Consider the following 457,232-nt stretch of genomic DNA (forward strand, 5'->3'; position numbering starts at 1 on the left):
ACACGGCCGAGACCGTCGATCTCGTGACCAGTGCGCTGCACGCCGTGGCGGCGACCGCACGGCGGATCCACGACGACGTCGACGAGGAGGACCCGACGACGGCGGACTTACTGCACGCGATCCTCGAGCGGGTCGAGCAGCTCGCCTGGATGGTCGGAGCAGAGAACCGCATCGCCAACCGCAGCATCCCGCGACCGATCCACGAGTAGCGCGGACGCTGCCGCGGTGAGCCACGTCCGCCACGGGAGGGCGCGCCTTTTCGGCGTGGCTCACCGAAGGTCGACGTGGCTCACCACGGCCGTACGGAGGCGGTGGCCGACTCCGACGCGCCAACCGGCGTTGCCCAGGCTGGCGTGGCAAACCCCGGGCGGGCGCGACGATGGCCGGTCCCGACGGGGACCGGCCATCGTCGTGCGCGAAGGTCAGCTCACGCCGGCCTTCTTCTTGAGGTCGTCGACGAACGTGGGGTTGTCCTCGAGCCACTGCTTCACCGCGTCCTCCTCAGCGACGTCGTCGCCGGAGTTGAACATGAGGTTCTCCAGCGAGAAGAGCTGCTCGTCGTTCAGCGTGAACGCGCCGATCATCTCCTCGACGTCGCCGAAGCGCTCACCGAAGTCCTTCGACCCGTAGGCGTGGATCTCCTCGGCCTCGCCGAGCGTGCCCTTGGGATCCTCGAGGTCACGCATCGGGAACTCGTCGTACGCCCAGTGCGGGCGCCACAGCGTCACGGCAATGTTGTCACCGGACTTCGTCGCGCTCTTCAGCTCGGCCAGCATCGCCGGGGTCGACGAGATGACGTAGTCCATCTTGTCCAGGCCGTACGTGGGCACCACCTCCTCCTGCGTGACCTTCGTGAGGCCGGCACCCGCCTCGATACCGACCAGGCGGTTGCCGTACTCGTCGGCCATGCCCGCCAGGTCCTCCAGCGACTTGGCCGGCGAGCTCTCGTTGACGGCGATCGTCAGCTTGGCGTTGTCGTACCAGGTGCCGAGATCGGTGATGTCGTCGCCGAACTTCTTCAGATACGAGGCGTGGGTGAGCGGGAGCCACGTGTCGAAGGTGACGTCGAAGTCCCCGCCGGCCAGGCCGGTGAAGACGACCCCGACGTCCGCGGTCTCGGTCTCGACCTCGTACCCCTCGTCCTCGAGGATCGCCTTCCACAGGTGGGAGACGGCGATGCCTTCGTCCCATCCGGAGGGGATGCCGATCGAGATCGACTTCTCGTCGTCGCCGCTGGCCGACTCAGAGCCTCCGCAGGCGGCGAGGCCGACGCTCAGGACGAGCGCGGACGCGGTGGCGGTGACGCCCCGCAGGAGTCGGGATGTGCGTACGCGTGACATGTGTTCCTTCCTTCGGCTGCGCCGGTGGGCGCCGCCTGGGTTGGGGGTGTCGTCGCTCAGGAGCGGCTCGTGGCCAGCGCCTTGGCGACAGGGGTGCGGGCGGAAAGGCCCGCGGTGACGCGATCGAGGAAGATCGCGAGGATCACGACGGAGATGCCAGCTTCGAAGCCCATGCCGACCTCCACGCTGCTGAGGGCTGACACGACGTCGCGGCCGAGGCCCTCGGCGCCGACCATGCCCGAGATCACGACCATCGAGAGCGCGAGCATGATGACCTGGTTGACGCCGGCCATGATCGTCGGCATCGCCAGCGGGAGCTGGACCTGCCGCAGGATGCGGCCTGGGGTGGCACCGAACGCCTGTCCCGCCTCCACGACCTCGCCGTCGACCTGCCGGATGCCGAGCTCGGTGAAGCGGACGCCCGGCGCGAGGGCGAAGATCACCGTCGCGACGATGCCCGGGACGACGCCGGTGAGGAAGATGACGACCGTCGGGATGAGATAGACGAACGCCGGCATCGTCTGCATGAAGTCCAGCACCGGCTTGACCACGGCGGAGACCGTGTCGTTGCGCGCCGCCCAGATGCCGACCGGGACGGCGATCGCCAGGGCGATGACGGAGGCGAGCAGCACGAGCGCGAGCGTCTTCATCGCGTTGTCCCACTGGTCGACGCTCGCGATGAGCGTGAAGCCGACAACGGCGACGAGGGCGAGCCGCCAGCCCTTCGCGACAAGGGCGACCAGCGCCAGCAGCACCGCGAGCACCCAGAACGGCGGGGCCAGGAGGAGCTCGCTGAGGCCGTCGTACGCCCCGGAAAGAACCTCCTTCACGAACCCGAAGAACGGGCGGAACGTGTCGGTCACCCAGTCGACACCGGTCTCGACCCATTCGCCGAGGGGCATGCGAGGGATGGGGCTGTCAGTCATCGTCGCCTCCCGTGGTCGGCTCGGCAGGGGCCATCGCGGACAGCAGCGTCACTCGCGGCACGACGCCGACGAGCCTTCCGTCGTCATCGGTCACCGGTACGGGCAGCGTGCCCTCCGCGGCAGGGGCGAAGACATCGGCCAGCAGCGTCGTCGTCCGCACGGACGCGACGTCCTCGCGCACCGCGCTGGCGATGGTGTCCTTGCCCTCGCGGAGTGCGGCGACCGCGTCGACGTCGTGGACGACGCCGCGCAGGACGCGCTGGCGGTCGACGACGTACGCAGCCGGCACCTGCGCCTCGCGCATCGTGCGGCTGGCCTGACGAGGGCCCCCGGCCAGGGGGACGACCGCGGTGGGGCGGACCATCACCGACGAGGCCGTCAGCACGCGGCTGCGGTCGACGTCGGCGACGAACTGCGCGACGTAGTCGTTCGCCGGGTCGGACAGGATCTGCTCGGTGGTGCCGACCTGAGCGATCCGGCCGTCACGCATGACGGCGATCCGGTCGCCGATGTGCATGGCCTCATTGAGGTCGTGCGTGATGAAGACGATGGTCTTGCCGAGGCGGCGCTGCAGATCGAGCAGCTGCTCCTGCATCTCGCGGCGGATCAGCGGGTCGAGCGCTGAGAACGCCTCATCCATGAGGAGGATGTCGGTGTCGGCCGCCAGCGCGCGGGCGAGCCCGACCCGCTGGCGCATACCGCCGGACAGCTGCGAGGGCAACGAGCTTTCCCACCCGTCGAGGCCGACGAGCGCGAGCGCCTCGGCGGCCTTGGCGCGGCGCTCCTTCTTGCGGACTCCCTGGATCTCGAGGGGGTACGCGGCGTTGTCGAGCACCGTGCGGTGGGGAAGCAAGGCGAAGTGCTGGAAGACCATGCTGACGCGGGCGCGGCGCAGGGCGCGCAGGGACTTCGCGTCGACCGTCGCGAGGTCGTCGTCGCCGATCAGCACCCGCCCGGCGCTCGGGCGCCACAGGCCGTTGAGCATCCGGATGAGCGTCGACTTGCCCGACCCCGACAACCCCATCACGACGAAGATCTCGCCGACACGGATCTCAAGGCTCGCGTCGATGACGGCGGCGGTGCCGTACGGCTTGACCTCATCGCGGCTCGCGCCGGCCTCGAGGCGTCGCACGGCCTCGGCGGGGCGTCGGCCGAAGACCTTCGAGACGTTCTCGATGCGCAGGGCGACCGGGGCGTCGGTCGAGGATTCCAGGAGCGGTGAGAGTTCTTGACCCACGCTGGCGGTCATCACGGGACTTCTTCGCCACCTTTCGGACGTTCGGCTGCACCCGCCGCGTCGGGGGTCGACGCGAGAGGCGTCAGGCGCAGCCTCGCTGTCTGCTGGCGACGTAGGCACCATCGTGGGTGCCCGTGACCGGGGTCCCGCTGGAGGCGGGCGCGCCGTACGGACGAACGTCGCGCTCCTTGCATCCTGCCTGGTCAAGGTCACTAACGGTAACGACAGGGGGCGCTGCAGGGCCTTACGTGCGGTGTGTTACGGGCGGCAGGTGACGCCTGTGGTGGCAGGGGCTGTGGGCTCCAGCTTCGTTATCGGTTCGTGATCCCTCGGGGGCGGCGCGAGGCGGTGAAGGCACCCAGTCGGGGTGACGCCGCGACGGCCGTCACGGCGTCGAAACCGCCGCCGGTCAGCGATCGGGTCACCCCGTCGGAGACCCTCGCGCCGACGGTGCTGGTCGGCGTTTCGTAGAACAGCCAAAGACTGCCCTCTGGGTGCAGGACACGATGGAGCTCGGCGGCCAGCCTCGAGGCGTCGCTGGTCCAGAAGACGTTGACGTTCACCGCGAACGCGAGGTCGTACGCGGCGCCCGGCAGCATCGCCGCGACGTCCTCGATGGCGCCTCGTCGTACGTCCCACCGGGCCGGTGACCCGGCGTCGGCGCAGCGCTGCCTCGTACGGCGCTCGGCGACCTCCGAGCGGTCGACACCGAGGTACGAGCCGTCAGGTCCGAGGCGTTCGAGGACCAGCTGCGCGGCGACGCCCGGTCCGCCGCCGATCTCCAGGACGGCGCTCGAGCGCGTGAGCGGGAGCGAGGCGACGGCGTGGGTGAGGCGTGCGGGGACAGCCATGCCCCACCGTACGACGTCCGCCGTTCGTCGAACGTGGGCTCGTTTTGGGATGATCGGGGCATGAGCCTCAACCTCACCGGTGACGCCGAAGCGGACCAGCTGCTCGACTCCGACCCGTTCGCGCTGCTCGTCGGCATGCTTCTCGATCAGCAGTATCCGATGGAGGCGGCGTTCGCGGGCCCGCTCAAGATCGTGCAGCGGGTCGGCAGCATCGACGTGCAGACGATCGCGGAGTACGACCCCGAGGCGTTCGCCGCGCTCTGCTCCACGCCACCGGCGGTCCACCGCTATCCGGGCTCGATGGCCAAGCGCATCCAGGAGCTCGCCGCGTACCTGATGAGCGAGTACGACGGCGAACCCGCACGCCTCTGGACCGAGGGCGACCCCGACGGCAAGACCGTGCTCAAGCGCCTCAAGGCGTTGCCGGGGTACGGCGACCAGAAGGCGCGGATCTTCCTCGCGATGCTGGGCAAGCAGCGTGGGGTCGAGCCGGCCGGGTGGCGTCAGGCTGCGGGCGCGTACGGCGACGAGGGCTCGCGCCGCTCGATCGCCGATGTCGTCGACGCCGAGACGCTCCAGGAGGTGCGGACGTTCAAGAAGGAGCAGAAGGCGGCAGCGAAGGCAGCCAAGGGCAAGGTGTCTGAGGGGTCTTAATCCGGGCTCCGCTGGCGCTCCGCCCCTGCTCGACCAGCGAGTCCGCTGGCCGAGCAGGACGGATCGCTCACATCGGCGGCATCAGGACCGAGTCGATGAGATAGACGGTCGCGTTCGCGGTCTTCACCCCGCCGCAGACCACCGCTGCGTCCTCGGCACCGACGGTGAGCTCGTCGGCCGAGCCCTTCACCTCCAGCTCAGCACCGTTCGCCGTCGTGTGCGTCCCCACGACCTCGTCGGGGCTGAGCTGCCCCGGCACGACGTGGTACGTCAGCACCGACGTCAGGGTCTCCGCTCCGGCCGGCTTCGCCAGCTCGGCGACGGTCTCCTTCGGCAGCTTCGCGAACGCCGCGTCGACCGGCGCGAACACCGTGAACTCGTCGCCGTTGAGGGTGTCGACGAGATTCACGTCCGGGTTGAGCTGCCCGCTCACGGCCGCGGTGAGCGTCTTGAGGAGCGGGTTGTTGCTCGCCGCGGTCGCGACCGGGTCCTGGGCCATCCCGTCGACCGAGCCGGCACCGTCGGGCACCTGTTCGGCGTACGAGGCGCAGCCGGGACCGACGAGCTCGGACGAGGCGTCAGACATGGCAGCATCGTCGGTCATCTCGGAGGTTGCCGACTCCGAAGCGCTCGGCGTGGAGTCGCCCGAGCCTGAGCCCGAGTCGGAGTCGTCGCTGCCGCAGCCTGCGGTGAAGAGGGCCAGGGACGCCAGCATGGCCACCGCCGCGAAGCGGGTCTTGTGCGTGGTCCTACTCATGGTTGTGCCTTCCTGTCGTGATCGGTCACTCCACCGAGAAGCTGACGCTGTGCCAGCCGGTGGCACCGTCCGGGCGTGGTTCGGCCCGGTCGGAGGTCTGTGTGGTCCCGTCCGCGTCGGTCGCGCGCACGGTGAGCGTGTGGTCGCCGCGGGTCGCGTCGCGCCAGTGCCACGTCCATTGGCGCCACGTGTCGATGCCGTCCTGCGGGGCGAGCTGCGCCGACTCCCACGAGCCGTCGTCGACCCGCATCTCCACGGCCCGTACGCCGACGTGCTGCGCCCAGGCGACGCCGCCGACTCGGACGGAGTCGCGGTCGAACGACTGGAACGAGCGCGGGACGTCGATGCGCGACGCGAGCTTGATCGGGGCCTGCTCGGCCCAGTCGCGCTCGGTCCAGTACGCCTCGAAGTCTGCGAACCGCGTGACCTCCAGGTCGACGAGCCACTTCGTCGCCGACACGTAGCCGTACAGCCCGGGCACGACCATCCGTGCGGGGAAGCCGTGGTCCAGCGGCAGTGGCTCACCGTTCATCGCGAGCGCGACCAGCGCGTCGCGCCCGTCGAGGACCGCGTCCAGCGGCGTACCGATCACCATCCCGTCCGCGCTCGTGGACTTGAGCGCGTCGGCGCCGTCGCGCACCCCCGCGCGCCGCAAGAGGTCGGCCAGGGGGACGCCGATCCACGTGGCGTTGCCGGCGTACGGGCCTCCGACCTCGTTGGAGACGCAGGTGAGCGTGATGCGGCGCTCGATCAGCGGCATGTCGAGGAGGTCGGCGAAGCTCAGCTCGAGCTCCTCGTCCACGTCGCCGTGGATCCGCAGGCGCCAGGTGTCGGCGGGGACGTCGGGAACGATCAGCGCGGTGTCGACGCGGTAGAAGTCGCGGTTCGGCGTCACGTACGGGGTCACGCCTGACAGCGGGTCGAGCCCGTCCGGCAGCGGGGGCGCGGGGCTGCGCGGGACCGGGACGCGGATGCGCGACCGCGACACCGCCGCATCCGACCCGCCCGCGATCCGGGTCACCGCACCGCCGGTCGCCGCGACGGCGGCCGTGCCGAGGACGGCGACGAGGAACCGTCGGCGGTCGAACCCTGACGGCAGGTCGTCGCCGGGTCGGCGTGAGGGAGTTGCGCCCTGGCTCTGGTTAGAGGCAGGAAGCGCCCGCAGCAGGACGAGGAGCGTCGCTGCCGCGACGATGCCGGTCGCGACGGGCGCGAGGAGGGCGACCGCGGGCCACGCCGAGGTCGTCCTGTCGACCGCCGTCGCCACCACCGCGACCGCGCCCACGGCCGCCACGAGGACGACCGCGAGCCGGCGGCGGGAAGCCCCGAGCACTCCCGCCGCCGCGGCCAGCACGAGGAGCACCAACGCCATCCCGCTCAGCAGCACGGCCTTGTCGCTCTCGCCGAACGCCCGTACGGCGAAGTCCTTCACGAACCCTGGCGTCAGCGCGATCACCGCGTTGCCGACCGCAACGACGGGCGACGGCCCTCCGGTGACGGCCGCCACCGCCGTCCCCACCGCCACGCCGGCCAGTGCGGCCAGCACACCGCTGCCGGCAGCGAGGAGGCGAACCCGGGTCCTGGTCATGCCCTTGCTTCGCGGCGACCGGCGACACGGATGGGTCCGGCGAGTGACAATGTGAACGCGGACGATCGGACCCATCCCCGGGGCGCACTGCCTCGAATCACCGATGACAGTCCCTCCAACCAGGAGTGCCGATGGCAGACCCAGAGCGTGGCCGGCGCGCAGCCCCCGACGCGAGCACGCCCGACACGGGTGACGCGGTCGAGTCCCTGATGGGACGCGTGGCCAGAGGGGACGAGCAGGCCTTCGCCGCGGTGTACGACGCGCTGGCGGGTGCCGTCTTCGGCCTCGTACGGAGGATTCTGCGTGACCCGGTGCGCTCGGAGGAGGTGACGCAGGAGGTGTTCTTGCAGGTGTGGCAGATCGCGCCGCGTTTCGACGCGCGGCGGGGGCGTGCAAAGACGTGGGTGCTGACGCTGGCCCATCGCCGTGCCGTCGATGCTGTACGGCACGACCAGGCCGCGGCCGACCGCGACGCACGGTACGACTGGTCCGGCGGGCCCGCGTACGACCAGGTCACCGACGAGGTGACCGTACGGCTCGAGCACGAGCAGGTACGCCGATGCCTGGGCACGCTGACCGACCTGCAGCGTGAAGCGGTCGGCCTCGCCTACTACCAGGGCCACACCTACGCGGAGGTCGCGGTGATCCTTGAGGCCAACCCGGCGACGGTGAAGACCCGCCTGCGCGATGGATTGATCCGCCTGCGCGACTGCCTGGGGGTGACGGCATGACCAGCGATCCGCACACGCTCGCGGGCGCGTTCGCCCTCGATGCGCTCGACGCCGAGGAGCGCGCCTCGTACGAGTCCCACCTCGCCGAGTGCGCGGACTGCGAAGAGGAGGTCCTCGGCTTCCAGGAGACGGCCGCGCGGCTCGGTGCCGCGCAGGAGGCGGCACCTCCGGCGCACCTGCGCCGCGCCGTCCTCGACGCGGTCTCCCGCACCCCGCAGGAGCGGCCTGTCGTCACCGACCTCTCCAGCGCGCGGTCGTGGCGCCGCGGGTGGCCGGCACGGATCATGCTCGCTGCGGCGGCCCTCGCGCTGGTCGTCGGCGCAGTCGGCTTCGGCCTGTCCCAGCGCGACCAGGTCGACCGGATGGAGGCCCGCCAGGCCGCGATGACGGAGGTGCTCTCCGCCCCGGACGTCGAGATGGTGACGGCCCCGGTCGACGGTGGCGGGACGGTGCGCGTCGTGCAGTCTGCCGACCTCGGCAAGGCCGTGATGGTCGTCGCGGACCTGCCCCGGCTCGGCGACGACCTGGACTACCAGATGTGGACGGAGTCGGACGGCGCCATGCACAGCGCAGGCGTCCTGCCACGCGACGAGCAGGGGGCGCGGGGAGCGCACCTCATGGACGACGTCACCGGTGTGACGGCGGTCGCGATCAGCGTGGAGCCCGCGGGTGGGTCGAAGGAGCCGACGAGCGCCCCGATCGTCACGGTCGTGACGTCCTGACGTCCGGTCTCACCCCAGGTCGGCCCGCTCGGCGAGCCCGCGGACGTACGAGGCCTGACCGAGGTGCTGGACGCTGTCGTCGAACATGCTGACGAGCCGGACGGCCGCCGTCACCGGGGGATCCCACCGGTCGTCGACGATGCGTCGCAGCCCTGCGACGTCGACGCCGTGCAGGAAGGACCGGAGCCGCCCGGTGACGTCGTGGTGGTAGCCGGCGAGCTTCTCGCCGCTGACCACGACGGCGGCGACCTCGTCAGGCGACTGCCCGTAGCCGGTGGCGGACTTGGCGAACGGGAGCCCGAGCTCGTCGTACCAGCCGTCGGCCGTCCACGCCTGAAGGGTGCCCATGAGGTCAGCCCCGTGGTCGTCGAGCACGCGCGCCTGGTGCCAGACGAGCCAGCAGACCGTGTTGGACTCGCCGTCCGGGCGGTACGTGCCGATCGGGAGGGGAAGGTCGCGAGTGAGGTCGTCGACGAGGTCATCGATCCGGTCGACCTGGTCGAGCAGGATCGCGCGCAAGGTGTCGAGTGCGGCGGAATCATTGCTCATAGGGGCCACGTTAGGGGTTTCGGCTGACAACGCCCGCTCGAGCGGCCGGCGGCGGGGGAATAGGCCGACTGGTCAGATAGTTGAAGGCTGTACTAGATTGGTTCCAGAGCGATCGCGGGAGCGATCAGACAAGGGGACGAGCAGATGCAGTTCGGGATCTTCACCGTCGGCGACGTCACGACCGACCCGACGACGGGCCGGACGCCGTCCGAGCACGAGCGGATCAAGGCGACCATCGAGATCGCCAAGAAGGCCGAGGAGGTCGGGCTCGACGTCTTCGCGACGGGGGAGCACCACAACCCGCCCTTCATCCCGTCCGCCCCGACGACCACGCTGGCCTACATCGCCGCGCAGACCGAACGGCTCATCCTCTCGACCTCCACGACGCTGATCACCACGACCGACCCGGTGCGCATCGCTGAGGACTACGCGACGCTGCAGCACCTGTCGGACGGCCGCAACGACCTGATGCTGGGTCGCGGCAACACCGGTCCGGTCTATCCGTGGTTCGGCAAGGACATCCGGCAGGGCATCGAGCTCGCGATCGAGAACTATCACCTGCTGCGCCGCCTCTGGACCGAGGACGTCGTCGACTGGGAGGGCAAGTTCCGTACGCCGCTGCAGGGCTTCACCGCGACCCCGCGCCCGCTCGACGGAGTCGCGCCGTTCGTCTGGCACGGCTCGATCCGCAGCCCGGAGATCGCCGAGCAGGCCGCCTACTACGGCGACGGGTTCTTCTCGAACCACATCTTCTGGCCTGCCAGCCACACCCAGCGCATGGTCGCGTTCTACCGTCAGCGCTTCGAGCACTACGGCCACGGCAGCGCCGACCAGGCCATCGTCGGCCTCGGCGGGCAGGTGTTCATGCGCAAGAACAGCCAGGACGCGGTGGACGAGTTCCGGCCGTACTTCGACAACGCGCCCGTCTATGGGCACGGGCCGAGCCTCGAGGACTTCACCCGCGAGACGCCGCTCACCGTCGGCAGCCCGCAGCAGGTCATCGAGCGGACGCTGGGGTTCCGGGAGTACGTCGGCGACTACCAGCGCCAGCTGTGGCTCATGGACCACGCAGGTCTGCCGCTCAAGACCGTGCTCGAGCAGCTCGACCTCCTCGGCGAGGAGGTCGTCCCGGTGCTGCGCAAGGAGTTCGCCGCGCTGAAGCCCGCCCATGTTCCCGAGGCCTCGACTCACGCATCGCTCGTCGCCGTCGCGCAGGCCGCGACCACTGAGGAGGTGACTGCATGACCACCCGCAAGATCACCGTCGTCAGCGCCGGCCTGAGCCAGCCGTCCTCGACACGCCTGCTCGCCGACCGGCTTGCCCAGGCGGTCCGCGACGACCTGCTCACCAGCGGGGTCGAGGCCGAGGTGACCGTGCACGAGCTGCGTGAGCACGCGCACGACATCACCAACGCGATGCTCACCGGCTTCGCCCCGGCCGGACTCCAGGCGGTCCTCGACGACGTCGTGGCCGCGGACGGGCTGGTCGTCGTGACGCCGATCTTCACCGCGTCCTACTCGGGGCTCTTCAAGTCCTTCTTCGACGTGCTCGAGAAGGACTCCCTGGCCGGCAAGCCGGTGCTGATCGCCGCCACGGCGGGCACGGCACGCCACTCGCTGGCCCTCGAGCACGCGCTGCGGCCGATGTTCGCCTATCTGCGCGCTGTCGTCGTGCCGACCGCTGTCTTCGCGGCGTCGGAGGACTGGGGCGGTGTCGACGGTGTGAACGGTGCCTTGCAGTCCCGTGTCGAGAGGGCCGCCGGCGAGCTCTCGACGCTGGTCGCCGCCCGAGCGAGCAGCGCGCCGGTCGACCCGTTCGCGATGACGAGCTCGTTCGAGGATCTTCTCTCAGGGTCCTGAGCTCCGCGTGGCTGCCGTGTTGGCCCACGTGAGTGTGCTGTGATGCGGTGATGAGCAGGGGAGTGACGCTGACGGAGCGGGCGAGGGGGTACGGGCTGTGGCCCGGTGACCTCCTCGCCAGCCTGCCCGGCGCGACGGTGGAGCAGATGATCGCCCGGTACGAGGACAGGCCACGGTTCGTCGTCGTCCTCTCTCTCGACGATGACGGCTCGCCCCTCGACGGCATGCCGGTCAGGGTGGTCCTCACCTTCGACGGCGCGCGGTTGCGGACCCTGCGGACGAGGCTGCGCGCACGCCTGCCACGTGCGACCTCGCGGCGCCCCGAGGTCGTCGAACTCGTACGCGGACGTTTCGGCTACCGCCTCCTGCACACCGCTGGACGTGTCTCCGTCCGCTCCGGCGAGCTCGTCATCGACGTCTCGCCGATTCACACCCTCGAGGCCGCCGCGTCCCACGCCCTCGCCTCCTGACCGGGGCACCGAGTGCACGGACCCGCGCCGGTACGGTGGCCCGTGTGACCGCACCCGTACGCCCCCAGATCGGTGTCGTCGTCCTCACCCAGGGCAAGCGCCCCGAGGACCTCGACGCTGCGCTCCGTTCCGTCCTCGCGCAGGGCGATGTGGATGTGGACATCGTGTGCGTCGGCAACGGGTGGGCGCCGTCCGGGCTGCCGGAGGGCGTTCGTGCCCTCGCGCTCCCCGAGAACCTCGGCATCCCGGCCGGACGCAACGCCGGCGTCCCCCACGTGACCGGCGACCTGCTGCTGTTCGTCGACGACGACGCCCGTCTGGACGGCGACGACTTCCTTGCGCGTGCGGCGGCGCTGTTCGCGGCCGACCGCCGCCTCGGAGTCGTCCAGCCTCGGGTGGAGAGCCCGGGGGAGACCGCCCCGACGCGGTGGATCCCGCGCATGCGCAAGGGCGACCCACGGCGCTCGTCGACGGCGTTCTCGCTGTGGGAGGGCGTGCTGGTCGTGCGCCGCGCCGCGTTCGACGCCGCCGGCGGTTGGGGAGACGAGTTCTTCTACGCCCACGAGGGCATCGAGCTGGCATGGCGGGTGTGGGACGCGGGGTACGAGGTCTGGTACCGCGGCGATCTCGCGTGCCTCCACCCCGCGATCGACCCGGCACGGCACGACTTCTACTACCGACTCAACGCCCGCAACCGCGTCTGGCTGGCCCGCCGCAACCTGCGGTGGCCGTTCTCGTGGGCGTACGTCGCGAGCTGGACGCTGGTCGCGCTCCTGCGGGCGGTGCGGTCGTCGATCGGTCGGCGCTCGCTGCGTCCGTGGTTGGCGGGCTGGCGTGAGGGATGGCGTACGGACCCGGGGGAGCGCCGTCCGCTCAAGTGGCGCACCGTGCTCGCGATGACGCTGCGCGGACGCCCGCCCGTCGTCTGACCCGCGGGTCACTGTGCCGAGTTCGCGGGTCACTCTCTGGCGTTCGTGGGTCACTGTCCGCCGCGAACGAGGGCAGTTGGTGGCGTAGCGTCCAGGCCTGTCGGGTCCGTGGACGCCAGCCCACCGACGACGCTCAGCCCGCGGCGGCCCGTTTACGGAGGCCGTGCGGGTCAGACGACCGTACGGAGCCCGTCCTCGTCGCCTTCGTCATCCTCGTCGGAGTCGTCTCCGAGGAGCCCGCGCTGGCGCATGCGACGCATCCGACGCTCGTGGCGGCGACGCAGTGCAGCCTCGTTGCCGGACTCGCTGAAGTACTTCTCGACGACCTCACCGATCGGGCCGTCGTGGACGAGCTGGCCCTCGCGCAGATAGAGGCCGCGGCTGCAGAAGCGGGTGAGGTTCGCCTCGCTGTGCGACACCATGAACAGCGTCCGGCCCTCGCTCAGCATCTCGTCGATCCGCTCGAAGCACTTCTCGCGGAAGGCGCGGTCGCCGACCGCCAGCACCTCGTCGACGAGCATGATCGGCTCGTCGAGGCGCGAGACCACACTGAACGCCACCCGGACCTTCATCCCGGAGGAGAGGTGCTTGTAGGGAGTGTCGACGAAGTCCTCGATCTCGGCGAACTCGACGATCTCGTCGAACGACGCCGCGATCTGCTTCTTGCTCGTGCCGTGCAGACCGGCGGCGAGGAAGATGTTGTCGCGCACCGTCAGGTCTCCGACGAAGCCGCCGGTGATCTCGATCAGCGGGGCCACACCGCCGTTGACGACGGCGCGCCCTTCGTCGGGGATGAGAACGCCGGCGATCGTCTTGAGAAGCGTCGACTTGCCCTGACCGTTGCGACCGACGACGCCGATCGCCTCACCGGGCTGCACGTCGAACGAGATGTTGCGCAACCCCCAGAACTCGCCGGCGCGCACTCCGGACTGGCCCTTGAAGACGAGGTCGCGGATGCTGCGGTGGCGCCGTGACCGGTGGAACCGGACCGAGACGTCCTGGACCGAGATGATGGGTTCGGTCATGACTCAGAGCTCCTTGAGGACCGTGCGCTCGAGGCGGGCGAAGATCCACCAGCCGAACGCGAGAATCGCGACGGAGACGGCCGCCGCATATCCGACGTGGAGCCAGTTGAGGTAGTGCGGGAAGATCCCGGACCGGAAGAGCTGGAGGATGTCGGCGACAGGGTTGGCCACGTACACCCAGCGGATGTCCTCGGGCAGCCGTGTCGTCGTATAGAGCACCGGTGACGCGTAGAAGAACAGACGAAGGAAGATCTGGACCACACGGTTGAGGTCGGGCACCAGGACGGTGAGGACGCTCAAGGCGAACCCGATGCCGCACAGCAAGGTGGCCATCAGCAGCATCGCCAGCGGCAGCGTGATCAGCATGTTCCAGTGGAGCGGCACCTGGAAGGCGATCAGGAAACCGGCGAGCACCGGCAGCGCGAAGACGTACTCGACCGCGTTGGACGCGACGACACGCAGCACCCAGATCTCGCGAGGCAGGTTGGTTGATCGGATCAACCGAGACGAGCTACGCAGCGCCTTGGAGCTCTGTGAGACGGTCGAGTTGAACCACTGCCACGGCAGCATGCCCGCGAGCAGGAAGACGATGTACGGCTCGTCGCCCGGGACGTCACGTGCGAACAGCATGGAGAAGATCGCCCAGTAGACGAGGCTCATCAGGAGCGGGTCGAGGACCGTCCACACGTATCCGAGGACGGAATTCGCGTAGCGCACCTTCAGGTCACGGCGGACCAGGAGGAGGAAGATCTTCCGTACGCCCCAGATTGCGCGGACCCGCGCCCAGGGCGATCGGGTATAGCTCGAGTCGACCATCGATCCCTCTCGTCAGGTGTCGCGTCCCATTCGGGGACGGCCCCGGCATAGCAGGCCCACTCTACGTGTGAGGGTCCTGGAACCCACGCATACCCTCCGGCTCCGGGTTCGTGCCACAAGTTACTCTCTAGGTCGTGACTACGATGCGAAACGTGGCCGTGGTGCTGGCCGGCGGCACCGGCACCCGGGTCGGCCTGTCGATCCCGAAACAGTTGATCAAGATCGCGGGCAAGCCGATCATCGAGCACACGATCGCGGTCATGCAGGCATCCCCTCTGATCGACGAGATCGTGGTGCTGATGACGCCGGGCCACCTGGACCCGGTGCGGAGCATCGTCCGCAACGGCGGGTACGACAAGGTGACCCAGATCTTGGAGGGCGCCGACACCCGCAACGCCACGACCCAGCGCGCGCTGGACGCCCTCGGTGACGAGGAGTGCAACGTCCTCCTCCACGACGCCGTGCGCCCGCTGGTGTCGCAGACGATCATCGAGGACGTCGTCGCCGCGCTCGGCGAGTACGAGGCTGTCGACACCGTCATCCCGTCGGCCGACACGATCGTCGCGGTCCACGAGGACTCCGACACCATCGCCGACGTGCTCCCGCGCCACCTCCTGCGGCGCGGGCAGACCCCGCAAGCGTTCCGTCTCTCGGTGATCCGTGCCGCCTATGCGAAGGCGACGCAAGACCCCGACTTCGTCGCGACCGACGACTGCACCGTCGTCCTGCGCTACACGCCCGATGTCCCGATCACGGTCGTCGACGGTCACGAGCGCAACATGAAGGTCACCGAGCCGATCGACGTCTACATCGCCGACAAGCTGTTCCAACTGGCGTCCGCCGAGCGTCCGGAGGCCCTCACCGACGTCCAACAGGCCGCCGCGCTCGAGGGCAAGACTGTCGTCGTCTTCGGCGGCTCGTACGGCATCGGTGGCGACATCGCCGCCCTCGCGGAGCGCGCAGGCGCGACCGTCTTCACGTTCGCGCGCTCGAGCACCGACACCCACGTCGAGCGACGCGCCGACGTCCGCGCCGCTGCCGAGACCGTCCTCGCCAAGACCGGACGGGTCGACTACGTCGTCAACACCGCGGGCGTCCTCCCGATCGCACCGCTGGCGGAGACGAGCGAGGAGACGATCTACAACGCGACCGAGGTGAACTACCTCGGTCCGATTTTCATCGCCCAGGAGTTCTACCCCCACCTCGCGGCATCGTCGGGCTCGCTGCTTCTCTTCACCTCCTCCTCGTACACCCGTGGCCGCTCGGGCTACTCGCTGTACTCCTCGGCGAAGGCAGCCGTGGTGAACCTCACCCAGGCGCTGGCCGACGAGTGGGCCGGCGACGTGCGCGTGAACTGCGTGAACCCCGAGCGCACGGGCACCCCGATGCGCACGAAGGCGTTCGGCGAGGAGCCCGCGGGCACGCTGCTGTCCTCGGAGGAGGTCGCGCGCCAGTCGCTCGACGTGCTCCTCTCGTCGCAGACGGGCCACGTCATCGACATCCGCCGCGAGAATGGCCCGGCTGCGATCACGAATGGCTGACCCAGGTCTGGCGCCCCCCGAGGCCGCACGCGTCATGGCGGCCCGCGCGGGCGACGCTGCCACCGAGCTCACCACCGCCGCGGCGGTCGTCCTGGCGGCGGCTGCCGCGCTGGCCGGCGTCGTCGAACCCGTCGTCGTCACGGTCCTCCTTGTCGTGATCGCCGCGCTGGCGTACGACGGCTGGCGCTTCGTGCACCGCGACGACCTCTCACCCAACGTCGAGCGAGTCCTGCTCGGCCACGGCGGCGCGCTGCGCGGCATGGTGGGCGCGGCGGTCACCGTGTGCTTCGTGGCGTGGAGCGACGCCTCGGCGTGGGTCGCTGCGCTCGCGGCCATGATGAGCATCGGCGTCGTCGTGCTGGAGCCGGTGCTGGGCCAAGCACGCCAGTACCGCGTCACCTTCGTCTCGAACGTTCCCGGTCTGACACCGGCGCCGAAGCAGATCGACCTCGAGTCCGCGGCGACCGGCGCTCACCTGGGCGCGCTCGCGTTCGGCGCGGTCACCGCCGGGATCGGGCTTTCTCCGTGGTGGTGGGCCGCGGTGACGCTGGTCGCTGCCGGCCCCGACATCGTCATGGGACTCAACGCCGTCGTCCGTATGCGCGCGGGACGACGGATCGAGGCCGATCTCGCGGGCGCGCTGACCGCGTACGCGCCCGACGCGGTCGTCTACACGGCGTGGCCGGAGGACGGCTCGCACCAGGTGACGATGTGGCTGCCCTACCTGCGACGCACCGGGCGCAAGTTCCTCATCGTGACGCGTCACAACTACCCGGCCGAGCTGCTCGCCGAGCACACCGACCTGCCGATCGTGATGCGGCACGGCTCACGCGACCTCGACGACGTGGTCACCCCGTCGTTGACGACCGCGTTCTATGTCAACGCCTCCTCGGGCAACAGCATCTTCGTCCGGCACCACCGGCTGACCCATGTGTTCCTCGGCCACGGCGACTCGGACAAGCCGTCGTCCTACAACCCGACGCACGCGATGTACGACCGGATCTTCGCCGCGGGTGAGGCGGCGGTGCGTCGCTACGCCGCCCATGGGGTGTCGATCCCTCGCGACACGTTCGACGTCGTCGGCCGTCCGCAGGTCGAAGGCGTCACGCGTGTGGACGGGCCGGTTCCGGCGCAGCCGACCGTCCTCTATGCGCCGACCTGGCGCGGGCACGTGGACGAGACGGCCTACCACTCGCTGCCGATCGGCACCGCCATCGTCGGCGCCCTGCTGGAGCGGGGCGCGACGGTGATCTTCCGGCCGCACCCGTTCAGCTACCGGTTCGAGACCGACACGGACACCATCCGTACGATCCATCAGATGCTCCGCGAGGACGCCGAACGCACCGGACGTGCGCACGTCTTCGGTGAGCGTGCCGAGCGCACGATGTCGATCTTCGACTGCATCAATGCCGCCGACGCGATGGTCTCTGACGTGTCGAGCGTGGTCGTCGACTGGCTCTTCTCCGGCAAGCCGTTCGCGATGACAGCGATGACGGAGCACGGTCGCGACTTCGTCGGCCACTACCCGATCGCCGCGGCCTCGTACGTGATCGAGGGGGACGCGTCCAACGTCTCGTCCGCGCTCGACTCGATGCTCGGCAGCGACCCGCTCGCTCTGGAGAGGCGCGCGGTCCGCAACGACTACCTCGGCGACTTCCCGGCCGAGGGTTATGCCGACGTGTTCGTCGACCGCGCCCGCGACGTCATCGACCACCGCCGTACGGGCACCCTGGTCGAGGACACGGCGGTAGGCGAGACCGACGACGCCGGAGTCAAGCTCACCCTCGGTGCCGTACGCCGCCAGCTAGCCGTCGCTGCACGCGACGTCACGACCGGCGGCCTCGCCCTGCTCACCTTCGTCGCCGCGCTGCTCGGCGCGCCTCGGGGGCTGTCGCTCGGCGGCGCGCTGGTGACGATGGCGCTGTTCGTGGTCCTGCACCGGCGTGCACGCCCCGGCAACCGAAAGTTCCAGCAGATCGCCGGGACTCTCCAGATGTCCCGCCTGCTGCTTGTCCTGGCGCTGGTGGTGGCGTGGTTCGACTGGCACGGCAGCTCGTGGATGGTTGCGGTCTCGCTCGCGGTGCTGGCCGCCTCGACGTCCGTGGAGACGACCGTCTTCGACAGCTGGGAGCGGGTCGGGCTGGAGGCGCGCAACCTGCCTTCGTTGAACGTCGATGTCCGTGAGGTGGTGCCGCGCGGCGTCGTCGGCGTCGTCGGCGCGGCAGCCGTCGTCGTCGCATGGCTCGCCGCGGCGGCGGGCCTGACGCCGGTCCTCGTGCTGGTCGCGGCTGCGTGCCTCGTCGCGGTGGTGCTCGCACTCGCCAGCGGCCTGCGGAGGGTGCACCGGTGCGTCGACGCGGAGGACCGCCTGTACGCGACGCTCGAGGAGCAGGCGCCCGAGTTCACCGTCTACTTCGGCTCGAACGTCGGGGCGCGCTACCAGGTCGGCATGTGGATCCCGTACTTCGAACGACTCGGTCGCCCGTTCGTCGTGGTGACGCGCAACCTCACGATGTTCCGGGCCTTGGAAGGCCTCACGTCCGCGCCGGTGATCCACCGCCCGTCGATCCGCAGCCTTCAAGAGGTGATCGTCCCGAGCATGCGGGCGGCCTTCTACGTGAACAACGCCCCCAACAACACGCACTTCATCGAGCGTCGCCAGATGGTCCACGTCTGGCTCAACCACGGTGACTCCGAGAAGCCCGCCTGCTACAACCCCGTGCACGCGATCTACGACCGGATCTTTGCCGCGGGCCAGGCGGGCATCGACCGCTATGCGCGTCACGGTGTCGAGATCCCGCGGGAGAAGTTCGAGATCGTCGGGCGTCCGCAGGTGGAGGACATCAGGCCGGCACGCGGAGCGATCGGTGACCTGACCGACCGTACGGTCCTGTACGCCCCGACGTGGCGTGGTCCGTACGCCGACTCCGAGGTCTACTCGTTGCCTCGGGGCGAGGAGATCGTACGGGCGCTGCTCAAGCGCGGCGTCCGGGTGATCTTCCGGTCGCACCCGTTCAACTACCGCTTCCCGGACGCGACGCGGACGATCGCCAAGATCGGTGCGCTGCTCGACGCGGACCGCGCCCGTACCGGGCGTCAGCACGTCTGGGGAGATGCAGCCGAGCTGCACATGTCGGTGGTCGACTGCTTCAACGCCTCGGATGCGATGGTCTCCGACGTCTCGGCCGTTGTCTCCGACTACCTCCAGTCGCAGAAGCCGTTCGCGATGATCGCCGTCGGCCGCTCGTCGGAGGTGCTCCGAGAGGAGGCCCCCGCGGCACGTGCGGCCTACGTCGTCGACGGTGCGATCTCCGATCTCGAGCCCGCGCTCGACGCGATGCTCGGTGAGGACCCGCTGGTCGAGGTGCGCGAGCAAACGCGCGTCTACTACCTGGGTGACTTCCCTGCCGGCACCTATGCCGACGGGTTCCTGACTGCCGGACGTCGCCTGATCGACGCCGGTCCGCTCGATGAAGGGCTGCGCTGATGAGCACTGCGCCGATGAGTGACGAGGCCATGGTGCCGGCGTCGGTCATGCCGCCCGTATCGGTCTTCATGACCGTGCGCAACGAGGAGCGTGACCTCGCCGAGTGTGTCGAGCGCATCCTCCTCCAGGACTATGCCGGCGAGCTGGAGGTCGTCGTCGCGGTGGGGCCGTCCGCGGACCGCACGCGCGAGATCGCCGACGCGCTCGCCGCGGAGCATCCCTCGGTCACGATCGTGGACAACCCGACCGGGCTCACGCCGCAAGGGCTCAACGCCGCGATCGGTGCCGCGCGTCACGACTACCTGGTCCGTGCCGACGGGCACGCGCTCTTCCCGTCCGACTACCTGACGCGGGTGGTCACGGCGTTGAGGGACACCGGTGCCGCGAACGTGGGTGGCCGCATGGCGCCGCGCGGGACGACGGCTTTCGGGCGAGCCGTCGCGCGGACGATGTCATCGCGCTTCGGCATCGGCGGCGCGGCCTTCCACACCGGCGGTGCCCCAGGACCGCAGCTGACGGTCTATCTCGGGGCGTTCCGCCGCAGTGCGCTCGAGAAGGTCGGCGGGTACGACGAGCACTTCGTCCGGGCCCAGGACTGGGAGCTGAACCACCGCCTCCGCGAGTCGGGGGAGACGGTGTGGTTCCTGCCGGACCTTGCGGTCACCTACCACCCGCGCGAGACGTGGAAGTCGTTCGCCCAGCAGCAGTACCGTACCGGCGGCTGGCGTCGACGGGTCATCAAAGAGCACCCCGACACCGCGTCGGTGCGCTACCTGGCTCCGCCCGCGGTCGTCGTCATGTCCGTCCTCGGGCTCGCGCTCGGCCTCGCGGGGATCTTCACGACGCCGTGGCTGCTGCTCGGTTTCGCGGCACCTGGTGTCTACCTGGCGGGTGTGACGGCCGCGTCGTTGTGGGAGGGCCGTGACCTCGACGCCGCGGCCCGAGTCCGTCTGCCGGTCGCCATGGTCACGATGCACGGGGCCTGGGGGCTAGGCTTCCTCGTGAGTTAGTAGATCACTTTAGGAGACTTTTGTGACCCAGGTGCTTCTGCGGGCCCACCGCAACCCGTTCACGACGCCGGCGGCGGACCGGGTCCTCGCGCGCAACCTCGTCGGCGACAACGTCGGCAACCTGTTGTTCAGCTATGCCGTCCAGCGGACGCTGTCCACATCAGAGGCGACGATCCAGATCGCTCGCCTCAACCACGCCCGGACGCTAGGCCCTGAGGAGATCGACGAGCGGTTCGACCACGTCGTCATCCCGCTCGCCAACGCCTTCCGCAAGCGGTTCCTCCCCAACCTCGACGCGATCACCGAGACGATCGAGAAGCTCTCGATCCCCGTCACCGTGGTCGGCGTCGGAGTGCAGTCTGCTGTGGGCGAGGGCGTACGCGCGCCGCGCCAGGTCGGCGACGCCGTGACGCGCTTCATGCGCGCCGTGCTCGACCACTCTCCCTCGATCGGGGTCCGGGGCGAGTGGACCGCCGAATACCTCGCGGGGCTCGGCTTCGGCGGCGACCACGTCGACGTGATCGGCTGCCCGTCGATGTTCCTCCACGGCGACACGCTTCCGCTCCGCGACCCCGGGCGCCACCTCGATCCCGCAGGCCCGATCGCCTTCAACCTGTCGCCGTACCTCAAGCAGATGGCCCCGGTGGTCGAGGACCAGGTCGCGCGCTATCCCGGCCTGGTCTACTTCGCCCAGGACATCCGGACGCTCGCGCTCCTGCTCGAGGGCCAGGTCGACCGTCCCGGCGCCGATCCCCGGCTTCCCGTCCACCCCGACCACCCGCTGATCGCCGAGGGGCGCACGCGATTCCCTCTCGACTCGACGACGTGGATGGAGGCGCTCGCCCGCTTCCCGTTCTCCTACGGCACCCGCATCCACGGCAACATCGCCGCGCTGCTCGCCGGGACCCCGGCGTACGTCCTGACCCACGACGCGCGCACGCTCGAGCTCGCCCGCTACCACGAGATCCCGCACCGGCGCATCGATGTCGACGTGGACGGGGTGGACGCGGTCGCCCTGCACGCCGAGGCGGACTGGCAGCCGCTGGTGGATGGGCACGCGGAGCGGTTCGGGCGCTACTCGGACTTCCTGCACCGACACGGGCTGCGCCACGTGTTCGACCCGGGTGAGTCGGCCGACGACTTCGACCGGCGCATCGCCCGCAAGTCGTTCCCGCCGGTGGTCGGCGAGCCGTCGGTCTCCTCGGTCCGGGGCCGGATTCTCAGTACTCGTCTGCGGGGCCGGCTGCGGAGGTTGGTCCGACCGGTACGGATGCGAGCCTGATCGCCTCGTCGAGCGCCGCCACGAAACGGGCGGTGCTCGCCCCCGGCGCGGTGTCGCCGAAGTAGGCCTCCGACAGCTCGCGCATCCGCTCGCGCGGCCACGGCCGGTCGAGGATCGCGGCCGCGTGCGGCGCGTCCGCCGCCTCCAGTCGCGGCACCTCGTTGAGGAAGAGCGAGGGCGGCAGCGTGGTGCGAGCCTCGGTCGGGACGGTCACGAGCATCGGCTTGCCCGTCGCCAGCCAGTCGTAGGCGACCGAGGAGAGATCGGTGACGCACACGTCCGCGAAGGCCCATTGCCACCCGTACGGGCCCGTGTCGACGAGGTGGTCAGAACCTCGCTCTGCGAGCAGGGCGCGGATGCGGCGGTCGGCAGCCGCGTACGAGGGGTCCTGGACGCCCGTACGGGGGTGCGGCCGGTAGATCACGCGATAGCGCGGGTCGTCCACCAGGGAGCGGACGAGGGCGACGCCGTGCGACGCCACCGAACCGTACGCCATGCTGGCCCGGTCGCCCTCCCACGTCGGTGCGTAGAGCACCCTCGTGCGGCCGTCGTCGGGCCAGCCCGGCGCGCCGGGATAGTCAAGATCGAGCTGCGGCCGCCCGACCTCGCGGACGTGCGCGGCGGCGTCGAACTCCCGAAGGGCGCCGGCGATCCGCGCACGGGCGGCCGCGCCGGCGACGAGCACCCGGTCGTACGCCTTGTTCTGGTTGGTGACGCTGGAGTCCTTGTCGCTCTCACCGTGGCCCAGGTGTACGTGGACGGGGCTCGCGAAGCGCAGCATGCGGAAGTTGAGGGGGAGGTGGTTGACGTAGGCGACGACCTGCAGCCTTCCGCGGGCGACGAGGGCCTCGAGGTACGACGAGCCCGGCGCGAAGAACACGGGCAGCGAGGTCTCGTCCAGGACGCGACGCCCAGTGTCAGGGCGCGCCGCGATCACGACCACGGGCCAGGGAAGCGCGGCGAGGACACGGTCCCACTGGTGGAGCTGGTAGAGGTTCTCGGGGCCGTCGGCGAAGTAGAGCGCGACCGGTGCGTCCAGGGCCGCCGGGTCGTCGTTGCAGCGTGCGGCGAACGACCGGCGGTCGAGCCGGTTGCGGAGAAGCGCACCCCCTCGGCGCGCGACCTGGCCAAGGCGACGGATCCGGTGCACGCCGGACAGCCTACCGTCGTGGCAGGTGCCGTCTCCGCACTCCTCAGGGAGTCGGCTCAGGGTGTCGGCGCTCGAAGCCGTGACGACGCCATGATGGCCACGAAGTGCCCCACCACGGCGAGCAGGGCCAGCGGCAGCAGCACGACGACCAGGGTGCGTGTCCCCGCGAGACCTCCCCATGCGTCGCCGGCGAGGAGGTCGACGACGGCAGCGGCGAGAGCGAACAACGTGAGCTCGACCGAGTGGTAGAGCCGGTGGAACGGCACGAAGCGTGCCCACCGACGCAGCGTGGCGACGAGTCCGGGGCGCGGGGCGGCGGCCTCGGCGCTGTCGGCGACCCGGGGGAGCCCGGAGAAGGCGCGCGAGACGTGGACGAAGTCGTTGAGGGACTTGTTGAGCAGGATGACGACCGCCAGGAGTGCGCCGAGCGTCGTCCAGCCGTAGTGGTCGGACATGTCCGGCAGCCCGCCGGCCGCCCGTACGCCGAGCGCGATCGGGATCAGCGACTCGGTGGTGTAGTGGCCGATCTTGTCCAGGAACGTGCCGGCGGGGGAGAGGGTGCCGCGCCATCGCGCGACCTCACCGTCCGCGCAGTCGAGGAGCATCTGGAGCTGGCCGAAGAACACGGCCAGGACGACCCCGACGAGGCCGGGCACGAGCAGCGATCCGGCAGCGAGCCAGCCGCTGAGGATCATCAGGCCCGTCACCGCGTTCGCGCTGAGCCCGAGCCTGACCAGCGGTCGGCTCACGTACGGCGAGATGTCGCGGAGATAGAGGTCGGCGACCCAGTGCTCCGCGCTGCGCCGCGCCCGGACCTCGGGCGGCTGGGCGATCGCCCGGTACTCCGCGAGGGTCGGGTGGCGAGGACGTGGGGCAGCGGAGTCGGGCACGGCGGCTACCGTAGCAGCCGGACCCCTGTGCTTTTGGCGGTGAGCAGCGCCGGGTCGGGCGCCGTCCAGCGCAGGACCTCCGGGCAGAACGGCTCGTGCCACTCCCGTACGACGGTGCCGTCGTCGCTCGCGGTCACCTCGGCCCACCACTTCGGGCAGTGCGGGCACTGCGTGATCACGAGATCGACCGGGTCGAACTCGACGGAGACCATCGGCGTGCTGCGCTGCGGGTGGCCGCCGGCCTGGCTGAGGTCCACCATGAACCCCTCCGTGATCGGGTCGTGCCCGTCCGGATCCTCGCGGTCGCTGCCGACCACCACGACCTCGTGGACGAAGCCACAGGAGTCGACGATCCGGTGCTGGTAGCTGAAACCGGTCTCGTCGCCGAGCCCCCGCGTCGCGATCAGCGCACGAGTGCGTGCGACGTCGTCGGGATGCTGGTGGTCTAGGACGACCTCGGAGGTGATCTGCATCGACGGCGCGAAGCCGAAGATCGCGCAGAGCTCCTCGGAGAAGACCCAGGTGTCCGTACGTGGCCAGTACGTGAAGTGGCCCAAGGCGGGCGATGGCCCCCACGGCATGTCGTGCTTCATACGCGCTCCCCCGCGTCACGGCCGCCCCCCAGCGGCCTGAGACACGACCGTAGGCGCGCCAGGGTGGCTGTGACAAGGGTTGCGAGCACGTTGCAGACCGTGAGCGGGCTGCGTCAGACCGCCAGGGTGCCCGCCGCTAGGGACGCGGGCGGCGTGCCGTCGCCGAACGGGCGGCCGCCGAGCTCCTCGCGTCCGTGCGCGGTGTGCCAGCCGGACAGGTCCGGGCCCTTCGGCACGATCTGCGTCGGGTTGATGTCGGCGTGGACGACGTAGTAGTGCGCCTTGATCTGGTCGAAGTCGATCGTGTCACCGAACCCGGCGGTCTGGAACAGGTCGCGGGCGTACGCCCACAGCACCGGCATCTCGGCCAGCTTCTGACGGTTGCACTTGAAGTGCCCGTGGTAGACGGCGTCGAAGCGCGCCAGTGTCGTGAACAGCCGCACGTCGGCCTCGGTGATCGTGTCACCCATCAGGTAGCGCCGGGTCGCGAGGCGGTCCTCGAGCCAGTCGAGCGCGGTCCACAACCGGTCGTACGCGGCGTCATAGGCATGTTGCGACCCTGCGAAGCCGCAGCGGTAGACCCCGTTGTTGACCTCGGTGAAGACCCGCTTCATCACGGGTTCCATCTCGTCGCGCAGGTCCTCGGGCCACAGGTCGGGCGCCCCCTCGCGGTGGAAGTCGGCCCACTCGAAGAAGAGGTCACGGGTGATCTGGTCGAAGTCGTTGGTCGCGACCGCCCTGGTGGGGACGTCGACCATCGCCGGAACGGTGATGCCGAGCGGATAGTCAGGGTCGCGGGCGAAGTAGGCCTGCTGGAGCCGCTCGTACCCGAGCACGGGGTCGACGCCGCCAGGGTCGAGGTCGAAAGTCCAGCTGCGGGCGTCGTGGACGGGTCCGCACAGCCCCATCGAGATCGCGTCCTCGAGGCCGAGGAGCCGGCGGACGATGACTGCTCGGTTTGCCCAGGGGCACGCGCGCGCCGCGACGAGCCGGTAGCGGCCGGGCTCGACCCGATAGCCGTCGCGGCCGTCTCGGGTGATGCGGGTGGTGAGGTAGCGCATGTCGCGGCTGTAGTCCTCACCGCTGTGCACGTAGGCGCCCTTGGTGGAGTGCGCGTCGTCGGTCGTCGAGGTCACGGGACCAGTCTGCCGGGACGGGCCACGTGGTGCCGTCCTGCCCTCACCATCCGGATCGCAGGGACGGTGAGGAAGGCCGCGACGAGGTTGAGCGGTCCGAACCCCCACATGGCGATGATGACGCCGGCGAGAAGCCCGCCGAGCGCCCCGCCGAGGCTCATCACGAAGTCGGAGGCACCCTGCACGGGCGGCCGCATCTCGGTGGGAACCGCCTGGGCGATCAGCGAGGAGCCAGCGATCGTCGAGGCGGACCATCCCAGTCCGAGCAGCGTCAGTCCGACGATCATCCGTGTCTCGGACTCACCCGCGGTCCCGGCGACGAGGGTGGCAAGGAGCAGCAGCGCCTGGCCGAGCACGATCGTGCGTCCGCGTCCCCAGCGGTCGGCGAGGATGCCCATCACGGGCGAGAGCGCGAACATCCCCGCGATGTGGAGGCTGATCGTCAGGCCGATGATCGTGAGGCTGGATCCGTGGTCGGCCATGTGGACGGGCGTCATCGCCATCACCGCCACCATGAGCGCATGTGCCCCGGAGACGGAGACGACGCCGGTCCGCGCGGCGGCGTTGACACGCAGGACGGGCCAGGCGTCGCGCATGCGCGGCCGCGTCGAGACCCCGTCGACCACCTCGGGCCGCAGGGACTTGGCGACGCGCAGGGGGTCGGGGACGAGCGCCAACCCGGTCAGGACCGCGGTGGCGGCGAACCCGACGGCCGCGATCGCGAACGGGCCCGCGAGGTCGGGGATGCCGAGCATGTCCGCGGTGCGTGCGCCGACCTCTGTGAGGTTGGGCCCGATGACGGAGCCGATCGTCGTCGCCCACACCACGAGCGACAGCGCCCGCCCGACGTGGAGGGGCTGGGCGAGGTCGGTGGCGGCGTAGCGCGACTGGAGGTTGGTGGCGGTGTTGGCGCCGACCACGAAGAGACCGGCGAGGATCAGCCACGTCGCGTCGAGCTGGGCGCCCGCGACCACGACCAGTGCGCCTGCGGCCGCGAGCAGCCAGCCGGTCGCAAGCGCCGGACGGCGGCCGCGGGCCGAGGCCAGCGCGGCGAGCGGCAACGCGAGCAGGGCAGAGCCGAGGGTGAGCATCGTCGTCGCAAGCCCCGCCCATGCCGACGACCCCGACACGTCCCTGACGAGAAGCGCCCCGACCGACAGCGCGGCCCCTGCTCCCAGGCCACCGACGACCTGCGCGCCGGACAGCACGCCGACCGTACGGCGCTGGATGCTCGCGACCCGCTCGGGCGAGTGTGCGGGCGTGCTCACCAGATCGTCACGCGCTGATCGACGTCCAGCCACAGGGCGTCGTCATCGGTGAGCCCGAAGGCGTCGTAGAAGGCGTCGACGTTGCGGACGACCTGGTTGCACCGGAACTCCGGCGGCGCGTGCGGGTCGATCGTCAGGCGGCGCACGACCTCGGTCGGACGCACCTTGCCCCGCCAGACCTGCGCCCACGACACGAAGAACCGCTGCACGCCCGTGAGGCCGTCGAGGACCGGGGGCTCCTGTCCGCCGAGCGAGAGGTGGTACGCCTTCAGCGCGATGCCGAGGCCACCGAGGTCGCCGATGTTCTCGCCGATCGTGAGCGCGCCGTTGACGGTCTGGCCGTCGGCGCCGTCGGGCGAGAGCGCGTCGTACTGCGCGATCAGCGAGCCGGTGAGCTTGTCGAACGCGGCACGGTCGTCGTCGGTCCACCAGTTGCGCAGCGCGCCGGTGCCGTCGTACTGGGAGCCCTGGTCGTCGAACCCGTGCCCGATCTCATGGCCGATCACGCCGCCGATGCCGCCGTAGTTGACGGCGTCGTCGGCCTCGGCGTCGAAGAACGGAGGCTGGAGGATCGCGGCCGGGAAGACGATCTCGTTCATCGTGGGGTTGTAGTAGGCGTTGACCGTCTGTGGGGTCATCAGCCACTCGTCGCGGTCGATCGGCTTCCCGATCTTGGCCAGCTCGCGGTCGGTGGCGACGTCGGAGGCGCGGCGGACGTTGCCGAGGAGGTCGTACGGGTCGGCGACGAGTGCGTCGTAGTCGCGCCACGTCTTGGGGAAGCCGACCTTCGGGGTGAACGACGCGAGCTTCTCGAGCGCGCGCTCCTTGGTCACGTCGCTCATCCACGACAGGTCGCGGATGCTCTGCTCGTACGCGGCCACGAGGTGGGCGACGAGCTCGTCCATGCGCGCGGCTGCGGTGGGCGGGAAGTGGCGCTCGACGTAGAGGCGGCCGACGCCCTCACCGATCGCACCCTCGACGAACGCGACGCCGCGCTTCCAGCGGGCGCGCAGCTCGTCGGTGCCCGAGAGCGTGCGGCCGTAGAAGTCGAAGTTCTCGTCGACGAACGCGCTCGACAGGTAGGGCGCGGCGGCGCTGACGAGGCGGAAGCGCAGCCAGTCCTTCCACGCCTCGACGTCCTCACCGCGCAGAGTCTCGGACAGCGCCTCGAAGTACGAAGGCTGCGCGACGACGACCTCGGCCAGCACGGCCACGTCGAACCGTGCGGCCGCAGCCCAGGCACGCCAGTCCAGAGCGGGGGTCAGCAGCTGGAGCTCGTCGAGCGCCGTGAGGTTGTACGTCTTGACGGCGTCACGGCTGGCGACGCGGTCCCAGTGGCCGGCGGCGAGCCGGGCCTCGAGCGCGTAGATGCGAGCGGCGCGACCCTGGCCGTCGTCGAGCCCGGCGAGGGTGAGCATCGTCGCGAGGTGCCCCTTGTAAGCCTCGCGGATCGCCGCGAACTGCTCCTCGCGGTAGTACGCCTCGTCAGGAAGGCCGAGGCCGCCCTGGAGCATCGTGACGATGTAGCGGTCGGGGTTGCCGCTGTCGGGTCCGACGTACATGCCGAACACGCTCGACGCCGCCCGGCGCTCGAGGCGGCCGATCGCCTCGACCACGTCGTGGAGGTCGCTGATCGTGTCGACGCGGGCGAGGTCGTCGGCCAGCGGCGTCGCACCGAGCGCCTCGACCCGCTCGGTGTCCATGAAACTGGTGAAGAGCGCACCGATCTTGGCCGCCTCGTCGTCGACGGTCGACCCAGCCGGGTTGCCGGGAGCCTGCTGGCACTCCTCGACGATCGCGCGGACGTCAGCCTCGGCCTCGTCGACGAGGGTGATGAACGATCCGGCGACCGCGCGATCGGCCGGGATCTCGGCGGTGGCGAGCCAGCTCCCGTTCACGTGTCGGAACAGGTCGTCCTGCGACCGGACGTCGTTGTCGATCCCGCTGCTGTCGATGCCTGATCTCATCCGGTCAGTCTAGGGAGAGGAGGCCGTCTCACGCGATGGAGTTCGGGGCGGGGTGAGGATCACCAGGACCGCCTCGGCCTGGTCGTCGCCCACCACCTCGTACGCGTGGGGACGGTCGGCGACGAACCTCGCGTGCTCGCCGGTCGCCACATCCTGCAGTGCATCGTCGGGGCCTAGGCGCAGGCGCCCGCAGGTCACCACGAGGTGCTCGACGACGCCGTCGCCGTGCGCGGGGGAGCGCCGGATCGTGCCGGGCTCGAAACGCATCGCGTACGTCTCGACCGTCGCGCCGTCGCGCACCCGGACGTCGAGAAGGTGCGCGGTGAGCCCGTCGCCGGAGACCTCGGCACCGACGGCGTCGTCGAGCAGTGCCGCGAGCGGGACGTGGAGCGGGCCCGCGAGGGCGTACAGCGTGGCGATGGTCGGATTGCGCAGGCCTGCCTCGAGCTCCGAGAGCGAGCCCTTGCCGATCTGCGCCGCCCGAGAGAGCGCCGACTGGCTGAGCCCGCGCTGCACCCGTAGGTCGCGCACGCGCGCGCCGATCCGCGCGGCGGGGTCGGGAGGACTGGACATGGGGGCCACCCTAGCCCGTACAGTTCCGTATACAGAACGTTCCGTATGCAGAACGCGCGAGGAGACGGCGATGACGAGGTCGGATGTGCCCGGACGGCAGCCGTACGTCGCGGGCGTGGTGGCGGCGCTCGTCGGGTTCACGAGCTCGTTCGCCGTCGTCCTCGCGGGGCTGCGCGCCGTCGGGGCGTCCGGGCCGGAAGCGGCGTCGGGCCTGCTGGTCCTGTGCGTCGCGCAAGCGGTCGGCATGATCGTGCTGTCGTGGCGCTATCGGATGCCGTTGACGCTGGCGTGGTCCACGCCGGGCGCGGCGATGCTCGCGGGGGCCGCCGCGACCGACGGGGGCTGGCCTGCCGCGGTCGGCGCGTTCGCGGTGACCGGGCTGCTGATCGTGGCCACGGCGGCATGGCCCGCGCTCGGGGCGATCGTCGCACGCATCCCGGCCCCGGTCGCGCACGCGATGCTCGCCGGGGTGCTCCTCCCGCTGTGCCTCGAACCTGTCCGGGGCCTCGCGGCCAGCCCGTGGATGGTCGCGCCGATCGTGGTCACGTGGCTTGTGCTGCTGCGCCTCGCGCCGCGCTGGGCCGTGCCGGCGGCGTTCGCCGTGACGATGGCGGTCGTCGCGCTCTGGCTCGCGCAAAACGGCGACAGCCTCGACGGGCCGCTCCTGCCGCACCTCGTGTGGACGGCTCCGTCGCTGGAGTGGCAGGCCGTCGTCGGGATCGCGCTGCCGCTGTACGTCGTGACGATGGCCGCGCAGAACGTCCCCGGCGTCGCCGTGATGGCGTCGTACGGGTTCACCGTCCCGTGGCGCGCGACGATGGCGACGACCGGAGTCGGCACCCTCCTCGGGGCGTCCGCCGGAGGTCATGCGATCAACCTCGCCGCCATCACCGCGGCGCTGGCGGCGGGACCCGAGGCAGGGCCCGACCCGAGACGACGGTGGCTCGCCGCGCACACGGCCGGCTGGGCGTACCTCGTCATCGCGCTGCTCTCGACCGCGCTCGCCACAGTCGTCGCCGCAGCCCCGCGGGGAGTGGTCGAGGCCGCGGCCGGGCTCGCGCTCGTCGGCACGCTCGGGGCCTCGCTGCACGCCGCGATGTCGGCGACCGTACGCCGCGAGCCCGCCGTCATCACCTTCGTCGTGGCGGCCAGCGGCGTGACCGTCGCGGGGATCGGCGCGGCGTTCTGGGCGCTGGTCGCCGGCGTCGCCGCACACCTCGTCCTGCGGTTTCCCAGACCCGGACCGGCTACTTCACCGAGCCGGACACCAGCCCGTTGACGATGTAGCGCTGCAGGGCGAGGAAGACCACCATGACCGGGATCGCCGCGAGCACGGCGCCGGCGGCGAAGATCGTCCAGTTGGTCGACGTCTGCTCCGAGACGTAGCCGAAGAGCCCGACCGAGAGCGTCTGCTGGTCCGGGTCGGTCAGGAACACGCTCGCGATCACGAACTCGCTCGTCGCCGTGATGAACGCGAGCAGCCCGACGACCGCGAGGATCGGCGTCACAAGCCGCAGGATAATCCCGAAGAAGATCTGCGCGTGGCTCGCCCCGTCCAGCCTCGCGGCCTCGTCGATCGAGACGGGCACGGTGTTGAAGAAGCCGTACATGAGGTACGTGTTCACACCGAGCGCGCCGCCGAGGTAGACGAGGATCAGGCCGGCGTGTGTGCCGATCCCGAGCGAGGGGAAGACGTCACCGATCGTCGACATGAGGATGAAGATCGCGACGACGGCGAGCATCTGCGGGAACATCTGGATCAGCATCAGCGACATCAGCCCGAAGCGGCGGCCGGTGAACCGCATCCGTGAGAACGCGTACGCCGCGAGTGCGCCGAGGAAGACGGTGCCGATGGCTGTGATGCCGCCGACGACCAGGGTGTTGACGAACCACTTGCCGTACGGCCGGGACGGGTCGGTGAACAGCTCGCGGTAGTTGCCGAGGTCGATCGTGGCGAACAAACGGCTGCTGCCGGCCAGCGTGCCGGACGGGTCGAGCGACGCCGACAGGACGTACAGCAGCGGGAACGCGGCGTACGCGGTGACGACGATGCCGACGACGTGTCGCCAGCCGAGCGTGGCGAACCACCGACGGAAGGTACGGCGGCGTGGTGCGGGGACGGTGCTCATCAGTGGATGTCCTCCAGTGCCTTCGTACGGCGGAACAGCAGCGCGGAGATCACACCGATGACGACGAAGATGATGATCGCCAGCGCGCTCGCGAGCCCGTAGTCGCGGCCCGTGCCCGTGCCGAACGCAACCTTGTAGACCATCGTGATCAGCAGGTCGGTCGCGCCGACGTCGTTGGTGGTGTCCTCGAAGCGAGGGCCGCCGCGGGTGAGCATGTAGATCACGTTGAAGTTGTTGAAGTTGTAGGCGAACGTCGTGATGAGCAGCGGCGCCACCGACACGAGCAGGAGCGGCAGCTTGACCGCGCGGAACGCCTTCCAGGGGCTCGCGCCGTCCATGCGTGCCGCCTCGCTCATCTCGTCGGGGATCGACTGGAGCGCGCCGGTGCACACGAGGAACATGTAGGGGAAGCCCAGCCAGAGGTTCACGAAGAGCACGCTGAAGCGCGCGAGCCACGGGTCGGTGAGCCACTCGATATCGGCGCCGCCGAGCAGCACCTGGTTGATGAAGCCGAACTCCGCGTTGAGCATCCCCGACCAGACGAGACCGGACAGGAACGCGGGGAACGCGTACGGGAGGATCAGCATCACCCGGTAGAACTTCTTGCCCCGCATCCGCGCGACGTTGAAGACGGTCGCGAGGAACAGTCCGAGGCCGAAGCAGAGCACCACCGACAGCGTCGCGAAGACGAACGTCCACGCGATCACCGACACGAGCGAGTCGCGCAGCTGCGGGGTCTCGGCCGCCCGGCGGAAGTTGTCGAAGCCGACGTTGATCTGCCATCCGGGCACCAGCTCGTCGCCGTCGGCGGAGACGAAGGCGCCGTCCCCCTCGTCGCGGTAGACGACCCCGGTCGTGGTGTCCGTGACGCTGTCGGTCGCGGCGTCGTAGCGGAGGTGGGAGCGGTACTCGTACGCGCTGCTGCCGTCGGCCGTACGGAGGCTGCCGTCGGCCGGGTCGTCGGAGACCGGGACCGCCACCTCGAGGATCTCGTCCTGGCGCTGGAGCAGCTCCTCGAACGAGAGCGACGTGTAGCCGTCGAGGCCGACCGCCTTGCCCGAACCATCGGTCTCGGCGTCGTCGGTGGGCTCCTGCGGCTCGTCGGACGAACCGACCGTGACCGCTCCGTCGGGAGCGGTCAGGAGGAAGGCGAGCTCACCGCGGCGTTCGAGCACGGAGAGCTGGTACTGGGGGGAGTCGGGAACCCGTTCCTGGCCCTTCGTCGAGATCGCTGCGACCGCGTCGTCCTTGCTCCCGAGGTGGCCGTCGCCGGCATTCGTGAACGCGATGAAGCCGGTGTAGACCATCACGAACACCTGGAAGACCAGCAGGAGCACGATGCCGGGAGCGAGGTACTTCGCGGGGAGGCCGTCTCGGCGCAAGTAGATGACGTTGACCGCGACGGTGAGCACCACGCCGATCGCGAGGACGAGCCACTCGTCCTGCGCGGCGAGCAGGAACACCGCGTACAGCGCGAAGGCGTCGACGACCGCGAGCAGCACGATCTTGACGAGGATGCCGACGAGCCCGTCGGTCTCGCCCGGACGGCTCAACCACGCCCACGGGCCACGACGGCCCGGTCGCTGGTCCGGAGATCCCGAGCCCTCGGTGCGGGGTTCGTCGGTGAGCGTCATGAGGTGAGGCCCCTCCTGGGGAACGTACGGGGGGAGTCAGGGCGGCCGGGGAGCAGAGGACCCGCTCCCCGGCCGTCAGGACGAGGTCAGCCGGCGACCTTCGCCTGGACGCTGGTGACCATCTTCGGCCAGGCCTGCGCCGGGTTGGCCTTGCCCTTGATGATGTCGAGCTCGGTCGCGCCCCAGTCGGCCCAGACCGCGTCCATCTGCGCGATGGCGGGCATCGGAGCGCCGGTCTTGCCGATCTCGCCGAACGCCGCGACGATCGGGTCGGACGCCGCCTTCTCGAACGACGCCTTCAGGGCCGGCGGACGCCCGCCCTGGGCGAACAGCGCGTCCTGGGCGTCCTCGGTGCTGAGGTAGTTGAGCGCGAACTCGCTCGCCGCGAGCGCGTTCTTCGCCTTGGCGCTGATGAAGAAGCCGTTGACGCCGATGAACGGGGTGGCTGCCTCGGAGCCACCGGTCGGGATCGGGTCGATCGCGATCTCGATCCCGGCCTTCTGCATGTCCGGGATGTTCCACGGGCCGGTGAGGAAGTACGGGGACTCGCCCTTGTTGAAGGCATCCTTGGCGATGTCGCCGGTGATGTTGGCGTTGAACGCGCCGGCCTTCGACCACGCGGCCAGGTCCTTGGCGAACTCGACGCCGCCGGGGTTGCCCAGACCGAGCTTGGTCGGGTCGTAGTCGCCCTCGGCGTTGCGCTCGAAGACGGGAGCGCCGTACGAGGTCTGGATGCCGTAGAGGTGGTAGGGATCGCCCTGCTTGGGGTCGAGCCCGACGAGGAACGGATACTTCGCCTTGCCGGAGTCGACGACCTTCTTGCCGGCCGCGACGACGTCGTCCATCGTCGCCGTCGGCTCGGGGAGCAGCGCGGTGTTGCGGACCAGGGCGACGTTCTCGATCGCATACGGCAGGCCGTAGGTCTTGCCCTCGAACGTCATGGCCTGGACGGCCGCGTCCTCGAACTGCGAGGCCTTGTCGCCGAGCTCGAGCGGCGCGACGACGCCGTTCTGGACGAATTTGCCGACCCAGTCGTGCGGGCCGACGATCAGGTCCGGGCCCTTGCCGGCGGAGACCTGGGTGATGAAGTCGTCGCGAGCGGCCTGGAAGTCCTTGATGACGAGCTTGACCTCGACGCCCTTGTCCTCCTTGAATGACGCGACGGCGTCCTTGAGGGCGGGCGCACGCTCGGCGTCGACCCACATGGACAGGGTCGAGGTGGCGCCGCTGTCGCCGTCCTTCTTGTCGTCTTCTGCCGAGCCGCCGCACGCGCTCAGCAGGAGGGCGGATGCCGCGGCGAGGACGCCTGCGGTGAGTGCGCCCCTCGAGTTCACCAGCATGATGCTCCCTTCAAGGTGTGGAATCGCTTCCATTTCTAGGTCAGATACGCCGTGCTCGGCAAGAGGCGCGGCGAAACATGCTCGCAACATTTCGATAACGGGCTGGTCAGTGCCCTGGTTTTTCAGGGGAGGGCGCCACCAGCTTCGGAGGCTCGTGCTGGAGAGCGCCGCGGAGATGTGTTGTAATCGCTTCCAATTCAGTGACGTTCGACACGACGGAGGAGAGAGCATGGCGGTCGAGGTTGCGCCTCGGATCGACGGGCCGGCGGCCACGGAGGATCGTACGGAGCGGGGTGGATGGTGGCGTGATGCCGTCGTCTACCAGGTCTATCCGCGGTCGTTCGCCGACGGCGACGGCGATGGCACGGGTGACCTTCGCGGGATCACGCGACACCTCTCGTCGCTCGCCGAGCTCGGCGTCGACGCGGTCTGGCTCTCGCCCTTCTACCCCTCGCCGCAGCGTGACGGCGGGTACGACGTGAGCGACTACTGCGACGTCGACCCGATGTTCGGCTCGCTCGACGACTTCGACCTGCTGGTGGGTGAGGCGCGCGCCCTCGGGCTGAGGGTGATCATCGACCTCGTCCCCAACCACGCCTCGAGCGACCACCCGCTGTTTGCCGCCGCGCTCGCCGCGGCACCGGGCAGCCGCGAGCGTGCCCGCTTCGTCTTCCGCGACGGCGCGGGAGAGTCCGGCGAGCTGCCTCCCAACGACTGGCGCTCGCACTTCGGCGGCCCGGCGTGGACGCGGGTGACGGAGGCGGACGGCCTCCCCGGCCAGTGGTACCTCCACCTGTTCGACCCCACCCAGCCCGACTTCGACTGGGAGAACGACGAGGTCCTCGCGTTCTTCGACGACGTGCTTGACTTCTGGCTCGCGCGCAGTGTCGACGGCTTCCGGGTGGACGTGGCGCACGCGCTCGTGAAGGCGCCAGGACTTCCGAACTGGGGTGGCAGGGCCGATGGCGCGAGCAGCCCGGGCTTCCCGGGCGAGGACGCGCCGATGTTCGACCAGCCCGGCGTCCACCGGATCTACGAGCGCTGGCGTGCTCGCCTGGAGACGTGGGGCTCCGACCGCATCCTGTGCGCCGAGGCGAACGTCACACCGCTGACCCGGGCCGCAAAGTGGGTGCGCCCGCGCGAGATGCACCAGGCCTTCAACTTCGCCTACCTCCACACGCCGTGGGACGCCCGTGCGCTGCGTGCGGTCATCGACGAGTCGCTGGCGGCGTTCGGGGGAGTGGGAGCGCCGAGCACGTGGGTGCTCTCCAACCACGACGTCGTCCGGCACGCGACACGCTTCGCGCTGCCGGCCGGGTCGGTCGAGACGGGGCACGGCATCACGGAGGCCACCGGCCTCGACCCCGTACGAGGTGAGCGTCGTGCGCGCGCGGCCGCGCTCCTGATGCTCTCCCTGCCGGGCGCGGTGTACCTCTATCAGGGGGAAGAGCTCGGGCTGCCCGAGGTGCTCGACATCCCCGCCGCGCAGCGCCGCGACCCGTACTTCCTCCGCAGCGGCGGCGCGGTGACCGGCCGCGACGGCTGCCGTGTCCCCATCCCGTGGGAGGCCGACGCGCCGGCGTACGGGTTCAACGCGACCGGCGAGAGCTGGCTCCCGCAGCCGGCGCAGTGGGCCTCGTACGCCCGGGACGTGCAGCGACGTGACCCGGCCTCGACGCTGTCGCTCTACACGGCCGCGCTCGACCTGAGAAAGTCCCTCGGGCTCGGATCGGGTTCGCTAGCGTGGTCCCGCACCGATGACGCGGTGCTCGGACTCGTGAACGGGGAGGTGCTCGTGCTGGCAAACCTCTCCTCCGACCCGGTCCCGGTCGACGGTCACGAGGTCCTCCTCGCCAGCACCCCCGACGCCGTGGTCGACGGACACCTCACGTCCGACGCGACCGTGTGGCTTCGTCTGCGTCCTGCGGGCGAGCCCACCCCTGAGGGGGCGTGAGGCGGTGTCGAGCAAGGCGGTGACGATCAAGGAGGTCGCCGAGCGGGCAGGCCTCTCGGTCGCTACCGTCTCTCGGGCCCTCAGCGGGCGCGGGCATGTCTCCGAGACCGCACGCACCCTCAGCGCGCAGGCCGCCCGCGAGCTCGGCTACGTCGCCTCGTACAACGCCGCCAGTCTCGCGTCCGGGCGCAGCAAGAACGTCGGCCTGGTCGTGCCCTGGGTCAACCGGTGGTTCTTCAGCACCGTCATCGAGACGGCGTCGACCGTGCTCGCCGCCGAGGGGTACGACCTCACGCTCTACTACCTCGGCGGCGGCAAGCGTGAGCGCGACCTGGTGTTCAGCGACTTCCTGCTGCGCAAACGCGTCGACGGCCTCCTCGCGGTCTCGCTCGAGCTCGACGACGCCGAGCGTGCGGACCTGCTGCGGGTCGGCACGCCCGTTGTGTGCATCGGCGGCGTGATGCCCGGCGTCTCGACCGTGAGCATCGACGACTTCGCGTCCGCCCGGCTCGCGACCGAGCACCTGATCGCGCTCGGGCACGAACGGATCGCCCACCTCGGCTGGGAGGGGCCGGGCGACTTCGACCTCGCAACCACGCGGCAGGGCGGGTACGCGCACGCGTTGAGCGAGGCAGGGATCCCGCCTGCCCCGGAGCTGCTCGTCCTCGGTGACTTCACGATGGCCGAGGGGTACGCCGCCGCCAAACGGCTGCTGTGCGATCCCCGGCTGCGCCCCACGGCGATCTTTGCCGCCTCCGACGAGATGGCGATCGGCGCGATCACGGCGGCACGCGACCTCGGGCTCGACGTCCCGCGTGACGTGTCCGTCGTCGGCATCGACGGACACGACCTCGGCCCGGTCTTCGGGCTGACGACCGTCGACCAGCACGTGCGCGCCCAGGCGACGCAGGCGGCGGGGCTGCTGCTCGGTCTTCTCGACGCCGAGCCCGGCGACCGCGAGCCGGTCCACTCCGAGCTCGAGGTCGACCTGGTGGTCCGGGCCAGCACGATGGTGCCGAACCCCGACAGACCTCCGAGCCGGTAGCGTCTGGCAGGTGGCCCTCTCCTCACGGCGGTCGCGCTGGTCCAACATGGCGACGGCGCTGGCGCACCCCGTCCGCATCCTGCCGGTGACATTCGTCGCCGGCAGCATCGTGGGCACGCTGATCCTGATGCTGCCGGGCATGCGGACGGAGGGTCAGAGCGGCAACGGACTGCTCCAGGCCTCGTTCACGTCCGTCTCCGCCGTGACCGTGACCGGGCTGAGCACCGTCGACGTCTCGTCGTACTGGACGCCGCTCGGGCAGGTGGTCGTCCTCGTGCTCGTCCAGATCGGCGGTTTCGGGTTCGTCACGCTGGCGACGATCCTCGGTGTCGTCGTCGGGGGCCGGATCGGACTGCGCTCGCGGCTGGCCGCACAGGTCGACCTGCACCTCGTGAACCTCGGCGAGGTCATCCCGCTGGTCAAGCGGATCCTGTTCACGATGCTCGCCTTCGAGGCGGTGGTCGCGGTCGTCCTGACGGTGGGCTTCGAGTCGCGCCACGGCGAGGGGTGGGGAGAGGCCCTCTGGCACGGCATCTTCTACTCCGTGATGGCGTTCAACAACGCCGGGTTCGCGCTGGCACCCGACAGCCTCGTCGGCTACGCCGGCGACGCCGCGCTGATCCTGCCGATCTCGGTGGCGGTCTTCGTCGGGGCGATGGGCTTCCCCGTGCTCGCCGAGCTCTCGAAGCGCTGGCGCCGCCCCGAGCGCTGGTCGATCCACACGCGCCTCACGGTCTGGGGCTCGTTTCTCCTGCTCGGCGTGGGCACGCTGCTGTTCGCGGCCGTCGAGTGGGCCAACCCGGCGACCATCGGCTCGATGCCGCTCGGGGAGAAGCTCGTGACGTCCTTCGAGGGTGGCGTCATGCCACGCTCGGGCGGCTTCAACTCGGTCGACTACTCCGACGCCCACCCGGAGACGACGCTCATCGCCACGATCATGATGTTCATCGGCGGCGGCTCGGCGAGCACCGCCGGCGGCATCAAGATCACGACCTTCTTCCTTCTCGGGTACGTCATCCTGGCCGAGGTCCGCGGCGACCCCGACGTGACCATCGGCTCGCGACGCATCGGCGCCAGCACCCTGCGTCAGGCGCTCACGGTCGCGCTGATCGCCGTGATGCTGGTGGTCGTGGGGACGTTGGCGCTGCTGGCGCTGGCCGACGTCAGCCTCGAGGAAGCCTTGTTCGAGGCGACGTCCGCCTTCGGCACCACCGGCCTCTCGATGGGGATCACCGGTACGCTTCCCGGCGGCGCACAGGTGGTGCTGATGGCCTTGATGCTGATCGGACGTGTCGGTACGGTCGCGACGGCATCCGCGCTCGCGCTGCGCGCCCGGCCACGTCGCTTCCACCTCCCCGAGGAGCGCCCCATCATCGGATGAGCGGCGCAGGGTCGGACGACCCGACGCACGGCACGGATTGACCTACGACGAGGAGACGAGCAGTGGCTAAGCAGGACGTCCCGGCGGATGCACCGGTCCTCGTGATCGGTCTCGGGCGCTTCGGCACGGCGGTCGCGTCGTCGCTGACCCGCCTCGGGCACGAGGTGCTGGGGATCGACGAGAGCATGGATCTCGTGCAGAAGTGGGCGACCGAGTTCACGCACGTCGTCCAGGCGGACTCGACCGACGAGGAGGCCCTCCGGCAGATCGGCGCTGACCAGTTCGACCGCGCCGTCGTCGGTATCGGCACCGACATCGAGGCGAGCGTGCTGACCGTGCTCACCCTCAACGAGCTCGGGGTGCGCGAGGTCTGGGCGAAGGCCATCAACAAGAAGCACGGCAAGATCCTCGAGCGCGTCGGTGCGCGTCACGTCGTCTATCCGGAGTCCGCGATGGGCGAGCGCGTCGCGCACATGGTCACCGGCACGATGATCGACTTCATCGAGTTCGACGACGGGTTCGCGATCGCCCGTACGGCGGCACCTGCCGGAGCGGTCGGCCGGACGCTCGCGGAGTCGGCCCTGCGGAGCCAGTACGGCATCACGGTCGTCGGGGTGAAGCGGCCCGGCGCCGACTTCACGTACGCCCGACCGGAGACGTTCGTCGGCGAGTTCGACGAGCTCATCGTGTCCGGCGCGACGAAGAAGGTCGAGCGCTTCGCCGGCCTCTCCTGACCGCGAGTCACTCCGGGAGGCTGCTCCGACCGACGACGTGCATCCAGGCGCCCCATGCCGAGCGGACCATGTCCGTGAGGTCGTGCCGCATCGCCCACTCCAGGTCGCGCGCAGCCAGCTCGCCCGACGCGACGATCCGCGCGGGGTCGCCCGGACGGCGCGGCCCGATGGTCGGAACGAAGTCGATCCCCGTCACCGACGCGATCGTGTCCATGATCTGGCGTACGGAGACGCCCTCGCCGCTCCCCAGGTTGTAGACGGGCTCGAGCGCCGCCTCGTTGGCCAGCGCCCGCGCCGCGACGACGTGGCTGTGCGCGAGGTCGGTGACAGAGACGTAGTCGCGGACGCACGTGCCGTCGGGCGTCGCGTAGTCGTCGCCGTTGATCATCGGCACCCCGCCGTCTGTCAGCGTCTTGAACACCTTGGGGAAGAGGTTGTGTGGGCTCGCGTCGTACAGATCCTCATACCCCGACCCGACGACGTTGAAGTATCGGAGCGACGTCTGCCGCAGCCCGGTCGCGGCCGCCTGCGCGCGCAGCACCCACTCGTCGACGAGCTTGCTCTCCCCGTACGGGGACTCTGGCGACGTCGGCGTCGTCTCGGTGACGATCTCGGTGTCAGGCGTGCCGTACACGGCGGCTGACGACGAGAACACGATCGACTCGACACCCTCCTCGGCCATCGCCTCGAGCAGGTGGACAGTGCCCGTCACGTTCTGCTCGTACGTGTGCAGCGGCCTGTGCACCGAGACACCGGCGTACTTGTAGCCCGCCACGTGCACCACCCCGCGTACGGCGTGCCCGCGCAGCGTCGTACGGACGGTGTCGGTGTCGGTGACGTTGGCCTCGACGAAGGGGACGTCGCCCGGGACGAACTCGCGGAACCCCGTCTCCAGGGAGTCGAGCACGACGACCTCGATGTCGGCGTCGAGGAACGCGCGGACGACGTGCGAGCCGATGTATCCCGCGCCGCCGGTGACGAGCCAGGTCATGCGATCGACCCTAACCGACGGTGACGCGCAGGATGCGGTCGTCGCCGGCCCGTGGGTCGCCACGGCCGTCGGTGTTGCTGGTCGTCACCCAGAGCGACCCATCGGGGGCGGGGATGGCGTTGCGGATGCGGCCGAGGTCCTCGCCGGCGAGGCGCCGTCGCGGTCGTCCGGCATCGGTGCCCGACAACGGCACAGCCCAGACGCACTGTCCGCGCAGCGCGGCGACGTACGCCGTCCCGTACGCGATCCCGACTCCGGCGGGCGAGGCGTCGTCGGTGCTCCACCACGCCTTCGGGCCGGTGATGCCCTTGGCGTCGGTCGGACCCTCGGTCTGCGGCCAGCCGTAGTTGGCGCCGCGCTCGATCAGGTTGAGCTCGTCGGTCTCCTGGTCGCCGAACTCCGCCGCCCAGAGTCGGCCCGCGGAGTCGAACGCGAGCCCCTCGATGTTGCGGTGACCGTACGACCACACACGGTTGCCGAACGGGTTGCCTTCGGCGGCCTTGCCGTCGAGCGTCATGCGCAGGACCTTCCCGGCGGGCGAGTCGACGTCCTGGGAGCGCTCGCCCTGCCCGGCGTCGCCGGTGCTGGCGTACAGCGTGCCGTCGGGGCCGATCACGAGCCTGCCGCCGTTGTGGTTGAACGCGCGGGGGATGCCGTCGAGCAGCACCTTCGGCCGGCCCAGGCGTCGCCCGTCGTACGCCATGCGCACGATCCGGTTGTCGTCAGGCGAGGTGAAGGCCGCGATCACCGCGTCCTCGCCAGGGAGGACGACGATCCCCATGAGACCGCCCTCACCGCTGTCGGTGTCGACGCCGGGCACCTCGCCGACGGTGGTCGTACGCCCGCCACCGACTCGGACGACGCGCGCGGTGTCGCGCTCGGTGACCAGCGCGCTGCCGTCGCGGAGGAAGGCCAGCCCCCACGGAACGGTGAGGTCCTCGGCGATCGCGCCGTCGACGCTCAGGCGCGTCGGGTCGCCCGGCGCAGCGGGTGCCGGAGACGCCGGAGCCGTCGACGGCGACCCAGGGGGAGCGGTCGTCGGCTCGGTGGCCGGAGCCGAGTCGGGGTCGTCGCCGGTGCAGCCGGTGGCGAGCCCGGCCCCAGCAGCAGCGAGTGCGACGAGGACCTCTCGGCGAGTCAGCGACATAGGGACAGTCTTCCGTACGGCGCGTCGGTGGACACCCCTGCGCGCGCCGCGACGGCCCGTTCTTCTCGCGCTGCCGACCCGCCTGCTCAGGAGTAACGTGCCGAGCGGGGCCGGGCCCGGGCCCGACATCGACCGACGACGCAGGAGGGCGGATGGACGGCACGGTGTGGCTGGCGGCAGACGACACGTTTCGTCTGGACACGGGGTTCTCCGACTACCTGATCATCGGGATCTACTTCATCTTCGTCCTCGGCATCGGCATCCTCGCCAAGCGCCAGGTCTCCAGCAGCATCGACTTCTTCCTCTCCGGACGGTCGCTTCCTGCCTGGGTGACCGGCCTCGCGTTCATCTCGGCGAACCTCGGCGCGGTCGAGATCATGGGCATGTCGGCCAACGGTGCGCAGTACGGCCTGCCGACCATGCACTACTTCTGGATCGGCGCTGTCCCGGCGATGCTGTTCCTGGGCATCGTGATGATGCCCTTCTACTACGGCTCGAAGGTCCGCAGCGTCCCCGAGTTCATGCGCATGCGGTTCGGCACCGGCGCGCACCTGGTCAACGCGCTGAGCTTCGCGATCGCCCAGCTGCTGATCGCCGGCGTCAACCTCTACCTGCTCGCGACGATCGTCGAGGTCATCTTGGGCTGGCCGCTGTGGGTGTCGCTGATCGCGGCCGCGATCGTCGTCCTCACCTACACCACGCTCGGCGGCCTCTCCGCCGCGATCTACAACGAGGTGCTGCAGTTCTTCGTGATCGTGGCCGCGCTGCTGCCGCTCACGCTGGTCGCGCTGCACAAGGTCGGCGGGGTCAGCGGTCTGACCGACAAGATCTCGGCGACGCCTGGGGGCGACGAGGAGCTCTCGTCCTGGCCGGGCACCAACCTCACCGGCATCGAGGACCCGTTCTGGTCGGTGGTCGGGATCGTGTTCGGCCTGGGCTTCGTGCTGTCCTTCGGCTACTGGACGACGAACTTCGTCGAGGTCCAGCGCGCGATGGCGTCGAAGTCGATGTCGGCCGCGCGCAGCGCCCCGATCATCGGCACCTTCCCGAAGATGTTCGTGCCGTTCATCGTCGTCGTCCCCGGCATGATCTGCGCGGTCCTCATCCCGGAGATGATCGACCTCAAGGCCGGCGACGCAGAAGCGGGCGTGGACTACAACGACGCCATCTTGCTGCTCATGCGCGACCTGTTGCCCAACGGCATGCTGGGCCTGGCCATCGCCGGTCTGCTCGCGTCGTTCATGGCCGGCATGGCCGCCAACATCTCCGCGTTCAATACGGTCTTCAGCGTCGACCTCTGGCAGCAGTACGTCCACAAGGACCGGCCAGACGGCTACTACACCTCGGTCGGTCGCTGGGCCACCGTCGGCGCGACCGTGGTCGCGATCTTCACCGCACTGATCGCGTCGAACTACTCGAACCTGATGGACTACCTGCAGACGCTGTTCGGGTTCTTCAACGCCCCGCTGTTCGCGACGTTCATCCTCGGTATGTTCTGGAAACGGATGACGGCCACCGCAGGTTGGGTCGGGCTGGTCTCCGGTACCGCGGCGGCCGTGCTCGTCGCCTTCTTGAGCGAGGACGCGTTCGGCAGTGCGAGCATCGGCGTGCTGCCACTGTCCGGCCAGGGGGCGAGCTTCGTCGCGGCGAGCGCCGCGTTCGTGGTCGACATCGTCGTCAGCTATGTCGTCAGCCTGGCGACGCAGCCGAAGCCGGCCACCGAGCTGCGTGGCTTCGTCTACTCGCTGACCCCGCGTGACCAGCTGCGCGACCCGCTCGCCCACCTGCTGCCGTGGTACCGGCGCCCGACCGTCCTCGCCGCGATCTCGCTGGTCATGGTGATCATCTTGAACATCATCTTCTGGTGAGAGGATCTCCCATGGCTGAGCGCAAGAACCGCTTCAAGATCGCGTCGGCGTTCGACATCAGGACGATCATCGGCACCCTGCTGGGCATCTACGGCGTGATTCTCACCTTCCTCGGCATCTTCAACGCCTCCGACGCCGAGCTCGAGAAGGCCGACGGCTTCAACGTGAACCTCGTCAACGGGCTGATCCTGCTCGCGGTCGCCCTCATGTTCATCGTCTGGGTGATCGTGAAGCCGCTGGTCGTCGAAGAGGTGCCCCCGGAGGCGCTGGAGGACCAGAAGGCAGGCCCTGAGTAGGCGCGACCGGGTGGGACACGGCCCGCGCTAGCATGGGTGCCATGTACGGCGAGCTCCTTGTCGAGCCGCGCTGACGCCACCCGGTCAGCGCGGCAGCCCCTCTGCTCGAGGGGCTGTTCTGTGTACGGAGCCGTACGAGAGACATTCGGAGGAGACCCAGGTGAGCACCCAGCACGCGGAAGCGGCGTCGTACGACGTCCGCGCGACCCAGGACAAGTGGCGCGCGGTGTGGGACGAGCTTCGCCCGTACGACGCGGACGGCAGCGACCCGAACCGCGAGCGGCGCTACGCGCTCACGATGTTCCCGTACCCGTCGGGCGACCTCCACATGGGGCACGGCGAGGTCTTCGCGCTGCATGACGTCCTCGCGCGCTACTGGCGGCTCAAGGGCTACGACGTCCTCAACCCGATCGGCTGGGACTCCTTCGGCCTGCCCGCCGAGAACGCCGCGATCAAGCGCAACGAGAACCCCGCCACGTTCACGTACGACAACATCGAGACGCAGGCCGAGTCGATCCGCCGCTACGGCGTGAGCTTCGACTGGACGCGCCGCCTCCACACCTCCGACCCGGAGTACTACCGCTGGACCCAGTGGCTCTTCCTGCGCCTGTTCGAGCGTGGCCTGGCCTACCGCAAGGCCTCGTACGTCAACTGGTGCCCCAATGACCAGACGGTGCTCGCCAACGAGCAGGTCGTCCAGGGATTCTGCGAGCGCTGCGGCGCGGTGGTCACCAAGCGCGAGCTGACTCAGTGGTACTTCAAGATCACTGACTACGCCCAGCGCCTCCTCGACGACATGGAGCAGCTCGAGGGCACCTGGCCCGAGCGCGTCCTGACGATGCAGCGCAACTGGATCGGCCGTTCCGAAGGGGCGTGGGTCGACTTCGCGGTCCCCGGACGAGACGAGCCCGTACGGGTCTTCACCACGCGGCCGGACACCCTGTACGGCGCGACGTTCATGGTCGTGGCGCCCGACGCCAAGCTGGCCGCCGAGCTCGTGAGCGACGAGCAGCGACCTGCGTTCGAGGCGTACCTCGAGCGCACCAAGCAGGCCACCGAGATCGAGCGCCAGTCGACCGACCGTCCCAAGACCGGCGTGTTCCTCGGCGTCCACGCGATCAACCCGCTGACCGGTGCCCAGATGCCGGTGTGGGCGGCCGACTACGTGCTGGCCGACTACGGCTCCGGCGCGGTCATGGCGGTCCCGGCGCACGACCAGCGCGACCTCGACTTCGCCCGTACGTACGACCTGCCGGTCCGTCGCGTCGTCGACGTGCCGGGGGAGGACAACCCGGAGGAGACCGGCGTCGCGACGACCGGTGACGGCACGTACGTCAACTCGGCCGCGCTCGACGGTCTCACCGACAAGACCGAGGGCATCGCGGCGATCATCGACCGGCTCGCGGCCGACGGTGTCGGTGAGGGCACCATCAACTACCGCCTGCGTGACTGGCTGCTGAGCCGCCAGCGCTACTGGGGCTGCCCGATCCCGATCGTGCACTGCCCGGACTGCGGCGAGGTCGCGGTGCCGGACGACCAGCTGCCGGTCGAGCTGCCGTACCTGACCGGTGCCGACCTGGCGCCCAAGGGCACCTCGCCCCTGGCCGCGGCGACCGACTGGGTCAACACCACCTGCCCCCGCTGCGGTGGCGCCGCGACGCGCGACACCGACACGATGGACACGTTCGTCGACTCCTCCTGGTACTACCTGCGCTACTGCTCCCCGGGCGACGCCAACGCCCCGTTCGACCCCGAGGACGTCAAGCGCTGGATGCCGGTCGACATGTACGTCGGCGGTGTCGAGCACGCGATCCTCCACCTGCTCTACAGCCGGTTCTTCACCAAGGCGCTGCACGACATGGGCCTGGTCGACTTCGTCGAGCCCTTCACCGCCCTGATGAACCAGGGCCAGGTGATCAACGAGGGCAAGGCCATGAGCAAGTCGCTCGGCAACGGTGTCGACCTCGGCCAGCAGATCGAGGAGTTCGGTGTCGACGCCGTGCGCCTGACGCTGGTGTTCGCCGGGCCGCCGGAGGACGACATCGACTGGGCCGACGTGTCACCGGCCGGCTCGTCGAAGTTCCTCCAGCGGGCGTGGCGCGTCGCGCACGAGATCGCGAGCGCGCCTGGCGCGGACCCCGCCAACGGTGACGTGGCGCTGCGCCGGGTCACGCACAAGGTGGTCGCGGAGTGCGAGCATCTCTACGAGTCGAAGCGCTTCAACGTCGTCGTCGCGCGCGTCATGGAGCTGGTCAACGCGACCCGCAAGACCATCGACTCCGGCGCTGGCCCGGCGGACCCGGCGGTCCGCGAGGCGGCCGAGGTGACGGCGATCCTGCTGAGCACGGTCGCGCCGTACGTCGCCGAGGAGATGTGGGCCGAGCTCGGTCACAGCCCGTCGGTCTCGCAGCAGGCGTGGCCGGCGGTCGATCCGGCGCTGCTGGTCGACGACACCGTGACCTGCGTCGTGCAGGTCAAGGGCAAGGTGCGCGGCAAGCTCGAGGTGCCGCCGTCGATCTCCGACGAGGAGCTCGAGGTGCTGGCGCTGGCCGAGCCGAACGTCGTCCGGCACCTGGAGGGCGCGGAGATCCGCAAGGTGATCATCCGCGCGCCCAAGCTGGTCAACATCGTCATCTGAGGTTTCGACAGGCTCAACCCGCGGACGTTGGTTGAGCCTGTCGAAACCCGGCGCCCCGCCCGTTGGTTGAGCCTGTCGAAACCCGCGCCTCGCCCGTTGGTTGAGCCTGTCGAAACCCGCGCCTCGCCCGTTGGTTGAGCCTGTCGAAACCCTCACGCGCTCGCGCCGGTCACGACGAGGCTCACCCCCGTCGTCGCCAGGCCGAGCGCAAGCACGCCTGCGCCCGTCCAAACCAGCGCCATGAGGCGTCCCGGCCGCTGCGGGTCACGCCCGAGCACGGACAGGAAGAACCCGGCGGGCATCACGATCGCGGCGATCAGCACGCCGATCGGGCCCACGAGGCGCCAGGCGCCGTCGACGCCCGCGGCGTTGGTCAGGAGCAGCGTGACCAGCCCGAGGATGACGAGCACCCCGGCGTGTGCGTGACCGGCTCGGAAGAACGACTTCTGCAGCGCGTTGGCCGGCCGCTTGCCGCCGACGACCCGCAGCAGGAACATCCCACCAGTCTCGATGGTGATGACCGTCAGCACGACGATGCCGGCGACGAGCGTGGATGCGGCGTTCATAGGAGCCTCCTCGAGGCATTGGAGAGTAGCACTATCTAATATTAGATAGTGCTACTCTCCAATGCGTCAACCCCGTTCCGTCAGGAGCCGACCATGCGGATCTCCGAGCTCGCCAACGCCGCCGGCGTCCCCGTCGCGACCGTCAAGTACTACCTGCGGGACGGCCTTCTTCCGCCTGGCCGGGCGACGAGCGCCACCCAGGCCTCGTACGACGACACCCACCTTCAGCGCCTGCGCCTCGTACGCTCGCTCGTCGAGGTCGGCGGCATGCCGCTGGCCAAGGTGCGCGCGGTCCTCGCCGTCGTCGACGACCCCGCCCCCGACCCGTACGACGCGGTGAGCGACGCCCTCGCCGCGCTTCCCCCGTACGTCGACCCGTCCCCGCCGTACGAGCGCGCGACCGCCGTGCTCGACGCGATCGGCCTCCCGTACGAGGAGACGGCCGCCGTGGCGCAGCTCGACGCGGCCCTCGCCGGTCTCGAAGCCGCCGGACGCCCCCTCGATGTCGCCGCAGTCGGTCGCTACGCCGAGCAGATCCGCGTGATCGCCGAACGGGAGGTCGCCTCCGTGGAGGCCGAGGGGCCGAGCGACCTCGCCACCGTCGTGCAGGACGTGGTCCTCGGCACGGTCCTCATCGAGCCGGTCCTGCTCGCGCTGCGCCGTCTGACCCACGCCGCGCTCTTTCGAGAGCGTCACCCGGCTCGGTAGGGTCACGCGGGTGTCCACCTCGCGTGACCCTGAGCCGCTCGGCCCCGATTCCCTGACCTGGCGCTACTTCGGCGACTGGCGCGGGCTGCTGTGTGCGCTGTGGGCGGGCTCCATGCAGAACATGCATCCTGGCCTCGGTGCGGGGGTCGAGGAGCACTCCCACTTCTTCGAGGAGCGGTGGGAGCGGCTGTTCCGCTCCCTCTATCCGATCGGCGGGGTCGTGTACGACGGACCGCGCGCCGCCGAGACCGCGCGGGAGGTGCGGCGCTATCACGACACGATCAGCGGCGTCGACTCTGCGGGGCGGCCCTACCACGCGCTCGATCCCGACACCTTCTACTGGGCGCACGCGACGTTCTTCATGAACGCCGTGCTCACGGCCGAGCACTTCGCCGGCGGGCTGTCGGAGGCTGACAAGCGCCGGATGTTCGACGAGCACGTCCAGTGGTATGCGATGTACGGCATGAGCATGCGGCCGGTGCCCGCGACCTGGGAGGACTTCCAGGCGTACTGGGACCGCACGTGCCGCGAGGTCCTCGAGGTCAACCTCGCCACCCGCCAGGTCCTCGACCTCACGGATCTCGCTCGGCCTTCAACCCTCCGGTGGATGCCCCGGGCGGTGTGGCGGGTCGCGCGGCTCCCGATCGGGCGCGGCTTCGCCTGGCTGACCACCGGCCTGTACGACCCCTCCGTGCGGCAGCTTCTCGGGCTGCGCTGGCGGCGCCGTGACCAGGTGCTGTTCGTTCTGGCGACCCGGACGATCTCGACGGCGTTCTGGCTCGTCCCCTTCGACCGCCGCTACCATCCGCGTGCCCGTGCGGGATGGCTGCGCGTGCGCGGCGAGTGGCCTGCCGACGTCCACGGACCGGCGTCCCCGGCGAGGTGGCGCGCGCGACACGCGGGCGCGTTCACCGAGGACGACGCGCAGCCGCGCGAGGGGGCCCCGGCCCGCTAGTCTCGGCCCATGACCCTCGCGATCGTGACGGACTCCACAGCGTCGCTGCCCGGCGAGCTCTCGGAGTCACGCGCGATCAGCGTCGTTCCGCTCGAGGTCGTCGTCGACGCCCGCTCCTATACCGAGGGCGTCGACGTCACCGCCGACGACCTCGCCCGCGCTCTGCGAGCCGGACGCTCGGTCAGCACCTCGCGTCCGGCGCCCGAGCGCTTCTCCCGCCTCTACGCAGACCTGGCCGACCAGGGAGCCGAGGCGATCGTCTCGATCCACCTCAGCTCTCGGGTCTCGGCGACCTACGAGTCGGCACAGCTGGCCGCGCAGGCGGCTCCGGTGCCCGTGCTCTGCGTAGACACGCTCCAGGTCGGGATGGCGACCGGCTATGCGGTCCTGTCCGCGGCGGAGCTCCGTGACGCGGGGGCCTCGGCCGAGGAGGCGGCCAAGGCGGCTCGTGACCGCGCGGAGCGGGCGACGACGCTCTTCTATGTCGCGACCCTCGAATACCTGCGCAAGGGCGGCCGGATCGGCACCGCTTCGGCGCTGCTCGGGTCGGCGTTGTCGGTGAAGCCGTTGCTGTCGGTCCAGGACGGGCGGGTCAGGCCGGTCGAGAAGGTACGCACGTCCGCCCGCGCGATCGCCCGCCTCGAGGAGCTGACGGCGCAGGCGTCGGAGCAGCACACCGACGGTGTCGAGGTGGCGGTTCAGCACCTCGACGCCGCGCACGCGGCCGAGGACCTGGCCGAACGGCTGAGGGAGACCCTCGGGCTCGGCGCGATCGACGTCGTCGAGGTGGGAGCCGTGATCGGTGCCCATGTGGGGCCGGGCCTGCTCGCGGTCACGGTCTCCGGCAAGCTCCCCCCGCTGGGCTGAGCAGAGCCGACGCCGCACAGGCGCTCGTACGAGGTAGTTGTCCACAGGCGGCCGCTCAGCGGCAGCGGCGGGAGTCGCCGTCGCCGTAGCGTTCCGCGGGTGGAGCGACGCGGGGACCGGACGAGCGAGGCGGCACGGCGACGTCTCGAGCAGCTCGCGCGCGAGCTGAGCCGGCTCGACGCCCGGCCCGGCGAGGTGGTCGACGATCCTCTCGAGGGGCCGTTCGACGATCCGCCCCCCATGCTCATCGAGGATCTTGACGACGACCTTGGCGACGACCTCTTCGACGAGGTCGACATCGCCGCCCTCGAGCACCGCGACGGCCGCGTGGCGTCTCCGCCTGCCCGCCATCGCGCAGGGGCCGCTTCACCGCCTGCCTGGTCGGCAGACGCGCGCGACAGGATCCCGCCGCGGCTGAGGTCGGCGCTCGGCCAGGGCACGACGACCACGCACGTGCTGGTGCTCCTGGTCGTCCTGGTGGTGGCAGCCGGCGGCGCGCTCTGGTGGGTTCAACGGGCTCAGCCCGAGACAGTGGGGGCCGAGCCGGTGGCGCTGGCCGCCCCCGGCGGCGCGGGAGAGGCGGTGGCCTCACCCGATCCTGCTGCGCCCACCGGTGCGGTCCCGGCCGAGGTGGTCGTCGACGTCGCCGGCAAGGTTCGGCGGCCCGGCATCGTCACCCTCCCGGCCGGCTCGCGCGTGGTGGACGCGCTCGAGGCGGCGGGGGGAGCCCGCCGCGGCACCGAGTTGACCGCCCTCAATCTGGCACGGGTGCTCGTCGACGGGGAGCAGATCGTCGTCGGGCTGCCTTCGGTCGCCCCACCGCCGGGGAGCGGGACCTCGGGTGGCGCGCCGTCCTCACCGGGGTCGTCGACCGGTGCCGTCGTCAACCTCAACACCGCGACCCTCGAGCAGCTCGACACTCTGCCTCAGGTCGGCCCGGTGACGGCCCAGGCGATCCTCGACTGGCGTACGGAGCACGGCCGGTTCAGCACCGTCGACGAGCTCCTCGAGGTGGACGGCATCGGCGAGGCGACCCTGGCCAAGCTTCGCGACCTGGTCACGCTCTGACCTCGGCCACGGTGGTCACCGCGCCGGCGCGTCTTGGTGAGCGCGGCGGAGATGTCGACCTGCGCATGGTCGCCCCGGCGCTCGCCGCATGGGCGGGAGCCGTCGTCGCGGTCCGCGTCTCCGTGACGGCCGTGCTCGTCGTCTCGGTGTGCGCGGCGCTGGTCGCGGCCGTAGTGGTGCGTTGGTTCCCCTCCGCCCGGAGGCGCGCCGCGTGGGTGGGGCTCCTGCTGGTGCTCTTGATCGCCTCGCTCGCCCTCGGAGCGCTGCGCGCGTCCACCCACCGCTCGGGAGTCGTGCCCGACCTCGCGGCCGAGCGCGCGTCGGTCGCGATCGTCGCCGTGGTCGCGTCCGACCCGAAGGAGGTCCGCGGGACGTTCGGCACCTCGACCGTGCTCCGGTTGACCGTCCTGCGGGTCGAGGCACGTGGCGCCACCTGGCGTCTGCGCAGCCCGGTCACGGCGTGGGTCCGCGGGGACGCGCCAGCCCTGCGGCTCGGCCAGCAGGTCGACGCGGCAGGCCGTCTCGACGCCGCCGACGACTCGGCGACCGCGGCCACGCTGTCGCTGACCAGGGTGTCCGTGCGTCCTGACGGTGACCCGGCCTGGTGGTGGGACGGCGCCCAACGGCTGCGTGACGCGATCACCGCCGCCGTCTCGGGACGGGGCACCGACGTGTCCGCCCTCGTGCCGGCACTGGTCCACGGCGACGACCACGCGCTGTCCGACGGATTACGCGAGGACTTCCGTACGAGCGGACTCACGCATCTCCTCGCGGTCTCGGGGACCAACCTCACGCTGCTGATCGGGTTCCTCCTGGCGCTGGCGCGGCCTCTGGGCGCTGGTCCTCGTGCCCGCGTGGTGCTCGCCGTCGTGGCGACCGTCGGATACGTGCTTCTCGCCAGGCCCGAGCCGTCGGTCGTGCGGGCGGCCGTGATGGGGCTGGTGGGGATCGCCGGGCTCAGCACGGGCGGGCGCAGGCGCGGTGCCCGCTGCCTCGCCTGGGCGGTGGTCGCCGTCGTCCTCCTCGATCCGTGGCTGGCCACGTCGGCAGGGTTCCTCCTGTCTGCGGTCGCGACCGGCGGCATCCTTCTGCTCGCCCCGGTGTGGCGTGACGCACTCGCCCGGTGGATGCCTCTGTGGTTCGCGGAGGCCATCGCAGTCCCGGCGGCCGCGCAGCTCGCCTGCACCGCGCCGGTCGCCGCGCTCTCGGGTGAGGTCTCGCTGGTGGCGGTCGTCGCCAACCTGGTCGTCGCACCCGCCGTCGGACCGGCGACGGTCCTTGGGTTGGCCGGGGGACTGGCCGGCCTTCTGTGGGCGCCGCTCGGCACGCTCGTCGGATTCCTGACCACCGTCCCGGCGGGCTGGATCGTCCTCGTCGGACGGCGCGCGGCCGATCTGCCCGGTGCCTCCGCAGCCGTCGGTGAGGGGCCGATCACGATCGCCCTCCTCGTGATCGTCAGTGGAGTCGTCGCCGTGACCGGGCACCTCCTCCTGAGGCGTCCGCTCCCGACCGTCGTGGCCGCCATGCTCATCGCCGTCGTCACGGTCGCTCCGCTCAGTCCCGGCTGGCCGCCCCGAGGCTGGGTGATGGTCGCCTGCGACGTCGGCCAGGGTGACGCGACGGTCCTGCGTGCGGGCCCGTCGGCGGCGGTCGTCATCGACGCCGGTCCCGATCCAGGTGACGTCGGCCGCTGTCTGGACGACCTCGGCATACGGACGGTCCCGCTGGTCGTCCTCACCCACGCTCACGCCGACCACGTCGACGGCCTGTCCGGCGTCATCCGGGGACGCGACGTCGGCTGGGTCGGCGTCGGGCTGAGCCGACCGTCGCTCAGCGGGGGCGACGTCCGTCGGCTCCGGGGCGGCGAGCGCTGGCGTGTCGGCGACCTCACCCTCACCGTCCTCGCACCTTTAGCTGCCGAGCAGCGCGCCGACGTCACCGAGGACGAGGCGAACGACGCGAGCGTGGTTCTCGTGGCCGAGACCCAGGGGGCGCGCATCCTGCTCACTGGGGACGTCGAGCCACCCGGCCAGGCCGTGCTGCGTCGGACGTATCCCGACCTTCACGTCGACGTCCTGAAGGTCCCTCACCACGGCAGCGCGCACCAGGACGCCGCGTGGCTCGCCGACCTCGGTGCGCGGTGGGCGACCGTCAGCGCAGGTCGCGACAACACGTACGGGCACCCCGCACCGGCGACGCTCACGACACTGAACGCGGCGGACGTGACGGTGCTGAGGACCGATGCCGGGGGAGACGTTGCCGTGGTCGTACGGAACGGTGAGATCAACGGCGTGCGCCGGTGAACCGCCCGTACGCGACGTCAGTGCCGCGTGGCATGCTGACCTGCGATGGCGTCCTTGTTCAGCACCCTCGTCCTGATCACCGGCGGAGTCGAGTTCCTCGCCGACCGCGCGATGCGACGTGCCCTGGCGCAGGTCCACGACGAGGATCCCGAGACGTCCGTCTCGGAGGTCGACGGCTCGTCGCTCGCCCCCGGCGAGCTCGCCGGGCTCACGAGTCCGTCGCTCTTCTCCGCGCACAGCGCCGTGGTCGTCCGCGGCATCGAGTCGCTCGATCCGTCCGTCGCCGACGAGCTGCTCGCGTACGCAGCCGCGCCCGCCCCCGACGTCGCCGTCGTGCTCACCCACGGGGGTGGCCAGAAGGGCAAGGGCGTCCTCGACAAGCTCCGCAAGCTCGGGGCCGTGCAGGAGATCGTGACGGCGGCCCCTAAGCCGTGGGAGGTGACCCGGTGGACCTCGACCGAGGTCCGCCAGCTGGGTGCGTCGATCTCCGAGGACGCCGCCGACTACCTCGTCGCTGCGGTCGGCCACGACCTGCGCTCGCTCGCCGCGGCCGCCGACCAGCTCGTGGACGCCGCGACAGGCGCGGACGGCCGCCGCGACAAGATCTCGCTCGACCTCGTCCGTCAATATTTCGGCGGTCGCGCGGAGGTCAAGGGCTTCGACATCGCCGACGCGGCGATCGACGGCGACGCGGCGCTCGCTCTCGAGCAGCTGCGGTGGGCGATCAACAACAACGTCGCGCCGGTCCTCATCACCTCGGCGTTCGCGACCGGCCTACGCTCGCTGGCTCGCTATGGCGTGGCCTCGAGCAAGGGGCTGCGCGAGGCCGAGCTCGCACGTGAGGTCGGAGCGCCGCCCTTCCGGCTCAAGCGGCTGCGCGCTCAGCTCAAGGGGTGGGACACCGTCGGCATCACGACCGCCATCGCCGCGGTCGCGCGCGCCGACCTCGACGTCAAGGGCGCCGCCGACCCGGAGTACGCGCTGGAGCGGATGGTGCTCGGCGTGGTTGCTGCGCGCGTCCGCTGACGCACGCACGTCCCCGCCTCGCCCCAGGACGCACGAACGGCACCTCCCGTACGAGAGGTGCCGTTCGGCGGAAGGTCAGGCGCTCAGAGAGCGGCGGCCTTCTTGGAGATCGACGATTTGCGGTTCGCCGCCTGGTTCTTGTGGATGACGCCCTTGGACGCAGCCTTGTCCAGCTTGCGGTTCGCTGCCTTCGCGAACTCCTTGGCGTCGTCGGTGTTGCCGGCGTCGACGGCCTCGGTGAAGCGTCGGACGACGGTCTTCAGCTCCGAACGCACGGCCTTGTTGCGCTCACGCGCACGCTCGTTCTGCCGGTTGCGCTTGATCTGCGACTTGATGTTTGCCACGGGGCAAGCCTCGTTGTTCTGTCGAAGTGGATAGTTGCGCGCGCGGACACGGACACGCGACCACCCACTGTATCAGTGGGTCCGGCACGGTCCAAAACTGCTCCTCGATGCTGCTGTGTGCTCTACCGAGCCGGTGGATAGCCGCCGTCGCGACGCTCCTCGACCACGTGCGTGGACCTGGAACGCTGCTGGTTGACGATCAGCGAGACCACCACGGCCACGATGCCTGCGCCGAGCAGGATCCAACCGAGGGTCCCCGTGTCCACCGCGCTGGTGTCGATGTTGATGACGTCGAGGGCGAAGATGAGGCCGAGAATGATGAGAACGATGCCGAGTCCGATGACCACGACAGTCCTTCCTTGTCGACGATGGGGGCTCACACCACGTACCCGTCGACCGTGCGACCCAAACCCTCCACGCCAGGGATGTCAGCGCTGCACGGGCACGATCCGGTAGCCCAGCGGCATCAGCGAGATCGGGATCATCTTGACGTTCGCGAGGCCCAGCGGGATCCCGATGATCGTGAGGCAGAGCGCGATTCCGCTGACCATGTGGCCCAGCGCGAGCCACCACCCGGCGAGCAGGATCCAGATCACGTTGCCGATCATCGACGGCACGCCGGCGGTCGGATGAGGCTCGATCGTGCGTCCGAACGGCCACAGCGCGTACGAGGCGATGCGGAACGACGCGATCCCCCACGGGATGCCGATGATCGTGAGGCAGAGCAGGACGCCGGCGAGCGTGTAGCCGATCGCCAGCCAGATCCCGCTCAGCACGAGCCAGATGATGTTGAGGATCACGTTCACGCATCGAAGCCTAGGTCGTGTCGGTCGATGGCGTACGCGTTCGGGAACCCTGGCCCGACATGGGAGGATGGGAAGCACCATGGCCAAGACCGCTGCTTCCTCGTCGGCACCCGCTCCGGGCGCGACCGACCCCGCGATCCTCCGCAACTTCTGCATCATCGCGCACATCGACCACGGCAAGTCCACGCTGGCCGATCGCATGCTGCAGCACACGGGGGTCGTCGACGCCCGGTCGATGCGTGCCCAGTACCTCGACCGCATGGACATCGAGCGCGAGCGCGGCATCACGATCAAGAGCCAGGCGGTCCGCCTGCCGTTCACGAAGTCGACCGGCGACGACGCGGGCACGACGTACGTCCTCAACCTCATCGACACCCCCGGGCACGTCGACTTCACGTACGAGGTGAGCCGCAGCCTCGCCGCGTGCGAGGGCGCGATCCTGCTCGTGGACGCCGCGCAAGGGATCGAGGCCCAGACGCTGGCCAACCTCTATCTCGCGCTCGACGCCGACCTGCACGTGATCCCGGTGCTCAACAAGATCGACCTGCCGAGCGCCCAGCCGGAGAAGTTCGCCGAGGAGCTGGCGCACCTGGTCGGCTGCGAGCCCCACGAGGTCCTGCGGGTCTCGGCCAAGACCGGCGTGGGCGTCGAGGACGTGCTGAACGCGGTCGTCGACCAGATCCCGGGGCCGGTAGGCAACCCGGACGCGTCGGCGCGGGCGATGATCTTCGACTCCGTCTACGACACGTACCGCGGCGTGGTGACGTACGTCCGCGTCATCGACGGCCACCTCTCGCACCGCGACAAGATCAAGATGATGTCGACCGGCGCCGTGCACGAGATGCTCGAGGTCGGCGTGATCTCGCCCGAGCCGATGAAGGCCGACCGCATCGGCGTGGGGGAGGTCGGCTATCTCATCACGGGTGTGAAGGAGGTCCGCCAGTCCCGCGTCGGCGACACGGTGACGTCGGCGAACAAGCCCGCGACCGAGGCGCTCGGCGGCTACCGCCACCCCAACCCGATGGTGTTCGCCGGCCTCTACCCGATGGACGGCGACGACTATCCGACGTTGCGTGACGCGCTCGACAAGCTGCAGCTCAACGACGCCGCGCTCCAGTACGAGCCGGAGACCTCCGGCGCGCTCGGGTTCGGCTTCCGCATCGGCTTCCTCGGGCTGCTCCACATGGAGATCGTGCGCGAGCGGCTCGAGCGCGAGTTCAACCTCGACCTGATCTCGACGACCCCCAACGTGGTCTACCGCGTCGTCATGGAGGACGGCACCGAGCACCGCGTCACCAACCCCAGCGAATACCCGACGGGCAAGATCTCCGAGGTGTACGAGCCGGTGGTGCGGGCGACGGTGCTGACACCCACCGACTTCATCGGTCCGGTCATGGAGCTGTGCCAGACGCGGCGCGGGACGCTGCTCGGCATGGACTACCTCTCGTCCGACCGCGTGGAGATCCGTTACACGCTGCCGCTCGCTGAGATCGTCTTCGACTTCTTCGACCACCTCAAGAGCCGTACGAAGGGCTACGCGTCGCTCGACTACGAGACAACCGGCGAGCAGGCCGCGGACCTCGTGAAGGTCGACATCCTGCTGCAGGGCGACCCGGTCGATGCGTTCAGCGCGATCGTCCACCGCGACAACGCCTACACCTACGGTGTCGCGCTCGCGCAGAAGCTCAAGGAGCTCATCCCGCGTCAGCAGTTCGAGGTGCCGATCCAGGCCGCCATCGGCGCGCGCGTCATCGCCCGCGAGACCATCCGCGCGATCCGCAAGGACGTGCTCGCCAAGTGCTACGGCGGTGACATCAGCCGCAAGCGCAAGCTGCTCGAGAAGCAGAAGGAAGGCAAGAAGCGGATGAAGATGGTCGGCCGCGTCGAGGTGCCGCAGGAGGCCTTCGTGGCCGCGCTGTCGACCGGCGACTCGGGCGAGAAGGGCAAGAAGTAGGCACCTCATGAGGCCGGCCGCGTGTGAAGACGTCGAGGCGATCCGAGAGATCGAGCGCGCCGCGGACGAGAGGTTCCGCGAGATCGGCCTCGGCTTCGTCGCTGACGGCGAGCCCACGTCGTACGAGGCTGTCTCGGCGTCGGTCGATCGCGGGACGACGTGGGTCGAGGTGGGCGACGACGGTGTGCCGGTCGCGTTCGCGCTCGCCGACGTCGTGGACGGTCGCGCGCACCTCGAGCAGCTCTCAGTGCTCCCGTCACACGCGGGGCGGGGGATCGGCGCGGCGCTCGTCGACACCGTCGAGCGCTGGGCGCGCACGAACGAGCATGACGTCCTGACGCTGACGACGTTCGCTGACGTGCCCTGGAACGCGCCGTACTTCCACCCGCGGCCACGTGTCGTCATGGCGAAGTCGCTGCGCTGACGGCACCTACCGCACGTACGCCCTGGCATGGGACACCGCTGAGCTGCACCCTGGTCCGATCCTGGTCTTGACGTGTTCGCCATACCTGCCGAAGGACACCCGTGAGCGGTTGGTCTCGGCGGCGCTGCGACTGTTCCGCGAAGACGGGTACGAGGCGACCACGATGCGCCGGATCGCGAGCGATGCCGGGGTCTCGCTCGGCAACGCCTACCTACTTCTCCGGCAAGGACGCGCTGGCCCACGAGCTCTACCTGAGCGTGCAGCGCGAGCACCGCGACCGCACGCTCCCGCTGCTGCGCGGCGGGGCTCCGCTGGTGTTCAGCTGGTTGCACGTGGACGACGTTGCGCGCGCCGTGGACCACATCGCCGACCAACCCGAGATCAGCTGCCCGGTCAACGTGGCGTCGCCGAACACGGTGACCAACGCCGAGATCGCGTCGCGGACCCGAAGAGGACTGCTGCCGGTCGCGGTGGGCTGACGCTGTCGGTACGCTCGCCGCCGTGGGAGCGTACGTCGAGTCCGTCTGCACCGGACGCATCAAGCCCGTGCCGTGGGGATCGCTCAAGCGGTCCGCGATCGACAAGCGCCCGGTCTCCGGACCGGTGCGCGTCGGTCCGTACGGACTGGACGGCGACGAGATCGCCGACCTCGAGCACCACGGGGGAGTCGACCAGGCGGTGTACGCCTACGCGGCGGAAGACCTCGAGGACTGGTCGGCACAGCTCGGCCGCCCGCTGCCGAACGGCACCACCTTCGGGGAGAACCTCACCACCCGCGGGATCGACGTCAACGAAGCGGTCGTCGGCGAGCGCTGGGGGATCGGGACGACGGTGCTGGAGGTGTGCGGGACCCGGATCCCGTGCGCGGTGTTCGCCGGCCACGTCGACCAGGAGCGGTGGGCTCGTCGGTTCGTCGAGGCGCGGGTCCCCGGGGCATACCTGCGGGTCGTCGAGCCAGGCGAGCTTGCATCCGGCAACGCGATCGAGGTCGTCGACCGGCCTGCGCACGGCGTGACGGTCCGGGTGGTGTTCCGAGCGCTCGCGACTGAGCGCGACCTTCTGCCGGCGCTTCTTGACGCCCAGGCGCTCGGTACGAAGGCGCGCCGCAAAGCGGAGGAGTACGTCGCGACGCAAGCGTGAGCGGACACCCGCGGGTCGCGGAAAGGTCTCGATTGGGCCGGGACTGTGCCCGGAGTCACAGGGGTCGCGTACGATTCAGCCCATCCCGTGATCCCCATCACTCCTACCACTCCCAGCGATGAGGTGCACTCCTGATGGCCAACGCCCCGACACCCGAGCAGATGAAAGTCGTCGACTCGCGTGCAAAAAACGTCGGCGAGCTGTTCTACGCCCGTGTCCGTGAGACCCCGAACCGTGAGGCTTACCGCCACCCTGTCGGCGAGAACTGGAGGTCGCTGACCTGGGGTGAGACCGGTGAGATCGTGTCGCGCATCGCGGCGGGCCTCATCTCGCTGGGCATCGAGCCGGAGCAGCGCGTGGCGATCGCGTCCGGCACGCGCTATGAGTGGATCCTGAGCGATCTGGCGATCATGGCCGCAGGTGCGGCGACCACCACGGTCTACCCGACCACCGCTGCCGCCGACGTCGCCTACATCCTCGCGGACTCTGGCAGCCGCATCGTGTTCGCCGAGGATGCGACGCAGCTGGCCAAGCTCCAGGAGAAGCGCAGCGAGCTCCCCGACGTCATCAAGGTCGTGCTGTTCGACGGTGACGGTGACGGTGACTGGGTGCTGTCGCTCGGCGAGGTCGAGGAGCTCGGGGCCAAGCTCTTGGCCGAGCAGCCGACCGTCGTCGCTGACCGCGTTGCTGCCATCGACTCCGAGCACCTCGCCACCCTGATCTACACCTCCGGCACGACGGGTCGTCCGAAGGGCGTCCGGCTGACGCACGACTCGTGGACGTACGAGGGCGCAGCTGTTGCCGCGGGTGGATACCTGAACATCGACGACCTCCAGTACCTCTGGCTGCCGATGGCGCACTCCTTCGGCAAGGTCCTGCTCTCGACCCAGCTGCGCGTGGGCTTCGCGACCGCGATCGACGGACGCATCCCCAAGATCGTCGACAACCTGGCCGTCGTGAAGCCGACGTTCATGGGCGCGGCGCCGCGCATCTTCGAGAAGGCCTACGGCCGCATCGTCGGCATGATGGAGGAGGAGGGCGGCGTCAAGCTCAAGCTCTTCACCTGGGCCACCAAGGTCGCCGCGCAGGTCAAGCAGCTCGAGCGCGAGGGCAAGCCTGTCCCGGCGGGCCTCAACCTCCAGCACAAGATCGGCGACAAGCTCGTCCTCTCCAAGGTGCGCGAGCGCTTCGGCGGACGCATCCGCTTCTTCATCTCCGGTGCCTCGGCGCTGTCCCAGGAGGTCGCGGAGTGGTTCGAGGCTGCCGGCATCCTCATCCTCGAGGGCTACGGGCTGACCGAGAGCGCCGCGGGTTCGTTCGTCAACCACCCAGACCATTACAAGCTCGGCACGGTCGGACTGCCGATGCCCGGCACCGAGGTCAAGATCGCCGACGACGGCGAGATCCTCATCAAGGGTCCGGGTGTCATGCAGGGCTACCACAACCTCGAGAGCGAGTCGGCGTCCGCGATCATCGACGGCGGCTGGTTGGCGACCGGTGACATCGGTGAGATCGACGCCGACGGGTTCCTGAAGATCACCGATCGCAAGAAGGACCTCTTCAAGACGTCGGGCGGCAAGTACGTCGCACCGTCGTACGTCGAGGGCATCTTTAAGGGCGTCTGCCCGCTGGCGAGCCAGATGGTCGTCTACGGCAACAACCGCAACTTCGTCTCGGCGCTGATCACGATCGATCCCGACGCCGCGACGCTGTTCGCCGACAACCACGGGCTCGCGGGCAAGTCTTACGCGGAGGTCGTCTCGTCGCCGCAGATGCAGACGGCGATCGAGGGCTACGTCGACCAGCTGAACTCCAAGCTCAACCGCTGGGAGACGGTGAAGAAGTGGGTCGTGCTCGACCACGACCTGACCGTCGAGGAGGGCGAGCTGACGCCGAGCCTCAAGCTCAAGCGCAAGTACGTCGAGGACAAGTTCAAGGACACCCTCGACGGCTTCTACGCCGACGCCTGATCCGAGCGCGTCCGGAGGGGTCGTACCGCAAGGCGGTGCGGCCCTTCCGTCGTTCTACGGCAGGAGGCGGCGTACGACGACGTCGGCGAGGAGGCGACCCTGCAGCGTCAGGACGAGCCGGCCGGCGTCCGCGAGCGGTGCGGCCTGGACGAGTTCCTCGGAGACCAGCGCCGGTACGGCCGCCCGCCCGGCGTCGTCCAACCTCTCGATCGGCATGCCGTCGCGCAGGCGTGACTCCAGCAGAACCTGCTCCACCCGTCGCGTCTCGGCATCGAGGATCTCGCGTCCGTGCCCGGGAGAGACGCCGTCAGCGAGCCGCTTCGCGTACGCCGCGGGGTGCTTGACGTTCCACCAGCGGGTGCCGGCGACGTGGCTGTGCGCCCCGGGACCGAAGCCCCACCAGTCTGCGCCCGTCCAGTAGAGCTCGTTGTGGCAGCATCGGGCCGCCTCGTCGCGCGCCCAGTTGGACAGCTCGTACCAGCCGAGCCCGGCGCAGCCGAGCCGCTGGTCGGCCGCCGCGTACATGTCGGCCATCAGGTCGTCGTCCGGCGCGGCGATCTCCCCGCGTGCCACTCGCCGAGCGAGCGCCGTGCCCTCCTCGACGATCAGCGCGTACGCACTCACGTGGTCCGGATCGAGCGCGAGCGCCGTGTCGAGCGAGCGCTCCCAGTCCGCGAGCGACTCGCCTGGCGTGCCGTAGATGAGGTCGACGCTGACCTGTGCGAACCCGGCCTCGCGGGCCCACCGGACGACGTCGGGCATCCGTGCCGGGTCGTGGGTGCGGTCGAGGGTGGCGAGGACGTGCGGGACCGCGGACTGCATCCCGTACGAGATCCGGGTGAAGCCGCGCGAGCGCAGCGTCGCGAGCGACTCCGGCGTCACGCTGTCTGGATTGGCCTCGGTCGTGGCCTCGTAGCCGTCGGCGAGCCCGAACGTCTTGTCGAGGCCCTCGAGGATGCGGCCCAGGTCGTCGGACGAGAGCAGTGTGGGCGTCCCGCCGCCGACGAACACCGTCTCCACCCGGGGGAGCGGGCGGTCGGCGCGCTCCAGGACCCGCGCCGCGAGGTCGATCTCGGCCAGCACGGTGTCGGCGTACGAGTCGTGTGAGGCGCCAGGCCCGAGCTCGGACGACGTGTACGTGTTGAAGTCGCAGTAGCCGCAGCGGGTCACGCAGAACGGGACGTGCACGTACGCCGCGAACGGCGCCGCTCCGAGCGCCTGCAGCGAGGAGGAGGGGAGGGCGCCGTCGGTGGGGACAGCTTCACCCTCAGGCAACGTCGACGGCATGCGTCCAGTGTCTCAGGGCGCCGCCAACGACCCTTGCGGCCGGAGCTGCTGCGGCCTATAGTGCTATTCAAGTAGCACATTAGGAGTATCCGATGATCGAGTTCCACCTGGACTCCCGCTCGGGGGTCTCGGCCTACCTTCAGCTCGTGCAGCAGGTGCGCCGCGCCCTGCGGCTCGGCCTGCTCGCCGAGGGCGACCAGCTCCCGACCGTGAAGGACGTCGCCCACCAGCTGGCGATCAACCCCAACACCGTCCTGAAGGCCTACCGTGACCTCGAGCGCGACGGCCTCGTCGCGCCGCGGCCCGGTGTCGGCACCTTCGTCACCCGGACCCTCACCGACAACACGCTCGCGGCACACGGACCCCTCCGTACGGACCTGCAGCGCTGGCTCGCCAAGGCCCGCCGTGCCGGCCTCGACGACGAGAGCATCGAGGCGCTGTTCACGACCACCTTTCGCGCCGCCTCCGAGGAGGACATCGCATGACCACCGCACTGAGGACGCATGAGCTCGGCAAGAGATACGGCCGAAATCGGCAATGGGCCCTGAAGGACTGCACCCTCGAGCTCCCGACCGGTCGCGTGGTCGGTCTGGTCGGCCCGAACGGTGCCGGCAAGAGCACGCTCCTCGGTCTGGCGGCCGGGATGCTGGTGCCCACCGCAGGGCGGGTCGAGGTCCTGGGGGAGGACCCGTCGTCGGGTGCCGACCATCTCGCGCGCGTCGGCTACGTGAGTCAGGACACTCCGACCTACCGGGGGATGAGTATCGCCGATCACCTTCGCCTCGGCGCGAAGCTCAACCCGCGATGGGACCACGGGCTGGTCCACGAGCGGATCGCCCGGCTCGGTCTCGACGCCCGGCGCCGTACCGGCACGCTGTCGGGCGGCCAGCGTGCCCAGATCGCGCTCACGTTGGCGATCGGCAAGCGACCGGAGCTGCTGATCTTGGACGAGCCGGTCGCCGCTCTCGACCCGCTGGCCCGTCGCGAGTTCATGCAGGACCTCATGGAGGCGGTCGCCGAGCACGACCTCACGGTCGTGCTCTCGTCGCACCTCGTCTCCGACCTCGAACGTGCCTGCGACTTCCTGGTGGTGCTCGTGGACTCGGAGGTCCGGGTCGCCGGCGACCTCGACGACCTGCTCGCCTCGCACCGCCGCATGACCGGGGCTCGGCGCCCATCCGACGCGGCGCCTGCCGGACATCACGTGGTGACGGCGAGCCACACCGAGCGGCAGAGCACGTTCGTGGTCCGCACAGACGGGCCGCTGATCGACCCGTCATGGGACGCGACCCCGTTGGGGCTCGAAGATCTCGTTCTCGCCTATCTGCGCAATGACGCCTCGTACAAGCGCCCGCGCCCGACCGTGGAGGTAGTCCGATGATCTGGCTGACCTGGCGCCAGATGCGCCCCCAGGCCGTGCCGACGGCGCTCGGCGTCGCCCTGCTGCTCGCCGCGCTCGCGGCCACCGGCCCGAGTCTGGGCGACGCGGCCGAGAGCAGCTCGTTCCTGGACGGAGTGACCTCCGACGGACTCAAGGTCACGCTCTACTACGCAGGCATCGCGGCGGCGTACGCGCTGCCAGCCGTGGTCGGCGCCTTCTGGGGTGCGCCGATGGTCGCGCGCGAGCTCGAGACGCGGACCCACCGGCTCGCGTGGAGCCAGTCGGTCACCCGTACGCGCTGGCTGGCCACGAAGCTCGGCCTCACCGCGCTAGTCACCGCTGCCGTCGCCGGTGTGCTCGCGTGGGGTGTGACCTGGTGGGCCGGTCCCATCGACCGCGCGGTCACCGCCGGAGATCGGACGGACGTGTTCGCCGTCGCCCGGATCGAGCCGGCGCTGTTCGGGGCGCGGGGGAGCGTACCGATCGGCTACGCGCTGCTGGCGCTCGCGATCGGTGTGCTCGCCGGCCTCGTGATCCGGCGGACCGTCCCGGCGATGGCGGTGACCCTCGTGCTGATCGTCGCCGCCCAGGTGCTGGTCCCCGCGGTGCTGCGTGCCCACCTGGCCGAACCTGAGACCACTGCGACCTCCATCACCGACGAGAACCTCGTCGGGCTGTTGGTCGGTGGGGCCGAGGGGCCTGGTGACGAGATCACCAGCGTGGAGGAGATCCAGGTCAGCACCGAAGGGACGGGTGAGTGGGAGCTCTCCAACGTCACGGTCGACGCCGACGGAACGACGCTGGCGACCCTGCCGAAGTGGGTCGTCGACTGCGGCGGGCCGCCGCCGGGTGAGAGCGCCAAGGCGGGCGCTCGGGAGGCGTGCTTCGAACGGCTCACGGCCGACGGCTACCAACAGCAGGTCACGTCGTACCCGTCCAGCGCCTTCTGGACGCTGCAGTGGCGCGAGACGGCGCTGCTCCTCGTGCTGGCGCTCGGCCTCGGTGGGTTGTGCTTCTGGCGGGTCCGAGGGGACGTGCCGTAGAGGTTTCGACAGGCTCAAGGTTTCGACAGGCTCAAGGTTTCGACAGGCTCAAGGTTTCGACAGGCTCAAGGTTTCGACAGGCTCAACCAGCGGTGGGTTGCGTGACGAAGTCGATGAGCTCCTCGACCCGACCGAGCAGCGCAGGCTCGAGGTCGGCGTAAGAGGAGACCGTACCGAGGATCCGCTTCCAGGCGTGCGCGATGTCGGCCTGGTTGCGGTGCGGCCAGCCCAGCGCCTGGCAGATGCCGTGCTTCCACGACATCGTCCGCGGGATCATCGGCCACTTCGCCAGCCCGAGGCGGTCCGGCTTCACGGACTGCCAGATGTCGACGTAGGGGTGGCCGACGACCAGCACGTGCTCCTTGTACGGGCCGCGCAGCACCGAGGCGGCGATCCGTGACTCCTTCGACCCGGGGACGAGGTGGTCCACGAGCACGCCGAGGCGGCGCCCGTGCCCCGGCTTGAACTGCGCGACCACCGACGGGAGGTCGTCGACGCCTTCGAGGTACTCGACGGCGACACCCTCGATCCGCAGGTCGTCCCCCCACACCTTCTCGACGAGCTCGGCGTCGTGTCGCCCCTCGACATAGATCCGGCTTGCCCGGGCGATCCGGGCCTTCGCGTCGTGGACGGCGACGGACCCCGAGGCGGTGTGGGTGGGGCGGGCGGGGGCGGCGGCACGGACGGGCGCCTTGAGGATCACGGGCTTGCCCTCCAGCAGGAAGCCCGGGCCGAGAGGGAACGTACGGCGCTTGCCGCGGCGGTCCTCGAGCTCGACCGTGCCGAGGTCGCGGTCGGTACGGGTGACCGCGCCGCAGAAGTCGGTCTGGACCTCCTCGAGCACCATCCCGACCTCCGCCTCCCGCTCGGTGGAGCGTCCGCGCTTGGGGACGCGCCAGTCGCCGGAGAGGACGTCGGAGCCGTAGCGGTCGTGAGTCACGAGGAGCACGGTAGTCGAGGCGGCGGGTCCACCAGGGCGGCACACGCCGCCGGGGCGCCACGCGCGGCTGGCCTTGCTGGCTAGACTGGCACTCACGGCACACGAGTGCCAGACGTGCGAGAAGGGACGAGGCGGTGGAGGTCGTGCTCGACGAACGCAAGCTCGCGGTCCTGCGCGCCATCGTCGAGGACTACGTGGCGACGCGGGAGCCTGTGGGCTCCAAGACGCTGGTCGACCGGCATCAGCTCGGGGTCTCGCCGGCGACCGTCCGCAACGACATGGCGGTGCTCGAGGAGCAGGGCTTCATCGCCCAGCCCCACACCAGCGCAGGTCGCATCCCGACCGACAAGGGCTATCGGCTCTTCGTGGACCGGCTCGCCTCCGTACGACGCCTGAGCATCCCTGAGCGGCGGGCGATCGAGTCCTTCCTCGACGGGGCCGTCGACGTGGACGACGTGGTGCAGCGCAGCGTGAGGCTCCTGTCGCAGCTCACCCACCAGGTCGCTCTCGTGCAGTACCCGACGCTCACCCGCTCCACGGTGCGTCATGTCGAGCTCGTCCCGATGGACCGCGGCCGCATCCTCCTCGTGCTGATCACGAGCTCGGGCCGCGTCGACCAGCGCATCATCGAGCTGCCCGAGGAGCCCGGCGAGCATCTGCTCGGCGAGCTGCGCGGCAAGCTCATCGCGGCCGCCGTCGGCCAGCGGCTGCCCGACGCGTCAGCGACCGTCGCCGACCTCATCACGGCCTTCCGACCCGAGGAGCGGCCGATCGTGACCGCTGTCGTCGCGACGATGACGCGCGCCTTCTCCGACGAGCGCTCCGACGAGCGGGTCGCGGTCGGCGGTGCCGCCAACCTCGCGCGCTTCGGGGCCGACTTCGACACCTCGATCAAGCCGGTGCTCGAGGCGCTCGAGGAGCACGTGGTGCTGCTCAAGCTCCTCGGCGAGGCCACCTCTCCGAGCATGCTCACCGTACGGATCGGCGCCGAGGTGCCGTACGAGGAGCTGTCGGCGACCTCGGTCGTCGCGACGGCGTACGGCAGCACCGACGAGCCGCTGGCCACCCTCGGCGTCGTCGGACCCACCCGCATGGACTATCCGGGCACGATGGCGGCCGTGCGTGCCGTCGCCCGGTACGTCGGCCAGACCCTCAGCGATTGAGAACAGACAAGGACGCATGAGCCAGGACTACTACGGGACCCTCGGTGTGAATCGCGATGCGACACCCGAGGAGATCAAGAAGGCATACCGCAAGCTCGCACGCAGCCTGCACCCCGACGTCAACCCCGACCCGGAGGCACAGGAGCGGTTCAAGACGGTCACCGTCGCGTACGAGGTGCTGTCCGACCCCGAGAAGCGTGCCTTCTACGACCGCGGCGGCGACCCGCTCGGCAGCGCGGGTGGCGGCGGCGGCTTCGGCGCGGGGTTCTCGTTCAGCGACATCATGGACGCGTTCTTCGGCCAGCAGACCCAGCGCGGTCCGCGCGGCCGGACGCGTCGCGGCAACGACGCGCTGATCCGCATCGCGGTGCCGTTGGCCGACGCCGCCTTCGGCACCACCCGCGAGCTCAAGGTCGACACGGCCGTCGTGTGCGGCACGTGCCACGGCAACGGTTCGGCCGACGGCGCGGATCCGGTCACCTGCCAGACCTGTCAGGGCCACGGAGAGGTGCAGCACGTGCAGCGCTCCTTCCTCGGCGACATCCGTACGGCGCGCCCGTGCCCGACCTGCGGGGGCTTCGGCTCGGTCATCGTCAACCCGTGCGAGGAGTGCTCCGGCGACGGCCGGGTGCGCGCGCGCCGCACGCTCACCATCAAGGTGCCCCCGGGCGTCGACTCCGGGACGCGCATCCAGCTCACCGGCGAGGGCGAGGTCGGCCCGGGCGGTGGGCCCGCCGCCGACCTGTACGTCGAGATCGAGGTCGAGCCGCACCAGGTGTTCACCCGCTCCGACGACGACCTCTACTGCGACGTACGGGTGCCGATGACCGCGGCGGCGCTCGGCACGCAGATCGACCTGCCGACGCTCGAGGCTGACGCCGACGTCGAGGGCGCGGAGCCCACGATCGGCTTCGACATCGCGGCGGGCACCCAGTCCGGCGAAACGGTGACGATCCGGGGCCGCGGGGTTCCGCACCTACGCGGTGTCGGGCGTGGCGACCTCAAGGTCCGCATGGTCGTCGAGACGCCCACCAAGCTCGATGAGGCACAGCGAGACCTCCTCACGAAGCTAGCCGTCGAGCGTGGCGAGGAGCGGGTCGAGGCGGAGTTCGCTGCACCCCATCGCGGCAGTGTCTTCGGCCGGATCCGGGACGCGTTCCGCTGAGGCCAGGAGGATTCGTGGTCGCACGGGGGCCGGTGGCCCGCATACCATGGTCGAGTCCCGACCGAGCGAAGGAGAACTGCCCCCGACGGGGGTGCCGATGAGTACGCCTGAACCCTTGCAGCACACCGTCACGATCCCGGCGAGCATCCCGATGGTGGCGCTGCTCGGCCCCGCCGACGAGTTCCTCCGCCTGATCGAGTCCAGCTTCGACGCCGACGTCCACGTCCGTGGCAACCAGGTCTCCATCCGCGCAACGGCGGCCGAGTCCGCGCTGGTCGAGCGGTTGCTCGATGAGCTGGTGACGATGATCCGGACCGGTCAGGGCCTGACGACCGAGACGATCGAGCGCAGCATCGCGATCCTGCGGACCGAGACTGAGGAGCGTCCCGCCGACGTCCTCAGCCTCAACATCCTGTCCAATCGCGGCCGGACGATCCGTCCCAAGACGCTCAACCAGAAGCGGTATGTCGACGCGATCGACAAGCAGACGATCGTCTTCGGCATCGGGCCCGCCGGCACCGGCAAGACGTACCTCGCGATGGCCAAGGCCGTGCAGGCGCTCCAGTCCAAGGACGTCACGCGGATCATCCTCACGCGCCCTGCGGTGGAGGCCGGCGAGAACCTCGGCTTCTTGCCGGGCACGCTCAGCGAGAAGATCGATCCCTACCTGCGCCCGCTGTACGACGCGCTGCACGACATGCTCGACCCCGAGACAATCCCCAAGCTGCTCGCGGCCGGGACGATCGAGGTCGCGCCGCTGGCCTACATGCGTGGAAGGGCTCAGCCGGTTGACCGCGCTGTGCTGACGCCGACGGGCTGGCAGCGAATCGGCAAGCTGCAGGTCGGCGATCTCGTTATCGGACGGGACGGTCGACCGACGCCCGTTCTCGGTGTCTACCCGCAGGGTGAGCGTGACGTCTATCGCGTCACCGCCCAGGACGGGGCGTCGACGCTGGCGTGCGGCGAGCATCTGTGGACCGTCCGCACGGCGTCGGACCGTCGGCGAGGGCGCAGCCGCACGCTCCAGACACGCGAGATGATCGGCAAGGAGCGGGCGCTGCACGCTCGCCGATACGAGATTCCGATGGTCGACCCGGTCGAGATGGAGCCGAAGGACATCCCGATCGACCCGTACGCACTGGGGCTGCTGCTCGGCGACGGCTGCCTCACGACCAAGACGACCCCGACGTTCACGACCGCCGATCCAGAGCTGGCCGACGCGCTCGAGGGACTGCTTCCCGCGATCCAGGTCGCCCGCCGTGGCTCCGACTACGACTACGTGCTCCGACACACCGAAGGTGGACGCGGCGGCCTTCGCATCGCGAACCCCGTCACCGTGGCCGTCAGGGATCTCGCGCTCGTGCACAAGACCTCACCCGCCACGTTCGTGCCTGTCGCGTACCTCTACAACTCGCGTGAGGTCCGGCTCGGTGTCCTGCAGGGCCTGCTCGACAGCGACGGCGGGACGGTCACACAGGACGGCCGGACCTGCCGGATCCAGTACACGACGACGTCGCCACGGCTTCGCGACGACGTGACCTTCCTCGTACGTTCGCTCGGCGGAGTCGTATACGTGCATACGCGTCAGGCGAACGGTCGCAAGCCCGGGCTCGCGAGGGGACGTGAGGTTGCCTATCGGCACGACGCCTACACGCTCGACATCCGGCTTCCGGAGGGTGTCACGCCGTTCCGCCTCGCGCGCAAGGCAGACGCGTACGCGGCAACCGGTGGTGGTCGGCCGATGCGGTTCATCGACTCGATCGAGCCCGCCGGTCGTGCGGAGACCGTGTGCATCGCGGTCGGTGCTCAGGACTCGCTCTACGTGACGGACGATTTCTTGGTTACGCACAACACGTTGAACGATGCGTTCATCATCCTCGACGAGGCCCAGAACACCTCGCCCGAGCAGATGAAGATGTTCCTCACCCGGCTCGGCTTCGGCTCCAAGATGGTCGTCACCGGTGACATCACCCAGATCGACCTGCCGGGTGGCACGCGCAGCGGCTTGCGGGTGGTGCGCGAGATCCTTGACGGCGTCCGGGACATCTCCTTCCAGATGCTGACCTCCGCGGACGTGGTCCGCCACAAGCTGGTCGGTCGCATCGTGGCCGCCTACGACGAGTATGAGGACGAAGGTCATGAACGTCGACGTACTCGATGAGTCCAGCTGGCGCGACGAGTCCGGCGAGCCGGTCGACGTCGAGCGCCTGACCCGCCTGTCGCGGTTCGTGATGACCGAGATGCGGCTGGCCCCGGCCACCGAGATGACGATGATCGTCGTCGATCCGGGCACGATGGCCGAGTACAACGAGAAGTGGATGGACAAGAAGGGTCCGACCGACGTCCTGTCTTTCCCGATGGACGAGCTGCGACCCGGCTCCGACGACCTCGACGCCGAGGAGGGCTATCTCGGCGACATGCTGCTGTGCCCCGCGGTCGCCGCCAAGGATGCGGCCAGCGAAGGCCTGGATCTCCGCGACCACCTCGAGCTGCTGACGGTCCACGGGATCTTGCACCTTCTGGGCTACGACCACGCCGAGCCCGAGGAGCACCGCGAGATGTTCGCCCTCCAGGACGTCGTCCTGGCCAAGTGGCGCGAGGCGGAGCCACCGCAATGACGATCGACGTCTGGCTGGTCGTCCTCGCCGTCGCTCTGGTCGGGTTGGCGGGCCTGCTCGCCAGTGTCGACGCCGCGCTCTCCACCTTCTCCAAGGCTCGCGCCGACGAGCTGGTCGCCGAGGGGCGCTCCGGTGCCACGCGGGTCGCGCGCGTCGTCCGCGACCCCGCCCCGTACATCAACACGGCGCTGCTGCTGCGCATCGTGGCCGAGACCGGCGCCGTCGTCCTCGTGGCGGTCATGTTCGCCCGTGCCATCGACGGGCTCTGGCAGCAGCTGCTGCTCGCGACGCTGGTGATGTCGGTCGTCTCGTTCGTCGCGATCGGTGTCGGCCCTCGTACGCTCGGCCGCCAGAACTCCGAGCGCGTCGGCCTGCTGTCCGCCGGGCTGCTCATCGCGATCACCCGCATCCTGGGCCCCGTCCCGCGCGTCCTCATCGCGATCGGCAACGCCCTCACCCCGGGCAAGGGCTTTCGTGAAGGCCCGTTCTCGTCCGAGGCAGAGCTGCGTGAGCTGGTCGACCTGGCTGAGCAGAGCGCGCTGATCGAGTCCGGCGAGCGGCAGATGATCCACTCCGTCTTCGAGCTCGGCGACACCGTCGTGCGCGAGGTGATGGTGCCTCGTACGGACGTCGTGTTCATCGAACGCACCAAGAAGCTGCGCCAGGCGATGTCGCTCGCGCTGCGCAGCGGCTACTCCCGCATCCCGGTGACGGGCGACAGCCTCGACGACGTCGTCGGCATGGCCTATCTCAAGGACATCACCAAGCGCGTCTTCGACAACCGTGACGCCGAGACGACCGAGCGGGTCGAGTCGGTGATGCGGCCGTGCCTGTACGTCCCCGACTCCAAGCCGGCGGCCGAGCTCCTGCGCGAGATGCAGGCACAGCGCACCCACGTGGCGATCGTCGTCGACGAGTACGGCGGCACGGCGGGCATGGTCACGATCGAGGACATCCTCGAGGAGATCGTCGGCGAGATCACCGACGAGTACGACGCGCCGCCGGAGGACATCGAGCACCTGTCGAACGGCTCCGTACGCATCAGCGCACGCTTCGACGTCGACGACCTCCAGGAGCTGTTCGGGGTCCCGATCGAGGACGACGACGTCGACTCGGTGGGCGGCCTCATGGCCAAGCACCTCGGCAAGGTCCCGATCGCGGGGAGCGAGGTGTCGCTCGACGGGCTGCGCTTCGTCGCCGAGGCCCCGCGCGGACGACGCAACCGGATCGGCACGGTCATCGTGAGCCGAGAGGCCTCCGGCGGTGATTCGGAGGAGTCGGTCGGCGCGAGCGCGTCGGGTTGAGGGTCCGCCGATACCCTGGACCTCATGGTTTCCCCACCCCTCACTGTCGACGACCCTGAGGATCGCAAGATCCTCACCCTCGCCCGCGCGACGCGGGCGCGGACCCGCGCCGCCGAGGGGGCATCCGTGCGCGACCGCGACGGTCGAACGTACGCGGCATCGACCGTCGAGCTGCCCTCGCTGAAGCTGACCGCACTCCGTCTCGCGGTCGCGATGGCCGTCTCGTCCGGAGCGACCGGCCTCGAGGCTGCGGCGCTGAGCACCGACGGTGACGGCGTGAGCGACGACGACATGGCGGCGGTCCGCGACCTCGCCGGCGCGGGTGTCCCGGTCCTGGTCGCCGACGTCCACGGCACGCCGCACTCTCGGGTGGACTCGTGAGCACGTTCCGGTCGGGCTTCGCATGCTTCGTCGGCCGTCCCAACGCCGGCAAGTCGACACTCACCAACGCGCTCGTCGGCGAGAAGGTCGCGATCACGTCCTCGCGTCCGCAGACGACCCGCCACGCGATCCGAGGGCTGGTCCACCGCCCCGAGGGTCAGCTGATCCTGATCGACACCCCGGGGCTCCACCGCCCGCGCACCCTGCTGGGGGAGCGGCTCAACGACCTCGTTCGCAGCACGTGGTCGGAGGTCGACGTGATCGGCGTGTGCCTGCCGGCCGACCAGCGGATCGGTCCTGGCGACCGTTACCTCATCGGCGAGCTCGCCAAGATCCGACGCAGGCCGATGCTGGCGCTCGCCACCAAGGCGGACAAGGTCGCGCCCGAGCGGCTCATCGAGCACCTCGCGGCGATCGCTGCGACCGGCGACGAGCTCGGCGTCGAGTGGAAGCACGTCGTCCCCGTCTCCGCGGTGTCCGGCTACCAGGTCGAGCATCTGCGTGACCTGCTGATCGCCGAGCTGCCCGAGGGGGTCCCGCTCTATCCCGACGGCCACCTCACCGACGAGCCTGAGGAGACGCTGGTCGCCGAGGTGATCCGTGAGGCGTCGCTCGAGGGCGTGCGCGACGAGCTCCCGCACTCGATCGCGGTCGTCATCGAGGAGATGGTGCCGCGCGAGGACCGACCCGAGGACAAGCCGCTGGTCGACGTGCGGGCCACGATCTTCGTCGAGCGTGACAGCCAGAAGGGCATCGTGATCGGCAAGGGCGGTTCGCGCCTGCGCCAGATCGGCACCGACTCGCGCGGACAGATCGAGCGGATCCTCGGCACCCCGGTGTTCCTGGACCTGCGGGTCAAGGTCGCCAAGGACTGGCAGCGCGATCCGAAGCAGCTGCGCCGCCTCGGCTTCTAGCCCGCGGGCTACTTCTTGGTCTTGGCGAAGCAGACGCCCCACCGCTCGCCGCGCTGCCACGCGGTGCGGCTGGGGGAGATGTAGCCGTAGTCGAACGACCCGCGGGTGTCGAGATAGCGGCGCACGCCCGCGGGGCAGCGGTCGCGCATGGTCGCCTGGACCTTCTTGGTGCCGGGGTACCTCACCTTCGCGGCGCCGAGCCGGATGGTGTCCACCCCGCGCCACTGGTGACGGGTCGAGCAGGTCACTGTGCCGCTGGCGCTGCGGATGTCACCGCGCACGCACTGCATGAAGTCGCGGCCGCGCTTGCCCTTGAGCGCGTTCTTGGTCCGAGCGGGCAGCGCAGCCAGTCGTGCGCTGTTCGCCGACAGCACGAGGTCGCACCGCATCCAGTCGGCGCCCTCGGCGGTCTGCGCTGCGCTGGGGACACCGACGACGAAGCCGAACTGCGACCGCTTCAGCGTCTTGGCGTCGGTGCCGAGCCAGCCGGCAGCGGCCCGCTCGCAGTACGGGCGGGCCGAGCGGAGGATGCGGGTGGTGTCGTACGCGGTGACAGCGGCCTTCACGGAAGCGTTCATCGGGCGTACGAGAGAGGTGACCGAGGTCGCACCTGAGCACGTGATCGGGGCGGCATCGTCGTCGCTGACGCGCAGCGCGACGTCGACCGTGCTCGGCTTGCGGCACTCGCCAGCCTTCGGTGGAGCCGCGACAGGCTCTGCGGTCGGGGTCGGTGCGGGGGTCGTCCCTGTGGCAGGCGGCAGCGAGCGTACGGGCGGGGGCGGCGCGTCGTCCGCACCGGGCGCAGCGCCGCTGATGTCGCCGGCGGAGCCGCAGGCGGTGACGAGCACCAGCGCCGCAGCGCCGACCACACCCAGCAGCGAGTTGCGGGCGCGGGTGCGGGGGCGTCGGAGAGCCGACACGGTACGTCCTCCCGGGGGGTTCGGCGGTACGACGGCAGCCAGTGTACGGGCAGGAGGTGAGGGGGCGATGGCGCCTTTGCACAGCCTTACGGGGTGAGCAGCGCCGCCAGCGTCGCACCGAGCTCGTAGGCCTGCTCCCGCTCGGGCGCACCGACGTTGCCGAGCACCTCGAGCACGGGCGCTGCCTGTGTCCATGGCAGCGCGCCCGCGATCGACTGCACCGCTCGTACGGCGCCGGTGGTGTCGTACCGGCCGTGCACCCAGAGCCCGTACGGCCTGGTCCTGCGGACTCCGTCCTTCGTGCCCGCTGCGGAGCCGTCCTCGCTCAGCGCACCGCCGGCCTCGAGGAAGATCGTGTCGAAAAAGTGCTTGAGAGCTCCGCTCATATAGCCGAAGTTCGCGGTGGTGCCGAAGAGGTACCCGTCGGCCGCCAGCACGTCGCCGGCCCGGGCCTCCAGCGCCGGGAGGACGACCACCTCGACACCCTCGAGCGCAGGATCGTGCGCGCCTGCCACCGCGGCGTCCGTGAGCGACTGGACGGTCGGTGTCGGCGAGTGGTGGACGATCAGCAGGGTGGACATCTCGCGAGACTAGCGCCGTCGTGGGCTATGCTGACGCCAGCCATGTACATCGCGCGCCTCCTCCTTCGGTGCCGCGGCGAGGGTTCGCACTAGGTCGGACCCCCTCGTCGCGGCGTTCGTCATGGCCGGCCGTCGCCGCACCGCGGCGCTTCTCATCTCAGACGAGCCCCGAACGAGGACATCACCATGGCCATCTCCCCTCAGCAGCCCAGCGGTATGCCATACCAGCGCTACCCGACCTTCCCTGCGATCGACCTGCCCGACCGCACCTGGCCGTCGAAGACGATCACCGAGACCCCTCGCTGGCTCTCGACCGACCTGCGTGACGGCAACCAGGCCCTGATCGACCCGATGACGCCCGCCCGCAAGCGCCGCATGTTCGACATGCTCGTACGGATGGGCTACAAGGAGATCGAGGTCGGCTTCCCGAGCGCGAGCGAGACCGACTTCGCCTTCGTCCGTCACCTGATCGAGGACGACCTGATCCCCGACGACGTGACGATCTCCGTCCTGACGCAGGCCCGCGAGGACCTGATCGACCGTACGGCGCAATCCCTGGTTGGCGCCAAGAACGGCAGCATCCACCTCTACAACGCCGTCGCCCCTCTCTTCAGGCGCGTCGTCTTCGGCGTGGACCGCAACGAGTGCCGGGCGATCGCTGTCCGAGGCACCGAGCTGGTGATGAAGTACGCCGAGGAGTACCTGCAGGGCACCGACTTCGGCTACCAGTACTCGCCGGAGATCTTCACCGGCGCCGAGCTCGACTTCTCGATCGAGGTCTGCGAGGCGGTGATGGACGTCTGGCAGCCTGAGGACGGCCGCGAGATCATCCTCAACCTGCCGGCGACTGTCGAGATGGCGACGCCCAACACCTACGCCGACCAGATCGAGTATTTCGGCCGGCACGTTTCGCGCCGCGAGAACGTCGCGATCTCGCTGCACCCGCACAACGACCGCGGTACCGCCGTGGCCGCGACCGAGCTGGCGATGATGGCCGGCGCCGACCGCGTCGAGGGCTGCCTGTTCGGTCACGGCGAGCGCACCGGCAACGTCGACCTGGTGACGCTGGGCATGAACCTCTTCAGCCAGGGCATCGACCCGCAGATCGACTTCTCCGACATCGACGAGGTACGCCGCACCGTCGAGTACTGCACCGGTCTGCCGGTCCACCCGCGCCACCCGTACGCGGGCGACCTGGTCTACACCGCCTTTTCGGGCTCGCACCAGGACGCGATCAAGAAGGGTCTGGAGGACCTCGACCGCCAGGCGGCCGAGCGCGGCATCCCCGTGTCGGAGATGCCGTGGGAGGCCCCGTACCTGCCGATCGACCCGCACGACGTCGGCCGCTCGTACGAGGCGGTGATCCGCGTGAACAGCCAGTCCGGCAAGGGCGGCGTCGCGTACATCATGAAGTCCGAGCACAAGATGGACCTGCCCCGTCGGCTCCAGATCGAGTTCAGCCGCGTCGTCCAGTCGATGACCGAGGGTGAGGCCGGCGAGATGTCGGTCGACGAGATCTGGAAGGCGTTCTCCGCGGAGTACCTCGAGCGGACGGCACCGTACGCGCTCGAGGCGTTCCGCTCGTCGACGATCCAGGACGGGCTGGACGAGCTCGTCGTGGACGTCCGGGTCGGTGAGACCGTCCAGTCGATCAAGGGCGAGGGCAACGGCCCGGTCGCCGCGTTCGTCGACGCCATCGCGTCGGTCAACGGAGACATCCGGGTGCTCGACTACGCCGAGCACGCGCTGTCCTCCGGCGGCGACGCGGCCGCGGCGGCGTACGTCGAGTGCGAGATCGGTGACCAGATCGTCTGGGGGGTCGGGGTCGACCCGAGCATCGTGACGGCCTCGCTCAAGGCGGTCGTGTCCGCCGCCAACCGCGCTGCGGCGACCCGCGTCTGACGCCGTTCCGCCGGCAGGTGCGCTAGGACCGCGCCGGCCGGCGGGTACGGGCGGGGGTACGCCCCGCGCCGCCACTGCGGCTCGACGTCGTGTCCGAGGGCAGCGCCAGCGTGGCCGCCAGGCCGCCCACGAGGATGAGGGCGGCGACCGCGGTGGTGACCTTGCTGGCGGTGATCAGCGACGCCTGTGCGACCTCGCCCACCTCGGCCGTCGCAGGGTCCTCGAGGAGCTCCGGGATCGCTGCCCCGACGCTGTCGCGGACGAGCGAGACGGCCGCGTCCTGATCGGGCCCCGGCATGTCCGTCCGCGCGAGCTCGTCGGCCGTCTGCGCGGCGAGGGTCGAGATCAGCAGGCCGCCGAGGACAGCGATGCCGAGCGCGGAGCCGAGCTGGCGGACCGTCGTCAGGAACCCGGAGGCCTGTCCGCTCGAGCCGACCGGGATGTCGACGAGGATGGCGCTGGTCAGCTGCGCGGTCGCCATGCCCACGCCGATGCCGTACAGGAACAGCAGGGCCGCGATCGCGGGTCCGCTGACGTCGGTGCTGATGACGAGAGCGGTCCCTGCGATCGCCACGACCTCGAGGGCCAGGCCGATCCGGATGACGGCGCGCTGCCCGAGACGGTTGGTGAGCGGAGGGGTAGCCCCGGAGGCGAGGAAGGTGCCGACCGCCAGCCACAGGACGAGGACTCCGGTGCCGAGCGGGGTGTAACCGAGGGCACCCTGCAGCAGCAGTGGGAGGGTGAAGATGAGGCCGATCTCGCCGAGCGCGACGACCATGGCGGCGATCGACCCATACCGCAGTGAGCGGAAGCGCATCAGGCCGAGATCGACCAGCGTGACTGCGCCGGCACGTGCGCGGCGCGCCTCGACGACGACGAACGCGACCAGGAGCAGCACGCCCAGCGCGAGCGAGAACGGGACGGGGGAGAGGGCGCCGGACTCCTGACGCCACCAGCCGTAGTACTGGCCCTCGATGAGGCCGAACACGACTCCGCCGAGGCCGAGCGTCGAGAGGAGCAGGCCGGGCAGGTCCGTGCCGGGGCGGATGTCGTCGTCGCGGGTCTCGTCGAGGACCTTGACGATGCCGACGAGCGCGAGCAGGCCGAACGGCACGTTGATCCAGAACGCCCACCGCCACGTCGACTCAGTCGCGAGCCATCCACCGATGAGCGGACCGACTGCGACCATGCCGCCGACGGTCGAGCCCCAGATCGCGAACGCGATCCCGCGGGCACGGCCCTGGAACGTCGCGTTGAGGGTCGACAGGGTGGCGGGCACGATCATGGCGGCGCCTAGGCCCTGCACGAACCGGGCGGCGATGAGCATCTCCTGGTTCTGCGCCGCCCCGGCACTGAGGCTGGCGACCATGAACAGCACCAGGCCGGCCGCGTACACCCGGCGGCGACCGATCCGGTCGCCCAGGCGGCCGGCTGCGAGCAGGAGCGAGGCGAGCATCAGGAGATAGATCGCGTTCATCCACTGCGCGCCGGCAGCGGTCAGCCCGAGGTCGTCGATGATCACCGGGACCGAGACGTTGACGATGGTCATGTCCATCACGACGAGCGAGACGCCCAGCGAGAGCGTCAGCATCGCGAGCCACTGGCGCTGCGTGATCGGGGTGTCGTCGCTCATGAGGCTCCTCTGCTCGGGCGCAGGGGCGCCGCTGGATCGCTGGATCGTAACAGCGTTCCGTCCCTGCGGAGGAGGGTTGAGTCAGACGCGGGTCGCGGCGATCTCCGCCACGTCGGCGGGTGTCGTACGGCAGCAGCCCCCGACGAGGTTGGCGCCGGCGTCGCGCCACCGGCCCACCCACGTAGCCCACGAACCACGGGCGGTGGTGCCGGTCCATCGCCGCGCGGCAGCGTCCCACACCTCGCCCGAGTTCGGGTAGACCGCGATCGGCAGGTCGGTGACGGCGGCGATGCGGTCCACGAGTGGGGCGATGTGCTCCAGCGGCGTGCAGTTGATCCCGACGGCGGCAACACCGTGGTCGGCGACCAGGCGCACGACCTCAGCGACGGGCGTCCCGTCGCTGAGGTGCGCATCGTCGCGTGCGCTGAACGTCACCCAGGCGGGCACGTTCACGTCGTCGAGCAGGTCGGCGAGCGCCGCGGCCTCGAGGGCGGAAGGGATCGTCTCGCACGCCAGCACGTCCGGACCGGCGTCGGCGAGCAGGTGCAGGCGCTCACGATGGAAGTCGCGGAGCGCCGGCACGTCGAGACCGTAGTCGCCTCGGTACTCCGAGCCGTCGGCCAGCGCGGCGCCGTACGGGCCGACGGACGCGGCGACCAGAGGACGCCGGCCGGGGTTCTCCTGCACGTAGGCATCGCGGGTCTGGCGCGCGAGAGTCACCGCGGACCGGATCAGGCGCTCGGCCTCGTCGGCGGGCAGGCCGAGCCGCTCGAAGCCACCGACCGTCGCCTGATAGCTCGCCGTGATGATCACGTCCGCGCCGGCCTCCAGGTAGTCGCGGTGGACCTGCGCGATCAAGGCGGGGTCGTCGCGCAGCAGCGACGCGGACCACAGGGCCGACGAGAGGTCTGCGCCGTGCCGCTCGAGCTCGGTCGCGAGTGCGCCGTCGAGCACGACGAGTCGGTCGCGGTCGGCCCACGTGTCGCGGAGCGTAGTCATCGGCTCACGCTAGCGCGCTCCCCGCGGGTCATCGGTCGAGCAAGTCCTGCATCTCGTCGACCTCCGCGCGTTGCGTGTCGGAGATCTGCTGCGCGAGGGTGGCGACCTTAGGGTCGCTGCCGGTGCTGAGCACGTCCTCCGCCATCGTGATCGCTCCCTCGTGGTGGGCGATCATCTGGCGCAGGAACTCCTCGTCGAACGCCGCGCCCTGGAGCGCCGCGAGCCGGGTCAGGTCCTCGGGCGACATCATGCCCTCCGCGTCACCGTGGCCGGCGTGGTCGTCGCCCTCCTCGGACGGCACGGGCTCGTCCCACTTCTCGAGCCAGGCGGTCATCGTCGCGATCTCGGGATCCTGTGCCGCGCTGATGCGCGCGGCGAGGGCCGTCACCTCGGCACCGGCACGCGTCGGGGCGAGCGAGGCCATCTCGAGGGCCTGGCGGTGGTGGGGGATCATCTGCTGGGCGAACGTGACGTCCGCCGCCGCGCGATCCGCGGACGTCGAGGAGGAGCCGTGCTCGCCGTGCCCGTCGGCACCAGCGCCGTCTTCGCCCGCACCGCAGGCCGAGATGCCGAGGCCGAGCGCGAGAGCGGACACGAGAGCGGCGGCACGTCGCCGTGCGGTGTACGTGATCATGAAGGCAACATACCCCTAGGGGGTACAGGTATCAACCCTTGGTCCCGGCGAGGCCTCCACCCCGTACGACGAACGGCCCGGCAGAATGGTGCCGTGGTGTTGTACCGAGACGAGGCCGTCGTCCTCCGTACCCAGAAGCTGGGTGAGGCGGACCGTATCGTCACGCTCCTGACCCGACACCACGGCCGTGTCCGTGCCGTCGCGAAGGGGGTCCGCCGGACGAGCTCACGTTTCGGCTCGCGCGTCGAGCCGTTCATGCATGTCGACCTCCAGCTCGCCGAAGGCCGCACGCTCGACGTCATCACGCAGGTCGAGACCCTCGACGCGTACGCCGGCCGGCTCGGCAACGACTACGGCGCCTACACGTGCGGCACGTCGATGCTCGAGTCCGCCGACCGGCTCGTCGGCGAGGACGGGCACCCCGCGGCCCAGCAGTACCTCCTCCTCGTCGGAGCCCTGCGGGCGCTCGCGGAGCGTCGCCACCCCAGCGGGCTGATCCTCGACTCGTTCCTGCTCCGGTCGCTGGCGATCGCCGGCTATGCCCCGAGCTTCGACGCGTGCGCCCGCTGCGGCGTGGGCGGCCCTCACCGCGCGTTCAACTCCGGTGCCGGCGGCATGCTCTGCACCGACTGTCGGCTCCCCGGCTCGGCCAACCCGGCGCCGGACACCGTCGCGCTGCTCGCCGCCCTGCTCAGCGGTCTGTGGCCGCAGGCCGAGGCGGCGGGGGAGCGCGCGACACGCGAGGCGAGCAGCCTCGTCGCGACGTACCTCCAGTGGCACCTCGAGCGCAGCCTGCGCTCGCTGGACTACGTCGACCGCTGACCCCGGTCCCGATCGAGGCGAGAGACAATGGCCTCGTGACGCGCACTCCCGTACGACGCCCGACGCCGCACCCCTCCGGCGCCACCGCCCCCGACATCCCGCTCGACCAGGTCCCGAAGCACGTCGCGATCGTGATGGACGGCAACGGACGCTGGGCCAAGGAGCGTGGGCTTCCCCGTACGGCGGGTCACGAGGCCGGCGAGTCCTCGCTGTTCGACGTCGTCGAGGGGGGCATTGAAGTCGGCGTGAAGTGGATCTCCGCGTACGCCTTCTCGACCGAGAACTGGAAGCGTTCGCCGGACGAGGTCCGCTTCCTCATGGGCTTCAACCGCGACGTCATCCGCCGTCGCCGCGACGAGATGCACGAGCTCGGCGTCCGCGTGCGCTGGGCGGGGCGGCGTCCGCGCCTGTGGGGCAGCGTCATCAAGGAGCTCGAGATCGCCGAGGAGCTCACGAAGGACAACGACGTGCTGACGCTCACGATGTGCGTCAACTACGGCGGCCGGGCCGAGATCGCCGATGCTGCTGCGGCGCTCGCTCGCGATGTGGCGGCAGGGCGGGTCAAGCCGGGCAAGATCGACGAGGACCTGTTCGCGCGCTACCTCGACGAGCCGGACATGCCTGACGTCGACCTGTTCTGGCGCACCTCGGGCGAGCAGCGCACGAGCAACTTCCTCCCGTGGCAGGCGGCGTACGCCGAGATGGTGTTCTCCGACATCGCCTGGCCCGACGTCGATCGGCGCGCGCTGTGGGAGGCGATCGAGGAGTACGCCCGCCGCCACCGCCGCTACGGCTCGGCATGAGCCTCTTCGTGTCTGCGTGCCCGTGCGGCTCCGCCGAGCCGTACGACGCGTGCTGCGGGCCGCTGCACCGCGGCGAGCGGCAGGCGGCCACCCCCGAGGAGCTCATGCGCGCGCGCTACGCGGCGTACGCCGTCGACGCTCGCGACTACGTCTTCCGTACGTGGCACCCGCGGACCCGCCCCGACGACGTCCCGTCGACCCCGGGCCTGACGTGGGAGGGGCTCGAGATCCTGGACGCCGCCGGCGACGAGGTCGAGTTCGTCGCGCACTACCGCACGGCCGACGGGCCGGGCGCCCTGCACGAGCGCAGCCGCTTCGAGCAGCGCGCGGGGCGCTGGTTCTACGTCGACGGATAGGCTGAACCTCGTGCGTATCGCGAGATTCACGACTGACGAAGACCCCCGGTTCGGCGTCATCGGCGAGGCCGACGGCGTCTCGGTGATCGCGGTGATCACCGGCGACCCCCTCTATGCAGGAATCCAGCTCACGGGCGAGAAGATCCCCGTGGACGACGTGCGGCTCCTGGCACCGGTGCTGCCACGCAGCAAGGTGCTCGGCATCGGCCGCAACTACGCCGCACACGCGGCGGAGCTCGGCAACGAGGTGCCGTCCGAGCCGCTGGTCTTCCTCAAGCCCAACACGAGCGTGGTCGGGCCTGGCGACCCGATCCTCTATCCCGACTTCACCGACGATCTCCAGTACGAGGGCGAGCTCGCCGTCGTGATCGGCAGGATCTGCAAGGACGTCCCCGTCGAGGACGCCGCGAAGGTGATCCACGGCTACACCATCGCCAACGACGTGACCGCGCGGGACCTGCAGCGGACCGACGGTCAGTGGACCCGCGCCAAGGGCTCGGACGGCTTCTGCCCGCTCGGGCCGTGGATCGAGACCGACCTCGACGTCGCCGACCTGCAGATCACCACGACCGTCGGGGACCGTGTTGTCCAGGACGGCAGCACGGGCCAGATGATCTTCAAGGTCCCCGAGCTCATCGCGTACGTCTCTGGCTTCATGACGCTGCTCCCGGGCGACGTCATCCTCACCGGCACCCCCGAGGGTGTCGGGCCCATGAACCCTGGTGACGAGGTCAGCGTCACCGTTGAGGGCATCGGAACCCTGACCAACAAGGTGGTATCCCGTGACTGAGTCCAACCGCGCTGTCCGCGTGCGCTTCTGCCCGTCCCCGACGGGCAACCTGCACGTCGGCAACGTACGGACCGCACTGTTCAACTGGGCGTACGCCCGCCACAACGGCGGCCGCTTCGTCTTCCGCGTCGAGGACACCGACGCCGCGCGCGACTCGGAGGAGTCCTACCAGGGGCTCCTCGACTCGCTGCGGTGGCTTGGTCTCGACTGGGACGAGGGGCCGGAGGTCGGTGGCGACTTCGGTCCGTACCGGCAGTCCGAGCGCATGGGCCGTTACGCCCAGGTCGCCGACAAGCTGGTCGAGGCCGGCTACGCCTACCTCGCGTACGACACGCCGGAGGAGCTCGAGCAGCGACGCGAGCAGGCGCGTGCCGAGGGCCGTTCGAGCGGCTACGACGGCCTGCACCGTGACCTGACGGACGAGCAGCGTGCCGCGTACGAGGCGGAGGGGCGCAAGCCCGTCATCCGCTTCCGCATGCCCGACGAGGCGATCACGTTCACGGACCTGGTCCGTGGCGAGGTGACGTTCGAGCCGGAGCACGTGTCCGACTACGTCATCGTGCGCGCCAACGGCCAGCCGCTCTACACGCTGACCAATCCTGTCGACGACGCGGCGATGGGCATCACCCACGTGCTGCGCGGCGAGGACCTGCTCAGCTCGACGCCGCGCCAGATCCCGCTGCACCGCGCGCTGGTCGCGCTCGGGATCGGCGAGGGCGTCGTGCCGGAGTATGGGCACCTGCCGTTCGTGATGGGCCCGGGCAACCGCAAGCTGTCCAAGCGCGACCCCGGCGGCGGCCTCGACGAGTACAAGCAGAAGGGCTTCCTGCCCGAGGGTCTGCTCAACTACCTCGCGCTGCTCGGCTGGTCGATCGGCGGCGACCGTGAGGTCTTCTCGCTGGAGGAGATGGCCGAGGCGTTCGAGATCTCCCGCGTCAACCCGAACCCCGCGCAGTTCGACCCGAAGAAGTGTGAGGCGATCAACGCCCAGCACATCCGCGAGCTGCCGGTCGAGGAGCTGGCGTCGCGGCTCGTCCCGTACCTCACGGAGGCGGGCCTTCTCAGCCAGATGCCGTCCGACCAGGAGCTGGGGCTGCTGGCCGCGGCCACGCCGCTGGTCAACGAGCGCATCACGGTGCTGAGCGAAGCCGTGGAGATGCTGGCGTTCCTGTTCGTCAGCGAAGACGACTTCCGGGTCGATCCCGACGACGCGGCCAAGGTGCTCACCGAGGACGGCCTCACGGTCGTCCGCGCCGCTCGCGAGGCGCTGGCGCCGCTGGAGTCGTTCGACACGGCCTCGATCGAGGCGGCGCTGCGTGCGGCGCTCGTCGACGGCCTGGGGCTCAAGCCTCGCCACGCGTTCGGCCCCGTACGCGTGGCCGTCTCGGGGCGCCGGGTGTCGCCGCCGCTGTTCGAGTCGATCGAGCTGCTCGGCAAGGCGCGCACGCTGACCCGCCTCGACAGGGCGCTCGAGGCCTGAGTCGGTCGAAGCATGCGGCCCCGACGTGAGAATCCTCACGTCGGGGCCGTTCTCGTTGCCGACGAACCCGAGTCGAGCCCGCCGCGTCGGTCGCTGGGTGGTCACGTGGTGGCCGTGGGTGACACGGCATCGACGACGTGCGCGGGGTCTGCGGAGAGCGCAAAGCCATGGTGACCTGGGAAGATGTTCTGGAGGAGACCCCGGATTTGGGGAGCGCGAACCCGTCCGGTAATGTTCTTCTCGGTTCGGGGCCGCAACGGGCTCGGGCCAAAGCCATGGGGTATGGGGTAATTGGCAGCCCGTCGGTTTCTGGCACCGTTAGTCTAGGTTCGAGTCCTAGTACCCCAGCGAAGGAACGCTCCGGAGCATCCGGTAGGGTTCTTTCATCACCACGGCCCCGTTGTGTAGCGGCCTAGCACGCCGCCCTCTCAAGGCGGTAGCGCGGGTTCGAATCCCGTCGGGGCTACAACAGGCGCCCGAGTCCTCAGGACTCGGGCGCCTTGGTGTTTACGGGGGTCCGTCCGTGGCGATAGCGTGAGCCTCGGGCGAGGGACCAGGGGGAGCCATGCCGACGATCGTGATGACCGGCGGCTCCTCGGGCTTCGGTGCGGTCGCGGCCGAGCGCCTCGTACGGTCGGGCGACGTGCGACTCGTCGTCGGTGCCCGTGGCGATGCCCCGTACGGGGAGGCCCTGCCGCTCGACCTCGCTCGCCTCGACGCGGTGCGGGGGTTCGCCTTCGCGGTGGATGAGCTGCTGGGCGACGCGCCGATCGACGCGCTCGTCCTCAACGCGGGAGGGATCCGGCGGGACGTCGACGGTCGGACCGAGGACGGGTACGAGACGACGTTCGCGGTGAACCACCTGGCCCACTACCTGCTGCTGCGACGCCTGGCGCCCCGTCTGGCCGACGGCGCGGCCGTCGTCCTGACCACGAGCGGGACGCACGATCCTGCGACCGGCGCGGGCCTGCGAGCACCCCGCCATGCCGACGCCGAGCTCCTTGCCGACCCGGCACGTGACCCTGGGACGGAGGACCGCCCGCGCAAGGCGGCCGAGCACGCCTACACGGCGTCGAAGCTGTGCGTGGTGCTCACCGTCAGAGCGCTGTCCGAGCGCGCTGACATCCGCAGCCGCCGGATGGCGGCGGTGGCGTTCTGCCCGGGCCAGGTCTTCGGGACCGGGCTCGCCAGGAACCTCCCCGCCCCGATGCGTGCCGCGTGGTCCGTGATGGCCGGGCCGGTGCTCGGGCCGCCCCTGCGCGCGCTCAACGCCACCCACAACACCCGCGATGCCGCAGGCGGAGCGCTCGCCGACCTCGCGCTGCGGCGTACGCGCCCGCCGGACGGCCGCACGTACGCCGCGCTGCGACGCGGGCGAGTCACGTGGCCGGAACCGTCGGAGCGTGCGCGTGATCTCGCGACCGCGCGAGCACTGTGGTCCGACAGCGCCCAGATGGTTGGCGTGATGGACTGATCGGGTGTACGGGCCGGCCACGGCGACGTCCGATTCCCGCTAGTTCCTGTCGGTGCGGCCAGGCATGCTGGGGGCATGAGGATCGACGAGGACCGCTGCTACCGGGCAGTGAGCGCAAAGGACGCCAGGTTCGACGGCGTCTTCTACACGGCGGTGACGAGCACCGGCATCTACTGCCGTCCGTCCTGCCCGGCGCGGACCCCGAAGCGCGAGAACGTGCGCTTCTACGCGACGGCGGCCGCGGCCCACGACGCCGGCTTCCGGGCCTGCCGCAGGTGCCGCCCTGACGCGGCGCCGGGGTCGCCCGAGTGGGACGTCCGTGCCGACACCGTCGGGCGGGCGATGCGCCTCATCCGCGACGGCGTCGTCGAGAGTCACGGCGTGCCCGGTCTCGCCGACAGGCTCGGCTACAGCACCCGGCACGTGCACCGGATCCTCGTGGACGAGGTCGGCGCCGGACCCCTCGCGCTCGCACGGAGCAACCGCGCCCACCACGCGCGCATCCTGCTGGAGACCACCGCCGTCCCCGTGACGGACGTGGCGTTCGCCTCCGGATTCGCGTCCGTGCGGCAGTTCAACGACACCCTCCGCACGGTCTACGACGCCACCCCGACCGCCCTGCGCGACGCAGCGCACCGACGCACCGCTCGCGCCCGGCCGGCCGCGTCGACCTCCGGGCGGATCACGTTGCGCCTCGCGGTGCGTGCCCCCTTCGCGTACGACCGAATCCTCGGGTTTCTCGAGACGCGCGCCGTCCCCGGCATCGAGACCGTGCGTGACGGCACCTACGCCCGCACGCTGCGTCTCCCGCACGGTCCGGGCGTCGTCGCCCTCACGCCGGCCGCCGACCACGTCACCTGTGCGCTCGAGCTCAGCGACCTGCGCGACACGATGACCGCCGTCACGCGCTGCCGCAGCCTGCTCGACCTCGATGCCGACCCGGTGGCGATCGACGAGGTCCTCGGCGCCGACGCCTCCCTCGGTGACGCCGTCCGCGCCGTCCCCGGCACCCGCGTGCCGGGCCACGTCGACGGCTACGAGCTCGTCGTCCGGGCGGTCGTCGGACAGCAGGTGTCGGTCGCCGGGGCGCGGACGACCCTCGGGCGGATCGTGCGCGACCACGGGTCGGCCCTCGATCCTCAGGCGCACCCGCTCGCGGCGGCGTACACCCTGACGCACGTCTTCCCCGAGCCGGACGCGCTGGCCGCCGTCGATCCTGCATCGCTCGGGATGCCGCGCTCACGCGGCGCGACGGTCGCCGGGGTCTCGGACGCGGTCGCCGTCGGCAAGCTCGAGATCTGCCCGAGCGCCGACCGCGCAGCCCTGCGCGAGGAGCTGCTGGCGCTGCGAGGCGTCGGCCCGTGGACCGCCGACTACGTCCTCATGCGTGCGACCCGCGATCCCGACGTCCTGCTCGCGACCGACCTCGTGATCCGGCGCCGGCTCGATGCCCTCGGGCTCGCGCCGACCCGTACGGTCGACCCGACCGCCGCCTGGAGCCCGTGGCGCTCGTACGCCGCGATGCATCTCTGGAACCTTCCCGACACCCGACCGACCGAGAGGCAGCCATGACTGTCACGAACACCGCGTACGTCGACACCACGATCGGCGGCCTGCGCGTCCACAGCGACGGCGCTGCCGTCGTGGCGATCGACTTCGATGCCGAGCCCGAGGAGCCGGACACGACGGGTGACCCCGTCCTCGAGGCGGCCGTGACCCAGCTCCGCGAGTACTTCGCCGGCGAGCGTACGGACTTCGACCTCCCGCTCGGCCCTCGCAAGGGCTCGGCGTTCCAGCGCGCTGTCTGGAAGGAGCTCGCCGCGATCCCGTTCGGCGAGACCGCGACGTACGGGGAGATCGCGGCGCGGCTCGAGCTCGGCCCGTTCGGGGCTCGGGCGGTCGGGTCCGCGAACGCGTCCAACCCGATCCCCGTGGTCGTCCCGTGCCACCGCGTCGTCGGCGCCAACGGCACGCTCACCGGCTATGCAGGCGGGCTCCACCGCAAGCAGACCCTGCTCGACCTCGAGCGAGGCCCGGGGCTGTTCTGACCCGGCTACTCGCCGTTGCGGCGCAGCGACTGCGAGAGGCGCTCGGCGGCGGCGACGACGGCGGGTGCGTGCATGCGACCCGGCTGACGCGTCAGGCGCTCGACCGGGCCCGAGACGGACACCGCGGCGATGACTTTGCCGGAGGGGGAGCGGACGCTCGCGGAGACCGAGGCGATGCCCGGCTCGCGCTCACCGACGCTCTGCGCCCAGCCACGGCGGCGTACCTGCGACAGCGCGGCCGCGGTGAACGCCGCGTTCTGGAGGCCGCGGTTCATCCGCTCGGGGTCCTCCCAGGCGAGCAGGATCTGCGCCGCGGACCCCGCACGCATCGTCAGCTGGCTGCCGACGGGCACGGTGTCGCGCAGCCCCGTCGGGCGCTCGGCGGCGGCGACGCACACGCGGTAGTCGCCCTGCCGGCGGAACAGCTGTGCCGACTCACCGGTGATGTCGCGCAGGCGCGCGAGGACCGGCCCGGCCGCGGCGAGGAGCCGGTCCTCGCCCGCAGCGGCCGAGAGCTCGGAGAGGCGGGGGCCGAGGACGAAGCGCCCCTGCATGTCGCGGGCGACGAGACGGTGGTGCTCCAGCGCCACCGCGAGGCGGTGCGCCGTCGGGCGCGCGAGTCCGGTGCTCGACACGAGGCCGGCCAGTGTCGCCGGTCCGGCCTCGAGTGCCGACAAGACCAGTGCGGCTTTGTCGAGCACGCCGACTCCGCTAGAGTTGTCCATGCCTTGATATTGCCGTCTCGCATTGTGAAATGCAAGCATGGGCGAGCGAGCTCACGCCGGACTCGTACGAACATCTGGACGGCGCACCACGTGGAAGAAGGAGAGAGCAATGGGCAAGACCCTTGCGCAGAAGGTGTGGGACGAGCACGTCGTACGACGTGCCGAGGGGGAGCCCGACCTCCTCTTCATCGACCTTCACCTCATTCACGAGGTGACGAGCCCCCAGGCCTTCGACGGCCTGCGCCTGGCCGACCGTACGGTGAGGCGGCCTGACCTCACGCTGGCCACCGAGGACCACAACATCCCGACGACCGACCTCGACAAGCCGATCGCCGACCCGATCTCCCGGACGCAGGTCGAGACGCTGCGCCGCAACTGCGAGGAGTTCGGCGTTCGCCTCCACCCGATGGGCGACATCGAGCAGGGCATCGTGCACGTCGTCGGCCCGCAGCTCGGTCTGACCCAGCCGGGCATGACCGTCGTGTGCGGCGACTCGCACACCGCGACGCACGGCGCGTTCGGCGCGATCGCCTTCGGGATCGGCACCAGTGAGGTCGAGCACGTCCTCGCGACCCAGACGCTGCCGCAGGCGCACCCCAAGACCATGGCCGTCGAGGTCGTCGGCCAGCTGGCCGAGGGGGCGTCCGCCAAGGACCTCGTCCTCGCGCTGATCGCCCAGGAGTCCACCGGTGGTGGGCAGGGCTACATCGTCGAGTACCGCGGGGAGGCCATCCGTGCGCTGTCGATGGAGGCGCGGATGACGATCTGCAACATGTCGATCGAGTGGGGCGCCAAGGCGGGCATGATCGCGCCCGACGAGACGACCTTCGCGTTCCTCGAGGGGCGTGCGCACGCGCCGAAGGGGGCCGACTGGGACGCCGCCGTCGCGCACTGGCGCACGCTCGTCACCGACGACGACGCCGAGTTCGACAAGGTCGTCACCCTCGACGCCTCCCGGGTGACCCCGTTCGTCACCTGGGGCACCAACCCCGGTCAGGGCGTCCCACTGTCGGCCGACGTCCCGTCGCCGGACGACTTCGACGACCCGAGCGAGCGCGTGGCCGCCGCGCGCGCGCTGGAGTACATGGGCCTGACCGCCGGTACGCCGATGCGCGACATCGCCGTCGACACGGTCTTCGTCGGCTCGTGCACCAACGGGCGCATGGAGGACCTGCGGGTCGCCGCGGCCATCATCGAGGGTCACAAGGTGGCCGACTCGACGCGGTTTCTCGTGGTTCCCGGCTCGGTGCGCGTGCGTCTGCAGGCCGAGGAGGAGGGCCTCGACGTCATCTTCAAGGAGGCGGGCGCCGAGTGGCGCGGCGCCGGCTGCTCGATGTGTCTCGGCATGAACCCCGACCAGCTTGCGCCGGGTGAGCGCAGCGCGTCGACGTCGAACCGCAACTTCGAGGGGCGTCAGGGCAAGGGCGGCCGTACCCACCTGGTCTCGCCCGAGGTCGCCGCTGCGACCGCGGTCCTCGGACACCTCGCCTCACCTGCCGACCTCGTCAACGCCTGACCGACCCGCACGGAGAACGCCCATGGAGAAGTTCAGCACGCACACCGGCGTCGGAGCCCCGCTACGACGCAGCAACGTCGATACCGACCAGATCATCCCCGCCGAGTACCTCAAGCGCGTCACTCGCACCGGCTTCGAGGACGGCTTGTTCTCCGGCTGGCGCAAGGACCCCGCGTTCGTCCTCAATCAGCCGGCGTACGCGGACGCGTCGGTGCTCGTGGCCGGCCCCGACTTCGGCACCGGCTCGTCGCGCGAGCACGCAGTCTGGGCACTCCAGAACTACGGCTTCGCGGTCGTGGTCTCGCCGCGCTTCGGCGACATCTTCCGAGGCAACTCGGGCAAGGCGGGACTCCTCGCGGCCCAGGTCGACGAGAAGACCGTGGCCGCCCTGTGGGAGCTCCTCGAGGCGCAGCCCGGAGCGACGATCACCGTCGACCTCGAGGCGCGCACCCTCGTCGCCGGCGAGGGCTCCGACCGCATCGAGGACTCGTTCGACATCGACGACTACACGCGCTGGCGGCTGCTCGAAGGACTCGACGACATCGGCCTCACGCTGTCGCACGCGGACGCAATCAGCGCGTACGAGGCGACACGACCGTCGTTCAAGCCAGCAACGTTGTGACGAGCAGGTCACCCTCTCGATGACGTCGAAAGGGTAGGCCGTCCGCTCTGACCCGATTCTCGGAAACCACGTAACCACGGTGGTTTCCGAGAATCGGGTTTTTTGCGCGTCCGGACGACAGCAGTCGGAACGGCAGTGAGGGCGCGCTGCGTGTGGCGACACGTGGAGGCAACACGTTCGGACAAATGCCTCTACGGTGATTGAGTCGGACAAGGCGATTGCCTACCGTCAAACGCGAAGTGCCGAATCGTTCACGGAGAGGAACCGGTGAACAAGAGCGAGTTCGTCGAGGTGCTCGCGGCTTCCTTCGAAGGAAACCGTGCGCAGGCTCGTCGCGCGCTCGACGCTGTGATCGTGACTCTCACCGCCCGCCTGGCGAGCGGTGACCGTGTCGTGATCAGCGGGTTCGGAGCGTTTCAACAATCGATCCGCACCGGCCGAGAGGTCCGGAACCCGCGGACGGGGGAGATCCACGTGATCGCGGATCGGACCATCCCGAAGTTCATACCCGGAGGGGAGCTGAAGAACGTGGTGGCAGGTGTGAGGACGGCAGCCAAGAGGGCGCCCGCGAAGAAGGCAACCGCTAAGAAGGCGACTGCCAAGAAGTCCGCGGCGAAGAAGACGGCGGCCGCAAAGAAGGCGACGGCCAAGAGGGCGACTGTCAAGAAGGCGGCCGCGAAGAAGGCGACTGCCAAGAAGTCCGCAGCCAAGAAGACGACCGCCGCGAAGAAGGCGACCGCCAAGAAGACCGCAGCCAAGAAGACGACGGCGAAGAAGGCAACCGCCAAGAAGACTGCGGCCAAGAAGAGCACGGCGAAGAAGTCCGTCGCCAAGAAGACTGCGGCGAAGAGGACGGCCGCAAAGAAGACTGCGGCGAAGAAGACTGCGGCGAAGAAGTCCGCAGCCAAGAAGACTGCGGCGAAGAAGTCCGCAGCCAAGAGGTCCCCTGCAAGGAAGACCGCGGCGAAGAAGTCCGCCGCCAAGAAGACCGCACGCAAGTCACCTGCTCGCGTCACCGCCGGCGTGTGACCTCGACGACGGATGCGGCCTCGGGCGTGACCGGGGCCGCATCCGCGCGTCCGCGGTCAGTGGATGCGCAGGGCGGTGACGCGGTCTCGTCCCGCACTCGTCTCGACGATGACACGCTGCCCTGGGCGAAGGTGCCGGACCGGCGACGAGGCGACCACGTCGCTGTCGTACGACAGCGTCACGCCGTCGTCGAGCACGAGGGTGCCGCCCCGCTCGGCGTCGAAGGTGGCAATCGTGCCCTGCATGGAGGTCACCGTACCGTGACTCTCGCGAGGACCGCGGTCGTCCGGGGCCCGAGCGCGGTGCCGAGCGCGGCGAGGTGCTCGGGAAGATCGGTGTCCCGCTGCAGCCCCCGGCCGGCCGGGAGCGGCGTCGCGCCCTGAGCGAGGTGGGCGGCCAACGAGCCGGCGCCGAAACGAGGCTCTAGCCGGTGCACGTCGGTGGCAGCGAGCAGGGTGGTGCCTGTGCCGTCCGCATCGGCGACCACGGAAAGGGGATAGGCCTCGGCGAGGCGCAGAGCGGCCGCGAGCTCGTCAGACGTCAGTGCGGGGAGGTCGGCCGTGAGGACCGCGACCGGAGCACCGCCCCCGCCCGCCTTCGCCAGGCCCGCGATGATCGCGGCGCCCAGGCCCCCTCCCGGGTCCGGAACCACCTCGTACGCACTGGTCGAGGACGCGGCGGCCAACGTCTCGTCGGACGTCACCACGATGACGCGCGCGACGACGGGACAACCAGCGACAGCGTCGAGGGTGTCGAGCGCCAGTGCCCGCGCGAGCGTCGGGCGCGCGGCTGCGTACGCGGAGAGCCGCGACTTGCCCACCGACGCGTCCTTCACGGGGACGACCACCGACCACCTTCGACTCACAGGTCGATCTTGCCCCATCGCGGCTCTACACCCCTTGGCGCCGGGTCGTGATGAACTAGGCTCACTCGGATGGAGAGTCCTGTCCCTGCCCGGTCCCGGCGTGATCCCGGGCTGGTCCTGAGGGCGATCGTGGCGACGCTGCGCGGTCCGGTGACGGTGATGGTGAAACGTGACTGGCGCGGCGCCGAGCATCTCCCGGTCGACGAGGGGTTCGTCGTGGCCGCCAACCACGTCTCTCACTCGGACCCGGTGATGCTCGCCCACTTCTTGTACGACAACGGGGTGCCGCCGCGCTACCTCGCGAAGGCGGCGATCCTCGACCTGCCGGTCGCCGGCAGGCTCCTTCGGACGACCGGCCAGATCCCCGTCTACCGCGGTACGGCGCACGCCGCCGACGCCTTCGCCGCAGCCAAGCAGGCCGTGCTCGACGGAGAAGGCGTCATCTTCTATCCCGAGGGCACGATCACCCGCGACCCGGACGAGTGGCCGATGTCAGGCAAGAGTGGGGCCGCGCGCGTGTCGCTGGAGACTGGCTGCCCAGTGATCCCGATTGCCCAATGGGGGCCCAACATGTTTCTTGAGCCGTACGACAAGGTGCCCCATGTGCTGCCCCGGAAGACGATGGTCGTCGCCGCAGGGCCCCCGGTCGATCTGGCCGAGCTTCGCGGTCAAGTGGTCAGTGCCGCTATCCTCGCCACGGCCACCGAACGCATCATGGATGCGGTGACCGAGGAGCTGGCCAAGATCAGAGGCATCTCCGCCCCGGACGGACGGATGTCTCTGGACGACCCCCGTGTGCGGCAGCGTCCACGACCCCGCCGCCAGTCGGCATCCCAGAAGGAGAATTGATCAATGCCGAAGACCGCAGTGCTCGGAGCCGGATCCTGGGGGACCGCGTTCTCGTTGGTCCTGGCCGACGCCGGCAATGACGTGCACCTGTGGGGCCGCCGGACCGAGGTCTGTGAGGCGATCAACCAGACCCGTGAGAATCCGGACTACCTTCCCGGGATCCTTCTGCCCGAGACGATCAAGGCCAGCCACGACCCCGCCGTCGTGCTGTCGGGTGCAGAGATCGTCGTCCTCGCGGTCCCGTCCCAGCAGCTGCGGACCAACCTCCAGGAGTGGGCCCGTCACATTCCGCCGGACGCCGTCATCGTGAGCCTGATGAAGGGCGTGGAGCTCGGCACCCACCTGCGCATGAGCGAGGTCATCGCCGAGCTGACCGGCGCGGGCCCGGAGCGGATCGCCGTTGTCACGGGCCCCAACCTCGCGCGTGAGATCGCTCAGCGCGAGCCCGCCGCAGCGGTCGTGGCGTGCGTCGACGACGCCGTCGCCAAGCGGCTCCAGGCGTGGTGCCACACGCCGTCCTTCCGCCCGTACACCAACACCGACGTCGTGGGCTGCGAGCTGGCCGGCACGACCAAGAACGTCATCGCGCTGGCCGTCGGGGTGGCTGACGGCCTCGGGTACGGCGACAACGCCAAGGCCTCGGTCATCACCCGAGGTCTGGCCGAGACCGCGCGCCTCGGGATGGCGATGGGGGCTGATCCGATGACGATGATGGGCCTGGCCGGGATGGGAGACCTGGTCGCGACGTGCAGCTCTCCGCTGTCGCGCAACCGCACCTTCGGCGAGAAGCTCGGACGTGGCATGAGCATCGACGAGATCGTCGCGTCGACCCGGCAGGTCGCCGAGGGCGTCAAGTCCAGCGACTCGGTCTCCGAGCTCGCGAGCCTCCACGGAGTGGACATGCCGATCGTGGAGCAGGTGGCGGCTCTCATCCGGGGCGAGACGAGCCCGAAGGAGCTCGTCGCCACCCTGGTCTCACGTACGCCGAAGCCCGAGGTCCGCTGACGAGGGGTCGAGCGCCTGCGCGACGTCGGCCCAAAGGTCGGCGAACCCCTCGATGCCCACCGAGACTCGGATCAGGGCGTCCGGGATCGTCTCCGGCTCGCCGGCCCAACGCCTGCGTCGTTCCCAGGTCGTCTCCACGCCGCCGAGCGAGGTCGCGCAGACCACGAGTTCGCTCGCCGTGGTGACACGGTGTGCGGCGACCGCTCCTCCCACCGGCTCGAACGTCAGGACCGTGCCGAATCCCGGATAGCCGACCGTCGCGACAGCCTCGTGGGCCTCGAGACGGGCCACGAGGCGCCGGGCGTTGTCCTGAGCGCGTTCGAAGCGGACCGCCAGCGTCCGGAGGCCACGCGTGGCGAGGTAGGCCTCCAGGGTGCCGGGCGTCGCGCCGTGCAGCCGCCGATAGGCCTCGAGAAGGTCGTAGGTCGCGTCGTCGGCGACCACCGCCACGCCGGCGAGGGCGTCGCTGTGACCCGCGAGAAGCTTCGTCGCAGAGTGGACGACGACGTCTGCCCCGAGGGCGAGCGGCTGCTGGACCAGCGGCGTCGCGAACGTGTTGTCCACGACCACGAGGGCGCCGCGGGTTCGTGCAGCGGCGGCAGTCTCGGCGATGTCGACGACCTCGAGTGCGGGGTTCGTCGGTGACTCGATCCACACCATCGCCGCGCCCTCCGCGGCGTCGACCAGGGCGTCCGGATGTGTGACGTCGACCTCGCGGACCGTGAGGCGTCCTCTGCGCTCTCCGTCCCGCAGGAGCCCGAGCGTCCCGTTGTAGGCGTGGCGTGGCACCACCACGGCGCCTCCGTCGGGAACGAGCGAGAACGTCGCAGCAGCCGCTGCGAGCCCCGAGGCGTACATCACGGCACGTCCGCCCTCGAGCGCCCCGACGGCATCTTCGAACGCCTGCCAGGTGGGATTGCCGAACCGTCCGTACTCCAGCGCGCCTCCGGCCACGTATGTGCTAGCGGGGGTGAGCGGCACGTTCAGGGGCGCGTCCGGAGTGCGCGGCGGACGTCCGGCGGCGACGGCAAGAGTCTCGGGGGAGAGCGCGGATCGAGGGGAGTGCGGGCGGTCGGTGCGAGCCATGCCGACCATTCTCGCCCCTCACGATAGGGTCGCCCCGATGAGTGATCCCAGGCTGTACGACCCCGCACATTCCGGCACCGCCTCCCACGACGGACGCCCGTGCGTCCTGCTCGTCTTCGGGGGACGCTCGAGCGAGCACGAGGTGTCCTGCATGACGACGCGTGAGGTCCTCGCGGTGGTCGACCGCGAGCGCTACGACGTCGTCGCGGTCGGCATCACCCGTGACGGGCGCTGGCTGCTCCAGGAGCACGGAGTTTCCGCAGCAGCAGGCACACTGCCCGTCGTCGACGAGTCCGGCACGCCGGTCTCCCTTGCCGGGTCGCGACTGCTCGCCGCGACGACCGACGGGGGCACCCGTGTGGTCGCCGATATCGACGTCGCCTTCCCCCTGCTGCACGGGCCGTGGGGAGAGGACGGGACGATCCAGGGCCTGTTCGAGATGGCGGGGCTGCGCTACGTCGGCTCCGGCGTCCTGGCCAGCGCGGTCGCGATGGACAAGGCCGTCGCCAAGGTCGTCTTCGCGGCCGCCGGCCTGCCGCAGCTTCCCTACACGGTCGTGCACCCTGACGAGTGGGCGGACGATCCGGCGGCGGTCCGCGAGTCGGTGGCCTCGCTCCACTACCCGGTCTTCGTGAAGCCGGCCCGTGCCGGGTCGAGCATGGGCGGCACGCTCGTCGCCGACGAGCACGCCCTCGCCGAGGCGATCGCGGTCGCGCAGGAGCACGACCCGAAGGTCATCGTCGAGTCGGCGGTCGAGGCACGCGAGATCGAGTGCGGCGTCCTCCAGAACCCTGACGGCTCCGTGAGCGTGAGCCCTCCGGGCGAGATCGCGGTCGACCACGGTGCCGGACACGCGTTCTATGACTTCGACGCCAAGTACGTCGACGGGACCTCCAAGAACCTCATCCCCGCGCGCCTCGACGGCGCCGACACCGAACGGGTGTGCGCGAAGGCCGCCCGGGCGTTCGGCGCCCTGGGCTGCGAGGGGCTCGCGCGCGTCGACTTCTTCTTCGTCGACGACGTGCTCTACATCAACGAGGTCAACACCATGCCGGGTTTCACCCCGTTCTCGATGTTCCCTCAGGTATGGCAGGCGGCCGGGGTCGAGTACGCCGAGCTCGTCGAGCGGCTCCTCGCGCACGCGCTGGCGCGTTCGACCGGCCTGCGCTGACCGGTCGTCATACGCAGGGCGTGACGACCGGGTCGTGCTCGGCGACGAGCGCCGCGAGATCGCTCAGCGCGTCCGAGGGCGGCTCGTGCTCGCGCGGTACCGTCACCTCGATGTAGGCGCGGCGTCCGATCGTCGTGAAGACATAGACGTCGGCGTCCTCCTGGGTGAACCAGCCGACGTCGTCGACGACGTCGCACCGCGAGGTGGACTCGAGGCCGGCAGGCTTGTCGACCCCGCAGCGCATCACGATGGCCGGGCTGCCCCAGGCGCGGCCGGATCCGGCCGGTGCGACGCGCACTGCCTCCTGCCCCGCGACCGATCCGGGAGCACCGTCCAGCAGGTCCGCGCACAGCGAGGCGACGTCCTCTGGGGTGGGGTCGGGAGGGTCGACCGCGACCGTGTCGGCGCAGCCCGTCGCGAGGAGGGCGATGCCGAGGAGGCAGGCCGTACGGGGGAGAAGGCTCAGAGGTGGACGACGGGACACGTCAGCGTCCGGGTGATGCCGTCGATGCGCTGGATCTGCGCGACGACCATCTCGCCGAGCTCATCCACGTGCTTGGCCTCGGCGCGCACGATCACGTCGTACGGACCGGTCACGTCCTCTGCGAGGGTGACGCCCTTGACCTCGGCGATCGCCCTCGCGACCTCGGCGGCCTTGCCGACCTCGGTCTGGACCAGGATGTAGGCCTGAACCACCATGGTGTGGATCCTCCGTGCTCGTCGAACGGTCACCGCCTGGTCACGCTACAGGATCATGACGACTCCGTGACGGGAAGGGATCCGGCACGCCGCCGGGGCGCTCCGGCCGTACGGTCCCGATGGCGCAGGATGGAGGCATGACCACAGCACCGAGCACCCCCGGACGCGACGACCGTGACCTCACCGTTGGCGACGTCGGCGAGTTCGGGCTGATCGGTCGTGTCGCTCCCCACGAGCACTCCGAGCGGGTCGTCGTGGGGCCCGGTGACGACTGCGCGTACGTCGCCGTCCCGTCGGGGCGCGTGCTGATCTCCACGGACGTCCTCGTGGAAGGACGACACTTCCGCCGCGACTGGGCCGAGGCGTACGACATCGGTCGTCGTGCCGCCGCCGCGAACCTCTCCGACGTGATGGCGATGGGCGGGGTCGCAACGGCACTGACCGTCGGCTTCGCCGCACCGGCGGACCTCCCCGCGCAGTGGGCTGAGGACCTCACGCGCGGCATCGTGGACGAGGCCGCCCTGGTCGGGGCCGAGGTCGTCGGAGGCGACGTCACCGCTGCCGACGGTGTCGTCGTCTCGATCACCGTCGTGGGCGAGTGCGACCAGGAGCCGGTGCTGCGCTCGGGGGCGCGGGTCGGAGACGTGGTGGCCGTCGCGGGGCGGCTCGGCTGGGCGGGCGCCGGGCTGCACGTGCTCGGGCGGGGCTTCCGCTCGCCGCGCGTCCTCGTCGAGGCCTATCGCCGCCCCGAGCCCCCGTACGAGGAGGGTCCACGCGGTGCCCGCGAGGGGGCGACGGCGATGATCGACGTGAGTGACGGGCTGCTGGCGGACCTCGGGCACGTCGCCGAGGAGAGCGGCGTCGGGATCGACCTCGACGCCGGGGCTTTCGCCATCCCCGAGCCGATCGCCGACGTGGCGGCCGCGACGAACGCCGAGCCGCTGACTTTCCTGCTGACCGGTGGCGACGACCACACGCTCGCGGCGACCTTTCCTGCCGAGCGTGGGGCGCCGCAGGGGTGGACGGTCATCGGTCGGGTCGTCGAGGGCGACGGCGTCACCGTCGACGGGGCAGCGTGGGCGGGGCCGACCGGGCACGAGCACTACCGCTGACTCCTCGCCGCCGATCGCGCGGGTTCACGGGAGGTGGTCACGGAGCAGTTCGTACGCGGCACGGTAGGTGCGCGGTCCGATCGTCGGAGCGACCACGTCGCGGACCCACAACGGGAGCTGCGCGACGTGGGCGAGTCTTTCCGTCGCGGCCCTCACATGAGCGACCCGAGAGCGCCTGCGTTGCTCGAAGGCGGTGCCCACCTGTGACCAGTCGCGCGTGGTGGCGAGCAGCTCCGCGAGCACGAGTCCGTCCTCCAGCGCGAGCGCCGCGCCCTGTGCCCAGACGGGCGCCATGGCGTGGGCAGCATCCCCGATCACCGTGACGTGGCCGCTGCTCCACCGATCGGCGCGGACCTCGTCCACGCGGGAGTGGTAGAGCTGGTCGACCGAAGTCGCCGCGTGGGCGACGGTGACCGCCACGGGTTCTGGGAACGACGCGAAGGTGGTCGTGAGCCACTCTGGGTCAGCGGCCGCCGGGCCCCCGTGCGTCGTCGAGGCGAAGCCGTACACGAGGTCGTCGCTCAATGGAATCAGCAGGATCGTGCCGTGCTTGCCGGTCCACGCTGTCCAGCACGTCAGCGCTGGGTTCGGGGCTAGGAACCTCCAACCGGCCGCGCCCATCGTTGCAGGCTCGAGGAGAGCGTCGCCGGTCACGGCTCGACGCACGTTCGAGTGGATCCCGTCGGCGCCGACGACATAGTCGTACGTCTCCTCGTCGGCGGCCTCGCCCTCCGTACGGATCGTGACGACGTCGCCGTCGGGAACGACAGCCGCCACCCGTGTTCCCCACCTCACCTGTCGCTCGTCCAGGCCGTCCCTGAGCAGTCCCAGGAGCGACTCGCGTCGGATGCAGACCGATGTCCCGACGTCGCCCCAGAACGCCTCCTCGTCGACGGCGAACAGCAGGCGACCGCGCTGGCTGCGGTACTCCCGGCGTCGAATGGGACGCCCGGCCCTCACGACCGCTCCGTCGAGACCGAGGGCGTCCAGCGCCCGGGCCGCGTTCGCCGGCAGGTTCATCGCGAGCCCCGCCGGGGCCGGGGCCGGGCTGGACTCGGCCACCGTGCAGGTCAGCCCATGGGCGGTCAGCGCGCGTGCCATACCGAAGCCGGCGATTCCGCCACCGGCGACGAGCACCTGCCGACCTGTCTCGATCGCGGCCATGATTGCCTCCCGCGTGAATCCCCCCGTGGTGGAGGAGGTGTTCTCGACGTTACGTGGCGCCGGCACCGCGGGGAACGCCTGGAAGACCGAAGGTCTTGCCCGTCCGTCCGGACGCGTCGCGGGCGCTACGGTGCGGGGTCCTTGCGCCGCCACGTACCCGGCGCCGCCCCGACGTGGCGCTTGAACGCCCGGTTGAACGCCGACTCCGACTGGTATCCGACCGTGGCCGCGGCCTGCGAGACGCTGAGCGAACCGCCCTGGAGGAGGCGGGCAGCGAGCTGGAGGCGCCAGCGTGCGAGATAGGTCATCGGCGGGACCCCGACGTACGAGGTGAATCGTTCGGCTAGGGACGAGCGTGAGATGCCGACCTCACGGGCCAGCAGGTCGAGCGTCCAGGGCTCCGCGAACCGACCGTGCATGAGGCGCAGCGCCGCGCCGACATCACGATCGCGCAGGCCGGCCACCCAGCTGCGCGTCTCCGGAGGCAGTCCCTCGATGTGGGTGCGGAGCGCCTCGAGGAACATCAGCTCGGAGAGCTTGGCCAGCATCGCCTCCTGCCCGGCGTCGCGCTCGTCGCTCGCCACGAGCGCCGCGTCGAGCAGACTGGTCATCCATCCCCAGCTGCGGCCGGAGACGGGGGCATGGACCATCCTCGGCAACGACTCGAGCAACGGGTTGAACGGGCCCCTGTCGCACGCGAGGTAGCCGCACACGATCCGGCACTTGTCGGCGTGGGCGTCACCGTTGATGTCGATGACGAAGGGGAGCGCCTCGCTCACCGGTCGGTAGTAGCGGGAGAGGTCGGCCTGGCCTCGCATCCCCGGCTCGGACGAGAGGATGTTCGCCTCGCCTGTGGAGAAGATGACCATCTCGCCGGCCCGCATCAGCTCCGCGGGCTCGGGCTCGTCGACTGCCTCGACCCAGCAGGAGCCGGAGGTGAGCACGTGGAACGCGATCAGGTGCTCGGCGTCACCGGCGACCTTGGCGGCGATCACGTCGGTCGGAGGGCTCTGGGCGACGAAGGGGGAGCGGGCATCGATGTCGAAGTAGACCGCGCCAGTCAGGCGTACCGCGAGCAGGACGTCGGACAGCACGTCCATCGCACCCACCTCCTGGACGCTCGGGCAGCAACTCTGGACGGACGGCGACGATCGCGCGTCCACGCGGACGGACGGACAAGACCCCTGGGGTCCTGGGCATTCCCGCGCGGCTGCGCTGCTCCCTAGCGTCGAAACCACATTGTCCCACCATCGCGGCCACACAGAAGGAGAGCGCCATGTCCACAGTCGAAACCACCGCAGACGCCGTCGTCGAGGAGCTCCGTCAGGTCGTACGAGGACCGCTGGTCGGTCCCGACGATCCGGGCTACGACGAGGCTCGCAAGGTCTTCAACGGCGCCATCGACCGGCACCCCGCTGCCGTCGTACGGGTCGCCGACGTCGCCGACGTGATCACCTGCGTCGACTTCGCCCGCCGACATCAGATCCCCCTCGCCGTACGGGGTGGTGGCCACCACGGCGCCGGCTTCAGTGTCGGCGACGGCGCCCTCGTGATCGACTTCAGGGGCCAGCGTTCCACCCACGTCGACCCCGAGGCAGGCACGGTGCAGGTCGACGCCGGCTGCACCTGGGGCGACGTGGACCACGCGACCGGCGCGTTCGGGATGGCGACACCGTCGGGCTTCGTCTCGACGACCGGTGTGGCCGGACTGACGCTCGGTGGCGGTACGGGCTACCTGACCCGGCACTTCGGGCTCACGGTCGACAACCTCGTCTCCGCAGACGTGGTGCTGGCCGACGGCACGTTCGTCACGGCGAGTGCGACGAGCCATCCGGATCTGTTCTGGGCCCTTCGTGGGGGAGGCGGCAACTTCGGCGTGGTCACGTCGTTCACGTTCGCCTGCCACCCGGTGGGGGAGGCAGGAGAGATCGTCGGAGGCCCCGTGATCTACGACCTCGCCGACACCGAGGAGGTCTTCCGGTGGTACCGCGACCTGATGCCCGGCCTGCCGGACGAGCTCAACGGGTGGATCGCTGTCATGGAGGTTCCGTCCGCAGCACCCTTCCCCGAGGAGATGTGGGCTCGCAAGGTCTGCGCGATCGTGTGGTGCTACTCAGGGCCGCGCGAGCGGGCAGACGAGGTGCTGGCACCGGTCCGTGAGTTCGGGTCGCCGCTGCTGACCGGAATCCAACCGATGCCGTACTCCGTCCTCCAGTCCGCGTTCGACGGTCTCCTGCCCTCCGGTCTGCAGTGGTACTGGAAGGCCGACTTCTTCGAGGAGATCCCTGACGCCGCGATCGCCACGCACCGTCGGTACGGCGAGCGCATCCCGACGCCGCTGTCGACGATGCACCTGTATCCGATCAGCGGTGCCGCAGCCCGCGTGCCGGAGGATGCGACCGCGTTCGCGTACCGACGGGGCGGGTGGAACGGAGTCATCGCGGGCATCGATCCCGACCCCGCCAACCTGGCCATGGTCACCGCCTGGGCACGGGACTACTGGGAGGATCTCCATCCGACCTCGGCCGGTGGCGCGTACGTGAACATGATGATGGACGAGGGTCACGAGCGTGTCCGGGCCGCGTACCGCGGGAACTACGACCGGCTTGTCGAGGTCAAACGGCGCTACGACCCGTACAACCTCTTCCGGCTCAACCAGAACATCGCGCCGGACTGACGGCGCCGCAACCGGAAGGCCGAGCAGATGTCGTTCGACCCGCCCGTCGTCGCGGGAGCCCTGTCCACCGCCATCTTCGCCCTCAGCACGCTGCCGATGGTCGTGAAGGCGGGGAGGACCAAGGACCTGAGCTCCTACAGCCTGGGCAACCTCGGGTTGAGCAACGTCGGCAACGCCGTCCACTCGTTCTACGTGTTCAGCCTTCCGGCGGGCCCGGTGTGGGTGCTGCACTCGTTCTACGGGGCGGTGTCCGTGCTGATGCTGGTCTGGTACCTGCGCTACGAGACGAGGGCGAGGGGCGTGGGGACGCCAAAGAGGCGGGCGCACCGCAGGGGTGCTGCCCGCCTCGTTGTGCGAGGAACCGCGGGGTCGTCGCTGCGTCAGCGACGACCAGCCGGCGATTCGGTCAGCGGCTGACCTTGCCGGCCTTGAGGCACGAGGTGCACACGTTCATACGCTTCGGAGTCGCACCGACGACCGCGCGGACCCGCTGGATGTTGGGGTCGAAACGACGGCGCGTGCGCTTGCGCGACCACGGCTTGTTGTTGCCGAAACCCGGCTTCTTGCCGCACACGTCGCAGACTGCAGCCACAGCGAACACTCCCGGTTGAGATTGAGGGGGATTACCAAAGGACAAGGCTAACCGATCGTCCAAGGGCGAAGCCAATCGGCGTCGTCGCTCCCGGTACGAGGGTGCCCGGGGATAGTCTCTCAAACCATGACGACCCGCGTCTCCTCGGAGTCCTTCGCCAGGTGGGCGCTGGCGTGCACCGAAGCACTCGGCTCCGCCCGTGCGGAGATCGACGCGCTCAACGTCTTCCCCGTCCCCGACGGTGACACCGGCACCAACGTGTACGTGACGTTCGAGTCGGCGCTGCAGGCGATCAGCGCGCCCACCGAGGGCGAGCTGCTCGCGACCGTCGTCAAGGAGTACGTCGACGCCGTGCTGCTCGGAGCGCGCGGCAACTCCGGCGTGATCATGGCGCAGCTCCTGCGCGCGTCGCTGCCGCTGGTCGCCGAGGCCGAGGGGAGCGCGGTGGACGTCGCGCGGGTCGCCGACGCGATGAGCGCGGCCGCCGCCGCCGCGTACGCCGCCGTCGGTCACCCGGTCGAAGGCACGATCCTGACCGTCGCGTGCCGTGCCGCCGAGGCAGCGCAGGAGGCGGTCGCGGACGGTGCCGATCTCGCCCAGCTCGTCAGCGCGACGGCAGCGGCGGCGCGCGAGGCGCTGCAGCGCACGCCGGAGCAGCTCGACCGCCTGGCGAGGGCCGGTGTCGTCGACGCGGGTGGTCGCGCCCTCGTCGTGGTGCTCGACACGACCGAGCGCCTGGTGACCGGCCGCTTCGTACCCGCCCCCGAACCGGTCGTCGTGCCACGCGGTCTCGCCGACGACGGTGCTCACGACCTCCACGCCGACGGGCCGTCGTACGAGGTGATGTACCTCCTCGATGCTGACGACACCGCGATCCCGGCGCTGCGCCAGCGCCTCGACGACCTTGGCGACTCGCTCGTCGTGGTCGGCGGGGATCGCCTCTGGAACGTCCACGTCCACGTCGACGACGTGGGCGCGGCGATCGAGGCCGGGATCGACGCGGGGCGCCCGTACCGCATCTCCGTCACCCACTTCGCCGAGATGACGCCGGCCCTTGTCAGTACCGACGGGACACGGGCCGTCGTGGCGATCGCGGCCGGGCCGGGCCTGGCGTCGCTGTTCAGCGAGGCTGGCGCGGTCGTCGTCGCCACGTCGGTGGGCGCACCGCTGGCGGTGAGCGCCGTCCTCGACACGATCCTCGACTGCGGGGCCGACGACGTGGTCGTCCTGCCCAACAGCCGTGACTTCCGGGTGGTCTGCGATGCCGCCGCCGCCCAGGCGCGCGAGGCGGGCGTCCACGCGACCGTCATCCCGTCGTGGACGCAGGTGCAGGGGCTGGCCGCGGTCGCGGTCCACGACCCCACGCACCCGTTCGACGACGACGTCGTCGCGATGACCAGTGCCGCGCGCGGCACCCAGCACGGGGCGATCACGGTGGCGACCGAGTCCGGCATGACGATGGCGGGCCCGTGCCTCGTCGGTGACGTCCTGGGCGTGGTCGACGCCGAGTTCTCGATGGTCGGCCACGAGCAGGCCGAGGTCGCCCGGCTGGTGCTCGACCGTCTGATGACGGGCAGTGCCGAGCTGGTCACGCTCGTCACCGGCGACGGGTTGGACGACGACGTGGTGCCGAGCCTCGAGCGCTGGCTGCGGGCGCGGCGACCCGACGTCGAGCTCGTCTCGTACACCGGAGGTCAGGCCCGCTACCCGCTGCTGCTGGCGGTCGAGTAGTGGTGGCGACGGCAGGAGGCCCAGCGTGGCGGTGACCCCGCAGACGAAGCTCGCGAACGTCGTCGGGGACAAGACGGCGAAGGCGTTCGACCGCAGCTTCGGGATCGTGACGGTCGGCGACCTGCTGCGTCACTACCCGCGCCGCTACGCCGAGCGGGGCACGCTCACCGACCTCTCCGAGCTGCGCCTCGACGAGCACGTCACCGTGCTGGCCCGGGTCGATCACGTCAAGGAATATCCGTTCCGTCCGAAGGGCGGCGGCCGACCTGGCGGCACGAACGTGCGTACGGAGGTCGTCGTCACCGACGGGACGGGTGAGCTGGTGCTCACGTTCTTCCGTCAGCCGTGGATCGCCAAGCGTCTGAGCCCGGGGACGCTCGGGATGTTCGCCGGCAAGGTCAACGCGTTCCGTGGCCGCAAGCAGCTGCTCCACCCCGAGGTGCGGCAGGCGGAGTCCGAGGACGAGGCACGCGACCAGGCTGAGGAGTACGCGAGCCAGATCCTTCCGATCTACCCCGCGACGCAGGCAGTGTCGTCGTGGACGGTCGAGCGGTCCGTCGGGCTCGTCCTCGACACGCTCGACGACCTCGCGGACCCGCTGCCGGACGCCGTACGCCGCGAGCGGGGCCTCGTCGACCTGATGACCGCCTACCGCGACGTCCACCGCCCGCGCGAGAGCCGCGACCACGAGGCCGCACGCGAGAGGCTGCGCTACGAGGAGGCGTTCGTCCTCCAGACGACGCTGGCCGTACGCCGGCACGCTCTGGCTGAGGCGGCGGCCACGCGGCGCCCGTACGTGCCGGACGGTCTTCGCGACCGATTCGAGGCCCAGCTCCCGTTCTCGCTGACGCTGGGCCAGCAGGAGGTCGTGGCGCAGATCGAGGCCGATCTCGCCCGTGACCAGCCGATGCAGCGTCTGCTCCAGGGAGAGGTCGGCTCGGGCAAGACCGTCGTCGCGCTGCTCGCGATGCTCCAGGTCGTCGACAACGGCGGGCAGGCGGTGCTGCTGGCACCGACCGAGGTGCTCGCGCAGCAGCACTACCGGTCGATGGTCGCGATGCTCGGGCCGATGGCCGAGGCAGGGATGCTCGGCGGCGCGGACGCGGCCACGCGGGTGCGCCTCCTCACCGGGTCGATGGGCAAGAAGGCACGCCAGGAGGCGCTCCTCGACGCGCAGACAGGCGAGGCCGGCATCCTCGTCGGCACCCACGCGTTGCTCGAGGACCGTGTCGGGTTCGCCGAGCTCGGACTGGTGGTCGTCGACGAGCAGCACCGCTTCGGCGTCGAGCAGCGTGCGGCGCTGACGGCCAAGGCCGACGCTGCGCCGCACCTGCTGGTGATGACCGCGACGCCTATCCCGCGGACCGTCGCCATGACGGTCTTCGGCGACCTCGACACGTCGACGTTGCGCGAGCTGCCCCGGGGTCGCCAGCCGATCCAGTCGACGGTCGTCCCGGCCGCCGAGAAGCCCGCCTGGCTGGACCGCACGTGGGAGCGGATCCGTGAGGAGGTCGCACAGGGCCGGCAGGCGTACGTCGTGTGCCCGCGGATCGGTGACGACGACGCGGGGGAGGAGGGGGGCGAGGCGCCGCCGGCCGACGACGATGCCGAGGCGCGTCCCCTGACCTCCGTCGTCGCGCTGCACGACCTGCTGCGCGACGGGCCGCTCTCCGGGACGCGGGTCGGGCTGCTGCACGGGCGGCTGCCGTCGGAGGAGAAAGACGCGGTGATGCGGGCGTTCGCCGCGGGCGAGATCGACGTGCTGGTCGCGACGACGGTGATCGAGGTGGGCGTCGACGTCCCCAACGCGACGGCGATGGTCATCATGGACGCCGACCGCTTCGGGGTCTCCCAGCTCCACCAGCTGCGCGGACGGGTCGGCCGAGGCGCTCATGCGGGCCTGTGCCTGCTGGTCACCGCGGCGCCGGCGGGGAGCGTGGCCCGCGAGCGGCTCGACGCGGTCGCCGCGACCGGTGACGGCTTCGCGCTGTCGCGGCTCGACATCGAGATGCGCCGTGAGGGCGACGTGCTCGGCGTCCGCCAGTCCGGCGTACGCTCCAGCCTCCGGCTGCTGTCGGTCGTCCGTGACGAGGACGTCATCGTCGAGGCGCGCGACGACGCGGCCGCGGTGGTCGCGACAGACCCGACGCTCGCCGCCCACCCCGCACTCGCCGACGCGGTGCGTGAGCTCGAGGACAGCACGCAGGCCGACTACCTGGAGAAGACGTGACACGGATCATCGCGGGCAAGCTCGGCGGCCGACGGCTGGCGACACCTCCCGGCTCTACGACCAGGCCGACCTCCGAACGGGTGCGCGAGGCGATGTTCTCGGCGCTCGAGACCCGGCTCGGTGGGCTCGACGGCGTGCGGGTGCTCGACCTTTACGCAGGCTCAGGCGCGCTCGGTCTTGAGGCCGTCTCGCGCGGCGCCGCCCACGCAACGCTCGTGGAGGCCGACCGGCGCACGGCGAACGTGATCCGGCGCAACGTCCGTGAGCTCGGCGTCGACGCCTCGGTGGACGTCGTGGCGGAGAAGGTGCGGTCGTTCCTCCGTACGCCTGCGAGGGAGCCGTACGACCTGATCGTGCTCGACCCCCCGTACGACGTCCCCAACGACGAGGTCAGCGCGGTGCTCACGGCCTTGGCCACGCCCGAGTGGCTGGCACGCGACGGCCTGCTCGTCGTGGAGCGCTCCACCCGCGACGGTGCGTTCGCGTGGCCGGAGGCCGTCGAGCCGTTCCAGGACCGCCGTTACGGCGAGACGACGCTTTGGTACGGTCGGCCGCATGACTAGGGCTGCCTGTCCGGGTTCGTTCGACCCCGTGACCCTCGGGCACGTCGACATCATCTCCCGCACATCGCGGCTGTTCGACGAGGTCGTCGTCGCCGTGGGCGTCAACGACTCCAAGCGCGTGATGTTCAACACGGAGGAGCGGGTCGCGCTGCTCGAGGCGGTCCTCGGCGACCTGCCCAACGTGCGCGTGCTGACGTTCTCCGGCCTGCTGGTGGACTTCTGCACGGCGCACGACGTGTCGGCGATCGTGAAGGGGCTGCGGGCGGTCTCGGACTTCGACTACGAGCTCCAGATGGCCCAGATGAACTCGACCCTGGCGCACGTCGACACGCTCTTCATGCCGACGAGCCCTGCCTATTCTTACCTGGCCTCGAGCCTCGTCAAGGAGGTCGCACGGCACGGAGGGGACGTCTCCGGGCACGTGCCCCCGGTCGTGCTGGCGGCGCTCAAGGAGAAGTTGGCGGACTAGGGGCGGGCGCGGTTCGCGTCCGAGTGGGTACGTTCGCTATCCTGGTCCGTGGCCTGCAACTGGGCCACACCTCGCTATGCCTCTAAGGAGTACGTGTGACCACGCTCGACTCCCGGGCGCCGTTCGTTCTCGACACTCACGAGATCGCGCGCCGACCCGGAACACAGCGTGAGCTGACGCTCTCCGAGAAGGCACCAGCGAGGATGGGTGTCGACATGCTCGGTGTGCCCGAGGGAAGTGACATCGATCTCGAGCTTCGGCTCGAGTCGGTCATGGAAGGAATCCTCGTCACGGGGACCGCCTCGGTGCACACGTCAGGTGAGTGCGTACGCTGCCTCAGGGAGACCGACGGTGAGATGACCGTCGACCTTCAGGAGCTGTACGTCTACGAAGGCGACGAGGACGACGACCTCTCCCGGCTCGAGAGAGACCTGCTCGACCTCGAGCCCGTCCTGCGGGACGCGGTGGTGCTCGCACTTCCGCATAACCCGTTGTGTGTTCCGGACTGCCCGGGACTGTGCCCCGAGTGCGGGGCGCGGCTCGCGGACGACCCAGAGCACACACACGGCGAAGCCGTCGATCCACGGTGGTCGGCGCTCAGCCAGATGTACGAAGGCAACGACCGTCCCACGGGCGGTTCGGAAGCGACCGGGCCCGGGCCCGGCCCAGACGAGGAGAAGTAGAAGTGGCAGTCCCGAAGCGCAAGATGTCGCGCAGCAACACCCGCCACCGCCGTTCGCAGTGGAAGGCTTCCGCGCCGCAGCTCGTGATCTGCGCCAACCCCGCGTGCCGCGCCAAGCACCTGCCGCATCGCGCTTGCCCGGAGTGCGGCCAGTACGGCACCCGTGGCGAGCTGCGTCAGGTCCTCTGAGTAGGCGGCCCGTGCCCGACGTCGTCGATGACGCAGCCTCGAACGCCGAGCTGCTCACGCAGCTCGGCGTCCCCGGCCTCGAGCCGGGGTTGCTGACCCAGGCGCTGACCCACCGCTCGTACGCGTACGAGAACGGCGGCATCCCCAACAACGAGCGGCTCGAGTTCCTCGGGGATGCCGTGCTGGGGCTGGTCGTCACCGACACGCTCTACAACGCGCACCCGGACCTTCCAGAGGGCCGCCTCGCCAAGCTTCGGGCTGCGGTCGTCAACGCGCGCGCCCTTGCCGACGTCGCCCGCACGCTTGGCCTTGGCGCCTACCTGCGCCTCGGCCGCGGCGAGGAGGCGACCGGGGGTCGCAACAAGTCCTCGATCCTCTCCGACACGGTCGAGGCGCTCATCGGGGCCGTCTACCTCCAGGAGGGGTTCGAGGGCGCCGGTGACGTGGTGCACCGCCTTTTCGACCCTGTGATGGCGCGCGCCGCCGAGCTCGGCGCAGGCCTCGACTGGAAGACCAGCCTTCAAGAGCTCTCCTCCGACCATGGTCTCGGTGTCCCCGAGTACCGCCTGTCCGAGGAGGGCCCGGACCACGACAAGACCTTCACCGCGCATGTGCGGGTGGGGGGTCAGGTCTATGGCGAGGGCGTCGGCCACTCCAAGAAGGAGGCCGAGCAGCAGGTCGCCGAGACGGCATGGCGTGCCATCAAGGCGACGGTCGACGTCGTCGACCACGAGGCCGGGTCGGTCGCACCTGCGGCAGAAGTCGTCCAGGCTGCCGAGTCGGCACACGGCTCCGGCTCCTGAGCCTGCGCGGCGCCCGTGCCTGAGCTGCCTGAGGTCGAGGTCGTCCGCCGTGGTCTCGCCGACCACGTCGCCGGGCGGCGGATCGATCGTGTCGAGGTGCTGCACCCGCGCCCCGTACGCCGCCACCTCCCCGGGCCTGCGGACTTCGCGCTGCGGCTCACCGGGGAGCGGTTCGCCGGTGCGTCGCGTCGCGGCAAGTACCTCTGGCTGCCGCTGGACTCCGGCGACGCCGTCCTCGCCCACCTGGGGATGAGCGGTCAGTTCCTCGTCCAGCCTCCGCAGGCGCCAGCGGAGCGTCACCTGCGAGTGGTCTTCGGTCTCGAGGACGGGATGCAGCTCCGCTTCGTCGACCAGCGGATGTTCGGCGGGCTGTCGCTCAGCGAGGACGGAGCGACGCTCCCGCCGGAGATCGCGCACATCGCGCGCGACCCGCTCGACCCGGAGTTCGACGATCTGGAGCTCATCGAGCGTCTGCGCCGTCGTCGTACGGGCATCAAGCGCGCGCTCCTCGACCAGACGCTGATCTCCGGTGTCGGCAACATCTACGCGGACGAGGCGCTGTGGCGGGCCCGCCTGCACTATGCGCGCGCGACCGACACGATGCGGCGGCCGGAGGTCCACCGTCTGCTTGCCGGTGCCCGCGAGGTGATGGTCGAGGCGCTCGCTCAGGGCGGGACGTCGTTCGATGCGCTCTATGTCGCGGTGAACGGGGAGAGCGGCTACTTCTCGCGCTCCCTCGAGGTGTACGGGCAGGCGGGGGAGCCGTGCTCGCGCTGCGGGACGCCGATCCGCCGTGACGCCTTTATGAACCGCTCGTCGTTCACGTGTCCCCGCTGCCAGCCTCGCCCTCGCAACGGGCGGTGGTGAGGCTGGCAGCAGGGCTCACGTCAGCTCATCGGATCGGTGCGGCCACGGGGAACGTGCGGTCGACGAGGTCCTTGACGACCGAGCCGCAGGTGGAGATCGCGTCGGCATTGGTGCAGTAGTGCGACGCGGTGTAGGTGCCGGTCGCGAGATCCTTCGCCCACGTGGAGGCGAAGTCCCGCAGGCGGGCGGTCTGCGTGGAGTTCGGGTTGCAGAGGGCGCCAGCGATGCCGATGGCGTCGGTGTCCTCACCCTCGCTGTCGATGTGACAGCTGCCACCGGTGGGGATGCCCAGGACGTACTTGGACCAGACGAGCTGGATGCCCACGAAGGGGTTGTCGAGCCCCGTGAGCGCTCCGTACGAGTTGTTGAAGAGGTTGATGACGCTCGGGCGAGCGGCGATGCTCAGGACCGGGCGTGCACCGTTGGCGGAGACAGCCTCGACCGCGGCGGTGAAGCCCTCGGCCGCGACCGGGTCGAACATGATGGCGCCCTTGAGGTTCGGGTAGCCGCGGGTGGTCAGCTGCTGTCCGACGAGGGCGGCGAACTGCCCGCCGGCGGAGTGGCCGCCCACGATGTACTTGACCGGGAGGGGCTTGCTGTTCGGCGGGACGACGGTCCGGTCGGCGAGTGCGTTGCCGAAGATCGTCGCGAGTGCGGGGTTGCCAGCAGTCATGTCCTCGTCGAGGCAGACGACCATCACGCCCTTCTGTGCGATGGCCTTGCTGGTGCCGCGCAGGTTGTCGCAGCTGCGGCTGAAGCCGTGCTCGACGAGCATGAGCGCGCTGGCGGTGCCGTTCGGCAGATACCAGTCGGCATCGTACGACGTGCCAGCGATGGTGATCGGGGAGCTGACGCAGGTGCTCGAGCTGGACGAGTAGTCCGAGCAGGCGGTGGCTGCCGAGGCTGGCGGCGCAGCGGTGACGAGGAGGGCTGCGACGGCTCCGGCAGAGGCGGCGAGGGCGGCGAGCAGGCGCGCGGTGCGCCGGTTGGGCGAGTTTCTCAACGGTTCTCCTGGTGCGTGATGGATGTGGCACGGCACCGACCGACGTTCCCGAGATTACGGCTGGAACGGCGTTTCGAAGGTTAGGGTTATATCGTATATGCCGCAACCGATGGCGGGGGTTGACTAGGCTCCTGCTCGTGACCGCACCCGACCTCGCAGACCAGCCGTACGACGCGTCGGCACGTGAGCGCCTCGTCGCGGAGCCGCCCAAACGTGCCGAGCGGACGCCGTTCGAGCGCGACCGCGCCCGCATCGTCCACTCGGCGGCGCTGCGTCGTCTCGCGGCCAAGACGCAGGTCGTCGGTCCAGGCACGGACGACTTCGTGCGCAACCGCCTCACCCACTCGCTCGAGGTTGCGCAGGTCGCCCGCGAGCTCGGTCGCTCGTTGGGGTGCGATCCGGACGTGGTCGACTCCGCGGCGCTCGCCCACGACCTCGGCCACCCGCCGTTCGGGCACAACGGCGAGACGGCGCTCGACGACGTCGCGGCGTCGTGCGGCGGCTTCGAGGGCAACGCCCAGACGCTGCGCATCCTCACACGCCTGGAGGCCAAGACCTTCGACGTCGACGGGCACAGCGTCGGGCTCAACCTGACCCGCGCCACCCTCGACGCCTGCACGAAATACCCGTGGACGCGGGACGCCGCCCCGGTCCCCGAGGGCGCCCATGGTGACGGCTCTCCCCGGGTGATCCGCAAGTTCGGCGTGTACGACGACGACCTGCCCGTGTTCTCCTGGGTCCGCGACGGCGCCCCCGGCCGACGGCAGTGCGTCGAGGCGCAGGTGATGGACCTCGCCGACGACATCGCGTACTGCGTCCACGACGTCGAGGACGCGGTCGTCTCCGGCACCATCGAGCTCGCCCGCATCCCGTACGACCGCGAGGTGATCTGGGCGACCGTGCGCGAGTGGTACGCCGCGGACGCCACCGACGGCGCCCTGGATGCGGCGTACGCGAGGTTGACCTCGATGCCGTTCTGGCCGCACGGCCCGTACGACGGCAGCCGGCGCTCGCTGGGGGCGCTCAAGGGGCTCACGAGCGCGCTGGTGGGCCGGTTCGTCGCAGCCGCGCGCGACGCCACGCGTGAGGCCTTCGGCGAGCGCCCGTTCGTCCGTTACACCGCTGACCTGGTCGTCCCTGACGACACCCGGACCGAGATCGCGGTCCTCAAGGCGGTCGCGGCGTACTACGTGATGCGTGCCGACGCGCGTGTCACCCTCCTCGCCGAGCAGCGCGAGCTGGTGCGCGGGCTGGTCGAGGTGGTGGCAGGCAAGGGGCCGGAGGTCCTCGACGCGCCGTTCGCCGCCGATTTCGCCGAGGCCGACTCAGAACCAGCGCGGCTACGGGTGGTCGTCGACCAGATCGCGTCGCTCACCGACGACTCCGCGCGTGCCTGGGGACGGCGCCTGCTCTGACGCCGGACGGTGCACGGAGGTAACGGCCTTCCGCCCGCACCGTAGACTCACCTGCGTGGCAGGCCGGATCCGCGAGGACGACATCGCAGCAGTGCGCGAACGCGCGCGGATCGACGAGGTGGTCGAGCAGTACGTCACGCTCCGCAACGCCGGTGGCGGCTCGCGCAAGGGGCTCTGCCCGTTCCACGACGAGAAGTCGCCGTCGTTCAACGTCACCCCGTCGCGCGGGATGTACTACTGCTTCGGCTGCGGCGAGGGCGGGGATGTCTTCACGTTCCTCCAGAAGATCGACCAGATCGGCTTCAGCGAGGCGGTCGAGCGGCTAGCGGCGAAGTACGGCATCACACTGACCTACGTCGACGGCCCGGTTGGCCCGCAGCGCGACTTCGCACAGCGTGGACGGCTGGTCAAGGCCAACGCCGCGGCTGCGGAGTTCTTCGTCGAGCAGCTCGCGAGCGGCAAGGGCTCGCTCACCGGGCGCCAGTTCCTCGCCGACCGCGGCTTCGGGCGGGAGACGGCCGAGCGCTTCGGTGTCGGGTTCGCCCCGCGCGACGGTGAGGCGCTCCTGCGCAACCTGCGCGATCGCGGCTTCGACGAGGAGGACCTCGTCACTGCCGGGCTGGTGGCGCGCAACAGCCGAGGCGCGTACGACCGCTTCCGCGGGCGGCTGATCTGGCCGATCCGCGACGCGTCGGGTGATGTCGTCGGGTTCGGTGCGCGGCGGTTGTTCGACGACGACCGCATCGAGGCGAAGTACCTCAACACCCCCGAGACCCCGCTCTACAAGAAGAGCCAGGTCCTGTATGGCGTCGACCTGGCCCGCAAGGCCATCTCGCAGTCCAGCCAGGCGGTCATCGTCGAGGGCTACACCGACGTGATGGCATGCCATGAGGCGGGCGTCGGCACTGCGGTCGCGACCTGCGGGACGGCGTTCGGCGACGAGCACGGCCGGATCCTGCGGCGGCTGCTCCTCGACCACGAGGCGATGCGCGGCGAGGTGATCTTCACCTTCGACGGCGACGAGGCCGGCCAGAAGGCCGCGATGAGGGCGTTCGATGGTGACGAGCAGTTCGTCGCCCAGACCTACGTCGCGGTGCAGGGTGACGGTCTCGACCCCTGTGACCTGCGTCTGCAGCAGGGAGACGCGGCCGTGCGCGAGCTGGTGGCCTCCCGGATCCCGCTGTACCGCTTCGTGCTGCGCAACGTCGTCGCACGCTACGACCTCGACCATGCCGACCAGCGGGTCGACGCGCTGCGTGCGTCGGTCGCTCTCGTCTCCTCCGTGCGCGACCGAGGCAAGGTCGAGCAGTTCGTCCGCGAGATCGCGTCGACGGTCGGCATCGAGATCGACGAGGTGCGCCGTGAGCTCGGGGACGCCAAGAAACGCCCCGCGCCTCGGACGAACGCCCGGACGTCGACCCGGACGAACGGGGCGGCCGCCCCGTCCGCTCACTCGGCGCCCACGGAGCCTGCCGGCGAGGAGCGCCCCGTGCGCGCGCCGGTGCCGAGCTTCGGGGAGCCCCGTTTCGCCGACGAGCGCGAGCTTCTGAAGGTGGTCGTCCAGCACCCCCACCTCATCACGCCCCACGCCGACGGGCTCGACACCGACGACTTCACGCACCCGCACGCGATCGCCGTCTGGGCGGCCGCCGCCACGGAGGGCTTCCCGTCGAAGCCCGACGAGTCGTGGGCGGCTCGCGTCCGCGGTCACGTCGACGACACAGACGTGCAGCGGGTGCTCGCACACCTGTCGCTCGATCCGCTGCGCGCCACCGGCGCACCTGACACCGTGCTCGTCGACGCGCTCGTCGCGCGTGTGCAGGAGCTCACAGTGCTGCGCCACATCGCGTCGGTGAAGTCCAAGCTCCAGCGGACGAACCCGCTCGAGTCCGCCACCGAGTACAACCGCATGTTCGGCGACCTCGTGGCACTCGAGCAGCAACGCCGCCAGCTCCGCGAGAAGGCCATCGGCGGCTCGCTGCTCTGAGTCGGCGGTCCTCTCGGTTGCTCGGTTCGTCCCCGGTTCCAGCAGGTGCCGCGGTGTCCACAGATGCCGTCGTGCGGGGCCCCGAAGGGGTCGTGCCACTGCCCAGACTGGCGCCATGACCTCACTCGGCCCGACCTTCTCGCCCCTGTCCACCGCGCCCTCGCCGTCCGCGTACGCCCACGCACTCACCGCCGTCCCGTTGCTGAGCGCACAAGAGGAGGTGGCGCTCGCCGAGACGTACGCCGCGGGGCGCGCGGCCCGTGAGCGTCTGCTGTCCGCTGAGGTCGCGGACGGCGCGCGGGAGGCCCTGGCGGAGGTCGTCGCGCAGGGAGCACGGGCACGCACCCACCTTGTCCTCGCCAACGTCCGCCTCGTGGTCTCGTTCGCGCGGCGGCTCGACGAGTGCGGCGTGCCGTTCGCCGACCTGGTCCAGGAGGGGGTCGTCGGTCTGATCCGGGCGGTCGAGGGGTTCGACCCCTCTCGGGGGTTCCGCTTCTCGACCTACGCCGCGCCGTGGGTGAAACGACACATCGCCGATGCGGCGGGGTCCCGGCGCGTGGTGCGGCTCCCTCCCAAGGCCGAGCTCCAGGTGGTCGCGTGCCGGGAGGTCGCCGAGACGCTGCACCGCGAGTCCGGCCGTGCGCCGTCGGCGGGGGCGGTCGCCGAGCGGGTCGGGATCCCCGAGGACCGGGTCGAGAGGCTGCTCGCTGCCGACACCGTGCCCGTGTCCCTCGACGCGCTCGAGAGCGACGTGGTCGCAGCTCGCGGCGAGGCCGTCGACCCCCGGGTGTGCTGGGCCGTCAGGGAGGCGCTCGCGGTGCTTCCCGAGGTCGAGCGCGAGGTCGTGGAGCGTCGCTTCGGGATCGACGGCGGGGGAGCGCGTTCCCTCCGCGCGGTCGCGCTCGAGCTCGACTGCGGTCTCGACGTCGTGCGCGCTCAGGAGCAGCGAGCGCTCCAGACCCTCAGAGACCACCCGGCGGTCGCGATGGTGGCGCCGTGATGGACCAAGATGGCTGCATGGCGACGGCGCGCAAGATTCCGAAGCAGATCCGGCGAGCGATCGAAGCCGAGCACTCCGAGCGGGTCCTCGCGGCGCAGCAGGACGTGGCCGAGCACTGGCACGTGGGCACCGATGCCGCCCTCCACCTCGCGGCCGATACCGACCACCTGCGCGTGCCCTGGGAGCAGGTGGAGTCGCTGTCGTGGGATGCCGAGGCATCCACCGTGACCGTCCAGTGGGGCGGCAGCGACGCGATCCACCGCGAGGTCGTGGCATTCGACGGGCCTGGTCGGCTCGTCGAGCTCGCACGCGAGCGGGTGGACGCGAGCATCGTCGCGAGTGCGCGCGAGACAGTGGAGGGGGCCCGTGACACGGTGACCGTCGTTGCCCGGCGCTCACCGACGCGTCGCGGGCCGCTGACCTTCTCGTACGTGCTCGACCAAGGCCTCTCGTCCGACGATCCACACGTCAGGGAGGCGACCGCTCGGGCACTCGCGTCCGTCCAGGACGACCTCGGCCTGCGCGGCGATGCGGGCCTCGGCGGCGCCGAGGAGGAGCGCCCATGAGACGGGACCCCGGTTTGGGGTCCAGGGACGACGCTTGCTAGGCTAGCGGTCGCTCGAGAGCATTCCCCTGTAGCTCAATTGGCAGAGCAGCCGGCTGTTAACCGGCAGGTTACTGGTTCGAGTCCAGTCGGGGGAGCAAGAGAAACGGTCCGGCCAGCGGAGAGATCCGCAGGCCGGACCGTTTTGCATCTGCTGGTGCCCCTCTGCGAGTGCCTCAGTCCTCCGGGAGGGCCAGCGGGAGGACTTCGAACGACGTCGCATAACGCACGCCCATCGCGGTGCCCGCCGGCTCGGCCATCGACCCGAGGAACGCGGCCGGGTCGAAGTCGACCCACCCGAGCCCGTCGAGGTACGCCTTGTGGGCACGCAGCGACGCCACGCCCGCGTCGAAGGTGGCGGAGATGTCGACGCCGTGCCGGGCGTCGGGGGAGCCCGCGACCCAGACGGCGCGAACGCCGCCCCAGGGCTCGACACCCGCCTCGTGGAAGACCCACCGGTTGCCGGCGTCGCGGACCGCGTCGACGGTCGCCCGGCCGACGGCGATGTGGTCGGCCTGGTTGAGGAACCCGTTCGGGAAGGTTGGGTGGAAGTTGCCCGTGATGACGATGTCGGGTCGGTGCACCCGCACCTGCCGGGCGATCACCCGGCGCAGCGGGACCCCGTACTCGACGATCCCGTCGGGCAGCCCGAGGAACTCCACGGTGTCGACACCGACGATCCGCGCGGACTCGATCTGCTCGGCCGTCCGCACCGTGCGGGTGACCTCGGGCTCCATCCCATCGATACCGGCCTCGCCGCTGGTCACCATGCAGTAGATGACGCGCTTGCCCTGTGCCGTCCACCGGGCGACGGCTGCAGCGGCTCCGAACTCCATGTCGTCGGGATGAGCCACGACGGCGAGGGCGGTCTCCCAGTCCTCGTCGAGCGGCTGGAGGGCTGCGGGACTTCCGCGCTGCTCGTCGGTCATCTTGCGATCGTAGGTCGGATGCGGCCGCCCTGCCGCCTGCCTGGGCGCCGGCCACTAGGCTGTGCTCCGCGAGGGGCGGTAGCTCAGCTGGTCAGAGCAGCGGACTCATAATCCGTCAGGTCGTGGGTTCGAGCCCCACCCGCCCCACCACGCCCGTCGGGAGGAACCAGGATGACGATGCCGCAGGACCCGTTCGAGCGGGCGGGGTCCTCGCTCCTGTACGCCGTGTCGTCACCCTCGTCGAGCATCGCGACGGCGATGGCCGAGGTGGCGCAGCGGCTTCAGGACCTCGCGTCCCAGGAGTCCGCGAACGAGATCCTCTCCGTGAGCCACGACGTCACGGTCATCACCGCCGGCGACGACGAGGGCGGGGTGAAGGCCGCATTCACCGGAAAGTCGCGACCTCGCGAGTACGTCGTCTCGGCGCTCGCGACGATCCGCGCCTGAGCCTGCCGGTCAACCGGCGAGCGGCCCCGGCGACAGCGATGCCAGCGCCTCGGCGACCGGCACGTCGCCGCCCACCACCTCGAAGGTCGTTCGTACGGTCGACGGTGTCTCGAGAGCCACGGCGATCACCTCCGCGACGTCGGCGCGGGGGATCGAGCCGCGCCCGACGGAGTCGCCGACCGTGACCCTCCCTGTCCCCGGATCGTCCGTGAGGCCGCCCGGGCGCACGATCGTCCAGTCGAGCGCACTCGCCCGCACCGCGTCGTCGGCCTCGCCCTTGGCTGCGAGATAGACCTGGAACACGTCGTCGGAGCTCGCGTCGCCCTGGCCCGCGCCCATGGACGAGACCACGACGAACCGGTACGCCCCGACGAGCTGCGCCGCCGCGGCCAGGAGGACGGCCCCGTCGCGGTCGACCGTCCACTTGCGCTCCACGCCCGATCCCGACCCTGCGCCGGCGGCGAAGACGGCGGCATCGGCGCCGCCGAGCGCGTCGGCGACCTGGGTCGCGCTCGCGCTCTCAAGGTCGACGAGCACGGGCGAGCCGCCCGCGGCCGTGACATCGTCGGCGTGCTCGGGCTTCCTGATGAGGCCGACGACCTCGTGACCGGCGTCGGCGAGTTTGCGGGTCAGCAGCAGCGCGATCTTGCCGTGGCCCCCCGCGATGGCGACCTTCATGCACGTCCCTCCCGTCGTACGGGCGTCTCGTCGTGAGCATCTGAGCCCCCGAGAAGGCGGGCACCGTCGCTCCCGTTCATCCTGCCACGACAGCCCCGTACACAGGCGACCGTGGTGCCGAACCCCAGGATGCGGCACAATAGGGCGCAGTGCTTCGGTCCGAGGACGTTGGGGAAGGCGGATCTCGAACCAGGAGGCACTGATGAGCAACGCCACCCTGGGCGTCCTGTACGTCCACTCAGCACCGTCGGCGCTCTGCCCGCACGTCGAGTGGGCCGTCGCCGGCGTATTTGGCGCGCCCGCGGCACTGCAGTGGTCTCCGCAGCCCGCTGAGCCGGGCGCCTATCGCTGCGAGCTCTCCTGGCAGGGCCCGGCGGGCACTGCCGCGACCCTGACCTCCGCACTGCGCGGATGGGAGCGCCTGCGCTTCGAGTCGACCGAGGAGCCGACAGCCCAGACCGAGGGTGCTCGCTACTCCTCGACGCCGTCGCTCGGGGTGTTCCACGCGGTCATCGGCAGCCATGGCGACGTGATGGTGCACGAGGAGCGGATCAAGGCCGCGATGGCCCGTGCCGCAGCCGGCGAGGTCGACCTCGAAGCCGAGCTCGACACGCTCCTCGGCCGGCCTTGGGACGACGAGCTCGAGGCGTTCCGCCACGCCGGCGACGGCGCGCCCGTACGGTGGCTCCACCAGGTCGGATGAGACGGTCGGCGTCAGCCGATCTCGACGCGCGCGCTCGGCGAGGTGAAGCCGTCACCGACGACACGGAACTCCCACGAGCCCGTCCGGCTCGTCACGATCCACGTTGAGAACGTCCCGCCCTTGCGGGTCGTTGCGGTGACGGGGAAGTCTCCCCACTCGCCGTCCTGACCCTCACGGCGCTGGACCTGCAGCGTCGACCCGGCACCCAGCTCGGGGGCGCGGCCGGTGAACTCGATGCGCTCACCCGGACCGACCGCGTCGCTCGATGCCTCGAACCGGGGATCCTTCGGCTTCGGCGAGGACGTCGTCGGCGGTGGTGTCGTCGGGGCGGGCGTGGTCTCCGTCGGTTCCTCCGGCTCGTCCGTCTCCTCGCTCGCGGCCGGGGCCGAGGGAGTCGGCTCAGCCTTGAAGCCGAGTGCGCGGATCGCCGATGCCCCGGCGAACCCGAAGATCAGTCCCATCGCGATCCCGGCGCCCACGAGACCGAGCACGATCTTGAGCACGAGGCGGTTGCGCGCTCCGTCGGCGGAGTCGCTGCTCAGATCCATCAAGGTGCCCCTCCTCGCTGATCGGCCTCCATCATGACAAACGACCGAAGCCCGGACACAGGGGGCGTGGGTCAGCCCGATGCGAGCTCTCGCTCTCAGCCCGATGCGAGCTCTCGCTCGACGTGAGCCACCACATCCCCCACCGTCCCCGACAACGCGGCCACGGGAACGCGGACGTCGAAGCGCTCCTCGATCCCGAGGGAGAGCGCGCCGAGCGACAACGGGCCCATCCGGAGATCGTCGACGAACGACGACGACAGGCTCAGCACGCCGGGCGCTCGGCCGGGTGCGATCTGGTCGACGATCGCGGTGAGCTCCTCGACGACGGACGACGCTGGCGTGTGCATGGGGAAGTCCTCAGGTGGACGAGAGACGGTACAAAGGCCGACCATGCGCCGCCGGCCGCGTCCACCTGGACGCGGCCGGCGGCGTCGCAAGGGCGACCCCCGAACGCCCCTGCGAGGCCGTGCTCGTTGCGCAGCCCGTCACCGCCTGGCGGTGCCGGCCCCCGTTGAGGCCGCTGTGCGGCCGCCGCGCACTCCTCCGACGAAACCTCGGATTGGGTCCGCTCCGAGCCGCGTAGGTCGGAACCCCGGCCTAGTGGCGGGGGAGTAGATCCTCAACCGTGGTCACGACGACGAATCACGAGCACGTCACCAAGACTGCCTGTGACGGCCCCGGAATCACGAAGGGGACTTGGCACAAAATACTCACGGTCGGTTGTGGGGTTCCTACAACGGCGGACGTCGCTGCTCCCCGGGCGACATCAGGAGCCCGCCCAAGGTCAGTCCTACGCGCAGCGTGTAGGCGCCGCGTGGGTCGAGCGGCTCGAGCCCCGTCACCTCGCGCACCTTCCTCAACCGATAGCGCACCGTGTTCGGATGGACGAACAACCGTCGGGCCGCCGCCTCGACCGAGGCTCCCGTCTCCAAGAAGGTCGAGAGCGTCGTGTGAAGCGTCGGATCGGACTCGCTCAGCCGCGTGTGGACCCCGTCGACCAGAGCGCGCCGCGCGTGCCCGTCGCCGGCGAGAGAGCGTTCGACCAACAGGTCGTCGGCGAGGACGGGCCGTGGGGCGGCCACCCACCCCGTCGCCGCGCGTAGGCCCGCGAGCGCCGCACGTGCCGACCGGTGCGCCTGGGCGATGTGGTCGACGCCCGGGCCGATGACCACCGCACCCGACCCGAACGCGTCGACGACCGCCGCGCCCGCGGCGTGGAGGTCGCTGACGCCGCCGAGCAGCACGACGAGACGCTCGAGCTGTACGGAGGTCAGTGTGGACAGCTCAGCGGCGCGTGCGCGCCGTCGCACGTCGTCCACGACGCCGCCTTCGCCGGACGTCGGCGCCGGTGGCGCAGCACCGACGAGCACCACGACAGTGCCGTCCGTCTCCCAGCCGAGGGCCGCGGCACGTGAGCGGATGACCTCCTCGGGCTCGCCCCGTACGACGGCGTCCACGACGAGCGCCTCCATCCGGGCGTCCCACTGGCCACGCGACTCCGCCGCGCGCGCATAGACGTCGGCGGTCGCGAACGCGACCTCCCGCGCGTACGAGGACAGCTCTCGGCGCACGTCGTCCACGTCCTCAGGGCCGAAGAGGTGGGTCGCGTGCTGCTCGATTACCTCGATCGTCGTGCGCACCATCGCGACCGTCTGGTGCAAGGTGACGTGGCGCGTGAGGCCGCGGGGGGCAGCGCCGAAGACCGTGGCCGTGACGTCCACCGGCGCAGCGCCCGTACGCATCCACTCCGCGCACTGCGCGATCCCTGCGTGCGCGATCAGCGAGATCCACGACCGGTGCTCGGCATCGAGCTCGTGGAACCAGTCGAGATCGCGCTCCATCGTCGCGATCGCCGCGGTCGTGAGATCGCCAGAGGCCTTGTCCAACACCTGCGCGTACCGCTCGTGCGTCGCCTCGCTCACACGCAACAGGGTAGGTGCAGCAGGGCCATCCAGCCGATATCCTGAGCCGAATTTCTACGAACGAGGAGCGGCGACGGATGAGCGAGCCCGACGAGTCCGGCCCCCTCCGGACGCGGTTCGTCTCGCTCCACGGCCACCGGCGGGCGTACCGGATGGCGGGGCAGGGGCCCGCGCTCCTCCTGCTGCACGGCCTCGGGTGCGACTCGACGACGTGGCTCCCCGTGATGGGGCGCCTCGCGGACCGGTTCCGGGTGATCGCCCCGGACTTCCTTGGGCACGGCGAGTCCGACAAGCCTCGCGGCGACTACTCGCTCGGCGGTTACGCCAACGCAATGCGCGACCTCCTCGCGTACCTCGAGATCGAGCGGGTCACCATCGTCGGGCACAGCTTCGGGGGTGGTGTGGCGATGCAGTTCGCCTACCAGTACCCCGAGCGCACCGAGCGCATCTGCCTCGTCGCCCCCGGCGGCCTCGGAGCGGACGTGACGCCGCTGATCCGCCTGCTCACGGTCCCCGGTGCAGGTCTCGGCCTCAGAGCGCTCACCGTGCCACCGCTGCGCGGTCCCGTCCGTGCGGGGCTGCGCGCTCTGTCGCGCTCGGGGCTCCCGTACACCCGCGACCTCGACGAGGTGGCCGGCGTCTACTCCGCGCTGTGCGACCCGGGCAACCGTGCCGCGGTCCGCGCAGCGACCAGCCATGTCGTCGACTGGCGGGGGCAACGGATCACGATGACCGATCGCGCCTACCTCGCCGAGGTGATCCCGCTATGCCTCGTGTGGGGCGAGAAGGACGCGGTGATCCCAGCCCGCCACGCGCTCGTCGCGCAGCGCCGCGGACCGCACACGGTGGTCCGGCTCTTCCCCGACAGCGGCCACTTCCCGCACAAGGACGAGCCTGATCTCTTCGTCGACGTGCTGACCGCGTTCGTCGACGAGCAGCCTGCGGCGACCTACCGCCCTCAGCGCTGGCGAGCGATCCTTCGCAGCGGCGCCCGCGCCGAGGGTGCCGACTCGGTCGAGGCAGCGGCCGCTGTCGTCGACCTCACGGCCGACGCGGGCTGACCCAGGTCAGGCCACGCTGGAGGCGGCGTCCGCCTTGGCCGCCTCGGCGGCCTTGCGCTTCTTGCGGTAGCCCCAGTTGCCCGTCACCGCGGCACCGATCGCGATCGAGAGGACGGCGATGATGACGCCGCCGATGTCGTCGAGCACGTAGTGCCAGCCGAAGTAGATCGTCGCGAGGACGGTGCCGGTGAAGTAGACCCACAGCGTCCGCAGGAGCCACTTGTTGAGGCCGATGATCTGGAAGAAGAGGCAGGCGGTGAGGACCACGGAGACGTGGAGCGAGGCGAAGCCGGCGATGCCGTGGATCTTCTCGGTGTCCCACGGGCTGCTCAGCACGTCGTAGCGGGCGTGTGCCAGCGACTGTTGCAGCGCTGCCACGCCACTGTCGCCGGGCAGGTCGGAGAACAAGGACTGGTTGGCGAAGATCGGCCCCAGCGTCGGGATCAGGTAGTAGCTCGCGACGCCGAGGATCCAGTTGAGGCTCAGCGCCGTCGCGTACCAGGCGCCGAGCGAGAGATCCTTGTTGAGGACGAGCAACGCCGCCAGCGACACCGGCGTGAGCATGAGGTACGAGACGTAGATCGTCGACAGGATCAGCGCGATGAAGCCGGTCCCGAGCACGGCGTGCAGGACCAGCGCGGGGTAGTGGCCGAAGAACAGCCACCGGTCGAGCTGCATCAGGTCGGCGTCGTACAGCACCTCGTCGCGCACGATCGGCAGGAAGCTCTTGAGGTTGCGGTAGCTCACGTACGAGACGTAGAAGGCGATGAGACCGAGCGCGGCGTGGACGAGGCGCGACCAGCTCCACTCCGTGCGCACGATCGTGACGGCGCGCGACCACAGGCCGCGGAAGGTGCGCTTCTGGAGGAACGCCTGCACGGCGAGCCCGCCACCGATGAAGAGGAACCCGAGCGCCGGAAGACGGACGTACGCGGGACCGAGGAAACCCTCGGGGTCGCGCATCGGGAGATCGAGGTAGTAGGACGCCCAGATCGTGAAGACGCCGACGACGATCGAGAACGCCACGAGGAAGGTGTAGGGCCAGCGCAGGACGCGCAGCCACGTCGGGGTCCGTCGTTCGGCCTTCGACGCCTCCTGCTCCACCGTGGCCGTCGCGGGTGCCGGAGCACTCACGGACCCGCTCGTGGCAGCATCGAACGTCGTGTCGTCACGGGGATCCATGACGACATTCTAGAGGACGAGGGGTGAACGCCCGGTGACCCTTCAGTCCACCGTGCGCTCACCCCTCGTGACGTGCCGTCGTCAGGCGTCAGCGCCTTCCTGGGGCACTCCTGCGACTGCGGTGGGGTCGTCGAGCTGGAACCGCGCGTACGCCTCGGCGGCCGTCTCCGGCTTCACCTCGCCCTGAGCGGCGAGGGCCTCGAGCACACCCACGACGATCGACGCGCTGTCGATCTGGAAGAAGCGGCGTGCTGCGGCCCGTGTGTCGGCGAATCCGAAGCCGTCCGCACCGAGCGACGTCCAGGCGTGCGGGACCCACCGCGAGATCTGGTCGGGCACCGCGCGCATGTAGTCGGTCACCGCCAGCACCGGGCCGTGCGTGCCGGCGAGCGCGCGCGTCACGTACGGCTGGACGGGCTCCTCGCCCGGCGCGTTGAACGAGGCACGCTCAGCGGCGTCGGCCTCACGTGCGAGCTCGTTCCACGACGTCACCGACCACACGTCGGCGCGGACGCCGTACTCGTCGGCGAGGATCTGCTGCGCCTCGAGCGCCCACGGGACCGCGACGCCCGACGCGAGGATCTGCGCCCGGGGGGCGTCGCCCTCGCGCTGCGGAGCCTCGCGATAGCGGTACATGCCCTTGAGCAGCGCCTCCACGTCGAGGTCCTCCGGCTCGGCGGGCTGGACGACGGGCTCGTTGTAGACGGTGAGGTAGTAGAACACGTCCTCGCCGTGCGGGTTCTCCTCAGTGCTGCCGTACATCCGCCGCATGCCGTCCTGGACGATGCGGCTGATCTCGAAGCCGAACGCCGGGTCGTAGTGGATCGCGGCGGGGTTGGTGCGCGCCAGCAGCGGCGAGTGGCCGTCGGCGTGCTGCAGGCCCTCACCGGTCAGGGTCGTACGACCGGCGGTCGCGCCGACGAGGAAGCCCTTGGACATCTGGTCGGCCATCGCCCACAGGGAGTCGCCGGTGCGCTGGAAGCCGAACATCGAGTAGAAGATGTAGACCGGGATCATCGGCTCGCCGTGGGTCGCGTACGCCGAGCCCGCAGCGGTCATCGAGGCGACCGCGCCTGCCTCGCTGATGCCCTCGTGGAGGAGCTGACCGGCGGTCGACTCCTTGTAGGCGAGGAGGATCTTCCGGTCGACGGACTCGTACGACTGACCGTGCGGGTTGTAGACCTTCGCCGTGGGGAACATCGAGTCCATGCCGAACGTCCGGAACTCGTCCGGCGCGATGGGCACGATCCGCGAGCCGATCTTCTTGTCGCGCATGAGGTTGCGCAGCAGGCGGACGAACGCCATCGTCGTCGCGATCGCCTGGTTGCCGGAGCCGCCGCGCAGCTCGGCGTACATGTCGTCGCCGGGCAGCTCGAGCGGCGTCGAGCGGACCACACGCTTGGGCAGCGACCCGCCGAGCTGGCGGCGGCGCTCGCGCATGTACTGGATCTCGTCGGAGTCCTCGCCGGGGTGGTAGAACGGCGCGATCTCGGCCTCGTCGATCTCGGCGTCGCTGATCGGCAGGTAGAGCCGGTCACGGAAGCGCTTGAGGTCGGCCTTGGTGAGCTTCTTCATCTGGTGGGTCGCGTTGCGGCCCTCCAGTGCGTCGATCGTCCAGCCCTTGATGGTCTGGGCCAGGATCACCGTCGGCTGGCCGGTGTGGTTCATCGCGGCCTCGAACGCCGAGTAGACCTTGCGGTAGTCGTGACCGCCGCGCGGCAGCTTGGAGATCTGGTCGTCCGTCAGGTGCTCGACCATCTTGAGCAGGCGCGGGTCGGCGCCGAAGAAGTGGTCGCGCGTGTACGAGCCGTCCTCGATCGAGTACGTCTGGTACTGGCCGTCGGGCGTGCGGTTCATCTGGTTGACGAGGACCCCGTCGACGTCGCGGGCGAGAAGCTCGTCCCACTCGCGTCCCCAGATCACCTTGATGACGTTCCAGCCGGCGCCGCGGAACGTCGACTCCAGCTCCTGGATGATCTTGCCGTTGCCCCGCACCGGGCCGTCGAGCTGCTGCAGGTTGCAGTTGATGACGAACGTGAGGTTGTCGAGCTCCTCGCGCGCGGCCAGGCCGATCGCGCCGAGCGACTCGGGCTCGCCCATCTCGCCGTCGCCGAGGAACGCCCAGACGCGCTGCTCGCTGGTGTCCTTGATGCCGCGGTTCTGGAGGTAGCGGTTGAAGCGCGCCTGATAGATCGAGTTGAGCGCGGCCAGCCCCATGGAGACGGTCGGGAACTCCCAGAAGTCCGGCATGAGCCGCGGGTGGGGGTACGACGACAGTCCGTTGCCCGGGCCGTGGCTGACCTCCTGGCGGAAGCGGTCGAGCTGCTCGGCGGTGAGCCGGCCCTCGAGGTAGGCGCGGGCGTAGATGCCGGGGGAGGCGTGTCCCTGGATGAACACCTGGTCGCCGCCGCCGGGGTGGTCCTTGCCGCGGAAGAAGTGGTTGAAGCCCACCTCGTACAGGCTCGCGGCCGACTGGTACGTCGCGATGTGGCCGCCGACACCGAGGCCGGGGCGGTTCGCGCGCGACACCATGGCGGCGGCGTTCCAGCGGATGTAGGCGCGGATGCGCCGCTCGACGTCCTCGTCCCCGGGGAACCACGGCTCACGCTCGGGCGGGATCGAGTTGATGTAGTCGGTGCTCGTCAGCGCGGGGACGCCAACCTGCTTCTCGCGAGCCCGCTCCAGCAGGCGAAGCATCACGTATCGGGCCCGTCCACGGCCGCGTTCGTCGACCATCTCGTCGAACGAGTCGAGCCATTCGGTGGTCTCGTCCGGGTCGATGTCGGGGAGCTGAGACGGGAGACCCTCGTGGATGACGGGGGGCCGCTCGGGTGACTGGGCCACTTCGTTTCCTTCTCTCGTACAAGTGCGCTGATCTCGCACAGATCGCGGCTGCACCGGGTGTGCGCAGCAGCGGCGTTCGGCGGGTACCGGTAGGTCCCCGGCCGTCCGACGTCCATCCTTCCACCGCGCCCTAATACCCGCGAGTAGCCGCCCCCTCCCCGGCTGCGGTGCGTGCCGTGACGGCCCCGTGGCAGGCGGACCTGCGCGCTCCTTCCCCCCGAAGTCGGCAGAGCCGCTAGTGTGTGGCGCCTAGGCACGAGTGGGCCTGGGCAAACACGTATTGAGGAGGCACGGGTGAGCGCCACCGCGCAGGACGCGGACCGTCCGGGGCACGGAGATCGTCTTGGCTTCAAGCCGGACATGGTCGTCCAGGAGCTCGGATGGGACGAGGACGTCGACGACGCCCTCCGAGAGTCGATCGAGGATCGCATCGGCAGCGAGATGGTGGACGGCGACTACGGGGAGGTCGTCGACGGTGTGGTCCTGTGGTGGCGCGCCGACGACGGTGACCTCGCAGACGCCCTGATGGACTCGCTGCAGGATCTGGTCGAGGGCGGCACGGTCTGGCTGCTCACGCCGAAGGTCGGGCGATCCGGTTACGTCGACGGCGCCGACATCGCCGAGGCGGCACCGATCGCTGGGCTGTCGACGACGACGACCAATCCGGCCGGCTCGGACTGGGCCGCGACCAAGCTCTCGACGCACAAACGCTGACGCGACGCAGGGGACGGAGTCTGGGCTGCCGGGCTTCGCGGAGATGACGTTTTCCGTTATATGTAACCGCCGGTTACACTTTCGAGCACGCATTCCGCCGACATCGTGAGGTGCCCCCATGACGAATGTGCTGCGTGGCCCCGGCCGCAACAGAGCCGACGTCGCCCTTCGCAGCGTGGCGACGTTGGCGCGGACGGGCATCGTGCGCCCGTACGGGCCGCGGACGCTCGCCCGGCTCGGCCTTGCGCTGACGAGGTGGGGCACCGGTCTCGCGGGGGGCTACGCGTCGCTCGCCGTGCGGGACCCGCACGGCATCGCCATCCACGACGAGCGAGGATCGCTCACGTTCGATGAGCTGCACCGGCAGGCCAACGCGTTGGCGCGCGGGTTCGCAGGGCTCGGCGTCGGCGAGGGCGACGCCGTGGCGGTGATGGCGCGCAACCACCGGTGGTTCGTCATCACCGCGGTCGCCGCCGGTCGGCTCGGCGCCGACGTCCTCTATCTCAACACCGCGTTCTCAGGCCCTCAGACCGCCGAGCTGCTCGGACGCGAGAAGCCGGTCGTCGTGGTCCACGACGAGGAGTTCGCCGACGTCGTGGCGGGAGCACCCGGGGACGTGCGCCGGCTGCTCGCCTGGACCGACACCTCTGGCCACGACACGGTCGCCGCGCTCGCTGCGGGGCACGACGGCGCGGACCTCGAGCCGCCCGGTCGCGAGGGTCACTCCGTCATCCTGACGTCGGGGACCACGGGCACGCCGAAGGGCGCGAGTCGCGGGTCGGGGTCGTTGAGCGCGGGCGCCGCGCTGTTGTCCCGCATCCCGCTCGAGGCTCGCCGGAGCGTGCACATCGCCGCTCCGCTGTTCCACACCTGGGGCTGGGGACACCTCAACCTCGCGATGCTGCTGGGGTCCACGCTCGTGCTCCGTCGGCGCTTCGACCCCCGCGACTTCCTCCGTACGCTCGACAAGCAGCGCTGCGACGCGGCCGTCGTCATCCCGGTCATGCTCCAACGCGCGCTGGCGCTCCCGCAGGCCGAGCTCGACTCGTACGACCTGAGCTCCGTGCGCGTCGTCGCCGCGAGCGGGTCGGCGCTGCCGGGCGACCTTGCGACGGCGTGGATGGACCAGTACGGCGACTCGCTCTACAACACGTACGGCTCCACCGAGTGCGCCTGGGCGACCATCGCGACGCCTGCGCAGATGCGGGCGCACCCGGGCACTGCCGGTGCACCGCCGATCGGCACGGTGGTCGCGCTGTACGACGACGCCGGGCGCGCGTCGTCCGGCCGGGGTGGGCGCATCTTCGTCCAGAACGGGCTTCCGTTCGAGGGGTACACCAACGGCAGCACCAAAGACGTCATCGACGGCCGGATGTCGACCGGCGACGTCGGCACGATCCGCGACGGGTTGCTGTTCGTCGAGGGGCGCGACGACGACATGATCGTCTCCGGCGGCGAGAACGTCTATCCGCAGGAGGTCGAGGACACCCTCGCGCGTCACCCTGCGGTGCTCGAGGCGGCCGCTGTCGGGGTGGAGGACGCCGAGTTCGGACACCGCCTCGTCGCGTGGGTGGCGCTGCGCGCGGACGTCCACGTGAGCGAGGGCGAGCTCAAGACCCACGTTCGTGAGCACCTCGCGCGATACAAGGTTCCACGGGAAGTACGCTTCGTTGACGAGCTGCCGCGCAACGCGACCGGCAAGGTGCTCAAGCGCCACCTGACACCGACTGACGACTGACGAGAGCGAGTGATCCCCTCCATGACGATCGAGATCGGTTCCGAGGCCCCGGACTTCACCCTCAAGAACCAGCACGGCGAGGAGGTGTCGCTGTCCGCGCTGCGTGGCAAGAAGACGCTCCTCGTGTTCTATCCGTTCGCCTTCAGCGGCATCTGCACCGGCGAGCTGTGCGAGCTGCGCGACAACCTGGCCGCGTTCAACGACCTCGGCGCCGAGGTGCTCGCGATCTCGTGCGACCCGATGTTCGCGCTGCGGGCCTTCGCCGAGAAGGACGGGCTGTCGTTCTCCCTGCTCAGTGACTTCTGGCCGCACGGCGAGGTCGCCCAGTCGTACGGGGTGTTCGACGAGGCCCGCGGGTGCGCGCTGCGAGGCAGCTTCCTGGTCGATGAGAGTGGCGTCGTGCGCTGGAAGATCGAGAACGGTCTGCCGGACGCGCGCGACCTGAAGACGTACCTCGGTGCGCTCCAGGAAATCTCTGCATGACCTCCCGCACAGACCCTGTTCTGTGCAAGACTTGACAACGCGTGGCCGCTGGTGACCCGAGACGCCAGCGGCCACGCCTCTGTCCTCCCCAGCCCCTCGTCGAAGCGATCGGGTAGGGTGAGGCGCCGCGCGGCAGGACGCGCGCGAGACGGGCGCATAGCTCAGCGGTAGAGCACCTCGCTTACAACGAGGCGGTCGGGGGTTCGATCCCCTCTGCGCCCACCAGCGGGGCGACCCGTAAGACAGGGAGGGGCCCTGCGAAGCACGTGGCGAAGACCAGGCACCGTGACCACGATCGGGGACCTCGGAGTGCATCGGTACGTGCTGTACGTGACCGACTTCGGTGCAGAACGGGAACACGCACGAGGAGGGGCTGAACGCGGCATGGCACGCGCCCCGTCGCTTCTGGGAGGACCCGAGCGAGGAGAACCGGGCCGCACTGCCGGAGTGGCTGACCTTCGACGGCGGCGACGTGCTCGGCCATGCGCGGACCGGGTCTGCGCGTGGACGTGCCCGAGGTTAGAGTCGAAGCGCAGATCCACGACTGCCGTCCGGGGGAACTCATGGCTGAGGCGATGCGCGCCGCGACTGTCACCGACTTCGCCGCGCCGCTCTCGATCACGAAGTGGGAGATTCCCCAGCCGGGCCCGGGTGAGGTCGCCCCTGTGCTGTGCGCCGGCGCCACCGCCGTCAGCCCGTCGGCGTTCGGGCAGTCGATCGGGTTCGCGAAGCGCGGCGGGACCATCTCGTACGTCGGGCTCCCGCTGGGGGACTTCCCGACGCCGATCTTCGACGTCGTCCTCAAAGGCCTCACGCTGCGCGGATCGATCGTGGGGACCCGGCAGGACATGGTCGAGGCCCTCGACTTCCCGACTCGGGAGTTCGGCGACATCAACGACATCTTCGACGAGATGGAGCAGGGGAAGATCGACGGCCGGATGGTGATCCAGTACTGATCTCGCAGGCTCCGAGCGCGCACGCACCGCCGACGTGGTCGACGGTGCGTCGTGTCGTGCGCTGGCTCGAGTCGGGGTCGCGCAGCGTCCTCCTCGCGGTGCTCGCCGTCACGACGCTACTGCGGCTGCCGTTCCTGTGGGCGCCGCTCTCGTCCGACGAGGGCGGGTTCCTCCTGGTCGCGGACCAGTGGGGCACCACGGGGGGAGAGCTGTACGGCAACCAGTGGGTCGACCGGCCGCCCGGGCTGCTCGTGGTGTTCCGGCTCGCCGACGCGGCCTCGGGTGTGCTCGGTGACCGCGTGGCGCTGCGGCTCGTCGCGCTCGCGCTCGCGCTCGTCGCGGTTGCCGCCGCCTGGTACGCGGGGCGGGCGATCGCGGGGGCGCGCGGCGCAGTCGCGGCAGCGGCGGTGATGGCAGCGCTCACCTCGACCCCGGTGTTCAGCGGTCCACGCCTGACGACGGCGCTGCCCGCGGTGGCGTTCGTGACGCTGAGCGTGGCGCTCGCGCTGGCGGCCACCACCCTCGTCGCCCGGCCCGCCACGAGGCGCCGGGCAGGGGCGGTCGCAGCGGCCGCCGGAGTCGCGGCTGCGTGCGGCGTGCTGATGAAGCAGAACTACGTCGACGGGTTCGTCTTCGCCGGAGTCCTGTGGCTGATCGGCGGCCGCCGCGCATGGCGGCTGATCGGAGGGCTGCTGCTCGGGGCCGCGGTCCCGATCCTCCTCGCCGCGGTCTGGGCTGCTTCGGAGGGACCCGGGATCGGTGCACTGTGGGATGCGCTGTACGGGTTCCGGGAGCGGGCGGTGGGGGTGATCATCGAGTCGAGCACCGTGGCTCCAGAACGACGGATGCGCACGTTCGGGCTGACACTGCTCGTCACCGGCGCCGCACTGCTGGCCGCACTCACCGTGCGGGCGGTGTGGAGGCGTCGCCGCAGCCCGGTCGCGCTCGCGACGGCGGCCGCGCTGGCGTACTCGGTGATCGGGATCGCCGGAGGTGGCTCGTGGTGGCGCCACTACGCGTTGCAGCTCGCGATGCCGCTGGCGCTCGGCGCCGCCCTCGCGGTCAGGGCGGGCCTGCTCCGCGTCACGCGGGTCGCGGTCGTGCTGGCGCTCGCGTCCACGCTCGTCGGTGTCCTCTGGCAGACCCCCGTGGCGATCACCGAGCGCCCGTCGAGCGGGACCGCGGTCGGGGAGTGGATCGCCGCGAGTGCCGAACCGGGCGACACCGGCTTCGTGGCGTACGGGTCGCCGCAGGTGCTGCGCGTCGCCGGGCTGAGCGCCCCGTACCCGTACTCGTGGAGTCTCCCCCTCCGGGTCCGCGACCCCGACCTGGAGCTGCTGACGGCGCTGCTCGACGCCCCCGACCGCCCTGTGTGGCTCGTCGAGATGGGCTCGTTCACCTGGTGGGGGATCGAGACCGAGGAGTTCGTGGCGGCGGTCGCGGAGCACTACCACCAGGTAGCGGACGTGTGCGGGCACCGGGTGTTCCTGCGCAACGACGTGCGGCGCGAGCTGGGGCCGTCGTCATGGTGCCCCGACCTGTACGGGCGGACGACCTCTCCGTCGTAGGGTGGCGGACGTGAACGAGCTGCGTGTACGGGACCTCATCGACCTCCTCGACTCGTGGTACCCGCCGGGTCACGCGGACTCGTGGGACGCCGTCGGCACCTCGGTCGGCGACCCCGAGGCGCCGCTGCGCCGTGTCCTGCTCGCGGTCGACCCTGTCCAAGCCGTCGTCGACGAGGCCGTCGCGTCGGAGGCTGACCTCGTCGTCACGCACCACCCGCTCCTCCTGAAGGGCGTGCACAGTGTCGCAGCGACGACGCCCAAGGGCCGCGTCGTGCAGGACCTCGTCCGGCACGGGATCACGCTGCACACCTGCCACACCAATGCCGACTCGCCCGTTCTCGGCGTCTCGGAGTCGCTCGCGCTCGCCCTCGGGGTGAGCGAGCTCGTCCCGCTCGACGCCGATCCGGTCGACCCGCTCGACGCCTGGGTCGTGTACGCGCCGCTCGACGCCGCCGACGCGGTGGCCGGCGCGATGCACGACGCTGGCGCAGGGGAGGTCGGTGCGTACGACCGGTGCCAGTTCGTGAGCGACGGCACGGGCTCGTTCCGTCCCGGTGACACGGCCGACCCGGCGATCGGGACGACCGGCGCGGTCGAGCACGTCGCGGAGCGGCGCATCGAGGTCGTCGCCGCCCGCAGGCTGCGCGGGGCCGTCCTCGCCGCAGTGCGGGCCGCGCATCCGTACGAGGAGGTCGCGTACACGGTCACCGCGATCGCCGACGTGCCCGACACCACGCGCGGCAGCGGCCGGATCGGGGTGCTCGAGGAGCCGATGAGGTTGGCCGACTTCGCCGCGCAGGTCGTGGCGGCACTGCCGACGAACCACGGCGTCGCCCGGATCGCGGGCGACGCCGGCTCCCTCGTACGACGCGTCGCCGTGTGCGGAGGGTCGGGCGACTTCCTGCTCGAACGGGCGCGCGCTGCGGGAGCCGACGTGTACGTCACCTCCGACCTGCGGCACCATCCGGTCTCCGAGCTGCGCGAGCAGCCGGGCGCACCGGCCGTGGTCGACGTCCCGCACTGGGCGGCGGAGTGGACGTGGCTCCCCGTCCTCGCCCACCGGCTGCGCGTCTGGCTCGCGGCGCGAGGGAGTACGGTGCAGGTCCAGGTCTCCACCCTCGTCACGGATCCGTGGACGTCGCACCTGGCCTGGTCGGGGTGAGCGGGGTGACTCGCTCGGACTCTGTCGACCACGCCTGGGCGAGGTAATACGGTGGAGTTCCCGGTCATGTCCAGCGGCACGGAATTTCGCCGTGCCCGTCAGAGGAGCCCACGCTGAAAGCTGACCCGTTCGACCAGCTCGCCCTGCTCGACGTGCAGGGCATCGACGCGCAGCTCTCGCAGCTCGCGCACCGCCGTAAGAACCTCCCGCAGGTCTCGGCGCTCGACGAGTTGCGCCGCGAGCGCGAGACGGTCCACGCGCGCAGCGTGCAGGCCCAGACGAAGGTCTCCGACCTGACCGCCGACCAGAGGAAGGCCGATGGCGAGGTCGCGGCCGTCCGTGCGCGCCGCGACCGCGACCAGACTCGGCTCGACTCGGGGCAGGTCACCAACCCCAAGGACCTCCAGAGCATCCAGAACGAGATCGTCGCGCTCGACCGCCGGATCGGCTCGCTCGAGGACGCCGAGCTCGAGGTGATGGAGGAGCTCGAGGGTGCCCAGTCCGAGCTCGCGCTTGCGACCGACGCGCTCGCGGCGCTCGACGCGCGGATCGCTGAGGAGCTCGGTGGGCTCGAGGACGCGACCAGCGAGATCGACGCCAAGGCTGAGGCGCTGCGCGCGGAGCGTGGCGCTGCGGTCGAGCGTGTCGCCGATCCGCTGCTCACGCTCTACGAGAAGGTCCGCAACAGCCATGGAGGTGTCGGCGCGGCCGCGTTGCGCCACAAGCGGTGCGAGGGCTGCCGGCTCGAGATCAACGGCGCCGACCTGCGCGAGATCGCGAGCAAGCCGAGCGACGAGGTGCTGCGCTGCCCGGAGTGCGACCGCATCCTCGTCCGTACCCACGAGGCAGGCCTGTGACCGGTCCCCGCCGTGTCATCATCGAGGCCGACGGCGGGTCCCGGGGCAACCCCGGCCCGGCGGCGTACGGGGCGGTGCTCCGCGACGCCGACACCGGCCAGGTGATCGCTCAGCGTGCGGAGACGATCGGCGTCGCGACCAACAACGTCGCCGAGTACACCGGGCTCATCGCTGGCCTCGAGCTGGTCGCCGAGCACGCGCCGCAGGCCCAGGTCGAGGTCCGCATGGACTCCAAGCTGGTCATCGAGCAGATGGCGGGCCGCTGGAAGGTCAAGCACCGCGACATGGTGCCGCTCGCCGCCCGTGCCCGCGAGGTCGCGCCGTCCGGCGTCGTGTGGACCTGGGTTCCTCGCGAGCGCAACAAGGCAGCCGACGCGATCCTTAACGAGGTGCTCGACGACGCAGCGGGCAAGACACGTCGTGCGGCGCCTGCCGAGTCGCGCCCCACCGAGCAGCCGCAGCCGCGCAATCCGATGGTGGGGTGGCGCGACCCGCTGGCGGATCCGCCCACGACGCTCACCCTCGTACGGCACGGGGCGACCGACAACACGGTGGCCAAGGTGTTCTGCGGTGACGGTGGTGCCGATCCGGGGCTCAACGACGAAGGCCGTGCACAGGCCCACCGTGCCGCCGCCTACGTCGCGCGCGAGGGTGCCGACGTGGTGGTGAGCTCGCCGCTGAGCCGGTGCCGCGAGACGGCCGAGATCCTCGCGAACGATCTCGGTGTCGAGGTGGTCGTCGACCACAGCATCGTCGAGGCGTCGTTCGGGGAGTGGGACGGGCTGACGTTCGCGGAGGTCCGCGAGAAGGACCCCGCGGTGCTCGACGCCTGGCTCTCCTCGACGGCAGTCGCGCCGCCGGGCGGCGAGTCGTACGACGCCGTCTTCGAGCGGGTCCAAAGGGCGCAGCGACGGCTCGTCGCCTCGTACGGCGGCAAGAACGTCGTGGTCGTGAGCCACGTGACGCCGATCAAGATGTTCGTCCGGCTGGCGCTCGACGCCCCGATGCCGGTCATCCATCGGCTCGAGCTGCAGCCGGCGTCGGTGAGCACGGTGCGCATCTGGCCGGACGGCATCGCGACCCTGCGCGCGTACGACGTCGTCCCCGCCTGACCCCCTCCTCCTTCCCCCGTCCGCGTTGTGAAAGCAACCTGACCGAATCTGCGCCGGGATTCGGTCAGATTGCTTTCACGACGCGGACGGAGCGTTGTGCACGGCGTTCGCGGTGTCCACAGGTCGGTGTTGAGGTCGTACGGAGGGCCGACGGGGGACACACCCTCCAGGAATGCGACCCATCCCCGCTGCCTTGCGCGACGGTCCGTTCACGATCACTCATGCCGAGTCCCATGGTGTCTCGTACCGCCAGCTGCGCGGGGCCCGCTTCCGGTGCCTGTTCCACGGTGTGTACGCGTGTGCAGATCTCGAGATGACCCTCGTCCGGTGGCTGCGTGCCGCGCTCCTCGTCCTCCCCGGGGACGCGATCGCGAGCCACGTCACGGCTCTGCGACTCTGGGGCGTCGAGATCAGGAGCCTCCACCCGCTGCACTTCTCCACGAACACCCGCCTGTATCGCCGGCCAGACGGCGTACGGCTCCATCGCCGCACCGGCAGGCTCCGCCCGTACGTGCGCGAGGGGATCGCGGCAACCGGAACCGAACGGACGTTCGTCGACTGCGCAACGATGCTCACCCTCGTCGAGCTGGTCCAGGCCGCCGACGGGTTGATCCATCTGGGCCGCACGACCATGGGCGACCTGAGCGCCTATCTCACCGCGTGCCACATTCACGGCGTGGTGCGCGCGCGTCGTGCGTTCGCCTACGCGTGCGAGAGAGTCGAGTCTCCGATGGAGACCGTCGTCCGACTTGCCTTGATCTTCGCGCGGCTTCCCGTGCCAGAGACGAACCGCACGATCTACGACGAGCGAGGGCGTTTCGTCGCGCGGTGCGATCTCGTCTACTGGACGCACAAGGTGGTCGTCGAGTACGACGGAGAGTGGCACGAACGAAGCCGGGAGCAGCGGGCTCACGACCGTACGAGGCGCGAGCGGCTGGAGAAGCTCGGATGGACCGTCATCGTCGTCCTGGTCGAGGACCTCAAGGACAAGCAGGCGATCGTCTGGCGCGTCTACGGTGCCCTGCGCGACGCCGGTTATGACGGAGCGCGGCCGCACTTCAACGTGATGTGGACGCGCTGGTTCGCGTGACCGTTGCCCCGTCCTCCGCGTTGCGAATGCAACCTGACCGAATATGCCGAGGGAATCGGTCAGGTTGCTTTCACCACGCGGACGGGAGGGCGGTGCGGAAGGGAGCGCGTCAGACCTCGGAGACGACGACGTCGAGACGGTGGCCCTGCTCCTCGACGGTCCACCCGAGGTCGCGCCACGCGTCGGCGAGTGCGCCGACCGTACGAGGGGCAGCGCCCTGGATGAGAAGCTCGCGCACGAGCCTGCCCTTGGTCGCCTTGTTGAAGTGGCTCACGACGGTGCGCTTGCCTCCGGACTCGTGGAGGACGCGCACGGTCGCCGTCCGGGCGAGGACGTCGCGCGAGGGCTTCCACAGCGCCGTGTACGTCGAGGACCGCAGGTCGATCAGCAGGCCCGACCCGAGGGTCTCATTGACGACCGGTCCGAGCGCGTCGCGCCACTGGCTCGCCATCGTGCCGAGGCCGGGCAGCGTCACGTGGCCGGAGAGCCGGTAGGCCGGGATCCGGTCCGCTGGTCGCAGCAGCCCGAACAGCGCGCTCGCGAAGGCCAGCGACCGGCTCGCGCGTCGGCGCGCGGCCGCGTCGAGCGTGTCGAGGTCGAGCGCGGCATAGAGAACCCCGTCGTACACCGCATCTGCCCGTGCCGTCGGCTGCGACCACAGCGTGGCATCACGCGTGACCGCGTCGGCCTGCGTGGGCCCGAGACCGAGCACGTCTGCGGCCTTGTCCGGATCGGTGGCGCACAGCTCGACGAGCACGTCCGCGATCCGCTGCCGGGTGGCGGTGAGATCGGGGAACGACAGCGTCGCGAGGTCGAGCGGACGGCCGCGCCGGAGGACGGACTTGCCTTCGGACGGGGGGAGGAGGACGAGCACGGAGCAAGCCTACGCAGCCGTCTTGGCAGCGAGTCGTCCGTCCTCGTGGTCGCTAGGGTGAGCGGCATGGCTCACGCGTACTACGCCGTCGCCCCCGAGGCCGTCCCCGCACTCGAAGGCCGCATCGACCTGCTCGCCGAGGAGCTCGGTGTCGACGCGGCGTTCCCGCCGGAGGTGCTGACCGAGGCCGATGCTGCGGCCGGCGCCGCCGCACTGCCCGCGCTCGATCGCACGGACCTGCCGCTGCTCACGATCGACCCGCCGGGTGCACGGGACCTCGACCAGGCGATGTTCCTCGAGCGCCGTGACGACGGCTACACCGTGCACTACGCGATCGCGGACGTCGCCTCGTTCGTCCGGCCCGGCGGCGCGATCGACCACGAGGCGCACCGCCGTGGCGAGACGTTGTACGCGCCGACGCGGCGGATCCCGCTCCACCCGCCGGCGCTGTCCGAGGACGCGGCGAGCCTGCTCCCCGGCGTCGTACGACCGGCGCTGCTGTGGAGCATCGACCTCGACGCGCATGGCTCGCAGGTGGGAGCCCAGGTCGTGCGGGCCCGCGTGCGGAGCACGGCGCAGCTGGACTACGAGGGGGTACAGCACCAGGTCGACGCGGGCGAGGGTCCCGAGACGCTCGGCCTGCTCCGCGAGATCGGCGAGCTGCGCCAACGGCTCGAGGCCGAGCGCGGCGGGGTCAGCCTGCCGCTGCCGACGCAGGAGATCGAGCCGGGCGCGGACGGGGCGTGGCGCCTGTCGTATCGAGAGCCCGTGCTGTCGGAGGGGTGGAACGAGCAGATCTCGCTCCTCACGGGCATGGCGGCCGCGGCGATGATGATCGAGGCACGGGTCGGTCTCGTACGGACGCTGCCGCCCGCTGACGAACGCGGCCTCGTCCGCTTGCGTCGGGCGGCGCGCGGTCTCGGCATCGCGTGGCCGGACGCGATGCCGTACCCGGAGTTCGTTCGTACGCTCGACCCTGCGCAGCCGCGGCACGTCGCGATGCTCGAAGCCTGCACGGGGCTCCTGCGCGGCGCCGGCTATGTGGCGTTCGACGGCGAGCTGCCCGCGCTCGTCGAGCACTCCGCGATCGCCGCCCCGTACGCGCACGCGACCGCCCCGCTGCGTCGGCTCGCCGACCGGTACGTGGGGGAGGTGTGCCTCGCGGTGAGTGCAGGCGAGCCCGTCCCCGACTGGGTGCGGCGCGCTCTCCCGGAGCTGCCGAAGGTGATGGCGGGCACCGGGAGGCTCGCGTCGTCGTTCGACCGGGCGGTGCTGGACCTGGTCGAGGCGGTGGTGCTCTCGGACTCCGTCGGCGAGACGTTCGAGGGCGTCGTCATCGACGCGGACGACAAGGATCCCGAGAAGGGCACCGTGCTGCTCGACGAGCCCGCGGTCGAGGGACGGGTCGTCGGGACGGCGCCGCTGCCGCTGGGCGAGCCCGTACAGGTCGTGCTCGACGAGGCGGACGTGGACGCGCGCGTCGTACGGTTCCGGCTCGCGCGCTGACCCACGTGCATCAGAGCGCGACGAGCCCTTCGATCAGCATCCACGCGCCGAACAGCGCGAACAGCGCCGCCGCACCGTACTTGATCGCCTTCTCGGGCAGCTTCTTGCCGAGCCACGCGCCGAGCATGATCGCGAGCGCGTCGGCCAGCACCATGCCGATCGTGCTGCCGATCCACGTGCCGAGCCAGTTCTCCTGCGTCGCGAGCGTGATGGTCGCGAGCATCGTCTTGTCGCCGAGCTCGGCGAGGAAGAACGCGCCGCCGACCGCCCAGACCGCGGCACCGCTGCTGCGCTGGGCCTTCTGCCGCTCCTCGGTGCTCAGCTGGTCACCACGCAACGTCCAGGCGGCGAAGACGAGGAACGCGACGCCGGCGGCGAGCGTGATCCAGTGCTGCGCGTCGGCGAACGTCTCGCCGATCCAGAAGCCGATGCCGACCGAGACGAGGTGGACCACCGCCGTCGCAATCGTGATGCCGAGAAGCACGTCGCGCGGGCGGTAGCGAGTGGCGAACGTCATCGCCATCAGCTGGCTCTTGTCACCAAGCTCGGCCACGAAGATCACGGCGGTGCTCAGGAGCAGGGCGTACAGCATGAAAAAGTCTCCTCGTCGCCTGGACGAGGAGACTGCCTGGACGGCCCCTTCGACCAGGCACGTCCATAGGGTCGTGTTGCTGGCCGAAAGTCTCGTCCGCGCCACCGAGGTGACGCCTTCCGTACCGGACCCCGGAGGGTCAGCGTGTCGACACGGACGTTGGGGACTACTCCCTTTCGCTGCGTCCATCGTACGCCCGGGTGGTGCGGCGACCAAACCGGGTGACAGGTGGGCTACTGTGACAGGCGCGGATGAGTCGGCCGGGCGGCCGCGTCGTCCTTGGTGCGCACCAAGGACGCCGAGGAAGGTCCGGACTCCACAGAGCAACGGTGGTGGGTAACGCCCACCCACGGTGACGTGCGGGACAGTGCCACAGAAAACAGACCGCCAGCGGCCTCACGCCTTGTGCGTGAGGTGCGGGTAAGGGTGAAACGGTGGTGTAAGAGACCACCAGCGCCTCGGGTGACCGAGGTGGCTCGGTAAACCCCACTGGGAGCAAGACCAAGAAGGGCCTCAGGGTCCGCGCAGGTGCTGACGCTGCTCGCCGAGCCTGCGGGTAGGTTGCTAGAGCGTCGCGGTGACGCGGCGCCGAGAGAGATGGTCGCCGGGGCGGGGAGACGTCCTGACAGAATCCGGCCTACAGGCCGACTCATCCGCCCTGACGGGGGTGTCGCGAGCGCCACCCCGTGTCGCTCAGCGGCGGACGGCGGTGCCGAGCAGGCCGCGACCGTCCGCCCAGACCCCGAAGAGCACCGTGAAGAACGGTGGGATGCTCGACGCGAGCGCGGCGACGGCGACCTTGAACGACCAGCCGAACGTACGCCAGGCGATCAGGCACATCACGACGTACGCGACGAAGATGCCGCCGTGGATCGGGCCGAAGATCTGCACGCCGACCTCGGTCGTCTCAAGGATCCACTTGAAGAACATGCCGATCAGCAGCCCCGCCCACGAGACGGCCTCGGCGAAGGCCACGACGCGGAAGGCGAGGCGGGTACGGGGATGGGTCTGCGGGGGAGTGGCGGTGACGGTCACGGCACCGACCGTACTGGGTGGGTCCGCACGACCCGAGCCTGGTTACGACGATGCGTCGTAGCTCACGGGACCGTGAGGATCTCGGCGCCGCTGTCGGTGACGAGCAGCGTGTGCTCGAACTGCGCGGTGCGGGCCTTGTCGCGTGTCGTTGCCGTCCAGCCGTCGTCCCACATGTCCCACTCGATCGTGCCGAGGGTCAACATCGGCTCGATCGTGAAGGTCATCCCCGGCTTGATCAAGGTGTCGTAACGCGGGTCGTCGTAGTGGGGGATGATCAGGCCGTCGTGGAACGCGGGCCCGACCCCGTGGCCGGTGAAGTCGCGCACGACGCCGTAGCCGAAGCGCTTGGCGTACGACTCGATGACGCGTCCGATGACGTTGATCTCGCGGCCGGGCCGGACGGCGCGGATCGCCCGCATCAGCGCCTCGTGCGTCCGCTCGACGAGCAGGCGCGCCTCCTCGTCGACATCGCCGACAAGGTAGGTCTTGTTGGTGTCACCGTGGACGCCGCCGACGTACGCGGTGATGTCGATGTTGACGATGTCGCCGTCCTCGAGCGCACGCGCGTCGGGGATGCCGTGGCAGATCACCTCGTTGACGCTCGAGCACAGCGACTTTGGATAGCCGCGGTAGCCGAGGGTCGACGGGTAGGCGCCCTGGCTCACGAGGAACTCGTGCCCGATCGCGTCGAGCTCGTCGGTCGTCACGCCAGGGGTGATCGCAGCCTCGACCGCGTCGAGCGCCTGCGCGGCGATGCGCCCGGCCACCCGCATCGCGGCGATCGTCTCGGCTGAACGGACCTCGGGTCCGTCGTACGACGCGGGCTTGGCCTTGCCGACGTACTCGGGCACGGCGATCGTCGAGGGCACCGTACGGCGCGGGGACTGGGCGTGGGGGGTCAGCACGGTCACGCGACGAGTGTAGGTGTGGCTCCCGCACGCGCCGGCGCGCACGTCGCCGCCGTCGGGCAGGATGGGGGAAGGAGGTCGCGATGACGGACGAGAAGTTCTACTACTGCATCAAGCACCATGCGGTCGAGGGGGCCGACGGGTGTCGGGCGATCGATCGCCTCGGCCCGTACGACACGCGCGAGGAGGCCGAGCACGCGCTCGAGATCGCGCAGCAGCGCAACGAGCAGTGGGACAACGACCCCGACTGGAACGACGACGCCGAGGAGGGCCCGACCGCCTCAGCGTGAGGCCCCGGCCCGATCTGTCGGTGGCAGCCGCCATGATGGGCTCCTCGACAAGAGGAGCACCATGACTGCGCGACCCCACCCCTTTCACGACGTGAGCGCCGTGCGCGCGACGACCGACGGCTTCGAGGCCGAGGTCGACCCGGAGTGGTGCGTCGGCGAGAAGCCCAACGGGGGCTATCTCCTCGCGATGCTCGCCCGCGCCGCGACGCTGAGCGCGGGGCACGCGCACGTGGTCACCGCGTCGGCGCACTATCTCCACTCGCCCGACCCAGGTCCGGTCGAGATCGAGACGACCGTGCTCCGCAAGGGGCGCAGTGCCGACCATGTGCGGGCGACGATGCGGCAGGACGGTCGGCCCTGCGTCGAGGCGGTCCTCATGATCGGGCAGCTCGACGTCGCGACGACGCCCTACTGGGACCGTGGCGCGCCGCCTCGTCCGACGGCCGACCGCGAGCACGGCGTCCGCGTGCCAGGGACGAGCCCGACCGGGGTGCGCATCCGGGTGATGGATCAGGTTGACCTTCGCCTCGATCCCGCCACGCTCGGGTTCGGAGCGGGCCGCCCGAGCGGCTCCGGTGAACTACGAGGGTGGCTCGCCTTCCTCGACGACGCGGCGTTCGAGCCGGTCTCGCTCCTCTATGCGGTCGACTCGTTCCCGCCGGCGACGTTCGAGATCGCGCCCACGGACTGGGTGCCGACGTTGGAGATGACCGCGTACGTCCGGGCGCTCCCCGTGCCGGGGCCGTTGACGATCCTCCACCGTGCCCAGCTCGTCGAGGCGCAGCGCGTCGACGAGTCCACGTTCGTGTGGGACCGCGCCGGTCGCCTCGTCGCACAGGCGACGCAGCTCGCGGGGGTCCGGCTGGGCTGAGCCCCGGCACAGCCCGTGGCTAGAAGGTGTGCTCCTCGCCGGGGAACGTGCCGCCCTCGACGTCGGCGACGTACGCCCGAGCGGCGTCGAGCATCGTCGTCCGCAGGTCGGCGTACTTCTTCACGAACCGCGGCAGGCGGCCTGCGTTGAGGCCCATCATGTCCTGCCACACGAGCACCTGGGCGTCCGTGCCGGCACCGGCGCCGATGCCGATGGTCGGGATGTGGAGCTTCGCCGTGATCTCGGTGGCGACGTCGCCCGGCACCATCTCCATGACGACCGCGAACGCCCCGGCCTCCTGCACGGCGAGCGCGTCGTCGACGGTCTTCTGGGCGGCATCGCCACGCCCCTGGACGCGGTAGCCGCCGAGCGCATGCTCCGACTGCGGTGTGAAGCCGATGTGCGCGCAGACCGGCACCCCACCGTCGACGAGCCGTCGGATCTGCGGGGCCATCTCGACACCGCCCTCGAGCTTGACGCCGTGCGCGTGGCCTTCCTTCATGAAGCGCACCGCGGTGTCGTACGCCTGCTCCGGCGAGCCCTGGTACGACCCGAACGGCAGGTCGGCGAGGACGAACGCGTGCTTCGCGGAGCGCGAGACCGCACGCACGAGCGGGACGAGCTCATCGACGCTCACAGGCAGCGACGACTCGTACCCGTAGACGTTGTTGGCCGCGGAGTCACCGACGAGGAGGACGTGCACGCCCGCCTCGTCGAAGATCTGCGCGGAGTACTGGTCGTACGAGGTGAGCATCGTCCACTTCTCACCGCGCTCCTTCATCTGCGCGAGCGTGTACGTCCGGACGCGCTTGCGCGCCGCGGGAGCGGTCGCGGGCGTCTGGGTGGAGCCGGTGCCGTAGGGCGCGGGCTCTTCCTGCGGGGCGCCGCCGCTGGGGGCGGAGGTGTTCTCGGACATCGTGATCCTTCGTTCTCGCAGCTCCCGGTTGGAGTCCACGGACGTCTTCAGACTGCCACGGGACCACCGGGTCGTCGTACCGGCTTCAGGTGACCTCTGATGTGTTTTGCGTTACATGACGGAAATCGTTTCGTCGCGCGCGAGAAGCCCGTCGCCGCCAGATTGAGTGCGCACGCATTTCATCGAGCGAAGAGGTGGAGTCGATGACCGAACGACAGACGACGGGGGACCAGCCCGGTCGCAGGAGACGCGGGCGGATCGCCGCACCGCTCGGAGTGCTCGCCCTGACGATCGGCGCGCTGGCCCCGGGGTCCGCGGCGGCAGACGAGCCCAGCCTGTACGAGCCGGGGCTGACGTCGATCGTCGAGGTGATGCTCGACGACCGCGGGGACTACGAGCGGCTCACCGCGCTGGGGCTGGACGAGATCAGCCACCACGGTGGTGGCGCGCAGGACGGCGGCGAGGTCGAGGTGATGCTGCACGCCGAGTCCGACGCGCGCACGCTGCGCAAGGCAGGCTTCGGGTGGGACGTCGTGGTCGAGGACGTGGACGCGGTCAACCGTGAGGCGCGCGCCGAGGAGAGCGCGGCCGCTGCAGCAGCCGCCGCCGACCCGAGCGAGCGCTCGGACCTGCCGACCGGCCGTGTCTCGTACCGGACGCTCCAGGAGGTCAACGCGGAGCTGGCGAGCCTGGCGAAGCGCTATCCCAAGACCGTCACGCTGTTCCGCCTGCCGCGCCCGTCGCTGCTCGGCACGCCCGTCTATGGCGTCGAGATCACGCACGACGTGAAGAAGGACAGCGGCAAGCCCGTCTTCCTGCTCACCGGTCTCACGCACTCGCGCGAGTGGCCGACGACCGAGCTCACGATGGAGTTCCTCTGGGACCTCGTCCAGAACGACCGCAGCGACGCACGCATCACGTCGATGCTCGAGCGGGGCCGCCTCGTCGCCGTGCCGGTCGTCAACCCCGACGGGTACGAGATGTCACGTGGGCTCGTCCACGAGCAGAAGCGCAAGAACTGCCGTGTCGTCGACGGCGAGGTCCCGACCCGCGCGCAGTGCGCGGCGGCGGAGTCCGCCAACGTGGGCGTCGACCTCAACCGCAACTACACGGCCTTCTGGGGCGGACCCGGATCGGGCGCGCGGACGACGGACAGCAACTATCGCGGTGCGGCCCCGGCGTCGGAGCCGGAGATCGCCAACATGATCGACCTCGTGAACGCCCACCAGGTCACGCTCGCGATCAGCAACCACACCCCGGACGAGCGGGTACTACGTGCCCCGAGCGCGCCGAACGAGCCCACCCCGGCTGAGGAAGCGATCTACCAGCAGATCGCCGAGATCCTTGGGCAGATCATGGGGTGGCCGGCCGGACCGTGGCCCGAGATCTACTACGACGCGAGCGGGACGGCCGAGCAGACATCGTTCTACACCAGCGGCACGTTCGCGTTCACGTTCGAGAACACGCCGGGCCATCGCGACAACGATCGGTTCCACCCGCCGTACCCGTCGGTGATCGACCAGTACCTCGGGACCGGCGAGTATGAGGGGTCGACCGCACGCGAGGCGTTCCTCACCGCGTTCGGGCAGGCGAGCGATCCCACCTACCACGCGCTGATCTCGGGCTCGGCGAAGCCGGGGACGGAGCTCGCCTTGCGCAAGGACGTCACGGTGACCAGCTCGCCGGTGACGCTTCCGGGTGAGAGCCTGCCGCTGACCCTGCCGGTCGACGACCGCGTCGAGACGACCTTGACTGTCCCGTCCAGCGGTCGCTTCTCGTGGCACGTCAACCCGTCGGACCGCCCGAGCCAGGCGGCCACGGCGAACATACGAGAGTCGTGGAGTCTGAGCTGCCGTCGCGGCAAGGGGGAGTGGAAGGACGCCGGGATGGTACGGGTGACCCGCGGGACGGAGGTCACGCTCGACCGTCAGGCGCTGCCGCGCAGCTGCTGAGCCGGCTGTACGCGTCCGGTGCCCGGGCGGTTGCTCGGGCACCGGAGGCGAACGGGCTCAGTCTGTGACGAGGTGCTCGCGCCAGCCATGGGTGATCGGGACCCGGCGGTCGCGACCGAAGTTGCGCCGCGTGACCTTGGGGCCCGGCGGGTACTGGCGGCGCTTGTACTCGGCGCGGTCGACCAGCGTCACCACCCGCTCGACCAGCTCGGGGTCGTAGCCCTCCGCGACCACCGCGGCCGCCGGCAGGTCGCGCTCGACGTACGCGTCGAGGATGCCATCGAGGACCTCGTACGGGGGCAGCGAGTCGGTGTCGAGCTGGCCGGGACGCAGCTCGGCCGAGGGCGGCTTGCTGATCGCGTTCTCCGGGATCGGCGGCGTCTCGCCACGCGCGTCGGCGTACGCGTTGCGCCAGCGGGCGAGCTCCCAGACGAGGGTCTTGCGGACGTCCTTGATCGGGGCGTAGCCGCCGACCGCGTCACCGTAGATCGTCGAGTAGCCGGTCGCGACCTCGGACTTGTTGCCGCAGGCGAGCACGAGGTGGCCCTCCTGGTTGGACAGGCCCATCCAGACGACGGCACGCACGCGGGCCTGCAGGTTCTCCTCGGCGAGCCCGCTGAGGCCCAGCGCCTCCTGGAACGCGTCGACCATCTGCGCGATCGCGACTGTCCGCAGGTCGAGCCCCGTACGGCGTGCGAGCTCGGCGGCGTCGGAGCGCGAGTGCTCGGTCGAATACGCGCTGGGGTTGGAGACGCCGAAGACCCGGTCGGCGCCGAGCGCGTCGACGGCGATCGCGGCGCACAGCGTGGAGTCGATGCCGCCGGACAGGCCGAGCAGCACGGAGCGGAAGCCGTTCTTCTCGACGTAGTCGCGCAGGCCGACGACGAGTGCGCGATAGATCTCCTCGAGGTCGTCGAGCCGCGGGAGCACCGGGGAAGTGACCGACTCGTACGGGGCGACGGGCTCGGTGGTGATGACCGTACGGACGATGCGTAGCCCCGCGAACCGGGTGTCGGCCGGGGGCATCAGGCGCCGGGCCGCAGGCAGGTCCAGGTCGACGACGAGGAGCTCCTCGACGAACTGCGCCGTACGGGCGAGCAGCGTGCCTTCGGCATCGACCACGAGGGAGTCGCCGTCGAAGACGAGCTCGTCCTGGCCTCCGACCAGGTTGACGTAGGCGAGTGCGCAGTCGCCCTCGACCGCGCGTCGTCGGCACAGGTCGAGACGAACGTCGTCCTTGTTGGCCTCGTACGGGGAGCCGTTGGGGACGACGAGCAGGCCCGCACCGGACGCGCGGACGGCCGAGGCGATCCCGTCGCGCCAGAGGTCCTCGCAGATGAGCATCGCGACGTCCGTGCCGTTCACCTCGAGGACGTTGAGGATGTCACCGGGGACGAAGGTGCGGATCTCGTCACCGACGCCGTAGTTCCAGAGGTGGATCTTGGCCTGGCGCGCGACGATCTCCCCGCCGTGCATGACAGCGAGCGCGTTCTGGGGGGCGTTCTTGGGGATGCCGGGTCCTTCGGCGACGCCCTCGGCCTGGTCGAGGAAGCCGACGACGGCGACGAGGTCGCCGAGGCCCTCGGCGGCGAGCGTACGGGCGAGCTCCTCGGCCTTGGCCCGCGACGCGCCGACCACCGAGGCGCGCATCGCGAGGTCTTCGAGCGGGTAGCCGGTGAGCACCATCTCGGGGAACACGACGAGGTGGGCGCCAGCCTCGTGAGCGTCTCGGCAGCGGCTCAGCACGAGCTCGGCGTTGTGGTCGAAATCCCCGACGCGGGCGTTGACCTGGGCGAGAGCGACGCGAAGCTGAGGCACGTGGCGAGCCTAGCGTCCCCGATCTGTGCCGTCGGCCGCCGAACTGCCCCAGCGATTCGGACCCGTTCACCCGGCCGTCACGAATCACGGGCACACTTGGCCCATGGGTAAGCAGGAAGACTTCGTGCTGCGTGCGCTCGAGGAGCGCGACGTCCGCTTCGTACGGCTGTGGTTCACCGACGTCCTCGGGCATCTGAAGTCCGTGGCGGTCGCGCCCGCGGAGCTCGAAGGCGCCTTCGACGAGGGCATCGGCTTCGACGGCTCGGCGATCGAGGGCTTCGCCCGCGTCCACGAGGCCGACATGCTCGCCAAGCCCGACCCGTCGACGTTCCAGATCCTTCCGTGGCGCGGCGAGACGCCGGCGACCGCGCGCATGTTCTGCGACATCCAGCTCCCCGACGGCAGCCCCTCGTACGCCGACCCGCGCTTCGTCCTCAAGCGGACGCTCGCGAAGGCCGCCGAGATGGGCTTCAGCTTCTACACGCACCCCGAGGTCGAGTTCTTCCTCTTCAAGGGCAAGCCCGAGAGCGGGACGCGCCCGGTCCCGGTCGACGACTCCGGCTACTTCGACCACACCGCGCAGGGTGGCGGCCAGGACTTCCGCCGCGAGGTCATTACGATGCTCGAGGCGATGGGCATCTCCGTCGAGTACAGCCACCACGAGGGCGCTCCGGGCCAGCAGGAGATCGACCTGCGCTACGCCGACGCGCTGACGACGGCCGACAACATCATGACCTTCCGTACGGTCGTCCGTGAGGTCGCGCTGGGCCAGGGCCTGTGGGCGAGCTTCATGCCCAAGCCGTTCACCGACCACCCGGGCTCGGGCATGCACACCCACATGAGCCTGTTCGAGGGCGACGAGAACGCGTTCTACGAGGCCGGCTCCGAGTACCAGCTCTCGCGCACCGGGCGCTCGTTCATCGCCGGCATCCTCCAGCACACGTCGGAGATCACCGCGATCACCAACCAGTGGGTCAACTCGTACAAGCGCCTCATTTTCGGCGGCGAGGCCCCGTCGTACGTCTGCTGGGGCCACAACAACCGCTCGGCGCTTGTCCGGGTGCCGATGTACAAGCCGCACAAGGGCGGCTCGGCCCGCATCGAGCACCGCGCGATCGACGCCGGCTGCAACCCGTACCTCGCGTTCGCCGTGGTGCTCGCGGCCGGCCTGAAGGGTATCGAGGAGGGGTACGAGCTCCCGCCGGAGGCCGAGGACGACGTCTGGGCGCTGACCGAGACCGAGCGCCGTGCGCTGGGCATCGCGCCGCTGCCCCGCAACCTCGACGAGGCCATCCGTGAGATGGAGAGCAGCGAGCTGGTCGCCGAGACGCTGGGCGAGCACGTGTACGACTTCTTCCTGCGCAACAAGCGGGCGGAGTGGCACGAGTACCGCTCGCAGGTGACGCAGTTCGAGCTCGACCGGCTGGTGACTCGGGTCTGAGCGTGTCGGAGGAGCGAAGACCGCAGCGCCTGCGGACGACGTCGGGCTGGCTCGCGCGGCTCGGGTTCACCGACGCCGACGCCGCGGCGTCGCTGCTCGACGACTGCGGCATCCGCTCCGCCGCGATCGTCGAGCGGGTCGCGCACGGCGCCGACCCCGACCTCGCGCTGCGGATGCTGTGCGCGATCGCGGCCGCATTCGAGGGGGAGGGGACGCTCGAGGAGCACCTCGAGGCCGACGCCGAGCTGCTCACGCGGCTGGTCGCCGTGCTCGGTGCGAGCCAGGCGCTCGGCGAGTTCCTCGTCCGCCGGCCCGCGGTGGTGCTCGACCTGCGGGCGACGACGATGCCGCTCGAGCCGCGCGACCAGGCGGCATTCGAGTCCGTGCTCGGCGAGGTGGCCGACGGCGACGCGCTGCGCATCGCGTACCGGCGCCAGCTGGTGCAGATCGCCGCGCGCGACCTGACCCGGCGCAGCAGCTACGAGCAGACCTCGGCCGAGCTCGCTGACCTGGCAGGTGCCACGCTCGCGTCGGCGCTGCGCCTGGCGCGCGAGCAGGTCGAGGGCGCCGAGCAGGCTCGCCTCGCGGTGATCGCGATGGGCAAGTGCGGCGGCCGCGAGCTCAACTACGTCAGCGATGTCGACGTCGTCTTCGCGTACGCCCCTGTCGACGGCGTCGAGGAGCAGCGGGCCGCCCGGGTGGCCACCCAGCTCGCCTCGACACTCATGCGCCTGTGCAGCGACCACACCCGCGAGGGCACGATCTGGGAGGTCGACGCCAACCTCCGACCAGAGGGCAAGGACGGCCCGCTCGTCCGTACGGTCGCCAGCCACGTCGCTTACTACGAGCGCTGGGCGAGCACGTGGGAGTTTCAGGCGCTGCTCAAGGCGCGACCGGTCGCGGGCGACGCCGACCTCGGTCGGGAGTACGTCGACGCACTGATGCCGAGGGTGTGGCAGGCCGCGACGCGCCCGCACTTCGTCGTCGACACGCGGGCGATGCGCCGCCGGGTGATCGACAACATCCCGCCTCAGCAGCTCGACCGGGAGCTCAAGCTCGGGCCGGGCGGCCTGCGTGACGTCGAGTTCGCCGTGCAGCTCCTCCAGCTCGTCCACGGGCGTACGGACGAACGCCTGCGGGTCCGCTCGACCACCGACGCGCTGCGGGCGCTCGTCGACGGCGGGTACGTCGGCCGCACGGACGGGGCCGCGATGACCGAGGCGTACACGTTCCTCCGCACGTTCGAGCACCGCATCCAGCTCGACGGCCTGCGGCGTACGCACCTCGTCCCGACCGACCCGCGCACCTTGCGCATGATCGGGCGGACGCTGGCGTTCCGTACCGACCCTGCCGCGAACCTCCTCAAGGAGTGGCAGGCCCAGCGTCGTGAGGTCCTGCGGCTCCATCAGAAGCTTTTCTACCGCCCGCTGCTCGACGCGGTCGCGGCGATGCCGTCGGACGCCCTGCGGCTGACCCCGGAGGCGGCGCGGGCGCGGCTGGAGGCCCTCGGCTACGACGACCCGCGCGCGGCGCTCACGCACATCGCCGCGCTCACCACCGGCGTCCGGCGGTCGGCGGCGATCCAGCGCCAGCTCATGCCGGCGATGCTCGCGTGGTTCGCGGAGTCACCCAACCCCGACGGAGGGCTGCTCGCGTTCCGCAAGGTCTCGGAGAGCCTCGGGGCGACGCACTGGTATCTCCGCAAGCTGCGCGACGAGGGCGAGGGCGCCGAGCAGCTCGCCAAGATTCTCGCCGGAAGCGCGTACGTCACCGACCTGATCCTGCGGGCGCCCGAGGCGGTCGCGATCCTCGGCGACGACGCCGAGCTCGCTCCACGCAGCCTGGAGCGCATCGCGACCGAGACTCGTTCGGCGGCGCGTCGCCACGACGACCCGAAGGAAGCGATCCGTACGGTGCGCCGGGTCCGTCGCCGCGAGCTGTCGCGCGTGGCGACCTCCGACGTCCTCGGTCGGCTCGACGTCGTCGACGTCGGTCACGCACTCAGCGACATCAGCGTCGCCACGCTGGAGGCGGCGCTCGAGGTCGCGACGCGCACCGTGGCGACGCAGCGCGGTGGTGAGGTGCCGACCCGGATCTCGGTCGTCCTCATGGGGCGCCTCGGTGGACGCGAGGCGGGGTACGGGTCCGACGCCGACGTGATGTTCGTGCACGACCCGCTGCCCGGCGCGGACGAGTCGGCTGCGAGCCAGTCGGCGATCGCCGTCGCGACCGAGCTGCGGCGCATCCTCGCAGGGGCCGGACCCGACCCGGCGCTCGAGGTCGACGCCGACCTGCGCCCCGAGGGACGCTCGGGTCCGCTCGTGCGCACGCTCGCCTCGTACCGTGCCTACTACGCGCGCTGGTCGATGGTGTGGGAGGCGCAGGCTCTGCTCCGTGCCGCCCCCGTCATCGGCGACGCCGCGCTCAACGCGGCGTTCCGCGACCTCGTCGACCCGCTGCGCTGGCCCGCCGACGGTGTCTCGGAGCAGGACGTGCGAGAGATCCGCCGGATCAAGGCGCGCGTCGACTCCGAGCGGCTGCCGAGGGGTGCCGACCCGGCCACCCACCTCAAGCTCGGGCGCGGAGGCATCGCCGATATCGAGTGGACCGTCCAGCTGATGCAGATGCAGTACGCCCACGAGATCGACGGTCTGAGGACCACCGAGACGCTGCCGGCGCTGCATGCGGCGGTGAGCGCGGGCCTGATCGCCGCCGACGATGCCGCGGTGCTGGAGGCCGCGTGGCGGCTCGCGGGCCGGATCCGCAACGGCTACGTGCTGCTGCGCAACCGTCCCGCGGCCTCGCTTCCCTCGAACGCCAACGACCGCGCAGGAATCGCGTGGTTGCTCGGCTACGGGATCGATGGCGGGGAGCACATGGTCGACGACTACCTACGGACGACGCGACGTGCGCGCCAGGTGGTCGAACGCCTCTTCTGGGGCTAGCCGTAGCCAGCGCCCGGGCGGGTCATGGCCGGCCGGTTGCGGGGACCGGCCGGCCATCTCGTGTTGCTTTACCCTGCGGTGCGCTCGCCCGTGAGGAGAGCGGCACGTTCCCCTGTGGTGAGACCTCCCCAGACGCCATATGGCTCCTTCACCTTGAGCGCGTGCTGCAAGCACTGGTCACGGACCACGCAACGCGCGCAGTACGTCTTGGCCAGGTGCTCACGAGCGTGCCGACGGGGGCCGCGCTCGGACTCAGGAGAGAAGAACGTCTCGGGGTCTGCCTCACGACAGGCTCCCTCGTACTGCCATTCGTACGCCTCCATCAGAGGCATTGGAAGGCGGGCAATGCTTGCCATGTTGGTACCCCCTATGAATCAACGCGGCATGCAACTGGTTCAGAACTTATCCAAATCTGATTCAGTGCACAAGATCCGTGTGGCGGGAGGCACGTGCACACGCGACACTCGATGACGAGATACTCCTTCGAGGGCGAGAGTGGGGCGACTGCCCTGGACTCCGACGAACTACCGACCACCAAGCCGCTCGAGGCGGCGCTGGAGACGAGCATGGGCGACGAATCTGAGCTCCTCTGGGGTGTGGGTGCGGTCGCCGAGCGTGTGGGCATCGCGACGCCCACACTGCGGACGTGGGAGCGCCGGTACGGCATCGGGCCGAGCCAGCGCACCGGCGGCGGGCACCGGCGCTACACCGAGACCGACATCCGTCGCGTCCAGCTGATGAACCGGATCGTCTCTAGCGGTGTCTCGGCGCAGTCGGCCGCTCGGGTCGCGCTCTCGCTCGACGCGGGCGGTCTCGTCGCCGCGCTCGCCTCGGACGACCCGCTCTACCACGCCCCTGGTCACGTCATCGCCACGCCGGACGAGTCGGTCACGCGGATCGTCGGCGCCGCCGCCGCCCTCGACGTCGTCGGACTGACCACGGTCCTCGCCGACGCCGTACGCGACTGGGGCGTCCTCGGGGCGTGGGTCAACGTCCTCGCGCCCGCGTTGCGCGAGGTCAGCGACGGAGTCGAGGCGGGCATCATCGGCGTGGAGTCGCAGCGTATCGCGCTGGAGCGGCTCGAGGTGGAGCTGCGCTCGGTCGCGAGGACGTACGCGCCGCGCTACGTCGGAGCGCGACCGCTCGTCCTGGCCTCCGTCGACGCCGAGGCCGAGTCGCTCGCGCTCCTCGCGCTCGAGGCGGCGCTGGCCGGCAAGGGCATCGCGGTGCTCTCGCTCGGGTTCGAGGTCACCGCCGACGCCGTCGCGGGTCTGCTGCGACGGGTGACACCTGCCGCGGTCTATCTGTGGGCAAGCCACGCTCCGGATTCGGGAGTCGTCGACGCCATCGCGACGTCGGCAGGCGATGGGCCCGTGGTCCTCGTCGGGGGATCTGGGTGGTCCGAGTCGGCCGGGAGCGTCGGCGCCGCTCGCCTGGAGCCCGCGCCCGACCTGCTCGCGACGGCCGACCGGCTCGTCGGCCTGCTGCAGGGCACTCCCGCCACCCGCTGAGCCGCGGCGGGGTCAGCTGAGTCCGAGATCGCGCGCCAGGCGATCGATGAGGGCATCCATGTAGGCCGACGTGGGCAGCTCGGCGGGGTAGTGACCCCAGAGCTCGAACGACACCGTCCCGAAGATCGTCGTCCATGCCATCAGGGTGCGCATCGTCACCTCGCCAGGAAGGCTCGTGCCGGTGGCGTCCTCGACGAACACGTCGACCGGCTCGACGATCGCGCGGAGCGTGGTGCCCGTCGTCTCGCCAGCGGGCACCGCGCGTCCCCGCCATGAGTCGGCGACGATCCGGACGAGCGTGGTCGTGACACGCTGTGCCGGCGTCACGGTGTCCTCTGGAGCGGCGTACCCCTGCACTGGGGTCCCGTAGATCAGCGCGTAGTCGTTGGGATGGGCGAGGGACCAGTCGCGTATGGCATGGGTGAAGGCCGCGAGGCGCTTCGCGGTGCGCGAGCGGTCCTGCACCGCAGCATCGGCGGCCTCGACGTGTGCGCCGAGCTCGTCGTAGACCTCGACGAGCAAGGCGGTCAGGAGGGCATCACGGCTGGGGAAGTAGCGGTAGACGGCCGACGACACGAGGTCGAGCTCGCGGGCGATGGCGCGGAAGGACAGGGCGTCAGGAGGCGTCTGGGCGAGGTGGTCGCGGGCGATGCGGAGGATCGCGGCGACCGTCTCATCACGGCTGCGGCGCTTGCGTCCGGTTGGTTCGGTGGGCGGCACGGACTCTAGGATGCCATAGATGAGAGCAGTGCTCTCGACAATCGGCCGCCGAGGTCGTACGGTGAGACGAGAGCAGTGCTCTCCTCCATCGAAAGGACATCATCATGCAGGACCACCACGTGATCGTCGGAGCCGGGGCAGTCGGCCGGGAGGTGGCGGCCCAGCTCGTCGAACGCGGCTCTCGGGTCACCGTCGTGACACGGCGCGGCACCGCCGTCCCTGGCGCGACAGCGGTCGCGGCGGACGCCTCGGACGCGGCTGTGCTCCTGACCGCGGTCGACGGTGCCGACGCCCTCCACAACTGTGCAAACCCGTCGTACACGACCTGGACGACGGTCTGGCCGCCGCTCGCCGGATCGATGCTCGCGGCGACCGAGAAGTCGGGCGCCCTGCTCGTGATCACGGGCAACCTCTATCCGTACGGGCCGGTCGATGCGTCGATGACCGAGGGGATGCCCGATGCCGCGACCGATCCCAAAGGCAAGGTGCGCGGCAGGATGTGGGCCGAGGCGCTCGCGGCGCACCAGGCCGGGCGCGTGCGCGCGGTGGAGGTGCGCGGCTCGGACTACGTCGGCAAGGACGTCGGCGCCAACGGCGTCCTCACCCGTCTGGTCCCGACCGCCTTGCGCGGGCGACCGGTGTGGACCCTCGGGCGCGCCGACCTCCCGCACTCGTGGACCGATGTGCGTGACGTGGCGCGGACGCAGATCGCCCTCTCCGACCGACCGGAGCTGGCCGGTCGGGTCTGGCACGTGCCGAGCAATCCACCCCGGAGTCAGCAGGAGGCGCTCGACGACGTGATGGCGGCAGCCGGGCGACGATCGGTGCCGGTCCGGACGGTCCCTGACATCGGCGTACGCGCCATGGGGCGGTTCGTGCCGATGATGCGCGAGCTGGCCGAGACGAACTACCAGCGGACCCGCCCGTACCTGCTCGACTCCTCCGACGCCGAGCGCACCCTCGGGCTGGCTCCGACACCGTGGGACGAGGTCTGCCGTCGCACCGTGACGAACTGAGCCGCCGTCTGCGGCCACTGCCTCAGCCCGCCATGAGCGCCTTCATCGGGTCGCCGTACCGCTCGAGCCGGTCGCCGACCTCGGAGTACAGCACCTGGCGCACCGACGGCGGGTCCTCCAGCTCGTCCCACGTCCGGGGTGCCGCGACCCACGGACGGGACCGACCGCGCAGCGAGTACGGCGTGACGGTCGTCTTGGCACGCACGTTCTGGCTCCAGTCCAAGAACACCTTGCCCGTACGGTCAGAGCGTCTCATCGCCGAGAGCACGCGATCAGGGTGCTCACCGGACAGCTCGTCGGCGATCGCGCGGGCGTAGTCGCGCAGCGCATCGGGCGACGACTCGCGACCGTGCGACGCGTACAGGTGCAGCCCCTTGCTCCCGCTCGTGACCGGGACGGTCGTCCACCCGTCTGCCTCCAGGCGGTCGCGTACGAGATGGCCGACGAGTACGGCTTCCTCCAGCCCGGCGGGTGCGCCCGGGTCGAGATCGATGACCAGGCGGTCAGCGTCGCGGATCCCGCCACGTGGCCCCACCGTCCACTGGGGCGTGTGCAGCTCCAGCGCCGCGAGGTTCGCGAGCCACACGAGGTCGGCCCGGTGCTCGACCACCGGGAAGACGAGCGAGTCGCGTCCCGTGGAGCTCCCAGGCGTGGCGACCTCGACCGTACGGACCCAGTCGGGCGTTCCGCGTGGGACGTTCTTCTCGAAGAACGCGTCGGCCTCGACCCCGTCGGGCCAGCGCTTGCGCGTGCACGGGCGGTCGGCGAGCTGGGCCAGGAGCTGCTCGGCCACGGACAGGACATACCGGATGACGTCGTACTTGGTCGTCTTGTCGTCGGGATAGAGCACTTTGTCGAGGTTGCTGACCTTCAACGACCGACCGTCGACGTCCAGGGTGCTCGAGCTCATGTCTCACGATGGCACGGGCGACACGGACAAGCACGACTGGCGGGACCCTGCAGCGGGTCTAGATTGCGCGTGAGAAGGGGGTGGTCCGCGTGGGCGACACCGATGCCGGCCGTTGGGTCGAGCTGCGGGTGCACGGGGTCAGCGGGACGCCGCCGGGCTCGATGCTCGACCGCCCGCACGTCGTCCAGGTCGGCGGCGACGACGAGTCGCGCTACTTCCGTTCCACCGATGCGACAGGTGCGGAGCTTCCGGGCGACGACGGGCAGGTTCTCGAGGCCTACCACTGGGGGCGTCTCACCTCGGGGAGCAAGGTCAAGGCGCTGTGGCTGGTGCTGCTGCCCTTCGGGATGGTCAACGCCGCGCAGTTCATGCTCCTGCCGGTGGGCAACCACCGTCTTGCCGCGTTCGCCCAGTGGCTGTGCCGATGCCTGTTGCGCTTGCTCGCGATCCTGCTGACGTCGCTGTTCGCGTTCTCCGCGGGGCTCGTGCTCATCGACCTCCTCGCGTGGCGGTGGGCGCCGCAGGTGCGGCTCCTGGGCAACCTCGACCCCAACGTCGTCGTTGGCGCGGCTACCGCTTTCACCGGTGTCGTGATGTTCGTGCTGCCGATCCTCGGGCGCGGCTACGAACGCGGACGCATGGGGCGTTGGTGGACCTTGGTGCGCTCGCCGAGCACGCGCACCCCACGGGTCGGCCCCACGCCGGCGGCCGCCGCGCCGACGCCGCTGGCAGACGACGCGTTCTACGCCGGTGACTCCGACGCGCCGATCCTCCGCGACCTGCACCTCGCCGCGGGCTGGCTGGTGGTGTGCGCGATGGGCGTGTGGGCCCCGCACCCGACCGCGTGGCGGCACGACGACGTACCGCTCCGCCTGGCGATCGTCTCGTGGGTCGTCGTGGTGGTGCTCGCGACGCTGCTCGGCGAGCCCGAGAGTGCACGCAGCGTCCGCCTTCCGGCGCCGCTCGTGCGCGCACGGCGGGCGTGGCACTGGCTGGTGGGCGTCGTGTCACCGTTGCTCGTGGTCGGGAGCGGCGCCCTGCTGGTCTACGTCGTCGCGACCACCAGCGGGATCAGCACGACCGAGTGGACCCAGGTCTTCGACCGGCCCGAGTCGTTCGACTACATCGCCAACTGGCTGCTCGTCATCGGGGTCGTCGTCCTCGTCGCCCTGCTCCTCGCCAATGCACTCCTGGTGGCGACCCTGTGGAGGGAGCGCCCGCCGAAGGGGAGCTCGGCGCGCGCGTTCATGCCGTACGCCGGCGGCATGGCCGCATCGGTCGTCGCGACCATCGGGACATTCGTCGGCGTCGGGTTCGCCGCAGCGGTGACCACGGGCATCTCGTCGCTGCTCAACTTGTCGCAATCGCCGTCGGATGAGCCTATGGCGGGCGACCTCAACGTCGGCACCACGCCGATGCTGGACCGAGTCGCGTACGCGTGGGGTCTGAACGTGGTCGTCTTCGTGCTGATCGCGCTGACGCTGTTCGTCTGGCGGATGTGGCCGAAGATCCGGCACGCCGTAGACGATCGCGTCCAGGCCATGTACGGGGGAGCGGGCCATCCGCTCCTTGCGGAACGCTGGCAGAAGCGTGTCCGCAAGGCCGTGCACGTCGCGCGCCTCAAGAACGCGATCGGACCCTCGTGCGTCGCGTTCGTCCTCTTCGGGATGGTGCTCGCCGGTGTGCTGGCCTGGGAGCTGTGGCCGTGCCGCAACGCCAGTGAGATCGACCAGTGCCGCGAGGCCTGGGGTCTGTTCGACCTCGCGAGCCAGCCGAAGTTCGTGATCGCCGAGGGTGGTCTCGCCCGGTCCAACGTCGTCGCGCTCTTCGGTGCGTGGGTGCTGCTGGGCGCTGCGGGCGTGCTGCTCGCCGCGAGCCGGAAGGCCGTCGCGCAGGAAGGCAAGCGCCGCGGCCTCAACGTTGCGTGGGACGTGCTGGGCTTCTGGCCGCACGCGGTCCACCCGTTCGCGCCCCGTCCGTACTCGCAGCGCAGCATCGCCGACCTGCGGGCGCGGTTGCGTTGGCACCTCGCGCGGCACCCGGCCCGCGACGACGAGCGTGCGATCGTGCTGTGCGGACACAGCCAGGGGAGCCTCCTGAGCTTCGCGACGCTGACCACGCTCTCGCAGGCCGAGCGCGAGCGGATCGCGCTGCTGACGTTCGGCTCGCAGCTGCGGGTGATCTTCCCGCGGGCCTTCCCCGAGTACGTGAGCTTCGCGTCGATCGCGTGGCTGTACGACCGGATGAACGGCGCGTGGATCAACCTCTACCGCGTCACCGACCAGCTCGCGGGGCCGGTGCTGTCGTGGCGGCGCGAGATCGACACGAGCGGACACGAGGGCCGCCCGCCGGCCATGTCGTGGCACTTCCCGGCCCCGTACGACGGTGCTAGGCCCGATACGTACGCAGGCGAGCATCAGACCAGGCGGTGCGGTGCGGACTGGCGGCTCGCCGACCCGGTCGCGTACGACTCTGCGATGCAGGATGGTGCGGTCTCGGAGATTCTCGGACACTCCTGGTACGCGAGGAACCCGGACTGGATCGAGGCCCTGCGGACCGTCCGTGCGGTGCCCGTGGAACGGCGAACGACCCCGGATCGGGGGAAATCCGAGGCCGTTCAAGGCTGAGGTGGGGCGGACCCTTCACTCAGCGACATGTCGTCGTTCTGGCTCTGAGGAAGCCTACCGGGCGGGCACGTCATCGCCTCGGCGGGGGTGCTCCTGTGGTCAGGCTGTCCCCACGGGCGAAGCACCTACCGGTGCCAAGGCGTCGCGCTCCTTGTCGCCGTCCTCGTCACGGCTGACCGGCTTCTGCTTGCTCCCGCGCTCAGGCGTGTACTTCGGGCCGAGGGGGGCTGGCGGCTGGGCATTCTTCCGGCTCAGCCACGGGTCGACGACGAGCAGGTTGAGCAGCAGACCGACGACGCCCCAGATCCCGAGGACCAACAGGTTGCCTCCGACCCCGGTGCCGTCGAGATAGACCACCGATCGGGCGAGGTCGACCGCGGCCGGCAGCGGCAGGATGTCTGCGAGGGGCCTGAAGAACTCAGGAACCATGTAGAGGGACAGACCGCCACCCGACGCGGGCACTCCGGCGAGCATCACCACGATCATCACCGGGATCAGTCCGAACAGCCCGAGCGTCCGCGTGAGCACGGCACTGGCCCATGCGACGGCGAACACGGTCAGTGAGCCGTAGCCGATCATCTCGAGGGCGTGTCCGTTGACTGCTCCGATCAGGACGTCGAAGAGGAACCACAGCCAGACCGAGATGCCGACCGACCAGCCCGCGACGAGCGGGAGGAGCTGCCGGGTCCGAGTGAGGTCGGGTGCCCCGCCGCGCATGACGGCGAAGAAGAGGAACCCGGCCATGATCCAGCCCATGCCGACGTAGAGGCTGTTGCTGCCGTTGACGTCGTTCTCCGAGAGCGGTGCGACGTCCTCGAGCGCGAGCTCGCTGCCGCTGGCTGCGGCGATCGGGGTGAACATCTGGGTGACGACGGTCTGCTGGCTGGCGCCGGCGCCGCCGGCGGTGACGAGCGTGGGGCTCTCTCCGGCCGCCTGGGGCAGCACGTACGCGGCCACGATCTCCTGGCTGCGGAGGAGGTCGGCCGCCTCGTCGCGATCTTCGACGATGCTGAGGTCGACGTACTCGCCGAGCTCCGGCTCCAGTCCTGCCACGAGCTGCTCGGCCTGGGCATGCGCTGCGACCACCGCCACTGGGAGGTCGTTCACGTCCGGCTCGTGCATCGAGAAGCTCATCATCGTCACGACCGTCACGACGATCGTGAGGGGAAACATGAGGGCCGCGACGAGACGGGTGCGGTAGCGCGCGACGGGCCCTCCTGGCAGGGCAGGCAGTGGCGCGTCTGGAGCCGTGTAGAGCGGGCCGGCGATGATGAGCTCGCCGGATCGACGCTCCTTGAGCGCGGCAAGGAGGAGCGCGGCGACCAGCCACACGGCGAGGGTGACGACGTGCTTCCAGACTCCGGCGCCGCCGAAGTAGAGGACCGAGCGCAGTGCCTCCCCTGCAGCAGGCAGTGGGAGTACGCCCTGCAGCCACTGGAACATCTCGGGCATCGAGTGGATCGACATGGCCAGGTTGGACGCCGGCATCCCGAACACGACCCAGAGCAGCATGCCGAGCAGGACCGCGAACGGACCGAGCACCTTGGTGAACATCAGCTGCGTGACGCCGACTGCGGTGACCGCCAGCGTGCCGATCCCGAGGAACAGCGGGTAGTGGCCGTCGACGGCACCGACGATCGGGCCGAGGATCAGCCAGATCAGGGAGCTGGTGAATGCGCCCCAGCCGAGCGCGAGGGGGAGGAACCGGCGCAGCCGCAGCAGGTTCGGCAGGCCGGACAGGAGCGTGCTCAGCGGAACGTATCCCGCCAGCATCATCCCCATTGCCGCGAAGAGCACGAGGGTGCCAGATCCGTCGCCGTCGGCCAGTGGCACCACGTCGACCGTCTCGACCTGCCAGCCCTCCGCGACCGCGGCGGGCGTCAGCGCCTTGTCGACGAGGCTCGCCTGGGACGCGCCGGCGGCCATGGCGCGATGGATGGTCGCACTCGCGCCGGCGACGGGGACCTCGATCGCCCCCGTGATCTCCTGGTCGCGGATGAGCTCCTGAGCCTCGGGCAGCGTGTCCACCGTGCGCACCTCGAGTGCGTCGCCGGAGCTCTCCTGGAGGTCGTCCGCGAACTGCTGGACGCCCGCGCCCACGCCCACGACGGCGACCGGAAGGTCTCGGGCGTGCGGGCTGTGCATGGTGCCCATGTACGTCGCGTACATCATGGTCACGATCAGGAACGGCATCACGAAGAGCGCGACGAGCCGGCCCTTGCGCTCCGCCGGTGTCTCCGGCGGCGGGGGTGGGTACTTCGCCGCCGGATCAGTGGGAGCCGGGGGTGCTGGGTCGACGCTGGACGCCAAGGTCATCTCCTCGAGAGGCGGTCGGCCCGGAAGTAGGCCGTGGACCTACTTTAAGTCACATGGCTTATTATGGTGAGGCGATACCGTGAGTCGCCCGTCACAAAGCTGAAGCGAAAGAGTGCGATGCCACGTCCTGACGCCCGGAACCACCTCCTGGACGCCGCCGAACGCCTCTTCGCCGAGCACGGGGTCCACACCGTCTCCGACCGCCATGTCGCCGAAGCTGCGGGGAACAGCAACCACTCCGCGGTCCACTACTACTTCGGTGGTCGTACGGGGCTCCTCCAGGCGTTGCTGGATCGGCACCGTGCCGCCGTCGAGCCCGCCCAGCAGTCCATGTTCGCGAAGTCGGACTCGCTGCTCGGCGACATCCGAGCCCTGGTCATCCCGCTCACCGACGTGCTCGCCACGCTTCCCGCCCCCTCGTGGCGGGCGCGGTTCCTGGACCAGGCCATCCACGACCCCACCGTTGGGCCCTTGGTGCGTACCAGTGCAGGCAGCTCCTCGCAGATCACCGCGTCGGCCGCCGACCGGCTGGCACATCTCGACCGGTCGATCGTCGACGCACGAGCGAAGCTGATGACCCACGTCGTCAGCACGGCCTGTGCCGATATCGAGGCCCGTGCGGCGACGTCTGACGTGCCGGCGCTCTGGGCGGAGGCCGGTACGTTCTTGTGCGACGCGATCGCTGGCATGCTCCAGGCTCCGATCACCACGCCGTAGTCGTGCTGCCCCGCTGCACGCGCTGCACACGGAGAACGGCCCCGGATCGGGGGATTCCGGGGCCGTTCGTGGCTGGGGAGCAAACGGGGGCGTTCCGCTCCTCAGCGTCTGTGTGCAGTTGTTCTGCATTGGCGGGACGTCGACGTCCCGCCGGGGGGAGAATCGCCAACATGGTGACATCGCCGCGTTACAGACGTGTTTCGTATGCGTGAGGACAGCCTTCCTGTGATCGAGATACCGACGTCCGAAGGCGTCGACCGCGCGGCCGCCCTCGCCCGCCGCTGGCTCCCCGCCTTCCTCGCCGGCCGCCGGGCGGACGACGACGTCTACGCCGCGGGGGTGAGCACGTGGCACAACATCGGGGAGCGGGAGGCGGAGATCGAGCAGACCCCCTCCCGGACGCGACAGGAGCAGGCAGGAGCGGACCTCCGCGTCGAGGACGTACGGGTGAAGGTCTTCGACGGCGGGTGGGTCCTGCAGTCGGTGGCGGTCGGGACGAACGCCGACGGTGCCCCGGTGCGCATCCCGTCCTGCCTCGTCGTCACGCTGCGCGAGGGCAAGATCGCGAGGTTCGAGGAGTACGCCGACTCCCGAGCAACGGAGCGGCTGTTCGGGGCGCGCTGACGTCCGGGCATGATCTGTCCATGAGGTTCACCGAGCACGAGCTGACCGCGGCTGTCACCGGGGTGGCGAAGACCGTGATGGCCGCACAGGACAAGGACGTGCGCAAGGGGCGGCGCGATGTCGACGAGGCGTGGAATGCGCTCTCGCGGTACGAGCGCTATCAGCTGATGAGCGGTCTCGGAGACCAGGTGCTGCCGGTGCTGATCAGCCTGCCGGACGTCGAGGTCGAGGCGGGCACCCGGCCGACGTTCACCGAGGAGCAGATCGTGGCGGCCGTCGAGGAGCGGCTCGGCGACGAGCGTGGGATTCGACGCAAGGCGTTGCTGAGGACGCGCACCGCGCTGGTGCAGGTCGCGCTCTCGTGCGTCCCGCCGCGCTCGGACCCCGATGCGCTGACGGTGCCGGATCACCTCTGACACTCCGGCGCGGGCTGTCACGCAGCGGCAGCCTGTCGCGACACCTGGAGCAGTGCCGTCGCCAACGCTCCGGACAGCGCGGCGAGAGGGGACTGGTCTCTGGTGGAGTGGTCGACCACCTCGAAGAGCGCGGCTGCACAGCCGAGATCGCCCGTGGGCCCTGCGTCCAGCAGCTGCCGGAACCGCCGGTCGCCGGTCTGGAGCAGCACCGACAGCTCGAGGGTGAGCCAGGGGCCGGCTGGCTCGGCACTGCCGAGGGTGACCTCTCGGGCGAGCTCGTCGATCAAGTCTGCGAGGTGGGCGCCTGCGGACCGGCGAGGACGGCGTCCGCGTGGTCCCGATCGGCGGTCAGGGCGGCGCGAACCGCGTCGTGGAAGGCGTGGCTGGTGCTGCGCAGGAGAGCATCGACATCGGCGTATCTGTTCACCTCCGTACCGTGCCTGCGTCCGCGGTCGGTTTCTGCCGTCCACACGACTTGCTGACGCGTACTGACGCATTCTTGACGCTGTCACCCGACGACGACACCGTCATCGGCGCAGCTGCGGACAACCCGTCCGTTATGTGGTCGGTGTGGTCGGCCAGGTGATTGACTGGGCGACATGGAACTGCTGCCGGGGCGTACGGGGCGGTACGCCGCCGGTGCCCACGCACCTTCGCAGGCGGCGGCCGCGCCGACGCGCCCGCGGAACCGGCGGCAGCTCATCATCGACGCCGCGGGCCGGGTCTTCAACGAGCGGGGCTACTACGCCGCGTCCATGGAGGAGATCGCCGACAGGGTCGGCATCACAGCACCCGCGCTCTATCGCCACTTCCCTAACAAGTACACGCTGTTCGCCGAGTGCGTGACCTTCATGGCGGACGGACTGCTCGAGGCGCTCGAGGAGCTGTCGTCCGAGGCGAGCCTCGAGGAGCTGTTCACCGCCGCGACCCGCGTGACGATTGCGCACCGGGCCACGGGTGGCGTGTATCGCTGGGAGGCGCGCTACCTGAATCCGGACGATCGACGGGTGCTCAGGCGAAAGTTCGCGTACGTCGTCGGCCGGGTCGCCGAGGAGGTGCGAGTCGAGTCGGGTGCCTCCGACGCGGACGTGCGCGCCGCCGCCGCGCTCGGCGCCATCGGCTCGATCACCATGCACCGCACGCGCATCTCACCCTCGCGTGCAGAGGAGCTGCTCGTCGACGCTGCCTTGAGGGTGGTGGCGACCGAGCCGTCTCGCGCTGTCACCGAGTCGTCGGTCGGTGTTCCTGCGCAGCCGGTGCCCCGGACCCGGCGGGCCGAGATCTTGGCTGCTGCCATCCCGTTGTTCGAGCGCGACGGCTTTGCTCACGTGACGCTGGGCCGGATCGCCGAGGTCGTCGGGATCGCACCCTCGGCGATCTACCGCCACTATCCCGGCAAGGTCGACATCCTGGCTGCGGCGTGCCTCCAGGCCGCCGGGCTGCTGTCCCAGGCCGTCGACCAGGCGCTGATGGGTTGCCCCGACCCGCACGATGCTGTGGTCGCCCTGGCAGCGACGTACGTGGCGTACAGCTTCGAGCACCGGGCGCTCACCAGCGTCGCCGAGGCCGAGCTCGCCGGCCTGCCCGCCGGGCTTCAGCGGCCGCTCGTCCTCGCACAGCGCGACCACATCGCGATCTGGGAGCAGCAGCTGAGGGCCGTACGGCCAGATCTCAACGACAGGCAGGCCCGAGTGCTGGTCCACGCCGGGTTCGGGGTCGTGGTGGAGGCCGGACGCAGGCTGCGCTGGGAGGACACGCCAGACCACCGCAGCGCCGTCACCGCGCTGATGGTCAGTGCCCTGGGGTGGCGGCCCGAGGCGTAGCCGAGACAGACAGGTGGGCCCGAGCGAGTGCTCGGACCCACCTGTCGGGGCGCCTCAGACGCCAGGTCGGTTCATGTCGGGAATGGTGATGGGCGTGGTGGTCCCGGACCCTCCGTTGTTGAGGAACGCCATGGCGATCGCCTTGATGAACTGGTCGAACACGCGGAACGTCGTCGGCATGATCGGGATCAGGCCCTCGCGGAAGGCGACGTACGCCGGCCAGCCGGCCTTGATCACTCCCGCCGAGACGTAGTCCCGCTTGAGCCCGAGCCAGTCGCCGATGTCGTTGCCGAGCTGATAGCGCGCGAACTCGTTGAGGAATCCGCGCGTGACCCCGAGATCGATCTGTGCCGTGAGGCCTAGGAGGACCTCGGCAAGCACCTTGCCCTCAGGGGTGGGTGCCAGGATCGGCGTGAGCACCTGCGCCGCCTGGGCGTGCGCGGCGGCCCACGTGGCCGGGATGTATTCGTCTCGCACGCCGAGCATGTGCAGGGCGACCTGCCAGGAGTGGAGGAAGGCCTCCTCGTCGGCGGCCGACATCCGGACGCCCCACTCCTTCATCTTCTTGTGGGCGAACGTGCCGGTGCTGTGGAAGGTGACGAGGATGTCGGCGTTGCTGATCGGGATCTGCTCGTCCGCAACGGCCTTCCAGTACGGCGACTGCGGGAGCATGTGGCGGACGGCCGCGTGCACCATCCGGGTCTTGTTCGAGGTGACCAGGAACTGGCCGCTCGGTTCGAAGGCGTTGAGGTCGCTCAGGTCGTACCCAAAGGTGAACGTCTTCGCCGCGCGGTCCTGCATGTCGGCGCCGCCCTTGGACCAGTAGACCGACCTGGCCTCTCGCGGGATGACGGTGCTCATGATGCCGCCGCCGATCCCGTAGATGAAGAACAGGTAGGAGTCCTTGCGGCGGTTGAAGTCGGCTGCGCGCCGCAGCTTCGTCATGTTGGCCCAGGTCGGGAGCTTTGCGGAGTCCGTCAGGAAGGCCGCGAGCTCCGGCGGGAGGCCGCTGGGGATCGGATGGTTGTTGTTGACCCAGGGGCCGATCGCGTTGTTGACCGCCGGGACCTGACCGTTGTCGATGACCGACGCCATGATCCGGTCGATGTCGTCGTCCCAGACCCACTGAGGATCGACGCCTGCCCCGGTGCCGGCGATGGACGCGGCTGGTGACCACGACCATGCCGCAGAGGGGTTGACGACCGTTGCTAGTCCGAGCGCGGCTCCGAGAGTCAAGACGCCGCGTCTGTTGATGTCGACCACGTGCTCCACCTGCTTCCGACGAGGATGGGCATCGCCGCGCCCGTGTTCGTACAGGCCACTTCGGCACCCGCAGCCATCCATCAGTGATGTGATTTCTCATTAACATAGGGATGTGAGGCACATCACGCAACCCTGTGTCAGCCCTTGATTTGCAGGGTGAGCCTGCGCCTTTGGTGTGCCGCTCCAGAATGGGAGAATCGAGAGAGGGTTCACTTGTCCGCCGCTTCGCGAGCCGGGTGCGGGAAAACCGGTGTCCGCGCGCTAGTTCCGGGCTGTGACCGCGAGCCTCGACTTCCCGTGGCTGCGCTCGTCAACGCCGTGAGTCCCTGGCTGACGACCGCCTTCTCGCGGGAGCCCTTCAGGCGAGGATGCGTACGGCGGTGTGGACCGGGCTCGTCGCGACGGCCCTGCAGGTCGTGGGCTCCTACACCGTCGCGGAGCTGCAGGGCTTTGACGCGTCCGACGCCGCGACGCTGCGCTGGTCCTCGGCCTGCTGGGCTAGGGCCTCAGGTCGCCGTGCTTTCCAAGTGCGGCCCCGTGGCGCGCATCTTGGCGAGCCTGGCCCGCAGCGAGGGCACGCGGTGCGCGTTCGACTGCAGGGCGACGTACTGATCACCGTGGACCCACAACAGGGCGTCATCGAGCCGTCGGACCGCACCGGGCGGATAGCGGTAGCCCATCCGCTCGGCGAGGGCGTCGGAGTCGACCGAGCGAAGGACCTCGCCGAGCTCGCGCAGCGATGTGATCCCCAGCTCGAGGAGCAGCTCGGAGATCCAGTCGTAGTGGTCGGTCCGTGACCATCCGGCATCGGGATACTGGCCAGCCAGGAACGCTGCGAGCTCGCGCGGGGTGATGCGCGGGTCCTCGTGGGTCTCCTCAGACCCGCTGTCGCTGAGCGACCCGTGGAGTCTCTCCCGGATCGTCGAGAACTCCCGGTCGGCGAGCTCCAGCAGCCCCGCCGCCAGGGTGAACCTCCGGTCGAGGTCGGGGACGTGCTCGTCCGGGACGGTGCCCTTGTAGCGGATGTCGTGCTCGAACTCTGCCCAGGCGTGCTGCAGCACCGTACGGACCTGGACCTGCGCGCGCAGCCCGGCCAAGGCGGGATGCTGTGCCGTCCCCTCCTCGTCGAGGCCGATCAGCAGGTGCCGGCTGGCGTACCCGAAGCGGCCCTCGCTCGCCGTCTCCCGACCCATGTCACGGTCGTCGTGGACGACGACCTGGTCGTCCAGCAGGTCAACGACGGCCTGGACGTCGCTCTGCACGTAAGTGATGACCCGGAGTCCGATCTGGTCGGTGATCTCCCGCAACGGGTCGGCATAGAAGGGCACCCCGTCCACCGTGCGCCCCGCCTTGTCGGCGAACGACGCGACCGACTTCGCCCGCCCGGTCACGGTCAGGTAGTTGATGCCGGCGTCGTCGAGGATCGACGTCACCAGGCGGACGAACTCGTCAGCACTGGCCTGCAGCCGAGGCTGCCGCTCGGCGTACTCGCGCACCGCGGACTGTGGGTCGTGCGTCGGCGCCACGATCCGCTTCGCCCTAGGGGCTGGGACCAGCCCCTCAGGGAGGCTCGGGGTGACGATGTAGCCGGTCTCGAAGTCGCCGTACGTCGTGGCCTCGTCCGGGTGGCGGGTCGCGAAGAGTCCGACGTACGCGCACAGCACCGCATCGACCTGGTCCTCCACGACGCGCAGCTCGCTCTTGCGCTCAGCCGACTCCGCAGCCGTGCGTAGTGCACGCCACGCGCCGCCCGCCTCGGGGGTGTCGACGACCATGCGCGGGTCGGCGGCGCTCAGGCCCTCGACGAGTCCGAGCAGCACCACCAGCTCGGCGCGGAGCTGTTCGAGGTCGCGGCCGGGCTTGTTCTTGTACTTCAACGTCCGTCCGAGCCGGAACAGCGCCACCGTCGCGGGATGCGGGTAGACCTCGATCGCGCGACGTGGACGGCCTGAGCGGGGGTTCATGTCCAGTCCGAGGCGGGCCGCCAAGCGTGCGCCGCGGGGCTTCTCGGCGAACTCCGGCTTGCTCGTGTTGGAGGGATGTGCGCCGGCGTCGAACCGGGCGAAGTCGCGGTTGAGCGCGGCCTCGGCGGGTCGGTTCCCCGTGAGGTTGGTGACGATGAGCGGCGCATCGATCGCGACCAGGCAGTCGCCCTCGATGTACGGCTCCAGCGCCGTGGCGATCTCGTCGTCGGTCTTAGCGGCCGACACGTGCACGAGCCGGCCTTCGGGGTCGAGAACTGCCAGGCCCGTGGGCTTGCGCTCACCCCACGCGAGATCGACGCCGACGAAGTACATGGGCACAGCCTGTCATGGCGGCTCCGCGGTCAGGTGGCTGCTGTCCTGACGACCGTCGCGAGCATGGCACCTGAGCCGTTCGGGCTCATCGCCCACGACTGGGACGACGCGCCGCGCACCGACTTCAGTGCGTCGCTGCGTCGCTGCGTCGCGCGACCTGCCAGCCGGCCAGGGTGTGGCCGCTGCGCTCGACGAGCGCTGCGGCGCCTTCGACGAGGGTGGCGGCGTCGGGGTGGCCGAGGTCGACCTGCACATCCCGGCGCCGGTGAGGACGTCGGCGTGCCACGGCGAGGGAGACGGGCACTCAGGAGAACAATGCGTTGCCGTACTTCACGACGATCAGGAGAACGAGAGCCAACAGCCAAGCGATGACGACCATCACGTCGAGGTTCCACTGCACCGCAGAAGACAAGGTTTGCTGTATCCGAGGGGGCAGGTACAGGTTGTTGTCGCGGATGTTGACACGCGTCATCTCGAAGAAGACGAGCGTGGTGGCGACCGTGATCAGCAGGCACCACGGGCACAGGGCACCGATGTTGAACATCGCCTGGTAGAACAGCCAGTACGCCAGCGCGAGACCGAGGGTGTAGAAGAGCTGGGCGGCGAGCATGAACCAGCGTTTGAACCTCACGCCGGACAGGGCGGCGACCGCGATCGTGATGACGACTGGTTCCGCGATCAGCCCGAGAAAGGCGTTGGGGAAGCCGAACACTGAGGCTTGCCACGACGACGCGACGGTGCCGCAGCTGAGGACTGCGTTGATGTCGCAGCCAAGTTCGGCGCTCGGGTTCTCGGCGAGAGTGATCGCTTCGACGGCGAGCACGAACGAGGCGACGAGGCTGACGATCGACGACAGCAGCATCACCACCCAGATGGCGGCGCCGCTGCGGCGCGTCCGATCGACCAGGACGGTAGCGGTCATCACCTAAGGCCAGAAGCCGCGGCGGTCTCGATGGCCTTGGTCAGCTCATCGGGGGCGGACCAGTCGCCTGTGAACATGTCCCCATTGAGCTTCACGGTCGGCGTGCTAGTGACGCCGGCGTCGAAGGCCTCCTGGGTGCTCTGCGCGACCCAGCCACGGTGAACGCCTTCGGTGAAGTTCTCCACCACGTCCGCGGGGACGCCTGCACGGAGGGCGATGCTCGCGATCTGGTCGTCGTTGAGGCCTTCGGTCCCCTCGTGCGGTTGGTTGGCGTACAGGCCATTGTGGAAAGCCCATACCCTGTCCGGAGCGGCGTCGACAACCGCCGCGTACGCATTACCGGCGCGGGTGGAGTACTCGGTTCCCTGCGACTGCTCGTCGAGGAAAGCCATCACATGCAGGTTGACACGAATCGTGCCCTGGTCAATGAGGCGGGAGAGGTCCTCAGCGTTTGTGGACTCGAATGCACCGCAGGCCGGGCACATGTAGTCGTAATACAGGTCGAGAGTCACCGGGGCGTCGGTGTCACCAACCGAGAAGGCGCCTGTCTCGACGTTGGCGGGGACTACGACCTTCCCAGTGACGTCTCCGCTGTCGTCGCTGGCTAGGGATCGGCCTACGGCGATGGCGATCGCGGCCATCAGGCCAAGGATGACCAGGATGCCCACGATCTTGGCGACCTTGCGCTGGCGCGTCTTGCGAGCCAGTTCGGCGGCACGTGCCGCGCGCATCTGGCGGGACTTATCTCGGGCCAAGGTGCTCATCGTTCACTGCTCCTCATCTGCGGGTCGTGGCTCTGGTCGGCCATGCTCAAACACAAGTCCCGGGCCGGCCCGTAGGTGCCTCCGGCCGGCTTGGCCGGAATCGAGGGGCGGCGGCGATCATCGGGTCACTTCGAAGGTGCCGTGGGCGCCGCGTTCGGCGTCGACCATGACGTGCGACACGAACGGGTAGGTTCCGGGCTCGGGGAAGGTGAGCTCGACGAAGCCACCCTGGGCAGGCCCCAGGCTGAGTGCCTGCGCACCTCCGTCGCCGTCATCGCGCCGGTCCAGCAGGTAGTCGCCTTCGGCGTACGTGGTGTCGAACTGGCCGCCGACCACATGGAACGAGATCGGCCGGTTGGGGCCAGCGTCCAAGACCCACACCCTGACCCGCTCCCCGACCTGGGCGCTCAGGGGTGCGTGGTCGTACTGGTTGGCGAAGCCGTTGAACACGACCAGGTCAGGTTCCTCGGCCGCGAGCTTGGCAACATCGACCTCCCCGCCTTGGTCGCCGAGGTAGAGCTCGGACTGCACCAGCAAGTAGCTGCGATCGACACGCGGCAGGTCCCGTGGCTCGATCACGACCGCGCCGAAGAGACCGTTGGCGATGTGTGCCGACATTGGCATCGTCGAGCAGTGGTACATCCACACCCCCGCGCGGGTGGCCCGGAACCGGTAGGTCAGGGACCCACCGGGTGCGATGGTGCGCATCGGACGCTGCGGGGCGAGTGCGCCGGCGTGGAAGTCGATCGAGTGACCGACCGACCCGTCATTGGTCAGGGTGATCTCGAACCAGTCGCCAACCCGCCCGTGCAGCACCGGGCCGGGGGAGGTCCCGTCGTAGGTCCACAGACGTTGGGTGACCCCCGGCGCCACCTCGACCTCGACGTCGCGGACCACGAACGTGCGCCGGTGTACCCGGCTCTTCGACAATGCCGGCAACGCGGCGTCGCGTGCCGCCCAGCCCGGTGACGGATCGGCCATCAAGTCCAGTTTCTCCGTGGCCGGCGTGGGCTGCGCTTCCGGGTCGTCGTCTGGCGCAGGGGAATCGTCGTCGCTGTGCATACCGCCGGGACCGTGCTGGCCGGAGGCGTGACCCTCGGACGTCGCCGCCGGCGCGGAGGGTGCGGTGCCGGAGACATGGACGGTGAGGACCATGCCCATCTGCTGGTGACCGATGACGGAGCACCATCCGTCGAGGTCGCGACCGACCACGCCGACGTCAACGCGTTTGGTCTGGCCGGGGGAGAGCCGACCGCTGTTTGCGCCGCTGTCGAGGACCAGGTCGTGGACGTCCTCGTCGTCGGTGTTGGTCAGCACGACCACCAGTCGGTTGCCGGCCGGGACCGAGATGGTGTCGGGGGTGAAGCGCATGTCGCGGGCCTCGACCTTCACGGTTGTGGTCTCGCCGGTGGCGGCGGCACCGGCCGCGGCGGAGACGGCGTCCCCGGCGCCAATGGCGGCCGGGTCGACCGCCACGCCCACGGCGACGGCTATCGCCACGGCGGCGAGTCCGGTCGCAGCGAGGCCTGACCTCTGGCCGCTCGGCCGACCCTGAGGCACTCGAGAGCCAGCCCCGGCAGAAGCCGGGTCGACCTTCGCGCGGCGAGATGCCTTCACGGCCAGGAGCAGCAGCGGCAGCGTGGAGGCCAGCGCACCCAGGACGAGGATCGAGGCGAGCACCCGGACGGTGCTGGGCACCGGAAGGGCGCAGAGAAGCAGGCCGGCGTTGGTCATCACCAGCCGTAGGGGTGCGCCCCGGTCGAGGACGGCGTTGGCGGCCCGGACGGGCGTCGGGCCTCCGCCGAGGGCGACCGGGACAAGGTAGGAGAGGGCGCCGAGCAGTACCTGGGCTGCGAAGCCCGCGGCCAGGAATGGCGTCGCCCAGTCGAACACCTCATCGACGCGCTGCCAGGAGGAGGCGGCACCGATGCCCACCGCGAGGGTGACCATGGTCCCTAGCAGCCAGGTCAGCCCGGCCAGGACCGACCAGGCCGGGAACGCGGTCGGCGGCTTGCGGCGCAGCGCGTCGACGAACGCGGGTGCGGTCAGGAGCAACCCGGTGAGGTATCCGGCGATCCCGAGCGCGATGACCGCACGCTGGCCGAGGGCGGCACCACCAGCGGTGAGGAGCACCGAGCCCACCAGCACGGGGAGCGCTCGCGACGATGCCCGCTCGGCGCCCTCGGCGATCCGGGTGCGCAGCATGGTCGGCCACAAGGTGATCAGCGTGCCCACCACGGTGAGGCCGACCCAGCCAAGCAGGTTCACCGCCGCGTGCGCGACGACCAGCCGAGTGTGCCAGGGGTCGTCGAAGCCGCGAGCGAGTGCGGTGCCGAGGCCGGCGCCGACCGGCAGGGAGCACGCGGCCGCCACGTAATACCGCACCGAGGGCCCGAACCTGGCAGGCAGCGCGGCACGCAGCTGGCGCAGGATCGTCCAGCCGTGCCAGAGGGCCGCGGAGCCGACGGCGGACGCACCAAGCAAGGTGAGCGGCCACACACCCGAGGGGACGCCAGCCACCACGAGGATCACGCCGCCGTTGAGCAGCATCAGCCGACGGTTCTGGCCGCGGCGGTCGTCGTCCGCGGAGTGCAGCAGGGCGTCGGTGAAGTATCTGCTCCAGACGAGGATGGCGTGGCTGACCGCGCCGAGCATGAGCAGGTGGATCATCAGCCAGCGCGGCGCGGGCACGAACGGGTGCACGACTGCGACCACCACGGTGGCCGCCAACCAGGCCAGCACCGGCAGGTCGCGCAGTGGCCAGAAGCCACGGCTGCCCCGCTTGGTCACCACGGCCTGCTCATGACCGCTGCTCCCGCCGGGCTCCGTCCGCCGCGGACCGTGCATCCGATAGCGACGGCGAGGAACGACAGCACGGCCACGATGTTGAGGACCCCCCCGGTGACCCAGGCGCCGTGGCTGCCAAGGGCGTCGCCCACCCAGAGCCGCAACACCAGCGAGGCGTGCAGAAGCGTGGCTGGCACGATCAGTGCCGGGTGGTAGGGCAGCGGCCGGCGCAGCACCGCGGGGAGGATCACCGGGGCGTGGGCCATGACCATCGACAGCGTGAACCCAAGGAACACCGCGTGCAGGACGGCGTCGTAGCGCACGCCCTCCAGGGCCGGACCGCCGAGCAGCCAAATGGCGCCGGCGACGCCCAGCCAGCAGTACCCGGCCAGCATGCAGCCGGCCATGTAACGGGTCAGGCCCGCAGTGTGGATGGTGCGTCGAGCGACGTCGTGAGCGGCGAGCCAGCCGGTCAGGGCGATCAGTCCGGCCCCGAGCAGGGCCGTGCCCGGACGCGGCCACAGCAACGCCGCCATCACCGCGGTCACCAGCCCGGAAGCGAGGAGCACCAGCATGCTGCCCGCCCAGGGGCCCATCGCGATCCGGGCCAGCTCGAGCCGCTCACCGGCGATGGTCAGCACGACGAACCCGACCAGCCACGGTGCCAGGACCGGTAGAGCGGCGCCGCCCAGCCACAGCACCGCAGACCCGAGGGCGAGCACCGCCCCGAGGGCCTGGACCAGGACCGCGTCGTCGCGCTGACGACGCCACAGCGGCAGGTACAGACCGACCAGCGCGGCGGAGCCAGCTGCGAGCAGACCTTGCCCGACCACGAGCGGCGCTGGTGAAAGCAGCACCAGGGCGCCGAGGCCGAGCAGGGCGGGGGCGACGACGCCAAGGGAGCGCCGCAGCGCGACTGCACGCTCCAGGGCGATCAGGGTGCCCACGAAACCGAGGACCATCAGCATGCCGTGTACCACGGGCAGCCGGTCGATCTGCACCGGCGCGGGAAGATCGAGGAGCATCAGGGCGGCGTCCAGCCCGGCTAGCAGGGCGATCCCGGCGGAAGCCAGCAATGCCGCCCGGGTCACCAGCGAGGCCCGAACCCGGGGAGCGCTGGCGGCGCTTGGGAACCCGGGGGAACTACTTCTGCTGCGAGGGCGGCTGGTGGCGGTGCTCATCTGTTCCGTCGCATCAGGTGCAAGCGGCACGCGCCGGGCTCAGCGAACGGCAGCAGGTCGGTGCCCTCGGGGTCCGCGCCGTACTCCTCCAGCGCGCCCTGGGCGAGCCCGAGGTGCACGCCGCAGACGACATCGGGATACTTGTGGGCCGCCTCCAGCAGCGGGCAGCGGGTGAGCCGAACCACCGAGCTGCGGGCGTCGGCCTGCGGCCCGAAGCCGATCTCGTCGAGCAGGGAGACCACCTCACGCCTAGCCGCAACCGCACTCGGGGACGGTCCGCCGCCCCGCTCGCGTGCGAGCTCGTGCCCCCACTCCCGTCCGGCGGCGAGCGCGTCGTCGGACGGTGAGGTGCTAGTCGAATGGATCGACGCCGCCAGCGCCGCAGCGAGCCCCGCGTACTCATGGTCGGCGGCGGCGTCGCTGCCCGTGGCCTCGTACAGCCAGGCCGGACGGCCGCGGCCGTCCGGCTCCGCCGGATAGCGGTGGGCGAGACCCTGGCGCACCAGTGCGTCGAGGTGTTCGCGGACCGTGTTGGCATGCAGCCTGGAGATGGCGACGAGCGCCGCGAGCGTCGTGGGCTCGGTTTGGGACCGCAGCGTCTCCAAGAGCGCGGCCCGCGACCTGGACAGCGGCGCACGCTCTCGTCCAGCGCCAGGTCGGGGTCCGTAGCCCGGTGCCGGTCTCGACGGGAGAGGCCCATTATTTTCCACGGAGTGCAGTGTAATAAAATTATGTCGAGGTTGCCAAACCAGGCCACTGAAGGAGACACGAACATGTCCGAACTCGTCATCGCCTCGAGCGAGGCCGACGCCCACGCCGCCGAGGCGATCAAGCAACACCACGCCGCCCTGGCCGGCGCCCTGAGCCTGCGCACCGAGGCGCTGTTGACGGCCGCCACCCGATGCGATGCCTCCGCGGCCGAAGAGGCTCGCCGGGACCTGGTGGACTGGGGCCGGCACGAACTGATGCCCCATGCCCTGGCCGAGGAGCAGGCGATGTACCCGGCCGCGCACGCGACGGTCGAGGGGCACCTGCTGGTCGAGGCGATGCTCGGTGAGCACCAGGTCCTCTCTGGGCTGTTGCGCGAGGTAGCCGACTCGGACGACCTGTTGCGTGCCGCCGCGACGGCCACGGCGCTGCGTGCGGTCTTCGACTCCCACCTGACCAAGGAGAACGACCTGGTGGTACCGCTGCTGGCCGCGACCCCCGAGGTCTCGCTGCATGACCTGCTCGGTGGCATGCATCAACTCCTCGGCGATGCGGCAGAGACCTCGAGCACTGATGCGCTCGACCTCGACAGCGGCTGCGGTGGCCACACCTGCTCGTGCGGTGAGGTCGACGGCCCCGGGTACCCCGAACTCGATGTGCGGCCCGTCCCGCATGCGATCCGGCACGCAACGATCTTCGGGGCATTGGAGTCGGTCCAGCCGGGCAACGGCCTGACGCTGATCGCTCCCCACGACCCACTCCCGCTGTTGGACCAGGTGAACCAGCGCTGGCCAGGGATCTTCTCAGTGGCCTATACCGAACGGGGCCCTGAGGCATGGCGGCTCAACCTGGTTCGTGCCAATGCATGAGAGTGTCCCTGGCGGCATTGAGAACAACATCGACCATGGTGGAGATCGAGACGATCTCGGGAGGACGACGACGATGACAACACCCGCCCATGCCGACCGTGTCCGCGAGGGCGTTGGTTCGCCGTGGCTGATGCTCGCGATGGCCACTCTGGGCTTTGCGGTCAACTTCTGGGCCTGGGCGCTGATCAGCCCGCTCGGACCATTGTTCCGCGACACCGGCGCCCTCGGCTCGCTCAGCGAGTCCGACGTGGCCCTGTTGGTCGCGGTGCCTGTGATCGTGGGCTCGCTGGGCCGGATCGTGGTTGGCGCGCTGACCGACCGGCTCGGCGGCCGGGTGATGTTCCCGATCATCTCGGGCGTGACGATCGTTCCCATCCTGTTCATCGCCTTTTTCGCGCTCGACTCCTACGCGCTGCTGTTGGTGGGCGGATTCTTCCTGGGCATAGCCGGCACCGCGTTCGCAGTCGGAGTGCCGTTCGTGAACTCCTGGTTTCCCCCTGAGCGCCGGGGCCTGGCGATCGGAATCTTCGGCGCCGGCATGGGCGGCACCGCGATCAGCGCCTTGACCACGGTCAAGCTGTTCAACAACGTGAGTTCCAAGGCGCCGTTCTTGATCACCGCGGGCGTCTTGGCCCTCTACGCGGTCGCCGCATGGCTGGTCCTGCGCGACGCACCCGGCCGAACCACCCCCACCACCTCGCTGGCCAGCCGACTCGCGGCCAACGCCAAGCTGCCCATCTCCTGGCAGGCCTGCGTGCTGTACGCCGTCGCCTTCGGCGGGTACGTCGCGTTCTCGGTGTACCTGCCCGCCTACCTCAAGACCGCCCATGGGCTGACACCGGCAGACGCCGCGAACCGGATGGCCGGCTTCGTCGTGGTCGCCGTGATCATGCGCCCGGTCGGCGGCTGGCTCTCCGACCGGTTCGGCTCCATCCCGGTGCTCGCGACCGGCTACGGCGTGGTGGTCGTCTGTGCCGCGGTCTCGGCCGGCACGCCGCCGCTCGACGGTGTCGGCACGGTGGTCTTCCTCGCCATGGCCGCGGCGCTGGGCAGCGGAAGCGGGGCGACGTTCGCTCTGATCGCCCAGGTGACCGACCCGTCGCGGGTCGGCGGCGTGACCGGACTGGTGGGCGCCGCAGGCGGTCTCGGCGGCTTCGTGCCGCCGCTGCTCATGGGCTACGTCTATGGCCGCACCGACTCCTACGCGATCGGCCTCTGGCTGCTCTCGATCACCGCGGCACTGACTTTGGTCCTGACCCTGACGCTCGTCCGACGCACAGCACGCACCCACGGAGCCACCAACGAGCACACAGTCCCAGCGACGCCTGCACCTCAGTGACGACGCACAGAACCACGACAGAATCAGCAGCCCCCACCGTAAGGACGAGACGTGAGCAATGAGACCCACCCCGACGCTCGGAACGGTCGCGAGATCGGTATGGACGGAGGGCTCAGTGATGCGCTGGTACGCAGCCGACGCTACTTCACCAGGGGGACGGTCTCCGACGACCTACGAGCGCTGGTCAAGACCGGCGGCCGGGACGCGGACTCGTTCTACCGGGACCGCTGGAGCCACGACAAGGTCGTGCGTTCGACCCACGGCGTGAACTGCACGGGGTCGTGCTCGTGGAAGGTCTACGTCAAGGACGGGATCATCACCTGGGAGACCCAGCAGACCGACTACCCCTCGGTCGGGCCGGACTCCCCGGAGTACGAGCCCCGTGGTTGTCCCCGTGGTGCGGCGTTCTCCTGGTACACCTATTCGCCCACGCGGGTGCGCTACCCCTACGTCCGCGGCGTGCTGCTCCAGATGTACCGCGAGGCCAAGTCCCAGCACGGCGGCGACCCCGTCAAGGCCTGGGCGCACATCGTCGATAACCCCCAGCGCGCCAAGGCCTACAAGTCCGCCCGCGGCAAGGGCGGCCTGGTCCGGGCCACCTGGGACGAGGCCACCGAGATGGTCGCCGCCGCCTACGTGCACACGATCCAGAAGTGGGGCCCCGACCGGGTCGCCGGCTTCTCGCCGATCCCGGCGATGTCGATGGTCTCGCACGCCTCCGGCGCGCGGTTCACGTCATTGGTCGGCGGGTCGATGCTGAGCTTCTACGACTGGTATGCCGACCTGCCGGTGGCCTCTCCTCAGGTCTTCGGTGACCAGACGGACGTCCCGGAGTCTGGAGACTGGTGGGACGCGGGTTATCTGATCATGTGGGGCTCCAACGTCCCGGTCACCCGCACGCCCGACGCGCACTGGATGGCCGAGGCCCGCTACCGCGGCCAGAAGGTCGTCGTGGTCGCGCCTGACTACGCCGACAACGTGAAGTTCGCCGACGAGTGGCTGGCCATCGCCCCCGGCACCGACGGCGCCCTGGCGATGTCGATGGGCCACGTCATCCTCAAGGAGTTCTTTGTCGACCGGCAGACGCCCTACTTCACCGACTACACGAAGAAGTTCACCGACCTGCCCTACCTCGTCTCCCTCGACGAAGTGGCCGACGCGGCGGGCACCTACCGGGCTGGCAAGTTCCTTACCGCCGCCGACCTGCCCGCGCACGCCGCCGAGGAGAACGCGCATTTCAAGACCGTCCTCCTCGACGCCCGGACCAACCAGCCGGTGGTGCCCAACGGCTCTCTCGGCGACCGCTACGGAGATGCCGGCGTCGGCAAGTGGAACCTCGACCTCGGAGACGTCGACCCGCGGCTGAGCGTGCTGGAGCCCGGCTGCGAGACCGTCTCGCTCGAGTTGCCGCGCTTCGACGACGTCGACGGGACACCTGGCTCGCTGCCACGTGACGTCCCGGTGCGCCGCATCGGCGACCGCCTGGTCACCACCGTCTTCGACCTGATGCTCGCCCAGTACGGCGTGGGCCGCGACGGCCTCGCCGGCTACGCCACGTCCTACGACGACGCGACGGCGCCCTACACGCCCGCGTGGCAGGAGTCGATCACCAACGTCCCCGCCTCGGCCGCCGCTCGGATCGCCCGCGAGTTCGCACAGAACGCCGAGGACTCCAAGGGTCGCTCGATGATCCTGATGGGCGCCGGCACCAACCACTGGTTCCACTCCGACACGATCTACCGCGGCTTCCTCGGGCTGACCACGCTCACCGGCTGCCAGGGCATCAACGGCGGCGGCTGGGCGCACTACGTCGGCCAGGAGAAGTGCCGCCCGGTGACCGGCTGGGCCCAACTCGCCTTCGGCCTCGACTGGAACCGTCCGCCGCGGCAGATGATCCACACCGCCTACTGGTACCTCCACACCGACCAGTTCCGCTACGACACCTTCGGCGCCGACACCGTCGCCGCCAAGACCGGCAGCGGACTGCTGGCCGGGATGAGCACCGCCGACGTGATCGCCAAGAGCGCGCGCATGGGCTGGATGCCGTCCTACCCGACGTTCAACCGCAACCCGCTCGACGTCGCCGACGAGGCGGCCGCAGCCGAGCGGCCGGTCGCCGAGCATGTCGTCGACCAGCTCAAGTCCGGCGACCTGCGGTTCGCCGCCGAAGACCCGGACTCGCCCGAGAACTTCCCGAGGGTGCTCGCGATCTGGCGAGCCAACCTGCTCGGTTCGTCGGGCAAGGGCAACGAGTACTTCCTCAAGCACCTCCTCGGCACCGACAGCTCACTGCGAGCCGGCGAGGCCTCGGAGGGCCAGCGGCCGCAGGAGGTGGAGTGGCACGACGGCGCTCCTGAGGGCAAGCTCGACCTGCTGCTCACCCTCGACTTCCGCCAGACCAGCACGACGATCTTCAGCGACGTCGTGCTGCCGGCGGCCACGTGGTACGAGAAGCACGACCTCAACACCACCGACATGCACCCGTTCATCCACTCGTTCAACCCCGCGATCGCGCCGCCTTGGCAGACCCGCACCGACTGGGACGCCTGGCAGACGATCGCGACCAAGTTCAGCGAGCTCGCGGCCGGGCGCCTCGACACTCGCACGGACGTCGTCGCGGTCCCGCTGCTGCACGACACCCCTGACGCGATGGCCAACCCGCACGGCGTGGTACGCGACTGGAAGCACGGCGAGTGCGAGCCGATTCCTGGCGTCACGATGCCCAAGATCGTCGAGGTCGAGCGCGACTACACCGCGGTCGGCGACAAGATGCAGGCCCTCGGGCCGCTGCTCGAGAAGCTCGGCACCACCACCAAGGGCGTCACCTACGACGTCACGAAATCGGTCGACTACCTGCTCCACAAGAACGGAGCCGTCCGCGGTGGCGCGGCCGACGGTCGTCCCTCCCTGGTCAAGGATGTGCACGCCTGCGAGGCGATCCTGGCCCTGTCGGGAACCACCAACGGCCACCTGGCCACCCAGGGCTTCAAGACCCTTGAGAAGCGCACCGGCCACCTGCTGCACGACCTGGCCGCCGAGCACGAGGGCAAGCAGATCACCTTCGCCGACACGGTCGCCGCGCCGGTGCCGGTGATCACCTCACCGGAGTGGTCCGGGTCGGAGACCGGCGGGCGGCGCTACTCGCCGTTCACGATCAACGTCGAGCGCCTCAAGCCATGGCACACGCTGACCGGGCGCCAGCACTTCTACCTCGACCACGACTGGATGACCGAGCTTGGCGAGGGCCTGCCGGTCTACCGGCCACCGCTCAACATGGGTGCGCTGTTCAGCGAGCCGGAGATTGGCGACGTCGGCGAGCTGGGGGTCACGGTCCGTTACCTGACACCGCACAACAAGTGGTCGATCCACTCGGAGTACCAGGACAACCTGTTCATGCTTTCGCTCTCCCGCGGTGGCCAGACGATCTGGATGAGCGATCAGGACGCCGCCAAGGTCGGCGTCGTCGACAACGACTGGATCGAGGCGGTCAACCGTAACGGCGTCGTCGTCGCCCGCGCGATCGTCTCCCACCGCATGCCCGAAGGGACCGTCTACATGCACCACGCCCAGGACCGGTTGATCGACGTACCCATCGCGGAAACGTCGGGGAAGCGGGGCGGCGTCCACAACTCGCTGACCCGGATCCTGGTCAAGCCCAGCCACGTCATTGGTGGTTACGCCCAGCTGGCATTCGCGTTCAACTACCTCGGCCCCACAGGCAACCAGCGCGACGAGGTCACTGTCATCCGCAAGCGCAACCAGGAGGTGACCTACTGATGAAGGTCATGGCGCAGATGGCGATGGTGATGAACCTCGACAAGTGCATCGGCTGCCACACCTGCTCGGTCACGTGCAAGCAGGCGTGGACCAACCGCACCGGCACCGAGTACGTCTGGTTCAACAACGTCGAGACCCGGCCCGGGCAGGGCTATCCCCGCACCTACGAGGACCAGGAGCGGTGGAAGGGCGGCTGGGAGCTCAACAAGCGCGGCCGGCTCAAGCTGAAGGCCGGCGGGCGGTTCAAGAAGCTCGCCACGATCTTCTCCAACCCGAAGATGCCCTCGATCCAGGACTACTACGAGCCCTGGACCTACGACTACGCCACGCTGACCGACGCCCCGGCCCAGGAGCACACACCGGTCGCCCGGCCCAAGTCCCTGCTCACCGGCAAGGACATGAAGATCACCTGGTCGTCGAACTGGGACGACAACCTCGGCGGCTCCGCGGCGACGCTCGAGCACGACCCGATGCTCAAGAAGATCGCCGACAAGGTGAAGTTCGAGTTCGAGCAGACCTTCATGTTCTACCTGCCACGGATCTGCGAGCACTGCCTCAACCCCTCGTGCGCCGCGTCCTGCCCCAGCGGAGCGATCTACAAACGAGAGGAGGACGGCATCGTCCTCGTCGACCAGGACCGCTGCCGCGGCTGGCGCATGTGCATCTCCGGCTGCCCGTACAAGAAGATCTACTTCAACCACAAGACCGGCAAGGCCGAGAAGTGCACGTTCTGCTTCCCGCGGATCGAGGTCGGCCTGCCCACCGTCTGCGCCGAGACCTGCGTCGGTCGGCTGCGCTACATCGGCCTGATGCTCTACGACGCCGACAAGGTGCTCGAGGCAGCGACCACGACCGACGAGCACGGGCTCTACGAGGCTCAGCGCGAGGTCTTCCTCGATCCCAACGACCCCGAGGTCCAGCGGGAGGCCGAGAGGGCCGGGATCCCGCGGGACTGGGTGCAGGCCGCCCAGCGGTCGCCGATCTACGCGCTGATCAGCCGGTTCAAGGTGGCACTGCCGCTGCACCCGGAGTACCGCACGATGCCGATGGTCTGGTACATCCCACCGCTCTCGCCGGTCGTCGACGTGGTCAAGGACACCGGCTACGACGCCGAGGACAAAGGCAACCTGTTCGCCGCCATCGACGCGCTCCGGATCCCGATCGAGTACCTCGCCGAGCTCTTCACCGCCGGCGACGTCGCTCCCGTCGACGGGGTGCTGAAGAAGCTGGCCGCCATGCGCTCCTACATGCGTGACATCAACATGGGTCGCGAGTCCGACGCCTCGATCCCGGCGGCCGTCGGGATGACCGAGGAGGAGATGTACGACATGTACCGCCTACTCGCCATCGCCAAGTACGACGAGCGCTACGTGATCCCCCCGGCGCACGCCGAGCAGGCGCACTCCCTGGAGGAGTTGGGCACCGAGTGCTCGGTCTCCCAGTACGGCGGCGGACAGCAGGGCCTCTTCGGTGAGGGCTCAGGCTCCCCGGTGCCGATCGCCGTGGAGAACTTCCAGATGCTCCAGGACCGGCAGACCGCCGACACGGTCGCCTCGCCGGCCGACAAGACCGCCCGGGTGAACCTGCTCAACTGGGACGGCAAGGGCGCACCCAGCGGCCTGTTCCCGCCCGGACCCGACGGACCGGGGCCTGACCCGGACACCTCGCCGCCGGACACGGGAAGTGACGGGGCAACGGGTCCCGGCGGCAGTGCTGGTCTCACCGGAGGGGCTGACCACCGATGAGAACCCGCAGTCGAACCGGGCTAGGCCCCCGAGAGCAAACCGTCGCCTGGCAGGCGACGTCCCTGCTGCTCGGCTACCCCGACGAAGAGCTCCTTGGCCGGCTCGACCTGGTCCGAGGGGCCTCGCACGAGCTTCCCGACCGGGTGGGGGAGCCGCTGCGGGCCTGCGTCACCAGCCTCGAAGGGGTGCCGCTGACCGAGCTGGAGAGCGACTACGTCGAGACCTTCGACACCCGGCGTCGGCACAACCTGTTCCTCACCTACTTCGCCCACGGCGACACTCGCAAGCGCGGGATGGCGTTGCTCCGGTTCAAGCAGACCTATCTCGCATCCGGCTTCGAACTGACCGACACCGAGCTGCCCGACCACCTGTGCGTCGTGCTGGAGTACGCCGCCACCATCGACCACGAGCAGGGTCGCCAGCTGCTGCTCGACCACCGGGCCGGTCTGGAGCTGCTGCGCATCGCGCTCGGCGATTCCGGCTCTCGCTGGGCCGGCGCCGTCGAGGCGGTCACCGCCACGCTGCCGCCGCTGCAGGGCGACGAGTGGGACGCCGTACGACGGCTCGCGGCCGAGGGGCCGCCCGACGAGGAGGTCGGCCTCACGCCGTACGAGACTCCCGCCTTCGATCCGGGCCCGGCCCGACCCGACGGACCGGTCTCGCTGCCGATGCCGGCCTTCCGCGCACCGACCACCCGAGGAGCACGCTGATGGATGTCTTTCTGTGGGTGATCGTGCCCTACCTGTGCCTTGCGACGTTCGTGGTCGGCCACTTCTGGCGCTACCGCTACGACAAGTTCGGCTGGACCACACGGTCCTCGCAGCTCTACGAGGACCGGCTGCTGCGCATCGGAAGCCCGCTGTTCCACTTCGGGATGCTCGGCGTCGTCGGCGGCCACGTCATCGGCCTGCTGGTGCCACGGTCGTGGACCGCCGCAGTCGGCATCGACGACCACCTCTACCACTACGTCGCCGTCGTCGGCGGCCTGATCGCCGGCGTCCTTGCTTTGGTCGGGATGGTCATCCTGATCTACCGCCGACGCACGGTGGGACCCGTCTTCTCCGCGACAACGGTGATGGACAAGGTGATGTACCTCTTCCTGGCCGTCGTGATCGCGCTGGGCATGTGGAACACGATCGCCGGATCCATCTTCACCATCGGCGGGGAGTACAACTACCGCGAGGGAGTCTCCGTCTGGTACCGCTCGTTCCTCGCGTTCCAGCCCGACGCCGAACTCATGGCCGAAGCGCCCATCGGCTTCCAGCTGCACGCCCTGACGGCCTTCGGACTGTTCGCGCTGTGGCCCTTCACCCGGCTGGTGCACGTGTTCAGCGCCCCGGTCGGGTACCTCACCCGCCCCTACATCGTTTACCGCACCCGAGACGACGCCACGCTCGGTAGCCATGCGCCCCGACGAGGCTGGGACCGGATCTCGAAATGAGTCGGCTGAGTGCCATCGGCCACCGCCCTGGCGAGCTTGAGCCCGAGGAGGCTGATTGGCCTTCGCGCCGCGTCCACCAGGCTGTTGACGTCATGATCAGCACCCCCAAGACGTTGCCTGCCCGAGCCTCGGTCGACGACGCCCGAGCCGTCATGGCCGACGACCATGTGCACATGGTGCTCTTGACCCACGGCGACAAGCTCTGTGGAACGTTGGTTCGCACGGACCTGCCCCCTGCAGGATCCGGCCACGAGCCCGCGCTCCGCTGGGCGGTTCTGCCTGGCCGAACCGTGCCCCCGGAAGCCCCAGCCGCTCTCGTTCAGGCGAGGCTGATCCGCCACAAGATGCGCCGACTGGCTGTGATCGATGCCGACCACACCCTCCTTGGCCTGGTTTGCCTCAAGCGCTCCCGGTCGGGCTTCTGCTCCGACGCCGGCGTCGCCGCACGAGCAAGTGCAACTGCCGCGCACACGATGATGGAGATCCACATGAACGACACCTCTCTGACCGCCCTCGCTGAGGAACACCTCGCTACCGCGCACGAGCACAGCGCCGGTCGCAGCGCGCACACCGTGTACGGCGGGCAGGGCCGCGCGCTGCGCCAAACCCTGATCGCGCTCGTCGCGGGTCGCCGTCTCGGCGAGCACGAGAGCCCGGGTGAGGCCACGCTGCAGGTACTTCGCGGCTCGGTCAGGCTGCACGCCGGTGAGGACACATGGGACGGCAGCGCGGGCGACCACCTCGTGATCCCGCCCGCGCGCCACGACTTGGAGGCCCTTGAAGATGCAGTGGTACTGCTGACCGTCGCCCTGCACGGCGTGCCGGGAAACTGACTCGGTCCGGAGGCAGACCAATGGGAGACCCGACAGAGATCGACACCGGCGAGAGCTGGGAGGACCAAAGGTCCAGCTACGACGCTCTCCGCGAGGATTGCCCGGTGGCTCGCGAGGACAACCGCTGGGTGGTGCTGCGCCACGCCGAGGTCGTCGCCGCTGCCACCGACCCTGGGACCTTCTCCAGCAGAGTCACCACCAGGCGTGCCATCCCCAACAGTCTCGACGGTCTCGAGCACGCCGCCTACCGCAGCGTCGTCGACCGCTACCTCACCGACGAGCGAGTTGCGGTCGAAGAAACCCAGTGCCGGCGTCACGCGGCCGCGATCATCGACGCCCTGCCTCGCGGAATCACAGTCAAGACCATCGCCAGCATCGGCATCCCTTACGCGGTGCGCTCACAGTCGACCTGGCTCGGCTGGCCCCGCGACCTGGAGGACCAGCTGGTCGCCTGGATCGGTGACAACCACGCCGCGACTCGATCAGGCAGCCGCGAGCGCATGCGGGATGTTGCTGAACGGTTCGACCACATCATCCGGCAACTTCTCGACGAGCGCCGGGGCCGGCCGGCCGCAGATGTCACCGGTGAGCTGCTGGAGGACTCGGTGGACGGTCGGCCGCTGACGGACGAAGAGATCGTCTCGATCTTGCGGAACTGGACAGCAGGCGACCTCGGATCATTGGCCACCTCGGTCGGTGTGATCGTTCACTTCCTGGCCGCCAGGCAGCAGGTCCAGCATGAGATGCGCACCCTCGTGGAAGCCGGCGCCGTAGCAGAGCTCACCGCCGCGATCGAAGAAATCCTTCGCATCGACGACCCATTCGTGTCCAACCGCCGTGTCACGACCCGGACCACCGAACTGGGCGACACAACGATCGCGCGGGGTGAGCCGGTCCTGTTGAACTGGACTGCGGCGAACCGGGATCCCCGAGTGTTCGGCGACCCCGATCGATTCGACCCCACCTCTAACGCTGCCGCGAACCTTGTGTTCGGGACCGGGCCGCACGTGTGTCCCGGCCGAGCGTTGACACTCATGGAGCTTCGGGTGCTCCTAGAAGAACTTCTCGGCCGCACCGCCACGATCGAACTGGCGACGGATCGTCCCGCAGTGCGCGAGACCCCGCCCGTCGGTGGCTGGGCGCGGGTGCCCATCGTCCTCCGCTGAGCTGGGCGACCACTGACCGTCGCGGCAGGAGGAGAGTCACTGCGGAGGAGGGTGTGTGAGCGGCCAGTCCCGTGAGAGGGAAGACCACAGGTGGCCGGCGCGCCGCCCGGCTGCGCTCGCCGTCGGCGCTGGCTCCTGGTGGACGCCTCGGTCGACGCGCAGCGGTCCTTCACGGGGATGCCCGCCCCGCGCCCGTAGCCGCCGTCCGCCACGCTGCCAGCGGTCGGCGGCCTGCTGGGCGGCACCGTCCACGAACCGAAGTGGGATGGTTATCGGGCCAGCACGAGCGCACGAGCGCCGGGTGCCGCGTGTGGTCACGCAAGGGCGCCAGCCTAGCGGCAGGGTTCCCCGAGATCGTCCAACCCGCCCTCGAGCAGCTGGAGCCGGGCACGATGATCGGCGGTGAACTCGTCGTGTGGCGGGACGGCCGACTCGACTTCGGGGCACTGGCCCCGCGGCTGGCATACCGCGACCGCCGCGGGCCGCGGGTGGACCTCCCACCTGCCTCCTTCCTGGCTTTCGACGTCTTGGCTGCAAGCGGCCTGGTCGCTAAGGGCGGAGGTTCGGTCTACAGGCACCTGTGTCCGACGGGGGCACCGGAGCGATCACGCAGACGCAAGTGATGTGGCAGCGAGCTGACGCGGGACTCGCGGTGGTGGTCGCCGAACCGGATTTGTCACAGACGAGCGGCCACCAACAGCAAACGCCACCGAGCGGCCAAAGGTCGCTCGGCGGCGTTTCTGCAGGTCAGCGGCTGTTCTTCGTGGTTGTTCGGCGTTGTTGAACGACCACAGCCAGAGGCCCGGTCAGATGTCGTAGTACAGCTCGAACTCGTGCGGGTGCGGACGCTGCTGGATCGGGGCGATCTCGTGCTCGCGCTTGAACTCGATCCACGTCTCGATCAGGTCCGGCGTGAAGACGTCGCCCTGGGTCAGGAACTCGTGGTCGGCCTCGAGCGAGTTGAGGACGGCGTCGAGCGACGTCGGGACCGACTCGATCTGGTTGTACTCGTCCGGCGGCAGCTCGTAGATGTTCTTGTCGACCGGCTCCGGCGGCTCGATCTTGTTCTTGATGCCGTCGATGCCGGCGAGCAGAAGCGCGGAGAACGCGAGGTACGGGTTCGCCGACGGGTCGGGGCAGCGGAACTCGATGCGCTTGGCCTTCGGGTTCGAGCCGGTGATCGGGATGCGGACACACGCCGAGCGGTTGCGCGAGCTGTAGACGAGGGCGATCGGCGCCTCGAAGCCCGGAACCAGACGGTGGTACGAGTTCACCGTGGGGTTGGTGAACGCGAGCAGCGACGGCGCGTGCTTGAGGATGCCGCCGATGTAGTGGCGCGCCATGTCGGACAGGCCGCCGTAGCCGGCCTCGTCGTAGAAGAGCGGCTCGCCGTCCTTCCAGATCGACTGGTGGCAGTGCATGCCCGAGCCGTTGTCGCCGAAGATCGGCTTCGGCATGAAGGTCGCCGTCTTGCCGGCGGCCCACGCGGTGTTGCGGATGATGTATTTGAACTTCATGACATCGTCCGCCGCCTTGAGCAGCGTGTCGAAGCGGTAGTTGATCTCCGCCTGACCGGCCGTACCGACCTCGTGGTGCGCGCGCTCGACCTGCAGCCCCGCGTCCTCGAGGTGGATGACCATGTCGTTGCGCAGGTCCGCGAAGTGGTCGGTGGGGGAGACGGGGAAGTAGCCGCCCTTGTAGCGGACCTTGTAGCCGCGGGCCTCCTCCTCAGCACCCGTGTTCCACGCGCCGGCGATCGAGTCGATCTCGTAGAAGCCGCGGTTGGCGCTGGTCTCGAAGCGCGCCTTGTCGAAGACGTAGAACTCCGCCTCCGGCGCGAAGAACGCCGTGTCACCGATGCCGGTGCTCGCGAGGTAGGCCTCGGCCTTGCGGGCGATGTTGCGCGGGTCGCGCGAGTACGCCTCGCCGGTCAGCGGGTCGTGGATGAAGAACTCGAGCGCGAGGGTCTTCTCCGGGCGGAACGGATCGATGTAGGCGGTCGACGGGTCCGGGAACAGCGCCATGTCGGACTCGTGGATCGCCTGGAAGCCGCGCACCGAGGAGCCGTCGAACATCAGGCCGTCTTCGAACACCGACTCGTCGAACGACGACACCGGCACCGTGAAGTGCTGCTGGATGCCGGGAAGATCGGTGAAGCGGACGTCGACGAACTTGACGCCCTCGTTCCTGATATAGGCCAAGAGCTCGTCGCGGTTAGAGAACATGAAGCCTCCTCGGCCGAGCGCACTGCACGCAGACCGGCCGTCGTATACGGGGGGTCGAACTGGGGCACATCGATGTGTCTCCCCGAACGTAGGCAGGGTCAGTTTCCCAGCCATGACCCGAATGTTTCACCCATGTTACGAAGTCCTCGGGGTGCTCCGAAACCCGGGATGCGGCGCCACGTACCCTGGTCGCGTGTCCCAGAACTCCCCGCAAGCAGCCACGTCGATGCCCGAGATCGCAGGGTTCGGGCGCCGGCTCGCCGCCTTGGTGCTCGACTGGGTCGTCGCGATGCTGACCGTCTCCATCGTGACCTCGACCCCCGTCTACGGGCCGGACGCGACCGCCTCAGCGTGGGTGCTGTTCGCGTTCTGGATCGAGGTGTCGCTCCTCGACGGAACCCTCGGGTTCTCGATCGGCAAGCGGGTGACCGGGATCTGCGTCGTCGGCCCGAACGGGCGTCCGATCGGCCTGCGCGCCTTCGTCCGTACTGCGCTCCTGTGCCTGGTCGTGCCGCCGCTCCTCCAGAACAAGGAGGGTCGGGGCCTGCACGACGTGGTCGCGGGCTCGGTGATCACCTACATTCGTCCGCGCACCACCGCCGAGTAGGGCCCGCTGGCGCGCCCTTGCCCGACCGCCGAGATCAGCGGCCCTGCATCATCCGGCGTGCGCCCTTGCCGCTGGTCGGCACGGGACCGCGAGGCAGCGGCGCCTGCGGACGCATCGCGTCGAGCGCTTTGAGCTTGTTGAGGATCGGCGTGATCTGCGCCGGCTTGAGCACACGCTTGGACTTGCGCAGCTTGTTGACCAGTTTGGGGAGGGGAACCTCGCCTTTGTCGGTGTCCTTGCCCACGACGATCAGCGTGATCGGCACCTCCTCGCCGACGATGCGCGCGGTCTTCTTGCGCTCAGTCGTCAGGAGGTTGCGGACGCGACCGGGGTTGCCCTCGCCCACAAGGACGATGCCGGGCGGGCCGACGACGCGGTGGACGACGTCCTGGCTCTTGGTGAAGGCGACCGCCTGGTCGACCTTCCATCCACGCTTGAGCATGCCGAGCGCGCCGGCAGCAGCGCCGACCTGGCCCTCGACCTGAGCGTACGCGGCCTTTTCGGCGCGGCGCCCGAAGACGATCAGGGCGGCGAGCACACCGGTGAGGACCGACAGCAGCGAGGTGAGGACGATCCCGAGCAGTCCACCGCCGCCGCCGAGGAACCAGCCGAGCGCGAACACGGCGCCGCCGACGACGAGGAACCACGCCAGCAGGCGCAGTCCGATCGTACGGTCGGCGCGCTTGGTGATCTTGTAGGCGGCCCGGATCTGGGCGATGCGGCCCTCCGGCTGCGACTCAGGAGTGGACATGCGCCCAGGATACCGGTCGGGCGTCAGCGCGATACGGCGGAGCGGGCCTCGATCGCCTGGTGGTACAGACGCCCGGCGCGGTACGAGGAACGGACCAGCGGGCCGGAGAGCACACCCGCGAAGCCGATCTCCTCGGCCTCGGCTCCCATTTCGACGAACTCCTCCGGCTTCACCCAGCGCTCGACGGGGTGGTGCAGGGGAGAGGGGCGGAGGTACTGGGTGATCGTCAGCAGCTCGCAGCCGGCGTCGTGCAGGTCGCGCATGGCCTGCGACACCTCGTCGCGGGTCTCGCCCATCCCGAGGATGAGGTTGGACTTCGTGACGAGCCCGTACGCCCGCGCCTGCGTCAGCACGTCGAGCGAGCGCTCGTAGCGGAACGCCGGACGGATCCGCTTGAAGATCCGTGGGACGGTCTCGACGTTGTGCGCCAGCACCTCGGGGCGGGACGCGAAGACCTCCTCGAGCAGCTCCGGCGTGCCGTTGAAGTCGGGGATGAGGTTCTCGACGCCCGTGTCCGGGTTGAGCTCGTGGATCTTGCGGACGGTCTCGGCGTAGAGCCACGCGCCGCCGTCGGGCAGGTCATCGCGCGCGACTCCGGTGATCGTGGCGTAGCGCAGGCCCATGGTGCGGACGCTCTCGGCGACCCGGCGGGGCTCGTCGCGGTCGAGCGGCGCCGGCTTGCCGGTGGCGATCTGGCAGAAGTCGCAGCGTCGCGTGCACTCCTCGCCGCCGATGAGGAAGGTGGCCTCGCGGTCTTCCCAGCACTCGTAGATGTTGGGACAGCCCGCCTCCTGGCAGACCGTGTGCAGTCCCTCGGACTTCACGAGCTGTTTGAGCTCGGTGTACTCGGGGCCCATCTTGGCCCGGGTCTTGATCCAAGCCGGCTTCTTCTCGATCGGGGTCTCGGCGTTGCGAGCCTCCAGCCGGAGCAGCTTGCGTCCTTCGGGTGCGAGCGTCACGTGACTCACCCTACGCGCCGTCCGGTGATCGCAAGGGGGCGGTCAGGCGAGGTGCGACGCGAGCCCGTACGAGACAGCTCCTGAGATGGCGACGTGCGCGAGATCGGGGCTTGGCGTGTACGGCTGCCACGACAGCAGCTCGCGCAGGTGCGGTTCGAGAGCGTCGGCGACCTCGGTCGTGGTGACCGTACGGGCGAGCTCGAGGCTCAGCGACGTGACTCCGGCGTCGGCGATGCCGCACGGCACGATCTTGTCGAACCACCTCATGTCGACGCACGCGTTGAGAGCGAGCCCGTGCATGGTCACGCCACCGGCGACGCGGATGCCGATCTGGCCGAGCTTGCGCTCGGGTCCACGCTCGTCGGCGGCGACCCACACTCCGGACCGCCCCTCGACGCGCCCGCAAGTGACGCCGAGGTCGGCGACGGTACGGATCATCGCCTCCTCCACGCGGCGGACGTAGTCGACGACGAGGACGTGCGGGGGGAGCTTCACGATCGGGTAGCCGACGAGCTGCCCGGGGCCGTGGAAGGTGATGTTGCCGCCGCGGTCGATGTCGACGACGAGGGTGCCGTCGCGGGGACGTTCCCAGTCTTCGGTGCGCTTGCCGGCGGTGAAGACCGGGGCGTGCTCGAGGAAGAGCGCGATGTCGCCGCCCGTGTCGGCGACGCGGTCGGCGTGCAGTGCGCGCTGCAGCGCCCACATCTCCTCGTAGTCGGTCTCCTCGGACCCGAGCCCGATCCTGCGGACCTCCAGCGCACTCACGCAGTCACCCTAACGCGGCGCGCTCGTCGCCTGGCCTGTGGACGACGGGCGCGGACAGGTGCACGATCGCGCGATGCTGGCGCGATGGATCCCGTGAGCCTGGTGTGCGCGGTGGTGATCGCCGCCGGCGCGGTCACGCAGAGCGCCGGCTGGATGGAGCGGTTGGCGGTGCTCGACGACGGGCGGTCGGCCGCGTTCGTCCGCGCCGACCCGAGCCTCCTCGACGACGTGTACGCGCCGGGCAGCCGGCTCCGGGACGACGACGAGCGTCTCGTACGGGGCTACGCCGCCCGCGGCCTCGAGATCGCCGACGTGCGGTTCGAGGTGCTGCGGTTCGGCGTCGAGAGCGAGTCGCCGACCCGTACGGTCCTGCGGGTGGTCGACCGCCTCCAGCCCGTCCGCGTCCGGCACCCGGGCGGTGCCTGGCGGACGCTGCCGAGCGACGGCGCGACGGACCGCCGCATCGTGCTCGTCCGTACGCCCGCAGGCTGGCGCATCTCGGCGACGGAGCGACTGGCCGGGTGACCAGCGGCGATGCGACGGAATGCGTTGAGACGTGACACCCGACGACGTTAGGGTGTGGCGGGGTGAGACGCCCCTGATCGCGCCCCACACCGACGGAGGACCCCTGTGACGAGCCGACGACCCCGGTGGTTCGCCGCTGTCGCCCTGGCCGCAGCCCTGACTCTCAGCGCGTGCGGCTCCGACGACGAGTCGGGCCTGTCGGCAGAGGCCACGGCGAGTGAGACGGCGAGTGCGAGCGAGGCCGCCGACGGCTTCACGGCCGAGGAGCGCGAGGTCATCGAAGCGGTGGAGCGCTATCAGACGGCCTTCTACGGCCGCGGCGCGAAGAGTATCGAGGCGACCCTCGAGGGCACCGTGACCGACCAGTTCTTCGCCGAGGCCGTTGCCGGCGAGAAGGCGACCACGGAGGACAAGGGCCTCCAGCGCCTCGGTCCGTACTCGTTCGAGCCCTCAGTGGTCACCATCGAGGGTGACGAGGCCGAGGTGCGCGGATGCCTCGACACCACTTCCTCCTTCGTGGTGAAGCGCGGGGAGACCGAGGCGGGCGTCGGCTCGCAAGCCGGACAGCGCGCCAAGCAGGAGATCACCCTGGAGCGAGTCGACGGCACGTGGCTGGTCGCGTTCCCCTTCGGAAAGGACGCGACGTGCTGAGTCTGCGACGCTGGATCCTCGGACTCACGGTGCTGCTGACGGCCTTCGCGGCCGCACTCACCGCTGCTGCGCTGCCGGCGTCGGCAGCGCCCACGTGCACCCCGCCCGCCAAGATGGTGTTTGTCGACGGCGAGTACAAGTGCGTGATCCCGGGCGGCGGTGGCCCCGGTCAGCCCGGCGACCCGGGTGATGACGGCGGCGGCGGCCCTCCCGCCCCCCCGACATGCGATCTCGAGGGCAGGCAACCTCCCTCCGGGTACGACAACCCTTCTGCGATGTTCTGCATTGGTGAGGACGTCTGCTTCGATGCCGATCACCGGGTGCCGCTGGCCCTTCCCGACGGACCGAAGCCGAACGAGGACTCCGAGCCTCGGGTGACGTACTGCTTTGACACGATTATGGGTCCGCCTGCGCCGCGCCGGATCTTCTGGACCGGCGAGGAGGAGATCCCCTCCAACTATGAGCAGGCGCTGGAGGCGATCGGCCGCATTGACCTCGCCACGCCGGTGATCAATATCAGCCCTCAGAACCGCACGATCGTCAACCTCGACACGTGGTTCTGGGCCACCGGTCAGCAGCAGACCCAGACCGGGTCGTCGGCGTTCGGCCTCGTCGCGATCGCGACCTTCGAGCATCTGGTGGTCACCACGGGGGACGGGAACACCCTCACGTGTGAGGCCGCCTCGACGCGTGAGGAGGCGCAGAGGGACTGCCGCCACGCCTACAATCGTGCGTCCGTGGGCGGCAGCGAGCGAGTCAACGGCCGTCCTGCCTACGCGGTGACGGTGGAGTCGCTCTACAGCTTGACGTTCGAGGTCAACGGCGCGGAGGTCGTCGTACCTGGCGCTCCGACCACGCTCACGAGCCCGACCGCGACCGCCGCGCTGCGGGTCGACGAGGTGCAGTCGGTCGTCACCCCGGGCGACTGACGAGCGAGGCTCTCAAGCGGCCGGTTGCCCCTTCGCATCGAGGGCGGTCGCGACGACGTCGCGTACGTCCCGGTCGGCGAAGGTAAAGCCCCCCTCCTCGAGCTTGCGCGGCGTCGCCCGCAGCGACCCGAGGGCGAGAGCCGAGAGCCCTCCGAGCGCGAGGCGCATCGCGAGGGACGGGAGAGGGATCATCGAAGGCCGGTGGAGCGCTCCGGCCAGCACACGGGTGAACTCGGCGTTGGTCGCGGGCTCTGGGGCGACGAGGTTGTACGGGCCCGAGGCGTCGGCGTCCTCAGCGAGGAACGTGACGGCCCCGAGCCAGTCGCGCAGGCTGATCATGGGGAAGTACTGCTGCCCAGAACCGAGCCGTCCGCCCACGCCGAGTCGGAACGGCAGCGCGACCACCCGCAGGAGGCCGCCCGAGCGGTCGAGGACCGGCGCCGTACGGAGGAAGCACACCCGCGCGCCTGCCGCGATCGCCGGAGCTGCTGACGCCTCCCAGGCCTCGACGACGTCGGCGAGAAAACCTGGACCGCGGGGCGTCCCCTCGACGAGAAGCGTGTCGCCACAGTCCTCCCCGTACGCGTTGATGCCGCTCCCGGACAGCAGGGCCGGCGGCTGAGGCGCGCGGGCGACCGCCTCGGCGATCGTGGTCGTGGTGCTCACCCGCGAGTCGAGGAGCTCACGTCGGTACGAGGGCGTCCACGGCCAGTGCGCGATCGCGGCGCCGGACAGGTTCACGACGACGTCGGAGGCATCGATCACCGCCTGGTCGACCTCTCCGACATCAGGGTCCCAGTGTGACTCGTCGGGACCGTCGGGCTCGCGGCGGACGTGACTGACGACCGTGTGGCCCTGCGCTCGAAGCCGCGCTGCCAGCGCGTTGCCGAGAAAGCCGGATGCCCCGCACACACAGAACCGCATGCCCCCATCTTGGCCGGGGCATGCGGTTCTGTCCGTTTGGTGGCGGACGCCGGGCGTCAGCCCAGCTCGTCCTCGAAGGCACCGGCCTCGAGGCGCTTCTTGACCGTCGTCACGAAGCGGCCGGCGTCGGCACCGTCGACGAGACGGTGGTCGTACGTCAGCGGGAGGTAGGCCATCGCACGGATCGAGAGCGTGTCGTTGCCGTCGACGTCGCTCACCACGACCGGCCGCTTGACGACCGCGCCGGTCGCCAGCATCGCTGCCTGCGGCTGCACGATGATCGGCGTGTCGAACAGACCGCCGAACGAGCCGATGTTGGTGACGGTGAACGTGCCACCCGAGAGCTCGTGCGGCTTGATGTTGCCGCTGCGTGCCCGGGTGGCGAGGTCGTTGATCCGCTGTGCGAGGCCCGCGAGGCTCAGGTCACCGGCGTCGTGGACGACGACCGACAGCAGACCGCGCTCGGTGTCAACGGCGATGCCGAGGTTGATCGCCGCGTGGTAGGTGATCTCCTTGGCGTCCTCGTCGTACGAGGCGTTGATGTTCGGGTGCGCCTTGAGCGCCTCGACCGTCGCCTTGGCGATGAACGGGAGGTAGGTCAGCTTGACACCCTCGCGCTCGAGGAACGACGCCTTGTGCCTCGCGCGCAGCGCCGCGATCCGGGTGAGGTCGACCTCGTGGACCTGCGTGAGCTGCGCCGCGACCTGGAGGGACTCCTTGGTCTTGATCGCGGTGAGCTGACGGATGCGGTTCGCCTTCTGGACCGTACCGGCGAGACCGGACAGGTCGCGGTCGGCGGCGGCGGGTGCAGCGGCGGCGGGAGCGGGAGCTGCCTCCTCCTTGGCCTTCGCGGCAGCGGCAGCAGCCTCCTTGGCCTTGGCCGAGGCGTCGAGCACGTCCTGCTTGCGGATACGACCGCCGACGCCGGTGCCCTCGACGTCGTCGAGTGCGACACCTTCACGCTCAGCGAGCTTGCGGACGATCGGCGTCACGTACTGACGGCCGTCAGGCTTGACGGCGCTCGGTGCGCTCGTCGGTGCGGCGGGCTTGGACTGCGCCGGAGCGGCGGGCTGAGCCTGTACGGAGGCCGCGGGCTCAGGCTCAGCGGCGGGCTCGGGCTCAGCGGCGGGCTCGGGCTCAGCGGCGGGCTCGGGCTCAGCGGCGGGCTCGGGCTGCGATGCCGGGGCCGACGGCGCGCTCGCGGCCTGCGGGGCAGCACCTGCCGCGCCGATGAGCGCGAGCTGGGCGCCGACCTCGATGGTCTCGTCCTCGGCAGCGGAGATCTCCAGGAGCGTCCCTGCGACGGGCGACGGGATCTCGGTGTCGACCTTGTCGGTAGAGACCTCGAGCAGCGGCTCGTCGACGGCGACGTCGTCGCCGACCTGCTTCAGCCAGCGCGTGACCGTACCCTCGGTGACGCTCTCGCCGAGCTCGGGGAGGGTGACCGGCGTGGCGTCGCCCGAGGCGGCGGGCGCGGCCTCGGCGGCGGGCGCCTCCTGCTCCTGCTCAGCGGCCACCGCGGGGGTCGCCTCGGTCTGCGGGGGAGTGCTGGCCTCGCCGGCGGGCTCCTCGGGGGCCTGCTCTTCCGCGGCAGGCTCCTCGGGCGTCTCCTCTGCGGGGGCCTCGCTGGCCGGAGCGGCGTCGCCCGTGGACTCGCCCTCCTCACCGATCGTCGCGAGCACGGCGCCGACCTCGACGGTCTCGTCCTCGGCGGCGGCGATCTCGAGGAGGACGCCGGCGACCGGCGACGGGATCTCGGTGTCGACCTTGTCGGTGGACACCTCCAGCAGCGGCTCGTCGACAGCGACCGTCTCGCCGACCTGCTTCAGCCAGCGCGTGACGGTCCCTTCGGTGACGCTCTCTCCGAGCTCTGGAAGCGTGACGGGCGTTGCCATGGGTGACCCCTGTCTTGATCTCAGGCGTGTGCGTGGAGTGGTGACCCGGCGAGCGCCAGTGCGGCTTCGCCGAGAGCTTCGTTCTGGGTGGGGTGGGCGTGCATGTAGGCGGCGACGTCCTCGGGGAACGCGTCCCAGTTCACCCACAAGGATGCCTCGCCGACCTGCTCGCCGATCCGGGACCCGATCATGTGGACCCCGAGGATGGGGCCGTCGGCCTCACGGACGACCTTGACGAGGCCGGCCGAGCGGAGGATCTGCGTCTTGCCGTTGCCGGCGAGGTTGTACTCGTACGTGGTGACCGCGTCGTCACCGTACGCCGCGCGAGCCTGCTCCTCGGTGAGTCCGACCGAGGCCAGCTCAGGCTCGCAGTAGGTCACGCGGGGGATGCCCGCGTCGACCACCGGCCGCGGTGCGCGCCCCGCGATCTCCTCGGCGACGAAGAGGCCGTGGGCGAACCCCCGGTGGGCGAGCTGGAGCCCCGGGACGACGTCGCCGACGGCGTACACGCCCTCGACCGAGGTCCGGAGCCGCTGGTCGGTGACGACGAAGCCGCGCTCGAGCGTGATGCCGTGGTCGGCGAGCCCGAGCCCCTCCGTACGGGGACCGCGGCCGACGGCGACCAGGACGAGGTCGGCCTCGAGGACGTCCCCGCCCTCGAGAGTCACGAACGCGGAGGACTCGTCCTGCTTGACGCCGGTGATCGACGTGCCCGTCCGGAAGGCGATGCCGCGCTTGCGGAACGCGCGCTCGAGCTGCGTCGACAGGGTCGCGTCCTCCGCCGGCACGAGCCGGGAGAGTGCCTCGACGATGGTGACGTCGGCGCCGAACGAGCGCCAGACCGACGCGAGCTCGACACCGATGACGCTCCCGCCGACCACGACCACGCTGCGCGGCACGTCGGTTAGCGCGAGCGCCCCGTCAGACGTGACGACACGGCCGCCGATCTCGACGTCAGGAAGTGTGCGGGCGTACGAGCCGGTGGCGACCACGAGGTTCTTGCCGGTCACGACGGTGTCGCCGACGGCGACCGATCGCGGGCCGACCAGTCGTCCCGTGCCCGTGACGACGTCGACCTCGGCACCACGGATCAGACCTTGCAGGCCGCGGTAGAGGCGGTCGACCACACCGGTGCGGTACGCGTTGACCGCGGGCATGTCGACGCCCTCGAACGTGGCCCGGACACCGAAGGCGGCCGAGTCGCGGGCCGCATCGGCGACCTCGGCGGCGTGCAGCAGCGCCTTGGTCGGGATGCAGCCCTGGTGGAGGCACGTGCCGCCGAGCTTGTCCTGCTCGACGAGTGCGACGCTCAGCCCGAGCTGACGGGCACGGAGCGCCGTCGCATAACCGCCGCTACCGCCACCGAGCACGACGACGTCGTGCTCATGAGGGGCGGGCTGGGTCACGAAAGGCCTCCGGATGGTGTCGCCGGCGAGGTCATCGCCGCTTCTGACGCCCCTCATCTTGTCACTGCGCACAAGGGGGTGCACACGTGGGGGCGCTACCCGCCGGTACGGCAGACTGGAGGTAAGAGCACGCCGCAGCAGCGCCGTCCCGACCCGCAGGAGCACACCCGATGGGCCTCTTCCGCCGCAAGAAGCAGAGCCGTACCGGCGGTGGCGCCGTGGTGTCCGACAGGGCTGCCGACGCGACCGATCGCGCGCACCTCGAGAAGTTCATCGCGTCAAGGGCGGGAGTCGAGGGGTTCGTCGAGCCGCCGACCGCGGTCTCGCAGGTCACGCTGCTGCTGGTCTCCAAGGACGGTGAGTGGACGCGGCGTCGCGTCCCCTCGGCCGCATGGGCCCACGACTTCGGCAACAAGCACCAGGTGCCGACGTACGACGCTGCCGTCGTCGGCTATCCGCAGCGCATGCGTGAGTACAACCGCCGGGTCGCCGCCCAGCGCAAGCGCCGCGACCGCGAGGCCTCCGACGGCTGACCCGGCGGGTCGCACTCAGTCGATCTTCTTGGCGAGGCTCTCTGCCAGGCCGACGAGGGTACGGACGCTGGCGCCTGTGCCGCCCTTCGGCACCTCGTCGTACGCGCCCGCGTCGTTGAACGCCGGGCCCGCGATGTCGAGGTGTGCCCACGTTGTCTCGCCGACGAACTGCTGAAGGAACGCCGCGGCGAACAGCGCGCCGCCGGCCGGCTTCGGGTTGTGCTGGCGGAGGTCGGCGATGTCGGAGCTCTTGACGCGGCTCTTCACCTCGTCAGTGATCGGGAGCGGCCAGAAGGCCTCGCCGACCGACTCGCCGATCTCGACGACCTGACCACGCAGCGCGTCGTCGTTGCCGAGGACACCGGCGGTGCGCTCGCCGAGCGCGACGATGCACGCCCCGGTGAGGGTCGCGACATCGACGAGGACGTCCGGCTCGGCCTCGTTCGCGAGGACGAGCGCGTCGGCGAGGACGAGCCGGCCCTCGGCGTCGGTGTTGTGCACCTCGACCGTCGTCCCGCCTCGGATCTCCAGCACGTCACCGGGGCGCAGCGCGGAGCCGCTGGGCATGTTCTCGGCCATCGGCGCGACGCACGTGACACGGACCGGCAGCTCGAGCGCGGCGATGGCGAGCGTCGCCGCGATCACCGAAGCGGCTCCGGCCATGTCGCACTTCATCGTCATCATGCTCGCGCCGGGCTTGAGGCTGAGGCCGCCGGAGTCGAACGTGATGCCCTTGCCGACCAGCGCCAGGTGGGCGGCGGGATTCTTGGGCTTGTACGTGAGCTGGACGACCCGTGGCGGGTGGGTCGAGCCCTGACCGACGCCGAGGACGCCTCCGCAGCTCTCCTTGGCCAGACGTGCCTCGTCCCAGACGGTGACCTTGACCCCGGGAACGTCCTTGGCCGCCTCGGTGACCGCGTCGGCGAACGCGGCGGGCGTGAGGTCGCCCGGCCCGGTGTTGACCCAGTCGCGCGTCAGGTTGACGGACGCGGCCGTGGTGACGCCGGCGTCGAGCGCGGCGATCGCGTCGGCGTCGCGTGACAGGCGGGTCAGGATCACGATCGCGTTGGGGCGGTCGGCCGCCTCCTCGCGGTCTTCGTCCCGTGTCCGGTAGCGGTCGAACCGGTATCCGCCCAGCAGCGCCCCCTCGGCGATCGCCCGTACGGCATCGGCGTCCGCGGTCGGCAGCGCGAAGGTCACGGTCGAGGCGTTGTGGACTGCCTTGACCGCCTTCGCGGCGGCCTTGCGCAGGACGGTCGATGTGGGGTCGTCCCCGAGCCCGACGGCGATCACCGTCGCGGCCTTGATCACGCCGGCGGTCGGGATCACTGCCAGGTCGCCGGTCTTGCCGCGGAATCCGAGCGCGGTCAGCGTCGGCTTGAAGGACCGGCCGAAGGCGAGCCCCACCGAGTCTGCGGGTGCGACCGCCTTGAGGTCTGGGCCGACTCCGATGACGATCACGTCCGCGCGGGTCGAGGCGGGGGAGGCGGAGCTGAGGGTGAACGAGGGCTCTGCATGCTTCGAGGCCATGCCCGCCACCCTACCGAGGGTCGGGATAGGTTCTGGGCATGACGCTTGCCCAGTCGCCCCTGCACCGCCGCCACCTCGATCTCGGAGCGAAGCTCGCGGAGTTCGGAGGGTGGGAGATGCCGCTGGAGTACGTGGGCGGGGGAGTCCTCGCTGAGCACAAGGCCGTACGGGAGGCCGTGGGCGTGTTCGACGTCAGCCACCTCGGCAAGGTCACCGTGCAGGGTTCCGGTGCCGTCGACTACCTCGACGGGTGCTTCACGAACGCGCTAGGGCGGATCGGTGCGGGGCAGGCGCAGTACACGCTGTGCTGCGACGACGACGGGGGTGTCGTCGACGACCTCATCGTCTACCGGCGCGCAGACGACGACGTGCTGCTGATCCCGAACGCCGCGAACACGGCCGAGGTCGTGCGCCGCCTCCGCGAGGGTGCGCCCGAGGGCCTGACGATCACCGATCGGCACCACGACTTCGCCGTCCTCGCCGTCCAGGGACCGCGCAGCGACGAGACGCTGGCCGCGATCGGACTCCCCGTCTCGCACGACTACATGTCGTACGCGGAGGCCGAGCTCGGCGGCGAGGCGGTCACGGTCTGCCGTACGGGCTACACCGGCGAGCGCGGGTACGAGCTCGTGGTCCCCGCCGCAGCCGCGCTTGCCGCCTGGGACGCGATCATGGCTGCCGGCGAGGCGTACGACATCCGTGCGTGCGGGCTCGGCGCCCGCGACACCCTCCGTACGGAGATGGGATATCCGCTGCACGGGCAGGACCTCTCGCGCGACATCTCGCCCGTGATGGGCCGAGTCGGGTGGGCCGTGGGCTGGGACAAGCCGCAGTACTGGGGCCGCGACGCGCTGCTCGCGCAGCGGGCGGCCGGCGAGGTGCCGCTGCTGCGGGGGCTGGTCGCCGCCGGGCGTGGCATCGCCCGACCCGGGATGGCCGTCGCGGCGGGCGGTGCCGAGATCGGCCGCGTGACCTCGGGGACGTTCTCGCCGACCCTTCGCAAGGGTGTCGCGCTCGCGCTGCTCGACCGACGTGTCGCGGTGGGCGACGAGGTCACGGTCGACGTGCGCGGCCGTACGGAGACCTTCGTCGTGACCGCGCCCCCGTTCGTGGAGTCCTCGACCCGCTGAGCGACGTACCACCGCCCGTGCCGCGGCGCGGACGCCGTACGCCCTAGGCTGCGGGCATGGTGTGGACCTGGCGCTTCGAGACCGCTGACGGAACTCCCGTGACCCCGGAGGACGACGGCGGCACGTTCGCCAGCCGTGGCGACGCCGAGTCGTGGGTGGGTGAGGTCTACGCGGACCTGGCCGACCACGGGATCGACCAGGTCACGCTCTTCGAGGACGGCCGCCGGGTGTTCGGACCGATGTCACTCCACCCGTAGGGCGAGCCTCAGTACGACTCGCCGTGTGAGACCTGCGGCTTCGGCAGCCGCAGGCGACGGATCTGGGTGCTGCGCATGATCGCGTACGTGGTGAGCCCGCGCGTGCTCGCGTCGGGGAACTTCGCGGCGACCTCGCGCTTGACGCGGCGCACCAGGAGGAACGAGTCGACGATCGTGCCGAGGATGACCGTGACCCACAAGACGTAGATCGCGAGGATCGCCCACGGGGCGCGGACGAGGCTCACGAGCAAGATGATGACGAGGATCGGCATGAGGTACTCACCGACGTTGCGGCGCGAGTCGACGACGTTGCGGACGAGCCTGCGGACCGGCCCCTTGTCGCGCGGCGGCAGGTAGCGGTCGTCGCCGGTCGTCATCGCCTCGCGGATCTTGACGCGGTCCTTGGAACGGCGCTCCCGCTCGGCGCGAGCGGTGTCCTTGCGTGACGCGGGCGTCTTCAGCGCCGCCTTGCGGGCCGCCTCCGCCTCCTTGCGGGTGGGGGTCGGGCGTCCCTTGCCGTCCGGCTTCGGCTCGGGGGCGGGCTGCTCGTGGCTGGCGTCGTACTCGTTCTTGCGTCGGAACACTGGTGCCTCGGGTCGTCGGGATCGGGCCGCGGACGTCTGACGGCCAGGCCGTCGCGGCAGCGGGGGATGCCCCGAGACTACCTGTCGTCCTCCGGTGCCAGAAGGTCACCGCTGCCCGTAAGGTGGGGGGAACAGCGATCTTGTGAAGGGGACAGACTCCACGATGGGCATCATGAAGCGGATGGGCATGGTCTTCCGCAGCAAGGCCAACGCAGCGCTCGACAAGGCGGAGGATCCGCGCGAGACGCTCGACTACAGCTACCAGAAGCAGCTCGAGCTGCTTCAGAAGGTCCGTCGTGGGGTGGCCGACGTCGCGACCAGCCGCAAGCGGGTCGAGCTGCAGATCAACCAGCTGCAGCAGCAGTCGACCAAGCTCCAGGACCAGGCCAAGAAGGCGCTCGCCGCCAATCGCGAGGATCTCGCACGGGAGGCGCTGACCCGCCGCTCGGGTCTGGAGCAGCAGATCGCCGACCTCAACACCCAGCACGCGTCGCTGCAGGCGGAGGAGGAGAAGCTCACCCTCGCGTCCAAGAGGCTCCAGGCAAAGGTCGAGTCCTTCCGTACCCGCAAGGAGACGATCAAGGCGACCTACACCGCCGCGGAGGCGCAGACGCGCATCACCGAGGCCTTCTCCGGCATCTCCGAGGAGATGGGCGACGTCGGTCTCGCGGTGCAGCGTGCCGAGGACAAGACGGCGCAGATGCAGGCCCGTGCCGGAGCCGTCGACGAGCTGCTCGCCTCCGGTGCCCTCGACGACGTCACCGCCGGCCCGAACGACGACATCAGCCGCGAGCTGGACGCGCTCGCCTCGACGTCGAGCGTGGACGCCGAGCTCGAGGCGATGAAGCACCAGCTCGGCACCGGCGCTGAGAAGCCCGCACTCGGCGCCTCCGAGGCCACCGAGAAGAAGCAGGAGGGCCAGGCGTGATCGTCCGGATCATGTCCGAGGGCCAGTTCGAGGTCGCTGACGACGCGCTCGACCGCCTCAACGGACTCGACGACGCTGTCGAGGCGGCCGTGGCCGCACACGACGAGGAGGCGTTCGGCGACGCGCTGACCAACCTCCTCGATCTCGTCCGGCAGATCGGCAAGGAGGTGCCGGACGAGGAGCTCGTCGAGTCCGACCTCGTCCTGCCGCCCTCTGACGCCTCGCTCGCCGAGGTCGAGGACCTGCTCGGGGCTGACGGCTTCATTCCTGGCTGACGCTTCATTCCTGGCTGACGTCGCTGACACCCGTACGACGGACGTTCCCGCGGCAGCCCCGCGGGAACGTCCGAGGCGTGTCGTGCGTTGAAGCGTGACAGGCGGCCCTCTACCCCCGAGGGCCTTGAGAGAGGGAACATGTCGAGGACGAGATTCCGCAGCGATGCAGGTCTGACCCGCCGGATGGGCGCGGTCAGCCTGGGACTCGTGGCGCTCTACCTGGCGTTCGGCGCCGTGCTGATCACCGTGATGCCCAACGCCGCCCTGGCCGCGGTGATCGTGGTCGGGATGGCATGGGCCCAGTGGTACTTCTCGGACAAGCTCGCGCTCGCCTCGATGGGTGCGCGGGTCGTCACTCCTGAGCAGGCACCCGAGCTGCACGGCATGATCGACCGCCTCTGCGCGCTGGCCGACATGCCGAAGCCGGCCGTCGCCATCGCCGACACCGACCTTCCCAACGCCTTCGCGACGGGGCGCTCGCCGAGCCACTCGGCCATCTGCGTGACGACCGGCATCCTGCGGCGCCTCGACGCCGAGGAGTTGGAGGGGGTGCTGAGCCACGAGCTCGCCCACGTCGCCAACCGCGACGTCTCGGTGATGACCGTGGCGTCGTCGCTCGGTCTCCTCGCCGGGTTCCTGATCCGCTGGTTCCCGTTCATGGGCAACAGCCGCGACCGCAACAACAACACCGCACTGATGTTCCTCGTCGTCTGGATTGCCAGCCTCATCGCGTACTTCATCAGCTTCCTGCTGACGCGGGCCCTGTCGCGCTACCGCGAGCTGAGCGCGGACCGGTCGGGCGCCTACCTCACGGGCAAGCCCTCGGCTCTCGCGTCGGCACTGACCAAGATCACCGGTGACATGGGACGCATCCCGAGCAAGGATCTGCGCCAGGTCGAGAACATGAGCGCGTTCTTCTTCGCGACCCCGGCCTTCTCCCGCGACACGCTCGCCGGCCTGATGAGCTCCCACCCGCCCGTCGAGAAGCGCCTCGAGCAGCTCGCCCAGATCTCGGCCGACCTCGGCCGCCCCCTCTGAGGCCGCGATGGGCTTCTGGGACTCCTTGATGGGCCGCTCCAAGCCGGTCCAGGCCAACCTCGACGCGCTCTTCAGCCTTCCGTCGGCGGCGATCACCCTCGAGGCCGCGGCCGGCATCAAGCCGACCGGCATCGGGTCGGTCTGCTACCGCCAGACCGAGGGCGCCGCCTTCAGCACCATGCAGGCGGACGTGCAGGAGCTGCTCGACGCCGACGGCGGGCCGCAGGTCGAGCGGTCGGTCGACTCGTACGGGTTCACCTGGCTGGTCGTCCGCCACGACCCGGAGGACGTGGGCGGCCTCGTCACCGACCTCCACGCCGTCAACAGCACGCTCGTCGACAACGGGTTCGGCCCGCAGCTGCTCTGCTCGGTGGTCGACTTCACGACGAGCGACGGCCGGCCCGTCGGGCTGGTCTACCTCTTCAAGCGTGGGACGTTCTATCCGTTCGTCCCGGTCGCCGAGCCCCGGCGCGACAACGCCCTCGAGCTTCAGGTCCGCGGGATCGTCAGCGACGACCTCCCGGTCGAGAAGGACCTCGGCCGGTGGCTCGCCATCTGGGGCGCTCCCGGGCTCGGTGGAGGCAGTCGATAGATTCGACCGTGGCGCGTCTGAGACCGTCGACGCGCCGTTGACCACGTCTTGCGAGGACACCCCATGAGCATCGACACCCTTGATCGTGATGCGCTCGGCACCCTGCTGTCGACGCAGCGCGCGGCGTACGAAGAGCTGCGTTCGCGCGGCCTGTCGCTCGACATCACGCGGGGCAAGCCGTCGCCCGAGCAGCTGGATCTGTCGCAGGCGCTGCTCGCGCTGCCGGGTGAGGCCGACTACCGCGCGGCGGACGGCACCGACACGCGCAACTACGGCGGCCTCGACGGGCTCGTCGAGCTGCGCGAGATCTTTGCCGAGCTGCTCGGCATCCCCGTCGCGCAGCTGCTCGCGCAAGGCAGCTCGAGCCTGACGCTGATGCATGACACCCTCGTCTGGGCGCTGCTCCACGGCTTCGCCGAGTCGCCGCGCCCGTGGGCGGCTGAGGAGACGGTGCGCTTCCTGTGCCCGGTGCCCGGGTACGACCGTCACTTCGCGCTGCTGGAGTCGTTCGGCATCGAGATGATCCCCGTCGACATGGACGACGACGGCCCCGACGTCGACCAGGTCGCCGCGCTCGTCGCCGCTGACCCGACGATCAAAGGGATGTGGCTCGTCCCCACGTACGCCAACCCCACCGGTGGCGTCACGTCCCCCGAGGTCGCCGCACGCCTGATGGCGATGCCCGCGGCCGCGCCCGACTTCCGTATCTTCTGGGACAACGCGTACGCGGTCCACCACCTGAGCGACGACGAGGCCAAGACCGCCGACGTGCTGAGCCTCGCTGCTGCCGGTGGACACCCCGACCGGGTGCTCGTGTTCGCGTCGACCTCCAAGATCACGTTCGCCGGGGCAGGGGTGGCCTTCTTCGGCAGCTCGCCGGCAAACGTCTCGTGGTTCAAGAGCCACCTCAAGTTCGGCTCGATCGGTCCGGACAAGGTCAACCAGCTGCGTCACGTACGACTCTTCGGCGATGCCGATGGCGTGCGGGCGCTGATGCGCCAGCACCGTGCCCTGCTCGCGCCGAAGTTCGCGGCCGTCGAGGAGGTGCTCAGCGAGCGCCTCGGCTCGTACGACGTCGCGACCTGGACGCGCCCGTCCGGCGGCTACTTCGTGAGTCTCGACGTCGTCGACGGCACCGCCTCGCGCGTGGTCGAGCTCGCCAAGGGCGTGGGCGTGGCCCTGACCCCGGCCGGGGCGTCGTTCCCGTACGGCAAGGACCCGCGCGACCGCAACATCCGCATCGCGCCCTCGTTCCCGACCATCGACGACGTCCGGACTGCGATGGACGTCCTGGCGACGTGCGTGCTGCTGGCCGCCGCCGAGAAGGCCCTGGCCTGATCCCGTGCGGGTGCTCGTCGCTCCGGGCGCCTTCGCGGGCGCGCTGAGCGCGTCCGCGGCAGGGGAGGCCATCGCGTCAGGCTGGTACCGTACGGCGCCCGGTGACGTCCTCGACATCGTCCCGATGTCCGGCGCGGGGCGCGGCTTCGTCGACGCGCTGCACGCGTCGGTGGGCGGTGAGCGGACCGAGGTCGACGTGCGAGGCCCGTTGGGCGGCCCCGTACGCGGCCTGATGCTGCTCGCCGACGACGACGGCCGTCGTACGGCCTTCGTGGAGTCCGCGTCGGCGTGCGGTCCGCACGTCGCCGTCCGGCGAGCTCCTCTCGAGGCGACGAGCGCGGGTGTGGGTGACCTGATCGCGGCCGCGCTCGAGGCCGGCGCCCAGCGCATCGTCGTGGGCCTCGGCGACAGCGCGACGACGGACGGCGGCGCGGGCATGCTGAGCGCGCTCGGCGCCCGCGCAGATGTGCCTCTCGCGGCAGGCCCAGGGGGCTTGGCAGGCGTCTCCGCGGTCGATCTCGGCCCCGTACGGGAGCGGATCGGCCCGACCGAGCTGGTCGTCGCGACCGACGTCGGCAGCCCGCTGCTGGGGCTCTTCGGGGCCGTACGGTCGGACGGACCGGGCAAGGGCCTCGACGACGCAGCAGTCGCCCGTGTCGACACGATCCTCGACGCGTTCGTGGTCGCGGTCTGCGGGCCCGGCCCGGCGCAGCGGCGCGTCGCCGACGCCGCCGGAGCAGGCGCTGCCGGCGGTCTCGGGTTCGCCCTCCAGGTCCTGGGGGCCACGAGCGTGCCGGGCGTCGCGGCGGTGGCCGACCTAGTGGGCCTGCAGGCTGCGGCGCGGGCGACTGACGTGGTCCTCACCGGCGTGGACGCCTACGACGTGACCTCTCGCGAGGGCACCGTGGTCTACGGGGTCGCAGCCGTCGCAGGCGCGGCCCTGAGGCCGTGCGTGGTGTTGGCCGACCGCGTGGAGGTGGGGGCGAGGGAGCGCCGCGCGATGGGCGTCGAGGCGGCGTACGCGACGGCGGACCTGCTGGGGGAGCAGGCTGGTGACGACGCAGGGGAGAGGCTCGCCCGGCTGGCCGAGCGCATCGCGCGTACGTGGTCGCAGGTCTGACACCCAGCGGCCGTTCCCCGGACGAGCGGTCACGACTTCCGGGCACGGCGTACGCTGGTGGGAGCCCTGCGGCACTGCAGTACCTGCTGCGTATCGTGGTGTCGTACGGTGGGAATGAGACGACGTGGTGCCCTGTCCCTTCAACGGACGAGCCCCGCACCAGAGACTTCGGGAGAACACATGACCGTGCAGAGCACAGACGGCACCGAGACCATCAGCGGCGTCGAGATCACCGACGGCGCCGCCGCCAAGGTGAAGAGCCTCCTCGAGCAGGAGGGACGCGAGGACCTCGCGCTCCGTATCGCCGTGCAGCCGGGCGGCTGCTCTGGCCTGCGCTACCAGCTGTTCTTCGACGAGCGCACGCTCGACGGTGACGAGACCCGCGAGTTCGAGGGCGTCTCGGTCGTCGTCGACCGCATGAGCGTCCCCTACCTCCACGGCGCGACGATCGACTTCGTCGACACGATCGAGAAGCAGGGCTTCACGATCGACAACCCCAACGCGACCGGCTCGTGCGCGTGCGGTGACTCCTTCCACTGAGTTTCGCCGTACCGACCAGCACAGCCACTGACAACCGCGAGGGCCGCCCGGACCACCGGGCGGCCCTCGCGGCGTGCACGCAAGGGCGACTATCGTGGCCCCCGCACGCGTCCCGTTCCGAGGAGCTCCCTTGAAGATCGCCGTTTCCGGGTCCATCGCCAACGACCACCTGATGACGTTCACCGGGAAGTTCTCGGACTCCCTCGTCGTCGACCAGCTCGACAAGATCTCGTTGTCGTTCCTCGTCGACGACCTCGTCGTACGCCGCGGCGGGTGCGGTGCCAACATCGCGTTCGGGCTGGCTGCTCTCGGCGAGGACCCCGTCCTCATCGGCGCGGTCGGCGAGGACTTCGACGACTACCGCTCGTGGCTGGAGCGGCACGGCGTGGACTGCTCCGGCGTCCACGTCTCCGAGACCCGGCACACCGCCCGCTTCGTCTGCACGACCGACGCGGCGCAGGCCCAGATCGCAACCTTCTATGCCGGTGCCATGGCCGAGGCCCGTGAGATCGAGCTCAAGCCGATCCACGACCGTGTCGGCGGGTGGGACATCGTGCTCATCGGCCCCGACGACCCAGAGGGGATGGTCCGACACACCGAGGAGTGCCGGACGCGCGGCTACCGCTTCGCGGCCGACCCCTCGCAGCAGCTGGCGTTCGCCGACGGCGCGCTGATCCGTACTCTCATCGACGGCGCGACATACCTGTTCAGCAACGAGTACGAGGCCGCGCTGACCGAGAAGAAGACTGGCTGGAGCGCCGGCGAGATCCAGCAGCGCGTCGGCACCCGTGTCGTGACGCGCGGCGCTGACGGCGTGAGCGTGTACGAGGCCGACGGCACCGTGATCGACGTCCCCGCGATCGCCGGCATCAACGCCGTGGACCCGACCGGCGTGGGCGACGCCTTCCGTGCGGGCTTCCTGGCCGGCCTCGGCGTCGACCTCCCTCACGAGCAGTGCGCCCAGCTCGGCTGTGCGCTTGCCGCGAGCGTCGTGGAGACGACCGGCACGCAGGAGTACCGGCTCGAGCGTCACGCCCTGCTCGCCCGCATCAGGAGCGAGTACGGTGCCGCGGCGGCCGACATCGTAGACGAACGCCTCCCGTCGTTCTGAGGGGACCTCTGCCGGACGGGCGGAGCGCTCTGGAGTAGGGTGTTTTTGTTCGCAGTGAGGCGGTACACGTCGCGTCAGCGGCGCCGGGAAGCACACTGCGGTGTGAGTCGATACGAGCCAGAAAGGCGCCTGGTGGGTCTGGAACTCTTCGCGCGCGGTGAGCGAGCACAAGACGAGCGTCGACGGCCGGTCAGGTCGAAGGCGGTCGCGCTCGGTTTCGCCGTCGCAGCGATCGTGCTGCTGAGTGGTTGTTCGCCCGATTCCCCCAACCAGTGGGAGCGCTTGGCGCTTCCGCCGGGTGCGAGCGACCGTGTCGACTACATGTTCGTCCTGTGGGTGGGGGCGTGGATCGCGTGTGCCGTGGTGCTGGTGCTGGTGCTCGGGCTCATGTTCTGGGCGATGGTGCGTTATCGCCGCCGCCCGGGCAACGAGGTGCCCAACCAGCTGCGCTACCACCTGCCGCTCGAGGTGCTCTACACCGTCGCGCCGGTCATCGTGGTCGCGATCTTCTTCGCGCAGACGGTGAAGTCGCAGACCGAGATGCTCGAGGAGGTCGACGACCCGGAGCACCACATCACGGTCGTCGGCAGCAAGTGGCAGTTCACCTTCAACTACCTCGACGAAGAGGCGACGGGCGGCACGCCGGTCTTCGACTTCGGCGACACGGCCGACCCGACCGAGCTCTGGCTCGCGGTCGACGAGTCGGTCCGCTTCGACCTCGTCTCGCCGGACGTCATCCACTCATTCTGGATCCCGGAGTTCTACTTCAAGCGGGACATCGTCCCCGGCCGGGAGGGCTCGTTCGACCTCACCCCGACCCGCGAGGGTGTCTTCACCGGCCGCTGCGCCGAGCTGTGCGGCCTCTACCACACGCGCATGATCTTCAAGGTGCACATCGTCTCGCGTGACGAGTACGACGCTCACCTGCAGAAGCTCCAGGCCGCCGGCCAGATCGGTGAGCCTGAGGGCGGCGTCGAGGCCAACCAGATCGCCGGCCTTGCCGAGGCGCAGAACGCAGAGAACGGAGAGCACGAGTGACTGCGGTTGCCGAACCCCTGAGTGAGACCACGCAGCGTCGGCCTCTGGGCAGGCGCGTCGTCTCGATGCTCACGACGACCGATCACAAGCAGATCGGCACGATGTATCTGGTCGCGTCGTTCGCCTTCTTCCTGATCGGCGGCATCCTCGCCCTCCTGATCCGTGCCGAGCTCGCCGCTCCGGGCACGCAGGTGGTCGACGAAGAGACCTACAACCAACTCTTCACCATGCACGGCACGATCATGCTGCTGATGTTCGCGACGCCGCTGTTCGTCGGCTTCGCCAACTGGATCATGCCGCTGCAGATCGGCTCGCCCGACGTGGCGTTCCCGCGACTCAACATGTTCAGCTTCTGGCTGTTCCTGTTCGGCAGCTCGCTGGCCGTCGCAGGCTTCTTCGTCCCTGGTGGTGCGGCCAGCTTCGGGTGGTTCGCGTACGCCCCGCTGTCCGACGCGGTGAACTCGCCGGGAGTCGGCGGTGACATGTGGGTCCTCGGCCTCTACATGTCGGGCCTGGGCACGATCCTCGGTGCGGTCAACTTCGTGACGACGATCTTCACGATGCGCGCCCCCGGCATGACGATGTTCCGGATGCCGATCTTCACCTGGAACATCCTGGTCACGAGCCTCCTCGTGCTGATCGCGTTCCCGATCCTGGCTGCCGCGCTCCTCGCGCTGTTCGCCGACCGTCAGCTCGGCACCCATGTCTTCGACCCCTCAACAGGCGGCCCGATCCTCTGGCAACACTTGTTCTGGTTCTTCGGGCATCCAGAGGTCTACATCATCGCGTTGCCCTTCTTCGGCATCATCAGTGAGATCCTGCCCGTCTTCAGCCGCAAGCCGATCTTCGGCTACATCGGCCTCGTCGCCGCGACGCTCGCGATCGCAGCCCTCTCCGTCGCCGTGTGGGCCCACCACATGTTCGTCACAGGGGCGGTGGACCTCGCGTTCTTCTCCTTCATGACGTTCTTGATCGCGGTGCCGACAGGCGTCAAGTTCTTCAACTGGATAGGCACGCTATGGGGCGGGTCGATCAGCTTCGACACCCCGCTGGTGTTCTCGCTGGGCTTCCTTACGACCTTCCTCTTCGGTGGTCTGACCGGCGTCATCCTCGCGTCGCCCGCCCTCGACTTCCACCTGTCCGACTCATACTTCGTGGTTGCTCACTTCCACTACGTCGTCTTCGGCACGGTCGTGTTCGCGATGTTCGCCGGCTTCTACTACTGGTGGCCGAAGTGGACGGGGCACATGCTCAACGAGCGGCTCGGCAAGATCCACTTCTGGCTGCTGTTCGTCGGCTTCCACCTGACGTTCCTCGTCCAGCACTGGCTGGGTGTGGAGGGCATGCCGCGCCGTTACGCCGACTACTCGCCGACTGACGGGTTCACCGTCCTCAACCAGGTGTCGACGATCGGCGCGGTCGTCCTCGCGATCTCCACGCTGCCGTTCTTCTACAACGTGTGGATCTCGCGCAACAACCCGAAGGTCGGCGTGGACGACCCGTGGGGCTGGGGACGCTCGCTCGAGTGGGCGACATCCAGCCCGCCGCCGCGGCACAACTTCACCTCGCTGCCCCGGATCCGCTCCGAGAGCCCGGCGTTCGACCTCCACCACCCGGAGCTGTCGATGCTCGAGCACGCGGACAACGATCTCGACAGCCCGCTGGCCGACGCCCCGAACCTCGAGGGTCATGAAGAGGCTCTGCGCGAGCAGACCGACAACTCGCCGGAAGGTGGCACCCGATGAAGGCCGAAGCGTGGATCATCGCGTCGGTTTCCGTCTTCCTCGCCATCGTGACGCCGATCTACTGGATCGCGTCCGAGGACCCGACGGGCACGACGGCCCTGGCGATGGCAGCTCTGTTGGGCCTGCTCCTCACCTTCTTCCTGGCGGTCGTCGCCAAGCAGATCCCGGCGCGTCTGGAGGATCGTGACGATGCCGAGATCGCTGAAGGCGCCGGCGAGTACGGCTTCTACCCTCCGTGGAGCTGGTGGCCGCTCTGGTCGGCGCTGGCCATCCTCGTGATGGTGATCGGTGCGATCTTCGGCTGGTGGCTCTTCGCCATGGCGAGCGTCTTCGGCGTGATCGCGCTCTGCGGCTGGGTCTTCGAGTACTACCGCGGGCTCTACGCCCACTGACACCTCCGCCTCGAGCCATGTACGGCCTCTTTGGGTAGCGATTGCTACCCTGAGAGGCCGTATGTGTTCGTAGGGAGATGATGAAGGTTCAGGGACGCCAGTCCGCCGTGCACTCAGGACGCCGTTTGTTCGGCGTCCTGCTGATGGCTGCGCTCATCGCCGGCTGCAGCTCGGCCGGAGGCGACGACGGCGTTGGCGACCGCGCAGGCGATGCCGCACCGACATCGTCCGCCTCCCCGACGCCCGCCACCGAGCTGACCTTCAACGTCGACGACGGCGACGCGGACATTCCGGTCGACACTGCTGTCACCGTCGGGGCCAGTCATGGCACGATCACGGCGGTCACCGCCCACTACGGCGGCAAGCCGACCCGCAAGAACACGCTGAACGGCGCCGTGACTTCCGACGGCGCCTCTTGGACCGCCTCGTCCCTCCTTGAGCCTGGCAAGCGTTACACCGTCGCGGTGACGACGCGCGACGACGACGGACGCGTGTCCACCGAGTCGCGGCGGTTCCGTACCCAGGACCTATCTCTCGACCAGCAGGCCTATGCCTCCGTCTCACCCATGGACGGTGCGACCGTCGGCGTGGCGATGCCGGTCATCCTGCGGTTCGACATCCCGGTGAAGCGCCGGACGGAGGTCGAGAAGCGGCTGGTCGTGACGTCCACCCCGAAAGTCGAGGGCACCTGGAGCTGGGTGAGCGACTCCGAGGTCCACTTCCGGCCCCGCAAGTACTGGCCTGCCGGCACCAAGGTGAAGGTTCACGCCGGCATCAACGGCGTCCGTACAGGCAAGGGCGTCTGGGGTCAGGAGGACCGTGACACGTCGTTCCGCGTGACCAAGCAGGCCGTGACCACGGTCGTCGACGTCTCGCGCCACAAGGCGACGGTGAAGATCAACGGCAAGGTCGCACGGGTGCTCCCGGCGACGACCGGCAAGGCGGGGTTCCAGACCCGCAACGGGACCAAGATCATCATGGAGAAGCACCCGTCGAAGCGGATGGACGCCGCCACGACAGGGATCTCCGAAGGCTCCTCGGAGTACTACAACATCGAGAACGTGCGCTACGCGATGCGCGTCACCAACTCTGGTGAGTTCATCCACGCGGCGCCCTGGTCGACGGGATCGCAGGGCAGCGCCAACGTCAGCCACGGATGCACTGGCCTGAGCACGAGCAACGCCGCCTGGCTGTACGGCATTTCGCACATCGGCGATCCCGTGAAATTCGTCAACTCCGACCGGAAGGTCCTCGAGCCGCAGAACGGCTGGACCGACTGGAACATCTCGTACACCGAGTTCGCCAAGGGCTCCGCCCTCTCCTGAGCTCGCCCGCGAGGCACACCTCCGTACGGGCCTGCGTCGGTCGCTGGGCGTCCACGGCGCGCGTGTCGGTGGACGCTGAGGTGCCGCCGTTCGGGGCGGGCGGGTACGCGTTGGGGGAGCGGGAACAGCGGAAGGCCCCGCCCCCCAGAGCGGGGGAGCGGGGCCTTCGCGGGAGCGGTCTCCTCAGTGCTGCTTCGGGACACCCGTCTCGCTGACGCCGGAGAAGTCGTCCGGGAAGTCGTGCGGCGGGTAGACCTCGTCGTGGAGGTGGTGCTCCGCTTGCTCGACCTCGGCCGTCGTCGGCTTGTCGACGTCGTGCGCGTAGAAGAACCGCTTGGCCCACGCCCGCAGACGAGCCTTGCGGCCCTCGGGGTTGCGGACACCGTGCTCGTCCTCGGCCTCCGTAGCGGTGAGCTCCGGGACACGGGGACGCGCCGTGAGCGTGTACGCCGCGTCAGCCGGCAGAGGTGCGTGCGCCTCGGCGTACGATCCCTCGGCGGAGCGGACGATGACGCCCGTCTCGTAGCCGTGGAGGACGGTGTCGTTGTCCTTTCGCTGCAGGCTGATGCAGATCCGCCGCGTGATGATGAACGCGATGACCGGTCCGACGAAGACACCGATGCGTGCGATCCACGTGATCGTAAAGATGTCCAGGTTGAACTTGAACGCGATGATGTCGTTGCCACCCGCGATCCAGCAGATGCCGTAGAACGTCATACCGGCGATGCCGAACGCCGTACGGGTCGGAGCGTTGCGCGGACGCTGCAGGAGGTGGTGCTCCTTCTTGTCGCCGGTCACCCAGGACTCGAAGAATGGCCAGATGGCCAGCACCGTGAACAGCAACCCCATCAGGAGCACGCCCGGGATGAAGACGTTCAAGGAGAACGTCTCTGGGCCGACCGTGAACTCCCAGTTGGGCATGATGCGGACCGCACCTTCGACCCAGCCCATGTACCAGTCGGGCTGGGAGCCAGCCGTGACCTCGGACGGGTTGTAGGGGCCGTACGTCCAGATCGGGTTGATCTGGAGGAACGCCGACATCAATGCCGTGAAACCGAAGACGACGAAGAAGAAGCCGCCGGCCTTGGCTGCGTACACGGGGAGCATCGGGTAGCCCACGACGTTCTTCTCGGTACGTCCGGGGCCAGGCCACTGCGTGTGCTTGTGGTAGACGAGCAGCAGCATGTGGGCAGCGATCAACCCGAGCAGGATCCCGGGGAGCAGGAAGATGTGCGCCATGTAGAGGCGCGCGATGATCAGGTCGCCTGGGAACTCGCCGCCGAAGACGAAGAACTCGAGATAGCTGCCGACGACCGGGATCGACCGGATCAGACCGTCGACGAACCGCAGGCCGGTGCCCGACAGCAGGTCGTCGGGGAGCGAGTAGCCGGCGAAGCCCTCGATCAGGCCCACGGCGAACAGGCCGATGCCGATCAGCCAGTTGATCTCGCGCGGCTTGCGGTAGGCACCCGTGAAGAACACCCGAAGCATGTGGGCCATGAGTGCCGCCATGAACAGCGCGGCTGCCCAGTGGTGGATCTGACGGACCAGCAGGCCGCCACGGATGTCGAACGAGATGTTGAGCGTTGAGGCGTACGCCTGCGACATCTCCAGGCCGCGCAACGGCTCGTACGACCCGTTGTAGGGGACCTCGGCCATGCTCGGCTGGAACCAGAACGTGAGGAAGGTCCCGGTCAGCAGGAGCACGATGAAGCTCCACAGGGCGATCTCGCCCAGCAGGAACGACCAGTGGTCGGGGAACACCTTGCGGATGTTCTTGCGAACGACGCCGGCGAGGCCGAGGCGGTCGTCGAGCCACTCGACGGGACCAGCGGACTTCTTGCCGAAGTTCGTGTCCTTGAGCGGAGTTGAGGTGGGGCTCGCTGTCTCAGTCACGGTTCTGGTTCACCTCAGGGAAGCTCGGGCCGACCGGCTCATGGAAGTCGCTGGTGGCGATGAGGTAGCCGTCCGCATCCACCGCGAGCGGGAGCTGCGGGAGAGGGCGCTTGCCAGGGCCGAAAATGACTTTGCCACCGTCGGCGAGGTCGTACGTGGTCTGGTGGCACGGGCAGAGCAGATGGTGCGTCTGCTGCTCCCAGAGGCTGATCGGGCAGCCGACGTGCGTGCAGATCTTGGAGTAGACCATGATGCCGTCCACGTCCCAGTTGGCCTGCCCCTTGCGAGGCTTGATGTCATCGGGACGGATCCGGACCGCGATCACGGACGCCTTGGCCTTGGCCTGGAGAAGCTTCGTGCCGTGGAACACCGCGTGGCCGTGGCTGTCGGTCTCGAAGAAGACGTCGGGCTGGGCGTTGACCAGCTGGCCGACCTCGATGTCGGCCGGACGCAGCGGCATGCCGGAGACGTCGTTGACGACTCGCATGCCCTTGCGCCAGACGGTGTGGAAGAGCTTGTTGCCCGGCAGCGGGCCAAGGTCACGCAGCATGACGATCGCCGGCAAGCCGAGGATCGCGACGGCGCCGATCAGGGACCGGCGGATCAGCGGACGGCGGCCGAAGCCGGAGTCAGCAACGCCCTCGTCGAGGACGTCGAGCGCTGCCTCACGGTCGTCATCGGAGGAGCGCGCCGGGTGACGCATCTCGATGACCTCGTGGTCGTTCATCAGCTTCTTGGCCCACTGGATGGCGCCGATGCCGATGAGGAAGAGCGCGCCGCCGAGGGTGACGCCGAGGGCGAGGTTCAGGGAGAACCAGCCGAAGATCTCGGCATCCTTGGGGATGGCGAAGTAGGCGACGCAGAAGGCGATCGTGAGGATGATCGCGGCCGTGAACATGCCGGCGACCTGGCGCTCGGCACGCTTCTCGAGCTTGGGATCTACGTCCGTGGGACGGGGGAGGTGCTCGGGCAGCCCCGGGTTCTCGATCGGCTCGGCCGGCTCGATGTCGTTGCGTGCCGACGTGGCGACCTCGTCACCGGTCGGCTTGGCGACGCCGTTCGTCGACTGCGCGTCGTGGGATTCGGAGCTCATGACCTCTTCTTCTTCACCCGGGCGCCGTGGGCTGCCAGCCAGACGGCGACAGCGACCAGACCGCCGATTCCGATGATCCAGGCGAACATGCCGTCGACAACGGGGCCGAGGCCGCCGCCGGCGAAGCCGCCCTGCGGCTGGGCCTGCACGTTCTTGATGTAGCCGATGATGGCGCGCTTGTCCTCGGGGGTGATGACGTCGTCGTTGAAGACGGGCATCTGCTGAGGACCGGTCTGCATCGCCTCGTAGATGTGCTTGCCGCTGACGTCGCGCAGCGTCGGCGCGAAGCGCCCGCTGGGCAGGGCGCCACCGGCGCCGACCGAGTTGTGGCAAGCGGTGCAGTTCGTACGGAAGAACTCACCGCCGCGGGTCAGGTCCTCCTGGGAGAGGTCCGAGACGTCGGTGTACTCCTCCTCAGGGATGGCCGGACCGGGGCCGAGGCTCGCGACGTAGGCGGCGAGCGCCTCGGTCTCCTCACCGTTGAACACCGGGGCCTTGCGCGGAGCCTGGGGGGCTGTCTGCGCCATGGGCATACGGCCGGTGCCGACCTGGAAGTCGACGGCCGCAGCTCCCACGCCGATCAGCGACGGCCCGTAGTTGCCGCCACTCTTGGTCATGATGCCCTCGGCGTTCAGACCGTGACAGCTGGCGCATCCGACCAGGAACAGCTCGCGGCCCTGCTCGATCTTGGCTGTGTCACCCGCGGTGTCGGCATCGGCCTTCCCGGGCGCGAGGGCGGCATAGAGCGCGCCCGCGAGGAGCAGGCCGAAGAGCAGCACCGCGTAACCCGCGAGCGGGTGCCTTCGGTGGGTGGACAAGAACCGCACGGAGTGAACCTCGTTCCCCTTGCCAGCGACGTCCCGGCGGGGACGTCATCTCTCGATTAAAGCCTTATTTGCGTTCTTCTGTTGGAGGTTCGCCGCTGGGGTCGTCGAAGACGGCTCCCTGGTGGCGAACCGTTACTGCAGGGCGTAGATCGTCAGGAACAGCCCGACCCACACGATGTCGACGAAGTGCCAGTAGTACGAGACGACGATCGCTGAGATCGCCTGCTCGTGGGTGAATCGCCGCGCCATGAACGTACGGCCGATGATCAGCAGGAAGGCGATCAGACCGCCGATGACGTGGATGCCATGGAAGCCGGTCGCGAGGTAGAACGTCGACCCGTAGCCGGACGAGGAGAGCGTGATGCCGTGGTGCACGAGCTCGACGTACTCCAGCGCCTGGCCGGCGACGAAGACCGCGCCCATGATGTAGGTCAACGCGAACCACTCGCGAAGGCCCCACTCGCGGAACTGCCAGATCTTGCCACTGCGGCCGACCTTGCCCCGTTCTGCGGCGAAGACGCCCCACTGGCAGGCGACCGACGACAGCACGAGGATCGTCGTGTTCGCCGTGGCGAACGGGATGTTGAGCTTGGCGGTCTCAAGGTCCCACAGCTCGGGGCTCACCGCGCGGATCGTGAAGTATGCGGCGAAGAGCGCCGCGAAGAACATCAGCTCGCTCGAAAGCCACACCACGGTTCCGACCGTCACCTGCGACGGTCGGTTGGGCTGCCCGTGCAGGCGGGATGCTGGGATCACAGATGTCGTCGCCACGGGTGTCATTATTAACCCCTGAGGTGGGCGAGGCATCCCCGACCCCTGCCTGAAGTGACTCGGGAGTCGCTACGATCGCGCTGTGAGCGATCCCAACACCGAAGCCGCATCCGAACACCAGGCCTCTCTGCGCGTGCTCGTCTACTCCGACGACGCCGAAACCCGGGCCCAGGTGGTGACCGCCCTGGGGCGGAGGATCCACCCGGACCTCCCGCCGGTCGAGTACGTCGAGTGCGCCACGCTGCCCGTCGTCCTTCAGCAGATGGACGCCGGCGGCTTCAACCTGGCGATCCTTGACGGTGAGGCGACGCCGGCAGGCGGCATGGGTGTGGCGAGGCAGCTGAAGGACGAGATCTACCGCTGCCCGCCCCTGCTCGTGCTCACCGCGCGCGAGCAGGACGCCTGGCTCGCGACCTGGTCGCGGGCCGACGGCGTCTCGAACCACCCGGTCGACCCGCTGCGTCTCGCCGACGCGGTGGTCGCCCTCCTAGCGCCCGCCCCGGCGGCGTCGGCATGACCGAGGCCCCTCGCTGGCCGGAGATCTTGGGCGCGCTCGTCGGTGGTGAAGATCTCACCCAGGAGCAGACGTCCTGGGCGATGGAGGAGATCCTCAGCGGCAACGCCTCGCCCGCGCAGATCGCCGGATTCGCCGTCGGGCTGCGCGCCAAGGGCGAGACGGTGGCCGAAGTCGAGGGGCTGGCGGCCACCATGCTCGACCACGCACGGATGATCGAGGTCCCTGGCCGTACGGTCGACATCGTCGGTACGGGGGGTGACCGGGCGAAGACGGTCAACATCTCCACGATGTCAGCGGTCACGATGCGCGGGGCCGGAGCGTTGGTCGTCAAGCACGGCAACCGCGCTGCGTCGAGCGCGAGCGGCGCCGCCGACGTCCTGGAGAAGCTCGGCGTCCGTCTCGACCTCACACCGGAGCGGGTCGCGCAGCTGGCGACCGAGACGGGCATCACGTTCTGCTTCGCCCCGGTGTTCCACGCGTCCTTCCGCTACACCGCCGCTCCGCGCAAGGAGCTCGGCATCCCGACCGCGTTCAACTTCCTCGGCCCGCTGACCAACCCGTCCCGGCCCGCTGCGATGGCAGTCGGTGTCGCCGACGCCCGGATGGCCGCAGTCGTCGCCGGCGTGTTCGCACGCCGGGGCCTCGACGCGCTGGTGTTCCGCGGGGACGACGGTCTCGACGAGATCACCACCACGACGACGTCGCAGGTGTGGGTCGTCGGAGGTCCGGAAGGGGCCAAGTCGGTCACTCAGCAGACCTTCGACCCCCGCGACCTCGGCATCGCGCTGTCGTCGGCCGAGGCGCTGCGCGGTGGCGACCCGGCGTACAACGCCGCGGTGTTCAGGCGCGTGCTCGAGGGCGAGCAGGGCCCCGTACGGGACGCCGTGGTGCTCAACGCCGGCGCGGGTCTGGCCGCATACGAGGGGTCCACGGACGACCTTCTCGCGCGGATGGAACGCAGCACGGCGCTGGCGCGCGAGGCGCTCGACTCCGGTGCGGCGCTGCGTGCACTCGACGAGTGGGCCGCGGCCTCTCAGCGCGAGGTCTGAGGGCCGGGTTCGCTACTCGAGGTCACCGCCGATGCTGAACGCCGACTCAAGGTCGTGCTGGGAGTACGTCCGGAAGGCGATGTGCGTCTCGGTCGAGCGGACGCCGGCGACCTTGTTGACGCGGTCGGCGACGACGTCGGCGATGTCCTCGGTCCGACGGACGCGCACGAGCGCGATCAGGTCGATGTGCCCGGTGACCGAGTAGACCTCGCTGACGCCGTCGAGGGCGGCGATCTCCTCAGCGACCTCGGGGATGCGGTCGACCTCGGCATTGATGAACACGATCGCGGTGATCACGGGCCCTCCTGGCGGACGAGTCGGGGTACGCGGGGCAGCCTACTCGTCATCGACGGGGCCGGTGCTCGGTGCGCCAGCCGTCGCCCCCGGCCTCGTCGAAGGGGGCGGCCAGCGCACGTGATCGCTCTGCGGCCTCGACGATCGGAAGGTGCCGGCCGGCCCCGCGGGCAGGGCTCGCCCACTCGCCGTCGAGGTCCACGAGGCGGACGCCCTCGGACTCCATCCAGCGCAGCACGAGCTCGGACTCCGCGGCCGTCGCGGCCGGGGCCTGCTCCGGGACCACTGTCTCCGCGATGGCCCGGAGGGCGTCGACCCACGGGCGGGACGGTGTCGTCGCCGGCATGACGCCCGCCGCCACGAGCCGACCGTGCCGGACGATGTGGACCTCCCACTCGCGCCGTGCCGGGTCGAGCGGGCGAGCGGCGACGACCTCCCTGCACGAGAGCAGCGCCGAGAGCCGCTGGCTGCGGTGCGTGGCCTGCAGGAGGCTGACGAGGCGGTCCCGCTCTCGTGCGGCGTCCTCGAAGCGGTCCTGCGAGGCGAGGGTCCGCATGCGGTCGGTGGAGGCCTCGACGACCTCGACCGGGTCGGTGAGGATCGCGGCACGGACACGCTCGACCTCTGTGGCGTACTCGGCGTCGGTGGTCGACCCGTCGCACGGGGCGAGGCAGCCCCCCATCTCGGCGAGCGCGCACGCCGTACGGGACGGACGAAGCGGCAGACGGCCGGAGCACTGGCGGATGCGGAACGCCTCGTGCAGCGCGGACGCGACCTGTTCCGCCGAGGCGCGCCGGGTGAACGGGCCGAGGTAGTCGGCGTCGTCGTCGGTCTTGCGGACGTACGACAGGCGCGGCCACGGCTCGCGCGTGAGCTTGATCCAGGTTGCCCGCTCGGGATGGCGCGAGCGCCGGTTGTAGGGCGGCTTGTGGTGCGCGATCAGCCGGAGCTCGCGCACCTGCGCCTCGAGCGCGGTGGCGCAGGTGATGCCTTCGACGCGGGTCGCGAGCGCGATCATCTCGCCCATGCGGGTGCGGGTCTCGCTCGACGTGAAGTAGGAGCGCACCCGGGTACGGAGGTCCTTGGACGTCCCGACGTACAGGACGTGCTCGTGGCGGTCACGGAACAGGTAGACGCCGGGGGAGTGCGGGAGGTGGTCGGCGAGCCGGCTCTTCTTACGTTGGGCCGGGCTGACCCGCGCGCTGAAGGTCGCGAGCTCCTCCATCGTGGTCACGCCCATCGTGCCGACGCGCTCGAGTAGCGCGTGGAGCACGTCGACAGTGGCCCGCGCGTCGGCAAGGGCGCGGTGGTTGGGCGTCGTCGTGGAGCGGAAGTGGCGTGCGAGGGTGCCGAGCTTGCAGTTGGGGACCTCGTCGCGCACGAGGACGCGGCGTGCGAGGCGTGCGGTGTCGAGGGTCTCGAAGCCGGGCCACATGAGGTCGAGCGCGGCCGAGAAGTGCTTGAGGAACCCGACGTCGAACGGCGCGTTGTGCGCGACGAGCACCGTGCCGCGCGCGAACTCCAGGAACGACGGCAGCGCCTCGCCGATGCGGGGAGCGCCGACGACCATTGCGTCGGTGATGCCGGTCAGCACCGCGATGAAGGTCGGGATCTCGCCCTCGGGATCGACGAGGGTCTGGAACTCGCCGAGGATCTCGCCACCGCGTACCTTGACCGCGCCGATCTCGGTGATCATCGAGCCGGCGGACGCCGAGCCGCCTGTGGTCTCCAGGTCGACCACACAGAACGTGACGGCGGACAGGTCGCGGCCCAGCTCGTCGAGAGTCCCCTGGACGGGGACGGGCGACGCGGGGGAGGGGGCTTTCATGAGGGTGACGTTAGGTCGCGGCTCTGACATCACGGACGAATCGCCGGGTCGTACGGCGTGTCGCTGGTCCCGCTTTCTGTCAGCCCACGGTCGTAGCGTGCCGAGCATGAACGAATCTCGCGTGCTCCACCAGCAGCCGGGACCGGCGACGGGCCACGGCGAGTCCCTCACGATCGACTGCGCCCGCTGCCTGGCGCGCCCCCGGGCGTGCGGCGACTGCGTCGTCACCGCGCTCCTCGGGCCTCCTGACGACGCCGTACGGCTCGACGCCGAGGAGGGGGCAGCACTCGCCGCACTGAGCTCTGCCGGCCTCGTGCCACCGCTCCGGCTCGTGACGTCGGTCGAGAGCGAGGCGCCCGACGAGCCGTGAGGTTCAGGGTGAGTAAGCACACCGTGCACAATCGGGCCCTGTCGTCGTTGATTCTTGGCCCCCACCTTGCGTAGGGTGAGGCTCGCGTGCCTGAGGAGTTCTCTACCCCGGAGAGCGCAGGCAAGCCGCCTAGTTCGGCCGAGGTCCCCCGATCGACGCCGGAGCCGGGGACCCACGCGTTCCTGGGGTGAATCCGCGCTGCACCACGGGCGCGGTAGGGCACGTTCTTGGCCCGAACCCGTCAGCTCACCCGGTAGGCGTCGAGAACGCGAAGGAGACCGTCCCACGTGCGGAACGGCCGCAAGCTGTCGATGAAGGCAGCCATCGCCGCTGGCTCAGGAGTGGTTCTCGCCGCGACGCTCAGTGCGTCGCCGAGTGCAGCAGACCCCCAGGCGCCGAGCCTTGCAGAGGCCCAGCGCAAGGTGGCCAAGCTCAGCCACGAAGCCGAGCAGGCGAACGAGCGCTACCTCGAGCTCAAGACAGAGGTCGAGGGCGCCAAGAAGCAGATCAAGAAGCTCCGCGCGGACGTCAAGGTGCAGGAGTCCGAGGTCGACGGGGTCCGCAACGATCTCGCCAAGACCATCACCGACCGTCTTACCAGCTCGCCGATGGGCCCTACGACCCAGCTGCTCGCGAGCGGTGATCCCGACGAGTTCCTCAACGGCCTGGCGGCGCTGCAGTCGTACAACAGCACGCAGGCCGACCGCCTGGCAGCGTTCGAGCGCGAGGCCGACGAGCTGAAGGTGCGCCGCACGCAGCTCTCGTCCAAGCTCGAGGTCATCTCCGATGCCCAGGGCGAGATGAAGAAGCAGCAGGCGACCCTCGACAAGCGTGTCGCGGAGGCCGAGGCCGTGGTGGCGCGGCTGACGCCCGCGGAGCGCGAAGAGGTCTACAACGGCGATCACGGCGGCGGCACCTCGCGTGACGACGACCGTGCCTCGTCGAGCGCGCCCAAGGTGAACGCCTCCGGCCGCGCCAAGAAGGCGATCGACTTCGCGCTTGCGCAACTCGGTGAGCCCTACGTGTACGGTGCAGCGGGTCCGGGCAGCTGGGACTGCTCCGGTCTGACGATGGCCGCGTTCGGCGCAGCGGGCGTGTCGCTGCCGCACTCGTCGTCGGCGCAGTCGGGCATGGGCACGTCCGTGTCCCGCTCGTCGATGAGCCCGGGCGACCTCGTGTTCTACTACAGCCCGGTCAGCCACGTTGGCATCTACCTCGGTGACGGCAAGCTGGTCCACGCCCCGCGTCCCGGCCGCAGCGTCGAGGTCGTGTCGGTGGACGTGATGCCCGTGAGCGGAGTCCGTCGCGTCGGGTGACGCGCGTGCGGCACCGCGTCGGGTGACGCGCGTGCGGCAAGAGCCCCGGTCCACCTCGCGGTGGGCCGGGGCTTTGTCGTCACGCGGCCAGATGACGTGGCTACTGAGCAACCGACATCCGCAGGCACCGACGGCAGCCGCAGGCCCACCCGTACGTCGGTGCGGCAGCGTCCACGAGTGCGTGTGGGGTGGACGCCCAGCCCCACCAACGGCCGCACGCCAACGGTGCGCTCACCACGCAAGCAGATGCCGAGCTACTGGTAGAGGGACTCGACGTCGTCGCGGTGCTCGCGCATCACGACGTTGCGCTTGAGCTTGAGGGTCGGCGTCACCTGGCCGCCCTCCTCGGTCCAGTCGATCGGGAGGATACGGAACTTGCGGATCGACTCCGCGCGCGAGACGTGCGTATTGGCCTCGTCGACGGCCGTCTGGACCGCTGCGATGACGTCAATGTCCTCCGCGAGCTCCGCGATCGGGGTGTCGACAGCTCGGCCCTGCTGCTCCAGCCAGGGGCCGACCGCCTCGGCGTCGAGCGTGACGAGCGCGCCGACGAACGGCTTGCCCTCACCAACCACGACGGCCTGGCTGACCAGGACGTGGGCGCGGACGCGGTCCTCGAGCACGGCTGGGACGACGTTCTTGCCGCCTGCGGTGACGATGATCTCCTTCTTGCGACCCGTGATCGACACGAAGCCCTCGGCGTCGATCTCGCCGACGTCGCCGGTGTGGAACCAGCCGTCGGCGTCGATCGCCGTGGCGGTGGCCTCGGGGGCGTTCCAGTAGCCGCGGAAGACCTGGCCACCGCGGAACAGCAGCTCACCGTCCTCGGCGACACGCACCTCGGTGCCGGGGAGCGGGCGTCCGACGGTGCCGATCTTGGAGTCCTCGACGATGTTCGCGGCGAGCGCGGCGGTCGTCTCGGTGAGGCCGTACCCCTCGATGACGGTGATGCCGACGCCAGAGAAGAAGTGCGCGAGGCGTTCGCCGAGCGGGGCGCCGCCGGAGATGGCGTGCTCAACGTGGCCACCCATGGCCGTACGCAGCTTGGTGTAGACCAGCTTGTCGAACACGGTGTGCTTCGCCTTGAGCACCGGACCGATGCGCTTGCCGGACTCACGGGCACGGCTGTACGCGATGGCCGTGGAGGTCGCGAGGTCGAAGATCTTGCCCTTGCCCGAGGCATGGGCGTTCTGGCTGGCGCCGTTGTAGACCTTCTCGAAGACGCGCGGGACGGCCAGGATGAACGTCGGCTTGATCTCTGCCAGCTCGGGCAGGAGGTTCTTGACGTCGGGCGTGTGCGAGAGCCTGACGCCTGCGCGGATCGACCCGACCTCGATGATCCGGGCGAACACGTGCGCGAGCGGGAGGAACAGCAGTGTCACCGCGTCGTCACGGTCGAAGATCGCAGGCAGGATCTCGATGCAGCCGGCGAGCTCGAACATGAAGTTGGCGTGGGTCAGCTCGGCGCCCTTGGGCCGGCCGGTGGTGCCCGACGTGTAGATGATCGTCGCGAGGTCGGACGGTGCGACGGCGTCGCGGCGCGCGGCCACGTCCTCGTCGGAGATGCTCGCGCCGGACTCGGCGAGCCCGTCGAGGCCCTCGTCGATGCGCCAGAGCGTCTTGAGTGCGGGGAGGTGCTCGCGCGACTCCTCGACCCGCTTCGCGTGGACGTCGCTCTCGACGACGCAGCCGACAGAGTCGGAGTCGGCCAGGATCCAGGCGATCTGCTCGACCGAGGACGACTCGTAGATCGGGACGCTCACGGCGCCGATCCACCACAGCGCGTAGTCGACCTGGGTCCACTCGTAGCTGGTGCGCGCGAGGATGCCGATGCGGTCACCCGGTGCCACACCGGCAGCGATGAACCCCTTGGCGACGGCGACGACCTGGTCGTGGAACTGGGTGATCGTGAGGTCGACCCACGCGTCGTCCACCCGACGCTGGAAAGCGACCCGTCCCGGGTCCTTGTCCAGCCACGCCAGCACGTCGTTCGTGATGCTCCCGGTGCCCGGGACCTGGTATGTGGCCGGGGTTGCGTAGGTACGCACGCTGCCTCCGTTCAAGAATTACGGGTACGTCGAGAAGACGTACTTCCCCTCGGGCAGGTTACAGTCATCGACCGGAGCACCCCCAAAGGAGACCCGATGCCGGCCGTCGATGTGATCGACCAGACGTACGCGGCGGTTCCACCGTCGGCGTTGCGGAAGGTCCTCTGCGCCGAGGCCGCGTGGGGCGATGTGCTGGCCGACGTGCGGCTTGATTGCTTCGAGGACCGGGGTCTGCGGGGCAAGCGCTGGACGGTCTCACGTGGGCTCGAGGGCACTGCCGAGGTGTGGCTGGAAGAGGTCGCCGAAGGCACGGTGATCCATGTCTTCCTCCAGGCCGATCCGGCGGTCGCGCCGCGGTCGGAGCGGGCGCGCTCCGCGCTCGACCGGGCGTACCGGGTCCGGCTCAAGCGCTGGGTGACCGAGGTTCGCGACACCCTCGACGCCGACCGCGTGGTCGGAGCGGCTCCCGACCACGTCGAGCGCGAGCCGCGTGGGCGTGCCGGGGCCGACAGCACCGCGCGATAAGGTCGGGCCCAGCAACGATCGAGCAGGAGGCTCTCGATGACCGATCAGACGACCAGCGACATCGTGGTCGACGCGGAGCCCAGCGCGATCATGGCAGTCATCGCGGACTTCGCGACGTACCCGACCTGGGCGACCGGCGTGAAGGAGGCCCAGGTCGTCGCCCTCGACGAGTTCGGCGCCCGTGCGACGCAGGTCCAGTTCATCCTGGACGCGACGCCGATCCGCGACACCTACACGCTGGCCTACACCTGGGACGGCGACCACAAGGTCGAGTGGGAGATCGCCGAGCCGGGCGCGATGCTCAAGGGCATGGACGGTGCGTACGTCCTCGACGCGCTGGGCGGTGGGTCGACCCGCGTCACCTACCGGCTCGCCGTCGAGGTCTCGATCCCGCTCCTCGGCATGCTTCGGCGCAAGGCCGAGAAGGTCATCATCGACACCGCCCTCAAAGGTCTGAAGAAGCGCGTCGAGTCGACGCCGGAATGACCGTACGAGGCCGCGGGGTGACCCGCGTGGTGCTCCTGACGGGCAAGGGCGGAGTCGGCAAGACGACGACGGCGGCCGGTACGGCGGTGCTCGCCGGCGAGCGAGGCCTGCGGACGCTGGTGCTGTCGACCGACGCCGCGCACTCGCTCTCCGACGCGTTCGGCGTCTCGGCCGGAGGGTCGGCCGACGGCCACACGCCCGTGGCGGAGCGCGTGTGGATCCAGCAGGTCGACGCGCAGCGACGCTTCGAGGACTCGTGGGCGTCGATCCAGGACTACCTGCGGGCGGTCCTCGACGCCGCCGGCACCGACCCGATCACCGCCGAGGAGATCACCGTCCTCCCGGGTGCCGAGGAGGTGCTCGCGCTCCTGGCGCTGCGCGACGAGGTCGTCTCGGGCGCGTGGGACCTCGTGGTCGTCGACTGCGCCCCGACCGCCGAGACGCTCCGGCTCCTCGCGCTGCCGGAGGCGCTCGGCTGGTACCTCGACCGCCTCGCCACCTCCGGCAGCCGGGTCGTCCGGGCCGTGACACCGGCGCTCGCTCGCGCGGCGGGCGTACCGGTCCCCGAACCGAGGGTCGGTGAGGCCGTGCAGCGCCTGCACGCCGACCTGCGTGAGGTGCGGACGCTCCTGGCTGCTCCCACCTCGTCGGTGCGACTGGTGCTCACACCGGAGTCGGTGGTGGTCGCCGAGGCGCGCAGGGCGCTGACGACGTTGTCGCTGTACGGCTACACGGTCGACGGGGTGGTCGCGAACCGCGTCTTCCCCGACTCGGACGACGACAAGTGGCGCCGCACGTGGGCCGAGGCGCAGCGCGAGACCCTGGCCGACGTGGAGGCGTCCTTCGCGCCGCTCCCGGTGTGGCGCGCCGAGTACGCGCCGAGGGAGCCGGTGGGCGCAGCCGCCCTCGCCGAGCTGGCACGCGCCGCGTACGGGGAGTCCGACCCGGTCGCGGTCGTCGATGCGCCACCGCCGATGGACGTGGTGCGCCGCGGCGCCGAGGTCGAGCTGCGTCTGGCGCTGCCGTTCGCGACCGGGGGAGAGGTCGGGCTGACCCGTCACGGCGGCGATCTGGTGGTCACTGTGGGGTCGTACCGGCGGGTGCTGGCGCTCCCTTCGATGCTCACTAGGTACGCGGTCACAGGAGCGCACCTCGATGCCGGTCACCTCGCCGTACGGTTTGCACCGCCGCCCGAGACGCGGGCGACACCCTGAGCGATACCGTCGTGGTCGCGGCCCTCGGTAGGATCTGACGACCCCACCCGCGCTGCACCCCACCGGAATCCGTACGAGGAGAGGCATGACTGCACCGAGCGGCGGCGACGACGTCGGGACCCTGGCGCACGAGGCGATGAAGCTGGCCCGTGTGCTTGCCCAGCAGGCGACCGAGGGTCGGTTCGCCGCCGGTGGTGAGGCGAACGGTGACACGGACGGTGAAGCGGGCGCGATCCCGCACGAGCACCGTCCGGAGGTCTGTGACTACTGCCCGCTCTGCCAGCTGCTCACGGTCGTGCGCCATGCACGCCCCGAGGTGGCCGAGCACCTGGTCTCAGCGCTGACCTCGCTGACGCTCGCGGCTCGTGGTGTGGTGGAGTCGTGGGCAACGCCCCGAGAGGCGGGGGACGACGGCAAGCGTGCCGACGACCCGGTGGAGAACATCGATGTGGAGGACGGGCCATGGCAGTGACGGTCGGAGTCGACATCGGCGGGACGAAGATCGCCGTCGCGGTCGTCGACGAGCACGGCGCCGTCGTGGCCCACGACCGGCGCAAGACGCCGGCGACCGACCCCACGCTGATCGTCGACGCTGTCGCGGAGTCAGTCAACGCGCTCAAGCGCGACCACGACGTCGAGGCCGTGGGCGTCGGCGCCGCGGGCTTCGTCGATGCAGCCCGTCGTACGGTGCTGTTCGCCCCCAACATCAAGTGGATCGACGAGCCGCTGGCCGACCGCCTCGAGGCTCTGGTCGACCTCCCCGTCGTCATCGAGAACGACGCCAACGCCGCGGCGTGGGGCGAGTTCCGCTTCGGTGCGGGCGCCGACGTCGACGACATGCTGCTGGTCACGGTCGGCACCGGGATCGGTGGCGGCATCATCCAGGGCGGCCGCCTCGACCGCGGCGCCTTCGGCGTCGCGGGCGAGATCGGGCACCTGCGGATGGTCCCGGCGGGGATCCGCTGCGGCTGCGGCCAGTACGGCTGCTGGGAGCAGTACGCCAGCGGGCGCGCGCTCGTGCGAGAGACCCGCGACCGCATCAGCGCGCAGATCGATCTCGCGAAGCCGCTGGCCACGCTCGTCGACGGTGACGTCTCGCTGATCACCGGCCAGATGGTGACCGAGCAGGCGCAGAAGGGCGACCCGATGGCGATCGATCTGATCGCCGACGTCGGCCGCTGGCTCGGCGAGGGCATCGCGAGCCTCGCCGCGGTGATCGACCCGAGCGTGGTGGCGATCGGTGGCGGTGTCGCTCGCGCCGGCGACCTGCTGCTGGAGCCGGCACGGACGGCGTTCCTGCGGTCGTTGTCGGCCCCCGTCTACCGGCCGCAGGCGGCGTTGCGCCCCGCAAGCCTCGGCAACGATGCCGGCATGATCGGCGCAGCCGATCTGGCCCGGACACGGTGACGGGGAGCACGGATGGCTGAGCGTCTCTCGATCGGTATCGACATCGGTGGCACCCGGGTCAAGGCCGGCGTCGTCGACCTCGACGGGCACGTGCTCGAGCGCCTGAGCCGTGACACGCCGACCACGAGCCCGGCGGCGGTCCTCGACGCGATCGCGGGCATCGTGGCGAGGCTGCGCCAGCACCACCACGTCACCTCGGTCGGCATCGGTGCGGCGGGGTTCGTCGACGCGACACAGTCGACGGTCCTCTTCTCTCCCCACCTCGCGTGGAGGCACGAGCCGCTGCGCGACGCGGTGCAGCGGCGTACCGGCCTGTCGGTCCTCGTCGACAACGACGCCAACGCCGCCGCGTGGGCGGAGTGGCGCTTCGGCGCCGCCCAAAACGAGGAGGACATGGTCTGTCTGACCCTCGGCACCGGCATCGGCGGGTCGCTCGTGATCGACGGACGCCCTCACCGGGGCCGGTTCGGCATCGCCGGCGAGTTCGGACACATGATCGTGGTGCCCGACGGTCGGGCGTGCGAGTGCGGCAACCGAGGGTGCCTCGAGCAGTACGCGAGCGGAAACGCGCTGATCCGTGACGCTCAGGCGGCGGTGGAGCGCGGCGAAGTCTATGGCAAGCGACTGCTCGAGCGCGTCGACGGTGATGCCGACCGGGTGAACGGTCTTGTCGTGTCGGAGCTGGCGCGCGAGGGCGACGAGGACGCGATCCGATCGCTGCACGACGTGGGGACGTGGCTCGGGGTCGGGATCGCCAACCTGGCCGCGGCGTTCGACCCGGGCCTCTTCGTGGTCGGCGGAGGAGTGTCCGATGCCGACGACCTGCTGCTCGAGCCGGCACGGGCTGCCTTCCGACACACGCTGACGGGGCGCGGCTTCCGGCCGGAGGCGCTGATCGTCCGTGCACACCTGGGCAACGACGCGGGCATGATCGGTGCCGCCGACATGGCACGCACCGTCCGGCGCCGTGCGCGTCGAGGCCGCCGCAGGCGTCCCCTCACGGAGGGGTCGCTGGTGCGGCTCAGCGGTCGACGAGCGTGATCTCGAAGGCGTAGAGGTCGGGCCGGTACGCGTGCTCGCCGTACTCGACCGCGCGTCCGGCATCGTCGTATGCGGTGCGCTGCATGGTCAGCAGGGGAGCGCCTTTGCGCTCTGACAGGAGCCGTGCCTCCGTTGCGTCGGCGCGCCGGGCGCCGATCCGCTGCTTGGCGACCCGCATCCAGATCCCGGCGCTGCGCATCGCCGCATAGAGACCGACGTCGGTGAGGTCGATCTCGCCGAGGTCGAGCAGCGGCGCCGGGAGCAGGTTGTGCATGAGCGCGAGCGGCTCGTCGCCGATGTAGCGGACGCGCTCGAGGGACCACACGGGCGTGCCCGGCTCGAGCTGGAGCTCACGGGCCACATCCTCGCCGGCCTCGATGCGGTGCAGCCCGAGCACCTCCGTACGCGGGTCCTGCCCAGCGGCGGCGAGGTCGTCGTAAAGGCTGGTGAGCTCGACGGAGCGCCGGACCTTGCCGTGCACGACCTGGGTGCCGACCCCGCGCTTGCGGACGACCATGCCCTTGTCGACGAGGACCTGGATCGCCTGGCGGACCGTCGGGCGGGAGAGGCCGAGACGACCTGCGAGGGCGAGCTCGTTGTCGATCCGGTCGCCGGGCGCGAGCGTGCCGCTGACGATCGCCCCCTCGAGCTGCTCGGCGATCTGGAAGTACAGCGGCACCGGACTCGACCGGTCGAGCGAGATGTCTGGCCCAGCACCCATGCGAGAACTATAGGGCCAGTGGACGTAAGAACGTCTATATGTCCTGACAAAGTATTGACACCTTATGTGAGGGTCGCCACACTGACGGCATCAGGACGACCAGCGACAAAGGCAAGGTGGACATGATGCGTGGCCGGATCGCCGGGGCTCCGATCTCGTGGGGTGTGTGCGAGGTCGAGGGGTGGGGCCTCCAGCTGTCGAGAGAGCGTGTGCTCGACGAGATGCGGGAGGTGGGCCTCGAGGCGACCGAGTTCGGGCCGGAGGGCTGGCTTCCCGACGACCCGGTGGCCAAGGCCGCGGTGCTCCGCGAGCACGGTCTGCAGGCGGTCGGGGGCTTCCTGCCGGTCGTGCTCCACGACGCCGACTCCGACCCGACCGCCGCGTTCGACGCCTTCGCGGACGCGTGCGTCGCCGCCGGTGCCGGGGTCGTCGTCCTCGCCGCCGCGACCGGGGTGAACGGGTACGACGCGCGTCCCGAGCTGGGCGAGGCCCAGTGGGCGACCCTCTGTGCACGCTTGGACGCCTTGCACGACCGCGCCCAGGCCCGCGGGCTGGTCGCCGCCCTCCATCCGCACGTGGGGACGATGGTCGAGGGTGCCGAGGAGGTCGAGACCGTGCTGACCCGCTCGCGTGTGTCCCTGTGCGTCGACACAGGACACCTCATGGCGGCGGGCGCCGACCCGGTCCTGCTGACCAAGGAACACCCGGACCGCATCGCGCACGTCCACCTCAAGGACGTCGACGCGCAGCTGGCGAGCGACGTGCACGAGGGCCGCTCCACGTTCAGCGACGCCGTACGGGCTGGCCTGTTCCGCCCGCTCGGGCAGGGTGACGTCGACGTCGCAGGCCTCGTCGGGCTGCTCGAGACGCACGGCTACGACGGCTGGTACGTGCTGGAGCAGGACGTGATGCTGGACCACGAGCCGGAGGGCGAGGGCCCGCTCGGCGACGTCCGGGCGAGCCTCACCTACCTCGAGGGTGTCGCCCCGTGACGCCACACGAGACGACACCCTTCGAGGTGCTGACGATGGGCCGGGTCGGGGTCGACATCTATCCCGAGCAGGTGGGCGTGGGGCTGGAGGACGTGACGTCGTTCGCCAAGTTCCTCGGCGGCAGCGCGACCAACGTCGCGGTTGCCGCTGCGCGGCTCGGTCGCCGGTCGGCGGTGATCACCCGTACCGGCGACGATCCCTTCGGCCGGTTCGTGCACCGGGCGCTCGACGGCTTCGGCGTCGACGACCGGTTCGTCACCTCCGTCGCCGGTCTTCCGACCCCGGTCACGTTCTGCGAGATCTTCCCTCCGGACGACTTCCCGCTGTACTTCTACCGCCTCCCGACCGCTCCCGATCTCCAGATCCGCGCCGACGAGCTCGACCTCGACGCCGTACGCGCGGCAGACGTGTTCTGGGTGACCGTGACGGGTCTGTCCGAGGAGCCGAGCCGGGAGGCGACGCTGACCGCGCTCGAGGCGCGCGGCGGGCGTGGCGTGACGGTGCTCGACCTCGACTACCGGCCGATGTTCTGGGCGTCGGCGGACGAGGCGAGCGCGCAGGTCGCCCGCGCGCTGCCGTACGTGACCGTGGCCGTCGGCAACCGCGAGGAGTGCGAGGTCGCGGTCGGCGAGTCCGACCCGGAGGCCGCGGCGAAGGCGCTGCGCGACGCCGGCGTGGGTCTGGCGGTCGTGAAGCAGGGGCCGGCCGGAGTGCTCGGCACGGAGGGCCGCGAGCACGTCATCGTGCCGCCGGTGCCCGTCGAGGTGGTCAACGGCCTCGGCGCCGGCGACGCGTTCGGGGGTGCGCTGTGCCACGGGCTGCTGGAGAGGTGGGACCTGCGACGGACGCTGTCGTTCGCGAACGCCGCCGGCGCGTACGTCGCCGGGCAGCTGGCCTGCGCCGACGCGATGCCGGACGTCGCGCAGGTCACGACGATGCTGGGCGGTCACGCATGAGCACGCGCGTGACCGGATCCACCGTCGCCGAGCTCGTCGACGCCCGGGTCCGCGACCCGGAGTGCATCGGACGCCTTGCCGAGGAACGGCGCCGGCCTGACAGTCTCGTCGGCCAGACCGGCCGGCTCCTGCTCGTCGCCGCGGACCATCCCGCCCGTGGCGCGCTGCGGGCCGGCGACGACCCGTTGGCGATGGGCGACCGTGCCGTGCTGCTCGACAGGGTGGTCCGGGCGCTGGAGCGGCCCGGCGTCGACGGCTTCCTCGGGACGGCCGACCTCGTGGACGACCTGCTGCTGATGGGGGTGCTGGAGGACAAGGTCGTCTTCGGATCGATGAACCGTGGCGGCCTCGCGGGCACCGCGTTCGAGATCGACGACCGCTTCACCGGGTACGACGCGGCCTCGATCCGCCGGGCAGGTCTTCAAGGCGGCAAGATGCTGCTGCGCATCGATCCGTCGGACCCCGCTACGGTGCGAACGATGGAGGCGTGCGCACGAGCGGTCGACGACCTCGCCGCACACCGGCTGACGGCGATGGTCGAGCCGTTCCTCTCGCACCGCGACGAGCGGGGGCGGATCCGCAACGATCTCACGACCGAGGCGGTCGTACGGTCGGCGACCGTGGCCGCCGGGCTCGGAGGGACCTCGTCGCGGACCTGGCTGAAGCTGCCGGTCGTCGACGACATGGACGCGGTCCTCGCCGCCACCACGCTGCCGGTCGTCCTGCTCGGTGGCGAGGTGTCGTCGGACCAGGGGGCGCAGTTTGCCGCGTGGTCCAAGGCGCTCGCCAGTCCCCAGGTCCGGGGGATGGTCGTCGGCCGCTCGCTGCTGTACCCGCCTGACGGCGACGTCGAGGCAGCCGTGGACGCCACGGTGGAGATGATCTCCCGATGAGCGGGCGCGTTCTGCACAGCGCCCGCGAGGGGCAGGTCGCGCTCGACGTGACGCCGGAGAGCGCCGGGTGGGGCTTCAGCGGCCTGCGCGTCCTGCGGCTCGCACCGGGGGAGTCGTATGACGCCGCGACCGGGGACGCCGAGGTGCTGGTGCTCGCCCTGGCCGGCTCGTGCCGGGTGCGGTGCGGCGACGACGAGCTCGTCGTCGCCGGACGGCCGGACGTGTTCGCGGGGCCGAGCGACTTCGTCTACGTCCCGAGAGGGGCAGACGTCACGATCGTGAGCGAGAACGGCGGCCGGTTCGCGCTCGCCTCGGCCCGATGCGACCGTACGCTCCCGTTCCGTCGCGTGGCCGCCGCCGACGTCCCGGTGGAGTTGCGGGGAGCCGGGAGCGCCAGCCGCCAGGTCCACAACCTGTGCCTGCCCGGCACGTTCGAGGCTGACCGGCTGATCGTCTGCGAGGTGCTGACGCCTGCCGGCAACTGGTCGTCGTACCCGCCGCACAAGCACGACGAGCAGGGCGAGCACGAGAGCGAGCTGGAGGAGATCTACTACTTCGAAGTCGCCGACGGGCCGAACGGGCCTGGCCTGGGCTACCAGCGCGTGTACGGCCATGACGGGGCGCCGATCGACGAGCTCGCCGAGGTGCGCTCGGGCGACGTCGTCCTCATCCCGTACGGCTGGCACGGTCCGTCGATGGCCGCACCCGGGTACGACCTCTACTACCTGAACGTGATGGCGGGCCCGGGAGACGAGCGGGCGTGGCTGATCAGCGACGACCCGCAGCACGCCTGGGTGCGCGACACCTGGGCAGACCAGCCCATCGACCCCCGGCTCCCGAAGGGAGGACCCCGATGAGCACGACCCGACTGACCGTCGCCCAGGCCCTCGTCCGGTTCTTGGAGGCGCAGCACGTCGAGCGCGACGGCGAAGAGAACGCGTTCTTCGCCGGCTGCTGGGGCATCTTCGGCCACGGCAACGTCGCCGGGATCGGCGAGGCCCTGCTCGAACGGGAGCTCTCCGGCGACCCGTCCCACCTGCGCTACCTGCAGGGCCGCAACGAGCAGGCGATGGTCCACGCGAGCGTCGCGTACGCCCGGCAGCGTGACCGCATGGCCGCCTTCGCGGTGACGGCGTCGGTCGGACCGGGCGCGACCAACATGGTCACCGGTGCCGCGCTCGCGACGATCAACCGCCTGCCGGTGCTGCTCCTGCCGGGAGACGTCTTCGCGACCCGCGTCGCGAACCCGGTGCTGCAGGAGCTCGAGGACCCGACCAGCATGAAGGCCTCGGTGAACGACACCTTCCGACCCGTCTCGCGCTACTGGGACCGCATCGAGCGCCCCGAGCAGCTCCCGTCCGCGCTGCTCGCCGCGATGCGGGTCCTTACCGACCCGGCCGACACCGGCGCGGTCACGCTGTGCCTGCCGCAGGACGTGCAGGCCGAGGCGTACGACTGGCCCGACGCGCTGTTCGAGCGGCGGGTCTGGCACATTGCGCGGCCGCTCCCCGAGCCGAGCCTCGTCGCGCAGGCGGCCGTGCTGATCCGCTCGGCGCAGCGCCCGCTCCTGGTCGCGGGCGGTGGCGTCCTCTACGCAGGTGCCGACGACGCGCTCCGTACGTTCGCCGAGGCGACCGGCATCCCAGTGGCGGAGACGCAGGCGGGCAAGGGCTCGCTCCCGTACGACCACCCGCAGGCGGTCGGCGCGATCGGGGCGACCGGGACGGAGGCCGCGGACGCGCTCGCGAACGAGGCCGACCTCGTCCTCGGTGTCGGGACGCGGTGGAGCGACTTCACCACCGCGTCGCGGACGGTGTTCGCCCACCCCGACGTCCGGTTCGTCAACCTCAACGTCGCCGCCGTCGACGCGCACAAGCACGCCGGTCTCTCGCTGGTCGCGGACGCCCTTACCGGGCTGGAGGCGTTGACCGATGCGCTCTCGGGGTGGCGCGCACCCGCTGAGCACACCGCCGACGCGACCGAGCGGGCCCGCGCCTGGGACGCGGTCGTCGAGGAGGCGTACGGGCTCGACCACGAGCCGCTGCTCGCCCAGTCGGCCGTGATCGGGGTCGTCAACGAGGGGACGGATCCGCGCGACGTGGTGGTGTGCGCGGCGGGCTCCATGCCGGGCGACTTGCACAAGCTGTGGCGTACGCGCGACCGCAAGGGTTACCACGTCGAGTACGGCTACTCGTGCATGGGATACGAGATCGCAGGCGGTCTCGGCGTCAAGCTGGCGGCCGACGACGCGGGCGATCCGCGCGATGTCGTCGTCATGGTCGGTGACGGCTCCTACCTCATGATGAGCACCGAGCTGGTCACCGCGGTCGCCGAGGATGTCAAGATCGTCGTCGTGCTCGTTCAGAACCACGGCTACGCGTCGATCGGTGCGCTCTCGGATTCGTTGGGCTCGCACCGGTTCGGCACGCGCTACCGCTACCGGACGCCGTCCGGGCTCGACGGCGGCCGCCTCCCGGTCGACCTGGCGGCGAACGCCGCGTCGCTCGGCGCGGACGTCATCTCCGCGAAGAGCCTCGACGACCTGCGTGCGGCCCTGCGCAGTGCCAAAGCCTCGACGCGGACCACCGTGATCCACGTCGAGACAGACCCGCTCGTCCCGGCACCGGACAGCCCGGCCTGGTGGGACGTGCCCGTCGCGGAGGTGTCGACCCTCGACGCGACCCGCGAGGCCCGCGCGACGTACGACGCGCACAAGCAGAACCAGCGTCACCATCTCGAACCTCACAGAAATCAAGGAGATCGCCTGCCATGAACAGATTCAGACTCTTCGGAGTCGTCGCGGCTGCCACCCTCGCGCTGACCGCGTGCAGCGGGACGGGCCAGGACGACGACGGCGCCTCGGGCAACAAGGGGGACTTCACGTACGCCGTCATCACGCACTCCAGCGCGGGCGACGCGTTCTGGGACCGCGTCAAGTCCGGCACTGAGCAGGCCGGCGACGACTACGGCGTCACCGTGCAGTACGACAGCGACCCGGACCCGGCCGGCCAGTCGCAGAAGATCGACGGAGCGGTCGCCGACAAGGTCGACGGCATCGTCGTCTCGATGGCCAACCCTGACGGTCTGGAGACGAGCATCAAGGCGGCCGTCGCGGCCGGCATCCCGGTGGTGACGATCAACTCGGGCGTCGACCGTTTCCAGGAGTTCGGCGCGATCACCCACGTCGGCCAGAGCGAGACGATCGCCGGCCAGGCGGTGGGCCAGCGACTCAAGGACGAGGGCCTGTCCAACGTGGTCTGCGTGATCCAAGAGGCGGGCAACGTCGGCCTCGAGGAGCGCTGCAAGGCGGTGGGGGAGACCCTCGGCGGCAAGGTCGAGAACCTTCAGGTCGACGGCACCGACGACGCCGCCGTCCAGGCGAGCATCACGTCGAAGCTGCAGGCCGACTCCTCCATCGACGGCGTCCTCACCCTCGGCGGCCAGTACGCGATCGACGCGGTCGGCGCCGTCGAGCAGGCGGGGAGCGCCGCGAAGGTCGCCACCTTCGACCTTTCCGAGGACGTGATCACCAACGTCCAGGACGGCAAGATCCTCTTCGCCGTCGATCAGCAGCCGTACGTCCAGGGCTACCTCGGCGTGACGACGCTGTACCTGAAGGATCTCAACGGCAACGATGTCGGCGGTGGCCAGCCGGTCAACTCCGGACCCGCGTTCGTCACGCAGGAGAATGCCGACGACGTGCTCGAGTTCGCGAAGAACGGCACGCGCTGACGTGCCCGGTGGGGCCCCGGTCGGGGGAACGGGGCCCCACCACCCCCGCAGCCACCGCGACAGGAGAAGGACGATGGCGACAGCTACCGCACAACCAGACGAACGGCTCGCCACGACAGGTCCGGTGGCGCGGCTCCTCAAACGCCCTGAGATCGGCGCGCTCATCGCCGCGCTCGTGGTGTTCCTCTTCTTCGCGCTAACGACGGAGACTTTCGCCACCCCCGCAGGAGCCAGCACGTGGCTCCAGACGTCGTCGACGATCGGCATCATGGCGGTCGCCGTCGCGCTGCTGATGATCGGTGGCGAGTTCGACCTCTCGGCCGGCGTCATGACGGGCTTCACAGGGCTCACGGTCGGGGTTCTCACCACGCACTGGGGGCTGAACATCTGGGTCGCGATCGTGGTGGCCCTGGTCCTCGCGCTGGCGGTGGGCGCCCTCAACGGCTTCATGGTGATGAAGACCGGCCTGCCGAGCTTCATCGTCACGCTCGGCACGTTCTTCGTGCTCCAAGGCATCGACCTCGCGCTCGTGAAGCTGATCATCGGACAGGTCGCGATCCAGGGGATGTCCAACGTCCCCTTCTACGCCCAGCCGCAGAAGATCTTCGGGTCGACCTTCTCCGTGGGCGGCGCCACCATCCACGTCTCGGTGCTCTGGTGGATCGCGGTCACGATCATCGCGTCGTGGGTGCTCATGCGGACCCGCGCAGGCAACTGGATCTTTGCGGTCGGGGGAGCACAGTCCGCCTCGCGCCAGGTCGGCGTGCCGGTGTTCCGGACCAAGATCGGGCTGTTCATGACCACTGCCTTCGCCGGCTGGCTGGTCGGGATGCTGGTCCTGTTCCGGACGTCGACCGTGCAGAGCAACACGGGCATCGGCCAGGAGTTCATCTACATCATCTGCGCGGTCGTCGGCGGATGCCTGCTCACCGGCGGGTACGGATCGGCGATCGGCGCCGCCCTAGGGGCCCTCATCTACGGGATGGTCAACCAGGGCATCCCGTACTCCGGCTGGGACAGCAACTGGCTGAAGGCGGTCCTCGGCGTGATGCTCCTGGGGGCGTGCCTGATCAACAACTGGGTTCGCAAGAGGGCGGAGAACGCACGATGAGCAGCGCGGGCAAGCAGCAGGAGAGCACGAGCGTCACCACGAGCGCGCCGCCCCCTCCCGGGACGACGATCATCGAGGTCCGCGACATCGGCAAGCACTACGGCAACATCAACGCGTTGAGCGACGTCTCGACGACCGTGAAGGCCGGTGAGGTGACATGCGTCCTCGGCGACAACGGCGCGGGCAAGTCGACGTTCATCAAGATCCTCGCCGGAGCGCACGAGCACTCCGAGGGGACGCTTCTCGTCGACGGCATCGCGCGCCAGTTCGCGAGCCCGCGCGCTGCGCTCGCCCTCGGCATCGCGACGGTCTACCAGGACCTGGCGGTCGTGCCGTTGATGCCGGTGTGGCGCAACTTCTTCCTCGGGTCGGAGCCGACGAAGGGGGTGGGCCCTCTGAGGCGGCTCGACATCGACCTCATGAAGCGCACCACCAAGAAGGAGCTCGCCGACATGGGCATCGACCTGCGCGATGTCGATCAGCCCATCGGCACGCTGTCCGGCGGCGAGCGTCAGTGCGTCGCCATCGCCCGGGCGGTCTACTTCGGGGCGCGGGTGCTGATCCTCGACGAGCCCACCGCCGCCCTCGGCGTGAAGCAGTCTGGCGTGGTCCTCAAGTACATCGCGAAGGCCCGTGAGCGCGGCCTCGGCGTCGTGTTCATCACGCACAACCCGCACCACGCGTACCCGGTCGGAGACCGATTCGTCCTGCTGCGCCGCGGACGCAGCATGGGTGACTTCCCGAAGTCTGAGATGACGCTCGACGAGCTGACCGCGATGATGGCCGGCGGCGCCGAGCTGGAGGCGCTGGGCCACGAGCTGAGCCGCGACCTCGGTGCCGACTCGGCGATCGCGCAGGAACTGGTCGCCGATGCCGCCGGGGTCGAGGCGGCGATCGACACCCCCACCGAGCCGGAAGGGCGTACGCGCGCATGACGCACGACCTGCGGGTGGCGGTGGTCGGGTTCGGGTGGATGGGCCAGGCCCACGCCCGCGCCTACGCGCGGCTCCTCCACCACTACCCGGACGCGCCGCGGCGGCCACGCCTCGTGGCAGTGGCCGACACCGCCGACGACGACCGGCTCGCACGCGCCGCTGCCGCATACGGGTTCGAGCGGACCTACGCCGACTGGCGCGACCTCCTCGAGCGCGAGGACGTCGACGTCGTGTCGGTGACGGGGCCGAACGACATCCACGCCGAGGTCGGTGTGGCCGTCGCCGAGGCAGGCAAGCACCTCTGGATCGAGAAGCCGGCCGGACGGAGCGCCGACGAGACCCGCGCGATCGGCGCGGCGGTGGACGCGGCCGGCGTGCAGTCGGCGGTCGGGTTCAACTACCGCAACGCGCCGGCGGTCGAACGTGCCAAGGAGCTCGTCGAATCGGGCCGGCTCGGCACGCTGACGCACGTCGACGTCCGCTTCGTCTCCGACTACGCCGCGCACCCGCAGGGCGCGCTCACCTGGCGCTTCCAGGACGCGTACGCCGGCTCCGGTGTCCTCGGCGACCTCGTCAGCCACGCGACGGACCTGGCCCGCTTCGTCGTCGGCGACATCGCCGAGCTCGTCGCCGACGATGCGCGGTTCATCCCTCAGCGTCCGCCCTCGGTCGGGGCGGCGTCGCACTTCGCGCGCGGCGGCGAGGGGCCGCTCGTCGACGTCGAGAACGAGGACTACGTGGGCGCGCTGCTCCGCTTCGCCGGCGGCGCGCGCGGGACGCTCTCGTCGAGCCGCGCGTCGGTGGGCGAGCAGTGCACGTACGGCATCGAGGTGCACGGCACGAAGGGCGCGCTCGCCTGGGACTTCCGCCGGATCGGCGAGCTCCGGGTGTGCCTCGACCAGGACTACCAGGACGCCTCGTACGCGACCTGGTTCGTGAGGCCGGGCGACGGTGAGCTCGGCGCCTTCCAGCCCGGCGCCGGCATCGCGATGGGCTACGACGACCTCAAGGTGATCGAGGCCGAGCGCCTCGTACGGTCGATCGCCGACGGCAAGCCGCACGGTGCGACGATCCACGACGCGGTCGTCGCTGCGCAGACGATCGACGCCATGCGTGCGTCGCTCGCAGAGCGCCGGTGGGTGACACTGTGACGGCCGCGCTGCGGGTCGGGGTCGTCGGTGCAGGGGCGATGGGCGCCGACCACGTCCGTACTCTGACGACGGCCGTTCCCGGCACCGCCGTGACGAGGGTCTACGACCGCGACACCGCGCGAGCCGAGCAGCTGGCGCAGCCGGCTGGCGGCGAGGTCGCGGCGTCGGCCGAGGAGCTGATCGGGTCCGACGAGGTCGACGCCGTCATCATCGCCTCGCCGGACATGACCCACGCCGACCTCGCCGTGGCCTGCATCTCCGCGGGCAAGCCCGTGCTGTGCGAGAAGCCGCTGGCCGTCACCGCGCAGGACGCGCTCCGCGTCGTCGAGGCCGAGGTCGCTGGGGGCCGACGGCTGGTCCAGGTCGGCTTCATGCGCCGGTACGACCCCGGCTACGCGCGGTTGAAGGAGACGGTGACCTCTGGCGTGCTCGGCGACGTGCGGGTCGTGCACAACGTGCACCGCAACGCCTCCAGCGCCACGAGCGCGACCGGACCCGGCATCATCACCGGGTCGATGATCCATGAGCTCGACACGGTCGCCTGGCTGCTCGACGACGAGGTCGTCGGCATCCGGGTCGAGTCGCCGGTGCGCGACGGGCTCCCCGACCCCCAGCTCGCGATGCTGGAGATGGCCGGGGGAGCGCTCGCGACGGTCGAGGTCTTCGTCAACGCCGGCTACGGGTACGACGTCCGCTGCGAGGTCGTCGGCACGACCGGCACGGCCTCCCTCGTCCCGACCCCCGCGGTCAGCACGAGGATCGCCGGCGTCGAGGGCGTCGAGGTCGCGCGCGACTTCGTGGTCCACTTCGCCGACGCCTACCGGCACGAGCTGGCGGCGTGGGCCCGTGCCGCGCGCGCCGGCGGGGTCGACGGTCCGACCGCGTGGGACGGCTATCTCGCGAACGTCGTCGCCGAGGCCGGGGTCGCCGCGCTCCTCGGCGGCAGCCGCCAGGCCGTGGTCAGCGCGACGCGCCCCGACCTGTACGCCCGGGGCGACCGATGAGCGCGGTCCGCATCGGGCTGATCGGTGCCGGACGGATCGGAGCGGCCCACGCCGAGACCCTCGCCCGCAGGGTCCACGGGGCCGATCTCGTCGCCGTGGCCGACCCGCGTCCCGGCGTTGCGGCGGCACTGGCCGAGTCGCTCGGCGCACGGGGCGAGACCTCCGCGGAGGCCGTGATCGGCGCCGACGACGTCGATGCGGTCGTGATCGCGGCGTCGTCGACCGCGCACACGGCCCTCGTGGTCGCCGCCGCGCAGGCCGGCAAGCACGTGTTCTGCGAGAAGCCGGCGGGCATGACGCTCGCCGAGATCGACCAGGGGCTCGCGGCGACGGCTGCGGCGGGCGTGGTGTTCCAGGTCGGGTTCAACCGGCGCTTCGCCCGCGACTTCCGTGCCGCTCACGAGGCGATCGGCGACGGCGCGATCGGCAGTGTGCGGATGATGCGGTCGCTCACCCGCGACCCCGGGGACGGCCCGGCCGACCCCGGTGCGGTGCCGCCGTGGACGATCTTCACCCAGACGCTCATCCACGACTTCGACACGCTGAACTGGCTCAACCCCGGCGCGCGCGCCGTCGACGTGCTCGCGACGGCAGACGCGCTGGTGGCGCCCGACTTCAAGGCCTCCGGGCTGCTGGACTCCGCCGTCGTGGTGATCCGCTACGACAACGGAGCGATCGCCACCGCCGAGGCGAGCTTCGCCGCGGCGTACGGCTACGACGTACGGGGCGAAGTCCTGGGCTCGGCGGGCATGGTGACTGCGGGCGACGGCGCCTCGTCGTCGATGCGGCTGCACGTCGCGTCCGGGCGCCTGGCCGGTACGGCGCGCGGTGACGTCGAGCTGCTCGGCGACGCGTACGCGGCCGAGCTCGCCGAGTTCGTCGCCGCGGTGCAGGAGGGGAGGGCCCCGTACGTCACCGGGGCCGACGCGCGCGCCGCCCTCGCGATCGCGCAGGCGTGCATCGCGTCGATGCGCTCCGACGCTCGCGTCGAGGTCGACAAGGGGCTCCCGGCGTGACCTTCACCCTCGCCGTCTGCTCGGAGATGGTCTATCTCGACCTGCCCCACCTCGAGCGGGTGCGCACGATCCACGACGCCGGGTTCGCGGTCGAGATCTGGGACTGGACGAGCAAAGACGCGGCCCTGCTCGCCGGCACCGGCGCACGCTTCACGTCGATGACCGGCTACGTGAGCGGCGACCTGGTCACGCCCGACGGCGCCGACGAGCTGCTGCGTACGGCGGCCGAGTCGATCCCGTTCGCGCACGCGATCGGCTGTCCCACGCTCAACATCCACGGCACCGGCCTCGGCGACGGAGGCATCCCCGTACGCCCGGTCGAGGTCGTCACCGGCGAGATGTGGCTGTCGGCGCTGCGCACGCTCGAGCGGGTCGCCGCGCTCGCCGAGCGCGAGGGCGTGACGTACGTGCTCGAGAACCTCAACACCGAGGTCGACCACCCGGGCACGCCGTTCGGCCGGGCCGCAGACACGCTCGCGCTGGTGCGGGCCGTTGGCAGCGACCACCTCAAGATGAACCTCGACCTCTACCACGCACAGATCGGCGAGGGGAATCTCGTCGAGCTCGTCCGCAGGGCGGCCCCGTACGTCGGTGAGGTGCAGGTCGCCGACGTGCCGGGCCGCTGCGAGCCCGGCACCGGCGAGGTCCGGTGGTCGTACGTCGCCCAGGAGCTGGCCGCCACGGGCTACGACGGCGTGGTCGCCCTGGAAGCCTGGGCCTCAGGCGGCTCCGACCTCGCGCTCGAGCGCTTTCGTGAGGCGTTCACGGTGGAGTGAGGGTCAGAGGACAGCGCCGTGGTCGGGGTCGTCACCGCGATTGTGGTCGCCACGGCGTACGAGCAGCACGAGCAGGCCCGCCACGAACGCCACGACCGCGGCGCCCGGGATGACGCCGGGGACCGGGGCGCCGACGACCGCGAGCACGAACAGCAGCGCCGGCCCGCCGATCAGCCCCGCCCACGCGGCGCGGGTCCAGCGGTCGCCCGGCGGCAACGGCTCGGGCTCCGGCGGCACGAAGTCGCCGTCCTGCCAGGCGTCGTCATCCTCCTCGTCCGGCAGCGGGTCGGACCAGCGCGGCTGGAACACCTCCTGCGCGCCCGCCGGTGGCGCCAGCGCGTTGGTCGCGCTCGTGTCGGGTGGGTCCTCGTCGGCGTCGGGGAGCGAGAGCTCCAGACCTGCCACGATCCGCTCGAACTCCTCGTCGTCGGAGGTCGATCCGCTCATCGGGCCGGATCACTCTCCTGCGGGCTGGGGCTGGGGCTGGTGTGGCGGGCGATGAACGCCGCCGACTCCTGCCAGATCCGATCGGCGTCGTGGTCGAGCGTCGCCACGTGATAGCTGTCCTCCAGGACGACCTCGACCGCCACCGCCGAGGAGACCCCGGCGAGGACGATCCGGGCGGACGACGGGTCGAGCACGTGGTCGTCCACGGAGCGGAACAGCAGCAAGGGCTGCATGACGCGGTGCAGGTTGGCGCGGACGTCGGCCCACAGCCTCGTCTGCGACCACAGAGCGTGCAGCGGCGTACGGTCGTAGCCCGACTCGTCCACCCCGGCCTTCTTGATGTCGTTGCCGATGCCGGGGAGCGACGGGACCACGTGGCGCAGGACGGGGAGCGCGGCGAGCCGGCGATCGACCAGGTTGACCGCCGGGTTCACCAGGACGATCGCGTCGACGTCGGAGGGGCGTTGCTCGGCGAGCCGCAGCGCGAGCGCGCCGCCCATCGACAGGCCGGCGACGGCGACGTGGTCGCAGCGGCTCCGCAGGTCGTCGAGCGCGCGGTCGACGTCGGCGTACCAGTCCTCCCAGCGTGTGCGGTTGAGCTCCTGCCACGTCGTGCCGTGGCCAGGCAGCCGCGGCACGCGCACGGTGAACCCCTGCGAGGCGAGGTGACGTGCCCATGGCGTCATTGAGGCGGGCGACCCGGTGAACCCGTGGCAGAGCAGCACACCGGCCCGGCCGCTGTCGAGTGCCAGCGGGTGCGCGAGCGGGTGCAGCATGGGGGCTTGAGCCATACCTCCATCTTCTCCCACGGGGCCCCGTCCGTGCCAGGGGATCGCCACCTCCGGCGACCTCGAGGAGCGGCCGACGGGTGCAGTCCTCGCCAGCGGACGGCTCGCGCAATGTACGCTTTCGCTGATCGAGAGGGGAAGTCTTGCTCTACTGGCTGCTCAAGTTCGTAGTCCTAGGCCCGGTGCTGAAGGTCGTGTTCAGGCCGGAGGCCTCGGGGACGGAGAACGTGCCTGCCGAGGGGCCGGTGATCATCGCGAGCAACCACCTCTCCTACAGCGACTGGCTGTTCATGCCCCTCGTCGTGCCGCGCCGGGTGACGTTCGTCGCCAAGGCGGAGTACTTCACGAGTCCCGGCATCAAGGGCTGGTTCCAGAAGACGTTCTTCTCCTCCACCGGGCAGGTCCCGATCGACCGTACGGGCGGGCGTGCCTCTGAGGGGGCCCTGCGCACCCAGTTGCGTCTGCTGTCCAAGGGCGAGGTCTGCGGGATCTACCCCGAGGGCACGCGCTCGCCGGACGGGCGTCTCTACCGCGGCCGTACGGGCGTCGCGCGGCTCGCGCTGGAGTCCGGCGTGCCGGTGATCCCGGTCGCGGTGACGGGCACCAACATCGTCGCGCCTCCGGGCAAGATCTTCGGCCGCTACACCCGTCCGAGCGTGCGCTTCGGCGAGCCGCTGGACTTCAGCCGGTACGAGGGGATGGCCGACGACCGCTACATCCTCCGCGCGATCACCGACGAGATCATGTACGAGATCATGCGGCTCTCGGGTCAGGAGTACGTCGACACGTACGCCTCGCGGTCGCGCAAGGCGGAGCCCGAGGCCGCGGCGGAGCCCGACGTCCACGAGCTCCCGAAGGCGTCGTAGGGACCAGCGCGATGGACCGCGTCACGCGCGCCGCGCAGCAGGTGGACGACCAGTTCTATCGTGTCCTCACGGTGCTGCGGGCGGTCACGCTCGTCTATGCGGTCGGCGTCAACGCGGCCCGGTGGCGCGACTTCGAGCACCCGGTCACGGCCTGGGTGCTGATCGGCGTGATGGTCGTGTGGTCCGGCGTCGTCACCTGGCTGTACGAGCCGCGTCATCGCACGTCGTGGGTGTTCATCGTCGACATGCTCGTCACGCTGGCGCTGCTGCGTTCGACCCAGTACGTCCACACGCCCGAGATGCTGGCCGAGCACACGTTCACCCTGACGACGTACTGGGTGACGACCGTCGTGCTGTGCTGGGCGGTGCGCTGGGGCGTGACCGGAGGCCTCCTCGCGACGGCGATCGTGCAGAGCGTCGACGTCACGATGCGCCCGACGGTCAACTCGTCGACGGTCGGCAACATCTTCCTCATGGTGCTGGCGGCCATGCTCGTCGGCTACTGCGCCCACGCGCTGCGCGTCTCGGCCGTACGACGCGTCGAGGCCGAGCGGGCCGCGGCGATGGCGACCGAGCGTGAGCGGCTGGCCCGCGCCGTCCACGACGGCGTCCTGCAGATCCTCGCGCTCGTCCAGCGCAGGGGCGCCGAGATCGGTGGCGACGCGGCCGAGCTGGGACGCCTGGCCGGCGAGCAGGAGCTCGCGCTGCGTAGCCTGATCCAGTCGCGGGCACGTGAGGAGTCCGCCAGCGACGGGGAGATGACCGACCTCGGGCGCGCGCTCGACGGGCTCGCCGAGCCGAAGGTCAGCGTCGCGACGCCGAGCCGGCCGGTGACGATGCCGGCGGCGACGGTGGGGGAGATCGTGGCCGCCGTGCTGGCCTGCCGCGCCAACACCCTCGTCCACGGTGGCGCGGAGGCCTCGACCTGGATCCTCCTCGAGGCTGAGAGCGACAGGGTCGTCGTGAGTGTCCGCGACGACGGTCCCGGCATCCCCGAAGGTCGCCTGGAGCGGGCGGAGGCAGAGGGCAGGCTCGGTGTCGCGGCCTCGATCCGCGGCAGGCTCCGTGACCTCGGCGGCAAGGCAGTCCTGGTCGACACGGCTGGTCATGGATGCGAGTGGGAGCTCGTCGTCCCGCTCCAGCGTGTGCCCGGCGCTGCCTCGGCACGGTAATGTGCCGCGCATGGTACGAGTGATGGTCGTCGACGACCACCCGTTGTGGCGTGAAGGCGTGGCCCGCGACCTGACGGAGGCTGGACTCGAGGTCGTGGCCACCGCGGCGACCGGCACCGAGGCGATCAACCGGGTGGTCGCCACCCGGCCCGAGGTGCTGCTGCTCGACCTCAACATCCCGGCGCCCGACGGCGTCGAGGTGACCGCGCAGCTGACCCAGCGCGGTCTCGACACCAAGGTGCTCGTCCTGAGTGCCTCGGGCGAGCAGCAGGACGTGCTCGACGCCGTGAAGGCCGGTGCCAGCGGCTATCTCGTGAAGTCGGCGTCGCGTGAGGCTCTTCTCGACGCCGTCCAGGCCGTCGCCCGCGGTGAGAGCGTCTTCACGCCCGGCCTCGCGGGGCTCGTCCTCGGCGAGTACCGCCGCCTCTCGGAGGCGCCGCCGGCCGACGAGCCCGACGCGCCGCGGCTGACCGACCGCGAGACCGAGGTGCTGCGCCTGGTCGCCAAGGGCCTCACCTACAAGCAGATCGCCGAGCGGCTGGTCCTGAGCCACCGCACGGTCCAGAACCACGTGCAAAACACGTTGCGCAAGCTCCAGCTCCACAACCGGGTTGAGCTCGTGCGCTACGCCATCGAGCGCGGGCTCGACGAGTAGCGTCCGGAGGGGGCTGGCGCGGACGGGAGGGCGCGATGCGCATCGGAGTACTCACGGGCGGCGGGGACTGCCCCGGCCTGAACGCCGTCCTTCGGGCGGTGGTCCTGCGTGCGGCGGCGGCGCCGTCCGCCGAGATCGTCGGTTTCCGTGACGGATGGCGCGGGCCGCTCGACGGCGACGTCCGTCCGCTCGGTCGGGACGACGTCGCAGGCATCCTCGATCGCGGGGGCACGATGCTCGGCTCGTCCCGTACCAATCCGGTGGGCATGGACGACGGCATCGCCCGGGTCAGGGCGGGGCTCGAGGCGGCCGGCTGCGACGCCCTGATCGCCATCGGAGGCGAGGACACGCTCGGCGTCGCCCACGCGCTCGCCGAGGCGGGTGTGTCGGTCGTCGGTGTCCCCAAGACCATCGACAACGACCTCTCGGCGACCGACATCACGATCGGCCACGACACCGCCGTCGCCATCGCGGCCGAGGCGGTCGACCGGCTCCGGACGACCGCGGAGTCGCACCACCGCGCGATGGTCGTCGAGGTGATGGGCCGTCACGCCGGGTGGATCGCGCTGCGCGCGGCGCTGGCCGGCGGAGCCGACGCGCTCCTGATCCCCGAGCAGACGTTCGACGTCGACGACGTCCTCGCGCGCTGTGCCGCCGTACGGGCCCGGGGACGGGCCCCGATCGTCGTCGTGGCCGAGGGGGCGCTGCCGGTCGACGGCGAGGAGGTCCTCTCGAGCAGCGGCACCGACGCGTTCGGTCACGTGCAGCTCGGGGGCATCGGCGCGTGGCTGTCGGCGGAGATGGCGCGGCGGGGCGGGCAGGAGCCACGCACCGTGGTCCTCGGCCACACCCAGCGCGGCGGCCCGCCGACGGCGTACGACCGGATCCTCGGCACCCGTTACGGCCTCGAGGCCGTCGAAGCCGTCCTCGACCGGGACTGGGGAGCGATGGTCGCTCTGCGTGGCGACGACATCGTCCGCGTACGGCTGGCCGAGGCCGTGGGACGGCTTAAGACGGTGCCGCCCGAGCTCGTCGCGTCGGTCTCTGCCGTGCTCGGGTGACGAGACGCCGCCCGGGTGCTGGCAGGCGCGTCGTACCCTGGCGGGGTGAGCATCCCGACCCTCGAAGAGCTCCGCGCCCTCGGCGCGGCGCAGCAGCCGACCTACCTCGACACCGCCGCACGCGACGCGGCCGTGGAGCGTCTTCGCGGGATGCCGCCCCTGGTCTTCGCCGGTGAGGCCGACCAGCTGCGCGAGAAGCTCGGAGCGGTGGCGCGCGGCGAGGCGTTCGTCCTCCAGGGCGGCGACTGCGCCGAGACGTTCGACGGCGTCAACGCTGACAACATCCGCAACAAGCTGCGTGTGCTGCTGTCGATGGCGGTCGTGCTGACGTACGCCGCGAGCGTGCCGGTCGTCAAGATTGGACGGATGGCCGGCCAGTACGCCAAGCCCCGCTCGAGCGACACCGAGACCCGCGACGGCGTGACGCTGCCGGCGTACCGGGGTGACGCCGTCAACGGCTTCGACTTCACGCCCGAGGCTCGTGCGCACGACCCGCAGCGGCTGCTCGAGGTCTACCACGCCTCTGCGGCGACGCTGAACCTCGCGCGCGCCTTCACCCAGGGCGGATACGCCGACCTGCGCAAGATGCACGCCTGGAACTCCGACTTCGTGCGCAACAGCCCGGTGGGTGCCCAGTACGAGTCGATCGGCGACGAGATCGACAAGGCGCTCGCGTTCATGGACGCGATCGGCATCGATCCCGACGAGTTCCACACGGTCGACTTCTACTCGTCGCACGAGGCCCTGATCCTCGAGTACGAGCAGGCCCTCACGCGCATCGACCAGCGCACCAGCAAGCCGTACGACGTCTCCGGCCACTTCCTGTGGATCGGGGAGCGCACCCGCCAGCTCGACGGTGCCCACGTCGAGCTGCTGAGCCGCATCGCCAACCCGGTCGGCATCAAGCTCGGCCCGACGACGACGCCGGACGACGCGCTGGCGTACGCCCGCACGCTCAACCCGGACAACACACCGGGCAAGCTGACGTTCGTCACACGGTTCGGCGCCGGCAAGATCCGCGACCTGCTCCCCGAGCTGGTCGAGAAGGTTCACGCCGCCGGTGTGCAGGTCGCCTGGATCACCGATCCGATGCACGGCAACACGTTCGCGACCGACAACGGCTACAAGACGCGCGAGTTCGACGACGTCATCGACGAGGTGCGGGGCTTCTTCGAGGTGCACCGTGCGCTCGGCACCTGGCCCGGTGGCGTCCACGTCGAGCTGACCGGCGACGACGTCACCGAGTGCGTCGGCGGCGGCGGCAAGCTCGTGGCGGCCGATCTCACGCACCGCTACGAGACGCTGTGCGACCCGCGTCTCAACCGTGCGCAGTCGCTGGAGCTGGCGTTCCTCGTGGCGGAGATGCTGCGCGAGCGCTGAGCTCGCCATTGCGGGGTGCTCGCCACGCCCGCCATGATCGGACCTCCCTGACTCTGGAGGTCTCCCATGAACAAGGCCCTCGCCGTCCTGCTGTCGACCGGAGCGCTCGTCCTGGCTACCGCGCTGCCGGCCCAGGCCGCGACCCGTACTCTCACCGACGAGGACGAGGTGTCACCGGCGAGAGCCGACATCACGGCGCTCAAGGTCGTGAACGGTGACAAGCGGCTCGTCGGCGTGGTGAGCCTGCGGAAGGCCGTACGGGGCAAGACCACTCTGGGCCTCGTCATCCTCACCCGTCGGGGGCAGAGGTACGGGGCGTGGACGATGGCGACAAAGGACGGCAAGCAACGCAAGCGCCTGCTCACGGAGCTGGACGAGAAGCCGTCGGACCTGCGCTGCAAGGGGTTCCGCGTACGGATCGACCAGCGTCGTGACGTGGTGCGCTTCAGCATTCCTCATCGGTGTCTCGGCGACCTGCGCGGCAAGCTGCGCGTTGCCGCGCTGAGCGAGGGGCGCGGTGGCGCTGACCTCGACGGCACGCGCTTCCTGCGCGTGCCGCGGGGCTGACGAGGCTCCGCTTGTGTGCACCGAGCGCCACGCATTCCTGGCGCTCGGTGCATGAAACCGGCGCCTCGTCGCCGGCTGCCCGCCGTCTTAGCGCGGGCGCCGCATGTCCAGGCGTTGCTCGGGCCGGATCCCGAAGTAGGCGGTCGGCCCGCCAGCGCGCAGCAGCGGGCGAGCGGCCGCCGTGTCGTAGACCCCTTCGACCAGCAGGTCGGTCGCGATGTGCACCCCGACGACCTCGCCGAGCGTCAGCCAGCTCTCGGCGGGGCTGCCGTCGGCGGCGGTCAGCCGGATGACCTGCGACGTCCGGCACTCGAAGGCGACCGGCGACTCCGCAACGTACGGCACATCCACGACGTCGCCGGGCACCGGGGTGAGGCCGGCGAGCTCCATCTCGTCGACGTCGGACGGCACGGTCGCCGACGTCGCATTCATCGCCTCCGCCAGATCCTCGGTGACGAGGTTCCAGCAGAACTCGCCCGTCGCCTCGGCGTTCGCGACGCTGTCCTTGCGGCTCGTGCTGGCGAACCCGATGATCGGCGGCGCGTAGGAGAAGGCATTGAAGAAGCTGTACGGCGCCAGGTTCACGACGCCGTCGGTCCCGCGGGTGGAGACCCAGCCGATCGGGCGCGGAGCGACGATCGCGTTGAACGGGTCGTGCGGCAGACCGTGGCCCTCGGACGGGCGGTAGAAGTAGTGGTCGTCTGCGGGTCGCACGTTGCGACCGTACGACACGTCGTACGCTGTCGGTCGTGCAGGTCCTCTCGATCCAGTCCTCCGTCGCGTACGGCCATGCTGGCAACAGCTCGGCCGTCTTCCCGCTGCAACGCCTCGGCGTCGACGCGTGGCCGGTCAACACGGTCGCCTTCTCCAACCACACCGGGTACGGCGTGTGGCGCGGCGCCGTCTTCGAGGCGTCGCAGGTCGCCGACGTCATCACCGGCGTGGGGGAGCGTGGCGTCTTCCCGCAGCTCGATGCCGTGCTGTCGGGCTACCAAGGGTCACCCGAGGTCGCGGAGGTGATCCTCGACGCGGTCGCGAAGGTCAAGGCTGCCAATCCCGAGGCCGTCTACTGCGCCGATCCGGTCATCGGTGACCGCGGTCGCGGCGTGTATGTCCGCCCCGGCATCGCCGAGCTCATGCGCGACCGGATCATCCCGGCGGCCGACATCACGACGCCCAACCAGTTCGAGCTCGAGCTGCTGACCGGAGCGGAGGTCGGCTCGCTCGACGCGCTCCTGGCCGCCGTCGATGCGCTGCGCGCCCGCGGGCCGCAGATCGTGCTCGTCACCTCCGTCGAGGTGCTCGACCCGAGCGACGAGACGATCTCGATGGTCGCCGTCGACGGCTCGGGCGCCTACGTGGTGACGACGCCGAAGCTGGAGATGAACGTCGTCGCAGGGTCGGGCGACGCGACGACCTCGATGTTCCTCGGGCGGCTGCTCCAGTCCGGCATGGACGTGCCGGACGCGCTCGGCAAGGTCGCCTCGTCGATCTACGGGATCCTCAACCACACCCGCCGTACGGGCGCGGGCGAGATGGAGGTCGTGGCGGCGCAGGCCGTCATCGCGGACCCGCCGATGGAGTTCGTGGTCGAACGCCTGCGCTGACTCTCCCACCTCGCTCCCGGGTCACTCTCTCCGCGTCCCGGGTCGCTATTGCGAGAGGTGGGGGACCTCGGCCTCGATGTGCCGTCGCGGGGCGGCTTCGGCAAGCAGCATCGCGGCGAGCACCAGCCCACCACCGGCGAGCGTGCGCACGGTCAGCGACTCGTCGGTGAACCCGATCGCGAAGGCCGCCGCGAACACCGGCTCCATCGACATGATGATCGCCGCCCGGGTCGCCGGGAGGTGGGCCTGCGCCCAGGTCTGTGCAAGCATCGCGAACGCGCCGGCGACAAGCGCCATGTAGACCATGCTCACCCACTGGCCGCCGGTCTGCGGGAGCACGATGCCGCCGGGTGCGCTGATCGCGAAGCACAGCACCGCGATCACCGCCATCTGCACGACGGCGAGCGCGTACGCCTCCCGGGCGGACGTCCACGCGCCGAGCATGACGATGTGCAGCGCGTAGAGGACCGCGGACAACAGGGTGATGCCCTCGCCGTACCCGATCGCGAGTCCCTCGAGCGAGAGGAACGCCAGCCCTGCGGTCGCGACCGCGACGGCGATCCACACTGTCGCTCCGATCCGCTGTCGAAGGACGAGCGCGGCGAGGATCGGCGTGAAGACGACGTACATGCCGGTCACGAACCCCGACACGCTCGCGGCGGTGTGCGCGAGGCCGACGGTCTGCAGGATCTGCGCCCCGCCGTAGACGAGGCCCAGCACCACACCGCGGCGCAGGCTCCCACCGCCGAGCGCGAGCACGGCCCGCGGCCGCAGCAGGAACAGCGCGGCAGCCGCGATCGCGAACCTGACGGCGAGGAAGTCGACCGGAGGGACGACCTCCACCAGGTCCTTGATGAGGAAGAACGTCGAGCCCCACGCTGCGGTGACGATGAGCAGCGCGCCCGCCGCCAGGAACGCGTACGACCTCTCCGTCGTCGGTTCGGTGGCGCTCACTGGGGGCGGAGCGCTGCCAGGAGCGCGAGGTCGTCGCGCCACGCGTCGGCACCGCCGGGCGTCTCCAGGACGAACGGCACGCCTTCGGTGACGGGGTGGGCGAGCATCGCCGCGAACGCCTCCTTACCGAGGTGGCCCTGGCCGATGCGCTCGTGGCGGTCCTTGAAGCTGCCGCGTACGTCCTTCGAGTCGTTGGCGTGCACGAGCCCGAGCCGGCCGGGACCGGCGATATCGACCAGGCGCTCCAGGGTCGACGCGACACCGTCGGGCTCGTCCAGCGGCTCACCGGCGGCGAAGGCGTGGCAGGTGTCGAGGCAGATGCCGACACGCGGGTGGTGCTCGAGTGCCTCCAGGTACGGCGCGAGGTCGTCGACCTTCGCGCACAGCGAGCGCCCCTGGCCGGCCGTCGGCTCCAGCAGGAGGCGGGGCCCGTCGTCGGGAAGCGCGTCGAGCAGCGGGAGGAGCCCCTCACGGACCTGACGCAGCGCGGCTTCGTACGTGCCGTCGTCGACGCAGGACCCCGTGTGGACGACGAGACCGCGAGCGCCGATCGCGGTTGTACGACCGAGGTTGTGCGCCACGCTGGCGACGGACTTCTCGTACGTGGCGGCACTCGGGCTGCCCAGGTTCACGAGGTACGGCGCGTGGACGAACGCGGGCACGCCCTCGGCTTCGCAGAGTTCGCGGAATGCTGTGTCCTGTGCCGGATCCCCCGAGGACGGCGCCCAGCCTCGAGGGTTGCCGGTGAAGACCTGGAGGGTGTCGCCGCCGAGCTCGCGCATGACCTTCCACGCGCCTTTGGCAAGGCCGGGTCCGACGGGAACGTGCGCCCCGAGCGGGTTGCGGGCATGCGTCAGAGGGTGGTTTGTCGAGGGGGAGGACACGCCGCCATCCTAGGCTGATCGTCCGGTCGCAACGATCTCGCCTCAGACGATGCGCAGCACGATCGTCGAGCCCGGAGGGGCCTCGTCCCCACCGCCGGGGGACTGACGCGACACCAGGTTGCTGCCGAAGTGGATGCGCTCCTTCTCGACCTTCACCTTGAACCCCGCGGCCTCCAGGATCGCCGTCGCGTCGTCGACGTTCTTGCCGATGACACCCGGCACCTCGATGGGCTGGGGGCCGTCGGAGACGGTGAGCGTGACGGTGTCGCCCTTGTAGGCGGTGCCGTCGGCGGGGTCCTGGGCCATGACCTCGTCCTTGCGGACCTCGTCGTCGTGGACCCGCTCCACCTTCACCTCGAGCCCTGCCTTCTCCAGCTTGGCCTGGGCGTGCTTCAGCGACTTGCCGGTGTAGTCGACGACGTCGACGGGTCGTCGGCCCTTGCTCACGACGAGGTCCACCTCGGTGTCTGGCCGGATCATGCGCCCGACCGGCAGCGACATCGAGATCACGTCGCCCAGGTCGACCGAGTCGCTGTACTTGCGGTCCACCTGCCCGATGACGGCCTTGATGTCGGTCAGTGCCGACTCCGCCTCGCTCTCGGACATGCCTTCGAGATCGGGTAGGGGATAGCGCTCCTTGCCCTTCGAGACCGTCAGCGTCAGCGTCCCGTCCGGAAGGATCCGCCCACCCGGCCCGGGGTCGGTGGAGACGATCGAGCCTCGGGCGACGGTCTCGCTGTAGGCCTCGTCGCCGGTATCGACCGTGTATCCGGCCTGCTGGCCCTCGGTGCGTGCCTGCGCGAGCGTCAACCCGACCAGATCGGGTGCGGACTCGTAACGGGCGACGCCGAACCACCAGCCGAGACCTGCCGCGACGAGCGCCACCACGAGCGCGAGGATCAGCAAGCGGCGCCCGCGACGGTGCTGACGTCCTGCCGCGGCACGGGTGCGCGCGGGATCGACCGGGGCCGTGGGGATGCCGGAGGAGTCGCGGGTGACCGTGCGCGTCGCCTCGTAGCCGGCGTCGTACGGAGGCGACGGCTCGACCAGCGGTCCTGCGGCCACGTGGGTCGCCGCGATCGTGTCCGAGGCGTCGTAGCCGGCGTAGGCGTCGTGACCGGCGACCGTGGTCGCGAGCGCCGCCTCCGGCGTGGAGGCCTCGAGGAGGTCGTCGCTCCCGGCGGCCACGATGCGGTGGAGCCGCAGATCCTGGGTGAGCTCGACGTCGTCCACGATCCCGGCCTCCAGCGCGGAACGGACCCGTCGCACCTGGTGCAGCAGCACGCGCGCGTCCGCCGAGCGCTGGTCGCGGTCACGCGCGGTGGCGCGGGCGACAAGGGCGTCGACGTACGGGGGGATGCCGGTCACCATCGTCGACGGTGCGGGGACGTCGGCGTGAACGTGCTGGTAGGCGACCTGGATCGGAGTCTCGCCCGTGTGAGGCTTGGCGCCGGTGAGCATCTCGTACATCACCGCCCCGACGGCATAGACGTCGCAGCGCGCGTCGGCGCCCTCGTTGAGGACGAGCTCGGGTGCCAGGTACGAGACGGAGCCGATGAGCACGCCCGTCGTCGCCTGGGAGCGCGCGGTGATGGCGCGGGCGAGCCCGAAGTCGGCGACCTTCACGTGCCCGCTGGGGGTGATGAGGACGTTCTCCGGCTTCACGTCGCGGTGGATGATGCGGGCGTCGTGCGCCGCCGACAGCGCGAGCAGGAGGGGCTCGACCAGCGTCAGCACGCGCCGCGGCGGCAGCGGGGCCTCACGGCTGATCACGTCGCGCAAGGTGTGGCCGGGCACGTACTCCATCACGAGATAGAGCAGCCCGGCGTCGTCACCCTGGTCGAAGACGGCGACCACGTTCGGGTGGTTGAGGCGAGCGGCGGCGCGCGCCTCGGCCTGCAGCCGGGTGGTGAAGTCCTGGTCGCCGCCGGCCGCGTTCTGCATGACCTTGACAGCGACCGTACGGTCGAGGCGCGTGTCGGTGGCGAGCAGGACCGTGCCCATGCCGCCGCGGGCGAGCACCTGACGAAGGTGGTAGCGGCCGTCGATCACGCGGCCCACGAGCATCTCGTCGTCGGTCGTCGTCACGGTCACCTCCTCCACGTCGGGCGTCGCGGTCGGCCCTCGCGCGGGCGCGTGGACGTGCCAGGCGGCCCCGCCTCAGTGTAGGTGAGCCCGGGGAGCCGACCGTGGAAGGCGAGCCGACGGCGTCGTGCGAGTCTTGTCCTATGGCAGACGACACCTCCGGCACCGAAACGACGGCTGTCCGGCTCGACGCGCTGATCGACGACTGGCTGACGTGGGAGGAGGCCGCCGCCGAGCTCGAGACGACGGTGAGCCGCATACGGCAGCGGATCCGCGAGAGGGAGCTCCTGGCCGTACGGTCGGCGTCCTCGTCGCGCCCGCGCATCCCCGCTCTGCTGATCGCCGACTCCGCCCCGCTCGAAGGCCTGCGCGGCACCCTGGTGCTGCTCGACGACGCACGCTTCACCGACGAGGAAGCGGCGGAGTGGCTGTTCACCGCCGACGACACCCTGCCGGGTCGACCGGTCGACGCGCTGCGTGAGGGGCGCGGACGCGAGGTCCGCAGGCGGGCGCAGGCCCTGGGCTTCTGAGGCGGCGTTCGAGACGCGCGTCACGCCGTCCGTCGCACGGCCCGCGACGCGAGGTCGGCGAGCTCGTCCGCGTACGGGGCGAGCGGTGCGAGGGCGAGCGCAGCCGCGGCCTGGTCCTCGAGTGCCGCGATGTCGTCCTCGAGCCGCCGCAGCGCACCGGTGTCGCGGATGACGTCGCGCAGCCCGTCGACGGCGGCGGGGGAGAGGTCGGGATCGCCGATCCCGAGATCGAGCGTGGCGCGCTGCTCGAGCGTCGCGCGCTCGTAGGCGTGGGCGACGAGCACCGTCTGCTTGCCCTCGCGCAGGTCGTCGCCCGCGGGCTTGCCGGTGATCTCGGGGTCGCCGAAGACGCCGAGGACGTCGTCGCGCAGCTGGAACGCCTCCCCGACCGGGAGCGCGTACGCGCTGAGGGCGTCAAGCGTCTGCGCGGGTGCGCCGGCGAGGGCAGCACCGAGGTGGAGCGGTCGCTCGACGGTGTACTTCGCGGCCTTGTAGCGCACGACACGCATCGCCTCGTCCACCGAGCTCTGCCCGATCGCGCCGCCGACGAGGTCGAGGAACTGGCCCGCGACGACCTCGGTCTTGCAGGCGTCGAGGTACGGGGTGGCGCGTGTGACGACCTCGGGCGCGAAGCCGGCCGTACGGAACATCTCGTCCGACCACGACAGGAGCAGGTCGCCGAGCAGGATCGCCGCGCCGGTGCCGTACGCCTCGGGGGAGCCCTGCCAGCCCTGCTCGCGGTGGGCGATCGCGAACGCGGCGTGCGCGGCCGGATTGCCGCGGCGGGTCAGCGACGCGTCGATCACATCGTCGTGGACCAGCGCGCTGGCCTGGAGCCACTCCAACGCTGCCGACGCGCGGACCACCGCTGCCTCGTCACCGCTCCCGCCGGCGACCGTCCAACCGGCTCGGCAGAACGTCGCGCGCAGGCGCTTGCCCCCGCGCGCGGACGCCTCGGCGGCGTCGAGGAAGGGGAAGAGGCGAGGTCCGAGGGGGGCGAGGCGCTCGCGCTGGAGGGCGGCGAACGCCTCGAGCTCCTCGCCGACCCGGACGGCGAAGGCGGCGGCGTCGTTCACGCTCGTCACCCTACCCGCGCTGTCCCACGAGCTGATCGCGGCGCGGGCGCGCGCCCGCGCCGCGGCTAAGGTGGGCCGCATGCCGACCGCACGCCGTCTCAGCGAGGACATCGCCGCACCCACGGCGAGCTTCTCGTTCGAGTTCTTCCCCCCGAAGAGCGATGCTGGCGAGCGGACTCTGTGGACGGCGATCCGTGAGCTCGAGCCGCTGCGTCCGACCTTCGTCTCCGTGACGTACGGCGCGGGCGGCACGACGCGCGACCGCACGGTCCGCATCACCGAGCGCATCGCGACCGAGACGACGCTTCGCCCCGTCGGCCACCTCACCTGCGTCGGGCAGTCGCGCGACGACCTGCGGACGGTCCTGGGCCAGTACGCCGCGGCAGGCGTGCGCAACATCCTCGCGCTGCGCGGAGACCCGGTCGGCGGTCCCGGCGCACCGTGGACCTCCCATCCCGACGGCCTCGACCACGGCGACCAGCTCGTCTCCCTGGTCTCGGGTCTCGGCACGTTCTGCGTGGGCGCCGCCGCCTACCCCAAGGGTCACCGCGAGGCCCCCGGCCTCGATGCCGATGCCGAGGTCGTCGTCTCCAAGGCGCGCGCGGGTGCGGAGTTCGCGGTCACCGACTTCTTCTTCCTCGCCGACGACTACCTCGGGCTCGTCGAGCGGGTGCGGGCGCGCGGCTGCGACATCCCGATCGTGCCCGGCATCATGCCCGTCACCAACCTCGCCCAGATCACCCGCATGGCCGAGCTGTCCGGGCACCCCGTCCCCGCATCGGTGGTCTCGCGCCTCGAGCCGTGGGTCGACGACCCGGATGGCCTGCGGGCCGAGGGCACGCTGATCGCCACCGAGCTGTGCAACACCCTGCTCGAGCAGGGGGCGCCGGGGCTGCACTTCTACACCCTCAACCGGTCCCGCGCGACGCGGCAGATCTACCAGAACCTCGCTCACGCCGCCGTCGTGTGAGCCGCGACCCGCCGGGGAGTGCAACGTCCGGCGGGAGACTCCTCCCGGTGCGATCCTGAAAGCGTGACTCGGGAGCAGCACCGCAAACGGGGGATGCTGGTGCTCGGCGGACTGATCGGGGCCGCCGTGTTCGTCGGCTGTGCCCTCGGCTATCTGCAGGTCGGCGTCCGCGGCGACCTGCTCGTCGTCGCGTGGTGGTTGAGCGGGCTCGTCGTGCTCGCGTTCGCGGTCGCCGCGTGCAAGGTGGAGGACGACGGCATCGAGCGGCCGCGCTACCTCGGCTCGCTCGTCACGGGGCTGCGCCAGGAGTGGAGCCACGCCGAGCGCGACTCCACGCCGCGTCGCTGACCACACCGGCCGAACTCACGGGCGGAGCGTCTCGGCGGCGGCCGCCGCACCGAGGGCGACCAGCTCCGTGGATGGTCCCGGGTGCGCGTTGACTCCGACGCGCAGGTAGCCCGGACGCAGCGGGCCGACTCCGGGCACCGCGAACGCCGTAGGCCAGCCCGACCACTGCCACCCGAATCGCGCACCCCCGCGGACGAGGTCGACCGCGCTGACGTCCTCGCGGTGCACGACGTGGTCCTCGACGTCAATCCCGAGCCGTCGCATGCTGACGAGGGGATCCTCGGCGCCGACGTGCTCGACCGTCCAGGCCTGACCGTCGCCGGCATGGGTCGCGCTCGGCAGGATGCGCACCGGCGTACCGCCGTGCACCACGGTCTGCTGCACGAGCCGTGGGGCGTGCGGGCCGAGCCCGAGGTACGTCCGTGCCGCGGGCACGAGCGGGAGGGCCCCGCACTCCTGGCGGCCTCCGGGGGGCCCCGGTGCCGCCCACACCACGACGTCGGCGCGGATCGTGCCGCCCTCGGTCACGACTCCGGTCACCGCGCTCGCGCCGACGACGTCGTGCGCGCGGGTGGAGAGGCGGACGTCGACGCGCCGCTCCTCCAGCCGCCTCTCGAGCGCGGCGAGGAGCGCGGTCGTGCCACCGTCGATCCGCCACCGTCCGAAGGAGCGCTCCACCAGGTCGTACACGCCGAGGAACGCAGGGAGCGCGCGGGGCTGCTGGCCGTTGAGGCGGTGGCGGTCGAGCACCATCGCGCGCAACGACGGATCACGCAGTGCGCGCCGAGCGGCGCGCTCCAGCCCGGTGCGAGGGCTCAGCGTGCGCCACTGGTCACGGGTGAAGGACGTACGCCCGACCAGCCGTTGCTCGAGGGCGTGCCGTCGCAGCACCTCCCAGACCTCGTCGAAGGCGTCGAGCCATCTGGTCCATCGCTCGCCGGCTCCGCTGCCGAGGACCGCGTCGATCGTGTCGGTCTGGGCGCCGCGGCTCCCGGTAGGGAGGTCGAGGACCATGTCGCGGGCCAGCACGTGGCGGCGCGCGACCGGCAGGGCGACCAGGTCGAGCACACGGTCCACCGGGCGGCCCGACTTTTTGAAGAGGTCGCGCACCGTCGCCGGGAGCGTGACCTCCGACCATCCGTGGTCGAACGACCAGCCGGCGCTTTCGTACGGGACGAGCTGGCCACCGAGCCGTTCGGACTCCTCCAGGAGGGTCACGCGGTGCCGGAGCTTGGCGATGCGTACGGCCGCTGCGATGCCGGCGAACCCACCTCCGACCACGACCACGTCAGCCACCCGGACAGGCTACCGACACGTCCGGCGGTGACGAACGCCGCCTGCGGGCGCTCGGACGGCCCGGGGTGCTCAGGAGGGAATGAGTATGAACGCCCATAGCGCGTCGGTGCCCGGCCGCTGCACACTGGTTGCGATGTCACTCGTCCGGCTCGCGTCGGGGGTCGGGCCGGGCGGGAGGCATCGGAGGCGCCAGCGGATCTCCCGTCCGGCGCCTCCTCCTTTCGTCTGGGCGGGTCAGCTGACCTCGGTCGGCGTCCCTCCGGTGATCGCTACCAGCTGCTCGTACGAGGTCGCGAACACCGCGTGCGGGTGACCCGCCGCCGCCCACACGACGTCGTAGTCGCGAAGCGCCACGTCCACGAAGGTCCGGATCGGACGGGGGTGCCCGACCGGCGCGACGCCGCCGATGACCTGGCCGGTCGAGGCGCGGACGAACGCGGGGTCGGCCCGCTCCAGCGGCTCCATGCCGTGTGCGGCGGCGACCACGGCAGTATCGACCTGGTGCGACCCGCTCGTGAGGATGAGCACCGGCTCGCCGCCCGAGGCGAAGACGAGACTGTTGGCGATCGCGCCGACCTCGACCCCGAGTGCGTGGGCCGCCTCACGCGCCGTACGGGCGGAGTCCGGGAGCACGCGGACGACCTCATCGACGACTCCGTGCGCGGCGAGCGCGTCGACGACCTGTTGGATCCGAGGATGCATGACGTTCACACGGGAGACCGTACTGCGTCGGCAGCTCGCGGTGGCGCGCCCTCAGTGTGGGTTGAGACAGTGGACGGGTGAGTGAACCGTCATCGTTGCCCCGCACGGAACGTCCCAGCGACGTCGTGGCCGCGACGCTCGCCGCGATCGCGGAGACCGCTGGACGCCCTCTGCGGGTCGTCGACCTCGGTGGTGGGACCGGCGGGCGCGCCGTAGACCTGGCTAGGCGCGGCCACGACGTGCTGGTCGTCGATCGCAGCGCCGACGCCCTCGCGATGCTCGACCAGCGCGCGTCGGCTGCCGGCGTCGCCGCTCGGATCGACAAGGTGCAGGCGGACGTGTCCGAGCTCGGCGCGCACGTCGCGGACGGCGAGGTCGACCTCGTGCTCTGCCACGGGATCCTCGAGGTCGTCGACGACCCGGCAGCGTTGCTCGCCGCGGTGGCGCGGGCGCTGCGGCCGGGCGGGCACGCCAGCATCCTGGCCGCGGGCCGGCTCCGGTCCGTGCTGGCGCGAGCGCTGGCGGGCGACCTCGTACGGGCCCGACGGCTCCTTGCGCTCGACGCCGAGGGCTGGGACCGCACGGTCGACGGGCCCCGCCGCTACGTCTTGGTCGAGCTCGTCGCGCTCATCGAGTCCGAGGGGCTCCTCGTCGAGAGCGCCGACGGCGTGCGCGTGCTCGCCGACCTCGTCCCGAGGGCGCTCGTCGAGTCGGAGGCCGACCGTCAGGCACTGCTGTCGCTCGAAGAAGCCGCCGCCGCGGATCACCGGTTGCGAGAGCTCGCCGGCGCCCTGCACGTCATCGCCCGGGCGTGAGCGCGCCGCGCCCGGGCGGGGATCAGCTCCAGGCGCCGTAGACCGTGACCTTGAGCTTTTTGTTGGCCGTCAGTGCCCACAGCTGCTTGGCGTCGGGGATGTACATGTTGACGCAGCCGTGGCTGTGCCCCACGAACGGATCCATCATCAGGTACGACGCGTGGAAGGCCTGGCCCCCGGAGAAGAACTGGGCGTACGGCATCTTGGCCTCGTAGATCGAGCTGACGTGGCTCTTGCTGCGGAAGAAGACCGAGAACGAGCCGGTGCGCGTCTTGGACGACGACGCGCCGCCGCGGACGAGCCAGGAGTTCCAGAGGGTGCCGTTCTTGTAGAGGACCACCTGGTGCCGATTGCGGTCGTAGCAGGCGTGCCAGCCGGACGACTTGCAGCGCTTCGGGATGCTGGACTTGCCGCGGACCGTCTTCTGGATGAGTCGCTTCCACGTCGCGGTGTTGGCCACGCCGGTGCGCTTGAGCCCGACCCGCTTCTGGAACTTCTTGACGGCCTTCTCGGTGCGTGCCGTGTAGGTCCCGTTGACCGCGCCGCCGTAGACGCCGGCCCAACGCAGGCGGTACTGGAGCTCGCGCACGTGCTTGATCGAGGTCACCGAACGGTCACGATCGCCCGGACGCGTCGTGGCGCGGTAGAACCGGTCCTTCTTCGACGCCTTCGCGCGGGCGAGCGACGCGGGCACGCCCGTGGGCGCAGCAGTCGAGGCGGCAGCGGGCGCCGCGGTCGCCGGGGCGGCCGAGGCGACCGCGACAAGGGCGCTGGACAGCACGAGAGTGGCAGAGCTGACGAGCGCGGTGAGGCGGAGCATCGACGTCCTTCCGAGGGCAGGGAGGGGGAACCGACGCCCCCGTGCGGACAAACAATAGCCCGTGCTGTGGCGTTGCCGTGGGCGCCTGCCTAGACTGGGCGCTGAAGGTGCTGGCAACGGCCGGTCGAGTGTCAGGGAGGCCCGAAGTGCCGCTCTCAGAGGAAGAGCAGAGGTTGCTCGAGCAGTTGGAGCATGCCCTCGCTGCGGAGGACCCGAGGCTCGCGTCGACCTTGCGCGGCTCGAAGCTCCGGGCACGTGCACGCCGGATCGTCGTTCTCGCGGCGATCGGCTTCGTGGCCGGTGTCGGTCTGCTCATGACCGGCGTGATCGCCGCTTCGACGCCACTGGGCGTCCTCGGATTCGTCCTGATGGTCGCGGGCGCCTACTTCTTCCTCACTGCTTGGAAGTCGCGAGACGTCGACTCGCCCTCGGACCCGCGCCAGGCGCCGCCGGCACATCCGGGTCACGGAGCCAGCCGTGCTCCCGCTTCGGAGTCCTTCATGCACCGCATGGAGGAGCGCTGGAAGCGTCGCCGCGACTCCGGCGCCTGACCGCCCGCATCTCACTCCCTCAAGCTCACTCCCTCAACGACAGCACCTCGTCCGCCTCGCGTGCCGTCCCGCGCTGGTCGCGGACGGCGAGCACCGATCTCGGGAGCACGGCCGCGAGCAGGTGCTGGCCTCGTGACGTGGTGTCGGCCATTGCCGTCCGCAGCCGGCTGACCACGTCGGCGAGGTCGACGGGCTCGTACGCAGGGGCATAGCGGCTGCGCTCCACGGCATCGACCAGCGTGTCGAGCGCGCCACGGATGTCGGGGTCGTCGCGCAGCCGCGCGCGCAGCGGAGCAACCGTCGCGCGTGGTGAGGCGCCGTCGGTCCAGCCGAGGCCGAGATCGGTCGCCGTGTCGCGGACCTCCGCCCATGCGTCCTCGACCGTCGTCTCGCCGCCGCCTGCGTGGAGGCGACGGTGACGCCGGGTGGTGCGGACGACGGCAGGCGCGGCGAGAAGGAGCAGGAGCACCACGCCGACGACGACGAGCAGCACCATCCGTGACGAGGCGTCGCCCGCACCGTCCTGGGATGCCGGTCCGGTCTCACGACCCTGCGAAGCGTTGGGGGCGTTCGTCGGCGCCGTGGTCGGTGCGAGCGACGACTCGGGCTCCGTGGGGGCCGACTGGTCACCCTCCGCGAACGACGGCGCCGCATAGCCGCTGCCGCCTGGAGTGGGCTCGAAGGCCACCCATCCGATCCCCGCGAAGTACAGCTCTGGCCAGGCGTGCATGTCGGTCCCGCGGAACACCCACGAGCCGGCGGCGCGGCCGGGCTCGCCGGAGAGGAAACCGATCGAGACGCGGGCGGGGATCCCGAGCGAGCGGGCCATCATCGCCATCGCGGTCGAGAATTGCTCGCAGTAGCCGACCCGGTCGTCGGTGAGGAAGTCCTCGATCGTCCCCATCCCGGACCCGGCCCGCTGGTCGAGGGAGTACTCGAAGCCACCGTCCTCGCGGAACCACCGCTGGAGGGCGACTGCGCGGTCGAACGCGTTGTCGGCACCCTCGGTGACCTCCTCCGCACGCTCGGCGACGACCTCGGGTGTCCCGCTCGGGAGGTCCACGAACGAGGACATCGTCAGGGTCGACGCCGGTGCGGTCCGCATGTCGCTCTCAGTGGGTCGGGCGAGCACCGCGTCGAACGCATAGGTCTCGCCGGCGAAGCTCCCCAGCCGCGCGATGCGGCTGACGTCCAGCATGCTCCGGTTGATCTCGACGCCCTCGGGATCGGAGAGCGTGATCGCGCTCGGTGCGTAGACGAGAGGGAGCCAGCGGGTCTCGAACCCGGGCGAGACCGCGACGGAGTAGCGGGCGTCTCGCCGGCCCACGCCGACATTGAGGCCAGGGATGGCGGGAAGGTCGTCGTCGAGCTCCTGACCGGCGCCGACCCGGTCGCCGAGGGTCCATCCGCGCGCGCCGACCGACTGGAGCGAGGCCAGCCGGACGTAGCGGGGCCGCGGAGAGCCTTCGAGCTCCTGCATCGTGAGCAGCACCTCATGGCTCTGTCCGCGCAGGTTGCGCCGCATGTCGAGAACGGGGTTGTCCAGGCCCGTTCCGTTGCCGCCGGAGCCGCTGCTGCCCCCACCGAACAGGTTCTGGGACGCTGCGGGCGTCAGCGCTGGGACGAGCATCGCGATCGCGACGGCCGCGACGGTGATGCCCGCCGCGGGCAGCGAGGCCCCCACCCGGGCGAGCGCGGTGGGGGCAAGCATGCTCGTCGTGGCGTCGGTGGTCCCGACCATCCGTGGCCCCCAGTACGCGGTGTCGTCGCGCCGCGTCACGGCGAGCAGGGCCGCGTACGCCGTCGCTCCGAGGACGAACGCCCAGGGCTGCACCTCGCCGCCGAGCAGCGTCGCCGGGATCATGAGGACGGCGAGCAACACGAGTCCGAGCGCGGGGGTCCAGCGCAGCTCCGAGGCCATCACGTCGATCACCAGTGCGACGACGATGATCAGCGTGGCGAGAGTGGCGTCGAGCGCCGGCGCGTCGGGGACGGGCGCGGCGTACCGCTGGGCGTGCGTGTAGGTCGCCTCGCCGATCGCCCGGGCCTGCTCCACGGTCCGACCGGTCGGGACGAGGCCGGCGATGCCGGTGCCCGCGCCGTACGCGGCGGTGAGCCAACCCACGGCGACCGCGGCCTGGCCGGTGACGACGAGGGCGCGGGGAGTGGCGACGGCGCGCAGCAGGACCCCGGTGAGGACGACGGCGGCGGCACCGAGCGCGCCCTCGGCGAGGAAGGACCCGTCCACGACCAGGGGAGCGAATCCGGCACCGACGGCGACGGCGAGCAGCCACACCCACAGACCCGTCCAGGCCGCGTGCGCGGCACGAGCGGCGCTCATCGGACGGAGTCCTTGGCCGCGATCACGGCGAGCGCGCGCCACGCGTCGCCGACACTCTGTCCGCCACCGACGGCGACGGCGTCCCACCCGCGCGAACGGGCGGTCGTGGCGAGGTCGGCCGACGCACCGGTGCCGACGCCTGCGCGCGACAGCCAGCCGTCGGCGTCGAGGACCAGCGCGAGGCGGCGTCCGGCCGCGGTCGAGCACCGGTCGAGGTGGTCGAGCGCCTCGGGGTCGGCACCGGTGACGATTGCGACGACCGTCCCTCGCGAGGCCAGGACGTCGGCGGGCACGAGCGCGGTGGTGCGGCGGGCGGAGGTCCGTACGGCCGCGAGCTCGTCGAGGATCAGGCCGAGCTCGTCGGGGGCCGAGTCGTGGGAGTCTGTCGTGTCGGTCGCGAGCCGGACGTCCCAGCCGTTGCCGGAGAAGTGGGCGGCGACCGAGGCGGCGGCAGAGACCGCCCACTCGAACGTGCCGTCCTTGCCCGGTCGGTGGACGTCGCGGCGGGTGTCGAGGAAGACGGTGACGTCGGCGTGCCGCCCCTCCTCCTCGCGCCGGACCATCAGCTCACCCGTACGGGCGGTGGTCCGCCAGTGGATCCGGCGCAGGTCGTCCCCCGTGCGGTACTCGCGAACAGAAGCGTCGTCCGGCCGGCCGATGGCGCCGAGGCGCACACGGTGATCGCCGCGCTCGGCGCCGACGCCACCGGCCCACATGCGGCCGAGCGGGTGAACCGTCGGCGTCACGACCAGCGGCGTCGTCGCGTGGAAGGTGCGGCCCACCGACAAGAACCCGAACGGGTCGCCGACACGTACGGTGAGCGGGCCGATCGCATGGAAGCCGCGTCGCCGGGGTGTGACGCCGTACCGGACGAGGCAGTGCCACTGGCTGCCGCGGCTCACGACGCTGAAGCGGCGCCGACCGCCGAGAGCGTCGGGGAGCTGGTCCTCGAGGAGCAGGGTCCCCGAGGCGCCGTGCCCACCGCCGTCGACCTGGAGCGCGACCTCCACGTCGGTGCCGGCGGGGACGCGGGGAGGCGTGACCTCTCGGAAGGCGCTGACGGTGCTGCGGCTGCGGGCGACGACGAGCACGGCGACGAGCGGCAGCGCGAGCGCGAGCACCCCGATCCGGACAAGGACGTCGAGCCCGAGGAGGAGGCCGCCGACGAGGACCGTCAGTCCCGCGGCGACGAACGCCCGGCCGCGGGACGTCAGCGCCGAGAGCGTCGCGCGCATGTCACCGACCGGGCTCGGGAACGCGGACCTCGGCGAGGACCTCGCGGACGACGTCCGACGCCTGCCATCCCGCGACGACGGCGTCGGGGGAGAGGAGCAGACGGTGGGCGAGCACGGGCTCGGCCAATGCCGCGACGTCGTCGGGGAGCACGTACGGGCGCCGGTCGAGGGCAGCCCGTGCCCGTGCGGCGCGCACGAGGTGGAGCGTGGCGCGCGGTGAAGCGCCGAGGCGCAGCCGTGAGGTGGAGCGGGTGGCGTGGGTCAGCGCGACCGCGTACTGCTCGATCGCGGGTGCGACGTGCACCGTACGGACGGTGGCGACGAGATCGGCGACCTGCTTGACGTCGGTGACCGGCGCGAGGTCGGACAGCGGGTCGGCACCGCCGTGCTCGCGCAGCATCGCGGCCTCGGCCTCCGCCGAGGGGTAGCCCATCGAGACGCGCGCCATGAAGCGGTCGCGCTGCGCCTCGGGGAGCGGGTAGGTGCCCTCCATCTCCAGGGGGTTCTGGGTGGCGACCACCATGAACGGGTCCTCGAGCGGGTACGAGGTGCTGTCGACGGTGACCTGGCGTTCTTCCATGCACTCCAGCAGCGCGGACTGCGTCTTGGGCGACGCGCGGTTGATCTCGTCTCCGACGACGACGTTGCCGAAGACGGCACCCGGTCGGAACTCGAACGTGCGCGACTCCGGGTCCCACACCGAGGTGCCGGTGACATCGCTCGGGAGCAGGTCGGGCGTGAACTGGATGCGGCGCATCGATCCGTCGATCGAGCGGGCGAGCGCCTTGCTCAGCATCGTCTTGCCGACCCCGGGGACGTCCTCGAGGAGGAGGTGCCCGCCTGCGAGGAGCACGACGACGGCGGTGCGGACCACCTCGGACTTGCCGACGATGACGGTCTCGATGTTGGCCGCCAGCCGTCCTGCGGCGGCGACGAGCTCGTCGGTCTGGTCGGGGCCGGGCGGAGCTGGCGGCTCTCGCCGAGGTGTCGTCGTCACTGCGGTCCTCCTCGGATCCACGCATCGGAGCGGGCGACGGCTGTCCCGGCGACCCCCCCAGGATGCCGAGACTACCCGCGCGATCAATGCCACGGGCCCCGCTGACGGCGAGGGATCGCGGTCCTCCCCACCCACGCTCCACTCTTCACCATCTCGGCGGTCCGGGCGAGGGGAATGCTGCGATCACGGGCATCGGTGGTGGCGACCCATGGTCTGCCCGGTGTCAGGGAGCGGCGGGGCGCGCCAGGGTGCAAGAACGGTTGCCGGTGGTGTGTTGTGGAGTACAGTGGCGCAAAGTGGAGCAAGCAGTCGCCGGACTCGCGCCGGCTGCGGCGAGACGGGGGGTTACGGTGCGATGTTCTTCGGCACGTACACCCCTCGCCTCGACGAGAAGGGCCGCTTGTTCCTCCCCGCCAAGTTCCGCGACCGACTCACGGAGGGCCTCGTGCTGACGAAGGGGCAGGACCGCTGCATCTACGTCTGGCCTCAGGCGAGCTTCGAGGAGTTCAGCGACCGGATCAGCAAGACACCGTTCACCAACAAGGCGACCCGCGACTTCATCCGTGTGCTCTTCTCGGGAGCCTCGGACGAGGTGCCCGACAAGCAGGGCCGCATCACCGTCCCGCCTCCGCTGCGCGAGTACGCCCGTCTGGGTCGCGACTGCGTCGTGGTCGGCGCGATGGAGCGGGTCGAGATCTGGGACGCGGCGCGTTGGTCGGAGTACTCCGACGCGCAGGAGGAGAGCTTCTCCTCGCTGTCGGAAGAGGTGATCGAGGGTCTGCTCTGAGCGGGGTCGTACGACGAGGCCTCTGGGCCGCTTGCTCCACCACCTGGCACCACTTCCCCGGTGCCAGAGGTGACTTCCCAGGGCAAGCGGCCAGGGACCTGGTCGGACGAACCACAGGCGATCGGGACGCACGGGTAGCGGCCCCGAGGCGCGACACACGCTGAACCACACGGAACGAGGGGTCGAGATGGTGGTCGGACGTCCTAGGGGGGCCGGGACGAATGGATGAGGCACAGCACGTGCCTGTGCTCTTGGAGCGGACGGTCGAGCTCCTCGAGCCCGCCCTGTCCCGCAGCGACGCGGTCCTGGTCGACGCGACGCTCGGGCTGGGCGGGCACACCGAGGCGGTCCTGACGCGCTTCACGGACGTGCACGTCATCGGCATCGACCGTGACCCGGAGGCGCTGCGGCTCTCACGCGAGCGGCTCGCGCCGTTCGAGGGCCGGGTGACGTTCTTCGAGGGCGTGTACGACGAGATCGCCGAGGCCATCGCCTCAGCCGGCCGTACGACGGTCGACGCCGTGCTCTTCGACCTCGGGGTGTCATCGATGCAGCTCGACGTCGACGAGCGCGGATTCTCCTACGCACGCCCCGCGCCGCTCGACATGCGGATGGGACGCGAGGGGATCACCGCCGCCGAGATCCTCGCGACGTACGACAAGGCCGAGCTGATCCGCATCCTGCGCGCGTACGGCGAGGAGAAGCACGCCGCACGCATCGCCGACGCGATCGTGCGTCGCCGTGAGACCGCGCCGCTGCGCACGAGCGACGAGCTCGTCGCGCTGGTCCGCGAGGCACTGCCCGCGGCCGCCATGCGGACCGGCGGCAACCCCGCCAAGCGGACCTTCCAGGCGCTGCGCATCGAGGTGAACGACGAGCTCGGCGTCCTGCGCCGTGCCGTGCCCGAGGCGCTCGACTCCGTCCACGTCGGCGGCCGCGTCGTCGCCATGGCGTACCAGTCGCTCGAGGACCGCATCGTCAAGAAGGCATTTGCCGCCGTGACGACCCTGGACGTCCCGCCGGGGCTGCCGGTCGTGCCCGAGGAGCGGCAGCCGCGGTTCAGGTCGCTGACCCGGGGCGCCGAGACGGCATCGGAGGCAGAGATCGCCGAGAACCCCCGCGCGAAGCCGGTACGGCTTCGTGCGGTCGAGCGAGTGAGGGAGGCGGTATGAGCCTCGCGCAGAACGCGCCCCGCCGCGCGCCCGTACGCCCGGCGCAGCAGCCGCGCCGCGACCTGCGGGTCGTCCCGGCACCCCGTACGGGCAGCCCTCGCGCTCCGTTCGTGCTCCTGGTCGTCACACTGCTCGCCGGAGGCCTCATCGGCCTCCTGCTGCTCAACACGTCGATGCAGAACGGCGCGTTCGAGCTCGCAAAGCTGGAGAAGAAGGCCGAGACGCTGCAGAGCGAGCACGCACAACTGGCACTGGAGGTCGAGCGGCGCTCGACGCCGGCGGCGCTTGCGGAGCGGGCGTCCGGCCTGGGCATGGTGCCCAACACCAACCCCGTGTTCCTGCGCCTGCCGGACGGCACGGTGGTCGGCGACCCGGTGCCCGCGTCGCGTGACGGCCGCGCCGCGTCCGGAGTCGGAGGACCCTCACCCGCCTCGGTGGGAGACCGCGGGTGAGCCCGGCGGTGCGGAACCGCGCGCGGTTCTGCTTCGTCGTGGTCGCGACCCTCCTCGTGGTCTTCGCTGGACGGCTCGTCCAGATCCAGGGCGTGGACGCGAACGCGTACGCGGCGAAGGCGCTCAAGGAGACGATGCAGCCGGCCGTGCTGCATGCCGACCGGGGCGAGATCGTCGACCGGGACGGCCAGCCGCTCGCGACCTCGCTCGACGCGTCGGCGATCATCGCGAACCCGCGCTTCACCTCGGAGAAGGCACCCGAGATCGCCCGTGTGCTCGCCGCGGAGCTCGATCTCGACTACTTCGACGCGCTGGAGAAGCTGCGCCGCGAAGGCACGCAGTTCGTCTACGTCGCGCGCAAGATCCCGGCTCACCAGGCGAACGCCGCGATGGCCAAGCTCACCGAGCTGGGTGTCGTCAACGGCGTCACCACCGAGCGCGACGCGGTGCGGACGTACCCCGGCGGCACCCTCGCCGCGACGCTCGTGGGGCTCGTCTCGGGGGAGACCGGCGAGGGCACCAGCGGCCTGGAGAAGCAGTACGACGAGGAGCTCACCGGCGTCGACGGGAAGGCCACGTACGAGACGTCGCCCAAGGGTGTGCGCATCCCCCTCGCGCGGCAGACGACGCGTGAGCCGGTGCCGGGCTCCGACGTGGTGACGACGCTCGACCGCGACCTGCAGTGGTACGCCGACAAGCGGTTGGCCGAGGCCGTGCGCCAGAGCGGCTCCGACTGGGGGATCGCGGTGACCGTCGACCTCGAGTCGATGCAGGTCCTCCAGCTCTCGCAGCTGCCGACCTTCGACGCCGAGGACCGCTCGACGGTCACTCCGGCGTCGATGAACAACCGCGCCGTCCAGAACGTCTACGAGCCGGGCTCGGTCCAGAAGGTCGTCACGATGGCGGCACTGGCCGACGCGGGGCTCGTGACGCCGCAGACCAAGGTCAGGGTGCCGCGCGAGCTGCGGCTCGACGGCTTCACCATCAGCGACTGGTGGGACCACGGGCGGCTCAAGCTGACCGCGACGGGGGTCATCGCGAAGTCGTCGAACCTCGGCACGATCGCGCTCGCGCAGCAGATGGACGACGCCACCCTGCACGACTACCTGACGAAGTTCGGCTTCGGACGGACCACCGGCGTCGGGCTGCCGTCGGAGTCGCGAGGGATCCTCGCCGAGCCCGAGCGGTGGTCGTCGGCGCAGCACGCGACGATCTCGTTCGGCCAGGGCATCTCGGTGACCGCGCTGCAGGAGGTCGCCGCCGTCGCCGCCATCGCCAACGGGGGCCGCTACACCGCGCCGACGCTGGTGACCGAGGTGCGCCGCGCCGACGGTACGACGGTGGACCAGGAGCCGCCCGAGAGCCGCGAGGTCGTCTCGCCGAAGGCCGCGAAGATGGTCACGACCATGATGGAGGCGGTGACCGGCCCCGACGGGTCGGCCCCGGACACCGTGGTCCCGGGCTACCGCGTGGCGGGCAAGACCGGCACCGCCTGGAGGGTCGACCCCGACACGGGACGCTACGTCCGCGGGCAGAACACCGTGTCGTACATCGGCTTCGCGCCGGCCGAGCGCCCGCGCTTCCTCACGTACGTCGTGCTCGACAACCCGCGTGGCGGGGGCTCGGGCAGCGGAACCGCAGGGCCGGTGTTCAAGGACATCATGCAGCAGGCGCTGCAGCGTTACGGCATCGCTCCGAGCGGGTCGCGAGCGCCCAGGACTCCGGTCAAGTGGTGACTCTCGATACGCTCGGCCACGATGTCTGCTGAGCCTCCACTCCCGCTCGACACCCGACCACCGTCGGTCGATCCCGTGCCGGTCACCGCACTGGCGACGACGATCGGCGGCCGGGTCGTCGGCGCACCGCCCGAGACCGTCGTGACCGGGGTCACCCTCGCCTCGTCGGACGTCCGCGTGGGTGACTTGTACGCGGCGCTGCCGGGTGCACGCACCCACGGCGCGCGCTTTGCCGCACAGGCGGTCGACGCCGGTGCGGTCGCCGTCCTGACCGACGCCGAGGGGGCCGCGATCATCGCGGACGGCCCGGCAACGGTCCCGCTGGTGGTCGTGGACGATCCTCGTACCGTCCTCGGCGCCGTGGCCGCCACGGTCTATGGCGATCCGGCGCAGCGTCTGACGACGTTGGGGATCACCGGCACCCAGGGCAAGACGACCAGCGCCTACCTCGCCGCCTCGGCGCTGCGGGCGTGCGGCGACCAGGTCGGTGCGATCGGGACGACCGGTGCCTTCCTCGGCGGGCGCCCGGTGGCCTCCGCCCTCACGACGCCCGAGGCGCCCGCTCTCCACGCACTGTTCGCGGTGATGGAGGCCCACGGCGCCGACGCCGTCGTGATGGAGGTCTCGAGCCACGCGCTCGCGCTGCACCGGGTCGACGGCGTCGTGTACGACGTCGCGGTGTTCCTCAACCTCGGGCGTGACCACCTCGACTTCCACGCCGACGTCGAGGACTACTTCGCCGCCAAGGCCGCGCTCTTCACGTCCGAGCGCGCCGCGCAGGCGGTGATCGACATCGACGACCCGTACGGACGCCGGCTCGCGGACGCGACGTCCCTGCCTGTGACGACCGTGTCGCTCGAGGGACGCGTGGAGGCGCACTGGCGCGTCGTCGCGCTGGAGACCACCGCGTCGGGGTCCCGGGCCCGCGTCGTCGGTCCGGACGAGGTCGAGCACGACCTCGTGGTCCGGCTGCCCGGCCGCTTCAACGTCGCCAACGCCCTCGCCGTCCTCGCGGCGGTGACGGCCACGGGACGAGCGGTCGAGGACGCGCTCGCCGGCATCGCCGCCTGCGAGGGCGTCCCCGGACGCATGGAGCCCGTCGACGAGGGCCAGGACTTCACCGCGATCGTCGACTACGCCCACAAGCCCGATGCGCTGCGGGCCGTGCTGTCGTCCCTGCGCGGGCTCGGTGACGGACGGTTGCTCGTGGTCGTCGGTGCCGGGGGAGACCGTGATCCCGGCAAGCGCCCCCTGATGGGTGCCGTCGCCGCCGAGCTGGCGGACGTGGTGGTCGTCACGGACGACAACCCGCGCAGCGAGGATCCGGCGACGATCCGTGCCGCGGTGCTCGAGGGAGCCCGCGAGGCAGGAGCCGCGGCCGAGCTCGTCGAGATCGGCGACCGCCGCGGAGCGATCGTCCGTGCCGTCGCTCAAGCACGTCCCGGCGACGTGGTCGTCGTGGCGGGCAAGGGGCACGAGCGTGGCCAGATCGTGGGAGACGTCGTGCACCCGTTCGACGACCGGAGCGTGCTGTCCGAGGCGCTTCGTACCCGGCTCGGGGGCGACGCGTGATCACGACCGCACTGGGACGGGTCGCCGAGATCGTCGGCGGGACTCCGTACGACGGCGAGGGTGTCGATGTGACGGCTCCCGCGACCCTGGACTCGCGTCGTGTCGAGTCGGGAGGCCTCTTCGTCGCGGTGCGCGGCGAGCACGTGGACGGTCACGACTTCGCGCCCGCTGCCTATGCGTCAGGTGCCGCCGCCGTGCTCGGCGAGCGTCGTGTCGACGGTCCCTGCGTGGTCGTGGACGACGTCGAGGCAGCGCTCGCGCGCCTCGCACGCGACGTCCGGGACCGGCTCGACGGCTGCATGGTCGTCGGCGTCACGGGGTCGCAGGGCAAGACCAGCGTCAAGGACCTTCTGGCCCAGGTGCTCGACGCGAGCGCGCCGACCGTGGCGACCGCCGGCAACTACAACAACGAGCTCGGTGTCCCGCTGACGGTGCTGCGCGCCGAGGCTGCGACCCGCTACCTGGTCGTCGAGATGGGCGCACGCGCGGTCGGCAACATCGCCGCGCTCTGTGCGATCGCCCGACCCGACATCGGCGTCGTCCTCAATGTCGGCACGGCACACGTCGGAGAGTTCGGGTCGGTCGAGGCGATCGCCCGTACCAAGGGTGAGCTCGTCGAGTCTCTCCCCGCGCACGGAGTGGCCGTGCTCAACGCCGACGACCCCGCGGCCGCCGCCATGCGGTCGCGCACGGTCGCGACGGTGCGGACGTACGGCACCACGCCGGGTGCCGACGTCGTCGCCGACGACGTACGCGTCGGCGACGACGGTGAACCCCGCTTCGTCCTGCGTGCCGACGGGCTCTCAGCCGCGGTGCACGTCCCGCTGCTGGGCGCCCACCAGGCGTCAAACGCGGCGGCTGCCACGGCTGCCGCGCTCGCTGCCGGGCTCTCGCTCGACTCCGTCGTGGAGGCGCTCGCGCACGTGACGAACCGGTCGGCCTGGCGGATGGAGCGGTCCGTCCGGTCTGACGGGCTGATGGTCGTCAACGACGCCTACAACGCCAACCCGGAGTCCGTGGCCGCCGCCCTTCGCGCGGTCGTCGCGATGGCGCACGGGAGGCGGGTCGTGACGGTGCTCGGTGAGATGCTCGAGCTCGGCGGTGCGGCGGGTGCCGCGCACGCCTCCGTTGGTAGTCTCGCAGCCGACCTCGGTGTCACCCAGGTCGTCGCCGTCGGTGTCGGTGCGCATCAGATCCATGAGGCCGCCGCGGCCGCCGGCGCTGACTCGGTGCTCGTCGACGACCTCGACGACGCGCTGGCGTGGTTGCGCGGATACCTCCGTGCGGGTGACATCGTGCTGGTCAAAGCTTCACGGGCCAGCGGTCTGGAGCGGTTGGCGGCGACGCTGCTGGCCGAGCCAGACCCACAGAGAAGAGTCGCGGACGCCGAGTCCACCAGCGACGACGAAGGGAACGACGCTCGATGAGGGCCATTCTGATCGCCAGCGGGTTCGGGCTGATCGGCACGCTGCTGGGCACGCCGCTCGCGATCCGCCTACTGGTGCGCAAGGGCTACGGTCAGCTCATCCGAGACGACGGACCGACCTCTCACCACACCAAGCGCGGCACGCCCACGATGGGCGGTCTCGTCATCATCGTCTCGGTCGTGGTCGCGTACGCGCTCGCCAAGCTGATCACCGGGACGTCGCCGTCGGCCTCCGCGCTGCTGCTGCTCTATCTCTTCGTCGGACTCGGGCTGGTCGGGTTCCTCGACGACTACATCAAGGTCATCAAGCAGCGCAGCCTCGGGCTGCGCTCCAAGGCGAAGCTGGCAGGGCAGGCGATCGTGGCTCTGAGCTTCGCGCTGCTGGCCCTGAGCTTCCCCGACGGCAACGGTCGGACGCCGATCTCCGAAGGCATCTCCTTCATCCGTGACATCCCCGGCTGGACGCTCCCGGCGGCCGTGATCGTCGTCTGGGTGCTCGTGATGATCTGGGGCACGAGCAACGCCGTGAACCTCACCGACGGGCTCGACGGCCTCGCCACCGGTGCCTCGGTGATGGTGTTCGGCGCCTACATGCTCATCAACCTGTGGCAGAGCAACCAGTCCTGCGCCTTCAACCCCGGGCCCAAGTGCTACGACGTCCGAGACCCGCTGGACCTCGCCGTCGTCGCGGCAGCTCTGACCGGTGCGTGCTTCGGGTTCTTGTGGTGGAACGCCTCTCCGGCCAAGATCTTCATGGGCGACACGGGTTCGCTCTCGCTCGGCGGTGTGATCGCCGGCTTCGCGATCATGACCCGCACCGAGATCCTGCTGCTCGTGCTCGGCGGCCTCTTCGTCATCATCACGGTGTCGGTGATCCTGCAGGTCGGCTGGTTCAAGATGTCCGGCGGCAAACGCCTGTTCAGGATGGCGCCGCTCCAGCACCACTTCGAGCTGATGGGCTGGGCGGAGATCACGATCGTGGTCCGGTTCTGGATCATCAGCGGACTGTTCGTCGCGCTCGGACTCGGCATCTTCTACTCCGAGTGGGTCAGCGGCCTGTGAGTGCGCCAGACGTCGACCGTCTCGGCCGCGAGGACTCCTGGGAAGGCGTTCGTGCGGTGGTCGCCGGGCTCGGCGTCAGCGGCTATGCGGCCGCGGACGCGCTGGTCCAGGTCGGCGCCCAGGTCACGATCCTCGACGACGGCGACACCGACCAGCTGCGCGACCGCGCCCAGATCCTCGAGGTGCTGGGCGCCGACGTCCGTCTCGGCTCCGGCGCCACGGCGACCATGCCCGACCGCGTGGACCTGCTCGTCCCGTACCCGGGGCTCCCCCCACGTACGCCCATCGTCGCCGAGGCGCTCGGGCGCGACGTGGCCGTGTGGTCCGAGCCGGAGCTGGCCTGGCGGCTGCGCGCACCCGGCGCTGCGCCATGGCTCGCGGTGACCGGCACCAACGGCAAGACCACCACCGTCCAGATGCTCGAGTCGATCCTCGCCGCTGCGGGGCTGCGCGGCCCTGCGGTCGGCAACATCGGCGTCCCGGTCACCGAGGCGGTGATGGACCCGCTCGGCTACGACGTCCTGGCGGTCGAGCTGTCGAGCTTCCAGCTGCACTTCGCCGACCGGATCGCCTGCGAGGCGTCAGCGGTCCTCAACGTCGCCGACGACCACCTCGACTGGCACGGAGGTCGAGACGGCTACGCGGCCGACAAGGGGCGGATCTACGAGCACGTCGCGCGGGCGTGCGTCTACAACGTGGCCGATCCGGCGACGGAGCAGCTGGTCCGCGCGGCCGACGTCGCCGAGGGCGCGCGGGCGGTCGGGTTCACTCTCGGCGTCCCCTCGGTCGGGATGCTCGGGATGGTCGACGATGTGCTCGCCGACAGGGCGTTCGTCGAGGAGCGCCATACGAGCGCCGCCGAGCTCGCGACGCTCTCCGACCTCGCGGGTCCCGCGGGCGAGCCTCCGGCACCGCACGTCGTCGCGAACGCCCTGGCGGCGGCTGCGCTCGCCCGGGCGCACGGCGTCGCCCCGGCCGCGGTGCGCAAGGGGCTCCGCGGCTACGAGCCAGGCGCCCACCGCATCCAGCGCGTCGACGAGGTCGAGGGCGTGACGTACGTGGACGACTCCAAGGCGACCAACCCGCACGCGGCGCTGTCGTCCCTCCAGGCATACCCCTCGGTCGTGTGGGTCGCGGGCGGTCAGGCCAAGGGCACCCGATTCGAGGACCTCGTCACGCGCGCGGCGGACCGCCTGCGGGCCGTGGTCCTGATCGGTGCTGATCGCGCGACGATCCACGAGGCGTTGCGGCGACACGCGCCCGAGGTACCCGTCGTCGAGGTCGCCGCGGGCAAGGATGTGCTCATGGATCGTGTCGTGGACGCGGCCGCAGGGTTCGCCCGGATGGGTGACACCGTGCTGCTGGCGCCAGGATGCGCGTCCTTCGACCAGTTCACGGGCTACGCCGAACGAGGGGACTCCTTCGCCGCAGCCGTGGCCAGGTACGCAGCGTCGCGGCGGTGACCTCGTCGCCCTCGACGTCGAGGAGATCGGGAGGCGCGCGGTGAGCAGGTCCGGCAGGCACTCGTGGACCGCGACCGTTCGCGAGGTGCTCGAGAAGCCGCTGACGTCGTACTACCTCGTCCTCGCCGTCTCCGCGCTCCTCGTGGGCTTCGGGATGGTGATGGTGCTCAGCGCGAGCTCGGTCACCTCGTACCAGAACAGCGGCAGCCCGTACGCCCTCGCGGCGCGGCAGGCAGGCTTCCTCGTCGCGGCGCTGGTCCTGGGCGCGATCGCCTGGCAGCTCCCGCTGCGCGTGCTGCGCTGGTTCGTCTACCCGCTGCTGCTCCTCGCGCTCGTGCTGCTCGCGCTCACCTTCACGCCGTTGGGCTACGAGGTCCGGGGCAACCAGAACTGGCTGAACTTCGGCGGACCGTTCCTCATCCAGCCCTCCGAGATCGCCAAGCTCGCGATCGTGCTGTGGACCGCCGACCTCTACGCCCGCAAGCAGCGCCTCCTGAGTGACCCCAAGCACGTGCTGATCCCGATGCTGCCGGTCACCGGCTTCGTCGCGATGCTCGTCGTGCTCCAGCGTGACCTCGGGACGGCGCTCGTGCTGTTCGCGATCATCCTCGGGATGCTGTTCGTCGCCGGTCTGCCGGGGCGCGCGTTCCTCGTCGCGCTGCTCGGCACCGCCGCCATCGCGCTCTTCTTCGTCCAGTCCAGCGACGAGCGGATCAAGCGCATCACGTCGTTCACCGACCCGTTCGCGGACGCCCAGGGCAGCGGCTACCAGGCCGCGCACGGGCTGATGGGGCTGGCGACCGGGCAGTGGCTGGGCGTGGGACTCGGCGGCAGCCGTCAGAAGTGGGGGGCGCTCCCGGGGGCCCACACGGACTTCGTCTTCGCGGTCGTCGGGGAGGAGCTCGGGCTCGTCGGGGCGCTGTCCGTGCTCATCCTCTTCGGGCTGCTCGCGTACGTGGGGTTCCGCATCGCCCGCCGTGCTCGTGACCCTTTCGCCCGCTACGCGGCCGCCGGCATCACGGTGTGGCTGATGGTCCAGACGATCATCAACATCGGCATGGTGCTCGGCATGCTGCCGGTCATCGGCATCCCGCTCCCGCTCATCTCGTACGGTGGGTCTGCACTCGTCCCGACCGTGATCGCGCTCGCCCTGCTGGCGAGCTTCGCGCGGACCGAGCCGGGGGCGGCCGCTGCCCTGCGCGTGCACCGCCGTCGACGCGGCCCGCGCACCGGTCAGCAGCCCGGGGGAGTGCAGAAACCCTCGACTCCCGCACCACGACCCGTCGGACGCACTGTCCGAGAGGAAGGATGACCTGGTGGCGCTACGCGTCCTGCTGGCCGGCGGAGGAACCGCCGGCCACACCTCACCCCTGCTGGCGACCGCGGGCGCGGTTCGCCGGCTCGCTCCCGACGCCGAGATCACGGCGCTCGGGACACCGCGTGGGCTGGAGGTGACGCTGGTGCCGCAGGCCGGGTACCCCCTCGAGCTGGTGCCGGCCGTCCCGCTGCCCCGCAGCCTCGGCGCCGACCTCCTGAAGGTCCCGGGCAAGCTGGCGGGCACGGTGAAGGCGACCGGTGAGGTGTTCGACCGTGTGCGCCCCGACGTCGTCGTCGGGTTCGGCGGGTACGTGTCGGTCCCGGCGTACCTCGTCGCGCGCAAGCGCAAAGTCCCGATCGTCGTGCACGAGCAGAACGCGCTTCCGGGTGTCGCCAACAAGCTCGGTGCGCGGTTCACGCAGCAGGTGTTCACGAGCTTTCCCGAGACCCCACTCGTCCACTCGCGCTACATCGGCCTGCCGATGCGTGAGCAGATCGCGCACCTCGACCGGGAGGCGGAGCGTGCGCGGGCGCGCGCGGAGTTCGGCCTCGACCCCGACCGCCCGACGCTGCTGGTCACCGGCGGGTCTCAGGGTGCGCGCCGGATCAACCAAGCCGTCTCCGGTGCCGCCGACGAGCTCGCCGCCGCCGGCATCCAGGTGCTGCACGCCGCCGGTCGCGTCGAGGAGGCGCAGGTTGAGCGCGCGCCCGGCGAGCCGCCGTACGTAACCCTTCCGTTCATCGAGCGGATCGACCTCGCGTACGCGGCCGCCGACGCGATCGTGTGCCGCTCCGGGGCCAACACCGTCGCCGAGGTCGCGGCCGTCGGGCTGCCCGCGGTGTTCGTGCCGCTGCCGATCGGCAACGGTGAGCAAGCCCTCAACGCGCACCCGGTCGTGGGCGCGGGGGGCGGCATCCTCGTCGAGGACGCGGCGCTGACCCCCGAGTGGGTGGCGACGGCCGTCGTCTCGCTGCTGCGCGACTCCGCTCGTCTCGAGCGGATGTCCGCGGCGGCCTCCGACCTGATGCCGCGCGACGCCGACGACGTGCTCGCCCGCGAGATCCTCGCCGCAGCCGGCTCCGAGGCGGGCCAGGGATGAGGATCGACGTCCCTTCCGTGATCGAGCCCGCAGAGGATCTCGGCACGGTCCACCTCATCGGTATCGGCGGCGCAGGTCTCTCCGCGATCGCGCGGATCATGCTCGAGCGCGGGGTGAGCGTCCAGGGCAGCGACGCCCAGGACTCGCCGACGCTGCGGGCGCTGGAGGCGGACGGCGCGGTCGTCCACGTCGGTCAGGTGGCCGACAACCTCGGCGACGCGCAGACGGTGATCGCCTCGACCGCCGTACGCGACGACAACTCCGAGATCGTCGCGGCGCGCGCGCGTGGCCTTCGCCTCTATCCGCGCTCGGCTGGTCTGCAGTCGGTGATGATCGGCCGCGACGTGGTCGCCGTCGCCGGCACGCACGGCAAGACCACGACGACCTCGATGCTCGCGACGGCCCTGGTCCGTGCCGGGCTCGACCCGTCGTACGCGATCGGCGCGCCCGTCGCCTCGCTCGGGACCAACGCCCATGCAGGTCAGGGGCAGTGGTTCGTCGCGGAGGCCGACGAGAGCGACGGCGCCTTCCTTGTCTACGAGCCGTACGGCGCGGTCGTCACCAACGTCGACGCCGACCACCTCGACGTGTGGGGGACGCCCGAGGCGTACGAGGCCGCGTTCGCCGAGTTCGTCGACCGGATCGATCCCGCGGGGTTCCTCGTGCTGTGTGCCGACGACCCGGGCGCCGCCGCGCTCGCCGTCCGCGCGCGCCGGCGAGGCCTTCGCGTCATCAGCACCGGGCTCTCCGAGGGCACCGACCTGCGCGGCGTGGACCTGCTCACCTCCGGGGGCGGCACGTCGTTCACGGTGGTCCGCGGCGACGACGAGCTCGGTCGCGTCATGCTGCAGGTGCCGGGGCAGCACTACGTCGTCGACGCGCTCGGTGCGCTCGCCGCGGCACTGGAGTGCGGGGCGACGTTCGCTGACGCTGCCGCCGGCCTGGCCGCGTACTCGGGAGCGAGCCGTCGCATGGAGCTGATCGGCGAGGGTGACGGCGTGCGTGTGTACGACTCGTACGCCCACCACCCCGTCGAGATCGCGGGCGACCTCCAGGCGGCTCGGGCCCTTGCCGGCGGTGCACGCGTGCTCGTCGCGTTCCAGCCGCACCTGGTGAGCCGGACGCGGATCTTCGGCGCGGCGATGGGCCGGGCGCTCGGTGCGGCCGACGAGGTCGTCGTGACCGAGATCTACCTGGCGCGCGAGGATCCCGATCCCGAGGTGACCGGCGCGCTCGTCCGAGAGGCGGTCGGTCTGCCCGCGGACGCCGTGCACGCCGGCGAGCCGCCGGCGACGCTCGACGCGCAGCTCGCGTCGCTCGCCCGCCGCGGCGATCTCGTCCTGCTCCTGGGAGCCGGCGACATCACGACCGTGGGCCCGCGCCTCGTGGCGCGGCTGGAGGAGAGGACCCGGACGAGGTGACGGTGACGGACCGGTTCGCTGGGAGGCGCTGGCGGGCGCGCCTTCAGCGGCTGCGTCCGTACCTCCTCGTCGCCGCCGTCCTCGCGGCCGCGGGTGGTGTGGCGTGGACGGTGCTCGAGACGCCCGTGCTGGGGGCCCACCACGTCGACGTCCGTGGTGCGAGCACCGTCGGTGCCGAGGTCGTCCGTGCGCAGGCGGCGGTGCCGGACGGCCGCCCCCTGGCGCGGCTCGACCTCGGCGCTGTCGGCGACCGAGTCGAGGAGATTCCGCAGGTCGCCTCCGTCGATGTCCGTCGCCAGTGGCCGCGTACGGTCGTGGTCGAGGTCACCGAACGCCGGCCGGTGGCGCGCCTGGCCGGGCGCAACGATGTGCGGCTGATCGACTCCGACGGCGTGGTGTACCCGCCCGCCGGCAAGCCGCCCCGCAGGTTGCCGTCGGTGGAGCTGGCGTCCGGTGCCGGCCCGCGCGCCGAGGCACTGCGGGAGGTCGCCCAGGCCGTCGCTGCGATGGACGCCGGTCTCGCCCGCAAGGTCCGCGAGGTGCGTGTCAGCAGTCGTGACGCGATCACCCTCGAGCTGCGTGACGGCGCCGAGGTCGCGTGGGGGAGCGCGGACCACGCGGAGCTCAAGGCCGACGTGCTCTCCGCCCTGCTGAAGCAGAAGGCGACGGCGTACGACGTCAGTGCGCCGGAGCGGCCGACGATCGTCCCCTGAGCGGCGCACGAATCGCGAGCCCTCGTGGGCACGAGTAGCGTGCGCGACATGAGCGTCGCCGCTCCGGGCCGGTCGGCCAACGCTGGCGCGATCGCCGTCGGGATCGCGCAGTGCGTCCTGCTGGGCCTGGCCTCGCTCGTGGTCGCCACGTGGGCGTTCCTTGAGCTGACCAAGCGTCTCGCGCTCTCGACCGACCCACTCGACTCCGAGAGGGTGCTGTTCTGGTCGCTCGTCGGCGCGGTGGCGGTGCTCGTCCTGGTGAGCGTGGCGGCGGCGATGGTGTGGCGGCGCAGAGTGCTCGGTTTCACCGTGCTCGCGCTGGCGTGGGTGCCGGCCGCGCCGCTGTGCTGGATCGCCGTGGCGTCGTACCAGGATCTTGTCGTCGACGACGCGATGCCGGGCGTGGTCGCGTTCGGGGTGGTCGCCGGTGCCGCCAACGTCGTGCTCGGGCTCCTCCTGCGCACCCCGACGTCGTCTGCGCACCCGCCGCTCGCACGCTGAGGTCCCGTCCCCGATTTGTGCACCTAACCGTGCAGTCGCTCGGGCATTCCACGGCAAAGTGCACAAATCGGGGACGTCGCGTGCTGTGGCGGCGTGTCGGCGCCGAGGGCCGTCGGTCACCCCGTAAGTTCGTCACAGAACGCCGAGGTTGACATAACTATAACCCTGAAGTAGAGGGTTAGGGTTCCGGCTCGAGACACCAAGCATGTGAGGGGCACCATCGTGGCAGCTCAGAACTACCTGGCCGTGATCAAGGTGGTCGGTATCGGAGGTGGCGGTGTCAACGCCGTCAACCGGATGATCGAGGCTGGCCTCAAGGGAGTCGAGTTCATCGCGATCAACACCGACGCGCAGGCGCTGCTGATGAGCGATGCCGACGTCAAGCTCGACATCGGGCGCGAGCTGACCCGGGGTCTCGGCGCAGGCGCCAACCCCGACACCGGTCGTCAGGCGGCGGAGGACCACGCCGACGACATCGAGGACGTCCTCAAGGGCGCCGACATGGTGTTCGTGACCGCGGGCGAGGGTGGCGGCACCGGTACGGGTGGTGCTCCTGTCGTCGCGCGCATCGCGCGTTCGCTCGGTGCGCTGACCATCGGCGTCGTCACGCGGCCGTTCTCCTTCGAGGGACGCCGCCGCGCCAACCAGGCCGACGACGGCATCGAGTCGCTGCGCGAAGAGGTCGACACCCTCATCGTCATCCCCAACGACCGGCTGCTCTCGATCAGCGACCGCAACGTCACGATGATCGACGCCTTCATGCAGGCTGACCAGGTGCTCCTGCAGGGCGTCTCGGGCATCACCGACCTGATCACGACCCCGGGTCTGATCAACCTCGACTTCGCCGACGTGAAGTCGGTCATGTCCGATGCCGGCTCTGCACTCATGGGCATCGGGTCCGCCCGAGGCGACGACCGTGCGGTCGCCGCTGCCGAGATGGCGGTGTCGAGTCCGCTGCTCGAGGCCTCGATCGACGGCGCGCACGGTGTGCTGCTCTCGATCGCGGGTGGCTCCGACTTGGGTCTGTTCGAGATCAACGAGGCCGCGGCACTGGTCAGCGAGGCTGCGCACGCCGAGGCCAACATCATCTTCGGCGCCGTGATCGACGACGCGCTCGGCGACGAGGTCCGTGTCACGGTCATCGCTGCCGGGTTCGACGGCGGCACGCCCAAGCGTCGCGATGCGTCGCGCCCGGCGCTTCGCCGCGACGCCGCGCCGGCGCGTCCGGTCCAGAAGGAGGCGCCGGCCACGCCGGCGGCTCGCGAGGAGTCGTCATCGAACGGCAACGAGCGGATGCCTGTCGGCGTCCGGGCCAGCGCGGCCGAGTCGTCGAGCGATCGCCCGTCGTCGAACGGCACGTCGGCCACCGGCGTCGGCAACGGCACCCGTCCGGTCGCGCCGAAGCGCCAGGCCGACCCCTTCGAGGACGACCTCGACATCCCCGACTTCCTGAAGTAGTAGATGTTCGCCTTCCACGAGTCCTTGTCGCACGTCGACCTCGCGTTCACGGACCGGCACGGCGGTGAGAGTGCTGGTCCGTGGGCGTCGCTGAACCTGGCGGCGGGCAACGGCGACGACGCGGAGACAGTCGCACGCAACGTCGTGGCCGCCGCCCGTGCCCTCGGAGGAGACCCCTCCGAAGCCCGGCTCATGCGGCAGGTCCACGGGGACGGTGTGCACGTCGTCACCGCCGGCTCCCCGACCGAGCCGTACCCCGAGGCCGACGCGCTGGTCACCGCTGTGCCCGGCGCCGTGCTCGTCGTCCGGGTGGCCGACTGCCTCCCGATCGTGCTGGCTGACGACGAGGCGCGCGTGGTCGGAGTCGCCCACGCGGGTCGTCGCGGTGTCGTCGTCGATGTCGCGACAGCGACCGTCGAGGCGATGCGCGACCTCGGCGCGCAACAGATCAGGGCTTGGATCGGGCCGCGCATCTGCGGGCGCTGCTACGAAGTCCCCGCACAGATGCGCGACGACGTCGCCGGCCGGCTCCCGGTCGCGTGGGCACAGACGTCGTGGGGGACCCCGGCGCTCGACCTGGCCGCTGCAGCGTCCGAGCAGCTCGAGAAGGCCGGCGCGCGTGTCCATGATCTCGCGGGTGACCTCCCGGTCTGCACGTACGAAGGAGAGTCCGACTTCTTCTCGTACCGGCGCCAAGGGGAGCAGTCCGGCCGGCTCGGCGGCCTCGTACGGATCCGCCCGTGACCGACAGGCGCGCGGAGCTCGCGCACAACCTCGCCTCCGTACGGCAGCGGATCGCGGCGGCCGCGACTGAGGCGGGACGCGCCCCCGAGGACGTGACGATGGTCGTGGTGACCAAGACCTACCCCGCCTCCGACGTGGCGCACCTCGCGGCCCTCGGCGTCACCGACGTCGGTGAAAATCGTCACCCCGAGGCGGCCCGCAAGCGCGAGGAGGCCGGTGAGGCGGGGGCAGGGCTGCGCTGGCACTTCGTCGGCGGGCTCCAGACCAACAAGGCCGGCGCCGTCGCCCGCTACGCGGACGTCGTCCACTCGGTCGACCGGCCTCGGCTCGTCGACGCGCTCGCAAGGGGCGCCGCGCTGGCGGGACGCGAGGTCGAGGTGCTGATCCAGGTCAACCTCGAGGGGCGTGACGACGACCCGGTCGGCCGCGCGGGGGCTGACCCTGCGGACATCCTCGCGCTCGCTGGTCGCATCGACGCCGCCGATGGTCTCGTGCTCGGGGGAGTGATGGCGGTGGCGCCGCTCGGCGCTGATCCGGACCCCGCGTTCGCCCGCCTGTCCGAGATCTCGGCCAGCGTGGCCGCGTCGTACCCGGGCGCGACGACGATCTCGGCCGGCATGAGCGGCGACCTCGAGTCCGCCGTACGACACGGCGCGACACACGTACGGATAGGGCGTTCAGTGCTCGGAGAGAGGCCCGCGCTCGGGTAGGTTGACTGAGACAGTGAGCACCGTTCAAACCCGCAGTGGGTCCAGGAGGTCAGGCGATGGCTGGCGCGATGCGCAAGATGGGTGAGTACCTCGGCCTCGTCGAGCAGTCGGGCGAGTACGACGACTACGACGACTACGAGGCGGACGCCGAGACATCCCGTCGCACAACGGCACGTCCTGCTGTGCACGAGGCCGACTCCCGGACCGTGGCGCGCATCGACGAGCGGCGTCGGCCGACGCCGACACCCGGGCCGACCGCGGTCCCCGCGGCCGCCGAGTTCACTCGGATCACGACGCTCCACCCGCGGACGTACAACGAGGCACGGACGATCGGCGAGCACTTCCGCGAGGGCACGCCCGTCATCATGAACCTCACCGAGATGGACGACAACGACGCCAAGCGTCTCGTCGACTTCGCGGCCGGCCTCATCTTTGCCGTGTACGGCTCGATCGAGCGGATCACCAACAAGGTCTTCCTGCTCTCGCCCCCCAACGTGACCGTCACGGCCGAGGACCGCCAGCGCCTCGCGCAGGGCGGGTTCTTCAACCAGAGCTGACGCGAGGCACACTGACGTCCATGGTCGTTGTCGGCGAGATCATCAACTTCATCCTGTGGGCCTGCATCCTGCTCCTGCTGGCCCGCTTCGTCATCGACTGGGTTCAGGTGCTGTCGCGCTCGTGGCAGCCCAAGGGCTTCGTCCTCGTCATCTGCGAGGCCGTCTACTCGGTGACCGACCCCCCGATGCGCGCCGTGCGCCGGGTCATCCCGCCCATCCGCTTCGGCGGTATGGCGCTCGACCTGTCGCCGATGGTGCTGCTCATCGGGCTCTATCTCCTGCAGATCGTCAATGCACAGATCTTCTTCAGGTGAGCAGGACCCTTCTTCGGTGGAGGGGTCGCGCACTAGTGTGGTGTCCCGCGGGGTGCCGCAGGTGCTGTTTCCCCCACCGAGTACCGTTGTCAGGACTGTCCGATGAAACATGACCCCGAGGTGAGACCATGCCGTTGACGCCAGAGGACGTGCGGAACAAGCGATTTACCCCGGTCAGGCTTCGTGAGGGCTACGACATGGGCGAGGTCGACCAGTTCCTCGACGAGGTCGAGGCCGAGCTCGAGCGTCTGACCCTGGAGAACGAGGACCTGCGGAGCAAGCTTGCCGCCGCCTCGACCGGCTCAGGTTCGCCGACCTCGTCGTTCGACTCCTTCCGCGCGCCCGCCCCGGCTCCGGCCCCGATCGCTGCTCCGCCGCCGCCCCCGCCCGTTCCTACCCCGGCTCCCGCCCCGACCACCTCGGTCGGTGACGCGTCGAGTGCCGCCGCACGGCTGCTGGAGATCGCGACGCACAACGCCGACGAGCTCGTCGAGGCGGCCAAGAACGAGGCCGACCGGATTCTCGGCGAGGCCCGCACCAAGGCCGACCGCGTCGAGAACGAGGCGCGTGGCAAGGCCGAGCGCCTCGAGAGCGAGGCCCGGATGCGTGCCCAGAAGCTTGATGCCGAGACCGCCGAGCGCCGCCAGCAGGCCTTCGGCAACATCGAGAAGGAGCGTGACGACCTCAACCGTGAGCTCGAGCGCCTGCGCACCTTCGAGCGCGAGTACCGCAGCCGCCTCAAGAGCTACTTCCAGGCTCAGCTCTCGAACCTCGAGGGTGAGCAGTCGGTCGCGGCAGCGCTGCCGACGGCCGCTGCGCCGGCCGCCGTGCACTCGTCGACGCCGGAGCACGCTCCGCGCCGTCTCAAGTCGCTCTTCGGCGACGACGACGTGCGCTCCTGAGCCACTCGTACGACGCAGAGGGCCCCGCCCGACCGAGAGGTCGAGCGGGGCCCTTCTGTATTGCCCGTCCGCCGGGGCGGGCCCGGGTGGCGGGTGGCCGTTGGGGCTCGGAGGGGAGGAGCGAACGGCCGGTCAGGCCTTCACGAGGGAGACGGTGACGCCGAGGTCCTCGTCGGTGGCGGTGAAGCCGTCGAGGAGGGCGGCGCCCTCCTCGAGCGCGACCGCCAGCACCTCGCCCGCGATCTGGTCGGTGTGCGCGCGGACGGCGTCCGCCGTCTCGCCCGACGCCGCCCAGGTGACGCGGATCCGGTCGCTGACCTCGAAGCCGGCGTTCTTGCGGGCCTCCTGGAGCATCCGTACGACCTCGCGGGCCACGCCGGCGCGGATCAGCGCGTCGTCGAGCTCGAGATCGAGCGCCACCGTCTCGCCCTGGTCGTTGACGACCGCCCAGCCCTCGCGCGGGCGCTCGGAGACGATGACGTCGTCGGCGGTCACCGAGACGTCCTCGCCGTCGACCTCGAGGTCGAGCGTGTACGCGCCGCCGTCGGCGACGCCGGCCGCAAGCGCGGCGGCGTCCGCCGACGCCACAGCGGACGCGACCACTGGGGTCTGCTTGCCGAAGCGCTTGCCGAGGCTGCGGAAGTTGCCCTTTGCGGAGTACTCGACGAGGTCGCCGGACGCACCGGCGAGCGACTCGAGCGTGCCGACGTTGAGCTCGTCGCAGACCTCCGCCCGCAGCTCGGGGCCGAGCTGGTCCCACGCGCGCGAGGGCACGAGCGCCCGGCGCAGCGGCTGACGGGTACGGACCTTCGCCTCGGCACGCGCCGCACGGCCCAGCTCGGTGATGCGCCGGGCCAGGGAGACCTGCTCGTCGAGCCCCTTCACGACCAGCGTCTCGTCGACGACGGGCCACGATGCCAGGTGCACCGAGGGCGCGGCATCGGGGGCGGAGGTGCGGAAGAGGTCCTGCCAGACCCGCTCGGTCACGAACGGGGTCAGCGGCGCCATCAGGCGGGTCAGGACGTCCAGCGTCTCGTGCAGCGTCGCGAGCGCGGCTGGGTCGCCGTCCCAGAACCGGCGGCGCGAGCGGCGGACGTACCAGTTGGAGAGGTCGTCCACGAACTGCGAGAGCAGTGCGCCCGTCCGCTGCGTGTCGAACCGTTCGAGGCAGGTCGTCACCTCGCCCACGAGCTCCTGCGTCCGCGAGGCTAGCCAGCGGTCGAGCACCGGGCGCTCGGCGACCGGCGGAGCGCCGTCTGCGGGCGACCAGCCAGCCGTACGGGCGTACAGGACGTGGAAGGCCACGGTGTTCCAGTAGGTCAGGAGCACCTTGCGGACGATCTCCTGGAGGGCGCCGTGGCCGACGCGCCGTGCCTGCCAGGGCGAGCCGGAGCACGCCATGAACCAGCGGACGGCGTCGGCGCCGTGGTCGTCCATCAGCGGCACGGGCAGCAGGATGTTGCCGAGGTGCTTGGACATCTTGCGACCGTCTTCGGCCAGGATGTGGCCGAGGCAGACGACGTTCTCGTACGAGTTCTTGTCGAAGACGAGGGTCGAGACCGCCATCAGGGAGTAGAACCAGCCGCGGGTCTGGTCGATCGCCTCGCAGATGTACTGCGCCGGGAACGCCTGCTGGAACTTTTCCTCGGACCCGGGCAGGTGCGGGTATCCCCACTGCGCGAACGGCATGGAGCCGGAGTCGAACCACGCGTCGATGACCTCGGGGACGCGTCGGTAGGTGCCCTCCTCGCCGTCGACGGTGAAGGTGACGTCGTCGATGTACGGGCGGTGGGGATCGAGGTCGGACAGGTCACGGCCGGTCAGCTCCGACAGCTCGGCGAGCGACCCGACGCAGACGAGCTTGCTCGGGTCGACGTCGTTGCGCCAGATCGGCAGCGGCGTCCCCCAGTAGCGGTTGCGTGACAGCGACCAGTCGATGTTGTTGCGCAGCCAGTCGCCGTACCGGCCCCACTTGATCGTCTCGGGGAACCAGTTGGTGCCCTCGTTCTCACGCAGCAGCGCGTCCTTGGCCGCCGTCGTGCGGACGTACCACGCGGGGGAGGCGTAGTACATCAGCGGCGTGTGGCAGCGCCAGCAGTGCGGGTAGGTGTGCTCGTACGGGACGTGGCGGAACAGCAGTCCGCGGAAGTCGAGGTCGTCGACGAGGGTGGCGTCGGCCTTCTTGAAGAACGCGCCGCCGATGAGGTCGATCCCGGCCTCGAAATGGCCGGTCGGGTCGATCGGGTTGACCATCGCGACGCCGTTGCGGCGGCACGACTGGAAGTCGTCCTCGCCGAAGGCAGGGGACTGGTGGACGAGGCCGGTGCCGTCCTCGGTCGTCACGTACTCCTCGTTGACGACGAAGTGCGCGCGACCGGGCCACTCGACGAGGTCGAACGGGCGGTCGTACGTCCAGCCGACGAGCTCGGTGCCCTCGAACCGGGCGTCGACGGTCCAACCCTCGCCGAGCACCTGCTCGAGAAGGGGCTCGGCGACGACCAGCGTCTCGTGGCCGTTGCTCGCGGCGACGTACGTGACGTCGGCCTTGGCGGCGACCAGGGCGTTGGACACGAGCGTCCACGGCGTGGTGGTCCACACCAGGAGCGACGCCTCACCCGCCAGCGGCCCGGAGGTCAGGGGGAAGCGGACGTAGACCGAGGGGTCGACGACCGTCTCGTACCCCTGGGCGAGCTCGTGGTCGGACAGGCCGGTGCCGCAGCGGGGGCAGTAGGGCGCGACGCGGTAGTCCTCGGTGAGCAGCCCCTTGTCGAAGATCTGCTGCAGCGCCCACCAGACGCTCTCGACGTACGGGGTGTCCATCGTGCGGTACGGGTCGTCGGTGTCGACCCAGTAGCCCATCCGCTCGGTCATCTGCTCGAACAGGTCGACGTTGCGCAGCACGGCCTCGCGGCACTTGGCGTTGAACTCTGCGACGCCGAACGCCTCGATGTCGGGCTTGCCGTTGAAGCCGAGCTCCTTCTCGACGGCGATCTCGACCGGGAGGCCGTGGCAGTCCCAGCCGCCCTTGCGCTCGACGAGGTAGCCCTGCATCGTGCGGAAGCGGGGGAAGACGTCTTTGAAGACGCGGGCCTCCACGTGGTGGACGCCAGGGGTGCCGTTGGCGGTGGGCGGTCCCTCGTAGAAGGTCCAACGGGGCGCGCCCTCACGGCGGGCGAGAGACTCCTCGAAGGTGCCCTCGCTCTCCCAGAGCGCGATGACGTCGCGCTCCATGGCAGGCAGGTCCACGTGGGCGGGGACGGGGCGGTACGCGGCGGTCACGGTGTTCCTCCGACAAGTCTGGAGCGGTGCTCGGCTTGGCGAAGGGACGAGGCCTGTGGGCCCCGCGGTACCACCCTCCTTGACGTACGGCGAGGCGTACGCCCTCTCTTGGCGCGCCGCTGCGCGGGTCTACTGCGCCTCGTACGGTCAACCCGTACGGGGCGGTTCTTCCGGCGGCTCCGGGGTGATGCGGCATGCGCTGTGCTCCGGGCTCCCACCGTCCCCAGATCGCTTCGGCACAGGTGGTCGCGCGTCGCGTGTCCCCATCGATACCTGCGGCTGGGACAAAGTCTAGTCCAGTACGCCCGACGTGGTGACGGGGGACGAGTTCTGGTGTCGGTCGTTGTCCGGAAGCGAACGCTCTGGGCGACACACGGCAAATCGGCTTGTGAACCTCTCGAGGCGCGCCTACAGTTCGGGCACCACGTCACATCGAGGCAATCCGGATCGGATCGCCTCGATGTGTGGCATTTCGTGCACATCGAGGGGGCACAGAGATGGCAAGCACGACCAAGACACGAGGAACGAACGCCGTGGGCCGTGGCGCCGCGGCGATCAAGGCTGCCGCACGCAAGGTCGGCGCGACGAAGTCCGCGGCCGCGAGCCGGACTAAGAAGGCGACGGCCGCGGCGAAGAAGGCGGCGCCGGCCAAGAAGACCGCGGCGAAGAAGGCCACGGCCAAGAAGACTGCGGCCAAGAAGGCGACGCCGGCCAAGAAGACTGCGGCCAAGAAGGCGACGCCGGCCAAGAAGACTGCGGCCAAGAAGGCGACGCCGGCCAAGAAGGCCACGGCGAAGAAGACGACGGCCAAGAAGACCACCGCCAAGAAGACCACGGCGAAGAAGACCACGGCCAAGAAGGCGACGCCCGCAAAGAAGGCGCCCGCCAAGAAGACCGTGACGAAGAAGTCCGTCGCCAAGAAGACGACGGCGAAGAAGACGGCGCCACCGAAGAAGAGAACGGTGTCGAAGCCCCGTACGACAGGAGCGAAGAAGACTGTGACCAACCCCACTGTGGCAGCGCCCGGGTCGCTTGCCGTCAAGCCGGACGAGACTCCGTGGACCGCCGAGGAGCTGGGAGAGGTGCGCGACGGCCTCCTGGCAGACCGGACGCGGCTCCTCGACGAGATCGGGATCGCCGAGCGCGGGCTGGCCGATCTCCTCAGCGGCGGCGTCGATGGCGCGGGCAACGACCAGGCCGATGTGGGCTCCACGTCGCTCGAGCGTGACGCCGAGATGTCGCTCGTGGCGAACCACCGCGACCTCCTCGTCCAGGTCGAGAAGGCACTAGGGCGCATCGAGACCGGGACCTACGGCAACTGCGAGAACTGCGGGCAGCCGATCGGGAAGATGCGGTTGATGGCGTTCCCGCGTGCCACACTGTGCATGACATGCAAGCAACGCGAGGAACGTCGCTGACCCCCGAGAGCGACTCCGTCCACCCCCGAGCACGGTCCAGAAGGATCGTGCTCTTCGGGGTGGTGGCAGTTCTCGGCTACCTCACCGACCTCATCACCAAGATCGTCGCCGTCGCCCGCCTCGAAGATGCGGACCCGGTCGTCGTGATCCCCCACGTCCTCCATCTGACGTTCGTCCGTAACCCCGGAGCCGCCTTCGGCATGGCCACGGGGTTCACGATCGTGCTCACGGTCATCGCGCTCACCGTCTGTGTGGTCGTGATCCGGATGGCGCGCCAGCTGCGGGACCCGTTCTGGGCGATCGGCCTCGGTCTCCTCCTCGCCGGCGCCCTGGGCAACCTGACCGACCGGATCTTCCGCGAGCCGTCGCCGCTGCAGGGCCACGTGGTCGACTTCCTCCAGTTCCCGGACTGGCCGCCCAACTGGCCGGTGTTCAACATCGCCGACGTCATGATCAACCTGGCGGCGGTGATCATCGTGGTCCAGACGGTCCGCGGAGTCGGCCTGGACGGGACGAAGGTCACCAAGAAGGAAGCCGACGCCGGCGAAGACAGGAGCGCCGACGGCGATGCCGCCGACGACCCGGACAAGGGCCCGGCATGACCGCTGATCCAGTCGGGGCCGAGCACCGGGCGTACTTCGTGCCCGACGGCCTCGCGGGCGAACGCCTCGATGCGGCCCTCGCCCGGCTGCTTGGACTGTCGCGCACCCGGGTCGCCGACCTGGTTGCGGACGGCCTCGTGACCGTCGACCACCGTCCGGCTGCCAAGTCGGACCGGGTCGAGGCGGGGGCCTTCCTCGAGGTCACCATCCCGCGTCAGCGTGACGTCACGGAGGTCGTCCCCGAGATCGTCGAGAACCTGCGGATCGTGCACGACGACGACGAGATCGTGGTCGTGGACAAGCCGTCAGGTGTCGCGGCCCACCCGAGCGTCGGCTGGACCGGGCCGGACGTCGTCAGCGGGCTCGCGGGCGCGGGTTTCCGGATCAGCACGTCGGGAGCCCCGGAGCGGCAGGGCATCGTCCAGCGGCTCGACGTCGGCACCAGCGGCCTCATGGTCGTCGCGAAGTCCGAGCACGCCTACACGGTGCTCAAGCGGGCGTTCCGCAACCGCGAGGTGGACAAGACCTATCACGCACTCGTCCAGGGGCATCCGGACCCGCTCGAGGGCACGGTCGACGCTCCGATCGGACGGCACCCCAAGCATGACTGGAAGTTTGCGGTCATGGCCGACGGGCGCGCGAGCGTCACGCACTACGAGACGCTCGAGGCCCACCGGTTCGCGAGTCTCGTGGAGATCAAGCTCGAGACCGGACGCACCCATCAGATCCGGGTGCACATGGCGGCGCTCAAGCACCCGTGCGTCGGCGATCCGCTCTACGGCTCCGACCCGACGCTGACCAAGAGGGTGGGCCTGGAGCGCCAGTGGCTGCACGCCGTACGGCTCGGGTTCGAGCACCCCCGTACGAGGGACTGGGTCGACTTCGAGTCCCCGTACCCCGATGACCTCCAGCACGCGCTCGAGGTCATCCGCGCGGCCGACTGAGCCGTGCCCCAGTCCGACCGAAGTGTGCCCGCGGGCGCCGTGGCGGTTGCGTCGGAGCGCCTGTCGAATCTGTCGGTGCCGGTCGTCTAATCTGAACTTCTCTTCCCCGCCCGAACATGTGCCTGAGGAGGCCCCACCCCCATGTCGAGCGCCGACTCGTTCGTGCATCTGCACGTCCACACCGAGTACTCCATGCTCGACGGCGCGGCGAGGCTGACCGACATGTTCGCGCGGACGGCCGAGCTGGGCATGGACGCGATCGCGATGACCGACCACGGCAACGTGTTCGGCGCGTACGACTTCTACAAGAAGGCCAAGGCGGCCGGGGTCAAGCCGATCATCGGCATGGAGGCCTACCTCACGCCCGACACGCACCGTACGGAGCGCAAGCGCGTCCAGTGGAACAAGGGCGGCGGTGACGACGTCTCCGGCGGGGGTGCGTTCACCCATATGACGCTGCTCGCCCAGAGCACCGCCGGCATGCACAACCTGTTCCGGCTGTCGTCCCGCTCGTCGCTCGAGGGGTTCTTCTACAAGCCCCGTGCCGACCGTGAGCTGCTGTCCGAGTACGCCAACGGCCTCATCGCGACGACCGGGTGCCCTTCGGGCGAGGTGCAGACCTGGCTGCGCATCGGCAACTACGCCAAGGCGCGTCAGTCAGCAGCCGAGTTCATGGACATCTTCGGCCGCGAGAACTTCTTCGTGGAGCTGATGGACCACGGGCTCTCGATCGAGACCCGCGTGCGCGACGACCTGCTGAGGCTCGCCAAGGACCTCGACCTGCGCCTCGTGGCGACCAACGACTCGCACTACACGCACCCCGCCGACTCCACCGCGCACGAGGCGCTGCTGTGCGTGCAGTCCGGCAAGACGCTCGCCGATCCGACGCGGTTCAAGTTCGACGGCAACGGCTACTACATCAAGTCCCCGCAGGAGATGCGCCAGCTGTGGGAGCGCGATGCGGGTCTGCCCGAGGCGTGCGAGTCGACCCTCCTGATCGCCGAGCGCTGCGAGGTCGAGTTCACCGAGGGCAACGGCACGTTCATGCCCCGGTTCCCGGTCCCCGAGGGCGAGTCGGAGGAGACGTGGCTCCTCAAGGAGGTCGACCGGGGCCTCGCCGTGCGTTATCCCGACGGCATCACCGAGGACGTGCGCAAGCGCGCCGACTTCGAGGTGGACGTCATCCTCAAGATGGGGTTCGCCGGCTACTTCCTCGTCGTCGCTGACTTCATCAACTGGGCCAAGGAGCACGGCATCCGTGTCGGTCCGGGCCGTGGCTCCGGCGCCGGCTCGATGGTCGCGTACGCGATGCGCATCACCGACCTGGACCCGATCGTCCACGGCCTGATCTTCGAGCGGTTCCTCAACCCCGACCGCGTCTCGATGCCAGACTTCGACGTCGACTTCGACGAGCGTCGTCGTGGCGAGGTCATCCGCTACGTCACCGAGAAGTACGGCGACGACCGGGTATCGCAGATCGTTACGTACGGCACGATCAAGTCCAAGCAGGCCGTCAAGGACGCCTCCCGCGTGCTCGGCTACCCGTTCTCGATGGGGGAGCGGATCACCAAGGCGATGCCGCCGCTGGTGATGGGCAAGGACGTCCCGCTCAAGGACATCTTCAATGCCGAGCACCCTCGCTACAACGAGGGCGGCGAGTTCCGGTCGCTGTACGACACCGACCCCGACGCCAAGAAGGTCGTCGACACCGCCGTCGGCCTCGAGGGCCTCAAGCGCCAATGGGGCGTCCACGCCGCCGGCGTGATCATGTCGAGCGAGCCGCTGCTCGACATCATCCCCGTGATGAAGCGCGAGCAGGACGGCGCGATCATCACCCAGTTCGACTACCCGACCTGCGAGTCGCTCGGGCTGATCAAGATGGACTTCCTGGGGTTGCGCAACCTCACCGTCCTCGATGACGCGCTCGACAACATCCGCAACAACCGGGGCGAGGAAGTCGTCCTCGAAGACCTCCCGCTGCGCGACGACGAGACGTTCGCGCTGCTGTCGCGCGGTGACACGCTCGGCGTCTTCCAGCTCGACGGCGGTCCGATGCGGGCCCTGCTGCGCAGCATGCGCCCCGACAGCTTCGAGGACATCTCGGCCGTCGGCGCGCTCTATCGACCGGGCCCGATGGGCGCCGACTCCCACAACAAGTACGCCCGCCGCAAGAACGGCCGCGAGAACGTCGAGCCGATCCACCCCGACCTCGCTGAGGCCCTCGAGGACATCCTCGGCGAGACGTACGGCCTGATCGTCTATCAAGAGCAGGTCATGGCGATCGCCCAGCAGCTCGCGGGCTACTCGCTCGGACAGGCCGACCTGCTCCGCCGCGCGATGGGCAAGAAGAAGAAGTCCGAGCTGGACAAGCAGTTCGCGAACTTCTCGGCCGGCATGGTGGAGCGCGGGTTCTCGAAAGCATCGATCAAGACGCTGTGGGACATCCTGCTGCCGTTCTCCGACTACGCGTTCAACAAGGCGCACTCGGCCGCGTACGGTGTGGTCTCCTTCTGGACCGCGTACCTCAAGGCGCACTTCCCCGCCGAGTACATGGCCGCGCTCCTCACCAGCGTGCGCGGCGACAAGGACAAGTCGGCGATCTATCTCAACGAGTGCCGTCGCATGGGCATCAAGGTGCTCCCGCCGGACGTCAACGACTCCGAGGCCAACTTCACCGCCGTGGGGCCCGACATCCGCTTCGGCCTGTCGGCGGTCCGCAACGTCGGCCACAACGTCGTCGACGCGATCGCCGAGGCACGGACCGAGAAGGGCACCTTCACCGACTTCTCCGACTTCATGGACAAGGTGCCTCCGGTCGTCTGCAACAAGCGGGTGATCGAGTCGCTGATCAAGTCCGGCGCGTTCGACTCGCTCAAGCACTACCGCCGCGCGTTGGTGACGATCCATGAGGACGCCGTCGACCAGTACATCGACCTCAAGCGCAACGAGGCGATCGGCCAGGACTCGCTGTTCGCCGGTCTGGACGACAGCGACGCCGGGTTCGCAGGGACGTCGGTCGTCGTCCCCGACCTCGACGAGTGGGACAAGACGACGCTCCTCGCCCACGAGCGGGAGATGCTCGGCCTGTACGTCTCCGACCACCCGCTGTTCGGGCTCGAGCACGTCCTGCGCGCCGCCAGCGACTGCACGATCGGTGACCTGATCGCCGACGAAGAGCGCCCCGACGGTGCGCAGGTGACCGTCGCCGGCCTCGTGACCTCGATCCAGCGCAAGCTCACCAAGAAGGGCGACCCCTGGGCGATCGTGACCGTCGAGGACCTCGAGGGCGCGGTCAACGTGATGCTGTTCCCGTCGGTCTACACGCTGTCGGGCCACCTGCTCGTCGAGGACGCCGTCGTGGTCGTCAAGGGTCGGCTCAAGCGCAAGGAAGACACTCCGGAGCTCTCGGCGACCGAGCTGACCGCGGCCGACCTCAGCGTCGGCCACGACGGTCCGGTCGTGCTCACGCTGCCGACGGCGCGTTGCACCCCGCCGACCCTCGACCAGCTGCGCGACGTGCTCTCGAGCCACCCCGGCGCGACCGAGGTGCATCTGCGTCTGGTCGGCACCAGGAGCACCAAGCTCATGCGGCTCGACGCACGGCTGCGGGTGAGCCCGTCGTCGTCGCTGATCGCCGACCTCAAGGCCCTGCTCGGACCAGGGTGTCTCGCCTCGTGAGGACCGAGGGCTCCGCGACTCGGGGGACGGTCGCGACCATCGTCGGCTTCCTCGTCGCCGGCGCTGTGGCGGGTGTCGCCTGGGCATTGCTCGCCGACCCCCTCCAGTACACCGTCGTCCGGGTCGACGACCGGTCCGGACTCAGTGCCGACGAGGTCGCCGCCTCGGCGGCCTTCGGTGTCCTCCTCACGTACGCGTGGGTCAGCGCGGTCGCTGCGGCGGTGTGGTCGGCGTTCGCGACCTGGCGCTGGGGGCGCGAGGGCGGGGTCGGGGTCGTCGCCCGTACGGCGATCGGCGCCGCGGTCGCCGCGTTGGTGGCGTGGGGTGTCGGGGTCCTGCTCGGGCCGCCCACACCAGAGGTCGGCTCACGGCCGGCCGGCGCCGAGGTCCCCGCGCGGCTCGGGATCGACGCCTACGGGATTCTGTTCGTCTGGCCTGTTGCCGCACTGTTGGCGCTCCTTCTGATCTCCTGGCTGATGCTCCCGCGTGAGCCGGTCGAGGAGATCCACGTCGCCGAGCCCGTCTGACCGCCCCGGCCCTCTGCGCCTATGCGTCGGCCTGCCTATCGCGGTTGTCGGCTTCGCCTGCCTGGGGCAGGGTGGAGGCAGGCCGGTGACCTCGTACGACGGCGGCCGCCTCGCGGCGTCGCCTCGGCAGGTCCCGGGAACCCACGCAGAGAGGGGCGCGGATGCACTTTCAGTGGCTGACCGAGCAGCTTCCTTCCGACGAGATGCTGGCGACGGTGGTGATGGATGCCAGCAGGGACACCGAGAGCGGAGACAGAACGGTCGCCGCGCGATGGTCGGAGCTTCGCCGGTCCCTGGACGGCCAGGGCATCACCAAGGAGATGGCCGCCGTCCTCGAGGAACAGGCGCTGCAGCCGACACGGGCCTCGGGCCCGCACGGGCGGCTGATCGTCGCGGGGGAGAGCGGCATCCTCATGGATCGCCTGCTGCTGTTCCCGCCTCGCAAGGACGAGGCGGTGCTCTCGATCGGCCCGGACGTGTTCGCGCTGGCCCGCGAGGCTGACGACACGGTCCGCTATCTGCTCGCGGAGATCGACCGTACGGGTGCCGACATCACGCTGTACGACTCGACGTCCGGCGCGGTCGGTGGCGAGCCTCACCGCGAGAGCGTCGACGGTGAGCACGACGTGCTCAACAAGATCCGGGGCGGCGGGCTGTCGCACAAGCGCATCGAGAGCAGGGTCGAGGACTCCTGGGACCGCAACGCCGAGACGGTCGCGGCAGATCTCGACCGGATCGTCCTCGAGCGTCGTCCCGACCTGGTCGTCGTGACCGGTGACGTACGCGCGGTGGCGCTGGTGCAGGGCGCGCTGGGCGCCGCGGCACGCGAGATGACCGAGCACGTCCAGGGAGGTGCCCGTCACAACGGCGTCAACGGTGCCTTCGAGACGCGCATCGACGAGGCGCTGGAGGAGTTCCGTGTCCGCAGGCGGTCGGTGGTGATCGACCGGTTCCGCCAGGAGCTGGGCCGCAACGCGATGGCCGTCACCGGCATCAACCGTGTGCTCGATGCCCTGCGCAAGGCCCAGGTCGAGGAGCTGCTGATCTCCGACGAGGCCGCGGGCCCGGTGAGCACGCTCGCCGACTCCAAGGTCTGGGTCGGCGACAAGCCGCTCGAGCTGTCGATGCACCGCGACGAGATCAGACAGCTGTCGTCCGGCGACGCACGGGCACGGCGGGCGGACCTGGCGCTCGGGACCGCCGCTGCGGTCCAGGATGCGGGGATCACGATCGTCTACCACGACGACGAGATCCTCACCGACGGTGTCGGCGCTCTCCTGCGGTGGGACCCGGCGAAGCCGTCAGGGGTCGTCGAGCCCGGCTGACGGCGCCGGCTCACCTGTCCGACGGCGCGACGGGCCTCTCGAAGATCTGCAGGAACCCGCCGATCACGAAGCCCGCCGCGCCGGCGAACGTCCCCCAGTTGACCAGGCCGAGGTAGAGCACGGCCTCGGTCGCCGGACGGGTGTACGCGGCGAGGCCGGCGAAGAAGAACAGGATCGACCCGACCTGGTTGACGGCGACCACCCACCAGCCAAGCTCGGCGCTCCTCACTCGCACGTGACCGTGCCCGATCTCCAGCTGGGCGAGGTGGCCGGACACCAGGAAGCACACGCAGCCGGCCATGTCCGGGAGCCACATCCACGTGTTGGTCTGTCGTACGGTCAGGTCTTCGGCGAACGCGGCGACCAGCGAGACGCCGAAGGCCAGCGTCCCGGCGAAGAGGACCACGGCACTCGCCCACCCGAGGTCGTGCGGCCGGGACCTCCACCAGCGCCACCGCGCCGATCGCAGGGTGCCGTGCTCGTCGATCTCGGTCGGTGCGTTCGTCGCCTGCAGGACCGAGACGTACCCGCCGAGGCTGAAGAAGACGCCTCCCACGAGATAGACGTCGTCCACCGTCCGCGCCGCGCCGATCCCCGCCTGCGCGAGGTAGGCCCCGAGGGCGAAGAGCGACCCGCCGAGCACGAACGACACGGCCGCGACCACGTTGAGTCGTCGCAGGCGCCGTACGGTCGTGGGCTCGGCCTCGACCGCCGAGGTGCCGCCCTCCGCGCCGTGCACCTGGATGCGTCCGCGGCGGCGCGCCGTACGAGACTCCCACTGTGCGGACGTCCCGTCGTGGCGTTCCCAGCGCAGACCTGTCGTGAACCCGCCGATCCCGTCGGCACGCTCGAGCACCCATCGGCCTGGCCGACGGATCGCGGCGCCCTCCTCAGACCGAACCGGCACGCGCGGACTCTAGCAACGCGCGGACGGCCGCGCCGCGCGATTGCGGGCGGGCCGCTCAGCGCCGCGCGACCGGGGCGAGCGTGGCGCGGGTGAGCGCGACGAGGTCGGCTGGGGCGAGGCCGATGTCGTACCCGCGCCTGCCACCGGAGACGTACACGAGGTCCCACTCCTCGGCGCTGGCGTCCACGACCGTGCGCAGGGCTCGCTTCTGACCGAGCGGCGCGATCCCGCCGACGACGTAGCCGGTCACCCGCTCGGCGAGCGCGGGATCGGCCATCGAGGCCTTCTTGGCGCCGACCGCCTTCGCGAGCGCCTTGAGGTCCAGCTGGGCGTCGACGGGGATGACACCGACAACGAGCGTCCCGTCGCAGTCGGCGAGGAGGGTCTTGAACACCTGAGCGGCGGGCACGCCGAGCGCCTCGGCGGCCTCGAGCCCGTACGAGACGGCGCGCGGGTCGTGGTCGTACGGGTGCGCCGTCCAGGCGACTCCCGCCTTCTCGAGCACACTGGTCGCCGGCGTGCCTGCGGACTGCTTCTTGGCCACGGGGTCAGTTGGGGGACCAGGACGTCCGTGCGACGTCGACGGCGGGGAGGCTGGGGACGGCACGCATCGCGGCAATCTCGGTCACCATCAGGTGGTGGTAGTAGCGCAGCCGTTCGGCGGCGTCGTCGGCCTCCAGCAGCTCCTGCCGGTCGGGCAGTGTGAGGACGGCGCTGGAGGCGAGCAGGTATGACAGGTCGACCGGGTCGCCCGGCAGCTCCTCGACCTGGGCGTCCAGCCGGAAGCGGTTGAGCTCGATCCGGTAGGCGTCGAACACGGCGTGCGCACGGTCGGCGGCGACGGTGACGTCCTCCCCGACCGGCTCGTCCAGATCCTCGACGTGCCCCCACATGAAGCTCTCGCCGGTCACGCCCGCGTCGAGGCGGATCCGCCCGATCGCGTCCACCGTGAGGTCGTACCGGCCGTCGTCGTAGCCGGTCACGTCGGTGAGGGCGACCTCGACGCCGACCCGGTGGATCGACTGGACGCCGCTCTCGCCGACTTCGTACCCCTCGCGGATCGAGACGATGCCGAACCGGCGCTCGGCCTCGGGGAGGGTCAGGAGGTAGGCGACGAGCTCGCGGTAGCGGTCCTCGAAGACGTGCAGCGACAGCGTCTGTCCGGGGAGGACGACGCTCCCGAGCGGGAACAGCGGGATCGAGCGGGCCACGTCGCCAGCCTAACCACGCGAGGGAGTCAGGATCGGCATGTTCGCCATGCGGCGGTGGGTGTCGCCCATCCGGCCTCCGTAGACTTGACCCATGATCCGTCGCACCGACCTGCGGGACACTCCTGCCGGGACGACCGCCGCGCAATACCGTGCGGTGCTCCCGCGCGCGCCGTTCGACGTCGAGGCGGCCGTCGCGGTCGTCCGGCCCATCGTCGAGGACGTGCGACACCGGGGCGTCGAGGCGGTCCTGGACGCGACGGAGCGGTTCGACCACGTGCGCCGCGAGACCCTCGCCGTCGACCCGGCCGACATCCGGATGGCCCTCGAGACGCTCGCGCCGGACGTGCGCGAGGCATTGGAGGAGTCGATCGTCCGGCTGCGTACGACGTGCGAGGCCGAGCTCGAGCACGACGTGGTCACCGCGGTCGCGCCCGGGGCGCGGGTGGAGCGCCGGATCGTCCCGGTCGGGCGTGTCGGTCTCTACGTGCCGGGCGGTCTCGCCCCGCTCGTCTCCAGCGTCCTCATGAACGTCGTCCCCGCCCAGGTGGCGGGTGTGTCCTCGCTGGCGCTCGCGACGCCGCCGCAGCAGGAGTTCGGGGGCGCTCCGCACCCGACCGTCCTCGCGGCGTGCGCGCTGCTCGGCGTCGACGAGGTGTACGCGGTCGGCGGTGCGCAGGCGATCGCGATGTTCGCGTACGGGGCCGCTCCGTGCGAGCCGGTCGACCTGGTGACGGGACCGGGCAACATCTACGTGGTCGCCGCCAAGCGACTGGTGCAGAGCGTCACCGGCATCGACTCCGAGGCCGGTCCGACCGAGATCGCGATCCTCGCCGACGACACCGCAGTGCCGTCGTTCGTCGCAGCAGACCTCATCAGCCAGGCCGAGCACGACCCGCTCGCGGCCGCGGTGCTGGTCACGCCGAGCGTCGCGCTCGCCGACGCCGTCGATGCGGAGCTCGCGCGCCAGGTGCCGGCTGCTAAGCACGCGGAGCGCATCGAGACCGCGCTCACCTCGCCGCAGTCCGCGACCGTGCTGGTCCGCGATGTCGCGCAGGGCCTCGACGTCGTCAACGCCTATGCCGCCGAGCACCTCGAGATCCAGACGGCCGATGCCGCCGCGGTGGCGTCGCGCGTGGAGAACGCGGGCGCGGTCTTCGTCGGGAGCTGGTCGCCGGTCTCGCTGGGCGACTACGCCGCCGGCTCGAACCACGTGCTTCCCACCGCCGGGTGCGCCTGCCACTCGTCGGGCCTGTCGGTCCGGTCGTTCTGCAAGAGCATGCAGGTCGTCTCGTACGACGAGGGCGCGCTGCGCGACATCGGTCCCAAGGTCGTGGTGCTCGCTCAGGCCGAGGACCTCCCGTCGCACGGCGAGGCCGTGACGGTGCGCCTCGACGCCCCTGAGGGGAGCGCGTCGTGACCCTCCCCGAGTGGGTGCCGATCCGTGACGACCTGCGCCCGTATGAGCCGTACGGCGCGCCGCAGCTCGACGTGCCGGTGCAGCTGAACGTCAACGAGAACCCGTACGGCCCGTCCAAGGCGACCGCCGACGACATCGCGGAGTCGCTGCGCGTGGCCGCGACCGAGCTCAACCGCTATCCCGACCGCGAGGCGTGGGCGCTGCGCGAGGCGCTCGCCGGCTACCTCGGGCACGGCCTGCGTGCGGGCTCGGTCTGGGCCGCCAACGGGTCCAACGAGATCATGCAGCAGATCCTGCAGGCCTTCGGCGGCCCCGGACGCACGGCGGCGTCGTTCACGCCGACGTACTCGATGTATCCCGAGTACGCCCGCAACACGCACACGCGCTGGCTTGCCGGGCGCCGCGCCGACGACTTCACCTTCGACGTCGACGCCGCGCTCGCGCTGATCGCCGAGGAGCAGCCGGACGTGGTGCTGCTCGCCTCGCCCAACAACCCGACGGGCGAGTCGCTGACGCGCGACGCGGTGCGCGCGGTGTGCGACGCCGCGCCGGGGATCGTCGTGCTCGACGAGGCGTATGCGGAGTTCCGCCGTCCGGGGACGCCGACCGCCCTGTCGGTGCTCGGCGACTACCCGCGACTGGTCGTGACGCGCACCATGAGCAAGGCGTTCGCGTTCGCCGGAGGCCGGCTGGGCTACCTCGCCGCCGATCCCGCGATCGTCGACGCGCTGCGCATCGTGCGACTTCCGTACCACCTCTCGACCGTCACGCAGACCGTCGCCCTCGCGGCGCTGCGGCATGCCGACGAGATGCTCGCGCGCGTCGCGGACCTGCGGACGACTCGCGACGAGACGGCAGCCTGGCTGCGCGAGCGGGGGCACGACGTCGTCGACTCCGACGCCAACTTCGTGCTGTTCGGGACGTTCGCCGACCGGCACGCCGTGTGGCAGGGTCTTCTCGACAGCGGGGTGCTGATCCGCGAGACCGGGCCCGACGGCTGGCTTCGCGTCAGCATCGGCACGCCCGAAGAGATGGCGGCGTTCCGCGAGGCGCTGAGCGGCGTGGTCGCGACCGACGGGGTCTCGACAGGCTCGACCGACGGACGTACCGACCAGGAGGACGCATGACCACGACGATCGAGACCACCGGTCCCCGTCGCGCCCGTGTCGAGCGCAAGACGTCGGAGTCCCACGTCGTCGTCGAGGTCGACCTCGACGGCACCGGCGCGCACGACATCGCGACCGGGGTCGGCTTCTACGACCACATGCTGACGGCGCTCTCGCGGCACTCGCTGATCGACCTCACGGTGCGCTCCGAGGGCGACCTCCACATCGACGCGCACCACACCGTCGAGGACACGGCCATCTGCATCGGCGAGGCGATCAAGGCCGCGCTGGGCGACAAGGCGGGCATCCGCCGGTACGGTGACGCGCTCGTTCCGCTCGACGAGGCGCTCGCGCAGGCGGTCGTCGACGTCTCGGGCCGCCCGTATTTCGTGCACACCGGTGAGCCGGAGTCGCAGGTCACGGTCGTGATCGGCGGCCAGTACAGCGGCTCGCTGACGCAGCACGTCCTCGAGTCGCTCGCGCACCACGCGGGGCTGACGATGCACGTCCGCCTGGTAGCGGGACGCGACCCGCACCACATCGCCGAGGCGCAGTACAAGGCGGTGGCGCGTGCGCTGCGTCAGGCCGTCGAGCGTGACCCTCGCGAGACCGGGGTGCCCAGCACCAAGGGCGCGCTCTAGATGGCACCGAACGTCGTCGTGCTCGACTACGGGTCGGGCAACCTGCGGTCTGCCGTGCGCGCGTTCGAACGTGCCGGGGCGGAGGTCACGCTGACGTCGGACTTCGATACGGCGCTCGAGGCCGACGGGCTCGTCGTCCCCGGTGTCGGCGCGTACGCGGCGTGCATGCAGGGTCTGCGTGCGGTCCGTGGTGAGCGCCTCATCGGGCGCAGGCTCGCGGGCGGTCGGCCCGTGATCGGTATCTGCGTCGGCATGCAGATCCTCTTCGGCACCGGAATCGAGCACGGCGTCACGACCGAGGGGTGCGACGAGTGGCCGGGCACGGTCGAGCGGATCGAGGCCGACATCGTGCCGCACATGGGCTGGAACACCGTGGAGGTCCCCGCAGGCTCGGTGCTCTTCGACGGTGTCGAGGACGAGCGGTTCTACTTCGTGCACTCGTACGGTGTGCGCCGCTGGGAGCTCGACGAGCCCAACCCGGCGATGCCGGCGCGGGTGACCTGGACCTCGTACGGTGGCGACCGCTTCGTTGCGGCGGTGGAGAACGGTCCGCTGTCGGCGACGCAGTTCCACCCGGAGAAGTCCGGCGACGCGGGCGCCGCGCTGCTGCGCAACTGGGTCACCTCCCTCTCCTAACGCCCGCGGGTCTGTCTCTGCCCGGGCCGGGTCGCTGCCTGCGCACGCCGGGTCGCCTTCTGGCGGCGCCGGGTCACCGTGGCTTCCGATCCGCGTGCGCGAAACCCTGCCCCGGGCGCCCTCGCGTCCCTAGCCTCGCGGGCATGTCGCCCGATCCTGCGCCTTCGCCCTCCCTCGCCCGCCGCGACGTTCTCCGGCTCGGCGGCGGGACAGCCGCCGCGCTCGTCGCCGCCCGTACGTTGGGCAGCGGTGCCGCCGCCGCAACGCCGTCGCCGTTGACCTCTCCCTTCACGCCGGCGGTGGCGGGCCCGATCCTCAAGCCGCTCCCGCCCGAGTGGTTTGTCACCTACGGGACCAACGCCGAGATGCGATGGGACTCTGTCGATCCTCGCCGCTACCTGACGGCGACCGAGCGATTGTTCGTCCGCAACCACACGACCACGCCGACGATCGATCCGGCGTCATACACGCTGCGCATCTTCGGTGACGGCCTCGCTGATGCCCGGACGCCCGAGCGCGCGCACGTCCTCTCGTACGACGACCTTCTGCGGCTGCCGTCTCGTACGGTCACGAGCCTGCTGGAGTGCACGGGCAACGGGCGCAGCTTCTTCGCGAGCCAGCAGGGCACCCCCGCGAGCGGGACTGCGTGGCAGCTCGGCGCCGTCGGCACGGTCCGCTGGACCGGCGTCCCGCTCGCGACCGTGCTGCGGCGGCTCGGAGTGCGGCCTGACGCCGTGGACGTCCAGGCGGCCGGGCTTGATGCGCCGTTCGTGAGCGGGGGAGTCGACTACGGCCGTGTCCGGCGCCCGTTCCCTGTCTCGAAGGCGCTCGACGACGCCCTGCTCGTATACGCGATGAACGGACGCCCGCTGCTGCCCGACCACGGCTTCCCCGTACGGCTCCTGCTGCCGGGATGGGTCGGGATCGCCAACATCAAGTGGCTCGGCGAGCTTGAGGTCTCGCGGGCGGCGCTGACGTCGCCATGGAACACGAAGTGGTATCGGATGACGGGCGGTGACTACCCGGTCGACTCGCCCGCCTTGACCGTCCTGCCGGTGAAGTCGGCGTTCGAGCTGGCTCGTGACGCCGTCCTCCCCGTGGGCCGCCGTACCGTCCTCACCGGCCGCGCATGGTCGGGAGCCGCGCCCGTCGCGCGCGTCGAGGTGAGCACGGACGGGGGAGAGTCGTGGGACAACGCGCAGCTGACGCGGCGCGGGCACGGCGGCGGGTGGGCGCAGTGGGCGTACCCATGGCGTCCCCGGACCTCCGGCCAACACGTCCTGCTGGCCCGCGCCACCGACCGCGCCGGCCGTACGCAGCCCGAGACCGTGCCGTACAACGACAACGGCTACCTGTTCTCGGCGGTCGTCCGGCACCCGGTGTCCGTGGCGTAGTGACCCGGGGGCGCCCGGGAGTGACCCGGGGGCGCTCGGCAGTGACCCGGGGGCGCCCGGGAGTGACCCGGGGTCCGAGGTGCGGGCAGGGCCGGGCGTGTCCTAGGCCGTGGGTACGATCGAGGACGTGACCACGCTCGAGCTCCTCCCCGCCGTCGACGTCATTGAAGGACAGGCCGTCCAGCTCGTCCAGGGGGTGGCCGGCTCTGAGAAAACGTTCGGCGACGCTGTCTCGGCGGCGCTGCGCTGGCAGGACGGCGGCTCGGAGTGGCTGCATCTGGTCGACCTCGACGCCGCCTTCGGGCGCGGCTCCAACGCCGAGCTCCTCGCGCAGATCGTGGCCGCCGTCGACATGAAGGTCGAGATGTCCGGCGGCATCCGCGACGACGCCTCGCTCGACCGGGCGATGGCGACGGGCTGTCGTCGCGTCAACATCGGCACGGCCGCGCTCGAGAACCCGGACTGGTGCGCCAAGGCGATCGCCACGTACGGCGACCGGGTGGCGGTCGGCCTCGACGTCCGCGGCCGTACGCTCGCCGCGCGCGGCTGGACCCGCGAGGGTGGTGACCTGTACGAGGTGCTGGCCCGTCTCGACGCCGAGGGCTGTGCGCGCTACGTCGTCACGGACGTCAACAAGGACGGCATGCTCCAGGGCCCCAACCTCCAGCTCCTCCGCGACGTGTGCGCGGCGACAGACCGACCTGTGGTCGCCTCGGGCGGCGTGACCACGCTCGACGACCTGCGGGCGATCGCCGGCCTCGTCGACGAGGGCGTCGAGGGCGCGATCATCGGCACCGCTCTGTACGCCGGCAACTTCACGCTCCCCGACGCCCTCGCGGCGGTCGCGCAGATCGGCGAGGGCACCGAGGGCGCAGCCTCGTGAGCCTGGCCGTCCGCGTCATCCCGTGCCTCGACGTCGACGCCGGGCGCGTCGTCAAGGGTGTCAACTTCGTCGACCTGCGTGACGCGGGGGACCCCGTCGAGATGGCACGTGTGTACGACGCCGAGGGTGCCGACGAGCTGACCTTCCTCGACATCACCGCCTCCTCCGACGCGCGCGCGACCACGTTCGACGTCGTCGCGCAGACGGCCGAGGAGGTGTTCATCCCGCTCACGGTCGGCGGCGGCATCCGTACCGTCGACGACGTCGACCGCCTCCTGCGCGCCGGCGCCGACAAGATCGGCGTCAACACGGCGGCCCTCCAGCGGCCCGAGCTCATCGCCGAGATCGCGGCGCGCTTCGGCAACCAGGTGCTCGTCCTGTCCGTCGACGCCCGCCGCGCCGCGGACCAGCCCTCCGGCTTCGAGGTCACCACCCACGGCGGCCGTACGTCGGCTGGGCGTGACGCGATCGCCTGGGTCCGGACGGCCACGGAGCTCGGCATCGGCGAGGTGCTGCTCAACTCGATGGACGCCGACGGGACGCGCGACGGATTCGACCTCGAGATGATCAGCGCCGCGCGCGCCGTCACCCACGTCCCGCTCATCGCCAGCGGGGGAGCAGGCACACCCGCGCACTTCTGCGAGGCGGTCGATGCCGGTGCTGACGCGCTGCTCGCGGCGAGCGTCTTCCACTTCGGCGTCCTCACCATCGGTCAGGTCAAGGACGCACTGCGCGCCGCCGGGCACGTCGTACGGTGAGGTCTCGACAGAGCTCGACCAGCGGCGAGGGCCGCTCGACCAGCGGAGAGGGCCGCTCGACCAGCGGTGTCCGTCCGGCGCGCAGCGTCACCCGCCGCGGCTTCGGCATCATCGGTGTCGGCGTCGCCGAGGAGAAGCGCCGCTTCACCCTCGCCGTCATCGGCTCCTTGGTCTACGGCGCGATGACCGTCGCCGACGCGTGGGTCCTCGGGTGGGCCACCGACCACGTCGTGACCCCGTCGTTCCGCGACGGCGAGATCGTCACCGGCGCGGCGGTGATCGCGTCGCTGCTGTTCCTCTCGGTCGCGCTGCTGCGGGCCTGGGGCGTGATCATGCGCCGGCTGATCGGCGGCATCGTCTACTACCGGCTCATGGCCTCGTACCGGCGCCGCGTCACGCGCCGCTACCTCGCGCTCCCGATGTCGTGGCACTCGCGCCACCCGACCGGCCAGCTCCTCTCCAACGCCAACGCCGACGTCGAGGCGACCTGGGGCGTGATGATGCCCCTGCCGATGGCGGTCGGCGTGATCGCGATGCTGGTCACCGCGGTCGTCGTGATGCTCACCGCCGACGTGGTCCTGACGTTGGTCGGGCTGGTGGTGTTCCCGGCGCTGTTCGCGATCAACGTCGGCTACCAGCGCCTGCTCTCGCCGCGCGTCACCCGAGCCCAGGAGCTGCGCGGGCACGTCAGCGCCGTCGCTCACGAGTCGTTCGACGGCGCGCTCGTCGTCAAGACCCTCGGCCGTGAGGCGGAGGAGACCGCACGCTTCGCCGCCACGGCCGAGGAGCTGCGCGACGCGAACGTGGCGGCCGGGCGGATCCGCTCGATCTTCGATCCCGTGATCGAGATGCTGCCCAACCTCGGGGTGCTCCTCGTCGTCGTCCTCGGGGTCGAGCGCGTCCTCGCCGGCGACATCGAGGCCGGTGCGGTCGTCCAGGTGGCCTACCTCTTCACGGTCGTCGGGTGGCCTGTCCGCGCGTTCGGCTGGGTGCTGGGCGAGCTGCCTCGTACGGTCGTCGGCTGGGAGCGAGTCCAGGCCGTGCTGCGCGCCACCGGTGACATGCCGTACGGCCAAGCCGCGCTGGCCGGAGACGGCCCGCTGCGGGTGGAGGTCAAGGACGTGTCGTACGGGTACGAGGCGCGCCGCCCCGTCCTCGACAACCTCGATCTCACCCTCGAGCCGGGCACCGTGACCGCGATCGTGGGGCTCACCGGCTCCGGCAAGAGCACGCTCGCCTCGCTCCTCGACCGGTTGGTCGACCCGAACGACGGCCGGATCCTCCTCGACGGCACCGACATCGCCTCCCTGTCGCACGAGGCGCTCGCCGAGGCCGTCGCCCTCGTGCCGCAGCACACGTTCATCTTCGACGACACCGTCCGCGACAACATCACGCTCGGCGCGGACGTCGACGACGCACGGGTCCGCGAGGTGCTCGCCCTCACCCAGGCGGCCGAGTTCGTCGACGCGCTGCCCGACAGTGTCGACACCCGGCTGGGGGAGCGGGGCACGACGCTGTCCGGCGGCCAGCGGCAGCGCCTGGCGCTCGCGCGGGCGCTCGTCCGTGACCCTCGGCTGCTCCTCCTCGACGACGCGACGAGCGCGCTCGACCCCGACGTCGAGCAGCGCATCCTGTCTGCGCTGGCGCGCTCGACGGCGTCGGGCAGCGGGCCGACGGTCTTCGTCGTCGCGTACCGCAAGGCGACCATCGCGCTCGCCGACGAGGTCCTGTTCCTGCGGGGCGGCCGCGTCGTCGACCGCGGGACGCACGCCGAGCTCGTCGCGCGCTCGCCCGAGTACGCCGACATCGTCCAGGCGTACGACACGACCCGGGAGGCACCATGAGCACCCGGGTGACCACGACCAGCAGCGCCGTGGGCGGAGCCGAGACCCCGCGCGTGCGTGGCCTCGGCGTGCTCCGTCGTGGCTTCGCGCTGACGCCTTCCCTCGCCACGGGGCTCCCTCTGACCTTGCTGCTCGCGGCGCTGAGCACGGTCGGCGGCGCCGTCGTCCCGGTCGTCGTCCAGGTCGCGATCGACCGTGGGCTCGCCGTCGAAGGCGGACCCGACGAGGGCCTGGTGGTGCGCTGGAGCATGGTGGCCGCCGGCATCGTGCTGCTCACCGCGGTGTGCGCGTGGGCGATGAAGATCCGCCTGTTCGTCGCCAGCGAGCGCGGCCTGACCGACCTGCGCGTCAAGGCGTTCCGCCACGTCCACGACCTCTCCGTGCTCACCCAGGACCGCGAGCGCCGTGGCGCCCTCGTGTCGCGGGTGACCTCCGACATCGACCAGGTCTCGCTGTTCCTCCAGTTCAACGGGATCATGATCGTCACCAGTCTCGGTCAGGTGGCGGTCGCGACCGTCATCATGGCGTTCTACAGCTGGCAGCTGACGATCGTGGTGTGGATCTGCTTCGTCCCGCTCGTCGTCACGCTCGTGGCGCTTCAGGGCCGGATGGCACGGGCGTACGACCATGCCCGCGCGACCGTCGGCACGATGCTGGCGGTCATCGCCGAGCCCGTGGTGGGTGCCTCGGTGGTTCGTGCGTACGGGGTGGAGCGCCGCACGCAGCGCCGGATCGACGAGGCGATCGACGTCAACCTGCGAGCCAACATCCGCGCCCAGCGTCTCGTCGCGGGGACCTTCGCCTCTGCGGGCGTCGCGGGCGGTCTGGCCAACGCGGCCGTGATCGTCGTCGGCGTCATGCTCGGAGTCGCCGGCGACCTCACGCTCGGCGGGGTCATCGCGTTCGCGTTCCTCGTGTCGCTGTTCGTCGGCCCCGTGCAGACGGCGACCCAGGTGATCACCGAGGCCCAGAACGCGATCTCCTCGTGGCGGCGGGTGATCGAGATCCTCGACACCCCGGCTGACGTGCGCGACCCCGGCGAGGGTGTCGCGCTGCCGGCTGGAGCGCTCGAGATCGGGTTCGACCACGTCCGCTTCGCCTATCCCGGTGGGCCGGACGTGCTCCACGACGTCGACGTCACGATCCCGGCGCGTCAGCGCGTCGCCGTCGTCGGCGAGACCGGCTCGGGCAAGAGCACCTTCGCCAAGCTCCTGACCCGCCTGTCCGACCCGACGGCGGGCACGGTCACGCTGGACGACGTCGACCTGCGGACGATCGGCTTCGCCACGCTGCGCTCACGTGTCGTGATGGTGCCCCAGGAGGGCTTCCTGTTCGACGCGACGCTCGCCGAGAACCTGCGCTACGGCGATCTCGACGCCTCGCGAGAGCGGATGCGCCACGCCTTCACCGAGCTCGGCATCGACGACTGGTTCGCGTCGCTGCCCGACGGGCTCGACACCGAGGTCGGACAGCGAGGCGAGTCGCTGTCGGCGGGGGAGCGGCAGCTCGTCGCGCTCGTACGCGCCTACCTCGCCGACCCCGACCTGCTGGTCCTGGACGAGGCCACGAGCGCCGTCGACCCCCAGACCGAGATGCGGGCCTCGCGGGCGCTGGAGCGGCTCCTCGCCGGTCGTACCTCCGTCGTCGTCGCCCACCGGCTCTCCACGGCCGAGGCCGCCGACCGCGTTCTGGTCTTCGACGCGGGCATCCTCGTCGAGGACGGGCCGCACGCCGCGCTCGTGGCGCAGGACGGCGTCTACGCCCGGCTGCACGCCTCCTGGGTCGCGCAGGCCCACCTCGGCATCGAGGCCGCGCCTTCCGGCGAGGGCATCGACGACGCCGAGCCTGGAACGGCCTGGGAGAATGGGACGCGTGACTGACTCCGCTCGCCTCGACCCCGCGATCGCCGCACGGCTCAAGCGCGACGAGCACGGCCTCGTGCCTGCCGTCGTCCAGGAGGTCGACACGCACCAGGTGCTGATGGTGGGCTGGATGGACGACGAGGCCCTCCGCCGGACGCTGACGACGGGCCGTTCGACGTTCTGGAGCCGTAGCCGCCACGAGTACTGGGTGAAGGGCGCGACCTCCGGCCACGTCCAGCACGTCCGCGAGGTCCGCCTCGACTGCGATGGCGACACCCTTCTGGTCACGGTCTCGCAGACCGGTCCGGCGTGCCATACCGGTGCCACGACCTGCTTCGACGACGACGTGCTCCTGGAGGCGCCGGCGTGAGCGCTCGCGGCTACGGTTCGACCGTCCTTCTCGGCGTCGTGGGCGGTGCTGCCGCGTTCTTCACGGCCTCGCAGCCGTGGTCGCGCGTCACCGTCGAGACCGAGGGCCTGGCGCGCGACGTGGTGAGCGTCAACGGCAACGAGGCGCTCCCGGTCGTCGGCGGGCTCGCCCTGGTGGCACTCGCCGGCATCGTCGCGGTGCTGGCGTCGCGCGGCCGGGTCCGTACGGCCGTCGGCGTCGTCGTGACGCTCGCCTCGCTGGCGCCCGCGGTCGCGGTAGCGCTCGGCGGCGACGCCGTCCACGACGCGCTCGTCACCTCGCTGGCCGAGTCGCCCGCGATGGCCGGAGACGCCGCGCTGCAGAGTCGCCTCGCCGACGAGGCGTCGACGACCGCCTGGCGGTGGGCATGTCTCGTGTCGTTGCTGGTCAGCGCGGCGGCGGGTGCGGCGGTCGTGCGCTGGGGCCGCGCGTGGCCGTCGATGGGGAGCCGCTACGAGTCTGTCGGCCAGCAGCGGGCCGAGACCGTCGACGACGACCCGTGGAAGGCACTCGACCGTGGCGAGGACCCGACAGTCTAGGCTTGGGCACTATCCCCGAGCGCCAGTCGCCCCAGAGAGGTTTTGAGAACGATGCATGGTTCTTCCCCCGCAGCCTGGACCGCGGTCGTCATCTGCCTGATCGGATTCACGGTCGGCGGAGTGGCGCTGCTGATGGGGCCGAACTGGGTGCTCTTCTGGGTCGGCGTCGCCCTGACCCTCGGCTCCGCAGTCGTCGCCAAGGTGATGTCCGCGGCGGGTCTGGGCGTCAAGGCGCACTGATCTACGGGACACTGCTCCCCTAGACCGCACGCCGACGTCTGCGACACCGGCGACGAAGGGAGAGTCCTCGTGTCCTCCGACCAGCCTCCGTACCCCCAACAGCCCCCGCAGGGTCCCTACGGGCCGCCGCCGCAGGGGCCGTACGGCCAACAGCCGCCGCAGTTCGGCCAGTACGGGGGCGGCGGTTACGCCCCGGTCCCGGAGTACGTGCCGCCGTCGCCGTACGCGAGCTGGTGGGCACGCGTCGCCGCCGTCCTCATCGACGGCCTGATCGCCTCGCTGTTGACCGTGGTGCCTGTCATCGTCGGCGTGATCGTCCTCGCAGGGGCGACGGAGACCACGAACACCTCGCTCGACGAGACGAGGAGCGAGATCACCAATGGCGGCCAGTTCGCCCTCGGGCTCGGTCTCATCCTGCTCGGCGTGCTGATCGGCCTCGTCTTCCAGATCTGGAACCAAGGTATCCGTCAGGGGCAGGGCGGTCAGAGCCTCGGCAAGCAGCTGCTCGGCATCAAGGTGATCGAGATGCGCACGGGGGAGCCGCAGGGCGCGGCCAAGGGCGTGCTCCGCTACGTCCTGTACGCCGTCCTCGCGAACGCGTGCTTCCTCGACGTACTGTGGCCGTTGTGGGACGCCAAGAAGCAGACGTGGCACGACATGATCGTGTCGTCCGTCGTCGTGAAGGCGTGACCACGACCGCGACCGCAGCCCGCCCCGTCTCGCGGTGGCAGGCGTTGCGGACGCCGCTGCTCGTCGGGGGCGGCGGCCTCGCGGCGGCCGCGCTGCTGCACTTCCGTGACCCGAACGTCTCCGGGAGCTACGGCTACTGCCCGTTCGCGCTGCTCACCGGGCTCGATTGCCCAGGGTGCGGCGGACTGCGTGCCGCGCACGCGCTGACGGACCTCGACATCGCCACAGCCGCGTCGAGCAACATCCTCGCGGTGGCACTCGCTGTCGCGCTCGTAGTGGCCTGGGTGGCGTGGCTCCCTCGGCGGTTGCGAGACCCGCGGGCGCGGATGATCGTCCTGACGTCGCGCGTCGGGGTCGCCGTGCTCGGCGTCGCACTCGTGTTCACGCTCCTGCGCAACACCCCGTGGGGCGCCTGGTTCGCGTCCTAGCAGCAGCGACCGGCCCGCAGACGTGACGAGGCGCCACCCCGGACAGCGGGTGGCGCCTCGCCGTGCCGGTACGGCTCAGTACGTGCCGGACTCGGCGTCGATCGCTCCGGTCGCGAAGAGGCCGACGTAGAGGAGGACGCCAAGGACGGTCAGCACGATCGAGACGATGCCGAGGATGAACCCCGCCTTGGCCATGCCGGTGCCGGTGAGGCGACCCTGCGAGGCCTCGATCTCTGCCTTCGCCTGGTTGCCGAGGATGATGCCGGCGATGCCGATCACACCGCAGCACAGCAGGCCGAGGAGGCCGGTGACGAGCGCCCAGATCGCCTTGTTGGAGGTCTGCGGCGGCACGCCGTACGGGTCACCTCCCGGGGGCGGGTTGTAGCCCGGGGGAGGTCCGCCGTACCCACCGCCCGGGGGCGGGTTGTAGCTCGGGGGCTCGTTGCCCGGGGGCGTCGGGCCGCCCGGAGGGGGATAGCTCATGGTGCTCCTTCGTCAGGGCTCGGAGTGCGCCATTGTGCCGTAGCGGTCGGTGGGGGAGAGAAAGCCCCCGTCAGGCGCTCAGCAGGGCCAGCGGCAGGAAGAAGGTCCCGAGCGTGAAGAGCAGGTAGAGCGCGGAGATCGTGGTGACGACGATTCCCACGATGAAGCCCGCCTGCGCCAGGCCTGCGCCGTCCAGCTGCCCGTACGACTCGGCGATCTCGCGTTTGGCTTGCGCGCCGAGGACGATGCCGGCGATCCCGACGGGGAAGCAGCACAGGACGACGCCGATCAGGCTGCACACGAACGCCCAGACGGCCTTCTGCGAGGTGGGGCGAGGAGGATGCCATCCCGGGGGTGGGGGCGGGGCGCCGTACCCGCCAGGTGGGGGCGGCGTGCCGTACCCGTACGGGCCGGGCGGCGGGGGAGCGCTCACAGATGTCCTCTCGTCCGAGCGCCGCACGGTAGCGCGGCGTCGCAGCGTGCATTCTGCCGCACAGCCATGCCACCAGGGGGCGGTGATCCTCCCCACACCCGGCTGGCTACCCTGGGAAGGACAGACTGCGGCGCAGCGGCGAGCGCGACGCGGTGTCTACGGGTGGGAAGGCAGGTCGGCGATGTCCGTACTCGACGACATCCTCGAAGGAGTGCTCGAGGACCTCGGGGACCGCATGGCCGCGGTCCCGCTCGACGATCTCAAGGAGCGTGCGAGCCGTCAGGACCTCGCGCTCGACCCCATGCCGGCGTTCCGCGCCGACGGGGTCTCGGTCATCGCAGAGGTCAAACGAGCCAGTCCGTCCAAGGGTTCCCTCGCCGACATCAAGGATCCGGCAGCCCTGGCTGTGGACTACGCCGAGGGCGGCGCGGCCGCGATCTCGGTGCTGACCGAGCGCCGGCGCTTCTCCGGCAGCCTGGACGATCTGAAGGCGGTCCGGGCTCAGGTGGACTGCCCGGTCCTGCGCAAGGACTTCATCACGACCTCCTACCAGCTCTGGGAGGCCCGTGCGGCGGGCGCCGACATGGCGCTGCTGATCGTCGCCGCACTTGACCAGCCGGCGCTGGAGTCGCTGATCGAGCGTGCGCGCTCGATCGGCCTGACCCCGCTGGTGGAGGTGCACGACGAGGAGGAGGTCGAGCGCGCGGTCGCGGCCGGCGCCGACCTCGTGGGTGTCAACGCCCGCAACCTCAAGACGCTCGAGGTGGACCGCACCACGTTCTCCCGGCTCTCTCCGCTGATCCCTGACTCGGTCGTGAAGGTCGCCGAGTCGGGAGTGCGTGACACCAAGGACGTCATCGAGTACGCCCGGGCGGGCGCACAGGTCGTCCTGGTCGGAGAGACGCTGGTGACGGGCGGCAACCCGCGCTCGACCGTCGCCGACCTGGTTGCGGCCGGGTCGCACCCCGCTCTGCAGCACCGATGGTGACGGTGGACGACTTCTTCGGCCCTCACCGTCCTCGTCGACACACCTGTTGACGCCACCTGCAAGGATCGACGCATGACCAGCACCTCGGCCTCGGCCGACCCGCGTCCCTCGAGCCTCCCCGACGAGCACGGCCACTTCGGCCGGTTCGGCGGGCGCTTCATGCCCGAGGCGCTCATCGCGCCTCTCGACGAGCTCGAGCGCGCCTGGCGAGAGGCGCTCGTCGACCCGACGTTCACCTCCGAGCTCGACCGGATGCTGCGTGAGTACGCCAACATCCCGAGCCCGCTGTACGAGGCCACGCGGCTGTCGGAGCGGGCGGGGGCTCGGATCCTCCTCAAGCGCGAGGACCTCAACCACACCGGCGCCCACAAGGTCCGCAACGTGCTCGGTCAGGCGCTGCTCGCCAAGCGGATGGGCAAGCACCGCGTGATCGCCGAGACCGGTGCCGGCCAGCACGGGGTCGCGACCGCGACGGCCTGCGCCTACCTCGACCTCGAGTGCGTCGTCTACATGGGCGAGGTCGACACGCAGCGCCAGGCCCTCAACGTGGCCCGCATGCAGATGCTGGGCGCGACGGTGATCCCGGTGACCACCGGCAGCCGTACGCTCAAGGACGCGATCAACGAGGCCCTGCGTGACTGGGTCAGCACGGTCGACGACACCCACTACCTGCTCGGCACGGCCGCGGGCGCGCACCCGTTCCCCGAGATCGTGCGCGACCTGACCCGCGGCATCGGCGACGAGGCGCGCGCGCAGTCGTTCGAGCGGATCGGCGGCCTCCCCGACGCGGCGGTGGCCTGCGTCGGCGGCGGGTCCAACGCGATCGGGCTGTTCGCCGGCTTCCTGAACGACGAGGCGGTGCGCCTGTACGGCTTCGAGGCCGGTGGCGACGGGTTCGAGACCGGACGCCACGCGGCCACCATCACGGCCGGTGACGTCGGCGTCCTGCACGGCACCCGCTCCTACCTCCTCCAGGACGAGGACGGTCAGACCATCGAGTCGCACTCGATCTCGGCCGGGCTCGACTATCCCGGCGTCGGACCCGAGCACGCCTATCTCGCGGAGACCGGTCGCGCGACGTACGAGCCGGTGACCGACGACGAGGCGATGGCCGCGTTCGACCTGCTCTGCAAGACCGAGGGCATCATCCCGGCCATCGAGTCGGCGCACGCGATCGCGGGTGCGCTGCGGATCGCGCCGCAGCTCGCCGAGGAGCTGGGACGGCCGGCGACCATTCTGGTCAACCTCTCGGGGCGTGGCGACAAGGACGTGCACACCGCCGCGGAATACTTCGGCCTGCTCGACGACGGAGGCAAGGCATGAGCGCGCTCGCCGACCTGCTGGCGCGCACGCGCGCGGAGAACCGCCCGGCCCTGGTCGGCTATCTCCCCGCCGGCTTCCCTGACAAGCAGACCGCGATCGACGCGATGGTGGCGATGGTCGAGGGCGGTGTCGACATCGTCGAGATCGGTCTCCCCTACTCCGACCCGGTGATGGACGGCCCGACGATCCAGCGCGCCGCTGACGCGGCCCTGGCGGCCGGTACGAAGATCGCCGACGTGTTCGACACCGTCGAGGCAGTCGCCGCGACCGGTGCGCCGACGCTCGTGATGACCTACTGGAACCCCATCGAGCGGGTGGGCGTCGACACGTTCGCCTCCCGGCTCGCAGCGGTCGGCGGTGCGGGGCTCATCACGCCTGACCTGATCCCTGACGAGGCGGGGGAGTGGGTCGAGGCGTCGTCCGCGCACGGGCTCGACCGCGTGTTCCTCGTCGCCCCGTCCTCGACCGACGAGCGCCTCGCGATGACCGCGAAGGCCTCCAGTGGCTTCCTGTACGCGACGGCAGTGATGGGTGTGACCGGTGCGCGCGCCGCGACCAGCACGGCGGCGCCGGCGCTCGTCGCGCGCGTCCGTACCCACTCCGACATCCCGGTCGGCGTGGGGCTGGGCGTCAGCAACGGTGACCAGGCGGCCGAGGTCGGCGCGTTCGCCGACGCCGTGATCGTCGGCTCTGCCCTCGTCTCGCAGCTACTCGACGCGGGCACCGACACCGCCCGCGGCATCGCCGGCGTACGCCGCCTGGCCGAGGACCTGCGTGCCGGCGTCGAGCGCGCCCGTACCCTCGTTCCCACCCCTGACAAGGGAGCCCTCCCGTGATCCTCGCCTCGATCCCGAGCCCGTCCCAGTCCGTCTGGGAGCTCGGCCCGTTCCCGCTCCGCGCGTACGCCCTGTGCATCATCGCTGGCGTCGTCGCTGCGATCTGGGTCAGCGAGAAGCGGTTCCAGGCCCGGGGCGGCAAGCCCGGCGCGGTCGCGGACGTCGCCGTGTGGGCGATCCCGTTCGGCCTGGTCGGCGCTCGCCTCTACCACGTCGTCACCAACCCCGAGCTCTACTTCGCAGAGGGTCGGGAACCGATCAAGGCGCTCTACATCTGGGAGGGCGGCCTCGGCATCTGGGGCGCGGTCGCGCTCGGCGCGCTCGGGGCCTACATCGGCTGCCGTCGCCACGGCATCAAGTTCGCGCCGTTCGCCGACGCGCTCGCGCCGGGTGTCCTGCTCGGACAGGCGATCGGTCGCTGGGGCAACTGGTTCAACCAGGAGCTCTTCGGCAGCCCGACCGACAGCCCGTGGGGCCTCGAGATCGACGCGTCGCACCGACCGGTCGGCTACGAGCAGTTCGAGACGTTCCACCCGACCTTCCTGTACGAGTCGCTGTGGAGCCTCGCCGGGTTCTTCGTCCTCATCTGGGCCGATCGCCGCTTCAAGCTGGGCGGTGGCCGCGTGGTCGCGCTGTACGTGGCGATCTACACCGCGGGCAGGTTCTGGATCGAGGGCATGCGCATCGACACCGCCCACGAGTTCCTCGGCCTGCGCCTCAACCAGTGGACGTCGCTGGTGCTGTTCGTCGCGGCCGTCGCGTTGTTCGTGTGGCTCACCAAGACAGGCCGTGGTGCACGCGAGACGGTCGTCCAGGTCGACCCGTCTGCCTCTCGTGACGACTCTGGGGCGGACGACGACGCCGACGACTCGTCCGACGCCGGTGACGGCGACGCGGCGGTCAGGGATGACGCGGAGCCCGAGGGGGACGTGTCTGACGACACGGCTGAGGCAAGCCCATCCTTGGATGACGGCGACGGCTCCCGGTCGTAGATTCGTGGCATGACCGAGGCACGGGCGCCGCAGGAGTCGTCCGGGGAGCCGTACCCGCTCCCCGATCCCGAGACGATCGGCAAGGAGCATCCTGACGTCACGGGCGGCTGGCTGCGCCCCTCGGTGTTCGGCGCCTCTGACGGTCTCGTGTCGAACTTCGCGCTCATCATGGGCATGGCGGGCGGCACGGACGACCCCAAGCCGGTGATCATCGCCGGCGTTGCCGGGCTGGCGGCCGGTGCCTTCTCGATGGCCGTCGGCGAGTACACCTCGGTGGCCAGCCAGGCCGAGTTCGCCCGTGCCGAGGTCGAGCGCGAGCGGCGCGAGATCTTGCGTCACGACGCGCAGGAGCAGGCCGAGCTGGCGTCGATGTTCGTCGCGAAGGGCGTCGACGAGAGCGTGGCGCGCGAGGTGGCCCAGCAGATCCACAGCGACCCTGACAACGCCGTACGGGTTCATGCCCGCGAGGAGTTCGGTGTCGACACGGAGGACCTCCCCTCGCCGATGCTCGCGGCGGTCTCCTCGTTCCTCTCGTTCGCCGTCGGCGCGCTCATCCCGCTGCTACCGCTGATCTTCGGCATCACGTCGATGGTGCCGACGGTCGCCGTGTCGCTGCTGGCGCTGTTCGGGACGGGGGCGCTCGTCACGGCGATCACCGACCGCCCGTGGTGGTTCGGCGGTCTGCGTCAGCTCGTTCTCGGCAGTGCCGCCGCGGGCCTGACGTTCCTGGTCGGGACGTTGGTCGGCGGAGTCTCGGCCTGACACGCTCCGGTGTCCCCGTACGGACGAGACGTACCGCAGAGTCGGAGCCGGCAACAATCGTGTAACCTGGGCAGGCCATGTGAGGGCCAAGGTCGTCCCTTCGGTGTGGTTGTTCCCCGCTGACGGACCGGCATCTCGCACTTTTGAGCAACTCAGTCTTGCGAGCCCCCGTCCGCAGCGCCATAGCGATGACGACGGGAGAAGCGGCATGCGCGGGATTCCCCCAGCTCAAGGCCTTTACTCCGGCGAGGACGAGCACGACGCCTGTGGCGTCGCCTTCGTCGCGACCCTGACGGGCCAGGCCACCCATGAGATCGTCGCGCAGGGCCTGACCGCCCTGCGCAACCTTGACCACCGCGGTGCCGTGGGCGCGGAGGTCGACTCCGGCGACGGTGCCGGCATCCTCATCCAGGTGCCTGACGCGTTCCTGCGTGACGTGGTCGACTTCGTGCTGCCTGAGGCCGGCTGTTATGCGGTCGGGATCGGCTTCCTGCCGGTCGACACGGACGCGGCGGCGACAGCCCGCAAGGCCGTCGAGGCGCTCGCGGCCGAGGAGGGCCTCGAGGTCCTCGGATGGCGCGAGGTGCCGATCGATCCGATGATCCTCGGCTCGACCGCGCGCGGCGCGATGCCGTCGTTCGCCCAGCTCTTCGTCGCCGACGCGGCCGGTGAGCGTGCGGGGATCGCCCTCGACCGGGTGACGTTCGCGCTGCGCAAGCGCGCCGAGCACGAGCTTGACGTCTACTTCCCGTCGCTGTCCGCGCGCACGCTCACCTACAAGGGCATGCTGACGACCGACCAGCTCGACAACTTCTTCGCCGACCTCACCGATCCCCGGATCGCATCGGCGCTCGCGGTCGTGCACAGCCGGTTCTCGACCAACACCTTCCCGAGCTGGCCGCTCGCTCACCCGTTCCGCTTCATCGCGCACAACGGCGAGATCAACACCGCGCGCGGCAACCGCAACTGGATGCGGGCGCGTGAGGCGCTGCTCGAGTCCGACCTGATCCCCGGCGACCTGACGCGACTCTTCCCGATCGTCGACCCGGAGGACTCCGACTCGGCGTCGTTCGACGAGGCGCTCGAGCTGCTGCACCTCGGCGGTCGCAGCCTCCCTCACGCCGTGATGATGATGATCCCGGAGGCGTGGGAGAACAACCCCGAGATGGACCCGAAGCTGCGGGCCTTCTATGAGTTCCACTCCACGATGATGGAGCCCTGGGACGGACCGGCCTGCGTCGTCTTCACCGACGGCACCCAGATCGGGGCGGTGCTCGACCGCAACGGGCTGCGCCCGGGCCGCTTCTGGCAGACCGAGGACGGGCTCGTCGTGCTCGCCTCCGAGGCCGGCGTCCTCGACCTCGACCCCGCGACGATCGTCCGCAAGGGCCGCCTCGAGCCCGGGCAGATGTTCCTGCTCGACCTCGACGAGCACCGCGTGGTCGGCAACGACGAGATCAAGTCCGCGCTCGCCGGCGACCACCCGTACGAGGAGTGGCTCTACTCGGGCCTGGTCCGGTTCTCGGACCTCCCCGACATCGAGCACGTCGTCCACACCCACGCGTCGGTGACGCGACGCCAGCAGGTCTTCGGCTACACCGAGGAGGAGCTGCGCATCCTCCTCGCGCCGATGGCGCGCACGGGTGCGGAGCCGATCGGCTCGATGGGCACCGACACGCCCATCGCCGTGCTGTCGAACCGCTCACGACTGCTGTTCGACTACTTCAACCAGCTGTTCGCGCAGGTCACGAACCCGCCGCTCGACGCGATCCGCGAGGAGCTCGTCACGTCGCTGCTCAGCACGGTCGGCGCCGAGGGCAACCTGCTCGACGCGACGCCGGCGTCGTGCCGCCAGCTGCAGATGTCCTTCCCGGTGATCACCAACGACGAGCTGGCCAAGATCCGCCACGTCAACCGGCACGGCAACATGCCGGGCCTGTCGACGTACGTGGTGCGCGGTCTGTACGAGGTGGGCGGTGGCGCGGACGCGCTGCGCAAGCGCCTCGACGACCTGTGCACCGAGGTCTCCGCCGCGATCGCCGACGGCGCGCGCATCATCGTCCTGTCGGACCGCCACTCCAACCACGAGCTGGCTCCTATCCCGTCGCTGCTGATGACCGGCGCGCTGCACCACCACCTGGTCCGCGAGAAGACCCGCACCCGCGTGGGCCTGCTCGTCGAGACCGGCGACGTCCGCGAGGTGCACCACGTCGCGCTGCTGCTCGGCTATGGCGCGTCGGCGGTCAACCCGTACCTCGCGCTGGAGACGGCCGAGGACCTCGCCCGCAGCGCCGTCTACGTCGACGGAGTCGCACCCGAGAAGGCCGTGGCCAACCTGCGCTACGCGCTCGGCAAGGGCGTGCTCAAGGTGATGTCCAAGATGGGCGTCTCGACGGTCGCCTCGTACACGGGGGCGCAGATCTTCGAGGCCGTCGGCCTGTCCGGCGAGCTCGTCGCCCGCTACTTCACGGGGACGACCTCGCGTCTGGGCGGCATCGACCTCGGCGTCGTCGCGGAGGAGGTGCGGATGCGGCACGCCAAGGCGTACCCGACGTCCGGCATCTCCGCGTCGCGCCGCCAGCTCGACGTCGGCGGCGAGTACCAGTGGCGCCGCGACGGTGCCGAGCACCTGTTCGACCCCGAGACCGTCTTCCGGCTCCAGCACGCGACGCGCGCGGGCCGCTACGACGTCTTCAAGCAGTACACGCAGCGTGTCGACGACCAGTCGGAGCGGCTGATGACGCTGCGTGGGCTCCTCAAGCTCAGGGAGGACGTCCGCCCGGCCGTGCCGATCGACGAGGTCGAGCCGGTCTCCGCGATCGTCAAGCGGTTCTCGACCGGTGCGATGTCGTACGGGTCGATCAGCCAGGAGGCGCACGAGACCCTCGCTATCGCGATGAACCGCCTCGGCGGCAAGTCCAACACCGGCGAGGGTGGCGAGGATCCGGAGCGTCTTTACGACCCGGAGCGTCGCAGCGCGATCAAGCAGGTCGCGTCGGGTCGCTTCGGCGTCACGGCGGAGTACCTCACGAACTCCGACGACATCCAGATCAAGATGGCGCAGGGTGCCAAGCCCGGCGAGGGCGGTCAGCTGCCCGGGCCGAAGGTCTATCCGTGGGTCGCCAAGACGCGTCACTCGACGCCGGGTGTCGGTCTCATCTCGCCGCCGCCCCACCACGACATCTACTCGATCGAGGACCTCAAGCAGCTCATCCACGATCTCAAGAACGCGAACCCGTCCGCGCGGGTCCACGTCAAGCTGGTCGCGGAGGTCGGTGTCGGTACGGTCGCCGCCGGTGTCTCCAAGGCGCACGCGGACGTCGTGCTGATCTCGGGCAACGACGGCGGTACGGGGGCGTCGCCGCTGACGTCGCTCAAGCACGCCGGCGGCCCGTGGGAGCTCGGCCTCGCCGAGACGCAGCAGACGCTGCTGCTCAACGGGCTGCGTGAGCGCATCGTCGTCCAGGCCGACGGGCAGCTCAAGACCGGCCGCGACGTCATCGTGGCGGCGCTGCTCGGTGCCGAGGAGTTCGGCTTCGCGACCGCTCCGCTGGTCGTGTCCGGCTGCATCATGATGCGGGTCTGCCACCTCGACACCTGCCCGGTGGGCGTTGCCACGCAGAACCGTGAGCTGCGCAAAAAGTTCTCGGGCAAGCCGGAGTTCATCGTGAACTTCTTCGAGTACATCGCCGAGGAGGTGCGCGAGCACCTCGCCGCACTGGGCTTCCGCTCGATCGACGAGGCCGTTGGGCACGTCGAGACGCTCGACTCACGTGAAGCGATTGCGCACTGGAAGGCCAGCGGGCTCGACCTGACGCCGATCCTGCACGTTCCAGCGCTGCCGGAGGGTGCGGCGCTGCACCACACCACCGGCCAGGACCACGGACTCGAGCGCGCGCTCGACAACGAGCTGATCGCGTTGTCCGCCGACGCGCTCGAGCGTGGCGAGCCGGTACGGGCGCAGCTGGAGATCCGCAACGTCAACCGCACGGTCGGCACGATGCTCGGCCACGAGGTGACCAAGCGCTACCGCGGCGCGGGTCTGCCTGACGACACGATCGACATCACGTTCACCGGGTCGGCCGGTCAGTCGTTCGGTGCCTTCGTCCCGCGCGGCATCACGCTGCGCCTCGAGGGCGACGCGAACGACTACGTCGGCAAGGGCCTGTCGGGCGGGCGGCTGGTGATCCGGCCGTCGCGCGAGGCGGGGTTCGTCGCCGAGGAGCAGATCATCGCCGGCAACGTCATCGGGTACGGCGCGACGAGCGGCGAGATCTTCGTCCGTGGCCGCGCCGGCGAGCGCTTCTGCGTCCGCAACTCCGGTGCGACGGCGGTCGTGGAGGGCGTGGGCGACCACGCGCTCGAGTACATGACCGGCGGGCGCGTCGTGATCCTCGGCGCCACCGGCCGCAACGTCGCGGCGGGCATGAGCGGCGGTGTCGCGTACGTCCTCGATCTCGACCACGACCTGGTCAACCGCGACATGGTCGAGGTCCACGAGGTCGGTGACGCCGACGAGCTCAAGGGGCTCGTCACTCGGCACGCCGAGGAAACCGGATCGGAGGTCGCCCGCACGCTTCTCGCCGACTGGACGACCTCGCTCGTCCGGTTCACCGAGGTCATGCCGGTCGACTACCGCAGGGTGCTGCAGGCGCGTGCCGCAGCCCAGGAGGCCGGTCTCGGCGAGGACGAGACCACCGCAGCGATGATGGAGGCAGCGATCCGTGGCTGATCCGAAGGGTTTCATGAAGACGCCGCGCCAGCTCGCGCCGCGGCGGCCGGTCGGGGAGCGCATCCACGACTGGAACGAGGTCTATCCCGGCACGCCGGGGCGGGCGCTCCTGCCGATCATCACCGAGCAGGCCGGCCGCTGCATGGACTGCGGCATCCCGTTCTGCCACAGCGGCTGCCCGCTCGGCAACCTCATCCCCGAGTGGAACGAGCTCGTCTGGCGTGACGACTGGGAGGCGGCGCTCTCGCGGCTGCACGCGACGAACAACTTCCCGGAGTTCACCGGGCGCCTGTGCCCCGCACCGTGCGAGACGGCGTGCGTCGTCGGCATCAACCGCGAGGCCGTGACCATCAAGAACGTCGAGGTGTCGATCATCGACCGCGCCTGGGACGACGGTCGCGTCACGCCCGAGCCGCCGGAGTGGCTCACGGGCAAGACCGTCGCGGTCATCGGCTCGGGACCGGCTGGTCTCGCGGTCGCCCAGCAGCTCACGCGCGCCGGACACACCGTCGCCGTGTACGAGCGTGACGACGCGCCTGGCGGTCTGCTCCGCTACGGCATCCCGGAGTTCAAGATGGAGAAGTCCGTCCTGGACCGCCGGATCGAGCAGATGACGGCCGAAGGCACCATCTTCCGCAACGGCGTCGCCGTCGGGGTCGACCTGACGGGCGAGCAGCTGCGCGACCGCTACGACGCCGTGGTCCTCGCGACCGGCGCGACCGTACGCCGTGACCTGCCGACCGTCGGGCGCGAGCTCGGCGGCATCCACCAGGCCATGGAGTACCTCCCGCAGGCCAACCGTGTCGCCCGGGGCGAGAGTGTCGACGGCCAGATCACGGCCGAGGGCAAGGACGTCGTCATCATCGGCGGCGGCGACACCGGTGCCGACTGTCTCGGCACCGCCATCCGCCAGCAGGCCCGTTCGATCACGCAGCTGGAGATCATGCCGCGTCCGAGCGAGGAGCGTCCCGGCCACCAGCCGTGGCCGACGTACCCGATGACCTACCGGGTCGCCTCGGCGCACGAGGAGGGCGGCGAGCGTGTCTACGCGGTCTCGACGCAGGAGTTCCTCGGCGACGAGGACGGCCACGTCCGTGCGTTGCGGATGGTCGAGGTCGAGATGGTCGATGGCCGCTTCCAGGAGGTCGAGGGGAGTGTCCGCGAGATCCCGGCACAGCTCGTGCTGCTCGCGATGGGCTTCACCGGCCCGGAGACCGACGGTGTCGTCGCGCAGCTCGGTGCGAGCCTGGACGAGCGGGGCAACGTCGCGCGCGACTCCTCGTACATGACCGACATCGATGGCGTGTTCGCCGCCGGCGACGCGGGCCGTGGGCAGTCGCTGATCGTGTGGGCGCTCGCCGAGGGTCGCGCGTGCGCGGCCGGCGTCGACGCCTATCTCAACGGCTCGACCAACCTGCCTGCGCCGATCCTCCCCACGGAGCGTCCGCTCGTCGTCTGACGCCGTCCGCGTTGTGAAAGCAATCTGCCCCTTTCCGACCTCGGAAAGGGGCAGATTGCTTTCACAACGCGGACGGGTGGGGGCGTCCCACCCTTCGAGAAATTCTGCTGACGAAACAACAAACTTCGTGGGTCGGGTCGCGCACGTCCGGCCACGCGCTCTAGGGTTGACGGGTGCGTAGAGCAAAGATCGTCTGCACCATCGGTCCCGCCGTCTGGTCCGAGGAGAAGATCCTCGAGCTTGCCCGCGCGGGCATGAACGTCGCCCGCCTCAACCTCAGCCACGGTGACCACGCGACCCACGACCGCTCGTACGAGTGGACGCGGCACGCGGCGGAGGTGCTCGGCGAGCCCATCGCGGTGCTGGCCGACCTCCAGGGCCCCAAGATCCGGCTCGGCAGGTTCGCGTCGGGGCCCGTCCCGCTCGCTGTCGGGGACGTCTTCACCATCACGACGCAGGACGTGCCTGGCGACAGCGAGCGCTGCTCGACGACGTACGACGGCCTGCCCGGGGACGTGAAGCCGGGCGACACGATCCTCATCGACGACGGCAAGGTACGGCTGCGCGCCACGGAGGTCACCGAGACCGACGTTGTCACCGTGTGCGAGGTCCCCGGCGTGCTCAGCAACAACAAGGGCATCAACCTTCCCGGTGTGAACGTCAGCGTGCCCGCGCTGTCACAGAAGGACCGCGACGACCTCCGCTGGGCCCTGCGCACCGGCGTCGACTTCATCGCGTTGTCGTTCGTCCGTCGGGGTGCCGATGTCGACGACGTCCACGCGATCATGGATGAAGAGGGCGTACGCCGCCCGGTCATCGCCAAGATCGAGAAGCCGCAGGCGGTGGAGAACCTCGACGAGATCATGAACGCCTTCGACGGTGTGATGGTCGCGCGCGGCGACCTCGGCGTCGAGCTGCCGCTCGAGGACGTCCCGGTCGTCCAGAAGCTGATCGTCGAGAAGGCGCGACGCAACGCCAAGCCGGTGATTGTCGCGACCCAGATGCTCGAGTCGATGATCTCGGCTCCGCGCCCGACTCGTGCCGAGGCCTCTGACGTCGCCAACGCCGTGCTCGACGGCGCCGATGCCGTGATGCTCTCCGGCGAGACCAGCGTGGGGGAGTACCCCATGGAGACGGTGCGCACGATGGCGCGCATCGTCGAGAGCACCGAGGAGCACGGCCTGCCGCGCATGGCCGCGTACCACTGGAACCCCAAGACCCGCAGCGGCGTGATCGGCCGCGCGGCGTCCGAGGTGGCCCAGGCCGTCGGTGCGAAGTTCCTCTGCGCCTTCACGACCTCGGGCGACAGCGCGCGCCGGATGACTCGCTACCGCTCGACCGTGCCGGTCCTGGCGTTCACCCCCGACCCGGTCGTACGCAACCAGCTCGCGCTTTCGTGGGGCGTGCAGTCGTTCCTCGTCCCGGAGGTCGAGCACACGGACATGATGGTGCTCCAGGTCGACCGGGCGCTGCTCGAGATCGCGTTGTGTGCCGAGGGCGACGAGGTGGTCATCGTCGCCGGCAGCCCCCCGGGGATCCCTGGCTCGACCAACGCGCTGCGCGTCCACCGGATGGGTGACGCGATCAAGGGCATCTCCCCGGCGTACTCGACGCGCCTGGTGCGCGACTGACGCCAGACTCGGACCACCAGGCCCTTTGCATGGGGCCCCACGCAAACGTCGCGCCCCACCTGAATGAACAGGTGGGGCGCGACGTTTGCCTTGGGGGAGTGACCCCCGTACGGCGAGGCGTCAGGCAACGCCGAGGTAGGCCTCCTTGACCGCGGGATCCGCGAGCAGCTCCGCACCGGTGCCGGACCGCGTGATGCGACCCGTCTCCAGCACGTACGCACGGTCGGCGCGGCTGAGCGCCTGGTTGGCGTTCTGCTCGACGAGGAGGACCGTGATGCCCTGCTCGTTGACCTGCGAGATGATCGAGAAGATCTGGCGGATGAACTGCGGCGCCAGACCCATCGAGGGCTCGTCGAGGAGAAGGACCTTCGGCCGGCCCATGAGGGCACGTCCGATCGCGAGCATCTGCTGCTCACCGCCCGACAGCGTGCCGCCGGCCTGCGCTTCGCGCTCCTTGAGACGGGGGAACAGCTCGAACACCCTGTCGAAGCTCTCGTCGACGGTCGTCCGGCCCTTGAGCGCGTACGTGCCCATCTCGAGGTTCTCGCGGACCGTCATCGCCGGGAAGATGCCTCGGCCCTCGGGGGTCAGCGAGATGCCGCGGACGACACGCTTGTGCCCGGCGAGCTTGGAGATGTCCTCGCCCTCGAACGTCACGCTGCCGGACGACAGGCTGAGCAGTCCGGCGAGGGCGCGCATCGTCGTCGTCTTGCCGGCACCGTTGGCGCCGATGAGAGTCACGATCTCACCCTCGTTGACGGTCAATGAGATGCCGTGCAGCGCCTGGATGCGGCCGTAGTGGACAGAGACGTCGTTGATCTCGAGCAACGCCACGTCAGTCTTCCTCTCCGAGGTAGGCAGCGATGACCGTCGGGTCGTTGCGGATGTCCTTGGGGAGCCCGTCGGCGATCTTCTTGCCGAACTCCAGGACCACGATCCGGTCGGTCACGCCCATCACGAGCCGCATGTCGTGCTCGATGAGCAGCACCGTGTAGCCGTCCGCGCGGATCGTGCGGATGAGCTCCATGAGCTCTTCCTTCTCCGCAGGGTTGAAGCCGGCCGCAGGCTCGTCGAGGCACAGCAGCTTCGGGTCCGTCGCGAGTGCACGCGCGATCTCGAGGCGGCGCTGGTAGCCGTAAGGAAGCCCGCTCGCCTGGACGACCGCCTTGTCGGCGATCCCGACGAACTCCAGCAGCGCCATGCCGCGATCGATGGCTTCCTTTTCCTCGCGGTAGAGCCGCGGGGTGCGGAAGAGCGACCCCCAGACGCCCGTCTTGTGGCGGGCGTCGAGGCCTACCACGACGTTCTCGAGCGCCGTCATCTCACCGAACAGACGCACGTTCTGGAACGTGCGGGCGATGCCGCGTCGGGTGATCTTGTGCTGCTTGCTGCGCCCGATCGGCTCGTTCTCGAGGAGGACCTGGCCCGAGCTCGGACGGTAGACGCCGGTCATCGCGTTGAAGCACGTCGTCTTGCCGGCACCGTTCGGGCCGATGAGCCCGAGGATCTCGCCGCGCTTGATGTCGAACGAGACGTCGTCGAGCGCGGTCAGACCACCGAAGCGGACCGTGAGGTTCCGGATCTCGACCAGCTTGTCGCCGACGTCGACAGCGATCTCGCGCTCCGCGGCAGCGAGCTGCGCTACCTCAGAGTCGAGCGGCGGAGGCGCATCCGGCTTCGGCGTCGCCGGGGGACTGGGGTGCTCGGTCACTTGCCGGCCTCCTTCGCGACGGGTGCGGACGTCGGTGCGTTGGCGAGGTTGGCGATCCGTTTGTGCGCACGCCGTTCGAACGTGAGCAGGTGCGGACGCTTCCCGAACAGCCCCTGCGGACGGAAGATCATCAGAACGACGAGCACGGCACCGAAGATGAGGTACTTGTACTCGGCGATCGCGGTGAACCGCAGCGGGATGTACGCCACGAGCGCGCCGCCGATGATCGCACCGAACTTGTTGCCCTGACCGCCGAGCACGACGGCCACGAGGAACATGATCGACATCTGGACGTCGAAACGCTGGTTGTTGACGAACCCGATCTGGCCGGCCGCAATCGCGCCCGCGGAACCGCCGAGGGCAGCACCGATGCCGAACGCCCACAGCTTGTAGCGGAACGTCGGGACGCCCATGATCTCGGCGGCGTCCTCGTCCTCGCGCAGGGCGATCCAGTTGCGGCCGACGCGGGAGCGCTCGAGGTTGCCGAGCGCGATCATGACGATGATGATCACCGTGATCGTCAGCCAGTACCAGGGGGCGCCCTCGCTGTTGGCGAAGACAGGGTTGCCGTCGGCGTTCTCACCCGGCGGGCGGCCGACGTTCTGGAAGCCGACCTGACCCTTTAGCGCGGGGATGATCGTCGCCAGCAGACGGATGATCTCGCCGAACCCGAGCGTCACGATCGCGAGGTAGTCCCCTCGTAGCCGTAGCGTCGGGATGCCGAGCAGCACGCCGAACACCACCGTGACCATGGCCGCGAGCGGCAGGGTCAGGAGGTAGGGGATGTGGACCATCGTCGAGTCGGGTGACGTCCACAGCGCGGCGACGTAGGCGCCGACTGCGAAGAAGCCGACATAGCCGAGGTCGAGGAGACCGGCCTGGCCGACGACGACGTTGAGGCCGATCGCGACCAGGGCGTAGCGAGCCATCTCGGCACAGGCGAGCGGCCAGTTGTTGCCCGGCTCGGTCGTGAGCAGCGGGATGTTGACCAGGGGCAGCGCGAACGCGGCCGCGACGGCGATCAGCAGGAAGCCCCACTGGCCGACCCGGGGAAGGTGGTTCCACCAGTCCGAGAGGCCCCGGAGGCGGGACGGCTTCGTGGTCTCCTCGACCAGCTCGTCGGCGCGGGCCTGGGACTCCGAGGCCCCGCCCATCGGCGTACCGGTGCTCATGCCCTCACCTTTCCGAGGTTGCTGCCGAGGATGCCCTCCGGCCGGACCATCAGGACGATGATCAGGACCACGAAGCAGACCACGTCGGTCCACTGTGCGCTCCCGAGCAGGATCTGGCCGTAGTTGCCGATCAACCCCAGAAGCAGGCCACCGAGGAGCGCGCCGCGGACGTTTCCGATGCCGCCGAGGACGGCGGCGGTGAACGCCTTGACGCCCAGGACGAAGCCGCCGAGGTAGAGGACGCCCGAGGGCACCTTCATCACGTAGAAGAGCGCGGCCACGCCGGCGAGGAGTCCGCCGATGATGAACGTGCTGATGATGATCCGCTCACGGTTGACGCCCATCAGCGTTGCCGTGTCGGGGTCCTGGGCCACGGCGCGGATGCCGCGCCCGAGCTTGGTGCGCCGGATGAACTGATCGACCAGGATCATCATGAAGATCGCTGCCGTCACGATGAGGATCGAGTCGAAGTAGATCAGGGTCCCGCCGATGTCGAAGATCGCCTTGTTCTCGAACATGATCACCGACGGCTCGGGGTTGGGTCCGCGCCAGACGAAGATCAGGTACTGGATGACGAACGACATACCGATCGCGGAGATCAGGAACACCAGCCGTGGTGCGCCTTTGACGCGCAGGGGTTTGTAGGCGACACGTTCGACGATGAATGCGGTGATCGCCGAGGCCAGCATGCCGAAGATGACGGCGAGCAAGAGGTTCGCGGCGATCTGGTACCACTCGAGGTTGGGCACCGACGGGCCGAAGCCGAGCGACGTGAGGGTGAAGACGATCGCGTACGCACCGACGATGAAGACCTCGGAGTGCGCGAAGTTGATGAGGTTGAGAACGCCGTACACAAGGGTGTAGCCAAGCGCGACGAGCGCGTAGATCCCGCCGAATGTGAGTCCATCGACGGTCGCGCTCCAGAAGTTCGCACCCAGGGCATCCCAGTCGAGCGTGATCCACTGGTCCACTAGGGCTCCTTTTGGGAGTCGGATGAGCAGAGAGGGGGCCCGTCTTGATGAGACGGACCCCCTCCGTTGACAGCTGGCTCGTTACTCGATCACGCCGACCGAGACGATCTTGCCGTCCTGAACCTTGTAGCCGTAAACGGGAAGCTCGGTGAGCTCACCGGTCTCGTCCCACTTGAACTTCTTGCTGATGCCCTGGGCGTCGTAGTTCTTGACCCAGTCCTTCAGCTTCGCGCGGTCCTGGTTGCCGGCGTCGATGCCCGCGAGGAGCACCGTCGTGGCGTCGTAGCCCTCGACCGAGTAGGTGCCCGGAGCAGTGCCGTTCGAGACCTTCTCGTAGGCGTCGGCGAAGCTGGTGATCAGCTCGCCCGGGATGCACGGGCAGGTGAAGTAGGCGTTGCTCGAGGCATCGCCGGCCTGCTTGATGAACTGGTCGTCCTTGACGCCGTCAGGGCCGATGAAGGCGCCCTTGTAGCCCTTGGCCACCAGCTGCTGGTTGAACGGCGCAGCCTCGGCGTAGTAGCCCGAGTAGAACACCGCATCCGGGTTCTCCGCGAGGATCTTGGAGATCGTCGCCGAGAAGTCCTTCTGACCCGTTGTCACCGCGTCGGTGCCGGCGAGGCTGTCGGCGAGCGCCTCGGTGGTCGAGGTGGCGAGGCCGATGCCGTAGTCGGAGTCGTCCTGGACGACGTAGACGCTCTTGGCGCCGATCTTCTCGGCGAGAGTTGGGACGGCCGGGCCCTGGACGTTGTCGTTGCCCAGACCACGGAAGAAGGTCGTCCAGCCGTTGGTCGTCAGCAGCGGGTTGGTCGCCGACGGCGTGATGTGGACGAGGCCGGCCTGCTCGAGGATGTTGCCGGTCGCCTTCGACTCACCGGAGAACGGAAGACCGATGACTCCGATGATGTTCTCGTCGTTGGTCGCCTGCGTCACCGGGCCGGTCGCCTTGTTGGGGTCGCCCTCGGTGTCGAACTTGCGCAGCTGGACCTGGCAGTCCTTGTTGGCCTCGTTGTGCTCGTTGATCGCGAGCTGGACGCCGTTGACGATGTTGATGCCCAGCTGGGCGTTGGGGCCGGTCTCGGCACCGATGTAGGCGAGGGTGGTCGTCGCCGGGCACTCGGCCTTGCCGTCGCCTGCAGGCGTGACGGCGTCCGCAGGAGCCTCGATCGAGGTCTGGACCTCGAGCTCAGGCGCTGTGGAGCTGTTGTCGCTGCCGCCGCCGTCGTCGTCGTTGTTGGCACACCCGGCCAGGGCCAGGGTCAGCGCTGCGGCTACTGCGAGCGCCTTCGTGGAACGAGACACGATGGTGTCCTCCGATTCGTTGGTGCCCGGCCCGTGGATCGTCTCGGGGCGGACGTGCGTCCCAATGCATTAACTGCATCGTTGTAGCACAGCGGCGGTGCTTCCGAACCCCGAAGATTCCAAGCCGTTATGAAACCGGCGCGAAGTTGACGGCATCCGGTTGTACGCGGCAACCGTGCGTGTGAAGAGGACCGTAGCGGACGCAGGTTGCGAAAAGATTTCCGCGGGTGCTGAGTAGCAGCGACCATGAAGTGCCGGGTGCGGGACTCGAACCCGCACATCCTTTCGGACAGTGGTTTTTGAGACCACCGCGTCTACCATTCCGCCAACCCGGCCCGGCGCGGCGCGTCGAACGCGCGGGATAACCTTCTCACGTGACTTCCGCAGAGAGCACCCCTGGTGCGCGCCCGACCGTGCGCCGTGTCGTCATCGCCGAGGACGAGGCCCTGATCCGTCTGGACCTCGCCGAGATGCTCGCCGAGGAAGGCGTCGAGGTCGTCGGTCAGGCGGCCGACGGCGAGCAGGCCGTCGCCCTTGTGGAGGAGCTGCGACCCGACCTCGTGGTCATGGACGTCAAGATGCCCAAGCTCGACGGCATCTCGGCCGCCGAGCGCATCGCGTCTCAGCGCATCGCGCCCGTCGTCATGCTCACGGCGTTCAGCCAGCGCGAGCTCGTCGAGCGGGCGCGCGACGCCGGCGCCATGGCCTACCTCGTCAAGCCGTTCAGCAAGTCCGACCTCGTCCCCGCGATCGAGATGGCGGTGAGCCGCTTCGCCGAGATCGCCGCCCTGGAGGCAGAGGTCGCGGGACTCGAGGACCGTCTCGAGACGCGTCGGGCCGTCGAGCGCGCCAAGGGGCTCCTCCAGGAGGCGCTCGGGATCACCGAGCCGCAGGCGTTCCGCTGGATCCAGAAGACCGCGATGGACCTGCGCATGTCGATGCGCGCTGTTGCCGAGGGGGTCGTCGACCACGGCCCTCCGCTGGGTGGTGCGGCGGGCGTCGCGGACACGTCCGACGTGCAGTAGCGACCTTCTCCCCGTCCCGTTCGGCGTCACGCCACGCATCGGCGGATGCCCGCTCCTCGCCCGCTCCCGCCCGACCTCACCGCACCTCGTACGCGATGTCCTTCGCGAACGAGGTGGAGGAAGCTCGGCTCGCCCTCCCGACGGCAGCCGGGTCGACGGCGCGACGCGGCATCGGCTGCTCGGGTACGACGAGGGACCGGAGCTCCCGCTCGAGTTCGTGATCGACCAGGACCAGCACCGCGAGCTGGACGGGGTCTTCCTGCACCGGACGCTCGCGTTTCCACCCCTCGACACCGTCGGAGTCACGCCGGCGGCAGCGTTCATCCGGTGCTGCGAGCGGCAACGGCTGATCGACCTCGTCAAGCGTGGCGACTGGTTGTTGCACCGCGGCCACATGGCTCTCGGGGGGCTCGTCGAGCTTGCGACCGAGCAAGCGTGGCGACCGGGTCGGCTCGCGTGCGCTGATGTTGCTGGTGCACCGCCTCCTGCGCGAGCGCGGCTACGACGGTCCGGCGCCCGCCTTCGGTGCGCAGTGGCGTGCGCTGTTCGAGGTGGTTCCCGGGCGTCGTCCGCGCCGTGCGTCCCGACGGCGCGCCCGCGGGGTCCGCAGGCGCTCAGCGCAGCCAGATCACGGACTGCACGAGCACGGGCGCGACGATCAGCGCCGGGAGCATGTCACCCACCGCGATCGGGCGGATGTTGAGCAGCCGCAGGGCGACTCCGATGAGCAGCACGCCACCCGTCGCCGTCAGGGCGATGACGTGCGGCTCGGGCACGAACGAGCCCATGACCGCACCGAGGATCGTGAACCCGCCCTGGATCACACCCACCGCGAGGGCCGACGCCATCACCCCGACGCCGAGCGAGGCGGCGAACGCGATCGCCGCGAATCCGTCGAGCGCCGACTTGAGCAGCAGCTGCTGCGCGCCGCCGCCGAGCCCGTCGGTGATCGACCCGAGGATGGTGAGCGGCCCGACGCAGAAGACCAGCGACGCCGTCATGAATCCTTCGACGAAACGTGCACGCGCCCCCTCGTCGGCGGCACCGCCCATCCGTGCCTGGAGGACGACGCCGACATGCTCGAGGCGGTGCTCGATCCGCAGCAGCGAGCCGATGAACCCGCCGAGGACGACGGCCCCCAGCACGATCAGCACCGGCGCGCTCGGCCCCACGGCGTCGGACAGGAGCCGGTCGGTGACCGCGACGGCCGACAGGGCGGCGATGAGCAGGGTCACGAGCCCGAGGCCGTCGGTGACGACGGCGCGGGTGCGTGCGGGAAGCCGGTGGCCGACCAGGAGCCCGATGCCCGACCCGGCCAGCACTGCGAGCACGTTCACGACCGTCCCAGCCCCGATGAACACTGGCTCTCCTCGGCTCGTCCGGGTGCCGCCCCGACCTTGTGACAGGAGCGCCCACCACGGCGTAGTGTTTCACCCTTGACTCGACCCGAGGGGGGCCTGGTGGCACGTATGCCGCTGGAGGTGCGTGAGGCGGTTCCCGCCGACGCGAAGACACTGATCGACCTCTGGAGGGTGTGCGTGTCGGGAGACCCAGGCACGGCTGAAGCGACCACGATGACGGTGGTTGCCTGGCAAGAGCCCTCGGTCGCCGAGGCCACCGAGGCCCTGGGGCTCCTCGATACCGATGCGCGCCGACGCCTGTGCGTGGCGACGATCGCCGACCAGGTGGTCGGTGCGATCCAGGTCGAGCTGGCCCCGCAGACACCGCTCCACCTGAGCAGCATGGTCATCGTGAGCGAGCTGCACGTCCATCCGCGCTTCCGCCGCCGAGGGATCGCGTCCTCGCTGATGAGCGTCGCCGTCGACTGGGCCGAGGACGCCGGCTCGAGCCTGGTGTACGCGTGGGCGCCGTCCGCCTCCCGCGACGCCCACCGGTTCCTCACGCGGATCGGTTTCGGCCAGTTCGCGACCGTACGCGCAGCCCGGGTGCGGATCCTGCGCGCCCGTGCTGCGGGGCGGGCGAGCGGGCGGAGCACTGGGAGGCTGATCGCGGTGCGTCGCTCCCTGCTCCGTACGCACGACGCGCTGGCCCGGACCGCCCGCGAGTGACCGCCCGCGACCGACGTCACGCGGCTGGCCGCCCGACGAACGGGGGCGCGATCCGCGTCGGTGGCGACCGTTAGAGTCGGTGCGTGGACTCGACCAGCACCGCTGACCCTGCTCTCGCCGACTCCGGCCGCCTCCTCCTCATCGACGGCCACTCGGTGGCCTACCGGGCCTTCTTCGCCCTCCCCGTCGAGAACTTCTCGACCACGACGGGCCAGCACACCAACGCGGTCTACGGCTTCACGTCCATGCTGATCAACGTCCTGCGCGACGAGCAGCCGACCCACCTGGCGGTCGCGTTCGACGTCTCGCGCAAGACCTTCCGGCGCGAGGAGTACGCCGAGTACAAGGCCAACCGCTCCAAGTCGCCCGACGAGTTCACCGGCCAGGTCGCCCTGATCAAGGAAGTCCTCGACGCGCTGCACGTGACCTACCTCGAGCTGGAGGGCTTCGAGGCCGACGACATCATCGGCACCCTGGCGACGCGGGCGGAGCAGGACGGCTTCGAGGTGCTCATCTGCACCGGCGACCGCGACGCGCTCCAGCTGGTCACCGACACCACGACCGTGCTCTACCCGCGCAAGGGCGTCTCTGACCTCGCACGCATGACTCCGCAGGCGGTGGAGGAGAAGTACGGCGTCGTCCCAGCGCGCTACCCGGACGTCGCCGCCCTGGTCGGCGAGACCAGCGACAACCTCCCCGGCGTCCCCGGGGTCGGCCCCAAGACCGCGGCCAAGTGGCTCGCCCAGTTCGACGGCCTCGACGGCCTGGTCCGCGATGCCGACAAGGTCACTGGCAAGGCGGGGCAGTCATTCCGCGACCACCTGGCCGACGTCATCCGCAACCGCCGCATCAACGCCCTGGTGCGCGATCTCGACCTCCCGGTCACCACCGCCGACCTCGCTCTCCAGCCGTGGGACCGCGACGCCGTCCACCAGGTCTTCGACGGCCTGGAGTTCCGGGTCCTGCGCGACCGGCTGTTCCAGACCCTCTCGACCGAGGAGCCCGAGGCCGAGGAGGGCTTCGAGGTCTCCGGCGTAGTCCTCGGTGAGGGCGAGGTCGCGGCCTGGCTTGACGAGCACGTGCCCGAGGGGGTGCCGGTCGGCGTCCGCGTCGGCGGATCCTGGGGCCGGGGGACCGGCCGCGTGGACACGCTCGCGCTCGCCCCGGGCAACGACGGCGCGGCGTGGTTCGACGTGGCGACGCTGACGCCGTCGGACGAAGCCGCCGTGGCCGCGTGGCTCGCCGACGGCGCGCGGCCCAAGGTGCTCCACGACGCTAAGGGCCCGATCCTCGCCCTCCGCGCGCAGGGGTGGACGGTCGCCGGCCTCGCGAGCGACACCGCACTCGCCGCCTACCTGGCGCGGCCCGACCAGCGGTCGTACGACCTCGAGGACCTGGCCCTGCGCTACCTCCACCGCGAGCTGCGCGTCGAGGACCACGGCGACCAGCTCACCCTCGATGTCGCCGACGACGCCGCCGCGCAGGACGCGATGCTCCAGGCCGCTGCGGTCGTCGAGCTGAGCGGTGCGCTCGACGCCGAGCTCGACAAGCAGGGCGGGCGTACGCTCCTCGACACCGTCGAGCTTCCCCTCGTCAGCGTGCTGGCCGACATGGAGGAGGTCGGCGTCGCCGTCGACACCGACGCGCTCGAGACCCTCGAGGAGGAGTTCGCGACGCGCGTCCGTACGGCGGCCGACGAGGCGTACGAGGTGATCGGCAAGGAGATCAACCTGGGTTCGCCCAAGCAGCTCCAGGTCGTCCTGTTCGACGAGCTCGGCATGCCCAAGACCAAGCGCACCAAGACCGGATACACGACAGATGCCGATGCGCTCCAGCAGCTCTACGCCAAGACCGAGCACCCATTCCTCCTGCACCTCCTCGAGCACCGCGACGCGACCCGGCTGCGGGTGACGGTCGAGGGGCTCCGCAAGACGGTCGCGCCGGACGGCCGCATCCACACCACGTACAACCAGACGATCGCCGCGACCGGGCGCCTCAGCTCGGCCGACCCCAACCTCCAGAACATCCCGATCAGGACGGCCGCGGGGCGCCGCATCCGTGAGGCCTTCGTCGTCGGCACGGGCTACGACACGCTGCTCACGGCCGACTACAGTCAGATCGAAATGCGGATCATGGCCGACCTCTCCGAGGAGCAGGCGCTGATCGACGCCTTCAACTCCGGCGCCGACTTCCACACGATCACGGCGTCGCGCGTGTTCCAGGTCGAGCCCGAGGCCATCGACGTCGGCATGCGCTCACGCATCAAGGCGATGAACTACGGCCTCGCGTACGGGCTGTCCTCGTACGGGCTGAGCCAGCAGCTCGGCATCGAGACGCGCGAGGCGCAGGCGCTGATGGACGAGTACTTCACGCAGTTCGGCGGCGTGCGCGACTACCTGCGCGGCGTCGTCGACGATGCCCGTCGTACGGGCTTCACCGAGACGATCATGGGCCGTCGCCGCTATCTCCCCGACCTGGTGAGCGACAACCGTCAGCGCCGCGAGATGGCCGAGCGGATGGCGCTCAACGCCCCGATCCAGGGTTCGGCGGCCGACATCATCAAGGTCGCCATGCTCGGGGTGGACCGCGCGCTGCGCGAGGCCGACCTTCGCTCGCGGATGCTGCTGCAGGTCCACGACGAGCTCGTGCTCGAGGTGGCCGCGGACGAGAAGGACGCCGTCGAGCAGATCGTGCGCGACGAGATGGCGCGGGCCGCCGACCTCAAGGTGCCGCTCGACGTGTCGGTCGGCATCGGCCGCTCGTGGCACGAGGCGGGCCACTAGCCCGGTCTCACCCACAAGGGGTGACGGAGTCGGAGCCGTTCGGGGTCACGGTGGGTATGAGACACCCGACCCGACGGAGGTGGGCCGATGCGCCCCGACCGCCACGCGCGCTCGATGCTGCCGATCCCTGATCGCCGGCCACCAGGACTGACGACGTACGACGCCAAGGACCCGGAGACCTCGTACCCGCCGATCGAGCCGCTCCTCCCTCCCGAGGGCGCACCCAACGTGCTGGTTATCTTGCTGGACGACGTCGGTTTCGGCGCCTCGAGCGTGTTCGGGGGGCCGTGCCGTACGCCGACCGCGGAGCGACTCGCGGCCGGCGGGCTTCGCTACAACCGGTTCCACACGACGGCGTTGTGCGCGCCGACCCGGCAGGCGCTGCTGACCGGGCGCAACCACCACTCCGTCGGCATGGGCAGCATCACCGAGACCGCGACCTCGGCCCCGGGCAACAGCTCGCTGCGCCCGAACACCAAGGCGCCGTTGGCGATGACGCTCAAGCTCAACGGCTACTCGACGGCGCAGTACGGCAAGTGTCACGAGGTGCCGGTGTGGCAGTCATCGCCGCTCGGTCCGTTCGACGCGTGGCCGTCCGGTGGCGGCGGGTTCGAGACGTTCTACGGCTTCATCGGCGGCGAGAACAACCAGTGGGATCCCGCTCTGTACGACGGGACGACGCCGGTCGAGCCACCCCGTACCGCGGAGGAGGGCTACCACCTCACCGAGGACCTCGCGGACCGGGCGACCAGCTGGATGCGGCAGCAGAAGGCACTGATGCCCGACAAGCCGTTCTTCGTCTACTTCGCGCCCGGGGCGACGCATGCGCCTCACCACGTCCCGAAGGAGTGGGCCGACCGCTACGCGGGGGCGTTCGACGAGGGCTGGGACGTCCAGCGGGAGCGGACCTTCGCTCGCCAGAAGGAGCTCGGCGTGATCCCGGGGGACGCCGACCTCACTGTCCGGCACGACGAGATCACCGCGTGGGACGACATGCCGGACGAGCTGAAGCCGGTGCTCGCGCGTCAGATGGAGGTGTACGCGGGCTTCCTCGAGCACACCGACCACCAGGTCGGGCGCCTGGTCGACACGCTCGAGGAGCTCGACATCCTCGACAGCACGCTCGTCTACTACATCATCGGCGACAACGGGGCGTCCGCCGAGGGCACGATGAACGGCGCCTTCAACGAGATGGCCAACTTCAATGGGATGGCCGCGATCGAGACGCCCGAGTTCATGCTCAGCAAGAAGGACGAGCTCGGCTCGCCCGAGTCGTACAACCACTATTCCGTCGGTTGGGCGTGGGCGATGAACACGCCGTTCCAGTGGACGAAGCAGATCGCCTCCCACTGGGGCGGCACGCGCAACGGCACGATCGTCCACTGGCCGGACCAGATCGCGGACAAGGGTGGCGTCCGCTCGCAGTTCACCCACGTGATCGACATCGCGCCCACAGTCCTCGAGGCCGCCGGGCTGCCGGAGCCGACGATGGTCAACGGCGTGCTCCAGTCGCCGATGGAAGGGACGAGCATGGCGTACTCGTTCACCGACACGGAAGCAGCAGAGCGCCACGACCTGCAGTACTTCGAGATGTTCGGCAACCGCGGGATCTACCACCGCGGCTGGAGCGCCGTCACCAAGCACCGGACGCCGTGGGTCATGCTCGGCAGCAACGTTCCGCCATTCGACGACGACCTCTGGGAGCTGTATGACAGCAGCACCGACTACAGCCAGGCCCACGACCTGGCCGCTGAGAACCCTGAGCTGCTCGCCAAACTCCAGCGGCTGTGGCTGATCGAGGCCACCAAGTACGACGTGCTCCCGATGGACGACCGTCTGGCTGAGCGCATCGACCCGGCGGCGGCGGGGAGGCCGACGCTGATCCACGGCGACTCCCAGCTGTTCTTCCCTGGCATGGGGCGGCTGTCGGAGAACAGCGTCGTGAGCATCAAGAACAGGTCGTTCTCCGTTACCGCCGACGTCGAGGTCCCTGACGGCGGTGCCGAGGGCGTGATCATCGCCCAGGGTGGACGGTTCGGGGGTTGGTGCCTGTACGCGAAGGACGGCCACGCGAAGTTCGTCTACAACGTGCTCGGCATCCACGAGTTCGCGACCGTGGCGGATGCGCCGATCCCGTCCGGCCGCCATCAGGTGCGGATCGAGTTCGCGTACGACGGGGGCGGGCTCGCGAAGGGCGGCGACGTCACGCTCTTCCACGACGGCGACCAGGTCGGTTCGGGGCGGGTCGAGGCGACCCAGCCGATGGTCTTCTCGGCTGACGAGACGACGGACATCGGCTATGAGTCGGGGACGACCGTGTCGCGCGACTACACCGCGGCGAGCAGCAGGTTCACTGGGACCGTGCACTGGGTCCAGATCGACGTCGGTTCCGACGATCACGACCATTTCATCGACCCCGACGAGCGTCTGCGGGTCGCGATGGCGCGCCAGTAGGGGCGGGTCAGCCGGCGGCGCGCACCGCACGGGACTCGCGGTACGACATCGCCCACGCGGCTGCGGCCACGACCGCTGCCGTCCCGACCATCGTGACGACGACCCCCGCGACGTGCAGGGGCAGGACGAGGATGAGCGTCGCCGCGACGGCGCTCGCGATCCACAGCACCGCCACGATGCCGTGAGAGCGGCGCGCGAGGGCGTCGAAGACGAGGAGTTGGACGATTGCGAGCAGCGATCCCTCGAGGGCGAAGAGCCACAGCAGCGGCTGGACCTCGGCATACTGGTCACCGCCGACGAGGATGAGCGCGATCCCGGATAGCGCGGCCGTCACGGCCGTCGCGACGGCACCGACGACGGCGACCGCGAGGGTGGCGAGGCGGCGCGCGCGATCGGCGCGGGCGCGGGCGAGCCGGGGGAACGCGACGATGCTGACGAACTGCGGGAGGAACAGCGCCGCCTTCGTGAGGATGAGGCCGGCGCCGTACAGCCCGCTGTCATGGGGGTCGAGAGCGACGCGCGCCAGGAGCGCGTCGAGATTGCTGAGGACCAGGTAGGCGAGCATCGCGTGCGAGCCCGCCAGCACCTCCCAGACGTACGGGCGGGCGCCGCCGACGCCGCCTGCCCGCAGGAGCCTGCCGCACACGAGGATCGGGAGCCATGCGCCGACCATCACACCGGCGACCGCGGCGGTCGGCGTCGCGCTGATCAGCATCGCGGCCGTCCCGAACACGATGCGGCCGAGCCCGCTGGTCACGTACACGACCGACAGCGACGTCCAGCGGTGCTGGCCCTGGGCGATCCCCGCGAGCGCGCCCATCAGCGTGAGCGGGACGACCGCGGCGCCGCACAGCACCACGGGCCAGGCCGAGTCGAGCCGGAGGACATCGGCGATGAGCGGGCTCAGCACGGCGAGCACGCCACCCACGGCCGCGCCCATGCCGACGGAGACCGCGGTCGCTGTCGCGGCGATGCGGTCGGCCGAGCCGGGGGAGACGGCGATCCGGCGGGCGGTGGTCGTCTGCACCGCGAGGGATCCGACATTGGCGACGAGGATGACGCCGAGCAGCGCGGTGAGCGCGCCGAACGAGGCAGGGACCAAGAGGCGGGCGGCGAGCAGGGTGAACGCGTACGCGCCGACGTTCTGGACCATCATCGCGACGGCGATGCGGCCTCCGGCGCTCACTGCGGTCGAAGGGCGGCTCGGTGGGGGCGCAGACACGGACCCGATATAACCATGCGTGATGGGACGACGTCTTTTGGGGAACGCGTGGCCGTGGGTCATGGCGCTGCTGGTGTGCGCGCCGATGCTCGCCTCCGGCTACGTCCTGTCGTACGACATGGTCTTCGTCCCGAGGCTGGACATCACCCGCCCGGACGTGTGGGGACTGGGATCGGCGACCCCGCGGGCGGTCCCGTCCGACGCGGTCGTCGCGGTCGCGAACCTCGTGGTCCCCGGCTGGCTCCTCCAGAAGGTGGTCCTCGTCGGGAGCCTGGTCGCCGCCGGTGCCGGCGCGATGCGGATGCTGGGTCGGTTCGGGCTCGGCGCGCAGCTCGCAGGCACGACGTGGTTCGTCTGGAACCCGTACGTCGCCGAGCGACTCGTCATCGGGCACTGGCCGCTCCTGGTCGCGTACGCCGCGCTCCCGTGGCTCGTCGTCGCGTGCCTGGAGGTTCGTGAGGGCGGTACCCCGCGATGGTGGCGCTGGGTCGTGCTGCTCGCCGCAACCGCGCTGAGCCCGGCCTCGGGCGTGATCGGCGCGGTGCTGGCGGTGTCGGTGTGCGGGTGGCGGCGCTGTGGTCGGGTCGGCCTCGTGGCGGTGGTGGTGAACCTGCCGTGGATCGTCGCCGGGTTCGCGCACGCCGGTGCGGGCCGTAGCGACCCGGCGGGCGTCGCGGTGTTCGCGCTGCAGCCCGAGGCGGGCCTGGGCCGGCTGGGCGCGGCGCTGAGCCTCGGCGGCATCTGGAACGTCGACGTGGTTCCGGACTCTCGCGACCTCGTGACGGCGACGCTCTTCTGCCTGGTCCTGTGGACCGTGATGGCGGTCGGCGCGGTGACCGCATGGCGGGGTGGTCCGGCCCGAGAGCCCGTACGCGCGCTGGTGCCCGCCGCGGTGATCGCACTGGCCATCGCCCTGGTCGGGGCGTATGTGCCGGCGGTGCTGGAGTGGGTCGTCGAGGTCGTGCCGGGTGGCGGGCTGCTGCGTGACGGCGCGCGCTACCTCGCCCTGCTCGCGCCACTGCAGGCCGTCCTCGTCGCGGCGGGCGTGGCGGCGCTGGCGGGCCGGGTGCGTGACGGTTTCGCGCGGACCTCCGTCCTCGTGGTGGCCGTCCTCCTTCCGATCGCGGTGATGCCCGACCTGGCGTGGGGCGCCGCCGGCCGGCTCGAGGCGGTCTCGTACCCCGCCGAGTGGGACGAGGCGCGGGCGGCGATCGCCGACAGCGATGCCGAGGGCGACCTGGTCTCACTGCCGTTCGGCGCGTTCCGCGCACCGGCATGGAACGACGGCCGGGTGGTCCTCGACCCGGCCGGGCGCTACTTCCCGCGGGAGACGGTCGTCGACGACGAGCTCGTGGTCTCGGGGACGGTCGTGGGCGGCGAGGACGCGCGCGCGGCGGCGGTCCGCGAGGCACTGGCCTCCGACGATCCCGCCGCTACCCTGCGCGCGGAGGGGATCGGCCTGGTGGTCGTGGCCCTCGACGCGTTCGGAGCCGACGACCTCGACGAGCTCCAGGCGGAGCTGGAGCCGCTGTTCACCGGCGAGGAGATCGCCGTGTACGAGGTGCCGTCGGACGCGCGGTAACGGGTCAGGTCACGACTTCGCCACGGTGTTGGTGGGTTCGCCCTACCGGCTGGTACCCTGGCGGCTCGGACTTCAGGAGGGAAGATACTCGTGGGCAGTTTCCTTGGTGGCGTGGCCGCGATCGTCGTCGGCGCCGGCCTCGGTGCGGCAACCGTCGTTGGTGTCGTTCAGTCGCAGGCGACGTCGGACAACCCGACGCAGCCGACGTCTTCCGTCGTCAACTACGGCGCGAACCGCTGACGACCCACTGAGCCCTCCGCCGTGAGGGCTCGCCAGGTTTTATCGAGAGGGCTTCGCCAGGACACTGGCGAAGCCCTCTCTCGTCTGTGTCCAGGTGAAGGCGCGGCTCTTGTCGAGGGCACCCTTGCCGAGCCGCTCACGCAGCGCGTCGTCGGTCATCAGGTGACGGACAGCCGCGACGAACTCGGCCTGGTCGTCCACGAGGACGCCCGAATCGCCGTCGTCGACGGACTCCTGGGTGCCGCCGGCCGAGCGGTAGGCGACGGTGGGTGTGCTGTGCGAGCCGGCCTCACCCACGACCAGCCCCCAGCCCTCCTTGAGTGAGGGGAGGAGCATCAGCCAGGACGACGCGTACACGTCGTGCTTCGCGCGCTCGTCCACGAACCCGGTGAACACGACGCGGTCGGCGACCCCGCGACCGGCGGCGTACGCGCGCAGCTCGTCCTCCCACCAGCCGTCGCCGACGACGGTGAGAGTCAGGTCGGGGAGCTCGGTGAGTGCGGCGACGGCGTCGATGGCGTGCTCGACCTGCTTGTGCGGGACGAGGCGACCGACGACGCACATCGATGGGTGCGTCGAGCGCTCGACGTCGGTGGCAGGAGTCGGGTCTGTGCCGTTGTGGACCACGGAGACGCGCTCGCGTCCCACACCGAGGGCGACGAGCTCGTCGCGCGTCGCGGTCGAGACGGCGACGTAGCGGGAGCGGCGGTAGAGCCGCGGCGCGACCCAGGACTCGATCCACCACCCGACACGACCGACGAGGCCGGGATAGACGACCGGCCACTGCTCGCGGTGGACGTGGTGGACCAGCACCACGACGGGCTTGCGGGTCGCGAGCCGGGTGAAGAACGGAAGGCCGTTCTGGACATCGACGACGAGGTCGACGTGGCCGAACCGGCGCAGCAGCAGGCGGAGGAACGCGAACACGTAGACGGCCATCTTGTCGCCGCGGCGGACGAAACGGATCCCGTCGCGCAGCTCGTCGCGCGGCGCCTGGTCGTGCGCGGCGCAGAACACGGTGACGCGGTCACCGCGCTCGACCAGCCCTCGCGCGACCTCCTCGACGAACCGTTCGGAGCCGCCGCCCTCGGGGTTGCGGGTGTCGCGCCAGTTGCAGATCAGCACGTGGCGCCCCGGCCGCAGTGTCGGCAGGCTCGTTGGCATGTCGTGGTCTCCCTCCCAGCAGCCGCCAAGGTTACCAGCGAGTCAAGGGACGTCGGGTCGGCTCACACCCCGTCGGCTAAGGTCGGCGCGTGACCGCTCCCTCCCCCGTTCTCGCGCGCCCGACGCTGGGCAGGTCCGTCCGCCTCTTCCGGGCGCACCGGGTGGAGCAGAGCGACCCTGATCGCTTCTACGGGATGCTCGCCGCCGATTCCGTGGCCCAGCTGTCCCGCTACGGGTCGTTGGACGGCAGCCATGTGCTCGACGTCGGCGGCGGTCCGGGCTATTTCGCGAACGCCTTCCGGTGCGCCGGTGCGCGTTACACGCCCCTGGACTCCGACCTCGGCGAGCTCTCCGGGCTCGGTGACCCGGAGCCGGGGACGGTCATCGGCAGCGGGATGTCGCTGCCGTTCCGCGACGGAGCGTTCGACGTCACCTATTCCTCGAACGTGCTCGAGCACGTGCCCGAGCCGTGGACGATGGCCGACGAGATGATGCGCGTGACGCGTCCCGGCGGCCTGGTCTACCTCTCGTACACGCTCTGGTTCGGGCCCTGGGGCGGGCACGAGACCGCCCCGTGGCACTACCTGGGCGGCTACCGCGCTGCCGATCGCTACGCCCGTACGCACGGTAAGCGGCCCAAGAACGACTTCGGCACGTCCCTGTTCCCGGTCACCGCGCGCGACGGGCTGCGCTGGGCGCGTGAGCAGACCGCGGGCGAGGTGCTGGAGACGATGCCGCGCTACCACCCGTGGTGGGCGTGGTGGACCCTGCGCGTGCCCGCGCTACGGGAGGTGACGACGTGGAACCTCGCGATCGTCGTCCGGAAGCACTGACCTGGCGCTTCCGCCTGTTCGCGATCAGCCTCGGGCTGGTCGCGCTCGCGTTCGTTCAGTCGCCGGGGCGGGTCGTCACCGACACCAAGCTCGACCTCACCGTCGACCCCGGCGGTTTCCTGGCGCGGGCACTGACGATGTGGGACCCGGTCGGCGCGTTCGGACAGGTCCAGAACCAGGCGTACGGCTATCTGTTCCCGATGGGGCCGTTCTTCTGGCTCGGTGATGCCGTCACGCTTGAGCCGTGGGTGATCCAGCGCCTGTGGTGGTCGCTGCTGCTCGTCACCGCGTTCCTCGGGATGGTCAAGCTCGCCGGCGCGCTGCGCATCGGTGCCCCGTGGGCTCGGGTCGTTGCCGCGCTCGCGTACGCGCTGTCGCCGCGCATCCTGTCGGTCATCGGACCGAGCTCGATCGAGGTCTGGCCGATGGCGCTCGCGCCGTGGGTGCTCGTGCCGCTGGTGATCGGGATGCGCAAGCACGATCCACGCTGGATGGCGGCGCTCAGCGCGCTCGCGGTGGCCTGCGTCGGCGGGGTTAACGCCGTCGCCACGTTCGCGGTGATCCCGCTCGGTGCACTGTGGCTCCTGCTCTCCCCAGCCTCGCCGCGGCGCCGCTCGCTGATGATCTGGTGGCCGGTCTTCGTGCTGCTCGGCACGCTGTGGTGGCTGATCCCGCTGTTCCTGCTCGGGGAGTACAGCCCGCCCTTCCTCGACTACATCGAGAGCGCGTCGACGACGACGTTCGCCGCGACGCTGTTCGACGCGCTGCGCGGCACGAGCGACTGGGTGCCGTACGTCGATATGAACTCGGTGGCTGGCAACGACCTCATCCGCTCGATCGGGCTGATCGCCAACGGCGCCGTCGTCGTCGCGCTGGGCGTGGTCGGGATCGCGACACGCGGGACGCCGCACCGGCGGTTCCTGCTGTCGGGCGTCGTCCTGGGGCTCGTGCTCGTCACCCTCGGTCACACCGGCGCCGTGGACGGCTGGGGCGCCGACTCGCTCCAGCGCGCGCTGGACGGTCTCCTCGCCCCGCTGCGCAACACCCACAAGTTCGACCTGCTCATCAGGATCCCGCTCGTGCTGGGTCTCGCCCACCTCCTCACCGTGGCCGGCGCGAGGGCGAGGTCGGCGGACCAGGCCCGCACCCTGCGGGTCGGGGTCGCAGTGCTCGGCGTCGCCGCGGTGGTCGGCGCGACCGTGCCCGCATGGACGGGTCAGCTGGCTAACCGCGGCACGTTCGCCGAGATCCCGCAGTACTGGCGCCAGGCCTCGACGTGGCTCGCCGAGCATGACACCGGCAGCCGCGCGATGGTCGTCCCCGCGGCGTCCTTCGGCGAGTACCTGTGGGGACGGACGGGTGACGACGTCCTCCAGCCGTTGGCGGAGTCGCCCTGGGCGGTCCGCAACGTCATCCCGCTCGCCCCCGGCGGCAACATCCGCACGCTCGACGTCATCGAGCAGCGGCTTGCCGAGGGCAAGGGCTCAGCGGGTCTCGCGCGCAACCTCGAGCGATCAGGCGTGCGCTATCTCGTCGTCCGCAACGATCTTGCGATCGGCACCGCACACACCGACCTGGAGCGCGTGTACGCGACGCTCGCCGGTTCGCCTGGCATCACCTCGGTCGCCCGCTTCGGGCCTACGCTCGGCGGCGACCCGGTTGTCACCAGCAAGGAGGGCGACGACGTCTTCGTCAACGGAGGCTGGCTGGCCGACCGGCCGGCGGTCGAGGTCTTCGCCGTGGGCGGGGGAGGGGGCCCCGTCAGCGAGCAGCCCGTCGGCGACACGTCCGTCGTGGCGGGGGGGCCGGCCTCGTTGCTGGCGCTCGACGAGTACGCCGGAGCGTCCGGGGCCTCGATCCTCGCCGATGACTACCCGTCCGACGATCGGCCGTCCCACGTGGTGCTCTCCGACGGGGCGCGCCGCCAGGAGCAGGCGTTCGGGCGGGTCGAGCAAAACCGTTCGGCCGCGCTCGACCCCGCGTCGCCGTACACGATCGACCGGCCCGTCCACGACTACCGTGTCAGCCCGACGGAGGACTTCGTCTCCGAGCCGCGGTTGGTGGGGGCGAAGCGCATCGCCGCATCGTCCTCGGCGGGGTACGCCTCGTCGTCCGGCGCCGTGGTCCCTGGCCAGCAGCCCTGGTCGGCCTTCGACGGCGATCCTCGTACGTCCTGGCGCGCCGGCGGCGACGACGCGAGTGCGCGGTCGTGGCTGGAGCTGGAGCTCGGTGGCCCGGTCGCGCTCGACCAGCTCGCCGTGACCCTCGACCCCCGTGCCGAGCGCAACCGGCGCCTCGTCATCGAGACCGACGACGAGAGCGTCGAAGTCGACGTCGAGCCAGGCTTGCCCGTGGATGTCCCGCTGTCGGGTGCGGGCACGACGAAGGTTCGGATCAGTGGTCAGGGCAGCCTGCTCGACCCGCTGGCGATCTCCGACGTCTCGCTGCCCGGTCTGGAGATCACCCGCCCGCTCGTGATGCCCGAGCTCCCCACGTCGTGGGGCGTGCCGGACCAGATCGTGATGACGGTGGACGGTGCGTACCGGTCCGGCTGCCTCGATGTCCGAGGCGAGGCGCGCTGCGTCGCCGGGCAGGAGCAGTGGGGTGAGGACGGACGCTCGCTCGACCGCGAGGTCACGCTCGGTGCCGACGCCACGTACGACGCCACGTTGCGGGTGGCACCCATCGGCGGCGCGGCTCTCGACGCGGCCCTGCAGCAGGGCCGTTTCGCCTCGGCCTCGGCCAGCTCGTACCTCGTCGAGTCCCCGGGCGACAGCGTCCTGCGTGCGGTCGACGGCGACCGCGGCACGGGTTGGGTCGCGGCGGAGGACGACAACGACCCGCACCTGACGCTCCAGTGGCTCGGCACGCGACGCGTCAGCCAGGTCCGCGTCGTGACCGATCGCGCACTGAGCGCGTCGATCCCGCGCGAGGTCACGCTGCGCTTCTCCGACGGCACCGAACGCGAGGTCGCGCTCGACGGCTCGGGCCTGGCCCGGTTCCGGCCGGTCGCCGCGTCCTGGGTCCAGGTGCGTTTCGGCGACCTCGAAACGCGACGCGCCCTCGATACAGCGGGCTTCTCGCGCCCGCTCCCCGTCGGGGTGAGCGAGATCAGCCTGCCGAGCAACCCGCGGCTGTTCCCGACCACCGGAGCCAACGACCGCCGGGTCGCGCGGTGCGGGGAGGGCCCGGCCGTGGAGATCGACGGCGTGACACACGTGACGCGCGTGGACGCCTCCGCGACCGACGTTCTTGCCGGAGGCGAGACCTTCGCGGAGATCTGCGGCCCCAACGCGATCGACCTCACCGAGGGGAGGCACCGGATCCGTGTGCTCGGCACGGAGACCTTCCGTCCGACCGCGCTCGTCCTGGGCGATGCACCCGAGCCTGTCGTCCCGACGACGACGCGCCCGTCGGACTGGGGTGCCACCGAGCGTTCGGTCGACCTCGCGTCCGACGCCGAGGGCGAGCGGCTCGTGACGGTCGCCGAGAACCACAATGCCGGATGGCAGGACACCGAGGGCCGCTCGCCGGTCCAGGTCAACGGCTGGCAGCAGGGGTGGTTCGTCGGTGAGGACGAGAAGTCGCTGGCGCTGTCCTACGCGCCCGCCACGCCCTACCGGGTCGGGCTCGGGGCAGGGCTGCTCACGCTCCTTGTGCTCCTCTTGGTCGTGCTCCGGCGTGGTCGCCGGAGCTTCGCTCCTGTCGCGCCGCGCTCCGCCGTCCGTCGGCCCGTGATGGCCCTGGTCGGCGGTGTCGTCGCCGTCGGGCTCGTCGCAGGCTTCGCCGGTGTGGTGGCCGCGGCCGTGGGCTGGGCGGTGGGCCTGGTCGTACGCCGCTGGTCCGACGACACCCCGGCGTGGGCGGCAGGCGGTGCCGTCCTCGTGGCGGCCGGTGCCTATGTGATCCGGCCGTGGGGGGCGGAGTCGGGCTGGGCCGGAGAGCTCGCCTGGCCTCAGCTGGTCGTGCTGGTGGGGCTCGGACTCGTCGCGTCCTGCGTCGTCGGCGGCTTGCGACGGCCGAGGTTGCGCAACCGCATGCTTGGACGCTCGACGACGCGGTAGAGGATCTCGGCGACTGCGAGACTGATCGCGAGAGTGAGCACCCACAGCTCGAGCCAGCGCCCGCCGAACAGCTCCATGTCGCGCCACTCGAAGACCAGCATCAGCACGGTCATGTGGACGCAGAAGAGGCCGTACGAAATGTGGCCGAGGTGGCGCGCCCACGGCACCGACAGCGCCTGTCCGAAGCGAGTGCTGTCCGGCGCGAACACGCCAGGGAGCACGACAAGCCCCGCGATCGCGGCGTACAGCAAGTGCTTGAGCGTCGCCTCGCTAAAGGTCGGGACATCCAGCGTCGCCGGACCGGCCACGGGCGTCGACGAGATCACGAGCAGTGCCGCTGCGAGCACCCAGCACGTCCAGGGGGTCTCGCCAAGACGTCGGACGATGAGCAGACGCTGCGGCATGTCCGGAGTCGGGAGGGACACCGTTGCCAGCGCCAGGCCCGCCGCGAACCAGCTGAGGTAGGCCGGGAGCCACTGCGCTGCGAAGGTCGTCTCGATGCCCATCCAGGTGTACAGGCCAGACGTCCAGGCGATGTTCACCGCGACGAGCACCGCGCACAGGACGAGAACCCGGCCTGGATGCCAGCGCGAGCGGCACAGCAGACGTGCTACCAGGAGCGCAAGGAGCGGGAGGACGAGGTAGAACGCCACCTCGACCGCCAGGCTCCACATCTGGGCCAGCCCGAGGGGATAGGCCCCTTCGCCGTACAGCGTGGTCAGAGTGAGGTTCTTGACCCAGGTCAGGGGCGACGCGCCGTGGTTCTCCTCGAGGAGGAGCATCGCCGCGACGACCGCGATCCAGTAGACCGGCAGGATGCGTAGGGCCCGCTTCCAGAGGTAGCGGCCGGCACCCGGGAGCCGGCGCCGCTCAGCGATCGCGAGCAGGTACGGGCGGCCGAGGAGGAACCCGGAGAGCACGAAGAAGATGGCGACGCCGATGTCGAGCCGCGACGCGACCGCGCCCCAGGCGCCGCTGGTGTAGAGACCTGCCTGGAACGCCGTGTGCGTCGTCAGGACGAAGAGCGCGGCGATCGCGCGGAGGGTGTCGAGCACCGGGAAGACCGGGGCACGCTCCTCGACGAGCACGGGCCCGGCGGTCACAGCGACGGCTCCAGGTCGCCCACCACGATCCTGTCGACGCACAGCGTCACGTCGCCGACCGGTCGTACCTCGATCGTCTCGATGTCGCCCTCCACGTCGACGAAGAGTGTGTGCGGGCCGCGCCTGACGTCGACGACATCGGTGCGCTCGCCCGTACGGACGGTCACGCGCCCGTTGCCCGACCCGAGATAGGACATCGCGAGCCACTGACCAGGGTAGTCGTGGACGGTCTGCCCGAACGCGAACGTCCGGGGTCGGTCCACGAGGACGCCGCAGCCGGGGGTCCCGACGAGCTCCGCGTGGATGCCCTCAGGCACGTGTGCGGCTCGAATCATGCCATCGTCGTTGAGCACGGAGAGGTCGGTGGCTGCGCGCGGCGTGGCGAAGAGGTCACCGACCGGCGCGAGGAGGTATGAGGGCTTGTGGTACGGGTGGGTGTTGGCCCACATGACGGGGTCCGGGACCGGCTCGTCGGCGAGGGGTCGGCCGGGATTCCCCTCGAGCTCGTCGACGGCCGTGCCGACGAACGCGCGCGTCGGAAAGTCGTCGTGCCACGGTGCGACGTACGTCAAAGTCGACCACACGCCGCCGAGGCCAACGACCAGGCCGAGGGCCACCAGGAGCGGGCGAGGCGGCGCCCAAGAGAGCAGGGGAGGGTCACGCGGCTCGCTCGGCTCGGTCGCCCCGACGATCGGGAGGAACATCGCTCCGACAGCGAGCACGGTGAGGGCGAAGACGTCGGCGATGTAGCGGGGTTCGCGCCCGACGAGCGCCCCGAGGAACTCGGCACGGCTGGTCGCGAGGAGCGCGTAGCTGAAGACGAGCGAGGTCGCGACCAGCACGAGCGCGCGCGCCGCCCGTCGACGGGTCAGGAGTGCGAACGCGAGGACGAGACCTACGAGGACCGCCGAGGCCGTCGCGGCGAGCGCCGGAGGGAAGACCACCTGGACGGGGTCGTTGAACATCTCCCAGCGCCAAGGGCCGCCGACGAGCCCGGGAAGGAGCGTTCGGGTGAGGACCGTCTCGGCGAGGCCCGCATAGTCGGTGTCGTCCCCGAGCGAGTTGATCGACGGCGCGACGGCGAGGTAGATGCCCGCGTAGGCCGCCGTCACGACTCCGTACATCAACCAGGCCGGCCAGAAGGTGCGCAAGGACCCAAGGGCGCGCCCCCGAAGGCGGCCCTTGGCGAAGTAAGCGAGCGTCAGCAGCACGAGCAGGACGGGAACGACGAGGGTCTTGACGTACGCGAGGTAGCCGACGACGAGCAGCAGGGTCGTCGCCGAGGCATACCGCAGGAGCCGTGTCCGTAGGTAGAGGACGTGGGTCGCGATCGCGCCGAACAGCACGATCTGCAGCGGCAGCTGGTTGAGCGCGACGGCCCACCACATGTCCGACGGCACGGTGAGCGCCGACGTCAGGTACCACGCGAGGAGCCAGACGATCGCGGGGCGGTCGCCGAAGAGCGTGCGCAGCGCGAACCAGCACGCCAGCGATGCCAGCGCCTGCAGGACCATGATCTCGAGGGCCGCGATCGGCCAGGCGAACCCGCCCGGAAGGGAGGCGAGCGCGGCGAGGCCGAGGCCGAGGGGCATGACCTGGGCGTCGTGCGGTCCGAGGACGGACGACCAGCTGATGCCGTCGCGGGCGAAGTCGGAGAGGAAGACGAAGTCGTCGGTGTAGAACCACCCGCCGAACACCGCCCAGGCGCGGAAGGCGACCTGCACGGCGATCAGGACCAGCGCGACGGCCGTGACCTTCTGGGCGCGCGACAGGTCGGCAGGGATCCAACCACGGACGGCCCGCTTCGTGTCCGCGGCAAGTGAGCTCACCGGACGAGTGTAGGTGCCGGATAAGTCACGCTGAGCAGGGAACCCAGGCGCCGAGTTGCTGGCGATGCCGAATCGTTGTGAGCCGAAGGCCGTAGTTCTCACTACCGGCTGGTAGTGTCGCGTCCGTCTCATCGACTGTGAGGGAGTTCACGTGGGCAAGAAGACCGGGTTCGCAGCCGTCGTCATCGGCGCGTTCCTCCTGGTTCTGGCCGTCCTGGCCAAGACGTATGCGTACGACCAGTTGGCCACCGTGCCGCTCGACCAGGAGACCGAGACCGTCTCCAAGACGGCGCCGGGTGACGACGCCACCTATCTCAACGTCGGAGCCGAGGGTGGCCCCGCCATCGAGACCGGCCCGCTGGAGTCGCGCCGCTTCGTCGTCGGTCAGGTCGAGGCCAGCAAGGAGGCCAGCGACGAGCTCGACGAGGACATCGCGGTGTGGGACACCTTCTCCTTCACGGCGCCTCCGGGCACCGCTTCCGAGGACGCCCTGAGCGGCACGCGTGACCTCGTTCCGTTCGAGCGCTACTCCGGCGAGACCGTCCGGTGGACCGGTGCGAGCACCGAGACCAGCGGTGTCAAGATCGAGCCGACCGTGTTCTACGGCCAGTACTTCAAGTTCCCCTTCAACACCCAGAAGGAGGACTACGAGTTCTGGGACGGGTCCGTCAAGAAGGCGACGCCTGTCACGTACGAGGGCACCGACGAGCTTGAGGGCCTCTCGGTCTACAAGTTCGTCCAGGAGATCGAGCCGGTCAAGATCGCCGAGCTGCAGGTCCCGGGCAACCTCGTGGGCAGCACCGAGGCGACCGTGCTGGCGGACCGCATCTACGGCAACACCCGCACCCTCTGGGTCGAGCCGGAGACCGGCGTCATCATCAAGGGCCAGGAGGCGCAGCTCGCGACGCTCGAGGTCGACGGCGAGACCAAGGCGACGATCACCGACGCCAAGCTCGGCTACGACGACGAGACGGTCAAGGCGACGGTCGACGACTACGCCACCAAGGCCTCGCTGCTCAAGATGATCCGCGTCTGGATCCCCTTGATCGGCGGCATCCTCGGTGTGGTGCTCGTCCTCGGTGGAGCCGTGATCCTGCTCCGCGGCCGCAATGGCGGCGACGACACCCCGAAGCACGCGTCGTCCGACTCCGACGCGCCAGCCGACACCGCGAGCGCGAAGGTGTGATCGTCTGACGTCCTCGTGGTTGGGCTGACTACGATGACGTCGATGTCTTCCGAGAGCACGACCCCCAGCCCACTCGACGAGCGCGCACAGGACCTGTGCGCGCTCGTCGACGCTTCTCCGTCGCCCTTCCACCTGTGCGAGGAGGTCGCCGGCAGGCTCGTGGCCGCCGGATTCGCTCTGGTCCGCGAGACCGACGCCTGGCCGATCGCCCTGGGCCGCTACTACCTCGTGCGCGGGGGTTCGCTCGTCGCCTGGTCGACCGAGTCGGCGCAGGGCCCGCAGTCGGCGTTCCGGATCGTCGGAGGGCACACCGACTCGCCGAACCTGCGTCTCAAGCAGCACCCCGACCGGACGAGCGCGGGGTGGGAGACGGTGGCGCTGCAGCCGTACGGAGGACCGCTGCTCAACTCGTGGCTCGACCGCGAGCTGGGGCTGTCCGGTCGCGTGACCGTACGGACAGGGGCTGGCGTCGAGCAGCGGCTCGTCCGCATCGATGACCCGGTCCTCACCGTGCCGCAGCTGGCGATCCACCTGGCGGAGGACCGCAAGGGCGTCGAGCTCAACCCCCAGCGCCACCTCGACGCCTTGTACGGCGTGGGGGAGGGGGCCGGCGTCCTGTCCGACGTCGCGGTCGCGCTCGACGTCGACGTCGACGCCCTGCTCGGCTGGGAGCTCATGGTCCACGACCTCGTGCCGAGCCGAGTGTTCGGGCGCAACGGCGACCTGCTGGCCGCGCCGCGCCTGGACAACCAGACGACGTGCTGGGCGGGCACGACCGCGTTGCTCGATGCCGTCGAGCGCGCGACCGATGGGATCGTCCCGCTGCTGGTGCTGTTCGACCACGAGGAGGTCGGGTCGACCTCCGACCGCGGCGCCGAGTCAGACCTTCTCGTGACGGCGATCGAGCGGATCGTCCTCGCTGCCGGCGGCACCCGCGACGACTACCACCGGGCGGTGGCGGCCTCGCTCGTCGCGTCGGGCGACATGGCGCACGCGACGCACCCGAACTATGCCGACCGGCACGAGCCGCACCACCAGATCGTGCCCAACGGCGGGCCCGTCCTCAAGGTTCACCCCAACCTCCGCTATGCGACGGACGCGACCGGCGCCGCGGCGTTCGCCCTGGCCTGCGCCCAGGCCGGCGTGCCGATGCAGCGCTACGAGCACCGCGCCGACCTGCCCTGCGGGTCGACGGTCGGACCGATGACGGCCGCTCGCACGGGCATCCCGACCGTCGATGTGGGGGCTCCGCAGCTGGCGATGCACGCGGCGCGAGAGCTGATGGGAGCCGCTGATCCGGGGATGTACGCGGACGCGCTGGCGGCGTTCCTTGCACCCGTGCGATGACCCCGCCAGCGGGGTGTGGTAGCCCGCGTTGACCCTGTGACGCGCGACCCCGTACCCTTGGGGGTGCGTTGTGGACTCGCACGACCCCAGACCGAGCGGGCTCGTGCTCACGCTGCGTCGGGCCCATGTGGAGCGATTGAAACCGCCTTGTGATCACCCGCACCCAGCAAACGAGGGTCCTCTTCGCTCCGGCACGACTTCTATCCACCCAGGACTCAATCCCATATGACGAGCAGCATCCAGGCAGCACCCGCAGCGCCGCAGGTCGCGATCAACGACATCGGTAGCGAGGAGGACTTCCTCGCCGCGGTCGACAAGACCATCAAGTACTTCAACGACGGTGACATCGTCGACGGCACCATCGTCAAGGTCGATCGTGACGAGGTTCTCCTCGACATCGGCTACAAGACCGAAGGCGTCATTCCCTCGCGGGAGCTGTCCATCAAGCACGACGTCGACCCCCACGAGGTCGTCTCGGTCGGCGACGCCGTCGAGGCCCTCGTCCTCCAGAAGGAGGACAAGGAGGGGCGTCTGATCCTCTCGAAGAAGCGGGCGCAGTACGAGCGCGCCTGGGGCGACATCGAGAAGATCAAGGACGAGGACGGCGTCGTCGAGGGCACCGTCATCGAGGTCGTCAAGGGCGGCCTCATCCTCGACATCGGCCTGCGTGGCTTCCTGCCCGCGTCGCTGGTCGAGATGCGCCGTGTCCGCGACCTCGCGCCGTACGTCGGTCAGAAGCTCGAAGCGAAGATCATCGAGCTCGACAAGAACCGCAACAACGTGGTCCTGTCGCGTCGCGCCTGGCTCGAGCAGACGCAGTCGGAGGTTCGCCAGAACTTCCTCACGCAGCTGCAGAAGGGTCAGATCCGCAAGGGCGTCGTCTCGTCGATCGTCAACTTCGGCGCATTCGTCGACCTCGGTGGTGTGGACGGGCTCGTCCACGTCTCGGAGCTGTCGTGGAAGCACATCGACCACCCGTCCGAGGTCGTCCAGGTGGGCGACGAGGTTACGGTCGAGGTCCTCGACGTCGACATGGACCGCGAGCGCGTCTCGCTGTCGCTGAAGGCGACCCAGGAGGATCCGTGGCAGCACTTCGCCCGGACCCACCAGATCGGCCAGATCGTCCCGGGCAAGGTCACCAAGCTCGTCCCGTTCGGCGCCTTCGTGCGCGTCGAGGAGGGCATCGAGGGCCTGGTGCACATCTCGGAGCTCGCCGAGCGTCACGTTGAGATCCCGGAGCAGGTCGTCCAGGTCGGCGACTCGGTGATGGTCAAGATCATCGATATCGACCTCGAGCGTCGCCGCATCTCGCTGTCGCTGAAGCAGGCCAACGAGACCGAGGTCGCTCAGGACGCCGACGACTTCGATCCGACGCTCTACGGCATGGCTTCGTCGTACGACGCCCAGGGCAACTACATCTACCCCGACGGCTTCGACCCGGAGACGGGCGAGTGGCGCGAGGGCTTCGACGAGCAGCGCGAGACGTGGGAGCGGCAGTACGCCGAGGCCCACACCCGCTGGGAGGCCCACAAGAAGCAGATCGTCGACGCGGAGACCGCGGCTCGTGAGGCCGGTCAGGCCAGCAGCGGTGGCTCCTACTCGAGCGCTGCTCCGCAGGAGTCGAGCAGCCGTCCGTCCACCAACGGTGGTAGCGGCGGTGGCGGCGGCGGTGGCGCTCTCGCCTCGGACGAGGCGCTGCAGGCCCTGCGCGACAAGCTCACCGGCGGCGAGTGATCACCCGCCACGGCTGATGCCTTGAACGAGGCCCCTACCCAGTCGGGTAGGGGCCTCGTCGTTTCCCGGCCAGGCTGGGTAGCCTTGCCCCGTGCGCTTCATCCTCGATCCCAAGCCGGTGGATTCCGATCCGGTCACCGACGTGGCGATCGCGCACGCCCTGCTGAGGCAGGCGTCCGACGGCGAGATCGGTCCGACGGTCCGCATCAGCGTGCCTGGCGTCCCGACCGCGGCGTTCGGGCGCTCCGACGTCCGGCGTGCGGGCTTCGTGTCAGCGACCGAGGCGAGCCGGGCGCTCGGCTTCGCGCCGATCGTCCGTGGGGCGGGAGGCCGCGTGGCCGCATACACCGACAAGACACTGGTGATCGACCACGTGAGCCCCGATCCGGATCCGGGTACGGGGATGCGCGATCGCTTCCGCGACTACGGCGCGCTGCTCACCGGCGTCCTCCAGGAGCTGGGTGTCGATGCCCGCCTGGGCGCCGTGCCAGGGGAGTACTGCCCAGGCGAGTACAGCGTCAACGCACGTGGCGTCGCGAAGCTCGTCGGCACCGCGCAGCGCATCGTCCGCGGTGCGTGGCTGTTCAGTGCGGTCGTCGTCCTCGGCGACGGACCATCGCTGCGTGCAGCCCTTCCGATCGTCCACAACCGTCTCGAGCTCCCTCTGCGCCGGCGCTCGATCGGATCGGTGTTCGAGGAGGCGCCGGGCCTCGACGTCGACACGGTCGCGAGCACCCTGGTGCGGGCGTACGACCGGGTGACCGAGGTCGACGTCGCACCCCTCGACGACGGGACACTGGCACGGATGGAGACGCTGCGCGCCGATCACTGGCCTGTGGTCCCCGGGAGCGGCGCGAGGAGGTCTGCGTGACGCGCGTCGGGCTCACCGGGGGCATCGGCGCGGGCAAGAGTGCGGTCGCGGGGCTGCTGCGCGAGCACGGGGCCATCGTTGTCGATGCCGACGCCCTCTCCCGCGAGGTCGTCGAGCCGGGCACATCGGGCCTCGAGGCCATCGTCAAGCGCTTCGGCGAGGCGGTCCTGGACAGCGACGGCCGCCTTGATCGCCCTGCCCTGGGAGCCCTCGTCTTCGCTGACGACCAGGCACGGCGTGACCTCGAGGCGATCATCCATCCTCGTGTCCGCGCGCGGGCAGCCGAGCTGGAGGCTGCCGCCGGTCCGGGTGCCGTAGTGGTCCACGACGTGCCGCTGCTGGTGGAGACGGGCCAAGCGGGGCTGTACGACGTGGTGGTGGTCGTCGACGTCCCGGTCGAGACCCAGATCGAGCGTCTGGCGGCCAACCGCGGCATGTCGCGTGCAGAGGCGCAGAGCCGCATCGCCGTTCAAGCGACGCGTGAGCAGCGGCTCCAGGCTGCCGACGTGGTCCTCGACAACACCGGCTCCCTCGACGAGCTCGCCGATGCCGTCGGCGCGCTGTGGGAGCGCCTGTCGCTCGGAGTCGGCGAGAGCCCTCGGGCCTAGCGCCTCGTACGACGAAGGCCGGCGCCCCGACCGCGGTGGGTCGGGGCGCCGGCCCCTGGAGTGCTCGGAGCTCGCTGCGCCCCCGTCAGGCGGCGAGGTCCGGGTCGGCGATCTTGCGGAGTCGCTGGATCGCCTCCCGCTCGAGCTGACGGACCCGCTCGGCGGAGATGCCGTGACGCTTGCCGATGTCAGCCAGCTTGTGCTGGCGTCCGTCGAGCAGTCCGTAACGGCAACGGATGATGTCGGCCTCACGCTCGCCGAGGTGCTCGACCAGGCCCGAGAGCCGGTCGCGCGACTCGGTGTCGAGGACCGCGTGGTCCGGGCCGGGCTGGGTCTCGCGGGCGACCAGGTCACCCAGCGAGGTGTCGCCGTCCTCGTCCACGGGGGAGTCGAGGCTGACGTGGTCGCGTCCCCACGCGAGCAGGTCGAGGACACGCTCGACGGTCATCTCGAGCTCCTCGGCGATCTCGGCGGGGTCAGGCTCGTAGCCCAGCTTGCGCTCGAGGTTGCGGCGCGCGGCGCCGACCTGGTTGAGCTCCTCCACGACGTGGACGGGGAGGCGGACCACACGACCCTGCTGCGCGATGCCGCGCGTGATGGCCTGACGGACCCACCAGGTCGCGTACGTCGAGAACTTGAAGCCCTTGAGGTAGTCGAACTTCTCGACCGCGCGGATCAGGCCGGTGTTCCCCTCCTGCACAAGGTCGAGCAGCGGCATCTGGGAGCGGCCGTACTTGCGGGCGATCGACACGACGAGGCGAAGGTTGGCGGTGATGAACTCGTCGAGGGCACGCTCACCCTCGGCGACCATCCACTCGAGCTCCTCGAGCGTCGCGTACTTCGGGGCGCCGCCCTTCTTGCGCCCGACGCGTCCCTCCTCGATGAGGTGCTGGGCGAAGAGTCCGGCTTCGATGGTCTTGCTCAGCTCGACTTCCCGAGCGGCGTCGAGCAGCGGCGTACGCGAGATCTCGTCGAGGTACATCCCGACGCTGTCTCGTCCCTCGACGCGCTCGCGCACCTGAGTCGTTGCTGTCGTCACGCAGACCAGCTCCTTCACTTCGTTCGTTACTCGATCGTTGACAACACGATCGGATGCCAGTCGATTCCGTCCGGCACTGGAAACGACGAACGAAGCGTGCTAATGGTGCCGGTCTCAGGTGTTTCTTAACCGGAATCACAGCCCGCGGGGAGACCGGATCCCTTCCAGATCAGCCGAAACTCCTGCAATAGCGGGCGAATCGGCTCCTCGTACGAGACCGGCGAGGGCGATGATGGTCAGCGCGCGAGCGTGTAGGTGGCGGAGAGAAACGTACCGTCGTGACGAACGTCACCCTGCACGAGGTCGAGTCGTCGCGGCAGCAGCGGGGCGCCGGCGCCGAGCGTGACGGGGGCGTACGAGATCTCGATCTGGTCGAGGAGACCCGCATCCGCGAGCTGGCCGGCCAGGTCCCCGCCGCCGACGACCCAGACCTCTTTGCCGCCGGCCGCGGCGACGGCCTCGGCGTGAACGGCCGCCACCTCTCCCTGCGCGAACCTGATGTCGGCGCCAGGGACCACCGGGAGGTCGCGGTGCGTCATCACCCAGGTCGGCGCCGCGTACGGCCAGGCGTCGGGGTTGTCGAGGAGTTGCTCGTGGTCGACCATCCACTGGTAGGTGCTGGAGCCCATGAGCATCGCCCCGAACCGCGTGGTGAGCCCCTCCATCTCGGCCGAGATGTCGTCGGACAGCGGCTGGGACAGCAGCCAGTCGAGCGAGTGGTCGGGCGTCGCGATGAATCCGTCGAGACTGCTGGCGGTGTAGTAGATCGTTCGGCTCATCCGACCGATCCTTGCGCACCACACTGACAGGAACGCCCCGTGAGCGGCGTCAGCCGTCGGACGGCACCGGCTCCTCCGGCGCGCCGAGCGTGTCGATCACCCAGGCGAGCTCGTACGCCCGCTCCTTCCAGGACTCGTAGCGGCCGCTCACCCCGCCGTGGCCCGCGCTCATCTCCGTCTTGAGGAGGACGTCGGCGCCCGCGACCGCACGCAGGCGCGCGACCCACTTGGCCGGCTCCACGTACAGGACACGGGTGTCGTTGAGGCTCGTGATGGCGAGGATCTTGGGGTAGTCCTGGGCGACGACGTTCTCGTACGGCGTGTAGGACTTCATGTAGGCGTAGACGTCGGCGTCGTGGAGCGGGTCGCCCCACTCGTCCCACTCGATCACGGTCAGCGGGAGCGACGGGTCGAGAATCGATGTGAGCGCATCGACGAACGGCACGACGGCGAGGATGCCGGCGAAGTCCTGCGGGGCGTCGTTGGCGACGGCACCCATGAGGAGGCCCCCTGCGGAGCCGCCCTCGGCGACGAGCCGCTCCGCGCTCGTCCAGCCCTGGGCGACGAGGTGGCGTGCTGCGTCGACGAAGTCGGTGAAGGTGTTCTTCTTGTGGAGCAGCTTGCCGTCGTCGTACCAGCCGCGCCCCATCTCACCACCGCCGCGCACGTGCGCGACCGCGAAGACGATGCCGCGGTCGAGCAGTGAGAGGCGGGTGACCCGGAAGCTCGGATCCATGCTCGCCTCGTACGCGCCGTAACCATAGATCAGCGCCGGGGCGGTGCCGTCGCGGGGAACGCCCTTGCGGACGACCACCGAGATCGGGACGCGGGTGCCGTCGCGGGCGATCGCCCACTCGCGGTGCTGCTCGTAGGCCGTCGGGTCGTAGCCGCCGAGCACGGGCTGCTGCTTGCGCAGGACCAGCTCGCCGGTGTCGACCACGTAGTCGTACACCGTCTCGGGGGTGACGAACGAGGTGTAGCCGAGGCGGACGACGGGCTGGTGCCACTCGGGGTTGGCGCCGACGCCGCTGGTGTAGAGCGGCTCGTCGAAGACGACGGGCTCCTGGGGGCCGAGGGGCGCGCCGGGCTCGGCCGCGGGGTCGAGGCGGATCACGGACACCTGGCTGAGCGCGTCCCGGCGCAGGCTGAGGACGACGAAGTCGGCGAACGCGTCGACGTCCTCCAGCCGGGTGTCGTCGCGGGGCGCGATCTCGGTGCGCCAGTGCTCCGGGCCCGGGGTCGCCACCGGGGCGCTCGCCAGCGCGAAGTTGAGCGCGCCGTCGTTGTGCAGGATCAGGAAACGGTCCTCGCCGCCGACCACGACGTGCTCGACGGAGTATTCGATGCCCTCGCGACGTGGGGCGACGACCCGGAACTCGCCCGTGGGATCGGTCGCGTCGAGGACCCGCAGCTCGGTGGTGATCTTGGAGCCGGAGGCGATCACGAGGTAGCGGTCGCTGCGCGTCGCGCCGATGCCCGTGAAGTAGCGCTCGTCGGTCTCGTGGAAGACCAGCTCGTCGGACTCGGCGGAGGTGCCGATCGCGTGGCGCCAGACCTTGTCGGGCCGCCAGGCGTCGTCGACGGTGGAGTAGTAGAGGTGGTCGGCCGCGAAGGACCAGGTCGCGCCGTACGAGACGCCGGTGATCTCGTCGCCGAGCAGCTCGCCCGTACGGAGGTCCTTGACGCGCAGCGTGAAGCGCTCATCGCCCTCGGTGTCGGTCGAGTACGCGAGAAGGTTGCCGTCACGGCTCACGCTCAGCGCGCCGAGCGCGAAGTAGTCGTGGCCCTCGGCCTCCGCGTTGCCGTCGAGGAGCACCTGCTCGCCCTCGACGGCGTTGGCGGAGTCGAGCTCGGGCGGCGTCCAGTCGTCGGGGCCGGCGATCGGGCGTCGGCAGTGGACGGCGTACTCGCGGCCCTCGAAGGTGCGGGCGTAGTACCACCAGTCGCCACGGCGCACCGGCACCGACAGGTCGGTCTCGAGCACCCGGGACTTGATCTCGTCGAAGAGGCGCTCGCGCAGCGGGGCGAGGTGGTCGGTCCGCTCGGCCGTGTAGGCGTTCTCGGCCTCGAGGTAGGCGAGGGTCTCGGGGTTGTCCTTGTCGCGCAGCCACTCGTAGTCGTCGACGACCTCGTCGCCGTGGTGGACGCGGACCTGCGGGTGCCGCTTGGCGACCGGAGGGGTGCTCATGGCTCGACCGTACCCGGTCGCAACGAGGGGTCGTTGACGTCGAACGTCCGCACGGGGCCGGGGCCGCTCGTACGGGTCTCGAAGCGCACGGTGACACGGCCGATGCCCGACCCCCAGACCCATCCAGGACCCAGCTCGGCGTGCACGACGTCGGCCCCGGCCGGCCACCGCGTACGGGCGCGTGCGGAGGCCACGGGGACCGCGGCGACCTTGTCGCCCTCGTCGTCGGCGGGCGGCTCCTCCTCGGTCACGAACAGGTCGTCCTGGACCCAGTCAGCCATGCCGGAGACGCCCACACCCAGCAGCCGCAGCCCGGAGGAGCTGTCGATCTCGGCCAGCAGGCCGGTCGCCGTCCGCGCGATCGTCCGGGCGTCGTCGGTCGGCCCCGCGAGCGTCGCAGAGCGTGTGTGGGTCTCGAAGTCGTGGTGGCGGATCTTGAGCGTGACCGTACGGCCGGACATGCCGCGCTCGCGCAGCCGCGCGGACAGACGCCGGCTCATCGTCGTGGCGATGTCAGCGAGGACGCGGGGGTCGGTGATGTCGGTCTCGAAGGTGTCTTCGACGCTCAGGGACTTGGTCTCGCGCTCGGCGATGACCGCACGGTGGTCGACGCCGCGGGCGAGCGCGTGCAGCGAGGTCCCGTACGCGGTCCCGAGAAGCGACGTGAGCTCCGGGACGTCGAGACCGCGCAGCTCCTCGACGGTGTGCACGCCCATCCGGCGCAGCCGCTCGGCAGTCGCTGGGCCCACGCCTGGGATGGCGCGTACGGACATCGGTGCGAGGATCTCGAGCTCCGTGCCGGGCTCTACGACGTGGATGCCGTCGGGCTTGGCGAGCTCGCTGGCGATCTTGGCGAGGAACTTGGACGAGGCGATGCCGACCGAGGCGGTGAGCCCGCCGGTGCGGTCCGTGATGTCGGCGCGGACCTGCTCGGCCAGGGCGCGGGCGCCGACGAGGTCGAGGAACCGCGACTCCTCTCCTGCGGCGAGGTCGACGAACGCCTCGTCGAGCGACAGCGGCTCGACCAGCGGCGAGATCTCCCGCAGGCGCGCCATCACGGCCCGGCTGGCCTCGCGGTAGGCGTCGAACCGACCGGACAGGTAGGCCGCGTGGGGGCAGCGCGCGCGGGCCTCTGCCGTCCGCATCGCGGAGCGGACCCCGTACGCGCGTGCCTCGTACGACGCGGTCGACACCACTCCGCGGGGCCCGAGCCCGCCGACGACGACCGGCTTGCCGCGCAGCGAGGGCTTGTCGCGCTGCTCGACCGCGGCGAAGAACGCGTCGAGGTCGAGATGGAGGAAGGTGGCCTGGCGGCGCATGCGTCCATTGTGTCCGGCGGCTCCGACGCCCAGCCTGTGGACGACGTGAACGGGCGTCCACAGGCCGCGCGACGGGGACCCACGACCGCTCGCGGGCGGACCACGCTGTCTGCCATGACAGACGTGATCCGTGCCCGCACCCTCTCCGACCTCATCGGCGCCGTCCCCGCGATGTTCGGCTTCCACCCCGAGCACTCGCTGGTCGCGCTGTGCCTGAACGGCGCGCGCAGCCAGGTGGGGTTCCGCCTGCGCGTCGACCTGCCGCCGCCCGACGATGCTCCCGCTCTGGCCGAGGCGTTGGTCGGCTACCTGGTCGCGCAGCAGCCCGAGGCAGTGATCGTCCTCGCGTACGCCGATGACGACGGTGAGGCGCGCCCGGCGGTCGACGCGCTTGTGGCGCGGCTCGAGGAGGAGGGCGTGCGGCTCGCCGACGCGGCGCGCTTCGACGGGGAGCGCTTCTACTCGTACTCCTGCGACGACACCCGGTGCTGCCCGCCCGAGGGGGTCCCGTGCGACGTCGAGGGCTCGGCGGTGCTGGCGGAGGCTGTCTTCCGTGGGATGGAGATCCTCCCAGACAGGGCAACGCTCGCGCGGCGGTTCGAGCCGGTCACCGGCGCGGCACGCGATGACGTCGCCCTCGCGGCCGGGCCCGAGCTGACCGCACTCGCTGCATGCGCCGCGGGAGCGCAGGATCCGCAGCGCGACCTCCGTACGCTGCGGCGCGGACTCGACCGGGTCGTCCCGGTCCTCGACGCGGTCCTCGAGGGGGACGAGGACGAGCCGGTCGTGATCAGCGCCGAGGATCGGGCCTTGCTCGCGGTGTGGGCGTCGTTGGTCATCATCCGTGACGTAGCGTGGACGATGATCACCCACGACAACGCCGTCCGTTCGCTCGAGCTGTGGCGCCAGGTGGCCGTCAGTGCGCCGCTCCCGTTCGAGGTGCCGGCGCTCACACTCGCCGCGTTTGCCGCATGGTTGAGCGGTGACGGGGCACAGGCCCAGTGCGCGCTCGACCGGGTGCGCGTGGTCGCTCCCGACTACTCGATGGCGGTGCTGATCCAGTCGGCGCTATCGGGTTGTCTCGATCCACGCTCGTGGGTGGGGATGGGCACCGAGGAGGTGCTGCGCTCCGTGCCCGGACTCTCCTAGGCTGGAGCTGTCTGCCGACCGGTCCCGCGCGGCCGCAGAGTCCAGGAGGGGTGCGATGGGTCAAGAGGTCGACGAGCAGGTCTTCACGCGCGAGGACAGGACCGCGTTCCGTGAGAAGGTCCGTCGGAGTCTCGACGTCTTCTCGCGGATGCTCAAGGACACCCGCTTCGACGCCGCACAGCCGATGACCGGCCTCGAGATCGAGCTCAACCTTGTTGACGACAAGGGGGCTCCGGCCCTCCGAAACGCGGAGGTCCTCTCGGCGATCGCCGACGACGACTTCCAGACCGAGCTGGGTCAGTTCAACATCGAGATCAACATCGCTCCGCGGGCGCTGGACGGAGCCGGCCTGCGGACGTACGAGAAGACCGTCCGCGACGCCCTCAACCACGCCGAGGTCCAGGCACGTCCAGTCGGCGCCCACCTGATGATGATCGGCATCTTGCCAACCTTGCGGCCGGGACACATGACGCCGGCGACGATCTCTGCCAGCCCGCGCTACGCGCTGCTGTCCGAGCAGGTCCTCGCTGCGCGCGGCGAGGACATCGCCATCTCGATCGCAGGGGAGGAACGTCTGTCGACGACCTCGGAGTCGATCATGCCCGAGGCCGCGTGCACGAGCGTCCAGCTGCACCTCCAGGTCGCGCCGTCGGAGTTCGCCGCCTACTGGAACGCCTCGCAGGCCATCGCCTCGACCCAGCTCGCGCTGGGCGCTAACTCGCCGTTCTTGCTCGGCAAGCAGCTGTGGCACGAGACGCGCATCCCGTTGTTCGAGCAGGCGACAGACACGCGCTCGGAGGAGCTCAAGGCCCAGGGCGTGCGTCCGCGGGTGTGGTTCGGCGAGCGCTGGGTGACGTCGATCTTCGACCTGTTCGAGGAGAACGTGCGCTACTTCCCGGCGCTCCTGCCCGTCCTCGACGAGGAGGACCCTGAGGCCGTGCTCGCCGCTGGTGACATCCCGACGTTGTCGGAGCTGCGGCTGCACAACGGCACGATCTATCGGTGGAATCGTCCGATCTACGACGTGGTCGGCGACCGGCCGCACCTGCGAGTCGAGAACCGCGTCCTGCCCGCCGGCCCGACGGTGGTCGACACGGTCGCCAACGCGGCGTACTACTTCGGGCTCGTGCGCGCGCTCGTCGACGCCGACCGGCCGCTGTGGACGCAGATGTCGTTCAGCGCCGCCGAGGAGAACTTCACGGTGGGGGCGCGTGACGGGATCGGCGCGAGCATCTATTGGCCCGGCATCGGCACGGTCGGCGTGACCGAGCTGGTGCTGCGCCGCCTCCTGCCGCTGGCGGCGCAGGGCTTGGACGCGCTCGGCGTCGACCCTGCCGACCGCGACTTCTATCTCGGCATCATCGAGCAGCGCTGCCTCACCGGGCGCAACGGCGCGACCTGGCAGATCGAGCGGTTCCGGACGCTGTACGAGCGGGCAGGGACCGATCGTGCAGAAGCGCTGCGGGCCATGACGCAGGACTACCGCGAGCGGATGCACGCCAACGAGCCGGTGCACACCTGGGACTGAGCGCGACTCCTCAGGCGCGCGCGCGTCGCTGTCGCCAGGTCGTGCCGTCGGGCAGGCTCAGCCAGCCGGCGTGCGTCACGACTAGGAGGGGCTGGACCGGCGTCGTCGTGGCGTGCCGCAGCCACGCCGTGTGCCAGGCCAGATCGTCGGCGCTCGGGCGCAGCGCCCCCGTCCGTTCCCAGACCGCGAGCGGCCACCGGGAGGCATCGTCGTACGGGCCGAGGAGGCGCCGCATGATCTCGCCCCTCAGCCAGCCGTCGAGCTTGCCGGCGACGCGCGGCGACGCCGACCACCGACCCAACGGCGTGGCTCGCGCGGTGTCGTACGCCCACACGGTGAGGGCCGGCTCGTGTCTGCCGCCGGCGTACGCGCGCGCCCTCCGCGCGACCAGCTCTTGGGCGAGCCGCAGCGCCACGTCGGGGTCGACTCCGAGCAGCGGTGGGTGGGGGAGTGGAGGGCGCGCGGTCATGCCTTCAGCGTGTGTCCGGCGCGATGGAGTGTGCGGCGCCTGTCCACACCCTCGTGCCGGGTGCCGAGACGGGGCGATCGGGGATAGTGTCGGGACCACATTGACACTGGGAGGTCGAGGATGGGCACGATCGTCGTGGGATATGTCCCGAAGCCCGAGGGCCGCGCGGCTCTCGCACGAGCCGTCGAGGAGGCGAAGCTTCGGGGGGCGCACCTCGTGGTGGTCAACTCCCACCGCGGTGGACGGGACTTCGACGACGAGGACGCCGTGAAGACCGAGGAGCAGCTCGCCGAGGTGCGTGCCCAGCTCACGGACTCCGGCGTCGACTCCGAGGTCCGCCAGCTGGTCCGCGGCATGGATCCCGCCGACGATCTCGTGAAGGTCGCCAACGAGACGGGCGCCGACTTCATCGTGATCGGCCTGCGCCGACGTTCGCCGGTCGGCAAGCTCATCCTCGGGAGCAACGCGCAGCGGGTCCTTCTCGACTCGACGTGCCCCGTGCTCGCCGTCAAAGCCAGCAGCTGATCGGGCGTCCGTAGGATCGACGTGGCGGCCCTGGCCAAGCGACGACCGTCCCCAAAGGTCGCGTTTCGGTCACGGTCCGTGCGTCGGGCCGAGGCGGTTCGTGGTTCGGTCCGCGCGCGTGGCACACTGGACGGTGCCGCGGTTGACGGGAGGCCGGTTGACCGCGCCCTCGAACGCTCGCAGCGACCTTTTGGTCCGAACACCCCAAGGGAGTCACCTCGTGGTTTCAGCGCCCGACAGTCGAGCACGGAAGACAGTCGTAGCGGAGGCTGGGTCCCGCACCACCGTCAAGGCGACGACCGAGCAGGGCGCCAAGGCACCCGCCAAAAAGGCCGCCCCGGCGAAGAAGGCCGCCGCCAAGAAGGCTCCGGCCAAAAAGGCGCCCGCCAAGAAGACGTCGGCCAAGAAGTCCGCTGCCGTCGACGTCACCGCCAACGCGATCATCGTCGACGAGAACGGCAAGAAGATCCTCCCCGACATCCCCGACGAGGTGTTCGTGAAGGATCTCAAGACCGACCCGACGCTCAAGGAAGACGAGGCGTCGGGCTTCACGATCTCGGCCGCCGACGACACCGACGAGCCGGAGCAGCAGGTCACCGTCGCCGGTGCGACCGCCGACCCGGTCAAGGACTACCTCAAGCAGATCGGCAAGGTCTCGCTGCTCAACGCCGGCCAGGAGGTCGAGCTGGCCAAGCGGATCGAGGCCGGCCTCTTCGCCGAGGAGCAGCTCGCGACCGCCAAGCGGCTCTCGGAGTCGATGCGCGAGGAGCTCGAGTGGATCGTCGAGGACGGTCGCCGCGGCAAGAACCACCTCCTCGAGGCCAACCTGCGACTCGTCGTCTCGCTGGCCAAGCGCTACACCGGTCGCGGCATGCTCTTCCTCGACCTGATCCAGGAGGGCAACCTGGGTCTGATCCGTGCGGTCGAGAAGTTCGACTACACCAAGGGCTTCAAGTTCTCCACCTACGCGACGTGGTGGATCCGCCAGGCGATCACCCGCGCAATGGCCGACCAGGCCCGCACCATCCGCATCCCGGTGCACATGGTCGAGGTCATCAACAAGCTGGCCCGTGTCCAGCGGCAGATGCTGCAGGACCTGGGCCGCGAGCCCACCCCGGAGGAGCTCGCCAAGGAGCTCGACATGACTCCGGAGAAGGTCGTCGAGGTACAGAAGTACGGTCGCGAGCCGATCAGCCTCCACACGCCGCTCGGCGAGGACGGCGACTCGGAGTTCGGTGACCTCATCGAGGACTCCGAGGCGATCGTCCCGGCCGACGCCGTGTCGTTCACGCTCCTGCAGGAGCAGCTGCACGCGGTCCTCGACACGCTGTCCGAGCGCGAGGCAGGTGTGGTCTCGATGCGCTTCGGCCTCACCGACGGCCAGCCCAAGACGCTCGACGAGATCGGCAAGGTCTACGGCGTGACCCGCGAGCGGATCCGCCAGATCGAGTCCAAGACGATGAGCAAGCTGCGTCACCCGTCGCGCTCGCAGGTTCTGCGCGACTACCTCGACTGAGCGGCACGCTTCAGAGCGACGACGAGCGCCGCGTACGGGATCCCGTACGCGGCGCTCGTGCGTGCGGACGTCCGGCCGCCGCGCTCAGCGGCGGTGCAGCGCGCCCGCGTCGACGAGCTTGAAGTTGGTGCTGACGCGCTGCTCACCGTCGGCGCCCGTCTCGTACGGGGTCGCCTCGCCGTCGTGGACGACGAGCAGGCCTCGAGGGAAGGCGCGCCCGAGCGGCGTCGTCACCACCGCCGCGCCGTCGCTGTGCTGGACGCCGTCGGTCGCCGTCGAGTCGCTGATCGCGAAGGTGCGCTCGGCCGCCCACCCACGATCGATCCGGAACGTCGTGAACGTGCTGCCACCTTGGCTGGATGCCACGAGGGTGCGCCTGCCGCCAGACCCGTACGCGATCGTCAGCCCCTCGGCATCGGCGCTCAGATGCCGGCCGCCTGAGGCGGAGGTGCCGGTGACGGTGCACTCCTCGGTCTGCGGGTCGTACGTCGACGGCGCCCCGAACTCCCGGACACGCTCAACGAGGGTCGGACGACCGAGCGCCTCGGCGCCCAGCGGGACCCGCCAGACACCGACGTCCTCCTGCGCCGCATACAGGATGTCGGCCTCTGTGTCGACGACCATGCCCTCGACCTGCGGTCCCTCACCGGGCTCTCCGCACGGCGTCCAGCTGCCACCCTCGTCACGGGCGAACGTCGAGGGGAGGACGACCTCGTCGACCGGTGCGTACGTGACGGTGCCCCGAGAGGTCACGACGACGCGGAACAGGCCGACCGTCGTCCGATTGCGCTGACTCACGACGACGTACGGAAGGCCACCCGCAGGGTCTGGGCGGACAGTGAGTCCGTACCCCGTGTTCTGCTCCTCGACGGATGCCTCGTCGGGCGAGAACAGTCGGGGTGCCGTGGCGTCCGTGACGTCGCGGAGGGCGGCTCCGCGTCGGGCGCCGTCGTCGTCGATCGCGTAGAAGCGCAGGCGGTCGCGGCCGCGGTCGCTGACGACGGCGAGGTCTGTACGGGCGCCGCCCAGGCGGACACCGAGGGCGAGGTCGACGTTGTTGAACCGGCTCGCCTCGAGCCCGTCGGCGGGCGCGACGGGGGCATCGACGTGCTGGACGAGCCGCCCGCGAAGGTCGTACGCGTCGAGGCCGCCGTTCTTGAGCGTGCCGAGGACGAGGCTGTGCGTGCGCTCGCGGGGCGCGACCCAGATGGCCGGGTCGTCGGCGTCGGCGTCGCCGCCGGCCTCGTCGTCGAAGACGGCTCGCGTCTCGAGCGCCGCGGCGATCGTGCGCGGGTGGGCGGGGCGCCCGTCGCCCGGGCGGGTGCCCGTCGGGGCCAGGGTGGCCGTGGCGGCGGCCGCGGTGGCGCAGGTGACGACGCACAGCGCGCTGACCAGCGTGGCGAGAAGCGTGCGAGGGCGGGGTGGTCGGGCCACGGGAGCTCCTGAGGTCGGTGGGGTCTGACCATCCCCACCCTGGTGTCGCCCAACGACGTCCAGGTGGCGCCGAGGTGGACGTCGGACGACGCGTTGGGGACCTCCTGGTTGCACGTCGCGGATAGCCTGGGGCCATGTCGTCGACGAGCACGCCAGCGCGCCGGTCGTACCTCGCTCCCGTGGTCCCGGTGCTCGTGCTGCTCGGGGTCATGTGGCTGCTCGAGATCTTCGACGCGCTGCCTGGGGTGTTCCTCGACCAGCACGGGATCCGGCCCCGTGACACCGGCGGCCTGTACGGGGTGCTCGCGGCGCCGTTCCTGCACGGCGGCTTCGATCACCTGATCGCCAACACCACCGCGTTCCTCGTGCTCGGCATCTTGCTGGCGTACACGGCGAGGGGGCGGTTCTGGCCGGCGACGCTCGGCATCGTGCTCATCGGCGGGATCGGGACGTGGCTCATCGGAGCCCCGTACACGGTCCACATCGGGGCGAGCGGCGTGATCTACGGCTATGCGGCGTTCCTCGTCGTCTGGGGGATCGTCACGCGACGCGTGATCGCTGTGCTGGTCGCGGTCGTCGTGGCGATCCTGTACGGCGGGATCGTCGGCGGGATCCTGCCGGGGCAGGCGGGCGTGTCGTGGGAGGGCCACCTGATGGGCGCCGTCGCGGGCGTCGTCATGGCGTGGTGGCTCGGACGCCGCGACAACCACGAGCGTCGGGTGCAGCGGCGGAACCAGGCGTACTGAGCCCGCTCACGCCTGCGGGCGCTCCTTGTCGATCAGGGTGAGGATCCTCGCGACGGTCAGCGCGGCGTCGTCGATCACGTGCTCGCTGCCGCGTGCGCGGGCGTACATGAGCCCCGCGTCGATGACCTGAGCCAGGAGTTCGAGGTCGTCCGGCTCGGGCGGAGGGTGACCGCTGCGCGTGACGACGGTGGCGAGCGCATCGAGGAGCCGCGGCCGTGAGGCGGTCATGGTGGGACGCAGGCGCTCGTTGCGCTGGGCGGCCAGCATCGGCTCGAGCCGCCGGGTGACGACATCCTCGGCGACGTGTGGCGCGTAGGCGACGTCGATCAGCAGCCGGGCGACCTCGAGGGCTGTGCGGGGCTTCTCCTCGAGGGAATTGGCCTGGGCGTGTGCGGCCTCGGTCCGTTGCTCCTCCGCGGCGTCGACGGCGGCGGCGTACAGCTCGTCGTGCGAGGGGAAGTAGTACGACGCGGTGCCGGCAGGAAGGCCCGCGGCGAGAGCGACCCCGCGGTAGGTGACAGCGTCCGGACCCTCCTCGATGAGCAAGCGGCCTGCCGCGGAGCGTAGGGCGTCGAGCTTTTCCGCGCTGCGGGCCTGACGGGGCGAGCGTACGGCCATGGGACTCCTTCGCGTTGCCGGAATACTACGAGGTCCCAAGAAGTTATACATACGTATCACTTCTAGCCCATGAAAGGGGATGACGAGATGGTCCTCGCAGAGGGTCTCAAGATCGACTGGGCGACGATGCCCACCTACAACACGATCATGTCGGTCGCCGTCGGCGCCGGGCTGATCGGACTGGTCTGGCTGGCTCGCGACTTCCGCAAGGATCCGCAGAGCATCAGCCCCGCAGGATGGGCGCTCAACTTCGGCGCGCTCGGCACGATCCTGACGCTGACCGGCGCGCACATGACGCTCACCTGGCCCCTGGCGGCCGGTGGCTTCCCCTTCGACAACATCATCTTCGGCGAGACCAGCCTCGGCTTCGGCGTGCTGCTGCTCTTCGCGGCGTTCGCCCTGTGGCGTCGCGGTGACGCGATCCTCGCTGCCGAGAACCCGCGCGAGGCCGTCAAGGCGCTCGTGAAGCCGATCGGCGTGTTCGTCTTCGGGCTCGGCCTCGGCCTCCTAGGCATCGCCGTCGCGGGCGTGAAGTATCAGCTGTTTGCCGCTCCGCCGGAGGAGCCGATCTCGGGTGCGTTCGCCGAGTGGCCTCTCGTCGAGGCGATCTTCATGTCGGGCCTCATCGCGCTCGTCGGCGTCGGGGCCCTGCTGTTCCCGTTCGCCGTCAATCGCCTCGGGCGTGGCGTGCGGGCCGGGCGCGACTGGATCGCGTCGGTGACCGGCTGGGTCTGGGGGATCACCGGTGTCGCGTTCCTGCTGTTCGGCGCGATGAACTTCTTCACCCACATCGGCCTCATCGTCAACACGATGTAACGACGCGGTGGTGGTCAGGTCGCGACGACCCCGACCACCCAGACCGCGGTCGACAGGAGGCCGCCGGTGAGCTCGATGAGAATCGAGAGGCCGGCGGCCTTCATCGCGTGCTTGGTGGCCGTCCATGCGGCCGAGTGGATGCGGAGCCGGTTGAGCTCCCACGCGTACACGCCCAGGACGAAGCCCACGAACAGCCCGACGAACGGGATCACGAAGAACCCGACGACGCCGAGCACTCCGCCTGCGAGCATCGCCCGGCCGGGGACGCCTGCCTCTTTGAGGCGCTTGCCGGGGATCAGGTACTGGACGACCAGGGTCAGCGCGTAGAGCACCGTGCAGACGCCGAACACGACCCACCCGGTGGCCGAGCCGGTGGCGAACGCCCAGACGCCGATCGCGGCCCAGATCAGCAGCGAGCCGGGCAGGACGGGGACCGCGATCCCCACCAGGCCCACGAGGATGGCCAGGCCGACGAGGACGGTGCCGAGGGTTCCCATGGGGGAAGGGTGCCAGACGGGGGTTGAGTACGAGGACGCTGGCGTCGGGGCAACAGCCGACCGATGATGGGAGCGTGACGCAACGAGTTCGTACGGCGGCCGTGCTGGTGGTGCTCCTGCTCACCCTCGCGGGGTGCGGGCACTCCTGGGACTGGAAGCAGGCCGACCTCGACCGCAACCGGCTCAACCTCGGGCTTTTCCGGGGTGCGGACACGGGGGAGAAGCTCGGCACGTGGGTACGTGTCGGTGAGGTCGTCGCCACCGACGGGACCCGCGATGGTGGCGACCTCGCCGTGGTCGTCCGGTACGAGCGGACGGTCACTGAAGGATGGGGCGGCGCAGAGAAGGTCGAGCGCTCCTGCTTTCAGTTCATCCCGGATGCGGACGGGAGCACCGTGGAGTTTGGTCCGACGGACTGCCCGTGAGTCGGCGTCCCGAATCGTTACGTGACGCATCTATCGCAGGGGCCTTCTGCTGAGATAGAAACACTCCGAGTGTCACGTTCGGTACGTGACCTGGCTGGAGGATCACGTGATGATCGGACGACGGCCGCGCCTGGCGGCCATGGTGGCGACCTCGCTGGGCGGGGTGCTGGTGGCGGGTGTGCTGGCGGTGGCGCCGGGCAGCGCAGCAGGCGAGACGACCACGGCCGCGGAGCCGGCCCCGCTCGGGTGGGCGGTGACGAACCTGTCCACCAGTGCGGTGCCGCAGGCGGACGATGCGGTCGCCGCGGATGCGGAGGGCCCGGTGGTTGCGGTCCGGTGGCGGCCATGCACCGCGACGTCATGCGGTCCGGAGAGCTATCTGCGCCTCTCGACCGATGCGGGACGTACGTTCGGACCGCAGCGCAAGGTCGACGACGGTGCGAGCGCGCCGGTCGTAGCTGTCGCCGCGGCACACGTCCTCTCCGCGAGCCCCGGCTTCGCCGGTCCTGCCAAGCCCGTCGTGCGGGTCGCCCGCTGGTCCGCCAGCGCCACGAGCGGCACCCCCGAGACGGTCGAGATCGCGACGACCGCCTCCCCGACGAACCTGCGACTTGCTGCCTCCGGTGACCGGGCGGTCCTGACGTACAGGGTCGCCTCCGACGTCTTCGTCGCCCGCACGGACGACGGCGGTGCCACCTGGGCGGCACCGATCGTCGTGGCAGTGGGCAACGGGAACGTCGACCTCGACGTCAACGGAATCAAGGCCGCCCTGGTGGCCAACACCGGCGCCGGCACGTGGACCGTACGCGTCTCCGCCGATGCCGGGACGACGTGGGGCACCCCCCGCACGCTGGCGGTGGGTCGGGACGGTGGTACGCCGCGCGTCGCGATCACGACGGGCGGCACGATCGCCTTCGGGCTCTCGTACGCCGATGGTGCGTCACGTCGAGGAGAGGTTCGTACCTCCGCGGACGGTGTGACATGGTCGGAGCCGACGAAGCTCGCCAACCTTTCGGCGACGCAGATGCTCGACCTCACAGCCGAGGGGGACATGTTCTTCGCGAGCGGCGACGGCCAGAACCTGCACCGTTCGACGGGCGGCGGATCGTGGGGCCGCGTCGACGAGTACAGCCGAGTGGTGACGTCGTTGGCAGCGCACGAGCGGCAGTTCGCCAACGCAGGGAGGACGGTCGTGGCGGTCAGCGCCAGCGGTCCTGTCGTGATGCACGGCTCGACGCTGCTGCGCTCGTTCCCGGACACGCGGACGCCGTCCGTCCGCTTCACGGCCGTCCCGCCAGCGGTGACCAAGGTGGCGAACCAGGTCGTCCGCTTCGCCGCGACCGACGCCGACTCGGCCGACGCGTGGCTCACGTACGAGTGCGGTTACGGCAACAACCCATGGTTCGAGGAGTGCTCGAGCCCTCACCAGATCTCACGCTGGTCGCCCGAGGTGGCAGGCCGCAACCAGGAGCTCCGCGTCCGCGCCATCGATGCCGCAGGGCGGGTCTCGCCCGTCGTCACGGCGCGCTGGATCCTCGACCAGGCGCCGCCGGCGAGCACCTTCATGCACGCGAAGGAGGTCGTGCTGACGTCCCGGGCGACGTTCCGGTGGGGGGCCGACGAGTTCGAGTCGAGCGTCGCCTCGTACCAGGTCCGCTACTCCGTGACGGCGCAGACCGCCGCCCGGATGTCGCGGACCTGGCGTACGCCGCGTGCGCTGGCGCGGACGCCCCGGCGCTCGGTGAGCCTCGCGGTGCCGCGCGGCAAGGTCGTCTGCGTCCAGATGCGTGCGACCGACCGCGCCGGCAACGTGTCGGCGTGGACCCAGCAGTGTGCTGCGCGCCCGTACGACGACCGTGCGCTGACGCGTTCGGGCACCACGAAGAAGCTACGTAGCAAGCGCTTCGTCGACGCGAGCGCGACGCGGATCCGCCCCGGCGGGACGGTGAGGCTCCGCGCAGTCCCGCGGGGAGCCGACGTCATCGTCGTGTACAAGCGCGAGCCGGGCCGTCGAGGGCTCACCATCCGTCGGCCGGGTGTGATGAGGGCTTACGTGGACACCGCGGGCCGGACGAAGTTCGCAGTCGTGGAGACGGTCGCTCAGCCGCGTCAGCGTCGTGCGGGTGCCGTGCGGATCACCGGCGACGGCGTCCTGGACGGCATCGTGGTGCGTCCGCGATGGACTCGCTGACCTGACACGACACGAGGGGCCCCGTACCGGATCGGTACGGGGCCCCTCGTCAGGTCGTGCGGTGATCAGCCGGCGGGAGGTCAGATCTCCTCGGCCGGCGCCGTCGCCGGAGTGCCGGTGAGCTTGTCGGACTCGTCGTGGATGTTCGCGGCGACCTCGCGCAGCTTTGCGTCGTGGGCGCGTGCGTGGTGTGCGCAGAACAGGAGCTCGAAGCCGCTCGCGAGCTCGGCGCGTACGTAGGCCTGGGCTCCACAACGGTCGCAACGATCAGCGGCGCTGAGGGCAGCGGTGGGGGCGACAGCAGTTGTCACGTCTGACCTCTTCTCTTCCAAGTCGGACCAGGCGGTCCTTCAGGATCAACATCCAACCATGGGAACGTGTTCCCCTGTCGGTCATCTGGAGGATGCCCGACACTTCGACCGTACCCGTCCTCGTCAACCTGGCTCGTCCAGGCTCGACGGTGTGGTCTGCGACACGCGCCCCGCCCGCCGCCGACGGTGCACCGAGTTCGTCGGACCCGCTCGGTAGATTGGCCCCGTCGCGCCCGGCCACCCCGGGCCGTACGTCGCAGAAGGAGCCTGTCATCGACACCGAGTACAACGCCCGCAACCTCCTCGTCCTGGAGGGCCTGGAGGCGGTCCGCAAGCGCCCCGGCATGTACATCGGCTCCACCGACACCCGCGGGCTCATGCACTGCCTGTGGGAGATCATCGACAACGCGGTCGATGAGGCGCTCGGCGGGTTCTGCGACCGCATCGAGGTCGTGCTCCATCCCGACGGCTCCGTCGAGGTCCACGACAACGGTCGCGGCATCCCCGTCGACACCGAGACCAAGACCAAGCTCTCCGGCGTCGAGGTCGTCTTCACCAAGCTGCACGCGGGCGGCAAGTTCGGCGGCGGCTCGTACGTGGCGACGGGCGGACTCCACGGCGTCGGCGCCTCGGTGGTCAACGCCCTGTCGGAGCGTCTCGACGTCGAGGTCGCCAAGGACGGCGCGCGGTGGGAGATGTCGTTCCGTCGTGGCGCCCCGGGCGAGTTCGCCGGCGACACCCCCGACACGACGTTCACCCCGAAGAGCGGCCTGCGCAAGATCGGGCGGATCAAGAAGACGACGACCGGCACGCGCGTCCGCTACTGGGCCGACCACCAGATATTCATCAAGGGCGCCCAGTTCTCGTACGACGAGCTGGTCACCCGTGCCCGGCAGACGTCGTTCCTGGTCCCGGGCCTCGAGATCGTGCTCCGCGACGAGCGCGGCCCGGAGAAGCTCGAGGAGTCGTTCAAGCACGACGGGGGCATCGGCGAGTTCTGCGAGTTCCTGGCGCCCGACCCGGCCGTCTCCGACGTCCTGCGCCTGACGGGCACCGGCCACTTCACCGAGACCGTGCCGCTGCTCGACGACCTGGGCCACATGACCCCGCAGGACGTCGAGCGCGACCTCGACGTCGACGTCGCCGTTCGCTGGGGCACCGGTTATGAGACGACCCTGCGGTCGTTCGTCAACATCATCGCGACGCCCAAAGGTGGCACCCACGTCACGGGCTACGAGCGGGCGCTGACGAAGACGTTCAACGAGGTGCTCCGCGCCAACCGCCAGCTCAAGGCCGGCGACAAGGACGTCATCAAGGACGACATCCTTGAGGGCATGACAGCGGTGGTGACCGTACGGCTGGCCGAGCCGCAGTTCGAGGGGCAGACCAAGGAGGTCCTCGGCACGCCGCCGGTGACCCGGATCGTCGCCAAGGTCGTCTCCGACGAGCTGAAGGCGTTCCTCACGTCCACCAAGGCTGCTCAGAAGGCGAAGGCACGCGCGGTCATGGAGAAGGTGGTCGCCGCCGCGCGCACCCGCGAGATGGCCCGCCAGCAGCGCGAGACGCAGCGCCGCAAGAGCGCCCTCGAGTCCAGCTCGCTCCCGGCCAAGCTCGCCGACTGCCGCAGCAACGACAACGACCGTACGGAGCTGTTCATCGTCGAGGGCGACTCCGCGCTCGGCACGGCCAAGTCGGCGCGCTCGTCGGAGTTCCAGGCGCTGCTGCCGATCCGCGGCAAGATCCTCAACGTCCAGAAGTCGTCGGTCGCCGACATGCTCAAGAACGCCGAGTGCAGCTCGATCATCCAGGTCGTCGGCGCCGGTTCCGGCCGGTCGTTCGACCTCGAGCAGGCGAGGTACGGCCGGATCATCTTCATGGCCGACGCCGACTCCGACGGCGCCCACATCCGCTGCCTGCTGGCAACGCTGTTCTTCCGCTACATGCGTCCGCTCGTCGAGGCGGGGCGTGTCTTCTCGGCCGTGCCGCCGCTGCACCGCATCGAGCTGGTCAACCCCAAGAAGGGGATGGACAAGTACGTCTACACGTACTCCGACCCCGAGCTCCAGCGCAAGCTCGCCGAGCTCACCAAGAAGGGCATGCGCTGGAAGGACCCGATCCAGCGCTACAAGGGCCTCGGTGAGATGGATGCCGACCAGCTCGCGGAGACCACGATGGACCCGCGCCGCCGTACGCTGCGCCGCATCACCGTCGACGACGCCGAGGACGCGAGCGAGGTCTTCGAGCTGCTGATGGGCAACGAGGTTGCGCCGCGCAAGGAGTTCATCGTGCAGGGCGCGTACGAGCTCGACGCGGACCGCATCGACGCCTGACGAGGAACCCGACAAAAGGACCCGACGTTTCACCCCCAGATCCGGGGTGGAACGTCGGGTCCTTTTGTCGGGTCGTACGTCAGGCGCTGGTGAGGATGACGAGCTGCTGCGTCGCACGCGTCATCGCGACGTAGCGGTCGACCGCGCCCTCGATGCCGGTCCCGAACGCCTCCGGGTCGATCAGGACGACCAGGTCGTACTCGAGCCCCTTCGACAGCTCCGGGGTGAGCAGCCGTACGCGAACGGTCGACGCGAGCACGGCGCTGTCGACCTCGCCGACGGCGATCACGCACGCGACGCCCTCGTCGTTCTCGGTGAGCCAGGACGCGAGGACCGTGTCGAGGTCGGCGGCGGTGCCGTACGCGACCGGGATGCCGCTCTCGCGGACGGACGTGGGGACGTTCGCGTCCGGCAGCACCGCGCGGATCACCGGCTCGGCCTCGGCCATGACCTCCTGCGGCGTGCGGTAGTTGATGCTCAGGGACGCGAGGTCGATCCGGTCGAACCCGACCCGTGTGAGCCGCTCCTCCCACGTCTCCGTGAACCCGTGGCGGGCCTGGGCCCGGTCGCCGACGATCGTGAGGCTGCGCGAGGGGCAGCGCAGCAGGAGCATCTGCCACTCGGCGTCGGTGAGCTCCTGAGCCTCGTCCACGACGATGTGCGCGAACGGCCCGGCGAGGACGTCCGGGTCGACGCGCTGCAAGACGGACTCGTCGACGAGCGAGTTCTGCATGTCCTGCTCGCGCAGCGTGGTCATGAGCAGCAGCTCGCTGTCGTCCGCCGCGATGAGCTCGTCGACGACGCGTGACATCTGCTCGCGTTCGGCGGCGAGCGTGGCTTCCTCGCGATGACGTCGCCGAGATGCTTCGGGGTCGCCGACGCGCTGCCGCGCGGCGTCGAGGAGCGGCAGGTCGGAGAGCGTCCAAGCCTGCGCGTCTGCCCGCAGGAGCATCGCGACCTCGTCGGGGTTCAGCCAGGGCGCGCACAGGCGCAGGTAGGCCCGCACCGTCCACAGGTCGCCGACGAGGTCGTCCGCCTCGATCATCGGCCACGCCTTCACGAGGGCCTCACGCAGCTCGGTGCTCTGCCCGAGCGCTCGGCGGATCTGGTCCGCGGAGACGTCTTCGTCCTCGTCCACGCCGTGCTTGTCGACGAGGATCGACAGCAGCGCGTCCCAGACCTCGTCGCGCGCCTCGTTGTGCGGCGTCCCGGGACTGGGCGTGCGGAAGGCCTCAGCCCAGTCGTCGGCGCTGAGCCAGACGTCGGACCACGGGGTCTCGACCTCCAGGCCCTGGGTGGGCGGCTCTTCATAGATGTCGACGGCGGCATCGATAGCCCGCACCATGTCCGCAGACGACTTCAGGCGGGCGACCTCAGGATCGGCCTCGGGCTCGACAGTTGCTCCCTCAGGGACGAGGTCACGCAGGGTGCAGGTCTGCACCCCCTCCTCGCCGAGGCTGGGCAGGACGTCCGAGACGTACGCGAGGTATGGCTGGTGCGGGCCGACGAAGAGGACACCGCCGCGACGATGGCCGAGTCGGGGGTCCGAGTAGAGGAGATGGGCCGTACGGTGCAGCGCGACCACCGTCTTGCCCGTCCCGGGACCTCCGTCGACCACGAGCGCGCCCCGCGAGCCTGCGCGGATGATGGCGTCCTGGTCGGCCTGGATGGTGCTCAGGACGTCACGCATCCGCTCGGTCCGGCTCCCGCCCAGGCTGGCGACGAAAGCCGACTGGTCGTCGAGGGCGGCGGCGTGGCCGGTGAACCCGTCAGGGGTGAACACCTCGTCCCAGTAGTCCGTGACCCGGCCACGGGTCCAGCGGTAGCGGCGTCGGCTCTCCAGACCCATCGGGTGGGCGTGGGTCGCCGCGAAGAAGGGCTCGGCGGCGGGGGAGCGCCAGTCGACGAGGAGGCGCCGGCCCCCGGCGTCGGTGAGGCCGAGACGACCGACGTACAAAGGCTCGGGGTCGTCTTCGGCGACGACGTGTCCGAGGCACAGGTCGAGCCCGAAGCGACGCAACGTCCGTAGACGGCCGGTGAGCCGCCGGATCTCCGCGTCGCGCTCGACCGCGGCCTGCCCTTCGCGGGTGGGCTCCTTGCGGGCGGCGTCGAGGCGTTGGGACAGGTCAGCGACGGTCTGCTCGACGCAGGCCGCGATGGCACCGAAGTGCTCCACGTCCCGGGCGATCAGCGCCGGGTCGGCCTTGGCGGTGAGGTGGTCGGGCAGGTCGAAGGCAAGGGCGGTCTGACGGTGGTGCTGACGGGTCAAGGTGGCTCCGATCGCGGGCGAGGGCCACTGTGCAAGCGGCTTCGGCCGATGATTCTCCGCCACGACGGGGGGCTTGTTTCAAGCCCCGGGGTCGGCTATACCTTGGAAGTGGAGAGGGATGCATTCCCTCTCCATTCCCATGTCAGACGCTGAGCCGTCACAGGCTGGGCCACCTCACACGACATGCTCGAGCAGCCCCGTGTCGACGTCATAGAGGAACCCGCCCGCGCGCACGTGCGACGGGATCAGCGGGTGCGAGTCGATCTTGTGCACCGACTCCGCGAGCTCGGCGCGCTGGTCGTTGATCGCGCCGAGGAACATCCAGGTCGCGTCCGTCCCGGTCGCCTCGCCGATGCGGGCCTGGAGCCCCGACTCCGAGGCGCTCGCCATGGCGCAGCGGGTGTGCTCGACGACCATCACGCGGTCCACCTGGAGCAGGTTGGCGCTCAGGACGAGGGCGACGAGCACCTGCTCGGTCACGCGGCCGCCTGGGTTGCGCAGGATCTTGGCGTCGCCGGGAGCCAGACCGACCATCTGCAGGGGGTCGATCCGCGAGTCCATGCAGGTCACGATCGCGACGCCCGCGCGGGCGACGCCGTCGAAGCCGGCGAGGTCGAAGGAGTCGGCGTACGAGCGGTTCGCGGCCAGCAGGTCGTCGAAGCCGCGCGGGTCCGAAGATGACGAAGGCATGGTTCGAATCTAGTCGCCGGCGCCGCCCTCGGTGACCGCGGTACGCGATGTGAGAAGCAGGACCGAGGCGACGGCCGCGATCCCCGCGCACACCGCCGCCCCTGTGAACACGGTGCTGAGCTGCACGATCCCCGCGTCGATCATCGCGTCGTTGTAGGCGTCGCAAGTCGTCGCCGAGCCTGGGCAGAGCTCGGACAGCGGAGGGATCCGGGTCACCGCGTCGTGGTAGGCCCGCAGGCCCCACGAGGTCAGCACCGAGATCCCGACGAGCATGCCGACCATGCGTGCGACCACGACGAGCGCAGACGCGATGCCGTGAGCGGCGTCGGGCGTCGCGTCGAGCAGTGCCGCATTGACCGGAGCGACGGCGAGACCGAATCCGAGGCCAGCCAGGGCGAGCGCGACCGAGGAGGTCGGGTGGGTGAGGGCGTCGCGCTCCCACGCCGACATCACCACGAAGCAGCCGCAGGCCAGCGCCATGCCGGCCCCGGCGACCCACGCGGGACGGACGCGCCTCGTCGCGTAGCCGCCGGCGATCGCGCCGACCGGCAACGCCACGAGGAACTGCACGAGCACGAGCGCGGCCCCGAGCTGCGAGCCACGGTGCTCGGTCAGGCGCGCGAAGAACGGCACGTCGACCAGTGCCGCGATCAGCGCTGACCCGACGAAGAACGAGACCACCAGCGAGCCCCAGGCCGGACGAGCGGCGCTCAGCGTCCTGCGGGGGACGAGCGGCGTCGTCGCCGTCCGCTGCCGCCAGACGAACGCCGCCGTCGCGACGACGGCGCCGCCGAGCAGCAGCGGCGCAGCGGGCGACACGACGCTGTTCTCCGGATCGGCCGAGGCGAACGTGACGATCACGCAGCCCAGCGCCGCCCCGAGGAGCAACGCACCCCACAGGTCGACCGTACGGGCGGTCGCGGGCCACGTGCGCAAGGCGACGAGCGGACGTCGCGCGGTCAGCTCCCGTACGACGAAGGCAGCGGCCAGTGCATACGTCACGAGCGCGACCGGGCTGGTCCAGCGCAGCTCTCCGACGACCGGGAGGAAGAGCGTGCCGAGCTCGACGTCGTTGCGCAGCGGTGCGGGCTGGGCCAGCGTGAGGGCGAGCGCGGCCACCGCCAGGACGGCGAGCACGGCTCCGAGGACGTCGGGGAAGCCGTGGGCCTCGCGGCGCGGCACAGCGCGTCGCGTCCGTCCGGTGGCGAGGATCGCGCCTGCGAGGACGAGACCCGCCGCGCAGTTCAGCCAGAAGATCGCCCGCCAGTCCGCGACGGCCAGCACCGCCGCACCGTACAAGGGGCCGATGACGCTCCCGAGCTCCTGCACCGCACCCACGATGCCGAGCGGCACGCCACGTCGCCGTGGCGGCCACAGGTCGGCGACCAGCGCGAGCGTCGCCGGGACGAGGCCGCCACCGCCGACTCCCTGCAGGAACCGCCCGGCCACCATCGGCACCAGTCCGTCGGCCGCTGCCGTCACCACCGAGCCGATTGCGAACAGCACCAGTGACCCGACCAGGACTGGGCGGCGGCCCCGCAGGTCGGCGATCCGACCGACCAGCGGCAGCACCGCGACGTACCCGAGCAAGAAGCCCGACACGATCGGCGCGGCGCGCTGGAGCTCGTCCAGCCCGAGTCCGCCGGCCGCCATCATGTCCGGCAGCGCCATCACGACGACGTAGGTGTCCGCAGCGGCGAACGCGACCGCGACGGCGGCCAGGCCGAGGAGGACCCGCGCCGCACGTCCGGCCGGGGCGGCGGCGCCTTCGCTCACGGTGCGGTGATCTCGACCGGGTCGTCCGACGCCGTGACCGCGACCGTGTAGGTCACCGGCTCGTCGGCGTCGTAGAAGAGTCCGTCGAGCACGACGTCACGCAGCTCGTCGTCGTCGGTCAGCCGGTAGGTCGCGTCGAAGGTCTCGCCCTCCTGTGCCGTCGGGATGAGCGTGCGGACGACCGAGCCGGGGATCGTCCCGGTGATCGTCGTGAGAACCTCGCGCCCGTCACGGCTCTCACCGTCCTCCTTGAGACCGTCGGTCTCGGTGAGCAGCGAGGAGATGCCGCCGTCGGTCTTCATCAGCGCGGCGGGGTCCGGGGCACCGAGGGAGGTGGGATCCATCGGCACGAAGTCGGGGGAGAAGCCTGTCTTGACGAGCACGGCGTCGTCGACCGAGACGACCTCGGCACCGACTGGGACGCCCTTGAGCGACACCTTCACCGTGCCCTCGAAGGCGGGGGAGTGGTTGCCCTTGCCCTGGGCCTCGAGAAGCCCGGTGACCCCCGACGGAAGCTTCTCGGTGGAGAGCGAGAGCGCGAGGCTCTCGGCGTCGTCGAGAGTCGCGCGCGCGGCCGCGAGCCGGTCCGAGAGATCGGCTCCCGTCGAGGCGTCGTCACCGTCGTCTCCTGAACAGCCCGACGCTGCGAAGGCAAGGAGGGACAGGACGGTCGCCGTCGTGGCACGCTTCAGCATGGGCGTCAGCATAGGCGCACCAAGAATCGTCCCGGATGCGGTGGGAGAAGTTCGCTCCGAGCGGGACGGGACGAGGGGAGCAACGTGGACTGGAAGCTCGAGAACATCATCCTGGGAGTCACCGACGTCGACCGCGCCAAGGAGTTCTACGCCGATCGCGTGGGCTTCCACCTCGACGTGGACCACCAGCCGAACGACCACTTCCGGGTCGTGCAGCTCACCCCGGTCGGGTCGGCGTGCTCGATCACGTTCGGAGTCGGCCTGGGTGGCGCAGCGCCCGGCGCGACGAAGGGAATCCACCTCGTCGTCGACGACATCGAGGCCGCCCACGCCGAGCTGGAGTCGCGAGGCGTCGAGAACACGGGCATCCAGAACTTCGCGCAGGGCGCGCCGACGCCCGGTGTCGATCCCCAGCGCCGCGACTTCATGTCGTACGTCTACTTCGACGACCCGGACGGCAACTCGTGGGTGGTCCAGGAGGCGCACCACGCCTCCGGGACCACCTGACCGGCGGGTCAAGCGAGCTGGGTCGCCACCGGGCTGCCGACGTCGAGGATCGGGTGGGCGAGCGGGACGCCCGAGCCGTCACGTCGCGGATCGACGTCGGGCAGCTCGGCGGGCGCACCTCCGGACCCGGACGCCATCGCGGGACCGCGACCTGCCCAAGCCAGCACGAGCGCGTCCTCGCCCTTGAGCAGGCGGTGGCAGCGCACACCACCAGTCGCGCGACCCTTGGCCGGGAACGCGCTGAACGGCGTGACCTTGACCGAGCCCGACTCCGCGCCCGGCAGCGCGTCAGAGGCCCCGGCGATCGTCACGACCTCGGCGTCGTCCGCCGGGTCGAACGCACCGAAGAAGAGCGCCGACGCCCCGGGGGCCAGCTTGACGCCGGCCATGCCCGATCCCGTACGACCCTGGGGACGCACGGAGGTGGCAGGGAAGTGCAGCAGCTGGGCATCGGTGGTGAGGAAGCAGAGCTCCTCGTCACCGGTGGCCAGCTGGCGGATGCCGACGACCTGGTCGCCGTCGGCGAGCGCCACGACCTCCCAGTCGTCCTTGCTAGGCAGGTATTCGGGCTTGACCCGCTTGACCACACCCTGACGTGTGCCGAGCGCGAGACCGGGCGAGTCGGTGTCGAAGTTGGTCAGGGCCAGCGCGCGCTCGCCGTCGCGCAGCGCAAGGACCTCCACGAGGGGGAGCCCGCCCTGGAGGTTGGGCGCGGCGGCGGTCGGGGGCAGCCCCGGTAGGTCGAGGACGCCGAGCTTGATCACCCGTCCGTGCGACGTGAGCAGGCCGATCTCGCCCCGCGCCGTCGTGCGGACGACCGAGGCGATGACGTCGTGCTGGTGACGGTGAGCCACGTCGATCTCGGGGACGGTGTCGTCGGCCGTACGGGCGAGCAGCCCGCTCGCCGACAGCAGCACGAAGCACGGGTCGTCGGCGACCTCGAGCGGCACGGCCGCCGTGACGGTGTGGCCGGCGCTCTGGAGCAGCACCGTACGGCGGGGGGTGCCGAACTTCTTGGCGATCTCACCCAGCTCGGTCGAGACGATGCCGCGCAGCAGCTTGTCGTCGGAGAGGATCGCGTCGAGCTCCTCGATCGTCGCGCGCAGCTCGTCGGCCTCGCGCTCGAGCTCGATCTGGGAGAAGCGCGTCAGCCGACCGAGCTGGAGGTCGAGGATGTACTCGGCCTGCTTCTCGGAGAGCTCAAAAACCTCCATCAGGCGGCCGTGCGCGTGGCGACGGTCGTCGCTGGAGCGGATCAGTGCGATCACCTCGTCGATGTCGACGATCGCGACCAGCAGGCCCTCGACCAGGTGGAGGCGCGCGGCGGCCTTGTCACGACGGAACTGGCTGCGACGGCGGATGACGACGATGCGGTGCTCGAGGAAGACCTCCAGCAGCTCCTTGAGCCCGAGCGTGCGAGGCTGCCCGTCGACGAGGGCGACGTTGTTGATGCCGAACGAGTCCTCCATCGGCGTCATCTTGTAGAGCTGGGCGAGGACGGCGTCGGGGTTGAAGCCGTTCTTGATCTCGATGACGAGGTTGAGGCCCTGGGAGTCGGTGAGGTTCTTGAGGTCGGAGATGCCCTGGAGCTTCTTGGACTGCACGAGCGTCTTGATGCGCTCGATGACCTTCTCGGGGCCCACGTTGTAGGGGAGCTCGGTGACGACGATGCCCTTGCGGCGCGGAGTGACGTTCTCGACGCGTGCGGTCGCACGCATCACGAACTTGCCTCGGCCCGTCGCGTACGCCTCGCGGATGCCGTCGAGGCCGACGATCTTGCCGCCGGTCGGCAGGTCGGGTCCGGGGACGAAGCGCATGAGGTCGTCGAGGGACGCCTCAGGCTTCTTGATGAGGTGGCGCAGCGCCTGGACGACCTCGATCAGGTTGTGCGGGGCCATGTTGGTGGCCATGCCGACGGCGATGCCGGCGGCGCCGTTGACCAGGAGGTTGGGGATCGCCGCCGGGAGCACCGACGGCTCCTCCTCGCGGCCGTCGTAGTTGGGCTTGAAGTCGACGGTGTCCTCGTCGATGGACGCGGTCATCGCGAGCGCGGGATGGTCCATCCGGCACTCGGTGTAGCGCATGGCGGCGGGTCCGTCGTCGGGCGAGCCGAAGTTGCCGTGGCCGTCGACGAAGGGCAGACGCAGCGACCAGGGTTGGACGAGCCGCACAAGGGCGTCGTAGATCGCGCCGTCGCCGTGCGGGTGGAGCCGACCCATCACCTCGCCGACGACGCGGGCGCTCTTGACGTGACCGCGGTCGGGCCGCAGGTTCATGTCGTCCATCGTGTAGAGGATGCGGCGCTGGACCGGCTTGAGCCCGTCACGCGCGTCGGGCAGGGCCCGCGAGTAGATCACCGAGTAGGCGTACTCGAGGAAGCTCGAGCGCATCTCCTCGCGCACGTCGATGTCGACGATGTGCTCCTCGAAGTCCTCGGGGGGCGGTGCGCTCGGCGTACGGCGGGCCATGCACGTCCTTTCTGTGGCGTGCCCTGCACGGGCGCGCTGTGGCGGCTGTCAGAAACCCTAGGCCATGACTCCGACGCTCCCGGGTTGCGGCGGCACGGGGCTAGGGTTCAGACGGTAGATTCTGGCGTGTGGCCGACGAACCTGCCGTACCCGATGAGCGACTTCCCGACGAGCGCTACCCCGAGCACTGGGAGGCCGACGTCGTGCTGCGAGACGGCGGCGCCGCCCATCTGCGGCCGATCACGGCCGAGGACAGTGAGGAGCTCGTCCGTTTCTACGCCCGCGTCTCCGAGCAGTCGAAGTACTACCGCTTCTTCGCCCCGTACCCGAAGCTGTCCGACCGCGACGTCAAGCGCTTCACCCACGTCGACTACCAGAAGCGCGTCGCCTTCGTCGTGACGATCGGCGCCAGCATCATCGCGGTGGGCCGCTACGACGCGGTCGCCGAAGGCGAGGCCGAGGTGGCGTTCCTCGTCGAGGACGACCAGCAGGGCCGCGGGCTCGGCCAGCTCCTTCTCGAGCACCTGGCGCAGGCGGGGCGCGAGATGGGGATCCACCGGTTCGTCGCCGACGTGCTCCCCGAGAACGTCCGGATGATCCAGGTCTTCCGCGACCAGGGCTATCAGGTCGAGCGCAGCGTCGCCGACGGCGTGATGCGCCTGGTCTTCTCCATCGACCCGACAGAAACGGCAATCGGCGTCATGCAGTCGCGCGAGCACCGCGCGGAGGCCGCGTCTATCGAGCGGTTCTTCAACGCCCGCAGCGTCGCCGTGGTCGGCGCGAGCCGCCGCCAGGACACGATCGGCCAGGGCATGATCCGCAACCTCGTGCTCGGCGACTTCGCCGGAGCGGTCTACGCGGTCAACCCGCAGGCCGAGGCGGTCTCGGGCCTTCCGGCGTACAAGACCGTCCAGGACATCCCCGGCGAGGTCGACCTCGCGGTCATCGCGGTCCCGGCGGAGTCGGTCCCCGAGGTCGTGCTGGACTGCGCGGCCAAGGGCGTCCACGGCCTCGTCGTCATCTCGTCGGGCTTCGCCGAGATCGGCGACGAGGGGCGCCGGCGTCAGCGTCGCCTGGTCGGTCTCGCGCGGTCGTACGGCCTGCGCCTGGTCGGACCCAACTGCCTCGGCGTCATCAACACGTCCTCGCGCGTACGGCTCAACGCGTCGCTGTCGCCGATCATCCCGCCGCGCGGGCGCGTCGGGTTCTTCTGCCAGTCCGGTGCGCTCGGGCTGGCAATCCTCGAGAACGTCGATCGCCGCGGTCTCGGGCTGTCCACGTTCGTCTCCGCCGGCAACCGCGCCGACGTCTCCGGCAACGACCTCCTCCAGTACTGGGAGGAAGACGACGCGACCGAGGTCGTCCTCCTCTATCTCGAGTCGATCGGCAACCCGCGCAAGTTCTCCCGCATCGCGCGTCGTGTCGGCCGCCGCAAGCCCATCGTCGCGGTGAAGTCGGGCCGCTCGACGCAGGGTGTCCCGGTCGGCCACGCGGTCCGCAAGACGACCGCCCCGCAGTCGGCGGTGGACGCGATGTTCCGCCAGGCCGGCGTGATCCAGGTCGACACGCTCGACGAGATGTTCGACGTCGCGCAGCTGCTCGCCCACCAGCCGCTGCCGCGGGGCCCTCGTGTCGCCGTCGTCGGCAACTCCGACGCGCTCGCGCTGCTGGTCGCCGACGCGGCGACCGCAGCGGGCCTCAAGGTCGCCGATCCCGTGGCCCTGGGCGCCAACGCCGGCGGAGACGACTTCGAGCGTGCCCTCGACGCGGCGATCGACAATCCCGACGTCGACGCGATCGTCGCCGTCTACATCCCGCCGGTCAACACCACCGGCGAGGACGTCGCGAACGTGCTCGCGGCGGTGGGGGAGCAGTCCGACAAGCCCCTCGTCTCGACCTTCCTCGGCTCCGAGGGCGTTCCGGAGCTGCTGCGCGTCCCCGACGTCGAGGGCGCCGCCGGCCGCGGATCGGTGCCGTCATACTCGGCGCCGGAGTCGGCGGTGCGTGCGCTGGCCCGCGTCGTCAGCTATGCGGCGTGGGCGGGCCGCGACCAGGGGGTGATCGCCCACTACGAGGACGTCGACCGCGAGGCCGCGAGCGAGATCGTCCGCGCCGCGCTGACCCGTACGCCCGACGGCGGGTGGCTCGACGACGACGAGGTGCATCGCCTGCTGCGCCTGTACGGCATCGACCTCTGGGACTGGTTCCGGGCGCCGACGCTTGATGCGGCGGTCGCTGCCGGCGAGCAGCTCGGCTGGAACGTCGTCCTCAAGGCGACCGCCGACACTGTGCGCGCCCGCCCCGACATGACGCACGTGTGGCGCAACATCTCCGATGCCCACGACATGCGCGAGGCGTGGTCGGCGATGACCGACTACATCGGCCCGCCCGAGCGTGCGTTGTTCGTCGTCCAGAAGATGGCGCCTCCCGGCGTCCCGATGTCGATCCGTACGGTCGAGGACCCGCTGTTCGGGCCGCTGCTGTCGTTCGCGCTGTCGGGTGCCGCCAGCGACCTGCTCGAGGACCGGTCTTACCGGATCCCGCCGGTCACCGACGTCGACGCCGCCGAGATGATCCGCGAGCTCAAGTCGGCCCCGCTGCTGTTCGGCTACCGGGGTGGCCCGCGCGCCGACCTCGATTCCGTGGAGGACCTGCTCCAGAGGGTCGCCGCGCTCAAGGACGACCTGCCGGAGGTGGCGGAGATCAACCTCGAGCCGGTGCTCGCCGGGCAGGACGGCTACCGCGTGCTGAAGGCCAAGGCGCGGGTGGCACAGCCGGTCGACAACCGGCGCGACTGGTACGTCCGGCGGCTCAGCACGCCTGCCGGGCTCGGCGACACCATGGCCCGCTGATGAGATGGCGCCGGTCGGTTGTGGGGACAGGCTCACATGGCGTCGATGACAGTGGGACACTGGGAAGCATGGCCAACCGACACCCCTCGCCGCAGCGCACCGAGAGCGGCGAGCAACCCCGCGACCGTACGGCTGAGCTGACCGCCGACATCGAGAAGACCGGCTACTACCCCCAGGTGGTCACGGCGGGGATCGACGACGCGCTCGCGGGTGAACCGGTGGTGGCCTACGTGCTGCACCACGAGCCGACCTTCGACCGTGAGGAGGTTCGGCGCCACATGACCGTCCTCACGCTCACGCCGTCGCGGCTGGTGCTCGCGCACACCGACGAGCACTCCGCCGACGACGTGCTGCCTGAGCCCTACACCTCGACGACGACCGAGGCCGTGCCGCTGCGGACGGTCGACTCCGTCGTGGTGACCCGCACCGTCCCGATGGCCACGGCGGTCGGTGCAGTGTCCGCGCGCGACACGGCCGAGGTCGTGCTCACGATCGGCTGGGGAGCCGTGCGCCGCCTCGACCTCGAGCCTGCCGGCTGCTCCGATCCCGACTGCGAGGCCGACCACGGCTACACGGGCTCGACGACGGCCGACGACTTCTCGCTCCGCGTGAGCGCTGCCGCCGACGGCGGCGGTGCCGTGCAGCGTCTCCTTGCCTTCTCTCGGGAGCTGTCTGCAGCGACGAGCCGTCCGCGGTGGTGACAGCAACCGGGACACCGCTGCCCTCCACCGACTACCACGGCCGCAGCCTCACGTCGGTCCTGCCCAGCGTCGCCGCCGCGATGGGCGTGCCGAGCTGGGCCGACACGCTCAGGCTGCCCGAGGCGGCGCGCTACGTCGTGGTCCTCGTCGACGGGCTCGGCTACGACCTGCTCCTCGAGCACGCTGACATTGCCCCCTACCTGAGCTCGCTCGTCGATCGCGCGCCGCTGCTGTCGGGCCTGCCGTCGACGACGGCGACGAGCCTCACCTCGCTGGGGACGGGCCTCGCGCCGGGGACGCACGGTGTGGTCGGCTACACCAGCCGGATCCCGGGCACTGACCGCGTGATGAACTCCCTGCGCTGGGACCCTCAGGTCGACCCGGCCCAGTGGCAGCCGTACCCGACGATGTTCGAGCGCATCGACGCGGCCGGCATCCCGACGTCCGCCGTCAACAAGGCCGAGTTCGAGGGCTCCGGCCTGACGGTGTGCAGCCAGGGCGGGGTGCCGTTCCACCCGATCAGCTCCGTGTACGAGAGGCTCGACGTCGTCGTCGAGGCCTCCGAGGCGACCCCGAGCTCGCTCGTCTACACGTACGAGTCGACCCTCGACCACACCGGGCACGAGAAGGGCTGCACGTCGCCGGAGTGGCGTGACCGGCTCCGCGGGATCGACCGCGACCTGGCCGATCTGCGTGACGCGCTCGCCCCGGGGACCGCGATGCTCGTGACCGCCGACCACGGCATGCTCGACCTGCCCAAGGCAGGCCGGTTCGACGTCGAGGCCGAGCCGGCCATGCTCACCGACGTCGTGGTGTTCGCCGGAGAGGCGCGGTTCCGCCATCTCTACACGCGCTCGGGCACCGAGCACGACGTCGCCGAGAGGTGGCGTGAGCGTGTGGGCGACCAGGCGTTGGTCGTGACGCGGGACGAGGCCGAGGCTGCGGGCTGGTTCGGCCAGATCGAGGACTCCGTACGCCCCCGGATCGGCGACGTGCTCGTGGCGTCGCTCGGCGACTTCGGCGTGTTCTCGTCGCGTCACTTCGCGATCGAGCTGCTGATGTCGGGCTTCCACGGGTCGGTCACCCCGGCCGAGATGCGCATCCCGCTGCTCGTCGACCTGTAGACGCGGTGAAAGTGGCTGGGCTGCGACGCCGCTGGGTCACTAGCGTCGAGTCATGGCCCACGCCCGCGTGCGAGGCGCCGCGCGTCCCCTGCTCCTCGCGGTCGATCGCGACCCTGCCTCCCTCGAGCGACTCGAGGGAGAGCTCGAGCGCGCCTTCGGCAACGGCTACCGGGTCCGCGCGGAGCTGACGGCGGCCGAGGCCGTACGCACGCTGGAGCGCGCCCACGACAACGCTGCCCCGGTCGCGGTGGTGCTGGTCGACCACGCGTTCGCCCCGGACGAGCGCGACACGATCCTGACGACCGCCCGCACGCTGCATCCGGACGCCCGTCGCGCGCTGCTCGTCGAGTGGGGCGACTGGAAGAGTCGCGAGATCGCTCGCACGATCCTGTCCGCGGTGGCGGTCGGCGACGTCAGCTACTACGTGCTCAAGCCGTGGACGACGCGCGACGAGCTGTTCCACCGTACGGTCGCGGAGTTCGTGCAGGAGTGGTCCCGCAGCGACGCGACGACGATGCGCGAGGTCGTCGTGGTTGCGGGACGCAGCTCGCCCCGCGCGGCGGAGGTCCGGAGCCTGCTCGTACGCAACGGCGTGCCGCACGCCTATCGCGAACGCGGGACGGATCTGGCCGACCGGGTCGAGCGCGTGATCCGCCAGCGCGGACACGACCTCTCGGGCGTGGACGTGCTGGTCACCATGCCGGCGATCGCGGGCGCACCGGTCCTCACCGATCCGAGCGACGTCGAGATCGCCGAGGCCTGGGGCGTCAGGACCACGCTCGACGACGACCGCGCGTTCGACCTGGTGGTTGTGGGTGCGGGACCGGCTGGGCTCGCGACGTCGGTCTACGGCTCGTCGGAGGGTCTGCGCACGCTCGTCGTGGAGAGCGAGGCGATCGGCGGGCAGGCGGGGTCGAGCTCGCTCATCCGCAACTATCTCGGCTTCTCGCGCGGGATCAGCGGCGCGGAGCTCGCGCAGCGCGGCTATCAGCAGGCGTGGGTCTTCGGAGCGCACGTGCTGCTGATGCGTGAGGTCGTCGGGCTGCGGCCGCTGGGTGCGGGGTTCGAGGTGGAGATCGCCGAGCTCGGCTCGGTCACGGCGCGAGCGGTCGTGCTGGCGAGCGGTGTCTCGTACCGGCGGCTCGGCGTCGCTGCGCTCGAGGCGCTCACCGGTGCCGGCGTGTTCTATGGCGCGAGCGTGTCCGAGGCGCACGCAATGACGGGGCGCAGGGCTGTCGTCGTCGGAGGCGGCAACTCGGCGGGGCAGGCCGTGCTCCACCTCGCCCGCTACTGCGAGAAGGTCACGCTGGCCGTCCGCGCCGAGACGCTGGAGTCCGGGATGTCGCAGTACCTCGTCGACGCCATCGATGCTGCGGAGGTCGTCGAGGTGCGGACGGAGGTCGAGGTCGTCGGTGGTGGGGGCGACGGCTGGCTCGAGCACGTCGTGCTCCGCGACCGTCGTACGGGGCTCGACACGGAGCCCTTGCGGACGGACGGGCTGTTCGTGATGATCGGTGCCCAGCCTCGTACGGACTGGCTCCCGGACGGCATCCGGCGCGACGCACGGGGGTTCGTCCTCGCCGGTACGGACGCCGCGGCCTCCGGAGCGTGGCCCCGCGAGCGGCCACCGCGGCCGTACGAGACGACGATGCCCGGCGTGTTCGTCGTCGGCGACCTGCGAAGCGGCTCGGTCAAGCGGGTCGCGGCGGCTGTCGGCGAGGGTTCTGTGGTGGTCTCGCAGGTCCACGAGTGTCTGGCGGCGGACGATGCCTGAGCGACGCGCGGCCGGGCCCGGCGTGACCGGGCGCACCGGCATGGTCGCGCTCGCGGTCTCGCTCGCGCTCCCGCTGGTCGGTCTGGCGCTGCTTCTCTGGCAGCCCGAGATCGACGTCGCGTGGGAGGACCACCCCGCGCACTTCTGGCTCGTGCTCGCTGCCGCCGTGGTCGGGGCGCTGATCGCGTACGCGATGGGTGCCGCGGCGCTCCAGCGCGGGGACGCGCGTGTCCTGCTGGCCTCGTACGCGTTCTTCGTCACGGCGGCGTTCCTCGGACTCCACGCACTCGTGACTCCCGGCGTGCTCCTGACCACCCCGAACGCGGGTTTCGTGCTCGCGACGCCCGTCGGTCTCGTGCTCGGCGCGGTGTTCGCGGTGTGGTCGGGGAGCGACCTCGGTGGGGAGCAGGACGTGGCGATCGTACGCCGGGCGCCGCTGCTGCGGGCCGCGATCGTCGTGGTGGTGGCCGGGTGGGCCGCCCTGTCGCTCATCCGGGTCTGGCCGCTGGACGAAGGCGTCGTGCCCGAGCAGGTCGACGGCGTGCTCGCGGCGACGGCCGGTGCGGCGGTCGTCGGGTTCGCCGTGGCGGCGTGGCGCTACCTGCGCCTGTGGCGCGAAGGCCGTGCGGCGCTACCGCTCGCGGTCGCGTCGGCCTTCGTGCTGCTCGCGGAGGCGTCCGTGGCGGTCGCGTTCTCCCGGAACTGGCACCTGTCGTGGTGGGAGTGGCACGTCCTGATGCTTGCCGCGGTCCTGCTCGTCGCGCTCGTGGCGCGGTCGCAGTGGCACGAGGAGCGGTTCGCGGCGCTCTATCTCAAGGACACCACCGAGGGGGAGCGCGAGATGAGCATCCTGTTCGCCGACCTCCAGGGGTTCACGACGTTCTCCGAGGCGCACGAGCCGCGCGAGGTCACGCAGATGCTCAACGCGTACTTCGAGGTCGCGGTGCCCGCGGTGGCGGGACGGTACGGCGGCGACGTGGACCGGATCATCGGCGACGCACTCATGGTCACCTTCAACCGGCGGGGCGACCAGCCGGACCACGCGCGGCGGGCGGCGCTCGCCGGACTCGCGCTGCAGGAGGCGACCGCGACCGTGCTCGCGGAGAATCCCGGCTGGCCGACCTTCCGTGTCGGGATCAACTCCGGGCCCGTCTCCGTGAGCGTGCTCGGCACCGCCGGAGGGCGTACGCACACGGTCATCGGCGACACCGTCAACACCGCGTCGCGCATCGAGGGCAAGGCACCTGCGGGCGGGGTCGCGGTGAGCGCGGCGACGCTCGCGCTGTTGCCCGACGCCGAGGCGGAGCCGCTGGGCTTCCTGGAGCTGAAGGGGAAGTCCGAGCCGGTCGAGGTGTTCCGGCTGCTGTCGGTGGGCTGACGGCTCAGGCCGCGGCCGGGAGCTCAGCCGTTGAAGGGCAGCGGGTCGTTCAGCGTGGTGACGGCGCGGGCACGCGCGGTGGTCATGCGGCGACGGTGGTGCTGGCGGCACAGCACCTCGTACCCGACGTTCGGTGTCGGCTGACCGGGATCGTCGACGTCGCCGACGACGATCTGGTCGCCCTCGGTCACCATGATGCCGTTCTCCGTACGGGCGTTGTGGGTCGCGCGCTTGCCGCACCAGCACAGCGCCTCCACCTGGAGCGGCTGGATGCGGTCGGCGAGCTCGACGAGTCGTGCGGAGCCCTCGAAGAGGTATGCCCTGAAGTCGGTGAGGATCCCGAACGCGAACACGTCGATCTGCAGCTCGTCGGCGATCCGGGCCAGCGCCTCCACCTGGGCGGCGGTGTAGAACTGGGCCTCGTCGCAGATCAGGTAGTCGATCCGGCCGCCCGCGGTGAGCGAGCCGACGATGTGGTCCCAGAAGTCGAAGTCGGAGTCGACCTCGTACGCCTCGGTCCACAGGCCGAGGCGGCTCGACAGCCGACCACCGCCCGCGCGGTCGTGACTGGTGAAGATCCGTCCGACCCTTCCACGCGCTGCGTGGTTGTGATTGGTCTGCAGGGCCAGCGTGGACTTCCCGCTGTCCATCGTCCCGGTGAAGAAGAGCAAGCTCGCCACGAGGGACGAGGTTACCGTGTGCCCATGCCTGACTTCCCCACCGCCGAGCCGAATTCTGAGCCCCTGGTGACCGTGCCCACCCTCGAGCAGCTCGTACGCGAGGGGGAGGCGGTCGTGCTCGATGTCCGCTACACGCTCGGCGGCCCGCCCGGACGGGGCGACTACGAGGCCGGGCACGTGCCGGGCGCGGTCTTCGTCGACATGGACAACGACCTGGCCGATCCCCCTGGTGGTGGGCGCGGGCGGCATCCGCTGCCCGACCCGGAGCGGTTCGCCGCGGCGATGCGGCGCGCCGGGGTCCGGCACGACCGCACGGTCGTCGTGTACGACGCCGCGGGCGGGATGGCGGCCGCGCGTGCATGGTGGCTGCTGACGTACTTCGGCCACCATGACGTACGCCTCCTCGACGGCGGGTGGGCGGCGTGGCTCGCCGCGGGGCTTCCGGTGTCGTACGAGGAACCGGCCCGTGGCGACGGCGACTTTACGCCCGACCCGGGGCATCTGGGTCTCGTCGATGCCGACGGAGCCGCTCGGGTCGCGCGCGAGGGCGTGCTGCTCGACGCGCGGGCTGTCGAGCGCTATCGAGGAGAGGTCGAGCCGATCGACCCCGTAGCGGGGCACGTACCGGGTGCTCGGAGCGCCCCGACGACGGACAACGTGGACGACGCCGGCCGGTGGAAGCCCGTCGCGTCGCTGGCGGAGCGTTTCGCGGCGGTCGGAGCGGTGCCGGGCGCGGAGGTCGCCGTCTACTGCGGATCGGGCGTCACCGCCGCTCACGAGGTGCTCGCGCTGCGCCGCGTCGGCGTCGACGCCGCGCTCTACGCGGGGTCGTGGAGCGAGTGGATCAGCGACCCTGCGCGGCCTGTGGCGACCGGGTCGCCCGAGCGCCCGTAGGTCGCTGGTACGGGGACTGCGAGGCGGTCAGCGTCGTACGGCACGATGAGAAGCATGTCCCCAGTCCATGCACCGCTCGTCGGTCGCGCCCAGGAGCTCGCGACGCTGCGTGACGCCTTCGCCGACGTCTGTGCGGGCACGCCACGCACCGTCGTCGTCGCTGGCGAGGCAGGGATCGGCAAGAGCCGGCTGCTCGCGGAGTTCGTCGCTCGCGTCGGCTCCGACGAGGCAGCCCTCGTCCTCAGGGGCTGGTGCGCCGACTCCGGGTCCGGCCCCCTCCCGTACGCGGCGCTCGACGGTGTCCTCCGTGACCTGGTCGCCGCACTCGGTGCCGAGCGCACGCTCGAGGCCGCTGGTCCGGGTGCCGACGCGCTCGGCCTGGTCGCGCCCCGGCTGATCGACGTCCGCACCGACGTGGGCCCCGGTCGGCTTCCGGACGTCGTGGCGGGGCTGCTCGCCGCCGTGGGCCGCGAGCGCCCGATGGTGGTCGTGATCGAGGACCTGCACTGGGCCGACGAGTCGACGCGCGCGACGGTGGCGCGGCTGGCCCGCACGGGCACGGACGAGTCGGTCCTCCTCGTCCTCAGCTTCCGCAGCGACGACGTCGGCCGCGGCCACCCTCTGCGCACGACGATGGCCGAGCTCGAGCGGGCGCGGCTGATCACGCGCGTGGACCTTCCTCGCCTCGATCCGACGGAGGTCGCCCAGCTCGCGGCGGCCCTGCTCGACGCCGAGGACGTGGGCCCCGGACTCGCCGACCTGGTCGAACGCAGCGAGGGCGTCCCCTTCTTCGTCGAGGAGCTCGTCGGCTTCCTGGGCGTCGACCTGCCCGACTCGCTGCGCGACATGCTGCTCCTTCGCTACTCGCGCCTCTCGGCGGGAGCCCAGGAATTTTGTCGGCAGGTCGCTGCCGCCGGCGCGCGCGCCCCGTACGACCTGCTCGCCGACGCCCTGGGAGCCGAGGCGATCGCTCACGCCGAGCCTGCCGCCCGCGAGGCGGTCGAGGCGGCCGTGCTGGAGGGCGACGAGGACGGTTACGTGTTCCGGCACGCGCTGGTCCAGGAGGCGGTTGTCTCCGAGCTCCTTCCCGGCGAGCGTCGTCGCCTGCACTCGGCGTACGCACAGGCGCTGGAGACCTCTCCGGCGACTGTGGCGCGCCAGTCCGCGATCGCCGACCACTGGTGGCGTGCGCGGGTGCTCGACAAGGCCCTGGCCGCCGCCGTCATCGGTTCGCAGGCCGCCGACCGCGCGGGGTCGTGGACGACGGCTGCTGCGCTCGGGGAGCGTGCGCTCGAGCTGTGGGAGATGGTGCCGGGCGCCGAGACGGTCGCCGGCATGCCGCACCATGAGCTGCTGGCCCGGGTCGCCGACTCGGTGCGCTCGACGACCCGTCTCGAGCGCGCGCTCGCGCTGTCCCATCAGGCGCTGGCGGAGTGGCCGGACGACGACCGCTACGGGCTCGCCGGGGCGCTCGACGACGCAGCCGTCATCGCGGCTCAGGCCGGCAGCACCGAGGGGCGGGCCTTCCTCGACCGGGCGCTCGCGCTGGTGCCGCCGGGCGACAACGACAAGGTCCGGGCCACCCTGCTGGTGACGAAGAGTCGTGACGCGATGCTCGACGGGCGGTCGATCGAGGCGATCGCGTCCGCCACTGCCTGCTACGAGACCGCGACCGCCGCAGGGTCGACTCGCGAGGTGTCGCTGGCGCTCAACATGCGCGGCGTGTGCCGGGTGACGATCGGTGACGCGGGCGGATTCGACGACCTCGAGCGCTGTCGCGAGCTGGCCGGGGACGACTGGATCTACTTGTCGCGCTGCTACACCAACACCTCCGAGGCACACCTCATGTGGGGCCGGTACGAGACGGCGCTCGCGCTCGCCTCCGAGGGCGCTCGCCGCTCGCGCGGCCTCGGGTCGGGGTGGAGCACCGACGCCATGCTTGAGGGCAACGCCGCCGAGGCGATGATCGCGCTGGGTCGGTGGGACGAGGCTGCTGCCTGGTACGAACGCGCGATCCCGCTGGTCTCCGACAGCATGTTCGCCGTCTATCTGCGCGAACGCTGGGCGTGGCTCCAGATGTGGCGCGGCGACGTGGAGTCCGCCGAGGCGATCGCGCGGGCCAAGCTTGCCGACTGGAAGCGCTTCGGCCGCCTCGAGCAGCAGGTCCGCACCCGCGTCGCGGCCATGCTCGGTGAGCTCGCGCTGCTGCGGGGCGATCCGCACGAGGCGCTGCGGCTGGCGCACGAGGTCCTGTTCTGGCGCGACGACCAGGACCGCAGCCCCGCGTACGAGCTGCCGGTGGCGGTCGTCGCCGCGAGGGCCATCGGTGTGCTTCGACGGTCGGGCGCTGAGGACGTGCCTGATGTGGCTCCGTACCGTGCGCTTGTCGAGGAGTGCGAGTCCTGGCCCACCTATCCCGTTTTGGCCGCGCTGTTTCGCCGCCGAGCTCGGTGAGGGGCCGTGGAGTGCGGTGGCCGAGGCCGAGGGGCCCGCCCATCTGCGTCCGTACGCGCTGCTGCGTGACGGCGAGGCGCGGCTCGAGGCGGGCGATCGGGCAGGCGCCCGCGCACGCCTGGCGGAGGCGGTCGCGGCAGCCAGCGCTATCGGCGCTGGGCTCGTCGTCCGGCGCGCCGAGGAGCTGCTCGAGAGTGGTGGCCTCGACGCTGTCGTGCGGCGTGGTGATCCCGCCGAGCTCACCGAGCGCGAGCGTCAGGTGCTCGGGCTCGTCTCGGAGGGGCTCAGCAACGGCGAGATCGGCGAGCGGCTGTTCATCTCCCGCAAGACGGCGTCCGTCCACGTGTCGGCGATCCTGCGCAAGCTCGGCGTGACGAGCCGTACGGAGGCGGCGGTGAAGGCGCGCGCGGGCGACGCGGGCGGCTGAGTCACCACCTGTTGGTGACGCGTCCAGACTCGGGCGGGTGCCACGACTGGGTCGGCGGCTCGGCACCCCACTGGCGCAGGGGCGACCGCGGATAGGCGACGCCGTACTTCTCGTCGACGGCCATCACCCAGCCGCCGTCGCGCACGTCGCCGCGCAGGTCGAGCGTTCCGCCGGCGTACGGGACGCACTCCGGGGGAAGCGTGGCGTCCCAGCTGTACTCGTCCTCGCCCACGCGGATCCGCAGGGTGACGCGGTGCGGCTTGCGCTTGTCTGAGTGGAGGACCGCGACCACCTCGGCGCTGACATGGTCGCGCGGGTACAGGAGGGTGCGGAACGCGCGGAGGGGGATCGAGTCGCCGACACTGAGGAGGCTCCGCGCGAGCACCAGGAGGATGCCGCCGCGCAGGAGGAAGGTGACGGCCAGGAAGTGCGCGCGGGCGAGAAGCGACGCCTCCGCGTCGGCCGCGCTGGCCGCCCAGGTCGGCTCTTCGGGGTCGACCAGCACCTCGAGGCGCTCGCCCTCGTCCGGCCCGCCGAAGAACACGGCGAGTCCCGTATCAAGGGTCCAGAGGTCGGCGTGAGCGCCGTCGGGAAGTCGTACGACAGCAGACCCGCCGCCGACACCCTCCGACTCCTTCGCGGACAGGTCCTCGACGTCGACGACGACGGCCTTCTGTGGCGTTTGGGTGGCCGCGAGCGCGCGGGCGCGGCGCAGGTCGCCGAGCTCGGTGCTCCCGGAGACGACGTACCAGTACGTGAACGCGCCGATACCCAGGACGGCCGCCATCGCGAGACCGGCGAGCCGTCCACGCAGCTCGCTCCGGACCGTGTCGTCAGTCGCCACGGGCGGCCGTGGCGGGAGTCGCGCGCAGCCGCAGCCGCTTGCATGGATAGGCGGTCCCGTGGGCCGGATCGAGCGCCAGCACCCAACCACCGTCCCGGACATCGCCGCGCAGGTCGAGCGTGCCGCCGGGGTACGGGACACAACCCTTCGGGAGACGGGCGTCCCACTGGTAGTCGTCGGTGCCGATGCGGAGTCGGAGCGTGCGGCGAGACTCCCAAGGACGCGGGTCGTTCGGCAGCACGACGGCGGTGGCCGCGCCGCGTGCGTGCAGCAGTGGGCGGAGCGCCTGGAGCGGGACCTCAGGGCCAACCGTGCGAGCCGTCCCCGTGAGAGCGAGGAGCCCGACGAAAGCGAGGGTGTAGACACCCGTGTCGAGTGGCGAGACGACGTACAGGGCCAGGAGTCCCACCGCGAGGATCATCAGGATGGGCACGACGACGGCTCGTCGCCGAAGCGCCCGGCGGGTGTCGAGGTCGAGGCTCACGGCCGCACTTTAGGGCCGCACGCCTCAGCCTGTCTCCTGATCCGAGCACCTCTCTCGTCAGCTGGGACACTCGTCCTCCCAGCGCCTCACGACCGTCTTCGGTGCCTGCGACCGCCAGGCGTCCTCGATGACCTCGGCGAGCTCGTCGCGGGTGAGCTGACCGAGGTGCGCGAGCCGCAGCAGCACGGCGTTGTAGCCGTTGAAGTGGTCGGTCGTGAACCACGGCCCGTCGCCCTGGACGAACGCCAGCTTGTCACCCTCGTCGGGCACGCGGAAGACGAGGACGTCGGTCAGCCGCTCACCGGTCGCGGCGTCGAGCGCATCCGGGCGGGGCGAGCGGTAGCCGACGAAGAACTTCCTGCTCACCTGGTACGACGGCAGGCCGGCCCAGCCGGGCACCTTGGTCGTACGGGGGAGGGCGAGCGCGACCTCGTCGATGTCGGACTCGCGCGCCTTCCGTGAGCGTGCCATCGAACCTCCTCCGCGGGCGGACGAACGGGTCCCTCCATTCTCCGCCTGGTTCTGCCGGCAGGACGCAGGGAGCGACCTCAGCCCGCCGCGCGTACGGTCCCGGTGGCGGCGTCGTCCGCGCGGAGGACGCCCGTGGGGACGGCCCGGCGGAGCACCTCGCGGGCGGTCAACGCCATGGCCGCGAGGAGCAGGACCTCGCCGAGGTTCGTGACGATCGCGTTCGACGCGGCGACGGCGGCGACGACGAACATCTGCGCCGCGCCCGCGAGGATCCACGGCCACCGCGCCCGGCGGAGCACCATGACGCCGATGACGATCAAGGCGACGATGGTCGCGATCTCGGCGAACGGGGGAGCGCCGTCGAGGTGCTTGTAGCTGAGCACGCCGTCGGTCGTCACGGGCGTCAGGTGCATCCCGACCTCGCCGGAGAGGCCGAGCGCCACGATCACCGCGGTGAGCGCGCCCCAGATCGCAAGGCTGCGCCGTCCCTGGAAGCCGGCGACGCCCCACCGCTGGGCGACGCGTGCGGCGTACAGGACGAGGAGTGGGGTGAAGAGCGCGTGCATGAGGTAGCGCGGGTACGAGGCGGCCTCGAGCGCGGCGCTCTCGCCCCACGAGGCGCCAAAGGTCAGCAGCGTGTTGTCGTACGCCAGACCGACCGTGACGAGCAGCGGCAGGACGCTCTCGCGGATGCCCAGCGCCCAGCCGCGCCGTACGAGCACGACGAGGGCGACCACGAGGGAGAGGGACGCCAGCGTGTACGCGAGCAGGGCCCAGTTGTGGGGCTGCATGACCATGTCGACTCCGAGAGAGGGGGCGGGATGCTGTGCACTGTGTCACCCGCCACGGCCCGTCGTACGGGGGAGTCGCGAGTCGTTGCCGAATCGTGCTCCGCGCCCGTCTACCTCGGCAGCGTCAGGATCTCGGCTCCGTCGCTGGTGACGGCGATCGTGTGCTCGCTGTGCGCCGTACGGCAGCCCGTCGCGCTGCGGAGCGTCCACCCGTCGGCGTCGGTGACGAGATCGGCGGTGTCGGCCATGATCCACGGTTCCAGGGCGAGCAGCAGGCCGGGGCGCAGCTTGTAGCCGCGACCGGGCCGCCCGGTGTTTGCGATGTGCGGGTCCTGGTGCATCGTCGAGCCGACACCGTGACCGCCGAACTCGAGGTTGATGGGATAGCCCGCCTCACTGAGGACGGAGCCCATGGCGTGCGAGAGGTCGCCGACGCGCGCGCCGGGGCGGGCAGCGGCGATCCCGGCGGCCAGCGCGCGCTCGGTCGTCTCGATCATCGCGACGCTCTCCGCGGGCTTGGCCTCGCCGACCACGAAGCTGATCGCGGAGTCGGCGACGACTCCGCCCAGGGACACGGCAAGGTCGAGCGAGAGCAGATCGCCGTCGGCGAGCGTGTAGTCGTGCGGCAGCCCGTGCAGCACGGCGTCGTTGACGGAGGTGCAGATGTAGTGGCCGAACGGCCCCCGTCCGAAGGACGGCGCGTAGTCGACGTAGCAGGATTCTGCACCCGCCTCGAGGATCATCGCCTTGGCCCACCGGTCGACGTCCAGGAGGTTCGTGCCAACCGTGGCGCGGCCCTTGAGCGTCTGCAGGATGTGGGCGACCAGGGCACCCGTCTCCCGTGCTGCGGGCAGTCGGCTGGGGGTCAGGATCTCGATCATGCGTCGCCTCTCTCGTTCCCAATAACTATCCCGGTCATGTTATCCCGGTATTAGTATCGGACCCATGGTCAGGTTGCCGCTCACACCCGCAGAGGTCGAGCGCGGACAGCGCCTCGGTGCGCTCTTGCGTCGCGCGAGGGGCGAGCGCTCGATGCTCGCGACCGCGCTCGATGCCCGTGTCTCGCCGGAGACTCTCCGCAAGATCGAGTCGGGCCGCGTCGCGACCCCCGCTTTCTCGACGATCGCGGCGATCGCCGACGTCCTCGGACTCTCGCTGGATGCGGTGTGGGCCGAGATCAACCCACCCGCCCACGGCGCCGAAGCGACCGCGGACGATCGCCTCACACCGGAGCGGTCAGCGTCGTAGGCCGGCCCCGTCAGAGGAGCGACCGTACGGCTTCGATCGTGTCGGCGTCGTCGGGCCGCTTGTCGTCGCGGTAGCGCAGCACCCGCGCGAACCGCAGCGCGACACCGCCGGGATAGCGCGGCGAGCGCTGCACGCCGTCGAACGCGATCTCCACGACCTGCTCGGGCCGCAGCTGGACCACGTGGCTGTCGGTCGGTCCGTCGGCCAGCTCGGTGAACCGATCGGTCTGCCACGCCAGCATCTCGTCGGTCATCCCCTTGAACGTCTTGCCCAGCATCACGAACTCGCCGTCGGGATCGCGCGCGCCGAGGTGGATGTTGCTCAGCCAGCCCTTGCGGCGCCCCGACCCCCACTCGACGGCGAGCACGACGAGGTCGAGGGTGTGGCGCGGCTTGACCTTGACCCACGCCGCACCCCGGCGACCCGCGTCGTACGGGGCGTCGAGCGACTTCACGACCACGCCCTCGTAGCCGGACGCCACCGCATCGGCGAAGAACGCCTGCGCCTCCTCGGCGTCGGCCGTACGCAGCCTCGGCACGCCGAGGCCGGGCGCGACCCGCTCGAGCACGTCGAGCCGTTCGTGGAGCGGACGGTCGAGCAGGTCGTCGCCATCGGCGTGCAGCACGTCGAAGAACACCGGCGACAGCACCCGGACGTCCTCGCTGGAGCGCAGGTCGGGCGCGGCGTCACGGGGGTGGGTGGCGCCGAGTGACGCGATGTCCTGGAACGGCGCCGGCCGTCCGTCGCGCTCGACGATCAACGCCTCGCCGTCGAGGACGAGCGGGTCGGCCGCCAGCCCCCGTACGGTTTCGGCGATCTGCGGGACCCGCTCGGTGATGTCGTCGAGGCTGCGCGTGAAGACCCGGACGTCGTCGCCGACGCGGTGCACCTGGATGCGGATGCCGTCGAGCTTGGTGTCGACCGAGGCGGGCAGCGCGGGACCAACCTTGTCGAGGGCCTCGGCGACGTCCGGCGCCGACGAGGCGAGCATCGGGCGGACGGCGCGGCCGGGCTCCAGGCCTACAGCAGCGAGCGCCTCGACTCCGCCGGTCATCGCCGCGAGGGCGACGGGCGCGCTCGCCCCCTGCAGCATCGCGGCGCGGCGCACCGCAGTTGCCGGCACGTCGGCGGCCTCGGCCACGGCATCGAGCACGACCGAGTCGAGGGCACCCTGACGGACGTCGCCCGAGACCAGTCCCGCGAGGAAGCGCTGCTCGTCGGCCGTCGCGCGGGAGAACAGGGCGTACGCCGTCTCGGCGCGGGCGGTCTGCGATCCGGGACCGGCGAGCCCGGCCATCGTCTCGAACGCCGCGTCGGTCTCCTCGATCGTCAGGGTCGGCGCGTCCGCAGGAGGAGGGAGGTCGCGCAAGGACGCCCATCCCAGCCCCGTACGACGCTGGCGGAGCTCACCGGACAGGTAGGTCACGACGAGCGCGAGCACGCTCGGGTCCGTACGCCGCAGCAGCGCGGCGATCTCGGCCCGCTTCGCCAGGCGAGACCGCGTCGCGGCGACGGCGCGCGAGGTGTCGACGACCTCGGAGAGGAGCATGCGGCCCATTGTGCTGCGGACGGATGACACAATCGACCGCGTGAGTCCCGAACCCGCCGCCAGCCTCCCCACCCGCACCGACGTCCTCGTCGTCGGTGCCGGCCCCGCGGGATCCGCGGCCGCAGCGTGGGCGGCGCGGCACGGCCTCGATGTCGTCCTGGCCGACGCGGCGTACTTTCCCCGCGACAAGACGTGCGGCGACGGCCTCACCCCCCGCGCCATCGCCGAGCTGGAGAGACTTGACCTCGGACCCTGGGTCCGCCGCCACGGCATCAACCGCGGCCTGCGCGCTGCCGGGTTCGGCCAGACGCTGATGCTTCCCTGGCCGGGAGGCTCCCTCCCCGACTACGGCTCGGCCGTCCCGCGTACCGAGCTCGACGCCCATATCCGCGCCGCCGCCCTCGACGCCGGCGCCACGCCGCTCGACGGCGCCCGCGCGGTCGACGTGGTCCGTGACGGCGCACGCGTCAGCGAAGTCGTGTTCAAGACCGCGCGCGGCCCGCACCGCGTCGCCGCCGACCGCGTCGTCGTCGCCGACGGCGTCCGCTCCTCGCTGGGCCGCGTCCTCGGCCGCGAGTGGCACCGCGAGACCGCGTACGGGGTCGCGGCGCGGTCGTACGTGAAGTCCGCCCGCAGCGACGACCCGTGGATCTCCAGCCACCTCGAGCTGCGCGACGAGGACGGCGCCGTGCTCAGCGGCTACGGCTGGATCTTCCCGCTGGCCGACGGCGAGGTGAACCTCGGCGTGGGCACGCTCGCCACGTCCAAGCGCCCCGCGAACATCCAGCTGCGCCCGTTGATGGAGCACTACGCCCGCCTGCGTCGTACGGAGTGGGAGCTCGCCGACGAGCTGCGCGCCCCGACCTCCGCGCTCCTCCCGATGGGCGGCGCGGTCTCCGGCGTCGCAGGCGCCAACTGGGCGCTGATCGGTGACGCCGCCGGCTGCGTCAACCCTCTCAACGGCGAGGGCATCGACTACGGGCTCGAGACCGGGCGGCTCGTCGCCGAGCAGCTCGTCTCCGGCGCGGACCTCGCGGCGGCGTGGCCCGCCGAGCTGCGCGGCCACTACGGCGAGGCGTTCTCGATCGCGCGCCGGCTCGCGGGGCTGCTGACCGTGCCGGGCATCGTGACGTACGGCGGCCCGGTGGGCATGCGCTCGTACGCGCTGATGACGATCGCGCTGCGCCTCATGGGCAACCTCGTGACCGACGAGGACCGCGACGCCGTGGCCCGGCTGTGGCGCTGGGCGGGGCGCATGTCGGTGCGGCTCGACCGACGGACCCCGTTCGCGTGAGCGACGACGGGGGAGCGGCGCCCGCGCATGACGGCGCGGTCCGCTACGCCTCTCGCGGCTCGACGCACTTCGACGTCATCCTCGCCGCGTTCTGCGTGGTGCTCGTGGTGTCCAACGTCGTCGCGACCAAGGGCATCGAGATCGGCTCGGGCGCCTGGAGCGTCGGCAGCCTGCAGCTGTGGCCAGTGATCACCGACGGCGGGGCGTTCCTGTTCCCGCTGGCGTACGTGCTCGGTGACGTCATCTCGGAGGTGTACGGGTTCCGGGCAGCGCGCCGCGCGATCGTGACGGGGTTCGCGATGGCGATCATCGCGTCGGTGACGTTCTGGGTGGTGCAGCATGCGCCTGCCGCGTCGTTCTACGAGAACCAGGGCGCATACGAGGCGGTGCTTGGGTTCGTCCCGCAGATCGTGCTCGCGAGCCTCGCGGGATACGTCGTGGGCCAGCTCCTCAACAGCGTGGTGCTCGTGCGGATGAAGGCGCGTACGGCCGAGCGCGGGCTGTTCGCGCGGCTCGCGACCTCGACCGGCGTCGGCGAGCTCGCGGACACGCTGATCTTCTGCGCCATCGCCGCGTCGGTCATCGGGATCACGACGTGGGGCCAGTTCTGGAACTACGCGGTCGTCGGGTTCGTCTACAAGGTCGGCGTCGAGCTGCTGGTGATGCCGGTGACGATGCTCGTGATCGGCTGGCTGAAGTCGCGCGAGCCCACGTACTGGCGCTGACCGTCCCGTCCCGTCCCCGATTCGGGCAGTTCTGCACGGAAACGGGCGGCCCGTTGGGTGGAGAACTGCCCGAATCGCGGACGCGGCCTCAGCCCCGTCGCGCGTAGTAGCGGCCGAGGAACTCCGCCTTGAAGTCCGCGTACGTCCCGTCCTCGATCGAGGCGCGGATCCGGTCCACGAGCCGCACGATGAAGCGCTCGTTGTGGATCGTCACCAGCGTCGCGGCGTTGTACTCCTTGGCCTTGAACAGGTGGTGCAGGTACGCCTCGGTGTAGTGCGCGCACGTGTAGCAGTCGCACTCCGCGTCGATCGGCACGAACGAGCGGCGCGACGCCGCGACCGCGAGGTTGCGCTGGCCGTCGTGCGTGTAGACGCGGCTCGAGCGCGCGACCCGCGACGGGCTCACGCAGTCGAACGTGTCGGCGCCGTTCTCGATCCCGGTGAACAGGTCGTCCGGCTCACCGATCCCGAGCAGGTGCCGCGGCTTGTCCTCGGGCAGCTCGTCGCACACCCAGCCGACGATCGTGCCGAGCTGCTCCTTCTCGAGCGCGCCGCCGATGCCGTAGCCGTCGAACCCTGGGCCGTCGGACCCGAGCTCGACCAGCCCCTGCGCCGACCGCCGCCGCAGATCCTCGTACTGCGCGCCCTGTACGACGCCGAACAACGCCTGGTACGGCTTGCCCGTACGCGCGATCGTCAGCTTCTCGTGCTCGGCCACGCACCGTACGGCCCATGCCTGGGTCCGCTCGACGGAGCGCTCCTGATATTCGCGGGTGTTCATCAGCGTCGTGCACTCGTCGAACGCGAAGATGATGTCCGCGCCGAGCTGGTGCTGGATCTGCATCGACACCTCAGGGGTGAAGCGGTGCTTGGACCCGTCGAGGTGGCTCTTGAACGTGACGCCCTCGTCGTCGATGTGCGCGAGGCGCTCCTTGCCGTCGGCGATGACGTCGTCTGCCCTACGGCCGGCTGTGTCCATCGCGAGCACCTTGCGGAAACCGGCGCCCAGCGACAGCACCTGGAAGCCACCGGAGTCGGTGAACGTCGGCCCCGGCCAGTTCATGAACGCCCCCAGCCCGCCGGCCTCGTCGACGATGTCGGCGCCCGGTTGGAGGTAGAGGTGGTACGCGTTCGCCAGCAGCGCCTGCGACCCGAGGTCGGCCATCGTCTCGGGCAGCACTGCCTTCACGGTGGCCTTGGTCCCGACCGGGATGAACGCAGGGGTCTGGATCTCCCCGTGCGGGGTCGAGATCACGCCGGTACGGCCCTGGGCGCCGTCGACGGAGTCGGCGAGGCGCTCGGACACGGAGAAGGAGAAGGTCACCGGTCCATCCAACCAGGTGTGTCCGCGGGTCCGGCGAGCCGGAGCGACGTCATCCGTCGACCGAGGGGGCGGTCGTCTCCGCCTGGGGTGCGGGCTGCTCGGGCTGGCCGAGACCCTCGCCGTCCCTGCCCGGAGAGGGTGTCGGATCGGCGGGTTCGGTGGTCGGCGGGGCCGACGGGGACGGCGTCACGGTCGGCTCCTCGGCCTTCGGCGACGGCGTCGACTCGGGCTCGGGGGTCGGTGTGGGGGACGAGGGTGAGTCGCTGGGGGACTGCTCCTCGCTGGGACTCTCGTCGCGGTCCTGCTGGTCCGAGTCGGAGCCGCCGGAGTCGCCGGAGTCCGAGCCGCCCGAGCGGACGTTGCTAAAGGTCGTCCCGGGCTTTTCGCTGGACCCGATCGGGTGCCCGGCGACCTTCTCGTACGCCCAGATCCCGCCGAGGGCGAGGACGAGACTGACGACGGTGGCGATGGCTGCGGCGCGCCATGAGATCAGTCGCTTGGGTGCGTCGTCGCCCTGGGTCGTGCGGTCCGCGTCACCGGCACCGGCCGTGCCCTCTGCCTCGGCCTCCGCGAGCGCCTCGGCCGCGTCGGGCGCCGTCGGCAGGATCGCCGTCCCCCGGCCGCCGTCGGCGGCGCGGTTCGCCAGCGCGGCGCGCGTGGTCAGCCGCGCGGCCTCGGCGAGACGCCGGCTCTTGCGGAGGGAGTTGGTGTAGACCGTGCCCGCGACCGTGGCCACGACCGAGCCGACCGCTGCGCCGATGAGGGTCCCGGCGACACCGAGCCACGAGCCGGCGACGGCGGCCGTCATGGCGGCGAGAGCGCCACCGACGACCTGGCTCGACGAGACACCCGACAGGACACGGGTGTTTTCGTCAATCTCCTCGTTCTTCTGGGCCGTCATGCAGCCTTTCGGGGTTCGGGGTTCGGGGTGGTCGAGAGGCGGCGGGAACGTACGGAGGGGGCCCGTCGCCAACCTTCGACGGTAACGGGAAGGTCACACTGGCCCAAGTGAGGTCGAGCACAGCGTCGCGAGGCTACGGTGAAGCCATGACCCCCTCGCTCGAGCCGACCACGACCACGCCGACACCTGTCGTGCTCGATGTCGACACGGGCGTCGACGATGCGCTGGCGCTGATGTTCGCCGTCCGTAGCCCCGACCTGGACGTCCGGGCGATCAGCTGCGTCGCTGGCAACGCCGACGTCGACCAGGTGGTCGCCAACACCTTCGCCGTCCTCGACGCGCTCGACGCCCCCGCCATCCCGGTCGGTCGCGGCGCCGAGCGCCCGCTCGTCGAGCCGGCGCGCGACGCCCGGCACATCCACGGCGCGGACGCGATGGGCGACCAGGGTCTGCCGGACTCGAGCCGCGAGCCCGCCGACGGGGGCGCCATCGACGTGATGCGCCGGGCGATCCTCGAGTCGCCCGAGCCGGTCACCCTGGTCCCGCTCGCGCCGATGACGAACGTCGCGCTGCTGCTGCGGGCGTACCCCGAGGTCCGCGACAACCTGGCCGGCATCGTCCTCATGGGCGGTGCGGTCGACGGCGGCAACGCGACCGCAGTGGCGGAGTTCAACGTGTGGCACGACCCCGAGGCCGCGGCGATCGTCCTGGCCGCCGGCGTACCGGTGACGATGTACGGGCTGGACGTCTTCACGCAGGTCGTGGTCGAGGCCAAGACGTACGAGGTCCTGCGCGGCGACCCCGACCCCGCGGTCGCGCTCGCCGGGCGGCTGCTCGCGCACTCGCACGACGTGATCCGCGCCGACCCGCGGGTCGGCCACGGCGGGCTGATCGGCGACGCGGGCGCGGCGTGCGTGGTCGCGCGGCCCGACCTCGTGACCGTACGACGGTGGCCGGTGCACGTCGAGCTCGCGCCCGGACGGTCCCGGGGGCAGACGGTCGTGGACCGCCGGTACGTCCTCGGTGAGGATGCCGTCCACGGCGTGGAGTCGCTCGGTCACCTCGTCGATGTCGCGGTCGAGATCGATGCCGCGCGGGCGAGCGACCTCTTCCTCACGACGATCTGCGCCGGGCCGGGCGCATCGCAGGTCGACGACACGGCACGGGCGGTCCAGCGGTGAACGACCTCGGCGACGTGCGGCGAGTCGGCACCGTCGTCGTGGTCGGCTCGCTCAACGTCGACCTCGTGACGACGGTGGCGCGGCACCCCGAACCCGGCGAGACCGTCCTCGGCGGAGACCTTGTCCGCCTGCGCGGCGGCAAGGGCGCCAACCAGGCGCTCGCCGCGCGTCGGGCCGGCGCGTCGGTCGCGATGATCGGGCGCGTGGGTGACGACGCCGACGGTCGGGCATACCGGGCCGCGATGTCCGACGCCGGTGTCGACGTCACGCACCTCCACCTCACTCCCGCTGCGCCGACGGGCACCGCACTGATCGTCGTCGACGAGGCGGGCGAGAACTCGATCGTCGTCGCCCCGGGAGCCAACGCCCGCCTCGACGCCGCGGACGTCGAGGCGGCGCGGGAGATGATCGCGACCGCCGACGTCGTGCTCGTGCAGCTCGAGATCGCCGACGAGGCCGTACGGGCGGTGGCCGGCGTCGCCGCGCGGGCCGGGACGCGGCTGGTCGTCAACGCCTCGCCCGTACGGGATCTGCCCGCCGAGGTGCTGCGTCAGGCCGATCCGGTGGTCCTCAACGAGCACGAGGCCGCGGCGTACGGGCTCGCGACCGGCGGCGACGCGGTCTGCGTGACGCTCGGTGGTCGCGGCGCCACGTGGGGAGAGGCGACCGCGACGCCACCACCGGTGCTTCCGGTGGACACGACGGGCGCCGGCGACGCGTTCGCCGGGGCGCTGGCAGCCGCTCTCGCGGCCCGCGTACCGCGCGAGGAGGCGCTGCGTGCGGCGGTGGACGCAGGCGCTGAGGCGACGACCTGGCCCGGCGCCCAGCCCGTGTGATTCTTCTCCCCAGGCACCGGTCGTCCCCAGGCGCGGCGCGCGTCCCCGATCGTGTCGGCCTTCGCTTCTAGGGTGGGACCCGGATCTCAAACCCCGGGAGGTGCGCATGCGATTCGTCGCGACGGCAGACTGGCAGCTCGGCATGACGGCGCACTACCTCGACGACGAGGCGCGCCCCCGCTTTCAGCAGGCCCGTCTCGACGCGGTCCGACGCATCGGCGCGGTCGCCGAGGAGCGCGGTGCCGCGTTCGTGGTCGTGTGCGGTGACGTCTTCGAGTCCAACCAGCTCGACCGTGCGATCGTCGCCCGTACGTTCGAGGTCCTGCGCTCGTTCACGGTGCCGGTGGTGCTGCTCCCAGGCAACCACGACCCCCTCGACGCCGCGTCGATCTACGACTCCCAGGCCTTCCGAGATCGTGTGCCCGATCACGTCCACGTGCTGCGCGACAGTGCGCCCTACGCGGTGGTCGAGGGGGTCGAGATCGTCGGCGCCCCCTGGTTCAGCAAGCACCCGACACGCGACCTGGTGGCGGACGCGTGCGCGGGGCTGCTCCCTGCGCCCGAGGGGCTCGTACGGGTCGTCGCCGGACACGGCGCCGCCAGCACGCTCAACCCTGATCGCGACGCGCTCGCGGCGATCGAGGTCCCTGCGCTCCTCAAGGCTCTCGACACCGGCTGTGTGCACGTGGCCGTGCTGGGCGACCGGCACTCGACCACCGAGGTCGAGGACCGCATCTGGTACGCAGGTGCGCCCGAGGTCACCTCGCGCCGCGAGAGCGACCCCGGCAACGTCCTCGTCATCGATGTGGACGCCTCCTCGGGGGCGCTCACGGTCGAGCGCGAGCACGTCGGCCGGTGGCGGTTCGAGGTCGTGGACGCGCCGTTGTCGTCGCGCGACGACGTCGACATGCTGGCCGAGCGGCTGCAAGAGATGCCCGACAAGGAGCGAACGGCGGTCTGGCTGACCCTGAGCGGCACGCTGTCCACCGCAGAGATGGCCCACCTCGAGGGCGTGCTGGAGGAGGCGAGCGACCTCTTCGCGCGCCTCGACGCCTGGGAGCGTCACACCGATCTCGCGGTCCTCCCCGACGGCCACGACTTCGCCGACCTCGGCCTGAGCGGCTTCGCGCAGGAGGCCCTCGACGAGCTCGTCGAGGGCGCTACGTCCGGCGAGGCGGGCGCCACGGTCGCGCAAGACGCGCTGGGCCTCCTCTATCGACTTGCGGGTGCTGGTCGATGAGACTCGTGCGGGTGACGCTCCGCAACTTCCGGGGCGTCGAGGAGTCGACCGTTCGTTTCGGTGACGGCGTGACGGTCGTCGTCGGTCCCAACGAGGTCGGCAAGTCGTCGATCGCCGAGGCGATCCGGTTGCTGCGCACGGCCAAGTCGAGCTCGCGCAGCCAGTCGGTGCGCGACGTGAAGCCCGCGGGCCGCGACGTCGGGCCCGAGGCCGAGGTCGAGCTGCGGACCGGTCCGTACGACCTCGTCTACCGCAAGCGCTGGCTCAAGTCCCCGATGACCGAGCTCGAGGTGCGTGCCCCTCTGCGGGAGCAGCGCAGCGGCGACGAGGCTCACCAGCGCTTCAGCGCCCTCCTCGAGGAGACAGTCGACGTCGACCTGTGGGAGGCACTCGAGGTTCTGCAGGGCGCCTCGCTCGACCAGCCCGCACTGGCCCGCATCTCGTCGCTGCACCGCGCCCTGGACGACTCGGCCGGAGCGACAGGTGATCACGACGCGCTGATGAGCGCCGTCATGACCGAGTACGAGAAGTTCTTCACGGCGACGGGCAAGCCACGCGGCGACTACGCCCAGTCTGCCGCCGAGATCCTCGACCGCGAGGCCCAGCTTGTCGCGCTGCAGTCCCGCAGCGCCGAGATGGACCGTTACGTCGAGGACCACACCGCCAACGAGCAGGAGCACGCACGGCTCTCGACCCTGTCGATCGATGCCGACGCGCGGCTCCACCGCGCCGAGGAGGCGGTCCGCGCGGTCGATGCGCTGCGCGACGGGCTGCGTCGTGCCGAGGAGGCTGTCGAGGTCGCGGAGCGCGCCCACGGGCACGCCATGCGGGCGCGTGACGAGCGGCGGGTTCTCGTGACGGAGGAGGCCGACCGGTCTGACGCGGCGCAGACGCTGGGCGCGCGCCTCGGCGAGGTGACGTCCGCCCACCGGGAGTCCCGTGGGCGCGAGGAGGAGTCACGACTCCAAGCCACCGCCGCCACGACCCGAGCTCACGAGGCGCGCCGCGCGGCAGACGACGCCGCGGCCGCCCTTGCACGCCACCGCGACAGGGTCGAGCGGGACGCGCTCGCCCAGCGGGTCCGCCGTGCCCAGGAGGCCACGCGCGACCGGGCGCAGGCGCGTGCTGAGCACGATCCGCTTCGTGTCGACGACGCCTCCCTCGCGCGCCTGACCGACCTGGCGACCGACCTGCAGGTCGCCGAGGGTGCGCGAGAGGCGGCCGCTGCCGCGCTCGTCGTCCGCCCCCTGGGAGGGCAGCCCGTCCTCGTCGACGGCAGCGCGATCGGAGCGGAGCCTTACGAGGGCGCCGTCCTCGACGAGGTTCTGGTCGCCGTCGAGGGAGTCGTCGAGGTCCTCGTACGACCGGGCACACCACCAGCCGATCTCGACCGGCGCGTCACGCAGGCGCGTGAGGCGTTCGAGGCCGCGCTGCGCGAGGCCGACGTCGACTCGCTCGCCGCGGCACGGTCGGCCCACGAGCGTCGCCGTGACGTGGCAGCGAGACTCGCTGCCGCCGACGCCTCGCTGCGCGAGGCACTCGACGGAGCCGCGCTCGACGATCTTGAGACGCGGCTCGCCACGCTCGACAGCCGCAACCGGCACGCCACCGACGAGGACGCCGCGGAGGCCTCGACGAGTCGTGAGGACGGGCACGCTCCGCTCGACCGCGACGCGCTCGAAGTCGCCCACGACGCTGCCCGACGCGCCGCAGATGACGCCGACCGGGAGGCGACGTCGTCCAGGGCCGACCACGACCACGCCCGCGAGGCCCTGGCAGCGGCCGCCGAGGCGTCGGTGCGTGCTCGCCAGGAGCGGGAGAGCGCCGAGCACGAGCACGAGCGGGCAGCCGCCCGCCTTGCGGCGGCCCGCTCCGGGAGCAGCGACGGTTCGCTCGAGCATGGTGTCGTCGCGGCCGCGGAGTCACGCGACGCCGCCGCTGTCACCGCGACCTCGGCGCGTGCCGCGTTCGAGGGGGCCTCGCCCGAGACCCTCGACATGGAGCTCACCAACGCCCGTGAGCTCGTCGAGAGCGTCGACCGCGACCTCACCCGGACCGACAAGCGCCGCGTCGAGCTGCAGACACTCCTCGACGACCGCGCGACCGAGGGCATCCACGACCGGCGCGTCGACGTGGAGGCCGCCCTCGAGGTTGCGCGCGCCACGTGGCAGCGGCTCGATCGTGCCGCCCAGGCAGTCGCCCTGCTCAAGGAGACGCTCGTGCGCCGGCGCGACGACGCCCAGCGCCACTACGTTGCTCCCTTCAAGCACCGCATCGATCGGCTCGGCAAGGTCGTGTTCGGCGCCGACTTCGAGGTCGAGGTCAGCACCGACCTCGCGATCGAGACCCGCACGCTGGGTGGCCGTACGGTCCCGTTCACGTCGTTGTCGGGCGGCGCCAAGGAGCAGCTGGCGCTCCTCGGCCGGCTCGCCTGCGCCCAGCTCGTGGACGTCGACGAGGGCGCGCCCGTCATCCTCGACGACACGCTCGGCTTCTCCGATCCTGCGCGGCTGGAGCGTCTCGCGGTCGTGCTCAACGATGTCGGCCGTACCGCGCAGGTGGTGATCCTCACGTGCCAGCCTCGCCGGTTCGAGTCCGTGGGCGGCGCGCGCACCGAGCGGCTCGTCGCTCGGTGACGCCCCGCCACTACTCGTTCGCCAGCACCTGGCGAATCCCCGCGCCGCAGGGGGCGACGTTCGACGCGGTCGCCGACCTGGAGCACTACGCGCTGTGGTGGCCGCAGGTGCGGCACGTCGTCGGCATCGACGACGACACCGCCCGAGTCGCCGTGCGCTCGCTCCTCCCGTACACGCTGCACCTCACGCTGCACCGCACGCGAGTCGACGCGCGCGCCGGTCACCTCCTCGCGGAGATCGCCGGCGACCTCGACGGGTGGGCGAGCTGGAGGCTGCACACCGACGGCGGGGAGACCCTCTTGCGCTACTCCCAAGAGGTCGTCACCACCGAGCCCTGGATGAACGCCGCAGGCATCGTCCTGTCACCCGTGTTCCGCCTGAACCACGCTGTGATGATGCGCGACGGTGCCGACGGGCTCACGCGACACCTCATGTCCTGACGATCTCGCGGTCACCTAGAGTGGCCGTCGAGCACGCGTGCCCACCGACCTCGACCGGAGGAGATTTCCCCGTGCACCGAGCGACACAAGTCGCCCTCACCCTCGCCGCGCTCACCCTGACCGGGTGCTCGTCGGCGGCTCAGCTGACCGGCACCGCGACGACGTCGTCGCCCGAGCCGCCTGGCCAGTCCCGAAGCGCCGAGCTCCCGATCAAGGGCGTGTCGACCAAGCTGCCCAAGGTCGGTGACGAGATGCGCGCGTTCCGCAGCCCGACCGGCAACATCGTGTGCCGTCTCGACGAGCGCAGCGCCCGTTGTGACATTAAGGACTTCTCCTACGAGCCACCGCCGCGTCCCGACGGGTGCGGCAAGGGTTGGGGCGGCACGCTCCTCGTCACCGCCGAGGGGGCGGAGTTCACGTGCCGCGTCGCCACGCTGGCCGGCAAGTCGCCCGAGCTCGGCTACGGTCGTTCGACGATCGTCGGCGATGTCGGATGCACCAGCGCGCAGACCGGAGTCACCTGCGTCCATCTCGAGTCGGAGCGCGGCTTCACGGTGTCCCGCGAACGCACCGGCACCTTCTGACCGTACGGGCAGACGTCCGCAGACAAGAGGACCCGACGTAGGCGCCATCGCTGGCGCCGACGTCGGGTCCTCTGTCAGCTCCGCGCCTAGAGCGTGCCCGACTCGCGCCCGGCCGTAGGGACGGTCGCGTACGGGTCGGCCGCCGCGACCCGGTCCTCCTTCGACTTCGGACGGAAACGCTCCTCCAGCAGGAGAGCGATCGGCGAGGCGACGAAGATCGTCGCCAGGGTGCCGAGCGTCAGACCGAGCAGCAGCGCGATCGCGAACGGCTGCAGAGACGCGCCGCCGAGAATGGCGAGCGCCGCGAGGATGAACATCGCGCCGAGGCCGGTGTTCACCGTACGCGGGATGGTCTGCATGATCGCGTCGTTGAACGTCTTGCGCAGGCTGGAGCCTTCGCGGTGTTCGCGGAGGTTCTCTCGGATCCGGTCGAAGACGACGATCGTGTCGTTGACCGCCAGACCGATGATCGACAGGATCGCCGCGAGGAACACCCCGTCGACCGGCTCACCGACCCACGCGAAGATGCCGACGACCGCGGTGACCACCGACGCGAGCGACAGGACGGCGGCCGTGGCGAACGTCCACCGGAACCGCACCGCGAGATACACCATCTGCGCCGCGAGCGCGATGATGAAGGCGATGATCGCCTGGTTGCGCAGCTCCTCGCCGAGGCTCGGGCCGATCAGCTCGTCACGGTCCTTCGTGACCGGGCCCGCGGCCTCGTCGAGCGCCTCCTCGATGGTGGCGGCCTCGTCGTCGGTGATCTGGTCCGTACGGACGGTGATGTTGTCCTGGTCGCCGGACTCGCCGCTCGACTCCTGGACGACCGCACCGGGGAACCCGGCGTCAGAGACGACCTCACGGGCTTCGTCGGCCGAGATCGCCTTGGTCACCTGGAAGTCGAGGATGCGACCGCCGGTGAACTCGACGCCGAGGTTGAGACCCTGCGTGACGATGCCGGTGACGGCCAGGACCAGCCCGACGACCGTGACCACGATCCACGTCCCGGCCTTGCGCATGAGGAACGGACCCTTGGTGACGAGCCACTCACGAAGGCGCCCCGTCCCGGCGAGGCCCGTGATCGCGGGCCGGTTCTTGGCGAAGGAGCGGCGCACCGCCCAGTCGGTGAGGACACGGGCGATGACCAGGGCGGAGACCATCGACGCGATGGTTCCGATGGACAGCGTGACGCCGAAGCCCTTCACGGGTCCGCTGGCCAGGAAGAACAGCAGGCCTGCCGCGATGAGCGTCGTGACGTTGGAGTCGAGGATCGCCGACCAGGCCTTGTTGTAGCCGGTGTCGAGGGCGCGGCTGAGGCCGTCGCCGCGCCGGCGCGCGTACTCCTCTCTCGCACGTTCGAACACCAGCACGTTGGCATCGATCGCCAGACCGATCGCGAGCACGAAGCCCGCCAGGCCGGGCAGTGTCAACGTCGCGCCGAGCCAAAGGAGCATCGCGTACGACATGAGGGCGTACGAGCCGAGCGCGATGCTCGCCATGAAGCCCATGAGGCGGTAGACGAAGACGATGAAGATCGCGGTGAGGATGACACCGATGATCGCGGCCTCGAACGACGCCTCGATGGCGGCGTCGCCGAGGGTGGCGCCGACAGTGCGCTGCTCGATGACCTCGACCGGCACGGGGAGCGCGCCGCCCTCGATGAGGATGGCGAGGTCCTTGGCGGTCTGGGAGGTGAAGTCACCGGTGATGCTGGTGGTGGAGCCGGCACCGGCGCACAGCGACGGCTGGACCTGCGGCGAGGAGATGACCTCGTTGTCGAGCATGATGGCGATCCGCTGGCCGCCGGCGGTGTTGGCGCACGCGTCCTGGACGAGCTTCTGCCAGCCCGGGGTGCCTTCCTTGTTGAACTTGACGTTGACGACCCACTGCAGGGACTGCTGCTCCTGCTCGGACTTCGCGCTCGTCACGCCGTTGCCGTCGAGCTCCTGCGGGCCGACGATGATCGGGTTGCCGTCCTCGTCGTTGACGACGGTCTGGCCCTCGGTCGACTCCGTGCCCTCGGGCGCGGGACCGATGACGTTGTGGAAGGTCAGCTGCGCGGTCTGGCCGATGACGTCGGCCGCCTTGCGGGGGTCCTGGACGCCGGGCAGCTCGACGATGATGCGGCGCTCGCCGGAGCGGGCGAGTGTCGGCTCGGAGACACCGAGGGCGTCGACGCGGCCGCGCAGGACCTCGAGCGCGCGGTCGGTGGACTCGGAGTCTGCCTTGGTGCGCTCGCTGTCCTGGGTCTCGAGGACGATCTGGGTGCCGCCTCGCAGGTCGAGGCCGAGGCGCGGAGAGAAGTTGAGGGCGATGACCGCCGAGATGACGAGGACGGCGAGCGCCGCGACCGCACGCCACAGTGGCGCGCGGGAATCGGGTCGTGACACGAGAGTGCTCCGGGATTCTGGAGAAGACGATCGCACCGAGGTGCGCGAGGACGGATCGAGGAGGAGCCGTCAGCGCGGGGGAGCGCGACCGAGGACCCCGCCTGGCGCCACGGAAGGTGCGCCCGTAGACGGCGACCCGCTGGGCTCCTCGAGGGCGCCCCCACCGGGGAGGTCGGCCGACGCAGGGAGCGCCGCCAGCTCGGGTCCGAGCCCGGACTTCTCGTGGTGGGCGCGGGTCGCGACGTCGATCTTGTGGATCGCGGCCTTCCAGACCGTCAGCCGGGGCTCCGTGGGGCGTACGTCGGTGGACGAGGTCGCGTGGCTGCGGATGCTGGACGCCGAGGCTGTGCCGCCCAGCATGAGGAGAAGTCCCGAAAGCGCTGCCGCCACCATGACGGCAGGCAGACGCGGGACGTTCCTCAGCATGCGTGCAGTCTAGCGTGACGGACGTGGCTCCCGGCCTGCTTCGCGCGAGGCGGCCGCGCAGGTCAACGCGGGTCAGGAGAGGTCGGCCAGCGCCGTGCCGATCGCTCGGTGGAACGTCGGATAGGCCCAGATCGTACGGACCAGCTCGGACAGGGGCACCTGTGCGTGGACGGCGACCGACAGCGCGCCGAGGATCTCACCGCCCGCGGGCCCGACCGAGGTGGCCCCGACGAGGACCCGTCGTTCGGCATCGGCGACCAGCTTGATCAGGCCGCGGTTGCCCGGACCGTACGTCGCGCCTCGCGACGACGCGGCGAGGTCCGCGCTCCCCGTCCGCACGGCGAGCCCCCGCCGTCGCGCCTGCGCCTCGGTGAGCCCGACAGCGCCGACCTCGGGGTCGGTGAATGTGACGCGGGGCAGCGCGCGGTACGAGGCACCTGGCCCGGACTGCCCGGTGATGGCTGCGACGGCGATCGCGGACTGGTACATCGACACGTGCGTGAACCCGCCCCGCCCGGTGACGTCGCCGATCGCCCACAGCCCGTCGACCGGCCTGCTGTCGGCGAGGACTCGCTGATGCTCGTCGGTGGAGAGGTAGCCGTGCTGCGTCGGGACCCCCACGACGTCCAGGCCCAGCCGGTCGGTGTTGGGCGTGCGGCCGGTCGAGACGAGGAGCCGCTGCCCGTCGAGCGTCGCGCCGTCGTCGAGCGTGACGGCGAAGCGCTCCGCGTCATGGCGTACGGACGTGACGCGGCTGCCCATACGGAAGGTCACACCGTCCTCGGCGAGTGCGGCCGCGACGAGCGCACTCGCCTCCGGCTCCTCGTGAGCGAGGACGCGGTCGGCGCCCTCGAGGATGGTGACCGTCGTGCCGTACCGGGCGTACGCCTGAGCCAGCTCGAGCCCGACCGCGCCCCCGCCGAGGACGAGCAGCGAGGTGGGTTGGTCGGGGCTGCGCAGGAGGTCGCGGTTGGTCCAGTACGGGGTGTCCGCGAGTCCGTCGATCTCCGGCACCGTCGGCCGCGTGCCGACGTCCAGGAGGATCCCGCGTCGGGCGGTGAAGGTCCGGTCGTCCACGCGGACACGCCGGGAACCGACGACCGTGCCCCTGCCGCGGACGAGCCTCACGCCCTGATCCTGGAGGCGCTTGACCGCCGCGGAGTCGTCCCAGTCGGCCGTGATCTCGCGGACGCGGGCGTACGCGAGGGCGAACTCGGGCACCACGCTCACCTCGCCTGCGGCCTCGTCGGCGCGGCGGGCGTCGGCAAGGAGATCGGCGGAGCGGAGGAGGGTCTTGGAGGGGATGCAGCCGTAGTACGGGCACTCGCCGCCGACGAGAGCGGCCTCGACGGCGACGACCTGGAGCCCGGCGCGGGCGAGCGCTCCGGCCGCCGCCTCACCGCCTGGTCCGGTGCCGAGAATGACGACGTCGGTGACGATGTCGCCTGCAGCGGTGTCTGCGTCCATGACGAGAGCATCGCCCACCACGCACGATCGCGCAGGCCAAGCGCGGGAGGAAGTTGTGCGCCGGGCTGGGAAGCGCCTCACGGCGCGTGGCCGCTCGTAGCGGCTAATTTTGGGACCCGGGGCTACCGCAGCCCGACGCGAGCACCAGCCTAACTCAGGTCTCCACGTCGTTCATGTGCAGCGGCGAGCTGGAGCGCGCCGGCCGTGTCGACCAGCCGAGAGGCGCTGAGTGCATCGTCGTGGTCGGTGGTGTCGAGCGACGCGCGACCGATGCCGACGAGCCTGGCGAACGCCGCCGCGCGGTCGAACGTGTCGGCCAGATCGCTGGTCACGACGCCGCGGACGACGGCGTCGACGAGCGCGACGACCTCTTGTGGGCCGGGTGGGTCGACGACTCCTGCGACGACCTCGTCGACGGGGGAGTGGGCCTTGCCGGCGTCGAACTCGCGCGCAGCCCGGACCGGGTCGCGGCGTACCCAGGTCCGGAGGACGTAGAGCCGCCACAGCGCGCCCGCGAGCGAGTCGGCGGGTGCCCCTGACCACAGCTCGGCAAGGAGGTCGAGCCCGTGCTCGTCGGCGAGGGCGAGCACACGCTCGGTCGTCTCGTGGTCACCGGCTGAGCGCGCGCCGCGGACGAGGAGGTGGGCCATGCGGGCACCGGCCTCAGCGCGTGCTGCAGGGTCCTCGTCGCCCGCGCGGGCGTCGAAGAGCTCCGATCCGGAGACCAACGGCTTCTTGAATTCAGCCATCGGGCCAGCGTAGTGGCGCGGACTGACGACGTGCCGTTGAACTCAGGTCGCGAGCGTGCGGCGTGCCTCGGCCAGCGCCGGGGCCGTCAGGGCGACCTGCCACGGTCGGGCGCCACGCTCCCTCAGGAACGCGGCGATGGCCTCGGGATCGGCGCCCCCCATGTCGTCCCAGGCCATACGGCGGACGAGATCGGGGGTGAGGAGGTTCTCGGAAGGCAGGTCGTGGCGTTCGGCGATCTCGGTGAGCACAGTCCGGTACGCGGCGAGCCGTGCCGCGGCGTCGGGCTTGCGTTCGGGCCACGACCTCGGCGGCGGCGGTCCGTCGACGTCGTTGCCCGCCGCCGTCGGGAGGTCGCGCTCCGCGAGGTCGCGGGCCTGCGCCACGGCGGCCTCCCACGTGTCGAGGTAGCGTCGCGCGCCACGGCTGCGCATGGCCTCGAGGTCGCGGAGCTCTTGACGGCTCTGCGGGAGCGACCGGGCGATGGCGATGATCGCGGCGTCGTTGAGGATCCTGCCCGGCGTCACGTCGCGCTCACGGGCGATCGCATCGCGTGCCTCCCAGAGCGCGCGCACGACGGCGAGCCGTCGCCCACCTCGTACCTTGTGGATCCCTGACGTGCGTCGCCACGGCTCGGTGCGTACGGCAGGTCCGGTGAAGGCGAGCAGCGCCTCGAACTCCTCGTGCGCCCACGCGAGCTTGCCGGCCTGCTCGAGGCGGGACTCGAGGGCGTCGCGGAGCCCGACCAGCGGCTCGACGTCGAGCGCCGCGTACAGCAGCCACGGCTCGGGCAGGGGGCGTCGGGACCAGTCCGCCGCCGAGTGCTCCTTAGCCAGGCTCATGCCGAAGACCTCTTGGACCAGCGACGCGAGCCCGACGCGGGAGAGGTTGAGGAGTCGGCCGGCGAGCTCGGTGTCGAACAGCGACCGGGGACGGAGCCCGACCTCGGCGAGGGAGGGCAGGTCCTGGGTCGCGGCGTGGAGGATCCACTCAGCCGGGGCGATCGCCTCGTCGAGGGCGCTCAGGTCGGCGAACGCGGTCGGGTCGACCAGCGCGGTGCCGGCACCCTCCCGGCGCAGCTGGATGAGGTATGCCCGCTGGGAGTAGCGGTAGCCCGAAGCGCGCTCGGCGTCGATGGCGACCGGACCGGTGCCGCGGCGCAGCGCCTCCAGGGTGCGGTCCAGGCTCTCGGTGTCGTCGATCACGCCAGGGAGCGGATCGCGCAGCTCGAGGGGTGGCAGGACCACCTCCTCCGCGGGTGCGGACTCGGCATCAGTCACCGGCGGGGCCGCCCTTCACGGCCACGCCGGGGCAGCGTGAGCACCCCCGGCGCGAGCGGCGGCAGCCCGGCAACGGTGCACAGCAGCTCGCTCCAGGCCTCGGCGTGGGCGGCGAGCCCGGCTCCGCGCCCGAACAGCGGGGTCCACGAGGCGCGGATCTCGAGCTGTGCGGTGGAGCCGTCCTCCTCCATCCCTCCGAAGCCTTCGGACCGGACGGTCGTCACGCTGCCGCTCGGCGCCACGTACGAGGCGGACTTGGCGGCCAGCGCCTCGACGAGCCAGCTCCAGCCGACCTCCGGAAGCACCGGGTCGCTCGCCATCTCGGCATCCACGTCCGCGCGGGCGAAGGTCACGAGGCGGAAGGTGCCCTGCCACGCGTCGTTGCCCGCCGGGTCGTGGAGCAGGACGAGCCGCCCGGTGCCGATCTCGTCACCGGAAGCGTGAACGTCGCCGCTCTGTGCGAACGCGTACGGCGCGATCCTGCGGGGGGCGGGAAGCGGCTCGCAGAGCACCTCTGGGCGAAGTGCGGCGTCGCGCAGTTGGGCGACAGCATCAACGAACTCCGACGGCTGACCGTCGAGCTCGGTACGCGCTGCCATGTCCCCAGCCTATGCGCGATCCCGCCGACCTGAGGCGGCGACGCGCCGTGCGACCTGCGAGGATCAAGTCGTGAGCGCAGCGCAGAAGAAGGACGTCCCCACGACCCCGGACACGACGAAGGACGGTGCGACGAAGGACGGTGCAAAGAACGCCGCGACCCCTGTGACCAGCACGTTCCTCGCGGCGTGCCGGGGAGAGAAGGTCGACCACGTCCCCGTGTGGTTCATGCGCCAGGCGGGTCGCTCGCTGCCGGAGTACCGCAAGCTCCGCGAGGGTGTGCCGATGCTCGAGTCGTGCACGCGCCCCGAGATGGTCGTCGAGATCACGATGCAGCCGGTGCGGCGCTACGGCGTCGACGCGGCGATCTTCTACTCCGACATCGTCGTGCCGCTCAAGGCGATCGGCGTCGACCTCGACATCGTGGCCGGCACCGGCCCGGTCGTGGCCAAGCCGATCCGTACGGTCAAGGACGTCGAGAAGCAGCTGCGTGACCTCACGCCCGAGGACGTGCCGTACGTGACCGAATCCGTACGCGGTCTCGTCTCCGAGCTCGGGACGACGCCGCTCATCGGCTTCGCAGGCGCCCCGTTCACGCTGGCCTCGTATCTCATCGAGGGCGGACCGTCGCGTGACCATCGGCTCACCAAGGAGCTGATGTACCGCGACCGCGACACCTGGGACGCCCTCCTCGGCCGCCTCGCCACGATCGCCGCGACGTTCCTGCGCGTGCAGGTGAAGGCGGGTGCGAAGGCCGTCCAGCTGTTCGACTCGTGGGCCGGATCGCTGTCGCGCGAGGACTACGTGACGTACGTCAAGCCGTACTCCAAGCGGGTGCTCGACGCGGTCTCCGACCTCGACGTGCCGCGGATCCACTTCGGCGTCGGCACGGGCGAGCTGCTTGGGGAGATGGGCGACGCGGGTGCTGACGTGGTCGGTGTCGACTGGCGGGTCTCGCTCGACGATGCGGTGGAGCGGGTCGGGAAGACGCGCTCCCTCCAGGGCAACCTCGACCCCACCGTCCTCTTCGCGCCCGAGGACGTGATGCGCGCCAAGGCGACGGCCGTGCTCGACGCCGGGCGCAAGGCGCGCGGCCACGTGTTCAACCTCGGGCACGGGGTCCTCCCCGCGACCGACCCGGACGCGTTGAAGCGGTTGGTCGACCATGTCCACGCGTACGAGGTCCGCTGAGGTAGGCGCGATGAGAGGTCCGGTCCACGTCGTCGTCGTCGGGGGCGGCATCGCCGGGATCACGGCTGCGCGTGCCGTGGTCGACCGGCTTCCCGACGCTCAGGTCAGCATCTTGGAGGCGTCCGAGCGGGTCGGTGGCAAGCTCGCCTCCGCCGAGGTCGCCGGCATCTCGGTCGACGTCGGCGCCGAGTCGATGCTCAACCGGCGCCCGGAGGCAGTCGGGCTCGCGCGTGAGGCAGGCCTCGCGGAGTCGCTGGTCCACCCCGAGCCTGTGAGCGCCTCGTTGTGGACGCGCGGCGCCCTGCGTCCGCTCCCGCCGTCGGTGATGGGCGTCCCCAGCGACATGACGGCGCTGGCGCGCAGCCGCGTCCTGTCGGCGCCGGCGCTGCTGCGCGCCCGTACCGACCTGCCGCTCCCGACGCCGGCCCAGGACGTGTCCGTGGCCGCGTACGTGGGTCATCGCCTCGGTCGCGAGGTCGTCGACGTGCTCGTGGAGCCGCTGCTCGGCGGTGTCTATGCCGGGCACGCGTCGGAGCTGTCCGTACGCGCTGCCGCTCCCGCGATCTGGGCCTTGCACGAGCGCGGATCGCGGCTCGCGCGCGCTGCGTCGGAGCAGAAGGCGTCCGCTCCCGCAGACCTCCCGCCGGTCTTCGCGGGCCTGGACGGCGGGCTGTGGCAGCTGCCGGTCGCCGCCGTCCGCCATCCGCGCGTGAACGTACGGACCGGCGAGACCGTCCGTGAGGCCAGCCCGCTGGGCCATGGCCGCTGGCGGCTGGTCGTCGGCCCCGCCAACCGACCCTGGATCCTCGAGGCCGACGCGCTCGTGCTGGCGACCCCCGCGGCGCCGACGGCACGTCTTGTCGCGCCGACCACTCCTGTCGCAGCCAGGCTGATGCGTGAGATCGAGTACGCGTCGATGGCCATCGTGACGCTGGCGGTGCCGCGCGAGCAGATCGCGGCGGAGGCAACGACGTCGGGCTTCCTCGTCCCGCCGGTCGAGGGGCGCGCGATCAAGGCCGCGACCTTCTCGTCGTGGAAGTGGGGCTGGCTGGCCAAGCGGGCCGGCGACGTCGTCGTCCTCCGGGCCTCGCTGGGCCGGGCGGGGGAGGAGCACGTGCTCCAGCGCGACGACGCCGACCTCGTCGCGCTGGCGGTCGGTGATCTCGGCGACGCCGTCGGTCTGCGTGGCCCGCTCGCCGACGCGCACGTGCAACGGTGGGGCGGCGGGCTGCCTCAGTACACGGTGGGCCATCTCACTCGTGTCGCCCAGATCGCGACCGAGATCGCCGCGACGCCGGGGTTGGAGGTCTGCGGCGCCGCGTACGAGGGAGTCGGGATCCCAGCGGTGATCGCGTCCGCGCGCGCGGCGGCCGACCGGGTCTGCGACCACCTGGAGGGCCCGTCGGGGCGCGGGGCACAATGAGGGTATGACGACCGATCTCGATCATGAGGCCCTGAACGCGACGATCCGCTACACGATGTGGTCGGTCTTCCGGCTGGAGACGCCCTTCGGCGACGTCGCCGACCGTACGAAGGTCACCGCGGAGGTCGAGGCACTGCTCGCCGACCTCGAGTCGCGCGACGTGGTCATCCGCGGCCTGTACGACGTCGGTGGCCTGCGTGCCGATGCCGATCTCATGATCTGGTGGCATGCGTCGTCCGTCGATGCGCTGCAGGACGCCTACCACGCGTTCCGTCGCACCGCGCTCGGCGAGCGCCTCGCCCCCGTCTGGTCGCAGACCGGTCTGCACCGCCCGGCCGAGTTCAACCGCTCGCACACCCCGGCGTTCCTGTCCGAGGCCGGCGGCAAGGCCTACCTGTGCGTCTATCCCTTCGTCCGCTCGTACGACTGGTACGTCCTGCCCGACGCCGAGCGCCGCGACATGCTGCGCGAGCACGGCATGTTGGCAGCCGGGTACGAGGACGTGCGTGCCAACACGGTCGCGTCGTTCGCGCTCGGCGACTACGAGTGGCTGCTGGCGTTCGAGGCCGACGAGCTCTACCGGATCGTCGACCTCATGCGCGACCTGCGCGCGAGCAAGGCGCGCCTGCACGTGCGCGAGGAGATCCCGTTCTACACGGGGCGTCTCCGCACGGTCGCCGAGATCGTCGACACGCTGCCCTGACCCGGCTTCCCCTCCCGCTCGCGAGTCGCTCGGCGTGTGTGCGTTCCTCCGTACGATGGGGGTATGGCGTACGAGGTCGAGAAGACGGATGACGAGTGGCGTGCCGTGCTCACGCCCCAGGAGTTCCACGTGCTGCGGGAGGCCGGCACGGAGCGGCCCTTCAGCAGCGCGTACGAGACCGACGAGACCCCCGGCGTGTACGAGTGCCGGGCCTGCGGCACCGAGCTGTTCCGCAGCGACACGAAGTTCGACGCGCACTGCGGCTGGCCGGCGTTCTGGTCTCCGCTGGCCGGAGACAAGGTCGAGCTGATCGAGGACACCTCGATGGGCATGCGCCGTGTCGAGGTGCGGTGCGCCCACTGCGGGTCGCACCTCGGGCATGTCTTCGAAGGCGAGGGCTTCCCGACACCGAGCGACCAGCGCTACTGCATCAACGGTGTCAGCCTGCGCCTCGTCCCCGACGCAGGCTGACCCGCGAGCCTCAGAGGAGGGAGGCGCCCTCGCCGGCGCCGGAGGACTGCGCGTCGAACGACTCGTGCTCGACGAGGTGCAGCGTGGGCACCTTGAGCTTGCGCTCAGCCCTCGACGCCCAGTCGACGTGGAAGAACTCCGAGAAGACGTGCGACGTGGTCAGGATGATCGCCTCTGCGGCGCCGACCTGCGTGACGAGGTCGGTGAGTGCGCTGACCGGGTCGTCACGTGTGAGTGCGCCGCGTACGGTCGTCGTCTTCTTGCCGGCGGCCGTCACGAGGTCGATCGAGCGCTGCAGCGCAGCCTCGCCCTCCTCGGTGACGGCACGGTCGATGTCGCCGAGCGAGCGTGCGTCAGGCATGGCCAGGTCGGCTCCGCCCAGCACCCCGAGCGACGTCGCCATCGTGGCCGCGGCGTCCTCGACGGGCAGCAGCAGGTGGTAGACGACGGGGTCGTCGAGCCCCTCGTGCAGCGCCGTGAGTTGCTGAGCATCCAGGCGGGAGAGCTCCTGCTCGAAGAGCACCGCCACGTCGTAGGGCTTCGGTGCGTCCGGACCGGGATCGTTCATCGTCGATGCCTTTCGCCAGGGGGTCTCCAGCCTAACGCCGAAGCGCCGCCGCGTGCCCCGGGGTTGGTTCAGAGTCGGCCGAGCTCGTGCCGGCGTGTCCGGGCCTCTCCGCTGCGCGCGAGCGTCAGAGCAGCAGAGACCACGTCGGAGATCTCGACGACCGCCTCGGGCGCGTCGGCAGCGTCACCGTCGTCCACGACAGGGTTGACGACGCACAGCTCGTGGAAACGGACGGCCGGCCGGTCGTCCTCGGCGCGCAGCACGTCGAGCAGCATCGACTGGCCGGCGCCGGTGACGCTGACCGGACCCGAGCCGGCTTCGGGCTGCAGCGTGGCGATGCCGTTGAGGGTCACGTAGGCCGACCCGACAGGGTCCAGGTGAGGGACGGTCGCCCGCGCGGCGAGGAAGTGCGCCGTGAGGTGGCTGGTCAGCAGGGACGACCAGGTCTGCGTGTCGAGGTCGACGAGCCGGGACCCTTCCCACCAGCCGCCGATCGCCGCGAACCCCGCCTGTACGACGCCGTGGTCCGCGATCTGCTGGGCAACGTGCCGCGCGCCGTCGTCGGCCGAGACGTCGGCGACCACCGGGACGAGGCGCGTCCCGTCGTCTCCGGCCGACTCCCGAAGCGCGTCCAGGCGTGCGGCCGACCGGCCGACGGCGAGCACGGTCGCCCCCTCGGCCAGCAGTCCGCGGACCAGGTGACGTCCGACATATCCGGTCGCGCCGTGCACCACGGCCGAAGAAAGGGCAGGGGCGGGGCGCGACGCATCCATGCCGACAGTCTGCCGCCCGCGCCCGCGGCGGTGCATACTGCCTCGCATGGCGACGACCACGCTCAGCGAGCAGCTCCGCGTTCTCGACGGACCCGTGGACCTGACCTCGTACGACTCGCGGGCGACCCCAGGCTTCGCCGGCTCCAAGAAGGACCAGCCTGATGCGATGGCCGCGCTCGCCGCGGTGCTCGCCGACCGTCAGGAGCGCCTGTACGCCGCGGGCGCGGCCGGCGTCGGCGACCGTCGGGTCCTCCTGGTGCTCCAGGGCATGGACACCTCCGGCAAGGGTGGGACGATCCGCCACGCCGCGGGCATGCTCGACCCGCAGGGCGTGCAGGTGACGTCGTTCAAGGCGCCGACGCCGGAGGAGCTCGAGCACGACTTCCTCTGGCGCGTCGAGCGCGCGCTCCCGTCGCCCGGGCGGATCGCGATCTTCGACCGGTCGCACTACGAGGACGTGCTGATCGGCAGGGTGCGCGCCCTTGCCGATCCTGCGGAGATCGAGCGCCGGTACGACGCGATCACCGCCTTCGAGAAGGGGGTCGTCGACGACGGGTGCGTCGTCGTCAAGTGCTTCCTCCACATCACCCCGGACGACCAGCTTGAGCGGTTGCGCGCACGGCTCGACGACCCGACCAAGCACTGGAAGTACCACCCGGCCGACGTCGACGAACGCATGCTGTGGCCGCGCTACCGCGAGGCGTACGAGGTTGCGCTCGAGCGCTGCTCGACCTCGTACGCGCCATGGTTCGTCGTGCCCAGCGGCCGCAAGTGGTACCGCAACTGGGCGGTCGCGCAGCTGTTGGCCGAGCATCTCGGGGCGCTCGACCTTGAGTGGCCGACAGCCGACTTCGACGTGGAGGCCGAGCGCGAGCGTCTCGACGCGACGGCCACGGTCGGGACTCAGGCCGGGATCGGCACCAGGTCGACGGCGCCCACCGCATAGCGCGCCAGCACCACGTGGGCAAGCTCCGGGGCAGCGCCGAGCGGGTCGGAGACGGCGACGGCACCTGCCTCCAGAGCGAGCTCGGTGGCACGGTCGGGCAGGAAGCCCGGTGCGAGGAACAGCGAGCCGACCGCGATGTGACGCTTGCCGTCGTGGCGCAGCGCGCGGACCGCCTCGCCCGCAGCGGGAGGAGCCGACGAGGCGAACGCCGCGAGCACGGGCAGCTTGTGGTGCGCCCCCCAGGCGCGGGCGACGCGAGCGACGTGGGCGTTCGCGAGCTGGTCGGAGGTGCCGGCGGCCGCGAGGACGAGCCCGTCCAGCTCGGTCGCCCGCGCCTCGCGGAGCGCGGCACGCAGGCGGACGTCGAGCACGCGCAGGAAGCTCTTGTGGATGCCGAGGACGTCGGTCGCGAGCACCCGTACGTGCGGGTGGCGGCGGCGCGCGGCCTCGATGACCGCGGGGACGTCCACCGAGGCGTGGTGGGCGTGCGTGAGGAGCAGGGGGACGATGACGACCTCGTCGTGCCCCTCCGCGACGAGCCGGTCGATCACGGTCAGCGGACCGGGCTCGGACAGCTCAAGATAGGCCTCCTCGATCCGCAGGTCTGGACGCATGCACCGGACCAGTTCCGTCAGTGATGCGATGGTGGCGGCCGAGCGAGGATCACGGCTCCCGTGAGCGAGCGTGACCAGTGCAGGGGCGGTCATGGTGCATTCCTCCTTCCAGGAGGGTGTCGTGCGTGGTCGCGGGCGACCTGCGGGGATGGGGCGTACGGCGTCAGAGGTGGATGCCGCACTCGTTCTTGCCGGTGCCTGCCCAGCGTCCGCTGCGGGCGTCCTCGCCCGGGGCGACGCGCTGGGTGCAGGGCCAGCAGCCGATGGACGGGTATCCGTCGTACTGCAGAGGGTTGACCAGGACGCCGTTCTCGGCGATGTAGCGGTCGACGTCGTCGGCGCTCCACCGCGCGAGCGGGGACACCTTGACCTTGGCCTTGCGGGAGTCCCAGCCGACGACCGGAGCGATGACCCTGCTGTGGGTCTCGTCGCGGCGTAGCCCAGTCGCCCACGCGTCGTACCCCGCGAGGGCGTCCTGGAGCGGCTTGACCTTGCGCAGCGCGCAGCAACGGTCGGGGTCGGTGCGGAAGAGGTCCTTGCCGTACTGGGCGTCCTGGTCGGCGACCGACTGCTGCGGCGCCACGGTGACGAGGTTGACCGGCATCGTCGCCTCGACCGCGTCGCGCGTGCCGATCGTCTCGGCGAAGTGATAGCCGGTGTCGAGGAAGACGACGTCGATCCCGGGCGCCACCTTGCCGGCGATGTCGGCAAGGACGGCGTCGCCCATCGACGAAGTCACACAGAAGCGCTCACCGAACTGCTCCACGGCCCACGCGACGATGAGCTCAGCCGGGGCGAGCTCGAGGTCGGGCCCGGCGATGCGGGCGAGCTCCTCGAGCTCCTCGGCGGAGCGGGCGGGGAGGTCCCCGCGAACTGCTGTCGTGGTCATGCGTTGTCACCCCCAGGGCTGATCAGTCCGATGAACGAGAGGGAGAAGGCGCGGAGGCAGGCGCGGCACTCCCACGCCCCGTGCTGCGTACCGTGAGGACGCAGATCCTCGTCGCCGCAGTACGGGCAGTGGTAGGGAGCCGCTCGTCCGCTCATCGCAGCGCGTCCTCCTCGGCACGGGCGACCCACTCGGCGAACGACTCGCCGTCGGTGCGCTCGTCGAGGTAGCTGCGGACGAGACCTTCGACGTAGTCGGGCAGCCCGGTCGCGGTGACCTTGTGGGCCCGCAGCTTGCGGCCGAACCCCGGCGTCAGGCCGAGTGCGCCGCCCAGGTGGACCTGGAAGCCCTCGACCTGCTTGCCGTCCTCCAACACCAGCTGCCCCTTGAGGCCGATGTCGGCGGTCTGGATGCGGGCGCAGGAGTTGGGGCAGCCGTTGACGTTGATCGTGATCGGCTCGTCGAGCTCGGGGATGCGGTGCTGCATCTCCTCGATGAGGAGGTCGGCACGGTTCTTGGTGTCGACGATGGCGAGCTTGCAGAACTCGATGCCGGTGCAGGCCATCGTGTTGCGGCGCCACGGCGACGGGTTGGCCTCGAGCCCGATCTCGTCGAGCGCCGCGACGAGCGAGTCGACCTTGTCGGGCGCGACGTCGAGAACGAGAAGCTTCTGCTGGGCGGTCGTACGGACCCGGTTGCTGCCGTGGGCCTCGACGACGTCCGCGAGCTGGCTCAGGATCGTGCCGGTGAGGCGTCCGACCTTGGGAGCCACGCCGACGTAGTAGCCGCCGTCGAGCTGCGGATAGACGCCGACGTGGTCGCCGGGGGTACGGGGGGCGGGGGCCTCGGGTCCGTCTACGAGCTTGCGCTTGAGGTATTCGTTCTCGAGGACGTCGCGGAACTTCTCCGGACCCCAGTCGGCGATGAGGAACTTGATGCGGGCGCGGGAGCGCTGGCGGCGGTAGCCGTAGTCGCGGAAGACCGACGCGATGCCGTGCCAGACCTCGGGGATCTCCTCGAGAGGGACCCAGGCGCCGAGCCGCTGCGCGAGCATCGGGTTGGTGGACAGCCCACCACCGACGAGCAGGTCGAAGCCTGGCCCGTAGTCGGGGTGGACGACTCCGGTGAAGGCGACGTCGTTGATCTGGGGGACGACGTCGTGGCTCGGGTGGCCGCTGATCGCCGTCTTGAACTTGCGGGGGAGGTTGGAGAGCGAGGGGTCACCGATGTAGCGGCGCTGGATCTCCTCGACCGCCCAGGTGCCGTCGATGATCTCGTCGGCGGAGATGCCGGCGACGGGGGAGCCGAGGATGACGCGGGGGCAGTCGCCGCACGCCTCCTGCGTCGAGAGCCCGACGCCCTCGAGCCGGCTCCAGATCTCGGGCATGTCCTCGACGCGGATCCAGTGGTATTGGACGTTCTGACGGTCGGTCAGGTCGGCGGTGTCGCGGCCGAACTCCGTCGAGATGCCGGCGATCGTTCGGAGCTGGGCGAGGTCGAGCTGGCCTCCGTCGATGCGGACGCGGAGCATGAAAAAGGAGTCCTCGAGCTCCTCCGGCTCCAGCGTGGCCGTCTTGCCGCCGTCGATCCCGGGCTTGCGCTGGGTGTAGAGGCCCCACCAGCGGAAGCGCCCGCGCAGGTCGGCCTTGTCGATCGAGTCGAAGCCACCGCGCGCGTAGATGTTCTCGATGCGCGCACGCACGTTGAGCGGGTTGTCGTCCTTCTTGGACTGCTCGTTGGCGTTGAGGGGCTCGCGGTAGCCGAGGGCCCACTGGCCTTCGCCTTTCGTGCGGCGAGGGCGGGCAGCGCGCACGGGGGCGTCGGTGGTCGCAGTCATGAGACGTCCTGTCGAAGATGCTCGAGAAGGGGATGACGGTCGGGCCGGCACTCAGAGGGCCGGGGCCGGGGCCAGGATCAGGCGCAGCGACACATCATGCTGCGCATGCGACCGAAATCCACGTGGCGACGGGCCGCCAGGTGAGTGGTCTGCGCTGTGAGCATGGTCGTAAGTCTGTGCTGAGGATCCATGATCCGGCAATGGCTGATCCCATTATTCGAGATAGACGTTCACATTGCGAGATGCGCGTTTCGTGCTTCCTGATGTTCCAGCGGTTTCAGGGGGCCCGTGTGAGCGGCGCCACAGTCGACGTCGCGTTAACGGCGCCCGTGAGCGAAAGGGTTAGCGTGGAGCATGGTCGCCGTGTCTCGTACGCTCACCGTCGCCAAGCCGCTCGCCGAGGTCTTCTCCTACCTCAGCGACTTCACCACGACCGAGCAGTGGGACCCGGGCACGGTCGAGACCACACGCCTGTCGGGCGACGGAGGGCTGGGGACCCGCTACCGCAACGTCTCGAAGTTCCTCGGCAAGCGCGTCGAGCTGACGTACGAGACCACACAGCTCGTGCCGGACGCGGTCTTCGAGGTCACCGGCCACAACGACACGGTCACGACGAAGGACCACCTGGTGTTCGCGACGATCGGCGCCGGCACCGAGATCCGCTACAGCGCCGACTTCACCTTCCACGGGGTGATCGGCAAGCTGCCCGCCGCGATCTTGCGTCTGCCGCTCGAGCGACTGGCCGACAAGACTGTCCTCCAGATGGAGGACACCCTCGCCCGTCTCTGAGCGGGGGAGTCGACACCGACGCTCAGACCGTGGGTGTCGCGCGCCGCGCGATGCCCGCCGCGTCGACACCGCGGGGGAGTGTGCCGAACGTCCCCGCCCAGTCGCCGGCGACGCGGCTCGCGAGGAACGCGTCGGTCACGGCGGGGTCGCTGTAGCGGATCAGCAGCGAAGCCTGGAGCGCCACGGCCATCTGCCCCGCGAGCCGGCGTGCCCGGAACTCCATCTCGGACAGGTCGGACAGCCCGGTGAGGACGTCGTGGACGGCGGCGTCGAGCCGAGCATCCTCACCGCGCACGCTCCCGACCTCGGTGAGCCAGGCGTCGAGCGCCTCGGGCTCGCGCTGCAGCGCCCGCAGGACGTCGAGCGCGTTGACGTTGCCGCTGCCCTCCCAGATCGAGTTGAGCGGCGACTCGCGGAAGAGCAGCGGCATGCCCGACTCCTCCACGTACCCGTTGCCGCCGAGCACCTCCAGCGCCTCCGCGACGTGGAAGGGCGTGCGCTTGCAGACCCAGAACTTCGCGATCGGCAGGGCGATGCGGCGCAGCGCCTTCTCGTGCTCATCGTCGGGGTGCTCGACGCTCGAGGCCAGCCGCAGGGCGAGCAGCGTCGCCGCTTCGGACTCCACAGCCAGGTCGGCGAGGACGTTCTGCATGGCGGGCTTCTCAGACAGCAGGCCGCCGAACGCCGAGCGCTGCGACGCGTGCCACGTCGCTTCGGCGACGGAGCGACGCATCAGCGCCGACGACCCGAGCACACAGTCGAGACGCGTCGACGCCACCATCTCGATGATCGTCCTGATGCCGCGCCCCTCGTCGCCGAGCCGTACGGCCCACGTGCCGTCGAACTCCAGCTCCGACGAGGCGTTGGAGCGGTTGCCGAGCTTGTCCTTGAGGCGCACCACCTGGAGCGGGTTGCGGGTGCCGTCGGGCAGCACCCGGGGGACCACGAAGCACGTGACCCCGCCGGCGGTCTGCGCGAGGACGAGGAACAGGTCGTTCATCGGCGCGCTGGTGAACCACTTGTGCCCGTGCAGGACGTACTCGCCCTCGGCGTCGGTGGGTGTCGCGGTGGTGACGTTCGTCCGGACGTCGGAGCCGCCCTGCTTCTCCGTCATGCCCATCCCGGCGAGGATGCCGCGCTTCTCGGCGGGGTTGCGCAGCCCGAAGTCGTACTCGGTCGCGGCCAGCAGGGGCGTCCACTGCTTGGCCTGCGCGTCGTCGGCCCGCAGCGCGGGGACGGCGGCGTACGTCATCGTGAGCGGGCAGCCGTGGCCGGGCTCGTTGTGCGTCCACGCGACGTACGCGGCCGCGCGTCGCAGGTGCGGCTTCGGCTCCTCGCTGACCCACGGGGTCGCGTGCAGCCCGAACTCCACGCCGCGCTGCATCATCCAGTGCCAGGAGGGGTGGAACACGATCTCGTCCACGCGGTTGCCGTACCGGTCGACGGGGTGGTGGACCGGCTCGTTGCGGTTGGCGAGCATCCCGTGCTCACGGGCCTCGGCGGACCCAGCGAGCGCGCCGACCGGGTCGAGCGACGTCAGCACCGTCTCGGCATCGTCTCCGGCGAACGCGCGGACGGCGCCGACGAGGGCCGCATCCGAGCGGACGGTGTGGTAGCCGGTCAACGGCGCGGCCTGGTTCTGAGGGGCACGTTGCAGCGGGTCCATGCGGCCAGCGTAAGCGGCTGCTCAGTGACGCAGGTCATGCGGGCGCGACAAAATCGTTCGCCCGCCACCCTGCTTCGTTCGTACCGTCACGGAGTGGACGCAGACGCGGAGAACGGGACGAGCGGTGGCCCGGAGCCCTGGCGCGGTCGCGTCGTACGAGGCGACCGGGGAGTGGTTCGCGTGTGGACACCCGGCGGCGAGGAGGTCGCTGTGCGGACGCTCGCCGGAGCGGACGACGGCGCCGCGCCGTGCGTCGGGGACTGGGTGCTGATCGAAGCGGTCGGTACGGATCTGCGCGTGGTGGCGGTCGAGCCGCGCCGGAGCGTCCTCGAGCGTGCGGAGCCAGGCGGCTCGTCGCGCCGGCAGGTGCTCGCCGCGAACATCGACGCCGTGGCGGTCGTCGTCGGTCTCGACCAGATGCCGTCGCTGGAGAAGGTCGAGCGGCTCCTCGTGGTCGCCTGGTCCAGCGGCGCGCCGGCGACCGTGGTCCTGACCAAGGCGGACCTGGCATCCGACGCCGCCGATGTCGCCGAGGAGATCGCCACGACCCTCGGTGTCGGGGTGGTCGTGTGCAGCGCCGAGAGCGGTGACGGCGTCGAGGAGGTGGCCGCGCTCGCGGGCGGGGGCACGCTCGCGCTCGTCGGCTCCTCGGGGGCCGGCAAGTCCAGCCTGGTCAACGCGCTGGTGGGGGAGTCGCGGGTCGCGACCTCGGCGATCCGTGCCGACGGGCGTGGACGGCACACGACCGTGCGCCGCGAGCTCGTCGCGCTCCCCGGTGGGGGAGCGGTGATCGACACGCCGGGCCTGCGCGGGGTCGGCGTCACCGACTCGGACGGGCTGGTCGGCGCGTTCGCCGACGTCGAGGAGCTGACGGCGTCCTGCCGCTTCGCCGACTGCGGTCACCAGGTCGAGCCGGGGTGTGCGGTGCGGGCCGCGCTCGACGCCGGCGTGCTGAGCCTGCGCCGGTACGAGAGCTGGCGGGCGCTGCAGCGCGAGGCGCAGTGGCTGGAGCGCCGGGCCGATGCACGGCTGGCGGCCGAGCAGAACCGCCAGCTCCGCCGCTCGACGCGAGCGCAGCGCCGGATGCGCCGCGAGCGCGGGCACTGAAGGCTAGCCCGGCCTCAGTCGAGGAAGGTCGTCGGCGGCGGCAGGTGTCGGGCGCCCCGACCGGCGTACTGGAAGTGCTGCCAGTCCGCGCTGCCCATCCACCGGAATCCGTGGCGCGCCAGGATTCGCACCACGGCGTGCTGGCGGCTGCGGTAGACGATCGCCGTCGGGGTGCGCCGCGCGTCCCACGCGCTGTTGGGCACCAGACCCCAGCCCGACCGGTACGGGTTCTCCCAGGTGTTGAGGTCGATGCTGCGTCCCGTGCTGTGCGGGCTGCGCGTCCCCGGACGCCCGACGATCCCGCGGCAGTTGAACGCCGAGGTGTTGCCGGCGGCCATCGACTTCATGTCGTCTGCGCCGCGCAGGCGCTTGGACCAGCCGAAGGGGTCGACCCGGTACATCGACCGGATCGGCGCCTTGGCCTCGTACAGGTCGATCAGGACGCGCTTGGTCGCCTTGGCGACGCTGCGGTGGACGACGAGCTCGCCGCGGCGCCGGTAGCCGTCGTACGCGTAGTAGCTCGTCTCGATCAGCCGCAGCGAGCTCCGGCCGACGGGGCAGCCGCGGTGCCAGCTGCGGCCCTTCATCGAGCGCCAGACCCGCGCGGAGATCTTCTTGACGCGGACGTGCGGTCCGGCGGCGATCGCGCGTCGCTGCGGCGGGAGCGTGCGGCGCGGCGCGGGAGCGCCCGCCGGCGTGCGGATCACGCGACCCGGCGGAAGGTTGTCGACGACGTGCCCGGACGAGCCGGCCGGGCGTACGAGCGTGGTCGCGGGGGTCCGGAGCTGGTACGTGGTGTCGACCCGCGGGCGGACCCGGACGGTTCCGGTGCCGTTCGTGACCCGCACCGACGCACGCCGGGTCCATGTGGAGCTGCCCGCGCGGCGGCCGTACAGCTGCGCGACGCCGCTGACAGGGCGGCCGTCCGTCGTGGTCCACCGGGCCGTGAGCACGAGGCGGTGGCCGTCGCGCAGCCGGTGGGAGCCGCTCAGCGACACGCGGACGGGCGCGGCGACGCCGGTGACGCGCAGCTCGCGCGCGACCGTCCCGCCGGCGCTGCGGTACGAAACGCGCAGGGTCTGGGCGCCGGCGGCGACGACGAGGCGCAGCGCGTACGACCCGTCGTCCGCGGGGCGGCCCGTGCTCACCGGGCGCCAGGGTCCGTCAGCGACGCGGCGCTCGAGCACGAGCTCACCCCCGGGCGGCGTCGCCGCACCGGAGACGGTGACGCTCGCGCCGGTGTAGCCCGTGGCCGGGGAGGACGCGGTGAGGGTGGGGGCGGCTGCGGACGCCGGGGCGGCGGCGAGGAGCGCGAGGAGCAGCGCGAAGGCGGCGAGACGAGCGAGGGGGACGAGGAGGCGGGACGTCACGCCTCCACGCTAAGGGCCGTCGGGCCCTAGCGCCGCTCGGGCCTCACGCGTCCTGGATCCGCGCGAACGGCGCCGCCTGCTCCAGCTCGTACGCGAGCTCGAGGAGCGTCCGCTCGTCGCCGTGGTCGGCCGAGAAGTGTGACGCCAAGGGGAGCCCCGCGCGCGTACGGCTGAGCGGCAGCGAGAGCGCGGGACCACCTGAGACGTTGTTGAGCGGCGTGAAGCCGACGTAGGCGTACAGACGTGCGAAAAGCCGGTCGAAGTCAGCGGTCGGGGAGAGATAGCCGAGCTTCGGCGTCGTGTGCGCGAGCACCGGTGACAGGACGACGTCATACGTGGTGAAGAGGGCGCGGTAGGACCGCTCGGTGCGGCGCAGGCGGTAGAGCGCTGCAGGAAACCGGCGGAACCCCTTGCGGAACGCCGCCGCGAGGCCTTGGGTCAGGTTGTCGGTGCGTGCCGGGTCGAAGTCGGCGCCGAGGCCGCGCTTGCCGGTGGTCGTGAGGTACCACGACAGGAACCCCCAGTAGAGCGCGAAGTCGTCGGCGAACTGCTGGGTGATCGGCAGCGGGATCTCCTCGACCCGGTGGCCGAGCCTTGCCAGCAGGTCGGCTGCGTCGCTCGTCGCCGCACGTGTGTCGCGGTCGCTGGCCCCGGTCACCGAGTCGTAGAGGACGCCGATGCGCAGGCGGGTCGCGCTCGGCCCCTCGACCATGCGGACGGCGGGGAGCCTCGGGTTGCGGTACGTCCGCTCGGCCGCGGCGAAGAAGCGCGCGGTGTCGCGCACCGATCGCGTCACGACGCCCTGCGCGACGACCTTGACCGGCATCGTCTCGTCGAGGTGGTCGGGGGTGATCCGGCCGCGGGTCGGCTTGAGCCCGACGAGTCCGCAGGCGGCGGCGGGGATGCGGATCGAGCCGCCGCCGTCGTTCGCGTGGGCGATCGGCACCGCGCCCGCGGCCACGAGGGCTGCGGCGCCGCCGGAGGATGCGCCCGAGGAGTAGGCCGGGTTCCAGGGGTTGCGAACGGGTGGGCGCGTCATGAACTCGGTCGACGCGCTGAAGCCGAACTCCGGCAGGCGGGACTTGCCGAGGTAGGTCAGGCCCTGCGCCGACCACATGCGGACGAAGTCGCTGTCCGTACGGGCGAGCCGCGGGGTGTAGGCCTCCGAGCCGTTGCCGGTGGGCCAGCCGGCGACGTCGGTGTTGTCCTTGACCAGCGTCGGCACACCGGCGAAGGCGCCTGTCGCCTCGCGGTCGGCGGCGTCGAGCGCCCGGTCGGGGTCGAGGTGCTCGACCGCGTCGAGACCGCGCACGGCCTCGATCCGGGCCAGCGCTGCCTCGGCGGCCTCGCGCGGCTTGATCTGCTTGGCCGCGACGAGCTCCGCGACCCCCGTCGCGTCGAGATCGCCGAGGACGTCGTCGCGGAACGCGTGGACGCGGTCTGAGGTCGTCACGGAAGCTCCTGGGGCGCAGGTGTGGCCTGGGTCACCCCGGAGCGTACCAGCGGGTAACCGCCGGGGACATCGCTTGGCGTCACCTCGGCAGGACCCGCAGGATGCGGTCGTTCCCGCCACCGTTCGACGTCGACACGTACAGCGCGCCGCCGGGCCCGACGGTCACCGCGCGGAGCCGGCCGTACTGGCCCCGCAGCGCGACGGACTGCCCCCGCAGCCGTCCACGCCTGTCGAAGCGCAGCAGCCGGATCTGCTCGGCCTTCAGCGCCGTCACGGCGAGCACGCGGCCGGACCGGTTGCCCCAGACCGATCCCCGCAGCCAGGCGGCACCCGTGGTCGCCAGCGTGGAGCCGCCCGAGCGCCACCGGGGACTGCGCTGCTTGCCCGGCAGGCCGTGGTCGGTCATCGGGACGGACTCGTTGTAGCCCGGGACCGGGTTCCAGCCGTAGTTGCCCTTGCGGAAGAGCGCGTTGACCTCGTCGTCGCGGTACGACCCCTGCTCCACCGCCCACATGCGGTTGCCTCGCCGCGCGAGGCCCTGCACGTTGCGGTGCCCGTACGTGAAGACGCGTCGTTTCATCGCGTAGCGGGACTTCGCGTACGGGTTGCTCCGCAGCCCGCGGCCCGTACGAGGGTTGACCCGCAGGACCTTGCCGCCGCCGGAGCGCAGGCGCTGTGCGTTGCGCCCGACGGCCGCATCGCCGGTGCCGATGAACAGCGCGCCGCCGGGGCCGAAGGCGAGCGCGCATCCTCCGTGACGGCCGCTGGTCGCGGGCAGGCCGCGCACGATCGTCTTGGTGAGCCGCGCGCTCGTCCGGGCGGCGTTCAGGCGCCAGCGGGCGACCCGGACGTCCTTCGTCGCTCCCGAGCGGTAGCCGTGGCAGGTGTAGAAGGTGCCCGTACGGGCGAAGTCGGGCGCGAGCTCGAGCGCCATCAGCCCCGTCTCGCCGCTGGCCCAGATGCCGGCCGCCCGCCCGACGACCCGCTTGGCGCCGCTGGTCGTCCCCAGCGAGATCGTCTTGCGGTCCCGCTGGGTGAACAAGAACTGAGACGAGGAGACGAACGCGAGGTCCCACGGGTGGTCCAGGCCCGTCAGGACGGTCGAGACACGCATCGGCGCGGCCCGGGCGGCGGACGATGTCGGCGAGGCTGCTCGCGGCTCGGCGGCCACCGCCCCCTCGGGCAGCAGCAACGCGGTCGAGGCGAGGACGGCCACGGCAATGGCGGTACGACGTCTGTCCATCGCCTCAGTCTGTCTCGCCGCGCGCACTTCGGCGAGTGGTCACGGACGGCGGCGCAGGAACGGCCGGACGAGGCCGACCAAGTCGTCACCGGGGGCGGCGCCGATCTCCTGGCGGAGCCGTAGCGCGTACGCGCGGAACCGTCGTGCGGCCTCGACCCGGTTCCCCTCCCGTACGAGCGCCTCGACGAGCGCCGTCACGGCCGACTCGCGGAGCGGCTCGGCGCACACGGCGGCGAGGCCGGCACCGGTCGCGAGCGGGTACGCCCCGGCCTCGGACGCCGTCCGGCACACGGCCTCGAGCGCCTGGATCCGTCGCAGGTGGAACTGGTCCTGCTCGTCGAGGACCCAGGGCTCGTACCAGCCGGGCAGGAGGTCGTGCTTCAGCATCTCCACCCCGTCGGCGCCGACAGGCGTGTCGGCAAGCGCCTGATCGGCCACCCGGCGCGCATCGAGGAGGTCGACCGAGGCCTCGAGCTCCAGCTCGAGGCCGTCGGGACGTACCCAGCGGCGCGGGAGCTGCCACAGCGCGCGGCGCAGGTTCGCCCGGGCGCGGGCCTCGGAGACCTCAGGCCACAGGTCCGTGCCCGTGAGGAGCCGGTTCGTCCGGGGACCCTTCACCGCCAGGTAGGCGAGCACACGGCGGCCTGCGCCTGACAGCCGCTCGGCGGGCCGCGTCCCGAGCCCGCCGAGGACGCCGACGCGACGCGTTCCGTACGAGCTGGCCACCGGTTTGCTCCTGAGTCCGCGGCGCGTCCGGACGAGGCGTCGGGGGGACACGCGACGGCGGAGACGGGCGCGGGCGGTCTGCGCGACAAGTCTTCGACCCCACGAGCATAGGGCCTCCGAGGGCTCGCGCCGCCGCCAATGTCGCCGGGCCTGCTTGCACGGGACGGTACGGGGTACGGGGCCGGCTACGGCGGCGGGACGCTGCACGGACGAGGCAGCGGCGACAGCGGGTACGAGACAGGGCCGCAGACGGAGCGGCGACGGGAGCGTGGCGGGTACGGGCACCTCGCAGGCTGGTGCGTGTCGGCAACGACGAGCTCTGGGAGGGCGCGATGACCGTGATCGGCGAGACCGCAGAGGCGTTCGAGGTCGAGACGCCGTTCTCCGAAGGTGCGGTCGGTACGGAAACACCGCCCGCGACGCTTGGGTTCATGCCGTGGACCGAGGTGACGACGCCGTTCGCCGAGGCCTTCGGCATGGAGGACGAAGGCGACGGCGAGGCCGGCGAGCTCATCGCCGAGGCCTTCGAGAGCATCCGGGACGAGCAGTTCGACGAGGCGCTCGCCGAGCTGATCGCCGAGACGGCCGAGGCGGCCGACACCCGGCTCGCCGGAGAACAGCCGATGCAGCTCGCCGAGCAGCGTCAGCAACTCGCGGACGCCCATCTCGCGCCGGTCGGGTCCGAGGCGGAACGGTGCGTCCAGCGCTTCGCCGACCATGTCCAGAACCTCGATCTGGAGGGCCTGGCGCCGGACCAGCTGGACGAGCTGCTCGACCGGTTCGAGGTCGGCGCGCTCGGTGTCACCCCGGCGGGCGAGGAATTCATCGGCGGGTTGATCAAGAAGGCCAAGAGCGTCGTCAAGACCGTCGTGAAGACCGCAGGGAAGATCGCGAAGGCCGCGCTCCCGATTCTCGGGCCCATCCTCAACAAGCTCAAGGCGCTCGTACGGCCGCTGCTGCAGCGCGTGCTGGCGATCGCGATCAACAAGCTCCCTGCCGCCCTCCACGAACCCGCGCGTGCGCTGGCCAAGCGCTTCGGTCTTGGACAGAAGGAGACCGAGGAGCTGGTGGAGAGCGAGGCCGAGGAGGAGTTCCTCGGCGAGTCGTTCGCGCCTACGCCGGTCGCTGTGGGCGACCCGGAGACCCTCGCCGAGTCGCTGGACGCGGCGCTGGCCGAGTCCGTGCTCGGGGGCGAAGCGCTCGAGCAGGGCGAAAGCTTCGGGCACGACCAGGAGCGAGGTGCCGCGCCTGCGGCGTCCGACGAGCTCGAGATGCTCGCCGAGGCGCGCAGCGCGTTCATCGACCGGCTTCAGGCGGCGCCCGAGGGCGAGGACCTCACCCCGGCGATCGACCAGTTCATCCCCGCTATCCTTCCGGCGCTTCGGCTCGGCATCCGCCTCGTCGGGCGTCCCAAGGTGGTCGGCTTCCTGTCGGGCTTCCTCGCGAAGCTCATCAGCCAGTGGGTCGGGCCGAAGATGTCCGGACCACTCTCGTCGGCCATCGTCGACGTCGGCCTGCGCGTGATCGGGCTCGAGCAGGGACGTCCGGGCGAGCTCGAGCAGGAGGCCGCACCGGCGACCCTGGCCGCCACGGTCGAGGACACCGTGCGCCGGCTCTCGGAGCAGCCCGCGGAGTTCTTCGAGGACGAGGACCTGCTCCAGGTTGCGCTCACGGAGGCCTTCGAGCAGGCGGTGGCTGCGAACTTCCCCACCCCGCTCGTCCGCCCCGACCTGCAGATCGCGCCGTCGCTCGGCGGGTCGTTCGTGGTGCGGCACGCGCGCAGGGCGTACGCGTACAAGAAGTTTTCGCGCGTCCCCGAGATCGAGCTGACCGTGGCCGTCGCGGCCTCGATCACGACGTTCGAGGGAGTGAAGCTCGATGCGGCGCTGCGCGCGGCGGGGATCAGCCTGCCGGGCAGGTTCCGTGTCCACCTGTTCGAGTCGGGGCCCGGGACGACGCTGACCCGGCTGGCGCGCCTGGAGCGGATCGGCGGGGCCGCGTTCCCGCGCGGTGCCCACCACCAGCTCCACGCGCTGACCGTCCAGACGGCAGGGCTGCTGCTGCGCGAGCCGCGGCTCGGTGTCGACGTCCCTGCGCGGTTCCTGGAGTCACGCCACCGCATCTCGGTCGGGCAGCGCTTCTTCCACCTCGAACCCGTCGGTCAGGTCGAGGCGCCGGTAGCGCCGACCACCACGGGCGAGGCGACCCGGCCCAGCGACGAGCGGGTACGGACCGACGAGGCGCGCGGGGACCTCCGGCTGTCGCTGTACTTCTCCGAGGCGGACGCCCAGCGGCTCGCCGCCTCGGTGTCCGCGGGGCGTGGGGGAACGACCCTGCTCCGGGCGCTGCTGCGGGCTGCGTTCGCTGCGACCGGCGGCGCTGCCGCGCGCAGGCGCCGGTCATCGGGCCGCCGGGGTCGTGGCCGCGGTCGGGGCCGCGGTCGGGTCGCCCTCCGAGGAGCGGGACCGAGGCCCGGTCGCCGGGTCAGGGCGAGCATCGCCAAGGCGCTGGCGGAGTGGGCACGGACGCGTGGACACGAGTTCGTCCGAGCGGCCCAGGACCCCGCCAGCGGCGTGACGGTGACCGTGCACGCCAGGGGCGTTCCGCCGACCGCGTCCGAAGCAGACGACGACGCGCCGGCCCCCGCGCCGACGGCGCCGGCCGCTGAGCCGACCGCACCAGCGGCGTCGCCCGCCCCACCCGCACCTGCTGCCGCACCTGCGGCGCCCTCTGCCGTGACCGTCACCGTCACGCCGGGGAGGGCCAAGCCGTGAACGAGCACCGCCTGATCGCCGAGGAGCTGGAGCGCCAGCTCGGCCACTGGCTGGGCGCGGCGCAGTGCTTCGTCGACGCAGAGGAGTTCGCGTCGCGGCACGCGTGGGAGTCGCTCGAGCACTCGATCGGCGTTCCGGTGCGCAGCGAGCTTGCTCGTACGGTCGAGCAGCTGCTCGAGGCCGGCCGCACGAGCGCGGCGGCGGTGCGGGCGAGCCGCCTCGACCCGTCCGCCCTCGCCGAGGCGCAGGCAGCGGTCCAGCAGTTCCGCCGCCGCTACGTCCAGGTGGAGACGACGCTCGACTTCTTCGGACAGGCCGTCAACACCCGCACGAGCACCCACCTGCGCGCGGCGCTGCAGTTCCTCGACTCCATCGCCTACCAGAGCATCGAGCAGGTCCTCCGACCGTTGGGCCTGCCTGTCCCGCCGGTGCTCACGTACCTCGGTGAGGGCCTGGGCGCCAGCATCCTGCGGGTAGGCATCCGTCTGTGGGCACCCGGGACGGTGAATCCCGTCGCCGCCGTCAAGATCGTGCGGCACAACCTCTACCGCCCGACGTCGCTGTTCCACGAGGCCGGCCATCAGGTCGCCCACCTCTCGGGGTGGAACGACGCGCTCGGGAAGGCCCTCGGGGAGACCCTGGCCGACGACCCGGCACTGCGCGCGATGTGGCAGCCGTGGAGCAGCGAGATCGCCGCAGACGTGTACGCGTTCGTGCTCACCGGCTACGCCTCCGTCGCCGCCCTGCACGACGTGGTCGCCGACGAGCGGACGCTCTTCCGCTGGCCGCTCGGCGACCCGCACCCGATCGGCTGGCTGCGTACGCTCCTGGGCTGCGCGATGTGCCGTCACGTCTACGGAGCGGGCCCGTGGGACCGGCTGGAACGTGCAGTCCTCACGACGTACCCACCGAGCCGCGCGGAGGCGGCGACCGTCCCGCTCCTGCTGCGGTCGCACCGGCGGATGGACGCCCTCGCGGCCACGTGCCTCGACAGCCGCGTCCCGGGGTTCCGCGACCGGCCCATCGGCGCCCTCGTCGACGCCTCGCGCGTGTCGCCGAGCGCCCTTGCGGAGCTTGAACGTACGGCGGGACCGTCGTTGTGGACGTCGCCGCACTGGCGCCGCACGGACGGCATCCGCCTGATCGCGCTGGCCGGGCTGCGTGAGGCGGAGAACCCCCAGCGGGCAGGCGAGTGGATCTCGCGGGCCAGGACCTGGATGACCGGCCAACAGAGCGTAGCCGCGTGAGCGGCCGACGGAGGTGAGAGACGTGGCGAAGAAGGCGACCGGGAACCCGACGATGAAGACGCTGGCGTCGTCGGTGGCAGCGATCGAGGAGCGTACGGAGGCGCTCCTCGACGCCATGGAGATGATGCAGCAGAGCACCGCCGAGGAGCTCACGAAGGTGTGGACGACGCTCGGCGGGATCGCGGGGCTCGACGGCCTGGCGATCGGGCTCGCCGAGATTGCGGAGGTGATGGGCCCGCTGCGCAGCATCGTTCCGCCGTCCACGGCGCTCGAGCTCGAGCCCGGCGTCGCCGAGGCGGTGGTCCTCATCCGTGGGGCGCTCGGTGGAGATCGGGACTCCAACTTCCAGCAGCTGTCGACGGACTTCGAGGAGCCGGTGCTGTTCATCGGGCAGGCTCAGCCGGTCGTCGACGCTGGTTACGGCGAGTACGACGAGGAGCAGGTGGCATGATCACGCAGCTCGTCCAACAGCTTGGCGGCGGTCCGGTTGCCGAGGGCCAGGTCATCACGGCCGACCCGCTCGACCTCGTGTGGCGGATGGAGCAGGTGCTCGACGCCGCGAACCCGTGGGCGCCCAATCCTGCTCCGGCGGGTCCGGCGCGCGTGGCACTCTTCACCGAGGGGGCGTTCAGCACCGTCCCGATGCTGGCTCAGCCGGCCTGGGACCACCTGATCTATGCGTACGCGATCGAGAACACGCGGGCCGCGCAGATCCTCGCGCGTGTCGTCCGGGCGTTCCGTGGCGGTGAGGGCCTCGGCATCCCTTCCGTGTCGACCCAGCGTTGGCTGGACGCGACGGAGGCGCTGCTGTTCAACGCGCACAACCCGGTCTCCGCGTGGCTGTCGACCAGCAATGTGCGTCCCGACGCCGAGGCCGTACGCCGCAACGCGTACTACCGGATGTTCGGCATGGACCTCGCCCACGGCACGGACACCAACGCCCCGTACCCGTACGAGAAGGCCGAGGCGTCCAACCGCACGTTCGTCGCGCTCCTCGAGGAGCTCCTGTACGAGCTGTGGCGGGCGATCGAGAACGTCCGGAACCTGGTCGCGGGCAACACCACCGACGACGACCGGATCTATCGGCTCGCCGAGCAGCTCGGCTTCATGCTGCGATCGCGGCGCCAGAACGCGCTGCTGAGCCGCGAGGAGCTCGCCGCGACGACCGCGATGGGGTGGGTCGAGCTGACGCTCGGGTCGAACACGCCCGTCGTGATCGACCTGCGGGCCCAGGCGACGAGCGCGGCCGATCGCCTGCGGGTGATCGGGGAGCGCGTCGGCCTGCCGCCACACTCGCGTGCGAACTCGTTCTTTGCGATGGCGCAGGAGCTCTCGCTCGTGCTGCGCGCGCTGGAGGCGGGATGGGTGACCGACAGCGGGCGGGCATGGCTGCTTTACCAGAGCACGGTGCCGCCGGCTCTGCCGCCGTTGCCGGCGGGCGCGGTGCCGCTCGGCACCGAGGTGCGCCGCGTGATCACGGAGTGGGCGGCCGCATCAGGGCGCAACCTCAAGGAACGGCCCACGCCGGTTCAGGTCGTGGCGGCGCCGCGTCCGCTGCCGAAGCGATGACGGGGGTGGATCATGCACGAGGACGAGGCGCCGTGGCAGACGACCGAGGCCGACCCCGCGACGCGTGAGTGGTTCGACGAGAGCCCGTTCGCGGCGGAGTGGACCGAGACCCAGTCTGCCCCCGAGGCGGAGTGGGGCACCGAGACCGAGTGGGGCACGGAGACCGAGTGGACCGAGACGCCCACCACCGAGGGAGAGACGTGGGGGCCGCACCGGTGCGCACCCGGCGAGGGCCCTCCCGCCGCTCCTGTGGGCCCGCGGCCGCTGCTCCACCGGAGCACCTCGGCGTCTCGGGCACGCAACCCTGCGGTCGGCTACGCCCAGCACCTGCTCAACCGGTTTCTCTCTTCGTGGCGTGCAGGGACCCCGGCGTGCTCGGACACGAGCCAGGCCACGCGCCAGTACATCTCGTCGCTCCAGCCGCAGCTGAAGGCGATCGGGCAGGACCCGCTGGTCGTCGACTGCCGGTTCGGGCAGGGGACCGAGCTCGCGACGAAGATGTTCCAGGCCTGCCGCGGGCTGGTCCGTGACGGAGTGATCGGGCCGAAGACCTGGCCGGAGCTGGAGAAGCTGGCGGTGACGCCGCTGCCCGGGCCGACGCCCACACCCACGCCTACCCCGACACCCGCACCCACACCCACACCGACGCCGACCCCGACCCCGACCCCGACCCCGACTCCCACGCCCGCCCCTGCCGTGCGGGTCCGCGAGGACGTCTGGACGCTGAGCGCCACGAACGTGTGGCACCCGACGATCCTCTGGTACGCCCGCGCGGTCGCCGCGCTCCAGGCCCGCGATTCGGGGAGCTTCCCCGATCCACGGTGCTGGCGGCACCTGGCCGAGACCCACGGGACCGACATCTCGCGGTCCGCCTGGCCGTCCGGGGCGCGCTGGAACACGTGCGAGCACGAGAGCTGGCACTTCCTGCCGTGGCATCGCGTGTATCTCTACCACTTCGAGCGCATCGTCCGCGACGAGATCGTGCGGCTCGGTGGCCCGAACGGCTGGGCGCTACCGTTCTGGAACTACAGCGACGCCAGCCGTCCCGACGTCCGGAAGCTTCCACCGGCGTTCCTCGCCGCGCGGACGCCCGACAACGTCGACAACCCCCTGATGGTCCGCCTGCGCAGCGAGTCGATCAGACGCGGGGATCCTATGGACCCTCGGGACGTCGCCGTGAAGGGCGCGATGGATCAGACGTCGTTCAGCGACCGGTTCCTCCCGGCGTTCGGGGGGCGGACGGCGCCGGTGGGGACCCATGAGAATGGGCCCGGTGCGGGAACGCTCGAGGCGACGCCGCACGGAGACGTGCACGTCGCGGTCGGCGGCCGGGTCCCGCTGGGTCTGATGTCACGCTTCGAGACGGCAGGGCAGGACCCCGTGTTCTGGCTGCACCACGCGAACATCGACCGGCTGTGGGAGGTGTGGTTGCGACAGCCCCGCCGCCGCAACCCGCGGGAGCGGCAGTGGCGAGACGCTCGATGGGTCTTTGGAACCGGCGGGACGACGACATCGATGACGACCGAGCAGGTGATCGACCCTCGTCGGCCACCGCTGGGCTATCGCTACTCCGACATGCCCGAGAGGGGCGCCCGGGAGGCGTTCGGCGAGCCGACGGGCGAGGGGGAAGAGTTCGGAGAGGAGGAGACGCGTCCTCCTGAGCTGGTCGGAGCATCGAGCGGCCCGGTGCCGATCCGGTCCGGCCCGTCCTCGGTGCCGATCGACGTCAGCGCGCCGCGTGGTCCGCTCGCGCGCCTCGTCGACGAGGCCGGCACGGTGCCGCCCGGCTCCCGGGTCTTCCTCCGGCTCGAGAACATCACCGCGACCCGGCTCAGCGCGGGTCCCGTCCTCGTCCACGTGAACGTGCCGGCCGGTGCCCGCGCGACGGAGTTCCCTGATCGTGAGGTCGGTCAGCTGCCGATGTTCGGTGTCATCGAGGCATCGCGGCGAAGCGATACCCACAGCGGCAGCGGCAAGAACGCGACGTTCGAGATCACGAAGATCGTGAAGGCGTTGTCCGCAGCCGGTCAGTGGGACCCCAAGAAGCTGACCGTGGCGTTCACGCCCTTGCCCGACAAGTCGGGCCGCACGGAGGAAGGTGACATCTCGGTCGGCCGCGTGAGCCTCTTCTACTCATGAGCACGGCCGGCCTCGTTGTACGGACGCACTGGTACCACCCCGAGTGGTGTGCCGTGGCGCTCGCTGCCGCGGCATGGGCATCGCTGCTTGCCGTCGGGCTGGGCGAGCCAGGCCACTTCTTCGGGTCGGGTGAGGTCCACCCTCCGCTGCACGCGCTGTCGCACGCGGCGGTGATGTCGACGGCGATGATGGTGCCGTTCGTCCTGCCGCAGGTCGCCCATGTCGCGCACACCAGCCTCTGGCCGCGGCGCTACCGGGCCGCGGGCGCCTATCTCGTCGGCTACCTCGCGGTGTGGACGGTCGTCGCTGCCGTCACGATCACGCTCGGGGGACTCCTGGTCATCGCGATCGGGTGGCGCCCCGCGATCGTGGTCGGCTTCGCGGTCGCGGTGGTGGCGTACGTCGCTCCGGGCCGCCAACGCCTCGTGCGCCAGTGCGCCATGACGAGGCCGCTCGCGCCGCGTGGGTGGCGCGCTGATCGTGACTGCGCCCGCTATGGCATGGCGACCGCGAGGCGGTGCGTCGCGACGTGCTGGGTGCTCATGACGGCGGTGATGATCGGGCACGGACTCGTCGTGATGGCCCTTGCCACTGTGCTCGGCGTGGTCGAGCGCCGACGCGGCGGCAACGTCTCACGAGCGGACGGCGCGCTCGTCGTGGTCGGTCTGGGGCTGCTCTCGCTCGCGCTCTCGTACGGGGTGGTCGGCGGCGAGGCGCCGTTGCCCGGGCACCCCGCCGAGCACCAGCACTGAGCGGCCGGGATCGTCAGCGCAGGCTCTCGGGCGACAGCTCCGCAGCGAGGACAGAGGCCTGGTAGGCCGTCAGGATGACCTCGGGAGTGCCCGGTCCGCCGGGAAAGACCAGCGCGAAGGTGGGCTCGCCGGTCTCAGGATCGACGCCGCTGAGGCTCAGGAAGACCTCCTCGCCGAACGACCGGCAGGGAGCGCCGACCTCGTGGGGTATCGCGCAGAACCGGACGCAGGTCGGGTATGGCCAGTCAGGACCCGCGCTGCTCGGCGGAAGGTGCGCGGCGCGCTTGCCGTACGTGACCCCTCCCGGGCTCACGGTCGCAGGGTCGTCGCTCATGCGGACCAGGATGGCGGTTGTCCGGGTCAGTGGTCCAGTGCGTGTGTCTCCAGTGGTGGATCATGCGGCCTACCATCGACCGGTGCCCCCGATGCCTGCCGCCGAGATCGACGTCACCGTGCCGCTCGTGCGAGGCCTCCTTGAGGCCCAGCATCCCGACCTCGCGGCCCTCCCGCTGAGGGTCGTCGCGAACGGCTGGGACAACGTGGTGCTGCGGCTCGGTGACACGCTGGCGCTCCGGATGCCGCGCCGTGCGCTCGCAGCCGCCCTCGTCCGCCACGAGCAGGAGTGGTTGCCGGTCCTCGCGCCGCACCTCCCGGCCCGCGTCCCCGCGCCCGTACGCACCGGGAAGCCGAGTGACGGCACCCGCGGGCCGGCGTACCCGTGGGCGTGGAGCATCGTGCCGTGGTTCCCCGGGCAGGCGGTGGGAGACCTGACCCTCGGCGAGCGCGGAGGACTGATGGAGCCGCTCGCCGCGTTCGTGGTCGCGCTGCACCGTCCGGCTCCTGCCGAGGCGCCCGCGAGCGCGTACCGGGGAGTGCCGCTCTCTGCGCGCGACGACGGCATGCGCGAACGGCTCGCGACCGGCCACGTGCCGTACGCCGACGTGCTCCTCGCCCTCTGGGACCGGCTCCTGCCGACGCCGCCCTGGGACGGGCCCGCGCTGTGGGTCCACGGCGACCTGCACCCGGCGAACCTGCTGGCCGCGCCGTCCGCGGACGGGTCGCCCACGCTCTCCGCGGTGATCGACTTCGGCGACGTCACGTCCGGCGACCCCGCCAGTGACCTCGCGACGGCGTGGCTGACGTTCGGGCCGCGGGACCGGGCGGTGTTCCGCCGGCGCGTGTCGGAGGCAGGCTACGCCGACGACGCGACCTGGGACCGTGCTCTCGCATGGGCAGCGTTGTTCGGGACCCTGCTTGTCACCTCGTCCGACGATGCCCCGATGCTGCGCGCGATCGGCGAGCACACGCTCGCGCAGGTGCTCGCCGACGCCTGAGCGCCCTCGACGTCGGCGGCGTCGACGTGGTCTGCTGTGAACCATCCGGCCCCCCAGGACGTGGTAGAGGGCGGAGGTGTCATGTCCGAGAGCCCCGACGCGGTGATGGAGCGGCTCCACGACGCCCATGCGGAGGCGCTGTGGCGGTTCTGCCTGCGTCTGACCGGGTACGACCGGGCACGGTCGGAGGATGTCGTCCAGGAGACCCTGCTCCGCGCCTGGCGTGCAGCGCCGACGCTCGAGCGCTCTCAGGGCTCGGTGCGCGCGTGGCTGTTCACCGTGGCGCGCAACATCGTCATCGACGACTGGAGGGCGAGGAAAGTGCGAGGTGAGGTCGTCGTCGCGGACGTGCCCGACGCCGGCGAGTCGGATCGTACGGACCAGCTCTTGACCTCCTGGATGGTCGCCGATGCGCTGACACAGCTGTCGGACGAGCACCGCGCCGTCCTTGTGGAGTGCTACTTCCGGGGCGCGTCGGTCGCCGATGCCGCCACGCGCCTCGGGGTGCCGACCGGGACCGTGAAGTCGCGCACGCACTACGCTCTGCGGGCCTTGCGCCTCGCGCTCGAAGAGAGAGGGGTGACGGCATGACGTGTCCCTACGAGCATCTCGACGGTGCGTACGTCCTGGGATCGCTGTCCACCGCGGACCGGCTCGAGTTTGAGAACCACCTCGCGGGGTGCGAGGCGTGCCAGCAGGCGGTCCAGGAGCTCGCCGGACTTCCCGGGCTGCTGTCGAAGGTGCCCGTCGACGTCTGGGACCCGCCCGAGACGGACGAGCCCTTGCCCGAGAGCCTGCGGCCGACCGTCCTGGCGCTCGCCGCACGGCAGCGGCAGCGGCGTCGGTGGGTGAGCGTCGGCATCGCCGCAGCCGCTGCGGTCGCGGTGGTGGCCGGCGGCTTCGCGGCCGGGGCGCAGTGGGGGAGCCGCGACGAGCCCGCTGCGCAGAACCCCCCGACGAGCCAGCCCACCACCGAGCCGACGAGCCAGCCCACCACCGAGCCGACGGGCACGCCGATGGTGCCGGCCGAGGAGGAGACCTCGATGACGGCGCAGCTCGCGCTGAGCACCGTCGCGTGGGGGACGAAGCTGGCGCTCACCTGCAGCTATCCGACGGCAGGACCGTACGAGGGCGAGTACGGCGGTGCGGCGACGTACGCACTGGTCGTCCTCACCCGCGACGGACAGGAAGAGCATGTGGCGACGTGGCGGGGGCTGCCGGGCAAGACGATGCACCTGACGGCAGCCACCGCGACGCCGCGTGCCGACATCGCGTCAGTGGAGGTGCGCGACGCCGACGGATCCGCCGTGCTGCGTACCCCCGCGTGAGAGGTAGCCCTCGCGTGAGGCGGCGGCGACGGCGAGGATCACGGCGAGCACCTCGCTGATCGCGGCCACCCATGCGTACCAGCTCCAGCCGGTCTCGACGCCGAACAGGCCGACCGTCGCAGAGATCAGGAACGCCACGAGCGTCGCGAGGCCGAAGCCGGCGGTGAGGAACAGCGGGATCCAGTGCTTCCAGGTCACGAGCAGGACGGCGATCACGACACCGGCGACGACGTTGACGACGAACAGGCCGCCGACCGTCCCTTGGTCCTTGACGCCGTCCAGCCACAACCACAGGTGGACGACTGCGGAGACGAGCACGGTGAGTGCTGCGACGATGCGAATGTTCATGACGGGTTCCTTCCCTCGAGGCTGAATGTTCTGAGGAACGTGTTGCGGAAGCGGTCCATCGGCCAGACGGGCGCGTCCGGAGCGGGGAGAAGCCCGGGCCGCCAGTCCCACCCCGTGATCGCGCGGAGGACCTGGGGGTCCTGCGCGATCACGGAGACCGGGACGTCGCGCCCGGGGTCGCGGCCGCTCACGGAGCGGTGCGGCTGGTGGTCCCCGAGAGCGATGACCACCAGATTCGGGTCGCGGTAGTGGTCCAGGTAGGAGACGAGCGCCTGCCAGCTGTAGACGATCGAGCGGCCGTAGAGCTCTCGGACCCGGTCGGGATCACCGACGGCCTGGCGGGGTGACAGGCCCTGGGACGGCATGTCGTCGAAGACCGAGCCGTCGCCGACCTCGTCCCAGCCGACCATGCGGGGGAGCGGGGTCCACGGGTGGTGGCTGGAGACGAGATCGATCTCCGCCATCACCGGTCGGCGATCCTTGCCTGCCAGCTCGAGGCGGTGCAGCGCGGCGAGCACGTACTGGTCGGGCATCGTCGCGTAGCTGAATGCGGGGCCGCGATAGCCCACGTCCGCTGCGCCGTACAGCCGGTCGACGCCGTAGAAGCGCGCGCCCTGCGGCCACGGCCGCGTCGTGGCAGGTGCGTCGAGCACCGTGCGCCATCCGGCGCGGCCGAACGCCGCGCTGAGCGTGAGGCGCCGCGTGCTCAACAGCTGGTCGTAGCGCTGCTGGCTGTCGACCCAGAGCCCGGACTGCATCGTGGCGTGGGCCAGCCAGCTCCCTCCGCCGAAGGTCGGCGAGGTGAGGTACGCGCTGCGCGTCGCATACCCGGCCGCCGTGAGGCGCTGTGTCCCCCGGACCAGCGCCGAGGACACCGCCGGCGAGAAGTGGGAGCCCTCGACGGCGACGCGGCCGTAGCTCTCGACGAAGACGAGGAGCACGTCCTTGCCGCGCAGGGCGGTCAGCAGCCGGTCGGGTGGGACGTTCGCGTACGAATCGTGGCGGATCGCCGCACCGAACGCCTTGCGGTCAGCGAGGTCCGCGCGCAGGCGCGTGACCTGGTCGTACGCGGCCGTGGTCGTCGAGGCGGTCGCGACACCGGCGCCGCCGGGGATCCGCGCACCCGTCACGGTCGCGCCCACCCAGAGCAGCGCCATGAGCGCAGCGACACCGAGCGCCAGCGCTCGCCGTCCGCGGGCCACGCGGGCCAGGCGCAGCAGGCTCCACGGCAGCGTCACCGCGAGCGCGACGACGGCCAGCACGAGTGCGGCGACGGCGCCCACCGCCGCGGCTCTGCCGATCGAGTCCACGAGCACGCCGAAGCCGGGCCCGAGGTAGTAGCCGTCGTTGAGCAGGTCGAACGGGCGGTCGAAGACGCCCCAGAACACCCCTTCGAGGACCTTGAGCAGGACCACGACAGCGATCACGAGCCCAGCGCCGACCGCGGCTGCTCGGGCGGCGCGGGGCGGGACCAGCACCGCCAACCCCAGGAGCACCGCCCCCTCCAGCGGGACGCGCAGCAGGCTCGCGGCAGACAGATCGGTCGCGCGGTCGGGAAGGACGAGCGCGGCCCAGACGACGAGGGCTGCCGCCGCCGTCGCTGCCGGTGCGACGACTGCCGGCGCGGGACGGGCCGTACGACCGCGGGCGCGGTGCCGCCACAGCCAGCGCACCTGCCACCCGAACGACTCGGAGAGAAGAGCGAGCGCCGCGACCAGCACGCCGAGCGCGACCGTACGGGGCAGCACTCCCGCGACGACGACGGTGAGGGCGACGCCTTGGACAGACGCCACGACCTTCGCCCACGGGCGTACGGGGGTCGGCTCACGCAGCCAGGGGAGGACGGCCGCCGCGGCCAGCAGGAGGTAGCGCGCCGCCCCGATCACCAGGACCCAGGCAACGGACCAGCCGAGGGACCGGACGACGGCCACGCTCAGCACGAGGACGAGCAGCGCATCGACCTCCATGTCGAACCGGGCGCCGAGGGTGCTCACGGTGCCGGTACGGCGCGCGACGCGGCCGTCGACGAGATCGAGCACGAGGGCGAGTGCCGCGAGGCTGACGAGAACGACGAGGGCGCGACCCCGCAGATCCGTACCGACGGCGAGCGCGGCCACCGCCACGGTGAGGGCCGAGCGGGATAGCGTGACCGCGTTCGCGGACCCGAACCGCCGCGTCCGCGTCCGTACGAGAGCGCGGCCCAGCAGGACGGCGACCCCGACCGCCAGGACGCCGCCGCCGACCCAGCCCACCTCGCTGAGCCCGACCCGCAGGTCGAGCAGCACGACCATCAGCAGCGATGCGGTCAGGCCGACCCACGGCCAACGTTGAACCTCCGGCACGGCTCCTCCGTGTTCCTCGGTACATGACCAGAAACGGTCGCGGTGACGGATCGGTTCAATCGGGCGGTGTCCAGCAGGGCAAGGGAGGTTCCCTCCGGTGACGAAGCAGGCGCAGGCGTTCTGGGTGCGCAAGCCCGGTGTCGGAGAGCTGCGCGACGCCCGCCTGCGCGAGCCTGGAGCCGACGAGGTCCTCGTGCGTACGCTGCGCTCGGGCATCAGCCGGGGCACCGAGGCCTTGGTGTTCGGGGGACGGGTCCCGCCCGATCAGTACGCGACCATGCGCGCCCCCTTCCAGGAGGGCGAGCTCCCCGGCCCCGTGAAGTACGGCTACCTGAACGTCGGCGTCGTCGAGCGCGGGCCCAGCGAGCTGCAAGACCGGACGGTCTTCTGCCTGTACCCGCACCAGACCGCGTATGTCGCGCCCGCTGCGGCCGTCGCCGTCGTCCCCGAGGGCGTGCCGCCGCAGCGGGCCGTCCTCGCCGGGACGGTGGAGACGGCGGTGAACGCCCTCTGGGACGCGCGCCCGCTCATGGGGGACCGGATCGCTGTCGTGGGCGCCGGGATGGTCGGGTGCTGCGTCGCTCGACTCCTCGCCCGCATCCCGGGCGTCGAGGTCACGCTCGTCGACACCGTTGCGGACCGGGCGTCGACGGCCTCGGCGCTGGGAGCAGGGTTCGCGGCACCGGACGCGGCGGGCGGCGGGTACGACCTCGTCCTCCATGCGAGTGCCACCGCCGCTGGACTCCAGTGCGCTCTCGACCTCCTTGCGACGGACGGCACCGTCGTCGACCTCAGCTGGTACGGCGACACACCCGTCGAGCTGCGTCTCGGCGGCGCTTTCCACTCCCGACGGCTGAGCATCCGCTCCAGCCAGGTCGGAACGGTCTCACCCGCGCGCGCCCACCGGCGCTCGACGCGGGATCGTCTCCGCCTTGCCCTCGAGCTGCTGCACGACGACGCGTTCGACGTGCTGCTGACGGGCCGCTCGCGGTTCGAGGACTTGCCGGTGACGATGGCGCGCCTGGTCTCCGGGGCAGGCGCGCCGTTGTGCCACGTCATCGAGTACGCCGGCGTCGATCGCGCGAGCGTCGACCACATCGGCGGCGCGTGATGTTCGCCGTGACGGTCAGTGACCACGTCATGGTCGCCCACAGCCTGCGCGGGGTGGTGTTCGGTCCCGCCCAGCGGCTGCACGGCGCGACCTATGTCGTCGAGGCGACCTTTCGTGCCGCGACGCTCGACGACGACGGGGTGGTCGTGGACCTCGGTCGTGCCGCCGAGGTGCTGCACGCGGCGCTCGCGGCGCTGAATTACCGCAACCTGGACGACGAGCCGGAGCTCGCCGGGACCAACACGACCACGGAGGTCCTGGCCCGGCTGCTCGCCGACCGGCTGGCGCTGCAGGTCGCGGACGGTGCGCTCGGCCGCCCCGGGGCGGACCTCGACGGGCTCGTCGTGACCCTGCGCGAGTCGCCGACCGCGTGGGCCACGTACGAGCGAGGGCTGGACGTGCCATGACCGTCGTCCACCTCGTCGTCCCCGACGGTATCGACGACCCGCACCGACCGAGCGGGGGGAACGTGTACGACCGTCGGCTGGCGGGCGCGCTCGAGGCCGGCGGGTGGTCGCTGCGCGAGCATCCGGTGCGAGCACCGCTCGGCGAGGTCCTCGCGTCGATCCCGGACGGGAGTCTCGTGCTCACCGACGGGCTCGTCACGCGGGGGGCCGGTGCCGTCGTCGGCGCGAACGCCAGCCGTCTGCACGTGGTGGTGCTGCTGCACGAGCCGATCGGGCCGGACGGCGACGAGCGCGCGGTGCTCGCGTCCGCTGCCGCCGTGGTGACGACGAGCCAGTGGACGGCCGACCGGATCACCAACGTGTACGGACTCGCTCCCCAGCACCTCCACGTGGCGTGGCCGGGGGTCGACGAGTCGCTTGCGCATCGGGGGACGGAGGACGGGGGCCGCCTCCTGTGCGTCGGTGCGGTCTCGGCGGCCAAGGGCCAGCACGATCTCGTCGATGCGCTCGGGTCGTTGACGGACCTGGCGTGGGGGTGCCGCATGGTCGGCTCGCGGGATGTGGAGCCTCCGTACAGCCGAGCGGTCATGCGCCGCAGCGGCGAGCTCGGGCTCGGCGGGCGTGTGACCTGGACCGGACCGCTCAGAGGTGACCGGCTCGCCGCCGAGTACGCCTCCGCCGATCTGCTCGTCCTGCCCTCGCGCGCCGAGTCGTACGGGATGGTGGTCACCGAGGCGCTCGCCCGCGCGGTGCCGGTGGTCGCGGCTTCGGTCGGTGGCGTCGAGGAGGCACTCGGATGCACGGCGGACGGAGCGGCGCCGGGCCTGGTCGTCGACGCGGCCAACCCGGTGGCGCTCGCCCACGCACTCCGGAGCTGGCTGACCGACGTCGGCCTGCGCACGTGGCTGCGGCGGCACGCGCGGGCACGGCGGGACACGCTCTCGACGTGGGACGCGACCGCGGAGACCGTCTCCACCGTCCTCGAGGGCGTTCAGCGCCGAGGGGCGGTGCCGTCGTGAGGCGGGCGGCGCTCATCCTCAAGCCCCTCGTCCCGGCGGCGGTCCTCGTCGTGGTCGTCGCCCACGTCGGTACGGTCCCTTTCCTCGACGGCTTCCGCGCCACGACGCAGTCGTCGGCGGCGCTTGCCGGGGTGTTCGCCGCGCTCGTCCTCACGGCGCTGAGCACGGTCTGCGCCGCGCGGCGCTGGCAGGTCGTGTCGCGTGAGCTCGGGGCCTCGATCCGTCTCAAGGACGCCGTGGTCGCGTACTACCGCTCCCAGATCCTCAACGTGACCCTTCCGCTCGGGGTCGCGGGCGACGTCCATCGAGGGCTCGTCCACGGCCGCGACACCGACGACACCGCTCGTGGCCTTCGTACCGTCGCGTGGGAGCGGTTCGCGGGGCAGGCCGTGTGCGTCGTGGTCGCGGCCGGCGTGCTCGTGGCGGTGCCGTCCCCGCTGCGGTCGGCACTCGGGGCCGTTCTCGCCGTCGGCGCGGCCGCGGTCTGTGCGGTGCTCGTGGTCGTCGCTGCACTGCCTGGCTCCTGGCGCGGCGTGCTCGCCGGCGACGTACGCCGGGTGTTGCACCGTCCGTCGCCCACCGTGCAGCTCGTCGGGCTGTCGGTCCTCGCCTTCTGCGGGCACGTGGCCGTCTTCCTCGTCGCCGTCCGGATCGCCGCGCCGCAGGTCGCCGCGACGGACGCGCTGCCGGCCGCCCTTCTCGTCCTGCTCGCCGCGTCCGTCCCGATGAGTCTCGCGGGTTGGGGTCCCCGCGAGGGCGTCGCCGCCTGGGCGTTCGCGGCGGGCGGGCTCGGCGCGAGCCAAGGGGTCGAGGTCTCCGTCGTATACGGGCTGCTGGCGCTCGTCGCGACGGCTCCCGGGATCGCCGTCCTCCTCAGCGATGCACGCGGGCGGATCCGCCCGGGCCCTTCTCCGATGACGGGAGCGGTGCGATGAACGAGGTCCCGTACACGATCCTGTCGTGCGCAATCACGCTCGACGGCTACCTCGACGACGCAGGGGAGCACCCGCTGCACCTGTCCGGACCGGCGGACGTGGACCGTGTCGACGGCATCCGCGCCGAGAGCGACGCGATCCTCGTCGGCGCGGCCACCGTACGCAACGACGACCCGCGCCTGCTCGTCCGCGCGCGGGAGAGGATCGACGGTCGCCGTCGACGGGGAGCCACCGACTCACCGAAGAAGGTCACCGTGAGCGGGCATGTCAAGCTCGATCCGGCCAGCGCGTTCTTCACCACCGGCGACGTCGAGAAGCTCGTCTACTGCCCGAGCCTGCGGGTCGACGAGGGACGCCAGGCGTTCGGCGACCTCGCCACCGTCGTCGACGGCGGCGAACCGGTCACGATGCGCCACGTCGCGGAGGACCTGTACGAGCGGGGGGTGCGGCGGCTGATGGTCGAGGGCGGCGCGACCGTCCACACGCAGTTCCTCACCGAGGGGATCGCCGATGAGCTCCAGCTGGTCGTCGCCCCCTTCTTCCTCGGTGACCCACGGGCACGACGCTGGGTCGACGAAGGGGACTACCCCTGGGGCAACGAGCATCGTGCACGCCTGGTGGAGACGAGGACGCTCGACGACGTCGTGCTCGTCCGCTACGCCTTGTCCGAGCGGGGTGAGGCGGCGTGAGCGGCAGGCCCCCGCCCGCGGGCGTCCGCGCACGCGTCCCGGTCCCGCTGGCGCTCCCGGAGGGCACGACCGTACGCGGCCGCCTGGTGACCTTCGAAGGCCTCGTCGACGGACGCGAGCACCTCGCCGTCGAGCTGGGTGACCCCGACCGCGAGCCACCTCTCGTACGCCTGCACAGCGAGTGCCTGACCGGCGACGTGCTCGGGAGCGAACGGTGCGACTGCGGCGCGCAGCTCGCGGAGGCGCTCGCGCAGATCTCCGCTGCCGGGGGAGTGCTGCTCTACCTGCGGCAGGAAGGCAGGGGGATCGGGCTCTACGC

Annotated in this window: 424 protein-coding genes, 6 tRNA genes, 1 other RNA gene, 3 pseudogenes and 1 riboswitch (2 of these 435 running past the window's edge); of the genes and pseudogenes, 275 read left to right on the forward strand and 159 right to left on the reverse strand. The window is 70.6% G+C overall.

Going from position 1 to position 457,232, the window contains the following annotated elements; translation table 11 throughout:
* Positions 1-209, forward strand: the 3' end of a protein-coding gene (locus tag HCT63_RS17285) for a DNA starvation/stationary phase protection protein (protein ID WP_167007780.1). 319 nt of this gene lie to the left of the window's left edge; the window shows 209 of its 528 coding nt (coding positions 320-528); its start codon lies off the left edge, out of view; its stop codon occupies positions 207-209.
* A 213-nt stretch (positions 210-422) separates the two neighbouring features.
* Here the strand turns inward: HCT63_RS17285 and HCT63_RS17290 are convergent, their stop codons facing one another.
* The 4 genes from HCT63_RS17290 to HCT63_RS17305 all read right to left on the reverse strand — a co-directional run bounded on the left by HCT63_RS17290 (position 423) and on the right by HCT63_RS17305 (position 4,354).
* Complete coding sequence (locus tag HCT63_RS17290; protein WP_167007783.1) at positions 423-1,340, reverse strand: glycine betaine ABC transporter substrate-binding protein; 918 nt, start codon at positions 1,338-1,340, stop codon at positions 423-425.
* 56 nt (positions 1,341-1,396) lie between these two features.
* The gene (locus tag HCT63_RS17295) at positions 1,397-2,266 is read right to left on the reverse strand and encodes a proline/glycine betaine ABC transporter permease (RefSeq protein ID WP_167007786.1); all 870 of its coding nucleotides are present in this window, start codon (positions 2,264-2,266) and stop codon (positions 1,397-1,399) included.
* Positions 2,259-3,515, reverse strand: coding sequence for a glycine betaine/L-proline ABC transporter ATP-binding protein (locus tag HCT63_RS17300; RefSeq protein WP_167007788.1), 1,257 nt, complete (start codon positions 3,513-3,515; stop codon positions 2,259-2,261). Before HCT63_RS17300 ends, HCT63_RS17295 begins: the two co-directional genes overlap by 8 nt.
* A 299-nt stretch (positions 3,516-3,814) precedes the next feature.
* The gene (locus HCT63_RS17305) at positions 3,815-4,354 is read right to left on the reverse strand and encodes a class I SAM-dependent methyltransferase (RefSeq protein ID WP_167007791.1); all 540 of its coding nucleotides are present in this window, start codon (positions 4,352-4,354) and stop codon (positions 3,815-3,817) included.
* A 60-nt stretch (positions 4,355-4,414) separates the two neighbouring features.
* On the opposite strand from HCT63_RS17305, the gene HCT63_RS17310 reads away from it, so the two are divergent.
* Positions 4,415-5,008 carry an HhH-GPD-type base excision DNA repair protein gene (locus HCT63_RS17310; protein WP_167007793.1) on the forward strand — a complete coding sequence of 198 codons (594 nt, stop codon included), beginning with the start codon at positions 4,415-4,417 and terminating at the stop codon, positions 5,006-5,008.
* 67 nt (positions 5,009-5,075) lie between these two features.
* On the opposite strand, the gene HCT63_RS17315 is transcribed toward HCT63_RS17310, so the two are convergent.
* Together HCT63_RS17315 and HCT63_RS17320 are read right to left on the reverse strand one after the other, a co-directional pair.
* Positions 5,076-5,765, reverse strand: a complete 690-nt coding sequence (locus tag HCT63_RS17315) for a fasciclin domain-containing protein (protein WP_167007796.1) — start codon at positions 5,763-5,765, stop codon at positions 5,076-5,078.
* Positions 5,766-5,790: 25 nt separating this feature from the next.
* The gene (locus HCT63_RS17320; RefSeq protein ID WP_167007799.1) at positions 5,791-7,353 is read right to left on the reverse strand and encodes a molybdopterin-dependent oxidoreductase; all 1,563 of its coding nucleotides are present in this window, start codon (positions 7,351-7,353) and stop codon (positions 5,791-5,793) included.
* A 131-nt stretch (positions 7,354-7,484) separates the two neighbouring features.
* On the opposite strand from HCT63_RS17320, the gene sigK reads away from it, so the two are divergent.
* Together sigK and HCT63_RS17330 are read left to right on the forward strand one after the other, a co-directional pair.
* Complete coding sequence (gene sigK / locus HCT63_RS17325) at positions 7,485-8,084, forward strand: ECF RNA polymerase sigma factor SigK (protein WP_167007802.1); 600 nt, start codon at positions 7,485-7,487, stop codon at positions 8,082-8,084.
* The gene (locus tag HCT63_RS17330; RefSeq protein WP_167009228.1) at positions 8,081-8,806 is read left to right on the forward strand and encodes an anti-sigma factor; all 726 of its coding nucleotides are present in this window, start codon (positions 8,081-8,083) and stop codon (positions 8,804-8,806) included. Before sigK ends, HCT63_RS17330 begins: the two co-directional genes overlap by 4 nt.
* Before the next feature lie 9 nt (positions 8,807-8,815).
* Here HCT63_RS17330 and HCT63_RS17335 read toward each other — a convergent pair whose 3' ends face one another.
* Complete coding sequence (locus HCT63_RS17335; RefSeq protein ID WP_167007805.1) at positions 8,816-9,355, reverse strand: DUF664 domain-containing protein; 540 nt, start codon at positions 9,353-9,355, stop codon at positions 8,816-8,818.
* A gap of 144 nt (positions 9,356-9,499) precedes the next feature.
* On the opposite strand from HCT63_RS17335, the gene HCT63_RS17340 reads away from it, so the two are divergent.
* The 4 genes from HCT63_RS17340 to HCT63_RS17355 are packed head-to-tail and all read left to right on the forward strand — an operon-like array spanning position 9,500 to position 12,613.
* Positions 9,500-10,600 carry an LLM class flavin-dependent oxidoreductase gene (locus HCT63_RS17340; protein ID WP_167007808.1) on the forward strand — a complete coding sequence of 367 codons (1,101 nt, stop codon included), beginning with the start codon at positions 9,500-9,502 and terminating at the stop codon, positions 10,598-10,600.
* Complete coding sequence (locus HCT63_RS17345) at positions 10,597-11,214, forward strand: FMN reductase (RefSeq protein ID WP_167007811.1); 618 nt, start codon at positions 10,597-10,599, stop codon at positions 11,212-11,214. Before HCT63_RS17340 ends, HCT63_RS17345 begins: the two co-directional genes overlap by 4 nt.
* Before the next feature lie 50 nt (positions 11,215-11,264).
* Positions 11,265-11,684, forward strand: coding sequence for a hypothetical protein (locus HCT63_RS17350; protein WP_167007814.1), 420 nt, complete (start codon positions 11,265-11,267; stop codon positions 11,682-11,684).
* Between the two features lie 44 nt (positions 11,685-11,728).
* Positions 11,729-12,613, forward strand: coding sequence for a glycosyltransferase (locus tag HCT63_RS17355; RefSeq protein ID WP_167007817.1), 885 nt, complete (start codon positions 11,729-11,731; stop codon positions 12,611-12,613).
* Positions 12,614-12,783: 170 nt separating this feature from the next.
* Here the strand turns inward: HCT63_RS17355 and HCT63_RS17360 are convergent, their stop codons facing one another.
* Both HCT63_RS17360 and HCT63_RS17365 read right to left on the reverse strand, forming a co-directional pair.
* Complete coding sequence (locus tag HCT63_RS17360; RefSeq protein ID WP_167007820.1) at positions 12,784-13,638, reverse strand: ABC transporter ATP-binding protein; 855 nt, start codon at positions 13,636-13,638, stop codon at positions 12,784-12,786.
* Positions 13,639-13,641: 3 nt separating this feature from the next.
* Positions 13,642-14,454 carry an ABC transporter permease gene (locus HCT63_RS17365; protein WP_167007823.1) on the reverse strand — a complete coding sequence of 271 codons (813 nt, stop codon included), beginning with the start codon at positions 14,452-14,454 and terminating at the stop codon, positions 13,642-13,644.
* 143 nt (positions 14,455-14,597) lie between these two features.
* Between HCT63_RS17365 and HCT63_RS17370 the strand changes: the two genes are divergently transcribed.
* The 4 genes from HCT63_RS17370 to HCT63_RS17385 are packed head-to-tail and all read left to right on the forward strand — an operon-like array spanning position 14,598 to position 21,774.
* Positions 14,598-15,995 (forward strand): bifunctional cytidylyltransferase/SDR family oxidoreductase, encoded by a 1,398-nt coding sequence (locus tag HCT63_RS17370; RefSeq protein ID WP_167009231.1) that lies wholly within the window; start codon positions 14,598-14,600, stop codon positions 15,993-15,995.
* On the forward strand, positions 15,988-19,482 hold the full coding sequence (locus HCT63_RS17375) for a CDP-glycerol glycerophosphotransferase family protein (protein ID WP_167007826.1): 3,495 nt from the start codon (positions 15,988-15,990) through the stop codon (positions 19,480-19,482). The genes HCT63_RS17370 and HCT63_RS17375 overlap by 8 nt, the downstream gene beginning before the upstream one ends.
* Positions 19,482-20,492: a glycosyltransferase family 2 protein gene (locus tag HCT63_RS17380; RefSeq protein WP_243843094.1), complete on the forward strand. Its 1,011-nt coding sequence runs from the start codon at positions 19,482-19,484 to the stop codon at positions 20,490-20,492. Before HCT63_RS17375 ends, HCT63_RS17380 begins: the two co-directional genes overlap by 1 nt.
* 22 nt (positions 20,493-20,514) lie before the next feature.
* Positions 20,515-21,774 (forward strand): polysaccharide pyruvyl transferase family protein, encoded by a 1,260-nt coding sequence (locus HCT63_RS17385; protein WP_167007829.1) that lies wholly within the window; start codon positions 20,515-20,517, stop codon positions 21,772-21,774.
* Here HCT63_RS17385 and HCT63_RS17390 read toward each other — a convergent pair.
* The 7 genes from HCT63_RS17390 to HCT63_RS17420 form a co-directional block, all read right to left on the reverse strand.
* On the reverse strand, positions 21,713-22,924 hold the full coding sequence (locus tag HCT63_RS17390; protein ID WP_167007832.1) for a CDP-glycerol glycerophosphotransferase family protein: 1,212 nt from the start codon (positions 22,922-22,924) through the stop codon (positions 21,713-21,715). The genes HCT63_RS17385 and HCT63_RS17390 overlap by 62 nt on opposite strands.
* A 56-nt stretch (positions 22,925-22,980) precedes the next feature.
* Positions 22,981-23,814 carry a CDP-alcohol phosphatidyltransferase family protein gene (locus HCT63_RS17395; RefSeq protein WP_167007835.1) on the reverse strand — a complete coding sequence of 278 codons (834 nt, stop codon included), beginning with the start codon at positions 23,812-23,814 and terminating at the stop codon, positions 22,981-22,983.
* A gap of 5 nt (positions 23,815-23,819) precedes the next feature.
* Complete coding sequence (locus HCT63_RS17400) at positions 23,820-24,407, reverse strand: hypothetical protein (protein WP_167007837.1); 588 nt, start codon at positions 24,405-24,407, stop codon at positions 23,820-23,822.
* Positions 24,408-24,520: 113 nt separating this feature from the next.
* Positions 24,521-25,468 carry a glutathione S-transferase C-terminal domain-containing protein gene (locus HCT63_RS17405; protein ID WP_208322534.1) on the reverse strand — a complete coding sequence of 316 codons (948 nt, stop codon included), beginning with the start codon at positions 25,466-25,468 and terminating at the stop codon, positions 24,521-24,523.
* A 71-nt stretch (positions 25,469-25,539) separates the two neighbouring features.
* Positions 25,540-26,811, reverse strand: a complete 1,272-nt coding sequence (locus HCT63_RS17410) for an MFS transporter (RefSeq protein ID WP_243843095.1) — start codon at positions 26,809-26,811, stop codon at positions 25,540-25,542.
* On the reverse strand, positions 26,808-28,778 hold the full coding sequence (locus HCT63_RS17415) for a M13-type metalloendopeptidase (RefSeq protein WP_167007842.1): 1,971 nt from the start codon (positions 28,776-28,778) through the stop codon (positions 26,808-26,810). The genes HCT63_RS17410 and HCT63_RS17415 overlap by 4 nt, the downstream gene beginning before the upstream one ends.
* A gap of 9 nt (positions 28,779-28,787) precedes the next feature.
* Positions 28,788-29,351 carry an XRE family transcriptional regulator gene (locus HCT63_RS17420; RefSeq protein WP_167007844.1) on the reverse strand — a complete coding sequence of 188 codons (564 nt, stop codon included), beginning with the start codon at positions 29,349-29,351 and terminating at the stop codon, positions 28,788-28,790.
* Between the two features lie 70 nt (positions 29,352-29,421).
* Between HCT63_RS17420 and HCT63_RS17425 the strand changes: the two genes are divergently transcribed.
* Positions 29,422-30,630, forward strand: a complete 1,209-nt coding sequence (locus HCT63_RS17425; protein ID WP_167007847.1) for a benzoate/H(+) symporter BenE family transporter — start codon at positions 29,422-29,424, stop codon at positions 30,628-30,630.
* Here the strand turns inward: HCT63_RS17425 and HCT63_RS17430 are convergent.
* The 3 genes from HCT63_RS17430 to HCT63_RS17440 form a co-directional block, all read right to left on the reverse strand.
* Positions 30,599-31,480, reverse strand: a complete 882-nt coding sequence (locus tag HCT63_RS17430; RefSeq protein WP_167007849.1) for a sugar ABC transporter permease — start codon at positions 31,478-31,480, stop codon at positions 30,599-30,601. The genes HCT63_RS17425 and HCT63_RS17430 overlap by 32 nt on opposite strands.
* The gene (locus tag HCT63_RS17435; RefSeq protein ID WP_167007851.1) at positions 31,480-33,114 is read right to left on the reverse strand and encodes an ABC transporter permease subunit; all 1,635 of its coding nucleotides are present in this window, start codon (positions 33,112-33,114) and stop codon (positions 31,480-31,482) included. Before HCT63_RS17435 ends, HCT63_RS17430 begins: the two co-directional genes overlap by 1 nt.
* Before the next feature lie 86 nt (positions 33,115-33,200).
* Positions 33,201-34,319: a maltose ABC transporter substrate-binding protein gene (locus tag HCT63_RS17440; protein ID WP_208322536.1), complete on the reverse strand. Its 1,119-nt coding sequence runs from the start codon at positions 34,317-34,319 to the stop codon at positions 33,201-33,203.
* A 364-nt stretch (positions 34,320-34,683) separates the two neighbouring features.
* On the opposite strand from HCT63_RS17440, the gene HCT63_RS17445 reads away from it, so the two are divergent.
* The 4 genes from HCT63_RS17445 (at position 34,684) to HCT63_RS17460 (ending at position 39,568) form a co-directional block, all read left to right on the forward strand.
* Positions 34,684-36,408: a glycoside hydrolase family 13 protein gene (locus HCT63_RS17445; protein WP_167007856.1), complete on the forward strand. Its 1,725-nt coding sequence runs from the start codon at positions 34,684-34,686 to the stop codon at positions 36,406-36,408.
* 4 nt (positions 36,409-36,412) lie between these two features.
* Positions 36,413-37,453, forward strand: coding sequence for a LacI family DNA-binding transcriptional regulator (locus HCT63_RS17450; protein WP_208322500.1), 1,041 nt, complete (start codon positions 36,413-36,415; stop codon positions 37,451-37,453).
* Positions 37,454-37,463: 10 nt separating this feature from the next.
* Positions 37,464-38,834, forward strand: coding sequence for a potassium transporter TrkG (locus HCT63_RS17455; RefSeq protein ID WP_243843096.1), 1,371 nt, complete (start codon positions 37,464-37,466; stop codon positions 38,832-38,834).
* A 62-nt stretch (positions 38,835-38,896) separates the two neighbouring features.
* Positions 38,897-39,568 carry a TrkA family potassium uptake protein gene (locus tag HCT63_RS17460; RefSeq protein ID WP_243843097.1) on the forward strand — a complete coding sequence of 224 codons (672 nt, stop codon included), beginning with the start codon at positions 38,897-38,899 and terminating at the stop codon, positions 39,566-39,568.
* A gap of 7 nt (positions 39,569-39,575) precedes the next feature.
* Here HCT63_RS17460 and galE read toward each other — a convergent pair whose 3' ends face one another.
* Both galE and HCT63_RS17470 read right to left on the reverse strand, forming a co-directional pair.
* On the reverse strand, positions 39,576-40,559 hold the full coding sequence (galE, locus tag HCT63_RS17465) for a UDP-glucose 4-epimerase GalE (protein ID WP_167007858.1): 984 nt from the start codon (positions 40,557-40,559) through the stop codon (positions 39,576-39,578).
* A 10-nt stretch (positions 40,560-40,569) separates the two neighbouring features.
* On the reverse strand, positions 40,570-41,706 hold the full coding sequence (locus HCT63_RS17470) for a PQQ-dependent sugar dehydrogenase (RefSeq protein ID WP_167007861.1): 1,137 nt from the start codon (positions 41,704-41,706) through the stop codon (positions 40,570-40,572).
* Positions 41,707-41,858: 152 nt separating this feature from the next.
* Between HCT63_RS17470 and HCT63_RS17475 the strand changes: the two genes are divergently transcribed.
* From HCT63_RS17475 to leuS, 3 genes are all read left to right on the forward strand, one after another.
* Positions 41,859-43,574 (forward strand): sodium:solute symporter family protein, encoded by a 1,716-nt coding sequence (locus HCT63_RS17475; RefSeq protein WP_167007863.1) that lies wholly within the window; start codon positions 41,859-41,861, stop codon positions 43,572-43,574.
* An 11-nt stretch (positions 43,575-43,585) separates the two neighbouring features.
* A complete protein-coding gene (locus tag HCT63_RS17480; protein ID WP_167007865.1) occupies positions 43,586-43,870 on the forward strand; it encodes a hypothetical protein in 285 nt (94 codons plus the stop codon).
* Between the two features lie 160 nt (positions 43,871-44,030).
* Positions 44,031-46,508: a leucine--tRNA ligase gene (gene leuS, locus HCT63_RS17485; RefSeq protein ID WP_167007867.1), complete on the forward strand. Its 2,478-nt coding sequence runs from the start codon at positions 44,031-44,033 to the stop codon at positions 46,506-46,508.
* A 152-nt stretch (positions 46,509-46,660) separates the two neighbouring features.
* Here leuS and HCT63_RS17490 read toward each other — a convergent pair whose 3' ends face one another.
* Complete coding sequence (locus tag HCT63_RS17490; protein ID WP_167007869.1) at positions 46,661-47,074, reverse strand: hypothetical protein; 414 nt, start codon at positions 47,072-47,074, stop codon at positions 46,661-46,663.
* A 93-nt stretch (positions 47,075-47,167) separates the two neighbouring features.
* Here HCT63_RS17490 and HCT63_RS17495 point away from each other — a divergent pair, with 93 nt between their 5' ends.
* The 6 genes from HCT63_RS17495 to holA all read left to right on the forward strand — a co-directional run bounded on the left by HCT63_RS17495 (position 47,168) and on the right by holA (position 54,001).
* Positions 47,168-47,782, forward strand: a complete 615-nt coding sequence (locus HCT63_RS17495; RefSeq protein ID WP_167007871.1) for a MerR family transcriptional regulator — start codon at positions 47,168-47,170, stop codon at positions 47,780-47,782.
* Positions 47,783-47,792: 10 nt separating this feature from the next.
* Positions 47,793-48,737 (forward strand): oxygenase MpaB family protein, encoded by a 945-nt coding sequence (locus HCT63_RS17500; RefSeq protein ID WP_167007873.1) that lies wholly within the window; start codon positions 47,793-47,795, stop codon positions 48,735-48,737.
* Positions 48,738-48,746: 9 nt separating this feature from the next.
* A complete protein-coding gene (locus tag HCT63_RS17505) occupies positions 48,747-49,604 on the forward strand; it encodes a DegV family protein (protein ID WP_167007876.1) in 858 nt (285 codons plus the stop codon).
* A 99-nt stretch (positions 49,605-49,703) separates the two neighbouring features.
* Positions 49,704-50,672 (forward strand): ComEA family DNA-binding protein, encoded by a 969-nt coding sequence (locus tag HCT63_RS17510; RefSeq protein WP_243843098.1) that lies wholly within the window; start codon positions 49,704-49,706, stop codon positions 50,670-50,672.
* Positions 50,673-50,683: 11 nt separating this feature from the next.
* Positions 50,684-52,975, forward strand: coding sequence for a ComEC/Rec2 family competence protein (locus HCT63_RS17515; protein WP_167007879.1), 2,292 nt, complete (start codon positions 50,684-50,686; stop codon positions 52,973-52,975).
* 45 nt (positions 52,976-53,020) lie between these two features.
* Positions 53,021-54,001: a DNA polymerase III subunit delta gene (holA, locus tag HCT63_RS17520; protein WP_167007882.1), complete on the forward strand. Its 981-nt coding sequence runs from the start codon at positions 53,021-53,023 to the stop codon at positions 53,999-54,001.
* A gap of 83 nt (positions 54,002-54,084) precedes the next feature.
* Here holA and rpsT read toward each other — a convergent pair whose 3' ends face one another.
* The 3 genes from rpsT to HCT63_RS17535 form a co-directional block, all read right to left on the reverse strand.
* On the reverse strand, positions 54,085-54,345 hold the full coding sequence (gene rpsT, locus HCT63_RS17525; RefSeq protein ID WP_167007885.1) for a 30S ribosomal protein S20: 261 nt from the start codon (positions 54,343-54,345) through the stop codon (positions 54,085-54,087).
* Between the two features lie 122 nt (positions 54,346-54,467).
* Entirely contained in the window at positions 54,468-54,692 is a 225-nt protein-coding gene (locus tag HCT63_RS17530) for a DUF6458 family protein (protein ID WP_167007888.1), read from the reverse strand.
* Positions 54,693-54,773: 81 nt separating this feature from the next.
* Positions 54,774-55,151 (reverse strand): YccF domain-containing protein, encoded by a 378-nt coding sequence (locus tag HCT63_RS17535; protein ID WP_167007891.1) that lies wholly within the window; start codon positions 55,149-55,151, stop codon positions 54,774-54,776.
* 79 nt (positions 55,152-55,230) lie between these two features.
* On the opposite strand from HCT63_RS17535, the gene lepA reads away from it, so the two are divergent.
* From lepA to HCT63_RS17560, 5 genes are all read left to right on the forward strand, one after another.
* Positions 55,231-57,105, forward strand: coding sequence for a translation elongation factor 4 (lepA, locus tag HCT63_RS17540; protein ID WP_182397154.1), 1,875 nt, complete (start codon positions 55,231-55,233; stop codon positions 57,103-57,105).
* Between the two features lie 7 nt (positions 57,106-57,112).
* Positions 57,113-57,529, forward strand: coding sequence for a GNAT family N-acetyltransferase (locus HCT63_RS17545; protein ID WP_167007895.1), 417 nt, complete (start codon positions 57,113-57,115; stop codon positions 57,527-57,529).
* Positions 57,530-57,711: 182 nt separating this feature from the next.
* Positions 57,712-58,008 (forward strand): hypothetical protein, encoded by a 297-nt coding sequence (locus HCT63_RS17550; protein ID WP_208322501.1) that lies wholly within the window; start codon positions 57,712-57,714, stop codon positions 58,006-58,008.
* Positions 58,009-58,030: 22 nt separating this feature from the next.
* Entirely contained in the window at positions 58,031-58,669 is a 639-nt protein-coding gene (locus HCT63_RS17555; RefSeq protein WP_167007898.1) for an MOSC domain-containing protein, read from the forward strand.
* Positions 58,670-58,803: 134 nt separating this feature from the next.
* On the forward strand, positions 58,804-60,639 hold the full coding sequence (locus tag HCT63_RS17560; protein WP_167007901.1) for a long-chain fatty acid--CoA ligase: 1,836 nt from the start codon (positions 58,804-58,806) through the stop codon (positions 60,637-60,639).
* A 54-nt stretch (positions 60,640-60,693) separates the two neighbouring features.
* Here HCT63_RS17560 and hemW read toward each other — a convergent pair whose 3' ends face one another.
* On the reverse strand, positions 60,694-61,926 hold the full coding sequence (gene hemW / locus HCT63_RS17565) for a radical SAM family heme chaperone HemW (protein WP_167007904.1): 1,233 nt from the start codon (positions 61,924-61,926) through the stop codon (positions 60,694-60,696).
* A gap of 92 nt (positions 61,927-62,018) precedes the next feature.
* Between hemW and HCT63_RS17570 the strand changes: the two genes are divergently transcribed.
* Genes HCT63_RS17570 through HCT63_RS17580 form a run of 3 tightly spaced genes read left to right on the forward strand, consistent with a single transcriptional unit; the run spans position 62,019 to position 64,350 of the window.
* Positions 62,019-62,411 (forward strand): GntR family transcriptional regulator, encoded by a 393-nt coding sequence (locus HCT63_RS17570; protein WP_167007907.1) that lies wholly within the window; start codon positions 62,019-62,021, stop codon positions 62,409-62,411.
* Positions 62,408-63,307, forward strand: a complete 900-nt coding sequence (locus tag HCT63_RS17575; RefSeq protein ID WP_167007909.1) for an ABC transporter ATP-binding protein — start codon at positions 62,408-62,410, stop codon at positions 63,305-63,307. The genes HCT63_RS17570 and HCT63_RS17575 overlap by 4 nt, the downstream gene beginning before the upstream one ends.
* Positions 63,304-64,350: an ABC transporter permease subunit gene (locus HCT63_RS17580; RefSeq protein WP_167007911.1), complete on the forward strand. Its 1,047-nt coding sequence runs from the start codon at positions 63,304-63,306 to the stop codon at positions 64,348-64,350. The genes HCT63_RS17575 and HCT63_RS17580 overlap by 4 nt, the downstream gene beginning before the upstream one ends.
* A gap of 82 nt (positions 64,351-64,432) precedes the next feature.
* Here HCT63_RS17580 and HCT63_RS17585 read toward each other — a convergent pair whose 3' ends face one another.
* Positions 64,433-65,299 carry a DUF3097 domain-containing protein gene (locus HCT63_RS17585; protein ID WP_167007913.1) on the reverse strand — a complete coding sequence of 289 codons (867 nt, stop codon included), beginning with the start codon at positions 65,297-65,299 and terminating at the stop codon, positions 64,433-64,435.
* Positions 65,300-65,433: 134 nt separating this feature from the next.
* Between HCT63_RS17585 and hrcA the strand changes: the two genes are divergently transcribed.
* The 9 genes and pseudogenes from hrcA to era all read left to right on the forward strand — a co-directional run bounded on the left by hrcA (position 65,434) and on the right by era (position 72,835).
* Entirely contained in the window at positions 65,434-66,453 is a 1,020-nt protein-coding gene (hrcA, locus tag HCT63_RS17590) for a heat-inducible transcriptional repressor HrcA (protein ID WP_167009248.1), read from the forward strand.
* Positions 66,454-66,469: 16 nt separating this feature from the next.
* Positions 66,470-67,618 (forward strand): molecular chaperone DnaJ, encoded by a 1,149-nt coding sequence (gene dnaJ, locus HCT63_RS17595; RefSeq protein ID WP_167007915.1) that lies wholly within the window; start codon positions 66,470-66,472, stop codon positions 67,616-67,618.
* 97 nt (positions 67,619-67,715) lie between these two features.
* Positions 67,716-68,396 (forward strand): annotated as a pseudogene (locus HCT63_RS20565) (PhoH family protein); the annotation flags it as partial.
* 324 nt (positions 68,397-68,720) lie between these two features.
* Positions 68,721-69,209, forward strand: a pseudogene (locus tag HCT63_RS20570) (LAGLIDADG family homing endonuclease); the annotation flags it as partial.
* A 189-nt stretch (positions 69,210-69,398) separates the two neighbouring features.
* A pseudogene (locus HCT63_RS20575) lies at positions 69,399-69,779 on the forward strand (PhoH family protein); the annotation flags it as partial.
* Entirely contained in the window at positions 69,757-70,236 is a 480-nt protein-coding gene (gene ybeY / locus HCT63_RS17605) for an rRNA maturation RNase YbeY (protein ID WP_167007919.1), read from the forward strand. The pseudogene HCT63_RS20575 and the gene ybeY, both read left to right, overlap by 23 nt.
* A complete protein-coding gene (locus HCT63_RS17610; protein ID WP_167007921.1) occupies positions 70,233-71,540 on the forward strand; it encodes a hemolysin family protein in 1,308 nt (435 codons plus the stop codon). The genes ybeY and HCT63_RS17610 overlap by 4 nt, the downstream gene beginning before the upstream one ends.
* Positions 71,541-71,564: 24 nt before the next feature.
* Complete coding sequence (locus HCT63_RS17615; RefSeq protein WP_167007924.1) at positions 71,565-71,921, forward strand: cytidine deaminase; 357 nt, start codon at positions 71,565-71,567, stop codon at positions 71,919-71,921.
* Entirely contained in the window at positions 71,918-72,835 is a 918-nt protein-coding gene (gene era / locus HCT63_RS17620) for a GTPase Era (protein ID WP_167007927.1), read from the forward strand. Before HCT63_RS17615 ends, era begins: the two co-directional genes overlap by 4 nt.
* Before the next feature lie 8 nt (positions 72,836-72,843).
* Here era and HCT63_RS17625 read toward each other — a convergent pair whose 3' ends face one another.
* Entirely contained in the window at positions 72,844-73,755 is a 912-nt protein-coding gene (locus HCT63_RS17625) for a septum formation family protein (protein WP_167007930.1), read from the reverse strand.
* A gap of 86 nt (positions 73,756-73,841) precedes the next feature.
* On the reverse strand, positions 73,842-74,336 hold the full coding sequence (locus tag HCT63_RS17630) for a flavodoxin family protein (RefSeq protein WP_167007933.1): 495 nt from the start codon (positions 74,334-74,336) through the stop codon (positions 73,842-73,844).
* 186 nt (positions 74,337-74,522) lie between these two features.
* Here HCT63_RS17630 and leuA point away from each other — a divergent pair, with 186 nt between their 5' ends.
* Positions 74,523-76,238 carry a 2-isopropylmalate synthase gene (gene leuA / locus HCT63_RS17635; protein ID WP_243843099.1) on the forward strand — a complete coding sequence of 572 codons (1,716 nt, stop codon included), beginning with the start codon at positions 74,523-74,525 and terminating at the stop codon, positions 76,236-76,238.
* Positions 76,239-76,260: 22 nt separating this feature from the next.
* Here leuA and HCT63_RS17640 read toward each other — a convergent pair whose 3' ends face one another.
* The 3 genes from HCT63_RS17640 to HCT63_RS17650 form a co-directional block, all read right to left on the reverse strand.
* Positions 76,261-77,871 carry an MFS transporter gene (locus HCT63_RS17640; protein ID WP_167007936.1) on the reverse strand — a complete coding sequence of 537 codons (1,611 nt, stop codon included), beginning with the start codon at positions 77,869-77,871 and terminating at the stop codon, positions 76,261-76,263.
* Between the two features lie 81 nt (positions 77,872-77,952).
* Positions 77,953-78,870, reverse strand: a complete 918-nt coding sequence (gene mmuM / locus HCT63_RS17645; protein ID WP_167007939.1) for a homocysteine S-methyltransferase — start codon at positions 78,868-78,870, stop codon at positions 77,953-77,955.
* A gap of 28 nt (positions 78,871-78,898) precedes the next feature.
* Positions 78,899-79,504 (reverse strand): DUF305 domain-containing protein, encoded by a 606-nt coding sequence (locus HCT63_RS17650; RefSeq protein ID WP_167007942.1) that lies wholly within the window; start codon positions 79,502-79,504, stop codon positions 78,899-78,901.
* Between the two features lie 93 nt (positions 79,505-79,597).
* Between HCT63_RS17650 and recO the strand changes: the two genes are divergently transcribed.
* From recO to HCT63_RS17700, 10 genes are all read left to right on the forward strand, one after another.
* Complete coding sequence (recO, locus tag HCT63_RS17655; RefSeq protein WP_167007945.1) at positions 79,598-80,326, forward strand: DNA repair protein RecO; 729 nt, start codon at positions 79,598-79,600, stop codon at positions 80,324-80,326.
* A 35-nt stretch (positions 80,327-80,361) separates the two neighbouring features.
* On the forward strand, positions 80,362-81,129 hold the full coding sequence (locus HCT63_RS17660; RefSeq protein WP_167007263.1) for an isoprenyl transferase: 768 nt from the start codon (positions 80,362-80,364) through the stop codon (positions 81,127-81,129).
* Positions 81,126-81,485, forward strand: a complete 360-nt coding sequence (locus HCT63_RS17665) for a YchJ family metal-binding protein (protein WP_167007947.1) — start codon at positions 81,126-81,128, stop codon at positions 81,483-81,485. The genes HCT63_RS17660 and HCT63_RS17665 overlap by 4 nt, the downstream gene beginning before the upstream one ends.
* Positions 81,486-81,495: 10 nt before the next feature.
* Entirely contained in the window at positions 81,496-82,275 is a 780-nt protein-coding gene (locus tag HCT63_RS17670; protein WP_167007950.1) for a fumarylacetoacetate hydrolase family protein, read from the forward strand.
* Positions 82,268-83,755 (forward strand): glutamate--tRNA ligase, encoded by a 1,488-nt coding sequence (gltX, locus tag HCT63_RS17675; protein WP_167007953.1) that lies wholly within the window; start codon positions 82,268-82,270, stop codon positions 83,753-83,755. The genes HCT63_RS17670 and gltX overlap by 8 nt, the downstream gene beginning before the upstream one ends.
* Positions 83,756-84,031: 276 nt before the next feature.
* Positions 84,032-84,103, forward strand: a tRNA-Gln gene (locus HCT63_RS17680).
* Positions 84,104-84,148: 45 nt separating this feature from the next.
* A tRNA-Glu gene (locus HCT63_RS17685) sits at positions 84,149-84,221 on the forward strand.
* 99 nt (positions 84,222-84,320) lie between these two features.
* Positions 84,321-85,229 carry an SDR family NAD(P)-dependent oxidoreductase gene (locus HCT63_RS17690; RefSeq protein ID WP_167007955.1) on the forward strand — a complete coding sequence of 303 codons (909 nt, stop codon included), beginning with the start codon at positions 84,321-84,323 and terminating at the stop codon, positions 85,227-85,229.
* A 75-nt stretch (positions 85,230-85,304) separates the two neighbouring features.
* Complete coding sequence (locus HCT63_RS17695) at positions 85,305-86,801, forward strand: DNA-3-methyladenine glycosylase 2 family protein (protein WP_167007957.1); 1,497 nt, start codon at positions 85,305-85,307, stop codon at positions 86,799-86,801.
* Complete coding sequence (locus HCT63_RS17700; protein WP_167007959.1) at positions 86,798-87,277, forward strand: methylated-DNA--[protein]-cysteine S-methyltransferase; 480 nt, start codon at positions 86,798-86,800, stop codon at positions 87,275-87,277. The genes HCT63_RS17695 and HCT63_RS17700 overlap by 4 nt, the downstream gene beginning before the upstream one ends.
* A gap of 5 nt (positions 87,278-87,282) precedes the next feature.
* On the opposite strand, the gene HCT63_RS17705 is transcribed toward HCT63_RS17700, so the two are convergent.
* Positions 87,283-88,002 carry an IclR family transcriptional regulator gene (locus HCT63_RS17705; protein WP_167007961.1) on the reverse strand — a complete coding sequence of 240 codons (720 nt, stop codon included), beginning with the start codon at positions 88,000-88,002 and terminating at the stop codon, positions 87,283-87,285.
* Between the two features lie 109 nt (positions 88,003-88,111).
* On the opposite strand from HCT63_RS17705, the gene leuC reads away from it, so the two are divergent.
* The 3 genes from leuC to HCT63_RS17720 all read left to right on the forward strand — a co-directional run bounded on the left by leuC (position 88,112) and on the right by HCT63_RS17720 (position 91,169).
* Positions 88,112-89,518, forward strand: a complete 1,407-nt coding sequence (gene leuC, locus HCT63_RS17710; RefSeq protein WP_167007965.1) for a 3-isopropylmalate dehydratase large subunit — start codon at positions 88,112-88,114, stop codon at positions 89,516-89,518.
* A gap of 22 nt (positions 89,519-89,540) precedes the next feature.
* Positions 89,541-90,140, forward strand: a complete 600-nt coding sequence (gene leuD / locus HCT63_RS17715; protein ID WP_167007968.1) for a 3-isopropylmalate dehydratase small subunit — start codon at positions 89,541-89,543, stop codon at positions 90,138-90,140.
* Between the two features lie 267 nt (positions 90,141-90,407).
* Positions 90,408-91,169 (forward strand): HU family DNA-binding protein, encoded by a 762-nt coding sequence (locus tag HCT63_RS17720; RefSeq protein ID WP_167007970.1) that lies wholly within the window; start codon positions 90,408-90,410, stop codon positions 91,167-91,169.
* A 56-nt stretch (positions 91,170-91,225) separates the two neighbouring features.
* On the opposite strand, the gene HCT63_RS17725 is transcribed toward HCT63_RS17720, so the two are convergent.
* Positions 91,226-91,414, reverse strand: coding sequence for a hypothetical protein (locus HCT63_RS17725; protein ID WP_167007973.1), 189 nt, complete (start codon positions 91,412-91,414; stop codon positions 91,226-91,228).
* Positions 91,415-91,419: 5 nt separating this feature from the next.
* Positions 91,420-92,034, reverse strand: coding sequence for a 2-phospho-L-lactate guanylyltransferase (gene cofC, locus HCT63_RS17730; protein WP_167007976.1), 615 nt, complete (start codon positions 92,032-92,034; stop codon positions 91,420-91,422).
* A gap of 69 nt (positions 92,035-92,103) precedes the next feature.
* Between cofC and HCT63_RS17735 the strand changes: the two genes are divergently transcribed.
* Together HCT63_RS17735 and HCT63_RS17740 are read left to right on the forward strand one after the other, a co-directional pair.
* Complete coding sequence (locus HCT63_RS17735) at positions 92,104-92,883, forward strand: lysophospholipid acyltransferase family protein (RefSeq protein ID WP_167007978.1); 780 nt, start codon at positions 92,104-92,106, stop codon at positions 92,881-92,883.
* Between the two features lie 3 nt (positions 92,884-92,886).
* The gene (locus HCT63_RS17740; RefSeq protein WP_167007981.1) at positions 92,887-93,888 is read left to right on the forward strand and encodes an NAD(P)H-dependent glycerol-3-phosphate dehydrogenase; all 1,002 of its coding nucleotides are present in this window, start codon (positions 92,887-92,889) and stop codon (positions 93,886-93,888) included.
* Here HCT63_RS17740 and HCT63_RS17745 read toward each other — a convergent pair.
* A complete protein-coding gene (locus HCT63_RS17745; RefSeq protein WP_167007984.1) occupies positions 93,859-94,974 on the reverse strand; it encodes a PLP-dependent transferase in 1,116 nt (371 codons plus the stop codon). The genes HCT63_RS17740 and HCT63_RS17745 overlap by 30 nt on opposite strands.
* A gap of 37 nt (positions 94,975-95,011) precedes the next feature.
* Here HCT63_RS17745 and HCT63_RS17750 point away from each other — a divergent pair, with 37 nt between their 5' ends.
* The gene (locus HCT63_RS17750) at positions 95,012-96,145 is read left to right on the forward strand and encodes a D-alanine--D-alanine ligase family protein (RefSeq protein WP_167007987.1); all 1,134 of its coding nucleotides are present in this window, start codon (positions 95,012-95,014) and stop codon (positions 96,143-96,145) included.
* Between the two features lie 7 nt (positions 96,146-96,152).
* Here the strand turns inward: HCT63_RS17750 and HCT63_RS17755 are convergent, their stop codons facing one another.
* The gene (locus HCT63_RS17755; RefSeq protein WP_243843100.1) at positions 96,153-96,629 is read right to left on the reverse strand and encodes a DUF3515 domain-containing protein; all 477 of its coding nucleotides are present in this window, start codon (positions 96,627-96,629) and stop codon (positions 96,153-96,155) included.
* Positions 96,608-96,841, reverse strand: a complete 234-nt coding sequence (locus tag HCT63_RS17760) for an Lrp/AsnC ligand binding domain-containing protein (protein WP_208322538.1) — start codon at positions 96,839-96,841, stop codon at positions 96,608-96,610. Before HCT63_RS17760 ends, HCT63_RS17755 begins: the two co-directional genes overlap by 22 nt.
* Before the next feature lie 140 nt (positions 96,842-96,981).
* Between HCT63_RS17760 and HCT63_RS17765 the strand changes: the two genes are divergently transcribed.
* On the forward strand, positions 96,982-97,956 hold the full coding sequence (locus HCT63_RS17765; RefSeq protein WP_167007993.1) for a thiamine-phosphate kinase: 975 nt from the start codon (positions 96,982-96,984) through the stop codon (positions 97,954-97,956).
* A gap of 24 nt (positions 97,957-97,980) precedes the next feature.
* Here the strand turns inward: HCT63_RS17765 and HCT63_RS17770 are convergent, their stop codons facing one another.
* Entirely contained in the window at positions 97,981-99,120 is a 1,140-nt protein-coding gene (locus tag HCT63_RS17770) for an FAD-dependent monooxygenase (protein WP_167007995.1), read from the reverse strand.
* 125 nt (positions 99,121-99,245) lie between these two features.
* Entirely contained in the window at positions 99,246-100,220 is a 975-nt protein-coding gene (locus tag HCT63_RS17775; protein WP_167007998.1) for an AraC family transcriptional regulator, read from the reverse strand.
* Positions 100,221-100,396: 176 nt separating this feature from the next.
* Here HCT63_RS17775 and HCT63_RS17780 point away from each other — a divergent pair, with 176 nt between their 5' ends.
* Together HCT63_RS17780 and HCT63_RS17785 are read left to right on the forward strand one after the other, a co-directional pair.
* Positions 100,397-101,797: an FAD-binding oxidoreductase gene (locus tag HCT63_RS17780; RefSeq protein WP_167008001.1), complete on the forward strand. Its 1,401-nt coding sequence runs from the start codon at positions 100,397-100,399 to the stop codon at positions 101,795-101,797.
* A 27-nt stretch (positions 101,798-101,824) separates the two neighbouring features.
* Positions 101,825-102,214, forward strand: a complete 390-nt coding sequence (locus HCT63_RS17785) for a hypothetical protein (RefSeq protein ID WP_208322502.1) — start codon at positions 101,825-101,827, stop codon at positions 102,212-102,214.
* Here HCT63_RS17785 and rpmB read toward each other — a convergent pair.
* Positions 102,204-102,389 carry a 50S ribosomal protein L28 gene (gene rpmB, locus HCT63_RS17790; RefSeq protein WP_139087903.1) on the reverse strand — a complete coding sequence of 62 codons (186 nt, stop codon included), beginning with the start codon at positions 102,387-102,389 and terminating at the stop codon, positions 102,204-102,206. The genes HCT63_RS17785 and rpmB overlap by 11 nt on opposite strands.
* 126 nt (positions 102,390-102,515) lie before the next feature.
* On the opposite strand from rpmB, the gene HCT63_RS17795 reads away from it, so the two are divergent.
* From HCT63_RS17795 to mutM, 8 genes are all read left to right on the forward strand, one after another.
* Positions 102,516-104,120, forward strand: a complete 1,605-nt coding sequence (locus tag HCT63_RS17795) for a DAK2 domain-containing protein (protein WP_167008004.1) — start codon at positions 102,516-102,518, stop codon at positions 104,118-104,120.
* A gap of 25 nt (positions 104,121-104,145) precedes the next feature.
* Positions 104,146-106,350, forward strand: a complete 2,205-nt coding sequence (gene recG / locus HCT63_RS17800) for an ATP-dependent DNA helicase RecG (RefSeq protein WP_208322503.1) — start codon at positions 104,146-104,148, stop codon at positions 106,348-106,350.
* Positions 106,347-106,913: a 16S rRNA (guanine(966)-N(2))-methyltransferase RsmD gene (gene rsmD / locus HCT63_RS17805; RefSeq protein WP_167008007.1), complete on the forward strand. Its 567-nt coding sequence runs from the start codon at positions 106,347-106,349 to the stop codon at positions 106,911-106,913. Before recG ends, rsmD begins: the two co-directional genes overlap by 4 nt.
* A complete protein-coding gene (gene coaD, locus HCT63_RS17810) occupies positions 106,906-107,382 on the forward strand; it encodes a pantetheine-phosphate adenylyltransferase (protein WP_167008010.1) in 477 nt (158 codons plus the stop codon). The genes rsmD and coaD overlap by 8 nt, the downstream gene beginning before the upstream one ends.
* A gap of 95 nt (positions 107,383-107,477) precedes the next feature.
* On the forward strand, positions 107,478-108,065 hold the full coding sequence (locus HCT63_RS17815) for a YceD family protein (protein ID WP_167008013.1): 588 nt from the start codon (positions 107,478-107,480) through the stop codon (positions 108,063-108,065).
* A gap of 2 nt (positions 108,066-108,067) precedes the next feature.
* Positions 108,068-108,253, forward strand: coding sequence for a 50S ribosomal protein L32 (gene rpmF / locus HCT63_RS17820; protein ID WP_167008016.1), 186 nt, complete (start codon positions 108,068-108,070; stop codon positions 108,251-108,253).
* Between the two features lie 11 nt (positions 108,254-108,264).
* Positions 108,265-109,056 carry a ribonuclease III gene (gene rnc, locus HCT63_RS17825; RefSeq protein ID WP_243843101.1) on the forward strand — a complete coding sequence of 264 codons (792 nt, stop codon included), beginning with the start codon at positions 108,265-108,267 and terminating at the stop codon, positions 109,054-109,056.
* Positions 109,057-109,071: 15 nt separating this feature from the next.
* Positions 109,072-109,923, forward strand: coding sequence for a bifunctional DNA-formamidopyrimidine glycosylase/DNA-(apurinic or apyrimidinic site) lyase (gene mutM, locus HCT63_RS17830; protein ID WP_167008022.1), 852 nt, complete (start codon positions 109,072-109,074; stop codon positions 109,921-109,923).
* A gap of 25 nt (positions 109,924-109,948) precedes the next feature.
* Here the strand turns inward: mutM and HCT63_RS17835 are convergent, their stop codons facing one another.
* Complete coding sequence (locus HCT63_RS17835; RefSeq protein WP_167008025.1) at positions 109,949-110,926, reverse strand: hypothetical protein; 978 nt, start codon at positions 110,924-110,926, stop codon at positions 109,949-109,951.
* A gap of 137 nt (positions 110,927-111,063) precedes the next feature.
* Here HCT63_RS17835 and HCT63_RS17840 point away from each other — a divergent pair, with 137 nt between their 5' ends.
* The 5 genes from HCT63_RS17840 to HCT63_RS17860 all read left to right on the forward strand — a co-directional run bounded on the left by HCT63_RS17840 (position 111,064) and on the right by HCT63_RS17860 (position 116,030).
* Positions 111,064-112,341, forward strand: a complete 1,278-nt coding sequence (locus tag HCT63_RS17840; protein ID WP_167008028.1) for a deoxyguanosinetriphosphate triphosphohydrolase — start codon at positions 111,064-111,066, stop codon at positions 112,339-112,341.
* Positions 112,342-112,396: 55 nt separating this feature from the next.
* The gene (gene dnaG / locus HCT63_RS17845; protein WP_167008031.1) at positions 112,397-114,328 is read left to right on the forward strand and encodes a DNA primase; all 1,932 of its coding nucleotides are present in this window, start codon (positions 112,397-112,399) and stop codon (positions 114,326-114,328) included.
* Positions 114,329-114,443: 115 nt separating this feature from the next.
* Positions 114,444-115,328 (forward strand): sigma-70 family RNA polymerase sigma factor, encoded by an 885-nt coding sequence (locus HCT63_RS17850; RefSeq protein ID WP_167008034.1) that lies wholly within the window; start codon positions 114,444-114,446, stop codon positions 115,326-115,328.
* 17 nt (positions 115,329-115,345) lie between these two features.
* Positions 115,346-115,894: a hypothetical protein gene (locus HCT63_RS17855; protein ID WP_167008037.1), complete on the forward strand. Its 549-nt coding sequence runs from the start codon at positions 115,346-115,348 to the stop codon at positions 115,892-115,894.
* Between the two features lie 63 nt (positions 115,895-115,957).
* Positions 115,958-116,030 (forward strand) — tRNA-Asn (locus HCT63_RS17860).
* A gap of 78 nt (positions 116,031-116,108) precedes the next feature.
* Here the strand turns inward: HCT63_RS17860 and HCT63_RS17865 are convergent.
* Positions 116,109-116,861 carry a PIG-L deacetylase family protein gene (locus HCT63_RS17865; protein ID WP_167008039.1) on the reverse strand — a complete coding sequence of 251 codons (753 nt, stop codon included), beginning with the start codon at positions 116,859-116,861 and terminating at the stop codon, positions 116,109-116,111.
* Positions 116,862-116,933: 72 nt separating this feature from the next.
* Between HCT63_RS17865 and HCT63_RS17870 the strand changes: the two genes are divergently transcribed.
* Positions 116,934-117,011 (forward strand) — tRNA-Ile (locus HCT63_RS17870).
* A gap of 21 nt (positions 117,012-117,032) precedes the next feature.
* Entirely contained in the window at positions 117,033-117,308 is a 276-nt protein-coding gene (locus HCT63_RS17875; RefSeq protein ID WP_167008042.1) for a hypothetical protein, read from the forward strand.
* Positions 117,309-117,317: 9 nt separating this feature from the next.
* Here the strand turns inward: HCT63_RS17875 and HCT63_RS17880 are convergent, their stop codons facing one another.
* Positions 117,318-117,986, reverse strand: coding sequence for an NAD(P)H-binding protein (locus tag HCT63_RS17880; protein WP_167008045.1), 669 nt, complete (start codon positions 117,984-117,986; stop codon positions 117,318-117,320).
* A gap of 202 nt (positions 117,987-118,188) precedes the next feature.
* Between HCT63_RS17880 and HCT63_RS17885 the strand changes: the two genes are divergently transcribed.
* Positions 118,189-118,689 carry a DUF3145 domain-containing protein gene (locus HCT63_RS17885; RefSeq protein ID WP_167008047.1) on the forward strand — a complete coding sequence of 167 codons (501 nt, stop codon included), beginning with the start codon at positions 118,189-118,191 and terminating at the stop codon, positions 118,687-118,689.
* Between the two features lie 11 nt (positions 118,690-118,700).
* Here HCT63_RS17885 and HCT63_RS17890 read toward each other — a convergent pair whose 3' ends face one another.
* From HCT63_RS17890 to HCT63_RS17900, 3 genes are all read right to left on the reverse strand, one after another.
* Positions 118,701-119,237 (reverse strand): hypothetical protein, encoded by a 537-nt coding sequence (locus HCT63_RS17890; protein WP_167008050.1) that lies wholly within the window; start codon positions 119,235-119,237, stop codon positions 118,701-118,703.
* Between the two features lie 95 nt (positions 119,238-119,332).
* Positions 119,333-119,584: a hypothetical protein gene (locus HCT63_RS17895; protein WP_167008053.1), complete on the reverse strand. Its 252-nt coding sequence runs from the start codon at positions 119,582-119,584 to the stop codon at positions 119,333-119,335.
* Between the two features lie 384 nt (positions 119,585-119,968).
* Complete coding sequence (locus HCT63_RS17900; RefSeq protein WP_243843102.1) at positions 119,969-121,159, reverse strand: helix-turn-helix domain-containing protein; 1,191 nt, start codon at positions 121,157-121,159, stop codon at positions 119,969-119,971.
* 77 nt (positions 121,160-121,236) lie between these two features.
* On the opposite strand from HCT63_RS17900, the gene HCT63_RS17905 reads away from it, so the two are divergent.
* Positions 121,237-122,220: an alpha/beta fold hydrolase gene (locus HCT63_RS17905; protein WP_167008056.1), complete on the forward strand. Its 984-nt coding sequence runs from the start codon at positions 121,237-121,239 to the stop codon at positions 122,218-122,220.
* Between the two features lie 6 nt (positions 122,221-122,226).
* Here HCT63_RS17905 and HCT63_RS17910 read toward each other — a convergent pair whose 3' ends face one another.
* Together HCT63_RS17910 and aceE are read right to left on the reverse strand one after the other, a co-directional pair.
* Positions 122,227-123,402: a phosphatase PAP2 family protein gene (locus HCT63_RS17910; protein ID WP_167008059.1), complete on the reverse strand. Its 1,176-nt coding sequence runs from the start codon at positions 123,400-123,402 to the stop codon at positions 122,227-122,229.
* 81 nt (positions 123,403-123,483) lie between these two features.
* Positions 123,484-126,246 carry a pyruvate dehydrogenase (acetyl-transferring), homodimeric type gene (aceE, locus tag HCT63_RS17915; RefSeq protein WP_167008062.1) on the reverse strand — a complete coding sequence of 921 codons (2,763 nt, stop codon included), beginning with the start codon at positions 126,244-126,246 and terminating at the stop codon, positions 123,484-123,486.
* Between the two features lie 294 nt (positions 126,247-126,540).
* On the opposite strand from aceE, the gene HCT63_RS17920 reads away from it, so the two are divergent.
* The 11 genes from HCT63_RS17920 (at position 126,541) to HCT63_RS17965 (ending at position 135,926) form a co-directional block, all read left to right on the forward strand.
* Positions 126,541-126,960, forward strand: a complete 420-nt coding sequence (locus tag HCT63_RS17920; protein ID WP_167008065.1) for a DUF3052 domain-containing protein — start codon at positions 126,541-126,543, stop codon at positions 126,958-126,960.
* Positions 126,961-127,078: 118 nt separating this feature from the next.
* Positions 127,079-128,698, forward strand: a complete 1,620-nt coding sequence (locus tag HCT63_RS17925) for an AMP-binding protein (protein ID WP_167008069.1) — start codon at positions 127,079-127,081, stop codon at positions 128,696-128,698.
* A 21-nt stretch (positions 128,699-128,719) separates the two neighbouring features.
* Positions 128,720-129,181, forward strand: coding sequence for a peroxiredoxin (locus HCT63_RS17930; protein WP_167008072.1), 462 nt, complete (start codon positions 128,720-128,722; stop codon positions 129,179-129,181).
* 150 nt (positions 129,182-129,331) lie between these two features.
* Positions 129,332-129,406, forward strand: a tRNA-Val gene (locus HCT63_RS17935).
* Between the two features lie 118 nt (positions 129,407-129,524).
* Complete coding sequence (locus tag HCT63_RS20305) at positions 129,525-129,704, forward strand: hypothetical protein (protein WP_208322504.1); 180 nt, start codon at positions 129,525-129,527, stop codon at positions 129,702-129,704.
* Between the two features lie 40 nt (positions 129,705-129,744).
* Positions 129,745-130,137, forward strand: a complete 393-nt coding sequence (locus HCT63_RS17940) for a zinc-binding dehydrogenase (protein WP_208322505.1) — start codon at positions 129,745-129,747, stop codon at positions 130,135-130,137.
* A 44-nt stretch (positions 130,138-130,181) separates the two neighbouring features.
* Positions 130,182-131,705 (forward strand): hypothetical protein, encoded by a 1,524-nt coding sequence (locus tag HCT63_RS17945; RefSeq protein ID WP_167008078.1) that lies wholly within the window; start codon positions 130,182-130,184, stop codon positions 131,703-131,705.
* Between the two features lie 10 nt (positions 131,706-131,715).
* The gene (locus HCT63_RS17950; protein WP_167008081.1) at positions 131,716-132,867 is read left to right on the forward strand and encodes a Nif3-like dinuclear metal center hexameric protein; all 1,152 of its coding nucleotides are present in this window, start codon (positions 131,716-131,718) and stop codon (positions 132,865-132,867) included.
* Positions 132,868-133,019: 152 nt separating this feature from the next.
* Positions 133,020-133,724: a C4-type zinc ribbon domain-containing protein gene (locus HCT63_RS17955; protein ID WP_243843103.1), complete on the forward strand. Its 705-nt coding sequence runs from the start codon at positions 133,020-133,022 to the stop codon at positions 133,722-133,724.
* Complete coding sequence (locus tag HCT63_RS17960) at positions 133,721-134,836, forward strand: bifunctional RNase H/acid phosphatase (protein ID WP_167008084.1); 1,116 nt, start codon at positions 133,721-133,723, stop codon at positions 134,834-134,836. The genes HCT63_RS17955 and HCT63_RS17960 overlap by 4 nt, the downstream gene beginning before the upstream one ends.
* Before the next feature lie 172 nt (positions 134,837-135,008).
* Entirely contained in the window at positions 135,009-135,926 is a 918-nt protein-coding gene (locus HCT63_RS17965) for a DUF559 domain-containing protein (RefSeq protein ID WP_167008087.1), read from the forward strand.
* A 109-nt stretch (positions 135,927-136,035) separates the two neighbouring features.
* Here the strand turns inward: HCT63_RS17965 and yaaA are convergent, their stop codons facing one another.
* Positions 136,036-136,800 (reverse strand): peroxide stress protein YaaA, encoded by a 765-nt coding sequence (gene yaaA / locus HCT63_RS17970; RefSeq protein WP_167008090.1) that lies wholly within the window; start codon positions 136,798-136,800, stop codon positions 136,036-136,038.
* Between the two features lie 66 nt (positions 136,801-136,866).
* Here yaaA and HCT63_RS17975 point away from each other — a divergent pair, with 66 nt between their 5' ends.
* Entirely contained in the window at positions 136,867-138,306 is a 1,440-nt protein-coding gene (locus tag HCT63_RS17975) for an RNB domain-containing ribonuclease (RefSeq protein ID WP_167008092.1), read from the forward strand.
* Positions 138,307-138,316: 10 nt separating this feature from the next.
* Here HCT63_RS17975 and HCT63_RS17980 read toward each other — a convergent pair whose 3' ends face one another.
* On the reverse strand, positions 138,317-138,898 hold the full coding sequence (locus HCT63_RS17980) for a TMEM165/GDT1 family protein (protein WP_167008094.1): 582 nt from the start codon (positions 138,896-138,898) through the stop codon (positions 138,317-138,319).
* Between the two features lie 252 nt (positions 138,899-139,150).
* Between HCT63_RS17980 and rnpB the strand changes: the two genes are divergently transcribed.
* Positions 139,151-139,554, forward strand: an RNA gene (rnpB, locus tag HCT63_RS17985) — RNase P RNA component class A.
* A 37-nt stretch (positions 139,555-139,591) separates the two neighbouring features.
* On the opposite strand, the gene HCT63_RS17990 is transcribed toward rnpB, so the two are convergent.
* Both HCT63_RS17990 and map (HCT63_RS17995) read right to left on the reverse strand, forming a co-directional pair.
* Complete coding sequence (locus HCT63_RS17990; protein ID WP_167008096.1) at positions 139,592-139,933, reverse strand: DUF3817 domain-containing protein; 342 nt, start codon at positions 139,931-139,933, stop codon at positions 139,592-139,594.
* Positions 139,934-139,995: 62 nt separating this feature from the next.
* Positions 139,996-140,844: a type I methionyl aminopeptidase gene (gene map / locus HCT63_RS17995; protein WP_167008098.1), complete on the reverse strand. Its 849-nt coding sequence runs from the start codon at positions 140,842-140,844 to the stop codon at positions 139,996-139,998.
* A gap of 80 nt (positions 140,845-140,924) precedes the next feature.
* Here map (HCT63_RS17995) and HCT63_RS18000 point away from each other — a divergent pair, with 80 nt between their 5' ends.
* Both HCT63_RS18000 and HCT63_RS18005 read left to right on the forward strand, forming a co-directional pair.
* On the forward strand, positions 140,925-141,131 hold the full coding sequence (locus tag HCT63_RS18000) for a hypothetical protein (RefSeq protein WP_167008101.1): 207 nt from the start codon (positions 140,925-140,927) through the stop codon (positions 141,129-141,131).
* A gap of 61 nt (positions 141,132-141,192) precedes the next feature.
* Entirely contained in the window at positions 141,193-142,002 is an 810-nt protein-coding gene (locus HCT63_RS18005) for a thioesterase family protein (protein ID WP_167008104.1), read from the forward strand.
* 19 nt (positions 142,003-142,021) lie between these two features.
* On the opposite strand, the gene panB is transcribed toward HCT63_RS18005, so the two are convergent.
* Entirely contained in the window at positions 142,022-142,918 is an 897-nt protein-coding gene (gene panB / locus HCT63_RS18010; RefSeq protein ID WP_167008107.1) for a 3-methyl-2-oxobutanoate hydroxymethyltransferase, read from the reverse strand.
* 203 nt (positions 142,919-143,121) lie between these two features.
* Between panB and HCT63_RS18015 the strand changes: the two genes are divergently transcribed.
* Positions 143,122-144,870, forward strand: coding sequence for a zinc carboxypeptidase (locus tag HCT63_RS18015; protein ID WP_167008110.1), 1,749 nt, complete (start codon positions 143,122-143,124; stop codon positions 144,868-144,870).
* Between the two features lie 57 nt (positions 144,871-144,927).
* Here HCT63_RS18015 and HCT63_RS18020 read toward each other — a convergent pair whose 3' ends face one another.
* On the reverse strand, positions 144,928-146,688 hold the full coding sequence (locus HCT63_RS18020) for an NAD+ synthase (RefSeq protein ID WP_167008113.1): 1,761 nt from the start codon (positions 146,686-146,688) through the stop codon (positions 144,928-144,930).
* Positions 146,689-146,791: 103 nt separating this feature from the next.
* On the opposite strand from HCT63_RS18020, the gene glnA (HCT63_RS18025) reads away from it, so the two are divergent.
* Both glnA (HCT63_RS18025) and HCT63_RS18030 read left to right on the forward strand, forming a co-directional pair.
* Positions 146,792-148,129, forward strand: coding sequence for a type I glutamate--ammonia ligase (gene glnA, locus HCT63_RS18025; protein WP_167008116.1), 1,338 nt, complete (start codon positions 146,792-146,794; stop codon positions 148,127-148,129).
* A 2-nt stretch (positions 148,130-148,131) separates the two neighbouring features.
* Positions 148,132-151,074: a bifunctional [glutamine synthetase] adenylyltransferase/[glutamine synthetase]-adenylyl-L-tyrosine phosphorylase gene (locus HCT63_RS18030; protein WP_208322506.1), complete on the forward strand. Its 2,943-nt coding sequence runs from the start codon at positions 148,132-148,134 to the stop codon at positions 151,072-151,074.
* A gap of 68 nt (positions 151,075-151,142) precedes the next feature.
* Here HCT63_RS18030 and HCT63_RS18035 read toward each other — a convergent pair whose 3' ends face one another.
* Positions 151,143-151,430: a WhiB family transcriptional regulator gene (locus tag HCT63_RS18035; RefSeq protein ID WP_167008119.1), complete on the reverse strand. Its 288-nt coding sequence runs from the start codon at positions 151,428-151,430 to the stop codon at positions 151,143-151,145.
* Between the two features lie 111 nt (positions 151,431-151,541).
* Here HCT63_RS18035 and HCT63_RS18040 point away from each other — a divergent pair, with 111 nt between their 5' ends.
* Positions 151,542-152,585: a MerR family transcriptional regulator gene (locus tag HCT63_RS18040; protein WP_167008122.1), complete on the forward strand. Its 1,044-nt coding sequence runs from the start codon at positions 151,542-151,544 to the stop codon at positions 152,583-152,585.
* Positions 152,586-152,597: 12 nt separating this feature from the next.
* Here HCT63_RS18040 and HCT63_RS18045 read toward each other — a convergent pair whose 3' ends face one another.
* On the reverse strand, positions 152,598-153,305 hold the full coding sequence (locus HCT63_RS18045; RefSeq protein ID WP_243843104.1) for a TetR/AcrR family transcriptional regulator: 708 nt from the start codon (positions 153,303-153,305) through the stop codon (positions 152,598-152,600).
* Between the two features lie 104 nt (positions 153,306-153,409).
* Here HCT63_RS18045 and HCT63_RS18050 point away from each other — a divergent pair, with 104 nt between their 5' ends.
* Positions 153,410-154,321 (forward strand): NAD-dependent epimerase/dehydratase family protein, encoded by a 912-nt coding sequence (locus tag HCT63_RS18050; protein ID WP_167008125.1) that lies wholly within the window; start codon positions 153,410-153,412, stop codon positions 154,319-154,321.
* A gap of 22 nt (positions 154,322-154,343) precedes the next feature.
* Here the strand turns inward: HCT63_RS18050 and ligD are convergent, their stop codons facing one another.
* Positions 154,344-155,231, reverse strand: a complete 888-nt coding sequence (gene ligD, locus HCT63_RS18055) for a non-homologous end-joining DNA ligase (protein ID WP_167008128.1) — start codon at positions 155,229-155,231, stop codon at positions 154,344-154,346.
* 89 nt (positions 155,232-155,320) lie between these two features.
* Here ligD and HCT63_RS18060 point away from each other — a divergent pair, with 89 nt between their 5' ends.
* Positions 155,321-157,858 (forward strand): hypothetical protein, encoded by a 2,538-nt coding sequence (locus HCT63_RS18060; RefSeq protein ID WP_167008131.1) that lies wholly within the window; start codon positions 155,321-155,323, stop codon positions 157,856-157,858.
* 99 nt (positions 157,859-157,957) lie between these two features.
* Here the strand turns inward: HCT63_RS18060 and HCT63_RS18065 are convergent, their stop codons facing one another.
* Positions 157,958-160,168: an ABC transporter permease gene (locus tag HCT63_RS18065; protein ID WP_167008134.1), complete on the reverse strand. Its 2,211-nt coding sequence runs from the start codon at positions 160,166-160,168 to the stop codon at positions 157,958-157,960.
* 123 nt (positions 160,169-160,291) lie between these two features.
* Between HCT63_RS18065 and HCT63_RS18070 the strand changes: the two genes are divergently transcribed.
* From HCT63_RS18070 to HCT63_RS18080, 3 genes are all read left to right on the forward strand, one after another.
* A complete protein-coding gene (locus tag HCT63_RS18070) occupies positions 160,292-160,891 on the forward strand; it encodes a TetR/AcrR family transcriptional regulator (protein ID WP_167008137.1) in 600 nt (199 codons plus the stop codon).
* Between the two features lie 204 nt (positions 160,892-161,095).
* The gene (locus HCT63_RS18075) at positions 161,096-161,515 is read left to right on the forward strand and encodes a hypothetical protein (protein ID WP_167008140.1); all 420 of its coding nucleotides are present in this window, start codon (positions 161,096-161,098) and stop codon (positions 161,513-161,515) included.
* A 20-nt stretch (positions 161,516-161,535) separates the two neighbouring features.
* A complete protein-coding gene (locus HCT63_RS18080; RefSeq protein ID WP_167008143.1) occupies positions 161,536-161,931 on the forward strand; it encodes a hypothetical protein in 396 nt (131 codons plus the stop codon).
* A gap of 17 nt (positions 161,932-161,948) precedes the next feature.
* Here the strand turns inward: HCT63_RS18080 and HCT63_RS18085 are convergent, their stop codons facing one another.
* Entirely contained in the window at positions 161,949-162,218 is a 270-nt protein-coding gene (locus tag HCT63_RS18085; RefSeq protein ID WP_167008146.1) for a hypothetical protein, read from the reverse strand.
* Positions 162,215-162,358 carry a hypothetical protein gene (locus HCT63_RS18090; RefSeq protein WP_167008149.1) on the reverse strand — a complete coding sequence of 48 codons (144 nt, stop codon included), beginning with the start codon at positions 162,356-162,358 and terminating at the stop codon, positions 162,215-162,217. Before HCT63_RS18090 ends, HCT63_RS18085 begins: the two co-directional genes overlap by 4 nt.
* Before the next feature lie 172 nt (positions 162,359-162,530).
* Between HCT63_RS18090 and HCT63_RS18095 the strand changes: the two genes are divergently transcribed.
* Complete coding sequence (locus HCT63_RS18095; RefSeq protein ID WP_167008151.1) at positions 162,531-163,754, forward strand: TetR/AcrR family transcriptional regulator; 1,224 nt, start codon at positions 162,531-162,533, stop codon at positions 163,752-163,754.
* Positions 163,755-163,808: 54 nt separating this feature from the next.
* Here HCT63_RS18095 and HCT63_RS18100 read toward each other — a convergent pair whose 3' ends face one another.
* The 8 genes from HCT63_RS18100 to HCT63_RS18130 all read right to left on the reverse strand — a co-directional run bounded on the left by HCT63_RS18100 (position 163,809) and on the right by HCT63_RS18130 (position 173,573).
* Positions 163,809-164,990 (reverse strand): oxygenase MpaB family protein, encoded by a 1,182-nt coding sequence (locus HCT63_RS18100; protein ID WP_220471289.1) that lies wholly within the window; start codon positions 164,988-164,990, stop codon positions 163,809-163,811.
* 533 nt (positions 164,991-165,523) lie between these two features.
* Entirely contained in the window at positions 165,524-167,314 is a 1,791-nt protein-coding gene (locus HCT63_RS18105; protein ID WP_167008157.1) for a DUF429 domain-containing protein, read from the reverse strand.
* 124 nt (positions 167,315-167,438) lie between these two features.
* Complete coding sequence (locus HCT63_RS20740) at positions 167,439-167,567, reverse strand: hypothetical protein (protein WP_279587746.1); 129 nt, start codon at positions 167,565-167,567, stop codon at positions 167,439-167,441.
* Positions 167,568-167,618: 51 nt separating this feature from the next.
* Positions 167,619-168,236, reverse strand: coding sequence for a vitamin K epoxide reductase family protein (locus HCT63_RS18110; protein ID WP_167008160.1), 618 nt, complete (start codon positions 168,234-168,236; stop codon positions 167,619-167,621).
* Positions 168,236-169,000, reverse strand: a complete 765-nt coding sequence (locus tag HCT63_RS18115) for a DsbA family protein (RefSeq protein ID WP_167008163.1) — start codon at positions 168,998-169,000, stop codon at positions 168,236-168,238. Before HCT63_RS18115 ends, HCT63_RS18110 begins: the two co-directional genes overlap by 1 nt.
* A 117-nt stretch (positions 169,001-169,117) precedes the next feature.
* Positions 169,118-171,790 carry a multicopper oxidase domain-containing protein gene (locus HCT63_RS18120; protein ID WP_243843105.1) on the reverse strand — a complete coding sequence of 891 codons (2,673 nt, stop codon included), beginning with the start codon at positions 171,788-171,790 and terminating at the stop codon, positions 169,118-169,120.
* Complete coding sequence (locus tag HCT63_RS18125) at positions 171,787-172,878, reverse strand: hypothetical protein (RefSeq protein WP_208322508.1); 1,092 nt, start codon at positions 172,876-172,878, stop codon at positions 171,787-171,789. The genes HCT63_RS18120 and HCT63_RS18125 overlap by 4 nt, the downstream gene beginning before the upstream one ends.
* Before the next feature lie 86 nt (positions 172,879-172,964).
* On the reverse strand, positions 172,965-173,573 hold the full coding sequence (locus tag HCT63_RS18130) for a transcriptional regulator (protein ID WP_243843106.1): 609 nt from the start codon (positions 173,571-173,573) through the stop codon (positions 172,965-172,967).
* Positions 173,574-173,741: 168 nt separating this feature from the next.
* Between HCT63_RS18130 and HCT63_RS18135 the strand changes: the two genes are divergently transcribed.
* The 8 genes from HCT63_RS18135 to HCT63_RS18170 all read left to right on the forward strand — a co-directional run bounded on the left by HCT63_RS18135 (position 173,742) and on the right by HCT63_RS18170 (position 184,846).
* Complete coding sequence (locus HCT63_RS18135) at positions 173,742-174,545, forward strand: DUF2249 domain-containing protein (RefSeq protein ID WP_167008171.1); 804 nt, start codon at positions 173,742-173,744, stop codon at positions 174,543-174,545.
* Positions 174,546-174,618: 73 nt separating this feature from the next.
* Positions 174,619-175,884: an MFS transporter gene (locus HCT63_RS18140; protein WP_208322509.1), complete on the forward strand. Its 1,266-nt coding sequence runs from the start codon at positions 174,619-174,621 to the stop codon at positions 175,882-175,884.
* A gap of 99 nt (positions 175,885-175,983) precedes the next feature.
* Complete coding sequence (locus HCT63_RS18145) at positions 175,984-179,661, forward strand: nitrate reductase subunit alpha (RefSeq protein WP_167009279.1); 3,678 nt, start codon at positions 175,984-175,986, stop codon at positions 179,659-179,661.
* Entirely contained in the window at positions 179,661-181,406 is a 1,746-nt protein-coding gene (gene narH, locus HCT63_RS18150; RefSeq protein WP_167008174.1) for a nitrate reductase subunit beta, read from the forward strand. Before HCT63_RS18145 ends, narH begins: the two co-directional genes overlap by 1 nt.
* A complete protein-coding gene (narJ, locus tag HCT63_RS18155) occupies positions 181,403-182,116 on the forward strand; it encodes a nitrate reductase molybdenum cofactor assembly chaperone (RefSeq protein ID WP_167008177.1) in 714 nt (237 codons plus the stop codon). The genes narH and narJ overlap by 4 nt, the downstream gene beginning before the upstream one ends.
* On the forward strand, positions 182,116-182,847 hold the full coding sequence (gene narI / locus HCT63_RS18160) for a respiratory nitrate reductase subunit gamma (RefSeq protein ID WP_167008180.1): 732 nt from the start codon (positions 182,116-182,118) through the stop codon (positions 182,845-182,847). The genes narJ and narI overlap by 1 nt, the downstream gene beginning before the upstream one ends.
* A gap of 92 nt (positions 182,848-182,939) precedes the next feature.
* Entirely contained in the window at positions 182,940-183,680 is a 741-nt protein-coding gene (locus HCT63_RS20580) for a CBS domain-containing protein (RefSeq protein ID WP_243843107.1), read from the forward strand.
* Positions 183,681-183,784: 104 nt separating this feature from the next.
* A complete protein-coding gene (locus HCT63_RS18170) occupies positions 183,785-184,846 on the forward strand; it encodes a cytochrome P450 (RefSeq protein WP_243843108.1) in 1,062 nt (353 codons plus the stop codon).
* 806 nt (positions 184,847-185,652) lie between these two features.
* Here the strand turns inward: HCT63_RS18170 and glnA (HCT63_RS18175) are convergent.
* On the reverse strand, positions 185,653-187,071 hold the full coding sequence (gene glnA / locus HCT63_RS18175) for a type I glutamate--ammonia ligase (RefSeq protein WP_167008186.1): 1,419 nt from the start codon (positions 187,069-187,071) through the stop codon (positions 185,653-185,655).
* Between the two features lie 193 nt (positions 187,072-187,264).
* Between glnA (HCT63_RS18175) and HCT63_RS18180 the strand changes: the two genes are divergently transcribed.
* A complete protein-coding gene (locus HCT63_RS18180) occupies positions 187,265-187,678 on the forward strand; it encodes an RDD family protein (RefSeq protein ID WP_167008188.1) in 414 nt (137 codons plus the stop codon).
* 34 nt (positions 187,679-187,712) lie between these two features.
* On the opposite strand, the gene HCT63_RS18185 is transcribed toward HCT63_RS18180, so the two are convergent.
* The 3 genes from HCT63_RS18185 to lipB are packed head-to-tail and all read right to left on the reverse strand — an operon-like array spanning position 187,713 to position 190,153.
* Positions 187,713-188,429 carry a DUF4191 domain-containing protein gene (locus HCT63_RS18185; RefSeq protein WP_167008191.1) on the reverse strand — a complete coding sequence of 239 codons (717 nt, stop codon included), beginning with the start codon at positions 188,427-188,429 and terminating at the stop codon, positions 187,713-187,715.
* 23 nt (positions 188,430-188,452) lie between these two features.
* Complete coding sequence (gene lipA, locus HCT63_RS18190) at positions 188,453-189,388, reverse strand: lipoyl synthase (RefSeq protein WP_167008194.1); 936 nt, start codon at positions 189,386-189,388, stop codon at positions 188,453-188,455.
* A gap of 42 nt (positions 189,389-189,430) precedes the next feature.
* Entirely contained in the window at positions 189,431-190,153 is a 723-nt protein-coding gene (gene lipB / locus HCT63_RS18195; protein ID WP_167008197.1) for a lipoyl(octanoyl) transferase LipB, read from the reverse strand.
* An 84-nt stretch (positions 190,154-190,237) separates the two neighbouring features.
* On the opposite strand from lipB, the gene HCT63_RS18200 reads away from it, so the two are divergent.
* From HCT63_RS18200 to HCT63_RS18210, 3 genes are all read left to right on the forward strand, one after another.
* Positions 190,238-190,678: a hypothetical protein gene (locus HCT63_RS18200; protein WP_167008200.1), complete on the forward strand. Its 441-nt coding sequence runs from the start codon at positions 190,238-190,240 to the stop codon at positions 190,676-190,678.
* A gap of 105 nt (positions 190,679-190,783) precedes the next feature.
* Positions 190,784-191,329: a hypothetical protein gene (locus HCT63_RS18205; protein ID WP_167007266.1), complete on the forward strand. Its 546-nt coding sequence runs from the start codon at positions 190,784-190,786 to the stop codon at positions 191,327-191,329.
* Complete coding sequence (locus tag HCT63_RS18210; protein WP_167008203.1) at positions 191,323-192,258, forward strand: hypothetical protein; 936 nt, start codon at positions 191,323-191,325, stop codon at positions 192,256-192,258. The genes HCT63_RS18205 and HCT63_RS18210 overlap by 7 nt, the downstream gene beginning before the upstream one ends.
* Positions 192,259-192,270: 12 nt before the next feature.
* Here HCT63_RS18210 and HCT63_RS18215 read toward each other — a convergent pair whose 3' ends face one another.
* From HCT63_RS18215 to lpdA, 3 genes are read right to left on the reverse strand one after another with little or no spacing between them, the layout of a single operon-like run.
* On the reverse strand, positions 192,271-193,182 hold the full coding sequence (locus tag HCT63_RS18215) for a TIGR01777 family oxidoreductase (RefSeq protein WP_167008206.1): 912 nt from the start codon (positions 193,180-193,182) through the stop codon (positions 192,271-192,273).
* 56 nt (positions 193,183-193,238) lie between these two features.
* Entirely contained in the window at positions 193,239-195,077 is a 1,839-nt protein-coding gene (gene sucB, locus HCT63_RS18220; protein WP_167008209.1) for a 2-oxoglutarate dehydrogenase, E2 component, dihydrolipoamide succinyltransferase, read from the reverse strand.
* A 20-nt stretch (positions 195,078-195,097) separates the two neighbouring features.
* On the reverse strand, positions 195,098-196,483 hold the full coding sequence (gene lpdA, locus HCT63_RS18225; protein ID WP_243843109.1) for a dihydrolipoyl dehydrogenase: 1,386 nt from the start codon (positions 196,481-196,483) through the stop codon (positions 195,098-195,100).
* A gap of 170 nt (positions 196,484-196,653) precedes the next feature.
* Here lpdA and HCT63_RS18230 point away from each other — a divergent pair, with 170 nt between their 5' ends.
* Entirely contained in the window at positions 196,654-197,016 is a 363-nt protein-coding gene (locus HCT63_RS18230) for a hypothetical protein (protein ID WP_167008215.1), read from the forward strand.
* 15 nt (positions 197,017-197,031) lie between these two features.
* On the opposite strand, the gene HCT63_RS18235 is transcribed toward HCT63_RS18230, so the two are convergent.
* Positions 197,032-198,546, reverse strand: coding sequence for a leucyl aminopeptidase (locus HCT63_RS18235; RefSeq protein WP_167008217.1), 1,515 nt, complete (start codon positions 198,544-198,546; stop codon positions 197,032-197,034).
* Positions 198,547-198,584: 38 nt separating this feature from the next.
* Here HCT63_RS18235 and gcvT point away from each other — a divergent pair, with 38 nt between their 5' ends.
* Together gcvT and HCT63_RS18245 are read left to right on the forward strand one after the other, a co-directional pair.
* Entirely contained in the window at positions 198,585-199,676 is a 1,092-nt protein-coding gene (gcvT, locus tag HCT63_RS18240; RefSeq protein ID WP_167008220.1) for a glycine cleavage system aminomethyltransferase GcvT, read from the forward strand.
* 56 nt (positions 199,677-199,732) lie between these two features.
* Entirely contained in the window at positions 199,733-199,933 is a 201-nt protein-coding gene (locus HCT63_RS18245) for a hypothetical protein (protein WP_167008222.1), read from the forward strand.
* Between the two features lie 8 nt (positions 199,934-199,941).
* On the opposite strand, the gene HCT63_RS18250 is transcribed toward HCT63_RS18245, so the two are convergent.
* Entirely contained in the window at positions 199,942-200,517 is a 576-nt protein-coding gene (locus HCT63_RS18250; protein ID WP_167008224.1) for a DUF3043 domain-containing protein, read from the reverse strand.
* 163 nt (positions 200,518-200,680) lie between these two features.
* Between HCT63_RS18250 and HCT63_RS18255 the strand changes: the two genes are divergently transcribed.
* The 12 genes from HCT63_RS18255 (at position 200,681) to HCT63_RS18310 (ending at position 211,959) form a co-directional block, all read left to right on the forward strand.
* A complete protein-coding gene (locus HCT63_RS18255; protein ID WP_208322510.1) occupies positions 200,681-201,445 on the forward strand; it encodes a PspA/IM30 family protein in 765 nt (254 codons plus the stop codon).
* Positions 201,442-201,720, forward strand: coding sequence for a hypothetical protein (locus HCT63_RS18260; protein ID WP_139088294.1), 279 nt, complete (start codon positions 201,442-201,444; stop codon positions 201,718-201,720). The genes HCT63_RS18255 and HCT63_RS18260 overlap by 4 nt, the downstream gene beginning before the upstream one ends.
* Positions 201,721-201,858: 138 nt before the next feature.
* Positions 201,859-202,758 (forward strand): zinc metalloprotease HtpX, encoded by a 900-nt coding sequence (htpX, locus tag HCT63_RS18265; RefSeq protein WP_167008226.1) that lies wholly within the window; start codon positions 201,859-201,861, stop codon positions 202,756-202,758.
* A gap of 7 nt (positions 202,759-202,765) precedes the next feature.
* Complete coding sequence (locus HCT63_RS18270; protein ID WP_167008228.1) at positions 202,766-203,350, forward strand: hypothetical protein; 585 nt, start codon at positions 202,766-202,768, stop codon at positions 203,348-203,350.
* Between the two features lie 63 nt (positions 203,351-203,413).
* Positions 203,414-204,688: an aminotransferase class I/II-fold pyridoxal phosphate-dependent enzyme gene (locus tag HCT63_RS18275; protein ID WP_167008231.1), complete on the forward strand. Its 1,275-nt coding sequence runs from the start codon at positions 203,414-203,416 to the stop codon at positions 204,686-204,688.
* Between the two features lie 4 nt (positions 204,689-204,692).
* Positions 204,693-205,808 (forward strand): glycerate kinase, encoded by a 1,116-nt coding sequence (locus tag HCT63_RS18280; RefSeq protein WP_167008234.1) that lies wholly within the window; start codon positions 204,693-204,695, stop codon positions 205,806-205,808.
* Between the two features lie 180 nt (positions 205,809-205,988).
* Positions 205,989-206,348: an iron-sulfur cluster insertion protein ErpA gene (gene erpA, locus HCT63_RS18285; protein ID WP_167008237.1), complete on the forward strand. Its 360-nt coding sequence runs from the start codon at positions 205,989-205,991 to the stop codon at positions 206,346-206,348.
* Between the two features lie 130 nt (positions 206,349-206,478).
* The gene (locus tag HCT63_RS18290; RefSeq protein WP_167008240.1) at positions 206,479-207,459 is read left to right on the forward strand and encodes a carbohydrate kinase family protein; all 981 of its coding nucleotides are present in this window, start codon (positions 206,479-206,481) and stop codon (positions 207,457-207,459) included.
* Between the two features lie 132 nt (positions 207,460-207,591).
* The gene (gene coxB / locus HCT63_RS18295; protein WP_243843110.1) at positions 207,592-208,497 is read left to right on the forward strand and encodes a cytochrome c oxidase subunit II; all 906 of its coding nucleotides are present in this window, start codon (positions 207,592-207,594) and stop codon (positions 208,495-208,497) included.
* Positions 208,498-208,562: 65 nt separating this feature from the next.
* Positions 208,563-210,242 carry a cytochrome c oxidase subunit I gene (gene ctaD / locus HCT63_RS18300; RefSeq protein ID WP_167008243.1) on the forward strand — a complete coding sequence of 560 codons (1,680 nt, stop codon included), beginning with the start codon at positions 208,563-208,565 and terminating at the stop codon, positions 210,240-210,242.
* A complete protein-coding gene (locus HCT63_RS18305; protein ID WP_167008246.1) occupies positions 210,239-210,634 on the forward strand; it encodes a cytochrome c oxidase subunit 4 in 396 nt (131 codons plus the stop codon). Before ctaD ends, HCT63_RS18305 begins: the two co-directional genes overlap by 4 nt.
* Before the next feature lie 80 nt (positions 210,635-210,714).
* Entirely contained in the window at positions 210,715-211,959 is a 1,245-nt protein-coding gene (locus HCT63_RS18310; RefSeq protein ID WP_167008249.1) for an Ig-like domain-containing protein, read from the forward strand.
* A gap of 183 nt (positions 211,960-212,142) precedes the next feature.
* Here HCT63_RS18310 and HCT63_RS18315 read toward each other — a convergent pair whose 3' ends face one another.
* From HCT63_RS18315 to HCT63_RS18330, 4 genes are all read right to left on the reverse strand, one after another.
* Positions 212,143-213,855 carry a cytochrome bc complex cytochrome b subunit gene (locus HCT63_RS18315; RefSeq protein ID WP_167008252.1) on the reverse strand — a complete coding sequence of 571 codons (1,713 nt, stop codon included), beginning with the start codon at positions 213,853-213,855 and terminating at the stop codon, positions 212,143-212,145.
* The gene (locus tag HCT63_RS18320; protein ID WP_167008254.1) at positions 213,848-214,948 is read right to left on the reverse strand and encodes a Rieske 2Fe-2S domain-containing protein; all 1,101 of its coding nucleotides are present in this window, start codon (positions 214,946-214,948) and stop codon (positions 213,848-213,850) included. The genes HCT63_RS18315 and HCT63_RS18320 overlap by 8 nt, the downstream gene beginning before the upstream one ends.
* Positions 214,945-215,775 (reverse strand): cytochrome c, encoded by an 831-nt coding sequence (locus HCT63_RS18325; protein WP_167008256.1) that lies wholly within the window; start codon positions 215,773-215,775, stop codon positions 214,945-214,947. The genes HCT63_RS18320 and HCT63_RS18325 overlap by 4 nt, the downstream gene beginning before the upstream one ends.
* A gap of 132 nt (positions 215,776-215,907) precedes the next feature.
* Positions 215,908-216,555, reverse strand: a complete 648-nt coding sequence (locus HCT63_RS18330) for a heme-copper oxidase subunit III (protein ID WP_167008259.1) — start codon at positions 216,553-216,555, stop codon at positions 215,908-215,910.
* A 73-nt stretch (positions 216,556-216,628) separates the two neighbouring features.
* Here HCT63_RS18330 and HCT63_RS18335 point away from each other — a divergent pair, with 73 nt between their 5' ends.
* Both HCT63_RS18335 and trpD read left to right on the forward strand, forming a co-directional pair.
* On the forward strand, positions 216,629-217,063 hold the full coding sequence (locus HCT63_RS18335) for a response regulator transcription factor (protein ID WP_167008262.1): 435 nt from the start codon (positions 216,629-216,631) through the stop codon (positions 217,061-217,063).
* Positions 217,060-218,112: an anthranilate phosphoribosyltransferase gene (gene trpD, locus HCT63_RS18340; RefSeq protein WP_167008265.1), complete on the forward strand. Its 1,053-nt coding sequence runs from the start codon at positions 217,060-217,062 to the stop codon at positions 218,110-218,112. The genes HCT63_RS18335 and trpD overlap by 4 nt, the downstream gene beginning before the upstream one ends.
* 12 nt (positions 218,113-218,124) lie before the next feature.
* Here the strand turns inward: trpD and HCT63_RS18345 are convergent, their stop codons facing one another.
* A complete protein-coding gene (locus tag HCT63_RS18345) occupies positions 218,125-218,409 on the reverse strand; it encodes an Lrp/AsnC ligand binding domain-containing protein (RefSeq protein ID WP_167008268.1) in 285 nt (94 codons plus the stop codon).
* A gap of 46 nt (positions 218,410-218,455) precedes the next feature.
* Positions 218,456-220,234 (reverse strand): DEDD exonuclease domain-containing protein, encoded by a 1,779-nt coding sequence (locus tag HCT63_RS18350; protein ID WP_243843111.1) that lies wholly within the window; start codon positions 220,232-220,234, stop codon positions 218,456-218,458.
* Positions 220,235-220,340: 106 nt separating this feature from the next.
* Between HCT63_RS18350 and HCT63_RS18355 the strand changes: the two genes are divergently transcribed.
* Both HCT63_RS18355 and HCT63_RS18360 read left to right on the forward strand, forming a co-directional pair.
* Positions 220,341-220,604, forward strand: coding sequence for a hypothetical protein (locus HCT63_RS18355; RefSeq protein ID WP_167008273.1), 264 nt, complete (start codon positions 220,341-220,343; stop codon positions 220,602-220,604).
* Positions 220,605-220,730: 126 nt separating this feature from the next.
* Positions 220,731-220,880: riboswitch (cyclic di-AMP (ydaO/yuaA leader) on the forward strand.
* A gap of 11 nt (positions 220,881-220,891) precedes the next feature.
* On the forward strand, positions 220,892-221,920 hold the full coding sequence (locus HCT63_RS18360) for a C40 family peptidase (RefSeq protein ID WP_167008276.1): 1,029 nt from the start codon (positions 220,892-220,894) through the stop codon (positions 221,918-221,920).
* A 254-nt stretch (positions 221,921-222,174) separates the two neighbouring features.
* Here HCT63_RS18360 and HCT63_RS18365 read toward each other — a convergent pair whose 3' ends face one another.
* Positions 222,175-223,968: a long-chain fatty acid--CoA ligase gene (locus HCT63_RS18365; RefSeq protein ID WP_167008279.1), complete on the reverse strand. Its 1,794-nt coding sequence runs from the start codon at positions 223,966-223,968 to the stop codon at positions 222,175-222,177.
* Between the two features lie 96 nt (positions 223,969-224,064).
* On the opposite strand from HCT63_RS18365, the gene HCT63_RS18370 reads away from it, so the two are divergent.
* The 6 genes from HCT63_RS18370 (at position 224,065) to HCT63_RS18395 (ending at position 228,641) form a co-directional block, all read left to right on the forward strand.
* On the forward strand, positions 224,065-224,493 hold the full coding sequence (locus HCT63_RS18370; protein ID WP_167008282.1) for a polyketide cyclase / dehydrase and lipid transport: 429 nt from the start codon (positions 224,065-224,067) through the stop codon (positions 224,491-224,493).
* Positions 224,494-224,529: 36 nt separating this feature from the next.
* Positions 224,530-224,979 (forward strand): SRPBCC family protein, encoded by a 450-nt coding sequence (locus HCT63_RS18375; protein ID WP_167008285.1) that lies wholly within the window; start codon positions 224,530-224,532, stop codon positions 224,977-224,979.
* 17 nt (positions 224,980-224,996) lie between these two features.
* Complete coding sequence (locus HCT63_RS18380) at positions 224,997-226,193, forward strand: ArsA family ATPase (RefSeq protein ID WP_243843112.1); 1,197 nt, start codon at positions 224,997-224,999, stop codon at positions 226,191-226,193.
* A gap of 85 nt (positions 226,194-226,278) precedes the next feature.
* Positions 226,279-226,665, forward strand: a complete 387-nt coding sequence (locus HCT63_RS18385) for a hypothetical protein (RefSeq protein ID WP_167008292.1) — start codon at positions 226,279-226,281, stop codon at positions 226,663-226,665.
* Positions 226,656-227,600, forward strand: a complete 945-nt coding sequence (locus HCT63_RS18390) for an ROK family glucokinase (RefSeq protein WP_167008295.1) — start codon at positions 226,656-226,658, stop codon at positions 227,598-227,600. Before HCT63_RS18385 ends, HCT63_RS18390 begins: the two co-directional genes overlap by 10 nt.
* A gap of 12 nt (positions 227,601-227,612) precedes the next feature.
* The gene (locus HCT63_RS18395) at positions 227,613-228,641 is read left to right on the forward strand and encodes an ROK family glucokinase (RefSeq protein WP_167008298.1); all 1,029 of its coding nucleotides are present in this window, start codon (positions 227,613-227,615) and stop codon (positions 228,639-228,641) included.
* On the opposite strand, the gene HCT63_RS18400 is transcribed toward HCT63_RS18395, so the two are convergent.
* Complete coding sequence (locus HCT63_RS18400) at positions 228,622-229,362, reverse strand: GntR family transcriptional regulator (RefSeq protein ID WP_167008301.1); 741 nt, start codon at positions 229,360-229,362, stop codon at positions 228,622-228,624. The genes HCT63_RS18395 and HCT63_RS18400 overlap by 20 nt on opposite strands.
* A gap of 125 nt (positions 229,363-229,487) precedes the next feature.
* Here HCT63_RS18400 and HCT63_RS18405 point away from each other — a divergent pair, with 125 nt between their 5' ends.
* From HCT63_RS18405 to HCT63_RS18460, 12 genes are all read left to right on the forward strand, one after another.
* Entirely contained in the window at positions 229,488-230,354 is an 867-nt protein-coding gene (locus HCT63_RS18405; protein ID WP_208322511.1) for a TIM barrel protein, read from the forward strand.
* Positions 230,355-230,389: 35 nt separating this feature from the next.
* Positions 230,390-231,310 carry a 5-dehydro-2-deoxygluconokinase gene (gene iolC, locus HCT63_RS18410; protein ID WP_167009294.1) on the forward strand — a complete coding sequence of 307 codons (921 nt, stop codon included), beginning with the start codon at positions 230,390-230,392 and terminating at the stop codon, positions 231,308-231,310.
* Positions 231,307-232,203 (forward strand): aldolase, encoded by an 897-nt coding sequence (locus HCT63_RS18415; RefSeq protein ID WP_167008305.1) that lies wholly within the window; start codon positions 231,307-231,309, stop codon positions 232,201-232,203. Before iolC ends, HCT63_RS18415 begins: the two co-directional genes overlap by 4 nt.
* Positions 232,200-233,060: a 5-deoxy-glucuronate isomerase gene (gene iolB / locus HCT63_RS18420; protein WP_167008308.1), complete on the forward strand. Its 861-nt coding sequence runs from the start codon at positions 232,200-232,202 to the stop codon at positions 233,058-233,060. The genes HCT63_RS18415 and iolB overlap by 4 nt, the downstream gene beginning before the upstream one ends.
* A complete protein-coding gene (iolD, locus tag HCT63_RS18425) occupies positions 233,057-234,976 on the forward strand; it encodes a 3D-(3,5/4)-trihydroxycyclohexane-1,2-dione acylhydrolase (decyclizing) (RefSeq protein WP_167008311.1) in 1,920 nt (639 codons plus the stop codon). Before iolB ends, iolD begins: the two co-directional genes overlap by 4 nt.
* On the forward strand, positions 234,973-235,935 hold the full coding sequence (locus HCT63_RS18430) for a sugar ABC transporter substrate-binding protein (protein ID WP_167008314.1): 963 nt from the start codon (positions 234,973-234,975) through the stop codon (positions 235,933-235,935). Before iolD ends, HCT63_RS18430 begins: the two co-directional genes overlap by 4 nt.
* Positions 235,936-236,008: 73 nt before the next feature.
* On the forward strand, positions 236,009-237,046 hold the full coding sequence (locus tag HCT63_RS18435) for an ABC transporter permease (RefSeq protein ID WP_167008317.1): 1,038 nt from the start codon (positions 236,009-236,011) through the stop codon (positions 237,044-237,046).
* Positions 237,043-237,981 carry an ATP-binding cassette domain-containing protein gene (locus HCT63_RS18440; protein ID WP_167008320.1) on the forward strand — a complete coding sequence of 313 codons (939 nt, stop codon included), beginning with the start codon at positions 237,043-237,045 and terminating at the stop codon, positions 237,979-237,981. The genes HCT63_RS18435 and HCT63_RS18440 overlap by 4 nt, the downstream gene beginning before the upstream one ends.
* The gene (locus HCT63_RS18445) at positions 237,978-239,132 is read left to right on the forward strand and encodes a Gfo/Idh/MocA family oxidoreductase (protein ID WP_167008323.1); all 1,155 of its coding nucleotides are present in this window, start codon (positions 237,978-237,980) and stop codon (positions 239,130-239,132) included. Before HCT63_RS18440 ends, HCT63_RS18445 begins: the two co-directional genes overlap by 4 nt.
* Positions 239,117-240,136, forward strand: a complete 1,020-nt coding sequence (locus HCT63_RS18450; RefSeq protein WP_243843113.1) for a Gfo/Idh/MocA family oxidoreductase — start codon at positions 239,117-239,119, stop codon at positions 240,134-240,136. Before HCT63_RS18445 ends, HCT63_RS18450 begins: the two co-directional genes overlap by 16 nt.
* The gene (locus HCT63_RS18455) at positions 240,133-241,152 is read left to right on the forward strand and encodes a Gfo/Idh/MocA family oxidoreductase (RefSeq protein WP_167008326.1); all 1,020 of its coding nucleotides are present in this window, start codon (positions 240,133-240,135) and stop codon (positions 241,150-241,152) included. Before HCT63_RS18450 ends, HCT63_RS18455 begins: the two co-directional genes overlap by 4 nt.
* Entirely contained in the window at positions 241,149-241,928 is a 780-nt protein-coding gene (locus HCT63_RS18460) for a TIM barrel protein (RefSeq protein ID WP_243843114.1), read from the forward strand. Before HCT63_RS18455 ends, HCT63_RS18460 begins: the two co-directional genes overlap by 4 nt.
* A gap of 3 nt (positions 241,929-241,931) precedes the next feature.
* Here HCT63_RS18460 and HCT63_RS18465 read toward each other — a convergent pair whose 3' ends face one another.
* Both HCT63_RS18465 and HCT63_RS18470 read right to left on the reverse strand, forming a co-directional pair.
* A complete protein-coding gene (locus HCT63_RS18465) occupies positions 241,932-242,375 on the reverse strand; it encodes a hypothetical protein (protein ID WP_167008329.1) in 444 nt (147 codons plus the stop codon).
* The gene (locus HCT63_RS18470) at positions 242,372-243,166 is read right to left on the reverse strand and encodes an alpha/beta fold hydrolase (protein WP_243843115.1); all 795 of its coding nucleotides are present in this window, start codon (positions 243,164-243,166) and stop codon (positions 242,372-242,374) included. Before HCT63_RS18470 ends, HCT63_RS18465 begins: the two co-directional genes overlap by 4 nt.
* Before the next feature lie 140 nt (positions 243,167-243,306).
* On the opposite strand from HCT63_RS18470, the gene HCT63_RS18475 reads away from it, so the two are divergent.
* The 6 genes from HCT63_RS18475 (at position 243,307) to HCT63_RS18500 (ending at position 248,864) form a co-directional block, all read left to right on the forward strand.
* Positions 243,307-244,029 carry a lysophospholipid acyltransferase family protein gene (locus HCT63_RS18475; RefSeq protein WP_167008332.1) on the forward strand — a complete coding sequence of 241 codons (723 nt, stop codon included), beginning with the start codon at positions 243,307-243,309 and terminating at the stop codon, positions 244,027-244,029.
* An 11-nt stretch (positions 244,030-244,040) separates the two neighbouring features.
* Positions 244,041-245,201, forward strand: coding sequence for a DUF5931 domain-containing protein (locus HCT63_RS18480; RefSeq protein WP_167008335.1), 1,161 nt, complete (start codon positions 244,041-244,043; stop codon positions 245,199-245,201).
* Positions 245,202-245,211: 10 nt separating this feature from the next.
* Entirely contained in the window at positions 245,212-245,856 is a 645-nt protein-coding gene (locus HCT63_RS18485; RefSeq protein WP_167008339.1) for a response regulator transcription factor, read from the forward strand.
* Between the two features lie 35 nt (positions 245,857-245,891).
* Complete coding sequence (locus HCT63_RS18490) at positions 245,892-246,917, forward strand: ATP-dependent 6-phosphofructokinase (protein ID WP_167008341.1); 1,026 nt, start codon at positions 245,892-245,894, stop codon at positions 246,915-246,917.
* A 45-nt stretch (positions 246,918-246,962) separates the two neighbouring features.
* The gene (locus HCT63_RS18495; RefSeq protein WP_208322512.1) at positions 246,963-248,297 is read left to right on the forward strand and encodes a 3-deoxy-7-phosphoheptulonate synthase class II; all 1,335 of its coding nucleotides are present in this window, start codon (positions 246,963-246,965) and stop codon (positions 248,295-248,297) included.
* A gap of 66 nt (positions 248,298-248,363) precedes the next feature.
* Positions 248,364-248,864, forward strand: coding sequence for a hypothetical protein (locus HCT63_RS18500; protein WP_167008344.1), 501 nt, complete (start codon positions 248,364-248,366; stop codon positions 248,862-248,864).
* Between the two features lie 87 nt (positions 248,865-248,951).
* Here the strand turns inward: HCT63_RS18500 and HCT63_RS18505 are convergent, their stop codons facing one another.
* The gene (locus tag HCT63_RS18505; RefSeq protein ID WP_167008347.1) at positions 248,952-249,578 is read right to left on the reverse strand and encodes a flavin reductase family protein; all 627 of its coding nucleotides are present in this window, start codon (positions 249,576-249,578) and stop codon (positions 248,952-248,954) included.
* 35 nt (positions 249,579-249,613) lie between these two features.
* Here HCT63_RS18505 and pdxY point away from each other — a divergent pair, with 35 nt between their 5' ends.
* Positions 249,614-250,471, forward strand: a complete 858-nt coding sequence (pdxY, locus tag HCT63_RS18510; RefSeq protein WP_167008350.1) for a pyridoxal kinase PdxY — start codon at positions 249,614-249,616, stop codon at positions 250,469-250,471.
* 45 nt (positions 250,472-250,516) lie between these two features.
* Here pdxY and HCT63_RS18515 read toward each other — a convergent pair whose 3' ends face one another.
* From HCT63_RS18515 to pknB, 3 genes are read right to left on the reverse strand one after another with little or no spacing between them, the layout of a single operon-like run.
* The gene (locus HCT63_RS18515) at positions 250,517-251,425 is read right to left on the reverse strand and encodes a DMT family transporter (RefSeq protein ID WP_167008353.1); all 909 of its coding nucleotides are present in this window, start codon (positions 251,423-251,425) and stop codon (positions 250,517-250,519) included.
* Positions 251,422-252,309, reverse strand: a complete 888-nt coding sequence (locus tag HCT63_RS18520; RefSeq protein ID WP_243843116.1) for a deoxyribonuclease IV — start codon at positions 252,307-252,309, stop codon at positions 251,422-251,424. The genes HCT63_RS18515 and HCT63_RS18520 overlap by 4 nt, the downstream gene beginning before the upstream one ends.
* Before the next feature lie 42 nt (positions 252,310-252,351).
* On the reverse strand, positions 252,352-254,397 hold the full coding sequence (pknB, locus tag HCT63_RS18525; RefSeq protein WP_243843117.1) for a Stk1 family PASTA domain-containing Ser/Thr kinase: 2,046 nt from the start codon (positions 254,395-254,397) through the stop codon (positions 252,352-252,354).
* A 140-nt stretch (positions 254,398-254,537) separates the two neighbouring features.
* Between pknB and HCT63_RS18530 the strand changes: the two genes are divergently transcribed.
* Positions 254,538-254,924, forward strand: coding sequence for an Rv2175c family DNA-binding protein (locus HCT63_RS18530; RefSeq protein WP_167008356.1), 387 nt, complete (start codon positions 254,538-254,540; stop codon positions 254,922-254,924).
* 20 nt (positions 254,925-254,944) lie between these two features.
* Here HCT63_RS18530 and HCT63_RS18535 read toward each other — a convergent pair whose 3' ends face one another.
* A complete protein-coding gene (locus HCT63_RS18535) occupies positions 254,945-256,000 on the reverse strand; it encodes a polyprenyl synthetase family protein (protein ID WP_208322513.1) in 1,056 nt (351 codons plus the stop codon).
* A 79-nt stretch (positions 256,001-256,079) separates the two neighbouring features.
* Here HCT63_RS18535 and metF point away from each other — a divergent pair, with 79 nt between their 5' ends.
* Both metF and HCT63_RS18545 read left to right on the forward strand, forming a co-directional pair.
* Positions 256,080-256,970 carry a methylenetetrahydrofolate reductase [NAD(P)H] gene (gene metF, locus HCT63_RS18540; RefSeq protein WP_167008361.1) on the forward strand — a complete coding sequence of 297 codons (891 nt, stop codon included), beginning with the start codon at positions 256,080-256,082 and terminating at the stop codon, positions 256,968-256,970.
* A gap of 63 nt (positions 256,971-257,033) precedes the next feature.
* Positions 257,034-257,318, forward strand: a complete 285-nt coding sequence (locus HCT63_RS18545) for a hypothetical protein (RefSeq protein WP_167008364.1) — start codon at positions 257,034-257,036, stop codon at positions 257,316-257,318.
* Positions 257,319-257,333: 15 nt separating this feature from the next.
* On the opposite strand, the gene HCT63_RS18550 is transcribed toward HCT63_RS18545, so the two are convergent.
* Together HCT63_RS18550 and HCT63_RS18555 are read right to left on the reverse strand one after the other, a co-directional pair.
* Positions 257,334-258,614, reverse strand: a complete 1,281-nt coding sequence (locus HCT63_RS18550) for an FAD-dependent oxidoreductase (RefSeq protein WP_167008367.1) — start codon at positions 258,612-258,614, stop codon at positions 257,334-257,336.
* A gap of 234 nt (positions 258,615-258,848) precedes the next feature.
* Entirely contained in the window at positions 258,849-259,316 is a 468-nt protein-coding gene (locus tag HCT63_RS18555) for a YbaK/EbsC family protein (RefSeq protein WP_167009310.1), read from the reverse strand.
* 77 nt (positions 259,317-259,393) lie between these two features.
* On the opposite strand from HCT63_RS18555, the gene HCT63_RS18560 reads away from it, so the two are divergent.
* On the forward strand, positions 259,394-260,131 hold the full coding sequence (locus HCT63_RS18560; RefSeq protein ID WP_208322514.1) for a methyltransferase domain-containing protein: 738 nt from the start codon (positions 259,394-259,396) through the stop codon (positions 260,129-260,131).
* Positions 260,132-260,153: 22 nt separating this feature from the next.
* Here HCT63_RS18560 and HCT63_RS18565 read toward each other — a convergent pair whose 3' ends face one another.
* Complete coding sequence (locus HCT63_RS18565) at positions 260,154-260,951, reverse strand: L,D-transpeptidase family protein (RefSeq protein WP_167008370.1); 798 nt, start codon at positions 260,949-260,951, stop codon at positions 260,154-260,156.
* 146 nt (positions 260,952-261,097) lie between these two features.
* Between HCT63_RS18565 and HCT63_RS18570 the strand changes: the two genes are divergently transcribed.
* Complete coding sequence (locus HCT63_RS18570) at positions 261,098-261,502, forward strand: DUF3040 domain-containing protein (protein WP_167008373.1); 405 nt, start codon at positions 261,098-261,100, stop codon at positions 261,500-261,502.
* A 25-nt stretch (positions 261,503-261,527) separates the two neighbouring features.
* On the opposite strand, the gene HCT63_RS18575 is transcribed toward HCT63_RS18570, so the two are convergent.
* The 3 genes from HCT63_RS18575 to HCT63_RS18585 are packed head-to-tail and all read right to left on the reverse strand — an operon-like array spanning position 261,528 to position 265,994.
* A complete protein-coding gene (locus HCT63_RS18575) occupies positions 261,528-263,843 on the reverse strand; it encodes a DUF3488 and transglutaminase-like domain-containing protein (protein ID WP_167008376.1) in 2,316 nt (771 codons plus the stop codon).
* A complete protein-coding gene (locus HCT63_RS18580; RefSeq protein WP_167008379.1) occupies positions 263,840-265,078 on the reverse strand; it encodes a DUF58 domain-containing protein in 1,239 nt (412 codons plus the stop codon). Before HCT63_RS18580 ends, HCT63_RS18575 begins: the two co-directional genes overlap by 4 nt.
* Before the next feature lies 1 nt (position 265,079).
* A complete protein-coding gene (locus HCT63_RS18585; RefSeq protein WP_243843149.1) occupies positions 265,080-265,994 on the reverse strand; it encodes a MoxR family ATPase in 915 nt (304 codons plus the stop codon).
* Positions 265,995-266,430: 436 nt separating this feature from the next.
* Here HCT63_RS18585 and mraZ point away from each other — a divergent pair, with 436 nt between their 5' ends.
* The 19 genes from mraZ (at position 266,431) to HCT63_RS18680 (ending at position 285,482) form a co-directional block, all read left to right on the forward strand.
* Entirely contained in the window at positions 266,431-266,862 is a 432-nt protein-coding gene (gene mraZ, locus HCT63_RS18590) for a division/cell wall cluster transcriptional repressor MraZ (protein WP_167008385.1), read from the forward strand.
* 221 nt (positions 266,863-267,083) lie between these two features.
* Positions 267,084-268,034: a 16S rRNA (cytosine(1402)-N(4))-methyltransferase RsmH gene (rsmH, locus tag HCT63_RS18595; protein ID WP_167008388.1), complete on the forward strand. Its 951-nt coding sequence runs from the start codon at positions 267,084-267,086 to the stop codon at positions 268,032-268,034.
* Positions 268,031-268,486: a cell division protein FtsL gene (locus HCT63_RS18600; protein ID WP_167008391.1), complete on the forward strand. Its 456-nt coding sequence runs from the start codon at positions 268,031-268,033 to the stop codon at positions 268,484-268,486. Before rsmH ends, HCT63_RS18600 begins: the two co-directional genes overlap by 4 nt.
* Positions 268,483-270,222 (forward strand): penicillin-binding protein 2, encoded by a 1,740-nt coding sequence (locus tag HCT63_RS18605; RefSeq protein WP_167008394.1) that lies wholly within the window; start codon positions 268,483-268,485, stop codon positions 270,220-270,222. Before HCT63_RS18600 ends, HCT63_RS18605 begins: the two co-directional genes overlap by 4 nt.
* A gap of 21 nt (positions 270,223-270,243) precedes the next feature.
* The gene (locus HCT63_RS18610; RefSeq protein ID WP_167008397.1) at positions 270,244-271,794 is read left to right on the forward strand and encodes a UDP-N-acetylmuramoyl-L-alanyl-D-glutamate--2,6-diaminopimelate ligase; all 1,551 of its coding nucleotides are present in this window, start codon (positions 270,244-270,246) and stop codon (positions 271,792-271,794) included.
* Positions 271,791-273,221, forward strand: coding sequence for a UDP-N-acetylmuramoyl-tripeptide--D-alanyl-D-alanine ligase (murF, locus tag HCT63_RS18615; RefSeq protein WP_167008401.1), 1,431 nt, complete (start codon positions 271,791-271,793; stop codon positions 273,219-273,221). The genes HCT63_RS18610 and murF overlap by 4 nt, the downstream gene beginning before the upstream one ends.
* Complete coding sequence (mraY, locus tag HCT63_RS18620) at positions 273,218-274,282, forward strand: phospho-N-acetylmuramoyl-pentapeptide-transferase (RefSeq protein WP_167008404.1); 1,065 nt, start codon at positions 273,218-273,220, stop codon at positions 274,280-274,282. Before murF ends, mraY begins: the two co-directional genes overlap by 4 nt.
* Positions 274,279-275,745, forward strand: a complete 1,467-nt coding sequence (gene murD / locus HCT63_RS18625) for a UDP-N-acetylmuramoyl-L-alanine--D-glutamate ligase (RefSeq protein ID WP_167008407.1) — start codon at positions 274,279-274,281, stop codon at positions 275,743-275,745. The genes mraY and murD overlap by 4 nt, the downstream gene beginning before the upstream one ends.
* A 40-nt stretch (positions 275,746-275,785) precedes the next feature.
* Positions 275,786-277,057 carry a putative lipid II flippase FtsW gene (ftsW, locus tag HCT63_RS18630; RefSeq protein ID WP_243843119.1) on the forward strand — a complete coding sequence of 424 codons (1,272 nt, stop codon included), beginning with the start codon at positions 275,786-275,788 and terminating at the stop codon, positions 277,055-277,057.
* Position 277,058: 1 nt separating this feature from the next.
* Positions 277,059-278,162: an undecaprenyldiphospho-muramoylpentapeptide beta-N-acetylglucosaminyltransferase gene (gene murG, locus HCT63_RS18635; RefSeq protein WP_167009317.1), complete on the forward strand. Its 1,104-nt coding sequence runs from the start codon at positions 277,059-277,061 to the stop codon at positions 278,160-278,162.
* Positions 278,159-279,583, forward strand: coding sequence for a UDP-N-acetylmuramate--L-alanine ligase (gene murC / locus HCT63_RS18640; protein ID WP_167008409.1), 1,425 nt, complete (start codon positions 278,159-278,161; stop codon positions 279,581-279,583). The genes murG and murC overlap by 4 nt, the downstream gene beginning before the upstream one ends.
* 2 nt (positions 279,584-279,585) lie before the next feature.
* Entirely contained in the window at positions 279,586-280,296 is a 711-nt protein-coding gene (locus tag HCT63_RS18645; protein WP_167008411.1) for an FtsQ-type POTRA domain-containing protein, read from the forward strand.
* A gap of 48 nt (positions 280,297-280,344) precedes the next feature.
* Positions 280,345-280,797: a hypothetical protein gene (locus HCT63_RS18650; RefSeq protein WP_167008413.1), complete on the forward strand. Its 453-nt coding sequence runs from the start codon at positions 280,345-280,347 to the stop codon at positions 280,795-280,797.
* Positions 280,798-281,016: 219 nt separating this feature from the next.
* Positions 281,017-282,255, forward strand: coding sequence for a cell division protein FtsZ (ftsZ, locus tag HCT63_RS18655; protein ID WP_167009319.1), 1,239 nt, complete (start codon positions 281,017-281,019; stop codon positions 282,253-282,255).
* 3 nt (positions 282,256-282,258) lie between these two features.
* The gene (pgeF, locus tag HCT63_RS18660; RefSeq protein WP_167008416.1) at positions 282,259-282,999 is read left to right on the forward strand and encodes a peptidoglycan editing factor PgeF; all 741 of its coding nucleotides are present in this window, start codon (positions 282,259-282,261) and stop codon (positions 282,997-282,999) included.
* The gene (locus HCT63_RS18665; RefSeq protein ID WP_167008419.1) at positions 282,996-283,709 is read left to right on the forward strand and encodes a YggS family pyridoxal phosphate-dependent enzyme; all 714 of its coding nucleotides are present in this window, start codon (positions 282,996-282,998) and stop codon (positions 283,707-283,709) included. The genes pgeF and HCT63_RS18665 overlap by 4 nt, the downstream gene beginning before the upstream one ends.
* Before the next feature lie 56 nt (positions 283,710-283,765).
* A complete protein-coding gene (gene sepF, locus HCT63_RS18670; protein WP_167008422.1) occupies positions 283,766-284,266 on the forward strand; it encodes a cell division protein SepF in 501 nt (166 codons plus the stop codon).
* A 20-nt stretch (positions 284,267-284,286) separates the two neighbouring features.
* Positions 284,287-284,580: a YggT family protein gene (locus tag HCT63_RS18675; RefSeq protein WP_167008425.1), complete on the forward strand. Its 294-nt coding sequence runs from the start codon at positions 284,287-284,289 to the stop codon at positions 284,578-284,580.
* Between the two features lie 128 nt (positions 284,581-284,708).
* Positions 284,709-285,482, forward strand: a complete 774-nt coding sequence (locus HCT63_RS18680; protein WP_167008428.1) for a DivIVA domain-containing protein — start codon at positions 284,709-284,711, stop codon at positions 285,480-285,482.
* A gap of 132 nt (positions 285,483-285,614) precedes the next feature.
* Here HCT63_RS18680 and ileS read toward each other — a convergent pair whose 3' ends face one another.
* Entirely contained in the window at positions 285,615-288,761 is a 3,147-nt protein-coding gene (ileS, locus tag HCT63_RS18685) for an isoleucine--tRNA ligase (RefSeq protein ID WP_279587747.1), read from the reverse strand.
* Positions 288,762-289,258: 497 nt separating this feature from the next.
* Here ileS and HCT63_RS20760 point away from each other — a divergent pair, with 497 nt between their 5' ends.
* The 6 genes from HCT63_RS20760 (at position 289,259) to HCT63_RS18715 (ending at position 297,255) form a co-directional block, all read left to right on the forward strand.
* Entirely contained in the window at positions 289,259-290,179 is a 921-nt protein-coding gene (locus HCT63_RS20760; RefSeq protein ID WP_167008430.1) for a TraR/DksA C4-type zinc finger protein, read from the forward strand.
* A 47-nt stretch (positions 290,180-290,226) separates the two neighbouring features.
* Complete coding sequence (lspA, locus tag HCT63_RS18695; RefSeq protein WP_243843120.1) at positions 290,227-290,781, forward strand: signal peptidase II; 555 nt, start codon at positions 290,227-290,229, stop codon at positions 290,779-290,781.
* Positions 290,778-291,725, forward strand: a complete 948-nt coding sequence (locus HCT63_RS18700; protein WP_167008434.1) for an RluA family pseudouridine synthase — start codon at positions 290,778-290,780, stop codon at positions 291,723-291,725. Before lspA ends, HCT63_RS18700 begins: the two co-directional genes overlap by 4 nt.
* Positions 291,726-291,866: 141 nt before the next feature.
* Complete coding sequence (gene dnaE, locus HCT63_RS18705) at positions 291,867-295,403, forward strand: DNA polymerase III subunit alpha (RefSeq protein WP_167008437.1); 3,537 nt, start codon at positions 291,867-291,869, stop codon at positions 295,401-295,403.
* The gene (locus HCT63_RS18710; RefSeq protein WP_167008440.1) at positions 295,400-295,930 is read left to right on the forward strand and encodes a hypothetical protein; all 531 of its coding nucleotides are present in this window, start codon (positions 295,400-295,402) and stop codon (positions 295,928-295,930) included. The genes dnaE and HCT63_RS18710 overlap by 4 nt, the downstream gene beginning before the upstream one ends.
* A gap of 161 nt (positions 295,931-296,091) precedes the next feature.
* Positions 296,092-297,255, forward strand: coding sequence for a Vms1/Ankzf1 family peptidyl-tRNA hydrolase (locus HCT63_RS18715; protein WP_167008443.1), 1,164 nt, complete (start codon positions 296,092-296,094; stop codon positions 297,253-297,255).
* Positions 297,256-297,265: 10 nt separating this feature from the next.
* Here HCT63_RS18715 and HCT63_RS18720 read toward each other — a convergent pair whose 3' ends face one another.
* The 3 genes from HCT63_RS18720 to HCT63_RS18730 are packed head-to-tail and all read right to left on the reverse strand — an operon-like array spanning position 297,266 to position 299,373.
* Positions 297,266-298,162 carry a hypothetical protein gene (locus tag HCT63_RS18720; protein ID WP_208322515.1) on the reverse strand — a complete coding sequence of 299 codons (897 nt, stop codon included), beginning with the start codon at positions 298,160-298,162 and terminating at the stop codon, positions 297,266-297,268.
* A 55-nt stretch (positions 298,163-298,217) separates the two neighbouring features.
* A complete protein-coding gene (gene ybaK / locus HCT63_RS18725; RefSeq protein ID WP_167008446.1) occupies positions 298,218-298,706 on the reverse strand; it encodes a Cys-tRNA(Pro) deacylase in 489 nt (162 codons plus the stop codon).
* Positions 298,707-298,710: 4 nt separating this feature from the next.
* Complete coding sequence (locus HCT63_RS18730) at positions 298,711-299,373, reverse strand: LON peptidase substrate-binding domain-containing protein (protein WP_167008449.1); 663 nt, start codon at positions 299,371-299,373, stop codon at positions 298,711-298,713.
* A 91-nt stretch (positions 299,374-299,464) separates the two neighbouring features.
* Here HCT63_RS18730 and hisD point away from each other — a divergent pair, with 91 nt between their 5' ends.
* From hisD to HCT63_RS18800, 14 genes are all read left to right on the forward strand, one after another.
* Entirely contained in the window at positions 299,465-300,790 is a 1,326-nt protein-coding gene (gene hisD, locus HCT63_RS18735; protein WP_167008452.1) for a histidinol dehydrogenase, read from the forward strand.
* Positions 300,787-301,917, forward strand: coding sequence for a histidinol-phosphate transaminase (locus tag HCT63_RS18740; RefSeq protein ID WP_167008455.1), 1,131 nt, complete (start codon positions 300,787-300,789; stop codon positions 301,915-301,917). Before hisD ends, HCT63_RS18740 begins: the two co-directional genes overlap by 4 nt.
* Complete coding sequence (gene hisB, locus HCT63_RS18745) at positions 301,914-302,537, forward strand: imidazoleglycerol-phosphate dehydratase HisB (protein WP_167008458.1); 624 nt, start codon at positions 301,914-301,916, stop codon at positions 302,535-302,537. Before HCT63_RS18740 ends, hisB begins: the two co-directional genes overlap by 4 nt.
* The gene (gene hisH / locus HCT63_RS18750; RefSeq protein ID WP_167008460.1) at positions 302,538-303,173 is read left to right on the forward strand and encodes an imidazole glycerol phosphate synthase subunit HisH; all 636 of its coding nucleotides are present in this window, start codon (positions 302,538-302,540) and stop codon (positions 303,171-303,173) included. It abuts the gene before it with no gap.
* A 143-nt stretch (positions 303,174-303,316) separates the two neighbouring features.
* Entirely contained in the window at positions 303,317-304,567 is a 1,251-nt protein-coding gene (locus HCT63_RS18755; RefSeq protein ID WP_167008463.1) for a sulfite oxidase, read from the forward strand.
* Between the two features lie 127 nt (positions 304,568-304,694).
* Positions 304,695-305,450: a bifunctional 1-(5-phosphoribosyl)-5-((5-phosphoribosylamino)methylideneamino)imidazole-4-carboxamide isomerase/phosphoribosylanthranilate isomerase PriA gene (gene priA / locus HCT63_RS18760; RefSeq protein WP_167008466.1), complete on the forward strand. Its 756-nt coding sequence runs from the start codon at positions 304,695-304,697 to the stop codon at positions 305,448-305,450.
* Complete coding sequence (gene hisF / locus HCT63_RS18765; protein ID WP_167008469.1) at positions 305,447-306,208, forward strand: imidazole glycerol phosphate synthase subunit HisF; 762 nt, start codon at positions 305,447-305,449, stop codon at positions 306,206-306,208. The genes priA and hisF overlap by 4 nt, the downstream gene beginning before the upstream one ends.
* The gene (locus HCT63_RS18770) at positions 306,205-308,052 is read left to right on the forward strand and encodes an ABC transporter ATP-binding protein (protein WP_167008472.1); all 1,848 of its coding nucleotides are present in this window, start codon (positions 306,205-306,207) and stop codon (positions 308,050-308,052) included. Before hisF ends, HCT63_RS18770 begins: the two co-directional genes overlap by 4 nt.
* The gene (locus HCT63_RS18775; RefSeq protein WP_167008475.1) at positions 308,049-309,932 is read left to right on the forward strand and encodes an ABC transporter ATP-binding protein; all 1,884 of its coding nucleotides are present in this window, start codon (positions 308,049-308,051) and stop codon (positions 309,930-309,932) included. The genes HCT63_RS18770 and HCT63_RS18775 overlap by 4 nt, the downstream gene beginning before the upstream one ends.
* Entirely contained in the window at positions 309,916-310,284 is a 369-nt protein-coding gene (gene hisI, locus HCT63_RS18780) for a phosphoribosyl-AMP cyclohydrolase (RefSeq protein ID WP_167008478.1), read from the forward strand. The genes HCT63_RS18775 and hisI overlap by 17 nt, the downstream gene beginning before the upstream one ends.
* A complete protein-coding gene (locus tag HCT63_RS18785) occupies positions 310,281-310,862 on the forward strand; it encodes a Trp biosynthesis-associated membrane protein (protein ID WP_167008481.1) in 582 nt (193 codons plus the stop codon). The genes hisI and HCT63_RS18785 overlap by 4 nt, the downstream gene beginning before the upstream one ends.
* 51 nt (positions 310,863-310,913) lie before the next feature.
* Positions 310,914-311,102 (forward strand): HGxxPAAW family protein, encoded by a 189-nt coding sequence (locus HCT63_RS18790; RefSeq protein WP_243843121.1) that lies wholly within the window; start codon positions 310,914-310,916, stop codon positions 311,100-311,102.
* Between the two features lie 69 nt (positions 311,103-311,171).
* Entirely contained in the window at positions 311,172-311,792 is a 621-nt protein-coding gene (locus tag HCT63_RS18795; protein ID WP_167008486.1) for an RDD family protein, read from the forward strand.
* Entirely contained in the window at positions 311,789-312,220 is a 432-nt protein-coding gene (locus HCT63_RS18800) for a DUF2752 domain-containing protein (protein WP_167008489.1), read from the forward strand. The genes HCT63_RS18795 and HCT63_RS18800 overlap by 4 nt, the downstream gene beginning before the upstream one ends.
* Before the next feature lie 75 nt (positions 312,221-312,295).
* Here HCT63_RS18800 and HCT63_RS18805 read toward each other — a convergent pair whose 3' ends face one another.
* Entirely contained in the window at positions 312,296-312,703 is a 408-nt protein-coding gene (locus tag HCT63_RS18805) for a DUF4190 domain-containing protein (protein ID WP_167008492.1), read from the reverse strand.
* A gap of 70 nt (positions 312,704-312,773) precedes the next feature.
* Entirely contained in the window at positions 312,774-313,136 is a 363-nt protein-coding gene (locus tag HCT63_RS18810) for a DUF4190 domain-containing protein (protein WP_182397158.1), read from the reverse strand.
* Between the two features lie 181 nt (positions 313,137-313,317).
* Between HCT63_RS18810 and trpC the strand changes: the two genes are divergently transcribed.
* From trpC to pyk, 8 genes are all read left to right on the forward strand, one after another.
* On the forward strand, positions 313,318-314,124 hold the full coding sequence (gene trpC / locus HCT63_RS18815; protein WP_167008499.1) for an indole-3-glycerol phosphate synthase TrpC: 807 nt from the start codon (positions 313,318-313,320) through the stop codon (positions 314,122-314,124).
* Between the two features lie 72 nt (positions 314,125-314,196).
* Positions 314,197-315,447 (forward strand): tryptophan synthase subunit beta, encoded by a 1,251-nt coding sequence (gene trpB, locus HCT63_RS18820; protein WP_167008501.1) that lies wholly within the window; start codon positions 314,197-314,199, stop codon positions 315,445-315,447.
* A complete protein-coding gene (gene trpA / locus HCT63_RS18825) occupies positions 315,444-316,283 on the forward strand; it encodes a tryptophan synthase subunit alpha (RefSeq protein ID WP_167008504.1) in 840 nt (279 codons plus the stop codon). The genes trpB and trpA overlap by 4 nt, the downstream gene beginning before the upstream one ends.
* Entirely contained in the window at positions 316,280-317,275 is a 996-nt protein-coding gene (gene lgt / locus HCT63_RS18830; RefSeq protein WP_167008507.1) for a prolipoprotein diacylglyceryl transferase, read from the forward strand. Before trpA ends, lgt begins: the two co-directional genes overlap by 4 nt.
* A gap of 9 nt (positions 317,276-317,284) precedes the next feature.
* Complete coding sequence (locus tag HCT63_RS18835; protein ID WP_167008510.1) at positions 317,285-318,037, forward strand: VIT1/CCC1 transporter family protein; 753 nt, start codon at positions 317,285-317,287, stop codon at positions 318,035-318,037.
* A 208-nt stretch (positions 318,038-318,245) separates the two neighbouring features.
* Positions 318,246-322,769, forward strand: a complete 4,524-nt coding sequence (gene gltB, locus HCT63_RS18840; RefSeq protein WP_167008512.1) for a glutamate synthase large subunit — start codon at positions 318,246-318,248, stop codon at positions 322,767-322,769.
* Entirely contained in the window at positions 322,762-324,228 is a 1,467-nt protein-coding gene (locus HCT63_RS18845; protein WP_167008515.1) for a glutamate synthase subunit beta, read from the forward strand. Before gltB ends, HCT63_RS18845 begins: the two co-directional genes overlap by 8 nt.
* Before the next feature lie 173 nt (positions 324,229-324,401).
* Positions 324,402-325,859, forward strand: coding sequence for a pyruvate kinase (gene pyk, locus HCT63_RS18850; RefSeq protein ID WP_167008518.1), 1,458 nt, complete (start codon positions 324,402-324,404; stop codon positions 325,857-325,859).
* A gap of 120 nt (positions 325,860-325,979) precedes the next feature.
* Here the strand turns inward: pyk and HCT63_RS18855 are convergent, their stop codons facing one another.
* The 6 genes from HCT63_RS18855 to HCT63_RS18880 form a co-directional block, all read right to left on the reverse strand.
* Entirely contained in the window at positions 325,980-326,687 is a 708-nt protein-coding gene (locus HCT63_RS18855; RefSeq protein WP_208322542.1) for an ABC transporter ATP-binding protein, read from the reverse strand.
* A gap of 7 nt (positions 326,688-326,694) precedes the next feature.
* A complete protein-coding gene (locus tag HCT63_RS18860; RefSeq protein WP_167008524.1) occupies positions 326,695-327,570 on the reverse strand; it encodes an ABC transporter ATP-binding protein in 876 nt (291 codons plus the stop codon).
* A complete protein-coding gene (locus HCT63_RS18865) occupies positions 327,567-328,742 on the reverse strand; it encodes a branched-chain amino acid ABC transporter permease (RefSeq protein WP_167008527.1) in 1,176 nt (391 codons plus the stop codon). Before HCT63_RS18865 ends, HCT63_RS18860 begins: the two co-directional genes overlap by 4 nt.
* On the reverse strand, positions 328,739-329,713 hold the full coding sequence (locus HCT63_RS18870) for a branched-chain amino acid ABC transporter permease (RefSeq protein ID WP_208322516.1): 975 nt from the start codon (positions 329,711-329,713) through the stop codon (positions 328,739-328,741). The genes HCT63_RS18865 and HCT63_RS18870 overlap by 4 nt, the downstream gene beginning before the upstream one ends.
* Before the next feature lie 81 nt (positions 329,714-329,794).
* A complete protein-coding gene (locus HCT63_RS18875; RefSeq protein WP_167008530.1) occupies positions 329,795-331,012 on the reverse strand; it encodes a branched-chain amino acid ABC transporter substrate-binding protein in 1,218 nt (405 codons plus the stop codon).
* Between the two features lie 252 nt (positions 331,013-331,264).
* Positions 331,265-331,347, reverse strand: a tRNA-Leu gene (locus HCT63_RS18880).
* A 39-nt stretch (positions 331,348-331,386) separates the two neighbouring features.
* Here HCT63_RS18880 and HCT63_RS18885 point away from each other — a divergent pair.
* On the forward strand, positions 331,387-332,037 hold the full coding sequence (locus HCT63_RS18885) for a response regulator (protein WP_243843122.1): 651 nt from the start codon (positions 331,387-331,389) through the stop codon (positions 332,035-332,037).
* 76 nt (positions 332,038-332,113) lie between these two features.
* Here HCT63_RS18885 and HCT63_RS18890 read toward each other — a convergent pair whose 3' ends face one another.
* Together HCT63_RS18890 and HCT63_RS18895 are read right to left on the reverse strand one after the other, a co-directional pair.
* On the reverse strand, positions 332,114-332,422 hold the full coding sequence (locus HCT63_RS18890) for a hypothetical protein (RefSeq protein WP_167008532.1): 309 nt from the start codon (positions 332,420-332,422) through the stop codon (positions 332,114-332,116).
* Positions 332,423-332,651: 229 nt separating this feature from the next.
* Positions 332,652-333,398 carry a DUF554 domain-containing protein gene (locus HCT63_RS18895; RefSeq protein ID WP_167008533.1) on the reverse strand — a complete coding sequence of 249 codons (747 nt, stop codon included), beginning with the start codon at positions 333,396-333,398 and terminating at the stop codon, positions 332,652-332,654.
* 108 nt (positions 333,399-333,506) lie between these two features.
* Between HCT63_RS18895 and HCT63_RS18900 the strand changes: the two genes are divergently transcribed.
* The 3 genes from HCT63_RS18900 to HCT63_RS18910 all read left to right on the forward strand — a co-directional run bounded on the left by HCT63_RS18900 (position 333,507) and on the right by HCT63_RS18910 (position 339,343).
* The gene (locus tag HCT63_RS18900; RefSeq protein ID WP_243843151.1) at positions 333,507-334,106 is read left to right on the forward strand and encodes a GNAT family N-acetyltransferase; all 600 of its coding nucleotides are present in this window, start codon (positions 333,507-333,509) and stop codon (positions 334,104-334,106) included.
* 83 nt (positions 334,107-334,189) lie between these two features.
* Entirely contained in the window at positions 334,190-336,889 is a 2,700-nt protein-coding gene (gene polA / locus HCT63_RS18905; RefSeq protein WP_167008537.1) for a DNA polymerase I, read from the forward strand.
* A gap of 87 nt (positions 336,890-336,976) precedes the next feature.
* Positions 336,977-339,343: an arylsulfatase gene (locus tag HCT63_RS18910; protein WP_167008539.1), complete on the forward strand. Its 2,367-nt coding sequence runs from the start codon at positions 336,977-336,979 to the stop codon at positions 339,341-339,343.
* 7 nt (positions 339,344-339,350) lie between these two features.
* On the opposite strand, the gene HCT63_RS18915 is transcribed toward HCT63_RS18910, so the two are convergent.
* The gene (locus tag HCT63_RS18915) at positions 339,351-340,565 is read right to left on the reverse strand and encodes a polysaccharide biosynthesis protein (protein WP_167008541.1); all 1,215 of its coding nucleotides are present in this window, start codon (positions 340,563-340,565) and stop codon (positions 339,351-339,353) included.
* A gap of 22 nt (positions 340,566-340,587) precedes the next feature.
* Between HCT63_RS18915 and HCT63_RS18920 the strand changes: the two genes are divergently transcribed.
* Both HCT63_RS18920 and HCT63_RS20310 read left to right on the forward strand, forming a co-directional pair.
* Positions 340,588-342,147: a hypothetical protein gene (locus HCT63_RS18920; protein WP_167008543.1), complete on the forward strand. Its 1,560-nt coding sequence runs from the start codon at positions 340,588-340,590 to the stop codon at positions 342,145-342,147.
* Positions 342,148-342,237: 90 nt separating this feature from the next.
* On the forward strand, positions 342,238-342,387 hold the full coding sequence (locus HCT63_RS20310; RefSeq protein ID WP_208322517.1) for a DUF2613 family protein: 150 nt from the start codon (positions 342,238-342,240) through the stop codon (positions 342,385-342,387).
* A gap of 39 nt (positions 342,388-342,426) precedes the next feature.
* Here HCT63_RS20310 and HCT63_RS18925 read toward each other — a convergent pair whose 3' ends face one another.
* Positions 342,427-343,551, reverse strand: coding sequence for a glycosyltransferase family 4 protein (locus HCT63_RS18925; RefSeq protein ID WP_167008546.1), 1,125 nt, complete (start codon positions 343,549-343,551; stop codon positions 342,427-342,429).
* An 89-nt stretch (positions 343,552-343,640) separates the two neighbouring features.
* On the opposite strand from HCT63_RS18925, the gene HCT63_RS18930 reads away from it, so the two are divergent.
* Positions 343,641-344,384, forward strand: coding sequence for a class I SAM-dependent methyltransferase (locus HCT63_RS18930; RefSeq protein ID WP_167008549.1), 744 nt, complete (start codon positions 343,641-343,643; stop codon positions 344,382-344,384).
* A complete protein-coding gene (locus tag HCT63_RS18935; protein ID WP_167008552.1) occupies positions 344,351-348,448 on the forward strand; it encodes an alpha-(1->3)-arabinofuranosyltransferase in 4,098 nt (1,365 codons plus the stop codon). Before HCT63_RS18930 ends, HCT63_RS18935 begins: the two co-directional genes overlap by 34 nt.
* On the opposite strand, the gene HCT63_RS18940 is transcribed toward HCT63_RS18935, so the two are convergent.
* Positions 348,340-349,551 carry an acyltransferase gene (locus HCT63_RS18940; protein WP_167008555.1) on the reverse strand — a complete coding sequence of 404 codons (1,212 nt, stop codon included), beginning with the start codon at positions 349,549-349,551 and terminating at the stop codon, positions 348,340-348,342. The genes HCT63_RS18935 and HCT63_RS18940 overlap by 109 nt on opposite strands.
* On the reverse strand, positions 349,548-351,380 hold the full coding sequence (locus tag HCT63_RS18945) for a hypothetical protein (protein ID WP_167008558.1): 1,833 nt from the start codon (positions 351,378-351,380) through the stop codon (positions 349,548-349,550). The genes HCT63_RS18940 and HCT63_RS18945 overlap by 4 nt, the downstream gene beginning before the upstream one ends.
* Positions 351,381-351,531: 151 nt before the next feature.
* On the opposite strand from HCT63_RS18945, the gene HCT63_RS18950 reads away from it, so the two are divergent.
* From HCT63_RS18950 to coaE, 5 genes are all read left to right on the forward strand, one after another.
* Positions 351,532-352,566, forward strand: coding sequence for a DUF3068 domain-containing protein (locus HCT63_RS18950; RefSeq protein ID WP_167008561.1), 1,035 nt, complete (start codon positions 351,532-351,534; stop codon positions 352,564-352,566).
* A 42-nt stretch (positions 352,567-352,608) separates the two neighbouring features.
* On the forward strand, positions 352,609-353,913 hold the full coding sequence (locus tag HCT63_RS18955) for a M18 family aminopeptidase (protein ID WP_243843123.1): 1,305 nt from the start codon (positions 352,609-352,611) through the stop codon (positions 353,911-353,913).
* A 225-nt stretch (positions 353,914-354,138) separates the two neighbouring features.
* A complete protein-coding gene (gene rpsA, locus HCT63_RS18960; RefSeq protein WP_167008567.1) occupies positions 354,139-355,647 on the forward strand; it encodes a 30S ribosomal protein S1 in 1,509 nt (502 codons plus the stop codon).
* Between the two features lie 91 nt (positions 355,648-355,738).
* Positions 355,739-356,518 (forward strand): lipoate--protein ligase family protein, encoded by a 780-nt coding sequence (locus HCT63_RS18965; protein WP_182397159.1) that lies wholly within the window; start codon positions 355,739-355,741, stop codon positions 356,516-356,518.
* The gene (gene coaE / locus HCT63_RS18970; protein ID WP_167008570.1) at positions 356,515-357,126 is read left to right on the forward strand and encodes a dephospho-CoA kinase; all 612 of its coding nucleotides are present in this window, start codon (positions 356,515-356,517) and stop codon (positions 357,124-357,126) included. The genes HCT63_RS18965 and coaE overlap by 4 nt, the downstream gene beginning before the upstream one ends.
* 85 nt (positions 357,127-357,211) lie before the next feature.
* Here the strand turns inward: coaE and HCT63_RS18975 are convergent, their stop codons facing one another.
* From HCT63_RS18975 to HCT63_RS18990, 4 genes are all read right to left on the reverse strand, one after another.
* On the reverse strand, positions 357,212-358,108 hold the full coding sequence (locus HCT63_RS18975) for a sigma-70 family RNA polymerase sigma factor (RefSeq protein WP_167009328.1): 897 nt from the start codon (positions 358,106-358,108) through the stop codon (positions 357,212-357,214).
* 293 nt (positions 358,109-358,401) lie between these two features.
* Positions 358,402-358,944 carry a dihydrofolate reductase family protein gene (locus HCT63_RS18980; protein WP_167008573.1) on the reverse strand — a complete coding sequence of 181 codons (543 nt, stop codon included), beginning with the start codon at positions 358,942-358,944 and terminating at the stop codon, positions 358,402-358,404.
* Positions 358,945-358,993: 49 nt separating this feature from the next.
* Positions 358,994-361,132, reverse strand: a complete 2,139-nt coding sequence (locus HCT63_RS18985; protein ID WP_167008576.1) for a S9 family peptidase — start codon at positions 361,130-361,132, stop codon at positions 358,994-358,996.
* Positions 361,129-362,451, reverse strand: coding sequence for a DNA polymerase IV (locus HCT63_RS18990; protein ID WP_167008579.1), 1,323 nt, complete (start codon positions 362,449-362,451; stop codon positions 361,129-361,131). Before HCT63_RS18990 ends, HCT63_RS18985 begins: the two co-directional genes overlap by 4 nt.
* 114 nt (positions 362,452-362,565) lie before the next feature.
* Here HCT63_RS18990 and HCT63_RS18995 point away from each other — a divergent pair, with 114 nt between their 5' ends.
* Both HCT63_RS18995 and HCT63_RS19000 read left to right on the forward strand, forming a co-directional pair.
* Positions 362,566-363,600, forward strand: a complete 1,035-nt coding sequence (locus HCT63_RS18995; protein ID WP_167008582.1) for a DUF4192 domain-containing protein — start codon at positions 362,566-362,568, stop codon at positions 363,598-363,600.
* A 55-nt stretch (positions 363,601-363,655) separates the two neighbouring features.
* Positions 363,656-365,128: a glutamate-cysteine ligase family protein gene (locus HCT63_RS19000; RefSeq protein ID WP_167008584.1), complete on the forward strand. Its 1,473-nt coding sequence runs from the start codon at positions 363,656-363,658 to the stop codon at positions 365,126-365,128.
* Positions 365,129-365,138: 10 nt separating this feature from the next.
* On the opposite strand, the gene HCT63_RS19005 is transcribed toward HCT63_RS19000, so the two are convergent.
* Positions 365,139-365,597, reverse strand: a complete 459-nt coding sequence (locus tag HCT63_RS19005; protein ID WP_167008586.1) for a hypothetical protein — start codon at positions 365,595-365,597, stop codon at positions 365,139-365,141.
* Positions 365,598-365,717: 120 nt separating this feature from the next.
* Between HCT63_RS19005 and HCT63_RS19010 the strand changes: the two genes are divergently transcribed.
* Both HCT63_RS19010 and HCT63_RS19015 read left to right on the forward strand, forming a co-directional pair.
* Positions 365,718-366,122 (forward strand): universal stress protein, encoded by a 405-nt coding sequence (locus HCT63_RS19010; protein ID WP_167008589.1) that lies wholly within the window; start codon positions 365,718-365,720, stop codon positions 366,120-366,122.
* A gap of 220 nt (positions 366,123-366,342) precedes the next feature.
* Positions 366,343-367,638, forward strand: coding sequence for an RNA polymerase sigma factor (locus tag HCT63_RS19015; RefSeq protein WP_208322518.1), 1,296 nt, complete (start codon positions 366,343-366,345; stop codon positions 367,636-367,638).
* Between the two features lie 84 nt (positions 367,639-367,722).
* On the opposite strand, the gene HCT63_RS19020 is transcribed toward HCT63_RS19015, so the two are convergent.
* The gene (locus HCT63_RS19020; RefSeq protein WP_208322519.1) at positions 367,723-369,072 is read right to left on the reverse strand and encodes a phytase; all 1,350 of its coding nucleotides are present in this window, start codon (positions 369,070-369,072) and stop codon (positions 367,723-367,725) included.
* Between the two features lie 134 nt (positions 369,073-369,206).
* Here HCT63_RS19020 and HCT63_RS19025 point away from each other — a divergent pair, with 134 nt between their 5' ends.
* Positions 369,207-369,818, forward strand: a complete 612-nt coding sequence (locus tag HCT63_RS19025) for a rhomboid family intramembrane serine protease (protein WP_167008592.1) — start codon at positions 369,207-369,209, stop codon at positions 369,816-369,818.
* 6 nt (positions 369,819-369,824) lie between these two features.
* Here HCT63_RS19025 and HCT63_RS19030 read toward each other — a convergent pair whose 3' ends face one another.
* Positions 369,825-370,436 (reverse strand): TetR family transcriptional regulator, encoded by a 612-nt coding sequence (locus HCT63_RS19030; protein ID WP_167008595.1) that lies wholly within the window; start codon positions 370,434-370,436, stop codon positions 369,825-369,827.
* 87 nt (positions 370,437-370,523) lie between these two features.
* Here HCT63_RS19030 and HCT63_RS19035 point away from each other — a divergent pair, with 87 nt between their 5' ends.
* A complete protein-coding gene (locus HCT63_RS19035; protein WP_243843124.1) occupies positions 370,524-371,252 on the forward strand; it encodes a DUF981 family protein in 729 nt (242 codons plus the stop codon).
* A gap of 14 nt (positions 371,253-371,266) precedes the next feature.
* Here the strand turns inward: HCT63_RS19035 and HCT63_RS19040 are convergent, their stop codons facing one another.
* Complete coding sequence (locus HCT63_RS19040) at positions 371,267-371,749, reverse strand: DUF456 domain-containing protein (protein WP_167008597.1); 483 nt, start codon at positions 371,747-371,749, stop codon at positions 371,267-371,269.
* 74 nt (positions 371,750-371,823) lie between these two features.
* On the opposite strand from HCT63_RS19040, the gene HCT63_RS19045 reads away from it, so the two are divergent.
* The gene (locus HCT63_RS19045; protein WP_167008600.1) at positions 371,824-372,174 is read left to right on the forward strand and encodes a hypothetical protein; all 351 of its coding nucleotides are present in this window, start codon (positions 371,824-371,826) and stop codon (positions 372,172-372,174) included.
* A gap of 109 nt (positions 372,175-372,283) precedes the next feature.
* Entirely contained in the window at positions 372,284-374,365 is a 2,082-nt protein-coding gene (locus HCT63_RS19050) for a sialidase family protein (RefSeq protein WP_167008603.1), read from the forward strand.
* A gap of 80 nt (positions 374,366-374,445) precedes the next feature.
* Here the strand turns inward: HCT63_RS19050 and HCT63_RS19055 are convergent, their stop codons facing one another.
* Complete coding sequence (locus HCT63_RS19055; RefSeq protein ID WP_167008605.1) at positions 374,446-374,676, reverse strand: hypothetical protein; 231 nt, start codon at positions 374,674-374,676, stop codon at positions 374,446-374,448.
* Between the two features lie 272 nt (positions 374,677-374,948).
* Here HCT63_RS19055 and HCT63_RS19060 point away from each other — a divergent pair, with 272 nt between their 5' ends.
* Entirely contained in the window at positions 374,949-377,006 is a 2,058-nt protein-coding gene (locus HCT63_RS19060) for a DNA topoisomerase IV subunit B (protein WP_243843152.1), read from the forward strand.
* A 79-nt stretch (positions 377,007-377,085) separates the two neighbouring features.
* On the opposite strand, the gene helR is transcribed toward HCT63_RS19060, so the two are convergent.
* The 4 genes from helR to HCT63_RS19080 form a co-directional block, all read right to left on the reverse strand.
* A complete protein-coding gene (gene helR / locus HCT63_RS19065) occupies positions 377,086-379,275 on the reverse strand; it encodes an RNA polymerase recycling motor ATPase HelR (protein ID WP_167008611.1) in 2,190 nt (729 codons plus the stop codon).
* 174 nt (positions 379,276-379,449) lie between these two features.
* A complete protein-coding gene (locus tag HCT63_RS19070) occupies positions 379,450-379,965 on the reverse strand; it encodes a carbonic anhydrase (protein ID WP_167008614.1) in 516 nt (171 codons plus the stop codon).
* Between the two features lie 9 nt (positions 379,966-379,974).
* The gene (locus HCT63_RS19075) at positions 379,975-381,741 is read right to left on the reverse strand and encodes an MFS transporter (protein WP_243843125.1); all 1,767 of its coding nucleotides are present in this window, start codon (positions 381,739-381,741) and stop codon (positions 379,975-379,977) included.
* A complete protein-coding gene (locus HCT63_RS19080; RefSeq protein ID WP_167008617.1) occupies positions 381,738-382,436 on the reverse strand; it encodes an LppX_LprAFG lipoprotein in 699 nt (232 codons plus the stop codon). Before HCT63_RS19080 ends, HCT63_RS19075 begins: the two co-directional genes overlap by 4 nt.
* Positions 382,437-382,520: 84 nt before the next feature.
* On the opposite strand from HCT63_RS19080, the gene HCT63_RS19085 reads away from it, so the two are divergent.
* Positions 382,521-382,943 (forward strand): glyoxalase superfamily protein, encoded by a 423-nt coding sequence (locus tag HCT63_RS19085; RefSeq protein WP_167008620.1) that lies wholly within the window; start codon positions 382,521-382,523, stop codon positions 382,941-382,943.
* A gap of 8 nt (positions 382,944-382,951) precedes the next feature.
* Here the strand turns inward: HCT63_RS19085 and HCT63_RS19090 are convergent, their stop codons facing one another.
* Positions 382,952-385,411: a DNA topoisomerase IV subunit A gene (locus HCT63_RS19090; RefSeq protein WP_167008623.1), complete on the reverse strand. Its 2,460-nt coding sequence runs from the start codon at positions 385,409-385,411 to the stop codon at positions 382,952-382,954.
* A 128-nt stretch (positions 385,412-385,539) separates the two neighbouring features.
* Between HCT63_RS19090 and HCT63_RS19095 the strand changes: the two genes are divergently transcribed.
* The 5 genes from HCT63_RS19095 to HCT63_RS19115 all read left to right on the forward strand — a co-directional run bounded on the left by HCT63_RS19095 (position 385,540) and on the right by HCT63_RS19115 (position 393,240).
* Positions 385,540-388,263, forward strand: a complete 2,724-nt coding sequence (locus tag HCT63_RS19095) for a GNAT family N-acetyltransferase (RefSeq protein ID WP_167008626.1) — start codon at positions 385,540-385,542, stop codon at positions 388,261-388,263.
* Between the two features lie 68 nt (positions 388,264-388,331).
* On the forward strand, positions 388,332-388,964 hold the full coding sequence (locus HCT63_RS19100) for a DUF5998 family protein (protein ID WP_167008629.1): 633 nt from the start codon (positions 388,332-388,334) through the stop codon (positions 388,962-388,964).
* Positions 388,958-390,088 (forward strand): nucleotide pyrophosphatase/phosphodiesterase family protein, encoded by a 1,131-nt coding sequence (locus HCT63_RS19105; protein WP_243843126.1) that lies wholly within the window; start codon positions 388,958-388,960, stop codon positions 390,086-390,088. The genes HCT63_RS19100 and HCT63_RS19105 overlap by 7 nt, the downstream gene beginning before the upstream one ends.
* 52 nt (positions 390,089-390,140) lie before the next feature.
* Entirely contained in the window at positions 390,141-391,862 is a 1,722-nt protein-coding gene (locus tag HCT63_RS19110) for an FAD-dependent oxidoreductase (RefSeq protein ID WP_167008631.1), read from the forward strand.
* Positions 391,855-393,240, forward strand: a complete 1,386-nt coding sequence (locus HCT63_RS19115; RefSeq protein WP_167008635.1) for an adenylate/guanylate cyclase domain-containing protein — start codon at positions 391,855-391,857, stop codon at positions 393,238-393,240. Before HCT63_RS19110 ends, HCT63_RS19115 begins: the two co-directional genes overlap by 8 nt.
* Positions 393,241-393,263: 23 nt before the next feature.
* On the opposite strand, the gene HCT63_RS19120 is transcribed toward HCT63_RS19115, so the two are convergent.
* Entirely contained in the window at positions 393,264-393,920 is a 657-nt protein-coding gene (locus HCT63_RS19120) for a thymidine kinase (RefSeq protein ID WP_167008638.1), read from the reverse strand.
* A gap of 24 nt (positions 393,921-393,944) precedes the next feature.
* Here HCT63_RS19120 and HCT63_RS19125 point away from each other — a divergent pair, with 24 nt between their 5' ends.
* The 3 genes from HCT63_RS19125 to HCT63_RS20745 are packed head-to-tail and all read left to right on the forward strand — an operon-like array spanning position 393,945 to position 397,695.
* Complete coding sequence (locus HCT63_RS19125; RefSeq protein ID WP_167008641.1) at positions 393,945-394,814, forward strand: sulfurtransferase; 870 nt, start codon at positions 393,945-393,947, stop codon at positions 394,812-394,814.
* Positions 394,815-394,868: 54 nt separating this feature from the next.
* Entirely contained in the window at positions 394,869-397,268 is a 2,400-nt protein-coding gene (locus tag HCT63_RS19130; RefSeq protein ID WP_167008644.1) for an AAA family ATPase, read from the forward strand.
* A 16-nt stretch (positions 397,269-397,284) separates the two neighbouring features.
* Complete coding sequence (locus HCT63_RS20745) at positions 397,285-397,695, forward strand: response regulator transcription factor (protein ID WP_279587748.1); 411 nt, start codon at positions 397,285-397,287, stop codon at positions 397,693-397,695.
* 1 nt (position 397,696) lies between these two features.
* Here the strand turns inward: HCT63_RS20745 and HCT63_RS19140 are convergent, their stop codons facing one another.
* The 5 genes from HCT63_RS19140 to map (HCT63_RS19160) form a co-directional block, all read right to left on the reverse strand.
* Complete coding sequence (locus HCT63_RS19140) at positions 397,697-398,539, reverse strand: hypothetical protein (RefSeq protein ID WP_167008651.1); 843 nt, start codon at positions 398,537-398,539, stop codon at positions 397,697-397,699.
* Entirely contained in the window at positions 398,529-399,023 is a 495-nt protein-coding gene (locus HCT63_RS19145; protein WP_167008654.1) for a hypothetical protein, read from the reverse strand. The genes HCT63_RS19140 and HCT63_RS19145 overlap by 11 nt, the downstream gene beginning before the upstream one ends.
* Positions 399,024-399,080: 57 nt before the next feature.
* Positions 399,081-399,494 (reverse strand): MmcQ/YjbR family DNA-binding protein, encoded by a 414-nt coding sequence (locus HCT63_RS19150; RefSeq protein WP_167008657.1) that lies wholly within the window; start codon positions 399,492-399,494, stop codon positions 399,081-399,083.
* A gap of 77 nt (positions 399,495-399,571) precedes the next feature.
* Positions 399,572-400,291: a hypothetical protein gene (locus tag HCT63_RS19155; protein WP_167008660.1), complete on the reverse strand. Its 720-nt coding sequence runs from the start codon at positions 400,289-400,291 to the stop codon at positions 399,572-399,574.
* Between the two features lie 104 nt (positions 400,292-400,395).
* Positions 400,396-401,166, reverse strand: coding sequence for a type I methionyl aminopeptidase (gene map, locus HCT63_RS19160; RefSeq protein ID WP_167008663.1), 771 nt, complete (start codon positions 401,164-401,166; stop codon positions 400,396-400,398).
* 64 nt (positions 401,167-401,230) lie between these two features.
* Between map (HCT63_RS19160) and HCT63_RS19165 the strand changes: the two genes are divergently transcribed.
* Entirely contained in the window at positions 401,231-401,533 is a 303-nt protein-coding gene (locus tag HCT63_RS19165) for a helix-turn-helix transcriptional regulator (protein WP_167008667.1), read from the forward strand.
* 10 nt (positions 401,534-401,543) lie between these two features.
* Here the strand turns inward: HCT63_RS19165 and HCT63_RS19170 are convergent, their stop codons facing one another.
* A complete protein-coding gene (locus HCT63_RS19170; protein WP_167008670.1) occupies positions 401,544-403,082 on the reverse strand; it encodes an ATP-dependent DNA ligase in 1,539 nt (512 codons plus the stop codon).
* A 40-nt stretch (positions 403,083-403,122) separates the two neighbouring features.
* On the opposite strand from HCT63_RS19170, the gene HCT63_RS19175 reads away from it, so the two are divergent.
* Together HCT63_RS19175 and HCT63_RS19180 are read left to right on the forward strand one after the other, a co-directional pair.
* Positions 403,123-404,376, forward strand: coding sequence for a geranylgeranyl reductase family protein (locus HCT63_RS19175; protein ID WP_243843127.1), 1,254 nt, complete (start codon positions 403,123-403,125; stop codon positions 404,374-404,376).
* A complete protein-coding gene (locus HCT63_RS19180) occupies positions 404,373-405,101 on the forward strand; it encodes a queuosine precursor transporter (protein ID WP_167008676.1) in 729 nt (242 codons plus the stop codon). The genes HCT63_RS19175 and HCT63_RS19180 overlap by 4 nt, the downstream gene beginning before the upstream one ends.
* Before the next feature lie 88 nt (positions 405,102-405,189).
* Here the strand turns inward: HCT63_RS19180 and tgt are convergent, their stop codons facing one another.
* Positions 405,190-406,425 (reverse strand): tRNA guanosine(34) transglycosylase Tgt, encoded by a 1,236-nt coding sequence (gene tgt, locus HCT63_RS19185; RefSeq protein ID WP_167008680.1) that lies wholly within the window; start codon positions 406,423-406,425, stop codon positions 405,190-405,192.
* 49 nt (positions 406,426-406,474) lie between these two features.
* The gene (locus HCT63_RS19190) at positions 406,475-407,326 is read right to left on the reverse strand and encodes a hypothetical protein (RefSeq protein WP_167008683.1); all 852 of its coding nucleotides are present in this window, start codon (positions 407,324-407,326) and stop codon (positions 406,475-406,477) included.
* Positions 407,327-407,472: 146 nt separating this feature from the next.
* Between HCT63_RS19190 and HCT63_RS19195 the strand changes: the two genes are divergently transcribed.
* The 6 genes from HCT63_RS19195 to HCT63_RS19220 all read left to right on the forward strand — a co-directional run bounded on the left by HCT63_RS19195 (position 407,473) and on the right by HCT63_RS19220 (position 414,243).
* On the forward strand, positions 407,473-408,507 hold the full coding sequence (locus HCT63_RS19195) for a nucleoside hydrolase (protein ID WP_167008686.1): 1,035 nt from the start codon (positions 407,473-407,475) through the stop codon (positions 408,505-408,507).
* Positions 408,504-409,343 (forward strand): ribokinase, encoded by an 840-nt coding sequence (locus HCT63_RS19200; protein WP_243843128.1) that lies wholly within the window; start codon positions 408,504-408,506, stop codon positions 409,341-409,343. Before HCT63_RS19195 ends, HCT63_RS19200 begins: the two co-directional genes overlap by 4 nt.
* Before the next feature lie 106 nt (positions 409,344-409,449).
* Positions 409,450-410,583 carry a metallophosphoesterase gene (locus tag HCT63_RS19205; RefSeq protein WP_167008689.1) on the forward strand — a complete coding sequence of 378 codons (1,134 nt, stop codon included), beginning with the start codon at positions 409,450-409,452 and terminating at the stop codon, positions 410,581-410,583.
* A gap of 11 nt (positions 410,584-410,594) precedes the next feature.
* On the forward strand, positions 410,595-413,219 hold the full coding sequence (locus HCT63_RS19210; protein ID WP_167008692.1) for an ATP-binding protein: 2,625 nt from the start codon (positions 410,595-410,597) through the stop codon (positions 413,217-413,219).
* Positions 413,216-413,659, forward strand: a complete 444-nt coding sequence (locus HCT63_RS19215; RefSeq protein WP_167008695.1) for an SRPBCC family protein — start codon at positions 413,216-413,218, stop codon at positions 413,657-413,659. Before HCT63_RS19210 ends, HCT63_RS19215 begins: the two co-directional genes overlap by 4 nt.
* Positions 413,660-413,730: 71 nt before the next feature.
* Positions 413,731-414,243, forward strand: coding sequence for a hypothetical protein (locus HCT63_RS19220; RefSeq protein WP_167008698.1), 513 nt, complete (start codon positions 413,731-413,733; stop codon positions 414,241-414,243).
* A gap of 86 nt (positions 414,244-414,329) precedes the next feature.
* Here HCT63_RS19220 and secD read toward each other — a convergent pair whose 3' ends face one another.
* The 6 genes from secD to HCT63_RS19250 form a co-directional block, all read right to left on the reverse strand.
* A complete protein-coding gene (secD, locus tag HCT63_RS19225) occupies positions 414,330-416,636 on the reverse strand; it encodes a protein translocase subunit SecD (RefSeq protein WP_167008701.1) in 2,307 nt (768 codons plus the stop codon).
* Positions 416,637-416,705: 69 nt separating this feature from the next.
* Positions 416,706-417,062, reverse strand: coding sequence for a hypothetical protein (locus tag HCT63_RS19230; protein WP_167008704.1), 357 nt, complete (start codon positions 417,060-417,062; stop codon positions 416,706-416,708).
* A gap of 72 nt (positions 417,063-417,134) precedes the next feature.
* A complete protein-coding gene (locus tag HCT63_RS19235; protein WP_167008707.1) occupies positions 417,135-418,529 on the reverse strand; it encodes an NAD(P)/FAD-dependent oxidoreductase in 1,395 nt (464 codons plus the stop codon).
* A 149-nt stretch (positions 418,530-418,678) separates the two neighbouring features.
* Positions 418,679-419,278, reverse strand: a complete 600-nt coding sequence (locus tag HCT63_RS19240; protein WP_167008710.1) for a hypothetical protein — start codon at positions 419,276-419,278, stop codon at positions 418,679-418,681.
* Positions 419,279-419,320: 42 nt separating this feature from the next.
* On the reverse strand, positions 419,321-420,556 hold the full coding sequence (locus HCT63_RS19245) for a ribonuclease D (RefSeq protein ID WP_167008713.1): 1,236 nt from the start codon (positions 420,554-420,556) through the stop codon (positions 419,321-419,323).
* On the reverse strand, positions 420,553-421,155 hold the full coding sequence (locus HCT63_RS19250) for a DUF3000 domain-containing protein (RefSeq protein ID WP_167008716.1): 603 nt from the start codon (positions 421,153-421,155) through the stop codon (positions 420,553-420,555). The genes HCT63_RS19245 and HCT63_RS19250 overlap by 4 nt, the downstream gene beginning before the upstream one ends.
* Positions 421,156-421,318: 163 nt before the next feature.
* Between HCT63_RS19250 and hemE the strand changes: the two genes are divergently transcribed.
* From hemE to msrB, 4 genes are all read left to right on the forward strand, one after another.
* Positions 421,319-422,344: a uroporphyrinogen decarboxylase gene (gene hemE / locus HCT63_RS19255; protein WP_243843153.1), complete on the forward strand. Its 1,026-nt coding sequence runs from the start codon at positions 421,319-421,321 to the stop codon at positions 422,342-422,344.
* Between the two features lie 10 nt (positions 422,345-422,354).
* Positions 422,355-423,767 carry a protoporphyrinogen oxidase gene (hemG, locus tag HCT63_RS19260; RefSeq protein WP_167008722.1) on the forward strand — a complete coding sequence of 471 codons (1,413 nt, stop codon included), beginning with the start codon at positions 422,355-422,357 and terminating at the stop codon, positions 423,765-423,767.
* 4 nt (positions 423,768-423,771) lie between these two features.
* Positions 423,772-424,470, forward strand: a complete 699-nt coding sequence (gene hemQ, locus HCT63_RS19265; protein WP_167008725.1) for a hydrogen peroxide-dependent heme synthase — start codon at positions 423,772-423,774, stop codon at positions 424,468-424,470.
* Positions 424,471-424,533: 63 nt separating this feature from the next.
* Entirely contained in the window at positions 424,534-424,941 is a 408-nt protein-coding gene (gene msrB, locus HCT63_RS19270; RefSeq protein WP_167008728.1) for a peptide-methionine (R)-S-oxide reductase MsrB, read from the forward strand.
* Between the two features lie 10 nt (positions 424,942-424,951).
* Here the strand turns inward: msrB and HCT63_RS19275 are convergent, their stop codons facing one another.
* The gene (locus HCT63_RS19275; RefSeq protein ID WP_167008731.1) at positions 424,952-425,509 is read right to left on the reverse strand and encodes a hypothetical protein; all 558 of its coding nucleotides are present in this window, start codon (positions 425,507-425,509) and stop codon (positions 424,952-424,954) included.
* Between the two features lie 68 nt (positions 425,510-425,577).
* Positions 425,578-426,282 carry an SDR family oxidoreductase gene (locus HCT63_RS19280; RefSeq protein WP_167008734.1) on the reverse strand — a complete coding sequence of 235 codons (705 nt, stop codon included), beginning with the start codon at positions 426,280-426,282 and terminating at the stop codon, positions 425,578-425,580.
* A gap of 46 nt (positions 426,283-426,328) precedes the next feature.
* On the opposite strand from HCT63_RS19280, the gene HCT63_RS19285 reads away from it, so the two are divergent.
* A complete protein-coding gene (locus tag HCT63_RS19285) occupies positions 426,329-427,228 on the forward strand; it encodes a PPK2 family polyphosphate kinase (RefSeq protein WP_208322521.1) in 900 nt (299 codons plus the stop codon).
* Here the strand turns inward: HCT63_RS19285 and HCT63_RS19290 are convergent.
* From HCT63_RS19290 to HCT63_RS19300, 3 genes are all read right to left on the reverse strand, one after another.
* Positions 427,186-427,935: a CbiX/SirB N-terminal domain-containing protein gene (locus HCT63_RS19290; RefSeq protein WP_167008740.1), complete on the reverse strand. Its 750-nt coding sequence runs from the start codon at positions 427,933-427,935 to the stop codon at positions 427,186-427,188. The two genes, HCT63_RS19285 and HCT63_RS19290, sit on opposite strands and share 43 nt — an antisense overlap.
* 70 nt (positions 427,936-428,005) lie before the next feature.
* A complete protein-coding gene (locus HCT63_RS19295) occupies positions 428,006-428,731 on the reverse strand; it encodes a phosphoadenylyl-sulfate reductase (RefSeq protein WP_167008743.1) in 726 nt (241 codons plus the stop codon).
* A gap of 151 nt (positions 428,732-428,882) precedes the next feature.
* The gene (locus HCT63_RS19300) at positions 428,883-430,565 is read right to left on the reverse strand and encodes a nitrite/sulfite reductase (RefSeq protein ID WP_167008746.1); all 1,683 of its coding nucleotides are present in this window, start codon (positions 430,563-430,565) and stop codon (positions 428,883-428,885) included.
* Between the two features lie 354 nt (positions 430,566-430,919).
* Here HCT63_RS19300 and HCT63_RS19305 point away from each other — a divergent pair, with 354 nt between their 5' ends.
* Complete coding sequence (locus HCT63_RS19305) at positions 430,920-431,354, forward strand: SRPBCC family protein (RefSeq protein ID WP_167008749.1); 435 nt, start codon at positions 430,920-430,922, stop codon at positions 431,352-431,354.
* Between the two features lie 22 nt (positions 431,355-431,376).
* Here the strand turns inward: HCT63_RS19305 and HCT63_RS19310 are convergent, their stop codons facing one another.
* Positions 431,377-433,020, reverse strand: a complete 1,644-nt coding sequence (locus HCT63_RS19310; RefSeq protein ID WP_167008752.1) for an acyl-CoA dehydrogenase family protein — start codon at positions 433,018-433,020, stop codon at positions 431,377-431,379.
* A gap of 93 nt (positions 433,021-433,113) precedes the next feature.
* Here HCT63_RS19310 and rsgA point away from each other — a divergent pair, with 93 nt between their 5' ends.
* Positions 433,114-434,127: a ribosome small subunit-dependent GTPase A gene (rsgA, locus tag HCT63_RS19315; RefSeq protein WP_243843129.1), complete on the forward strand. Its 1,014-nt coding sequence runs from the start codon at positions 433,114-433,116 to the stop codon at positions 434,125-434,127.
* A gap of 14 nt (positions 434,128-434,141) precedes the next feature.
* Here the strand turns inward: rsgA and HCT63_RS19320 are convergent, their stop codons facing one another.
* The 4 genes from HCT63_RS19320 to HCT63_RS19335 form a co-directional block, all read right to left on the reverse strand.
* Positions 434,142-435,497 carry a M15 family metallopeptidase gene (locus tag HCT63_RS19320; RefSeq protein ID WP_167008754.1) on the reverse strand — a complete coding sequence of 452 codons (1,356 nt, stop codon included), beginning with the start codon at positions 435,495-435,497 and terminating at the stop codon, positions 434,142-434,144.
* 43 nt (positions 435,498-435,540) lie between these two features.
* Positions 435,541-436,950: an amidase gene (locus tag HCT63_RS19325; RefSeq protein WP_167008756.1), complete on the reverse strand. Its 1,410-nt coding sequence runs from the start codon at positions 436,948-436,950 to the stop codon at positions 435,541-435,543.
* A 79-nt stretch (positions 436,951-437,029) separates the two neighbouring features.
* A complete protein-coding gene (locus HCT63_RS19330) occupies positions 437,030-438,193 on the reverse strand; it encodes a PQQ-dependent sugar dehydrogenase (RefSeq protein WP_167008758.1) in 1,164 nt (387 codons plus the stop codon).
* A 39-nt stretch (positions 438,194-438,232) separates the two neighbouring features.
* A complete protein-coding gene (locus tag HCT63_RS19335; RefSeq protein ID WP_167008760.1) occupies positions 438,233-438,919 on the reverse strand; it encodes a bacterial transcriptional activator domain-containing protein in 687 nt (228 codons plus the stop codon).
* 296 nt (positions 438,920-439,215) lie between these two features.
* Between HCT63_RS19335 and HCT63_RS19340 the strand changes: the two genes are divergently transcribed.
* The 6 genes from HCT63_RS19340 to HCT63_RS19365 are packed head-to-tail and all read left to right on the forward strand — an operon-like array spanning position 439,216 to position 447,400.
* A complete protein-coding gene (locus tag HCT63_RS19340; protein ID WP_167007269.1) occupies positions 439,216-441,693 on the forward strand; it encodes a hypothetical protein in 2,478 nt (825 codons plus the stop codon).
* Positions 441,690-442,940 (forward strand): hypothetical protein, encoded by a 1,251-nt coding sequence (locus tag HCT63_RS19345; RefSeq protein ID WP_167008763.1) that lies wholly within the window; start codon positions 441,690-441,692, stop codon positions 442,938-442,940. Before HCT63_RS19340 ends, HCT63_RS19345 begins: the two co-directional genes overlap by 4 nt.
* Before the next feature lie 22 nt (positions 442,941-442,962).
* Positions 442,963-443,391, forward strand: a complete 429-nt coding sequence (locus tag HCT63_RS19350) for a hypothetical protein (RefSeq protein WP_167008766.1) — start codon at positions 442,963-442,965, stop codon at positions 443,389-443,391.
* A complete protein-coding gene (locus tag HCT63_RS19355; RefSeq protein ID WP_167008769.1) occupies positions 443,388-444,509 on the forward strand; it encodes a hypothetical protein in 1,122 nt (373 codons plus the stop codon). Before HCT63_RS19350 ends, HCT63_RS19355 begins: the two co-directional genes overlap by 4 nt.
* 12 nt (positions 444,510-444,521) lie before the next feature.
* Positions 444,522-446,648, forward strand: a complete 2,127-nt coding sequence (locus tag HCT63_RS19360; RefSeq protein ID WP_167008772.1) for a tyrosinase family protein — start codon at positions 444,522-444,524, stop codon at positions 446,646-446,648.
* The gene (locus HCT63_RS19365) at positions 446,645-447,400 is read left to right on the forward strand and encodes a DUF2182 domain-containing protein (protein ID WP_167008775.1); all 756 of its coding nucleotides are present in this window, start codon (positions 446,645-446,647) and stop codon (positions 447,398-447,400) included. Before HCT63_RS19360 ends, HCT63_RS19365 begins: the two co-directional genes overlap by 4 nt.
* A 13-nt stretch (positions 447,401-447,413) precedes the next feature.
* Here HCT63_RS19365 and HCT63_RS19370 read toward each other — a convergent pair whose 3' ends face one another.
* A complete protein-coding gene (locus HCT63_RS19370; protein ID WP_167008778.1) occupies positions 447,414-447,734 on the reverse strand; it encodes a hypothetical protein in 321 nt (106 codons plus the stop codon).
* A gap of 91 nt (positions 447,735-447,825) precedes the next feature.
* Here HCT63_RS19370 and HCT63_RS19375 point away from each other — a divergent pair, with 91 nt between their 5' ends.
* From HCT63_RS19375 to HCT63_RS19385, 3 genes are all read left to right on the forward strand, one after another.
* Entirely contained in the window at positions 447,826-448,734 is a 909-nt protein-coding gene (locus tag HCT63_RS19375; RefSeq protein ID WP_167009347.1) for an aminoglycoside phosphotransferase family protein, read from the forward strand.
* Between the two features lie 81 nt (positions 448,735-448,815).
* The gene (locus HCT63_RS19380) at positions 448,816-449,325 is read left to right on the forward strand and encodes a sigma-70 family RNA polymerase sigma factor (protein WP_167008781.1); all 510 of its coding nucleotides are present in this window, start codon (positions 448,816-448,818) and stop codon (positions 449,323-449,325) included.
* Entirely contained in the window at positions 449,322-450,062 is a 741-nt protein-coding gene (locus tag HCT63_RS19385; RefSeq protein ID WP_167008784.1) for a zf-HC2 domain-containing protein, read from the forward strand. Before HCT63_RS19380 ends, HCT63_RS19385 begins: the two co-directional genes overlap by 4 nt.
* Here HCT63_RS19385 and HCT63_RS19390 read toward each other — a convergent pair.
* Both HCT63_RS19390 and HCT63_RS19395 read right to left on the reverse strand, forming a co-directional pair.
* Positions 450,009-450,410: a hypothetical protein gene (locus HCT63_RS19390; protein WP_167008787.1), complete on the reverse strand. Its 402-nt coding sequence runs from the start codon at positions 450,408-450,410 to the stop codon at positions 450,009-450,011. The two genes, HCT63_RS19385 and HCT63_RS19390, sit on opposite strands and share 54 nt — an antisense overlap.
* On the reverse strand, positions 450,407-452,752 hold the full coding sequence (locus tag HCT63_RS19395; protein ID WP_208322523.1) for a CDP-alcohol phosphatidyltransferase family protein: 2,346 nt from the start codon (positions 452,750-452,752) through the stop codon (positions 450,407-450,409). The genes HCT63_RS19390 and HCT63_RS19395 overlap by 4 nt, the downstream gene beginning before the upstream one ends.
* A 97-nt stretch (positions 452,753-452,849) precedes the next feature.
* Here HCT63_RS19395 and HCT63_RS19400 point away from each other — a divergent pair, with 97 nt between their 5' ends.
* The 6 genes in view from HCT63_RS19400 to ribA are tightly spaced (each overlapping or abutting the next) and all read left to right on the forward strand, a layout consistent with a single transcriptional unit that may run on beyond the window.
* Entirely contained in the window at positions 452,850-453,863 is a 1,014-nt protein-coding gene (locus tag HCT63_RS19400) for a zinc-binding alcohol dehydrogenase (protein WP_167008790.1), read from the forward strand.
* Positions 453,863-454,270: a 6-carboxytetrahydropterin synthase gene (locus tag HCT63_RS19405; RefSeq protein ID WP_167008793.1), complete on the forward strand. Its 408-nt coding sequence runs from the start codon at positions 453,863-453,865 to the stop codon at positions 454,268-454,270. Before HCT63_RS19400 ends, HCT63_RS19405 begins: the two co-directional genes overlap by 1 nt.
* Complete coding sequence (locus HCT63_RS19410; protein WP_167008796.1) at positions 454,267-455,289, forward strand: glycosyltransferase family 4 protein; 1,023 nt, start codon at positions 454,267-454,269, stop codon at positions 455,287-455,289. Before HCT63_RS19405 ends, HCT63_RS19410 begins: the two co-directional genes overlap by 4 nt.
* Positions 455,286-456,224 carry a lysylphosphatidylglycerol synthase domain-containing protein gene (locus HCT63_RS19415; RefSeq protein ID WP_243843130.1) on the forward strand — a complete coding sequence of 313 codons (939 nt, stop codon included), beginning with the start codon at positions 455,286-455,288 and terminating at the stop codon, positions 456,222-456,224. Before HCT63_RS19410 ends, HCT63_RS19415 begins: the two co-directional genes overlap by 4 nt.
* Positions 456,221-456,913 (forward strand): RibD family protein, encoded by a 693-nt coding sequence (locus HCT63_RS19420; RefSeq protein WP_167008799.1) that lies wholly within the window; start codon positions 456,221-456,223, stop codon positions 456,911-456,913. Before HCT63_RS19415 ends, HCT63_RS19420 begins: the two co-directional genes overlap by 4 nt.
* Positions 456,910-457,232: the 5' portion of a GTP cyclohydrolase II gene (gene ribA / locus HCT63_RS19425; protein WP_167008802.1), read on the forward strand. 298 nt of this gene lie beyond the right edge of the window; 323 of the gene's 621 nt are visible here — the first part of the coding sequence; the start codon lies at positions 456,910-456,912; its stop codon lies beyond the right edge, outside the window. Before HCT63_RS19420 ends, ribA begins: the two co-directional genes overlap by 4 nt.

The sequence above is a fragment of the Mumia sp. ZJ430 genome, assembly GCF_011751845.1.
Classification (GTDB): Bacteria; Actinomycetota; Actinomycetes; order Propionibacteriales; family Nocardioidaceae; genus Mumia.

What these genes read in the sequence shown, in the direction of transcription:
- HCT63_RS17290 (WP_167007783.1), bottom strand. Translation starts at nt 1,340, where the DNA reads ATGTCACGCGTACGCACATCCCGACTCCTGCGGGGCGTCACCGCCACC.
- HCT63_RS17295 (WP_167007786.1), bottom strand. Translation starts at nt 2,266, where the DNA reads ATGACTGACAGCCCCATCCCTCGCATGCCCCTCGGCGAATGGGTCGAG.
- HCT63_RS17300 (WP_167007788.1), bottom strand. Translation starts at nt 3,515, where the DNA reads ATGACCGCCAGCGTGGGTCAAGAACTCTCACCGCTCCTGGAATCCTCG.
- HCT63_RS17305 (WP_167007791.1), bottom strand. Translation starts at nt 4,354, where the DNA reads ATGGCTGTCCCCGCACGCCTCACCCACGCCGTCGCCTCGCTCCCGCTC.
- HCT63_RS17310 (WP_167007793.1), top strand. Translation starts at nt 4,415, where the DNA reads ATGAGCCTCAACCTCACCGGTGACGCCGAAGCGGACCAGCTGCTCGAC.
- HCT63_RS17315 (WP_167007796.1), bottom strand. Translation starts at nt 5,765, where the DNA reads ATGAGTAGGACCACGCACAAGACCCGCTTCGCGGCGGTGGCCATGCTG.
- HCT63_RS17320 (WP_167007799.1), bottom strand. Translation starts at nt 7,353, where the DNA reads ATGACCAGGACCCGGGTTCGCCTCCTCGCTGCCGGCAGCGGTGTGCTG.
- sigK (WP_167007802.1), top strand. Translation starts at nt 7,485, where the DNA reads ATGGCAGACCCAGAGCGTGGCCGGCGCGCAGCCCCCGACGCGAGCACG.
- HCT63_RS17330 (WP_167009228.1), top strand. Translation starts at nt 8,081, where the DNA reads ATGACCAGCGATCCGCACACGCTCGCGGGCGCGTTCGCCCTCGATGCG.
- HCT63_RS17335 (WP_167007805.1), bottom strand. Translation starts at nt 9,355, where the DNA reads ATGAGCAATGATTCCGCCGCACTCGACACCTTGCGCGCGATCCTGCTC.
- HCT63_RS17340 (WP_167007808.1), top strand. Translation starts at nt 9,500, where the DNA reads ATGCAGTTCGGGATCTTCACCGTCGGCGACGTCACGACCGACCCGACG.
- HCT63_RS17345 (WP_167007811.1), top strand. Translation starts at nt 10,597, where the DNA reads ATGACCACCCGCAAGATCACCGTCGTCAGCGCCGGCCTGAGCCAGCCG.
- HCT63_RS17350 (WP_167007814.1), top strand. Translation starts at nt 11,265, where the DNA reads ATGAGCAGGGGAGTGACGCTGACGGAGCGGGCGAGGGGGTACGGGCTG.
- HCT63_RS17360 (WP_167007820.1), bottom strand. Translation starts at nt 13,638, where the DNA reads ATGACCGAACCCATCATCTCGGTCCAGGACGTCTCGGTCCGGTTCCAC.
- HCT63_RS17365 (WP_167007823.1), bottom strand. Translation starts at nt 14,454, where the DNA reads ATGGTCGACTCGAGCTATACCCGATCGCCCTGGGCGCGGGTCCGCGCA.
- HCT63_RS17370 (WP_167009231.1), top strand. Translation starts at nt 14,598, where the DNA reads ATGCGAAACGTGGCCGTGGTGCTGGCCGGCGGCACCGGCACCCGGGTC.
- HCT63_RS17375 (WP_167007826.1), top strand. Translation starts at nt 15,988, where the DNA reads ATGGCTGACCCAGGTCTGGCGCCCCCCGAGGCCGCACGCGTCATGGCG.
- HCT63_RS17380 (WP_243843094.1), top strand. Translation starts at nt 19,482, where the DNA reads ATGAGCACTGCGCCGATGAGTGACGAGGCCATGGTGCCGGCGTCGGTC.
- HCT63_RS17400 (WP_167007837.1), bottom strand. Translation starts at nt 24,407, where the DNA reads ATGAAGCACGACATGCCGTGGGGGCCATCGCCCGCCTTGGGCCACTTC.
- HCT63_RS17405 (WP_208322534.1), bottom strand. Translation starts at nt 25,468, where the DNA reads ATGCGCTACCTCACCACCCGCATCACCCGAGACGGCCGCGACGGCTAT.
- HCT63_RS17415 (WP_167007842.1), bottom strand. Translation starts at nt 28,778, where the DNA reads ATGAGATCAGGCATCGACAGCAGCGGGATCGACAACGACGTCCGGTCG.
- HCT63_RS17420 (WP_167007844.1), bottom strand. Translation starts at nt 29,351, where the DNA reads ATGTCCAGTCCTCCCGACCCCGCCGCGCGGATCGGCGCGCGCGTGCGC.
- HCT63_RS17425 (WP_167007847.1), top strand. Translation starts at nt 29,422, where the DNA reads ATGACGAGGTCGGATGTGCCCGGACGGCAGCCGTACGTCGCGGGCGTG.
- HCT63_RS17430 (WP_167007849.1), bottom strand. Translation starts at nt 31,480, where the DNA reads ATGAGCACCGTCCCCGCACCACGCCGCCGTACCTTCCGTCGGTGGTTC.
- HCT63_RS17435 (WP_167007851.1), bottom strand. Translation starts at nt 33,114, where the DNA reads ATGACGCTCACCGACGAACCCCGCACCGAGGGCTCGGGATCTCCGGAC.
- HCT63_RS17440 (WP_208322536.1), bottom strand. Translation starts at nt 34,319, where the DNA reads ATGTGGGTCGACGCCGAGCGTGCGCCCGCCCTCAAGGACGCCGTCGCG.
- HCT63_RS17445 (WP_167007856.1), top strand. Translation starts at nt 34,684, where the DNA reads ATGGCGGTCGAGGTTGCGCCTCGGATCGACGGGCCGGCGGCCACGGAG.
- galE (WP_167007858.1), bottom strand. Translation starts at nt 40,559, where the DNA reads ATGACCTGGCTCGTCACCGGCGGCGCGGGATACATCGGCTCGCACGTC.
- HCT63_RS17470 (WP_167007861.1), bottom strand. Translation starts at nt 41,706, where the DNA reads ATGTCGCTGACTCGCCGAGAGGTCCTCGTCGCACTCGCTGCTGCTGGG.
- HCT63_RS17475 (WP_167007863.1), top strand. Translation starts at nt 41,859, where the DNA reads ATGGACGGCACGGTGTGGCTGGCGGCAGACGACACGTTTCGTCTGGAC.
- HCT63_RS17480 (WP_167007865.1), top strand. Translation starts at nt 43,586, where the DNA reads ATGGCTGAGCGCAAGAACCGCTTCAAGATCGCGTCGGCGTTCGACATC.
- HCT63_RS17490 (WP_167007869.1), bottom strand. Translation starts at nt 47,074, where the DNA reads ATGAACGCCGCATCCACGCTCGTCGCCGGCATCGTCGTGCTGACGGTC.
- HCT63_RS17495 (WP_167007871.1), top strand. Translation starts at nt 47,168, where the DNA reads ATGCGGATCTCCGAGCTCGCCAACGCCGCCGGCGTCCCCGTCGCGACC.
- HCT63_RS17505 (WP_167007876.1), top strand. Translation starts at nt 48,747, where the DNA reads ATGACCCTCGCGATCGTGACGGACTCCACAGCGTCGCTGCCCGGCGAG.
- holA (WP_167007882.1), top strand. Translation starts at nt 53,021, where the DNA reads ATGGCGTCCTTGTTCAGCACCCTCGTCCTGATCACCGGCGGAGTCGAG.
- lepA (WP_182397154.1), top strand. Translation starts at nt 55,231, where the DNA reads ATGGCCAAGACCGCTGCTTCCTCGTCGGCACCCGCTCCGGGCGCGACC.
- HCT63_RS17545 (WP_167007895.1), top strand. Translation starts at nt 57,113, where the DNA reads ATGAGGCCGGCCGCGTGTGAAGACGTCGAGGCGATCCGAGAGATCGAG.
- HCT63_RS17550 (WP_208322501.1), top strand. Translation starts at nt 57,712, where the DNA reads ATGCCGGGGTCTCGCTCGGCAACGCCTACCTACTTCTCCGGCAAGGAC.
- HCT63_RS17560 (WP_167007901.1), top strand. Translation starts at nt 58,804, where the DNA reads ATGGCCAACGCCCCGACACCCGAGCAGATGAAAGTCGTCGACTCGCGT.
- hemW (WP_167007904.1), bottom strand. Translation starts at nt 61,926, where the DNA reads ATGCCGTCGACGTTGCCTGAGGGTGAAGCTGTCCCCACCGACGGCGCC.
- HCT63_RS17570 (WP_167007907.1), top strand. Translation starts at nt 62,019, where the DNA reads ATGATCGAGTTCCACCTGGACTCCCGCTCGGGGGTCTCGGCCTACCTT.
- HCT63_RS17575 (WP_167007909.1), top strand. Translation starts at nt 62,408, where the DNA reads ATGACCACCGCACTGAGGACGCATGAGCTCGGCAAGAGATACGGCCGA.
- HCT63_RS17580 (WP_167007911.1), top strand. Translation starts at nt 63,304, where the DNA reads ATGATCTGGCTGACCTGGCGCCAGATGCGCCCCCAGGCCGTGCCGACG.
- dnaJ (WP_167007915.1), top strand. Translation starts at nt 66,470, where the DNA reads ATGAGCCAGGACTACTACGGGACCCTCGGTGTGAATCGCGATGCGACA.
- ybeY (WP_167007919.1), top strand. Translation starts at nt 69,757, where the DNA reads ATGAACGTCGACGTACTCGATGAGTCCAGCTGGCGCGACGAGTCCGGC.
- HCT63_RS17610 (WP_167007921.1), top strand. Translation starts at nt 70,233, where the DNA reads ATGACGATCGACGTCTGGCTGGTCGTCCTCGCCGTCGCTCTGGTCGGG.
- HCT63_RS17615 (WP_167007924.1), top strand. Translation starts at nt 71,565, where the DNA reads ATGGTTTCCCCACCCCTCACTGTCGACGACCCTGAGGATCGCAAGATC.
- HCT63_RS17630 (WP_167007933.1), bottom strand. Translation starts at nt 74,336, where the DNA reads ATGTCCACCCTGCTGATCGTCCACCACTCGCCGACACCGACCGTCCAG.
- leuA (WP_243843099.1), top strand. Translation starts at nt 74,523, where the DNA reads ATGGCCATCTCCCCTCAGCAGCCCAGCGGTATGCCATACCAGCGCTAC.
- HCT63_RS17640 (WP_167007936.1), bottom strand. Translation starts at nt 77,871, where the DNA reads ATGAGCGACGACACCCCGATCACGCAGCGCCAGTGGCTCGCGATGCTG.
- mmuM (WP_167007939.1), bottom strand. Translation starts at nt 78,870, where the DNA reads ATGACTACGCTCCGCGACACGTGGGCCGACCGCGACCGACTCGTCGTG.
- HCT63_RS17650 (WP_167007942.1), bottom strand. Translation starts at nt 79,504, where the DNA reads ATGATCACGTACACCGCACGGCGACGTGCCGCCGCTCTCGTGTCCGCT.
- HCT63_RS17665 (WP_167007947.1), top strand. Translation starts at nt 81,126, where the DNA reads ATGAGCCTCTTCGTGTCTGCGTGCCCGTGCGGCTCCGCCGAGCCGTAC.
- HCT63_RS17690 (WP_167007955.1), top strand. Translation starts at nt 84,321, where the DNA reads ATGCCGACGATCGTGATGACCGGCGGCTCCTCGGGCTTCGGTGCGGTC.
- HCT63_RS17695 (WP_167007957.1), top strand. Translation starts at nt 85,305, where the DNA reads ATGAGGATCGACGAGGACCGCTGCTACCGGGCAGTGAGCGCAAAGGAC.
- HCT63_RS17700 (WP_167007959.1), top strand. Translation starts at nt 86,798, where the DNA reads ATGACTGTCACGAACACCGCGTACGTCGACACCACGATCGGCGGCCTG.
- HCT63_RS17705 (WP_167007961.1), bottom strand. Translation starts at nt 88,002, where the DNA reads ATGGACAACTCTAGCGGAGTCGGCGTGCTCGACAAAGCCGCACTGGTC.
- leuC (WP_167007965.1), top strand. Translation starts at nt 88,112, where the DNA reads ATGGGCAAGACCCTTGCGCAGAAGGTGTGGGACGAGCACGTCGTACGA.
- leuD (WP_167007968.1), top strand. Translation starts at nt 89,541, where the DNA reads ATGGAGAAGTTCAGCACGCACACCGGCGTCGGAGCCCCGCTACGACGC.
- HCT63_RS17725 (WP_167007973.1), bottom strand. Translation starts at nt 91,414, where the DNA reads ATGCAGGGCACGATTGCCACCTTCGACGCCGAGCGGGGCGGCACCCTC.
- HCT63_RS17735 (WP_167007978.1), top strand. Translation starts at nt 92,104, where the DNA reads ATGGAGAGTCCTGTCCCTGCCCGGTCCCGGCGTGATCCCGGGCTGGTC.
- HCT63_RS17740 (WP_167007981.1), top strand. Translation starts at nt 92,887, where the DNA reads ATGCCGAAGACCGCAGTGCTCGGAGCCGGATCCTGGGGGACCGCGTTC.
- HCT63_RS17745 (WP_167007984.1), bottom strand. Translation starts at nt 94,974, where the DNA reads ATGGCTCGCACCGACCGCCCGCACTCCCCTCGATCCGCGCTCTCCCCC.
- HCT63_RS17750 (WP_167007987.1), top strand. Translation starts at nt 95,012, where the DNA reads ATGAGTGATCCCAGGCTGTACGACCCCGCACATTCCGGCACCGCCTCC.
- HCT63_RS17765 (WP_167007993.1), top strand. Translation starts at nt 96,982, where the DNA reads ATGACCACAGCACCGAGCACCCCCGGACGCGACGACCGTGACCTCACC.
- HCT63_RS17770 (WP_167007995.1), bottom strand. Translation starts at nt 99,120, where the DNA reads ATGGCCGCGATCGAGACAGGTCGGCAGGTGCTCGTCGCCGGTGGCGGA.
- HCT63_RS17775 (WP_167007998.1), bottom strand. Translation starts at nt 100,220, where the DNA reads ATGGACGTGCTGTCCGACGTCCTGCTCGCGGTACGCCTGACTGGCGCG.
- HCT63_RS17780 (WP_167008001.1), top strand. Translation starts at nt 100,397, where the DNA reads ATGTCCACAGTCGAAACCACCGCAGACGCCGTCGTCGAGGAGCTCCGT.
- HCT63_RS17785 (WP_208322502.1), top strand. Translation starts at nt 101,825, where the DNA reads ATGTCGTTCGACCCGCCCGTCGTCGCGGGAGCCCTGTCCACCGCCATC.
- HCT63_RS17795 (WP_167008004.1), top strand. Translation starts at nt 102,516, where the DNA reads ATGACGACCCGCGTCTCCTCGGAGTCCTTCGCCAGGTGGGCGCTGGCG.
- coaD (WP_167008010.1), top strand. Translation starts at nt 106,906, where the DNA reads ATGACTAGGGCTGCCTGTCCGGGTTCGTTCGACCCCGTGACCCTCGGG.
- HCT63_RS17850 (WP_167008034.1), top strand. Translation starts at nt 114,444, where the DNA reads ATGACCTCACTCGGCCCGACCTTCTCGCCCCTGTCCACCGCGCCCTCG.
- HCT63_RS17855 (WP_167008037.1), top strand. Translation starts at nt 115,346, where the DNA reads ATGGCGACGGCGCGCAAGATTCCGAAGCAGATCCGGCGAGCGATCGAA.
- HCT63_RS17865 (WP_167008039.1), bottom strand. Translation starts at nt 116,861, where the DNA reads ATGACCGACGAGCAGCGCGGAAGTCCCGCAGCCCTCCAGCCGCTCGAC.
- HCT63_RS17875 (WP_167008042.1), top strand. Translation starts at nt 117,033, where the DNA reads ATGACGATGCCGCAGGACCCGTTCGAGCGGGCGGGGTCCTCGCTCCTG.
- HCT63_RS17880 (WP_167008045.1), bottom strand. Translation starts at nt 117,986, where the DNA reads ATGAAGGTCGCCATCGCGGGGGGCCACGGCAAGATCGCGCTGCTGCTG.
- HCT63_RS17885 (WP_167008047.1), top strand. Translation starts at nt 118,189, where the DNA reads ATGAGCAACGCCACCCTGGGCGTCCTGTACGTCCACTCAGCACCGTCG.
- HCT63_RS17890 (WP_167008050.1), bottom strand. Translation starts at nt 119,237, where the DNA reads ATGGATCTGAGCAGCGACTCCGCCGACGGAGCGCGCAACCGCCTCGTG.
- HCT63_RS17895 (WP_167008053.1), bottom strand. Translation starts at nt 119,584, where the DNA reads ATGCACACGCCAGCGTCGTCCGTCGTCGAGGAGCTCACCGCGATCGTC.
- HCT63_RS17905 (WP_167008056.1), top strand. Translation starts at nt 121,237, where the DNA reads ATGAGCGAGCCCGACGAGTCCGGCCCCCTCCGGACGCGGTTCGTCTCG.
- HCT63_RS17910 (WP_167008059.1), bottom strand. Translation starts at nt 123,402, where the DNA reads ATGGATCCCCGTGACGACACGACGTTCGATGCTGCCACGAGCGGGTCC.
- HCT63_RS17925 (WP_167008069.1), top strand. Translation starts at nt 127,079, where the DNA reads ATGACGAATGTGCTGCGTGGCCCCGGCCGCAACAGAGCCGACGTCGCC.
- HCT63_RS17930 (WP_167008072.1), top strand. Translation starts at nt 128,720, where the DNA reads ATGACGATCGAGATCGGTTCCGAGGCCCCGGACTTCACCCTCAAGAAC.
- HCT63_RS17940 (WP_208322505.1), top strand. Translation starts at nt 129,745, where the DNA reads ATGGCTGAGGCGATGCGCGCCGCGACTGTCACCGACTTCGCCGCGCCG.
- HCT63_RS17965 (WP_167008087.1), top strand. Translation starts at nt 135,009, where the DNA reads ATGCGACCCATCCCCGCTGCCTTGCGCGACGGTCCGTTCACGATCACT.
- HCT63_RS17975 (WP_167008092.1), top strand. Translation starts at nt 136,867, where the DNA reads ATGGCTCACGCGTACTACGCCGTCGCCCCCGAGGCCGTCCCCGCACTC.
- HCT63_RS17980 (WP_167008094.1), bottom strand. Translation starts at nt 138,898, where the DNA reads ATGCTGTACGCCCTGCTCCTGAGCACCGCCGTGATCTTCGTGGCCGAG.
- HCT63_RS18000 (WP_167008101.1), top strand. Translation starts at nt 140,925, where the DNA reads ATGACGGACGAGAAGTTCTACTACTGCATCAAGCACCATGCGGTCGAG.
- HCT63_RS18005 (WP_167008104.1), top strand. Translation starts at nt 141,193, where the DNA reads ATGACTGCGCGACCCCACCCCTTTCACGACGTGAGCGCCGTGCGCGCG.
- panB (WP_167008107.1), bottom strand. Translation starts at nt 142,918, where the DNA reads ATGTCCGAGAACACCTCCGCCCCCAGCGGCGGCGCCCCGCAGGAAGAG.
- HCT63_RS18015 (WP_167008110.1), top strand. Translation starts at nt 143,122, where the DNA reads ATGACCGAACGACAGACGACGGGGGACCAGCCCGGTCGCAGGAGACGC.
- glnA (WP_167008116.1), top strand. Translation starts at nt 146,792, where the DNA reads ATGGGTAAGCAGGAAGACTTCGTGCTGCGTGCGCTCGAGGAGCGCGAC.
- HCT63_RS18035 (WP_167008119.1), bottom strand. Translation starts at nt 151,430, where the DNA reads ATGGCAAGCATTGCCCGCCTTCCAATGCCTCTGATGGAGGCGTACGAA.
- HCT63_RS18040 (WP_167008122.1), top strand. Translation starts at nt 151,542, where the DNA reads ATGACGAGATACTCCTTCGAGGGCGAGAGTGGGGCGACTGCCCTGGAC.
- HCT63_RS18050 (WP_167008125.1), top strand. Translation starts at nt 153,410, where the DNA reads ATGCAGGACCACCACGTGATCGTCGGAGCCGGGGCAGTCGGCCGGGAG.
- ligD (WP_167008128.1), bottom strand. Translation starts at nt 155,231, where the DNA reads ATGAGCTCGAGCACCCTGGACGTCGACGGTCGGTCGTTGAAGGTCAGC.
- HCT63_RS18070 (WP_167008137.1), top strand. Translation starts at nt 160,292, where the DNA reads ATGCCACGTCCTGACGCCCGGAACCACCTCCTGGACGCCGCCGAACGC.
- HCT63_RS18075 (WP_167008140.1), top strand. Translation starts at nt 161,096, where the DNA reads ATGCGTGAGGACAGCCTTCCTGTGATCGAGATACCGACGTCCGAAGGC.
- HCT63_RS18080 (WP_167008143.1), top strand. Translation starts at nt 161,536, where the DNA reads ATGAGGTTCACCGAGCACGAGCTGACCGCGGCTGTCACCGGGGTGGCG.
- HCT63_RS18095 (WP_167008151.1), top strand. Translation starts at nt 162,531, where the DNA reads ATGGAACTGCTGCCGGGGCGTACGGGGCGGTACGCCGCCGGTGCCCAC.
- HCT63_RS18105 (WP_167008157.1), bottom strand. Translation starts at nt 167,314, where the DNA reads ATGTACTTCGTCGGCGTCGATCTCGCGTGGGGTGAGCGCAAGCCCACG.
- HCT63_RS18110 (WP_167008160.1), bottom strand. Translation starts at nt 168,236, where the DNA reads ATGACCGCTACCGTCCTGGTCGATCGGACGCGCCGCAGCGGCGCCGCC.
- HCT63_RS18115 (WP_167008163.1), bottom strand. Translation starts at nt 169,000, where the DNA reads ATGAGCACCTTGGCCCGAGATAAGTCCCGCCAGATGCGCGCGGCACGT.
- HCT63_RS18135 (WP_167008171.1), top strand. Translation starts at nt 173,742, where the DNA reads ATGTCCGAACTCGTCATCGCCTCGAGCGAGGCCGACGCCCACGCCGCC.
- HCT63_RS18140 (WP_208322509.1), top strand. Translation starts at nt 174,619, where the DNA reads ATGACAACACCCGCCCATGCCGACCGTGTCCGCGAGGGCGTTGGTTCG.
- HCT63_RS18145 (WP_167009279.1), top strand. Translation starts at nt 175,984, where the DNA reads ATGGACGGAGGGCTCAGTGATGCGCTGGTACGCAGCCGACGCTACTTC.
- narH (WP_167008174.1), top strand. Translation starts at nt 179,661, where the DNA reads ATGAAGGTCATGGCGCAGATGGCGATGGTGATGAACCTCGACAAGTGC.
- narJ (WP_167008177.1), top strand. Translation starts at nt 181,403, where the DNA reads ATGAGAACCCGCAGTCGAACCGGGCTAGGCCCCCGAGAGCAAACCGTC.
- narI (WP_167008180.1), top strand. Translation starts at nt 182,116, where the DNA reads ATGGATGTCTTTCTGTGGGTGATCGTGCCCTACCTGTGCCTTGCGACG.
- HCT63_RS20580 (WP_243843107.1), top strand. Translation starts at nt 182,940, where the DNA reads ATGATCAGCACCCCCAAGACGTTGCCTGCCCGAGCCTCGGTCGACGAC.
- glnA (WP_167008186.1), bottom strand. Translation starts at nt 187,071, where the DNA reads ATGTTCTCTAACCGCGACGAGCTCTTGGCCTATATCAGGAACGAGGGC.
- HCT63_RS18185 (WP_167008191.1), bottom strand. Translation starts at nt 188,429, where the DNA reads ATGTCCACTCCTGAGTCGCAGCCGGAGGGCCGCATCGCCCAGATCCGG.
- HCT63_RS18200 (WP_167008200.1), top strand. Translation starts at nt 190,238, where the DNA reads ATGGATCCCGTGAGCCTGGTGTGCGCGGTGGTGATCGCCGCCGGCGCG.
- HCT63_RS18215 (WP_167008206.1), bottom strand. Translation starts at nt 193,182, where the DNA reads ATGCGGTTCTGTGTGTGCGGGGCATCCGGCTTTCTCGGCAACGCGCTG.
- sucB (WP_167008209.1), bottom strand. Translation starts at nt 195,077, where the DNA reads ATGGCAACGCCCGTCACGCTTCCAGAGCTCGGAGAGAGCGTCACCGAA.
- HCT63_RS18230 (WP_167008215.1), top strand. Translation starts at nt 196,654, where the DNA reads ATGGGCCTCTTCCGCCGCAAGAAGCAGAGCCGTACCGGCGGTGGCGCC.
- HCT63_RS18235 (WP_167008217.1), bottom strand. Translation starts at nt 198,546, where the DNA reads ATGGCCTCGAAGCATGCAGAGCCCTCGTTCACCCTCAGCTCCGCCTCC.
- gcvT (WP_167008220.1), top strand. Translation starts at nt 198,585, where the DNA reads ATGACGCTTGCCCAGTCGCCCCTGCACCGCCGCCACCTCGATCTCGGA.
- HCT63_RS18245 (WP_167008222.1), top strand. Translation starts at nt 199,733, where the DNA reads ATGGTGTGGACCTGGCGCTTCGAGACCGCTGACGGAACTCCCGTGACC.
- HCT63_RS18255 (WP_208322510.1), top strand. Translation starts at nt 200,681, where the DNA reads ATGGGCATCATGAAGCGGATGGGCATGGTCTTCCGCAGCAAGGCCAAC.
- htpX (WP_167008226.1), top strand. Translation starts at nt 201,859, where the DNA reads ATGTCGAGGACGAGATTCCGCAGCGATGCAGGTCTGACCCGCCGGATG.
- HCT63_RS18270 (WP_167008228.1), top strand. Translation starts at nt 202,766, where the DNA reads ATGGGCTTCTGGGACTCCTTGATGGGCCGCTCCAAGCCGGTCCAGGCC.
- HCT63_RS18275 (WP_167008231.1), top strand. Translation starts at nt 203,414, where the DNA reads ATGAGCATCGACACCCTTGATCGTGATGCGCTCGGCACCCTGCTGTCG.
- erpA (WP_167008237.1), top strand. Translation starts at nt 205,989, where the DNA reads ATGACCGTGCAGAGCACAGACGGCACCGAGACCATCAGCGGCGTCGAG.
- ctaD (WP_167008243.1), top strand. Translation starts at nt 208,563, where the DNA reads ATGCTCACGACGACCGATCACAAGCAGATCGGCACGATGTATCTGGTC.
- HCT63_RS18305 (WP_167008246.1), top strand. Translation starts at nt 210,239, where the DNA reads ATGAAGGCCGAAGCGTGGATCATCGCGTCGGTTTCCGTCTTCCTCGCC.
- HCT63_RS18310 (WP_167008249.1), top strand. Translation starts at nt 210,715, where the DNA reads ATGAAGGTTCAGGGACGCCAGTCCGCCGTGCACTCAGGACGCCGTTTG.
- HCT63_RS18320 (WP_167008254.1), bottom strand. Translation starts at nt 214,948, where the DNA reads ATGAGCTCCGAATCCCACGACGCGCAGTCGACGAACGGCGTCGCCAAG.
- HCT63_RS18330 (WP_167008259.1), bottom strand. Translation starts at nt 216,555, where the DNA reads ATGACACCCGTGGCGACGACATCTGTGATCCCAGCATCCCGCCTGCAC.
- trpD (WP_167008265.1), top strand. Translation starts at nt 217,060, where the DNA reads ATGACCGAGGCCCCTCGCTGGCCGGAGATCTTGGGCGCGCTCGTCGGT.
- HCT63_RS18350 (WP_243843111.1), bottom strand. Translation starts at nt 220,234, where the DNA reads ATGAAAGCCCCCTCCCCCGCGTCGCCCGTCCCCGTCCAGGGGACTCTC.
- HCT63_RS18355 (WP_167008273.1), top strand. Translation starts at nt 220,341, where the DNA reads ATGAACGAATCTCGCGTGCTCCACCAGCAGCCGGGACCGGCGACGGGC.
- HCT63_RS18370 (WP_167008282.1), top strand. Translation starts at nt 224,065, where the DNA reads ATGCCGGCCGTCGATGTGATCGACCAGACGTACGCGGCGGTTCCACCG.
- HCT63_RS18375 (WP_167008285.1), top strand. Translation starts at nt 224,530, where the DNA reads ATGACCGATCAGACGACCAGCGACATCGTGGTCGACGCGGAGCCCAGC.
- HCT63_RS18385 (WP_167008292.1), top strand. Translation starts at nt 226,279, where the DNA reads ATGACTGCACCGAGCGGCGGCGACGACGTCGGGACCCTGGCGCACGAG.
- HCT63_RS18390 (WP_167008295.1), top strand. Translation starts at nt 226,656, where the DNA reads ATGGCAGTGACGGTCGGAGTCGACATCGGCGGGACGAAGATCGCCGTC.
- HCT63_RS18395 (WP_167008298.1), top strand. Translation starts at nt 227,613, where the DNA reads ATGGCTGAGCGTCTCTCGATCGGTATCGACATCGGTGGCACCCGGGTC.
- HCT63_RS18400 (WP_167008301.1), bottom strand. Translation starts at nt 229,362, where the DNA reads ATGGGTGCTGGGCCAGACATCTCGCTCGACCGGTCGAGTCCGGTGCCG.
- HCT63_RS18405 (WP_208322511.1), top strand. Translation starts at nt 229,488, where the DNA reads ATGCGTGGCCGGATCGCCGGGGCTCCGATCTCGTGGGGTGTGTGCGAG.
- iolC (WP_167009294.1), top strand. Translation starts at nt 230,390, where the DNA reads ATGGGCCGGGTCGGGGTCGACATCTATCCCGAGCAGGTGGGCGTGGGG.
- HCT63_RS18415 (WP_167008305.1), top strand. Translation starts at nt 231,307, where the DNA reads ATGAGCACGCGCGTGACCGGATCCACCGTCGCCGAGCTCGTCGACGCC.
- iolB (WP_167008308.1), top strand. Translation starts at nt 232,200, where the DNA reads ATGAGCGGGCGCGTTCTGCACAGCGCCCGCGAGGGGCAGGTCGCGCTC.
- iolD (WP_167008311.1), top strand. Translation starts at nt 233,057, where the DNA reads ATGAGCACGACCCGACTGACCGTCGCCCAGGCCCTCGTCCGGTTCTTG.
- HCT63_RS18430 (WP_167008314.1), top strand. Translation starts at nt 234,973, where the DNA reads ATGAACAGATTCAGACTCTTCGGAGTCGTCGCGGCTGCCACCCTCGCG.
- HCT63_RS18435 (WP_167008317.1), top strand. Translation starts at nt 236,009, where the DNA reads ATGGCGACAGCTACCGCACAACCAGACGAACGGCTCGCCACGACAGGT.
- HCT63_RS18440 (WP_167008320.1), top strand. Translation starts at nt 237,043, where the DNA reads ATGAGCAGCGCGGGCAAGCAGCAGGAGAGCACGAGCGTCACCACGAGC.
- HCT63_RS18445 (WP_167008323.1), top strand. Translation starts at nt 237,978, where the DNA reads ATGACGCACGACCTGCGGGTGGCGGTGGTCGGGTTCGGGTGGATGGGC.
- HCT63_RS18455 (WP_167008326.1), top strand. Translation starts at nt 240,133, where the DNA reads ATGAGCGCGGTCCGCATCGGGCTGATCGGTGCCGGACGGATCGGAGCG.
- HCT63_RS18465 (WP_167008329.1), bottom strand. Translation starts at nt 242,375, where the DNA reads ATGAGCGGATCGACCTCCGACGACGAGGAGTTCGAGCGGATCGTGGCA.
- HCT63_RS18470 (WP_243843115.1), bottom strand. Translation starts at nt 243,166, where the DNA reads ATGGCTCAAGCCCCCATGCTGCACCCGCTCGCGCACCCGCTGGCACTC.
- HCT63_RS18480 (WP_167008335.1), top strand. Translation starts at nt 244,041, where the DNA reads ATGGACCGCGTCACGCGCGCCGCGCAGCAGGTGGACGACCAGTTCTAT.
- HCT63_RS18485 (WP_167008339.1), top strand. Translation starts at nt 245,212, where the DNA reads ATGGTACGAGTGATGGTCGTCGACGACCACCCGTTGTGGCGTGAAGGC.
- HCT63_RS18490 (WP_167008341.1), top strand. Translation starts at nt 245,892, where the DNA reads ATGCGCATCGGAGTACTCACGGGCGGCGGGGACTGCCCCGGCCTGAAC.
- HCT63_RS18500 (WP_167008344.1), top strand. Translation starts at nt 248,364, where the DNA reads ATGAACAAGGCCCTCGCCGTCCTGCTGTCGACCGGAGCGCTCGTCCTG.
- HCT63_RS18530 (WP_167008356.1), top strand. Translation starts at nt 254,538, where the DNA reads ATGGCAGACGACACCTCCGGCACCGAAACGACGGCTGTCCGGCTCGAC.
- metF (WP_167008361.1), top strand. Translation starts at nt 256,080, where the DNA reads ATGCCGACCGCACGCCGTCTCAGCGAGGACATCGCCGCACCCACGGCG.
- HCT63_RS18555 (WP_167009310.1), bottom strand. Translation starts at nt 259,316, where the DNA reads ATGCATCCTCGGATCCAACAGGTCGTCGACGCGCTCGCCGCGCACGGA.
- HCT63_RS18565 (WP_167008370.1), bottom strand. Translation starts at nt 260,951, where the DNA reads ATGCTCCGCCTCACCGCGCTCGTCAGCTCTGCCACTCTCGTGCTGTCC.
- HCT63_RS18575 (WP_167008376.1), bottom strand. Translation starts at nt 263,843, where the DNA reads ATGAGCGCCGCTCGTGCCGCGCACGCGGCCTGGACGGGTCTGTGGGTG.
- HCT63_RS18580 (WP_167008379.1), bottom strand. Translation starts at nt 265,078, where the DNA reads ATGCGCGCGACGCTCTCGGCGCTGACGTCCCGCGGCCGGGCGTTCGTC.
- mraZ (WP_167008385.1), top strand. Translation starts at nt 266,431, where the DNA reads ATGTTCTTCGGCACGTACACCCCTCGCCTCGACGAGAAGGGCCGCTTG.
- rsmH (WP_167008388.1), top strand. Translation starts at nt 267,084, where the DNA reads ATGGATGAGGCACAGCACGTGCCTGTGCTCTTGGAGCGGACGGTCGAG.
- HCT63_RS18600 (WP_167008391.1), top strand. Translation starts at nt 268,031, where the DNA reads ATGAGCCTCGCGCAGAACGCGCCCCGCCGCGCGCCCGTACGCCCGGCG.
- HCT63_RS18610 (WP_167008397.1), top strand. Translation starts at nt 270,244, where the DNA reads ATGTCTGCTGAGCCTCCACTCCCGCTCGACACCCGACCACCGTCGGTC.
- mraY (WP_167008404.1), top strand. Translation starts at nt 273,218, where the DNA reads ATGAGGGCCATTCTGATCGCCAGCGGGTTCGGGCTGATCGGCACGCTG.
- murC (WP_167008409.1), top strand. Translation starts at nt 278,159, where the DNA reads ATGAGGATCGACGTCCCTTCCGTGATCGAGCCCGCAGAGGATCTCGGC.
- HCT63_RS18650 (WP_167008413.1), top strand. Translation starts at nt 280,345, where the DNA reads ATGAGCGTCGCCGCTCCGGGCCGGTCGGCCAACGCTGGCGCGATCGCC.
- pgeF (WP_167008416.1), top strand. Translation starts at nt 282,259, where the DNA reads ATGTTCGCCTTCCACGAGTCCTTGTCGCACGTCGACCTCGCGTTCACG.
- sepF (WP_167008422.1), top strand. Translation starts at nt 283,766, where the DNA reads ATGGCTGGCGCGATGCGCAAGATGGGTGAGTACCTCGGCCTCGTCGAG.
- HCT63_RS18675 (WP_167008425.1), top strand. Translation starts at nt 284,287, where the DNA reads ATGGTCGTTGTCGGCGAGATCATCAACTTCATCCTGTGGGCCTGCATC.
- HCT63_RS18680 (WP_167008428.1), top strand. Translation starts at nt 284,709, where the DNA reads ATGCCGTTGACGCCAGAGGACGTGCGGAACAAGCGATTTACCCCGGTC.
- HCT63_RS20760 (WP_167008430.1), top strand. Translation starts at nt 289,259, where the DNA reads ATGGCAAGCACGACCAAGACACGAGGAACGAACGCCGTGGGCCGTGGC.
- HCT63_RS18700 (WP_167008434.1), top strand. Translation starts at nt 290,778, where the DNA reads ATGACCGCTGATCCAGTCGGGGCCGAGCACCGGGCGTACTTCGTGCCC.
- dnaE (WP_167008437.1), top strand. Translation starts at nt 291,867, where the DNA reads ATGTCGAGCGCCGACTCGTTCGTGCATCTGCACGTCCACACCGAGTAC.
- HCT63_RS18715 (WP_167008443.1), top strand. Translation starts at nt 296,092, where the DNA reads ATGCACTTTCAGTGGCTGACCGAGCAGCTTCCTTCCGACGAGATGCTG.
- hisD (WP_167008452.1), top strand. Translation starts at nt 299,465, where the DNA reads ATGATCCGTCGCACCGACCTGCGGGACACTCCTGCCGGGACGACCGCC.
- hisB (WP_167008458.1), top strand. Translation starts at nt 301,914, where the DNA reads ATGACCACGACGATCGAGACCACCGGTCCCCGTCGCGCCCGTGTCGAG.
- hisH (WP_167008460.1), top strand. Translation starts at nt 302,538, where the DNA reads ATGGCACCGAACGTCGTCGTGCTCGACTACGGGTCGGGCAACCTGCGG.
- HCT63_RS18755 (WP_167008463.1), top strand. Translation starts at nt 303,317, where the DNA reads ATGTCGCCCGATCCTGCGCCTTCGCCCTCCCTCGCCCGCCGCGACGTT.
- HCT63_RS18775 (WP_167008475.1), top strand. Translation starts at nt 308,049, where the DNA reads ATGAGCACCCGGGTGACCACGACCAGCAGCGCCGTGGGCGGAGCCGAG.
- hisI (WP_167008478.1), top strand. Translation starts at nt 309,916, where the DNA reads ATGGGACGCGTGACTGACTCCGCTCGCCTCGACCCCGCGATCGCCGCA.
- HCT63_RS18790 (WP_243843121.1), top strand. Translation starts at nt 310,914, where the DNA reads ATGCATGGTTCTTCCCCCGCAGCCTGGACCGCGGTCGTCATCTGCCTG.
- HCT63_RS18805 (WP_167008492.1), bottom strand. Translation starts at nt 312,703, where the DNA reads ATGAGCTATCCCCCTCCGGGCGGCCCGACGCCCCCGGGCAACGAGCCC.
- trpC (WP_167008499.1), top strand. Translation starts at nt 313,318, where the DNA reads ATGTCCGTACTCGACGACATCCTCGAAGGAGTGCTCGAGGACCTCGGG.
- trpB (WP_167008501.1), top strand. Translation starts at nt 314,197, where the DNA reads ATGACCAGCACCTCGGCCTCGGCCGACCCGCGTCCCTCGAGCCTCCCC.
- trpA (WP_167008504.1), top strand. Translation starts at nt 315,444, where the DNA reads ATGAGCGCGCTCGCCGACCTGCTGGCGCGCACGCGCGCGGAGAACCGC.
- HCT63_RS18835 (WP_167008510.1), top strand. Translation starts at nt 317,285, where the DNA reads ATGACCGAGGCACGGGCGCCGCAGGAGTCGTCCGGGGAGCCGTACCCG.
- gltB (WP_167008512.1), top strand. Translation starts at nt 318,246, where the DNA reads ATGCGCGGGATTCCCCCAGCTCAAGGCCTTTACTCCGGCGAGGACGAG.
- HCT63_RS18865 (WP_167008527.1), bottom strand. Translation starts at nt 328,742, where the DNA reads ATGAGCACCGGTACGCCGATGGGCGGGGCCTCGGAGTCCCAGGCCCGC.
- HCT63_RS18900 (WP_243843151.1), top strand. Translation starts at nt 333,507, where the DNA reads ATGCCGCTGGAGGTGCGTGAGGCGGTTCCCGCCGACGCGAAGACACTG.
- HCT63_RS18910 (WP_167008539.1), top strand. Translation starts at nt 336,977, where the DNA reads ATGCGCCCCGACCGCCACGCGCGCTCGATGCTGCCGATCCCTGATCGC.
- HCT63_RS18920 (WP_167008543.1), top strand. Translation starts at nt 340,588, where the DNA reads ATGGGACGACGTCTTTTGGGGAACGCGTGGCCGTGGGTCATGGCGCTG.
- HCT63_RS18925 (WP_167008546.1), bottom strand. Translation starts at nt 343,551, where the DNA reads ATGCCAACGAGCCTGCCGACACTGCGGCCGGGGCGCCACGTGCTGATC.
- HCT63_RS18955 (WP_243843123.1), top strand. Translation starts at nt 352,609, where the DNA reads ATGTCTTCCGAGAGCACGACCCCCAGCCCACTCGACGAGCGCGCACAG.
- rpsA (WP_167008567.1), top strand. Translation starts at nt 354,139, where the DNA reads ATGACGAGCAGCATCCAGGCAGCACCCGCAGCGCCGCAGGTCGCGATC.
- HCT63_RS18975 (WP_167009328.1), bottom strand. Translation starts at nt 358,108, where the DNA reads ATGTACCTCGACGAGATCTCGCGTACGCCGCTGCTCGACGCCGCTCGG.
- HCT63_RS18980 (WP_167008573.1), bottom strand. Translation starts at nt 358,944, where the DNA reads ATGAGCCGAACGATCTACTACACCGCCAGCAGTCTCGACGGATTCATC.
- HCT63_RS18985 (WP_167008576.1), bottom strand. Translation starts at nt 361,132, where the DNA reads ATGAGCACCCCTCCGGTCGCCAAGCGGCACCCGCAGGTCCGCGTCCAC.
- HCT63_RS18990 (WP_167008579.1), bottom strand. Translation starts at nt 362,451, where the DNA reads ATGCGCCGCCAGGCCACCTTCCTCCATCTCGACCTCGACGCGTTCTTC.
- HCT63_RS18995 (WP_167008582.1), top strand. Translation starts at nt 362,566, where the DNA reads ATGACAGACGTGATCCGTGCCCGCACCCTCTCCGACCTCATCGGCGCC.
- HCT63_RS19000 (WP_167008584.1), top strand. Translation starts at nt 363,656, where the DNA reads ATGGGTCAAGAGGTCGACGAGCAGGTCTTCACGCGCGAGGACAGGACC.
- HCT63_RS19005 (WP_167008586.1), bottom strand. Translation starts at nt 365,597, where the DNA reads ATGACCGCGCGCCCTCCACTCCCCCACCCACCGCTGCTCGGAGTCGAC.
- HCT63_RS19010 (WP_167008589.1), top strand. Translation starts at nt 365,718, where the DNA reads ATGGGCACGATCGTCGTGGGATATGTCCCGAAGCCCGAGGGCCGCGCG.
- HCT63_RS19025 (WP_167008592.1), top strand. Translation starts at nt 369,207, where the DNA reads ATGTCGTCGACGAGCACGCCAGCGCGCCGGTCGTACCTCGCTCCCGTG.
- HCT63_RS19030 (WP_167008595.1), bottom strand. Translation starts at nt 370,436, where the DNA reads ATGGCCGTACGCTCGCCCCGTCAGGCCCGCAGCGCGGAAAAGCTCGAC.
- HCT63_RS19035 (WP_243843124.1), top strand. Translation starts at nt 370,524, where the DNA reads ATGGTCCTCGCAGAGGGTCTCAAGATCGACTGGGCGACGATGCCCACC.
- HCT63_RS19040 (WP_167008597.1), bottom strand. Translation starts at nt 371,749, where the DNA reads ATGGGAACCCTCGGCACCGTCCTCGTCGGCCTGGCCATCCTCGTGGGC.
- HCT63_RS19050 (WP_167008603.1), top strand. Translation starts at nt 372,284, where the DNA reads ATGATCGGACGACGGCCGCGCCTGGCGGCCATGGTGGCGACCTCGCTG.
- HCT63_RS19070 (WP_167008614.1), bottom strand. Translation starts at nt 379,965, where the DNA reads ATGCCTTCGTCATCTTCGGACCCGCGCGGCTTCGACGACCTGCTGGCC.
- HCT63_RS19080 (WP_167008617.1), bottom strand. Translation starts at nt 382,436, where the DNA reads ATGCTGAAGCGTGCCACGACGGCGACCGTCCTGTCCCTCCTTGCCTTC.
- HCT63_RS19090 (WP_167008623.1), bottom strand. Translation starts at nt 385,411, where the DNA reads ATGGCCCGCCGTACGCCGAGCGCACCGCCCCCCGAGGACTTCGAGGAG.
- HCT63_RS19100 (WP_167008629.1), top strand. Translation starts at nt 388,332, where the DNA reads ATGGCCAACCGACACCCCTCGCCGCAGCGCACCGAGAGCGGCGAGCAA.
- HCT63_RS19110 (WP_167008631.1), top strand. Translation starts at nt 390,141, where the DNA reads ATGGCCCACGCCCGCGTGCGAGGCGCCGCGCGTCCCCTGCTCCTCGCG.
- HCT63_RS19115 (WP_167008635.1), top strand. Translation starts at nt 391,855, where the DNA reads ATGCCTGAGCGACGCGCGGCCGGGCCCGGCGTGACCGGGCGCACCGGC.
- HCT63_RS19125 (WP_167008641.1), top strand. Translation starts at nt 393,945, where the DNA reads ATGCCTGACTTCCCCACCGCCGAGCCGAATTCTGAGCCCCTGGTGACC.
- HCT63_RS19130 (WP_167008644.1), top strand. Translation starts at nt 394,869, where the DNA reads ATGTCCCCAGTCCATGCACCGCTCGTCGGTCGCGCCCAGGAGCTCGCG.
- HCT63_RS19150 (WP_167008657.1), bottom strand. Translation starts at nt 399,494, where the DNA reads ATGGCACGCTCACGGAAGGCGCGCGAGTCCGACATCGACGAGGTCGCG.
- HCT63_RS19155 (WP_167008660.1), bottom strand. Translation starts at nt 400,291, where the DNA reads ATGGTCATGCAGCCCCACAACTGGGCCCTGCTCGCGTACACGCTGGCG.
- map (WP_167008663.1), bottom strand. Translation starts at nt 401,166, where the DNA reads ATGATCGAGATCCTGACCCCCAGCCGACTGCCCGCAGCACGGGAGACG.
- HCT63_RS19165 (WP_167008667.1), top strand. Translation starts at nt 401,231, where the DNA reads ATGGTCAGGTTGCCGCTCACACCCGCAGAGGTCGAGCGCGGACAGCGC.
- HCT63_RS19170 (WP_167008670.1), bottom strand. Translation starts at nt 403,082, where the DNA reads ATGCTCCTCTCCGAGGTCGTCGACACCTCGCGCGCCGTCGCCGCGACG.
- HCT63_RS19190 (WP_167008683.1), bottom strand. Translation starts at nt 407,326, where the DNA reads ATGACGGCCCAGAAGAACGAGGAGATTGACGAAAACACCCGTGTCCTG.
- HCT63_RS19195 (WP_167008686.1), top strand. Translation starts at nt 407,473, where the DNA reads ATGACCCCCTCGCTCGAGCCGACCACGACCACGCCGACACCTGTCGTG.
- HCT63_RS19205 (WP_167008689.1), top strand. Translation starts at nt 409,450, where the DNA reads ATGCGATTCGTCGCGACGGCAGACTGGCAGCTCGGCATGACGGCGCAC.
- HCT63_RS19230 (WP_167008704.1), bottom strand. Translation starts at nt 417,062, where the DNA reads ATGCTGAGGAACGTCCCGCGTCTGCCTGCCGTCATGGTGGCGGCAGCG.
- HCT63_RS19235 (WP_167008707.1), bottom strand. Translation starts at nt 418,529, where the DNA reads ATGGACGCAGACACCGCTGCAGGCGACATCGTCACCGACGTCGTCATT.
- HCT63_RS19240 (WP_167008710.1), bottom strand. Translation starts at nt 419,278, where the DNA reads ATGGCTGAATTCAAGAAGCCGTTGGTCTCCGGATCGGAGCTCTTCGAC.
- HCT63_RS19250 (WP_167008716.1), bottom strand. Translation starts at nt 421,155, where the DNA reads ATGGCAGCGCGTACCGAGCTCGACGGTCAGCCGTCGGAGTTCGTTGAT.
- hemG (WP_167008722.1), top strand. Translation starts at nt 422,355, where the DNA reads ATGAGAGGTCCGGTCCACGTCGTCGTCGTCGGGGGCGGCATCGCCGGG.
- hemQ (WP_167008725.1), top strand. Translation starts at nt 423,772, where the DNA reads ATGACGACCGATCTCGATCATGAGGCCCTGAACGCGACGATCCGCTAC.
- msrB (WP_167008728.1), top strand. Translation starts at nt 424,534, where the DNA reads ATGGCGTACGAGGTCGAGAAGACGGATGACGAGTGGCGTGCCGTGCTC.
- HCT63_RS19275 (WP_167008731.1), bottom strand. Translation starts at nt 425,509, where the DNA reads ATGAACGATCCCGGTCCGGACGCACCGAAGCCCTACGACGTGGCGGTG.
- HCT63_RS19280 (WP_167008734.1), bottom strand. Translation starts at nt 426,282, where the DNA reads ATGGATGCGTCGCGCCCCGCCCCTGCCCTTTCTTCGGCCGTGGTGCAC.
- HCT63_RS19285 (WP_208322521.1), top strand. Translation starts at nt 426,329, where the DNA reads ATGGCGACGACCACGCTCAGCGAGCAGCTCCGCGTTCTCGACGGACCC.
- HCT63_RS19290 (WP_167008740.1), bottom strand. Translation starts at nt 427,935, where the DNA reads ATGACCGCCCCTGCACTGGTCACGCTCGCTCACGGGAGCCGTGATCCT.
- HCT63_RS19295 (WP_167008743.1), bottom strand. Translation starts at nt 428,731, where the DNA reads ATGACCACGACAGCAGTTCGCGGGGACCTCCCCGCCCGCTCCGCCGAG.
- HCT63_RS19300 (WP_167008746.1), bottom strand. Translation starts at nt 430,565, where the DNA reads ATGACTGCGACCACCGACGCCCCCGTGCGCGCTGCCCGCCCTCGCCGC.
- HCT63_RS19305 (WP_167008749.1), top strand. Translation starts at nt 430,920, where the DNA reads ATGGTCGCCGTGTCTCGTACGCTCACCGTCGCCAAGCCGCTCGCCGAG.
- HCT63_RS19310 (WP_167008752.1), bottom strand. Translation starts at nt 433,020, where the DNA reads ATGGACCCGCTGCAACGTGCCCCTCAGAACCAGGCCGCGCCGTTGACC.
- HCT63_RS19330 (WP_167008758.1), bottom strand. Translation starts at nt 438,193, where the DNA reads ATGGACAGACGTCGTACCGCCATTGCCGTGGCCGTCCTCGCCTCGACC.
- HCT63_RS19355 (WP_167008769.1), top strand. Translation starts at nt 443,388, where the DNA reads ATGATCACGCAGCTCGTCCAACAGCTTGGCGGCGGTCCGGTTGCCGAG.
- HCT63_RS19360 (WP_167008772.1), top strand. Translation starts at nt 444,522, where the DNA reads ATGCACGAGGACGAGGCGCCGTGGCAGACGACCGAGGCCGACCCCGCG.
- HCT63_RS19365 (WP_167008775.1), top strand. Translation starts at nt 446,645, where the DNA reads ATGAGCACGGCCGGCCTCGTTGTACGGACGCACTGGTACCACCCCGAG.
- HCT63_RS19370 (WP_167008778.1), bottom strand. Translation starts at nt 447,734, where the DNA reads ATGAGCGACGACCCTGCGACCGTGAGCCCGGGAGGGGTCACGTACGGC.
- HCT63_RS19375 (WP_167009347.1), top strand. Translation starts at nt 447,826, where the DNA reads ATGCCTGCCGCCGAGATCGACGTCACCGTGCCGCTCGTGCGAGGCCTC.
- HCT63_RS19380 (WP_167008781.1), top strand. Translation starts at nt 448,816, where the DNA reads ATGTCCGAGAGCCCCGACGCGGTGATGGAGCGGCTCCACGACGCCCAT.
- HCT63_RS19385 (WP_167008784.1), top strand. Translation starts at nt 449,322, where the DNA reads ATGACGTGTCCCTACGAGCATCTCGACGGTGCGTACGTCCTGGGATCG.
- HCT63_RS19390 (WP_167008787.1), bottom strand. Translation starts at nt 450,410, where the DNA reads ATGAACATTCGCATCGTCGCAGCACTCACCGTGCTCGTCTCCGCAGTC.
- HCT63_RS19405 (WP_167008793.1), top strand. Translation starts at nt 453,863, where the DNA reads ATGTTCGCCGTGACGGTCAGTGACCACGTCATGGTCGCCCACAGCCTG.
- HCT63_RS19410 (WP_167008796.1), top strand. Translation starts at nt 454,267, where the DNA reads ATGACCGTCGTCCACCTCGTCGTCCCCGACGGTATCGACGACCCGCAC.
- HCT63_RS19420 (WP_167008799.1), top strand. Translation starts at nt 456,221, where the DNA reads ATGAACGAGGTCCCGTACACGATCCTGTCGTGCGCAATCACGCTCGAC.